General features: G+C 63.1%; 349 protein-coding genes, 3 tRNA genes, 2 pseudogenes and 1 riboswitch (1 of these 355 only partly in view). Of the genes and pseudogenes, 176 read left to right on the top strand and 178 right to left on the bottom strand.

Annotated elements, in window-relative coordinates; genetic code table 11:
* From P9230_RS10560 to P9230_RS10550, 3 genes are all read left to right on the top strand, one after another.
* Positions 1-2208 (top strand): type I secretion C-terminal target domain-containing protein (locus P9230_RS10560; protein ID WP_278118758.1); only part of this gene is annotated, 2208 nt, incomplete at its 5' end.
* A 71-nt stretch (positions 2209-2279) separates the two neighbouring features.
* Positions 2280-2648 (top strand): hypothetical protein, encoded by a 369-nt coding sequence (locus P9230_RS10555; protein WP_066989339.1) that lies wholly within the window; start codon positions 2280-2282, stop codon positions 2646-2648.
* Between the two features lie 230 nt (positions 2649-2878).
* On the top strand, positions 2879-4075 hold the full coding sequence (locus tag P9230_RS10550) for a penicillin-binding protein activator (protein WP_278118756.1): 1197 nt from the start codon (positions 2879-2881) through the stop codon (positions 4073-4075).
* 285 nt (positions 4076-4360) lie between these two features.
* Here P9230_RS10550 and P9230_RS10545 read toward each other — a convergent pair whose 3' ends face one another.
* From P9230_RS10545 to P9230_RS10520, 6 genes are read right to left on the bottom strand one after another with little or no spacing between them, the layout of a single operon-like run.
* Positions 4361-5398 carry a phosphatase PAP2 family protein gene (locus P9230_RS10545; protein ID WP_278118755.1) on the bottom strand — a complete coding sequence of 346 codons (1038 nt, stop codon included), beginning with the start codon at positions 5396-5398 and terminating at the stop codon, positions 4361-4363.
* A gap of 47 nt (positions 5399-5445) precedes the next feature.
* Positions 5446-5964, bottom strand: a complete 519-nt coding sequence (locus tag P9230_RS10540) for a prepilin peptidase (protein ID WP_278118753.1) — start codon at positions 5962-5964, stop codon at positions 5446-5448.
* A complete protein-coding gene (locus P9230_RS10535) occupies positions 5961-6509 on the bottom strand; it encodes a tetratricopeptide repeat protein (protein ID WP_278118751.1) in 549 nt (182 codons plus the stop codon). The genes P9230_RS10540 and P9230_RS10535 overlap by 4 nt, the downstream gene beginning before the upstream one ends.
* Positions 6510-6561: 52 nt before the next feature.
* Positions 6562-7512 carry a type II secretion system F family protein gene (locus P9230_RS10530; protein WP_278118749.1) on the bottom strand — a complete coding sequence of 317 codons (951 nt, stop codon included), beginning with the start codon at positions 7510-7512 and terminating at the stop codon, positions 6562-6564.
* Positions 7513-7527: 15 nt separating this feature from the next.
* Entirely contained in the window at positions 7528-8499 is a 972-nt protein-coding gene (locus tag P9230_RS10525) for a type II secretion system F family protein (RefSeq protein ID WP_278118747.1), read from the bottom strand.
* Positions 8499-9884 (bottom strand): CpaF family protein, encoded by a 1386-nt coding sequence (locus tag P9230_RS10520; RefSeq protein ID WP_278118744.1) that lies wholly within the window; start codon positions 9882-9884, stop codon positions 8499-8501. The genes P9230_RS10525 and P9230_RS10520 overlap by 1 nt, the downstream gene beginning before the upstream one ends.
* A 497-nt stretch (positions 9885-10381) precedes the next feature.
* Between P9230_RS10520 and P9230_RS10515 the strand changes: the two genes are divergently transcribed.
* From P9230_RS10515 to P9230_RS10470, 10 genes are all read left to right on the top strand, one after another.
* Positions 10382-10561 carry a Flp family type IVb pilin gene (locus P9230_RS10515; RefSeq protein WP_278118742.1) on the top strand — a complete coding sequence of 60 codons (180 nt, stop codon included), beginning with the start codon at positions 10382-10384 and terminating at the stop codon, positions 10559-10561.
* 72 nt (positions 10562-10633) lie between these two features.
* Complete coding sequence (cpaB, locus tag P9230_RS10510) at positions 10634-11668, top strand: Flp pilus assembly protein CpaB (protein WP_347403998.1); 1035 nt, start codon at positions 10634-10636, stop codon at positions 11666-11668.
* 70 nt (positions 11669-11738) lie between these two features.
* Positions 11739-13184, top strand: coding sequence for a type II and III secretion system protein family protein (locus P9230_RS10505; RefSeq protein WP_278118738.1), 1446 nt, complete (start codon positions 11739-11741; stop codon positions 13182-13184).
* Positions 13171-13467 carry a hypothetical protein gene (locus P9230_RS10500; RefSeq protein WP_278118736.1) on the top strand — a complete coding sequence of 99 codons (297 nt, stop codon included), beginning with the start codon at positions 13171-13173 and terminating at the stop codon, positions 13465-13467. Before P9230_RS10505 ends, P9230_RS10500 begins: the two co-directional genes overlap by 14 nt.
* A gap of 14 nt (positions 13468-13481) precedes the next feature.
* Positions 13482-15059: a TadE/TadG family type IV pilus assembly protein gene (locus tag P9230_RS10495; RefSeq protein ID WP_278118734.1), complete on the top strand. Its 1578-nt coding sequence runs from the start codon at positions 13482-13484 to the stop codon at positions 15057-15059.
* A 5-nt stretch (positions 15060-15064) separates the two neighbouring features.
* A complete protein-coding gene (locus tag P9230_RS10490) occupies positions 15065-15613 on the top strand; it encodes a TadE/TadG family type IV pilus assembly protein (protein ID WP_278118732.1) in 549 nt (182 codons plus the stop codon).
* A gap of 2 nt (positions 15614-15615) precedes the next feature.
* On the top strand, positions 15616-16263 hold the full coding sequence (locus tag P9230_RS10485; protein ID WP_278118730.1) for a TadE/TadG family type IV pilus assembly protein: 648 nt from the start codon (positions 15616-15618) through the stop codon (positions 16261-16263).
* Positions 16260-17423 (top strand): AAA family ATPase, encoded by a 1164-nt coding sequence (locus P9230_RS10480; RefSeq protein ID WP_278118728.1) that lies wholly within the window; start codon positions 16260-16262, stop codon positions 17421-17423. Before P9230_RS10485 ends, P9230_RS10480 begins: the two co-directional genes overlap by 4 nt.
* A 55-nt stretch (positions 17424-17478) precedes the next feature.
* Positions 17479-18042: a L,D-transpeptidase gene (locus tag P9230_RS10475; protein WP_278118726.1), complete on the top strand. Its 564-nt coding sequence runs from the start codon at positions 17479-17481 to the stop codon at positions 18040-18042.
* Positions 18039-18584 (top strand): hypothetical protein, encoded by a 546-nt coding sequence (locus P9230_RS10470; RefSeq protein ID WP_278118725.1) that lies wholly within the window; start codon positions 18039-18041, stop codon positions 18582-18584. The genes P9230_RS10475 and P9230_RS10470 overlap by 4 nt, the downstream gene beginning before the upstream one ends.
* Positions 18585-18627: 43 nt before the next feature.
* On the opposite strand, the gene P9230_RS10465 is transcribed toward P9230_RS10470, so the two are convergent.
* Complete coding sequence (locus P9230_RS10465) at positions 18628-19164, bottom strand: hypothetical protein (RefSeq protein ID WP_127248283.1); 537 nt, start codon at positions 19162-19164, stop codon at positions 18628-18630.
* Positions 19165-19294: 130 nt separating this feature from the next.
* Here P9230_RS10465 and P9230_RS10460 point away from each other — a divergent pair, with 130 nt between their 5' ends.
* Together P9230_RS10460 and P9230_RS10455 are read left to right on the top strand one after the other, a co-directional pair.
* Positions 19295-19996, top strand: a complete 702-nt coding sequence (locus P9230_RS10460; RefSeq protein ID WP_278118722.1) for a thermonuclease family protein — start codon at positions 19295-19297, stop codon at positions 19994-19996.
* Positions 19997-20254: 258 nt separating this feature from the next.
* Positions 20255-20995 carry a GGDEF domain-containing protein gene (locus tag P9230_RS10455; protein WP_278052895.1) on the top strand — a complete coding sequence of 247 codons (741 nt, stop codon included), beginning with the start codon at positions 20255-20257 and terminating at the stop codon, positions 20993-20995.
* Positions 20996-21059: 64 nt separating this feature from the next.
* On the opposite strand, the gene P9230_RS10450 is transcribed toward P9230_RS10455, so the two are convergent.
* From P9230_RS10450 to P9230_RS10440, 3 genes are all read right to left on the bottom strand, one after another.
* The gene (locus P9230_RS10450; RefSeq protein WP_278118720.1) at positions 21060-22535 is read right to left on the bottom strand and encodes an NAD-dependent succinate-semialdehyde dehydrogenase; all 1476 of its coding nucleotides are present in this window, start codon (positions 22533-22535) and stop codon (positions 21060-21062) included.
* A 180-nt stretch (positions 22536-22715) separates the two neighbouring features.
* A tRNA-Thr gene (locus P9230_RS10445) sits at positions 22716-22790 on the bottom strand.
* A 534-nt stretch (positions 22791-23324) separates the two neighbouring features.
* On the bottom strand, positions 23325-23531 hold the full coding sequence (locus P9230_RS10440; RefSeq protein ID WP_245475467.1) for a hypothetical protein: 207 nt from the start codon (positions 23529-23531) through the stop codon (positions 23325-23327).
* 1345 nt (positions 23532-24876) lie between these two features.
* Between P9230_RS10440 and ligD the strand changes: the two genes are divergently transcribed.
* Positions 24877-26949: a DNA ligase D gene (gene ligD / locus P9230_RS10435; protein WP_347403988.1), complete on the top strand. Its 2073-nt coding sequence runs from the start codon at positions 24877-24879 to the stop codon at positions 26947-26949.
* Positions 26950-27042: 93 nt separating this feature from the next.
* The gene (locus P9230_RS10430; RefSeq protein WP_278118718.1) at positions 27043-28749 is read left to right on the top strand and encodes a DNA polymerase/3'-5' exonuclease PolX; all 1707 of its coding nucleotides are present in this window, start codon (positions 27043-27045) and stop codon (positions 28747-28749) included.
* 164 nt (positions 28750-28913) lie between these two features.
* Here the strand turns inward: P9230_RS10430 and P9230_RS10425 are convergent, their stop codons facing one another.
* From P9230_RS10425 to P9230_RS10390, 8 genes are all read right to left on the bottom strand, one after another.
* Positions 28914-29657 (bottom strand): amino acid ABC transporter ATP-binding protein, encoded by a 744-nt coding sequence (locus P9230_RS10425; RefSeq protein WP_278118717.1) that lies wholly within the window; start codon positions 29655-29657, stop codon positions 28914-28916.
* The gene (locus tag P9230_RS10420) at positions 29654-30628 is read right to left on the bottom strand and encodes an amino acid ABC transporter permease (protein ID WP_127248627.1); all 975 of its coding nucleotides are present in this window, start codon (positions 30626-30628) and stop codon (positions 29654-29656) included. Before P9230_RS10420 ends, P9230_RS10425 begins: the two co-directional genes overlap by 4 nt.
* A 54-nt stretch (positions 30629-30682) precedes the next feature.
* Positions 30683-31516, bottom strand: a complete 834-nt coding sequence (locus P9230_RS10415; protein WP_127848005.1) for a transporter substrate-binding domain-containing protein — start codon at positions 31514-31516, stop codon at positions 30683-30685.
* Between the two features lie 257 nt (positions 31517-31773).
* Positions 31774-32601 carry an alpha/beta fold hydrolase gene (locus P9230_RS10410; protein WP_127248641.1) on the bottom strand — a complete coding sequence of 276 codons (828 nt, stop codon included), beginning with the start codon at positions 32599-32601 and terminating at the stop codon, positions 31774-31776.
* A 2-nt stretch (positions 32602-32603) separates the two neighbouring features.
* Positions 32604-33680, bottom strand: a complete 1077-nt coding sequence (locus P9230_RS10405) for an LLM class flavin-dependent oxidoreductase (protein ID WP_127248625.1) — start codon at positions 33678-33680, stop codon at positions 32604-32606.
* 34 nt (positions 33681-33714) lie between these two features.
* The gene (locus P9230_RS10400) at positions 33715-35226 is read right to left on the bottom strand and encodes an aldehyde dehydrogenase (RefSeq protein WP_127248624.1); all 1512 of its coding nucleotides are present in this window, start codon (positions 35224-35226) and stop codon (positions 33715-33717) included.
* Between the two features lie 22 nt (positions 35227-35248).
* Positions 35249-36226 (bottom strand): flavin reductase family protein, encoded by a 978-nt coding sequence (locus tag P9230_RS10395; RefSeq protein WP_127248623.1) that lies wholly within the window; start codon positions 36224-36226, stop codon positions 35249-35251.
* Between the two features lie 167 nt (positions 36227-36393).
* Positions 36394-38190 (bottom strand): helix-turn-helix domain-containing protein, encoded by a 1797-nt coding sequence (locus P9230_RS10390; protein ID WP_095802738.1) that lies wholly within the window; start codon positions 38188-38190, stop codon positions 36394-36396.
* 162 nt (positions 38191-38352) lie between these two features.
* On the opposite strand from P9230_RS10390, the gene P9230_RS10385 reads away from it, so the two are divergent.
* From P9230_RS10385 to P9230_RS10375, 3 genes and pseudogenes are all read left to right on the top strand, one after another.
* On the top strand, positions 38353-38934 hold the full coding sequence (locus P9230_RS10385) for an amino acid synthesis family protein (protein ID WP_095802751.1): 582 nt from the start codon (positions 38353-38355) through the stop codon (positions 38932-38934).
* Between the two features lie 114 nt (positions 38935-39048).
* The gene (locus tag P9230_RS10380; protein WP_347403985.1) at positions 39049-39264 is read left to right on the top strand and encodes a DUF1259 domain-containing protein; all 216 of its coding nucleotides are present in this window, start codon (positions 39049-39051) and stop codon (positions 39262-39264) included.
* 94 nt (positions 39265-39358) lie between these two features.
* Positions 39359-39649 (top strand): annotated as a pseudogene (locus P9230_RS10375) (MFS transporter); the annotation flags it as partial.
* Here the strand turns inward: P9230_RS10375 and P9230_RS10370 are convergent.
* Both P9230_RS10370 and ctaD (P9230_RS10365) read right to left on the bottom strand, forming a co-directional pair.
* Positions 39645-40607, bottom strand: a complete 963-nt coding sequence (locus P9230_RS10370; RefSeq protein ID WP_127248621.1) for a manganese catalase family protein — start codon at positions 40605-40607, stop codon at positions 39645-39647. The pseudogene P9230_RS10375 and the gene P9230_RS10370 sit on opposite strands and share 5 nt — an antisense overlap.
* Positions 40608-40873: 266 nt before the next feature.
* Positions 40874-42532: a cytochrome c oxidase subunit I gene (ctaD, locus tag P9230_RS10365; RefSeq protein ID WP_278118716.1), complete on the bottom strand. Its 1659-nt coding sequence runs from the start codon at positions 42530-42532 to the stop codon at positions 40874-40876.
* Positions 42533-42866: 334 nt separating this feature from the next.
* Between ctaD (P9230_RS10365) and P9230_RS10360 the strand changes: the two genes are divergently transcribed.
* Entirely contained in the window at positions 42867-43649 is a 783-nt protein-coding gene (locus tag P9230_RS10360) for a DUF2243 domain-containing protein (protein ID WP_127325730.1), read from the top strand.
* 833 nt (positions 43650-44482) lie between these two features.
* Here P9230_RS10360 and P9230_RS10355 read toward each other — a convergent pair.
* From P9230_RS10355 to P9230_RS10335, 5 genes are all read right to left on the bottom strand, one after another.
* Positions 44483-45850, bottom strand: coding sequence for a DegQ family serine endoprotease (locus tag P9230_RS10355; RefSeq protein ID WP_127239601.1), 1368 nt, complete (start codon positions 45848-45850; stop codon positions 44483-44485).
* A 106-nt stretch (positions 45851-45956) separates the two neighbouring features.
* A complete protein-coding gene (locus P9230_RS10350) occupies positions 45957-46697 on the bottom strand; it encodes an ETC complex I subunit (RefSeq protein WP_127213883.1) in 741 nt (246 codons plus the stop codon).
* Positions 46698-46769: 72 nt separating this feature from the next.
* Positions 46770-47276 carry an Hsp20/alpha crystallin family protein gene (locus P9230_RS10345; RefSeq protein ID WP_278118715.1) on the bottom strand — a complete coding sequence of 169 codons (507 nt, stop codon included), beginning with the start codon at positions 47274-47276 and terminating at the stop codon, positions 46770-46772.
* 91 nt (positions 47277-47367) lie between these two features.
* Positions 47368-47847, bottom strand: coding sequence for an Hsp20 family protein (locus tag P9230_RS10340; protein WP_127213885.1), 480 nt, complete (start codon positions 47845-47847; stop codon positions 47368-47370).
* 748 nt (positions 47848-48595) lie between these two features.
* Positions 48596-48817, bottom strand: coding sequence for a hypothetical protein (locus P9230_RS10335; protein WP_095801819.1), 222 nt, complete (start codon positions 48815-48817; stop codon positions 48596-48598).
* 276 nt (positions 48818-49093) lie between these two features.
* On the opposite strand from P9230_RS10335, the gene P9230_RS10330 reads away from it, so the two are divergent.
* The 3 genes from P9230_RS10330 (at position 49094) to P9230_RS10320 (ending at position 51042) form a co-directional block, all read left to right on the top strand.
* Positions 49094-49441: a hypothetical protein gene (locus P9230_RS10330; RefSeq protein WP_095801591.1), complete on the top strand. Its 348-nt coding sequence runs from the start codon at positions 49094-49096 to the stop codon at positions 49439-49441.
* Between the two features lie 235 nt (positions 49442-49676).
* Positions 49677-49934, top strand: coding sequence for a hypothetical protein (locus tag P9230_RS10325; protein WP_127213886.1), 258 nt, complete (start codon positions 49677-49679; stop codon positions 49932-49934).
* 880 nt (positions 49935-50814) lie between these two features.
* Positions 50815-51042, top strand: coding sequence for a polymerase (locus tag P9230_RS10320; protein ID WP_095801592.1), 228 nt, complete (start codon positions 50815-50817; stop codon positions 51040-51042).
* Positions 51043-51150: 108 nt separating this feature from the next.
* On the opposite strand, the gene msuE is transcribed toward P9230_RS10320, so the two are convergent.
* The 5 genes from msuE to P9230_RS10295 all read right to left on the bottom strand — a co-directional run bounded on the left by msuE (position 51151) and on the right by P9230_RS10295 (position 55713).
* The gene (msuE, locus tag P9230_RS10315; protein WP_095801593.1) at positions 51151-51711 is read right to left on the bottom strand and encodes an FMN reductase; all 561 of its coding nucleotides are present in this window, start codon (positions 51709-51711) and stop codon (positions 51151-51153) included.
* Positions 51712-51800: 89 nt separating this feature from the next.
* Positions 51801-52961, bottom strand: coding sequence for an FMNH2-dependent alkanesulfonate monooxygenase (ssuD, locus tag P9230_RS10310; protein WP_095825924.1), 1161 nt, complete (start codon positions 52959-52961; stop codon positions 51801-51803).
* A gap of 44 nt (positions 52962-53005) precedes the next feature.
* Positions 53006-53854: an ABC transporter permease subunit gene (locus P9230_RS10305; protein ID WP_095825923.1), complete on the bottom strand. Its 849-nt coding sequence runs from the start codon at positions 53852-53854 to the stop codon at positions 53006-53008.
* On the bottom strand, positions 53851-54645 hold the full coding sequence (locus P9230_RS10300) for an ABC transporter ATP-binding protein (RefSeq protein WP_095825922.1): 795 nt from the start codon (positions 54643-54645) through the stop codon (positions 53851-53853). Before P9230_RS10300 ends, P9230_RS10305 begins: the two co-directional genes overlap by 4 nt.
* Before the next feature lie 60 nt (positions 54646-54705).
* Complete coding sequence (locus P9230_RS10295; protein WP_127213887.1) at positions 54706-55713, bottom strand: ABC transporter substrate-binding protein; 1008 nt, start codon at positions 55711-55713, stop codon at positions 54706-54708.
* Positions 55714-55892: 179 nt separating this feature from the next.
* On the opposite strand from P9230_RS10295, the gene P9230_RS10290 reads away from it, so the two are divergent.
* Together P9230_RS10290 and P9230_RS10285 are read left to right on the top strand one after the other, a co-directional pair.
* Positions 55893-56168 (top strand): PilZ domain-containing protein, encoded by a 276-nt coding sequence (locus P9230_RS10290; protein ID WP_278118714.1) that lies wholly within the window; start codon positions 55893-55895, stop codon positions 56166-56168.
* 535 nt (positions 56169-56703) lie between these two features.
* Positions 56704-57015: a hypothetical protein gene (locus P9230_RS10285; RefSeq protein ID WP_127248617.1), complete on the top strand. Its 312-nt coding sequence runs from the start codon at positions 56704-56706 to the stop codon at positions 57013-57015.
* A gap of 224 nt (positions 57016-57239) precedes the next feature.
* Here P9230_RS10285 and P9230_RS10280 read toward each other — a convergent pair whose 3' ends face one another.
* On the bottom strand, positions 57240-57485 hold the full coding sequence (locus tag P9230_RS10280; protein WP_245458904.1) for a hypothetical protein: 246 nt from the start codon (positions 57483-57485) through the stop codon (positions 57240-57242).
* Between the two features lie 21 nt (positions 57486-57506).
* Here P9230_RS10280 and P9230_RS10275 point away from each other — a divergent pair, with 21 nt between their 5' ends.
* Positions 57507-58289: a hypothetical protein gene (locus P9230_RS10275; RefSeq protein WP_245458903.1), complete on the top strand. Its 783-nt coding sequence runs from the start codon at positions 57507-57509 to the stop codon at positions 58287-58289.
* Between the two features lie 1144 nt (positions 58290-59433).
* Here the strand turns inward: P9230_RS10275 and P9230_RS10270 are convergent.
* Positions 59434-59643, bottom strand: coding sequence for a cold-shock protein (locus P9230_RS10270; RefSeq protein ID WP_095825918.1), 210 nt, complete (start codon positions 59641-59643; stop codon positions 59434-59436).
* A gap of 545 nt (positions 59644-60188) precedes the next feature.
* Between P9230_RS10270 and P9230_RS10265 the strand changes: the two genes are divergently transcribed.
* Positions 60189-60641 (top strand): DUF982 domain-containing protein, encoded by a 453-nt coding sequence (locus tag P9230_RS10265; RefSeq protein ID WP_245322461.1) that lies wholly within the window; start codon positions 60189-60191, stop codon positions 60639-60641.
* A gap of 127 nt (positions 60642-60768) precedes the next feature.
* Positions 60769-61026, top strand: coding sequence for a hypothetical protein (locus P9230_RS10260; protein WP_066995590.1), 258 nt, complete (start codon positions 60769-60771; stop codon positions 61024-61026).
* A gap of 41 nt (positions 61027-61067) precedes the next feature.
* On the opposite strand, the gene P9230_RS10255 is transcribed toward P9230_RS10260, so the two are convergent.
* The 7 genes from P9230_RS10255 to P9230_RS10225 form a co-directional block, all read right to left on the bottom strand.
* The gene (locus P9230_RS10255) at positions 61068-61820 is read right to left on the bottom strand and encodes an NYN domain-containing protein (protein WP_066999207.1); all 753 of its coding nucleotides are present in this window, start codon (positions 61818-61820) and stop codon (positions 61068-61070) included.
* Positions 61821-62015: 195 nt separating this feature from the next.
* Positions 62016-62171: a hypothetical protein gene (locus P9230_RS10250; protein ID WP_164747239.1), complete on the bottom strand. Its 156-nt coding sequence runs from the start codon at positions 62169-62171 to the stop codon at positions 62016-62018.
* A complete protein-coding gene (locus tag P9230_RS10245) occupies positions 62098-62397 on the bottom strand; it encodes a DUF982 domain-containing protein (RefSeq protein WP_245322470.1) in 300 nt (99 codons plus the stop codon). The genes P9230_RS10250 and P9230_RS10245 overlap by 74 nt, the downstream gene beginning before the upstream one ends.
* A 115-nt stretch (positions 62398-62512) precedes the next feature.
* On the bottom strand, positions 62513-62788 hold the full coding sequence (locus P9230_RS10240) for a DUF1488 domain-containing protein (protein ID WP_095825916.1): 276 nt from the start codon (positions 62786-62788) through the stop codon (positions 62513-62515).
* The gene (locus P9230_RS10235) at positions 62785-63111 is read right to left on the bottom strand and encodes a hypothetical protein (RefSeq protein ID WP_179293666.1); all 327 of its coding nucleotides are present in this window, start codon (positions 63109-63111) and stop codon (positions 62785-62787) included. Before P9230_RS10235 ends, P9230_RS10240 begins: the two co-directional genes overlap by 4 nt.
* Positions 63108-63350: a hypothetical protein gene (locus P9230_RS10230; protein ID WP_095825915.1), complete on the bottom strand. Its 243-nt coding sequence runs from the start codon at positions 63348-63350 to the stop codon at positions 63108-63110. Before P9230_RS10230 ends, P9230_RS10235 begins: the two co-directional genes overlap by 4 nt.
* Positions 63351-63380: 30 nt before the next feature.
* Positions 63381-63803: a hypothetical protein gene (locus P9230_RS10225; RefSeq protein ID WP_245322471.1), complete on the bottom strand. Its 423-nt coding sequence runs from the start codon at positions 63801-63803 to the stop codon at positions 63381-63383.
* Positions 63804-64750: 947 nt separating this feature from the next.
* Between P9230_RS10225 and P9230_RS10220 the strand changes: the two genes are divergently transcribed.
* From P9230_RS10220 to P9230_RS10210, 3 genes are all read left to right on the top strand, one after another.
* Positions 64751-64942: a hypothetical protein gene (locus P9230_RS10220; RefSeq protein WP_067003253.1), complete on the top strand. Its 192-nt coding sequence runs from the start codon at positions 64751-64753 to the stop codon at positions 64940-64942.
* Positions 64943-65044: 102 nt separating this feature from the next.
* On the top strand, positions 65045-65227 hold the full coding sequence (locus P9230_RS10215; protein ID WP_095825914.1) for a hypothetical protein: 183 nt from the start codon (positions 65045-65047) through the stop codon (positions 65225-65227).
* A gap of 125 nt (positions 65228-65352) precedes the next feature.
* Positions 65353-65571, top strand: a complete 219-nt coding sequence (locus P9230_RS10210; RefSeq protein ID WP_095825913.1) for a hypothetical protein — start codon at positions 65353-65355, stop codon at positions 65569-65571.
* Positions 65572-65915: 344 nt separating this feature from the next.
* Here the strand turns inward: P9230_RS10210 and P9230_RS10205 are convergent, their stop codons facing one another.
* The 16 genes from P9230_RS10205 to P9230_RS10130 form a co-directional block, all read right to left on the bottom strand.
* A complete protein-coding gene (locus tag P9230_RS10205; RefSeq protein WP_245322460.1) occupies positions 65916-66383 on the bottom strand; it encodes a hypothetical protein in 468 nt (155 codons plus the stop codon).
* Between the two features lie 316 nt (positions 66384-66699).
* Complete coding sequence (locus P9230_RS10200) at positions 66700-66918, bottom strand: hypothetical protein (protein WP_095825912.1); 219 nt, start codon at positions 66916-66918, stop codon at positions 66700-66702.
* Complete coding sequence (locus P9230_RS10195; RefSeq protein ID WP_127847692.1) at positions 66915-67316, bottom strand: hypothetical protein; 402 nt, start codon at positions 67314-67316, stop codon at positions 66915-66917. The genes P9230_RS10200 and P9230_RS10195 overlap by 4 nt, the downstream gene beginning before the upstream one ends.
* 742 nt (positions 67317-68058) lie before the next feature.
* A complete protein-coding gene (locus P9230_RS10190; protein ID WP_278118713.1) occupies positions 68059-68661 on the bottom strand; it encodes a hypothetical protein in 603 nt (200 codons plus the stop codon).
* 493 nt (positions 68662-69154) lie between these two features.
* Positions 69155-69463 carry a hypothetical protein gene (locus P9230_RS10185; protein WP_095825909.1) on the bottom strand — a complete coding sequence of 103 codons (309 nt, stop codon included), beginning with the start codon at positions 69461-69463 and terminating at the stop codon, positions 69155-69157.
* Entirely contained in the window at positions 69460-69648 is a 189-nt protein-coding gene (locus P9230_RS10180; protein ID WP_127847690.1) for a hypothetical protein, read from the bottom strand. The genes P9230_RS10185 and P9230_RS10180 overlap by 4 nt, the downstream gene beginning before the upstream one ends.
* Before the next feature lie 4 nt (positions 69649-69652).
* Positions 69653-70156 (bottom strand): hypothetical protein, encoded by a 504-nt coding sequence (locus P9230_RS10175; RefSeq protein WP_127847689.1) that lies wholly within the window; start codon positions 70154-70156, stop codon positions 69653-69655.
* Positions 70132-70902, bottom strand: a complete 771-nt coding sequence (locus tag P9230_RS10170) for a lysozyme (RefSeq protein WP_095825907.1) — start codon at positions 70900-70902, stop codon at positions 70132-70134. The genes P9230_RS10175 and P9230_RS10170 overlap by 25 nt, the downstream gene beginning before the upstream one ends.
* A gap of 81 nt (positions 70903-70983) precedes the next feature.
* Complete coding sequence (locus P9230_RS10165; RefSeq protein WP_245322459.1) at positions 70984-71376, bottom strand: hypothetical protein; 393 nt, start codon at positions 71374-71376, stop codon at positions 70984-70986.
* A gap of 12 nt (positions 71377-71388) precedes the next feature.
* Positions 71389-73374, bottom strand: coding sequence for a hypothetical protein (locus P9230_RS10160; RefSeq protein WP_095825906.1), 1986 nt, complete (start codon positions 73372-73374; stop codon positions 71389-71391).
* A 58-nt stretch (positions 73375-73432) separates the two neighbouring features.
* Complete coding sequence (locus P9230_RS10155; protein ID WP_127847687.1) at positions 73433-74908, bottom strand: hypothetical protein; 1476 nt, start codon at positions 74906-74908, stop codon at positions 73433-73435.
* Positions 74909-74918: 10 nt separating this feature from the next.
* Positions 74919-75668 (bottom strand): DUF2612 domain-containing protein, encoded by a 750-nt coding sequence (locus tag P9230_RS10150; protein ID WP_095825904.1) that lies wholly within the window; start codon positions 75666-75668, stop codon positions 74919-74921.
* A 6-nt stretch (positions 75669-75674) separates the two neighbouring features.
* Positions 75675-77111, bottom strand: coding sequence for a baseplate J/gp47 family protein (locus P9230_RS10145; protein ID WP_127847686.1), 1437 nt, complete (start codon positions 77109-77111; stop codon positions 75675-75677).
* A 3-nt stretch (positions 77112-77114) separates the two neighbouring features.
* Positions 77115-77465 (bottom strand): hypothetical protein, encoded by a 351-nt coding sequence (locus P9230_RS10140; RefSeq protein WP_095825902.1) that lies wholly within the window; start codon positions 77463-77465, stop codon positions 77115-77117.
* Positions 77465-78127, bottom strand: a complete 663-nt coding sequence (locus tag P9230_RS10135; protein ID WP_095825901.1) for a hypothetical protein — start codon at positions 78125-78127, stop codon at positions 77465-77467. Before P9230_RS10135 ends, P9230_RS10140 begins: the two co-directional genes overlap by 1 nt.
* Positions 78124-78987 (bottom strand): hypothetical protein, encoded by an 864-nt coding sequence (locus tag P9230_RS10130; protein ID WP_127847685.1) that lies wholly within the window; start codon positions 78985-78987, stop codon positions 78124-78126. Before P9230_RS10130 ends, P9230_RS10135 begins: the two co-directional genes overlap by 4 nt.
* A 35-nt stretch (positions 78988-79022) precedes the next feature.
* Between P9230_RS10130 and P9230_RS10125 the strand changes: the two genes are divergently transcribed.
* Together P9230_RS10125 and P9230_RS10120 are read left to right on the top strand one after the other, a co-directional pair.
* Positions 79023-79208, top strand: a complete 186-nt coding sequence (locus tag P9230_RS10125) for a hypothetical protein (RefSeq protein WP_095825899.1) — start codon at positions 79023-79025, stop codon at positions 79206-79208.
* 189 nt (positions 79209-79397) lie between these two features.
* Positions 79398-79865, top strand: coding sequence for a hypothetical protein (locus P9230_RS10120; RefSeq protein ID WP_095825898.1), 468 nt, complete (start codon positions 79398-79400; stop codon positions 79863-79865).
* A 182-nt stretch (positions 79866-80047) separates the two neighbouring features.
* On the opposite strand, the gene P9230_RS10115 is transcribed toward P9230_RS10120, so the two are convergent.
* The 12 genes from P9230_RS10115 to P9230_RS10060 form a co-directional block, all read right to left on the bottom strand.
* Positions 80048-80356, bottom strand: coding sequence for a hypothetical protein (locus tag P9230_RS10115; protein ID WP_095825897.1), 309 nt, complete (start codon positions 80354-80356; stop codon positions 80048-80050).
* The gene (locus tag P9230_RS10110; protein ID WP_127847684.1) at positions 80356-80931 is read right to left on the bottom strand and encodes a phage baseplate protein; all 576 of its coding nucleotides are present in this window, start codon (positions 80929-80931) and stop codon (positions 80356-80358) included. Before P9230_RS10110 ends, P9230_RS10115 begins: the two co-directional genes overlap by 1 nt.
* A complete protein-coding gene (locus P9230_RS10105) occupies positions 80931-83048 on the bottom strand; it encodes a phage tail tip lysozyme (RefSeq protein WP_095825895.1) in 2118 nt (705 codons plus the stop codon). Before P9230_RS10105 ends, P9230_RS10110 begins: the two co-directional genes overlap by 1 nt.
* Positions 83049-83141: 93 nt before the next feature.
* Entirely contained in the window at positions 83142-83651 is a 510-nt protein-coding gene (locus P9230_RS10100) for a hypothetical protein (RefSeq protein WP_210235279.1), read from the bottom strand.
* Positions 83652-83659: 8 nt separating this feature from the next.
* Complete coding sequence (locus P9230_RS10095; RefSeq protein ID WP_095825894.1) at positions 83660-84091, bottom strand: hypothetical protein; 432 nt, start codon at positions 84089-84091, stop codon at positions 83660-83662.
* 33 nt (positions 84092-84124) lie between these two features.
* On the bottom strand, positions 84125-86083 hold the full coding sequence (locus P9230_RS10090) for a DUF3383 family protein (RefSeq protein WP_278118704.1): 1959 nt from the start codon (positions 86081-86083) through the stop codon (positions 84125-84127).
* Positions 86084-86108: 25 nt separating this feature from the next.
* Entirely contained in the window at positions 86109-86840 is a 732-nt protein-coding gene (locus P9230_RS10085; protein WP_095825892.1) for a hypothetical protein, read from the bottom strand.
* A complete protein-coding gene (locus tag P9230_RS10080) occupies positions 86840-87112 on the bottom strand; it encodes a hypothetical protein (protein ID WP_095825891.1) in 273 nt (90 codons plus the stop codon). The genes P9230_RS10085 and P9230_RS10080 overlap by 1 nt, the downstream gene beginning before the upstream one ends.
* Position 87113: 1 nt before the next feature.
* Positions 87114-87506, bottom strand: coding sequence for a hypothetical protein (locus tag P9230_RS10075; protein ID WP_278118701.1), 393 nt, complete (start codon positions 87504-87506; stop codon positions 87114-87116).
* A 6-nt stretch (positions 87507-87512) separates the two neighbouring features.
* Entirely contained in the window at positions 87513-88094 is a 582-nt protein-coding gene (locus P9230_RS10070) for a hypothetical protein (protein ID WP_095825889.1), read from the bottom strand.
* 17 nt (positions 88095-88111) lie between these two features.
* Positions 88112-88555: a hypothetical protein gene (locus tag P9230_RS10065; protein WP_095825888.1), complete on the bottom strand. Its 444-nt coding sequence runs from the start codon at positions 88553-88555 to the stop codon at positions 88112-88114.
* 4 nt (positions 88556-88559) lie between these two features.
* A complete protein-coding gene (locus tag P9230_RS10060) occupies positions 88560-88949 on the bottom strand; it encodes a hypothetical protein (protein WP_278118698.1) in 390 nt (129 codons plus the stop codon).
* Between the two features lie 77 nt (positions 88950-89026).
* Between P9230_RS10060 and P9230_RS10055 the strand changes: the two genes are divergently transcribed.
* Positions 89027-89434, top strand: a complete 408-nt coding sequence (locus P9230_RS10055; protein WP_095825886.1) for a response regulator — start codon at positions 89027-89029, stop codon at positions 89432-89434.
* Here P9230_RS10055 and P9230_RS10050 read toward each other — a convergent pair.
* The 7 genes from P9230_RS10050 to P9230_RS10020 all read right to left on the bottom strand — a co-directional run bounded on the left by P9230_RS10050 (position 89424) and on the right by P9230_RS10020 (position 97598).
* Positions 89424-89849 (bottom strand): DUF4054 domain-containing protein, encoded by a 426-nt coding sequence (locus P9230_RS10050; protein WP_206516946.1) that lies wholly within the window; start codon positions 89847-89849, stop codon positions 89424-89426. The two genes, P9230_RS10055 and P9230_RS10050, sit on opposite strands and share 11 nt — an antisense overlap.
* Positions 89850-89874: 25 nt before the next feature.
* A complete protein-coding gene (locus P9230_RS10045; protein WP_127323414.1) occupies positions 89875-90309 on the bottom strand; it encodes a hypothetical protein in 435 nt (144 codons plus the stop codon).
* A 331-nt stretch (positions 90310-90640) separates the two neighbouring features.
* Positions 90641-92368, bottom strand: coding sequence for a SulP family inorganic anion transporter (locus P9230_RS10040; RefSeq protein ID WP_095825938.1), 1728 nt, complete (start codon positions 92366-92368; stop codon positions 90641-90643).
* A 132-nt stretch (positions 92369-92500) separates the two neighbouring features.
* Positions 92501-92770, bottom strand: a complete 270-nt coding sequence (locus P9230_RS10035; RefSeq protein ID WP_095825883.1) for a helix-turn-helix transcriptional regulator — start codon at positions 92768-92770, stop codon at positions 92501-92503.
* Between the two features lie 671 nt (positions 92771-93441).
* Positions 93442-94536 (bottom strand): hypothetical protein, encoded by a 1095-nt coding sequence (locus tag P9230_RS10030; RefSeq protein WP_206516945.1) that lies wholly within the window; start codon positions 94534-94536, stop codon positions 93442-93444.
* A 59-nt stretch (positions 94537-94595) separates the two neighbouring features.
* Positions 94596-95546, bottom strand: coding sequence for a hypothetical protein (locus P9230_RS10025; protein WP_095825882.1), 951 nt, complete (start codon positions 95544-95546; stop codon positions 94596-94598).
* A gap of 72 nt (positions 95547-95618) precedes the next feature.
* Positions 95619-97598, bottom strand: coding sequence for a DUF2213 domain-containing protein (locus P9230_RS10020; protein ID WP_278118694.1), 1980 nt, complete (start codon positions 97596-97598; stop codon positions 95619-95621).
* Between the two features lie 78 nt (positions 97599-97676).
* Between P9230_RS10020 and P9230_RS10015 the strand changes: the two genes are divergently transcribed.
* From P9230_RS10015 to P9230_RS10005, 3 genes are read left to right on the top strand one after another with little or no spacing between them, the layout of a single operon-like run.
* On the top strand, positions 97677-97955 hold the full coding sequence (locus tag P9230_RS10015; RefSeq protein ID WP_095825880.1) for a type II toxin-antitoxin system RelE/ParE family toxin: 279 nt from the start codon (positions 97677-97679) through the stop codon (positions 97953-97955).
* Positions 97955-98266 carry a HigA family addiction module antitoxin gene (locus tag P9230_RS10010; RefSeq protein WP_095825879.1) on the top strand — a complete coding sequence of 104 codons (312 nt, stop codon included), beginning with the start codon at positions 97955-97957 and terminating at the stop codon, positions 98264-98266. Before P9230_RS10015 ends, P9230_RS10010 begins: the two co-directional genes overlap by 1 nt.
* Positions 98267-98278: 12 nt before the next feature.
* Positions 98279-98662, top strand: coding sequence for a hypothetical protein (locus P9230_RS10005; RefSeq protein ID WP_127323413.1), 384 nt, complete (start codon positions 98279-98281; stop codon positions 98660-98662).
* Positions 98663-98677: 15 nt separating this feature from the next.
* Here P9230_RS10005 and P9230_RS10000 read toward each other — a convergent pair whose 3' ends face one another.
* The 8 genes from P9230_RS10000 to P9230_RS09965 all read right to left on the bottom strand — a co-directional run bounded on the left by P9230_RS10000 (position 98678) and on the right by P9230_RS09965 (position 106002).
* Positions 98678-99379, bottom strand: a complete 702-nt coding sequence (locus P9230_RS10000; RefSeq protein WP_095825936.1) for a phage minor head protein — start codon at positions 99377-99379, stop codon at positions 98678-98680.
* 198 nt (positions 99380-99577) lie between these two features.
* Entirely contained in the window at positions 99578-99724 is a 147-nt protein-coding gene (locus P9230_RS09995; protein WP_164747237.1) for a hypothetical protein, read from the bottom strand.
* Between the two features lie 43 nt (positions 99725-99767).
* Positions 99768-101216 carry a DUF1073 domain-containing protein gene (locus P9230_RS09990; protein WP_208720827.1) on the bottom strand — a complete coding sequence of 483 codons (1449 nt, stop codon included), beginning with the start codon at positions 101214-101216 and terminating at the stop codon, positions 99768-99770.
* 125 nt (positions 101217-101341) lie between these two features.
* Positions 101342-102991, bottom strand: a complete 1650-nt coding sequence (terL, locus tag P9230_RS09985) for a phage terminase large subunit (protein WP_245459677.1) — start codon at positions 102989-102991, stop codon at positions 101342-101344.
* 5 nt (positions 102992-102996) lie between these two features.
* On the bottom strand, positions 102997-103632 hold the full coding sequence (locus P9230_RS09980; RefSeq protein WP_095825876.1) for a helix-turn-helix domain-containing protein: 636 nt from the start codon (positions 103630-103632) through the stop codon (positions 102997-102999).
* Between the two features lie 250 nt (positions 103633-103882).
* The gene (locus P9230_RS09975; protein ID WP_278052694.1) at positions 103883-104029 is read right to left on the bottom strand and encodes a hypothetical protein; all 147 of its coding nucleotides are present in this window, start codon (positions 104027-104029) and stop codon (positions 103883-103885) included.
* Positions 104019-104759 carry a ParB/RepB/Spo0J family partition protein gene (locus P9230_RS09970; RefSeq protein ID WP_278052693.1) on the bottom strand — a complete coding sequence of 247 codons (741 nt, stop codon included), beginning with the start codon at positions 104757-104759 and terminating at the stop codon, positions 104019-104021. The genes P9230_RS09975 and P9230_RS09970 overlap by 11 nt, the downstream gene beginning before the upstream one ends.
* Complete coding sequence (locus P9230_RS09965; RefSeq protein WP_278118688.1) at positions 104737-106002, bottom strand: hypothetical protein; 1266 nt, start codon at positions 106000-106002, stop codon at positions 104737-104739. Before P9230_RS09965 ends, P9230_RS09970 begins: the two co-directional genes overlap by 23 nt.
* A gap of 147 nt (positions 106003-106149) precedes the next feature.
* Between P9230_RS09965 and P9230_RS09960 the strand changes: the two genes are divergently transcribed.
* The 8 genes from P9230_RS09960 (at position 106150) to P9230_RS09925 (ending at position 110713) form a co-directional block, all read left to right on the top strand.
* Positions 106150-106401 (top strand): hypothetical protein, encoded by a 252-nt coding sequence (locus tag P9230_RS09960; protein ID WP_127403405.1) that lies wholly within the window; start codon positions 106150-106152, stop codon positions 106399-106401.
* Between the two features lie 129 nt (positions 106402-106530).
* Positions 106531-106899, top strand: coding sequence for a hypothetical protein (locus P9230_RS09955; RefSeq protein WP_127335453.1), 369 nt, complete (start codon positions 106531-106533; stop codon positions 106897-106899).
* Positions 106899-107153: a hypothetical protein gene (locus tag P9230_RS09950; RefSeq protein ID WP_127335454.1), complete on the top strand. Its 255-nt coding sequence runs from the start codon at positions 106899-106901 to the stop codon at positions 107151-107153. The genes P9230_RS09955 and P9230_RS09950 overlap by 1 nt, the downstream gene beginning before the upstream one ends.
* The gene (locus tag P9230_RS09945; protein ID WP_278118686.1) at positions 107140-107874 is read left to right on the top strand and encodes a DNA N-6-adenine-methyltransferase; all 735 of its coding nucleotides are present in this window, start codon (positions 107140-107142) and stop codon (positions 107872-107874) included. The genes P9230_RS09950 and P9230_RS09945 overlap by 14 nt, the downstream gene beginning before the upstream one ends.
* Positions 107874-108374: a hypothetical protein gene (locus P9230_RS09940; RefSeq protein WP_095783029.1), complete on the top strand. Its 501-nt coding sequence runs from the start codon at positions 107874-107876 to the stop codon at positions 108372-108374. Before P9230_RS09945 ends, P9230_RS09940 begins: the two co-directional genes overlap by 1 nt.
* The gene (locus P9230_RS09935) at positions 108367-109230 is read left to right on the top strand and encodes a hypothetical protein (RefSeq protein WP_127403407.1); all 864 of its coding nucleotides are present in this window, start codon (positions 108367-108369) and stop codon (positions 109228-109230) included. The genes P9230_RS09940 and P9230_RS09935 overlap by 8 nt, the downstream gene beginning before the upstream one ends.
* Positions 109231-109372: 142 nt before the next feature.
* A complete protein-coding gene (locus tag P9230_RS09930; protein WP_259979827.1) occupies positions 109373-109501 on the top strand; it encodes a hypothetical protein in 129 nt (42 codons plus the stop codon).
* Positions 109502-110572: 1071 nt separating this feature from the next.
* A complete protein-coding gene (locus tag P9230_RS09925) occupies positions 110573-110713 on the top strand; it encodes a hypothetical protein (RefSeq protein WP_164757276.1) in 141 nt (46 codons plus the stop codon).
* A gap of 84 nt (positions 110714-110797) precedes the next feature.
* On the opposite strand, the gene P9230_RS09920 is transcribed toward P9230_RS09925, so the two are convergent.
* The 3 genes from P9230_RS09920 to P9230_RS09910 form a co-directional block, all read right to left on the bottom strand.
* Positions 110798-111952 (bottom strand): L-dopachrome tautomerase-related protein, encoded by a 1155-nt coding sequence (locus P9230_RS09920; protein ID WP_164757277.1) that lies wholly within the window; start codon positions 111950-111952, stop codon positions 110798-110800.
* 139 nt (positions 111953-112091) lie between these two features.
* Positions 112092-113129, bottom strand: a complete 1038-nt coding sequence (locus P9230_RS09915; RefSeq protein WP_127403409.1) for an AraC family transcriptional regulator — start codon at positions 113127-113129, stop codon at positions 112092-112094.
* 60 nt (positions 113130-113189) lie between these two features.
* Positions 113190-114020, bottom strand: coding sequence for an oxidoreductase (locus tag P9230_RS09910; RefSeq protein WP_127403410.1), 831 nt, complete (start codon positions 114018-114020; stop codon positions 113190-113192).
* A gap of 306 nt (positions 114021-114326) precedes the next feature.
* Between P9230_RS09910 and P9230_RS09905 the strand changes: the two genes are divergently transcribed.
* The 9 genes from P9230_RS09905 (at position 114327) to P9230_RS09865 (ending at position 120673) form a co-directional block, all read left to right on the top strand.
* Positions 114327-114503, top strand: coding sequence for a hypothetical protein (locus P9230_RS09905; protein ID WP_164757278.1), 177 nt, complete (start codon positions 114327-114329; stop codon positions 114501-114503).
* A gap of 65 nt (positions 114504-114568) precedes the next feature.
* Positions 114569-114925, top strand: a complete 357-nt coding sequence (locus P9230_RS09900) for a hypothetical protein (protein WP_127403411.1) — start codon at positions 114569-114571, stop codon at positions 114923-114925.
* Positions 114910-115359, top strand: coding sequence for a hypothetical protein (locus P9230_RS09895; protein ID WP_278052691.1), 450 nt, complete (start codon positions 114910-114912; stop codon positions 115357-115359). The genes P9230_RS09900 and P9230_RS09895 overlap by 16 nt, the downstream gene beginning before the upstream one ends.
* A gap of 106 nt (positions 115360-115465) precedes the next feature.
* Positions 115466-116062 carry a hypothetical protein gene (locus tag P9230_RS09890; protein ID WP_278118684.1) on the top strand — a complete coding sequence of 199 codons (597 nt, stop codon included), beginning with the start codon at positions 115466-115468 and terminating at the stop codon, positions 116060-116062.
* 293 nt (positions 116063-116355) lie between these two features.
* A complete protein-coding gene (locus tag P9230_RS09885) occupies positions 116356-116958 on the top strand; it encodes a DUF6011 domain-containing protein (RefSeq protein WP_127403413.1) in 603 nt (200 codons plus the stop codon).
* Between the two features lie 45 nt (positions 116959-117003).
* The gene (locus P9230_RS09880; RefSeq protein WP_082980420.1) at positions 117004-117504 is read left to right on the top strand and encodes a hypothetical protein; all 501 of its coding nucleotides are present in this window, start codon (positions 117004-117006) and stop codon (positions 117502-117504) included.
* Positions 117504-118031, top strand: coding sequence for a hypothetical protein (locus P9230_RS09875; RefSeq protein ID WP_278118682.1), 528 nt, complete (start codon positions 117504-117506; stop codon positions 118029-118031). Before P9230_RS09880 ends, P9230_RS09875 begins: the two co-directional genes overlap by 1 nt.
* Positions 118032-118165: 134 nt before the next feature.
* A complete protein-coding gene (locus P9230_RS09870; RefSeq protein ID WP_066993683.1) occupies positions 118166-119059 on the top strand; it encodes an ankyrin repeat domain-containing protein in 894 nt (297 codons plus the stop codon).
* A gap of 216 nt (positions 119060-119275) precedes the next feature.
* Positions 119276-120673, top strand: a complete 1398-nt coding sequence (locus tag P9230_RS09865) for a ParB/RepB/Spo0J family partition protein (RefSeq protein ID WP_278118679.1) — start codon at positions 119276-119278, stop codon at positions 120671-120673.
* A 105-nt stretch (positions 120674-120778) separates the two neighbouring features.
* On the opposite strand, the gene P9230_RS09860 is transcribed toward P9230_RS09865, so the two are convergent.
* From P9230_RS09860 to P9230_RS09795, 14 genes are all read right to left on the bottom strand, one after another.
* On the bottom strand, positions 120779-121051 hold the full coding sequence (locus P9230_RS09860) for a hypothetical protein (RefSeq protein ID WP_278118677.1): 273 nt from the start codon (positions 121049-121051) through the stop codon (positions 120779-120781).
* Positions 121051-121326, bottom strand: a complete 276-nt coding sequence (locus tag P9230_RS09855) for a hypothetical protein (protein ID WP_127847668.1) — start codon at positions 121324-121326, stop codon at positions 121051-121053. Before P9230_RS09855 ends, P9230_RS09860 begins: the two co-directional genes overlap by 1 nt.
* Positions 121323-121679, bottom strand: a complete 357-nt coding sequence (locus P9230_RS09850) for a hypothetical protein (RefSeq protein WP_278118675.1) — start codon at positions 121677-121679, stop codon at positions 121323-121325. The genes P9230_RS09855 and P9230_RS09850 overlap by 4 nt, the downstream gene beginning before the upstream one ends.
* Positions 121680-121746: 67 nt before the next feature.
* A complete protein-coding gene (locus P9230_RS09845) occupies positions 121747-122010 on the bottom strand; it encodes a hypothetical protein (protein ID WP_278118673.1) in 264 nt (87 codons plus the stop codon).
* Positions 122010-122993 (bottom strand): SAM-dependent methyltransferase, encoded by a 984-nt coding sequence (locus P9230_RS09840; protein ID WP_278118672.1) that lies wholly within the window; start codon positions 122991-122993, stop codon positions 122010-122012. Before P9230_RS09840 ends, P9230_RS09845 begins: the two co-directional genes overlap by 1 nt.
* A gap of 118 nt (positions 122994-123111) precedes the next feature.
* Positions 123112-123462, bottom strand: a complete 351-nt coding sequence (locus tag P9230_RS09835) for a hypothetical protein (protein WP_095825856.1) — start codon at positions 123460-123462, stop codon at positions 123112-123114.
* Between the two features lie 90 nt (positions 123463-123552).
* On the bottom strand, positions 123553-123861 hold the full coding sequence (locus P9230_RS09830) for a hypothetical protein (RefSeq protein ID WP_095825855.1): 309 nt from the start codon (positions 123859-123861) through the stop codon (positions 123553-123555).
* A complete protein-coding gene (locus P9230_RS09825; RefSeq protein WP_127239299.1) occupies positions 123861-124286 on the bottom strand; it encodes a hypothetical protein in 426 nt (141 codons plus the stop codon). Before P9230_RS09825 ends, P9230_RS09830 begins: the two co-directional genes overlap by 1 nt.
* The gene (locus P9230_RS09820) at positions 124276-124980 is read right to left on the bottom strand and encodes a hypothetical protein (protein WP_278118669.1); all 705 of its coding nucleotides are present in this window, start codon (positions 124978-124980) and stop codon (positions 124276-124278) included. The genes P9230_RS09825 and P9230_RS09820 overlap by 11 nt, the downstream gene beginning before the upstream one ends.
* Positions 124977-125879 (bottom strand): helix-turn-helix domain-containing protein, encoded by a 903-nt coding sequence (locus P9230_RS09815; RefSeq protein WP_278055525.1) that lies wholly within the window; start codon positions 125877-125879, stop codon positions 124977-124979. Before P9230_RS09815 ends, P9230_RS09820 begins: the two co-directional genes overlap by 4 nt.
* Positions 125876-126124: a GIY-YIG nuclease family protein gene (locus tag P9230_RS09810; RefSeq protein ID WP_164746621.1), complete on the bottom strand. Its 249-nt coding sequence runs from the start codon at positions 126122-126124 to the stop codon at positions 125876-125878. Before P9230_RS09810 ends, P9230_RS09815 begins: the two co-directional genes overlap by 4 nt.
* Positions 126125-126255: 131 nt before the next feature.
* Positions 126256-126465 carry a hypothetical protein gene (locus tag P9230_RS09805; protein WP_127214630.1) on the bottom strand — a complete coding sequence of 70 codons (210 nt, stop codon included), beginning with the start codon at positions 126463-126465 and terminating at the stop codon, positions 126256-126258.
* A gap of 95 nt (positions 126466-126560) precedes the next feature.
* Entirely contained in the window at positions 126561-127112 is a 552-nt protein-coding gene (locus tag P9230_RS09800; RefSeq protein WP_127239295.1) for a hypothetical protein, read from the bottom strand.
* Positions 127081-127317, bottom strand: coding sequence for a helix-turn-helix transcriptional regulator (locus P9230_RS09795; protein ID WP_278118666.1), 237 nt, complete (start codon positions 127315-127317; stop codon positions 127081-127083). Before P9230_RS09795 ends, P9230_RS09800 begins: the two co-directional genes overlap by 32 nt.
* A 75-nt stretch (positions 127318-127392) precedes the next feature.
* On the opposite strand from P9230_RS09795, the gene P9230_RS09790 reads away from it, so the two are divergent.
* The 13 genes from P9230_RS09790 to P9230_RS09730 all read left to right on the top strand — a co-directional run bounded on the left by P9230_RS09790 (position 127393) and on the right by P9230_RS09730 (position 133460).
* A complete protein-coding gene (locus P9230_RS09790; protein WP_164746620.1) occupies positions 127393-128010 on the top strand; it encodes a helix-turn-helix domain-containing protein in 618 nt (205 codons plus the stop codon).
* Between the two features lie 324 nt (positions 128011-128334).
* On the top strand, positions 128335-129456 hold the full coding sequence (locus tag P9230_RS09785) for a hypothetical protein (RefSeq protein ID WP_278118664.1): 1122 nt from the start codon (positions 128335-128337) through the stop codon (positions 129454-129456).
* The gene (locus P9230_RS09780) at positions 129453-129740 is read left to right on the top strand and encodes a hypothetical protein (protein WP_127847661.1); all 288 of its coding nucleotides are present in this window, start codon (positions 129453-129455) and stop codon (positions 129738-129740) included. The genes P9230_RS09785 and P9230_RS09780 overlap by 4 nt, the downstream gene beginning before the upstream one ends.
* A 2-nt stretch (positions 129741-129742) precedes the next feature.
* On the top strand, positions 129743-130771 hold the full coding sequence (bet, locus tag P9230_RS09775; protein WP_127847660.1) for a phage recombination protein Bet: 1029 nt from the start codon (positions 129743-129745) through the stop codon (positions 130769-130771).
* A gap of 2 nt (positions 130772-130773) precedes the next feature.
* The gene (locus P9230_RS09770; RefSeq protein ID WP_278118660.1) at positions 130774-131184 is read left to right on the top strand and encodes a hypothetical protein; all 411 of its coding nucleotides are present in this window, start codon (positions 130774-130776) and stop codon (positions 131182-131184) included.
* Positions 131181-131435 carry a hypothetical protein gene (locus P9230_RS09765; protein ID WP_127847658.1) on the top strand — a complete coding sequence of 85 codons (255 nt, stop codon included), beginning with the start codon at positions 131181-131183 and terminating at the stop codon, positions 131433-131435. The genes P9230_RS09770 and P9230_RS09765 overlap by 4 nt, the downstream gene beginning before the upstream one ends.
* A gap of 4 nt (positions 131436-131439) precedes the next feature.
* Positions 131440-131643, top strand: a complete 204-nt coding sequence (locus P9230_RS09760) for a hypothetical protein (protein WP_278118658.1) — start codon at positions 131440-131442, stop codon at positions 131641-131643.
* On the top strand, positions 131640-131930 hold the full coding sequence (locus P9230_RS09755) for a hypothetical protein (RefSeq protein ID WP_278118656.1): 291 nt from the start codon (positions 131640-131642) through the stop codon (positions 131928-131930). The genes P9230_RS09760 and P9230_RS09755 overlap by 4 nt, the downstream gene beginning before the upstream one ends.
* Positions 131927-132166, top strand: a complete 240-nt coding sequence (locus P9230_RS09750) for a hypothetical protein (protein WP_067328594.1) — start codon at positions 131927-131929, stop codon at positions 132164-132166. The genes P9230_RS09755 and P9230_RS09750 overlap by 4 nt, the downstream gene beginning before the upstream one ends.
* Entirely contained in the window at positions 132166-132381 is a 216-nt protein-coding gene (locus P9230_RS09745; protein ID WP_095782996.1) for a hypothetical protein, read from the top strand. Before P9230_RS09750 ends, P9230_RS09745 begins: the two co-directional genes overlap by 1 nt.
* Positions 132378-132560 carry a hypothetical protein gene (locus P9230_RS09740; RefSeq protein WP_127323382.1) on the top strand — a complete coding sequence of 61 codons (183 nt, stop codon included), beginning with the start codon at positions 132378-132380 and terminating at the stop codon, positions 132558-132560. Before P9230_RS09745 ends, P9230_RS09740 begins: the two co-directional genes overlap by 4 nt.
* A complete protein-coding gene (locus P9230_RS09735) occupies positions 132560-132952 on the top strand; it encodes a hypothetical protein (RefSeq protein WP_278118653.1) in 393 nt (130 codons plus the stop codon). Before P9230_RS09740 ends, P9230_RS09735 begins: the two co-directional genes overlap by 1 nt.
* Before the next feature lie 40 nt (positions 132953-132992).
* Positions 132993-133460, top strand: a complete 468-nt coding sequence (locus tag P9230_RS09730) for a hypothetical protein (RefSeq protein ID WP_278118651.1) — start codon at positions 132993-132995, stop codon at positions 133458-133460.
* A gap of 14 nt (positions 133461-133474) precedes the next feature.
* Here P9230_RS09730 and P9230_RS09725 read toward each other — a convergent pair whose 3' ends face one another.
* Complete coding sequence (locus P9230_RS09725; protein ID WP_278119444.1) at positions 133475-133705, bottom strand: outer membrane beta-barrel protein; 231 nt, start codon at positions 133703-133705, stop codon at positions 133475-133477.
* A gap of 2 nt (positions 133706-133707) precedes the next feature.
* Positions 133708-134133 (bottom strand): outer membrane protein, encoded by a 426-nt coding sequence (locus tag P9230_RS09720; protein WP_278118649.1) that lies wholly within the window; start codon positions 134131-134133, stop codon positions 133708-133710.
* 330 nt (positions 134134-134463) lie between these two features.
* Between P9230_RS09720 and P9230_RS09715 the strand changes: the two genes are divergently transcribed.
* The 3 genes from P9230_RS09715 to P9230_RS09705 all read left to right on the top strand — a co-directional run bounded on the left by P9230_RS09715 (position 134464) and on the right by P9230_RS09705 (position 136452).
* Positions 134464-135270, top strand: coding sequence for a glycosyltransferase family 25 protein (locus tag P9230_RS09715; RefSeq protein WP_189413800.1), 807 nt, complete (start codon positions 134464-134466; stop codon positions 135268-135270).
* Between the two features lie 238 nt (positions 135271-135508).
* Positions 135509-135949, top strand: coding sequence for a MucR family transcriptional regulator (locus P9230_RS09710; RefSeq protein ID WP_095825835.1), 441 nt, complete (start codon positions 135509-135511; stop codon positions 135947-135949).
* Between the two features lie 158 nt (positions 135950-136107).
* Positions 136108-136452, top strand: a complete 345-nt coding sequence (locus P9230_RS09705) for a hypothetical protein (protein ID WP_127403429.1) — start codon at positions 136108-136110, stop codon at positions 136450-136452.
* A 123-nt stretch (positions 136453-136575) separates the two neighbouring features.
* Here the strand turns inward: P9230_RS09705 and P9230_RS09700 are convergent, their stop codons facing one another.
* Positions 136576-136908, bottom strand: a complete 333-nt coding sequence (locus tag P9230_RS09700) for a hypothetical protein (protein ID WP_164750387.1) — start codon at positions 136906-136908, stop codon at positions 136576-136578.
* Positions 136909-136932: 24 nt separating this feature from the next.
* Here P9230_RS09700 and P9230_RS09695 point away from each other — a divergent pair, with 24 nt between their 5' ends.
* From P9230_RS09695 to P9230_RS09645, 11 genes are all read left to right on the top strand, one after another.
* On the top strand, positions 136933-137814 hold the full coding sequence (locus P9230_RS09695) for a tyrosine-type recombinase/integrase (protein ID WP_278118644.1): 882 nt from the start codon (positions 136933-136935) through the stop codon (positions 137812-137814).
* A 314-nt stretch (positions 137815-138128) separates the two neighbouring features.
* The gene (locus P9230_RS09690) at positions 138129-138305 is read left to right on the top strand and encodes a hypothetical protein (RefSeq protein ID WP_095802509.1); all 177 of its coding nucleotides are present in this window, start codon (positions 138129-138131) and stop codon (positions 138303-138305) included.
* Between the two features lie 142 nt (positions 138306-138447).
* Positions 138448-139740 carry a UDP-N-acetylglucosamine 1-carboxyvinyltransferase gene (murA, locus tag P9230_RS09685; RefSeq protein ID WP_067328567.1) on the top strand — a complete coding sequence of 431 codons (1293 nt, stop codon included), beginning with the start codon at positions 138448-138450 and terminating at the stop codon, positions 139738-139740.
* Positions 139741-139818: 78 nt separating this feature from the next.
* Positions 139819-140250: a DUF2948 family protein gene (locus tag P9230_RS09680; protein WP_067328564.1), complete on the top strand. Its 432-nt coding sequence runs from the start codon at positions 139819-139821 to the stop codon at positions 140248-140250.
* Positions 140251-140259: 9 nt separating this feature from the next.
* Positions 140260-141552: a histidinol dehydrogenase gene (gene hisD, locus P9230_RS09675; RefSeq protein WP_278118642.1), complete on the top strand. Its 1293-nt coding sequence runs from the start codon at positions 140260-140262 to the stop codon at positions 141550-141552.
* A 2-nt stretch (positions 141553-141554) separates the two neighbouring features.
* Positions 141555-142040 carry a UPF0262 family protein gene (locus tag P9230_RS09670; protein ID WP_066993793.1) on the top strand — a complete coding sequence of 162 codons (486 nt, stop codon included), beginning with the start codon at positions 141555-141557 and terminating at the stop codon, positions 142038-142040.
* Positions 142028-142492, top strand: a complete 465-nt coding sequence (locus tag P9230_RS09665) for a low molecular weight phosphatase family protein (protein ID WP_082954052.1) — start codon at positions 142028-142030, stop codon at positions 142490-142492. Before P9230_RS09670 ends, P9230_RS09665 begins: the two co-directional genes overlap by 13 nt.
* A 196-nt stretch (positions 142493-142688) precedes the next feature.
* Positions 142689-142907, top strand: coding sequence for a translation initiation factor IF-1 (gene infA, locus P9230_RS09660; protein ID WP_006200926.1), 219 nt, complete (start codon positions 142689-142691; stop codon positions 142905-142907).
* A gap of 19 nt (positions 142908-142926) precedes the next feature.
* Positions 142927-143553: a Maf-like protein gene (locus tag P9230_RS09655; protein ID WP_066993800.1), complete on the top strand. Its 627-nt coding sequence runs from the start codon at positions 142927-142929 to the stop codon at positions 143551-143553.
* The gene (gene yacG / locus P9230_RS09650; protein ID WP_067328558.1) at positions 143550-143771 is read left to right on the top strand and encodes a DNA gyrase inhibitor YacG; all 222 of its coding nucleotides are present in this window, start codon (positions 143550-143552) and stop codon (positions 143769-143771) included. Before P9230_RS09655 ends, yacG begins: the two co-directional genes overlap by 4 nt.
* A gap of 157 nt (positions 143772-143928) precedes the next feature.
* Positions 143929-144004 (top strand) — tRNA-Phe (locus P9230_RS09645).
* 151 nt (positions 144005-144155) lie between these two features.
* On the opposite strand, the gene P9230_RS09640 is transcribed toward P9230_RS09645, so the two are convergent.
* Positions 144156-144362 carry a hypothetical protein gene (locus tag P9230_RS09640; protein WP_066993806.1) on the bottom strand — a complete coding sequence of 69 codons (207 nt, stop codon included), beginning with the start codon at positions 144360-144362 and terminating at the stop codon, positions 144156-144158.
* A 377-nt stretch (positions 144363-144739) separates the two neighbouring features.
* Complete coding sequence (locus tag P9230_RS09635) at positions 144740-145621, bottom strand: hypothetical protein (protein WP_127248491.1); 882 nt, start codon at positions 145619-145621, stop codon at positions 144740-144742.
* Between the two features lie 153 nt (positions 145622-145774).
* On the opposite strand from P9230_RS09635, the gene P9230_RS09630 reads away from it, so the two are divergent.
* A complete protein-coding gene (locus P9230_RS09630) occupies positions 145775-145984 on the top strand; it encodes a hypothetical protein (RefSeq protein WP_066993812.1) in 210 nt (69 codons plus the stop codon).
* Between the two features lie 58 nt (positions 145985-146042).
* Complete coding sequence (gene xth / locus P9230_RS09625) at positions 146043-146831, top strand: exodeoxyribonuclease III (protein WP_278118639.1); 789 nt, start codon at positions 146043-146045, stop codon at positions 146829-146831.
* 28 nt (positions 146832-146859) lie between these two features.
* Here the strand turns inward: xth and P9230_RS09620 are convergent, their stop codons facing one another.
* Both P9230_RS09620 and P9230_RS09615 read right to left on the bottom strand, forming a co-directional pair.
* A complete protein-coding gene (locus P9230_RS09620) occupies positions 146860-147147 on the bottom strand; it encodes a hypothetical protein (protein ID WP_278118637.1) in 288 nt (95 codons plus the stop codon).
* Positions 147128-147421, bottom strand: coding sequence for a hypothetical protein (locus P9230_RS09615; RefSeq protein ID WP_278118635.1), 294 nt, complete (start codon positions 147419-147421; stop codon positions 147128-147130). Before P9230_RS09615 ends, P9230_RS09620 begins: the two co-directional genes overlap by 20 nt.
* A gap of 424 nt (positions 147422-147845) precedes the next feature.
* Between P9230_RS09615 and P9230_RS09610 the strand changes: the two genes are divergently transcribed.
* The 12 genes from P9230_RS09610 (at position 147846) to P9230_RS09555 (ending at position 159441) form a co-directional block, all read left to right on the top strand.
* Entirely contained in the window at positions 147846-149096 is a 1251-nt protein-coding gene (locus P9230_RS09610; RefSeq protein WP_278118633.1) for a phospholipase D-like domain-containing protein, read from the top strand.
* 240 nt (positions 149097-149336) lie between these two features.
* A complete protein-coding gene (locus tag P9230_RS09605; protein WP_095782978.1) occupies positions 149337-149741 on the top strand; it encodes a DUF982 domain-containing protein in 405 nt (134 codons plus the stop codon).
* A gap of 462 nt (positions 149742-150203) precedes the next feature.
* Positions 150204-150986: a heme-binding protein gene (locus P9230_RS09600; protein WP_278113141.1), complete on the top strand. Its 783-nt coding sequence runs from the start codon at positions 150204-150206 to the stop codon at positions 150984-150986.
* A gap of 101 nt (positions 150987-151087) precedes the next feature.
* Positions 151088-152863: a methanol/ethanol family PQQ-dependent dehydrogenase gene (locus P9230_RS09595; RefSeq protein WP_278118630.1), complete on the top strand. Its 1776-nt coding sequence runs from the start codon at positions 151088-151090 to the stop codon at positions 152861-152863.
* A gap of 49 nt (positions 152864-152912) precedes the next feature.
* Entirely contained in the window at positions 152913-153713 is an 801-nt protein-coding gene (locus tag P9230_RS09590; protein WP_245322488.1) for a substrate-binding domain-containing protein, read from the top strand.
* A complete protein-coding gene (locus P9230_RS09585) occupies positions 153710-154243 on the top strand; it encodes a c-type cytochrome (RefSeq protein WP_095799423.1) in 534 nt (177 codons plus the stop codon). Before P9230_RS09590 ends, P9230_RS09585 begins: the two co-directional genes overlap by 4 nt.
* Positions 154240-155253: a cytochrome c oxidase subunit II gene (gene coxB / locus P9230_RS09580; RefSeq protein WP_245475448.1), complete on the top strand. Its 1014-nt coding sequence runs from the start codon at positions 154240-154242 to the stop codon at positions 155251-155253. The genes P9230_RS09585 and coxB overlap by 4 nt, the downstream gene beginning before the upstream one ends.
* Positions 155250-157226: a cytochrome c oxidase subunit I gene (ctaD, locus tag P9230_RS09575; RefSeq protein ID WP_082954049.1), complete on the top strand. Its 1977-nt coding sequence runs from the start codon at positions 155250-155252 to the stop codon at positions 157224-157226. The genes coxB and ctaD (P9230_RS09575) overlap by 4 nt, the downstream gene beginning before the upstream one ends.
* A complete protein-coding gene (locus tag P9230_RS09570) occupies positions 157223-157828 on the top strand; it encodes a cytochrome c oxidase subunit 3 (protein WP_067328539.1) in 606 nt (201 codons plus the stop codon). The genes ctaD (P9230_RS09575) and P9230_RS09570 overlap by 4 nt, the downstream gene beginning before the upstream one ends.
* Positions 157828-158169 (top strand): hypothetical protein, encoded by a 342-nt coding sequence (locus P9230_RS09565; RefSeq protein ID WP_067328538.1) that lies wholly within the window; start codon positions 157828-157830, stop codon positions 158167-158169. Before P9230_RS09570 ends, P9230_RS09565 begins: the two co-directional genes overlap by 1 nt.
* A complete protein-coding gene (locus P9230_RS09560) occupies positions 158166-159044 on the top strand; it encodes a cytochrome c oxidase assembly protein (protein ID WP_278118627.1) in 879 nt (292 codons plus the stop codon). The genes P9230_RS09565 and P9230_RS09560 overlap by 4 nt, the downstream gene beginning before the upstream one ends.
* A complete protein-coding gene (locus P9230_RS09555; protein WP_278118625.1) occupies positions 159025-159441 on the top strand; it encodes a c-type cytochrome in 417 nt (138 codons plus the stop codon). The genes P9230_RS09560 and P9230_RS09555 overlap by 20 nt, the downstream gene beginning before the upstream one ends.
* 30 nt (positions 159442-159471) lie before the next feature.
* Here the strand turns inward: P9230_RS09555 and P9230_RS09550 are convergent, their stop codons facing one another.
* Positions 159472-160389, bottom strand: coding sequence for a hypothetical protein (locus P9230_RS09550; protein ID WP_066993843.1), 918 nt, complete (start codon positions 160387-160389; stop codon positions 159472-159474).
* A gap of 325 nt (positions 160390-160714) precedes the next feature.
* On the opposite strand from P9230_RS09550, the gene P9230_RS09545 reads away from it, so the two are divergent.
* A complete protein-coding gene (locus P9230_RS09545) occupies positions 160715-161887 on the top strand; it encodes a glycosyltransferase (RefSeq protein WP_067328529.1) in 1173 nt (390 codons plus the stop codon).
* 2 nt (positions 161888-161889) lie between these two features.
* On the top strand, positions 161890-163026 hold the full coding sequence (glf, locus tag P9230_RS09540; protein ID WP_278118623.1) for a UDP-galactopyranose mutase: 1137 nt from the start codon (positions 161890-161892) through the stop codon (positions 163024-163026).
* Between the two features lie 9 nt (positions 163027-163035).
* On the opposite strand, the gene P9230_RS09535 is transcribed toward glf, so the two are convergent.
* The 4 genes from P9230_RS09535 to ftsZ all read right to left on the bottom strand — a co-directional run bounded on the left by P9230_RS09535 (position 163036) and on the right by ftsZ (position 168057).
* On the bottom strand, positions 163036-164214 hold the full coding sequence (locus tag P9230_RS09535) for a beta-glucosidase (protein ID WP_278118621.1): 1179 nt from the start codon (positions 164212-164214) through the stop codon (positions 163036-163038).
* 96 nt (positions 164215-164310) lie between these two features.
* A complete protein-coding gene (locus tag P9230_RS09530) occupies positions 164311-165141 on the bottom strand; it encodes an SIR2 family protein (protein ID WP_278118619.1) in 831 nt (276 codons plus the stop codon).
* A gap of 171 nt (positions 165142-165312) precedes the next feature.
* Positions 165313-166566 (bottom strand): hypothetical protein, encoded by a 1254-nt coding sequence (locus tag P9230_RS09525; protein ID WP_278118617.1) that lies wholly within the window; start codon positions 166564-166566, stop codon positions 165313-165315.
* A gap of 498 nt (positions 166567-167064) precedes the next feature.
* Positions 167065-168057 (bottom strand): cell division protein FtsZ, encoded by a 993-nt coding sequence (gene ftsZ, locus P9230_RS09520; RefSeq protein WP_067328519.1) that lies wholly within the window; start codon positions 168055-168057, stop codon positions 167065-167067.
* Positions 168058-168497: 440 nt separating this feature from the next.
* On the opposite strand from ftsZ, the gene P9230_RS09515 reads away from it, so the two are divergent.
* From P9230_RS09515 to pqqE, 8 genes are all read left to right on the top strand, one after another.
* The gene (locus P9230_RS09515) at positions 168498-169745 is read left to right on the top strand and encodes an ABC transporter substrate-binding protein (RefSeq protein ID WP_278118615.1); all 1248 of its coding nucleotides are present in this window, start codon (positions 168498-168500) and stop codon (positions 169743-169745) included.
* Positions 169746-169764: 19 nt separating this feature from the next.
* The gene (locus tag P9230_RS09510; RefSeq protein ID WP_278118613.1) at positions 169765-170736 is read left to right on the top strand and encodes a YVTN family beta-propeller repeat protein; all 972 of its coding nucleotides are present in this window, start codon (positions 169765-169767) and stop codon (positions 170734-170736) included.
* Between the two features lie 79 nt (positions 170737-170815).
* Complete coding sequence (locus P9230_RS09505) at positions 170816-171604, top strand: ATP-binding cassette domain-containing protein (RefSeq protein ID WP_278113162.1); 789 nt, start codon at positions 170816-170818, stop codon at positions 171602-171604.
* An 11-nt stretch (positions 171605-171615) separates the two neighbouring features.
* Positions 171616-172476 carry an ABC transporter permease gene (locus P9230_RS09500; protein ID WP_164750343.1) on the top strand — a complete coding sequence of 287 codons (861 nt, stop codon included), beginning with the start codon at positions 171616-171618 and terminating at the stop codon, positions 172474-172476.
* 586 nt (positions 172477-173062) lie between these two features.
* A complete protein-coding gene (gene pqqB / locus P9230_RS09495; protein ID WP_095826076.1) occupies positions 173063-174001 on the top strand; it encodes a pyrroloquinoline quinone biosynthesis protein PqqB in 939 nt (312 codons plus the stop codon).
* Positions 173998-174756: a pyrroloquinoline-quinone synthase PqqC gene (gene pqqC, locus P9230_RS09490; RefSeq protein WP_095826027.1), complete on the top strand. Its 759-nt coding sequence runs from the start codon at positions 173998-174000 to the stop codon at positions 174754-174756. Before pqqB ends, pqqC begins: the two co-directional genes overlap by 4 nt.
* The gene (gene pqqD, locus P9230_RS09485; RefSeq protein WP_127213794.1) at positions 174753-175049 is read left to right on the top strand and encodes a pyrroloquinoline quinone biosynthesis peptide chaperone PqqD; all 297 of its coding nucleotides are present in this window, start codon (positions 174753-174755) and stop codon (positions 175047-175049) included. Before pqqC ends, pqqD begins: the two co-directional genes overlap by 4 nt.
* Positions 175046-176167, top strand: coding sequence for a pyrroloquinoline quinone biosynthesis protein PqqE (pqqE, locus tag P9230_RS09480; RefSeq protein ID WP_278055578.1), 1122 nt, complete (start codon positions 175046-175048; stop codon positions 176165-176167). The genes pqqD and pqqE overlap by 4 nt, the downstream gene beginning before the upstream one ends.
* Before the next feature lie 100 nt (positions 176168-176267).
* Here the strand turns inward: pqqE and P9230_RS09475 are convergent, their stop codons facing one another.
* Complete coding sequence (locus P9230_RS09475) at positions 176268-176945, bottom strand: GntR family transcriptional regulator (RefSeq protein WP_278118610.1); 678 nt, start codon at positions 176943-176945, stop codon at positions 176268-176270.
* Between the two features lie 135 nt (positions 176946-177080).
* On the opposite strand from P9230_RS09475, the gene P9230_RS09470 reads away from it, so the two are divergent.
* From P9230_RS09470 to dhaL, 9 genes are all read left to right on the top strand, one after another.
* Complete coding sequence (locus tag P9230_RS09470; RefSeq protein WP_067328500.1) at positions 177081-177668, top strand: amino acid synthesis family protein; 588 nt, start codon at positions 177081-177083, stop codon at positions 177666-177668.
* Entirely contained in the window at positions 177661-179454 is a 1794-nt protein-coding gene (locus P9230_RS09465) for an alpha/beta fold hydrolase (RefSeq protein WP_095826030.1), read from the top strand. The genes P9230_RS09470 and P9230_RS09465 overlap by 8 nt, the downstream gene beginning before the upstream one ends.
* Positions 179451-180488 (top strand): LLM class flavin-dependent oxidoreductase, encoded by a 1038-nt coding sequence (locus P9230_RS09460; protein ID WP_095826031.1) that lies wholly within the window; start codon positions 179451-179453, stop codon positions 180486-180488. The genes P9230_RS09465 and P9230_RS09460 overlap by 4 nt, the downstream gene beginning before the upstream one ends.
* 22 nt (positions 180489-180510) lie before the next feature.
* Entirely contained in the window at positions 180511-181983 is a 1473-nt protein-coding gene (locus P9230_RS09455) for an aldehyde dehydrogenase (protein ID WP_278118607.1), read from the top strand.
* 65 nt (positions 181984-182048) lie between these two features.
* Entirely contained in the window at positions 182049-183053 is a 1005-nt protein-coding gene (locus tag P9230_RS09450; protein ID WP_278118605.1) for an ABC transporter substrate-binding protein, read from the top strand.
* 61 nt (positions 183054-183114) lie between these two features.
* Positions 183115-183975: an ABC transporter permease gene (locus P9230_RS09445; protein WP_278118603.1), complete on the top strand. Its 861-nt coding sequence runs from the start codon at positions 183115-183117 to the stop codon at positions 183973-183975.
* Position 183976: 1 nt separating this feature from the next.
* A complete protein-coding gene (locus P9230_RS09440; protein ID WP_067328485.1) occupies positions 183977-184777 on the top strand; it encodes an ABC transporter permease in 801 nt (266 codons plus the stop codon).
* The gene (locus tag P9230_RS09435) at positions 184774-185853 is read left to right on the top strand and encodes an ABC transporter ATP-binding protein (protein ID WP_127248474.1); all 1080 of its coding nucleotides are present in this window, start codon (positions 184774-184776) and stop codon (positions 185851-185853) included. Before P9230_RS09440 ends, P9230_RS09435 begins: the two co-directional genes overlap by 4 nt.
* Before the next feature lie 163 nt (positions 185854-186016).
* Positions 186017-186613 carry a dihydroxyacetone kinase subunit DhaL gene (dhaL, locus tag P9230_RS09430; RefSeq protein ID WP_278118601.1) on the top strand — a complete coding sequence of 199 codons (597 nt, stop codon included), beginning with the start codon at positions 186017-186019 and terminating at the stop codon, positions 186611-186613.
* Between the two features lie 88 nt (positions 186614-186701).
* Here dhaL and P9230_RS09425 read toward each other — a convergent pair whose 3' ends face one another.
* Positions 186702-187556 carry a LysR family transcriptional regulator gene (locus tag P9230_RS09425; RefSeq protein WP_278118599.1) on the bottom strand — a complete coding sequence of 285 codons (855 nt, stop codon included), beginning with the start codon at positions 187554-187556 and terminating at the stop codon, positions 186702-186704.
* A 128-nt stretch (positions 187557-187684) separates the two neighbouring features.
* On the opposite strand from P9230_RS09425, the gene P9230_RS09420 reads away from it, so the two are divergent.
* The 3 genes from P9230_RS09420 to P9230_RS09410 all read left to right on the top strand — a co-directional run bounded on the left by P9230_RS09420 (position 187685) and on the right by P9230_RS09410 (position 190361).
* Positions 187685-188767 (top strand): amidohydrolase family protein, encoded by a 1083-nt coding sequence (locus P9230_RS09420; RefSeq protein ID WP_278118596.1) that lies wholly within the window; start codon positions 187685-187687, stop codon positions 188765-188767.
* An 11-nt stretch (positions 188768-188778) separates the two neighbouring features.
* On the top strand, positions 188779-189132 hold the full coding sequence (locus tag P9230_RS09415; protein WP_066994002.1) for a Rieske (2Fe-2S) protein: 354 nt from the start codon (positions 188779-188781) through the stop codon (positions 189130-189132).
* Between the two features lie 299 nt (positions 189133-189431).
* Positions 189432-190361, top strand: coding sequence for a dihydrodipicolinate synthase family protein (locus P9230_RS09410; protein WP_278086936.1), 930 nt, complete (start codon positions 189432-189434; stop codon positions 190359-190361).
* A gap of 14 nt (positions 190362-190375) precedes the next feature.
* Here P9230_RS09410 and P9230_RS09405 read toward each other — a convergent pair whose 3' ends face one another.
* The 5 genes from P9230_RS09405 to P9230_RS09385 are packed head-to-tail and all read right to left on the bottom strand — an operon-like array spanning position 190376 to position 196020.
* Positions 190376-191038 carry a TetR/AcrR family transcriptional regulator gene (locus P9230_RS09405; RefSeq protein WP_278086315.1) on the bottom strand — a complete coding sequence of 221 codons (663 nt, stop codon included), beginning with the start codon at positions 191036-191038 and terminating at the stop codon, positions 190376-190378.
* Positions 191039-191090: 52 nt separating this feature from the next.
* Positions 191091-191615, bottom strand: a complete 525-nt coding sequence (locus P9230_RS09400; protein WP_278118595.1) for a hypothetical protein — start codon at positions 191613-191615, stop codon at positions 191091-191093.
* Positions 191608-194487 (bottom strand): sarcosine oxidase subunit alpha family protein, encoded by a 2880-nt coding sequence (locus tag P9230_RS09395; RefSeq protein WP_278118593.1) that lies wholly within the window; start codon positions 194485-194487, stop codon positions 191608-191610. Before P9230_RS09395 ends, P9230_RS09400 begins: the two co-directional genes overlap by 8 nt.
* Positions 194484-194753 (bottom strand): sarcosine oxidase subunit delta, encoded by a 270-nt coding sequence (locus tag P9230_RS09390; RefSeq protein WP_278118591.1) that lies wholly within the window; start codon positions 194751-194753, stop codon positions 194484-194486. The genes P9230_RS09395 and P9230_RS09390 overlap by 4 nt, the downstream gene beginning before the upstream one ends.
* Positions 194754-194766: 13 nt before the next feature.
* Positions 194767-196020: a sarcosine oxidase subunit beta family protein gene (locus P9230_RS09385; RefSeq protein WP_127213806.1), complete on the bottom strand. Its 1254-nt coding sequence runs from the start codon at positions 196018-196020 to the stop codon at positions 194767-194769.
* A 354-nt stretch (positions 196021-196374) separates the two neighbouring features.
* Here P9230_RS09385 and P9230_RS09380 point away from each other — a divergent pair, with 354 nt between their 5' ends.
* The 3 genes from P9230_RS09380 (at position 196375) to P9230_RS09370 (ending at position 198428) form a co-directional block, all read left to right on the top strand.
* Entirely contained in the window at positions 196375-196815 is a 441-nt protein-coding gene (locus tag P9230_RS09380; RefSeq protein ID WP_278118588.1) for a hypothetical protein, read from the top strand.
* Positions 196816-196824: 9 nt separating this feature from the next.
* Positions 196825-197409 (top strand): hypothetical protein, encoded by a 585-nt coding sequence (locus tag P9230_RS09375; RefSeq protein ID WP_278118586.1) that lies wholly within the window; start codon positions 196825-196827, stop codon positions 197407-197409.
* A 254-nt stretch (positions 197410-197663) separates the two neighbouring features.
* Positions 197664-198428 (top strand): pseudouridine synthase, encoded by a 765-nt coding sequence (locus tag P9230_RS09370; RefSeq protein ID WP_095799402.1) that lies wholly within the window; start codon positions 197664-197666, stop codon positions 198426-198428.
* Between the two features lie 12 nt (positions 198429-198440).
* On the opposite strand, the gene P9230_RS09365 is transcribed toward P9230_RS09370, so the two are convergent.
* Entirely contained in the window at positions 198441-199022 is a 582-nt protein-coding gene (locus tag P9230_RS09365; protein WP_127213807.1) for a histidine phosphatase family protein, read from the bottom strand.
* 195 nt (positions 199023-199217) lie between these two features.
* On the bottom strand, positions 199218-200552 hold the full coding sequence (locus P9230_RS09360) for a dicarboxylate/amino acid:cation symporter (RefSeq protein WP_095799494.1): 1335 nt from the start codon (positions 200550-200552) through the stop codon (positions 199218-199220).
* Positions 200553-200786: 234 nt separating this feature from the next.
* Between P9230_RS09360 and P9230_RS09355 the strand changes: the two genes are divergently transcribed.
* From P9230_RS09355 to P9230_RS09345, 3 genes are all read left to right on the top strand, one after another.
* Complete coding sequence (locus P9230_RS09355; RefSeq protein WP_278118583.1) at positions 200787-202652, top strand: ATP-binding protein; 1866 nt, start codon at positions 200787-200789, stop codon at positions 202650-202652.
* A complete protein-coding gene (locus tag P9230_RS09350; protein WP_067322825.1) occupies positions 202649-204037 on the top strand; it encodes a sigma-54 dependent transcriptional regulator in 1389 nt (462 codons plus the stop codon). The genes P9230_RS09355 and P9230_RS09350 overlap by 4 nt, the downstream gene beginning before the upstream one ends.
* Before the next feature lie 212 nt (positions 204038-204249).
* Positions 204250-204504: a hypothetical protein gene (locus P9230_RS09345; protein WP_170950361.1), complete on the top strand. Its 255-nt coding sequence runs from the start codon at positions 204250-204252 to the stop codon at positions 204502-204504.
* On the opposite strand, the gene ggt is transcribed toward P9230_RS09345, so the two are convergent.
* From ggt to P9230_RS09330, 3 genes are all read right to left on the bottom strand, one after another.
* Positions 204505-206244 (bottom strand): gamma-glutamyltransferase, encoded by a 1740-nt coding sequence (ggt, locus tag P9230_RS09340; RefSeq protein WP_278118580.1) that lies wholly within the window; start codon positions 206242-206244, stop codon positions 204505-204507. It lies immediately after the preceding gene.
* Between the two features lie 225 nt (positions 206245-206469).
* Positions 206470-207762, bottom strand: a complete 1293-nt coding sequence (gene rhaI / locus P9230_RS09335; protein ID WP_127324957.1) for an L-rhamnose catabolism isomerase — start codon at positions 207760-207762, stop codon at positions 206470-206472.
* Positions 207763-207922: 160 nt separating this feature from the next.
* Positions 207923-210025, bottom strand: coding sequence for a bifunctional rhamnulose-1-phosphate aldolase/short-chain dehydrogenase (locus P9230_RS09330; protein ID WP_278118578.1), 2103 nt, complete (start codon positions 210023-210025; stop codon positions 207923-207925).
* 187 nt (positions 210026-210212) lie between these two features.
* Here P9230_RS09330 and P9230_RS09325 point away from each other — a divergent pair, with 187 nt between their 5' ends.
* From P9230_RS09325 to P9230_RS09295, 7 genes are all read left to right on the top strand, one after another.
* Positions 210213-211022, top strand: coding sequence for a DeoR/GlpR family DNA-binding transcription regulator (locus P9230_RS09325; RefSeq protein ID WP_095777439.1), 810 nt, complete (start codon positions 210213-210215; stop codon positions 211020-211022).
* Positions 211023-211077: 55 nt separating this feature from the next.
* The gene (gene rhaS, locus P9230_RS09320; RefSeq protein ID WP_095782942.1) at positions 211078-212073 is read left to right on the top strand and encodes a rhamnose ABC transporter substrate-binding protein; all 996 of its coding nucleotides are present in this window, start codon (positions 211078-211080) and stop codon (positions 212071-212073) included.
* A 119-nt stretch (positions 212074-212192) separates the two neighbouring features.
* On the top strand, positions 212193-213749 hold the full coding sequence (locus P9230_RS09315; protein WP_278113202.1) for a sugar ABC transporter ATP-binding protein: 1557 nt from the start codon (positions 212193-212195) through the stop codon (positions 213747-213749).
* Positions 213746-214723, top strand: a complete 978-nt coding sequence (locus tag P9230_RS09310; RefSeq protein ID WP_067322800.1) for an ABC transporter permease — start codon at positions 213746-213748, stop codon at positions 214721-214723. Before P9230_RS09315 ends, P9230_RS09310 begins: the two co-directional genes overlap by 4 nt.
* Positions 214720-215721, top strand: a complete 1002-nt coding sequence (locus P9230_RS09305; RefSeq protein ID WP_127241508.1) for an ABC transporter permease — start codon at positions 214720-214722, stop codon at positions 215719-215721. The genes P9230_RS09310 and P9230_RS09305 overlap by 4 nt, the downstream gene beginning before the upstream one ends.
* On the top strand, positions 215721-216035 hold the full coding sequence (rhaM, locus tag P9230_RS09300; RefSeq protein ID WP_164746900.1) for an L-rhamnose mutarotase: 315 nt from the start codon (positions 215721-215723) through the stop codon (positions 216033-216035). Before P9230_RS09305 ends, rhaM begins: the two co-directional genes overlap by 1 nt.
* On the top strand, positions 216032-217396 hold the full coding sequence (locus P9230_RS09295) for an FGGY-family carbohydrate kinase (protein WP_127324993.1): 1365 nt from the start codon (positions 216032-216034) through the stop codon (positions 217394-217396). The genes rhaM and P9230_RS09295 overlap by 4 nt, the downstream gene beginning before the upstream one ends.
* Positions 217397-217481: 85 nt before the next feature.
* On the opposite strand, the gene P9230_RS09290 is transcribed toward P9230_RS09295, so the two are convergent.
* Entirely contained in the window at positions 217482-218738 is a 1257-nt protein-coding gene (locus tag P9230_RS09290; protein WP_278118576.1) for a D-amino acid dehydrogenase, read from the bottom strand.
* A 181-nt stretch (positions 218739-218919) separates the two neighbouring features.
* Complete coding sequence (gene galE / locus P9230_RS09285; protein WP_095777447.1) at positions 218920-219915, bottom strand: UDP-glucose 4-epimerase GalE; 996 nt, start codon at positions 219913-219915, stop codon at positions 218920-218922.
* A gap of 280 nt (positions 219916-220195) precedes the next feature.
* On the opposite strand from galE, the gene hemA reads away from it, so the two are divergent.
* Positions 220196-221473 carry a 5-aminolevulinate synthase gene (gene hemA / locus P9230_RS09280; RefSeq protein WP_278118573.1) on the top strand — a complete coding sequence of 426 codons (1278 nt, stop codon included), beginning with the start codon at positions 220196-220198 and terminating at the stop codon, positions 221471-221473.
* Positions 221474-221484: 11 nt separating this feature from the next.
* On the opposite strand, the gene P9230_RS09275 is transcribed toward hemA, so the two are convergent.
* Complete coding sequence (locus P9230_RS09275; protein ID WP_278113210.1) at positions 221485-222651, bottom strand: pyridoxal phosphate-dependent aminotransferase; 1167 nt, start codon at positions 222649-222651, stop codon at positions 221485-221487.
* 104 nt (positions 222652-222755) lie between these two features.
* Positions 222756-223178 (bottom strand): large conductance mechanosensitive channel protein MscL, encoded by a 423-nt coding sequence (gene mscL / locus P9230_RS09270; RefSeq protein WP_278118571.1) that lies wholly within the window; start codon positions 223176-223178, stop codon positions 222756-222758.
* Positions 223179-223428: 250 nt separating this feature from the next.
* On the opposite strand from mscL, the gene P9230_RS09265 reads away from it, so the two are divergent.
* Positions 223429-226914, top strand: coding sequence for a PAS domain-containing hybrid sensor histidine kinase/response regulator (locus tag P9230_RS09265; protein WP_278118569.1), 3486 nt, complete (start codon positions 223429-223431; stop codon positions 226912-226914).
* On the opposite strand, the gene P9230_RS09260 is transcribed toward P9230_RS09265, so the two are convergent.
* Both P9230_RS09260 and P9230_RS09255 read right to left on the bottom strand, forming a co-directional pair.
* Positions 226915-227574 carry a response regulator transcription factor gene (locus tag P9230_RS09260; protein ID WP_066996819.1) on the bottom strand — a complete coding sequence of 220 codons (660 nt, stop codon included), beginning with the start codon at positions 227572-227574 and terminating at the stop codon, positions 226915-226917.
* Between the two features lie 121 nt (positions 227575-227695).
* Positions 227696-228133: a hypothetical protein gene (locus tag P9230_RS09255; RefSeq protein ID WP_066996874.1), complete on the bottom strand. Its 438-nt coding sequence runs from the start codon at positions 228131-228133 to the stop codon at positions 227696-227698.
* Between the two features lie 110 nt (positions 228134-228243).
* Between P9230_RS09255 and P9230_RS09250 the strand changes: the two genes are divergently transcribed.
* Together P9230_RS09250 and P9230_RS09245 are read left to right on the top strand one after the other, a co-directional pair.
* Complete coding sequence (locus tag P9230_RS09250; protein ID WP_127242854.1) at positions 228244-228591, top strand: DUF952 domain-containing protein; 348 nt, start codon at positions 228244-228246, stop codon at positions 228589-228591.
* On the top strand, positions 228588-229667 hold the full coding sequence (locus P9230_RS09245; RefSeq protein ID WP_278118567.1) for a quinone-dependent dihydroorotate dehydrogenase: 1080 nt from the start codon (positions 228588-228590) through the stop codon (positions 229665-229667). Before P9230_RS09250 ends, P9230_RS09245 begins: the two co-directional genes overlap by 4 nt.
* On the opposite strand, the gene P9230_RS09240 is transcribed toward P9230_RS09245, so the two are convergent.
* The gene (locus tag P9230_RS09240; protein WP_278118565.1) at positions 229660-231000 is read right to left on the bottom strand and encodes an MATE family efflux transporter; all 1341 of its coding nucleotides are present in this window, start codon (positions 230998-231000) and stop codon (positions 229660-229662) included. The two genes, P9230_RS09245 and P9230_RS09240, sit on opposite strands and share 8 nt — an antisense overlap.
* Before the next feature lie 123 nt (positions 231001-231123).
* Here P9230_RS09240 and P9230_RS09235 point away from each other — a divergent pair, with 123 nt between their 5' ends.
* Positions 231124-232062: a histone deacetylase gene (locus tag P9230_RS09235; RefSeq protein ID WP_278086299.1), complete on the top strand. Its 939-nt coding sequence runs from the start codon at positions 231124-231126 to the stop codon at positions 232060-232062.
* On the opposite strand, the gene P9230_RS09230 is transcribed toward P9230_RS09235, so the two are convergent.
* The 3 genes from P9230_RS09230 to P9230_RS09220 all read right to left on the bottom strand — a co-directional run bounded on the left by P9230_RS09230 (position 232037) and on the right by P9230_RS09220 (position 234176).
* Positions 232037-232300: a DUF6460 domain-containing protein gene (locus P9230_RS09230; protein WP_127324734.1), complete on the bottom strand. Its 264-nt coding sequence runs from the start codon at positions 232298-232300 to the stop codon at positions 232037-232039. The genes P9230_RS09235 and P9230_RS09230 overlap by 26 nt on opposite strands.
* A 149-nt stretch (positions 232301-232449) precedes the next feature.
* Positions 232450-233205 carry a glycosyltransferase gene (locus tag P9230_RS09225; protein WP_278086298.1) on the bottom strand — a complete coding sequence of 252 codons (756 nt, stop codon included), beginning with the start codon at positions 233203-233205 and terminating at the stop codon, positions 232450-232452.
* Positions 233184-234176: a hypothetical protein gene (locus tag P9230_RS09220; RefSeq protein ID WP_278118562.1), complete on the bottom strand. Its 993-nt coding sequence runs from the start codon at positions 234174-234176 to the stop codon at positions 233184-233186. The genes P9230_RS09225 and P9230_RS09220 overlap by 22 nt, the downstream gene beginning before the upstream one ends.
* A gap of 134 nt (positions 234177-234310) precedes the next feature.
* On the opposite strand from P9230_RS09220, the gene P9230_RS09215 reads away from it, so the two are divergent.
* Positions 234311-234384: transfer RNA gene (locus P9230_RS09215), tRNA-Gly, on the top strand.
* A gap of 87 nt (positions 234385-234471) precedes the next feature.
* Here P9230_RS09215 and P9230_RS09210 read toward each other — a convergent pair.
* Positions 234472-234945 (bottom strand): hypothetical protein, encoded by a 474-nt coding sequence (locus tag P9230_RS09210; protein WP_278118561.1) that lies wholly within the window; start codon positions 234943-234945, stop codon positions 234472-234474.
* A gap of 46 nt (positions 234946-234991) precedes the next feature.
* Here P9230_RS09210 and P9230_RS09205 point away from each other — a divergent pair, with 46 nt between their 5' ends.
* A complete protein-coding gene (locus P9230_RS09205) occupies positions 234992-235267 on the top strand; it encodes a hypothetical protein (protein WP_066996791.1) in 276 nt (91 codons plus the stop codon).
* A gap of 48 nt (positions 235268-235315) precedes the next feature.
* Here the strand turns inward: P9230_RS09205 and P9230_RS09200 are convergent, their stop codons facing one another.
* Complete coding sequence (locus P9230_RS09200; protein ID WP_067322755.1) at positions 235316-235534, bottom strand: hypothetical protein; 219 nt, start codon at positions 235532-235534, stop codon at positions 235316-235318.
* Between the two features lie 222 nt (positions 235535-235756).
* The gene (locus P9230_RS09195) at positions 235757-236746 is read right to left on the bottom strand and encodes a LysR substrate-binding domain-containing protein (protein WP_278118557.1); all 990 of its coding nucleotides are present in this window, start codon (positions 236744-236746) and stop codon (positions 235757-235759) included.
* A gap of 292 nt (positions 236747-237038) precedes the next feature.
* Between P9230_RS09195 and chvE the strand changes: the two genes are divergently transcribed.
* From chvE to araD1, 4 genes are all read left to right on the top strand, one after another.
* Positions 237039-238109 carry a multiple monosaccharide ABC transporter substrate-binding protein gene (chvE, locus tag P9230_RS09190; protein WP_066996783.1) on the top strand — a complete coding sequence of 357 codons (1071 nt, stop codon included), beginning with the start codon at positions 237039-237041 and terminating at the stop codon, positions 238107-238109.
* Between the two features lie 188 nt (positions 238110-238297).
* Complete coding sequence (gene mmsA, locus P9230_RS09185; RefSeq protein WP_067322747.1) at positions 238298-239833, top strand: multiple monosaccharide ABC transporter ATP-binding protein; 1536 nt, start codon at positions 238298-238300, stop codon at positions 239831-239833.
* Positions 239830-241122, top strand: a complete 1293-nt coding sequence (gene mmsB / locus P9230_RS09180) for a multiple monosaccharide ABC transporter permease (protein ID WP_066996778.1) — start codon at positions 239830-239832, stop codon at positions 241120-241122. The genes mmsA and mmsB overlap by 4 nt, the downstream gene beginning before the upstream one ends.
* 208 nt (positions 241123-241330) lie before the next feature.
* Positions 241331-242320 carry an AraD1 family protein gene (araD1, locus tag P9230_RS09175; protein ID WP_066996775.1) on the top strand — a complete coding sequence of 330 codons (990 nt, stop codon included), beginning with the start codon at positions 241331-241333 and terminating at the stop codon, positions 242318-242320.
* Positions 242321-242369: 49 nt separating this feature from the next.
* Here araD1 and P9230_RS09170 read toward each other — a convergent pair whose 3' ends face one another.
* Positions 242370-243137: an ABC transporter substrate-binding protein gene (locus P9230_RS09170; RefSeq protein WP_082953809.1), complete on the bottom strand. Its 768-nt coding sequence runs from the start codon at positions 243135-243137 to the stop codon at positions 242370-242372.
* Positions 243138-243219: 82 nt separating this feature from the next.
* A complete protein-coding gene (locus tag P9230_RS09165; RefSeq protein WP_278118555.1) occupies positions 243220-244314 on the bottom strand; it encodes a 2'-deoxycytidine 5'-triphosphate deaminase in 1095 nt (364 codons plus the stop codon).
* A gap of 135 nt (positions 244315-244449) precedes the next feature.
* Positions 244450-244527: riboswitch (SAM riboswitch) on the top strand.
* A gap of 56 nt (positions 244528-244583) precedes the next feature.
* On the opposite strand from P9230_RS09165, the gene P9230_RS09160 reads away from it, so the two are divergent.
* Positions 244584-245774, top strand: coding sequence for an O-succinylhomoserine sulfhydrylase (locus tag P9230_RS09160; protein WP_278118553.1), 1191 nt, complete (start codon positions 244584-244586; stop codon positions 245772-245774).
* 41 nt (positions 245775-245815) lie between these two features.
* On the opposite strand, the gene P9230_RS09155 is transcribed toward P9230_RS09160, so the two are convergent.
* Entirely contained in the window at positions 245816-246961 is a 1146-nt protein-coding gene (locus P9230_RS09155; RefSeq protein ID WP_278118551.1) for a ceramide glucosyltransferase, read from the bottom strand.
* A 218-nt stretch (positions 246962-247179) separates the two neighbouring features.
* Here P9230_RS09155 and apaG point away from each other — a divergent pair, with 218 nt between their 5' ends.
* Positions 247180-247572 (top strand): Co2+/Mg2+ efflux protein ApaG, encoded by a 393-nt coding sequence (apaG, locus tag P9230_RS09150; RefSeq protein WP_066996767.1) that lies wholly within the window; start codon positions 247180-247182, stop codon positions 247570-247572.
* A 52-nt stretch (positions 247573-247624) separates the two neighbouring features.
* Here apaG and P9230_RS09145 read toward each other — a convergent pair whose 3' ends face one another.
* The 3 genes from P9230_RS09145 to P9230_RS09135 all read right to left on the bottom strand — a co-directional run bounded on the left by P9230_RS09145 (position 247625) and on the right by P9230_RS09135 (position 250891).
* Positions 247625-248656 (bottom strand): Hsp33 family molecular chaperone, encoded by a 1032-nt coding sequence (locus P9230_RS09145; protein ID WP_127247677.1) that lies wholly within the window; start codon positions 248654-248656, stop codon positions 247625-247627.
* A gap of 108 nt (positions 248657-248764) precedes the next feature.
* A complete protein-coding gene (gene argF, locus P9230_RS09140; RefSeq protein ID WP_095799366.1) occupies positions 248765-249676 on the bottom strand; it encodes an ornithine carbamoyltransferase in 912 nt (303 codons plus the stop codon).
* A gap of 15 nt (positions 249677-249691) precedes the next feature.
* Positions 249692-250891 (bottom strand): aspartate aminotransferase family protein, encoded by a 1200-nt coding sequence (locus tag P9230_RS09135; protein WP_278118549.1) that lies wholly within the window; start codon positions 250889-250891, stop codon positions 249692-249694.
* Between the two features lie 357 nt (positions 250892-251248).
* Between P9230_RS09135 and P9230_RS09130 the strand changes: the two genes are divergently transcribed.
* The gene (locus P9230_RS09130) at positions 251249-251767 is read left to right on the top strand and encodes a GcrA family cell cycle regulator (RefSeq protein WP_066996757.1); all 519 of its coding nucleotides are present in this window, start codon (positions 251249-251251) and stop codon (positions 251765-251767) included.
* Positions 251768-251897: 130 nt separating this feature from the next.
* Here P9230_RS09130 and P9230_RS09125 read toward each other — a convergent pair.
* The 3 genes and pseudogenes from P9230_RS09125 to P9230_RS09115 all read right to left on the bottom strand — a co-directional run bounded on the left by P9230_RS09125 (position 251898) and on the right by P9230_RS09115 (position 255127).
* Positions 251898-252907 (bottom strand): annotated as a pseudogene (locus tag P9230_RS09125) (magnesium and cobalt transport protein CorA).
* Between the two features lie 120 nt (positions 252908-253027).
* Positions 253028-253753 (bottom strand): phosphate signaling complex protein PhoU, encoded by a 726-nt coding sequence (gene phoU / locus P9230_RS09120; RefSeq protein ID WP_278118547.1) that lies wholly within the window; start codon positions 253751-253753, stop codon positions 253028-253030.
* A gap of 108 nt (positions 253754-253861) precedes the next feature.
* Positions 253862-255127, bottom strand: a complete 1266-nt coding sequence (locus P9230_RS09115; protein ID WP_278118545.1) for an ATP-binding protein — start codon at positions 255125-255127, stop codon at positions 253862-253864.
* Between the two features lie 185 nt (positions 255128-255312).
* On the opposite strand from P9230_RS09115, the gene ppk2 reads away from it, so the two are divergent.
* Complete coding sequence (ppk2, locus tag P9230_RS09110; protein WP_278118543.1) at positions 255313-256218, top strand: polyphosphate kinase 2; 906 nt, start codon at positions 255313-255315, stop codon at positions 256216-256218.
* Positions 256219-256304: 86 nt separating this feature from the next.
* Here ppk2 and P9230_RS09105 read toward each other — a convergent pair whose 3' ends face one another.
* The 3 genes from P9230_RS09105 to P9230_RS09095 form a co-directional block, all read right to left on the bottom strand.
* Positions 256305-257051, bottom strand: a complete 747-nt coding sequence (locus P9230_RS09105) for an enoyl-CoA hydratase-related protein (protein WP_095829196.1) — start codon at positions 257049-257051, stop codon at positions 256305-256307.
* A gap of 10 nt (positions 257052-257061) precedes the next feature.
* Positions 257062-257700, bottom strand: coding sequence for an acyl-homoserine-lactone synthase (locus P9230_RS09100; protein WP_066996739.1), 639 nt, complete (start codon positions 257698-257700; stop codon positions 257062-257064).
* A gap of 276 nt (positions 257701-257976) precedes the next feature.
* Positions 257977-258708, bottom strand: a complete 732-nt coding sequence (locus tag P9230_RS09095; protein WP_066996863.1) for a LuxR family transcriptional regulator — start codon at positions 258706-258708, stop codon at positions 257977-257979.
* Between the two features lie 219 nt (positions 258709-258927).
* On the opposite strand from P9230_RS09095, the gene P9230_RS09090 reads away from it, so the two are divergent.
* Complete coding sequence (locus P9230_RS09090) at positions 258928-259800, top strand: transporter substrate-binding domain-containing protein (protein WP_095826064.1); 873 nt, start codon at positions 258928-258930, stop codon at positions 259798-259800.
* Here the strand turns inward: P9230_RS09090 and P9230_RS09085 are convergent.
* Entirely contained in the window at positions 259797-260207 is a 411-nt protein-coding gene (locus P9230_RS09085; RefSeq protein WP_095826065.1) for a tellurite resistance TerB family protein, read from the bottom strand. The two genes, P9230_RS09090 and P9230_RS09085, sit on opposite strands and share 4 nt — an antisense overlap.
* A gap of 167 nt (positions 260208-260374) precedes the next feature.
* Here P9230_RS09085 and P9230_RS09080 point away from each other — a divergent pair, with 167 nt between their 5' ends.
* The gene (locus P9230_RS09080) at positions 260375-262024 is read left to right on the top strand and encodes a lysine--tRNA ligase (RefSeq protein ID WP_095826066.1); all 1650 of its coding nucleotides are present in this window, start codon (positions 260375-260377) and stop codon (positions 262022-262024) included.
* On the opposite strand, the gene P9230_RS09075 is transcribed toward P9230_RS09080, so the two are convergent.
* Both P9230_RS09075 and P9230_RS09070 read right to left on the bottom strand, forming a co-directional pair.
* Positions 261987-262871, bottom strand: coding sequence for a thermonuclease family protein (locus tag P9230_RS09075; protein WP_245307476.1), 885 nt, complete (start codon positions 262869-262871; stop codon positions 261987-261989). The two genes, P9230_RS09080 and P9230_RS09075, sit on opposite strands and share 38 nt — an antisense overlap.
* 10 nt (positions 262872-262881) lie before the next feature.
* Positions 262882-263523 (bottom strand): helix-turn-helix transcriptional regulator, encoded by a 642-nt coding sequence (locus tag P9230_RS09070; protein ID WP_067322695.1) that lies wholly within the window; start codon positions 263521-263523, stop codon positions 262882-262884.
* 251 nt (positions 263524-263774) lie between these two features.
* Here P9230_RS09070 and P9230_RS09065 point away from each other — a divergent pair, with 251 nt between their 5' ends.
* Positions 263775-264395: a flavin reductase gene (locus P9230_RS09065; RefSeq protein WP_128203186.1), complete on the top strand. Its 621-nt coding sequence runs from the start codon at positions 263775-263777 to the stop codon at positions 264393-264395.
* Positions 264396-264407: 12 nt separating this feature from the next.
* Here P9230_RS09065 and P9230_RS09060 read toward each other — a convergent pair whose 3' ends face one another.
* From P9230_RS09060 to P9230_RS09030, 7 genes are all read right to left on the bottom strand, one after another.
* Entirely contained in the window at positions 264408-264923 is a 516-nt protein-coding gene (locus P9230_RS09060) for a thioesterase family protein (protein WP_278118537.1), read from the bottom strand.
* Between the two features lie 15 nt (positions 264924-264938).
* Positions 264939-267158 carry a 3-hydroxyacyl-CoA dehydrogenase NAD-binding domain-containing protein gene (locus P9230_RS09055; RefSeq protein WP_278118535.1) on the bottom strand — a complete coding sequence of 740 codons (2220 nt, stop codon included), beginning with the start codon at positions 267156-267158 and terminating at the stop codon, positions 264939-264941.
* A 14-nt stretch (positions 267159-267172) separates the two neighbouring features.
* Positions 267173-268381, bottom strand: a complete 1209-nt coding sequence (locus P9230_RS09050) for an acetyl-CoA C-acetyltransferase (protein ID WP_278118533.1) — start codon at positions 268379-268381, stop codon at positions 267173-267175.
* Between the two features lie 33 nt (positions 268382-268414).
* Positions 268415-269584 (bottom strand): acyl-CoA dehydrogenase family protein, encoded by a 1170-nt coding sequence (locus P9230_RS09045; protein ID WP_278118531.1) that lies wholly within the window; start codon positions 269582-269584, stop codon positions 268415-268417.
* Positions 269581-270024, bottom strand: coding sequence for an endonuclease domain-containing protein (locus P9230_RS09040; protein ID WP_095826070.1), 444 nt, complete (start codon positions 270022-270024; stop codon positions 269581-269583). Before P9230_RS09040 ends, P9230_RS09045 begins: the two co-directional genes overlap by 4 nt.
* A 117-nt stretch (positions 270025-270141) precedes the next feature.
* Entirely contained in the window at positions 270142-271938 is a 1797-nt protein-coding gene (locus tag P9230_RS09035; protein WP_095826083.1) for an acyl-CoA dehydrogenase, read from the bottom strand.
* A 230-nt stretch (positions 271939-272168) separates the two neighbouring features.
* A complete protein-coding gene (locus P9230_RS09030; RefSeq protein WP_082980529.1) occupies positions 272169-272630 on the bottom strand; it encodes a MerR family DNA-binding transcriptional regulator in 462 nt (153 codons plus the stop codon).
* 463 nt (positions 272631-273093) lie between these two features.
* On the opposite strand from P9230_RS09030, the gene P9230_RS09025 reads away from it, so the two are divergent.
* The 4 genes from P9230_RS09025 (at position 273094) to P9230_RS09010 (ending at position 280569) form a co-directional block, all read left to right on the top strand.
* Entirely contained in the window at positions 273094-277245 is a 4152-nt protein-coding gene (locus P9230_RS09025) for a peptidoglycan-binding protein (RefSeq protein WP_278118528.1), read from the top strand.
* Between the two features lie 189 nt (positions 277246-277434).
* A complete protein-coding gene (locus P9230_RS09020) occupies positions 277435-278352 on the top strand; it encodes a sulfite exporter TauE/SafE family protein (protein ID WP_066996707.1) in 918 nt (305 codons plus the stop codon).
* Complete coding sequence (locus P9230_RS09015) at positions 278352-279140, top strand: TIGR02186 family protein (RefSeq protein WP_067322676.1); 789 nt, start codon at positions 278352-278354, stop codon at positions 279138-279140. Before P9230_RS09020 ends, P9230_RS09015 begins: the two co-directional genes overlap by 1 nt.
* Positions 279141-279312: 172 nt before the next feature.
* Entirely contained in the window at positions 279313-280569 is a 1257-nt protein-coding gene (locus tag P9230_RS09010; protein ID WP_278118526.1) for an Hsp70 family protein, read from the top strand.
* Positions 280570-280581: 12 nt separating this feature from the next.
* Here P9230_RS09010 and P9230_RS09005 read toward each other — a convergent pair whose 3' ends face one another.
* Positions 280582-281490, bottom strand: a complete 909-nt coding sequence (locus P9230_RS09005; protein WP_278119442.1) for a LysR substrate-binding domain-containing protein — start codon at positions 281488-281490, stop codon at positions 280582-280584.
* Positions 281491-281768: 278 nt separating this feature from the next.
* Here P9230_RS09005 and P9230_RS09000 point away from each other — a divergent pair, with 278 nt between their 5' ends.
* The 3 genes from P9230_RS09000 to P9230_RS08990 are packed head-to-tail and all read left to right on the top strand — an operon-like array spanning position 281769 to position 286378.
* On the top strand, positions 281769-284699 hold the full coding sequence (locus P9230_RS09000) for a molybdopterin oxidoreductase family protein (protein WP_278118524.1): 2931 nt from the start codon (positions 281769-281771) through the stop codon (positions 284697-284699).
* Complete coding sequence (locus P9230_RS08995; protein WP_095824207.1) at positions 284696-285430, top strand: 4Fe-4S dicluster domain-containing protein; 735 nt, start codon at positions 284696-284698, stop codon at positions 285428-285430. The genes P9230_RS09000 and P9230_RS08995 overlap by 4 nt, the downstream gene beginning before the upstream one ends.
* Positions 285431-285442: 12 nt before the next feature.
* Entirely contained in the window at positions 285443-286378 is a 936-nt protein-coding gene (locus tag P9230_RS08990) for a DmsC/YnfH family molybdoenzyme membrane anchor subunit (RefSeq protein ID WP_278118522.1), read from the top strand.
* Positions 286379-286385: 7 nt separating this feature from the next.
* On the opposite strand, the gene pdeM is transcribed toward P9230_RS08990, so the two are convergent.
* The 5 genes from pdeM to P9230_RS08965 form a co-directional block, all read right to left on the bottom strand.
* The gene (gene pdeM, locus P9230_RS08985; protein WP_278118520.1) at positions 286386-287102 is read right to left on the bottom strand and encodes a ligase-associated DNA damage response endonuclease PdeM; all 717 of its coding nucleotides are present in this window, start codon (positions 287100-287102) and stop codon (positions 286386-286388) included.
* Between the two features lie 16 nt (positions 287103-287118).
* Entirely contained in the window at positions 287119-289650 is a 2532-nt protein-coding gene (locus P9230_RS08980) for a ligase-associated DNA damage response DEXH box helicase (protein ID WP_278118518.1), read from the bottom strand.
* Between the two features lie 227 nt (positions 289651-289877).
* Positions 289878-290738: an NlpC/P60 family protein gene (locus P9230_RS08975; RefSeq protein WP_278118515.1), complete on the bottom strand. Its 861-nt coding sequence runs from the start codon at positions 290736-290738 to the stop codon at positions 289878-289880.
* A 50-nt stretch (positions 290739-290788) separates the two neighbouring features.
* Entirely contained in the window at positions 290789-291139 is a 351-nt protein-coding gene (locus P9230_RS08970; RefSeq protein ID WP_066996450.1) for a MarR family winged helix-turn-helix transcriptional regulator, read from the bottom strand.
* A gap of 74 nt (positions 291140-291213) precedes the next feature.
* Positions 291214-292578, bottom strand: a complete 1365-nt coding sequence (locus tag P9230_RS08965; protein ID WP_278118513.1) for a leucyl aminopeptidase family protein — start codon at positions 292576-292578, stop codon at positions 291214-291216.
* Positions 292579-292700: 122 nt separating this feature from the next.
* Here P9230_RS08965 and P9230_RS08960 point away from each other — a divergent pair, with 122 nt between their 5' ends.
* Complete coding sequence (locus tag P9230_RS08960) at positions 292701-293528, top strand: tetratricopeptide repeat protein (RefSeq protein WP_278118512.1); 828 nt, start codon at positions 292701-292703, stop codon at positions 293526-293528.
* A 186-nt stretch (positions 293529-293714) separates the two neighbouring features.
* On the opposite strand, the gene P9230_RS08955 is transcribed toward P9230_RS08960, so the two are convergent.
* From P9230_RS08955 to P9230_RS08915, 9 genes are all read right to left on the bottom strand, one after another.
* Positions 293715-294731 carry a type II secretion system F family protein gene (locus tag P9230_RS08955; protein ID WP_066996444.1) on the bottom strand — a complete coding sequence of 339 codons (1017 nt, stop codon included), beginning with the start codon at positions 294729-294731 and terminating at the stop codon, positions 293715-293717.
* 13 nt (positions 294732-294744) lie between these two features.
* The gene (locus P9230_RS08950; RefSeq protein ID WP_066996441.1) at positions 294745-295758 is read right to left on the bottom strand and encodes a type II secretion system F family protein; all 1014 of its coding nucleotides are present in this window, start codon (positions 295756-295758) and stop codon (positions 294745-294747) included.
* A gap of 131 nt (positions 295759-295889) precedes the next feature.
* Complete coding sequence (locus P9230_RS08945; protein ID WP_067324583.1) at positions 295890-297389, bottom strand: CpaF family protein; 1500 nt, start codon at positions 297387-297389, stop codon at positions 295890-295892.
* 30 nt (positions 297390-297419) lie between these two features.
* The gene (locus tag P9230_RS08940; RefSeq protein ID WP_170950412.1) at positions 297420-298703 is read right to left on the bottom strand and encodes a CpaE family protein; all 1284 of its coding nucleotides are present in this window, start codon (positions 298701-298703) and stop codon (positions 297420-297422) included.
* A gap of 31 nt (positions 298704-298734) precedes the next feature.
* Positions 298735-299472 (bottom strand): CpaD family pilus assembly protein, encoded by a 738-nt coding sequence (locus P9230_RS08935; RefSeq protein ID WP_095824213.1) that lies wholly within the window; start codon positions 299470-299472, stop codon positions 298735-298737.
* 14 nt (positions 299473-299486) lie between these two features.
* Positions 299487-301016: a type II and III secretion system protein family protein gene (locus P9230_RS08930; RefSeq protein WP_067324577.1), complete on the bottom strand. Its 1530-nt coding sequence runs from the start codon at positions 301014-301016 to the stop codon at positions 299487-299489.
* Positions 301013-301825, bottom strand: coding sequence for a Flp pilus assembly protein CpaB (cpaB, locus tag P9230_RS08925; protein WP_067324575.1), 813 nt, complete (start codon positions 301823-301825; stop codon positions 301013-301015). The genes P9230_RS08930 and cpaB (P9230_RS08925) overlap by 4 nt, the downstream gene beginning before the upstream one ends.
* Positions 301826-302099: 274 nt before the next feature.
* On the bottom strand, positions 302100-302618 hold the full coding sequence (locus P9230_RS08920) for a prepilin peptidase (protein WP_067324573.1): 519 nt from the start codon (positions 302616-302618) through the stop codon (positions 302100-302102).
* A gap of 172 nt (positions 302619-302790) precedes the next feature.
* Positions 302791-302964, bottom strand: a complete 174-nt coding sequence (locus tag P9230_RS08915) for a Flp family type IVb pilin (protein WP_067324571.1) — start codon at positions 302962-302964, stop codon at positions 302791-302793.
* 357 nt (positions 302965-303321) lie between these two features.
* Here P9230_RS08915 and P9230_RS08910 point away from each other — a divergent pair, with 357 nt between their 5' ends.
* The 3 genes from P9230_RS08910 to P9230_RS08900 all read left to right on the top strand — a co-directional run bounded on the left by P9230_RS08910 (position 303322) and on the right by P9230_RS08900 (position 305230).
* Positions 303322-303744, top strand: coding sequence for a pilus assembly protein N-terminal domain-containing protein (locus P9230_RS08910; RefSeq protein WP_066996418.1), 423 nt, complete (start codon positions 303322-303324; stop codon positions 303742-303744).
* 136 nt (positions 303745-303880) lie between these two features.
* On the top strand, positions 303881-304480 hold the full coding sequence (locus P9230_RS08905; protein ID WP_067324568.1) for a TadE/TadG family type IV pilus assembly protein: 600 nt from the start codon (positions 303881-303883) through the stop codon (positions 304478-304480).
* Between the two features lie 129 nt (positions 304481-304609).
* A complete protein-coding gene (locus P9230_RS08900; RefSeq protein WP_095799340.1) occupies positions 304610-305230 on the top strand; it encodes a TadE/TadG family type IV pilus assembly protein in 621 nt (206 codons plus the stop codon).
* A 4-nt stretch (positions 305231-305234) separates the two neighbouring features.
* On the opposite strand, the gene P9230_RS08895 is transcribed toward P9230_RS08900, so the two are convergent.
* On the bottom strand, positions 305235-306161 hold the full coding sequence (locus P9230_RS08895; protein ID WP_095824399.1) for a PhnD/SsuA/transferrin family substrate-binding protein: 927 nt from the start codon (positions 306159-306161) through the stop codon (positions 305235-305237).
* A 128-nt stretch (positions 306162-306289) separates the two neighbouring features.
* On the opposite strand from P9230_RS08895, the gene P9230_RS08890 reads away from it, so the two are divergent.
* From P9230_RS08890 to P9230_RS08840, 11 genes are all read left to right on the top strand, one after another.
* Positions 306290-307537 carry a phosphopentomutase gene (locus P9230_RS08890; protein ID WP_278118508.1) on the top strand — a complete coding sequence of 416 codons (1248 nt, stop codon included), beginning with the start codon at positions 306290-306292 and terminating at the stop codon, positions 307535-307537.
* Positions 307521-308411 (top strand): bifunctional DNA-formamidopyrimidine glycosylase/DNA-(apurinic or apyrimidinic site) lyase, encoded by an 891-nt coding sequence (mutM, locus tag P9230_RS08885; protein ID WP_278118506.1) that lies wholly within the window; start codon positions 307521-307523, stop codon positions 308409-308411. Before P9230_RS08890 ends, mutM begins: the two co-directional genes overlap by 17 nt.
* Before the next feature lie 40 nt (positions 308412-308451).
* Complete coding sequence (locus tag P9230_RS08880; protein ID WP_278118504.1) at positions 308452-309225, top strand: enoyl-CoA hydratase; 774 nt, start codon at positions 308452-308454, stop codon at positions 309223-309225.
* A gap of 245 nt (positions 309226-309470) precedes the next feature.
* Positions 309471-309737, top strand: a complete 267-nt coding sequence (rpsT, locus tag P9230_RS08875) for a 30S ribosomal protein S20 (RefSeq protein WP_066996401.1) — start codon at positions 309471-309473, stop codon at positions 309735-309737.
* Between the two features lie 909 nt (positions 309738-310646).
* Positions 310647-312119: a chromosomal replication initiator protein DnaA gene (gene dnaA / locus P9230_RS08870; protein WP_245322332.1), complete on the top strand. Its 1473-nt coding sequence runs from the start codon at positions 310647-310649 to the stop codon at positions 312117-312119.
* Positions 312120-312294: 175 nt separating this feature from the next.
* Positions 312295-313413 (top strand): DNA polymerase III subunit beta, encoded by a 1119-nt coding sequence (gene dnaN / locus P9230_RS08865; RefSeq protein ID WP_067324552.1) that lies wholly within the window; start codon positions 312295-312297, stop codon positions 313411-313413.
* An 87-nt stretch (positions 313414-313500) separates the two neighbouring features.
* Positions 313501-314661, top strand: coding sequence for a DNA replication/repair protein RecF (recF, locus tag P9230_RS08860; RefSeq protein WP_095824218.1), 1161 nt, complete (start codon positions 313501-313503; stop codon positions 314659-314661).
* Positions 314662-314870: 209 nt separating this feature from the next.
* Entirely contained in the window at positions 314871-315626 is a 756-nt protein-coding gene (locus P9230_RS08855; RefSeq protein ID WP_127247642.1) for a molybdopterin-synthase adenylyltransferase MoeB, read from the top strand.
* Positions 315627-315630: 4 nt separating this feature from the next.
* Positions 315631-316119, top strand: coding sequence for a GNAT family N-acetyltransferase (locus P9230_RS08850; RefSeq protein WP_095824219.1), 489 nt, complete (start codon positions 315631-315633; stop codon positions 316117-316119).
* Positions 316116-317369, top strand: coding sequence for an aconitase X catalytic domain-containing protein (locus P9230_RS08845; protein ID WP_082953864.1), 1254 nt, complete (start codon positions 316116-316118; stop codon positions 317367-317369). Before P9230_RS08850 ends, P9230_RS08845 begins: the two co-directional genes overlap by 4 nt.
* Positions 317366-317779 (top strand): DUF126 domain-containing protein, encoded by a 414-nt coding sequence (locus tag P9230_RS08840; protein ID WP_278118500.1) that lies wholly within the window; start codon positions 317366-317368, stop codon positions 317777-317779. Before P9230_RS08845 ends, P9230_RS08840 begins: the two co-directional genes overlap by 4 nt.
* Positions 317780-317794: 15 nt before the next feature.
* On the opposite strand, the gene P9230_RS08835 is transcribed toward P9230_RS08840, so the two are convergent.
* Entirely contained in the window at positions 317795-318796 is a 1002-nt protein-coding gene (locus P9230_RS08835) for a D-glycerate dehydrogenase (protein WP_278118498.1), read from the bottom strand.
* A 168-nt stretch (positions 318797-318964) separates the two neighbouring features.
* Between P9230_RS08835 and P9230_RS08830 the strand changes: the two genes are divergently transcribed.
* A complete protein-coding gene (locus P9230_RS08830) occupies positions 318965-319522 on the top strand; it encodes an SH3 domain-containing protein (RefSeq protein ID WP_067324770.1) in 558 nt (185 codons plus the stop codon).
* 115 nt (positions 319523-319637) lie between these two features.
* On the opposite strand, the gene irrA is transcribed toward P9230_RS08830, so the two are convergent.
* On the bottom strand, positions 319638-320069 hold the full coding sequence (gene irrA, locus P9230_RS08825; RefSeq protein ID WP_095824221.1) for an iron response transcriptional regulator IrrA: 432 nt from the start codon (positions 320067-320069) through the stop codon (positions 319638-319640).
* Between the two features lie 241 nt (positions 320070-320310).
* Between irrA and fabA the strand changes: the two genes are divergently transcribed.
* The 4 genes from fabA (at position 320311) to P9230_RS08805 (ending at position 324653) form a co-directional block, all read left to right on the top strand.
* On the top strand, positions 320311-320826 hold the full coding sequence (gene fabA, locus P9230_RS08820; RefSeq protein WP_027165888.1) for a 3-hydroxyacyl-[acyl-carrier-protein] dehydratase FabA: 516 nt from the start codon (positions 320311-320313) through the stop codon (positions 320824-320826).
* A 125-nt stretch (positions 320827-320951) separates the two neighbouring features.
* Positions 320952-322172, top strand: coding sequence for a beta-ketoacyl-ACP synthase I (gene fabB, locus P9230_RS08815; protein WP_067324542.1), 1221 nt, complete (start codon positions 320952-320954; stop codon positions 322170-322172).
* A gap of 12 nt (positions 322173-322184) precedes the next feature.
* Positions 322185-322997 (top strand): enoyl-ACP reductase FabI, encoded by an 813-nt coding sequence (fabI, locus tag P9230_RS08810; protein ID WP_278118496.1) that lies wholly within the window; start codon positions 322185-322187, stop codon positions 322995-322997.
* Between the two features lie 102 nt (positions 322998-323099).
* Entirely contained in the window at positions 323100-324653 is a 1554-nt protein-coding gene (locus tag P9230_RS08805; RefSeq protein WP_067324539.1) for a bifunctional diguanylate cyclase/phosphodiesterase, read from the top strand.
* A 72-nt stretch (positions 324654-324725) separates the two neighbouring features.
* Here P9230_RS08805 and P9230_RS08800 read toward each other — a convergent pair whose 3' ends face one another.
* Together P9230_RS08800 and pnp are read right to left on the bottom strand one after the other, a co-directional pair.
* Positions 324726-325736: a class I SAM-dependent methyltransferase gene (locus P9230_RS08800; RefSeq protein ID WP_127247638.1), complete on the bottom strand. Its 1011-nt coding sequence runs from the start codon at positions 325734-325736 to the stop codon at positions 324726-324728.
* Positions 325737-325817: 81 nt separating this feature from the next.
* A protein-coding gene (pnp, locus tag P9230_RS08795) for a polyribonucleotide nucleotidyltransferase (protein WP_095824224.1) crosses the window boundary here: on the bottom strand, positions 325818-326089 show its 3' portion. 1879 nt of this gene lie beyond the right edge of the window; only the last 272 of its 2151 coding nucleotides appear in the window; its start codon lies beyond the right edge, outside the window; it ends in the stop codon at positions 325818-325820.

Below are 326089 nucleotides of genomic sequence, written 5' to 3'. Positions count from 1 at the left end.
GCCAGCCGCGGCGCCGGTGAATCGGCCGGCTCCGACACCTCCAAGGAGAGCACCACCCAGGGCGGCACCTTCACCATCGCCTCGCCCGACGGCATCGCCACGCTCAGCATCGACGGCCACGCCTTCATCACCAACGGCGTCTTCAGCGCCGGCTCCTTCACCACGGCGCTCGGCAACACGCTCAACGTCACCGGCTACAATGCCGCAACCGGCGTCGTCAGCTACACCTACACGCTCAACGACAACGAGGCGCATGCCGCCGGCCAGGGCACCAACAGCCTGTTCGAGAACATGACCGTCTCGCTCACCGACCAGGACGGCCAGAACGCCACCGGCACGCTCTCCGTCAACATCGTCGACGACGTGCCGACGCTGAACAGCGTGCAGAGCCAGCAGGCCAGCAACGACCCCGCGCAGACGCCCGCCGTCGGGGCCATCAATTTCGTTCCCGGTGCTGACGGCGCCGGCGCGGCCATGACGATCACGGTCAATACAACCGGATTGACCTCCAATGGGCACAATCTTGTCACAGAGCAGGTCGGCAACGTGCTGACGGCCTACGCCGACAACAACAACAACGGAAGCCATGACGCCGGCGACACGGCGGTCTTCACGGTCACGGTGAACACCGCGGCCGGCACCTCGGGGCAATACACCTTCGATCTGCTGGCCAAGCTTGACGGGTCGACAAGCAATGTCTCTGTCGCCTCAAACGGCGCCTTTGGCTCCGGCCCCAGCAATTCCATCGTCGTGACGGCCGGCGGCCAGAACATCGTGATGGTGACCGGATGGGCACCCACGGATGCCGGCGGCATCTTCACTGGAGCTCACGAGGCTGCCTGGCTGGCAGGCGGCAATCCGTCGCTCGCGCAGACGTCCAATGTCAACGGCTCGACCGCCGGTTGGGGACTTGGCAACAACAACTTCGACGCGGGCGAGTTCATGCGCTTCGATTTCGGTGCGCCGAACGACTACGACGGCGCTGGCGGCTATACGCCCCCGGCCATCACCATGGCGAATGTCAGCTATGCCAAATTTTCGTTCGACGCGGTGAGCGCCAGCAACAAGGTCGAATTCGTCGCCCACTACACCGACGGAAGCACCGCTTCCTTCATTCCAACGACCGGTGCGACGTCGCTGACCATCAATTCGCCTGCAGGCCTGCAGATCGCCTGGGTCGACGCATACGAGTCTTCGGGCAAGACCAAGCTCAACCTCACGGACGTCGGTGTGACATCGACCACGGTCGACCACACGATTCCGGTGACGCTGCAGCTTACGGACGGTGACGGCGACCAGACTGGAACGGCGAATTTCACTGTTCACGTAAAAGACGGCTTGACGCCCTTCGCCGTCGCCACCCCGGTGGTGCTCGACCTCAACCACGACGGAATCCAGACCACCGATCTCACGCACTCCACTGTTTCGTTCGACTACAACGGCGATGGTGTCGCCTCGAAGACCGCCTGGGTAGATTCGCATGACGGTATCCTGGCGATCGACCTCAACGGCGACGGCAAGGTGAACAACGGCTCGGAAATCGTCTTCACCCAGCACGCCGTGGGTGCTGCGACCGACCTTGCCGCGCTCGAGCAGGTCTACGACACGAACCATGACGGCAAGCTGACCGCCGCCGACCACGACTTCGCGCAATTTGGTGTCTGGCAGGATGCCAATGGCAATGGCGTGTCGGACCCAGGTGAGTTCAAGAGCCTTGCCGCTTTGGGCATCGTCGAGATCGGACTGGAAAGCAACAACCAGCATTCGGTGTCGGCCGACGGCTCGGTCCTGACCTATGGCGAAGCAACTTTCACGACCGCCAATGGCGAGACGGGCGCGGTCGCCGATATCGGATTCGGCAATTTCGATAGCGCCGCTTCCGGAGCTGCGTCGACCATGGCCGGCACTTTGGGCGCCGATACGTTCAAGCTGGACAGCCTGGACATCAAGGATCTGATCACCGGCTACCACGGCTCGGAGGGCGACAAGATCGACCTCAGCGCCCTGTTCGACACCGCGCCTGCCGGCAATATCAACAACTACGTCCACTATAACAGCGAAACCAATACGGTGAGCGTGGACGCCAGCGGCTCGGGCAATCCCGCCAACTTCGTCGATGTCGCCGTTCTTCAGAACGCGCCTGCGGCCGGAACAATCAACATCCTTTACGACGACACGAACCATCAACAGCACACGGCCACGATTTAGTGCTTATGCGCGGCCGTGCTGCTATGCTAGCGTTAGCGAACCGTGAATTCGCAATTTGGAGAGGGGCTTACATGAAACATTCCGTAAGACTGCTGGCCTCGGCCGTGGCGGTGCTGCTCGCCGGATCGACCGGCTTTGCCGCAGATATCATCGGCGAGCCGGCGGTGAATTATTGCCGCACCGTCGGCACCTCGGACCTGGTGCTGACCGACAACATGGTCGAGCTCAAGGACCATGTGGTGAAGCTGATGGACGAATCGGTCGCCGTCGCCAACAGCCCGGAATGGATCAACTCGTCGCGCCCCGCCTTCGTCTGGGCCTCGGAAGCCAAGGTCGCCTGCGGCAAGGCCTATGGCTATCTCAAGACCAACTACAAGGACGAGGACTACCTCAACAAGTGCGAATGCTTCCACGACCGCATGGTCGAGTACATGCACTGAGCTGACGGGCGCGCCGACCAGCTGCGATGATGGCCAAGACAGTCTGCGCCGAGGCCGACGCTTGCGTGCGACCGGCGTGGGTCGCCACGCATGCCGGCGTGGCGCGGCGTTTCCGACGCGGGTTTTCGCGAGCGTTGGAGCGGTTCATCGTTTCCGGGAAACGCCGAACTGGTCCGGCTATGCGTTTTTGCGCAATCGCGGACGGGAAACCGCTGCGCACTTTTCCTGGAATGGCCCCGGCGCTCGCCTTTGCCGTTGTCGCGGCGATCTCCGGCTGCCAGTCGAAGAACGGCGCATCGGAAGTGCTGGATCCCGGGGCGATCGCCGCTCCGGCAAGCCAAGCCACCACCGCCGCGCCAGCGCAGCTGACCGCCAGCTCTGCAGCGACCGTTCCCAAGGCCAATCTGACGCTCGGCACTGGCTCGACCAAGATCGCCATGCTTTTGCCGCTCTCCGCCCCCGGCAGCGCGGGCGAGAACGGCAGGAAGATGTATGATGCCGCACGCCTGGCAATGGCCGATCTCGGCGACAAGCTGGTGACGCTGACGATCGAGGACACGCGCGGCGACAGCGGCTATGCCAAGGACCTGGCGGTGAAGGCGATCACCTCGGGCGGCGTGAAAATCGTCATCGGGCCGGCCGAGCTTGCGGCGGCGCAGCACCTTGCCAAGCTCTCCGGCACGCAGCGGCCGCCGGTGCTGGCGCTGGCCGACAATTTCGCCGGCGGCCCCGGCGTCTATTCGGTGCGGCTGAGCGAAGCCGACAGCGCGGCGGCGGGCGCGGCAGCGGTCGCCAGCAAGGGCGCCAAGAAATTCGTGCTCTTGGTGCCGGCGGGCGCGAACGCCGGCGCCGTCGAGGCGCGGGTTGCCAACGCGCTCAGCATCTATGGCGCGACGCTTGCCGTGACGCTTCCCTATTCGGCGTCGGACGCCGCCAAGGTGGTGTCGGACATGGGCTCGCTGGTCGAGGCGCCCGACGCCGTCGTCGTCGCCAGCGGCGACGGCAGCCCTGTCGCTGTGCTGGCGGCCCTTAAGGCGAAGGGTATTCCGGGCAAGGCGGTGAACCTGATCGGCACCGAACGCTGGCTCGAGCGCCCAATCGATCCGCTCTATGAGGGCGCCTATATCGCGACGCTCGACCAGAGCGAGACCGGACCGATCGCCGACCGTTTCAAGGCGACCTACAACTATCAGCCCGACGTCAACGTCGCCTACGCCTACGACATGGTGGCGCTGTCGGCCGGCATAGCAAGCTCGGTCGGCCCGAACGGTTTCTCCAAACAGGTGCTGGAGAACGCCAGCGGCTTCCGCGGCTCGACCGGCCTGTTCCGCTTCCGCGCCGACGGCTCGAGCCAAAGATCGATGCCGTTTTTCAAGGTGGAAAAGGGTAGACTGAAGCTGGTGGAGAAACAGACCGCGGGGTTTTGAAATTTCACTCGGGTGGTGGGCCGTTGGATTTTCTTAGAAAGCTTCTGATTTTAGCTGTTGTCGGCGCGGTGGGGGCTGGCGCTGTCGCGCTTGCCGAACGGCTGATGTTTGAGGCTCCGAGACCAGCTGCGGCCGGCGAGCCCATCATACCGAAGAAGCCGGTTCGGCTATGGAAATGGCGGTTGACCTAGTTGTCCAGTTGCCTCGGACTTCTGCTCTGCATCGGAACTGCAAGGTAGTGCGCCTGGACCCGCGCTAGCGAAGGTCCCCCCAATATAAATGGCCTTAGCTAAATTTGGAGCTTTTTGACAGCCATCCCGTGAGCGTCCAGATGACCGCCGTCGCTAGCATGGAAGCGTAACCATCAATCGCATAGTGCCAAGCCAAGTGCACGGCGCCCAGCTGAGTTACAACTAGAAAGGCAACGCCAGTCCAACGCAATATACCGCCAAACCGCCAGAGGAAGACTGCGTTCAACGTGGCTATGGCAAGATGCATCGAAGGGAAGGCAGAAATTCCGCTACCCATGTGGGGACCGTCTGACGTTGCATTAGCGAGAAGCATGTTCTGGGCGTGTAAAGCCCATACAGGGTAAACATTGTTCGTTGTCTCGAGGTAGTCCATAAGCGGCGCGAAGGTGCCGTCACCGAACAACGGCATGACGAAGGCGGGACCAACTGAAGCAAATATCGTCGCTGCAACATTTCCGAGGATTGCCCACGTCAGAACAAAAGCCACCAGATAGCGGGAGCGAAGGCGATCGTTGCCCACTGAGAATATGACGCAAAATAGGACCACGAACATAAATATAAACCAAAGATTATAAAAAAAGTTAATTATAAACGTTACACGCCCAAACCCCAATATCGGCTGAAATAGCTTCCAAGCATCGACGCCGAAATTCACAACTCTATCTATTTCAATTAGCTTCCAGTCCGCATAAAATGGCACTATCCTGCTTATGCCCGCTTTCATACTTGTGAAAACCGAAAAAAATATGGGAAACACTATTAAAACTGGAACGCCTCTTATTATTCTTTCTTTAAGCCTGTATTTTCTGAGCTGCGCTTTTACCTGTGGAAATATCCGCTCCGGCCGACTAAGCATTACGCGGACAGAGATAGTTGAAAACAGGACGACTGCAACAGCGCAGCCGAATACCCAGAAACCTTGATTGTAAAGCTTCACGTCAATGGGGATTCCCCAATGTTCAGCTGCGAAAACCGCAGGTAGCATATAAGTCGCGATCGCAATATAAAAGGAATTGTTTGCGCGCCACGCTGCGAGGCTACCGCTATTAAGTGTGACCTCTGTCGTTTGCATTCTAATCAGGTCCAGCTTAGCTTGGCTGCACGCGCTATCGCAGTCCATCACACATGAGCATAGACGCTATTCGTGAGCACCAGCACTATCGTGCAGATCGCGGCAAACGAGATTGGCACTCCGAACGGCACGACACCCTTACGGTCTAGGTGCTGAACGTAAATGCGAAAAGCCCCCTCGGGCAGCATGAAAGGAAATCTTATGATGGCGGCAGTAGCGAGCGCAAACAGCAGAAGCAAAATCGAGAAGAAGGCAAGGCCAGTGCCTCCAATCACGAATGGAATTATCGCCATCAGCTTCACGTCGCCGGCGCCCAGCTTCCGCAAAGCCCAGAGAGGAAAGAGAACGACGAACAGCAGCAATCCGGCGATTGCACTTAATCCCATGTCCCACCAAGACCCGGCCTGGACGGATATTAGTTGCAAGGAACCGACACCCAGGCAAAAGAGTAGGAGCACCTCAGGGTTCGATATCTTCTGAGTTTTGAAGTCGGTCCAGGCTATCCTGGCAAGCAACGGGATCGCGAGTGCCTTGAACAGGAGCGATACGGCGAGCAGAGGGCTCATGACCGCTCTATGTTGCGGACGCTGGATGACAGTAGCTTCAGATTGTTGGCCACGGTCGGGTCGTTTGGCGCAAGCTCATAGGCCTTGAGGAAATTGGTGCGGGCTTGCTGCAGCTTTCCGCGCAGCAGATAGGAATAGCCGAGATTGTTATAGTATTCCGGCGTCGCGCCAAGCAGACGGTAAGCCCGGCCGTAGGCCATATCAGAAAGATCGAAACGACGAATGCGGTCGCAGGAAGCAGCAAGGCCCAGCCAGGCGACGCCATCATTAGGCGCCAAACGTGTCGCCTTGTAGAATAGGGCCCCGGCGTTGCCATAGTTCTCGGAGCGGAACTGGGTTTTGGCCTCGGTGACGGCCTGGTCCGAGGCATAGTACTCAACGTCGCTGACGGTCTTCAGCCCGTCGAAGGCATCGCCAAAGGCGGTGTAGTCGCCTTTGGCCGGCTCGTTGGTGCGAACCACGCCATCCGCAGTGTCCTTCCCGTTCGTCTGACAGCCGGCTAGTGCAATCATTAACAGGCCGGCCGCGGCGATCAGCTTCTTCATGTAGTTTCCCCGAGAGTCCCCCGACCCATATAGGACCAAAGCACATGTTCAACTAGAAGAAAACGCCTTTCATGCGTATGATCACAGGCAACATGACCACCATCAGCACAACCGGGAAGATGCACAGGCCCAGGGGAATCATCATCTTGACTGGTAGCGCATTGGCCTGCTCTTCCGCGCGCATGATTCTCTGGTTGCGCATTTCGTCGCTGTAGACACGCAACGCCTCCGTCAGGCTGGTCCCGAGTTCTTCCGATTGACGAAACAGAACCGCTAGAGCCTTCGCTTCTTCCAGCCCAATGCGATCAGCCAATTCGCGCAGCGCTTCGCGCAACGGCTTGCCGGCGCGCAATTGGAGATTCATGATCGAAAGCTGAATGCCAAGCCATTTGTGAGTGCCCGCAAGTTCGTTCCCGACTCGATCAACCGCAGCCTCCAGGCTCATGCCTGCATCAGCGCAAGTGATCATCATGTCCATGAAGTCAGGAAAGCCACGCCTGTAGATCTGTTTCTGAGTATTCTCAAAGCGATCGAGCATGATGCTTGGGATAACAATGCATCCCAGACCGATTAGAGCCGCTCCCGCAAAGGCAAATACACTAGGCAATCGAGGTGGCAGCATGTGGGAAAACATAGCGTAGCTGACGAGAAAGCCAATGCACACCGCGCCCAGACGAGAAATCGTGTAGATGATTGGGGCACTTGGCTGATGGAAGCCGGCACGAAACAGCTTCGCCTCCAAGGCATTGGGTTCGCCACGCTCTTTCTCTAGGGCACGAAAATATGCCTCGACCGGCCGCTGGGCCGAAATCCTGTTAATCTCCTGCTGAGCTGTCAACGAGCGGCGACTCGTGATGCCTTCTGATAAGAGACTTTCAGCGATCCGCTTCCTCGTCTGAAAGACTGGCATCAATATCACAGCAACCAGCAGGAACAGAGTGCCCGCGGCCAGGAACACAGCAACCGACAGCAACATCGGCGAATTTCCAAGGTCGTTCAGCAAGCCGATGCCCCAATCTCAGAAATCGAAATTGACCATGCGATACATGATATAGTCGCCCAAGAGGGCCCAAGATCCGAAGATGACGAAGACCGGCCAAATGAGAGGGCTGCTCCAAACATCGCCATAGTAGCTTGGGGCGATTCCCAACAAAATGAAGAACATTAGCACCGGAAAGAGAGAAATTATCCACGCTGACATTCGGCCCTCGGCCGACAAGGCCCTGATCTTCAGCCGAAGCTTGCGCCGCTCGCGCAGCACCGACGCGAGATTGGACAGAATTTCGGTAAGATTGCCGCCGGTCTTTGCCTGAATGGAAAGTGACACCGACAAAAGGTGCAATCCTTCGAAACCGACACGCTCCGACAGCTTGCGCACGGCCTGCTCAAGGCTGAGGCCAAACGAGATCTCGTCCGAGACAATGCCGAACTCGGTGCCAAGAGGATCCGGCATTTCGCGTGCCACAAGCCCGATCGCCACCGTTGTTGGATGACCGGCGCGGAGGGAGCGCACTATCATGTCGAGCGCGTCAGGAAGCTGGGTAGCGAATTTGCTTATTCGCTTGTCTCTAGCCCGCCGCAGCACAAGGAAAGGCAAAGCGAATGCAACAAATAGGAAGATGAGACCCGCGGCGGGAGCCGAGAACCCCAGCAGGAGTGTTGCGATCATCGCAACCACGAGTCCTGCCAGGATGAAGACCGCTGCGAAACTGATTGGATTGCCGGTTATGCCGGACTGCGTGTAGAGGCGATTAAGGGCTACGGCGCCGAAGGCAAAATCCCCCGAAACGGTCAACCCCCGCTCCTGGAGAAGTCCTTGCAGGCTTCGTTCTGCTGGAGCATCCTCGCCCATAACCTGAAGGCGGCGGTTTATTATGCCTGCCCTTGCGCGTGTCCCGGCGACCGAAACGTACATAACCTCCACGGCGAGGATGACAGAAGCCGCGGCTAGCACGTAGACCAGATAAAGTAGCGTTTGGCCGGAAAACATCAGAGCGGCACCTGCGGATTGAAGGCGTCCTTGGCGAAATGGTGCCCCAGGGTCGCCACTTCAGCTGCAAAACGCGGCCGCACGCCTGTGGCGCGAAACTCGCCGATAATCGTGCCGTCCGAGGCGATATCGCGACGAACGAAATGATAGATCTCCTGCAACTGGACCACGTTGCCCTCCATTCCGGTAATCTCCGAAATCGAAACCACTCGTCGTCCGCCGTCGGAAAGGCGTTGCGTCTGCACAATTATGTCTATAGCCGAGGCGATCTGCGCCCGGATCGAATCGTTGGTCATCGGCATGCCGGCCATACCGACCATCTGTTCGAGACGTGATATCGCATCTCGGGGCGTATTGGCGTGAATGGTTGTCATCGAGCCTTCATGGCCGGTATTCATAGCCTGAAGCATGTCGAAGGCTTCCTCGCCGCGCACCTCGCCGACGATGATGCGGTCCGGCCGCATGCGCAGCGCGTTCTTCAACAACTCACGCTGACGGACCTCGCCCTTGCCTTCGACATTGGGCGGACGTGTCTCCAGCCGGCCGACATGCGGCTGCTGCAATTGCAGTTCCGCTGCGTCCTCGATCGTGACTAGGCGCTCCTTTGCAGGGATATAGCTCGACAATGCATTCAGCAGTGTGGTCTTGCCGCTGCCGGTACCGCCAGAAACCAGAATAGACTTGCGCGACTGCACCGCAATCCGCAGCAGCTCGACCATGGGTTGGCGGATCGAGTTGAATGCCATTAAGCGTTCGAGCGAATAGGGATTTTTGGAGAACTTGCGGATCGAAACCAGCGGGCCATCGACCGAGATCGGCCGCACCGCGATGTTGACGCGCGAGCCGTCGTCGAGACGCGCATCGACCATCGGCGCCGATTCGTCAACACGCCTGCCGATATTCGAAACGATCTTGTTAACAATCCGAAGGAGATGCGCCTCGTCACGGAATCGGATTGAGGTCTCCTCCAAGACGCCGCGGCGTTCTATGAACACGTGCTTGTGTGTGTTGATCAGGATGTCGGCGATGGAGTCGTCCTTGAGCAGAGGCTCGATCGGACCGAGCCCCAGCATCTCGTCCGCCGTGTCGCTGGTCAGTTGATCGAGCTCTCGCGCGTTCAACGGCGTGTTTCGGCCGCGGACGAATTCGCGCACGATAGGCCGGATTTCATCGAGTATTTCGTCCTTAGAAGCGTTTTCAAGGGCGGTCAGATTGAACCTGTCGATGAGATGCCTGTGCAGATCCACTTTTAGTGACAGAAAATCGTCGGTAGCTGGCTCGGACTGAACCGGCTGCACGACCACCGCGCCATTGGGCGTCGCGGGCGCGTGCGTTGTTTGCGGTGCGCGCTGCTCACCCGGCCCTTTTATGAAGCGACCCAACATGTCGCCGAACCCCTTCTGATTTCCCCGACATCGAAAACTAATCGTTAACCACGAGGGGCACAAGCGGCGTATAGGACACACGAGAAGTATTACTTGCGACATAGTTAAAAAAGACGCACGTGAGAAATCGTTTTATTTTGCCTCGTTCCTGGCGCGCCGACCAAAGTCTTAGGACCTTTGTCGCCCTGGCCATACCTGTTCGCCTAAGTTGCCAGATATAATGATTTATGCGCCACCGCTAATGTGGCGGAACGTTCGACCGAACGAGGCAGAATTATGAACGAATGGTTAAGATCGCTTGAAAAATGAAGCGAATCAAGCTCTTGTGAAAAATGAGAAGCCTTCAGATCGAGTATTGAAAGATTAACGGACTGTTAATCCGTTTGACTCGGCTTTTCTCCGGGACAAGGATTGAACGTGACGGGGGATGCTTGGGTATGGGGTTCATCCTTAGGCTCGTCTCGTCGGGTTCAAACCTCCAAAAGGGAGAAATTGGCATGAAGAAGCTCATGACGATGACCCGGCAGTTCCGCGACGATGAAAACGGCGCTGCTATGGTCGAATACACGGTTCTTCTCGGCATTATCACCGTTGCCGTGATCGCGACCATTATCCTGGTCGGCGGCTGGGTGAGCGGCAAGTGGACCGCATTGTACTCGGCGATTTCGGGTACGTAATCGATAAGCAGTGAGATCATCGACGCCAGGAAAATCCTGGCGTCGATGGTTGTAGTTCAGCGGGGGCTGGCGATGCGCGCGAATACTGTAATCATGATCATTCTCGCCGGAGTTTTCGGCGTGCTGGCAGTGGTGCTTGCTAATATGTGGTTAGCAAACCAACGCAGCGCCATGGCCAAGCCCGGCGATTTGGCGCGTGACACCATTGTAGTGGCTGCTACGCCGCTCAAATTCGGCGACTCGCTGAGCGCCGACAAATTACGCGAAATTCCCTGGCCTGCAGGTGCGGTACCAGTTGGCGCTTTCAAGACGACCAAAGACCTGCTCGCCGGCGATGGCACAAAGCAGGCGCTGCAGGCTATCGGTGTGAACGAGCCGGTTCTCGCTACCAAGATCACCGGTCCGGGCCAGCGAGCCACGCTCTCGGCGGTGCTAGCGCAAGGAATGAAGGCCGTTTCGATCCGCGTTAACGATGTTCTGGGCGTCGCGGGTTTTGTGTTTCCCGGCGACCGCGTCGACATACTTCTGACCCGCAACGTGCGCGGCGACGAAGGCGCCGACAGAAGTTTCGTCGACGTGCTGCTGCAGAGCGTCAAGGTGCTTGCCGTCGATCAGGTCGCCGACGAGAGCAAAGAAAACCCGCAAGTTGTTAAAGCGGTAACCGTCGAGGTCAGCACCAAGGATGCGCAGAAGCTGACGCTAGCCGCCGGTGCCGGTCAGCTGTCCCTGGCGCTTCGCCAGACTGCGGCCAACAAGGGCGAAGCGACGGAGAGAGTCACACTTGCAGACCTGACCGGCGATACGCCGGAGGATGTCGCCAAGAGGCAGGCCGAGCTCGAGCGGCAGAAGGCTGCAGACGCCGCGGCGGCAGAAGAGCGCAAGCGCGCCAGCGAGAAGATTGATGGCTTGGCCCAGGCCGTGGAACGGGTCGGCAGCCAGATAGATCAATTGAGCAAGGCGAAGCCCACTGTGGCACCCGCACCACAACCGCAAGAAGTTGTAAAGGAAGTGGTGAAATATGTGCAGCCGGAACCGCCAGCGCGGGCTACAGTCGGAGTGTTTCGCGGCGTGAAGCTAGAAACATACGACGTGCCGCGACAGAGATAGCGAAAGGCGCATTCGGATAGGGGGATCCGGGTGGGTCCGCTGGGATGGATCCGCAAGGGGGACGATCTAGATGCGAATTTTCCGGGGATCATTGGCCGCTGCCGCTCTGGCCTGGTCCTGTATTGTATTGCCGCTGAGCCCCGCGGTTCATGCCGCTGACCGCTTCATCGACGTATCGAGCCCGTCGCTGCACCGCGTTTTCGTGCCCGTTTCTCAATCCGCCACCATCCAGGTCAATGCCACGCTTGGTGATATCGTCGTCGGTGACGAGAAGATCGCCGACGCGCAGCCGATGACCGACAAGACGCTCTATATCATCGGCAAGAGCGTCGGCACCACCACCGTCAATTTGTTTTCCGAGGACAAGCGCTCGCTGGGCGCCATCCAGATCGAAGTCGGCCAGGATGTCAGCGACATGGCGGCCGCCATTCGCCAGGTGGCGCCGAAGGCGCGCATTGAAATCGGTTCGATTAACGGCAAGGTTCGACTAAGCGGCCATGTCAAGGACGCCGCGACATTAGCATCTATTGTAGAGGTGACACAGCAATATGGCCCCGACGCCATCATCAACGCCGTCACTATAGACGATAGCGAACAGGTCAATTTGTCGGTGCGCATCCTGGAGGCCAAGCGCAATGCGGGCCGCGATCTCGGAGTGTCGATCAGGAGCACAAACGGGAGCGGTACGACGCGGACCGGTACCGGTATAGCGGCTGTCGACGAAGACAATGTGGTGCTCGGACCTGGGAATTTGGTCACTGGGCTTTTGTCGAACTCGAACCCCTTTGCCGCGCTGATCACCCGCGTCATTGACAGCAATATCAAAGTTGACTTGATCATCGAGGCGCTGGAGTCGAAGGGCGTCGTGCGCACGTTGGCCGAACCCAATCTCACCACGGTTTCCGGCGAGACGGCCAGCTTCAACGCGGGTGGCGAGGTCCCGGTGCGCAGCGTGAACTCGCAAGGAGAGGTCGAGATCGTCTTCAAGCAGTTCGGCGTCAATCTGAATTTCACGCCGGTGGTGCTGGACGACGGCAAGATCCATATCAAGCTGGCGCCGGAAGTGAGCGATCTGACCGGCTTCACGTCTGCTGGCGATCCGATCTTCACCAACCGAAAGCTGTCGACCGTGGTCAATCTGCGGGATGGCCAAAGCTTCGCGGTGGGCGGTTTGCTCTCCAGCAAGAACACAAGGCTGCAGGACCAGGTGCCGTGGCTCGGTCAGGTACCGATCATCGGCGCGCTGTTCAAAAATTCGAGTACGCAGAAGGAGGAGACGGAGCTGGTCGTCATCGTCACGCCGCATCTGGTGCGGCCGGTGAAGCCCGGCGAGCAGTTGGCGACGCCTTTCGACAAGACGAAGCCGGCCAACGACCCGGAGCTGTTCCTGCTCGGCCAGCTCGAAGTCAACAAGGACATGATCCGCAAATATGAGCACGGCGACGGCGTCACCGGCCCTTACGGCCACATGCTGGACGTGAAATCGAAGGACAAGCTGCTCTATGTCAAGAAATAAGCTCCTGCTCGTCCTTCTCAGCTCCAGCATGCTTGCAGGCTGCGCGGCCGACTATCTGAACAACTACGACACCATGACATTGGCGTCGGGCGATTCGCAAAAAGCCAACGAACTGCTGCAGACGGTCGACCCGTACAATCCTGCTTCGAACAACACGAAGATCGAAGGTACTGGCGCACGTTCCGTCGAAGTGGTCCAAAAATACAAGCTTCCGCCCACGACGTCCGCACCAGCGACCAATATGACAGTGAATGTCGGCCCGACCGGAGCAAGTACGCCGTGAATTGAACGGAGGATGTGGAGAAGAACGCGCCAGGCGACGAGGGCCGGTGCAGAAGGACAGAGAGTAAGGTCATGTTGGGGACCATACGCAGATTTTGGCGCGATCAGAGAGGCATCGCGCTGATCCTCGTCACCATTATGCTGCCGGCGATCATCGGCTTTTCGCTCCTGGCGATCGACATGAGCCGGGTCAACAACATGCATAATGATCTGCAGAAAGGCGCCGATGCATTGGCGCTTTCCGGCGCGGCTGAGCTGGACGGCACCACTGGCGCTTGGGCGCGGGCCGAACGCGCCATGGCGACGTTAGTCAGCAACGAGGGCCATTTTTCGACGGCCGCACCGAATGGCAGGTTCACGCTAACATCGGGCCAACCTGGCGGTACACTGCGCTGCAACAGCGCTGGGAACATCTCCTGGTGTTTCCTGAAAACTCTCCCCAACGACAACGTTGCCATCACCTCGGCAAACTATGCTAACGCCGATCCCGCAGCGGGGGAACTGGAGACGCGTTTCGTCCAAGTAACTGTAGCCCCGACGGGCTTTGCGGCCATCTTCCCAGCTTCATTCCTCACCGGAAACTCAGCCAGCAATAGTTTCAACGTCGCTGCAACCGCCGTCGCAGGCTTCACGTCCAGCGTTTGCGATTACACTCCGGTCTTCATGTGCAATCCGTACGAAGATACCAGCATAACTGGCGGCGTGACACTGGAGCAGGCGGCACAGACCAAGCAGTATCGTCGCCGGCAAATCGTGCTGCGCGGTGACGGCTCCTACGCGCCGGGCAATTTCGCTTTCCTGTCCTCACCATTTGGGAACGGGGCCAACGAGCTCGAAAAGATGCTCGCGGACTCCAAGCCGCAGAATTGCTATTCGCGTGATGGTGTCCAAACGGAGCCGGGCCAAAACTCCGGTCCCGTGCAGAACGGGATCAACTCGCGATTCGGCATCAACTCTTCCAATTATTCGGACGGACCCGCGGTCAACGTGCGCAAGGGCGCAATAAACTGGGACCAGTACGTCGCGGACAACAAGGTCAACTACCAAGCGGATGCCACCAAGGGTGTCGGCCTTGAGCGCGATTCGTGCCAGATCGCCGGCAGCTGCACAATGATGAGCGGCCGGATGGGTGCCGGCGATTGGAATTTCGCCCGTTATTGGGCCGCCAACCATCCCACGCGTGCCGTTCCGTCAGCCCTGTCCGGCACCGGCGCCGACCTCCCGACGCGCTACGAGGTCTATCGCTATGAGATCGATCCTAATGGCGACGGCAACACTTCCGACAGCATTGTCGGCGACGCCTCGGTCGGCGGCGAAAGGGGGACCCCTCCGGCAGCGGCAGGCACTCCGATCACCACCTCCGACCGCCGCCTGCTATACGGCGCGATCCTGGACTGTAATGCTCTCCAGGCTAGCGGCGTGAGCTTCAAGGGTCGAGCGACGGTACCCGTCAGGCGCTTCGGCAGTTTCTTCATCACCGAGCCGATCAAGGACGGCAAGAACATCTATGTCGAACTGGTCGACATCACGGGCAAGGGTGGGCGCGGCACACTCGACAATTATCTGCGCGACGAAGCGCAGCTCTACAGGTGATGGCGATGTTGCGAAAGGCCATACATCATCTGACGAAGTTCCGCAGAGAAGAGCGCGGCACGGTGATTGTCGAAATGACTCTCGTAGCACCGCTGATGCTTTTGCTGTCAGCAGGCGTGTTCGAATTCGGCAATTTGATCCACGACAAGCTGCTGATGGAAGCGGGGCTGACTGACGCGGCCCGTTTTGGGGCTCGCTGCAACAGCCAGATGTACACTGACGTCGGTTGGCCTGCGATCGACTGCGCAGAAATCGCGACGAACATAGCAGTCTACGGCAAGGTCTCGTTGACTGTAGTAAGTGGCAAGGTGACGGACAGCCCGCGCGTCAGCGGCTGGCAGAAGTCGGATGTGACAGTGACCATAGGCGCAAGCGGCTCCTGCCATGACGCCGTCGTTGCTGGCGTTACCCAATATCGATCAGTGACTCCACAGGTGTGCATCGTAAGGGCGACGGGAACCTATGCCTACAGCGGCGTCGGCATGCTTGCGCTCCTCAGTATCGGCCCGATCACTCTAAACGGCTTCCACGAGGAGCGGTTGATCCGATTCTGACCATGATGGAGCGCTTCGCAAAATCAGAGCACGGTGCGGCCATGGTCGAAATGACTATAGTCGCCCCTCTACTCTTCGCGCTGACGCTCGGTTTCGTCGACTTCGGATACGCCTTTTTTCAATGGAATGCCGCGGCTAAGGCCGTGCAGGTCGGCGCAAGGCTGGCCTCAATTTCCGATCCGGTGGTGAAGGCAACCGTGCTTGCCGCCGCGGCGCCAACTTCGATCCCCGGCGCCCCGGTTGCAGCCGACGCCTATCCCGCTTTTGTGTGCAAATATACGGGCAGCACTGGGGCCTGCAATGGCAACTCCTCCAGCTTTGACGCCAATGCCTTCAGTCGCATCTTCAGAGGAGATACGGCGGTCACCAATGACAATGCGTGTCCAGCCCTGACCGGCACTCAACGGCCCGGCATGTGCCATTTCTTTCCGGGCCTTCAACGTGACAACGTCGTCATAACCTATGCGGCAACAGGTCTAGGATTTCAGACCCGGTTGGGCGGCCCCATTCCGACCATCGCCGTCAGCCTTCAGAACCGGAGTTTCCAGTTCTTCTTTCTGGGCGGATTGATGGGATTCGCCAACATCAACATGCCCTCCATGCTGAGCACTGTGACGGGCGAAGACCTTAAGACGAGCGCGCCATCATGAACGCCATCGATACCAGAGTGCTTCCGACGAAACGCAAGCAGGTCGCGCTGTTTTCGTCCGATGCGAATTTCAGGCACGACGTGACCACCCGGCTCGACGCGCTAGCGATCTATGACGTCAAGGTTTCGGAGGCGGTCGAGTTCCTCAAGGGGCCGCCGGTCGATGCGCGGCCGGGCATCATCATCCTCGATCTCGGCGATGGCGAACTGCTCGGCAATGCGGCGATCGTCGAGGCGCGCTCGGCCTGGGCTTCAGTACCGCTGATCGCGGTCTCGGGCGAGCTGACGTCGGAGCAGACGCGGGTGCTGGTGCGCATGAATGCGTCGGACTGGCTGCACAAGCCGCTCGACCCCAAGGAGCTCCTCAACGCCGTCACCTTCCACGACACCGGCAACCAGGGCACGAAGAGCCGGATCGTCACCTTCATTGCCGCCAGCGGCGGCGCCGGCGCGACGACCCTGGCAATCTCGGCGGCGGAGCATCTCGCCTCGAAATCGGCCGAGCGGGCGGCCTCGACCTGCCTCGTCGACCTCGACTTCCAGAGCGCCAATTGCGGCGCCTATCTCAACCAGTTCAACCAGTTCGACCTTGCCGGCATCATCGGCCAGCCGGAGCGGCTCGATGTCGAGCTGATGGACGTCATCAAGCTGTCGCGTCCGTCCGGCCTCACGCTCTATTCCTTCGAGCGGCCGCAATTGCCGTTCGAGCCGCGCGGCGCCGATTTCGTCTTCCGGCTGCTCGACCTCGTCGCCTACCGCTTCGACGACATCGTCATCGACCTGCCCAACATCGAGACGCCGTGGCACGAGTCGGTGCTGCGCACCAGCGACGAGATCTTCATCGTCTTCGAGCTCAATGTCGCCTCGCTCAGGCAGGGCAAGCGGCTCTACAAGAAGATCCGCGAATTGCGCGGCAACGGCGTCTCGATCACGCTCGTCGCCAACAAGCACAAGCGCAAATGGTTCGGCAACCACTTCTCGCGCAGCGAGCTGGAGAAGATCTTCAAGGCGCCGCACATCAAGTCGCTGGTGCTCGACAACGCGCTGCTGGCCGATGCGCTGAATCGCGCCATCCTGCCCTCCGAGGTGGACGGGCGGGCCCGCTTCAACAAGGACCTGAAGCGCATGTTCAAGGAGCGGCTGGACAATGCCCAGCGCTAGAGCGACTCCAGGAGATCCACGCAGCGGTTTTCCATCAGGATTTGCGAGAAAGCAAATGCGGCGGATAGCGACAGGCTTCGCCGGCGTCTGCCTGATCGGCATCGCCCTGGCGGTGCCTTGCGATCTCGCGGAAGCCGGGTCGGGACTGCCGCCGCTTCCAGCCATGGGTCCCAGCCTGCGCAAGACGGTCGCCTTCCAGACCGGCGAGCAACCGGGAACGATCATCATCCGCAAAAGCGAGAAGGCGCTCTATCTGGTCACGAACAAGAGCCAAGCGCTGCGCTACCAGATCAGCGTCGGCCGCGACGGCTTCGGCTGGACCGGCACCGTCAAGGTCGCAGCCAAGACCGAATGGCCCGAATGGCGCCCGCCCAAAGAAATGCGCGTCCGCCAGCCGGAGCTGCCGGCGATGGTGCCCGCCGGTCCCTACAACCCGCTCGGCGCCAGGGCGCTCTACCTGTCGCGCGACGGACGCGACACGCTCTATCGCATCCATGGCACCAACGATCCCAAAGGTGTCGGCTTCGACGGCACGTCCGGATGTTTTCGGCTGACGAACACGGATGTGATAGATCTCTTCAAGCGCGTCGAGGTGGGCGCAAAGGTGGTGGTTGAATGACGATGATCAGCGAGGCGGACATTCCGGCAATCGAACTCAGCGAACAGGAAAAGGCGCCGGGCAGGCCGAGCCGGGCGAGAACCATCGGCGTGGTCGCGGCCGGCGCGGTCCTCGTCACCGCCATCAACGTCACCGCCGCCTTCTATCTCTATCGCGGCGTCAACGACCTTCGGGCATTGGAGGCGCGGCTGGACCAGCTCGGCCAGTTCGAGCAGCGGATCGGCGCGCGCATCGATACCGTCAACAACGGCTTCCAGAGCCGGTTCGAGACGCTGGACCGGCAGCTGCAGGCGAGTTTCGGCCAGATAAACGGCAATCTCGCCCGGCTTGAGCAGGGCCAGCCCGTCGCCGCCGATGCCGAGATGCCGCGGGCGCCAGAGCCCAGTTTCGCCAACACGACCGTGGCCGAGGCGTCGGCAGGTGAAAACCCCTCCGTCGGCGCGCCGGGATTCAAGGGCAAGGCCGCGCCGCCCGGACCCAATCCGTCCTATCAGCGCATCCAGCAGGCCGACGGTAAAGTCTACTACAAGAAGATCAACTGACGCGGCATAGGGCGATAGCGGAAGGCATTCCGATCAGCGGGGTCTACAGATCACGCTGCAGCGCCAGGATGCGGACGGCGCGGGCTTCGGCGCGCAGCCTCGCCTCGCGCAGGAAGGCGACATGGCAATAGGCGCAGGCCGCAAGGCCAAGGCACAGCACCATGCAGTTTTTCAAGCTGAAGTCGATCGCCAGCGAGAATTGAAAGCCGCGCGGCGCCGTGAAGTTGGCGATCGTGCTCGCCGTTTCCGAATGGCTGCCGGCCGCTATCATCAGACCGGCGAACATCAGCGCGGCATGGTTGGCGAGGAAGAAGCCGGCGGATCTCTTGGCCTGGCAAGCCATCCAGCAGACGCCTGACGCAACGACGATGACGGCGGCATCGACGGCCATCGAGCCGCCGAGATAGAAGTCCACCTGCTGCCAGAACATCGTCGAGAAGGGGCGCAGCTCGAGCCAGATGCGCCACATGGTCGGGCTGGCCGAATAGCTTCCGAGCAGAAACGTCGCCGTCCGTTCCGCCGCCAGCAGGAACAGCATGAGAGCCGGGAAGGCAAAGAGCAGTATCGGCTTGCGCGTCATGTCATCCCCCTCGACATCCGATGCTCGATTGTAGGCCGCATTGGTTGCGCGAGACTTAACGCAAAGCCTTGCTTTTCAAGCGATGTCATCGGCGCCTAATGTATGATCCGGTGAAACGACGAGGCGCGCTTTGGGCAAGGCTAAATCGACCGGCCGGCTTGCCACGACGCTCGGCAGCCTCGGGCTGGTCGCCGGCGCGCTGCTGGTTGCCGCGTCGAGGCACTGGTTGCCGCCGGACCTGCCCTCCCCGCCCGCCCAGGTCGCGAGCGAAGCCCGACCTGCCTCTCGCATCGCCGTCCATGACACGCGGCCAGGCCAGCCGGCGCGCAGGATAGCCGAGCACCTCATCGCGCCGCCGCCGCTCGACGTGGCGGGGATCGAGCGCATCGAGCCCCGCCCTCCGCTCGGCGAGCTCGGCCTCGCCGTGCCGCCGAAGACGCCGATGCCGCAGGACTGGCGTGAGACGCTGCTCTATCGCCCGGTCGCCACCTCGTCGGCGATCTTCGAGTCCATGGGGCGCAGGGTGATCGTCAGCGGGACCATCGAGGTCGATCCCGCCAAAACCTGCGCGTTCGGCGATGTCATCTGGCCCTGCGGGCAGCGCGCCCGCGCCGCCTTCAATGCCTGGCTGCGCGGCCGGGCGCTCAAATGCGTCCTGCCGCCCGATGCCGACCGTTTTGCCATCGCCGCGCCGTGCATGCTCGGCAAACAGGATGTCGGCGCCTGGCTGGTTGCCAATGGCTGGGCGATGGCGTCCCCCTCGGGCATCTACGGCAAAGCCGAATCCGTCGCCAGGGCTGCCGAGATGGGCGTCTTCGGCCCGCCGCAATAGGACATACCCGGAAAGGCGCGCAACGGCCTTGCCTGCGCCATTGCGTAAAAACGGAATGGCTAAAGCAGCTCGGCGATCCTACCAAACGCTGACCCGTTTCAGCGACGAATCAGATCGAAGCGAGAAGCGGGCCGCAGCCGCCGGCGCCATCCAGGGAGAAAGACACTGATTTCCTTCAAATTGTAGGCCACGCTGAAACGGAAATCGTAACACACCGCCTTTATGCCAATGCGTCCAACAGGAGATTGGCCAGTGAGTATGAAAACCGAGACCGCGCCGGCAGAGGCCTGGAAGCATGTCGTCTGGCTGACCCTGCTGGGCACCGCCGGCTGCGTCGGCCTGTCGCTCGGCCTCAACTATCTGCTGCTGCTCAGCGATGCGTTGACGCCGTTCGGCCGCAGCGTCATCACGGCCGCCCTTCTGCCCATCATCATCGGTCTGCCGCTTTTTGCCTTGCTCGGCTGGAGAGAGGTCGAGATCCGCCGCTACCGGCAGGAGCTCACCAGATCCGGCACCTACGACCATCTGACCGGCTGCCTCAACGGGGCCGTGTTCACGTCGATGGTCGACAGGCGAGCCGCCAGACCGGCCGGGCCGCGCTCCGGCGCTTTTCTCGTCATCCATCCGGAGCATCTATCGGCGATCAATTTGCGCTTCGGCCTCGAATGGGGCGACGAAGCCTTGCGGCTCATCGCCGCCGCCATCAGGTCCTCGGTGCGCAAGGAGGATCTGATCGGCCGCATCGGAACGGCGATGTTCGGTGTTTTCCTCGCGGGCGCGACCGAGGAGGACGCAAAAGAGATCGGCAAGCGCGTCCGGGAGGCGGTCGGCCAGATCTATTTCGCGCCGAAAGGCGACAAGGACGTGCTCGCCATCCGCGTCGGCGGCGTCGTCTTCGAGCATGAATTGGCTTTCGAAGACATGTTCCGCTCGGCCGAGGAAGGATTGTCCGAGTTGCAGGACGAGACCGGCTTTCACCTGTCCCATTTCAACAACTGAGCGGCGCAACCAGCAGCCAAACCGCCGACAACCTGGCGCGAGCTGCGGTTCAAATCCCTGCGTCTCAGATGCCGCCCATGCAGAGGTATTTCATCTCAAGATAATTCTCGAGGCCGTGGCGGGACCCCTCCCGCCCGATGCCGGACTGCTTGACGCCACCGAAGGGTGCCGCTTCCGACGACATGCGCCCGGTGTTGATGCCCACCATGCCGTATTCCAGAGCCTCCGCCACGCGCCAGACGCGCTTCAGGTTGGACGCATAGAAATAGGCGGCTAGTCCGTAGATCGTGTCGTTGGCCTCACGCACGACCTGATCGGCATCCTCGAAACGGATGACGGGGGCCAACGGCCCGAATGTCTCCTCCTGCGCCACCGTCATGGCGCTGGAGACGTCGGTAAGGACCGTCGGCTCGAAAAACGTGCCGTTTTTGGCGATCCGGCCTCCGCCGCACCGGATCGCGCCGCCCTTTGCCACAGCATCGGCGATGTGGGATTCGATCTTGGCGAGCGCCCGGCTGTCGATCAGCGGGCCGATGGCGACGCCGGGATCGAAACCGTCACCGACCTGAAGCTCGCCGACGCGACGGACGAATTTGTCGACGAACTCATCGTGAACGTCCGACTGGACGTAAAGTCGGTTCGCCGAAACGCAGGTCTGGCCGGCATTGCGGAACTTCGCCTGCACCGCCCCATCCACGGCGGCATCGATGTCGGCGTCGTCGAAGACGATGAAAGGCGCATTGCCGCCCAGCTCGAGGCTGACCTTCTTGATCTGGTCCGAGCACTGCCGCATGAGCAGGCGTCCGACCTCGGTCGAGCCGGTAAAACTGATCTTGCGCACTTTGGGATTGTGGCAGAGCTCGCGCCCCACCGCGGCACCCTCCGAGGCATAGATGAGATTCACGACACCATCGGGAAAGCCGGCCTCGGCGGCGAGCGCGAACATGGCGCCTGCGACAAGCGGCGTCTGTTCGGCAGGCTTAAGCACAATGGCGCAGCCTGCCGCCAGCGCCGGCGAGATCTTGCGCGCCACCATCGATGCGGGAAAGTTCCATGGTGTGATCGTGCCGACGACGCCGATCGGCTGCTTGATCACCAGCATGCGGCGGTCGGTCGACGGGGCCGAGATCGTCTCGCCATAGATGCGATTGGCCTCCTCGGCATACCACTGCAGATACGCCGCCGCATGCGAGACTTCCGATCTGGCTTCGGCGAGCGGCTTGCCCATCTCCGCGGTGAGGATCGCCGCGAGATCGTCGGTGTGGGTGACGATCAGTTGATGCCACTGCCACAGCATTTCGCTGCGCTCCCGGGCCGTCAGCCCCGCCCATTCGGCCTGTGCGGCATAGGCCCTGTCGATCGCCGCGCGCGTCTCCGCAATCCCCATGTCGGGAAGTTCCGCCAGCAATTCGCCCGTCGATGGATTGAAGACCTCGAACGTGCTCCCGCCAACCGGCGTGCCAAGCGCCGGCACCCGGTCGATTGCGCCGAACAGGTCAGGGGATTTCAGGTGGCGCATGATCGGCAGGCATAGGGGCAATACCGGTCTCCTCCTTCAACGAGCTGACGTTTGAGAAGGCCGAGATGTATTCCGCACGTCTGCGCCTGTCATAGGGCCTGGGAAGGACGGCGGTAGACCCACCTCGGGCAGCTGGCCTCCTCGAACCATCGGCAGGAATGAGAGCTCGACCAAGGGAGAGGAGGTGCCCCGAAAGCGGGCTGGTGCTGCGAGAGAGGATTGAACTCTCGACCTCTCCCTTACCAAGGGAGTGCTCTACCACTGAGCTACCGCAGCCGACGCGCGCCTCAATAGCCGCTGCCGCCTTGAATTGCAAGGCGTTGCGGCCGCCTTTAACACCCTGCGCCGTTTTGGCTCGATATTGCCAATGTGGTTACAAACGGGCTCGGCACGTGCCCCAGCCTACACCGGTCGGCCGAGAGCTACACCGTTTTTGTTGCCAGATCGTTGCCAATCTGGATGCGAATTGGAATAGAGCCCCGTACAGAGGTTTCTCGCGCCCCCGCCCTTCACTTCTACCTGCGAAGGGCTTGGCGCGTCCTTGCCCTGTCCCTGTGGCGAACGGGATGCAGTTTCCAGGATTGGCCCACCCCGAATTGTAGGGCGCAAATCGATGGTCGATTTTGAGAACGGGTCGAGGAACCCGATGCACGCCATGTTGCCGCTATCCGCCAGGCCTTGGAGGATGCGGGAATTGTTTTTGACCCCGAAGGGCCGTTGCTACCTCGCTCCGAAATCCCGAATGATAACCCGCACACGGACAATAGGATGTGACGGCGGCGGCAGACGAAACGCGCGCCCTGAAACACCCTACGCTTTCTTGCGGTGAAGGTCTTTCGGGCGGGTGTCTGGCGAATATGTCAGCGTGATACGCTTGCCGCCGCAGACCGCGCATTTCATCTTCGGCCGCAGATCCCATTCCATGGCGGGCGCATCGGGGCCGAAGCGGTCGCGGAGCGCTGACAGATCGAGCCGCTGATGCCGGTGGCAGTCGAGGTAGCCGGCTGTGACGGACATGCGCGCGTCGATCAGCTCTTGCAGCGTCCAGCCGTTACCCACTGAGGCGATATAGGTTGCGAAGATAGCGACTGCTAAACGCAGGAACCGACCTCCCGCTGCGCTTCGGCCTAATGGCCCTTGATATACCGCGCCTCACGAAGAAGCGAGGCAACTTCGTAGCCGACCCGTCAATCAGGTCATGCGCTTCCGCTTCGCTGATGCCCGTTTCTCTAACGAGAAAGCGCACCCGAAATTGACGCTCTGGGCTATCACAATCTACCCGTTCTTTTTTGCCATTTTCCATAGGTTCGGCGCTGTCGAAAGTCGGTGCCCGCCCGCGGCATAGAGATGCCAGCTGGACGGTAGGCGGGGCGACCCCAAGGCGCGCTCCTACCCAGGTGTGATAAACAAACGGCGGTGCCCGGCTTGCCTTGGGTGGCGGGAGTAGGTTCGGCTCCTTTTTTGGCAAGCCGGGCTGTACGCCGGTAGGTGGCTTAGGTGTGCTCCCGACGCGGTCGAAGAGTGTCCGATTTGCCGCCCGGCTCGCAACTGCGACTGAAGTCTTAAAGCCAACTGCATTCGTCCTAGTCGTGAAACATATAGCCGGGTTCCGCGGTGACGAACAGCGCTGGATCCGGGTCACGAATGAGGCAGACGGGTTGTTAACAGGTACGCGTTCAAGTGACCTGTTGTAACCGGCTGTTGACCCTGGCGAGCCGCTCCGATTTGCAGTTTACGCAGGTCAAGTGAGGCGGCCCGGCCTGCGTGCGGGGAAAGTCGGGGGACGACTAGAGCGGGGCAGGCCGGGCCTCTACCCCGTTTTGCGAGCCGGGGCAGATGGACATTATGCGCCGCCTTTGCAGCGGCTGGCATTAACATTTCCTAATGCAATGCACAGATCCACCGGAGCTCAGGCCGCCAAGCCGCCTTCTCGGTTCTGCATCGCCTCCAGGATCACTTCGAACACCGTGCCTACCTCCTCGCTGATCTCGTCGGGGCTAATGCCCGTCTCGCTCAGCAGCCTTTAGGGCCTCTTCGACGAGGTAAACGATGGCCATTGGTTCGTCCGTGATCGCATTCGGCAGATGATCCGCCATCCACCGGTCTAAGAAATTGATCCCGCGCGTGGTCATGGCGAGAGAAGCCGGAAGGCGGCTTTAGGTTCCTTCTTCGCTGATGCTCTGCACGGCACCATGCCGTAGCTTTGGCTGTTTCTAAGATGGCGGACCCAGACTGTTATGCTGCCCGGTTTCACCCATTCAACCGTCGGGTCGATAATGGCCGGGGGGCATCGGCGGGAGGCGCCACTCTGGTGTTCTGCACGAGCTGATGCAGGCGATCGCGGAGCTGCTTCCGAAGCGTGATGGGCGGTCCGCATACTTGCCGTCTCGGGCAACGATACCGCTGCGGGCTTGCAGGCAGGCACACGGAGTCAGCAACAATGGAGACTAGCTCCACCCCCCGGAACGAAACCAAACAAGCAATCGCGCGTTGGACGCGATTAAGCCATTTCGTCTCGGGTTTGGGATGCGTGAGAGTGGTCAAGCCAACGTCGCGTAAGGCAATCCCTGGGTGGAGCGCTCCTCAAGCGAAGTCGCCTATTCGTGACCGGACCAAATTAGCGCTTCCCACTTTTCGGCCCGTCCAGCTGGCAACGCTCGTAGACACCGTCCCTGCCGGCGACCGCTGGATCCACGAAATGAAATATGACGGCTATCGCATTCTTGTTGCCGTCGGCGGCGGCGAAGCGCGGGCCTATACGCGATCTGGCCTGGACTGGTCTCACCGTTTTCCTTCCATTCTTTCGGAAGCCCGCAAGCTCCAGGTCCGCTCCGCCCTGATCGATGGCGAGGCCGTCGTTGTCGATGCCGACGGAAGATCAAACTTCCAGGCGCTTCAGAACGCATTAAAGGGTGCGCCAGCCACCATCGACTTTTATGTCTTTGACCTCCTTCAACTCGACGGTGAAGATCTCACCAGGCGTCCTCTCCTTGAACGCAAGGAGAAGCTCGAGGCAATTTTGCCCGCGAAGAACCCAGTCCTTCGTTACTCCGATCATATCCTCGGTCGCGGAGAAGAGCTGCTCGATCGCTTTTGCGCGGCCGGTCTCGAGGGAGTTGTTTCGAAGCTCGCCGATTCGACTTATGTGGGAGCCCGCGGCGGAAGCTGGCTCAAGATCAAGTGCATCAAGCGGCAGGAATTCGTAATTGTCGGCTGGACGCCGTCCGACACGGTCCGCGCCTTCCGGTCATTGATTCTGGGGGTGCATGACGGTGGCAAGCTGCGTTATGCCGGGAAGGTCGGCACCGGCTTCGATACGGCTGAACTTTTCCGTCTCATGAGGATCATGGCACCGCTCGAGCAGAAGGCCGCGACCGTCGAGGCCCCGCGAGCCGAAGTTCGCGGAGCACACTGGCTTCGCCCCAAGCTGGTCGCGGAGATTGCTTTCACCGAGATGACCAACGAAGGAACGCTGAGACATCCGAGCTACCTCGGTCTGCGCGAAGACAAGAAGCCGGAGGCGGTCGTTCTGGAGACGGAACGTCGCACGACCAAGCTGACCACGTCGCCGGCAAACACCATCGCCATCAGCAACCGTGACCGTGTGATCTATCCGGAGTCCAATATCACCAAGGGCCAGCTCGCGGACCACTACGCGGCCATCGCGGAGATCATGCTTCCCTGGGTCGGCAGTCGGCCGATCAGTCTGGTCCGGTGCCCCCAGGGCCGGGCCAAGAAGTGCTTTTTCCAGAAGCATGATGCCGGGAGCTTTGGCGACAAAGTCCACCAAGTGGGTATCACCGAAAAGGACGGCCACGAGGAGCCATACCTTTATGTCGACGATGCCGCTGGGCTGATGACCTGCGTCCAGATGGGAACGATCGAGCTGCATGGGTGGGGAGCTCGGATCGAGGATGTCGAAAAGCCCGACCGCCTCGTCTTCGACCTCGACCCCGATGAGGGTCTCGATTTCGAAGCTGTCCGCGCGGCTGCCTTCCAGTTTCGTGATATTCTGAAATCGCTGGGACTCGCGACCTTCCCGATGTTGACGGGAGGCAAAGGGGTGCATGTAATCGCGCCCCTCACCCCTCAAGCCGAATGGCCGCAAGTAAAAAACTTCGCGTCTCGCCTCGCTCAAGCTGTCGCTCAGAGCGATCCGGCCCACTTCACGGCCGCACTGTCAAAGGCGCGCCGGAAAGGTCGCATCTTTGTGGACTATTTGCGCAACCAGCGCGGGGCGACCGCGATCATGCCCTACAGCGCAAGGTCTCGACCGGGCGCGCCCGTCGCGGCGCCGATCACCTGGGCGGAGATGAAGACGATTGATGCGCCCTCTCATTTCCACGTCGGCGATGCTCCTGAATTGAAGAAACGTGCAGCCTATAAAGCTCTGGCGGGATGGGGTCGCGCCGACCAATCGTTGCCGAATCTGTAGCGCCCCACTCCGGGAAAACGGCAGCAAGCATGGAGTTCTTCGCTGCCCTTGCCTGATTGGAACCTGCGGAGATCGGCCCCGTTTGCCTCGACAATGGCAAAACCCGATTCAAGGACCGTCGCCAGTCTCCTAAGGGAATACGCACATCGCTCGTCGCTGCGCGGGGGCAATCCCTATCGCACCAAGGCTTACCTGCGCGCGGCCGATAGTCTGGCTGCGTTGTCGCAGCCGCTTGACCGGATCATCGCCGCAGGCGCCCTCACCAGAATCCCGGGGATCGGTGACGCGATCGCAGACATTGTGCGCCAGCTCTATGAAACGGGCACGCACCCACGCCTTGAGAAGCTGCGCGAGGAGGTGCCGGCGGGTGTAATGGAGCTGTTTGCCGTACCGGGCCTTCGGCCCGACAAGATACTGAAGCTTCATCAGGCGCTCGGCGTGAACTCGTTGGCCGAGCTCGAAGCGGCAGCAAGGGCAGATCGCATCCGGCCGGTCAAAGGCCTCGGTGCTTCGTTTCAAGCAAAAATCCTGCAGAACCTGGCTATCGCTCGAAGCGGCGAAACACAGCTTCACCTGCACAAGGCCGCCGCCCTCCTTGAGCACGCGATCATTTCCGTGAAGCAAGCGCATCCCGAGTTTTCGCGCGTGGAAATCGCCGGTGATTTCCGACGTGGCTGCGAACTTGTTGCCGACCTCGCGTTGGTCGCGCAGGGGAAGAAGCGGACCGAAATCGAGCAGTCCACCCTCAGGCTTGTCGTAACGGACAAGAAGCACTTTGGCGCGAGCTTCCTCGAAGCAACCGGTTCCGCGGCCCATCTAGAGCAATTGAGGATGTGTGCGGCCGAGAGAGGGTTCGCCCTCAAACCCGATGGTCTCTACCGCGGGAGAAAGCTGATCGCATCAGTGACAGAGGAGGAAATCTACGACGCGCTGGGCCTGCAGTTCATCGAACCCGAACTGCGCGAAGGCAGGGACGAGGTTGAGCGGGCAGCGAGGCGGCAACTCCCTACCCTCGTCCGGGACGAAGATCTGCATGGCATCCTGCATTCTCACACGACCGCATCCGATGGCACCGAGACGCACGAGGCAATGGCTGAAGCGACCCGTGAGCGCGGGTTCGAGTACTATGGCGTCGCCGACCATTCGCAGTCTGCGCACTACGCGGGCGGCCTCACATTGCAGGAGATTGCGGAACAGCACCGCGAAGCGGATCGGCTGAACAAGAGGTATGATGGAAAATTCCGTATCCTCAAGGGCGTCGAGGCAGACATCCTGGCCGACGGCTCGCTTGACTATCCGGACCACGTATTGGAGCAGTTCAATTTCGTTGTCGCGAGCGTGCACAGCCGCTTCAAGTTGCCGAAGAAAGAGCAGACGGACCGTATCATTGAGGCAATCGCGAACCCCTTCACGACAATCATCGGACACATGACCGGTCGCCAGTTGTTGCGGCGCCCCGGCTATGATCTCGACATCGACAAGGTCCTCAGAACGTGCGCGAGATATGGTGTCGCTGTCGAAATCAACGCGCATCCGTGGCGGCTCGATCTCGACTGGCGGTGGCATCAGAAGGCACTCGACTACGGCTGCATCTTCAGCATCAATCCGGACGCGCATTCGATCCGCGAACTCGATCACATGCATTGGGGTGTCGAGATGGCACGCAAGGGGGGCGTTCCTAGGACGCGGGTTCTCAACGCGATGGGTTTGGCGGCTCTGCTTGCGCACCTTTCAAAGCGCAAGCGCGATTCCAAGACCGGCGGCAACAGCCGCTCGCCTGCGCGGAAAGCTGACGCATAGAATCGAGGTCCTAGCTTTCAGCATAGATTAGCGCTTAGTGTGACCTCAGCAGCTTTGGCCAAGTTCGGCGATTAGGGGCCACTGTAAATGCCTGGAAGGGGGCCGGCAGCGGACTGTCCGATTTTTTTGAAAGCGTAGGCGAAAAAGCAGTCTTGCCTGGAACGTTAATGCTTCAGGATCTGGCTGAGGAACATCTTCGTCCGATCGTAACGCGGGTTGCCGAAGAACGCGTCGGGCGTCCCCTCCTCGACAATCTGTCCGGCGTCCATGAAAATGACGCGGTCGGCCACGGCACGGGCGAAGCCCATCTCATGCGTCACGCACACCATCGTCATGCCATCCCGCGCCAGTCCAGTCATCGTGTCCAGTACCTCGGAGACCATTTCCGGGTCGAGCGCGGAGGTCGGCTCGTCGAACAGCATGACATCGGGCTTCATGCACAGGCTGCGGGCGATCGCCACGCGCTGCTGCTGGCCGCCGGAAAGCTGGACGGGGAACTTGTTCGCCTGCTCGGGGATGCGGACTCGTTCCAGGAACTGGAGCGCGGTCTGGCGCGCCTCCGCGGCGGGCACACCTTTGACCCACATCGGTCCGGCCATGCAGTTCATCAGCACCGTCATATGCGGAAACAAATTGAAGTGCTGGAAGACCATGCCGACGTTGGAGCGCACGGCGGCGACGTTGCTCATCCTCCCATGCAGTGTGACACCGTTGACCACAATCTCGCCCTCCTGATGGGCTTCGAGGCGGTTGAAGCAGCGGATCAGCGTCGACTTGCCCGAACCGGACGGCCCGCAGATGACGATGCGTTCGCCCTTGTGGACCGTCAGGTTGATACCCTTCAGCGCATGGAACTGGCCGTACCATTTGGAAACGGCTTTGACCTCAATGATGGCTGGAGCGTTCATCGCACCTTGCTCCTGGCATAGTGCCGTTCGATGCGGGACTGGATCAGCTCGAGGCAGATCGACAGCATCCAATAGATGACGGCAGCCGAGATCAGCATTTCCATATGCTGGAAGGTCTTCTGGCCGAGCGTGCGCGCCAGGAACATCAGTTCCCACACGCCGATCACGGAGACCAGCGAGGAATCCTTCAGCATCGAGATAAACTGGTTGCCAGTTGGCGGAATGATGACCGGCAATGCCTGCGGCAGGATGATGCGGCGCATGGTCAGCGCAAAGCCGAACCCCATGGAGCGCGATGCCTCCCACTGGCCGCGGTCGATGCTCTGGATTCCGGAGCGGAAGATCTCGGTCATGTAGGCGCCGTAGCAGAGCGACAGCGCCAGGATGCCGGCGGGCACGGCATTGATGACGAAGCCGAGCTGCGGCAGTCCAAGATAGATCAGGTAGACCTGCATCAAGAGCGGCAGGCCCCGGAAGAACGAGGTGTAGAAGCTGGCGATGGCATAAGCGAAGCCATTGTTGGAGAGCTTGGCAACCGCGCCCGCCACCGCGATGACCGAAGCGATGACGATGGAGATAGCCGAGACATAGAGCGTGGTGACCACGCCCTGGCCGATCAGGAACGGCAGCTTCTCGCGGATGAAAGGCAGGCTGAGGTGAAAAGTCTCGAAGAAGGCGATGAACAGGAGCAGCAGTTCCAGCCATACGATGCCGATCTGCAGCTTGAGCGGTGCGAAGCCGATCAGGACCACGTTGAGTGTGAAGATCACCGCGACGGCGAAGCCCACGGCAAAACGCCCGTAGAGGCCGCTCGCCGACGGCTCGCCGATCACCGGGCGCATGAATTCGGCCAAGCCGGTGCCCGACAGGTTGAACGCCATGAAGACCAGGAGGACGACGCCGAACATCGTCGCCACGAACCAGGGCTTGTGAACGAGGACTTCGGCCTCGACGGTATCCGGGTAGAGCATCTTTGAGCACCGGCGGTTCAGCGGCCTGCCAAATGGCAGGCCGCCTTGGACACATTAGTTCGTCTTAGAGTAGTCCTGGCCGTACCATTTTTCCGAGAGCTTGCTCAGCGTGCCGTCGGCCTTCATCGCCTTCACGGCATCGGCGATCTTCGCCGACAATTCCGGATCGCCATGCTCGATGGCGATTGCCAGCGGCTCGTAGAACACCGGTTCGCCCAACTGCTTGATCGGATAACCTGCCTTTATGGCATCCAGGATCGACGGCAGCGACGACACCACCGCGTCCAGCCGCACCCCGTCACCGAGACGCAGATCGTCGAAGGCGGTGGTCGAGTTCTCGTAGGAGTGGACTTCCTTCGGGTTCAGCTTGTACTCGAATGGCGGTGCCCCGGCGGCGTCAAGCGTCAGATCCTTTTTGGCATAAGCCTCGAAGGTTGAGGTGCTGGTAGCGCCGACCACCTTGCCGTCGAGATCGGCGAGCGTCTTGGCCTTGCTGTCCTTGTGCACCGCGACCGCCGCGGGAGTGTAGTAGTACACCGCCGGGAAATCGAAGATCTCGGCGCGCTTCTTGGTCGGCGTCATCGAGCCGACGTGCATGTCCCAGCGGCCCGCCCAGTTGCCGGCCGTGATGATGTCCCAGCCGGGCGTGACGAAATCGACCTTGACCCCAAGATGCTCGCCGATCGCCTTGGCGACCTCGACGTCGAAGCCGTCAAGCTCATTGTTGACGTTCATGAAGGATTGCGGCGCCCAGTTGGCGTCGGTCGCCACCTTGAGCGTGCCAGCCGCCATCACGCGGTCGAGCACCGCGCCTGCATGGGCAGGATAAGCACCAAGCGCAACTGCGAGTGCGGCCATCGTCAGCTGTCGTCTGTTCCAGAATGTCATTTTCGTCTGTTCCCTTGTTGTTTGTTCAGTCCCATGCGGTCATGGCCATTCAGCCGGTCATGATCTCGCAATTCCTTGGCGACGAGGTCGGCGTCCTGCGAACGGCTCCCGCATTTAGCGATGCCCTGGCCGGTCCGGTCTTCCGTTGCTGCGCGGGATGTTTGCCGTCGTCATTCCCTCGCTCACGGGGAAAACCTCGGCTTGTTTTCGGCCAGGTGCCGCTTGGCAAGCCGGCCGCTCCCGCTCCGCGAAGACCGTTACCCATGCGCGCCGGCTCCTCTCCCGCAGCCGGCGCTGAGCAGGAAGCCGGCCATCGTTTCAGCAATGAGAGCCGGCGCCTCGATCAGGATCGAGTGACGAAGCCCCGGCAGGATTGCGAGCTCGGATCCCTGCACCTGTTCGTGCATCAGCCGCGCCATGCGCGGGCTGGATCCCTGGTCGTTCTCGCCGGTCACGATCAGCGTCGGACAGGTGATGCGGTCGAGGATGCCGCCGTAATCGGTTTCGGCGAGAACCCGGTAGGCGGCGGCGTAGCAGTCGGGGTCATTCTCGGCGTCACGCCCACGCAGTTCCGCGATGATGCCGGGGTTGCTGTCCTGAAAATCCTCCGTCAGCCAGCGCGACAGCGAGGCGGCATGATGCGTCGAGGCGTCGCTCGCCATCAGCGCCGCCAGCCGGCCGCGCACCGCTTGCCGCTCCTCGGGCGTGCGGCCGGCGACCGTCGACAGCAGCACCAGTTTCCGCAACCGCTCGGCATGCGTCAGCGCCAAGCGCTGGGCGATCAGACCGCCCAGGGAAAATCCAGCCAGATTGAACGTGGAAAACCCGAGATGGTCGGCCAGCGCCAGCGTTTCGCCGACGAAATCGTCGATCTCGTAACGGCCCTTGACCCGGCTGGAGCGGCCATGGCCGCGCAGGTCGAAGGTGAGGACCGCGAAGCAATCCTTCAGCCGCTCGGCCACGCCGTTCCAGGCTTCGAGGTAGGAGCCGACGCCATGGATGCAGACCAGAGGCACCCCCCCTTCGCCCTCGAGGCGCCAGTTGAGCAGCACGCCTTTGACATCGAGCTGGCCGGAGCGCGCCATGGTCACGCCCTCGCCGCCTGGCGCGCCTTGTCACGCTCGCGCGCGGCGAAGACCGGCATCACCTCGTCGACCCAAAGCTGGATCGTCTTTTTCTGCAGCTCGAACGGCAGATTGAACGTCAGGCCGAGGCAGTATTGGTCGACGCCCGCGGCCTCGTAGTCGAGCAGCTTTTCGATCACCTCGTCCGGCGTGCCGAACATGAGGTTGCGGCGGATATTCTCGGGATTGTAGTTATCCTTGCCCTTGACGCTCTCGTAGGGCACGGCTTCGGGAAAGCCGTTGCGCACGGTACCGATATTCTGGAACAGGTTCTCGAAGGCGCGGCCATAATTGATGGCGTGTCCGACCGCGACCTCCCAGTCCTGCTCTCTTTCGTAGACGCAGGTGCGGCGCTGCATCATCAGGCGCGGCCGTGGCACCTCCGGATGATCGGCGACGGCCTTGCGGAATTTCTCGCCAAGGACGGCCACTTCGGACGGCGGCGCCGACAAGGGTGTCGACAGGATCGAAGCGCCGATGCCGACCGCCCAATCGAATGTGCCCGGATCGCGTGCGGCCACCCAGATCGGCGGGTGCGGCTTCTGCAGCGGCTTCGGAACGCCGGCGGCCAAAGGGAACCTCCAGTAGTGCCCGTCATGGGCATAGTCCTCGGCCCACAGTCGCTTTACCGCTGGCACCAACTCCTTCAGATAGGCGACGCCTTCCTGTTGCGGCATGCCGCCGGCCATACGGTCGAACTCATACTGGTAGGAGCCGCGCGCGATGCCGAATTCCAGCCGCCCGCCGGTCAGGTGGTCGCAAAGCGCCGCCTCCCCTGCCAGGCGGATCGGGCTCCAGTAGGGCGCGACCAGCGTCGAGGTGCCGAGCCTTATCTGCTCGGTGTGCTGCGCTAGCCAGGTCAGCGTCATCAGCGGATTGGGCGAGATCGTGCATTCGATCGTGTGGTGCTCCGCCGTCCATAGCGTCTCGAAGCCGCCCTCGTCGGCCATCCGCGCCAGTTCCAGCAGGTTGCGCTTCACCCTTTCCATCGGAATGTCGGGCGAGAAGCGCTCCATAGTTAGCGATACGGCGAATTTCATGTCGGTCTCCCGGTCGTTGCGTCGGGTTTTTTGATCAGCGAAGGCGGATGACGAACGGATCCTGCATGGCGCCCGAATAGTCGATGACGACGTTCTTCAGCCGCGAGAACTCCTCCATCGCGTCGAAGCCGCCGCGCCGCCCGTAGCCGCTTTCCTTGAAACCGCCATTGGCGGACATGAAGGAAGAGGCGCGATAGGTATTGATCCAGACCGTGCCGGCCTCGACATTCCTGGCGAAGCGCAGCGCGCGGTTGATGTCGCGTGTCCAGATGCCAGAGGCGAGACCATAGCGGGTGTCGTTGGCGAGCCGGATCATCTCGTCCTCCGACGAGAACGGGATGACGCCGACGACGGGGCCGAACAGCTCCTCCTGCATGAACTCCATGCCGTTGTCGGCGTCGGTCATCACGGTCGGTTCGAAATACCAGCCGCCGGCAAGCTCGTCCGACTGCGGCCGCTTGCCGCCGGCCGCGATCCGGGCGCCCTGGCGCACACCGGAAGCGACATAGGTTTCCACCTTGGCGAGTTGAGCCAACAGCGCCAGCGGGCCGATATCGGTGTCCTCCAGCATCGGCGGTCCAACCCGCACCCGCCTTGTGCGCTCGACCAGCGCCTCGACGAAAGGCTCATATGCGCTTGCCTCGACGAAGCAACGCGAGCCGGCGACGCATGTCTGGCCTGCGGCCGCGAAGACACCGGACACGACGCCGTTCACGGCATGCTCGATATCGACGTCGCCGAAGACGACATGTGGCGACTTGCCGCCAAGTTCCATCGAGCAGGGAATGAGGTTTTGCGCCGCATTGGCGGCGATCCGCCGCCCGGTCCCGGTCGAGCCGGTGAAGACGAATTTGGCGATGCCCGGATGCCGGGTCAGCGCGTCTCCCGCGACTGCTCCTGTGCCGGTCACCACGTTGACGACGCCGGCGGGGAAGCCTGCCTCCATGATCAGCTCGGCCAAAGCGAGTGTCGAGGCCGAAGCATGCTCCGACGGCTTCACAACCACCGTGTTGCCGAGCGCCAGGCACGGCGCTAGCGTGCCGGTGAGCAGCATCAGCGGCGAGTTCCACGGCGTGATCATGCCGACCACGCCGATCGGCTCGCGAAGGTTGAAGTTGAGCATGTCGAGCTTGTTGACCGGAATGGTGTCGCCAAGCAGCTTGTCGGCCATGCCGGCGAAGTAGGTGTAGCTGTCAGGCATGGCGCGCATCTGCGCCCGCATTTCCTTGAGCAGCTTGCCGTTGTCGCGGGTCTCGATCAGCGCCAGTTCGTCGGCACGCTCCAGCACCAGTTCCGCAAGCCGGCGCACCAGCCTGCCGCGGTCGGTCTGGGTCATACGCCGCCAGGTCGGATCGGCAAATGCAGCGCGCGCCGCCGCAACAGCCGCGCCAACATCCTCCTCGCTGGCTTCGGCGAACTGGTACCAGGGCTTGCCGGTGGTCGGGTCGTAACTGTCGATATATTGCCCGTTCTTCGGCGCCACGAACGCGCCGTTGATGAACAGGTCCTGGCGCGACCCTTCGAGCGATGCGACCGTCGTTTTCATGCTGTCTGTCCCGCGTGGATCGTCATTCGGATGCAGCCTGCGTCCACGATTGCGACTGGCCGTCGATCATCGCGACGCGGCCGCCGTCGCCGCTGTCCATGTAGATGCCGAAGCGCTTGTCCTGCCGTTCGCGCGCATAGCGGCGCAGCATGGCGCGCAGTTCGTGCGTGGCGATCTGGTCATAGGGCAGCGCGTCGACGGGAAAGAAGGCATGGCTGTCCGGCAGCGTGGCTTGTGTGCCGTCGCGGCTAAGTTCGGCGCGATAGATCAGGTAACCTGGGTCGCTGTCGGCGACATCGAACACCGAATAGAGGAAGGTGTTTTCCGGTACGAGGCTCAGCGCCTCGCCGCCGTCCAGCAGCAGTCTGCTGTCCGCCTTGCGGCGCCGCCCCGTCGGCAGCACGAAGCCGCCCTTGCCGTCGCTTCGTAGAAGGATGCGGTTCCCCGCTTCGACCAGATAGCCGATGATCATGTCCTGAGAGGCGAGCCAACCGGCCGGCAGAGGATCCTTCACGCTGGCGTAGCGGCCGCGGCAAAAGCCGAGCGGCGCCGACGGACTGGTCCCGAAGGCTTGCACCTGACCGATCAGGATGATGTGGTCGCCGGCCTCGACGCGGTTGTGAACGGTGCAGTCGAACCAGGTCAGGCTATCGGTGAGGACCGGTGCGCCGGTGTGGGCGCGGTCATGGTTCACCGACTGGAACTTGTCCGCCGTCTTCGAAGCGAACACCGACGAGACATCGACCTGCCCCTCATGAAGGAAATTGACTGCGAAGGACTGCGCCTCGTTGAAGGCCGGAAAGCTCGCCGCCGACTTGCCGACGCAGACCAGCAGCAGCGGCGGATCGAGCGAGACGGAGGTGAAGGAATTGGCGGTCATGCCGCGCGGATTGCCGTCGCCGTCGCGCGTAGTGATGACGGTGACCCCGGTGACGAAGGTGCCGAAGGCACGACGCAAGGCGATCGGGTCGATCGTCCTTTGTGTCATCGCATCTGCCATCGTCTTCCTCCACATCGTTGGACGGAAGCTAGTCAGGAGCCGGCGATCGTTCTTCCTCCGATCTATAGGAAAGAGTTCACGACGCGCTGCTGCCGACCCGAGCAAGCGGAAGCGCGGCGTGCCCGTGCCTGCACGGGGCCTGAAATGGCGGCAGGGGTGGAACGGTTCTAGCGGACGGCCGGCACGCGGCTGTCGATAATGCCGCTGAGGCGGATCGCTAGCTCGACCGCAAAGCGCTGTTCGGGTGTGTCCAGCTTGATGCCGAACAATTCCTTCATGCGCGACAGGCGGTAGCGCAAGGTGGTGACGTGCAGCCCGAGGGCGTCGGCACAAGCCTGGCTGCGACAGCCGTCGCGCAGATAGGCAAACAGCGTGTCCAGATAGGGCGTGCCGTGCTCGCGATCATGCGCGATCAGCGCGCCGACGCTTTTGTCGACGAAGTTGCGCACGTCGGGCACGTCGGCTGCGGCGACCAGCATCGGCAGCGGACCAAAATCCTGGCCGGCAAAAACGCCGGTGCGCCCGAAGGACCGACCGATACGGATCATGCGGCGGCAGCGCTCCCACGCGGTCGGATAGTCGGCTAGCGCAGAACAAACCTCGGAAGCCAAGACCGCCGGCTCACGCTCGAAATAGCGGCCAAGCTCCCCGGCGATTTTGTTCGGCAGCTTCCCCAGACGCGTATCCCGCCCGGTATCCTCCTCAACGAGACAGACCAGGCCGCCCTCGACGGCGATGACAGTGCCCCCCAGGCCTGCCTGTTCCAGCAGCCGGACCAATGCGTGGTGGGGATCGGCAAGACCGCCGCTGCCATCCTTGGCCTCATCGGCATAGTCGACGACGATCAATCTTTGCGGCGTTGTCAGATTGACCCCCAATCGACGGGCGCGATTGACGATATCGGCCTCGTCGCGCCAGCGGCGCTCAACGACCTCCAGGAAAAGTTCGGTCAGCGATCTGGTCTCGAAGCGGAAGCGCACGAAGCTGCGCATCATCTGCACGCTCAGCGCGAATTTGGCGCTGTCGAGCAGCATCTGGTCGAGCTGGCCCGACTGCTGCGGCGTCGGAAAAATCATCAGCGCCCCAACCACTTCGTCGTCGATGGTCAGCGGCTCGAGGCGCACCGAAAGCTTGAGCCGGTGCTTGCCGTCATCGACGAACAGCGTCTCGTTCTGGCGCGCTTCCGAGGCGCCGCGCGCGACCTTGAATATCTGTCGGTTGAGCACGCCGCCGACCGCCTGCTGCCAGGACGCGGCGTCGAAATGCGCTTCGCTCGGCGAGCGGCCGGCCACGACCAGGTTGGCATGGAAATCGATTACCACAACCGGATTGGGCAGCAGCTCGCCGACCTTGTCGGCGAGCGCGGCCACCGATCCTTCCGACAGGGCCTGCTGCAGAAGGGAGGTGTGTGCAGCCAGGGCGCGCTGCAGGCGCTCGCCGGCCTGCTTTTCCTGGCGCAGGCGGTGCTGCTTCTCCACCGCGATCTCGCCCAGATGCACGATCATGCCGATGAAAGCGATATCCTCAGCGCTCACTTCGGTGATCTCGCGCGAGACGACCGTCAGCACCATCGGCCGGCCGTCCTCATCGACGCAGTTCATCGGCATGACGAGCACGCTGCGGTAGTCGCGCTCGAACGCCTCGCGGCGGTAGCCCGGAAACTCCTCGGACATCCGCGCGTCCCTGATGTAGACAGGCTCGTTGCGGTTGAGCGCGACGATGGAAGGACTGGTGGCCAGTTCCCAACGGTCAGGCAAAGTGCGCTGAATGAGCGTCGGGTCATGGCGCACGATGACATAGGCGTGGCCATGCGGCGCATCAATGCTCATGATCGAGCCAAGCGTCCATTTGGCATGGCGGCAAGCTGCCAGCACGAGGTCGCGCAGCACCGACTGGAGATCGCCACCCGAATTGATGAGGCTGGCGGCGTCCCGCAAAGAGAGAATTTGCGACTCGTGGTCCACGCCCGGTCTTCCGCCTCGCGAAGGGTCAATTTAAGCCCTCGCGGATATACCAACGCTACACAGCTTCCAAGCGTGGCGCACGCCGATTCTTCCTACGAACCGGAGGAATACCTGTCCCCTGGGGCTTACTAGGCTAGGCTTCCACCAACGGGACTCGAAATCATGGAATTGCGAAAAGTCTGCACCTTCATCGAGGAAGTGCACATCGAAGGCGGCAAGGCGGGCGCCAGGCCGGTCACGTCGATCGTCGTCGCCGGCGTCTTGCGCAATCCCTGGGCCGGGCGAGGGTTTGTCGAGAATCTGCGACCGGAGATCGTGGCCATCACACCCCGGCTGGGCCATGAGCTGACACGCCGCCTGCTCGAGCTCATGCCCGCGGAGCGCATCGAGAGCTACGGCAAGGCCGCGGCCGTCGGGGTCTCCGGCGAGATCGAGCACGCCTCGGCCATGATCCACACACTGCGCTTCGGCAATGTGTTCCGCGAGGCCGTCGGCGGCACGACCTATCTCGAATTCTGCAACACGCGCAACGCGCCGGGAGCGCTGCTGTCGCTGCCGATGATGCACAAGAGCGAGCACGGTCGCCGCTCGCATTTCATCACCGCCAATTTCCAGATTGCCGATGGCCCGGCCGCCGACGAGATCGTCGTTGCCATCGGCGCGGCGGATGGCGGCCGGCTCCACCCGCGGATCGCGGACCGCTTTCAGGACATGAAGGAGATGGAGCAGGAAGCCGCGACGTAGTGCCTTGTGCGACGTCCTTTGCGTTGTCGTCGATGACGTCCGCTTTCGAGATACTCACAGCTTACCTCAACGGCCGACACGGGGCGCAAAGCAGCCGAATGGTTCATTTTCGCCGTGGCTCAGATTTGCGACTTGCTCTTGATCGCTTCCGACCTGAACTCAGTGCTAAAAGCGTTGCGGGAAAGCGGAATAGAGGTCACGTCCATGCACAACCAGCCCGACGACGAACCCGGGCTGTTCTCCATTGATTTCTGGGCGAATGACGACTGTCGGGAAGTTGGCCAAAGGACTAAACCTGGCCCTCGATCAAGTACACCTCATGACGGGTAGCTGATCTTTGACAGAGTCCCTTCGAAATTCCGAAGGCAACTGCGTTGGCCCTGGCGAGGTCAAGCACCTTAGGAAAGGCGGCCGCGCTGCGGACATATACGCGGCGCGGGCCTGTCGAGACTTTGGCGATGGCTTTGCCGCAGTGCTCTTGCCGGTATACCTGGCTTCAATCGGGCTTGGACCGCTCGGGATCGGCGTTGTCGCCACCGCCGCACTCCTTGGTTCGGCGCTGCTGACGCTCGGCATTGGATTCCTGGCCGTACGGGCGGACCGGCGCACTCTGCTTTTGGCTGCGTCCGGGCTGATGATCGCAACCGGGGTGGCCTACACGCAGTCAAGCACCTATGCAGCTGTTCTGCTCGTGGCTTTCCTGGGCACGATCAATTTGTTTTGCGAGTAGCGGCCGCTGCCTGCGCCGGCGCCTCCTGGATGTTGGCGGCGCCGCCCATGTCACCGTTCTTGGTGCGGCCCGCCCCCGGTCCTGCTCCAAGATCGGCGCCGGTCATCGGATCGGAAGCCGGGTCCGAGAGTGTCCGCTCCGCCAGATTGGCCGCGACCTTCTTGTCCTTGGCATTTAGCTTGACAGTCGCCATCCCGTCGCCCCCGTCGGCGGGCATCACCTCTTCGAGATTGTCGATGCGGTCCCATTCGCCTCCCGAGTTCCAGGGTCCCGTGGCGTCTCCTTCGCCCTGCGAGGTGTTGACGTACATGCTGGCATATTTCTCGATGCCCGGGAGTTTGCCCGTCGGGAAGTTGTTCTCTATCGCGTACAGCGCTTTCTCGAAGGACTTCTGGTGGGCGACTTCGCGCGTCATCAGAAAACCGAGGGCATCCTTGACGCCGGGATCATCGGTGATGTTGATCAGTCGCTCGTACACGATCTTGGCACGAGCTTCGGCCGCGATGTTGGAGCGCAGGTCCACCGTTGGTTCGCCGCGAGAATCGATATAGGCGGCGGTCCAAGGCACTCCGGCCGAGTCGCACAATGCGGGTCCGCCGCCAAACAGGATTGACTCCTTGGCCGTTGTGCCGCTGGCGCCAACCATCAAATACAGCTCAGCTTCCTTCATCTGTCCCTCGGCAAGGTGTGCCTTGAGTCCCTTGTTCAGCATTGTGACAATTGACCCGACCACCTCGAGGTGGCTTAGTTCTTCGGTTGCGATGTCGAGCAACATGTCTTTTCGACCGACATCATCCTCGCCCAGCCCTTGGACGAAATAGCGCATAGCGGCGGCCAACTCGCCATCGGCTCCGCCGAACTGCTCCATTATCATGCATGCCAGTTTCGGATTCGGCTCCGACACACGGACGGTGTATTGCAGTCGCTTATTGTGCATGAACATGAGGTTTCTCCAGGGTTGGGGTTCCCCGAACATCCTTGGATCAGAAATGTTCCTTGGCGCTGGTCGTTCTGTTTGGCTATCAAGTTCGTGCATGGCGATGAATTATCCGCGAGCCCGACCGGGGATCAGGAACGGCTCGCTAGGGGCCCGGTACTCTCCCGGGCCAACACCAACCCCGTCGTGTTGGATGCTGATTGAGGGCCACGAGAGCCAGGGCATTGGCTGCAGGGACCGTCACGCATGGGCGCCGAAATCGCCGACCCGGGCTATTTAATGATCGGGAGCCTGTCCCATTGATGGAACGGCGGTGGCGAAGGCAACATCCACTCCAGGGACGTGGCTCCCGGACCCCAAGGATTATCGCCGGCCTCCCTTCGTCTGTAGAAGGCGTCGACCACTCCGGCCAGGAAGAACAGTACGCTCGCGGCAGATATGTAGGCCCCATAGGAAGAGACCATATTCCAGCCTGCAAATGCATCGGGATAGTCTATGTAGCGGCGCGGCATGCCCGCCAAACCTAGAAAGTGATGCGGGAAGAAGACCAGATTGACGCCGACAAAAGTCGTCCAGAAATGCACTCCCGCCAGTAGAGTGTTATACATATACCCGGTCATCTTCGGGAACCAGTAATACCAGCCCGCGAAGATCCCAAAGAGAGCTCCCAGTGAGAGTATGTAGTGGAAATGCGCGACGACGAAGTAAGTGTCGTGCAATTCACGGTCGAGCGCAGCATTGGCCAGCTGAACGCCTGTTACCCCACCGATTGTGAACAGAAAAATGAATCCCAACGCCCAGAGCATGGGCGTTTGCAGGCGAATCGATCCGCCCCACATCGTGGCGATCCAGGAGAAGACCTTAATACCTGTCGGCACCGCAATCACCATTGTCGCGAAGGTAAAATAGCGCTGCGTGTCCAGGCCAATGCCGCTGGTGTACATGTGGTGCGCCCAGACGACAAACCCTATCGCGCCGATCGCCACGATCGCATAGACCATGCCGAGATAGCCGAAGATCGGTTTGCGCGAAAAGGTGGATATTACCTGGCTCACAATGCCGAATGCCGGGAGGATCATGATGTAGACTTCCGGATGACCGAAGAACCAGAAAAGATGCTGGTAGAGGAGCAAATCGCCGCCCTGGTCCGGGAGGAAGAAGGCAGTGCCGAAGTTCCGGTCAGTCAGCAACATCGTGATCGCGCCTGCCAGAACGGGGAGCGCGAGGAGAAGAAGGAATGCTGTAATCAGAACCGACCACGCGAAGAGAGGCATCTTGTGGAGCGTCATGCCGGGCGCACGCATGTTGAAGATCGTGGTGATGAAATTGATCGCCCCGAGGATGGATGAGGCCCCGGCAATGTGCAGCGACAGAATGACCAGGTCAACGGCAGGCCCAGGATGGCCCGACGTCGACAGCGTTGGGTAGAGGAACCATCCCGTTCCTGCACCATAGCCTCCTGGTACGCTGGGCATGAACAGCGACATCAAGAGCAAAATGAAGGCAGGCGGCAGCAGCCAGAAAGAAATGTTGTTCATCCGCGGGAAAGCCATATCAGGAGCCCCGATCATGAGCGGTATCATCCAGTTGGCAAAGCCGCCGATCAGACCGGGCATGACCGCGAAGAAGATCATGATAAGGGCGTGTGCTGTCGTGAATACGTTGTAGAGCTGCTTGCCTGCATCAATGGCCGTGGCACCCTCGAAGCCGTATACAAACGAGGCCAAGCCAGGAAAGATCTGTATACCCGGTTCCTGAAGTTCGATGCGCATAGCGACTGACAGGAGCATGCTAATGATGCCCGCAAGGATCGCGAAAATCAGATAAAGTGTCCCGATGTCCTTGTGATTAGTTGAGAACACCCATCGGGTGACTCCTGCCGGCTTGTGCGCCGGAGCCGGAGTATCGGCTTTCGCCGATGAGGCTGGCATAGTGATCTCCTTTGAGCAGGCAAGCGCGTCCCAACCTCGCATTGACGGTATTGTTCCTGATGATCAGCCGTAATCTCCAAGCCAAGGGAACAACTCCAACCCCGGGATGTTCGGGCAAACGGGCTGAACAGGGAGCGACGTCTGATGCTCGAAACTATTGCGGCAGTGCTAGTACTCCTGGCTGTGGTCGGAGGCCTAATCTGTGCGTTCTGGATTGAGGCGAGCTATGGCGTCCACGGGCTCACCGAAGACATTCCGGCTGCGCCAGTCGACGACCTCAGACCGAGGTTGCCGGTCACCCCTCGTCCGGCCACTTTGAGGTAGGGCGCCAGTCATGCGCTTGAACTGGCCAGCAATCAATCGGAAGGCCGTTGTCGGGTGGCTGCTCGTTGGCTTTGCGCTGGCCGGCTTTTTCGACGGCATCGTTCTGCATCAGATCCTGCAGTGGCACCACCTCCTGTCCGGCCTTCGCGAACCGGCAGGATCAGACTTGCGCTTCCAAATTCTGGCGGACGGCCTCTTTCACCTGCTCATGTATCTGTTGTGCATTTTGGGCACGGTGTTGCTCGTGGCGGCTCGTGCATCTGGCGCGCGCCCCGGCACGACGAGCGAAATTCTACGGCTCGCCTTGGCCGGGTTCGGCATCTGGCACATCGTTGACGCGGTCATCATTCATTGGCTGCTCGGCCTTCACCGGATCAGGATGGCGAGCGAAGTGCCCCTGGCATGGGACATCGGATGGCTGGTTATTTTTGGCATCTTGCCTTTGGTGCTCGTTCTCCTGATGCCCAATCGGGGAGGACCAGCACGGGGCGCGGCGGCTGCTTTGATGAGCGTTGCCATGCTAGCTGGGCTGACTGCGGGCGCAGGCCAGCGCTTCGAGGGTGCAACCCACACGATCGTCGTCTTCCGGGAAGGTCTAAGCCCGGCCCAAATGATGCGAGCCGTACTCGAGGCGCGGACGAACCTAAAATCGACAGATAAAGGTGGGACAATCTGGGTGGTCGACGAGGTCTCTTGGGCCGGCCTCATAACGCTTCACGCGGAAGGAGCCGTTCTCGTCAGCACAACGCCGGTCGCCGCGGGCTGCCTGGCCTGGTCTGCCGTCAAGGTCTGATGCGGGGCGCAGCTCGGCGAGTAGAAAAGGATGAGGCGCCAATCATTTCGTGGCGGTCGAGAAAGAGGCGGTAAGCATGCGCCCGCCCCCGTAAAAAACAAGGATTCCATCGCATACTCGAACTAAGGCGCCATTCGCAATCGCGTGACGAAGAAGCTATTTGCCGCCGCCGCTGCCTAGACTACATGCTGGGAATGCGACTCGAACCGCTGGGCGTCAAGCGAGAGCCCGGGAAGCCCGGTGCAGCAATCATGGCGCGGATAGCCGGCACGACGTTCCCAACGCTGCCCGGCGGCCTGTGCCGAGCGTCTTCGCGATGATGTGTGCTGCCTGAGACATTACCGGCCAGGTGAAGTTGGCGAGCACACGCTACGCCATGCGACCTCAAACGGGGGCGGTCCTGCCCGAGAAACCGGATCACAAAGAAAATGTTCCGACGCCGAGGAACACCTCGCATTCGGGTAAGTTTGGGGCCCGGCGGCGCTATGCCCTCCGCTGTTTGCCGTGCGCTGCCGCGCGGAGCCCCTATCCTCCGCAGGCCCGCTCCTGCATGGCATCAGGGGTGGGCCGTTCTTTTGGTTGCCTTCGACATGATCGCTGCGCTCGATCAGGGGAATCGAGCAGGAGAACGGCGTCAAGCGTTCCGTTAGCGGGGGATCGCTGATGGCGAACGCCTACTTGCCGGTTCCCAACGCGCTTGATGGCGAGAGCGTTGGTCGAAGGGACTCGCCGTCCGTCATCACCCCATGCTCGGTGATGTAGGCAGCGAACATCCCGACGGCCAGAAATTGGAAGAGCCCGCTCTCGAGGGAAGGTCGAGCGGGCTCCGGAGTTTATCGCACAACCAGCAGAAGACGCCCCCCGTCACGGACCAGCTCCAAGGCCAGTATTGCGCGCTGGCCAGCGATCGCACTGCGCAAATCGGACACGGAAGAGACCGGCTTGCGGTTGACCGCCACGATCATGTCGCCGGTCCGCAACCCCGCTCTCGCCGCCGGGCTAGCGGGTTCGATGCTCTCGATGACGACCCCGTCCGCGCCTGCCCGCTGGGCTTCCTCGGCCGAAGCGTCACTCATCTTGGCGCCCTGCAGGAGGGTGCCTGCCAGCGTCTCCGACGCGCTTTCCTGTGCAGCGATCGTCACGTCGATCGTGACTTCGCCATTAGCGCGTTTGACGGCAAATTTGACAGTGCTTCCGGCAGGGGTGAGGCCGATCCGGTTTCTGAGGTCGGTCGTGCCTTGCACGGGATGTCCGTCGATCGCGGTGACGACATCGCCGACCTGCAATCCAGCCTTCTCTGCCGACGAGCCGGGTTCGACATTGGCGATCACCGCGCCGCGGAGGTCTCCGAGTTGCAGCGCCTTTGCGAGGTCCGGCGTCAAATCCTGGATGCCGATCCCCACCTTTCCGCGCCGCACCTCGCCGTGGGCGATCAACTGCTTCATCACGGAAACAACCATGTTACTCGGCACGGCGAAGCCGATGCCGACATTGCCGCCGGCTGGACTGAGGATAGCCGTGTTGATGCCGATCAGCTTGCCGTCCAGAGTAACCAGGGCGCCGCCGGAATTGCCCGGATTGATCGAGGCGTCGGTCTGGATGAAATCCTCGTAACCCTCGATGTTGAGTCCACTGCGGCCAAGCGCGCTGACGATGCCGGAGGTCACGGTCTGGCCGAGACCGAAGGGATTGCCAATTGCCACGACATAGTCGCCGACCTTCAGGGCGTCTGAATCGCCTGTCTGTATCGCCGTGAGGTTTTTAGCGTCGATCTGAAGCAGCGCGATATCGGTGTCCTTGTCGCTGCCGATCAGCTTCGCCGGGAATTGCCGGCCGTCCTTGAGGGTGACCGAGATTTCGCTGCCGTCCCCAGCGACGTGATTGTTGGTCAGGACATAGCCCTTCGCCGGATCGACGATCACGCCAGAGCCGGCGCTCATCCTGGCCTGCGGCAGCTGCTCCGGCCCGAAGAAGCGCCGGTAATTAGGGTCGCTGTAAAGCGGATTGTCTTCCTTGGGGGCTTTGGAAACGACCGCGATATTGACGACGGCCGGTGTGACGCGCTCCAGCATGGGCGCAAGCGTCGGCAGGCTGGATGCTTCAGCCGGTGCCGCCGTTTGCGCAGCAACGGGAGCGAGGCTGAAGAAAATGGCCCCCATCGCAACGGCGACGACGCGGAGGTTCGATGTGAGAGCGAGCATTGTTTGCCTCCCTGACCTGGTGTTGTCACTCCTGTCTGCGGGGCTACGCCCGCGGGGTTGAAAAAGCGGGCCCGGAACTTGCTCCAGACCCGCTCGTAGGCACACCTCATGCCGCCTTGCGCATGCCTGAATTGGCTTGGTCAGCCGCAACCTCCCGTTCGAGCGCGAGCAGCGCCTGCTGGACCTCGTCGAGGCGCGAGGGGCGGTCGTTTTCAGGCATGCCCTCATTGGTCGCCAGATCGATCAGATACTCCGTCCAAGCCCAGTTCATCAGGATCGAGCGCTTGGCCTCCAGCGTCAGCTTCGGATCGCGGGCCACGCCCATCGGCGACGTCCAGCTTTCCGGACCGGATGGATCGTTGCGGTTTGCAGCGCCGTCGAGGGCGCACCCGTAGCTCTCCTGAAGCGCGCCAAGTCCGAGCCGGTCGAGTGTCATGTTGGAAAAGCCGTAGGTCGACCTTCCGGGCTTGGCAGGCCTGGTCGCCCCATCATCAGCCTGCTCCGTCGCATTCTGAACGACATAGGACAACCCCTGTCGCTCGGCGTAGCGAACGGCCGACTCCAGCGTCGGGAAGTTCAACTCGACCTGGGTCAGCGTATCGCGGCTCCCGGTGTAGCCCATTAGCGGCTCGACAAAGGGCGCGGTGCGCCGCTCGAAAACGAGACGCCAGCCGCGCGTGCGGGCCGTGCCGGAAGTCGTCGCCGCGCGGGACGGCTTGTAGATCCGTGCGACGGCGTCGCCCGGGAAGGTCGAGCGTCCCATCGAAAGGGGCTTCTGCCGGTTGTCGTTCGACGACCACCCCCGCGGGATTGGTGCTCTGGTGGATCTGTCAACCTGTCTCTCCATCGTTCATCCTCCCTGTCTGGCATGGATGCTGCCGGCGGGGCCCTACAGCCGGCCGCCGGCGCCTGCCACGCGTCAGCTCTTGATGGCGATGCGCTTTCCCTGCGACTGCGCCTTCTCGCTCTTGGGCAAGGTCACGGTCAGCACACCATTGCTGAAGCGGGCATCAACCTTGTCTTCCTTGACCTCGTAGCCGAGCGGGATACGGCGCTCGAAGCGACCATAGAAGCGCTCGGAGAACTGCCTGTCCCTGTCCTCCGTTTCGGAACGCTTCTCGCCCTTCAGCGTGAGTACGCCGTCGTCGAGCAGGACTTCGATGTCCTTCTCCTCAAGACCGGGCACCTCGGCCGTCACCTTGACCTCCGTCTCGCCGTCGGAAATCTCGACGCTTGGCCAACCGCCGCCGAAGGCGGAAGCGCCACTGAAGGCAGGTAGGGTCGAACCGAAGCCGCGGAAGACATCATCGAACAGCCGGTTCACCTCACGATGCAGCGCCAGCAACGGATCACGGTCGCCAGCGCGGAATAAGGTCGCCTGATTGCCGTTGTCGCGGCCCCAAGGGATCAGATCTCGAACGCTCATTTTTCTTCTCCTTTCGTTCGTTGTGACAATGCACCATTCGGCGCCGGGCTCATGACCCGGCGCCCGCGCGCGAGTGCGCTCGCGGAATGCCTTAGGCGGCCGGCTTCTCAGCCTCGATCTGCTTCGGCGAGGAGTTCGGCGTCGCCTTGCCGCTCGTCGCGATTTCGATCTGGCGCGGCTTCATCTCTTCAGGAACTTCGCGCTTGAGATCGATCGTCAGCAGACCGTTGACCAGGCTGGCGTTCACCACCTTCACGTGGTCGGCCAGCTCGAAACGGCGCTGGAACGCGCGACTGGCAATGCCTCGATGAAGATACTGGCCATTCTCCTCGCCCGCCTTGTGACCGGACGCCATGAGCGTGTTCTGCTCCTGGGTTAGGGTCAGATCGTCCTGGCTGAAGCCAGCTACCGCCATGGTGATGCGGTAATCGTCCTCGCCGAGCTTGGCGATGTCATATGGAGGCCAGCTGTCGATGGTTTCGCCGCGGCTCGCGGCCTCAAGCGCGTTCAGCATTCGGTCGAAGCCGATGCCCGACCGGAAAAGTGGGGTGAAATCGAGAGTGGTTCTCATAGCCACATCCTCCTCTGAGCAACATGGGTACAAGACTGACGTCGGCGGATGCTGTTGCATACGCCCGACACGCCGGCCCCCAAGATGGGCCTCCGGCGGAGTACGATTTAGTTCGGCGGTGTCCGTGTTCAAGAGGCCTGGCAGAAGGTGCCAATCCGGAGGGGCGCCGACATCAATAGGAGACGCGCCTTTCCGGTTTGGCTTTCCGCGTATGGTGAGTTCGTAGCCTGCGCGGCTCGGTCGCTTTGGGGCCACCGTTTGCTCCCGTCCAGGGAAGCCGAATAGCCTTTTGCCCGCTTCCTATGAAACCAGCGCACAAGCTTGAGCTCTGCGAGAATCAGGCTGCAAGCAGGCCGCCGATAGCGCTGCAACGCGGCGCTGCTTTTCTCCTCGATCATGCTGTTGGCCAGTTGTCGCGGCGGCAACGGCCTCGGGGCGAGCCGCGGGCGGCGCGGAACCGGTCGGCGCTGACACTTCGGTCCGGCTCAGGCTCGCCGGCGGAAGCGCCTTGTGGGCTTTGACCAACGCCTCCAGGCGGCAACGGCAAGCGGCACCGGGGCGCGACCGTTGAGCCAGTGCGCCACATCGGCCGGGGCAAGACTGAGTTCCTCAGCCAGGTCGGCTGCATCCCACCACCTTCATGCATTCTCGCAATCGCCCCGCAATCACACGACCCTCATCTGCATCGGCGGCTCGTCGATGCAGCGCGGGATCTGAAATGATTTCGCCTGCTTGGCGAGCTTTCGGTTCAGCCCTTGGCCGGCGTAGCCGCTGCCGATACCTGCTGCGCCGCCAGGAACATCAGTGTTGAGGCGGCGGTGCGGCGTCTCCAGCCGGCGGTTTCGGCCGCGTCGAGCAGTCCAGCAAGCAGCGGCTGCAGCGCTTCTCGGCACTCCGCCTCATATGCGAGGAACTCGCTCGGCACATGTGTCGGCGTCGGGACTGGACCGGTGCCGCTCATCACATCCATGATGGCCTCCCAATCTTTCCTGAGACCCACTCCCGGAGCGGGGCTCGCGATCTTGCGCATCTCGAGCTAATTTTGCCTTCTTCCAATTTCAAGAGGGTGCCGCAAATTTTGGCGCTCTCGATCGTAGAGTGCTAGTGCGCTGAAAACATGCGGTAATTCGATCGCGAGGGCCTTGAATTCGCGATTGAGCTTAACAAAATTAACGGCTGTCGGCGCCGCCGGGACAGTTGAGAAATTGGCACCCGAAACAAGGAGTTTTTGATACGGAGGACAGAAATGGACCGACAGACACTTTCGCCGATCATTCCTTCCCTTGCTCCCGAAATATCAGACCTTTCGCTCGACCGGTTGCTGTCGCCGGCCAGGCATTTTCAGCACCCGCAGGATGTGCTGGAGGACGGCTCACTAGATATATGGGAAAAGCGGGCGATCCTGTCGTCGTGGGCATCCGACGCTTGCGCCGTGGAATCCATGCCGGCGCTGCGCCAGCCGCCGGGCACCGAGCGGCCGGTCTCCTTCGACGACATCATGGATGCGCTGCGCCGGCTCGACGCGGCTGCCCCGCTGCCTGACGGCTCCGGCGATGAGGACCACCGGCAGCTGGTCGACCGGCTGAGCGCGTGAGGCGATCGCGTGCTGCCGTCAGCGGGAACCCGCTATAGGCAAGAAGGGCTCCGAGTCGGGCGACCGCACCGTATCCGGCTCGGACTGCCCCGCTCGCGTTCGTCCTCATCTTTAAGAGCATTGCAACAATTGTGAGCGACGAGGGCATGGGAGCGGATATAAGGCTTCTGTTGTCGCCCGCAGTATCGACCGGACACGGGCGCTGAAGTCAATTCAACTCCACAGGGAGAGAGCCATGACCAGGCGCTCTGCTAATTTCATTTCCGCTTTTGAATTTGAGATCATCCGAGAAGTCTTCCGGCGTTCGGTCGTAGAGGATTGTCTTCCGAGACAAGACTGGGAAAGCCGTGCAAATGGGCTTGTCCGCAGCTTCATAGGCGTTCAACCTCCGGCCGAGGTCATCGCCGCATTGCTCAATTCCATGGGTCGACAAGATGCCCGCCGACCGGAGCCGGCGGGCTACTCAAGCTGGCTCAATTCCCCGCAGCCCTGAGCTACAAACTGCCCAGCTCCGTCTCGTTGCCCGCTCGTCAGCCGACCTGCCCTCGCCGACGGCGTAGGCGTCTGAGGTCATTTGTTGAGGTTTTTTCGGGCTGGGGCCGGGCGAATAGGTCAGCGTGATCCGCTTGCCGCCGCAGACCGCGCATTTCATTTTCGGCCTCAAGTCCCACGTCATTGCGGGAGCGTCAGGGCCGAAGCGGTCGCGCAGCGCCGGCGGATCGAGCCTCTGATGGCGATGGCAATCGAGGCAGCCACCGGTAACAGCCATGCCCACGTCGATGCGTCCTTGCAGCGTCCGGCCGTCATGTTGGTGGTTCAAGGCAGGTTCGACCTTTCGGCTGAATTTCCATGTATTAGCAGATGCGCATATATTCGCGCGCCGGCCATCTATGTCTCCTGCCGGCCAAGGCCCGGTGGCCGCACCCAAACGCCGCACCCAAAGGCTACCGGGCCGCAACTCGTCTGATCGACGTTGGAAGGTTCCAGCCTTGCACGGCACAGCTACGGCGGCGGAGCCCACGGCGGTTCGAGGGCTGGTGATCCTAAATAGTGCTGGCGAGGAACAACCTGTCTTCTTTCGCCGTGGCGATAGCTCTGGCGATAGCCGCGCGATGCGCCTACGCGCTCACTTGGTCTCCAGGCGCCAATGAGTTGCTGGTGCGCGCCCCGTGGGGCTTAGAGGTTTAGCTCCGCCGTGTAAGACCAACGTCCAACCTTCCAACTCAAAGGTCGCATCGACGAAACATATTGCCAGCTATGCCATTGGAGTCGGGACTGGCGAGTAACATGTCCCTTCATCGTCAGTCAGTTGTTGTGATCAACCACCCGCCGCGACCTGCGAAGCGGCGGGTGTTTCATTGGGAGAAACCGCTGTGCAACTGGGCGAGATGATTGCCAACCTCTGCGCCGCCATCCTCCTGATGTGCCTTGTCGCCACTGTGTTCCTGCTGGCAGGCAAGCCTCTCTGGCCTGATGAAGGGGCGAAGATGGTAATCCTCCTGCCGCCGGACGCCATGACGACCGCGTCAGTCGCGAGGCCAACGCACGCGCGTCTACCTGATCACGTCGATGCCGGTCTGGTAGAGCCAAGGCCCGATTAGCGCCCCTGGGCGAGCGCAGTCTCGGGAGAAGCCCGCGCCGCCGCGCCCGCTTGCCGCGACCCGGAAGGCGAGACGCTACACTTCCCGCTGAAGCACCGCGGCATGGATCTATTCGGCGGCTATTCTGAGACCGGATTTGGTGGCTAGCAGAACCGCGGTTTCATCAACCGCCTGCGCCGCTCGCTTCAGGATCAGTTCGGACCGAAGCACACCATCGGTGAAGTCTTTGTCGGTCGCGTACACGGCTGTGGGCAGCGCGAAGGCCTCGAAGAAGCCAAATAGCGGCCTGAGTTGATGCTCAACGACAAGGGCATGGCGCTCGCCGCCCCCGGTGGCTGTGAGAAGCACGGGCTTACCTCTCAAGGCCGTTGGATCGAGCAAGTCGAAAAAATGCTTGAACAGCCCGGTATAGCTACCCTTGTATGTCGGAGAGCCGACGACGAGCACGTCCGCGGCGACAACATCTGCAACTACGGTTTGGGCTTGCGCGTCGAGGTCGCGCTGCGATTTGGCGGCCCCCAGCGAGGGACCGACATCCTCGACATCATAGGTTCGATGGGAAAGGTGGTGGCGGCCTGCGATGTTCTGAACGACGAGGTCGACGAAAGCGCGGGTCTTCGAGGGTCGGCTGAAGTTCCCCGAAAAACCGACGATTGATGGATTTGACATAAGCCGAACTCCGATGGTCAAACTCAGATGTAAGCGGGCCTGGCACGGCACCAGCGATGCTGCGCGCACCACTTCTCTCCTCGACCTGCCTAAGACGCCGCTACTCGGACGCCCGCGCCCCGGCCGCGCCCAAACTCCAGATCCCAGCCGCGCTCCTTAAGGGGCAATTCACCCTGCAGTCCGAGCCGTGGAAACAGCAGCTCGGCAACATTGAAAGCTTCCTCCAGATGCGGATAGGCCGAGGCAATAACCGTCTCCACCCCTATCTCTTGATATTCGCGAATGCGGGCAGCAACGCTTTCCGCACTCCCGACAAGCGCGGTGCCGGCACCCCCTCGGACGAGACCCAATCCGGCCCATAGATTGGGAGCTATAACCAGCTTGTCGCGGCGTCCCTGGTGCAGAGCGGAGATGCGCTTTTGCCCGACCGACTCCGAAACCTTGGTGAATTGATGCTGGGCTTCAGCGATCACGTCGTCGGTGACGCGGCTGATCAGTCGATCCGCCGCCGCCCAGGCCTCCTCCTCCGTTTCACGCACGATCAGGTTTATGCGCAATCCGAAGCGGATTTTGCGACCTTGAGCCGCCGCTCGTGCCCTGACTCTATCGAACTTCTCCTTCACCTGCTCGACGGGTTCACCCCAACTCAGATAGACGTCCGTGTGTTTGGCGGCGACCTCGATGCCCGCCTCCGAAGACCCGCCGAACCAAAGTGGCGGATAGGGTTGCTGGACCGGCGGGAAAGATATGTCGATGCCGTGAGCAGATAGATACTTGCCCTCGAAGTCCGCCGGCTCTCCGGACAGGATACGGCGCCAGATCGTGAGGAATTCATCAGTCTGGGCATAGCGCTCGTCATGACCGAGCTTGTTGCCGTCGCCGGCAAGGTCGGCAGGATCCGCCCCGGTGACGACGTTGAGCAGCACCCGGCCGCCGGAGATGCGGTCCAGCGTGGCCGCATGGCGCGCGAACAGGGCCGGCGTCCCGCTGCCCGGCCGCAGCGCCACCAGGAACTTCAGCCGTTCGGTCAGCGGGATCAGCCCGGCGGCCACGATCCAGGCGTCCTCACACCGTGTACCCGTGGGCAGGAGCACGCCCTGGAAGCCAAGCCGATCGGCGGCTTGCGCAATTTCCTTGAGATAGCCGAAGGTTGCCGGCCGGTGCCGCTCGTCGGTGCCGAGATAGGGGCCGTCGCCATGGGTCGGCAGGTACCAGTAGATATCGAGCGGGCGGGTGCTGTTGCCGGACATCGGATTGTCTCCTTCAATGATTGCGGAATCTATGGGAGCAAGCCTCAGAGCTTGCCCTTCCAGGGGATGAGGCGATGTTCCAGCCAGCGCATGCCGCTGGTGAAGGCGAAGGCGAGCACGGCGATGACGATGAGGCCAACGAACACGACGTCAGTCGCCAGGAAATTGGCCGCCGACATGATCATGTAGCCGAGCCCGGACTGGGCTGCGATCAGCTCGGCCGCGACCAGCGTCGACAGTCCGGCGCCGATGGCGATCTTCAGGCCGGTCAGGATTTCCGGCAGAGCGGACGGCAGGATGATGCTGGTAAAGAGTTGCAGCCGGCTGGCGCCGAGCGACAGCGCGGCGTTGATGCGTTCGACGGGCACCGACCGCACACCCGCCTGTGCCGCGAAGCAGATCGGCGCGAAGGTCGACAGCGAGAGCAGAACGATCTTGGAGGTTTCGCCGATACCGAGCCATATGATCAGCAGCGGCAGGTAGGCCAGCGGCGGCAAACCCCAGTAGAGATCAATCGGCACGCTGAAGATGCCCTTTACCCAACGATTGAGCCCCATGAGCAGGCCAAGCGGAATGCCGACGAAAATGCCGATGCCGAGGGCCGCGGCAATGCGGCCAAGGCTTGCCAGCGTGTGGTCGAGCAGCGTGCCATTGGCATAGCCATCGGCCGCGACGGCGTTGAACTGGGTCAATACGTCGGCCGGCGATGGCAGGAAGAGCGACGATGCCCAGCCGAGTTGCGCTGCGAGTGCCCACAATGCGATCAGCCCCGCCACCGTCACCAGGCTGATGCCGAACGTGCTTGCCGATGCTGAGCTGCGCGGCCGGGGAGACGGCCTCAGCTGAGCCGTGGCGGGAGGGAACGGGGTTCGGGAATTGGCGGCGAGCGTCATTGCAAGGTTCCTCTGCGGGCGCCTTCCGGCTGGTGGATGAGCGAGCGGATTTCCTGCCGCAGCTCGATGAAGCGCGGGCGGGACAGGATCGGCCCGATATCGCCGCTTTCGGCGAAATCGCGCACGAAATCGGCATCGAAGCGCGCGATGATGCGGCCCGGCCGGGGTGACATCACGACGATGGTCGTGCCGAGTGTGAGGGCTTCCTCGATCGAATGGGTGATGAACAGGATCTGCTTGCCGGTCTTGGCCCAGACGGAAGCCAGAAGCTGCTGCATCGTCTCGCGGGTCAGGCTGTCGAGGGCGCCGAATGGCTCGTCCATCAAAAGGATTTTCGGATCGGTGGCCAGCGCCCGGGCGATGCCGACGCGCTGGCGCATGCCGCCCGACAGTTCGTAGGGCGGCTTTTCGGCGAAATCGGCGAGCCCGACCAGTTCAAGAAGGTGCCTCGACCGCTCATGGCGTTCGCCGCGCGAGACGCTCCGGTACTTCAGGCCGAGCGCGACGTTGTCCAGCACATTAGCCCAGGGCAGCAGGGTGTCTTTCTGGAACACGACGCCGCGATCGCCGCCCGGCGCCGCGATTTCGCGTCCGTCCAACGTGATCGTGCCTTCGGTGAGCGGCAGGAAGCCGGCGATCGCGTTCAGCAATGTCGACTTGCCGCACCCGGAAGCGCCGACCGCGACAACAATGGAAGCGGGAGCGATATCGAGCGACACGTGATCGAGCGCGTGTACGTGCTGGCCGTCGGAACCCGGAAAGGTGACGCTGGCATCGCGGATTCGAAGCATGGTGGCCTCCAGGCGATCTGGCTGGCGTGCCAGCCAGATCGGCGTTTCCTTCAGGGATTGCTAGTTCGAGGCCTTGGCCACTGCCGCATATTGCGGATCGGCGAAGGCCGCGTAGCTGTCCTTGATCGAGGTGATCTTGTGCTGGTCCTTCAGGAAGCCCGCGGTGTCCTTGAGGATTTTCGCCACCGCGCTCTTCTCGCCGCCGCCCAGCCATTTGTCTGAGACCTGTTCGTCGAGCGGCGGGACGACCGTCGTCTTCAACTGCTCCGAATTCTCGGCCGCTGTGCCGCCCTGCAATTTCGCGATCAGCTTGGCGCTCTCGGAGTCTGGCCCCCAGGCGGCCGGGTTGCTCAGATAGGCCTGGTTGTAGCCGTCGATCAGCCTGACATACTGGCCGAGGAACTCCGGATTGGCCTTGGCGAATGCGCCGGTGACGACCAGCGCGCTGAAGGTGGGCGCGCCGCGATCAGCGACTTGGCCGGCCGTGAGCAGGACCTTGCCGTTCTTCTTCAGCTCGGAAAGCGCTGGATCCCAGACGAAGCCGCCGTCGATGTCGCCGCGCTTCCAGGCCGCGACGATCTCGGGCTGCGGAATAGCGATAACCTGGGTTTCCTTCTCGGAGATGCCTTCCTGCTTGAGCACCGCGAGAAGCTGGTAATGGTCGGTCGAGACCGGCGCCGCAGCAAGCTTCTTGCCGCGCAGGTCCGCCGGCGACTTGATTTCCGGCCGCACCACCAGGGCCTCGCCGTCGCGCGAGACGGACGAGATGTAGAACGCCTTCACGTCGAGGCCCTTGCTGACGGCAGCCGAAAACGGGCTCGATCCGACATCGCCGATCTGGACATCGCCGGATACGATGGCGGCGAAGATGTCGGCGCCGGAATTGAAGCGGCGGAATTCGATGTTCCATCCGGTCTTCCTGGCAAGGTCGCCATTGGCGATGCCAAGGTTATAGGGATTAGCCCCGGTTTGGTAGGCAATGACGACCTTCTTCTCGTCGGCATGAGCCATTCCAGAAGTGGCCGCCGCTGCGAGCGCGACCAGGGCGGCGGAAATCAGTTTTCGCATGAGATCGATCCTTTGAGCGGAGGGTTCACCCCTCGATTGCCCGCTCCATCTGAGCGTCGGCTCAAAATCTATTAGTTTATAGAATTAGACAGGAACGATTTTCCGAATGACAAGGGGAGAGCGGAAAATTGGCTCTCATCTGGGTCGTCAGCCGGTCCGACGCGTGATCGTGCGGAGAAATGGAAAATCGCCGAGAACAGCGACAGCGCGTCCTAAAAGGCGCGGCGATCATCAACGGAATCACGAACTCCGAAATCAGTTGCACGATCCGAAACCAGAACAATGGCGGCGCTGAACTTAAGGTGGCCGTCGAAGCGCGTGTGCCTGAACGTTTCGTCTTATATGTGCCGACCGACGGCGTCGCCTACCAGTCCGTTTTGCGGTGGCGCAGGAACGACCGGGTTGGTGTCCAATTCACCGGGACATTGCCAAAACCCCGTCTTCACTATGGCTGAAGCAAGCATCGTCAGAACTCACAGCTAGCTCAAGCCCGGTGAGCCAAATTGCTGACGGCTTCCTCAGCGGAATTCTACTAAAATCCTAACTGGCGGCATTAACGCCGGGCTGGGAGCTTCGGTCGGATCGAGCGGTGGCAGCGCAGGTCTCGGGGCCACGGTAGGCGACCCGACTGTGATCGACTCCGGCGCTGGCGCGACGGTAGGCAAGACCAAGATTTTGAAGGCCAGGATTGGTGCAAAGGTAGGCGGTCCTAATACCTTGAGGGCCGGAGCTGCCGCAACTGCCGGAGGCTCAGATGGGATCGCGACCGGTCTGGGTGCCACGGTGGGCGGTCCTAATACCTTGAGGGCCGGAGCTGGCGCAACTGTCGGAGGTTCAGATGGGATCACGACCGGTCTGGGTGCCACGGTGGGCGGTCCTAATACCTTGAGGCCCGGAGCTGCCGCAACTGTCGGAGGTTCAGATGGGATCACGACCGGACTGGGTGCCACGGTGGACGGTCCTAAAACCCTGAGGGCCGGAGCTGATGCAATGCTGGGTGGTACAAAGGGCGTAACACAAGGGCTCGCGGCGACGACCGGTGACGCGAACGTGTTTGGCTCTGCAGCCGATGTCGGAATAAGCGGTGTCACAGCAGGTGCCGGGACCGCAAGGCGTCTGAGCAGCCTGTCCAATCCCACCAATCCCCCTGATCCGAGCAACGCGAGAATGGTCAGTGTCGTCGGCGACATGTCCGGCGCACAACTGGTCCGGATGAAAAAACGCTGCGTGGACGTGCTCAGCAGTCAGGATACTTATGACCGCGACTTACGACAGCTCTGTCAGCTGATCGCGCATCGCTAAGGCATACGCCGAAACGGAAGTGAACTAGCCGCTAGGCGGTATAACACTCTCCCGCCCGGCAGGTCAGAAGGCTCGTTGCCAAGCGACGGGCCTTTTGCTTGTTCCCACAGGCTTCGGACCCCTCCTGGGCCAATAAGCATTCGTTCAACGCTTGTTCTTAAGCGGCGATGCACGAGCCTCCTGAACCCCATGCTCGAAACCGGCACAGATGAGGACGCCGCCGCCTATGCAGGCGCGCTGGAAAAGATCGCTGGATCCGACACGGCGACGATCACTGCTGCCGCTACCCAGTCGGCGACCGACAACGGCCTCGGCAATGGTACTATCACCGTCCACGCGCCGCCGACCTCGGGGCCGAACACGGCCAAGAAGGCGGTGGAGGTCATCCTCAACCAGAACCTTGATCGCATCTTCACTTCGATCTTCTCCGAGAGCAAAGTGCCGGAGCGCGCCAGAGCGGTAGCGCTCATCACCGACGCTCCAAGGCCTGTGTGCTGGCGCTCAATCCGTCGGCCTACCAGGCGGCGCTCTTCTCGGGCAACACCAGCGTCAAGCTGACTGGGTGCTCGGTCATGTCGAATTCGGCTCAGTCCGATGCCGTCAAGGTGCAGGGTTCGGCGGCGCTTCAGGCCGACTGCCTGATCGCGGTCGGCGGCGTTTCGCTCAGCAACCCGGTGACCACCGTCTGCAAGTCTCCGATCACCCAGGCCCTGCCGGCGTCGGACCCCTTCTCCAGCCTGCCGGCACCGGCGGCTGGCAACCCGTGCAAGACCGTCAACGGCAGCAAGTCGTCGCAAACACTCCAGCCCGGAACTTACTGCAGCGGCATGGACCTCAAGGGCAATGTCACGCTGCAGCCCGGCACCTATGTCGTCCAGGGTAGCCTGAAAGTGAACGCCGGCGCGGTCGTATCCGGAACCGGTGTGACAATGTTCATGTCCGGCAGCAACACCGTCAGCATGAACGGCAACGCCACGGTGACGCTGAGCGCGCCGACCTCGGGCACCTATTCGGGCGTGCTGTTCTATGGCGACAGGACTGGCACCAGCACATCAAGCACCTTCAACGGCACCGCGAGCTCGCTTCTGACCGGTGCCATCTATTTCCCCAAGCAGCAGGTCAACTACCTGGGCAACTTCTCGGGGAGCGGCGGCTGCACCCAGGTCGTTGCCGACAAGATCCAGTGGTCCGGCAGCACGACCATCAAACAGAACTGCTCGAGCCTGGGGATGAAGGACATCCCGTCGGCCCAGTCGGTTGCAATCGTCGAGTAAGGCTGTGGTGGCGGCAGGTTCCAGCCGAGGCCATAGCCCTGGCTATGTAAGTTGCCTGCCATTCAGCGGCCAGAACGGAAAGAGTACGAGAGCGTGGTGACGCTCCATAAGCCGTCGACGAGAAGGCGCCTCTGGCGACCAGCCGAGTTGAGGGCTCTCGACGTTGATCTGAAACCTTATCGACGGTCCCGCGTTGGCTCCTCACGATTTCGGGACCAGGAAATAAAATGCAAGGTTTGAAGCGGTCGTGCTGGACGGGAGCCGACATAGACGAGTTTGCGGCAAAGCACGGCCTGACAACCAGGCAGGCCGAAATTGTGATCCAGAGCAACGGTCCGTCCAAGCGCAAATGCGACCTGGCAGCCGAGGCGTTTATGGCCGCGCTCAGACAGTGCAGTTGTTCGCGCGAAAAAGGCGCGAGAAGATCCCCTCTAAGGTCGGGAAGCAATGATAGCCGTAGGGTTTGAACTATGTCCGGTGAAGCCGCGACCTCTCACAAGGTCGCGAGCGAGGACAGACCGGAGGCCGCAGCTACCAAGATGACTGGCCGGGCCGTTGGAGACCGGCGCCCGAAAGTCCATGGGTTGGGTGACTGACGAGGCCACGTAGCTCGCCTTCAAGTGGAGCTGGGGCGACCCGGCCTGGGCGGGGAAGTCAGCGGGACTTGGGCGTATCAGGCCGGGCCTCTTACCCCGTTCAGCGAGAGGGCAGATGCGCACTTTGCGCCGCCTTTGTAGCGAAAATTTCTAAGACTTTGCCCCGGCAAACGGCTCGTCCCAGGGGTGCCCGGATCGTTTCGCTGATACAGCTTAGCCGTGCTTACGCCCGTTCGTTCGCTTCTTCGCCGTCGGCGTGGATATATTTGTTGCCTCACTGGCAAGCCTCGCCAGCCTTAACCGCTCGGTCTTCTGTTCTCGGGCGGCGGCTTCACCGTTGACAATTTGGCGGGCTGCCCTGGTTGTGGCGTCCTGCTTCGTTTCGATCGCGGTCGGTTTGGGTTTGAATATTCCTTGCGGTATTTCAGGGTGTCGCACGATGCGGTCTCCAACCAGGAAAAGAAAAAAGGTCGGGCTTGCCCGACCTCTCTCATCTGCGCTCTGTGGCCAATGCCAGTACATCCGTGGTCAACGGCCCGCGCAACAATTTATGCGGCTTGCAGGTTCTCGGCCGCGAGTTTGCCGTTGCGGTTGTCCTTCACGAGATCGAAGCTGAGTTTCTGGCCCTCGACAAGTGAGCGCATACCCGCCCGCTCGACAGCGGAGATGTGGACGAAGACGTCCGGCTGGCCGCCACCCTGCTCGATGAAGCCGAAGCCTTTGGTCGCGTTGAAGAACTTAACGGTTCCCGTATTCATGGCGATTTCCTTTCAATCATCCATAGAAAATTGCCTGCCGTGCAAGACACACGGCAAACAGTTCAGATCGATTTTGAGAGGAGAAGATCGCCGAAGACGCGTATCGCGTCAGAAACAAAGTTCGACAGACAAGATCGATATTTGCAACATAGGCCCACTCTGTCTTCTAAGCAAGGCGCGGCCGGAAATAATTCTTCACTGACGGACGAGCTTCCAACTGGCGAGGCGGTTCTGGAATGACACTCGGCAGCTGATTGCGTAATCCACCATCCGACCTGGATGGCGGGACGATCACCGCGAGTGGCGGATAGACGCCAGGCGTTGAACAGAACCAATCGTTGCGTCCGCTCGTTCTCCATGCCAATTCCCCCGCGGAGGACCACCTTAAGGAAAGGAAGGGTCACCTCAGGAAAATCGAACAGGTGTTCAAGTCGACCGGCAAGAAGACTTGGAAATGCACTTCATCGAAGGGCCTCGCTTGGAAGTCGGCGGCCTCATGCTCTCAAGTCCGGCTTGCTGGCGGCCTGCCAGGCGGTTGAGCACCCATGACATTGCCCGGCCGGCTCTTTGGGGAATGGGCGCAGGAGCTCGAGCACGATAAGACGCATAAGCTGCTCAGCAGATCCTCGACCAGGAGAAACACCTCGCGTCAAGAAAACGGCTTGACGGCGAACTGGGAGGTCCCGCGCGAATTGGGGCGGAACGTGGAATTGCCTCGCTATCCAGGCGTCGATGCCCTAAGGACAGCGATGCAAAATCCCAAATTCACTCAGCCGGTGACTGTTCGGGCCAGTGCTCAAGGCGCCGAGACGATCATCACTGACGTTTACGAATGCTCGTCATTTCTGCTTCGGAAGTGGCCGGGCAAGCGTGGACCGTCACATCGCGCCGCGCTCCAGGCTTGCCACGATGCCAGCGCGGACAAAAAGCCCATATCGAGCGTTCGGCGGGCGTTCGCTTTGGCTGCGCGCGAGGCTGGTATCCTGGTGGGGCAATAACGGAGCGGGCTTGCCGAGGGACACGCGGGATATATCTATCCGCACGCCGAGGGTAGTTACCTGGCCAACCGACATGAACAGACGACCAGCGTGATGCCGTTTGCAGACAGGTCAAAGGAGGTCCGCCATGTCAAACCCGTCACGGGCATTCTACACAAGTTCCAACGGCGACCGCTGGCTGGTCGTTAAGGTCGGCGAGCGCGATGAGATTTTCGTGAGGCATGAGCCAAACCGGGCCTCGGGCGGTCAACCCTCCGAGGTTGACATCGAGACGTTCATGGCCCGCGGGCCTGGCTCGCCCGAAGGCGAAGCCTTGATCGATCTGCTCGACCAGCTGCGCACCGAACAGGACCGGGCGAGCATGGAAAAGCCAGACGGTCGATAAATAGCCAACCTGCAAGGACTCGGATAGCTGCGCCGTACCGGTCACGTCTTCCGCCCTCCCCTCCGCGCTGCCTGCGGTTTGATTCTGATGCGCAACGTTCCGCCCTCCGGGCGGTCGATTTCGAACGCGTTCGTCTTGCGGACGAGATCGCTCAGCTTGCGAAAACCAAAGGTGCGGGGATCGAAGTCGGAGGCCAGATTGGCAAGCTGCGTGCCGACCGCACCGAGCGGAACCCAGCCATCCTCGCTTTCCATCTGCGCGATGATCTTCCGAATGATCGGCACGGCCGCTGAGGGCGGTTGCAATGGCTTCACGCTCGATACCGCCTCAGGTTCGTTGCCCGGCGCAGACGGAAGCAGATTCTCGGTATAGACAAATCGCCTGCATGCCTGTCGGAAACTCTCGGGCGTTTTCTGTTCGCCGAAGCCGAAGACGTCGATGCCCTGCTCGCGGATGCGGGCGGCCAGCCGGGTAAAATCACTGTCGGAGGAAACCAGGCAGAAACCGTCAAACCGACCGCTATGGAGGAGGTCCATCGCGTCGATGACGAGCGTGATGTCCGAGGCGTTCTTGCCTGTGGTGTAGGCGAACTGCTGCTGGGGTATGATTGCGTGCTTCGAAAGAACGTCGGCCCACGCTTTCGAGCGCGAGCTTGAAAAATCGCCGTAGATGCGACGCACGCTGGCCTCGCCAATCTTGGCGATCTCCTCGAACAGCCCATCGGCGATCTTGGCCGACGCATTGTCGGCATCGATCAGGACGGCAAGGCGCGGCGACCGCAGCTCGGACGGTATCATAGAGCTTCCCTAGCGCTGTTCATGCGACCTGAAGTTTTTGCTCTCAATGTCAATGATGTCGCCGCAGTTGGAGCATTCCATCTGGGTGTGAGTACGAATCCAGCCGACGAGGGTCTTTGCCTGATAATGGCAACGGGGACACTCCACGTCGATTTCGAAGGTATCCGTCTCGCGCTTTGTCATCGCCATGCCTCAGCTTTCGTCAGCAGCGGGCTCTCGCGCTTCTTTCTGCTCTTTGGATGAAGGTTTCTCCTTCGCAGCTTTACCCGCAAGCTTAGCTTCTTTCTTGGCCGCCTTTGCCTTGTCTCGTTGACTCCGCTCGTATTGATAGTTTGGCTTCATCGCCATTCGAACTCTCCGTATGCAGGTATGGTAGTCTCCCTAGGCAAAAATGGCCCGCAGCCTCAAGCGCGGTGAGAAATGCGACAATCGCGTCCTCGGCAGCAGCATCTCCGGCGCAGCACTTCATCGCGTCCCTCCAAGCTAGGCTGTCGTTTCCAGGCCAATGGTCAAACAGGAAATCGGATGCCTGTGCGACAGGCTCAATGAGAGTGAAGCCGATCGGACCGGCCATAGACAACCACGGAACCGGAATCTTGGCTGCCATCGTGCACCCTACGCCCGATTGCATGCAAAGACGAGCGTGGCAGGGGCGTATTGTTTACCCGCTTTGATCGCACCGGACGCTGCTACCGGAAATCCGCGGCGGTCAAAGTATAGGAATCGCGGCGGTTGCGGGCATAAACTTTCCCGGCGAGGTCCTGGATGGAGGGCCGCAACGCGTCAAATGCCGAAAGACAGGCCTTCTCGGCGCTTCCGTTTCCGCCCAGGGCAACGCCGGATTTGGCCAGCGCCTCGGCCTCGATGAAGAAACGGACTTGAAACATGCCGTCATAGCCGATGAAGCAGACGGCATTGCGTGCTTCATCGAAGCTTCGGCTCGGGTTCGGGAAGGCGAGCGTCATGACTGGCCTGCCGGTGTTTCGGGAGCGCCGGCGGTGAATGACCGCGCGGCGGTCCTCGCCTTGCGGCGCTCGCTGTTGCGAAGGTTGAGGGACAGCATGCTTTTGGTCGCTTCCGAACGGCTGAGCCCGATCATGAAGGCGCCGTCCACATATGCCGGGATGCCAGTGAAGACGTGATAAACCGTCCAGGAACGATCGGGTTCGACCCGGCGGCCATATTGGCGGTCTCTAAAGGCGCATGCCTGCGCGCCGGCTGCATTTTCCTCGCCTGGACGAGCCGAGGGTTCGCGAGCGGCATCGGTGCGCTGGTTACTCGCCTTCATGGTGGCGGCCCTTTGTCTGTCCCCGCCTGCGCGGGAATGACGCCGGAGTAGATCGTCGTCCCGTCGGCGTCGGCAATTGCGACCGCATCTGGCCACTGCGGCATGTTCAGCGTCCTTGCCAGAAGCAGCGCGATCTCAATCGCCGCGTCGAGGTCGGCCGCCTCTACGGTCTCACGGCCGACGACGGCGTGCGCGTCGTCGGCAACGCGCGTGCGATAGAATTCCATCACGACCTTCATCCGAGCCCGTCGCGCGCAAACATCCTGCCGTCAGCCCTTGCTCTTGCTTTGGGTGTGGATGCCGCTCGCGCCTTTGATTTGGCCGAACGCGCTCTCAGGCTTCAGCGGAAGCTTTTCCTGCTTCGGCTTCCTGATCTCTCTGTTCGAGCGTTTCTGTCCCTTGGCCATGTCGAATGTCCTTTCGATGAGCCTTATGCCGCCGTGCGATACCTCGGCGACCGGTTCCAGCCTGTCCTCCGTGACCACCCGCTCGTGCGGTTCGGCGTCGCTGCGGATGCGATATTGCGGCGAGTTTCCCCTCGGAGGCAGGGTACGAGTGACATGGTAGATTTCGCCGGTCTTTGGACCGACGCCGAGACCGCCCTTCAACCGGACCGCCTGTCCGATGTCAAAAAGGCGCGCCGGGGCTCCGTGCTGGATGGGTCGTGCGTTGCGTTGCATGAGGGTGGTCATGGTTGTCTCCGGTCCTTGTCGAGCGCCGCCTCGAGTAAGGCCGGCTCAATCTGCACCAATTTTCCTTGGACCCCCGCGCGGAGATGGCTGGTGAACGCGGCCACGCGGCGCCATGCCGTGCGCGAAGCGCCTTCGAGAGACTCCTCAGCGAGGCGTATGAAGGTCGGCGTGGTGCGAGTGGTCACTTGCGGCTTTCTGCGGAAACGCGCACATGCGCCTTCCGCTTCAAATTCAGCCCAACCGCGAAACAATGTTCGAACGAAGCGACATGCCGCGCCGGGAGCGACGCAATGCATTCACTATCGACAATTCGGAGGCACGTGGCGAGGATTGAATGCCACTTCGACCAAATCAACGAATTTTATATATGCGCCCCCATTGCGCCGTTAACAAGGTGGTCGCTGCGTTTTATTTCTCGTGGCCAAATAACAAAGCGAAATACAGGGTCAAGAAAATCGGCCGGAATTCACGTCATCCGGCGCGATATTTTCCGAGTCTCGCAATTATTCCGGCCGATAATTTAGCGGGCCCGACAAATAATTTCGGTGATCCTATCTATCGCGAGGCAATCTGTTTATAGAGGGGTATGCGCACCCGTTCCGCGACAAGAAAGAAGTGCCCTTGGAGGATGATCGCCCGACAGCCGCGCCAACCGAGGAGCCTGGCATTTTGAGCACCGCCAGGGTCTTGTCCATGCGTGAACCGCCTCGCAGGTTTGGCAAGCTTGGCATCAAGGGGTCGTTACCTGTCCCGACGAGGCGGGCTAGTGCGAATGGCATGGAGACTGCGGCGAAACGCATGGGTGTGGCGCTCTCTTCATTCGGTCCACTCGCCTTGAGGCGTGTGTCGCGCTCTGGATTGTCGCTGTTGCTGGCCTCGGTTTTTATTATCTTAAAGCCTGAACTGGTCGGCATCTGGCGAGAGGCGAAAACGAGAAGGATGCGAGCATGGCAAACCGCTACGCGCTCAGGATGGACGAGCCGAACAGCTGGACCGTTTTCGATATCTTCACCGGCCAACCTGCCGAGTTCGAGAAGAAGATGATGGTCGGCATCAAGACGCGCCGGGCGGAAAAGATTGTTGGTGAACTGAATATTCAGGACGCCAAGCGGCGGGAAGAGGCCGGCCGGGAATCCTGATTGGCAAGCCCATAATGCGGTTCAGGGCTCCTGGCCCGGCCATGCGGATAATCGCGAATGTCGACTGCCCCTGCAGTCATTTCACGTGAAAGGATAAGACCCATGAGAACCATGAAAACACCGGATGCACGGCCGCTCGTGATCGTCGCGGTCGCGAAGTCACCCAAGATTATCTCAGCTCGGCTGACGATCAGAACCGACGAAGCAGCAAGGCGCAGGATTGCTGACACTGACGGCACTCTGAGGCGGGCACGCGAACTCGCGGAACGCAATCGCCTGATTTGAACCAGCCCTTCATTGGCCCAAGATGTCTACCGCAACAGCCGCCCTGGTGATTAGCGCCTCAAACTGCAATCCCGGCGAGGCAAGGTTGGGGTTTGGGGGATTGGGTAACCGGTGGGATAGTGACAATGGCAACTCTCGAATTGATAACCGTTGAGGAGCGGCCCGGTGGCCAGCTTCTATTTAATGTTCGCGTGACCTCCACCGGCGGCAAAATAGAACTGCCGATCGCCATTGAGGGCCAAGGATCTGTCGCTTCGAATGAAACGACGGTTCTTCAGTTCGCACTTGGTTTTGCCAAAGACCTAGAGGCTTCGGTCCGGCTTCGCCTTGGAGTGGAAAAATAGCGGTCTCTAGCAGCGACGAGTCACTGTGCCAATGCATCATCGGCGAGACCGTGGCCGTCCAGTAACGCCGCCTGTGGCTTTTCTGTCCCCAGCAGCGGCTTCCACGACTAACGCCGACCGAAGCGACCTTGCTTTAATTCCCACGCCAAGGCGTGGCTGAATACCTAGCCGCGGAGTCCTTCGCTGCGCGCTTAACTTCGTCTCTGTGCATCGTTCTCGCCTTTTGAGCAGCGAAGTCTGCTTACGGCCGCCGGGCAAGCTAGCTCCAATGGCCGGATGGGGGCGCATTGCAGCAACAGATTGGGGCCGGAAGCGGAAAGACCTGTTTAAGATCCCACTCGGTGTTATCCAATCTGGACAGCAGAACGTCGCCGCATGATGAGCCAGCCTAGGAGCAGCGCTAGCGAAAGGTTCGCCAGAGCGAGACTTGCTAGCGCAGCCAACATGCCTTGGGCACCCGAATGTTCCAACAACAAAGCGGCGACCGAAGGAGCCGCCGCCTGCGCTATGAGACTTGGCATGGCAAGACGGCCCATGAGCTTCGCGTAACCTGATGGCCCGAACAGCGCTAACGGGAGAGTTCCTCGCGCAATCGACTCCAATCCGATGCCGGCACCGTAGAATGCGAGCGCAACCGGGATGTATGGCAGGCCAGCCCACAGTGCCGAGACGCCGATCGCCACGAAAGTCACAGATGCACATTTGGTCCAGATCGGATGATGGTAACGAGCAACCAGCATTTCGATCGCTCGAGCTCCTACCTGCGCAGGACCGACGACAGCTCCGAGGGCGACCGCGGCAGCAAGCGTCATGCCCCCTCTCTGCAAAACCGTCAGCATGTGGACCGATAATGTGGAGGAGATCACGGCTGCGAGTGTGAGGGTGGTTGCGAGAACAACCATGATGCCGAGATTGGAATTGCTTTCACGAACCGGAGCCTCCGGCTCCGTCGGAGCAGATCTGGCAACTTGGTCTGGCGCGTGCGGCGGGCTTTTTATTAGTTACGCCTAAAGTTCTGACGTCAGTCGCCGAACGGTAGTCCAGACTTGCCTCGCTGCCAACGGGGCAAAGGCCAGGCCTGTGCGCCCATGGTCCCCTCGATGCCCTCGAAGGCCGGGCCCCCGATATCTAGGCTGCATCGTGCCCCGCTTCCTTTTCCAGCAAACGCGACAAGTGCAGTTCGTGAAGCTCCTGCATGCTTTCAACGAGTTCGAGGAATTCAATCGCCTCGGCAGCTGGCAGTTCGAGGCGTTGTAGTTTGGCTATCCGTTCCCGCTGCAGGGCAAGGTGCTGTCTGCCGAGCCTGACGTGCCCTCGCACCATCTCAATGTCATCAGCAAGCGTCATGAGCTGGAACGGCGGGGGACAGGCCTGACGTTCCCCTCGGGACCAACAGCAATGCAAGACGCATCGCTGACACCGTAGACCGAGCTGATCTTGTCGAGACCAAGCCGCATCACCTGACATTGGGCAAAGTTGAAGGCCGGCAGGCGATGCCTGAAGGAACGAATGACGGTGCCTATACCGGCCTCCTCGACAATGACGCGCCATTCGTGCCCCGTCTCGGCGATGGACACAAAGTTCCGGGTCAGATGCGGGCTTAGCCGGTGGGGGTCGGTCAATGGCCTGGTGTCCCGCAATCTCTGCTGGGAGCGGTCAATCGCCTTCCTCGCTTCAGCAATCAGCCTAACGTCATCCGCGGATAGGCGCGCGCGTGAAAAATACTTGACGGAATGGTCGGACATGACTCGCTCCGGTCTTGATGCAGACGGGAGCGCTAGGTCGCTGTCTCTCAGCCGCCGGCGTCCTTTGGCAGTTGCCGACGATAATGGTTAACATACACGAAGTCGGTTCTGTTCCCAACGAAATACGAAAAGACCTTACCCCGTCTCCGGGTGCAGACGGCCTGAAAGCTGCCACCTAGGCACGGGGCGGGCTCGAAGAGCGCGTCCAGGGGACGGTGCCAATGTCACCCGCATCTTGCACTATACACTTAGCTAAGGTGACCTGCGATGGAAGAGCTAAAGCTGCCCAAAGATGCTAACCTGGCCGGGAAAGTAATAGAAGGTCACTACCAGAGAGAGCAAAGCAAGATTGATCGGGGCTTGATAGGTGGAATATTTGGCACTCGGGATAGTGTTGCCGCAAACGTCGCAGCGTGATCACCCTCGTGGCATCTGCCGTCCTGATAATCTTCTCGGTAAGATGGGCTGGGGGCGACAGTTTTTCCTACAAGGATGCAGCGACAGCCCTTTCGGGCCTAATCTCATTGACCGTGGGCTATCTTTTCGGGCGATCGTCGAAGGATTGATCGGTGACAACAAAGCTGACCTCGGACGTCACTCGCGCCCGCCACGCTCGAACCCGCGGCTTCGGCCAGCACGCTTAACCGGCGATGTGCCAGTGGCGCGGCTGGCTTATTCGACGTTCGCCGGCGGGACAATGACGCTCGAGTCGTTGGACAACCTCTAATCCGCCAGGGTCCCGTCATGGTGAGTTTGGGACTAGCTCTGGGGCGGGAACAGGCGGGGTAAGACTCTCCTCAGGCGGCGGCGTCTGCGCCAGTTCACAAAGTTTCTGCTGTGCGCTGATCATCGCGTTGCCGGTGTTTACCAAAGACCGTATCTGGCCCTGAGACGTCGCCGCAATCTCGAAGAGCTCCTTTTGCGGCAGTCGCCTCAGTTTGTCCAACCCCTCTTTCGAAGCAATATAATTCTCTTTGAGGATACCATATTTTTCCAGGCTCTCTTTGTACATTTCCACGAGCTTGGGTGGGGGTGCGTAACAGTAAAGCTTCCGGAAATCTGCGTCGGTCATCAAAGTCGACAGTGCGATGCGTCTATCGACGCCATCAAAATTGACGTCACGATGGTCAGCCACATATCGGACAACCCGGTCGGTGGCCCAATCCCGGAGCTCCTTCGGCGCCTTGTCATTCAAAAGGATGGTGTAGGCGTTGTTGAACTCTTGGAGTTCAACACTTTGTCGTGTCTGCCAGTTGGCGAAAACAGCGTTCAAACAGACCGTGAGCACCGGGATGATGATCACGGAAAAACTGGTAAGCCAAAGCCCGGATTTACTCACTTCCATAACGCCTCACAGACCGCGCCTCGTCCAATGGCACTAGAAGTCAGTGTGACATATACGAAATTGCAAGGGTCCGAGGCCGCTTATTAACCGAATTCTTCAAAGAACGCCCGCGAGCACGAGGGCCCAACCGGCGATCTCAGCAAGCTGCCGCTTCACCGTTCTGATTTTGATCGTTGAGACGTGCTTCAGGTAGAGCTTCAGCGGATCGCTCACGTTGCGAAGCCGCCCTTGATTATGAAGGTCACGATCGCCGTGAGGATGCCGGCGATGATGATCCACATGACGCGGGTGAAGGGACTTTGCCTGTCCGACCTTCCTGTCGCCTAACGCAAAAGAGCCCCCACCGGCCGAAGCCGATGGGGAGACTGGAGGTGATGTGCAAGGAATTACAGGGGGAGCGCCTGCGCTATCTGAAGGTAGAGCAGCACCCCGAGAGCGCCGGCCAAGAGGAAAATCAGACCGGTCAGAACTTCGGAAGCGGTGCGCGGCAGCCTCACGGCTTCGGTCCTTTCAGCTGGTCGACTATCTGCGTCAGTGCCAGTAACAACCCCGCAACCGTCAAAATGATCCACATCGATGTGGAGCCCAGCCAGCGCAAGCGCGTCCAGAGTTGAACGACGGCGAACCCGGCTTCGAAATGGTCCTCGTTCAGATCGAGAAATTTGTCGAGCCGTTCGCGCCGCAGAGGATCCAGCCGGCCAGCCCAGATAAGGGCCTCGCGCTGTTTGCTGTCGAGGCGATCGAGCCAGAGGATCGTTTCCGGGTCGAGTTCGCGAAGACGCTGGGGCACTGCTGCGCTCATTTCACGAGCGCCTGGATGGTATCGCCCTTGGCGTGGTTGAGGCGAACGCAGTCCCCAAGCCGGCGGCGATCTTCCGCGTGCAACCGGGTCTCCTCCTCCGTCGAGACGAAGCGATGAGGGATATCGACCACGCCGACGCAATCCTGCATCACGCTTGGATCGACGTGAGCGGTCGGCTTCGGCACAAGGCTATCGACCGATGGCGTCGAGGCGCTCTGACACCCCTGCAGAGATGCCATCACGCTTGCAGCCAGAAGGATTGGTCGAAAGGGGCGGTGCATTGTCTTGGTCCTTCTGCGCGCGCACCAGGTCGGCCATGCGGCCGGCGTCGCTATGCTGCTTGTCGATGTAGGCTTGTGCGGCGGCGTCGACGTCCTGCTGGCGTGTCTTGTTGTCGGCCGCCTTCGCGATGGTGGCGAGCTTTATTTTTTCCTGCCACAGTGCGTCCTCGGCCTTTTGGCCGGCGCCATATGCCCGATCGACGCGCCCGCCGACGAGGCCGGTCAGCTGCGGACCGACAAAGGGGATGTCGCGCAGCGGGCCGAGCGGCAGGCCCTCGTAAAATAGGATGATGCCGCCGCCGACGATCAGCGGCAGCCCGACGCGGCTGATGCAGAAAGTCCAGACCGGGCCGAGGACGGCCAGAACCGGCGCGATGAAGGCAAGCATCATCGGCTCGCACTTATCATGCAAAGCGCCTCCTCACGCTTGCGACGTTCGAAGAGGCCGCGCAGGACCCTACGGCCGGCCCTATCGAACCAGGTCAGGGCTTGGCAGCCGCCCGAGACATCACCAGCGTTGAGGCGGCGCGTTGCAGTGCTCTTTCCCGCCCCGGCGGGGCCGACGTTGTAGGCCAGCGAGGTGTAGGCCGCATCACGCGTTGCAGGCAGGCGGACGTTGATCGTCTCCGTGGTGAAATACCTGTGCAGCCCGGTGCGATGCTCGGCCACCTCGACCTTGAGAAGGTCGAGGCATTGCTGGTCGGTCAGTACCATGTTGGCGTGTACGCCGCGCGTCGAGCCGTAGCAGATCGTCCAGACGCCCACGGCATCACGATAGGCGCGGTTGCGCTTGCCCTCTTCTTTCGCAATGAACGGCACCGCGATGTCGAGCGTCTGTGCCTCGGTTGCCGGACTGCCAGCCAAGGGGCTTGCGTTGGAGGGCCACGCGAGCAGCAGCGCCAACGCGAAGACGATCGCCGCGACGGCTATGATGCGGAGCCATTCCTTCCATGGCGACAGCCCCTGCTGGTAAACCCGCCCGACGATGCCGGCGAGCAGCAGCAGCACACCGAGCCACCAGGCGACATTCGGGTCATAGTCCTGCCCGGTCACGTGATACCAGAGCTCCGGCAGCACGAGCACAGCGAGGCCGAACACCTGCATCCAGAAACTCAGAGACAACAGCACCACGCGGCGCACGTCAGCGACGAGACGCATAACACTTCCTTTCCGCCCTAGAGGGCAGCTTGATCAGATGAGAACGAGGACTCGAGTCGACGCCGGCGTGCGTGCCCGCCGTCAGAGCAGCGCGGCGGCCGTGAAGAAGGCGTCGATCTGGGCCGACGTGTAGCCGAGCGCGGCGAAGCCGGATTCCATCATCGGCTCGCTGCGCACGAAGCTTCCACTGTATTCGAAGGCGTCTTGCATCTCGACAGGCTGCGTTCCGATCCAGGCGATGACCTGGGCGCGCAAACCGGCAACGCTTAGCTGGAGGTGGAATTGCCGAGCCGACACGCTTTCCGGCACAACGGCAGGCGGTGCCGGGGGAGCGCTGAACACGCCATTGCTATAGATGCCGCCGATATACCCCGGCTCCGCGAGCGGGACGATCGTGAACCCGTCGAGTGTGAAGGTCGGGTCGCCCTCAATGATGTTGACGACATCGGTGCCTTGGATGACTGCCAGTTGCATGAAATGCGATCCTTATTTGAACTCGAGTATGAGAACGACGCCGGGCGCGCCAGCGCCGCCAGCGCCAGCGCTGTACGAACCGCCGCCGCCGCCAGCGCCGTATGCCTGCGCGGCCGCGCCGGCATTGTGGCTGTTAGCGGTCTGGCCGCCCGCGCCGCCGCCGCCCCAAAAACTTGCGCCGCCCTCGCCGCCTTGAGAGTTGCCGGTCGCATTGGTGCCGGAGCCGCCGTCGCCGCCGCCGAGGTTGAGTGTGCCGTTGGCTGCCGTGCCGCCCCGGCCACCGAGGCTCTGAGAGGCTGCGGCAGAGCCACCGTTCGCAGTGACAGTGCCGAATGCGGATGATCCACCTGCGGCGCCGGCAGCGCCGCCCGAACCAATTGTAACGGTCTGTGCCGAGACACCGTTCATGAAGAAGATGGCCGTGGCGCCAGCGCCACCGCCGCTTTCACTGCCGCTGCCGGTGCCCGTCGTGCCGCCAGCGCCGCCGCCCGTCACGAAGACGATTGCACGGCTTGCGCCTGCGGTCGGCGTATAGGTGCCCGAGGCAGTCTTTACCTGGACGTTGACGAGCGTGCCGGCAGCTGCGGTCGCCGCAGCGGCCGCCGCAAATGCCGTGCTGGCGATCTGCGCGCTATTCGTGCCTGCCGCTGCAGTCGGCGCGGTGGGCACGCCGCTGAGTGCCGGGCTCACCAGCGTCTTGTTGGAGAGCGACTGCGCCGAGGACAGGTCAGTGACGATCGTCGTGTCGATCGCGAACTGCGTCCCCGCCAGGGTCAGGCCGTTGCCGGCCGTGTATGAACCGACGCCCGCCGTCTGTGCGAACGTGATCGGGTCGGTGCCAATGACCGGGTTTTCCTTGGCATTCTGCGTCCAGGTCGTGGCGCCCTGCGTCGCTCCACCCGTCACGAACGTCTGGTCGCCAAGATCGATGTCGGCGGAGAGATTGTAGTAGGACGCACGCGTCAGGACGAAAGGCGCGCCCGCGCTACCGGTCGCCGTCACCGTGTAGATGCCGTTCTGGAACGACGAGGCCTGGTTCTTGACCAGGATCACGTCGTTGAGGTTCGCGGCGACGCCATCGACCGTCAAAGCACCGTTGGCAGAGGCGGTGAGCGTGGCACCGACGCCGGATGCTCCGTTGGCATAGGTGACCGCCGGAAGCGCCGTGGTCGTGGCCAGCCTGGTCGCCGGCAGCGTCGTGGTGGCGAAGATCGCTGCCTGCACATAGGCCGTCGTTGCCAGCTTGGTCGAATTGTCGCCGGGCGTCTGGGTGACGGCGGTCGAGGCCGAGCCAAGGGCAACGGTCGGGTTTGTGGCGAAGACAAGCGGACCGCTACCGGTCTCGTCGACCATCGCCGCGGCGAGCTGGGCGCTCGTGCCGCCGGCAAGAAAGGCCAGCATGTTCGCGGCAAGGCCCGAGACGTCGCTGATTGCAGGCTGCGCAAACGTCGGGTTGCCGCTGGTATCGACACCCGTCCCGAACTGATGGGGAGGAGCGGCCGCAGATTTTACGCCACCAAGGGCCACGGGCTGCGGCGTGGGTAGATCAGCCCCGATCAGCGCTCGGAATGCGGGCACTCCGCTTCCGAAGGCCGGAGTAGCCAGGATAAGGTTGGGGAGCTGCGAAGCGAGCGATATCCCGCTGTCGGCAAGGGCAGTGCCGCCGGTCGCCGAGAAAACGGGAATGTCGCCCACCACGGAGTTCGACGGCCCGACGATGGTGCCGTTGGCGATCGGTCCGATCGTTTGCCCGCCGATCTGGAAGAAGAGCCCAAAGATGGTCATCCAGATCTGGCCGTCGACCGGTACTCCCGGAGCAGCGCCAGGAGGGATGCTGAATCCAGCGCCGTCGGACGTAGAGGCCTGGGTGTTGAGCGGCCCTTGCATCGTGTCGCCGCCCCGGTTCACCGGGGTATAGCCGAGCGCGTCCTGCTTCTGCGAGAACAGATAACTCCACTGGCCAGCGGTCAGGACATTGCCGTAGCTGAAGGGATTCATTTGTCCCAATCCGAATGTGTGTGAGTGGTTGGCTTACGCGAGGGCGACGATGCCGCGATCAGTCGAATTCGAAGATGACGACCACACCGTTGCCGCCGGCCCCGCCGGCGCCGCCGCCGTCGCCACCACCGCCGCCGCCGCCGAGAGAGCCCGGACCGCCGGGCACCTGGACGCCGGTCGAAGGAGTTGCGCCGCCGTAGCCGCCGCCGCCCCAGAACGAGGTGCCCCCGCAACCGCCTTCATGGCCTGAACCAGGCGAGCCGCCACCGCCGTGGACCAAGAGGGTTCCGGCGGTTCCGGTTCCCACCCCTTGGCCGCCCGCTCCAAATGAGTTGGTGCCGCTGGAAGAACCGCCAATGCCGCCGGTAGCGACGGCAAGAGCGCCGAAAGAGGTGGTTCCTCCGGAACCGCCGATGAGATCGGAACCGGATGATGGATTGGGGACGCCGCCGGCACCGATGGTGACGGTCTGCTGCGAGACCGGGCCGAAATAGACCGCCGTTCCGCCCGCGCTTCCGCCGCCGCCGGTGAAGCCGTTTGTCGTGGCATTGCCGCCGCCTGCGCCGCCTGCGCCCGTGGCAAATACGAGCATGCTCTTGGCACCGACCGTGGGAGTGTAGGTTCCGCTCGCCGTAATGACGCGCATGGCCTTCATCGCGCCGGGGAGAATAGCGGCGAGCGCCGAAAGGGTGACCTCGCGGTCCGCACCGTCCGCCACCACGTGCAGCGGAAGGCTGTCGTTCAAGGAAAGTGCGCCGGTGGGTGCCGGCAGAGTCGTGATGCTCAGCGAAAGGACCTGCTGATCGGTCGCGGCAAGGCCCGCGTTGGCGGCTACTGTCACAGCCGGGTTGAGCAGACGGAACGACGTCGTCGCGTTGTTGAACTCGAGGATGCCCGTGGCGCTCGCTGGCCATTGCTTTGCCGTCAGCGCGGTCCCGTCCATGTTGACGATAGGATGTGTACCGAGCCCGTCAATGTTGCCCGTCATGGCGCCGTTGTTGTCGAACGCGGCCTTCTGGACGACGAAGATCTGGCCGTCGACATAAGCGCCCGGCGCCGGCAGGACCGTGGCGGTGCAGACATTGGCCGAGCCCGCATCGGTACCGACCATGATGGGCGCGGATGCGGCTCCGATGTTGACCCAATTCGCGCCGCTCGTATCAGGGTCGGACGTATTGTCGTCGGCCGTGCTCAGCCAAACGACGCCGGTCGCCGCGCCGGCCAGCAACGCGCTCTTGGGATACCCGCCGATCGCTGCCGAGAAGGCCGGATCGTAGGGGACCAGACCGCCTGCATTCTGCCACTGCGACCATTGCGTGATCTGCTGCAGAATGCCGTTCATGTCCTGGCCGAACGGCGGCACGCCCCCCGACCCGACCGGCAGGAAGTTGAGCGGCGGAAAGCCGTCGGTCAGGGAGGCCGCGCCATTCACAATCCCGATCTGCGAGCCGAGCGGGATGGAGCGGATGTAGCTCGGGCTCGCCGAAGCTCCCCAAGCGACGGGGAACTTGGCAGGCAAGGCGGAAAGCTTCATGGAGGGATCCTTAGATGATGACGACCGACGCCTTGACGCCGGTTGGCTTCGGCAAGACGCCGGAGTTCTGGACGATCGCGAGTTCGACAGGGGTCAGCTGGAAGGCGAAGGTGTAGGTCATCGTCATCGTCTCGATCGACGAACCAGCGTAGAACGATGCCTGGTTGAAGCCGACGGAGTTCAACGATTCCTCGAAGCCGAACCATGTCCCGTAATTGCCGCCCTCGGTAACGTAGGCGTTGCCCCTGTTGGGGAAGAGGCTGAGCAGGATCTGGTTGATCGCCGGAATCGAGCCGTTGGTGATGTTGGCTGCAGCCTTGGCGAAGATGAGCCGGCGGTATGCCTCGTCCGACAGCGCGAAATTCGAGGTGAGCGGAGCGCCGGAATAGAACGCGCCTTGCCCGAACGGATCGGCACCCGGCTTAGCCTCATCGAAGCCGAACCAGTCCCCGGTCGTGACCTGCAAAACCCGGCTGACGCCGACGATGCGGCCCCAGACGTCGAGCCCGTAGCCCTGCGCCGTGTCGACGTTCCAGATGTAGTCGAAGAACGCATCGAAGTTGGCCGTCTGGTCGAGATACGAGAAGATGTTCTCAATCAGCTGCGTCAGCGTGGGCGCATTCGCATACTGGCTGATGACGGTGCGCCAAACGTCGAAAGGCGGGAAATCGCCGATCGGGCTGATGCCAATGGCGAATTGGCCAAAGCCGTTCGGTATCCCGGCCGGTGGCCTGGGATAGGGAGGTCCTGTGTCTTCCATGATCGATCAGGTCAGGGTGACGAAGATGTCGTTGGGGGAGATCGTCGGCACCTGGTCGATGTCGACGGCGATGTCGAAGCGATTGGGGATCGCGGCCGTCATGGTCTCGATTGACACGTTCTTGTTGTTCGAGACGACATAGGTACCGGTGCCGCCCGAGCCGGTGCCGAGCGCGGTGATGGTGGTGCCGACGGTCAGCGCGCCGGTGGTGTCGGAAATGATCTGCCCGACCGCCAGCGCCCCCGACGCAACGGCGGAGACCGTCAGTACCGTTCCGGCGATCTGGCCCGTGAAGACGGCGCTGGGGTTGTTGTTCGAGCCTACCTCGATAGAGATGATCTGCGCCCACGAGCCAAGGGCGGCCACGGGCGCGTAGAAGCGGCTCGCAAATAGCGTGGTACCGATCTTCGCGCGCGGGCCACCATCGCCCCCAGAAAAGGCGCTGACGATGGCATTCTGGACTTGCGTCGCGGCATCGGCGGGGACGAGATGCGTGTTGACGATGTTGACCGCGAACAGGATCGCCAACGGATCGGGGATCTCGAAGCTCACCCGATAGGCAGGGTACGGCGGGACATAGCCGGGGCTCTGATCGTAGACCGTGACCGTCGTATTGCCGTTGTATGCGCAGCCGGGCGCTTTGCGCGACCAGATCGCTTGCGCGACATCGTCAGCGTCGCCGCCGACCACCGCGACATAGAGCGAGTTCGGATAGATCGAGACGCCGCCGATGGTCTGGACGTCATTGCTGGCGTTCTCTGTTACGAACGCATCGATGACGTTCGGCACCGCCAGCACCGCGCCCAGGACCGAGGGAAGCGAGCCCTGCGAATTCAACGCGACGGAGGCAGCACGGCGCGCCTCGAAAGCCGACCGGCTCTCGACATTGTTTCCCAGCACGCCGTCATCAGGGTTCGTGATCGAATCCCAGCCGGGGATCGCTCGGTAAATCTGGTCGAGGCTTCCGGCAGGGCATGGGATCGGCCCGACCACCAGGCACTCGAACGGCAGGGTTACAGTGCCGTCGACGCCGATGACGCCATCCTCGGTGCACAGATACTGGTTGCCATCTTCGGCAAGGGCCAGCGAGCCCGTCGGGATGGCGACGCCCGGCAAGCCACTGCAGAGCGCCTGCACGACCGTCGGCTGGGCCGGGTTTCGCTCGATGAAGTAGATTCGCGCGATCGCATCCTGCATCCGGCCGGTCGCATAGGCGGGATCAACCTGGTTGGTGAAATACAGGAACGTCGAGTTGACCTCATCGATTACTGCCGTTTCGCTGCTGGCGAACTGCCCCTGCGGCGTGTTCAGCGCGGGGTTGAGGACGCCGCCGAATGCTTCGTTGATGTCCTCGGTCACGCCGGCGAGCACTTCCGCGGCCGACGGGATCAGGAAGCCCGTGTCCGTCCACTGCGGCGGGGGAACGTTGGTGATGTCGGCCATGTGCTAGAAGCCCGCTGCGGTGATGTTGCCCGCCTCGTCCGTCACCTGCACTTGGCCGGTGACAGCCCGATCGGTCCAGGACTGGATGAAGGTCTGCGCCGAGACGACGCCGGGCACTGTCAGCGCCGCGCGATTGAAGTAAGCCTTCATGAGCGAGACCGGCGGCGCCTTGCCCAGGATCTGGTCGAAGTAGGGAATGCCCTGAGTGGTGTCGTAGTAGAGCTCGCCCGCGAACAGCCTGATCGCGCTCGCCGCGTCCTGCGCCAGCGCATAGGGCTCGTCGGCAACAGCGATGTTGCCGGACGCATCGGCCACCAGGTCCCAGGTGTCGGCGTCAAGAAGAAGCGTTTTCATCAGGTTCCCGGCTCCGGGGGGCCCGACGTCCCGCCACCTGGCTGGACGTTGGTGTGGAGGTGGTTGAGGAGGCTGATGTTCGCGCCGCCCGATCCCGCAATGACGTCGCCCGTCACGAGCAACTGCGCGGTGGTGATGGTGATGGAGCCGGCGGCGAACTCGATGATCTGCCCGTTCTTGTCGAAGAGCTTGATGCCGCCCTCGGTGAACTGGACGGCCTGGTCCTGGTTGGCGGGATTGGCGATGGCGCCCTGGTAGATGCCGTCCGACATGTTGCCGCGCCGGAAGCTGCCCGGGTTCGACTGCGCTCCGCCATTGGCTTTCAGCGCCGAGATGTCGCGGTCCGATATCGTCATGTGGCCGATGTCGCCGACCTTCGGATCGTTGATGATGCCGTTGGTGCCGCCCTGGTTGCGCATCGTGGCGATGCCATAGATGACGCCGTGGGGCGTCTGGTTGCCCTGCCCGTCGGTCTGATTGATCAGCGGCATCACATCCACCGTGGGTGGCGCGCCGACGCCGCCACCGTGCACCGCGACGACCTTGACGGGGATGCCCGTGCGCGCCTGCGCCAGCTCCTGGCGAATGAGGAAGCGCAGCCGGTTGATCTCGGCGGTGTCGTCAGACGTGGTCTGCTGACCGAAATAGCCTTGGCCACTCATGCGGGCGCCGAGGCATCAACCGCGATGCATTCGAGGAGCATGAACCACTTTCCGTGGGGCATCATTGCCTCCAACTGATACTCGAGGCGGTTGACCTTCCATGTGCCGTTGGCCGGCGTCAGGTCGCTCTGGATTTGCACCTTGCCCTGATACTTCACAGCCGGGTTGTAGAGCGCGCGGACCAGCACGAAGGCCTGCTGGAAGAACGGGTAGCCGACCATGCCGGTCTCTGCCGAAATCAGCACCGTATCGCTGTTTCGCGCCTTGCCGGGCGGCGTGATTACCATCGTGCCGCGATCGACGCCGACGTCGAAGCCGCCGTCGCGCGCGATCGCCAGCATCTGCGTCCACGCCGTGCCCGGATAGTAGGGATTGGCAAACTTCACCTTGACGCCGGCGTCTTCGAACGCCAGGCCCATCTGCCCCGCTAGAGATTTCATCATCTGCGAGGCATCGCCGGAGCCCTTGATGCTCAGCGGCGGGATCGGCTTTGCGGCATGGAAGACGCCCGGGAGCGAGCTGATCCGAAAGCACACGTCGGGCATCGCCTGCGCGTCGACATAGGCATAAACGATAGTGCCGGTCCACACGACGTTCTGGCCGGTCTCGTCATCTCCAGCGAGCAACGAAATGCCGTTCTTGTACATCTGGAGATACTGTGAACCGACGGTGGATAGCTGGTTCATCAGAGCCAGCGGCAGGCCCCAGATCGAAATTTCCGCTTGCCCCGAGCCTTGCCCGGCGTTGACGATGTTGCAGGCGACGCGCAGCCCGAATACCTCTGCGGTGTTGCCGCCGCCTTCAAACTGACCGTTTGCCAGCTCGAACTCGACGGAAATTCGCTTCTGGCTGAACGCCATCTCGATCACCGCCTCACATGAAGAAAGTTACGCCCATGCCGAAAGTCCTTGCCGCCGCGAGCGCCGCCCTCCTGCTTTTCACCGTCGCGCCGGCGCTGGCGAAGCCGAACAAGGCCACGCTCGAAAAGACCTATCTCGACCTCAATGAGCAGTGCCGCGGCGGCTCGGGCGATGATCCCGACACGATCAAGGCGTGCGATCAGCGGTGGCGGCGCAGCTGAAGCAACTCCACACTTGCTTTGCCGGCGACCGGTTCCAACGCTGCCGAGCTGATTAGTTGAGGCCGGCCGCCATCGCCTGAGCTAATGGAACGTTCGCTCCGCCAACAAGTTGGATGGGGGCATGGATTCGCTCACGCTTTGTTGGGAGGCGTGGAGCGCAAGTCCGGGCACCTTGAACGAGTAACGCTAATGCGTCGTACGATTTTGGCCTGCGTTTGCATTCTGTGCTCCACTGCCTTGGTCCAGGCAAAGCCGTGGCAGCATTTCGGGGTCAAGGAATTTGGTTTCGTCTTTGATGTGCCACCCGGGTTCGCGCTGGCTCAGCGTTCGGATCAGGGCGCAGCTTTTGAAGGCGAAAGGCACGCGTTCCTAGCCGTGTGGGGTGCTCGGCTGGGCAAAGCCAGTTTCGAAGCCGAGATCGAGCATCGCATGGGGCAGGACGAAAAAGACGGTTGGAAATTGACGTATAAACGCCTGACGCCGAATTGGGCCAGCTATTCGGGGTTCAAAGACGATCAGATCAGGTATGTTCGCGCCATCCAAGTATGCGCCGACCGCGCGGCGCTGTTTACGATCAACTACAGCCGTGACGAAAAAGTGCCCTACGATCCGGTTATAGTTCGCATGGTCCGGTCTTTAAGGGCGGAAGGGTGCTAGGCCCACAGATCATTTCGCCGCTCGGAGCGGGCGTGGGCTAGAAGCAGCGGCCCGACAGTTCCGCGTTGGGGTGCGTTCGGTCGAACTGCCGGGCCTGCCGGCTCTCGGTGTAGGGGACAGAGCCGGCTGAGGGCGAGCCTAAATTAGCATCCACACATCGATACCTCATTTGCACTGATTTCCTAGCGCGCCGGAAGCTCGCTCGCCGACACATAGGCGAGGCTGTAGCGCGTGCCGAGCCCGGTATAGTAGGGGTCGGTGTCGCCCTGGTTGTCGATGAAGATCAGATCGCCTGAAAAGCCGAAATAAAGCGACCGGACGATCCGGTTGAGGTTCTGGCAGATCACGCCGCCGATCACGAGCACATTGTCGACATAGAGGTCGATGAACAGGCCCGTGTTCTTCTGATAAAGGCTGATCTGCGAGACCTGCCCGTCCAGCGTCACGCCGATCGCCTGGTTTGGCACCGCCTGCAGTGGGATGATGACCATCAGAAGCCTCCGGCCGGCAGCCCAGACGATGTCTGGAATTGCGCGAGCTGCGCGCTGCACGCCGGCGCGGTCTGGACAGTGCCGCCGTTAATCTGAGAAGCGCCGCTCGGATCCTGGGTGTTCGACATGGCGGCACTGACGGCCTGCCGCACTTCGATCAGCCAGATATCGACCGACAGAAGCCCCATCCCCTCATTCGAGCGCCGGCTGTAGTCGTAGTGGGTGATGTTGCAGGAGAGGTAGACAGCCTCCGGCGTCACCACGTCATAGAGGTTGGTGTCGCCGGCGACGGCCGCGATCGACGCCAGCATCGCGGCGCGGTTTGCGGCCGAGCCGCCGGCGGTGAAGCGCAGCCGAGCATCGTAGGGTATCTGGACCTTGTCGTAGCTCTGAAAGGCCCCCTGCTCGACCGGGAAGTCAGAGATCGACCATTGCTGGCGATACTGCACCTCCACGATGTTATCGGCGATGATCACCGGCACACCGCCGAAGTAGATGCCCCAGGGCTGCAGGCCGAACGCGCTCGACAGCAACCCGACGGCATCCTGGGTCAGAAGTTCAAGAATGCCGGCCATCACGCCAATCCACTGTTTGCCTGCGCGGTGAACAGACGGCGGCTGAGCGCGTCGTTGATGTCGGCCGCAACGCCGTTGGCATCAGTCGCCTGGCTGTGAATCTCGACCTTGCCGATGTGGGCCTCGACCGAGCTGTTCGACGTCGTGGCCGTGTGCGTGCTCGAGATGTTCGACAGCGCCGCCGATGCGGCGCCGGTGTTGATCGCCTTCATGCCCCGGTAGGTCCGGCCGGTGTAGGCGTCCATGCCGCTCCAGGCATTGTAGCCCTCGGCGCGCTCGAACATCGATGCACCGGTAGCGCCCTGCGCGTCGGTCTTGGCATTGCGCAGCATGCTGCCGGCCCGGCTCTCGGGGCCGTTCAGTTCGGACAGAACGAACCGATACTGCGTGTCGGCATCGTTCCAGTCTTTGCCGCGCGCCTTCGCGAAGGCCATGAGGCGCGCCTTTCGCGAGCCCAGCCATTGCGCCACACCAGACGAACCGATGCCGTTGACGGTCGAGGGACCGCCGGCCGCCTCGACATTCATCCAGCGCGAGATGAGGCCGCGCGCGCCGGCATCTGATAGGCCGCCGCCCGTGAGGGTCTGGTAAGCCTGCGATTGCCGTTCGGGCGTCCACCAGCCCCGGGTGCCACCAGAGGCGTGCTGGGGGCCAGTAGGACCGGTGCCGCCCACCATGCCGCCGACAAGGCCGCCGGCCTTGGACGATGCGCTGCCGCCGCCGAACGCAGCGCCGATGCCACTGAGGAGGTTGCTCCAGAAGCCGCCGCCAGAGTTGCTTTGCTCGGCCATCGTGACCGGAACCGGATTGCTCCTCGAGATCGGCTTGCCGTCGACCGCGATCTTGTCGTCGGCATCCTTACCGGGATGGCTTCCCGGCGGCTTGCGCATGTGCGCCATGACCCAATTGCCGATGGTGCCGTGGTCGCCGACATGGGGATCGGCGCGCAGGTGGGACCCACCCCATTTGATTGCGGCTGCACCGGCAAGAAGCATTCCAACGCCCGTTGAAATCGTGCCGAGAAACCCCAGGCCCGCGCGGGCACCGCCTGCCGCGACACCGCCGGCATCTCCCGCAGCGAGCATGCGCATATTGGCAAGAACGCGCAGAAACTTCGCGCCGAGCCACAGGCCGAACAGGATCTCGGTGACATGGACGATGCCGCCGACCCCGTCGACCACCTCTTTCGCGCCCGACGCGAAATTCTGCATGCCGGTCTGGACGGCGTTCCAGTCGATCTTTTCGAGCCAGTCGACGAATTTCTTCACCGCGTCGACGACGCCGGTCTGGATCCAGGCCTGGTTCTTGTCGATCCATGCTGACATCTTTGCCGCCGCATCGACCAGGACCGGGCCGAGCTTGTCATAGATGGCGTTGGCGAGCGCGATGATGTGCTGGAGGAGCTCGGCCCAGCTCGCTTGCAGTTTCTGCGCGGATTCGATGGCATCGTTGCTGGGCGACAGGCTCTTCTGGAGCTTGTCGAGATAGACGTCGATGCCCGCGCCCATCTTGTACATGAGCTGTTCGGTCGCCGGGTCGATGCCCAGCGCCTGCGCGACATTGTGCGCCGCGCCGGCGTCGATCTGGTGCAACCTCTGCAGAGCCGCTGCGACATCGGAAAGGTAGCGATCGAGCCCATGGTTGGGGTCGATCCGCATGCCGGTCCAGGCCTGCAACTGCGAGAATTCGCGCGGCAGCGCCTCGCCGTTCTTGTTGAGGTTGTAGAGCTGCTTGTTGACGCGCTCCAAGGTCGACGCAGTGGCGTCGGCCGAGCCGCCGAAGCGCTCGGCCGCATTCTCCCAGGCCGCGATGCGCTGGGGCGATTCACCGAGACTCGAGGCGAAGCGGCCAAGCGAGGCGTCTGCATTGGTGAGCTTGCGCACAAACTCGCTGAGCGCCTGGCTGCCCGTGATGACGGCGAAAAGTTCGAGCACGCGACGCGTGATCAGGTTGACGGTCTCGGCCGCCTTCTTCGAACTCTCCTCGACATCCTTGCCGCCCTTGCGGAAGGCGTTGACGGTCTTGAGCCAGCTCTCGGACGTCTTCTTCTGCTGATCGGTGAAGTCCTTGGGATCGAGACCGAGCGTGACGATCAGGCTATCAATGACCGTTGGCATTCTCGTCCCTTTTCCTCAGCAGCATCAGGTTGTGGGCATCGACCATCGCCACCTCGAGAAGGTCGTGGACGTCCTCGATCGACAGCCACTCGTCTAGCTCGCGGAGCGAGGTTTTGCCCTTTGAGAGAACCTGACCGATGGCTCGGGTGACGTTGCCGTATTCGAGGAGATGGACACCGGCGACTGTGTCGAGATCGATTTCGACTGGCCGCCGGCTGTAAAAAAACCGACGTGAAGGTTGATCACCTCCTGCCGCAGCTGGATCAGCGTCGCGATCTCCTCGACGTCGCCCTCGATCAGCGGGCGCTGAATGGCGGGATTGCGGGGATCGGGCTTGATGGTGACGCATTCCATCATCTCGTCGAGCAGCGGCTCGGCATCCTCGAAAGCGATCTTGGTGATCGCTCGGATGCCGACGATGGCGATGCCCTGCATGCCCATGCCGGCGAAGTCGTCGGGGAGCTCAACGCCGGAGCGCGTCACGGCGAGCAGCGCGCGCATCGCCCATTTCTCAGCGCGCGTCGCCGGCATTTCGCGGATGTGAAAAGTCTTGCCCTGGTCACGGCCGTCGTCGGCGATGGTGACGTCGATCTCTTTACGCATGGATTACCTCAGTTCGGGACGCTTTGAACGCTCTGCCAGCGGATCGCGAAACGGCGGGGCTGCAGGATCTTGGCCGCCGCCGGCATCGGCGGCAGGCTCACCAGGAAGCCCTTGGTGGAGATGTAGGAGCGGCCGAGCGACGGCAGCGTCGTCGAGCCGTTGGCTGTGTAGACGTCCTTGGCCTGCACCTGCGTCGCCGCCCATGTTTCGAAGAAGGCGATCGACGGGGAATCGGCCTGCAACACGAACGTCTGGTTGATCGGGTTGTAGACGAAGCCACCCGACAGGATGCCGTCGACGCCCATGGCGGTCTCCACCTGGTCGACACTGTCCATGTCGTAGATATTGTCGGTGGCGAAGCCCTGCAGTTGAACCGGCGTCGAAAAGAGGTTCGGCACGGCAAGGGTGATGACCGCGTTCGCGGCGGTTAGGGTCGACATGGTCTGGCTCCTGACGGGTGGGGTGGTTGCCGCTTACTGGACGAGGGTCGAGGTCAGCTCGATCTGCTGGACGGACTCGCCGTCCATGTACCAGAAGTTGATCGGCGGGCTCTGGCGGGCCTGGCGCACCTGCGGAGTGGCGTCCTTGACCTGGAGGTACCAGCCTTGCAGCTGGAGGGTGTCGCTCGCCTTCACGCCGGCGGCCGAGTTGATCTGCGCGATCTGGAGCGCCGATAGCGTCACGCCGGCGCGGATCGCGCCGAAATTCAGCGCCTGGTTGATCGGGTCGAGGCAGGCCGCCTTGATCAGCTCATAGCCGGCCGCGTTATACGGAACCGAGTTGATGTTCTGGAGCAGCTCCATGAGGGAGAGCTGGAGCTGGTTGTTCAGCCAAATCTGGTTGATGTAGCTGTCCAGCCATTCGAACTCGCCCGACACCGTGCCGTTCTGGAACTCCAGGAACTGCTGCGCGGCCGTCGCGTAGGCGCCGTAGAAGTTATAGCCGTTGGCGATGAGGTTGCTCGCCACAGTCGCGGTGGTGACGCCTGCCACCAGGCCATCCTGCCCCCGGAATGCGAAGGTGATGCGGCCGTTGGTCTGCTGGAAGTCGATCGAGGCCGCCGCGCCGCAGATGAAGGCCGCGATCTGCGCGGGCGTCGTGATGCCGCCGGCGGGATGGTAGATGGCGCAGGTGCCGTCGAGATTGGCGCTCGAGATGATGTTGCCGAAGCTCGACGTCGCATCGTTGCCTTCGGTGGGCGTGATGTCCGTGTCCCAGGCGATGTAGGCATAGCGCTTGTTGGTGTTGTTGACCCATTCGGCAAAGGCCTGCTTCTGCGCACTGCCCGAGCCGCCATCGGGGTCGAAGATCGTCATGAACGTCGCCCAATTCTGGGTGAGCTGGGTGATCGCAGCCATAAAGGCGGCTGGCGTCGTTCCATCGGCGCCCTGAGAGAGCGTCGCGCCGGTCGCCTGGGTCAGGAAGAGGCCAGCCGCGACCAAGCCGGTGGCGAAGGCGGCGGACGACGCCGCACCGACAACGGCCGAGGTGATGACGAAGCCGCCGGAGACGGAGTCATAGGTGACGTCCAGCGGCGTGGCCGACGCCGTGATAGCGCCGCTCGCCACCGTCTGGGTCTCGTCGACGAAGTATGTGCCGGTGAGGCCCTCGCCGCTGCCAAGCTGCACGATGCGCGTGCCAGCCGTCACCCCTGCACCGGCAAGCGTCTGGCCGACCGCCAAGGTGCCGCTTGCGAGCGCAGTGACCGTGAGGGTGCCATAGGTTGCCGAGACGGCGGTGCTGGCGACCACCTGCTCGATCGACACGGCATATTCGCCGATGCCGCCGGGCGTTCCCGACAGCTGGTCGGTGATCTGCGTGCCGGCCGACACGCCAGCGCCGGAGAGCGCCGCCCCTGCGACCAGAACGCCCGACGTCACGCCGGTCACATACATGACATTGCCGGCGATGGAAGCGGTCACGGCTGCCGTTGCAGGGGCGATGGTGCCCGTCAAGGTGGCCGATTGCGGAGGAGCGGAGTTCAGGTCGGTCTGGATCAGCGCCGCGGCGGCCGAGAAGCTGTTTGCGCTCGACAGATCGATCGCGTTCGCGGTGCGCACATATCCGTCGACGTTGACGCTGAGCGTGCCGCTCAAAGCCTGGAGCTGCGCCAGCGAGAGCTGGTCGGCCTTGCCGCCTTGCAGATAGGCCGGGACCGACGCGGACGCATACTGCGCGAACAGGATCGTAGCAGGCTTCTGAGTCGAGTTGTTGAAGCCGTTGAAATAGACCGCCGCGATCTCGGCCTCTTCCGAGGACGGGCCGAAGAAGTTCGACACCGACACACCGTCGTTCGGAAACGAGAGCACCTGCCCAATCGGGACGCGGGTGTTTTGGGTCAGCACGAGGCCGTTCATCACGAGCGCGTTGCCGCCCGCGTTGAGAACGTTCGGAACGACGTTCACAAGCTGCGAGGCCGGGATGGTCGTCATGGACCAGGTCCTTTCTGTTTGAGGGTCAGGCCGGGAAAGTCGTTTCGACGTTGGCGACGTCGATCACGGCTTGGTCGGCGAATTGCTGTGGCAGGCCAATTGCCTGGTTGGCCTGCAGGTGCACGTCGACGACGTAGCGGGTCTCGTATTGCTGCTCGCCGTTGAAGAACGGGACCTGCTTGGGATCGTCAGCATAGAGCGGCGCGCCATCCATGCCGGCATCCGCGAAATACCGAGTCGCCCGCTCATCGCGGATCAGGGTGGCGATCGTCTGCGCCATGTCGGACGCGCTGCCATCGGACGCGCTGTGCACGTCAAGCTGGATGACGACGTCGGTGGGTTGCACGATGGTCTCGGCACCGCTCGACAGGATCTGCGCTGGCACGGTCTGCGCCGGCGTGATGGTATAGGTTCCGACGCCGCTCGGCATACCGCCGGTCTGCTCGCTGATCACCGTGCCTGCTGTCACCGGCGTTCCGAAGACGCTCGCCCCTACCAGGAGCGCGCCGAAGGAGACCTGAGTGACCGTCATCACCGCATCGGCGATGGAGGCCTCAAAGGCGCAGTCCTGATAGGTGTCGACGTTGGTCGAGAGGCGACCGCGGCGGCTCACCGTCATGGTGACGAAATCGCCAGCCGGCTCCGGGACGCGGTTGTCTTGCGCCGAGATCACTTCGACGCCGGCGGGCAGGTATTGCAGCAGAAAGCCGCGCAGGACCGTCTGGATGCCAGACTGGCTGGGGACCGGGCCGCTCATCAGACGCTGGTGCCGATCCCGCGCACCGTGGCCTCGCCGGCACCGACCGGCTGGCACCAGACCTGGTCGCCGGCGGCGAGCGGGAACGGAACGAAGCTCTGGGAGAGCAGGACGCCGTTCGAGGCACCCTCCGCAGGCTGGCTGTCGGCGATCGCTGCCAGCACGCCGCCTATGCTTGTCACCTGCAACAGAGCCGATGAATAGTTGGCCCCGTCGGCGACCTTAGTCCACTGGCCGGCGGGGCATGGCACCATGAAGGTTCCGTTCGCCATATCAGGCTCCATCCATTTGCAGGGTCACGGCGCACTTGCACCAGCCGGGCCACGACTCGAGCACGAGTGCTACGAGCCAGGTGTCGCCTTCCGGGAAAGTGCCGGCGGGGAAGACAAAGAGATCGCCGCCGACTTGCAGCTCTCGCACCACGCCGAGGGCCGAACCGTTGAGGTAGACGGCGCGGCGCACGCCCTGAATGTTGAGCCCGTCGAGCAGCTGCAGATCGTTGTAGGTAAGCGACTGCGCCTGCAGAGAGACGCTGGGCACGTCGACAAAGCTCGGGGTGCGCGTGCCGTCGGCCGCCGTGGTGTAGCCGCTGGACCGTTTCAGCCTGGCGGTCACGAACGGGTTCACCGTCCCGATCGCCGCCGAGACGATCCCGTGCAGGTTCATGGTCGATCAGCCGACGCGGTAGACCGTGAAGGTGCCGGCGCCCGTGTTGCGGAAACGCAAGATGCCGCTCGACGGGATCGTGGGGCTGCTGTGCGCCGGGAAGTCCATCGACCCGATCAGCGTCATGCCGTCGTTGGTGGTGATGGTCGCATCCTCGGCATCGACGATGGAGGTGTTGATCACCGAGACATCGAAGGAGTCGTTGAACGGGAAGTCGGCCGGCAGCGCCGCTTGGAGGGCGGCACCGGTCGGGAGCTGCTGCAGGGAGGCCGCGCCGCCACCCTGGTCGATGGTGATGATGCGGGCGAGCAAATCGGCGGGCGTGAGCGTGCCGGAGACGGTGTGCGCCGCCGGATCGCCCTGCGTGCTGCCGACCTGCGCCGTGGCGGTCCAGATGGCAGCGCCAGGGGTCGCGTCGACGCAGACAAAGGCAGTGTCGGTCGCGGTGTTCACCCAGGCCGAGCCGACCTGATAACCCTCGCTCGAGTCGTCGGTGGCGGCCGGATCGGTCACGGCCGAGAAATTGTTCTTGAATGCCAGGTCGGCAGGAATGTCGCCGAGGTTGCTCGAGAAAAGGATGGCCCTCATCGTAGTGGTCTCCGGGTTCAGGATTTCTTGACGGCATAGTCGACCGACGCCAGCATGTGGCCGGTGTCGACGAGCTGCTTGTCGTTGCCCTTGCGGGCGATGGTGGCGGGCTGCAGCGGCGGGCCGTCATAGGCGGTGATCGCCGCCTGCAACTGGCCCTTGATGGCCTCGCCCGTCTGGCCCAGCGTCTTTTCGGCGTCGTAGCCGTTCGCGACCAGGAGATTGCCCACGGCGTCGGGCCATTCGGGGCTCTTGTCGTCGATCATGCCCCGGAAGAACGGGCGGGGTGGCGTGTCGCGGGTGCCAAATTCATTCAGCGCCGCAACCAGCGGGACGGAAGTGCCGTCGGGATAGGTCGCGCCCTCCAGGAAGCCGACGTCGACCGAAACGGCATTCTGGAGGTTCTTCGCGATCTCGGCCAGCTTCGCGGCGAGCTTGTCGCCGCCGGAGAGCTTCACCATCGCTTTACGCGCTGGGTGCGCTCTGGTCGCCGGGCTGATCGGCGGTTTTCGCCTTTGCCTTGGCCTTCGCGTCAACCGCGGAATCGGCGGGGCCGGTAGCTCCGGTGGCACCAGTTGCGGCGACGTCGGCCGCGGCGCCGGTCGCTCCGCTGTCGACGGCCGCGCCGGTGGCGCCAGTGGCACCAGTGGCACCGATTGTCTCGGTCGCGCCCGTCGCGCCGGTCGCCCCTGCCGCACCATCTGCGGCCGCCGTGGAGGTGGCGGGCGTCTCCGGCGCATCCACAAGCGGTGCCGGGGAAGCGAGGCGCAGGCTGCGCTCAAGGGTCTGGATGCGATCTTCCGCATGCTTGCGGAAGACGCGGAACTCGCGCAACAACTGAGCAAGAATGTCCATGAGAATGGTCCTTTCACTTATATCGCTGGAACTAAAGCACTCGTTGCGGGTTAGCGGTGACCTCGGGGACGCCTCACATGAGCAACGGCGCTGTTCTGGTCGTTGAAGACGAGACAATGATCTTGCTCGATCTTGAAACAGGGCTGGAGGAAGCGGGCTTCGAGGTGGTCGGCGTTGGCAGCGCATCTGCCGCTATCGCGGCATTTGACGAAGCGCCGGACGCATTCAAAGCGCTAGTTTCTGACGTACGTCTTGGCCCCGGTCCCTCCGGTTGGGAGGTCGCTCGCCATGTACGTCAGGTTAATTCCACGATCCCGGTTGTTTATGTCAGCGGCGATAGCGCCAGCCAGTGGGGCGCCGAAGGCGTTCCGAACAGCATCATGATCACCAAACCGTTCTTCATGCCGCAGATCATCACGGCGATATCCACGTTGATGAATGAACAGCTCCCAACCGACACACCCACGCAACCCGCTAGCGATTAGGCCAGGGGTTGTAGGCGCGTCGCGGTCCGGGCATGTAGCGCATGGTCCGGTAGGCGGCAGTGGCCTGCCAATAGGCCGCGCCGAACGCGGTTTGCATGAACCAGGCGTTGTTAGGCGTAACGGGGAAGTCGGCCTGCACCGACACGCTGCCCTCGGCAGCATTCGAGACGCGTCCCACGATCCCGGCCGGCGCCTGACCGTTGGCGCCGTACATGAGCTGGCAGATGTGGGCGACCATGAGGTTGAGGAGCGTGGTCTGCGTCTCGGTCTTGGTGACGGGGCCGCCGCCGTCATTGCGGCAGTAGAGCGTCGCAACCGGGAGCGCGCCCTGCAAAACCTGCGGCTGGCTGAGCGTTGCGAACTGAGGGTAGATCGCGATGAAGTTCGCGAAGCTGAACTCGACGATAACGCCCACGGCGAACCTCCCTGGGGGTTGCGTGTCAGGCCGCGGCATCCGCCTTGTAGGCCTGGATGCCACGCGGCAGGTTGTGGGGATCGATCGGCTCGAGTCCCGACTTCTGCGCCTCATGCTCCTTGATGAAGCCCTCGACCATGTCAGTCTCGGTATGGGCCCAGACGAGGTTGTTCCTGACCGCGTCGAGGTCCTTGTTCTGCTCGAGCCACTTCTTGAAGAAATCAGCATCGACGCCATAGGTCAGGGCGTAGTCGCTGTCCTGGGCCATCGGGGCGGGCTCCTTGCGGCGGTCGAAGCGGCGCAGGTAGCCTTTCAGGACAACGGGCTCGCCGATGACCTGGGCGCGTTTCACCTTCCGAAAGCTGCCGCCGGCGGTCGGTTCGTTCTGCTCGACCATCTCGTGAAGGCGCAGAACGAGGCCATGCGGAAGCTTGCAGGCAACAGTGACAGTCGTGGACATTGATTTACTCCGGTTGGTGGAAAAACGGTGGCCGTCGCCGATGGCGTCAGTGGAGCGGATGCTGGGAATCGAACGCAGCTCACAGCCGTGGGCGGCCGTTTTGCTCAGAGCATCCGCGAAGATGATGGTGCCCCTCGCCGAATCCAATCGCCGATTGCCGGAGAGTTCGGTCTGGGTGATAATCGGGCGCTGTTTGTGCCTCGGGCATAGAAGAGTCGGGACGGCTCGACTGCTCGCTACCCACCTCAGTCCCGTTTAGTCAGAGCCCCGAACTCATACGCCAAAGCCTTCCGTCCCCTGCTGCCTGATCGCCGCGCGCGCCAATCCGAAGCTAGCCGAGCCGCGTCTCCGCTTTTTCGTCCAGCTGCGCCCGCGCGTCACGGATCGAGGCGGCATAGGTCACCAGCGGCCGCTTGACGCCATGGCTTATCAGTGTGCGCCTCACCTGCGACGAGGCGCCCGCGATGATGAAGCGTCCTCCGGCCCGCCCTGCCTTGTGCACGGTGCTTTCAATCACGTTTGCCGCGGTCGAATCGAGAAAAGGCACTGCCGAGCAGTCGAGTATGAAGTTCTTGCTCTGGTCCGCGATGCGGTCGAGCACCGTGGCGACCGTTGCCGCCGCGCCGAAGAAGAAAGCACCGGATATGCGATAGATGACGGTGTCGGGATCCGTGGCTGAGCCAAGATCGTAGGCGAGGCGGCCGCCGTTCTCATCATCGGCGCGGTCGTCCGTCACCGGCGGGACATGCGCTTCTACCTCGACCGAACGTGCCATCCTACCGATGAACAGCAAGGCGCCCAGCGCAAAACCGATCACGATGCCGGTGGTGAGGTCGCGGAAGATGACAAGTCCGAAGGTTACCAGCAGCACCAGGGCATCGCCCCAGGACGATCGGATCAGCGCCAAGAAGGCGGGCTTCTCCACCATGTTCCAGGCCACGGTGGCCAGCACCCCGGCGAGCGCCGCCAGCGGGATGTAGCTGGCAAGCGGGGCAGCCACCACCATGAACAGCAGCAGAAAGGCGGAATGGAATATCCCCGACAACGGTCCATGCGCGCCGGCGCGGATGTTGGTCGCCGTGCGCGCGATCAGTCCGGTCACGCAGATCCCGCCGAACAGCGCCGAGCCGATATTGGCGATGCCCTGCGCCACCAGTTCGCAGTTGGAGCGGTGCCGTCGGCCGGTCATGCCGTCCGCGACCACGGCCGACAGCAGCGATTCGATTGCTCCGAGCAGGGCAAAGGAAATTGCGTCGGGTATTGCGGAGACGAGCTTATGCGCGTCGAAGGCCGGCAGAGTCGGGTCGGGCAAGATCCGCGGAATGCCGCCGAACTGGGTGCCGATCGTTTCGACGGGAAGGCCGAGAAGCGTCGTGGCGAGCGAGGCCGCCGCCACCGCGACCAGGAGGCCGGGCCATGAAGGCCGCCAGCGCTTCATGCCCACGATGATCCCTATCGTCAGCGTGGCGACGGCAATGGCCGCTGGATTTACCGTTCCGGCCGCCCTGCCAAGTGCGATAAGCCTGGGCAACAGGTCGCCGGGCTCCTTCCCCGGCAGAGTGAGGCCGAACAGGTCATGCAACTGGCTGGACAGAATGATCACGGCAATGCCCGCGGTGAAACCAACGGTCACCGGATAGGGAATGAATTTCACATAGGCGCCGAGCCTCAGATAACCGGCCGCGAGCAGGAAGGCGCCGGCCATGAGCATTGCCAGGATCAGTCCGTCAACGCCGTGCTGATCGACAGCGGAGGCCACGACCACGATGAAGGCGCCGGCCGGCCCGCCGATCTGGAACCTGCTGCCGCCAAGCGCGCCGACGATGGAACCGCCGATGATCGCCGTAAACAGTCCGCGCTCGGGCTCCACATGCGAGGCGATCGCGATCGCCATCGACAGCGGCAGCGCCACGATGGCGACTGTCAGGCCGGCGATCACATCCGCCCTCAGCTGCTTGAGGTGGTAGCCCTCGCGCAGCACCGTCACCAGCTTTGGTGTGAACAGCTCGGCGAATGTCGGCCGTGCTTGATGGTGAATTGCAGGCCGAGCCTGATCCATGACCATATTCCGCTCCAAAGGGCGGCGGGATCGTCGGCTGCATGTCGGCGGTCGCCGTCGCGATAACTGTTGCGACCCCGCATTGCGCTGCCCGAAGCCGGCAAGGGTTTCCGGGGCGGATGCGGTTGCGGCTCAGCCTTGCGGGTTCTGCGCCACGGTGGCCTTGAGGCGTACGCCCCTGCCGCCGCGCTCGCTGGTCTGGTTCTCGCCGATCAGTTCCACGCCAACCTCGTCAAGGGCCTGGATGACCTTCATCAACGTGTCGACAACGCCTCGCACGACACCCTCGCTCGCCTCCATGCGCTGTATCGTCGGAAGCGAAACTCCGGCGCGCTCGGCAAGAGTTCGCTGGTCGATACCGGCCAACGCCCTCGCGGCGCGCATCTGCGCAGCAGTGATCATCGGCCAGAACCTTTGTCTGAGTCTGCGGTATCAATGGATAATACAAATATCATGATGCTTCAAGCCTCATTCATTTTGGATGAGACATTGGCCACTCGCTGTCCGTAAACGGCCTTGCGCCGCTGCAGCAGCCGAGCCTCAAGCCAGCACAGCGCAGGCAAAACCCCCGCGGCAGCCGGCAAGCAGGCAGGACAAGCTGCGGAGCCGGCAGCGGCTTTGATCCCAAGGAAACATCGGACCAGATGATATGGCCATGATTGAACGCGTCTTGAAAAAGGTTCTCGCGGTTAACGCGCATGCTGCTGAGAGGGAATGGTTAGCTTCAATTCTGCTCGGCGCTTTCAGGCTGGAACCACGGACGAGGCAGGTTTGATCGCCCACGGTGCGGAGATCAAGCGCCGATAGGTGCTATGCCGACGGGAACACCAGTCGAGATGGCAGAGACCGTGAAGGCGAGCAAATCATTGCCCGCCAACAAGAACTGGTGAGCAGACTTGCGGCACAAGCGCGTATGTTGTTGCCGTATGACGCTGTAGTGTTCCTGCAATCCTTGAAGCCGTGCAGCGGTCGCCTGTCTGGAACGCCTTAGGCGCAAGCCTACTTCGTCCCAGCCCCAAACCAGTGGATGAATGCGGCTCGTATTGGGGCGCGCAATACTATCTCTACGCCATCTAAACGCCCACCATCTGGGAAATGCCCGTCGGCTGCCGGATGATCGCGCCCCAGGTGCCGCTGGACATTTTCTTTTTCCACGAGGAGAGCGCGCGCACGATTGGATGAGCGCGGAGCTTTTCGTTAAACGCACAATAGCCGGTCTGCTGACCATCGATGCCGTCGGCAATGAACTGAACCACGTTGCCGGCTGAGATGCCCGTCGGGTTGATCGCTGTCTCCGCCCTATATTGCACCGCCGAGACGACGCGAAGGTTCGGGAAGTTTTTCTTGAGCAGGTCCTCAACATTGACGTTGAACGAGTTGGTCGCGGTCATGGCAAGCTGCGATTCCGGCGACATGGCCAGTGTCATCTTGGTGTTCTGGTCGACCAGGCCGGCTGTCTGGGTAACGAGCTGCAGCCACAGTGATTGGAGGTCGGAATAGATCTCATTCGCGGTGGCGACGATCTGGCCGTTGTTGATCCATTTCACGCCGCCGTAAGCCTTCGGCGCCGGGGTGATCGGAGCCGCCAGGTTCGGATCGTTGAGAAGGCCATAGTTCTGCAAGCCCTGCACGCCCTTGAAGTAGGTCGTGTTGAGGAATCGTGCGAGCACCGTGACGCCGGCGCCATCCACCTCGCCAACCCAATTGACGCGGCCAAGGCCGGCGCGCTCGATTTCCAGCTCGCCATACTCGGAAATCGTCTGGAACAGATAGGACTGGCGCTGCGGCCAATTCATGTTGGCGCCGGCTCTGCCGTTGTCGTTGTAGTCGCCATAGCTCGACACTTCGCCGGTCTGCTCAACGACGGGGAACATCGCCGTCTGGTCGATCCAAGTGCCCTTTCGAATTTCGCCGAAGATTTCGGCAGCTTTGGTTGGGGCGAAAAGGATGCGGTAGACCTCAGGATCCACAAGCGTGGTGAGGAACGCCGGAATGCCGGCGTTCGGTGCTGTCGCTAGCTGAGGCTGTGCATCCATCGCGAGATGATTGGTGCGGAACGCCTCGACGATGTAGGCGCGTGCATCGGGAAGGTAGATACCGGCCTGCTCGAACATCGAGCGATGCTGAGTCCACGCCGCAGCGGCCTGATCGAAGTCGTGAAATTTCATGGTGGTTATCCTCACAGATCGCCGACTTGCGGCGCATGGTTTCGAGATTGACGGCGGGTTTAGCCCTGAGGCCAAGAGCTGATCTTCATCAGCTCGCCGGGCTGCGCGAAGGAACGCACGGTCCACTTAGTTTCAACATTGGTGGCCGCGGTGAGCGCAGCCGCGTTGACTATGGTGTTGACATCGACCGCATAGGTGCCAGCGCCACCGGCTGGGCCAGTGAGCTGCTGGGTAATAGTGGTGACGGCGGTGATGCCAGCGCCGGTCAGCGTGTCGCCGACGCCGAAGACGCCAACGATCGTGCCGCCCGCCGTGAACACGCCATAGGTGCCGGAAATCTCTGTACCGGGGTCGACGTCCTGGTCGGGGATGTTGACCGCATACGTGCCCACACCGCCCGGGGTACCAGTGAGTTGCTGTATGATCTTGGTGCCGGAGACGACGTCGGTGCCCGAGATCGTGGTGCCGGGGCAGATCGTGCCCGAGTTGACCGTCGTGACCGTCAGCACATTGCCGACGATGGAGCCCAGGAAGCCGCTGGTCCCGGCTGCGATGGAGCCGGCCGAAGTGGTCGCGCCATTCGGCGAGCCGGACGGAGCAGCGGTCGCCGTGCCATCGGCATAGTTGGCGTAGACCTTCTGGCCGACCAGGGCAGGCGTCGCGCCGGCGTTCTTCACCCAGAAATCGCCTCCATCGAAGACGGTGATGGGAAAGCCGGCCGGGACCAGCATCGTCGATTCCTGCAGGTATTGCTCGATCAGGCCCTGCTGCTCGCGATGGACGAAGCCTGCGACCGGGCCGGTGCCGAAGGTGTTGACCACGGCCGGCGCATTGTCGCTGTCGGCTTGGACATAACTCAGCCAGGCGAAGCGGCCGATGACAGCACCTAGCGCGCCGCAGACCAGCGCGCCAGCGGCGGCAAGGACTGTAGAGCGGGGATTGGTGGAAGCGAAATCGCCCTCGACAGCGGGGGCGGGATTGTAGGCAACCTGCGTCTGGAACCCAGACATGGGCGATCTCCTAAATGAAAAGAGCCGGCTTGCTGGCCGGCTCGACGGGCTTGGAAGGGAAAGCCGCTCGCCTTAGAGCGACTTGACGATGTGGGTCTTGGCGGCTGGGAAAAGCTCGTAGAACGAGTTCACCCCGGCAGCGTCCAGGGCGACGGCCGGCTTCTTCGGTGCGCCGACGCTAGGTAGCGGCTGGGCCTTGAGAATGGCCGGCAGTGCCGAGGGATGGACACCATCGATGTTGACGCCGAGTGAGGTGAGCGCGGTGCGATAGACGGCATCCGAGCTATCATGGGCCATGGCGAGCTTGCCGATGTAGGGACGAACGGCCTCCTCGGCGGCGCGCACTTCGGCGGCCGATTTGAGCATCTCGGCGCGGACCTCGGTCTTGGCCTGCACCACAGCCGCGGCGATTGCCGCGTCCATGGCCTTCTTGTCGACCTTGTCGTCATCGTCCTCGTCGCCGTCTTCGGCCTTTTTCTTCTTCTCGTCCTCGTCCTCCTCCTCTTCGGAGTCCTCGGCTTTCTTCTTCCTGTCGTCCTCCTCCTCGTCGTCTTCGTCCATGGCTTCCTGGACCTCCACCTCGTCGAGCGCGACGAGAACCCCCTCGAGACCGTCGAGCTTGGCGTCGGTGGCGAGCTTGCCCTCGGCGGCCTTACCGACTGCCTTGAGGATAGCGGGGCGCTTGGCCTTGAAGTTTTCGGCGGTAACGCCCGCGAGAGCCGCGCTGACATCGATCTTCTGATCGGCGGCGAGCTTAGGCATGACGTGGGCAAGGATCGCGCCGTGGGCGACGGACGCCATGCGCGACAGCAGTGCTGCTTTCTTCATCGTGATGATCTCCATTTTGCTGTCGCCGACTACAACATCAGGCCCGGCGCGGCCTTCCTCGACCAAGGCGACGTGATTGGCGGAAATGTCCCGCATCACGCCGTCGTAGGATTCTCCAGCCAGCGTGCCGGGCGTCATGTCGGCCCGGTAGCGATAGCTGCTCGAAAGTTCTTTCTGCCGATCGGATTCGATCAGCGCGATTGCAGCGCCATCCCAGATGCTGAGCGGCGCCATGAGATAGGGGGCATGGAACTCGACGGCATCGCCGAGCGCGCCGACCACGGCTTCGCGCGGGTGCTCCTTGGCGCTGACCGGGATGTGCTTGAGCAAGAGCGGCTTGCCGACGAAGGTCGGGGCGGCTTTCGCGAGCTCGTCCGCATCGCGGTACAGGCGATAGATGCGCTCGGGATCGAGCGCCAGCGCCTCGAAGTCCGGGATTTCGCGGCCATAGTAGGGGCAGATGTTGGCCTTTGAGATCGGCGTCATCTCGACGCGCAGATGGCCGTCCTGGTCGAACGAGCGCACGCTATTGCGATCCATGGCGAGCGCGTCGTTGGCCTGTGCCACCGCGTCCGTGCCGCGGCATTCGTCGCACACGATCCCAGGTCCAGCGAGTTCGCCGGTGCCGCCGCAAATCGGGCAAGCGCCCTCGATCACGATGTCTTCGCCCCTCGTCCACTTCACGAAGTTGGAGCGCAGCGAGTCCCATGCCTCAGGCGACATGTCGGCCGCTATGCCAAGCCGCTCGCCCAGCATGTCGCGCAGGCCCGGATGCAGCGGCTCGGGCAGCGAGCGCAGGGGAGCCCAGGCATAGCCGGAATGTTCGTCGGTCAGCACCGGCGCGAATTTCGTCTCGACGGCCTGAGCAAAGGTGTGATGCACCCAGCCATTCGGGGTGCCGCGCGTATCGATGAGCTGGCGCGCGCCAGACGGCAGCGTGCCGATCTCCTCGGTGGTCTCGCGCGCCGCCGTCGTCTCGGCGTCTTCGCCTTCATCCGACTTGCCACCGGGCCAGCACCAATGGCCGGGCCAGCTGGTATCGGTCGACGAGCGCCGGAGCACCAGGACATCGCCATCGGGCGCGACCAGCATCAGCGAGGCCGCCTGCCCCGTGCTGTCCTTGCCGACGAACTCTTCGCCGACCGCCTTCGGGATGCCGAGCACGCCTCGACCCTCGGCCGCTGCGTACATGGCGCGGCGCTGGGCCTCAGACTTCGCAGGCATCGAAAATCGCTCCTTAAATGTAAGGCTTGACCTCACACTTTGGTTGACTTATGTAAGGTAGCGCCTTACACTCTAAGCATGATCAAGACGTTCCGAAACAAAGCCCTGCAACGCTTCTTCGAAACCGGCAAAGCACGCGGTCTCAGCGTTCAGGACGACAAGCGTGTCGCTCGCATCCTGCGGGCCTTGGAAGCGGCGGCGCGGCCGCAGGACATGGACCTTCCCGGCTATCACTTCCACGGCCTCTCGGGCCGCGACAAGGGCCGCTATTCGGTCCGCGTCACAGGCAATTACCGCATCACGTTTGCATGGGACGGCGAAGACGCAACCGAAGTCGAATTAGAGGATTACCACTGATGAACACGACACCCATCAAGCGCGGCCTGCCCGCGATGCATCCCGGCGAGCTTCTGCGCGAAGACGTCATTCCGTCGCTCAATGTGTCGAAGACCGAGATCGCGAAGCTGCTCGGCATTTCGCGTCGCACGCTCTACGACATCCTGGACGAAAAGCAGCCCGTCACGGTGGCGATGGCTCTCCGCATTGGAAAGCTGGTCGGCAACGGCCCGGTGCTTTGGCTCAACCTCCAGCGCAACTATGATCTGGAGCAGGCCGAGAAGGCTCTCCGCGCCGAGATCGATGCAATCCCGACGCTGCACGCCGCTTAGGAAGGAAATTCGATGTTTCGCTGTATTGTGTCAGCTCTCGTTCTCGGTCTAGCGACGGCGCCGTGCCGTGCAGAAAATGCCAACGCGTTTATCTACAGCTACGGCCTCAAGACATGCGGTGCCTTTGTGGCTGCAGAGGGAGATAACCATCCAGGCAAGGCCATTCTCAGAATGGCCGATGGCAGGAAGTTTTTCGACGAGAGCGCGAACTTCATGAATTGGGTGCTCGGCTATCTCAGCGCCGTTAACATGATGCGCGCCCCCGGGAAGCCCAGCATCGAGCTCGATAATGCTGCCGTCGATCTGTGGCTCCGGAACTGGTGCGACGCCCATCCGACCAACTCGATTTTCGACGGCACCCTTGCCCTTGTCGCGGAGGAAAACAAAGCGCAGTGACCGCCCGCCCCTCGGTCATGAAAAGCCCTTGATGATCGGCTTGGCGACACAGCGGCATCCGGGCTCCTCGCCCGGCCGTATGAAGCGCTTGACGGCCGGGTCGTACCAGCCCGTCGAAATCTTGTAACGGACCTTTTCGCGGCCGGCCTGGACATGCGTGGGGCGAGGTTCCTTGCCGCCGCCGCTATGGTGCCACTCAGCCTCATCGATACCGAGTTCGAGCTGGCGCGCCGTGTTGAAGGCCGCTGTCGCCTTGTTGTTCTGGTCAAGCGCGATGAAGGCGGCCCGGCGCCGGGTGATGCCGGAATAGCGCTCGAGATCCTGCACCAGGCCGGCAAGGTCGCGGCCGGTCTGCACCGACCGCACCACCGCGCCTTCGACCTGGTCGAAATACTGCGAGGGGATCGACCTGATCAGCGCCACATTGGCGTGGATCGTCGCGTCCACGACGTCGCGCATCGCCGCCGTCATCTTGAATTCGACCGAGATGCCGCCGTCGCGCAGGATCTTGCGCAAGGCGGCGCTCGACCGTTTCTCGACCGAGAGCGCGAAATAGTCGCCGAGCTTCACCGCGGCGACGTCGAAGCGCTTGGTCCACTGCGCGGCAAGCTTGCGGATCGATCGGCGCAGCGCTTCCGCCGGCGTTTCATCCTGCGCTATGCGGGGCGTATTGGCCCGGTAGGAGGCTTTCAGCCAGTAGACCACGCTGTCGCTCATGGCGTCGATCAAGCGCGTCAGGCGGCCCCTGTAGGCCGTCTCAATCCCGACGTTGGGTCGGACGGGGCGAAGCACCTTTTCGTTGCGCTTGGCCGTCCGACGACTTTGCAGGCTGGACATCACGATCCCTCAGCGTCTCGGCGATCTCGCGATCGTCGGGCGTCTGTGCTTTGAGGAGTTCCCAGAGGTGGAGCGTGATCAAGCGGTGCCGGCGTTGTCAGTGACGGGAGCCGCACTATCTGCCGGCTCCTCGGGCTTGGCAACACCCGCGTCCCAAACAAACCGTTCCAACACGAGAATGGTTTGGAAGAACTTGTCAGGGTCGATCTCGCCCGGCGTGCTCATGCCCACCAGCTCGACCAGCCGGAGTCGGATTTCGCGGGCCTCGTCAAGCCGCCTCGTCTCGTTCCTCGGAGCTGCCCTTGACCACAAGGCCGTCGTCCTCCTCTTCGAGCAGGTCGGGCATGTCCTCGACATCGATCGAGGAGAAGTCCGAGTCCGGATCGCCGGCAACGCGCTGGCGCGATTCCTCAGGCGAAATCACGCCGGCGTCGATCAGGATTACGTCGCGCTCCGCCTTGGTCTTTTCGACCTCGGCCGCTTCCTTCTCATTGGTCTCTTCGAGCTTTTCGAACTCGAAGTCGATGCCGGGATCGGGCTCGCCCCAGAGCGATGTCATCACCAGGCCAAGCAGGCGATGTATCGGCTGGCGAAACAGGTGCTCCTGGAAGGAGTGGACGTAGTCGTAGAAGACCTGGATTTCGCCCTCGGAGGAGGCGTTCAAACCGGCCGGCTGGACGCCGAGCAGCTTGACCAGCGGAATGTGGCTCACCGACGCCATGTGCTCCTGCGCCTGCGCCTGGAGCACGTCGAGCCCGGAGAGCGGAGCCGCGACGTTCTTGAAGTCCTCGCTATCCTTGTCGATCATCATCAGGCCGCGATTGGACCTGACCAAATTGAAAAGTTCGGCGCGCCGGAAGAGCTGATCGCCATCGGCTTGCAGCGTCTCGCCGAGATTGGTGGCCAGCAGGAAAACGCTGAACATCGAGATGATGTCGTTCACCGACTGGCGCGTCTCCAGCCAGTTGTCGACATAGGGCTTGCACATCTGCGACAGCGACAGGCCGCCGAATGAATAGGTCGGCTTCAACAGGTCGGGCACCTCGCGCCCGATCAAGGTGATCAGCCGCGTGGTGTGGACGATCTTGGCCTGCACATACCAGCTGTCGGGCCGATACCAATTGTCCTTGAGCGGATCGCTCGAGTTGTAATTGGTCGGATAGCACCAGACCGCCTCGACGGTGCGCAGCGCCTTGATCGGCTTCTTGGAGAACTTGGTGACGCTGAGCTTGTCCCAGCCGTCGCCGATCGGCTTTTGCAGCTCGTCGGCATCGTCGGTATCGCCGGTGTCGATGTAGATGTGACCGCGGCCGAAGAAGCCATCCTGCTCGGCGGCGCGGCAGAAGATGTCGCGCACGTTCAGGCGCTTGAACTCGGCCTCCAGCTCCGCGATCTTGTCGGCCTTGTCCTCGCCGTCGTTCGAGGTGAAGCGGATCCATTTGCGCGTCATCTCGGTGGCGATCGTCTCGGAGATCACCCGGTATTCCGGGCGCTGCGCCAGCTCCGAGAGATAGGCGTAGCCGAGGAAGGTGATCCCCTCCGAGAAGTAGCCGCTCAGCGCGAAGCCGTTGGCCCAGCTTTGAACCGCGCCGACGGCGCTGTCCATGGCAAGCCCGGTGTTGCCCGACGGGAGCACGCCATCCGGGTGCTTGGGCAAGGTGAAGACCGGCACCGGCTGTTTCGGTGCGGCCGCTTGCGCGCGGATCGCCGACAGCATCGCATCCGAGATGCGCGTAGGAGGACGCGCTCCAGGAGGAATTGCTGCCGGCGGTGCCGACGCAGGGACGTCGGCGACTGGCCCGCGTGTCCAACGACGGCGCAATGCGCCCCAAAGTTTCTTGATCATCGCGGCCCAGGCTGGGCAGCGCGCCGAAGGACGTCGTCGCTGATCACCATGGCCCCCTTGATGTTAAGCAGCCTCGTAAAGGCTCCGGAAGATGCGTCGACCTGGTCCATCAGCTTGGAGGCTGGGAACAGGCAGAGTTCGTCGAGGTAGAGCGTGTTCCACTCACCTTCGACGATGTAGACGTTGCCGTGCTCGCATTGCGCGGCGAACGGCTCGGCGCGCGTGACCTTGTCGCCGGTCTCGCCCTCGGCATGCACCTTGTAGCCGGCGAGCTGCGCGACGAAATCCTGCACCTGCGCCTTGCCGGCCTGCCCAGGATCTTGCGGCAGGCTGATGTGGACCGTCTTGCCGTCGAGCGCGGCCTGCGTCTCGATCGTCTTGCGGACCGACTTGCCTTCCTCGCGCAGCGTCACGACATGGCCGACATAGTAGCGGCCCTCGGGATCGCGGCCGAGCTTGACGCCGGCGGTGCGCGCGCCAGTGCCGCCGCGCGTGCCGGCCAAGTCCCAATGGCGGACCCAGATCGTGCCCTTCGGCGCCGCCCTGACGATGCGACCCTCAAACCAGGCACGCTGGAACATGCCGCCGGCGCGCGGCGCTGGCCGCTGCTGATACTGGCCCGCGACGGCATACGACGTCATGTCGTTGTAGAGCTGTTTCAGCTCATCGGGTGGGAAGCGGACCGGGTCGAGTATCTCGCCGTCGACGGTGCGAGGATCCTGCCGCCAGACGAGCTGGAGCTTGATCGCCTCGATCTCGGCGCGGCGCTCGTCCGGCAGATTGTCGTTCTCGCCGTACCAGTGCTGCTTGCTCGCGTCATAGCGCGCCAGGATAGGCTCGCCGACGGAACTGGAAACCTTGACCGGGGTGTAGCAGCAGCGGTCGGGCTCGAACTGCATCGGCAGGCACAGATGGACGTAATCCATCTTGCCGTCGAGGATGACGCCCGTGACGTCGGCCTCATGCAGGCGCTGCATGATGACGATGATCACGCTGCGCTTCTGGTCGTTCAGGCGGTTTTGCGCGCCCTCGCGAAACTTGCGGGTCGTGGCGGTGCGCTCGGTCGCCGATTCCGCCGTCTCGGTCGAGTGCGGATCGTCGATGATCAGGCGATCGCCACGCTGCGAGGTGAGCGAGCCGAACGCCACGCCCTCGCGGGTGCCGGTGCTGTTGTTGGCAAACGAGGTCTCGGCCCTGCGGCTGAGATAAACCTCGGGCCAGCGGTCCTGGTACCAGCGCGACAGGATCAGATCGCGGCATTTGCGGGTGTCGCGATTGACCGGGCCGTCGTTGTAGGCCGTCGACAGATACCGCATGCCCGGGCGGCCGGCCGGTCCCCATTCCCATGCCTGCAACAGCACCGAGACGAGAAGCGATTTCGATGTGCCGGGCGGCACGTTGATGACGAGGCGATTGCGCAGGCCCAGCTCGAGAAACTTGCCCTCGACCAGCGCTTGCAGATGGTCGCAAACCACCTGCATGTGCCAGTTCCAGACCAGCGGCGTCTCCGGCTCGAGTTCGAGCCACGCCATCTTGACGAACTCGGCGAACGATCCCTTGGCCTTGCGCCGGTCTCGCTCGATCAGCAGGTCTTCGAGGTCGGGGGCAATGAGCGGCGCGCGGGCGGCGGCAGACTTCTGCGCCATTCAATTCACCCTTGCGCTTCGGCGGCCTTCCGTCGTTGCGCTGCCGCAATCAGGACGTCCAACTCCTCGTCGGTGTAGTCTTTCGGGTTCGCCCGTGCTTGCGTCTCGACCGGGCCGCCATTCTTGCCGGTCTGCTCGACGCGGCGCACATAGCCCCGGTCCTTGCCTTTGAGCTCCAGGTACCAGCGCACGGTCTGCAAATCGCCAGAGCGAAGCGCGATCACCACCTGCCCCTCGGCAACGTCGAGCAACTCGTCGGCGATCTCGGAATCGGCCTCCTGGATTTCGGGATGCTCGTTCAGGAAGGCGTAGAGCGTGGTGCGGCCGACGTTCAGCTTCTCCGCCGCGACCGTCTTGATGCCGCCGCACTGGCGCAGCATCGCGATCACGCGCGGCACGTCGCGCTCGGTCAGTTTCGGCGATGCCCCGCCCCGGTTGCCTTCCGCCGGCTTCGGCTGTGGTGCCGGCTCAGGCTTGGGAGCAGGCTTCGGCGCCACAGGAGGCGATGCCTTGCTGGCCGGCTTCTTCTTGCCGCGCGCCGGCTTTTTTTTCGGCTCGGCTTTCGGCTTCGCTGTGGCCGTTTCAGCCTTGGCCTTGGCCTTCGGCTTCGATGTCGTCACGCTGGTCGTGGTCTTGATCACCGGACGACTCGCGCGTGCGAGTGTTCGGAATGTTCGGGATGGCTCATTTTTTTGCCACCCATCCCACAACCCATGGACATCATGCCGCGAGCCGAACCGAATGCGATTGTGCTGGTCAAATCGGGCCGCAAAGCGTTGCTGGGCATAAGGTCTGCAAACATGCGCCGAAATGCAAACTGACCCATAATGCTTGACGCTGCGGCCACACTAACCACCGGCACTACGTTACACACACACGAATGCATCTGGATCACGGAAGCAGGACGCGTGCGAGGCACACGACGAAGGTGAACGACAGGATGGCGAGCACCACGATGAACGGGGTGCCGAATGGCGGGCCGGCGACGGGCGCTTCGGGCTTGGAAGGCGCGCCGCGCATGGGCAGATCATGCCGCATCGGATTTGTGCTCCGCTTCCGCTTCGAGTTGCTCCAGACGCTCGCCGGCAAGGCGCGCCATCACTGAGAGGGCGATGCCCGAATTGACGATGTTGAGCTGGCTCTTGGTGCGCACGATGGCGTCGAAGAAGTCGTCGAACCGCGACTGCGGCGCGGCATGGATGCGGAAGCGCTTCGCCCTTTTGGCGAGAGCCTCCATCTCGACTTCGAAACGCACGCGGTCTTCCGGCAGGAAAGAGAACAGCAGCTCGTCGTATTTGATGTTCGCCCCGCCGAGCGCGGTAGCACCTGGTCCCTTGTCGCCGGCAAGCACGCTGTCATCGAGCCCGGAGAACTTTTTCGCATCGATGTCGAGCGAGGCGTAGAGCTGGGCGAGCAGCGACTGGTCGTCTTCGCCGTTGATCGAATTGTGGCTCAGCTGGATCGCGACCTTGCGCTTTTCGGTCAGCGGCGTGGTGATGACGAGCGCGTCGACCAACGGCAGGCCGGCCTCGATCGCGGCGGCCGTGCGGTGATGGCCCGACAGGATCTCGAGGGAGCCGTCTTTGTTCTGGCACACCAGGACCGTGGTGGTCAGGCGGCCATCGATTTTGACGTTCTCGACGAGGCGCTTGAACATGGCCGGCGCCATGTAGTGCGCGTTCTTCTCGCGGCGGCGGAGCGTCTTCGGATCAACTTGGCGCGTCTCGATATCGAGGGCCTTCCAGTCAACGCTTGAACTGCTTGCCATACCACCACTCGAACGCTTGTTGCGGCGTCTCATCGATGCGGGCGCCGACGTAATGCAGGCGATACTTGCCTTCCGGCCCGTCGATCTCGTCCCGCTTGGTCTGCTCGAAGATGCCGCGATACTTCATCGAGACGGGATGGTCCGAGAACGCCGAGGTCTGCACCTTGTCGAACCGGTCGATGAAGCGCTTGCCCATGTCGCGCAGCAGCTCGCCGTTGCAGGCGAGCCTCGTGACGAGCTTCGACAGCCTGCCCTCGCGCGAGATGGCGAAGTCGGACAGCAGGTAGATCGACCGCTTCGCGAATTTGTCGAGGTTGTAGATAAGCCCGCCGACCAGCATGTCGTCGACCCGCACCAGATAGTTCACCATGCCGGGCGTGTGGGTGATGCCCTTTTTCAGGTAGACGTCCTTGAGGAACGTCATCTGGGCGGCATCGGCCCGGCCGATCGTCACCACCGAATCCGGCTTGATCTTGTCGAGGTCGATCGGCTTGTAGCGGAACGGCGCCGACCGCGGCACGAGCTGCAGGTATGACGACTTGCCGGTCGACACGTAGCAGTAGTGCGGGTGGCCGCGGCCGGAGACGAATTCCAGCTCCGGTTTCAGATCGTCGTAAATCTGGTCCGAGAGGATGCAATACGGGACGCCGGCCTGCCGCACGCGTTCGATGAGGCCGCGCAGCACCTTGGGATCGAACAGCTCATATCGGGGCGCGTCCCATTTGATGTTCTCGGCCAGGAACTCGAACATCTTTTCGTAGCCGCCCTTGTAGAACGGCGGATAGGAGAAGATCGCAGCCTTGCGGTCGATGGCCTCCTCGAGATGCAGGATCCAGTCGCGCGGCGAATAGCTCTTGATCGGGATCATGCCCGGAAGCTTGCGGACCTTGTCCAGGGTGCGCTCGACATAGCTGCCGAAGTTCGCAGCCAGGTGCTCGCGATGGCTGGTCTTGTAGGCGTTCGCCTTGCCGCCAGCGAAGCGGCCGAGATTGAAGCCGACAGCCAGCGCGGCGAGGCGCTGATCGGGCTCCCGAAAGTCGAACTCGTTCACGAAGTCGAGCGCGCCGTGAAACTCATAGTCTATCGGCTTGCCCAGCACGTAACCGGCGATGGCTGACGAGTAGAGGCTGACGTCGTTGGAGTGCATCTCAACGCCGGGGAAAGTGGCGAGCGTGATCTGCTCGAACCGGAACGTTCCGGAACAGCAATTATAGACCCGGCCCCACTTGTCGACCTCAGACACGCGAAGGATTTGCGCGATGCATTCCTTCGGCACAACGCCTTGAAACATAACGCCGAGGGCCTCGCTTTTTCACTTGCATCGGAGGTGTAACCGAATAAGTTACTTGTAACCAGAACGGTTACTTTCCCTACCACGGATCACCGACCAATGACGCTCAACGACCTCGCGGCCAGCCTTCATCAGGAGTCCGGATTCGGCGGCGCTCGCCTGGAAGCGATCACCTTCGCCGCTGCCATCGGCTTGGCCCGCTACGCCGGTGCCGAGCACCAGACCTATTTCAAGCGGCGCTTCGCCGAAACCATTGAGAAACTAAGCTCTGACGACGTGCTCGACGTCGTGGGCTTTGTGGCGAAAGAGGCTGGCATTCAGCCCTCGCCGGACGGCTTCAACACCAACTGATTTTTCAGGGACCGGCCGAATCGCGAAGCAATATCAGGCTGCGCGATTTCTGCCTCTCCCCCCGGCTTTTTGTCAAGCGGCGTTCGCAACCATTTTGGCAACAACCCCCTACCACGGAGACCAGAGACCATGGCCAACTACCTATCACCTACCGGAAGCCCGATCACCGGAACATTGGAGCGGCTGACCGGCCGCGCTCACATCAGCGACATCGACCCGGAGACGGGCGAGCCGGAATACGCCGGCGGCACCGAAATCTTCTGGAACGATATCCAGACCGCCAAGCGCAACGGCAAGATCGTCTTCCTCGACGAGGAGGGCGACGAGTGGACGTTCGACCAGCTCACCCGCGAGGACGTGGACGAAGAGGAGGAAGACGCCTGCGACGGACCTGACCCGCGCACTGCTGAATTGCAAGAGATCGCAGACGGCGCTTTCGGCGACGGACCCATGGCGCGCGGAGCGGCGCGCGACATGCTCAAGCGGGAGCAGCGCTGATGGCCCGCTATCTAGTCACATGGGAGATCGACTACGAGGGCGAAGGCGATCCCGAAGCGGCCGCACGCTGGGCGTGGGATATCCTGCGCAAGCCGCACTCCACCGCAAGCGTCTTCACGATGATCGATGAAGACGGGAACGAAACCAAGATCGATCTGGCCGAGCTCGACGAGGCCCGGCTGGAGAATTCCATCAGCAGCGTCGGCGACGTGCTGCGCAGGCTGACCGAGGAGGCGCGCCATGCCCATCGGTAGCCATCACTCCGCGGCGGCGGGCACCGACGTCTGGCTGACCCCTCCGGCCATCCTGGCCGCGCTCGGTGGCGCCGAGAGTTTTGACCTCGATCCCTGTGCTCCGCTCGATCGGCCGTGGGACATGGCGCGCCAGCACTACACCATCGCCGACAACGGTCTAGCCCGGCCCTGGCACCGTCGCGTGTGGCTCAACCCGCCATACTCGAACAACGTGATCGGCCGCTGGATGGGCCGTATGGCCGAGCACGCCCATGGAATCGCGCTGATCTTCGCCCGCACCGAAACGCAGGTGTTCCACGAGTGCGTCTGGCGCGCGGCCGATGCGCTGCTGTTCATGGAAGGGCGGCTGCATTTCCACGATGCCGCAGGGACTCGAGCAAAGGCCAATGCCGGCGCGCCGTCGGTGTTCTGCGCCTATGGCGCCGACGATGCTGACCGCCTTGCGGCCAGCGGCATTCCCGGCGCTTTCGTGCCGCTGCGCCTGCGCTCGCTGATCTTCGGCTTTGCCTCCGTCGGCTCGTGGGTCGACGAGGTGTTGAAGGTGATGCAGCGCGCCGGCGCGGCCGTGCGGCTCGACGATCTCTACCGCGCCTTGGCCGAGAATCCGAAGTCCGAACGCAATCCGAACTGGAAGGCGAAGGTCCGCCAGACCCTACAGCGCGGCCCGTTCGAACCGCTAGGCGAGGGCGTCTGGCAGGTGGCCGAGGGGAGGTTGCTCTGATGCGCCACTTCCGGACACGCCGATATGGCCCGTTCGAGGACACGAGGCGAAAGCGGCTCGCCTTGGCCCGAAAGCAGCGCCTTGAGCGAGAGAAACTGCCGCTCTTTTCCGAGATGATCGCAGAGGAGCAGCCAGACGCCGACACCGTTATGGCGCAGCGCGCCGAGCAAGCGGTGATCTGGGAGCAGAATACTCGCGACCGCCGCGCCGCGAACTGGCGTCGTGCAAGGAGCCGGCTTTTCGCCTACGGCGACAACATCCGGAAAATCCTGCGGGCACTCTGGAATAGCGCTCCCTACCCGGGCACGCCGGAATATTTCGCCGACATGCTCCACAGCTACGACGTCGGCCGGCTCGACCCGGAGAACCCGCCATGGGTCTACCGAGGTCCGGGCGTCAAGGGTTTCGACCCTCTCCCCATCATCAACCGATCTCGCGAGCGCATGGGGTTGCCGCCCCTCTCGTCGCTCGCAGAACTTCCGAGGTACGGCAATGGCTAAGACCGCCAAGGCGAAAGCACCAGCCAAGAAGCACGCTTGGCAGATCGAGGCCGAGAAACGCGGTCAGGAGATCGCCGAGAATGTCGCCATGCTGCGCGACGGGTCCGACGAATATCTGGTCGGAATCGCTCGGGAAGCCCTCCACCACTACCACGCCGCGATGATGGCCTGCGACAAGCCCGGCCGCCTTCCCTACGAGCTAGTGATCGAGGCATGTGTCGAGACGCTCTACCGGATTGAGGAATACGGCGGCCAGGAGGAGCGCGGGGACGGTTCCGGCCGTTCCTGGCCGCCGCGCTGCCGCTCCCGCTTCAACTGCTGGAACTCGGCGTCGTCCTGGCTCGGCAAGCAACTGGCCGCGCCCGACGGCGAAATCCCGATGCACGGCCAGCCCGGTCGGTTCATGCTGACCATCCACGGCTGCCGGACCGACGTGCGCTACCCGGGTCTCTTCGGAGGGGTCGGGCTGGACGGCCGGGTGATCGACCTCGACCGGCCATTTTTCAGCGAGACCGGCTTTCGATCCTTCACCGGCGCCGGGCTCTCCCGCGAGCGCTGGTTTGTCGACGAGGCAATGACCGTCGACGAGATGCTGACGATCGTGATGGAGCAGAACCTGCTCATCGATCATCACGGCAAGACGGCGACGAAGGCCAGGCTACACAACCCTCCGTTCGGACTTAGCCATTGGCAGGGCAACGTGCGTCACCCCGCCGACGACAGCAGGCTCCGCGAGGAGCACCGCAACGATCCCGCCTACCAGCCGGGCGGTTTCATCCATGCGCTGCCGGGCCTCGCGCCGATCGGCATCCCCAGCCGCGTCGAAAAGACCGGCCAACTCGCCTTCGCATTTTGAGGGACAAGATAGATCCGCGCCTGATGCTAGGCCGTGAACGCGATAGAAAAGAATCCGCGACAGGCCGGCACACTGTGACAGGGTTGCCCCCAGGCAACCAATTTCGTAGCAAGTCGAGATCGAAAGAACTGGGATCGGACAAATGGAAGATTACGACAACCAGAAGGGCGCCAAGCCCGAAGACGTGCGCCACGCTTTGAAAGGATGGACATTTTTCCTCGTGATAATGACAGCCATCTTTGGCGCGGCCTACGCTCTGATAGAGATGTAAGATGAACTCCCCGGCAGACGGATTGCCGGAGAAGATTGGAACGGCGGTTGGTGCGGTCGTCATCATCGCCGGTGCTTAGGGGATTTATCTAGCCCTCGCGCTATTCCGAATGGACGAGCCCCAGCCTTGAGGGGAATCGGGGCTAGGGCTCACGCATGTATACGGTACAAGCACGTCCCGGACAGCAGGGCGCTCCTAGTTTTTATAGATTGGACACTCTGCGGGCGAGCTATCACCAGACGCATCAACCTGTTTGTTGATCAGAGCGGGAGGGAAAGCGCTCTCGACAACAAACCCAAGCTGCTTACATGCATTTACGCATCGGGCTAGATCAGAGTCGATTTTATCATTGCTTAAAGATTCAGGGGCAGTTGTTAGCCCGCATGAAGCTCGCGCGCCGTCGGCGTCTCGACGCATCTCACGATTGTACGCCATCCACTGCGCCGCATCCGACCAGAGCGAAGATCAGCAATGCAACGGACGGTTCGGCGGCGCATTTCATTGAGGTTAGTCCTTCCCCTCGTCCCGCTTGCGCCGCGCCAGTTCCTTTATCTGCTCATTGATGAGCTTGGGCGCATGGTCGATCTTATCCATCGCCGCATCAAAAGCCGAGCCCGATTGATCGATCCTTAGTTCTCGGGCGGATGGCGATCGAGGGCATTACTGGTCGTGGCTTCTATTGCGCTAAGCGCAGTACGGCGCACCTGTCGACACCTCTAACCTCCGACAACTGCACTGGGCGAACACGATCTTTTGTCCGTGGCCGCATTGTAACCAATTTGGTTACACGCTAACCTGTTGTGGTCACACTTTTCCCTACCACAGAGACGAGCCGACCATGCCCTACTGCGACGACTGCCTGACCCCTTTCCCCTTCGACGACAGCGAAAGCTGCCGCTGCCCTTCCTGCAGGGAGCAGCGGGCCGACCAGTTCGCGGCCGAGGAGGAAGAGGCCGAGTTTCATGCAACGGGACAGGAGGCGCGATGCACCAATAGAGGCAGAAAATCCCTTCGATAGGGCGGCGGGAGAGGTCCCGTCGCCCACCAATACCTACCACGGAGACCAGACCAGTGACCAAGCCAGTTGAATACGAGTTCACGCTGCCCGACGGCAGCAAGCGCTACGAGATCGTGATCGAGCGCAAGGACGTCTTCACCTTCCAGAAGATGCACGGCGCCGTGAGCGCCAAGCCGGTCGAGGCGAAGCCATGAACGCGCTGATCCTCCGCAACACGGTTGAGCAGATCGTCGCCTATCGCGACGCAGCCGTGGCCGCCTACCATGAAGCCGGAAACCTTAGTGCTTGACCCGGTAGAGGAAATACGGTTGGTGGGCCGCAAGGAGAGCCTTGTCCGGCGGTCCCGCCAGTTGCCCGATATAGGCGGAGAGCGCGCTGTCGGTGAAATACAGCGAACCGTCCGGACCCGTGGCCACGCCGTCCGCCCATATCACATCATGTAAGCGTACCAACGTAGTAACGCTCTTGCTCTGCGGGTCGAACGCCATGAGGCCGCCATGCTCAACATCGGTGAGAATAACCTCGCCTGATTTGTCGATGGTTATGCCGTCGCTCATAGGTTTCGCCCCTAAGACTTCCACCTTCTTGGCAACTTCGGAAGGACCGATGTTGGCGTCGAGCACGTCGGAAAGCGGAACCCGGCAAAGATGCGAATTGGTCATTCCGGCGAGATAGACCCATTTTTGATCCGGGCTGATCTCTATTCCGTCAAGGCCGACTGCGACGTTCACGAGGCCTCCGGCCATGCGGTACACGCCAAACGGGGTCTGCATCAACCAGTCCTCGGGCGAGGTGCACGGATGGGCTCCCAGAGCGGTGCGGAATGTTTGATCCTGTACAGAGAAAACGATGAGTTTCGGCCCGGTGAACCGCATTATGCCAGTATCGGCCAGGAGGACATATTTGCCATCGTCGGTCACACGCAGATCCTGGGCGAACTGCGCCTCCTTGCCAGGGAACTCAAAATACGCAAGGCGCTGCCGCGTCGCCAGATCGAAGGCCCACAGGCGAGTATGCTGGAAATCAAAGCTTGCCGGCTCGATCAGCCAAAGGCGGTTCTGCTTATCGACGGTCATGCCAAACGTGCCCTGAAAATCCTTCTGGGCCGCCATGGAGGGGAATGGCGTGATTTTTCCGTCGGCCAGTTCAAAGACGGTCGCGTCGGAAAACCGCCCCGCACGGGCGATCGGATGGTAGTTGAAATAAACATGCCCGTTTGGCGCGACCGCCACATTGCCGGGAGGGTATTCAAGGCTAACCAGCTTCTCGAGCTTGCCGAGACCACCCGGATTTGCCGAACCGATATCGGAGTAAAGCGTGCCCCTGCCATATTCGAACTTGACGAACGCCAGCGCAGCGATGACCCCAAACGTGAGGACCAGACCAATGCGCAATAGGAGCCGCCCTATGCCCTTGCCAGTTTGCTTGCTCATTGTCTGTTCCCTTCTTGTCGCAATAGTCCAGTGTTCATTGGGGCGACGGTCACAGCGTCGACCCATGTCATCTGCGTTCGGTGCCCGAACGGTTGTTAAGTCTCTGTTCCGGTTGCTCTCACCAGCGGCCAGATCCTCGCTAATGCAAGGAGCCTTGCCTCTCTGGCATCCCACCGCTATTGAGTTCGCGCCACTGGTTGGGTGTGACGCCTTCCCAGTCGCGGAAAGCGCGGTAGAAAGAACTGGTATCCTGGTAGCCCAACAGGCAGGCCACTTCGTCGATGTCGGCGGAGAGATCGGCGAGAAGCTGATGGCCCAGTTCTTGCCGCGCCTCCATGAGGAGTTCCCGAAACGTCGTCCCCTCCTCGGTGATACGGCGCTGCAAGGTGCGCTCGCTGAGACCCATATCGGTGGCAATTCCGGACAATTCCGGCCGTCCGCTGGCCAAGTTCCTTTTCAGGACCAGCTTCACTTGATCCCGGATTGAGGTGAGCGCCTGAAGTTCACCGAGAGCTGACGCGAGTGCCGGTGTGAGGATCTCCAACAGTTCCGGATTGTGGCCCGGAAACGGACGATCAAGATCAGGGGCCTTCAGAATGAGGATGTCACCAGGCGCGCCATAGCGGATCGGACAGCCGAAGTAGGCTGCATGTGCGTCGCTGCCCGGATTGGGCCGCCTCAGCTCGAGGCGCACGGGTGATAGGTTCTGCCCCGTCCCTCGCCGGCCGAGCTCGACCAGAAACGCGAAGGTGATGTCTACAGCAATCGCCGGTTCTGGCTTAGTCGCATAAAGCCACTCGCTGCTGATGGATACCTCACCGTTTTCCTCGGAAAAGTGGAGCTGCTCTGGTGTGCAAAGCCTTTTAAACCTGGCCACCCTCGACAATCCGTCACGGTAGTCTCGCGCGTGAAACGCCGCCAAAGTCGATGGCGGATGGACCGCGGTATCGGCGCTCTTCACCAGCTTGATCCCGAGGCCGCTATCCGATGAAAGAACTTCCAACGCCTCGAAGATCGCGAAGTACTGTTCAGTCGTGACCAGGCCTTGGGGGTTGAGGTGCAAAGTGGCAGGCAGGCGGGCCTGCCTCAGGATCGCTGCCGGCCGAAGCCCCAAAGCCTCGATCGCTCGCCAGAACGCCTGCGGGACTTTACATCTGTCGGCGGGAGTTGCACTCATCACCCGTTCTCCTTTGTTCAAATCGTGTAGGGCCTCAGTAAGCGCGGCTTGTGTCGTGTCCTATCGCATCTGGCTCATGATAATCCGATCGAACATGCGGTCGCCGAACCACTTCCGGATGAAAACCATGGGCTTGGCGTATTTGCCGACGACGTACCGCGTCTTCGGCCTATGCAACCCGATCGCCCTAGAAACGACATCGGCGACGACGCTCGGATTGGTTCCACGACCGTGCCCGTAGGTCTGCCTTGTTGTCCGGGCGACGATCTCGGAGACCTTGGCATAGGCACTCCTGGCGGAGCGCTTGACAAGGCCATCGGCGACGACATCGCCGAAGGCGGTCTCGATCAGGCCGGGCTCGACGACGACGACATTGATCCCGAAGGGCTTGAGTTCGAGCCTCAGACTGTCCGACCAGCCCTCAAGCGCGTGCTTGGTGGCGTGGTACCAGGCGCCAAGCAGCGTGTAGATCTTGCCCCCCATGGACGTGATGTTGACGATGGTGCCGGCACCCTTCTGGCGCATCGCTGGCAGCAGAAGCTGCGTGAGCCGTGCCGGCCCGAAAACGTTGACCTCGAACTGGTAGCGAGCCTCGTCGATCCCGACGTCTTCAACCGGTCCGTAGAGGCCAAAGCCTGCGTTGTTGACCAGGACATCGACGCCGCCCGACTGTGCGATGATGGTGTCGACGGCGGCCTGGATATCGCTATCGACCGAGATATCCATACGAAGCGGAATCGCGCCAAGTTTGGCAAGATCGCCCATCCTGTCGACATTACGGGCAGCGACATAGACCTTGAGCCCGTCCTTAATCAGCCGGATAGCGATTTCCTTGCCCATGCCGGAAGACGCGCCAGTAACAAGTGCGATTTTTGTTTGTGGTTTCACCATTTTACTTTGACCTTCCTTATTCGATGAAGTGAGTCCTAATCCAAAAAAGTGCCCGGCGCATTAGCGGCCGGCGCCATACCAGTAGCAAATCCCGCCACCGTCTCGCGTGGGCTGCCACCGATTGTCAGAGTTGGGCGGCATCTTCTGGCCGCAATGACGCTGTCAGCCCCAAGACATGGGTAGAACGTAAGAGGGAACAGCGGGCACCAGCTTCTCGATCAGTCAGATCGCGACTTTGAGCGCGATATCGATCACGTCGTCCATGCGCTCCACTTCCTGGAAGACGGCGGGTGCCTCGCCGCCATCATGTCGGCCGGCGCCGAGTTCCGCGAGACGCGCAAGGCCATGGCCTTCCGCGCCCTGATCGAGAAGCTGAACGGCCAGTTCTGCGATCTGCCGCAGGACCCTTTCGCCGAGGTCGGAACCTACGTGACCACCGTCACCGTCAAGGTCTGCAAGGACGGCCGCCGAAATCACTTTTAGGTTGCCCATATTGTAACCAAATTGGTTACACAGTAGAATACAAAATCCTTACCGCGGAGTCCAAAATGTTTCGCCCGTTACCAGAAGACGAGGAGGAGCGGCGGCGCCGGCTCCCCACCATCATCCAGGCCCTCGACATGTGGTCGTCCTGGCATAGCGACTGGTCGCCCCTCGGCTGCACCGGGGATTACGCCCTGGACATGCGGCTCGCAGATGCATTCCGCAATCTGCTCTACCGGCCGGAGCTTCGCGACCGGCTTGACTGGATCGAGCGACAGCTACGCGAGCCCCGCCATCGTGCGGTCGACGACCGCTACCAGGCCGAGCTGATCAAGTGGTGGCTCGAATTGTTCGCCAGCGAGACGCTCCCCACCATCAACCAACGCCTCGAGGCACGAGAACTGCAATGCGCTTCATCCTGATCGATTCCACACTCCGGCGCGCCATCGACTTCCAGACGCCGCGCCCTCTGGGGCACCAGCTCTTCTGCGAACTTCTTGAGAGCGACAGCCTCGACCGCGTGGAGTTGGCGCCGGGCCTGGACCTCTGGCTCTCAACCGGACCATGGCGAAGGACGTTCCAGTTTTTCCGCTCGGGCGCCGAGTTCGCGGGCAATGGGATCCTGGCAGGACGAACGCTGCTCGACGACGTCAAGAGCTTGCCGCGCGCCATCAGTTTCGAGACGGTGACGGCGTGGGTCAATTATCCCGAAGTGCGCTTCGAGGCGCCGCAGCCACGCCGGAAATATCAAAGGCCGACCGGGTTGCCCCTGATCGGCCCTCCTCTCCATCCCTACCACAGGACAGCGCCCGAAGGCGCTGGAGAGAACCCATACCTAATGCAGATGTACGGGTGAGGCAACGTACCAAAATGGTAACACACAGTGTCATTTTGGTTGCTTGAGAAGTTCACCGGATTTACATTTGGACCTGTCCAAAGCCCTACCGCCGAAAGAGACGAAGATGCGCATTTTCACCAGCTCCTGGTTCACCAAGCTGCCGCCCGAAATCCAGAAGATCGGGGTGTCGAGGGGCACGCCGCGAGGATATCCGGCGGGCTACCGCAAAATGCCCGAACTCGCCCCAGGCGAATGGTTCAAGACCGCCAGCGAACGGGAGTATAAGCAGCTCTACTTCGAAGGCCTCGACAGGCTCCATCCTGGCCGGATCGTCGCCAAGATGGAAGACCTCTCGGGCGGCAGGGACGTCGCCCTGCTCTGCTACGAGGCCCCGACCGACAACCAGTATTGCCATCGCGCCTACATCTCGGTCTGGCTGAAAGAAAAGCTCCGGCTCGAAGTGTTCGAACATGGCCTGGAGGCCGAGGGCTGCGGTTGGCACCATCCCAAGCTGCCGGCGCAATACCGCCTGCGTCAGCCACCGCAGCCCCTCCAGGTCGCGCCCTACCTCGGCGCCGAAGCGCCCGACCAGCAGGGCCGCGTCTGGAAGGTGATCGGCGTCAGTCCGGAACACGTCGACCAGGCACTCGTGCAATGCGGCGACGACCAGCGCTCGATTTCCGGCGCCGTCCTGGAATCCCGGTTCAAGCCGGTGAACTGACCGCCACCGAAGTCATTGAAATTATTGTTCTTTTTTGCCTGCACCCACTTGTAACCGATTTGGTTACAAGCTAAGTTATTGAAGTAACTTAGAAATTCAGATCGGTGCAGCAGAAAGCCGTTTCCTTTCACCGCTGCAGCCTTCGCCGGAACTCCCCTTTCAGCAACGGGCCGGCGATTGGTGACTTCTCGTCAAACTGACCGGCCGAGTGAAATCGAACCGGGGACGGGCCAGGCCTAGCATAACCGCCGGAGCCGCACCGATCTGGGAAATCCCTACCACGGAGACCAGATATGAACCTCGAAATCGAAGCCCTGCGCCAGTCAGCTCCCAAGCTGCACGGCCGCGACGCGGAGTTCGCGGCATCCCTCCTGCACCAGTATGACAGCCGCTCGAGTCTCTCGGAAAGGCAATGGCCCTGGGTGGCGACCTTGACCCAGCGCGCACAAGCCGGCGAGCCCGCGGCGCCGAAGGCCAAGGTCGGCTCGATGGATGGCCTGATCGCGCTGTTCGACACGGCCATCGCCAACAAGCTCAAGCATCCGAAGATCCGCTTCGACGTCAACGGCGAGACCGTCGTCCTCGCTCTCGCGGGTGAGCGCTCCGCTCACGCCGGCCAGATCAACGTATCGTCGCCGGGACCCTTCGAGAGCCGCGACTGGTACGGCCGCATCGACCGCAAGGGAGAGTTCACCCGCTCGCGCCGGTCGCCCGGTCCTGACGGCCTGGTGGCCGCTCTCGCCGCTCTGGCCGAGAACCCCTCGAAGGCCGGCGCGGCGCACGGCAAGCGCACCGGCAACTGCTGTTTCTGCGCGACCGAGCTGACCGACCACCGCTCCATCGACGTCGGCTACGGGCCGGTGTGCGCCAAACGCTGGGGACTGGCGTGGGGTTGATCCCCGCGCCTTCCTCGAGATCCACCCCTACCACGGAGAAAGACAATGACCATCAACGTGACGCCGGCCGAGATGCTGGCGATCTGCAATGCTCTCGCCGCCTCGGGCAACCAGGCGCTTTCCGCCCGGCTGGCCGAGGATGCCGAGATGGGCGAGCCGAAGACCGGCTTCGACGAAGCGATCGAGAAGGCGCTGGCGCGCCGGTCGCACGACACCGCGAACCGCATCCGCGCCGAACGCCGCATCGCCCGCGCCCTGGTGAAGGCCTGCCTCGACCGGGGCTACCTGATTTCCGTCTACGACAGCGAGGACTGGGTGGTGAGGCGTTCCGACGACAAGGCGGCAATCATGCTGGCGCTGTTTTCGACCGACGAGGATGGCATCCATCTGCGAAGTCCCACCGGCGACAAGCTCGGCTGGTTCCAGCTGATCTATGGCAATTCGGGCTACGATGTCGTGTCCGACCATGCCGACAACGAAATCTGCAACGCGATCTGGGACGAGGTCATTTCGCCCTTGGCCGACAAGCTCGAAGGGGAAATGTGATGGAGACGATTTACATCAGCATCGCCGCCAAGGGCACGATGGAATCGCTGAACAGCGCCGCGCGAGGCAAGGGCGAAGTCGTGCTTTCGTTCTACGGCCCGAAGGGCGGGTCGCGGGCGTGTGAAACACTCACGCTCGAGTCCGCCGCCACGCTCCGCGACGAGCTCGTCGAAAGGCTCCCGTTCGATCACGCCAGCGAGACCGTCGACGCTCTGACTCAGGCCGAGTCGTTCATTTCCGGCTTCGAGAGTGATCCGCTGCAGAAGGGCGTCGGTGACATCCTGGCCAGTTTGCGCGCCGCGATCCCGCGCGAACGGGCGCGGCCGGACATCCTGGCGGCGCTCAAACTCTGCGTCATCCGAGACCCAAGCCTGAATAGCAATGCGATGGTGGCCGAAGCCATCGCCAAAGCCGAGCCGTCGGCGACGGCGGCCGCCACCAGTCGTCCCGGCGATCAGGCCGCGATCTATGCCGAAGAGACCGGCATCGACTACGCGACCGCGCTCGTTCGCTGCAACATGGACTGAGGGTGGCTGGCATGAACATCGACACACCACCACCGTCCAGCCGATCGTCGTCCCCTCTTCATATATTAGCGTGTACTAACTCTCTGCGTTCGGTTAAATTGCAGGGTGAGATACGAGCAGCCTAGAGGGGTGCAATGATCAAGCCGGGACGCATGTGGACGCTGTGGGTTTCGTGCGCTCTCCTGGCCCTGCCCGCGCAAGCGAGCAGCTTGGGGGATTTGGTCAAGGATGGCGACGTCGCGGCCGTGACCTCCGCCTTGGACAAAGGCGCAGATGTCAACGAAATCGACGGTGTTACGGCGCTCTACATCGCCTCCGAACGTGGAAATGTCGAGTTGGCAGCGCTGCTGATCAAGCGTGGGGCAGACGTCAACCTGCCTGTCAGTTGGCAAAGAACGCCACTCTACGCCGCCAATAAGGGTGGGCATGCTGCCATCGTCAAGCTGCTGCTAGACAACGGGGCCGATCCAAATCGGGTGGCGAAAGCGCAGACGCCGCTGCATGTTGCTGCCGAAAATGGCTGCCTTGAGTGCGTTATCCACCTTGTCGGCGCCGGAGCAGACGTCAACGCCCTGACGTCGAATGGAAGTCCGCCGATACATCTGGCCAAGGTCGGAGGCCACGAGGACGTCGCGGCGTACTTGCGCGATCATGGCGCCGCAAGACCGGCCATCGCGCCGATTTCCGCACTCCTTGCATCAGCAAACGCTCAATCGGGCAAAGAGATATACGACAGCACCTGCGTCGCCTGTCATCTTTCGCCGGGCGTCAAGGTGCCCAAAAAGGTCAATCTGTGGGGCATCGTCGGGCGCGAGAAAGGATCCCAAAGCGATGTCCAGTATTCGGCGGCTCTGAAAGACGCTGGCGGCAAATGGACCTTTGAGGAGCTCAATCTCTTCATCTCGAATCCCTCGCTCACGTTGCCCGGTACGGACATGTCTTTCCCGGGTTTGAAGGAGGGAAACAAGCGGGCGGACCTCATTGCCTACCTGCGGACCTTGAGTGATGCACCGCTGCCGCTCCCTTGACCGCTGTTGTCGGAAACTTTGATACCAGCCATCCGCTTCCCTGATCATCAGACGCCGAGGCAGGATTACCATTTTGCACGGCTTCGTTTCTGGCGGTCGCGCGCGCAAGCGGGGGGCCCGCTGATCGGAACTTTTCTTGGTAACCACTTGTAACCATATCGGTTACATGCTAAGTTATTGATGTTGCTAGCAAATTCCCTACCACGGAGCCCGACCATGAAGAAGCGCATCCCCCTCAACCTTGTTATCCCGAATCCCGACCAGCCGCGCAAGCATTTCGACCCGGTGAAGATTCGCGAGCTGGCTGAATCGATCCGCGAGCGCGGCCTTATCCAGGCCATCACGGTTCGCCCGGTTTTCCTGACCGACGGTCGAATCGAAGAAATCACATCGGAGAACATCGCAGAATGGAACACTTTGCTCGACCTCCAATCGAAGTCGTCGCCTACACGGCCGGCTTCATCGACGGAGAGGGAACGATCAGCGTCAAAGGCAACCGGTTCCGTGTCGTCGTCAGCCAGTCAGTCACAAACGACGGCGCAACGATCTGCCGATGGTTGCGAGACGCATGGTGCGTCGGCACCGTCGCTCCATCACACCGAGTCTTTCACGGGAAAACCTGGGAGCAGTGGTTCTGGACCGTCGCGGCGGCGAGAGAGGTCAAGCACGTCATCGATTGTTGCCTTCCCTACTTCCACGTCAAACGAAGCGCGGCAGATCAAGTCGGAGTTAGAGTCAACGACTTCCTCAACAACGGGCATCGGTGCCGGTGGTCGCCGGAGGAAATCAAATTCCTCGGAGATCAATGGCGGCGGCACGACGACTGGATCGGCGAACAGCTCAGACGAAGCGCTACAAGCGTCCGACATCAACGTCGAGCCCTCGGCCTCGCCAAGCCGCCGGGCGGTCTATGAGATCGTCGGTGGCGAGCGCCGCTGGCGCGCTCACCAGCTGATCGAGGCGGCCGACATTCTCTGCGAGGTCGTGAAGATCGACGACAATGAGATGGCGCTGCAGGCGATCGTGGAAAACCTCGCCCGTGCCGACATCAAGCCGCTGGAGGAAGCGCGCGCGTTTCAGGCGATGATCGACCGCGGCTGGACAGTCGAGCAGCTGGCGAAGGATATCGGCGTCCAGCCGACGCGCATCAAGGCCCGCACGGCGCTGCTGAATCTCGACGAGACGATCCAGAAGCTGGTCGACAGTGGCGCGTTCCCGCTCGGCCACGCGAACGATCTGGTCGACCTCCCCACGGCCGATCAGATCAGCATCGTGAGGCTGTTCTCCAGCGGCAAGTTGAAAGACTGGTCGAGCATCAAGGCCGCGGCGCAGGCGGTCCGCGACCGGATCGAGCAGGGCGGCATGTTCGACGACGAGAACAGGCCGGAGCCCTCGAAGGACGATATCGCTGCCATGAGCAGGATGGAGAAGACGGTCGAGCGCATCATCGCCGCGATCGCCGGTGGTTTTAAGGATGGCGAGTGCATCGCCTTGAAGTCGGTCGACCCCACCAAGGCCGACAAATGGGCCGACACGCTTGCGGCGGCGTCCCGCTCCATCCGTTCGATGGAGTCGCAGCTGCGCCAGGCACATGCGCGCTCGATGCTGGTGTAGGAATCCGCACCGCTGGCACCGCCGGCGGCTGTGGTAGGGAGGGGCAGCGGATTGGTCTCCGCTGCCCCATTTTCTTGTCGAGTGTAGAGGCCCCGCGAGCGCGCGTCAGTCGCCGGCCTTCCCATCACACGCCCGATGGCCGCCACGCTCGTCCTCGGCCGCCTCTGGTGGTGCAGCGTCCAATCTGGCGAGTTCCTTCGCCCGCACCGTGGCGCAGCGTTCGCATTGCCCGGCGCCCGAATTTTCCATGAGCCATCCGGCGGGCGCATCCTGGGAGCCGCAGAGAGAGACGGCGAGTCCGAGACCGCGCCGGCGAAAGTAGTGCGTGGTGACCGCCGTTGGCGACTTGAGAGCCCAGCCCTCGCGAAATCCTGACATCAGCGGTGCTCCACCGGAATCATCCGGCCCTTTCGAAAGATGCGTTCGGCCGCGTCGCGGGCGCTGGTGATCGTTTCTCCGTCGCGCCTCATATGACCATTGAAGTAGCGCAGCAGGCTCTCCGTGACCGCCTTCGAGGCCTCCAGCTCGGTCGGGAAAATCTTCGGCTCGCCGCCGGGGCCAAGCACCGGCTCGGCGCGCCCATCCTCGGCAAAGCGCAGCATGGCGTGATGACCACCCAGGACCGGCGTGGTGAAGCCCGCGAAGTGGTTCATGCGGCAGACCTTTCGATGATTTCGGGATCGGCTTCCTTGCACTGGCGAGCTCGAAGGAGTCGGCAGATGCCGCGCGTCAGCTCCTTTCCGGTGCAGTGCCACCGCAAGGCCGCGATCATGTCGGTCATGACAGATTGGCGCGTCGCCGAGACGCGCAACGACGAGCAAAGCTGTTGCAGCTCGTCACGCCAGAGAAGATCGATTGCGCTCGCAGGCAGAGGGCGCTCGAAGACAGGGTGAGGCAACGCCCACTTTTCGAGATGATCGTGGTTGGCGGTGGGCAAGGCGCGCCGGCGCTCCGGATACACCCAGATTTCGCATTTGTGGCTGATCCCCTCAGGCACCTTGCGCATGTAGAATTTTCCGTCGCGCTCTTCGTGAGCCGCCCACTGGTTTGTCTCCTGCTCGACCAGGAATTTTTCATGGATCGCCGCGATGACGTGATGGGCCGCGCCGAACACTCGATGTGAGCTGTGCCGGCAGGCGATCGAGCTTGTCCTTGGCCGACTTCACCTCGCACGCGATGATCTCGGCACGGTCGACGGCGAGCACATCGATGCGGTTCGGGCCATTCGAGCTAACGTTGATCTCATGGATGATCCTGGCATTGGGGCGGCGCTGGCGCAGGCGAGCCACAGCGGCATCTCGGATCTCGGCTTCGGCCGAGCTTCGATAGGCAGGCATCATACGGTCTCGCTCGGCAGATAGTCTTTCCAGTCGACGCGGTTGATGACCGTCGGACCGGCATAGTCGCCGACCAGGTTCTGTTCCCAGACGAACCAGGCCAAGTTCATGCGGCTCGAGGCTTCGTTGCCGTCCCAGCCGTCGCGATGCATCATCGGCAGGCGCCGCGTGAAGACATGGATGCGCGCCGGCTTGCAGTCGTCCATGGCGTAGTTGCGGTCCGGATCGTCGAAGCCGCAGAGGAAATTGAGGTTGAGCAGCAACGCCATCTTCGGCGGCCGGTGCACGCGCAGCGCATGCGCAACGAAAGCATTGAGCACGCCGCCGTAGGGCGGGTTGGTGGCGATATCGTCGCAATCGTCGCCTGCCTCGCTGGTGAGGAAGTCCCGGACCTCCTGCAGGACGCCGTGGCGATCGGCGGTGCCATAGTCAATGAGATCGGAAAGCACGACGTCATAGCCGGCCGCCTCCAGCATGCGCGAGATCGCGCCTCGACCGCATGCCGGTTCCTTGATGCGAGGGCCGAAGGTCTCCAGCGCCAGGAGCGCGTGCATCGCTTCCGGGCACGTCTCGTAGAGATTGTTGCCGCGCTCGTCCGCGCTTGCCGTGTCGGTGCCGATCGCCACGCGCAGGTTCGCCCGGCTGGGCTCGAGTCCTTCCGCGACCCGCCCGGCGATCACCCGCTCTACGATGCCAGGATCTCGACGCTCGGCATCCGCCAGCTTGCGGGCGTCGTGGATTTCCTTTCGGGTGAGCCCGGCTTCGGCTGCCGTGAAACCGTTCCCGTCTGGAACGGTTTTCGGTCTGCCGCCTTTCGACGCCTCCCCTCTTTCCTGGGCGGCAGTCCACTCGGTGGCGATCGTGATCTTGGCGCGGGCCTCGATCAGCAGGGCGTCGCCCTGGAGCTTGCGCGCCTTGAAGATCAGGTGCTCGCCGGCATTGGAAGCGAGCAGCATAGCTGCCGGCGGCCTTCGCCTGGTCATAGGCACCCGACGCCAGCATGCGCGCCGACGCGACGTCGCCGTCGTCGAACAGCACCCGAGCTCGCTCGATCGCCTGAGCGAGTCCGGATTCGTCGAAGGGGACAACCGCGTTCATGGCCTATGCCATTTCAGACAGCTTGGCGCGGGCCGGGTCGAGCACCTCGAGTGTCGTCCTGATCTGGTGGAGATCGGCGTCGGTCTCCTGGTAGCAATTGTCGCGCACCAGCTTCGCCTGCGCGATGACGCGCTCGTACTCAACCGTCGCGGCGGCCTTGGTCGCCTCGAGTTCGGTCTCCTTGGTGCGCAGCCGGTCGATGTGCCGTTTCAGGGACATGCCGGTGGTGACGATCATGTTGCGAACCGTAGGTTTCGGCTGGGAGGTATCTCGGGCGAGTTCCTGGGAGACGGCCTCAGCGAAGTCCTCGTCGACATCCAGCGGCTCGGTGCCAGCGGTTTGTAGAGTGTCCATATCAGTTGATCCTCAGGTAGATGCCGCGACACGACACGCGCGGGATTGCGCGGTCGCGAAGACGGCGGATGAAACGGGAAAGGCGGGCGATCATTGCGCTTGCTCGCCGTATTGCTCGGCGACGAGGGCGCCGACGATCTCGTCGACATGGTCGTCGCTCCACCACTTGCCTTTCTTGGCGCCGATCACCTGGCCCTGCGCCGAGCGCGGAGTGCCATAGGCGAGACATTTGCCGAGCCCAACTCGACGGGCGTCAGGAAAGGCGATGATCAAGGCTTCCATTGCGACATGGCGCGCCCGCATGCCGAGTTCGCCGGAGCACACCGCAAACGGATCCTCTCGGTGCGGCCGGCAGGCCATTACGATGGCAAGGGCAATCTGGTCGGCTGTCGGGAACATCAGACGATCCCCGCCGCGAAGCGGTCGGCCGCGCGAATGGCTTGACCTTTGAGCATGTGCATCATCTCGGACTGCGACCAGATAGGGGACCGAAGGGATGCGGCCTCGGCCAGGATCAGGCCGTGAAGCACGTCGAGACTTGCCCGGTACCAATGCTGGCCGAGATGGCAGTTGGCGAGCGTCCGCTCGGCACCCAGCACGATGGTGCGCGCCACCGCGAGCCCCGGCGTCCAGACGACATGTGCGAAATGCAGCCTCTCCCACCGCCCGGGCTGGAGCTGGGGGAGATGCGCTTCGATGTTCTCGGCCGTCGCGAGCCGGAAGACACCCGGGTCAGCCTCGAAGCCGACGGCGCAGACCGCGGCATGGCCGGCGTTCTTGCGCCGATCGACCAGGTTGCGCGGCATCGCGATGTCAACCGGCATTGTTTTCCTGCTCCTCACGCCGGCGACGTTTCTCCTCGCGCTTGCGTTCCCTTCGAAGCTGGTCGATTTCCCGGACGGTCTTGCGCCGGAAACTACGGCTGGTGCGAACCAGGCCGAACTCCTTCTCGATGCCGACCAGGATCTGGCCGAGGACCCGGCTCTTGACGTCGTGCAGCGCCTGCCTCGACATGACCTCGACGCGATGCCGGTCCCAGACGCGCGTGCAGAACTCGACGCCGTGGCCGCCGGCAGGCGCCAGGAAAGTCCGCTTGTAGCGCTGCGCGTCCTGCCCTTGCCGCCCTGCCCGCACGAAGCGGAGAAGGTCCATGATGTCGACCATGCGATCGGCGGCCGACTGGTGAACCACGATGCGAACTTCGGTGCTGTCGTACTGTGGCATCCCGTCGGCCATGCGCGACAGCTCACGCACATAGGCCTGATGCTCGGTCTCTCGCGACGAGGGCATAGCCGATCCGACCTTGGAGACCATGCGGCGTTCGACGTCGGGCATGTTTCGGGCCGTGTCGACGGCGTCGGCAAACAGTATCCAGAGCAGGTCGCGCGGCGTGGGCAGGCCCCGCTTGTTCTTGGTGAAGAAGATGTCCTCGGCATGCCGCATGTGCTCGATGAAGCGGTCGATCCGCTTCTCCAGCTCGGCGGGCGTATCGAGAAAAAGGCGCTTCATCTTCATCATGCCCGATCCGCCGAAGCAGTAGCCGTTGCGGTTCCAGATGTTGCCATTTTGGTTACACTTTGGGCAAGCGAAAGATCGCTCGGCCACCGCGTTTTGCGTAGGATGCGACAACACTTAATCGTGCTTTGGACGCCCGGCTCACCATAGTGGCGGCGGATCGAGCCCAGCCATGCGCCCCACTCGGGCCGCTCGGGCGTGATCACGAAATCCCCATCCTTGTCGATGGGTGGCGCGCCATGGAACTCGAGGAAGAGCTGCTTTTTCAGGAAGGGGATCATCAGGGGCTTTTCCTTCCGAAGGATCATGGTCGTTCGATAGGTCTCCGCCGTCGCAATCGCCAGCGCCTTGCCGTCAGCTTCAAGGCTTGCGAACGTCTTCGCAGCCGCTTCCCGGCTGTCCGGTCGCATCTTCTCTGGCCATGAGGACCACAGCATATCGAAATCCCCTCCGCCCGGCGCGTCAGCGCGCCCTGGAGGTTCTCTTACTGGTTCCCTTACAGGGTTAGAGTCCGGATTCCGGACTCGGCTATAGGCATTTTCCGGACACGGCTCGCCCTCTTTTCCGGACTCGGCCCCGTGTCCAGATTCCGGACTCGGCTCCACCACATCTTGTGCCGTGACGAAATCGGCCTCGAACGCGAACCGATAGCGCGTGTTCTCCTGCTGTTTGGTGCGGGGGTTGATATGCTGCTCCCGGCGAATTAGGCCGGTCAGCTCCAGGATTTTGAGATGCTCATTGAGCGCAGAGCGCGACATCTCGCAGTCATAGGCGAGCTTGTCTTGGGACGGGAAGCAGCCAAGGTCGGGGTTGTGGCGGTCGCAGAGATGCCAGAGGACGATGCGCGTGGCAGGTTTGAGCCCGCGCTGGGTTATGGCCCAATTTGTGGCGGCATGGCTCATGCTGGCAGTGCCTCAACTGCCGCGACCGCGGTTTCGACCGGGCAACTATACCACTCGCCAGACAGGCGCCATTTGGCCAGGGCAATGTGGGTGAGCCGCTCAGCGTCCTGATGGTCTGCGAAATGCCGCTGGAACACCACCACCGCTTTGATGGCCTTGTTGCGATTGACGACCTTGCAGCGGCGGGTGGGATCGGTCGACATCCCGATCTTTACCCCGCCGTGCTCAGCCGTCATCACATACACGAAGCCCGGATCCTCGCGGATCGGTCTCGGGCAATGCCTACGAATTATCGTCATGTCGCTCTCTCAACTGCGAGGAGCGGCAATCCTACAAGCTACAAATGGTATTGCCGTTCAATCTGGTAGTTCATTGCTTATCCTATCGAGGCCAATACCGCCGACAGGATCTGTTTAGTCATGGAAGGACCGACGGTTTCTCCCAGATATGCCGCTGCTGCCACGAGATGCACAGTTGCACTTCGCTCGGCGGCAGCCGATCCAATGCTTCTTGCTGTTTGGCAAAACCCAGCCATAACTGTCTTTACTTCACCGTTTACCGTCTGCCCGCCGTCAGTCTGCTTCATTTTTATTAAACCTCCTGGGAATGTTTCAACTTGAAACATTGCGTGCGGACCTAAGGCGGAAGTAATTGGCGGAGGAAATCACACCTCCGTCAAAGTCAGCCTCTGTTCGAAGCTTTCGCGATGACGGCTACAGGTTCGTTAACCGGCTCCACATTGGAGCCTGCCTTCTGGCACAAACGGTTGTAGCGGCCGAGGAGGTCGAAGATGGCTTTGCCGTTCCAGTTGGAAGCGGTGCCATACCAAGCATCCCTCACCCGCCAGTGGCCGCGCGGGTAGCCGAGCGCGTCACACGCAGCGTTGATCTGAGCTTTGATGCCCATGCCTGGTTTGATAGTTCCGGCGGCTTTGAACACCACCTGTTGTAGCTCTGCAGCAATGTCCTGCATCGATTCCTCACAAAAAACAGGAGAAGGAACGACGACCCATCGGGATTCTCGGATGCCTTGTCGGACACATCCAACAATTTCCCCGCCATCATCGCCACGACCGCAAGGGGAATGCCGATGGGCCACGACGATGATTGCTGGAAACCGCTTGGAGTTGCGGCTTGGGAAGTTGTTGAACGCACCGACCAACTTCGGACGGAACGAGGAACCGTGTTGATCGTATCTCGGGTCAAGCCGAAGCCGGGCGCCGTGCAACGACATCTGCCGCCTCCCTGCCCAACCAATGGTTTGCGTTCACCTCACCGTCGGTCATAACGACGATGCGGTCGAGATATGGTTGCCTGGGCATCCGGCCGGCCTCGTACCGATCGACTGTCAGCCGCGTACAGTCGATCATCCGGCCCACGTCGGCGGCGCTTAGATTGAGTTCTTCACGCCATTTCGTCAGTTGATGCAGGTTTTCCATGGGCGGGTTTTGTCACCAATTTGGTTACACGTCAAGGTTTGTAACCAATCTGGCACAGTTTCGCAGGAAAGCGTTTTGAGCTACCGCACTGATATGGCGAATGGAATTAAGCACTTCCGGGAGAAAGCCGGGCTCACCAAGGCTGAGCTGGCGCGTCGCGTTGGCACCACAAGGCCGCAGATGGGCCGCCTCGAGGAAGAGGATGGCCCAAACGGCCGGAAGCTTACCTTGAAATGGGCGGAGCGAATCGCGCCGCACCTCAATGTCAGGCCGGAAGAGCTTATGTTTCCGGAGCTTGCGGCGATTGACGTCAGCAAATTCAACCAGGTGTTCGAGATCGCCGGCGGCAAAAATCAAACGCCAGGCCTCGTGCTGGATCCTGAGTTTCTGGCCCGCATGCTGCCGAACTCAACGGGCCACAACCTCCGGTTCATGATGGTCGACGCCTACCAGGCCAATGGCATTGTTGCCAAAGGGGATGCGCTTGTGATCGATCTGGACGACAACATCCCCAATCGACCCGGCATCTTCGCCCTAGAGATCGCCGGCGCGGTGCAGTGGCGTTACCTTTCGCCCACGACGGCAGGCGCCGTCCAGGTCCACAGCGACAACCCCGCGGCGGTCAACGAAACCGTCCAGCCGAAGGACTTGAAGGTCATCGGGCGCGCCCGGCTGAGGATTTCCACACTCTGATCTGCATTTTTTTTGCCTGAGATGTAACCATTTCGGGTACACTACTTGCAAAACGTACCAAGTCGGTTACGATCCTACTCACGCAGAAGGATCGCTAGACCGATGGCCCAGTTGCCCCTGGTTGTATTTTACCATCATGCCTCGCGGTCATGTGTTGAGTATCTGCGTGTTCCCGGCCGGGCCGGTGTGACCCCCCGCACCATTCGCCCGCACCAGCCCGGCCGGGTTCTCCCAATCTAAGCAGCACTGCGCCCCGCGACCGCTTCGTCGCGCCCATTGTGTTGCCAAAATGGTTTCACGTGTAACACAAAAGGAAACAGACGGATGACGGCGGACCAATATGCATGGTGGCGTCAGGCTTTGAAACTGGCGGGCGGATATCGCGAGCTGACCCACGATCAGCTGCTCCTGCTCGCCCCTTCTGCCGACAGCCCGGAGTCAGGATTTTTCAGGAACCGTCCATTCAAGGATGCGCCCCTGGTTCCTGTTGCCATCTGGCGTGACGCATCGGGCAATGTCATCTGCCTGCAGGGCGGCAAGGAAGCGGAGGCCGATAGGGTCTGGAACTATGCTTGCCGCAACCCGATCACCGAAGCGCTCTATCATTCGGTGCTGGCCGGCGAGCCTTGGCCAGATGAGCCTCCGTCGGTTTCGAGGGAACACAACCTCCCGGCCAAGACCGGCGATCTGCACAAAGACCTGACCCTTGAACTGGCCGCCGAGAAGGAGACGGTCGAGGGCTTCCTGAAAAAGCCGATCAGCACCCAGGAGCAGGCCGATCAGGCGGGCGTCTGGGCAAAGCGGCTCGCCGGGATCGCCACCAAGGCGGACGAACAATTCAACGTCGAGAAGCGTCCTTGGCTCGATGGCGGCAACGCCGTCGACGACAAATGGCGCGATCTGCGCACCGACGCCAAGGATCTCGCCAAGAAGCTCAAAAAGCATGGTGAGGCGTGGCTGAAAGAACTCGACCGAATGGAGCAGGAGCGCCAACGCAAGGCCCGCGAGGACGCCGATCGCATTCGTCGCGACGCCGAGGCGGCTGAACAGCGGGCGGCCGACGCCGCGCGCGCGGCCGAGGAGGAGAAGGCCCGGCGCGAAGCCGACACCGCACCCGGCCTCGCGTCTTCATTCGCACACGAGAGCGAGCAGGAGGCCCGGCGGCTCGAAGCCGAGGCCGAGGCAAAGAAGCTGGCCCAGCGCGCAGCGGACGCCGCACGGGAGGCCCAAGCCCGGCCGGTCTTCGCCGGCAGGACCGGAGCCAAGGTATCCCTGCACACCTATTGGGTCGCCAACATCACTGATTACGACGCGCTGGTCATGGCCCTGAAAGACGAGCCGGAGGTGCGGGAGGCGGTCGAGAAGATCGCTGGTCGCATCGCTCGCAACAAGGACGCCACCCTGCCAGCCGGCATGGAGCGGGTTCCAGACAAGAGGGCAGCATGACCGACCAGAAGATCGTCGCCGTGAAGTTCGGCGAGAGCGACAAGACCTATGACTATTTCGCCGGCGCATTCGATGTGGCTGTCGGCACCCGGGTGATGGTGCCGATGCGCGGCCGCGAGACCTCGGTCACGGTCGCCGAGATCAAGGATCATTCCGACGTCGCCAAGATCGCGATCGTCGGCATCGACACGCGCACCGACGAGCAGCGCGCGGCCAAGCATCCGAACGGTCGGCACATATGGGCGCCGGACGGCACGCTGCTCGACGAGAACGGTAGGAGCTGACCATGAACGCCAATGTTCCGCCCGAAGCGACCAGCAAGGCACTCGTCCTCAAGCCGCCATCGATGTTGATGCCGCCCGAGGCAGAGGCCGAGTTCAGCCTCACCACCGCCAAATGGCGGGTGCTGGTCGACCAGATTTTTCCGAGCGCAAAGAGTGCCGAAGCCGTGATGATGGCGCTCTCCTATTGCCAGGCGCGCAACCTCGACATCTTCAAGAAGGTCGTTCACATCGTCCCAATGTGGTCGAGCCTCCTTAAGAAGGAGGTCGAGACCGTCTGGCCCGGAATCGCCGAGATCAGGACGACGGCGGCGCGCACCGGCGAATATGCCGGCATCGATGCAATCGAGTTCGGGCCGATGATCGAGGCCGAGTTCGGCACGGGCAATGACCGCAAGACGGTTCGTTTCCCTGAGTGGGCAAGCGTCGTCGTCTATCGCTGGGTAAAGGGCGAGAAGGCGGCGTTCCACACCATCCTCTTCTGGGAAGAAACGTACGCCTCGATTGGCAACACAGATGTGCCGAATAAGATGTGGTGCAAGCGGCCACGCGGTCAGTTCGACAAATGCGTCGAGGCGGCTGCACTGCGCAAAGCCTTCCCGGAGGAACTCGGGAGCACCTATGCGGCGGAAGAGATGGAAGGGCGCACCATCGATTACGAGCCGGCCAAACCCCGCCCCGAGACCGCCAGGATCACGCCGAAGCCACCTTCACCGCCAACGCCGCCGAGCCCGGACAAAATTGCGGCCGCCATCGACCCAATTCCTGAGAACGGGTTCGACCGGGACGTCGAGGGCATGCACGACGGCGCCGAAGCTGCCGAGGAGGATAGGCCAGAAGCCTTCGACTACGGCAAGTTCTTCGAGGATTTCCAGATCGCCCTAGCAGGTGCGAAGTCCGCCGCGGCCGTGGAGGAAATCTGGACCGAGTTCGACGTCGAGGCTCAATTCCACGACGACGAGAGCAGCCGCCAACTGGCCGATAAGATTAAGGCGCGGCGGCTGGCTGCGCTCACCCCTCCGAGTGCGGGCTGATCATGGCCGGCCGGATTGCCATCCTCCCCGACCAAGGCGCTCAGGTGCTCGGTCCGCCTGCGAACTGGCGGCCGCGCGCGCTGAGCGTCCGCGAGAAGCTTGAGATCGTCGTGCGCCAAGTGGGCAAGGAGCCCAGCGGCGCGCGGCTCAACCCGCTCGACGGTGTTCAGTTCGATCACGATCCGGCGTTGCAGCGGCGGCGCTGGGACCCAGAAGCGCATGACACCATCCCGCCATCGTGCGCCCTCGACTACATCGTGGCGCTGAACAAGCCCACGCATGGCGTCAAAACCCCGGTCGACCAGCGCGAGATTGCGAAGACGAAGCGGCTCGAGGGACGTACCGGAAAGGGCAAGCCGAAACGGAAGATCCCGAGCCGGCCCTTCCCGAAGCTCCACAGAGGTTTTCGATGAGGCGCGCCAGCTACACCGAGATCGCGGTCACGCCCGGCATGGTCTTCATCGCGGACCGCTGCCGGCCGGGTCTACCGAGTGTCACCAACGACGCCGAGCGCGTAGTCGAGGAATGTCTGGCCGCCTATGGCGAGCGGCGGATCGTCTACCGCGACAGCGCGGGCGAGTGGGGCGAGCTGCTGCACACCGGCATCCAGTTTCGTGGCTTCGCACCCTACACCGACCGCACGCCCGACGAGGAGGCAGCATAACGGCATGAGCAGCATCCGCGACCTCTCCTACGAGCACCAAATGGTAGTCGAGGCGATGAAGAGCCAGCTCATCATCGCCCTGGTCCGCCGGCTCGGCAACAAAGTCGAGATGCCGGTGGCCGAGATTGATTCCACCGGCTCCTCAAATCTCGCGATGAAGGCGGTGGACGGCGTGTTCACATTCGAAGTGGTGGACAAGAAGCGATGACACCGGTCCAGCGCGATCTTGCCCGGCACGCCCTCGGTCTCGACGGCCGGCGCAAGGAATCTTACCGCAACTATTTCGTGACCGGCGAAGGCGGCACCGACCACCCGCATTGGCTGGCGATGGTCGAGGCCGGGTACGCGACGCGGCGCTCAGGCTCAATCCTCACCGGCGGCGATGATTTCTTCCGCCTTACGAGGGCCGGCGCCGACCTCGCGCTGGATCCTGGCGAAAGCCTGAACACCGTCGAGTTTTCTCCCGTTCAACCTCAGAAGGACACGACCGCATGACCGACCAAGTAACCGCTCCGCTTCGTCTCTCCGACCTCCAGGCCAGCATCGCTCGTGCCCAGATCGAGGCGAAGATGGATGTGCTCGAGAGGACCAACGAGCGCTTGACGCTTCACCTGCAATCAATCTTCGACGGCATCGGCCGCAACGAGCAGGTCGAGCTGATCTACCCGAACGGCGAGGTGGTGCTCATCACCAAGGCCCGTAAGCGCGACCGCGGCGAAGGCGGCGAGTGATGCCGATCATCTCCGTGTATGTTGACGAGCTGACCGCAGCTCGCATGAAGGCGATTTCGGCCGAGAAGGGCCGGACGGTCGAAGACCTGGCAGAGTGCGCGGTCGCCGAAGCCGCGCTCGACTACTACCGTCTTGCGCCGGCCGCCTCGGATCCTGGTCGCGCCGACGGCGGCGCGAACATCATCACCACTCACACCAACATCGCGGGCGCGTGATGAGCACGTTCTTTCTGGCCGTCGGTTTCATCCTCATGATCAGCGCGTGCGCACGGCGCGCCTACCTTGATATCACCGGTCGCTGGGTGCCGATCGAGGGTTATGTTTTCGGAGCGGTGGTCTCATTCATCGGCGCGCTGCTGATCCTGATCGGCATTTTGCTGACGGCGGCGCCGTGATGGAAACTGCAGTTGGACGTGTCCAAACGCAACTTTCGCCCGATGAGGCGCTGACGAAGCTCTATGCTTTGCTGACGGCGAAGAACGCGCCAAAGCCGGGAAGCTTCACCGGCCTGAACGAGGATCAAAAGCGGGAATATTTCCGCCTCTCCCGACGGCGTAGCCGGGCCAGGATGCGCGCCGCCTCCTCGGTCGCTGCCACCGCAGCCAACATCAATCAGGCGCTCGCCGACGCGGCGCTGATGATCCTCGCCACCGACGCGCCCGGCGCCGACCAGGTGCGCAAGGTGCTGCAGACGATCTTTGAGCAGAGGCCGGGTGTTCCGATCTCGGTCGAGAACAAGGCCAAGCAAGGCAAACTGAAACCCAAACTGATTGCGAGGAGTGAGTGATGGAGGACCTTCCGAAGCTGGCTCTATCGGTGCGCCAGCCATGGGCGCACTGCCTCATGATGGGCTGGAAGCCGGTCGAAAACCGGTCTTGGCGGGCAATCCGGGCCTGAAATTCCGCGGCGACTTCGCCATCCATGCCTCGACGGGCATGACTCGCGACGAATACGCGGACTGCGCTGTTCTCTGCCACTCTCTCGGTTTCCGCTGCCCGCCGCCGGCCGAGTTGGCGCGCGGTGGGATCGTGGGGGTCGGCACCATCGTCGACATCGTGACCGAGTTCGGTAGCCCGTGGTTCTTCGGCCCGAAGGGGCTGATCATCGCCAACGCGCGACCGGTCGAGTTCATCCCGGTGGCCGGCCAACTCGGGTTTTTCGATTGGAAGCGGCTCGTGCCGTTCACGAAGAGCGGCAGGCCAGTCCTGCCGGCGAAATGGATGCTGGCCCAGGCGCCGAAGGCTGCCACGGCGAAGCCACCCCTAACCAACGACAGGCAGGGGCGGCTCCTATGAACCCACCGAGCGCTTCAGAATTTGTAGTTGATCTTGCCGACAACGACATTTTCCGTGTCGCGATTGTCGATCCTGAAACCCGTCCCCAAATCCGAAAAGCCGGTTCTGGTACCGAAGTCGTAGTAGTTCCATTCCACTCCTGCGGTCCAGTGATCGGTGAGGGCGTATTCGGCCCCGAGGCCGGCGGTCCAGCCAACCCGCGACCCACCGCCGAAGGTCTGATTCGCAGCATCGACCTCGGCAATCTTTACTTGGTGAAGGCGACACCAGCATCGCCGTAAATCAGGAAGCGGTCGAATGCATATCCAAGACGGCCACGGACTGAGCCCAGGTAATCCTGCTTTGTCTCGCAGGCTGTTCCTACATCAATCGAACATTGATTGTCGCCCTTCACGGTCGAGCCCGCGAGGTCGCCTTCAATGCCGAGGACATATTGGCCGATCTGGTAGTTGTAGCCGATCTGACCGCCGAAAATGCCGCCGGACCCGTTGGTGTTGAAGGGAACGAAACCTCCCGACCAATGGCTGTCGTTCCAGCCGCCGCCAGCCTGGCCGCCGACATAGAAGCCGGTCCAGGAAAAAGGCATGGCGGCGACAGGGTGGACGAGGTCCGCCGCCAGGACCGGTGACGAGATCGCCAGAAATGCGACCGAACAAAGCAAAGCAAGTTTCATGTGAGTCTCCCGCTTGGATCGACGCAGTCGTACCGCTGGAGCTTTGCGGATCACAACTACACGTTTAAGCTCTCGAGATTGTGATCACGTGCAGTTGCAAGAATGCAACAACTGCCGCACGCCCGGAGGCTCCCACGCCAAGCTGCCCAAATCCCCACCTTCAACCTGCAGGCGCGGATCCTTTGACTCGGGTGGACCTTCGTCCATCACCGATATGTGATGCCAACCAGGCGAAACGTGCTGAGACAACGTGCCGGTCTCAAACTAAATCGCCGACCTCAAGAGCAGTTCATAGAGATCGCCAGCAAAGCTGCCGATTGGCATAACGCCATGAAATCGTACGTCATCAACCTGGACCGCAGCCCGGGCAGAATGCAGCGCATGGCTGACCGCCTCAAATCTATCGGAGCGGACTTCGAACGAGTGCCGGCGGTGGACGGACGTCTGCTCACCGATGGCGAGATTTCGGACGTCTATAGGCCCGTCCCGGGGGCGGCCGCGATGACGCCGGAAGAGGTGGGCTGCTTCCTGAGCCATCGCAAATGCTGGGAGCGGATCGCGTCGGGCCAGGACGCTTACGGCTGCGTTTTCGAAGACGACATGTTGATCTCCAAGCGGGCAGGTCTGTTCCTCGTTGAGGGGTCTAGCTGGATCCCCGGCGATGCGGACCTGGTCAAGGTCGAGAGTGTCGTCGGAAGGGTGTGGCTAGACCGCACGGTACATGCGCTGCGCGACGGCTTCGAACTGGGGCGCCTGCGCAGCTACTCTTTTGGGTCCGGCGGATACATTCTCTCGAAACCGGCGGCAGAGCGCCTTTTGCGCGTCACCAAGGTATTCTCGGATGCGGTCGACCATGTGAAGTTCAACCCCGCCTGTGGGATCGCCGGTAGTCTGAAATCCTATCAGATGATCCCGGCCCTGAGCGTTCAAACGCAGAGCTTCTATCCCAAGGGTTCCCCTTTGATCGAAGTGCCGGCGCTCGCCGTGCATAGCGATCCTCGCTTTCCCGGGAACTTGATGGAGAAGCCCTGGCTGCAGCGAAAGGTCTTGCAGGCGCTGCGTCGGTTGGGACACAGGCTGCGCCGGCATTGGCGCACCGAGATCCTGTTCGCCGACCAGCCAGGTGCTTTCGATTAGACCACGAACCCAGACCTGACCAAAAATAGACGGCTTTTTTGCTTGACTTCATTGTAACCAAAATGGTTACACTGAGCACCGATTTGGTAGCAAAGAGAAGCAGCATGAGCAGTTTGCCACCAATGATGGAAATCGATCTCCTCGAGACGCCGGCGCCAATCGGGCAAGCGCGCCCGTCACCAGGTCGACCCGAGGCAATCTGACCTCGACGACACAACCCCTACCACGGAGAGTAAGCATGGAAGACAAGAACTACATCGAGTTAACGGCCTCGATCGTCTCGGCCTATGTCGGAAACAACCCGGTGCAAGCCGCGCAATTGCCGGAGCTGATCGCATGCGTGAACGCCGCTGTGCGCAAGCTCGACGGCCCGGCGGTCGTCAACGCGACCGCACCGAAGGAGCCGGCCGTCCACCCCAAGAAGTCGATCCATCCCGATTTCATCATCTGCCTGGAAGACGGGTTGAAGTTCAAATCGCTCAAGCGGCACTTGATGACCGACCACGGTCTTACGCCCGACGCTTACCGCGCGAAGTGGGGTCTGCCGGCGGATTACCCGATGGTGGCGCCGAACTATTCCGCCACGCGGTCGCGGCTGGCGAAGGCCTCTGGCCTCGGCCGGCATTCCAAGGTGCCGCCGATCCGCACCAAGACGCCCGCGCGCCGTGCCTTCCAGTAGGCGCGCCATGAAAGTCACCGCCGTCATTGAGCGACTTGCGAAGGGCGATCCCTGCGCCTCGGCTTCTCCAGTGGCCAGAGGCGGTGGTGGTTCGAAGGACCTTACCAGGTCGTGCCAGAGCATATCTTCACGCGGCGGTGCACGACGGGGCTGTCGCCGTGATCGAGGCCGGCGACAGCCTGTTCGGCTTCAAGGGAAATTCGCAGACCTGGCTGGTCGAGGATGTTCCGATGCACGGTGACCCCTGGGCCAGCTACGACGCCTGGAAGCCGACACCGCCCGATTGGGTGATGCCCTTCCACACCCGTCGCTACGCCGACGAAACCCGTTGGCGCATGCACCGCGATCTCGGGCGACATCCGTTCTTCGACGGCGACGAGTCCGAATACGAATACCTCTGCGAGGAATGGGACGAGCTGGCGCGCATCGATGCGCACGAGCGCGCGCCCGAGGAAGAAGATTTCGAGGAGATGACTGCCGCGACCGGGAAGAGCCATGAATGACCAGCCGCCCGAAGTGCTGACCATGTCGCAGACACCGGAATACTGGTCGTCGCGTTTTCGCGACAAAGGGTTGCGCATGTCCGCCAGGTCGTTGCGCGAGAAGGCGATCAAGACGGGCCTCTGCTACTGTGTCGACAGGCAGGTGCTGATCTCGCCGCGGCAGATCGATGAGTTGTTTTTGTGGAGTAAAGCGTCATGCCGCTCACGATCTACAAGCGCGGCCGGTTCTGGTGGCTCACCGGAACGGTCCCAACCCGGCAAGGCGAGCAGCGCGTACACGAGAGCACTGGCGAAACTGACGAAGCCAAAGCGAACAAGGTCCGCCTGAATCGCGAGCTGCGTGCCCAGCAGGAAATCGATCTCGACCCAAAGGACTTCTTCACCTTCGCCCAAGCCGTCGAGGCCTATCTGCAAGCCGGCAAGAGCGAGAGCTACATCCAGAAGCTGCTCGAACATTTCGCCGACACCAGGATCTCGGACATGACCGGATCGGGCGTGCGTGCCGCCGCCAAGGTGCTGTACCCCGGTGCTGCTTACACGACATGGAACCGGCAGGTGATCATCCCCACCCGGGCCGTCATCAATCTCAGTGCCGATGACGGCAAATGTCGAGAAGTGGTGATCAAAGGGTTCAAGAAATCGGACAAGGACGTCCGCCGGCCGAGCACCCCGTCCAAGCGCGCGGTCGACCGTTCCTACATCGACACATTCCGGGAGCACAGCGACGACCCCCGAATCAGCGCCTTGATGCTATTCATCTACCAGACCGGCGCCCGTGTCTCGGAGGCGATCGCGCTTGAGGATGATTCGCCTGATGTCGACCTGGTGAACCGCAAGGTCATTTTCCGCGACACGAAGAATGGCGAGGACGGCGAGGCCGATCTAACGGTCGAGATGGTCTACGAGATCCAGGAACTCCGCCAGTGGAAGCGGGAACGCTTGGCCGCATGGGAGGTGCGCGTACCCTGGAAGAATAGGCGCTCAGGCCCACGCCACAACGGCCGTGCCGCTAAGAAGCCGAACACCCGCCTGTTCGGCTATATCCAGCGCGGTTCGGTCTACAAGGACATCAAGCGCATCTGCGAAAAGGCCGGCATCCCCTATCTTGGCACCCATCAACCGGGCCGTCACAGCTTCGCCACCGAGATGATCGTGCGCAACGGCGTCGACATCGCCACCACGGCAAACAAGGGCCGTTGGAAAACGAAAAAGCTCCTCCTCGAAAACTACACCCACGGCGAGGGCAAGGGCGTCATCGATAAGGTCTTCGGGAAGAAGAAGCCGCGCAAGGCGGCGAACGCTGGTGACAAAGCAACCAAAGTGGTTACGAGACCTTACACCAGCCGAAAACGGCCTGCCTGATAACAATCTGATTTCGCTAGAAAAAGGGCCGCGTTTCCATCTTGGTTACGCCCTTACCAAGGGAGTGCTCTACCACTGAGCTACCGCAGCCTGCGATGGCGGCGCTTCTGCCATAACGAACCGGCAAGCGCAAGGCCAAGAAAACCTTAAAACGACGCATGCCTTCGTGCGAAATCGCTGCGCGGTTTTCCCGCGGCATGTGTCGAATGCCGCGGCTGTGGAGGCCGCTTGCGAGCAGGCTTCGATGACATGGCGGCGCCACAATGTTAACTATGCCTGAACCACAGCCGGCTATCCGCCGGCGAGGACCGGCGATGAACGACAAGCCAAATCCGCCGAAAAAACGCGACGGCGAGCGCAAGGACCGGCTGGCCGAGGCGCTGCGTGCCAACCTGCAGAAGCGCAAGGCGCAGGCCCGTTCGCGGCGGGATGGCAATCCTGATGATCGGCCGGAAGGATTGCCGACTGCTGGAAAAATGCACAAGGACTAACCGAAATCGGCCACACTGGCCGATCACACTCGGTCCACAGATGGGGAAATCCTATTTCTTGAACCGCACCGGCCGATAGTCTAGAGCCGGATATACTCAACCGATTGAAACCGGCCCGTCCGGGCCGAGGGGACGTTCTTTCATGGATCGCATCAGAATTGTCGGCGGCAATAAGCTTGCCGGAAGCATTCCGATTTCGGGCGCCAAGAACGCGGCGCTGCCGCTGATGATCGCCTCGCTGCTCACCGACGACACGCTGACGCTCGAAAACGTGCCGCATCTGGCCGATGTCGAGCAACTGATCCGCATCCTCGGCAATCACGGCGTCGACTATTCCGTCAACGGCCGGCGCGAGAAGCAGCAGGAGGGCTATTCGCGCACCATCAATTTCTCCGCCCGCAACATCGTCGACACCACCGCGCCCTACGAGCTGGTGTCCAAGATGCGCGCCTCCTTCTGGGTTATCGGCCCGCTGCTTGCCCGCATGGGTGAGGCCAAGGTGTCGCTGCCGGGCGGCTGCGCCATCGGCACGCGCCCGGTCGACCTCTTCCTCGAAGGCCTGCAGGCGCTGGACGCCGAGCTCGACGTCGACAACGGCTATGTCGTCGCCAAAACCAAGAACGGTCGTCTCCACGGCAACCGCTACGTGTTCCCGAAAGTGTCGGTCGGCGCCACCCATGTGCTGATGATGGCGGCTTCGCTCGCCAAGGGCGAGACGGTACTCGAAAACGCCGCCCGCGAGCCGGAAATCGTCAATCTCGCCGAATGCCTGATCGCCATGGGCGCCAAGATCCACGGCGCCGGCACCTCCACCATCACCATCGAGGGCGTCGAGGCGCTGTCGGGGGCGCGCGTGCGCGTCATTCCCGATCGCATCGAGACCGGAACCTATGCCATGGCGGTGGCGATGACCGGCGGCGACGTGGTGCTGGAAGGCGCGCGCCCCGACCTGTTGCAGAGCGCGCTCGACGTCATTGCCGAGACCGGCGCCGAGATCACGCCGACCAATGCCGGCATCCGCGTCAAGCGCAACGGCACCGGCATCGCACCGGTGGATGTGACGACCGCGCCCTTCCCCGCCTTCCCGACCGACCTGCAGGCGCAGTTCATGGGCCTGATGACGATGGCGAAGGGCAAGTCGCGCATCACCGAGACGATCTTCGAGAACCGCTTCATGCATGTGCAGGAGCTTGCCCGCCTCGGCGCCCACATTACGCTGTCCGGCCAGACGGCGATCGTCGACGGCGTCGCCAAGCTGAAGGGCGCGCCGGTCATGGCGACCGACCTGCGCGCCTCGGTGTCGCTGGTCATCGCAGGCCTTGCCGCCGAAGGCGAAACCACCGTCAACCGGGTCTACCACCTCGACCGCGGTTTCGAGCGCCTGGAGGAGAAGCTTTCCGGCTGCGGCGCGGTGATCGAGCGGATTTCGGGCTGACAAAGCGCCTCGGTTGCGCAGAGCGGAAAGACCGCATAACAGAAGATTGACTAATCAACCTTCAGGTTTGCATTCCGCATGGCCCTCAAGCTCATCGCGCTCGACGACCAGGATCTGAGCATCATCTCGGCCCACGTCCAGGACGCCGTGATGAAGGTCTCCGACCTCGAATACCTGCCGGCGGCCAAACGTTTCGTGCTGACCATGAACCGCTTCGTCTGGGAGGCGAGGTCCGGCTTCTTCCGCCAGCACAATGAACGGCGCCAGAGCGTGCTGCATTTCGACCGCGTGCTGGGCGCCAAGACCAGCGGCATCGCCCGCGACAAGCCGGCGGAGATACTGTCGCTGCTGGCGGTCAGCTTCGTCGCATTCAGCAAGCCGGCCGGCATCATCGAGCTGGTTTTTTCCGGAGGCGGCACGATCATGCTCGACGTCGAGTGCATCGAGGCGCGGCTCGCCGATGTCGGCGGCTCCTGGGAAGCCACCTCGCGCCCGGTTCACAGGACCTGAGCACCGACGATGGCCATCACGCTTAGCCAAACCGACGCCGATTTCGAGCTGCGTTTTTCGGCATTCCTCACCACCAAGCGCGAGGTGTCGGCCGACGTCGAAGCCGTGGTGCGCGACATCGTCGCGCGCGTGCGCGCCGCAGGCGACAAGGCGCTCATCGACTACACGCTGAAATTCGACAAGGCCGATCTCAGCAGGCTCGGCATCGCCGTCTCCAGGGCCGACATCGAAAAGGCATACGCCGCGGCCGATCCAGCCACAGTCGCGGCGCTCGAATTCGCACGCGACCGCATCCGCTCCCATCACGAGCGGCAGAAGCCGAAGGACGACCGCTACACGGACGGGGCCGGCGTCGAGCTCGGCTCGCGCTGGATCGCGATCGAAGCCGTGGGGCTCTATGTGCCCGGCGGCACAGCGAGCTATCCGAGCTCGGTGCTGATGAATGCCGTGCCGGCCAAAGTCGCCGGCGTCGAGCGCATCGTGATCGTGGTGCCGGCCTCTGGCGGCGTCATCAATCCGCTGGTTCTGGTCGCGGCCGACCTTGCCGGCGTTTCCGAGATCTACCGCGTCGGCGGCGCGCAAGCCGTCGCCGCGCTCGCCTATGGCACCGAGACGATCCGGCCGGTCGCCAAGATCGTCGGGCCGGGCAATGCCTATGTCGCGGCAGCCAAGCGCCAGGTGTTCGGCAGCGTCGGCATTGACATGATCGCCGGGCCGTCGGAAGTGCTGGTCGTGGCAGACGCGGATAACGATCCGGACTGGATCGCCGCCGATCTGCTGGCGCAAGCCGAGCACGACGCATCCGCGCAGTCGATCCTGATCACCGACAATGCCGAATTCGGCACGGCGGTGGAGCAGGCGGTCGAGCGCCAGTTGAAGAGCCTGCCGCGCGCCGCGACGGCCGCGGCGAGCTGGCGCGATTTCGGCGCCGTGATCCTGGTGCCGACGATCGAGGCTTCGCTGCCGCTGGTCGACCGCATCGCGGCCGAGCATGTCGAGCTCGCCTTCGACGACGCCGAGAACTTCCTCGCCGGGATGCGCAATGCCGGTGCCGTCTTCCTCGGCCGCCACACGCCGGAAGTCATCGGCGATTATGTCGGCGGCTCCAACCACGTGCTGCCGACCGCGCGCTCGGCGCGCTTCTCGTCTGGTTTGTCCGTGCTCGATTTCGTCAAGCGCACGTCGATCCTGAAGCTCGGCCCGGAGCAGCTCAAGGCGCTGGCGCCGGCGGCCATCGCGCTCGCCAAGGCGGAAGGGCTCGACGCCCACGCACGATCGGTGGCGATCAGGCTGAACATGTAGCGATGTCCGGCCACCACCAAAACCGCGACAGGCTGATCGACGTCGAGCTCGACGAATCGATCGGGCGTTCGACGCCCGATGTCGAGCATGAGCGGGCAGTGGCGATCTTCGACCTGATCGAGGAAAACAGTTTCCGGCCGGTCAACGACGATGGCGCCGGCCCATACAGGCTGAAGCTGTCGCTGGCCGAGTCGCGCCTGGTGTTCGCCGTCAGCCGCCAGAATGGCGCCGATGTGGTTACCCACATCCTGTCGCTGACGCCGCTTAGGCGTATCGTCAAGGATTACTATCTGATCTGCGAAAGCTATTATGAGGCGATCCGCTCCTCCACGCCCAGCCATATCGAGGCAATCGACATGGGCCGCCGCGGCCTGCACAATGAGGGCTCGCAAACACTGATGGACCGGCTCGCCGGCAAGATCGAGATCGACTTCGACACGGCGCGCCGGTTGTTCACGCTCGTCTGCGTGCTGCACTGGCGGGGGTAGTCCTGGCCGCGCTGCCGCATTCGATTCTTTTTGTGTGCGGCATGAATGCCGTGCGCTCGCCGATGGCCGAGCAACTGGCGCGGCGGATGCTGCCCGCCACCACTTTCGTCGCCTCGGCCGGCGTGCGCAGCGGCGAGCGCGACCCCTTCGTCGATGCCGTGCTTGCCGAAGAGGGTCTCACGCTCGGCGAGCGGCAGCCGAGGACGCTTGACGAGCTGGAAGACGATTATTTCGACCTGATCGTGACGCTGGCGCCGGAAGCGCATCACGCCGCGCTCGAGCTTACCCGCTCGCTCGCCGTCGAGGTCGAGTACTGGCCGATGCCGGACCCGACCGACACCGGCGGCACGCGCGAGCATATCATGGCCGCCTATCGCGATGTGCGAGAGCGGCTGAAGACGCGCATAAGCCGGCGTTTCTTGCTTCCGGAAGCAAAAAACGCGACGGATTAAGCATGTTCACAAGCGGGCGATTATCATATAGGTTCCGCCGCAAATTCCGGCTGGAGTCGGACGAGTTCAGGTCTGTTCGACCTGAAATCGTCCGGCTCCAGATCAAGAGTAGAGCATGATGTCGTCCGAAAACCGCTTCACACTTTTCGGCATCATGCTCTAAGCCCCGGAACCGCCATCCAAGCAAAGGTATCGAATGCCGAAGGAAGAAGTCCTCGAATTTCCGGGCGTGGTCACGGAACTGCTGCCCAATGCGATGTTCCGGGTGAAGCTCGAAAACGAGCACGAAATCATCGCCCACACGGCCGGCCGCATGCGCAAGAACCGCATCCGCGTGCTGACCGGCGACAAGGTCCTGGTCGAAATGACGCCTTACGACCTGACCAAGGGCCGCATCACTTACCGCTTCAAGTAACAATTCGGCGCGAACCGCGATGAGCATCCTGCAGAAGCTCGTGCTTGCCTCGGGTTCGCCGCGTCGCATCGAGTTGTTGCAGCAGGCCGGCATCGAACCGGACCGCGTGCTGCCCGCCGATGTCGACGAGACGCCGCTGCGCGCCGAGCATCCGCGCTCGCTGGCGAAGCGCCTTTCCAAGGACAAGGCCGAGAAGGCGTTCGCCTCGCTGAAAAGCGAGGAAGACTATGCGCCGGCCTTCATCCTGGCCGCCGACACGGTGGTGGCAGTGGGGCGGCGCATCCTGCCCAAGGCCGAGACGATCGACGACGCGGTGAACTGCCTCGGCCTGCTTTCCGGCCGCTCGCACCGGGTCTATTCCGGCATCTGCCTGATCACGCCGGGCGGCAAGCTCAGGCAGCGGCTGGTGGAGACCAGGGTGCGCTTCAAGCGACTGCCACGCGAGGAGATCGACGCCTATGTCGCGTCGGGCGAATGGCGCGGCAAGGCCGGCGGTTATGCCGTGCAGGGCCTCGCCGGCTCCTTCGTCGTCAAGCTGGTCGGCTCCTACACCAATGTGGTCGGCCTGCCGCTCTACGAGAGTATCGCGCTGCTGTCCGGCGAGGGCTTCAAGCCGCACAAGAACTGGCACGTCGCGCGGCCATGAGCCCGGACGAAAAGGTCACGCCGCTGAGGCCGAAGCGCCCCTGCCCCGAATGCGGCAAGCCTTCGGTGCGGGAGCACTATCCGTTCTGCTCGACACGCTGCAAGGACATCGACCTCAATCGCTGGCTGAAAGGCGCCTACGTCATTCCCGGCCGCGACGACGAAGAGGAAGAAGACGGAGGCCCCAAGCAAGGCCCTTCGTCCACAGACGAGCAGTGAAGGCCCGTAGCAATACGCCGTTTCCCGGCGATTTTTCTTTATCAACACCTAAGCGCTGGACAGGGCGAATTCCCGTGCTATAACCCACGCGCTTTCGAGGGGGGCGCCACCCGGCGCTTCCGTGAAACCCGGCGGACGAGCCCGTTAGCCGGCGCAGGCCCAGATAGCTCAGTTGGTAGAGCAGCGGACTGAAAATCCGCGTGTCGGTGGTTCGAATCCGCCTCTGGGCACCATCACCCTCTTCTCCCCGCATTCGCTTTCGCCGAAGCTTCTACGCTGCAGCAAGCAGCTGGTGTTGGCGATCTTTTTGCTAGCGATGGCGCAATTTGGCGGGATTAGGAGCGCTGCGCTGGAGCTGTCACGGCTGCACGCTTGCCAGCCGGTTTAGCCGTGCCCAGGTTCTTCGAGCTTTTCCAGTCTCGCGGACAGCCGGTCAAGGTCAGTTGTGCCCTGGCCGAAAAGGCTCATGGCCCTCATGGCGACCAACTGGCGGTCTTCCTCGCTCTCAAGTCCATGCCTTGAACAATAGCGATGGACAGCTTTTGAGAGGATTTCAAGTTGGGTGGAATCCAAAACACCATGCAGGGACATGCGTGCCTCCTAGCCAGGGGCGAAAGCACGATACCGCTTTCAAGCGTCCGCTTGCCTCACTACTCGGTACGAACGACAAAGGGGTGATACGCCTCTCCGGCAAGTCGCGCGCTAACAAATGAGGCCGTGATGAAAATCGCGCCTGAGCGGTTACGTCTTCTTGAGAAGGCGCGCCTGCCGAAGAAGCGAAGCTGCGTCGATGCTGATCAAGTCGATGAGCTCGCGTGCTTGGCTGGGGGGATGCCGGTCCCGCGGGGCTGAAATCGCACCCGAAATTCCTTTTCGGCCTGTGACATTCCACCTGAACGTCGGGTACGCGAGCCTTGGCGGCGGCCCGCCTCGCTTGTCATGTGACAGCCATCATGGACCCAAGAATATCAATCGGCACTTCGCGAACGTTTTCTCCGCTCCAGGCTTTTCGCCTTTCGGCGAGCGATTCTGAGTTCGCCAAGCGTCGGCCGCCACCACCCTCTCGATCGTTCCGCTGATCCGGCAGGACGCCGCGCCGGCCATGTCTTGATCAGTTCAGCCAAGGTCGGCGGCCGCCACCTCGCCCAAACGGCGCCGAAGCCGGTCTCCATCGACTGTGGGTAGAACGGCGCCAGCTCAGAGGGGTCGGCGAGCTCGCCTGAAATCCCGGTGAAGACAACAACGTCATATTGCACCGTCGCCACGGCGCGACCGAGCGGAGGCAGGTCTTCGGCTGGAACCGGATAGCGCCGGCGCCTGCGTTCGGCATGGCGCAGCCTGGCGGCCTTGTGCTCATCGGAGTGTTTACCAGCCTCCCGCCGGCGTTTCCTCTCCTCCGGCTCGGCGCGCTGGGCGGCTCTTTCGATGCTTGGCCAACGGCGCCGCAGCTCCTCATAAGCGCGAAAAGGCACCCGCCAGACCCGCAGTTCGTCGTCCCAACTCGCCCATGGAACCGCTCGCAGTTCCTCCAGCACGGTCTTCGAATAAGGCGTGCGAATGCGCAGGTCGTCCGCGACTTCCAGATAGTGGCTCGACAGTGGATCGAAGGCGAAGGCATCCCGCCCCTTACTGTCGTCATGGGCTGCGCGAGCCGCTGTCTCCTGTGCCAGCCAGCGCTCGATCCGCCGCGCCGCCGTTTTTCCGGGCACGAACCAGCTCCTGAGCTCGTCGCTCCACCTCGCGCGCGGAAACGCAAGCTGGAACCGCTCAACTGCCGCTCGATCGTACGGGAAGCGCGCTTCGGCACCACGAGGCTTCTGCGGTTCAAAATGGGCTTCGGATTTTTCCATCGGATTGCGCTTGCTAGCTCTGCTCGCAAGGAACGCCGCGCAAGTTCCTTGGGTTCAAGCCACACAGCCGAGACAAGCCGAACTGCTCGAGGAACCGCGAGCGGAAACCTTCCCGGCATTCGACGGTTAATCCGGATCAGGAGAGGTCAGCCCATGGCGAGACGACGTGATGCAGATGAAACAGCGGCGAGCCGGCCCAGAAGGCCACGTTCGCGCCCGCTGAAAGGCGAAGAAACGGAAGTGAACCATATCGTGGAAACGCAAAACATTTCGCCGGCCCAGGCGCGGGAGCTGGTGCGGCGTCACGGAAACGATTGGCGCAAGATCGATGAGGCCGCCAAATCCTACAAGAAAGACAGCTAGTATTCCAAACCAAGTATCGGGGTGACTGCCCGGAGAGATCATCGGCCAAGATAACCGGATGACCAGGATCGCTACTTTCAACGTAAATGGCGTCAATGGGCGATTGCCGGTCCTCCTGAAATGGCTTGGCGAAACCGGCTATGACATCGTCTGCCTGCAGGAGCTCAAGACATCCGATGAGAAGTTCCCTGCCGAGGCGATCCGGCAGGCTGGTTACTGCGCCGTCTGGCATGGGCAGAAATCTTACAACGGCGTAGCGATTCTGGCCCGTGGGAAACAGCCGCAGGAGCGCAGGCGCGGACTGCCAGGCGACCCGGACGATACGCACAGCCGCTACATCGAGGCCGAGGTGGATGAGCTGGTGATCGGCTGCATCTATCTGCCCAACGGCAATCCCGCGCCTGGACCTAAATTCGATTACAAGCTGGCGTGGTTCCAGCGTTTGATCAGCTATTCCCAGACCTTGCTTAAAGAGGAAACGGTCCTGTGCGGCGATTACAACGTGGTGCCAAGCCCGATTGATGCGGTGGTGCCGGCGCGCTGGTTGGGCGATGCAGTGTTTTTCCCGCAGAGTCGTGACGCTTACGCCGATTTGCTGAAGATGGGCTGGATGGATGCGGTTCGGCAGATCCATCCCGAGAAGGGGGTCTACACCTACTGGAACTTCTCCTACCGGGGCGGTTATGACCGGAGCTCCGGCCTGCGAATGGACCATCTCCTGATCAGTCCGGCACTTTCAAACCGGCTGCGAGGGGCGGGCGTCGATGCTGCGGTAAGAGCTTTGGAAAGGCCAAGCGATCATGCCCCGGCGTGGATCGAGCTGACCTGGCCTGGAAAGCTCGACTGAGGTTCCGATGGCCTGCCCAGGAGCGGCATCAGCCCGAGCGCATCACGCCGGGCTCATCGGTCTGTTCGTGGGCTTGTCCGACAGCTTGGGGCGCGGCCACAAGGTCCTGGAATCCGATCGTGGCGACCAGATACCCCGCTTCGTCGTAGATTCTCGTAACCCACGATGTCGGGTCGACGCCTTCGACAATCCCATCGAGCATCGCCTCCTTAGCCGCGCGTTTCGCCTCGGCCTTGGCGGCATCCAAATTTTCCATGTCGACCTGGATGGCCGGCTGCGCCGTACTTTCGATGAACTCAAAACGGAACTTCGGCATTGGTTTCTCCATTCGGCGCCGCCGGGAGCGGATCGGGCGGGCTCTCAATCTTGCCGTTGCTGGAAGTTTCGTCTCCGAGCACTGTTTCCGCGATGTATTGCTTGAGATCGCCGACTTCGGCGCCGATATCCTCAGCCAGTATTCCCAGGCCTTCGGCATCGGCGATGCATTGTTCGGCGAGCTTCTCGGCGGCGATTTCGGCCGGGATTGCAGCTGCGGCTTCCGCCTTGTGCTCGTCGATCCATTCCCCGACGAAATGTGCGGTCTTGTTCACGATGATATCCGGTTCCTGAGCGGAAACCGTGTCAGCGTCAGTTGGCTTCGTGTCCATGTCTAAACCCGCCCTCTAGGATCCTTCTTCAACGCCGATTGCCTGCGAAGGATGCAGGCGTTGGTCGAAAGTTGTTATAGCTTCAGGCTTGCACTTCAGACTCCCGGCTCAAGGCTGGAACCTGCGTCAGGATCAACAGTTCTTGAGCATGGCAAATCACCCGATAACGAGTTTCCTCACCTCAATCGGCACTTTTGCGTCCCGTCCCGCCGCATTCCTGGTGCTGCTGGCCTACGCAGCACTGTGTGTCGTTTTCGATCGGCAAAGTCTGAATTGGTATGGGGCGGCCACCCTGGCGCCTCCAGCGGGCGCGTGAAAGGTGAGATTTGGTCGGAACCGGCGGAGGCTGCTCAGCAGCCTCAAGTATTTGGCCGTCGCGCTTGTCGCCAGTCTGGTCACGCTGCTCGCGATCAACTTGATCCCCGAGACCCGTGTCATCCGCACCATCGTGCCGCACCGTTTCGATGCGGCAGATCCGCAATTCGCAAGGAGCATGAGCAGCTATTCGCAGGGGCAGATGTTCGAGGCGAACGCCGTGCAGACCCTCGTCAACGGCGACGAGATTTTTCCCGCCATGCTGCAAGCGATCCGTTCGGCCCGAAAGACCATCAACATGGAAACCTACATCTATTGGTCGGGCTCGGTCGGCTACGAGTTCGCCATGTCTTTGGCTGCGAAAGCCCGAGAGGGTGTCGAAGTGCGCGTGCTCGTCGATTGGCTTGGCAGTCTTCCCTTCGATGAGAAGCTGATCCAAATCATGACGAGTGCTGGCGTTCGGTTCGAGCGCTATCGGCCGATCCACTGGTACACGCTCGACCGCGTCAACAACCGAACGCATCGCAAGCTGCTCATTGTGGACGGGCGGGTCGCCTTCACAGGCGGGGTCGGCATCGCGGACAACTGGCTGGGAGATGCGCGCAACCCCAATGAGTGGCGCGACACGCACTACCAGATCGAAGGGCCTGCTGTGCCCGGGTTCCAGGCGGCCTTCGCCGAGAACTGGCTGGAAACAGTGGGCGAGACGTTGCAGGGCGAGAACTTCTACCTGCCGCCCGAAGCCGCGGGTGCGCTCCGTGCCCAGCTGATCCTTTCTTCGCAGCCGAACGGCTCCGAAAACATGGAGCTGATGATGCTGGCCGCCATAGCCGCGGCCAAAGACCACCTGCGCATCGGCATGGCCTATTTCGTCCCGGACGACATCGCCCTGCAGCAGATATTGGACGCCAGAAAAAGAGGCGTCGCCGTCGATGTGATCGTTCCCAATTCCCTGACGGATGTTCCGATCGTCCGCAAAGCTTCGCGCTATTTCTGGGGCAAATTGCTCGAGGCCGGGGTGCGGATCTACGAGTTTCAGCCCACGATGTATCACCCCAAACTGCTGATCGTGGACGACGTCTGGGCGAGCTTCGGTTCCACCAACCTGGACCAGCGGTCTTTGCGTTTGAACGATGAGGCCACGCTCAACGTCTATGGCAAGGAATTCGCACGAACGCAGATCGACTTGTTCAACGAAGATCTGAAGCGCTCGAGGCAGATCAGCCTTGCCGAATGGAGATCGCGTCCCATGCGCGAAAAGTTCACCGATTGGCTGGCCAGCACGCTCCACGCGCAGCTCTAGTCAGCCCATGGAGCCGAACGCAAACACCAGCCGCTGCTTGTCTCTTCGGCCGCCCGTCACCCAGATCGGCGGAGTTGCCAACCCACCCCAGGTGAGCCAGGGTCGGCCGCCACGGGGCGGCTCTTGACGCCGAAAATCGCGCTTCCAATATTTCACCTCAGCGCCGCCGGCACATGCCCAACACCTTGCTGAGCATCTGTTTGGCCTGCCGGCGATTGGCGCATCAAGCGGAGGAAGGTCATGGGCCCAAATGTCTTCGGGGAGCCCGTTGGGCGTGCTTTGATTTCTCGGCAAAGCGACAACTATGGTCACGACCACGGCGCGGCAGAACCAGGCGCGATGAGCACTGATGTGTTCGCTGAACCTGTCCTTGTTGATGACGTGCCATTTGGCGTGAGGAAAATCCGTTGCGCGATGGACGCCATCGAATTCCTGGAGGAGTGGCCGTTCGAGAAGCGGTGCCGCCTGCACGGTTTGGCCAGCGATGCTTGCTGCGCGGCATATGATGGCCGCGGGCCGGTCGCCGCGGCCAGGAAAGTGTTCGTCAGCTGGGCGATCCAGACCGGGATTTGCGCGAGCGCGCCTTGCCTCGAGCTCGACGCCGCCGAGGCAGCGGATCAAGTCACAGGCAGTGGCACGTCCTGATGAGGAAGAACACGCCGACCCCATAGGAAGCAACAAAAGCAGCAGGGCCAGCCAGTAACCGGGCTGTGCGATCGGCGCGAAATCTGAACGAAGCTGCTCCATTGCCCGTCCAACGCAGGGCGGCACAGCTGGTTCCTCTACTGCACATGTCGCAAGACCAAGCAGCCGCGTACCTCCTGCTGTTGACGGCTGCAGCAATCGAGGAACGCTGGCCGCCTCCCAGGAGCGGTGATGGCACCGCCAGGTCCTTGGTGCTGTTGGGCCGGACTTCGATATGGATGCACCTGCCACACGCAATTCTTGCAGTCCCTTTCTGGGCAGCAGGAACAAAGGGGCTCGTTGTCCGTTCGGTTTCGCGCAGCAAGAGCAGGATCAGCTTGCAGAACGGCGAGACCGGAGTTTCTGCCACCAGATTTCTGTTTTCCCTTGTTGTCCGCGTTGAACAAGGTGTTCCGAAGCGCCATGCATTTCCGCCAGTGTCCGTCGGCCGCTCTTGGCCTCCTGCTCTTGGCCATCGCGGTGCTGCCACACAATCCCGCTTGGGCGCAAGCGCCCTGCCCGGCCGATCACGACAAACTGCTGTCGGCCTTGAAGGCCAATGTCAAGGCGAGTGGCGGGCCGGCAAATGGCGGCTTCGAGAGCAATGAATGGGCCGCGATCGTTGCCCGTGACGGTACGGTCTGCGCCGTCGCCTTCAGCGGCCCTACCGTGGACGCGCAATGGCCCGGCAGCCGGCTGGTCGCGGCCGAGAAGGCCAACACGGCCAACGGGCTCAGCCTGGCGAATATGGCCCTGTCGACCGCCAATCTTTATGCCGGGGTGCAACCAGGCGGGCCGCTGTTCGGCCTGCAGGCCACCAACCCCGTCAATCAGGCGGCGGCTTACGCCGGCGACGCCAAGACATTCGGCAGCCCCAATGATCCGCTGATCGGCAAACCGATCGGAGGCGTGGTGGTGTTCGGCGGAGGCCTGGCCCTGTACGACGGCAAGGCGATCGTCGGCGGCCTCGGGGTCAGCGGCGATTCCTCCTGCGCCGACCACAACGTCGCCTGGCGCGTCCGCGCAGCGCTCGGCCTCGACAAGGTTCCGGCAGGCGTCAATCCCAACCGCAAGGACGCCATCATCTACGACCTCGACCCAGGCGGCAAAAGCGCATCCGGCTGGGGTCATCCGCTTTGCGCCGGGCGCGAGGCCGACATAGCCGCCGAACTGGGCGCCAGCGTCGGAGGCTCGGTCCCGAAATGAAGGCAGCGCGACAGCTGACGGCGGGGTGTGCGCAGTCCGGACGCGCTCGCCTCACCCGGGCTGCGCGGCAATATGCGGGATTAAGCATTGTTGGGGCGATGATGCTGGCCTGTCTCCCAGTTCTGATGGCCGCCTCGGAGTCGCCCTCGACGCCTGCGATCTCGCCGCCGGCCTCCGCCGCCCCGCCCGACGACGGCCAATGGACGATGCCAGCCAAGAACTACGCCTCGACCCGCTATAGCGAGCTCGCGGAAATCAATGCAGGCAACGTCAAGAACCTGCAGGTCGCCTTCACCTTCTCGACCGGCGTGAACAAGGGCCAGGAAGCGGCACCGCTGGTGGTCGGCAGCACGATGTATATCGTGACGCCCTTTCCCAACATCGTCTACGCGCTCGACCTCTCCAAACCTGGCGCACCGATCAAGTGGAAATACGAACCCAATCCCGAGCCCGCGGCACAAGGGGTGGCGTGCTGCGACGTCGTCAATCGCGGCGCCGCCTTCACCGACGGGCGCATCTTCTTCAACACGCTGGACGGCCACACGATCGCGCTCGATGCGAACTCCGGCCAGCCGATCTGGAACACCCATATCGGCAACATCAATGTCGGCGAGACCCTCACCATGGCGCCGCTGGTGGTGAAGGGCAAAGTGCTCGTCGGCAATTCGGGCGGCGAGATGGGCGTACGCGGCTGGGTCAAGGCGCTCGACGCCGGCGATGGCCATGTCGTCTGGACGGCTTACAGCACGGGTCCCGACAAGGAGGTGCTGATCGGCCCGGATTTCAAGCCGCATTACGACATGGACAAGGGCAGGGACCTCGGTGTGACGACCTGGCCGCCGGAGGCCTGGAAGATCGGCGGCGGCAATATGTGGGGCTGGATCTCCTATGATCCCGATCTCAATCTGATCTTCCACGGCACCGGCAATCCAGGCCCCTGGAACCCTGACCTGCGCCCCGGCGACAACAAATGGACATCGGGCATTTTTGCCCGCGATCCCGATACCGGAGCGGCCAAATGGTTCTATCAGTGGACGCCGCACGATCTGCACGACTATGACGGCATCAATGAGCAGATCCTGCTCGACATGAACTGGCAGGGCAAGCCGCGCAAGGTGCTGGTCCGGCCGGAGCGCAACGGCTATCTCTACGTCCTTGATCGCACCACCGGCGAGGTCCTGTCCGCAAAACCCTATGGCCCCGTCAACTCCAGCAAGGGTGTGGATCTCAAGACGGGCAGGCTGTTGGCAAACCCCGACAAGAAGACCGGGACCGGCAAGGTCGTCCGCGACATCTGCCCGACCGCCTCGGGGCTCAAGGACTGGCAGCCTTCCGCCTTCTCGCCGAAGACGGGCCTGCTCTACATCCCGCACAACAATCTGTGCATGGACGAACAAGGCGTCGAGGTGAACTACATCGCCGGCACACCCTATGTCGGAATGAACGTGCGCATGATCCCGGGCCCCGGCGGCAATCGCGGGGCCTTCACCGCGTGGGATATCGCCGCGGAGAAACCGGCCTGGAGCCTCAAGGAAAACTTCCCGGTATGGAGCGGCGCGGTCGTAACCGCCGGCGATATCGTCTTCTACGGAACCATGGAAGGCTGGTTCAAGGCCGTCAGCGCGAAGACCGGCGAACTGCTTTGGCAGTTCAAGACCTCCTCCGGCATCATCGGCCAGCCGGTGACTTATCGCGGCCCCGACGGACACCAATATGTCGCGATCCTGTCCGGCGTCGGCGGCTGGGCCGGCGCCATCGTCTCGGGCGATCTCGACCCGCGCGATGCCACTGCTGCCCTCGGTTTCGTCAACGCGATGAAGGACTTGAAAAACACGACAACGGCGGGAGGCACGCTCTATGTGTTCCGACTGCCTTGATGCATTCAAACCGACGGCACTGGCGAAAAGATCCGCCCCGCGGGCCCTCGTGGCCGGTCTCGTCGCGTTGGTCTGGCTGGTTCTGGCCGGCGCGGCGGATGCGCGGGAACTGCGCGCCTGCGCCGATCCCAACAACATGCCGTTCTCCGACGCCAGCGGCGAAGGCTTCGAGAACAAGATCGCCGAGATCGTTGCGGCCGACCTTGGCGCGAAGCTTACCTACACCTGGTGGGCGCAGCGCCGCGGCTTCGTTCGCAACACGCTGAAAGCGGGGCTTTGCGATCTGGTGCTCGGAACGCCGGCAAATGTCGAAATGCTACGCACCACCTCGCCCTACTACAGATCCTCCTACGTCTTTGTCGCACGACAGGATGGACCGGACGTAACGTCCTTTAACGATCCACGGCTGCGCGACATGCGCATCGGCGTTCAGCTCATCGGCGATGACGGCGCCAATTCGCCGCCGGTCCAGGCGCTCGGCCGTCGCGGCATTGTCGGACATCTCGTCGGCTACCCGGTCTACGGCGACTATTCCGCTCCCAACCCCGCGGCGCGCATTGTGGAAGCTGTCGCGAGCGGCGAGGTCGACGTCGCCGTGGTCTGGGGCCCGCTCGCCGGTTACTTCGCTACGAAGCAAAAGGTGCCGCTCCGGATCACGCCGGTCACACCTCGCATCGATGGACCGCAACTGCCACTGATGTACGACATCTCGATGGGCGTTCGGCGCGAGGACGAGCGACTGCGCGGCGATGTGAATAGCGCGCTCGCCAGGCACAAGGCCGAGATCGACGCGGTTCTGACGCAATATGGCGTTCCGCTTCTCGACATCGCCGGGAGCCCGGTGCGATGAGGCTGGGTCTCGCGACGCTGCTGTCCGTGACGCTCGCCTTGGCGGCATGCCAGCGCGAGGAGCGGGACACGCGCCCGCAATCTTCGCTCGGCTCCGGCGGGCAGCCGACGCCCGTGACTACGCTGGAACCTGGCGGCCAAAGGCCCTCCCCCAGCAACAACAAGGCGGCGAGCTTCGAGGCGAACGCCTTTCATCTCAGCGAGGGCAAGCGCCTGTTCGGCTGGTTCAACTGTTCGGGATGCCACGCCAATGGCGGCGGCGGCATGGGCCCGGCGCTGATGGACCAGAAGTGGATCTATGGCAGCTCCATGGAAAGCATTCACGCCACCATCCGCGACGGACGTCCGAACGGCATGCCGAGCTTCCGCAACAAGATCCCCGACGATCAGATCTGGGAACTGGCGGCCTTCGTGCGTTCGCTAAGCGGCAACGCGCCCTCTTCCGCTGCGCCACAGCGAAATGACGACATGATGCCCCATCCGTCGGAAAACCGCATGCCGGATGCCGCCACGCTGGGGAAGTCGCCGTGAAAGGCCTCGCCTCGATGGCGTTTGCCGCGGCAAGCGTCCTTTCTCTCCAGGGATGCGCGGGCTGGCAATCGGCGCTCGACCCGAAAGGCCCCGCGGCGAGCGAGTTGGCATGGCTGATCTGGTTCTTCATAGGGCTTTGCTCGGTAGTGTGGGTGCTGGTGATGATCGCTCTCGCCGCACCGCTGTTGATGCGGCCACCCAGGCGCACCGAGCCGCTGATGCTCGACGCCAGCGCCGACCATCGCAAATTGCGCGTTGTGGTCATCGCTGTCGGGCTGACCGCAGCGACGCTGGTCGGGCTGACCCTGCTCAGCTTCTTGGCCAACAGGACGCTTGCGGCAATCGGCTCGAACGCTGCGCTCACCATTCGGGTGACCGGGCACCAGTGGTGGTGGGAGGTGCGCTATGAGGATGCCACGCCGAGCCGCATCCTGACGACGGCGAACGAAATCCACATCCCCGCCGGCGAGCCGGTGCGGCTTCTTCTGACCTCGACCGATGTGATCCATTCCTTCTGGATCCCAAGTCTGGCCGGCAAGCTCGACCTCATCCCCGGTCACATGAACGTGCTGGATGTCAAGGCGGACAAGCCCGGAACCTATCGCGGCCAGTGCGCCGAGTTCTGCGGCGCGCAGCATGCGAACATGGGCACCTTTATCATCGCCGAGCCGCGGGCAAAGTTCGACGCCTGGTGGAACGACCAGCTGCAGCCGGCCGCGGCCCCGACGGGCGACGAGGCGAAGGCGGGCGCGGACTTGTTTCTCAAGCGTCCCTGCGTGATGTGCCACAAGATCGGCGGCACGCCCGCGGGCGGAACGGTCGCTCCGGATCTCACCCATATTGCCAGCCGGCAAACACTTGCCGCGGGAACCTTGACGATGAGCCGCGGCAATCTCGCCGCCTGGATAGCCGACCCGCAAGGCATCAAGCCCGGCTCCCACATGCCGGTGGTTGAGCTCAATGGCGACGAGCTCAACGCGATCGTCGCCTATCTCGAGGGCCTGAAATGAGCAGCGCGGACCTGGCCAGCGAACGCGACCTGCCGCCGGAACGTGAGGCGACTGCCAAGGGCGACGTTGCCCCCGAACGTGATGGGCCGCGCGACACCGGCATGGACGATGCCAGCCTTCACCGCTGGCTCGCGCGCACATGGCGGACGCCGCCCGGCATCATCGGCGCGTTGTCCAGCGTTGATCACAAGGTCGTCGCAAGGCGCTATCTGATCACGGCATTCGGGTTTCTGTGCCTGGGCGGGCTGAGCGCCGTCGCCATGCGCATCCAGCTTTCGGGACCGCAACGCGGCCTGATCGGGCCGGACCTCTACAACCAGCTGTTCACCATGCATGGCGTCACCATGATGTTCCTGTTTGCCGTGCCCATCGTGCAGGCGACCGGCATCTATCTGGTGCCGCTGATGGTCGGCAGCCGCAACATCGCCTTTCCGCGCCTGAACGCGTTCAGTTATTGGATTTATGTCTCGGGAGGTCTCTTCGCCTGGGTGTCCTTCGCCCTTGCAATGGCGCCGGATGTCGGCTGGTTCGCCTATGTGCCGCTGTCAGGTCCCGAATTCAGTCCCGGCAAGCGCGCCGACGTGTGGGCGCAGATGATCACCTATACCGAGGTCTCATCGCTGGCGGTCGCCGTCGCGACCATTGTCACCGTATTGAAGCAGCGTGCGGCAGGCATGTCGCTGGACAAGATCCCGCTCTATGTCTGGGCGTTGCTGGTGACCTCATTCGTCGTCGTCTTCGCCATGCCGGCGGTCATGATCACCTCGACCTTCCTGATCCTCGACCGGCTGGTCGGAACGCATATTTTCAATCCAGCGGAGGGCGGCGACGCCCTGCTGTTCCAGCACCTGTTCTGGTTCTTCGGTCACCCCGAGGTCTACATCATCTTCCTGCCGGCGACAGGCATCGTCTCCGCGATCATTCCCGCTTTCGCTCGAAGGCCGGCGTTCGGCTATCTCGGGCTGGTCCTGTCGTTGATCGCGGTCGGCTTTCTGTCGTTCGGTCTCTGGGTCCACCACATGTTCGCGACGGGATTGCCGAAGCTCGGTGCAAGCTTCTTCACGGCATCCAGCATGTTGATCGCCATTCCCAACGGCGTGCAGATCTTTTGCTGGCTGGCGACCTTGTGGGACGGCAGACCGGTGATCCGCACGCCGTTGCTCTTCGTCTTCGGTTTCTTCTTCATCTTCGTCATTGGCGGTCTCACCGGTGTCATGCTGGCCTCGGTGCCGCTCGACCTGCAGGTGCACGACACCTATTTCGTCGTCGCGCATTTCCACTATGTGCTGATCGGCGGCTCGGTTTTCCCACTGCTGGGTGCCGCCTATTTCTGGTTCCCCAAGATCACCGGCCGCATGATGAGCGAGCGCCTCGGACGCTGGCATTTCTGGCTGGCCTTCATCGGCTTCAACGCGGCCTTCTTCCCGATGCACCTTGTCGGCCTGTGGGGCATGCCGCGCAGGGTCTATACCTATCCGGCCGAGCTTGGCTGGGGGAACATCAACCTGTTCATCACCGGCGGCGCGGTGCTCTTCTTCCTGAGCTTCGTGCTGTTCACCTTCAACCTCGTGCATGGCGCCTTGAAAGGCGCGCCGGCCGGCGACAATCCCTGGGATGCCGGCACGCTGGAATGGGCCACGTCTTCGCCGCCTCCAAGCTATAATTTCGCGCGCATTCCAATCGTCACGAATGTCGAGCCGCTCTGGGCCGAACGCGAGGCCCTTCCCGTCGCCACCGGCCTTCGCGTCGATGTGCGCGAGCTCCTCATCTCGACGGTGGCGGAAGCGCATCCCGATATCCGCGAGAAATCGGCGACGCCGTCGATCTGGCCCTTGTTCGCTGCGATCGCTGTCGGCGGCACCTTTCTGTATTCGATCTTCACGCCCTGGGCGATCGTCTGGGGCGCCGCGCCGATCGCGATCACCCTGATCGGCTGGTTCTGGCCGAAAGATACGCCGGAGGACGAGGAATGAAGCAGCGTCCCGCCGCCGATCTGTCGGGCCTGCCAAGCTTCGGGCTTGGTCCGCGCAGCCCGACCTGGTGGGGTACGCTCGGTTTCATGGCATTGGAAGGAATGGGCTTTGCGCTGGCGGCCGGCGCTTATCTGTATCTGGCGACCTTGTGGCCCAACTGGCGTCTGAGCGCCCCGGAGCCCAACCATTGGCCGGGAACGATCGTGACGCTGCTTCTCATCGTCAGCCTGGTGCCGAACCACCTCCTCAACCGCTACGCCAAGCAATGCGCCATCGGGCCGGTGCGGATCGGCATGGTGGTGATGTCGCTGCTCGGCAGCGCGCCGCTCATCGTGCGCTGGTTCGAGTTTCCGGCCCTGAACATCTATTGGGACACCAACGCTTATGGCTCGATGCTCTGGGTGCTGCTCGGCCTGCACACCATCCATCTGATCACCGATGTCGGCGACACGATCGTTCTGACAGTGCTGATGTTCACGCGCCACGCCTATAGCGGCCGGCGTTTCGGCGACGTCGGCGACAACGTCTTCTACTGGGATTTCGTGGTCTTGACCTGGATCCCGATCTATCTGCTCATCTACTGGGCCCCGAGGCTAGGCTGATGCGCGCGCTGCGTTTGGGAACGTCCTGGGGTGGTCTTGTGTCGGGGCCTCTGGCCTGGGCCATCTCTACGCAGCTGAATTACGCGCTGGTGCCCTGGCAATGTAATCGCCAGGTCCCGGTGGTGCTTTCCGTCGCACTGGTGCTCATGGTGTTTTCGCTCCTCGGCGGCGTCCTGTCGTGGCAGGCGAAGCGGCAAGGCGGCGCCGCCTTCAAACCGGAGCGTACACGCAGCACCGAGCGATTCATCGCCGATCTCGGCATGCTTTCGGCTTTGCTGTTTGCCCTCGTCATCGTCATGCAGGCCAGCGCCGCGCTCATCCTCGACGAGTGCCTGCGATGAGTTTCGAGGCGTTCTTCTCGACCTCGATCTGCTACGGCGCCGGCGCGCCCGAGACCGGGTGGACGCTTGCCCTTCCCATCACGCTTCCGCTGGCCGCGCTCGCGCTGGTCTATGCGACCGGCGCCAACCGGCTGTGGCGCCGCAGCAGCCGAGGCCGACCAGAGCGGATACGACAAACCTTGCTGTTCGCCGCAGGGTGGTGCGTGCTGACGGGAGCGCTGGTCAGCCCGATCCATGCGCTCGGCGAGCGCGTCTTTGCCGCTCACATGATCGAGCACGAGCTGCTGATGGCGCTGGCGGCTCCGCTGCTGGTTGCAGCCCGCCCCGGCGCGGCACTGGTATGGGCATTACCGGTCGCGTTTCGGCAGAGAACGGGAAGGCTCACGCATGGCAAGATGCTGCAGGCGGTCTGGGCCTTCGCCAGCCGCCCTCTCAACGCAACAATCATCCACGCGATCGCCATCTGGATCTGGCACATCCCGTTCCTGTTCGAGGCAGCCCTGCAGCGGGGCGTGCTGCACTATACCCAGCATGCGAGCTTCCTCGGCACTGCCTTGCTGTTCTGGTGGGCGCTTCTGCCCCGTTCCGGTCGGCAGCAGGCCTATGGCAGCGCCGTCATGCATCTCTTCTTCACCTCGATGCACACCGGCCTGCTCGGCGTGCTGCTGCTGCTGTCGCCCAAACTCTGGTATCCGGAAAATGCCGGTGGCGCAGCGCTGTGGGGTTTAAGCCCGATCGAGGACCAGCAGCTTGCGGGTCTGGTGATGTGGGTTCCGGCTGGCCTGATCTATGGCGGAGCCGCTTTGCTGCTCGCCGGCCTCTGGATAAGCAAGAGCGGAACCAGGGAGGCGACGCATGCGCTCCGATCTAGCTAGACTGATCGCCGGCGCCCTCGCCGCCATGATCGCAGTTGCCGTAGCCGTCGCCGCCGTGGCCTTATGGGCCGACCGGCGTGATCGTGTCCGGCACGAGTCGGACGCGGCAACCGGCGGCGTGGGCGCGCGCGCCATTCCGATCATGACCGCGAACGGCTGCTCCGGCTGCCATACGATCCCTGGCGTGCCGGGCGCGCAAGGTCAGGTCGGCCCGCGCCTCGACGCCAGCCTCGCCGGCCGGGTCATTATCGGCGGCGTGCTGGCGAACAATCCGGAGAACCTGATCCGCTGGATACGCGGCGCCAGAGAGATTAATCCGCACACCGCCATGCCATCGACGAGGATCACCGAGCAGCAGGCGCGTGATATCGCGGCCTATCTCTATGCTTTGAAATAATTGAACCCCGCCGCGCCGGAACCCGGACTGTCACGCAACCTTCGACAGGACACTGATATCGCATCTGGCGAGGCCATATCGCCAGCGATGGTTCGTCGCCGCGACACGGCTCTGATAAAAAAGCGTGAGCTGTTCGCCCTCGATCATGACGGTCGAGTGACCGTTTTCTCCTGGCCCGCCTGGATCAAGAACCGGACCTATCGAGACGTAGGGTCCGGTAACCTCGGCGGCGATGGCGAAAAACACGCGTTGTCGGCTTCCTCGCGCTCCCCGCGGAAGGAAGCACGTGGCGTTCAGAAGCACGCGGCCATCGGGGAGCTCGACCAGTTGGGCGCCTTCGATCCCCCACTCGTAGTCGGGATCATCGCGCGTATTGTGGTGTGGGATCTCACTATGGTCGAGGATCCTGCCCAGCCGCTTCCAAGGTCCGAACCACGAGTCCGACTGGCTGCGCGCCAGGTAGACATCGGGTTGCGGCACACGACTGAATTTCGGCATGCCGGAATAGACGATGTAGCGCTTGCCGCCGATGATCGCCGGATGCGGATCATAGATCCCATCTTCGTCCGTGCCAGGGATCGACAGGATTGCCGGGTTGAGCACCACCCAGTTGAAGCCATCATTCGACACCGCGTGCTCACAGCGGCCGCCGGACTTCATGAACTCGGTCTGGATGAACATGTGGAAGACGCCGAGCTCGTAGACAACACCGGGCGCGGCAACGCCCGATCCTGTGACAGGAAGCTCGATGGGCTCGTGCTCCGTCCAGGGACCATGCAGCTCCGGCGCGGTTGCGTGAAGTATCTTCCAACTCTCGGTTGTTACCGTGCCGCTCGAGCCGAAGACGTGCCAAAGCCTGCCGTCAAAGACGGGGCATGGATCCTTGAGATCATCCACCGCCTGCGGATGGAAGAGCGGGAACACATTCGTCTCGAACTCGATCTTCATCACTTGCCCCATTAATTTCCGGCCGTTTGAGGCTCGTTTGGCTCCGGTCCAGGCGAATCGTTGGAGCCGTCGAACAGCTTAGCTGCCCATGCTACCGAAATACGGCCACCGAGTGACCGTCCCCAAGAACCTGCGTGCGAATCTTGGCTCCACCTCCCAAAGGGGCAGCAGCACCGCGGCATGATCCTTCGCCGCTTTAACGGTTCGCGGCTGGAACAAGTTATTCGACGGAAAGTTAGACGGAAAGGTGGATCTCGCCTCCGCTGCCTGCGATTAACAAATGTTAATCGCAATATACACCGTTCTGCCACTAGGGAAAATTTGTATGGACGCGGCAATAAGAATACCAACTCGCAGAAAAACCACGAAGACGCAAGACTTACTGGTATGCTTCTCTCATTTACGATGGAATTTTGTCTATCAGCGTCCACAACATATTCTTACCTTGGCCGCGAAGGAACATGAGATTATCTATTTCGAGGAACCTGTTTTCGAGGAGCGCTCGCATCCTTCGATGCGTTTCTCAGAGGTGGCGCCGGCAATTCGGGTCGCGACTCCTCTGCTTCCAATTGGCACAAGCCCGGCCAGAGCTGATGCCGTGCAGCGCAAATATCTCGACCGGATCATCGCTTCGACGCCGCACACTAACCTGACCGCCTGGTACTACACGCCCATGGCCCTACGCTTCAGCGCGCACATCAATTGCGATGTCTGCGTCTATGACTGCATGGACGAACTTTCGGCGTTCAAGAATGCGCCAACCGAGCTGGCCATGATGGAGCGAGCCCTCTTCGGGCGCGCCGACGTGGTCTTCACCGGCGGCTTGAGCCTCTTTGAAGCGAAGCGCTGCCAACACCGTGCCATCTATCCGTTTCCGAGCAGCATCGACGTCAGCCACTTCCACAAGGCAAGGACACCCGGCAAGGACCCGGCCGATCAATTCGGCATCCCTCATCCACGGGTGGGCTTCTTCGGCGTCATCGACGAGCGCCTCGACATCGATCTCGTGGCCCAGGCCTCCAAGGCCATGCCGGACGTGCATTTCGTCATGCTCGGTCCGGTGGTCAAGATCGACCCGAGCAGCCTGCCGACAGCGGGCAATCTGCATTGGCTCGGCGGGAAAGCCTATGCCGATCTTCCAGATTATCTGCGCCACTGGGACGCCGGCTGGATGCCGTTCGCGCTCAACGAGGCCACACGCTTCATCAGCCCGACAAAAACGCCGGAGTTCCTCGCCGCTGGCCTGCCGGTGGTTTCAACAGCAATTGTCGATGTTGTGCGAACCTACGGCGCAGCCGGGCTCGTCGACATAGTGGACGCCGAGGACGTCGACATCAAGCTGCGATCCGTCCTTACCCAATCGCGCGAGGCGCGGCTTCAGCAGGTCGATGCCTATCTCCGGGACATGTCCTGGAAGCGCACATGGAATGGCATGGCCGCTCATATTAGGAACGCCAGTGCTCGGAAAAAGGTCGTCCCGTTCCGCAGGAGCGCCTGACCATGTTCGACTGGCTGATCGTCGGCGCCGGCTTCGCCGGCAGCGTTCTCGCCGAACGGATTGCCTCGCAGCGGGGAGAAAGTGTTCTCCTCATCGATCGCCGCAATCACATCGGGGGTAACGCCTATGACTGCTACGACGAAGCAGGCATCCTCATCCACCGCTACGGGCCGCACATATTCCATACAAACGCGCGGTCCATCGTGGATTATCTGTCACACTTCTCGACATGGCGGCCGTATGAACATCGTGTGCTGGCGGCGGTCGACGGAATGCTTCTCCCGATCCCCATCAATCTCGATACGATCAACCGCCTCTATGGTCTCGATTTGGATCCGGTGGAACTGGAAGACTTCTTCGCGTCTCGTCGCGAGACCATCGAGGAAGTCCACACGGCCGAGGACGTCGTGGTCAGTACCGTCGGGCGGGAACTCTATGAGAAATTCTTCCGCGGCTACACCAGGAAGCAATGGGGCGTAGACCCCTCCCAGCTTAGCAAATCGGTAACCGCCCGGGTTCCGACCAGGACCAACCGCGACGACCGCTACTTCGGCGACAGCTTCCAGCACATGCCCGCGAACGGGTACACGCGCATGTTCGAGCGCATGCTCAACCATCCCAATATCAAGATCATGCTGCAGACCGATTATCGTGAGGTCCGGGACCGGATTCCGTTCCGCAAGCTGATCTACACCGGCCCTGTCGACGAATTCTTCGACTGGAGACTTGGCCGCCTGCCGTATCGCTCACTGCGTTTCGAGCACGTGACCGTCGACTGTGAACAGTTCCAGCCGGTCGCTGTGGTCAACTATCCGCAAACGGAGGACTTCACCCGGATCACCGAGTATAAGCATCTGACCGGTCAGAAGAACGCCCGGACAAGCCTCACCTATGAATACCCGACCGACATTGGCGATCCATACTATCCGGTGCCCCGGCCGGAAAACGAAGCGCTCTACAAGCAATATGAAGCCTTGTCCGCCAGTCGCCCGGATGTCTGGTTTGTCGGACGCCTTGCGACGTACCGCTATTACAACATGGACCAGGTCGTGGGTCAGGCTCTGGCTACTTTCGCCCGCATTCAGAAGACGGTCCCAATTGGAGGCGCCTTGCAGCCGGCAATGGCTGTGCCGGGCTAAAGCCGCTTGCTACTCCGGCATGCAAGGCTGCGTGGATCGAGAATGCTGGCCAAACAGCCTCTGCTGCCTCGCCAGTTCATCGGCCATCGGCTGACGGGTGCGACGCGATCCATCCGCATGGATGACGGAGAAAAGGCCAACTTCGGCGTGGCGTGAATTGTCCCATCCCGGGTAAGCCGTGATCGGATAAAGGCAAATACCCCCGACGGGCGCGCCTTGGTTCATAGCCTCCCGCACCTCGTCGCATACATAGTGAAGCCATGCCGGGCCCCCCGATCCCTCCGCACCTGTCTCTGCAATGTACATCGGCTGTCGGTAGCGTTGGGCGACCTCGACGAGCATTTCCGACAGAGCCCGGTATTCGTGATGCCCCATCGGGATTGTTGGCCCGTGCAAGTACCACTGATTGTGCGGGTAGAAATTCAGACCGATGACATCGATGAGATCTTCGCTGCCGCCAAGCTGCGGCTCGACGCGCCCCATCAGCATGTCGTACGCTTCGAACTGTCCTTGACGGACTTTTTCAGCCGCCCGCATTTCCGCGCGGCTTCGATCGCGCGGCGCGATGTGAATAAGCGGCTCGGCCCAGATGAACCGGCATTCTGGATCCGCTTGGCGCATGGCTCGTATGCCTTGCACGGCAGCCTTGACGAGGTGGCGTTTGAACCAACCCCTTCGCCTTGGGCCGGCCGGTGGAAAATAGCCCACTTCGACTGCCCAGGCGAAGAACGATATCTCGTTGATCGGGCAGACGAGCGCAGGCTTCCCGCTGACGGCCCGATGCAACCGGACAGCTTCCGCTGCGAAATCGGCATAGCGCTCGATCAGCTCCGTCCCGCCCTGGTCAAGATAATCGGGGGTTCCGTAGTGAAAGACATCCCAGATGACCTGAACGCCGGCGAGATTTGCCGCTTCAATCATCGGCGCCCAACTCGACCAATCGTACACGCCCGGCGCCTTCTCGATCAGGTGCCAGCGTAACCCGTCACGAACAGTTCTGAGCCCAAGGTTCGCGCAGCCGCGATAGTCGCGTTCTGCGTGAGAATCATGGCCAGTCGCCCGCACGAGATCGAGACGCACGCCATCCTTTCGCCGGTGCGAGGAGCATTCGAAACCGCCCATGAAAAAACTGTCGAATGTGACCGCGCTGGCAGCCGGATTCACGTTTGGGCTAACGGCTTGCGGCACATTCTTACTCCTTGCATTGGCCGGACGGTCGACCAACGGCCGAAACCCTCTTTGGGTTGGGCAAATTCTTCGTTCTTGCCGCGTGCTGAACGGCGTTCAGCCCAGCGTGATCTCCTGATCGTTCACAACCTCGGCCAGCCGACTGAGGAAACTCACGAGGCCGGGTTCCGGATCGTCGTTGTCGCCTGTGAGCACGGAAATACCCCAACGCCCCAGCACGGCTTCTTCGACGGGGTCTCGGCTCGCCATGAAAATGTATGACGGCGGCCGATCCGCCTCGTAGCCCGATCGGTTCCATGTCTGCCAAAGCCGATGCAACAGCAGCCGGATGTTCAGGTCCGACAGGCTATAGCCGACGAACAGAACCGTGCTGCCCAGCGCATCGGAACGAAACCGCACATCGAGCGGCGAATCGAAGGATAGCCGATCGAGATAGTCGGTTTCCGTAAGGACCAGCGAGGAATCGTCATCGAAGTCGCCGTGGAATTTCACGATGCACGCGACGTCCCGGCGAGCCTTCGAGACATCCCGAGCATTGGCCACCTTCACGTATGCGCGGCCGTGTATCTCAAAGGCGACTTCGAGGTTCCGGTCATAGTTGGTGGTGTAGATCACCGGAAAATCCAGCGCGACGATCAGACGATGCAGTTCGGACTCCCGAATCTTCTCCCTGGTCACGGTCCAGTGCCTGTCCATCCAACTGCGCAACGGCCCGATGCTGCCGTGCTTGATCCGGTAATACTCGGCCAGGGTTTGGAAGCGATCACGCGGTCTTGCTCCATCCAGGCCGAGTTCGCTCGCCATGCGCTCAATCAGCTTCTCCCAGGAAGGCAGCCCGACGCTCATCGAAACACCAGCGCCGACAAAGAGCACCGCATTGCGCTCTCGGATCGCTTTAGCGAGTGGAAGAATCGGGTCCTCGTTCATTGCCGAAGCTGAGTGGGCTGCCGCGGGTGGGGCATGACGCATACTTCCGAACCTGGAGGTGGATGAAGTGTTCCCCGCTCAGCCGTGAAAATCCAGAAGACGCCGATACTCAGGTCAGACTCGCCGAAAACAATGCGCAGGCAGGGACAGGCGGCTTGGCTTCGGTCCCTCTCAGCATCGGCGAATCGCCAGCGCGACGTCGGTCGCGAACGGTGGCACCTCCAGCTTCAACCTACCGTCCGCTTGCGCCCGCCATTCCGCCGCTTGCGTGCCGGCCGCAGTATCCCAGCCGACTATGCGGTAGCTACCCGGAGCCAGCCCAGGCAGGTCGATCATGACGGGCTCGATTTGCACGTCGGCCTGCAGCATGCCGTTGGGCCCGATCGTTTCGGGCACCAGCCACGCCACCGCCTGGGCATCGTCGCCGCAGGCTACCGCCGCGACATCGGGGCGGGAAACCCGCACCCGGCCGCCGAGATGGACACGTCGGAACCGACTCCAGTCGATCAGCGGCAGGAAACCCGCCAGCGAGCGCTGCGCCCGCCGCATGCCGGGTGTGAGCACATGCGGCGTACGGTTCGGCCAGCGCATGCCGCCACCGGCACCGCCGGCAGCCAGGTGCGCCCATTGCATATGGCGGAAATATTCGTCATCGAACGGCTCCGGCAGCGTGATCTTCTTGTCCTTGAAGGTATGGATCGGGCCATGTTCGCTGTCGAGGAACGGCCGGCCATCGCGAGTTTCGGCCAGGGCCTCGCCGACGATCCGCCCCAGGCCGAGCGCCGGGGCCACTGTGTCGCGGGGATGATCGATCGTGCCTTCCTCGTAGATGTGGAGGGAGGCGAAGTCGAGATCCGGATGCCGGAAGATAGGTTCGCGGAGCGGCATGTGCGCCCGCCAGCGAAGCTCCGGTCCGAAGAGCGAAACCGTTTGCGGGTGAGAGCGGCCGTAGAGCGAAATCTCCAGCCGGCGAACGAAAGCACCGAGATCGTGGATGAAGTTGCCGAAATCGTCGGCGCTGCCTTCGGCCTGCTCGGGATGGATCTCGTTCCAGAGGTCCCAAGCGAAGAGCGCGCCGCTGCCGCCCCATCTGCGGACAGCGAATTCCAGCCTTGCCTTGATGGCGCGGCGCGTGGCCGTGCAGACCAGAAAGCGCGAGGGCTGATCCAGCACGCCGCCGTTCCTCTGATTATAGGGGTGATGACGCCAGTGCCGCCACTGCCAAAATGTATCGAACGGGGTGAGCAGTATTCTCAAACCGTGCTTTTCACAGAGACGAAAAAGATCGTCCCACAGCCGCACGATAGCAGGAACGAAGCGACCGAGCGGCCGCTCGAAGTAGCGGTGGCGGACCTGAGCATATTCCAGCATCAGCCTGAGGCAGGTGACGCCGCTTTGCTTAAGCCAGCGGAGGTGAGCCTCCACGCCGGCTATGTCCTTGCGCCGGAACAGCCCATTTAGCTCAGGCCAGCTTATCGCGTCATTCTGCCCGATTGGCATCCACGGCTCGCCGTCCTCAGTGGCGAAATATGAGCCGGCCACCGTGATCCACTGCAGACCCGCGGACCGGACAGCGAGTAAGCGCTCCGCGTCACTGGTCGTGCTGTCCGTTAATCCCGTGTTGTCCAAGTGGCTTTCCGGTATTCCCCAAGGCACTCCAAACTGTCTCAGGGGAAAAATGTTCACCGGCGCCGGAGCAAAAATCGCAGCCCGCCCGGGCCTCATCGCCGAGAGAATGGCCCGTTATTAAAGAATGGCCAGCTGATCTGCTCCAGCTTCGCTCGACTGAAAACCCTAGCTAGGATCCGCTCGCCACCATCCCGGCCGTAGGGGCCTGGGCAGGCCACCGAAAGCCAACCAAGTCAAGTCATAGCGACGAGTAGAGATTCGCCGGCGGGATCTCGCCAACCAGGAAGGCCGGCTTCAGGCGATCCTCTGCTGAAGCTGCGGCATGTCTTCGCTCTTCCGCAGACCCGTTGCGACGACCGACACCCGAAACTTTCCGGCCAACGCCTGGTCGAAGATGGCGCCGACGATAATGTCGGCGTCGGCGTCGACCTCTTCCCGTATCCGTGTCGCGGCTTCGTCGACCTCGAAGAGCGTCATGTCCGTGCCGCCGCAGATCGATACCAGCAGGCCTCTGGCGCCCGTCATGGAAGCCTCATCGAGCAGCGGGTTGGCGATTGCTGCCTCGGCCGCCGTCCTTGCGCGGCCCTCCCCCGAGGCTTCACCGGTTCCCATCATCGCCCGGCCCATGTCCCGCATCACCGACTTCACGTCGGCAAAATCGAGATTGATCAGACCTTCCTTCACGATGAGATCCGTGATGCAGCCGACACCGGCGTAGAGAACACGGTCCGCCATAGCGAAGGCATCGGCAAACGTCGTCCTGGCGTCGGCGACCCTGAAAAGGTTCTGGTTGGGGATGACGATCACGGTGTCGGCGCTTTCGCGAAGGCGTTCTATGCCCTCTTCGGCGGCCTGGGACCTGCGCTTGCCCTCGAACGTGAAAGGCTTGGTAACGACAGCCACCGTCAAAATGCCGGCATCGCGCGCCGCACGCGCAATGACGGGCGCGGCGCCAGTCCCGGTGCCGCCGCCCATGCCCGCCGTGATGAAACACATGTGCGTTCCCGCAAGATGATCCATGATCTCGTCGATGGATTCCTCGGCGGCCGCGCTGCCGACGTGGGGGAGAGATCCGGCGCCCAAGCCCTCGGTCACATGCGCACCCAACTGGATCAGCCGCGGCGACTTCGACATGGTGAGCGCCTGGGCGTCGGTATTGGCGACCACGAACTCGACCCCCTGCAGGCCTTCAGCGATCATGTTATTGACGGCGTTTCCGCCAGCGCCGCCGACCCCGACAACGGTGATCTTAGGTCTCATCTCCAGGATTTCCGGCTTGGCAGTCATTGTGATCTCTCTACGGGACGCAGTGGCTGCGCCAGAGCAACTAGCAAACGAATCAGATGGTCCCGCCAAGATCAGGGAATCAGAGGACAGGCCTCGCCGCAAGATCAAGCTGAGGGCGTCAAATCACCAAGTTTGCTTCAGCAGCGCCATGGTTCCCGAGCGCAACCCTGCGTGAACCGGTGCCGGTGCGGGGGGCGACGAAAGACAAATGGTTCAGTCGAAGCAGCCCGCGTCCTCTTCCCTGAGATACGTCCGGGCCGCTTCGGACCTTCGCGCGGCCAGCTGCCCTGAGGACCGCGATCCGTCGCAAGCAGAGCCGGAGACGTCCTGCTCACGAGGTTGATAAATCCCGCCGGTTCTCTAAGTTCGCCTTGGGGCACCTTGACTTCGCGCTGGTCCGGCAAACGATCGGACTTAGGCGCAAGAACGGTAATTCGTCGATGACAAGCGCGGTGTCGGGCACCTTGGCGACCCTTTTGTGCTTTCTGGCCCTGACCGCTGCTGCTCCACGTGCGTTCGCCCAGCAACCGACCGTGCAGCCGGCCGGAGCGATCAAGCCGGACGAGAAGATAACCGAAATCAAGATAGGCTATTTACGGGCCTACGCGCCGCGCCTGACGCTTTCCCTGCTGGACGCCCCGCCGCGTGACGAAGGTGTCGCCGGCGCCAATGTCGCCATTGGCGACAACAACACCACGGGCAAGTTCATCAAGCAGAAATTCAGCCTCGATGTCACCGAGATAAAACCGGAAGCCGACGCGGTTCAGGCATTCAACGCGTTGATTGCCAAAGGCGAACGCTATGTCCTCGCGGACCTCTCGGCCAAGCAGCTACTGTCGATCGCCGACATCGCCCGCGACAAGGGCGTGCTGATCTTCAACGTGGGCGCCACCGACGACAGACTGCGCGAGGAGGACTGCCGCATAAACGTCTTCCACATCGCGCCGACGCGAAGCATGCTCGCCGACGCTCTGGCGCAGTATCTGATGGTGAAGAAATGGCCGAACTGGGTGCTGCTCTACGGCTCGCATGATGAGGACCGCCTCTATGCCGACGCGTTGCGCCGCGCGGCAGCCCGCTTCGGCGGACAGATCGTCGCGGAGAAAGAATTCAAGGATACCGGGACGGCGCGCCGCACTGACACCGGGGCGACGCAGATACAGCAACAGATTTCGGTATTCACGCAAGACCTGCCGGAGCATGACGTGCTGCTTGTGGCCGATGAAAGCGAGGTGTTCGGGACCTACGTGCCCTACCGCAGCTGGATGCCGCGGCTCGTCGCAGGCACGGCCGGTCTTGTGGCGTCGTCATGGCATCCCGCGAGTGAACAGTGGGGCGGCATTCAAATGCAAAATCGCTTCCTGAAGACGGCAGGCCGGCGAATGCTGTCCAAGGACATGTCGGCCTGGACGGCCGTGCGGGCCGTCGGCGAAGCCACCACGCGCACCAATGGTGACGATCCGAAAAAGATCAGCGATTACATCCGCTCGGACGACTTCTCGGTCGCCGCGTTCAAGGGACAGAAGCTGACCTTCCGCAAATGGAACCTCCAGCTTCGCCAGCCGATCCTGCTTGGCGATGCCAAATCGGTCGTCTCGACATCTCCCCAGGAGGGCTATCTCCACCAAGTCTCCGAACTCGACACCCTCGGCATCGATCAGCCGGAAACGAAATGCGTTCTCAGGTAGCGCCGATCGGGAGGAATTCGTGCAGAGCCGAGCTTGCGTACTCGCCATTCTCGCAACCGGCGTCATGGCCGGCCCGGCATCGGCCTACACGGCCTATGTCTCAAACGAGAAGGACAATACGATGACCGTCGTCGATACGGCGACCATGCAGGTGGTCAAGACCGTCGACGTCGGCCAGAGACCGCGCGGCATCACCATCTCGCACGACGGCAAGTTCATCTATTTGTGCGCCAGCGACGACAATACGATCCAAATCATCGATACCACGACGCTGCAGGTCGTCGGCACGCTGCCCTCCGGCGACGATCCCGAATTGTTCGTGCTTTCGCCCGACGGCAAGACGCTCTACGTCGCCAACGAAAACGACAATCTGGTCACCGCGATCGACCTCGACAGCAAGCAAGTCAAGTCCGAGATCCCGGTCGGCGTGGAACCCGAAGGCATGGCCGTCAGCCCCGACGGCAAGACCATGGTCAACACCTCGGAGACCACCAGCATGGCGCATTTCATCGACACCGAGAGCCACGAGGTAACCGACAACGTGCTGGTCGACACGCGCCCGCGCTTCGCCGCGTTCAAGCTCGACGGCTCGCAGGTCTGGGTCAGTGCCGAGATCGGCGGCACCGTCAGCGTCATCGACAACGCCAAGCGCCAGGTCGTGAAGAGGATCAAGTTCGCGATTCCCGGACTGCGAGCCGAAACCATCCAGCCGGTCGGCATCGCCATCAGCGCCAACGGGAAGAAGGCCTATATCGCGCTCGGCCCGGCGAACCATGTCGCAGTGATCAACACCGAAACCTACGAGGTGGAAAACTACATTCTCGTCGGACAGCGCGTCTGGCATCTGGACTTCACCCCCGATCAGAAGACACTGATCACAACGAACGGCAATTCCAACGACATCACTTTCATCGATACGGCGACCGAGGAGCCGGTTCAGTCGGTCACCGTGGGTCAGCAGCCGTGGGGCGTGGTCATATCGCCCAAATAGAAAAGCAGCCGAAAGATTAAGGCCTGAAGCCGGGGCCAAAGACGTCGAGCGCGCTAGATAGCATCCTGAAGGAGCATCCATGCAGCATGCGAGGACGGCGAAAACGGGGATCGGAGCGGCGGCACTCGATGTCGCCGGCGTCAGCCATTCCTATGGCCCGAAGCGGGCGCTCAACGACGTCTCGTTCTCGATCGCGCCGGCGACTTTCACCGCCCTTCTCGGTCTCAACGGCGCCGGCAAGACGACCCTGTTCTCGCTGATCAGCCATCTCTACGACACGCGCCAGGGATCGATCCGCATCTTCGGCCATGACGTCAGCCGTGCGTCCGGCGAGGCACTCAGGCGGGTCGGCATCGTGTTCCAGTCACGCACGCTCGACCTCGACCTGAGCGTATACCAGAACCTCTCCTATCACGCCTCGCTGCACGGCATCGGGCGGCACGAAGCCCGGCAGCGCATTGCAGCGCTGATCGAGACGGTCGACATGCAAGGCCGTCAGCATGACAAGGCTCGCAGCCTTTCCGGCGGCCAGATGCGGCGCATCGAGATCGCCCGGGCGCTGCTCCATCGCCCGTCCCTGCTGCTGCTCGACGAGGCGACGGTGGGTCTCGACATCCAGTCGCGCGCGGGCATTCTTGCCACGATCCGCAAGCTGGTCGAAACCGAGGGCATCGGCGTGCTTTGGGCCACCCACCTGATCGACGAGGTTGAAGATGGCGACCATGTCGTCGTGCTGCGGCAAGGTGACCTGGTCGCCAAGGGCAAAGTGGCCGAAGTGGTCAAAGCGAGTGGTGCCGCGTCGATCCGCGACGCCTTTTCCAAACTCAGCCGCGGCGAAGCAGCCGGCCAGGCGGAGATCTCGCCATGAGCACTCCCGCAATGCCGGAAAAGGTCGCCGCCGTCACCCCGGTGAAGTCCGACGCGTTCGGCTTTCGTCACTACCTCATCTGCCTCAAAGGCGTCGTCGTGCGGGAAGGGCTGCGCTTCCTGCACCAGCGCGAGCGCTTCATCTCGTCGCTGGTGCGACCGCTCGTCTGGCTGTTCATTTTTGCCGCCGGGTTCCGGCAGGTGCTCGGTGTCTCGATCATCCCGCCCTACAAGACCTACGTGCTCTACGAGGTCTACATCACGCCGGGCTTGTGCGGCATGATCCTGCTGTTCTCGGGCATGCAGTCTTCGCTGTCGATGGTCTACGACCGTGAGATGGGCAATATGCGCATCCTGCTGGTCAGCCCATTTCCCCGCTGGTATCTGCTGGTGTCGAAGATGCTCGCCGGCGTCTCCGTGTCGATCGCGCAGGTTTATGCCTTTCTGATCGTTGCCTGGTTCTGGGGCGTCAAGGCGCCGCCGCTCGGTTACCTATTCGTGCTGCCGGCCCTGTTCCTGTCGGGGATGATGCTTTGCGCGCTCGGCATGCTCCTGTCCTCGATGATCAAGCAGCTCGAGAATTTTGCCGGGATCATGAACTTCGTGATCTTTCCCGGCTATTTCGCGTCGCCGGCGCTCTATCCTTTGTGGCGCATCCAGGAAGCGAGCCCGCTGCTTTACAAGCTCTGCCTCGCCAACCCCTTTACCTATGCCGTCGAGTTGATCCGCTTCGCCTTCTACGGGCAGATCGATTGGGTGTCGCTGGGCGTCGTCGCCGGCTGCACGCTGCTGTTTCTCGGGGGGGCCATCATCGCTTATGACCCTTCGCGCGGACTGATAACCCGCAAACAAGGCGCGGGAGGAAACGGTTGATGGAACGGATGCGCCTGGTTCGCAGCCTGGTTGCGGCTGTCATGCTCATGCCCCACGCCGGCGCCACGGCCGCGAACACCGATCCGGACTGGGCCCTGCATGCAGCGCAAGGTGCCGCAACTGGTCGCCGGGGTGAGCTTGATCGAACGGGAGAGACACGAAGCTAAGGAACTCATCCCTGAGCTAGGCAGTTGTGTTTTGTTCCTGGGTTTTGGCCGTTTGAGAACCCAGCGTTTCATTTGTCCGTTTGTGAGGTGATGGATGAGCCATTGCATTGCCCGCAATGGCGCCAATGAGGGCCGGTCCCTTCGGGCTGGCTAAAGAGGAGAATGCAATGAAGAAGAAGAGCTGGAAGAAACCGACGATGTGCCAGGTTGCCGCGGGCTTCGAGATTTCGCGGTATCTGCCTGCTGAAACGCCTCCCAGGAAGTAGGCCGCAGAGCTGCGTGTCCCTGGCTGTGGGGGCATGCATCCCCTTGCCGCTTGAGGTCGTCGAGACGGGGGCTGCCGCGGGAAGCGCGGGCGCGAAGCCGTTTGCCACCGAGAATTTGGCGCCGGTCAAATGGGCCGCAGAGCAGGCATCGCTATGCGCGTGAAGATCATAGGATCGGCGGCGGGAGGCGGCTTTCCGCAATGGAACTGCAACTATCGCCTGAGCCGCTCGGCTCGGAGCGGCATGGCTGGCGTGCATTCGCGGACCCAGTCGTCCATTGCCGTATCGGCTGACGGGACAGGCTGGGTTCTGTTCAACGCGTCGCCCGACATTGGCCGGCAGATTGCGCAAACGCCCGAACTGCAGCCCGCGGCCGATGCGCCGCTGCGCTCGACGCCCATCCGCGCGGTCGTGCTGACGAATGGCGACGTCGACCATGTCGCCGGCCTGCTCAGCCTGCGGGAGCGGCAGCCCTTCGCAATCTATGCAACGGCACAGGTGCTGGCGACGCTGGCGGCGAATTCGATCTTCAACGTTCTCGATCCGGCGATCGTGCCGCGCCGCCTTCTGGCGCCAACGGAGCAAGTGGCGATCTGCAACGCGGACGGCCAGCAGACCGGCGTGGTCGTCGACGCCTTTCCCGTGCCCGGCAAGATCGCGCTCTATCTCGAGCAAAGAGGCGATCCAAGCGCCGATTTCAGCTCCGACACGGGCGCCACGATCGGCGTGCGTATCAGCGGGGCTGGAAGTCGCGCTGCTTTCTTTTACATTCCCGGCTGCGCGGGCATCGATGCCGCCCTGCGCACGCGTCTGGCGGACGCCGCCTGCCTTCTGTTCGACGGCACTGTCTATACAGACGACGAGATGATCATCGCCGGCGTCGGCCAGAAGACCGGTGCGCGCATGGGGCACATCGCAATGTCTGGAGAAGCGGGTTCGATCGCCGCCTTGGCCGATGTGAGGACCGGCCGCCGCGTCTTCATCCACATCAACAATACCAATCCTGTTCTCGACGAGAGTTCCGCCGAACACGCGGCGGTCAGAGCGGCTGGCTGGGAAATCGGGAGCGACGGAATGGAGATCGAACTTTGAGCGACTTCCACGACGCGGCGCGACATGGTCTGTCCAAGAGCGAGCTCGAGGCCGTGCTGCGGCAGGTCGGCGCCGAGCGTTATCACAACCGCCATCCCTTTCATCACAGGATGACCAGTGGCGTGCTGACGAAGGCCGAAATGCAGGCCTGGGCATTGAACCGCTACTGCTACCAGGCCGTCATTCCGCGCAAGGACGCCATGATCCTGGCGCATGCCGAGGATCCGGCGTTTCGCGCCGCCTGGCGCAAACGCATCGAGGATCACGACGGCGAGGACGGCTGGAGCGGCGGCATCGCGCGCTGGCTGCATCTGGCGACCTCGCTCGGGCTCGATGCCGAAGCCGTCAAGAGCGAAAGGCTGGCGCTGCCGGCGACCCGCTTCGCCGTCGGCGCCTACCTTTCCTTCTGCACGAACCGCACGCTGCTCGAGGCGGTGGCATCGTCGCTGACCGAGATGTTCTCGCCGATCATCATCGGCGAGAGAGTGCCGGCGATGCTGGCCAAATACGACTACATCACCGACGACACGCTGGCCTATTTCAGCCGGCGGCCGGAACAGGCGTCGCGCGACGCCGACTTCGCCCTCGCCTATGTGCTGAGCCACGCCGACACGGCCGAGCGCCAGCAGCGGGCGATCGATGCGCTGGTGTTCAAATGCGATATATTGTGGGCGATGCTCGATGCACTTCAACATGCCTATGGCGCGCCGGGAAACGTCCCTCCGGGCGCCTTCCAGCCGGAGGCAACCCGATGATGGCGCTGCGCGAGAGAGCCATCGTCTCCTTGCAATCAATGCCATCGCTGCCGAGGCACGTGCGTATTCAGTACGACCCCGTGCGGCAGGCCTTCGCCGTGCTTTCGCCGGAAAAGGTATTCTGGCCGAACGATATCAGTCTCGACATATTGCGCCGCTGCGACGGGCGGTCCGCGGTCGGCTACATCATCGCTGGTCTTGCGGCCGATTACGATGCTGAACAGGAGGCCGTAGCGGCCGATGTCATCGCCTTCCTGCAGGAATGGTCGGACAAGCTGCTGGTGAAGCTATGAGCGAGCCGCTTCTGCCTCCGATCGGCATGCTGGCGGAACTGACGCATCGCTGCCCGCTGCAGTGCCCTTATTGCTCCAATCCGCTCGAATTGCTCAAGGCCGATCGTGAGCTCGACACCCAGACCTGGCTCGATCTTTTCTCGCAGGCCGCCGATCTCGGCGTTCTGCAGGTGCATCTGTCGGGCGGCGAGCCGACGCTGCGCCGCGATCTCGAGCAATTGATCGCCGGGCTTTCGACGCGCGGCGTCTACAGCAATCTCATCACCGCCGGCATCAACATTGCCGAGGGCCGCATCGAGGTCTTTGCCGAAGCCGGGCTCGACCACCTGCAGCTGAGCTTCCAGGGCGCCCGCCCGGCGACGACCGACCGTATCGGCAACCACAGCGGCAGCCACGAAAAGAAGCTGGAGACGGCACGCCGCGCCCGCGCGGCCGGGCTGCCGCTCACCATCAATGCGCCGATCCATCGCCACAACATCGAGGAAGTGCCGGAATTCATCGACCTGGCTCTTTCGCTGGACGCCGAGCGGCTCGAGATCGCCAATGTGCAGTATGCCGGCTGGGCGCTGGCCAATCGCAATACCCTGATGCCCGAACGCGCCGCCGTCGAACGGCAGGTGGAGATCGTCGCGGCGGCGCAAGCACGGCTTGCCGGCGTCATCAACATCGATTTCGTCCCGCCGGACTATTTCGCCGTCTATCCCAAGCCGTGCATGGGCGGCTGGGCGCGCGACGCCTTCATGGTGACGCCCGACGGCACGGTGCTGCCATGCCATGCCGCGCAGACCATTCCTGCGCTCCGCTTCGAGCGTTTCGGAGAGCGCTCGCTGTCTGAGATCTGGACCGATTCACCGGCATTCAATGCCTTTCGCGGTACCGAATGGATGCTGGAGCCGTGCCGAAGCTGCGAGCGGCGCGAGATCGATTGGGGCGGCTGCAGATGTCAAGCGATGGCGATTGCCGGCGATGCCGCTGCAACGGATCCGGTCTGCATCAAATCGCCGATCCATGCCCGGGTGGGCATGCTCACCGATGAAACGCAGCGCCCCGCGGCAGACAATGCGGCGGGCGAACCCTTCATTTACCGTCGGATAGGAGCTGTGGCGGAGCTCGCCTGACCGTCTTCTCGTAGGTGGTCCCCAATAGGATAAACCGAATTCGGCATGGCGGGATTTGGGCGAAAGCGCGTCGCCTGAATCCGTTCCAGCGCGACACGCTTTAGAGAGGGTCAAGGCGGATTTTGTCCCGGGCGATCTTCCAGGCGGATTCGACGTGGCGCCGTGCCGCGGCTTCCGCCTCCTGCGGCTTACGCGCCCGGATCGCCTCCATAATCGCGTTCATCTCGGCGATCGCCGGCTCGCGACGGTTTGCCGAGGCGATCGTCATCGAACGCAGCTGGTTGATGCGCACATTCAACCCGCTGACGATCTCCCAGGCGACACGCTTGTCCGCAGCCTCGAAAAGCGCTTCGTAGAACTTCGTCGTCGCGCGCATCACCGCCGGCGGCTTGCCCGAGGCCCAGGCCTCGAAGAGCTCGCCGAGGGCGTGCTCCAGTACGGCCAGTTGGCCATTGGTGGCCGATTGCGCGCAGGCGCGCGCCGCGATGCCCTCGAGCAAAGCCCTGAGCTCATAGATCTCGTCGGTGCGGCCGATATCCGGTTTGGCCACAGCCGGACCATGCCCGGGGATCATCTGCACAAGGCCTTCAGCCTCCAGCTGCCGCAGGACCTCGCGCACAACCGATCGGCTGACGCCGAGCTGGTCGCAAAGCGGCCGCTCGACCAGCCTTTCGCCGGGCTGGAAATGAAAATCCATTATGGCCTCGCGCATGCGCTCAAGGGCCAATGTTCTCAAGGTTTTGGCGCTGCGATCGATGCGAAGCGTGTCGTCCTGCATGTCTCTGCTCCCTTGGCCGCCACGAAAACAGATTCCATGGCCGGTTGACAAGGTATTTGGTGCTCCATATTATGGTATACCATAAGACGACAGAGAAGTTGGCGTTTTCTCGAGCGCCACCTGACAGAGGTTTCCATGCAGCCGGCCATTCGCAAGATCGTCACTTACAGCGAGAACACGCTGATCGAAGGCGGCAAGGCAGCATCCAAGCCGCTGCGCCTGATCGGCGTCGCCGCCGTGCTGACGAACCCCTGGGCGGGTCGCGGCTTCATCGAGGATCTTTCGCCCGAGATCCGCGCCTTTGCGCCGGTGCTTGGAGAAACCCTGACCCGCGAGATCGTTGCCGCCGCCGGCTCGGCCGAGGCGATCGAGGGCTACGGCAAGGCCGCGATCTGCGGCACGTCGGGCGAGATCGAGCATGCCTCGGCGCTGATCCACACACTGCATTTCGGCAATCACTATCGCCGCGCCGTCGCCGCCAAGACCTATCTCGCCTTCACCAATCTGCGTGGTGGGCCGAACACACCGATCATGATTCCGCTGATGGACAAGAATGACGAGGGCCGCCGCTCGCACTATCTGACCGTGCATTTCCAGATCGGCGACGCACCGGCGCCGGACGAGTTGGTCGTGGCGCTCGGTGCTTCGATCGGCGGCCGTCCTCACCATCGCATCGGCGACCGCTATCAGGACCTCAAGGAAGTGGGCGACCTGCATGGCTGACGCCGTCGCACCTGGATGGACCCGGGCAGCCGCGCCCGACGGAACCGGCTTTATCCGCGCCGGATCGGGCGCGCCGGTGCTGTTCATCCACGGCGTCGGCATGAACGCGACGATCTGGCAGCCGCAGATCCAGCGGATGGCTGACCGCTTCGACCTGATCGCCATCGACATGCTTGGCCACGGCCGCTCGCCGCTGCCGCCGCAGGAGCCGGAACTCGCCGACTATGCCGCGCAGGCGATCCGGCTGCTCGATCATCTCGGCCTCGACAAGGTGTCCGTCGTCGGTCACTCGATGGGGGCTTTGGTCGCGCAGGAACTCGCGCTGCTAGCGCCGGAGCGCATCCGCCGTGTCGTGTCGCTCAATGCCGTGTTCCGTCGTCCGCCTGATCTGGCCCAAGCCGTGCTCGAGCGCGCGGCGGCGCTCACCGGCCACGGCGATGCGGCGGGGGTCGCCCAGACCATCGCCCGCTGGTTCGGCGATCCGGTTCCGGCCGAGCTCACGGCGGCGGCCGGGAAGGCGGCGGCAGCGTTGAGCGAGGTCGATCCCGAAGGCTACGCCCGCACCTATCGCCTGTTCGCCCGTGCCGACGGCGACCACGCCGAGCGCCTGCAGACCCTGGCCATGCCGGCGCTGTTCATCACCGGCTCCGAGGACAAGAACTCCTCGCCGGCAATGTCGGCCGCCATGGCCAGGCTCGCGCCGCATGGCCGCTGCACCGTTCTCGCCGGCCAAAGGCACATGATGGCGGCGGCGGCACCGGATCTCACCTCACGATGCATCGCCGAGTTCCTGAACGAAGGTGAAAGCCTGGAGCAAGGAGCAGCAGCGGACGCCAGCTTCGACAGCGGCGAGTTCCGGCGTGCGCTCGGCTCCTTCCTAACAGGCGTCACCATCGTCACCACGATCGGCGCGGAAGGCGAGCCGCGCGGGTTCACCGCCAACTCGTTCACATCGGTGTCGCTTGATCCGCCGCTGGTGCTGGTCTGCATCGCCCACAAGGCGCTCGGTCATCCGGTGTTCGCGACATCGAAGAGCTTCGCCATCAACATTTTGAACGAGACCCAGAAAGCGGCCTCCGGCATCTTCGCCTCGAAGGCAGCGGATAAATTCGCGTCGGTCGACTGGCGCCCGGGGAAGACCGGCAGTCCGGTTCTCGACGGCTCGGTCGCAACCTTCGACTGCGATATGGAGCGGTTGGTCGAGGCGGGCGACCATTCGATCCTGATCGGCCGCGTCCGCGACTTCCAGCACAATACCTCGCAGCCTCTCGGCTATTGCCGCGGCGCCTACATCACGCCCGGGCTCAGTCAGGAGGCGCTGGCCGCCGCCCAGCCCGGCACCGATGTCGGCGCCATCCTCGAAAACGGCGGCCGTATCCTGTTCCTCGAAACGCCAGACGGCTTCCTCGAACTGCCGCGCGGCCGGGGGCTGGGCTCGGCAAGCGACGGCAAGAGCCTCAACGGGCTTCTGGCCGCAAAGGCCATCGAGGCCCAGCTCGGCTTCCTCTTCGCCGTATGGGACGACGCGGGCAATCCCTCGCGCACCCATGTTTACTATCGCGGTACCTTCGACGTGCCGGCTTCCAGCGATCGCGGCATCCGGCTGATCGACATCGACGCGATCGACGGCTTGAAGATCGCCGATCCGGCCATCCGCTCGATGCTCACCCGCTATGTGCGCGAATGCACTGAAGACGCATTCGGCGTCTATGTCGGCAACGAGGTCGAAGGCGAGGTAAGGCCGCTCGCCAGGACCGTCGTCCTCAATACAGGTGACCAGGGATGAAGTTCTCGCTTTTCGTGCATATGGAACGCTCGGATCTCGTCAAGCCGCATTCGGAGTTGTTGCGCGAGCTGGGTGAGCTGGTCCTACTGGCGGAAGAGGCGGGCTTCGAGACCGCCTGGATCGGCGAGCATCACGGGATGGAGTTCACCATCTCGCCCAATCCGTTCATCAACATCGCCTATCTGGCGGCCAAGACCAGCCGCATCCGCCTCGGCACCGGAACCATCATCGCGCCCTTCTGGCACCCGATCAAGCTTGCCGGCGAGGCGGCGATGACCGACGTGATTGCCGGCGGCCGGCTCGACATCGGCATCGCCCGGGGCGCCTACAGCTACGAATATCAGCGGGTCTTCCCCGGGCTCGATGCCTGGGGCGCCGGGCAGCGCATGCGCGAGATCATTCCGGCGATCCGGGGTCTCTGGGACGGCGACTACGAGCACTGCGGCGAATTCTGGCAGTTCCCGCCAACCACCTCCTCTCCCAAGCCGCTGCAAAAACCCTACCCGCCGATCTGGGTGGCGGCGCGCGATCCGAACTCGCACGACTTCGCTGTCGCCAACGGATGCAAGGTCCAAGTGACGCCACTGGCGTCCGGCGACGATGAGGTTGCAAGCCTGATGCAGCGGTTTAACGACGCCTGCGCCGCGCATCCTGAAATCCCGCGTCCGGAAATCATGCTCTTGATGCACACGTTCGTCGCCGAGGACGCCGCCGATGCCGATCGGCTGAGCCAGGATCTGTCGAACTTCTACTGCCAGTTCGGCGCCTGGTTCCAGAACAAGAAGCCGGTGCACCAGGGCATTTTGGAACCGCTGAGCGCCGAAGAGATCGCGGCCATGCCGCAATACGCGCCGGACAAGATGCGCCAGAACCTGGTGATCGGCGAGGCGCACGAGGTGGTCGCGCGGCTGAAAGCCTATGAGACGCTAGGCTTCGACCAGTACTCGATCTGGATCGACAGCGGCCTTTCGCACGAGCGCAAGAAGAAATCGCTGCAATTGTTCATCGACCGGGTGATGCCGGCCTTCATCTGATCGCGAACGAACGGGCAAGGCCATGACCGACGCCGCATTCAGGAACTTCATCGACGGCCGCTTCGACGAGCCGTCGGCCAGCTTCGACAGCGTCGATCCGTCGACCGGTGCGCCATGGGCGAAGATGCCGGCTGCAAGCGAAGCCGATGTCGACCGCGCCGTCGAGGCCGCGCATCGTGCGCTGCGCACCGGCCCTTGGGCATCGATGACAGCAACCGCGCGAGGCAAGCTGCTGGTCAGGCTCGGCGACCTCGTGGCCGCCAATGCGGGCCGCCTGGCCGAGCTGGAGACGCGCGACACCGGCAAGATCATCCGCGAGACGCGCGCCCAGATCGCCTATGTCGGCGACTATTACCGCTACTATGGCGGACTTGCCGACAAGCACGAAGGCGCGCATGTGCCGATCGACAAGGCCGATCTCGACGTCACCATCCGCCGCGAGCCGATCGGCGTGGTCGCCGCGGTGGTGCCGTGGAACTCGCAGCTCTTCCTCTCGGCGGTCAAGCTCGGCCCGGCGCTTGCCGCGGGCTGCACGGTGGTGCTCAAGGCCTCAGAGGACGGCCCGGCACCGTTGCTCGCCTTCGCCGAGTTGGTCAGCGAAGCTGGCTTTCCGGCCGGCGCCGTCAATATCCTCACGGGCTTCGGCCAGGAGTGCGGACGGCGCCTGACCAGTCATCCGCTGGTCTCGCGCGTCGCTTTCACCGGCGGCCCGGCCACGGCGCGCGCCATCGTCAGGAACACGGCGGAAAACCTCGCGCACACGACGCTCGAGCTCGGCGGCAAGAGCCCGGTCGTCGTCTTCGCCGACGCCGACCTCGACAGCGCCGCCAATGCGGTCGTCGCCGGCATCTTTGCGGCGACCGGACAGAGCTGCGTCGCCGGTTCGCGCCTGCTGATCGAGCGTACCGTAAGACAAGAATTCCTTGGTTGGTTGAAGCGCAAGGCCGAAGCGATCCGCATCGGCGATCCTCAGGATCCGGCCACCGAGATGGGGCCGCTCGCGACCCTGCGCCAGCGCGACCGGATCGAGACCATCGTCGCCGAAAGCCTCGCCGCCGGGGGCACGCTGGTCACCGGCGGCAGGCGCCCCGACGCCGGCGCCGGCTTCTACTATGCGCCGACGATCATCGATGCCGGTGATAGCAACCTGCCCTGCGTACGCGAGGAATTGTTCGGGCCGGTGTTGAGCGTGCTCGCCTTCGACACCGAGGCCGAGGCATTGGCTCTAGCCAACGACACGCCCTTCGGTCTCGCCTCCGGCGTCTTCACCTCGAATCTCGGCAAGGCGCACCGCATGGCGCGCGACATCCGTGCCGGCGTCGTCTGGGTCAACACCTATCGCGCCGTGTCGCCGCTCGTTCCCTTCGGCGGCTACGGGTTGTCGGGTCTTGGCCGCGAAGGCGGGCTCGACGCCATCCGCGACTACACGCGCTCGAAATCGGTCTGGATCAAGACCTCGGACGAGCCGATTCCCGATCCCTTCGTCATGCGCTGAGAACGCATGCCGAGGGTGCAGCGACAAGAACAAGAAACGGAACAGAGAAATCAGAGGAGAATGACATGAGACTGATCTTAGCCGGCGTGCTCGCCGGACTGCTATCGGCAACCGCCGCCAAGGCCGACGAAATGGTATTCACCAGCTGGGGCGGCACCACGCAGGAAGCGCAGACCAAGTCCTGGGCCGAGCCATTCGCGGCGAGCTCCGGCATCAAGGTGCTGCAGGACGGCCCGACCGACTACGGCAAGCTGAAGGCCATGGTCGACGCCAAGAACGTGACCTGGGACGTGGTCGACGTGGAAATGGATTTCGCCATCAAGGCCGCCAAGGACGGGCTGCTCGAGCCGATCGACTTCGCCGCCGTGCCGAAGGCCGATCTCGACCCGCGCTTCAGCAACGAGCACGCCGTCGGCAGCTTCTACTATTCCTTCGTGCTGGCCTGGAACAAGGGCGCCGTTTCGGGTGAGCCGACAAGCTGGGCCGACATGTTCGACACCAAGAAGTTTCCCGGCAAACGGACCTTCTACAAATGGTCGGCGCCGGGCGTGATCGAGATCGCGCTGCTCGCCGACGGCGTGCCGGCGGACAAGCTCTATCCGCTCGATCTCGAGCGCGCTTTCAAGAAGCTCGACACGATCAAGTCGGACATCGTCTGGTGGGGCGGCGGCGCGGAGTCGCAGCAGCTCATCGCTTCGGGCGAGGCTGCCTTCGGGCAGCTCTGGAACGGCCGTGTCTTCGCGCTCGAGAAGGACGGCGCCGATGTCGGCGTCTCCTGGAACCAGAACCTCACCGCCGCTGACGTTCTCGTCGTGCCGAAGGGCGCCAAGAACAAGGACAGCGCGATGAAGTTCCTCGCCGCCGCGACCAGCCCGGCCGGCCAGGCGAAATTCGCCGAGGCAAGCGGCTACGCGCCGATCAACACCAAGGCCAAGGCGGAAATGCCCGCCGACGTGGTGAAAGGGCTGCCCGACGCGCATGTCGAGGGTCAGATCAATCTCGACATGAACTACTGGGCCGAGCACCGCGACGAGATCGCCACGCGCTGGTACGCCTGGCAGACCAAGTAGCGCCACAGCAAGCCGGGGGCGCGGCAAGCCGCGCCCCCTTCGGGACGACGGGAACCGCTCGATGCAAGCACACTCCCTCAGCCGCGGCTCGATTGCCGGCCTGCCGGCCGGCAGCGGCGGCGCCCTGCCGGCCCTGGTGCTGGTCGGCCTGTTCTTTGTCGTGCCGGTGGTCGCGCTCTTGCTGCGCAGCGTCACCGATCCCGAGCCCGGCCTGCAGAACTATGCCGCGCTGTTCGGCAGCGGCACTTATGTGCGGGTGTTTCTCAACACCTTCCTGGTCGCGGCCGTCGTCACCGTCGTGACCATCCTCGTCGCGTTTCCGGTCGCCTGGATGCTGGCGATCATGCCGCCGGCGCTCGGTTCGGTCGTCTTCGGCATCATCATCCTGTCGATGTGGACCAATCTCCTCACCCGCACCTATGCCTGGATGGTGCTTTTGCAGCGCACCGGTGTGATCAACCGGGCGCTGATGGGGCTCGGCGTCATCCAGGAGCCGCTGCCGCTCATCAACAATTTGACCGGCGTCACCATCGGCATGGTCTACATCATGCTGCCCTTCATGATCCTGCCGCTGGTCGGCACGCTGCGCGCCATCGATCCGATGACGCTGCGCGCCGCCGCCCTTTGCGGCGCTAGCCCGTCGCAGGCATTCCGCCGCATCCTGCTACCGCTGTCGCTGCCCGGCATCGCCGCCGGCGGGCTGATGGTCTTCGTCATGTCGCTCGGCTATTTCGTGACGCCCGCGCTGCTCGGCGGCACATCGAACATGATGCTCGCCGAAATGATCGCCCAGACGGTGCAGTCGCTGCTCAACTGGGGGCTCGGAAGTGCTGCGGCCTTCGTGCTGCTCGCCGTCACCATGGTGCTCTACGCGATCCAATTGCGCATGGTCGGCGCCAGGCGCCTCGCCGGAGGGCTCTAAGATGCTGCTCGACTACGACCGGCTCGGATGGCTGCGTGCGGCGCTCGCCGGCTTCACTGCGCTCATCGCGGCTTTCCTTCTGTTACCGGTGGTCTTCATCGTCCTGTTGTCGTTCGGCTCGTCGCGCTGGCTGGCGTTTCCGCCACCAGGCTGGACGCTGAAATGGTATCAGGAACTGCTTGCCGACCCGGCCTGGGTCGACGCCGCTTTGACCAGCGCGAAGATCGCCGCGATGGCCGCCATCCTCGCGGTTCTGATCGGCCTGCTCGCCTCGTTCAGCCTAGTCAGGGGCGAATTTCGCGGCCGGCAGTTCCTGCGCGGCCTGCTGCTGACGCCGATGGTGCTGCCGGTGGTGGTTTTCGCCATCGCCATCTACGCCTTTTTCCTGCGCATCGGGCTCGCCGGCACGACGATCGGTTTCGTCATCGCCCACACGATCCTGGCGCTGCCCTTCGCCATCATTCCGATCGCCACCGCGCTCGAAGGTTTCGACAAATCCATCGAGGACGCGGCGATCGTGTGCGGCGCCAGTCCGCTGCAGGCAAGGCTCAGGATCACCCTGCCCTCGATCCGCATCGGCATCTTCTCGGCGGCGATCTTTTCCTTCCTCGCCTCATGGGACGAGGTGGTGGTGGCGATCTTCATGGCGAGCCCGACCCTGCAGACCTTGCCGGTGAAGATCTGGGGCAGCCTGCGTGCCGATCTGAGCCCGGTCGTCGCCGCCGCCTCCAGCCTGCTCGTCGGCCTCACTCTCGCCCTGATGATCGTCACCGCACTCCTTCGCAGAAGACTGTCCAGATGACCCGGCCATTCCTGTCCATCCGCGCGGTGAGAAAGGCGTTCGGCGCCTTCGTCGCCGTCCACGACGTCACCATCGATGTGCCGAAGGGCGAATTCCTGACCTTTCTCGGGCCGTCAGGCTCCGGCAAGTCGACGACGCTCTATGCGATCGCCGGTTTCCAGGATCCGACGGCGGGCGACGTGCTTTTGGAAGACAAGTCGCTGCTTTCGGTGCCGTCGCACAAGCGCAACATCGGCATGGTGTTCCAGCGCTACACGCTGTTCCCGCATCTGAGCGTCGCCGAGAACGTAGCCTTTCCGCTGCGGGTGCGCCGCCGGCCGGATGCCGAAGTGAAGCGCAAGGTCGCCGATATGCTGGCGCTGGTGCGCCTGGAAAAATTTGCCGACCGCTATCCCGGCGCGCTGTCCGGCGGCCAGCAGCAGCGCGTGGCGCTTGCCCGCGCGCTCGCCTACGATCCCCCGATCCTGTTGATGGACGAGCCGCTGTCGGCTCTGGACAAGAAACTCCGCCAGGAAATCCAGGCCGAGATCCGCCGCATCCACCGCGAGACCGGCGTCACCATCCTCTATGTCACGCACGACCAGGAGGAGGCGCTGCATCTTTCCGACCGCATCGCCTTGTTCAAGGAAGGCCGCATCGAGCAGATCGGCACCGGCGAGGATCTTTATCTCAGACCCGCGAGCGAGTTCGTCGCCGGCTTCATCGGCAATTCCAACTTCCTGCCGGCGGAGCACCTCGAAACAGAGAACGGCGTTGCCTTGGTGCGGCTGGCCGATGGCTCGATCGTCAAGGGCGTGAAAGCCACACAGGCGCTCGGCCGCGGCCAAAAGGCCAGGCTGATGGTGCGGCCGGAAGCGTTCCGCCTGACCCCCATGGAGGGGAATGCATCGCTTGCCGTCGAGATCGTCGACACCGCCTTCTTCGGCGATCGCCGGCGCGTCGTGGCGCGCACGGGGTCGGGCGACGAGATCGACATCAGGCCAACTTCGGATACAGCCGAACCGGGCGGCACCGATGCCGCTTCGGGACGGCAGATTTTCTTCGATCCCGCTACGGCCTTCCTGTTTCCGGTCTGAAGCCGGGCTGGGTCATCCCCGCGACTGGCTCGCCGCCATCCAGTGCCGCGTCGTCACAACCGCGACATGGCCGGCGCCTCGATCACCGTCATGCATCTCGATGACGAATTGCAACGCATGATCGACCATAGTGCGACTGCGCCATGTTCCGGAGCTGAGCGAGATGGACTTCACGACCGGGGATTTGAAAGCCACTTTCTCCGAGCGGATGGCGACGGAACGCGACAGGCTCTGCGAGCTCGACGGAGTGATCGGGGACGCCGACCACGGCGTCGCCATGGAACAAGGCATGAAAGCCGCGGCCGAAGCGGCGCAAGCCGCCGAAGGCACGCTGCAGGATATATTCAATGCCGCCGCCCAAGGCTTTCTCAACGCAGTCGGCGCCTCCTCCGGACCGCTCTACGCAACCGCGCTTTTGCGCGCCGGCAAGGGCGCGGGTCCGCGCGCATCGATGCCGACCGGCGAGTTGCGTACCATCATTGCTGCGATGCGCGACGGCATCGCCCAGCGTGGCAAGGCGGAACCCGGCCAGAGGACAATGCTCGACGCCTGGGGGCCGGCCGCCGACGCGGCAGTCAATGGCCGCAACGCCGATGCCATAGCCGCCGCTGCCCGCCGGGGCGCGGAAGCGACGCGCGACATGATCGCAACCGTCGGTCGCGCCGCGCGTCTCGGCGAGCGCTCGCTCCATGCGGACCCCGGCTGGGTCTCGGCCGCAATGCTGGTCGAAGAAATCTGCAGGGCGATAAAGATCGCTTAGGCGGTGTGCCGCCATGCGATCAGCACTTGCCAGCAGGCCTGCATTCGATACAGGAGGCGCTTCAGCCGTTTACGATCGATTGTATCGATCAACTCTCCAGCGACATGACGGCAAGGTGAAGCGCGCGGACGCCCTTCTTAATGATTGGCTCATGTCGGCGTCGGGCGAGGACCGCCGTGTAGACGGGCTGATGCAGAGTTGGAGCTTCTTCCACGATGTGGGAGGGGCGCTCGGCGGCGAAGCGTCGCGCATCGTCGGCGCGCATGTAGCATGTGCCGCCGGCCCGCCGCAGCATATTGTCCGCAAGCGTCTCGGAGCCCATCGAAAGCCGGCACGCAGTCAGGTTTGGCAGCGCCTCGGCATGAGCCTTCTCGAGCACCACCGTGTAACCCGGCCGGATGTAACTGTCGGGGCTTACATCGCAAAGCCTGCGCGCCGTGGTCGAGACCATCACATATTCCTCGACCATGAGCTGGTCATATGTGATCTCGGGCAGGTAGCGCGGAGCATAAACAACGGCAATATCGAGGTTTCCCAGGCTTAGATCCGATATCATCTGCGGCGAATAATCGGATTCGACGTGGATCGAGGAGGGCAAGACTTGCAGCAGCATTTCCAGCCAACCAGGCAGGATCGAGCGGGTCATCCCGACCTGGGCAGCGACCCGTAGGCTGCCCTCGAACCTGTTGAAGGCGCGCACATCGTGACGCGCCTGGGACCAGGTCGACAGCATCGACCGCGCATAGGCCTCAAACCGCCGCCCTGCCGCCGTCGGCTCGGCACCGGCGCGGCCGCGGTGGAAGAGCTCGGATCCAACGGCGGTTTCTAGATTTTTGATACGGGTGCTGACCGTCGATTGCGTCAGTCCGAGGCGCTCCGCCGACCGGTTGAAGTTCCGCGATTCGATGATGTCCAGAAAGGTCTCGACCTGTTCCAGCTGCATGGGCCAGCCAATCGATTTTTACGATTGTATCGGCCCGATCATACGCTTGATCCAAACACTGACAAGGCGGAAGTTCGATGCAGGAATCCAGAGGCGTTCAGCGGCGCCCGCATCATCAAGAGGGACAAGTGTTCATAGTCGATTGCGATTGCCACAATTACTGGTCCAGCGCGACGGTGCTGGAGCCCTACCTGTCCGGCGTCTGGAAAGACATGTTCATCGAAGGCGAGAAGACCGGCCCCGTCGGCGCCTTTCCGCACGGCCATCGCCCCTGGTTTCATCCGCAGGATTTCTCCCGGAAGGACGTGCGGCCGAAGGTCGAGGCGGACAATTACCTGATCATGAAGGAGAAGCACCTCGATAAATACAATATCGGAGTGGCAATCCTGACTGGCGACGAGCCGATCGAGGCTTCGACGCTGGCAAATCCCTATTACGCCAGCGCGCTGGTAAGCGCCTATAACAACTATCAGATCAATGAATGGCTGCCGAAAGACAGCCGCTTGATGGGCTCCATCGTCATCGCGCCGCAGGACCCACGCCTTGCGGCGGCGGAGATCCGGCGGCTCGGCGCGCATCCCCGGATGGCGCAAGTTCTGGCCTCCCAAGGCTCGGTGCGGCCGTATGGCGATCCGTTCTATCACCCGATCTTCGAGGCCTGTGCCGAGGTCGGCTTGCCGTTCGCCATACATCTTGGCGGGCATGGCGGCATCAACTGGAATGCCGTCGCGCCCGCGCCCACGACTTTCTTCTGGGAGACCCATGCGATCCTGCACATGTCGGCCATGTCGCATGTCGCGAGCATGATCGCGCATGGTGTGTTCGAAAAATGGCCGGATCTTTACTTTGTCGTCATCGAGTGCGGCATCGCCTGGGTGCCGTCGGTGCTCTGGCGACTTGACGCCGACTACAAAGCCCTGCGCAAGGAGACGCCATGGCTGAAGATGCTGCCGTCGGAATATTGTCGACGCAACATACGCTTCTCCACGCAACCATTGGAGCAACCGTCGAACGTCAAACACCTCTGGGCGATCCTGGAGGCGATGGACGGGGAGAACACGCTGCTGTTTGCGTCCGACTACCCGCATTGGGATTACGATGACGTCAACACGCTGCACATCCCGCCGGAATGGCGCGGCAAGGTGCTCGGCCAGAATGCGCTGGACGTCTACAAGCGGATCCCCCGCCCGCAAGCCGCCGCGGCAGCGTGACGAGGACCCAAATGGCCGAGAAGACGTATATTTGTCGCGCCGACGAGATTCAGGTCGGGACGCCATTCATCGCCAAGGTGCGCAGCCTGTCGATCGGCGTGTTCCGGATCGGCGATAGTTTCCATGCGCTGCTGAATGTTTGTCCTCACCGAGGCGCTCCGCTTTGCGAAGGGCCGCAATGCGGAACGACCGCTCCCGTCGAGGGACCCGAATTCATCTACCACCGCGAGAACGAAATCGTTCGCTGCGCCTGGCATGGGTGGGAGTTCGACATCCAGACGGGTGCGGCCCTGGTCAACCCGTCCGTTCGCGCGCGGACGTTCCCAGTCACCGTCGAGGCCGGGAGCATTTACGTGACGGCCTGATCAGAGCGGCGCGCGCCTTGGCGACCGGTTAGGCGCCGTTACCCGAAGCAGCCGTCTTATGCGCCCGGCTCTTGGCATGCTGCTGCTGGCGCCGATCGCATCGGCATCCGCTGCAATAGGCCGCTGACGGTCGGCGGCGGTTTTTTCGCGACAAACCGCTGGGCTATGGCGAAGACGCATTTGCGGCTTGGCAGGTCAACATGTGGCGCTAGAAATGGGAAGCTGGTGCCGACCGGCGATACGGCATGCGTCCCTTCTATGACGCCTCCGCCGGCCACACCCCAACCAAGGAGCATTCCATGACCTGGAGCGGCGTGTTTCCAGCAGTGACGACCAAGATGCAGGCTTCCGGCGCAGTCGACCTGAAAGCCACGCAAGCCAGCATCGAGCGGCTTGTTCAGAACGGCGTGTCGGGCGTAATCGTCCTGCCCATGCTTGGCGAGAATGCCACGCTGACACAGGCCGAGCGCGATGCCGTGGTTGCAGCAGCCAGGGAAGTCGTGGCGGGACGGGTGCCGCTGCTCTCCGGTCTTGCGGAATTGTCCACCGACGACGCGGCCGCGGCGGCTCGCAACTACCAGAAGCTCGGAGCCGAGGGGCTGATGACCTTCCCCAGTCTCGCCTATCGCACCGACCGCCATGAGACCGTGGCATGGTATAAGACCGTGGCCGAGGCCAGCGACCTGCCGGTGATGATCTACAACAATCCGCTCGCCTACAGGGTCGACGTCGACGTCGAGACGCTGAAGGCGCTGGTCGATGTTTCCGGCATCGTCGCCATCAAGGAAGAGACCGGCGATATCCGCAGGGTAACCGACCTGTTCAACGCCTTCGGCGACCGTTTCGACATCTTTTGCGGCGTCGACGATCTTATCCTTGAAAGCCTGACGCTCGGTGTTGTCGGCTGGGTGTCGGGCATGACCAATGCATGGCCGGCCGAGTGCGTATCGCTGTTCAACGCCGCCCGCGGCGGCGATTATGCGGCAGCGCTTCCGCTCTACCGGCTGATGACGCCGGCATTTCATCTCGATACGGACGTCAAGCTGGTGCAGTACATCAAATTCGCCGAGCATCTGGTGTACAGCGCTCCGGAACACGTTCGAAAGCCGCGCCTGCCGATCGGCGGCGAGGAACGGTCGAAAGTGGAAGCGGTCATCAGGAAGACGATTTCCGATCTCGCAGCGCTGAGGTGTTTGACAAACGAAGGTGACGGCGCTGCGGACCGCTGAGCAGTCGGCCGTGGTCAACTGCCGGTTCGCACCCGTACCTTTTCGGCGAAGGCCTCCACCTCGCCTTGACGAGGTTGCTTGCCGGTGTGCGTGAACAGGTAGGCCGGCGTCAGAGACAGACGGTTGCTCACCGGCTCGACGATCTCGAGCGAGTAATAACCGATCTGCGTGAAGTACAGCACGCGCGCCCGCACGAAGGCTTCGGTGTCTGCGTAACCGTGCCGCAAAAACATCGCCCGGATGGCATCGACCCGCGCATCGTCTTCCTCGTTCACGATACGATGGACCTTGGCGGAGTGGCGCGACCAGGCACGCACCGCGAAATCCAAGCGCGGATTGAACAGCCTCTCATCCAGCCAGCACTCGAAGACATTGAGCACGGCCTCAGTTATCGACGCGGCGGGCCGGCCGGCCTGCTCGAGGATGAAACGGGTGTTGTTGTTGCGCCAATAGTCGAGAAGCTGATCGAGCAGGTCCTGACGGCTCTTGAAATACCAGTAGAAACTGGAACGGGAGACGTTCAGCTTCTGCCCGAGCGCGAGGACGCGCACCGCCTCCACGCCTTCGGAGATCAGCGTCTCCAGCGCGAGCTTCATCCAGTCCTCGCGCGTCACCTTGGTATTGCCGATCAGACCGGACCGTCGCACGACTGCCTCTGCACTGGAATCCGAAAGCATCTCGGGCTGGCCAGGTTTGAATGCCGGCTAGATAGACCTGAAACCGCCCCCGCTAGAATACTTGCACCTGTTCGAGCCACTCCCAAAGATACGGGGCAAGGCCCCGGTCGACGTGCACCCGCGCCCGATCGGGGTTGCCGAACCGGTAGAAGAGAACGCCGGCGCCGGCAAAAAGGATCGAAGCCGAGGGACTTGCCTGCCTCGGATCGAGCGCCGTGCCCCTGGCGACCAGACCGGCCAATCCCGGCCCTTTCATCTCGAATACATGCAGCCCGGCATCCATGACCGTGACCGCGAAACCGGCCGCGTGCCAGCCGGCCGCGACGGGCAATGGCCGTTCGCTTACGGCGAGAATGCGATCGCGCGCGATGCGCACCATGTATTTGTCGCCCTTGGCAACCGCGCCGGCACCGACACCTTCCCCCGCGAGACCCGAAGCCTGCGCCCAAGCCGTCAGGTCGCCGCTGACCAGAAGCTGCTTCAGCCCGTCCAATGTGCGCACGCTGATCCCGTCCGTGTTCAGGACCGCGGTGGTCCAGTCGGGCGCTGCGGGCCATTTTTCGGCAAGGTTACGCATGCAGGCGGCTCCCTTCCGGATCGAAGGCGCAGGGCGCGACGATGGTGGCCTGGCGCAGGACGCCGAGGTGCTGAACGTCGATCGTTTGGCCATGCCGTGCGGCACCCCGTTCGATGAGCGCCAGGGCGACGGGGCGGCCCAGGGTCGGGCTTTGATAGCTGGAGGTGACGAAGCCGATGCTCCGGAGCCGGCCGCCGCTTTTCTCCACACCATGCGCGCCGGTCGCCAGCGGCGCCTCGCCTTCGGCGACAGCCAGGCCGACAAGCTGATTGCGATCGGTTCGGCTCGCCGCGTCGGTGCAAAGCGAGCGCCGGCCGACGAACTCACCTGTACGCTTGGTCCGCGGTCCCGCGACGCCGAGGTCGTGCGGCATGACGTTGCCGTCGGTGTCCTTGCCGATGACGATGAAGCCCTTCTCGGCGCGCAGGATCATCAGGGATTCAAGCCCGAGCAGCACGGCGTCGAACGCGCGGCCTTCCTGCTGCATTCTTGCCCAGAGCGCCTCGGCCCGGTCGGCGCGGATGGAGATCTCGTAGCTTCGGTCGCCGGTGAAGGAGACCCGGGCAATGCGCACCTCGTCGCCGGCAAAGCGGCCGGCGGTAACCGCCATGTGCGGCAGGCTGGCATCGTCCAGCGCAGCACCCAGATCGAGCGCCTCTATCAGGCCGCGCGCTTTCGGACCCGAAATCGTCAAGGTGGCGTATTGCGCGGTGGCGTTGTGGATATAGACCGCATCGCGGCCGAAACGATCCTGCCGCCATTCTTCGAGACGCGCGTGGACAGCGGCGACATGCGACGACGAGCAGGAGACGATGAAGCGGTGCTCGTCGAGACGAACCAGCACACCGTCATCGAAGACGACGCCATTTTCCGACAGCATGAAACCGTAGCGGCAATGGCCGGGTTTGAGGGTCGACATGGTGTTGTAATAGATGAAGTCGACGAATTCGGCCGCGCGTGGACCGATCACCTCGATCTTGCCGAGCGTCGAGCCGTCGAAGAGCGCAACGGACTGCCGGGCGCGCCGCGCTTCCTCCTGGATCGTGGCTCCGGCTTCGCCGCTTCCGTAATAGGCCGGCCTCAGCCAGCCGCCATATTCCTGGAACACTCCGCCTGCTGCGCGATGGTTTGCCTCTAGCGGCAGGCGACGGACCGGGGCGTGCATGCTGCCCCGACGCGCTCCCGCCAGGCTGGCGAACGGCACAGGCGTGAAAGGCGGCCGGTAGGTGGTGGTGCCGACATCCGAGATGGCGCGGCCGGTAACCGCGGCCAGCAGCGCTAGACCGTTCAGGTTCGACGTCTTGCCCTGGTCGGTCGCCATGCCAAGCGTCGTATAGCGCTTCAGGTGCTCGACGGAAACAAAATTCTCCCGCGCCGCCAGTTCGACGTCCTTGGCGGTGACGTCGCTCTGGTAGTCGATCCAGACGCGGCCCTTGGCTTTGGGCTTCGGCCACAGGCTGACGACGCCAAGCGTTCTTTCCTCGCCAGTGCTGCGAGGTGCCGGCGGCGCCGAGCCGAACCCGCCGAGGGCCGCCAGGCCGCTGGCCAAGGTCTCGGAAAGCGAGACCGTGCCGGCGACGGCGCCGGCTACGCCGATCCCTTCGATCGCTTCTGCGGGAATGAAAGCCGATAGTTGATCGCTCCAGGCGAGCTTGCCTTTTGCCTGCGAGAACAGATGCACGGTGGGTGTCCAGCCGCCCGAGACGAGCAGGCAATCGGCCGCAAGGGCGGTACCGTCGTCGAGCAGAACACCCTGAACGGCGTTGCGGCCGCGCGCCGCTGCAATGGCGCGTCCGGCGAGGACCCGAATACCGGCCTTGGCCTGCACGCCACCCTCACGCCGGCAATCAACCACCGTCACCGAAGCGCCGGCCGCAGCCAGCGCCGAGGCCGGCTCGTAGGCGCTGTCATTGTTGGTTGCGACCACGATCTGCCGGCCGACAAGGATGCCATGCCTGCGCAGGTAGCTCAACGCCGCGTCAGCGGAGAGTATGCCCGGAAGGTCGTTGTTGGCGAACGGGACCGGCCGCTCGATCGCGCCCGTCGCCAGCACGATGCGGCGCGGGCGCACGCGCCACAGCGTGTCGGGTCGGCCGTCGCGGTGAATCTGGTTGAGCGCGACCAGATTGTGATCATAGAGGCCGAAGGCGGTCGTATCGCTGAGCACGAGATGCCCACTGCTCTTCAGCCGGGCCACCGTCGCATCGATCCATGCCGCACCCTTGACACCGTCGATTTCGCCTGCACGGTGGCGCAGCGACCCGCCGGGATGCGTCCGGTCGTCGACCAGGACGACCGAGTGCCCGGCTGCCGCCGCGCCGGCAGCCGCGGCGAGGCCGGCCGGTCCGGCGCCGACCACCAGGACGTCGCAATGGTGGTTGATCTGGTCCGAGACGTGACGCGGCTTCCAATTGCGGTCGACGACGCCGAGCCCGGCCATGGCGCGGATGCGCGGCTCGAACAGGTGCCAGTCCGGCCACATGAAGGTCTTGTAGTAGAATGCGGCGGGCAGGAAACGGGCAAGGCGGTCCAGCACCGCGTTGCGGTCGGCCAGCGCCGTCGGCGACGCGTTGACGCTCTTGACCGTGAGGCCGTCCCGCGCCGGCACGGTCGTTGCCCGCGCATTCGGCGCGCGGCCGCCGGCGCTTTCGACATCGACCAGCGCGTTGGGCTCCTCCACGCCGGATCCCCAGATGCCACGCGGCCGATGATATTTGAAGCTGCGGCCGACGATCGCCCGGCCGCTCGCCAGCAAGGCAGACGCGATCGTGTCGCCGGCAAAGCCGTCGACGCGCGTGCCGTCGAAAGTGAAGCTCAGCGGGCGGGCCCGATCGATGTCGCAGCCGCCATTGGCAAGACGCGAAGCGCTCATGCGCCATGCTCCGCGTCGCCGAGCACGGAGGAACCCGACACCTTGTGATTGACGCGGTCGCGGCTCATCGCAAAGCACTCGCCGCAGGTCAGGTGCATCCAGATCTCGCGAGTCGGCCCCTTCGGGTTGTTGCGCATATGGAGATAGCCGGCCCAGCGCTCGGCCGTCACGTCCCCGCCGTCGGGCCGCAAATTGCCGGCCTCGCCGCCATAGTGAAACTCGCTTTCTTCGCGCGGCCCGCAGAACGGACAGGGAAAGAGCTGCATCTTTTCTACACCTTCAATGGGCAATGCCGGAGCCGGCAGCCTCGTCGATCAGCCGGCCGCGGGCGAAGCGGTCGAGATCGAAAGGCCGGCTGATGTCGTGGTGCCTGCCGGTGGCAAGCAAATGGGCAAGCAGCGTGCCGCCGGCGGGAATCGCCTTGAAGCCGCCCGTGCCCCAGCCGCAATTGAGGAAAAGCCCGGGCAGTGGCGATTCGCCGATGATGGGCGAGGAATCGGGGACGACGTCGACGATGCCTGCCCATTGCCGCATCATCTTCAGCTGGCCGAAGATCGGGAACATTTCGAGCATGCCTGCGATCACGCCTTCCAGCACCGGCAAGTTGCCGCGCTGGCCATAGGACGGGATGCGGTCGAGCGCGCCGCCGATCACCAGTTCGCCCTTGTCCGATTGGCTGACATAGACGCCCGTATCCGGCGAGATCACCACCGTGTCGATGATCGGCTTGACCGGCTCGGACACGCAGGCCTGCAGTGCATAGGAATTGACCGGCAGCCGGAATCCCGCCTTCGCCGCCAGCACCGAGGAGTGGCCGGCCACCGCCATCCCCGTACGCTCGGCCCGGATTGCGCCGCGCGACGTGACGACCCCACGGCAGCGCCCGTTCTCAATGATAAAGTCGCTGATCTCGCAGTTCTGAATGATGTCGACGCCGAGACGGCTGGCGGCGCGCGCATAGCCCCAGGCGACAGCGTCATGACGGGCCGTGCCGCCGCTCGGCTGCCAGGTGCCGCCATAGACGGGGTAGCGGGCATCCGGGCCGAAATTGTAGATCGGCACCACCCGGCGGACGTCCTCGACCGAGAACAATTCGCAATCGATGCCGTTGACCTGGATGGCGTTGACGGACCGGGCAGCGGTTTCCATTCCCGCTTCGCTATGCGCGAGGGTGAGAATGCCGCGCGCGGAAAACATCACATTGTAGTTCAGATCCTTCGATAGCCTCTTGTAGAGACTATGCGCCAATCCGTAGATCGCCGCGCTTTCAGGGTAGAAGTAATTTGAGCGGACGACGGTTGTGTTGCGGCCGGTGTTGCCGCCGCCGATCCAGCCTTTCTCGAGCACCGCCACATTGGTGACGCCGTGGTTCTTTGCGAGATAGTAAGCCGTGGCGAGGCCGTGGCCGCCACCGCCGACGATGACGGCGTCGTAACGCGGTTTGGGCTCCGGCGAGCGCCAGGCCTTCTCCCAGCCCGTCTGGCCGGCGACGCCTTCCTTGAATAGCGAAAGCGCTGAATAGTGCCTTGTCATGCGCTCAGGCCCGCATCACGTGAGCGATAGTGCAACGGGCCAAGAAACCTTGAGACGCCATATCGGCGGCGCAGTACCGAACCGGCGCAATCAACTCGCCCCGTCCTCGAAAGTCCATAACCCATCCCGTTCTGCCGCGGTTCGACAAAGTCGTCCACCTTCGCGCGGGGCGAACTTAGCTTGAATGGACACCTGTGTCCATTGGGCAATCGAGGCTGCGCGTTGCACGAGCGCGGTATCGGCCATCTAAGCCAAGTGAAATGCATTTGCGCGCGTCAGGCGCATGGCGGATTTCATTTGCTTGGTGATCCTCCTCACATGGGGCAAACTCCCGTCGGGCTGTCAGGAGGAGAAATGAGAGCACGCGCAGCGACGGTCGGAGATCTCGAGGATGTTTTCCACGGCCTGTCCAAGCGTATGTCGGACGAGTACCTGGCGGCCGGCAAGGACAGCAAGGCCGCCTACGACAATCTGATGATGAACCTGAAGGAAGGCCGGGCCCATGCGCTGGTCAAGGGCGCGCAGGCCGTCGCCTTTATCGCCTGGCATGAGCATGGCGACGCGGCCGACACGCTGTTTGCCGCGCAGGAGGACTTCTTCAGAGCGGCAACCGTTCGCTTCTGCAGGCGTCACATCCGCCACATCCAGGCGCTCGCCGGCAACCTGCCCGTGCACTCGCGCAGCTGGCTCGATGGACCGGACGTCGCAAAATGGTTTCGGCTCATCGGCTATGTCGAGCGGGGACAGGAGAATGGCGCCACCCTGTTCGAACTGCCGCCGGCGCCCAATGGGTGACACGGGTTATTGGCGCAGCGGCTTGCACCGCGCAGCAATTGGCGGGATGGTGTGGAAGGCAGCCGGGGGCGCTGGCAGGCCGGAGATGCATGGCTGCTGGAAATCAAAATGGTGCGAGCTTGTTTGGCCCTTGTCGCCCTTGTTGCCCTTGCGAGGCCAACAGAAGCAGGCGAGCGAGCGGCTCCTCTCTTCGACCGCTCCGATCTGGCGTCCGCGTATTCGGGTGAGTCCGACCTCGTAACCGCATATACGACCGGGATGGCCCGGTACCGTCTTCAGCTCATGGCGCGTACCGGCACCGCCAATCTCGCCGCCCCTCTCGAACCTTTGGCCCTACGGCCGGAATTTCGCCAGCGGACATGGCGCTCGGCCGATGGCAGCCTGCTGCAGGGCTTCGCCGGCAAGGGCGGCTTCCGGCTGACTGTCGGCGACTGCCTTGCCCGCCTCTGCGCGGCCAGCGAATGCAGCGAGGCCGGCTGGCCGGTCTATGCCTGCAGCGACGGCCATAAGCGCAAGATGTCGGTGAAGAGCTTCGTGACGGCAACCTTCGACGGCGTCCCTTACCGGCGGTTGAGCGCTCCGCCGGAACCGTGATTTGATTGCGGTCGACGACGCTGCCGGTTCAGCAAAGTCAGGTACTCGTCACCACCCGAAACGCTGGCTGCACCGCTTCTCGTCACCGGAGCAGCCACATCAGCACGGGACCGCCAGCGAGCGTGGCGACCAGGCCGGCCGGGATCTGGCGCGGGATCAAGGTGCGGCCGATCTGCGAGCGAAAGGCAATGCGAGAAGTGCAAGCACGGCGGCCAGGTTGCGCCGGCGTTGCCCGGCATGGCATCTGTCGGCCGATGACACGCAAGCCCCTACGACAGCTTCCCGAATTCCCGCGACGACCGATCGCTGGAAAAGTCAGCCTCAACCGAGCGCTGTCGAAGCTAGGATTCTGCTCGCGCAAGCAGGCCGAACTGATGATCGCCGAAGGACGCGTGCGCGTTGCCGGCAAGGTGGCGCGCGATCCGTCGCTGCGCGTCGATCCGGATCGCGACCGCATCGCAGTCGATGGCGCACAGGTCGCCGCGGAACGAAAAGTGTATCTGATGCTCAACAAGCCGCGCGGGCTGGTCACCACGCGCGACGACCCCGACGGGCGCGGCACGGTCTATGACTGCCTTGCTGATCTTGACCTGCCCTTCGTGTCGCCGGTCGGCCGTCTCGACAAAGCGAGCGAAGGTCTGCTGTTGATGACCAACGACACGCGCTGGGCGAACGGCTTGCTCGATCCTGCCTCGCATGTCGCCAAGACCTATCATGTGCAGATTGCTTCCGCGCCCGACGAGAAGATGCTCGAGCGGTTCCGCCAAGGCGCTGTCGTCGACGGGGAATTGCTGACGGCGAGCTCGATCGCGCTCTTGCGCAGCGGGGGGCGCACGGCCTGGCTGGAGATCGTGCTCGACGAAGGCCGCAACCGCCAGATCCGCCGCATGCTCGGCGCCTTCGACATCGAGGTGCTCAGGCTGGTGCGGGTGGCGATCGGGAGGCTGCAGTTGGGTGATCTCGCGAAGGGCAAGGCGCGGCATTTAACGGCCGTGGAGCTGGCGATGCTTGCCGCTTAACAGGGGCCGGAACTACTTTTGGTTCCAGCGGCGGATGACCGGTTCGGTCAGGTCGTGCTCGTAGCCGAGGATGCTGAGGCTCGCGGTATCGAGGACGAAATGTTCGCCGCCTTCCGGCGGCAGGCTGATCCAGCGCGCCGCAAGCACGCGCAGGAAATGCGAGCTCGAGAAGATGAGCACATTGCCGGCCGCCGTCCGGATTTCGGCCACGATCGCATCGGCCCTTGCGCCGACATCGGCTGCCGTCTCGCCGCCCGGACAGCCGTCGCGAAACAACTGCCAGCCGGGACGTCCGGCAAGGATTTCCTTCGTCGTCACGCCTTCATAGGCGCCATAATCCCATTCCTGCAGGTCGGCCTTCTTGAGCGCGCGCTCGCCGAAGCCGGCCAGCCGGCAGGTGTCGAAGGCGCGCTGCGATGGGCTCGACCAGACCGCCTGGAAGGTCTGCTCCTTGAGGCGGTCGGCGACGCCGCGTGCGGCCTGTTCGCCTTTCGCGGTCAACGGAATGTCGGTGCGGCCGGTATGCTTTCCCGATGCGCTCCATTCCGTCTCGCCATGGCGGACAAGGTAGATCTCGGGAAACGCGCTGCTCATCCGCCGGCCCTCACGCTTGGATGCACCGGCAAGAATGCCGGCCCGCGCCACCCTATGCGGCGTCCGACAAAAAGAACAGGCCGCGGCGGAGCACGGCCTGTTTCGGCTTGGGTGGACGCTCTTTGTCTGTGCAACTCCGGATCGAAGGCTACGGTGAAGTCACCGAGGCAATTTTCCCGGAATTGCTTCGGTCGCTCAGGCCGGCTGCAGGCCGCCTGAGAGCGCGAGGTCTGCCTCCTCCGGCATCTGGCCGGCCATGGCGGCGGCGAACTGCTTCTGGTCGAGCTCGCCTTCCCAGCGCGCCACGACGATGGTCGCGACGGCGTTGCCGACGAAGTTGGTCAGCGCGCGGCACTCCGACATGAAGCGGTCGACGCCGAGGATCAGCGCCATGCCGGCAACCGGCACCGAAGGCACGACCGAAAGCGTGGCCGCCAAGGTGATGAAGCCGGCGCCGGTGATACCGGCGGCACCCTTGGAGCTCAGCATGGCAACGAGCAGCAGCAGGATCTGGTCGCCGAAGGTGAGCGGCGTATCGGTCGCCTGGGCGATGAACAGCGCTGCCAGCGTCATGTAGATGTTGGTGCCGTCGAGGTTGAAAGAATAGCCGGTCGGGATGACAAGACCGACCACCGAGCGATTGCAGCCGGCGCGCTCCATCTTGGCCATCAGGCCGGGAAGTGCTGCCTCCGACGATGAGGTGCCGAGCACCAGGAGCAGCTCTTCCTTGATGTAGCGGATCAGCGCGAGGATGGAGAAGCCGTTGTACCATGCCACCGCGCCCAGCACGATCAGCACGAAGAGCAACGACGTCAGGTAAAAGGTGCCGATCAGGAAGGCGAGATTGGCGATCGCGCCGATGCCATATTTGCCGACGGTGAAGGCCATGGCGCCGAAGGCGCCGATGGGCGCAGCCTTCATCAGGATGGCGACGAGGCGGAAGATCGGCGCCGTCAGCGCCTGCAGGAAGTCGACCACCGGGCGAGCGCGCTCGCCGACCAAAGCGAGAGCGACGCCGAACAGCACCGAGAAGAACAACACCTGCAGGATGTCGCCCTGGGCGAAGGCGCCGGTTATGGTGTCGGGGATGATGTTCAGCAGGAAGCCGACGATCGTCGTATCATGGGCCTTCTCGGTGAAGGTCGAGACCTTCGAGGCGTCGAGCGTCGCCGGATTGATGTGCATGCCGGCGCCGGGCTGGACGACATTTGACACGATCAGGCCAACGATGAGCGCCAGTGTCGAGAAGACGAGGAAATAGATCATCGCCTTGCCGGCGACCCGGCCGACCTTGTGCAGGTCGGAGACGCCGGCGATGCCGGTCGCGACGGTGAGGAAGATCACTGGCGCGATCACCATCTTGACCAGCTTGATGAAGGCATCGCCGAGCGGCTTCAACGAGGCGCCGATGTCGGGATAGAAATGGCCGAGCAGGATGCCGGCGGCGATCGCCGCCAGGACCTGCACGTAAAGATGCCGATAAAAGGGAACTTTGCCGCGCGGTTCCGCGGCAACGATTGCCGTCTGCATGATGTCCTCCGTTCGGCCCCGATCGAGAAGCTCGACCTCCCGGGGCAGTTGACCTTCACAGCCTCGCGGCTGCTGCGGATGCATTTGCAACGGCCGTGCCAGATTGCGCTTTAAGGCGTCGAGCATTGATTTTGTTTGGTTTTCTGACGCAACGCGCTTTGCCATTCGACAGCGCAGTGCGGCGATCCGCATAGCTCGAATTGTGCTTTGTGCGAAATCATGCACAAATGGGCGATGCTGCAACGCCCCGCCGCTGCCCTCGCTTCGACGCCCGAACTGCTCGCCGGGCGGGCGCGGCGCGCCTGGCTGCTGTTTGCGACGGTGGCGCTTCTCATCGTCTTTGCAGCGCTCTATGGCGCCGGCCTCTACGGACGCTCGACCGAGATCGAGGCGCTGTCGGCGCAAGGGCGGACCGACGCCAATCTCAAGGTGGCGCTGCTGCGTGCGGTGCTCGAAAACCCGCGCGCGCTGCCGCTGCTTCTGTCCGAAGACCAGCAGGTGCATGACGCGCTCGCTGAGCGCAGCCCCGCCTCGATCGACGTGCTGAACCGCAAGCTCGAAGGGCTGGTTTCGGGCACCAAGGCCTCGGTGCTTTACGTCACCGGCCCGGACGGGCTGGCCATCGCTTCCAGCAACTGGCGCGAGCCGGTTAGCTTTGTCGGCAATGACTACGGTTTTCGCGCCTATTTCTCGGGCGCCATGCAATCCCGCACGGCCGAGTATTTCGCGCTCGGCAATGTCAGCAAGCGCCCGGGCCTCTACATCTCGCGCCGTGTCGGGAGTGCGGCGGCCCCGCTCGGCGTCGTCGTGGTCAAGATGGAGTTCGACCAGCTCGAAGCCGACTGGCACGAGGCGAACCGCCCGGCCTATGTCAGCGACGAGCATGGGGTGGTGCTGATCACCAGCGTGCCCTCCTGGCGCTTCATGACGACGGCGCCGCTGGCCGCTCCAGTCGCGGCCGACATCCGCGCCAGCCAGCAGTTCGGCGAGGCTCCGCTGGTGCCGTTGCCCATCACGAGGCCGCAACCGCTGAGCCCCGATGTCGCACTGGTGCACGCCATCACGCCCGGCGGCAGCGACGCGGAGTATCTGCGGCTATCCACCGCCGTGCCGTCGACGCCATGGCGCCTCGACTATCTCGTGCCGGCGGAAGCGCCGATCGCGGCGGCGCAGCGCGAATTGCGTTTGTTGGCCCTCGGCGTCCTTGTCCCGCTGCTCGCTTTGGCCGCTTATCTGTTGTGGCGCCGGCAGTCCGCGCAGATGCGGATCGCTGCCGAGCAGGCGGCGCGCGCCGAACTCGAACGGCGCGTCGTCGAGCGCACGCAGGACCTCAGCCTCGCGCGCGACCGGCTGCAGGCCGAGATCGCCGACCACCGCAGCACCGAAGCCAAGCTGCAGGTCATGCAGCAGGAGCTGGTGCAGGCCAACCGCCTGGCGACGCTCGGCCAGGTTGCCGCGGGCGTCGCGCATGAGATCAACCAGCCGGTGGCGACCATCCGCGCCTATGCCGACAATGCGCGCGTTTTCCTGGAACGCAAGCAGACGGCGCCGGCGGAGGAAAATCTCGGCGCCATCGCCGCGCTGACCGAACGCATCGGCTCCATCACCGAAGAGCTGAAAGCTTTCGCCCGCAAGGGTCGCACCGCCGCCGAGCCGGTCGAGTTGCGCAGCGTCATCGAAGGCGCCGTGGTGCTGCTCAGGAGCCGCTTTGCCGGCCGGCTGGACGCGCTGGCGATCACGCTGCCACCGGCGACGCTGAAAGTGGTGGGCAACCGGCTGCGGCTGGAGCAGGTGCTGATCAACCTGTTCCAGAACGCGCTGGAAGCGCTCGATGGTCGTGACGGTGCTCGGGTCGAAGTGTCCGCCGAGGAAACCGCCGACGGCGTCGCGCTGATCGTGTCCGATAACGGACCGGGCATTCCGCCGGCGATCCTGAAATCGCTGTTCACGCCTTTCAACACCTCGAAGGAAAAGGGCCTGGGGCTCGGGCTCGTCATCTCGAAGGACATCGTCGCCGACTATGGCGGGCGTATCGAGGTGACAAGCAGCGGGAGCGGCACCCGCTTCACCATCCATCTCTCGAAGGCTGACCCGAGATGACAGACGGCAATCCGGTCATCCTGATCGATGACGATAGCGACCTGCTCAAGGCGACGAAGCAAACGCTCGAACTCGCCGGTTTTGCCGTGTCTGCCTTTTCCTCGGCAAGCGAGGCACTCGCCGGCCTCGATGCCGGCTTTGCCGGCGTCTTGGTGTCAGACATCCGCATGCCCGAAATGGACGGCCTGCAGCTTTTCGACCTCGTGGTCGACCTTGACCCGGATATCCCCGTGATCCTCGTCACCGGGCACGGCGATATCGCCATGGCGGTAAAGGCGATCAAGGACGGCGCCTATGACTTCATCACCAAGCCCTTCGCGGCCGACCGGCTGGCGCAAAGTGTATGGCGCGCCGCGGAAAAGCGCCGTCTTGTAATGGAGAACCGCGCCTTGCGCGAAGCGGCCGAGCAGGCGCAGGAAGGCCTTCCGCTGATCGGCCAGACACCGGCTATGGAGCGGCTGCGCCGCACGCTGAGACAGATCGCCGACACCGATGTCGATGTGCTGGTGACCGGCGAGACAGGCTCGGGCAAGGAGGTGGTGGCGAGCCTGCTGCATCGCTGGAGCCGCCGCGCCAAGGGCAATTTCGTCGCGCTCAATTGCGGCACGTTGCCGGAGACAGTGATCGAAAGCGAATTGTTTGGCCATGAGGCCGGTGCCTTCACCGGCGCGCAGAAGAAGCGCGTCGGCCGCATCGAGCATTCGAGCGGCGGCACGCTGTTCCTCGACGAGATCGAAAGCATGCCGCCCTCCACTCAGGTGCAGATGCTGCGCGTGCTCGAAATGCGCGAGGTGACGCCACTCGGCACCAACGAAATCCGGCCGGTCGACCTGCGCGTCGTTGCCGCCGCCAAGATCGATCTCGGCGATCCCGGCCAGCGCGGCAATTTCCGCGAAGACCTCTATTATCGGCTGAATGTGGTGACGCTTTCGATCCCGCCATTGCGCGAGCGCCGGGACGACGTGCCGTTGCTGTTCGGGTATTTCGCCGAGCGCGCCGCTGCCCGCTTTCATCGCCAGGTGCCCGCGGCGCCGGCCGCCGTCCAGCGCCATCTGCGCGAACACGACTGGCCCGGCAATGTCCGCGAGCTCGCCCATTTTGCCGAGCGCTTCGTGCTCGGTCTGGAAGAGATCGGCAGCAGCCCCGCCGCTCAGCCGACAGATTTGGACGTCTCGATGCCCTTGCCGGAACGGCTGGAGCGCTACGAGGCCGAGATCATCCGCGAGACACTTGGCCGCAATGGCGGCGATGTCCGGCGTACGATCGAGGCGCTCGGCATTCCGCGCAAGACCTTCTACGACAAGCTGCAGCGGCACGGCATCGTGCGCAGCGATTTTTCCAGAGAGATCAAGCTTGTGGAACCCGATCGAAGCCCCCGGCGTTGAGGCTATCCAGAAAACCGTGGCACGTTGGCACCAGCCGGTTGGCGAACGCATGATGGCGGTGGCCTTGCCGGTTGCACTTGGCAAGCGTTGATGGTTTGTTGCCGCTCAGCGGAGAACGAATGATGCGCGAATCCCTCGGTCAAGACGAATACGGCTCGGCCAGCCCCTTTGATCCCGACGATCTGCCGAATCTCAACGCCATGGGACCGGCGATGGGCAGCGGCAATGATTTCGAGAAATATGCCGTTGCCGTCATCATCGTGTTCGGCGCGCTGATCATCGGCGGCCTGATGGCTGCGTCGATGACCTTCGGCCACCGCAACGGCTTCCTGTTTGCGTTGGGCGGCGCCACTTCGGCCTGGATTTCGGGCAACGCGCTGCTGATTGACCGGCCGCGCATTTATGCGCTGTTCGTCGGCATTGCCGCGGTGCTGCTGATTGCCTCAACCATCACCCTTGTCGTGTAGTCAGTAGCCCAGCGCGTCGCCGGAAGCGGCGCGGCTGTCGATGGCTCCGTTGTAGCGGGCGCCGCCGCCTTTCTCGATCTCCGCCAGGCTCTTGCCGCCGACCAGGATGCCGGCCGCCTGGCCCCAGGTCTGGTCGCTGAGATCGAGATGATAGCCCATGCCGGCAAGCAGCCTTTCGGTGTCGGGAGAAAGCCCGAAAGGCTCGACATAGACGGTGTCGGGCAGCCATTGATGGTGGATGCGCGGAGCGTCGATCGCCTCCTGAATGTTCATGCCGTGGTCGATGACGTTGACGATTGCCTCCAGCGTGATGGTGATGATGCGCGAGCCACCCGGGCTGCCGATGACCATGAACGGCTTGCCGTCCTTCACAACGACGGTCGGGCTCATCGAGGACAGCGGCGTCTTCTTCGGCTGGATCGCGTTGGCCTCGCCTTGGACCAGTCCGTAGAGGTTGGGCACGCCGGGCTTCTGGGTGAAATCGTCCATTTCGTTGTTGAGCAGGATCCCGGTGCCGTCGGCGACGACGCCGGCGCCAAAGGAACCATTGAGCGTATAGGTGACGGCTACCGCGTTGCCGTCCCTGTCGATGATAGAATAATGGGTGGTTTCCTTCGACTCGCCGAAGCCCTTGGGCATCAAGTCCTTCGAGACACCGGCGCGGAACGGATCGATCTTGTCGCGGATGTCCTTGGCATAGCCCTTGTCGAGCAGTTTCGAGACCGGATTGTCGACGAAATCCGGATCGCCGAGCGCCGAATTGCGGTCGACATAGGCATGACGCATGGCCTCGACCATGACGTGGACGGTCTCGGCCGAGCCGGCTCCGAGATAGGACAGCGGATATCCTTCGAGCACATTGAGGATTTCGCAGATGATGACGCCGCCCGAACTCGGCGGCGGCGAGGAGATGATCTCGTAGCCGCGATAGGAACAGGTCACCGGCTTCAGCTCGCGCACCGCGTATTGCTCGAAATCGCCTTTGGCGAGGATGCCGCCCTTGGCGCCGCTCGCCTTGACGATCGCGTCGGCAATCGGCCCCTTGTAGAAGGCATCGGACCCTTTCTCGGAGATCGCCGAGAGCGAGGCCGCAAGGTCCGGCTGAACTAGCTTCTCGCCGATACCATAGGGCTTGCCGTCTTTTTTCAGAAAAATAGCGGCCGCTGCCGGATCCTTGGCCAGCCGGTCGGCGCTGCCGGCGAAGGAGGCCGCGTCGCCCTGGTTGAGCACGAAGCCGTCCTTGGCATAGGCGATCGCCGGGGCCATCAGGTCCTGTCTGGACAAGGTCCCGTATTTCTCGCGTGCCATCTCGAAGCCGGCCACCGAACCAGGCACGCCGACGGCGAGATAGCCGTCGAGGCTGGCACCTTTGATCGGCTTGCCGTCCTTGTCGAGATACATCGTCTTGGTCGCCGCCAGCGGCGCGCGCTCGCGAAAATCGATGAAGGTCGAATGGCCGTCCTTCAAGCGGATGGTCATGAAACCGCCGCCACCGATATTGCCAGCATTCGGATAGACGACGGCCAGCGCATAGCCGACGGCGACCGCCGCATCGACGGCGTTGCCACCCTTCTTCAGCACGTCGACGCCGACTTCGGTGGCGAGATGCTGGGCGGTCACAACCATGCCGTGCTCGCCCTTGGCGGGAGCCGGCGCAGCCGCTAAAACGGCGGTCGATGGTGTGAAGGCAACAGTGAGCGCAAAGCTGACGGCGATCAGCGTCCGGCGGGTGAGATGCATGGTGGGTCTCCAAGGCGGGGGGACACCCAGGAAAGACCGTTGGAGCGCGTTAGTCCAATAACAATTGGAGTAGCATTGGGCAGAGCCCCTCACCTGCCCGCCGAATTGCGAAGGGCAATTCGGGGCAGTCCGACCTCTTCCCGCTGGGGAAGGAGCTCGTCAGCGCCGACGCCAACCTCTTCTGCCTTGGGAGAAAGGCGGCCGCGAAGCGGCCGGATGAGGGTGTCAGACAATCCCGCCGCCACCGCCGGCGACGCCCGGCCGCTCCGCCGCGACCTTCGCCCGGTAGCCGGCCTCGCGATAGGCGGCGACTGGATCAATGGCGCCGCCGGTTCTCAGCCGCGCCATGGCGAGGATCGGCTCGACATCGGTGCGGTAGGCGGTCTTCAGCGTCTGCGTCGCCATCAGCGCGTCGTTCGCTTCCTGAAAACCGTCCAGCGCCTTGCGGTCGACCAGCAGCGCCTGCGCATAGGCGCGCTGCACCTCGACCGCGGACAGCATCAGGCTTTCGATCGGATCGGTGACGTTATGGCTCTGGTCGAGCATATGCGCGGGATGGAAGCCCTTGGCACCCGAAAGCTCTGCATCGACCAGCTCGTTGAAGACCAAAAACAGCCGGTAAGGATCGATCGAACCGGCGTCGAGATCGTCGTCGCCATATTTGGAATCGTTGAAGTGGAAGCCGCCGAGCTTGCCGAATTGAATCAGCCGCGACACGATCATCTCGATGTTGACGTTGGGCGCGTGGTGGCCGAGGTCGACGAGGCAGAAGGCCTTGTCGCCGAGCTCCTTGGCGATGATGTAGTTCGTGCCCCAGTCCTGCACGACGGTCGAATAGAAGGCCGGCTCGTACATCTTGTGCTCGGTAAACAGCCGCCAGTCGTCCGGCAGGCCGGCGTAGATTTGCCGCATGGCGTCGAGATAGCGCTCGAAGGCCTTGGCGAAACTGACCTGGCCGGGGAAGTTCGAGCCGTCGCCGATCCAAACCGTCAGCGCCTTCGACCCAAGCGTCCTGCCGATCTCGATGCATTCGAGATTGTGCTCGACCGCCTGGCGGCGCGTGCCGGCATCGGCGTGCGACAGCGAGCCGAATTTGTAGGAGAGCTTCTGGTCCTTCGCGTCGGAAAACGTGTTGGAGTTCATCGCATCGAACCCGAGCCCGAAACGCGCCGCCGCCTGCTTCAGCCGGTTCGGATCGGCCTTGTCCCACGGGATATGCAGCGAGACGGTAGGCGTCGCTTGCGTCAGCTGGCTGATGACGGCGCAATCCTCGATCTTGTCGAAGATGTCGCGCGGCTCCCCGGCGCCGGGAAAACGGGCAAAACGCGTGCCGCCGGTGCCGACGCCCCAGGACGGGATCGCGACGCCGAATTTTTCGACCGTGTCGCGGATCGCATCGATAGCGATGCCGCGCCGGTCGAGGCGCTCGCCGAGGGAGGCGTAGTCACGCTCGAGGGCGGGTTGGCGAGCTGAGTTGTGGTTGGCGACGAGGTCGGCTGAGATGATCTGTTCGGGCATTTTTTTCCTCCCAATTCGTCGGCGCTGCCCCTCATCCGCCTACTGGCACCTTCTCCCCGTATAGTGACGGGGAGAAGGGACGCGCTCCAGCGCTGGCGCCCCCTCTCCCCGTTCTTATGGGGAGAGGGTAAGGGTGAGGGGCAGCGCTGGCTCTGACAATTTACCGCGTAAAGCTCTGCGCGTTGCCGGCGTCGACATTGACGATGTTGCCGGTCGACTTGGCCGACATGTCGGAAGCGAAGAAGTAGATCGCTTCGGCGATATCTTCCGGAAATACCGAGCGTTTCAGCATCGAACGCGACCGGTAATGCTCCTCGAGATCGTCGGTCGACATCTTGTAGGCGGCGGCGCGCTGTTCCTTCCATTCGCCGGTCCAGATCTTGGAGCCGCGCAGCACGGCGTCCGGATTGACGACGTTGACCCTGATCTGCGCCTCCGCACCCTCAAGCGCGAGACAGCGCGCGAGATGGATCTCGGCCGCCTTGGCCGTGCAGTAAGCGGCGGCGTTGGGCGAAGCGGCAAGGCCGTTCTTGGAGGCGACGAAGACGACATTGCCGCCGATCTTCTGCGCGCGGAACAGCCGGAAAGCCTCGCGCGAAACGAGGAAATAGCCGGTCGACAGGATGTCCATATTCTTGTTCCACAACGCCAGCGTCGTTTCCTCGATCGGCGCCGAGGAGGCCAGGCCGGCATTGGAAACCAGAATGTCGATGCCGCCGAACTCGACCGAAGTTTCGGCAAAGCCCGACGTGACCTGATCTTCCGAGGTCACGTCGATCCGCACCGGACGGACGAAGTCTTTGCCGTAGGCTTTCGACAGCTCTTCGTGAGCGCCGGCAAGCGCGGTCTCATCGATATCGGCCAGCACGACGCAGGCGCCTTCGCGGAGCAGCCGGTTGGCCGTGGCGCGGCCGATGCCGCCGGCACCGCCGGTGACCAGGGCGATCTGTCCCGCCAGCGCCTTCGGCTTCGGCAGGCGCTGGAGCTTGGCTTCTTCCAACTGCCAGTATTCGATGTCGAAGGCCTCCTGTGCCGGCAGGCCGACATAGGACGAGACCGTCGAGGCGCCGCGCATGACGTTGATGGCGTTGACGTAGAACTCGCCGGAGATGCGCGCCGTCGCCTTGTCGCCGGCGAAAGTGAACATGCCGACGCCCGGCATCAGATAGACGACCGCGTTCGGATCGCGGATGGCGGGCGAGTCCGGATGTTTGCAGCTGTCGTAGTAGGCCTGGTAACCGACGCGATACGCTGCAATGTCGTCGGCGAGGCGCGCGATGACGGCATCGACATCCGGCCTTGCCGGATCGAACTCGATCACCAATGGCCGGATCTTGGTGCGCAGGAAATGGTCCGGGCAGGACGTGCCCAGGGCCGCCAGCGGGCGCAGGTCTTTCGAATTGACGAATTCGAGCACTGCCGGCTGGTCGTCGAAATGGCCGAGCTTATGGCTCTTTTCCGAGATCAGGCCGCGGATTCTCGGCATGAGTTTCGCGGCAATGGCACGCCGTGCCGGCGCGTCGAGCGCCTTCACCATCTCGCCGCCGAAGATCGCCTTGCCCTCGGATTTGCGCTCGAACCAGTCGATCGCCTGGTTGATCACCGAAGTCGTCGTTTCGTAGCATTCCTTCGGCGTGTCGCCCCAGGTGAACAGGCCGTGGCTTTCGAGAACCACGCCCTTGGCGTCGGGGTTCTCGCGGCAGAATTTCTCCAGCCACAGCCCAAGCTCGAAGCCCGGCCGCTTCCAGGGCAGCCAGCCGATGGCCTCGCCAAACACCTCTTTCGTGATCGCTCTGGAGTCCTTCGCCGCGGCAATCGCGATAATGGCATCGGGATGCATGTGGTCGACGCAAGCCTTCGGCACGAAGGCATGCAGCGGCGTGTCGATGGAGGCCGCGCGCGGATTGAGGTTGAAGGTGCAGTGGGGCAGATAGCCCACCATCTCATCCTCGTGGTCGACGCCGCGATAGAGGCTCTTCAGCGCGCGCAGCTTGTCCATGTAGAGGGTTGCAAACCCGTCGAGCTTGATCGAGGCGCTGTCGCCGCCCGAGCCCTTGACCCACAGGACCTGGACGTCCTCACCGGTCAGCGGGTCTTTCTGCCAGACCTTGGACGAGGTGTTGCCGCCGCCATAATTGGTGACGCGCTTGTCTGAACCCAGCGTGTTCGAGCGATAGACCAGAAGCTCGGGACCGCTCATCCCTTCGGCCTTTGCATCGTCCCACAAATTGGCGAGGCGCGAGCCGGAGCGCTTGTCGAGCATAGGTATCCTCCCTTGGGACGCTAAAAATGAGCAGTCCAATTCTGGCTGGAATGTCTACGCAACTGGGCCTCTTGTCAATCACAAACGATCAAAATCGATCATATTGCACTGCACAATGAAAATATGTGATCGGAAATGATTGACACTGCGCGTTTTCTGGTGCCTGATAGCCAGGCAGGGAGGAACCATGCACGAGAAAGAGCGCCACAGGATCATTTTGTCCGCCGTCCAGGAAAAGCCTGTGGTGACGGTGCAGGAAATGGTCGACCTGACCGACTCCTCCGAGGCGACGATCCGGCGCGACATCGCGGCGCTGCATGTGCAAAAACGCCTGCGCCGGGTGCGCGGCGGCGCCGAGGCGATCTCACCGCCGCAAGTCATCGGCCTTGCCGGCCGGCCCTTCTCGGTCAACGAGACGCTGAACGCCGCACAGAAGCGGGCGATCGCCCGCGAAGCGGTGAACCTGTGCAAGGACGGCGAGCCGATCATCATCAACGGCGGCACTACGACCTTCCAGATGGTGCATTTCCTGACCGGCCGCCGCATGCCGATCTTCACCAATTCGTTCCCGATCGCCGAGCACCTGCTCAAGCACTCGAAGAACACGGTGATGCTGTCGGGCGGCACGATCTATCGCGAGCAGAACATCATCCTGTCGCCCTTCGACAATGACGTGACGCGCAATTTCTATGCGCGGCGCATGTTCATGGGCGCTCAAGGGTTGGGACCGCTCGGCCTGATGGAAGGCGACCCGCTGCTGATCCAGGCGGAGCAAAAACTGATCGACCAGGCCGACGAGCTGGTGGTGCTGGTCGATTCCTCGAAATTCCGCATGCGCTCCAGCCTGATCCTGTGCGGGCTGTCGCGCATCACGACCGTGATCACCGACGACGGCATCGACGACCGCGAAGCCAAGATGCTGGAAACCGCGGGCGTGGCGCTGATCGTCGCCCGCAAACAGTCAAGCGACAAGGAAGAATCTTCACTGCAGGCCTGAGGACGACTCGCGCCCGCAGCGGCGATGGAATGCAACGCTCAAGGGAGGATATTCGATGAGCTTTTTGAAGAAACTGCTGGTCACGGCGGCCTTTTCCGCCGCCATGTTCGTGAATGGCGCCTATGCCGAGAACGTCAAGATCGCGCTGGTCGTGAAGTCGCTCGGCAACGGCTTCTTCGACGCCGCCAACAAGGGCGCCGAGGAAGCGGCCAAGGAACTGGGCGACGTCGACGTGATCTATACCGGTCCGACCAAAGCGACGGCGGAGGCACAGATCGAGGTGATCAACTCGCTGATCGCGCAGAAGGTCAATGCCATCGCCGTCTCGGCCAATGACGCCGATGCGCTGGTGCCGGTGCTGAAGAAGGCGATGGATCGCGGCATCACCGTGATCTCGTGGGACTCCGGCGTCGCCAAGGAAGGCCGCCAGCTCCACCTCAACCCGTCCGACACCAATTTGATCGGCGAGACCATCATCAAGCTCGCCGCCGACTACCTGCCGGAAGGCGGCGATGTCGCCATCCTCTCGGCATCCTCGACCGCGACCAACCAGAATGCCTGGATCGAAGCGGCCAAGAAGGTGCTGCCGGAGAAGTTCCCGAAGATCAAGCTGGTCGCCACCGTCTATGGCGACGACGACTCCGCCAAGAGCACCGACGAAGCCAAGGGCCTGTTGAAATCCTATCCGAACCTCAAGGCGATCATCGCGCCGACCACCGTCGGCGTCGTTGCCGCCGCGCAGGTCGTCACCGACGAGAACCTGATCGGCAAGGTCAACGTCACCGGCCTCGCGCTGCCGTCGGAGTTCAAGAAGTTCATCGACAACGGCGCCAGCCAGGCGGTCGCGCTGTGGAACCCGATCGACCTCGGCTACTCGGCGATCTATCTCGCGCATGACCTGGCGGTGAAGAAAGAAGAGGCCAAGCCCGGCGCCACGCTGTCGATCGGCCGCGTCGGCAAGGTGACGCTCGACGACACCAACTCGGCTGCGATGGCTCCGCCCTTCCAGTTCGACAAGACCAACATCGAGAAGTTCTCAAAGATCTATTGATCTGAGGAGCTTGCACCCTCCCCCTTGTGGGGAGGGTCGGCGAGGCGGTGTCGCGAAGCAAAACTGGCGAGACGGGGCGGGGGTGACGACGCTTCCATGCACCAGGACCTTAACTTGATATGCTAGACAACCCCCATCCCGCTCACGTTGTTCGCGACCCTCCCCGCGAGGGCGAGGACAAATTGGCCCCGCGCCTGACGCTCTTAGGCATCTCCAAGAGTTTTCCGGGCGTTCGGGCGCTGCACAATGTCAGCCTGTCGCTCTATCCCGGACAGGTGACGGCGCTGATCGGCGAGAACGGCGCCGGCAAGTCGACGCTGGTCAAGATCATGACCGGCATCTACCAGCCCGACGCCGGCGAAATCAGCATCGACGGCCAGGCCACGACGCTGCCCAGCGCGCATGCCGCCTTCGGCCACGGCATCACCGCCATCCATCAGGAGACGGTGCTGTTCGACGACCTTTCGGTCGCCGAAAACATCTTCCTCGGCCATGCGCCGCGCACCCGCTTCGGCACCATCGACTGGCGCACCATGCGCAAAAATGCGCGCGAGGTGCTGGAGACGATGCGCGCCGGTCACATCGACGCCGACACCCGCCTGAAGGACCTCGGCATCGCCAACAAGCATCTGGTGGCGGTGGCGCGCGCCATGTCCATCGACGCGCGCATCGTCATCATGGACGAGCCGACCGCCGCACTTTCGATGAAGGAGATCGAGGAGCTTTTCCTCTTGATCGAATTCCTGAAGAGCGAAGGCAAGGCGGTGCTCTTCATCAGCCACAAGTTCGACGAGATCTACCGCATCGCCGATCGCTACACCGTCTTCCGCGACGGCGAGATGGTGGGCGAAGGCCTGCTCAAGGACACCGGCCAGAACGAGATCGTGCGTATGATGGTCGGCCGCAACGTCGACCACATCTTTCCGCAGCGCGAGCCGAAGATCGGCGCGCCGGTGCTGTCGGTCTCCCGCCTGTCGCACCCGACCGAGTTCGACGATATCGGCTTCGAATTGCGCAAGGGCGAAATCCTCGGCTTCTATGGCCTGGTCGGTGCCGGCCGCAGCGAGGTGATGCAGGCGATCGCCGGGATCACGCGCACCAGCCGCGGCACGATTTCGCTGGACGGCAACTCAATCGCGCCGAAATCGGCGGCGGATTCGATCAAGGCCGGCATCGTCTATGTGCCGGAAGAGCGCGGCAAGCAGGGTGTCGTCATCGGCCTGCCGATCTTTCAGAACGTGTCGCTGCCTTCGCTGGCGCGCACCTCGAAATCCGGCGTGCTCAAGCTGGCGGAAGAGTTCTCACTTGCCCGCTCCTACACCGAGCGGCTGGACCTGCGCGCCTCGTCGCTCAGCCAGGATGTCGGCACGCTTTCCGGCGGCAACCAGCAGAAGGTGGTCATCGCCAAATGGCTGGCGACGACGCCGAAGGTCATCATCCTCGACGAGCCGACCAAGGGCATCGACATCGGCTCCAAAGCCGCTGTGCACGGCTTCATGGCCGAGCTCGTGGCGCAGGGGCTATCGGTGATCATGGTCTCCTCGGAACTGCCGGAAATCCTCGGCATGTCCGACCGGGTCGTGGTCATGCGTGAAGGCCGTATCGCGGCCACCTACGACAACAAAGGCCTCGACGCCGAGACGCTGGTCAGGACCGCAGCGGGGATCGCGGCATGAAGAATTTTCTCAAATATCGCGAGATCTGGCTGCTCGCCGGCATCGTCCTGTTGATCGGGCTGATCTCGACCCGCTTCCCCGGTTTTGCCGATCCGGCCAATCTGCGCCAGGTGTTCAACGACACCTCGATCCTGATGATCCTGGCGCTCGGCCAGATGGTGGTGATCCTGACGCGCTCGATCGATCTGTCGATGGCGTCCAACCTCTGCTTCACCGGCATGGTGGTGGCGATGCTCAACGCTGCCCATCCGGCGATCCCGATCCCGGTGCTGATCGTCATCGCACTGCTTGTCGGCCTCCTGCTCGGCGCCATCAACGGCTTCCTGGTGTGGCGGCTGAATATCCCGTCCATCGTGGTCACGCTCGGCACGCTCACCATCTATCGCGGCGCCACCTTCGTCGTCTCCGGCGGCGCCTGGGTCAATGCCGACCAGATGAGCCCCGACTTCATCAACTTCCAGCGCGCCGCCTTCCTCGGCCTGCCGGTCCTGTCGTGGATCGCGCTTCTCGTCATTGCGCTGTTCTTTCTGGCGATGACGCGCACGCAGATCGGCCGCTCGATCTATGCCATCGGCGTCAACCCGACCGCCTCGGTCTATGCCGGCATCGATGTCGGCCGCACCAAGTTCATCGTCTTTTGCATTTCCGGCATGATCGGCGGGCTAGCCGGGTACTTATGGATCTCGCGCTACGTGATCGCCTCGGTCGAAGTCGCCAACGGCTACGAGCTCAACATCATCGCCGCCTGCGTCATCGGCGGCATCTCGATCGCCGGCGGCATTGGCTCGGTCGGCGGCGCGGTGCTCGGCGCGCTCTTCCTCGGCATCATCTCCAACGCGCTGCCGGTCATCAACATCTCGCCCTTCTGGCAGATGGCGATCTCGGGCAGCGCCATCATCCTGGCCGTGGTGCTCAACGCGCGCGGCGAGCGCCGGCAGGGTCGCATCATCCTCAGAAAGGCGGAAGCGGCATGACCGACACCCCTGCCCCGCGCCATATCCCCGACCGGCTCGACAAGCCGCTTTCTTCGGCGATCTTTTCCTGGGAGGCACTGCTCGTCGTCATCGCGATCCTCATCTTCGCGGTGAACAGCTTCGCCTCGCCCTATTTCCTCGACCCGTGGTCGCTCTCGGATCTGACCTTCAACTTCACCGAAAAGGGCCTGATTGCGCTTGCAATGGCGCTGCTGATCATCTCGGGCGAGATCGACCTGTCGGTTGCCGCGATTGTCGCGCTCGCTTCGACGATGATGGGCATGGCGGCGCAGGCGGGCGCAGGCACGCCGGTGCTGGTCGCGATCGGCATCGCCGTGGGGCTCGGCTGCGGCGCCTTCAACGGATTGCTCGTCACCAGGCTCGGCCTGCCTTCCATCGTCGTCACCATCGGCACGATGAGCCTGTTTCGCGGCATCGCCTTCATCATCCTCGGCGACCAGGCCTATAAGGGATATCCGGAGAGTTTCGCCTTCTTCGGCCAGGGTTATGTCTGGTGGGTCTTCTCGTTCGAGCTGGCGTTGTTCCTTTTCGCGGCGCTGGTCTACTGGTTCGTGCTGCATCGCACGAGCTTCGGCCGCCGCGTCTTTGCCATTGGCAACAATCCGGTCGCCTGCCAGTTCTCCGGTGTGCGCGTCGACCGCATCAAATTCATCCTGTTTTGCCTCACCGGGCTGATGTCGGGCATCGCCTCGGTGCTGATCACGTCGCGGCTCGGCTCGACAAGGCCGTCGATTGCGCAGGGCTATGAGCTGGAGGCCATCACCATGGTGGTGCTGGGAGGTGTGTCGATCCTCGGCGGCGCCGGCAGCATCCTCGGCGTGGTTCTTGCCGCCTTCATCATGGGGCTGGTGACCTTCGGCCTCGGCCTGCTCAACGTGCCCGGCATCGTCATGTCGATCTTCATCGGCCTGCTGCTGATCATCGTCATTGCGCTGCCGATCGTCTGGCGGCGGCTGCGCGAAGGACGTTTCGGCTGATGGAGAAATACGCCTTCAAGATGAAGCTCAATCCCGGCATGAAGGCCGAGTACAAGCGCCGCCATGCCGAGATCTGGCCTGAACTGGCGGAGCTGCTGAGAGAGGCCGGCGTCTCCGACTATTCGATCCATCTCGACGAGGAGACCAGCATCCTCTTCGGCGTGCTGTGGCGACGTGACGATCACGGCATGGCCGACCTGCCGAAACATCCTGTTATGCAGCGCTGGTGGGCGCATATGGCCGACCTCATGGAAACCAAACCCGACAATGAGCCGGTGGCGGTGCCGCTGGAAACCATGTTCCATATGGCATGATCCGCCACGTCGCCGTCATCGATATCGGCAAGACCAACGCCAAGGTGGCGCTGGTCGAGCTCACGAAGCCGAGCGAGATCGCGCTGCGCCGCACCGCGAACGCGCCCGTTTGGCAGGCGCCCTACCCGCATCACGATGTCGAGGCGCTGTGGACGTTCATCCTGAACAGCCTCGCCGATCTCAACCGCGAACGGCGGATCGATGCGATCTCGATCACCACGCATGGCGCGACCGGGGCGCTGGTCGACGCCGCCGGCGAACTGGTGCTGCCGGTGCTCGACTATGAATTTAACAGCCCCGACCAGCTTGCGGCCGACTACGACGCCGTGCGCCCTCCCTTCGCCGAAACAGGCACGCCGCGGTTGCCGATCGGCCTCAATCTCGGCGCGCAATTCTTCTGGCAGCAAAAGCGCTTTCCAGTGGAATTCGCCAAGTCCGCCGCGATGCTGATGTATCCGCAATATTGGGCGCTGCGGCTGACCGGCGTCGCCGCCAACGAAGTGACATCGCTGGGCTGCCACACCGATCTGTGGAACCCCTGGACGTCCGACTATTCCTCGCTGGTCGACAGGATGGGCTGGCGTCCGCTGATGGCGCCCGTGCGTCGGGCGAAGGACAGGCTCGGATCGATCCTGCCGGCGATTGCCCGACTCACAGGGCTCGACCCCGCGACTCCCGTGTTCTGCGGCCTGCACGACTCCAACGCCTCGCTTCTGCCGCATCTGTTGTCCGATCGGCCGCCCTTCTCCGTCGTCTCGACCGGCACATGGGTGGTGTCGATGGCGGTCGGCGGCAAGAAGGTCGAGCTCGATGCGGCGCGCGACACGCTGGTCAATGTCAATGCGCTCGGCGATCCCGTGCCGTCGGCGCGCTTCATGGGTGGACGCGAGTTTTCGCTGCTGACCGAGGGCCAGGCGCAGGACTGGACCGAGGCCGATGTTGCCGCTGTGCTGGCACGAAAAGCATCGCTTCTGCCGTCAACCCAACAAGGCTCCGGGCCATTCCCTCACCGCGCCGCGCAATGGGTCAACGCCGAGGGCTTGCCTCCCGGCCAGCGCTTCACCGCAATCTCGTTCTATCTGGCGCTGATGACCGTGACCTGCCTGGAGTTGATTGGCGGCGACGGGCCGACGACGGTCGAAGGGCCCTTTGCGCGGAACCCGCTTTTTATCCGCATGCTGGCGGCGGCAACGGGACGGGCTGTCATTGCGTCGGAGACGTCGACAGGAACGAGCATCGGCGCGGCACTGCTGGCGTCAGACGGCGCTACCGTCATCAGCAAAGGCGAGCGGACCGAGCCACCCGCAGATCCGGCTTGGCATGATTACGCGCGAGCGTGGCAGCGGGTCGTCGGGACATGATCCCCGCCATGGTATTTGCCACAACTTGACAGGTCGCGCCGACCAGCGCCGACATAGGCCAGTGGCAACTTGCGCACCGAACGTCTCAGCCCGATGTCGCGTAAAGCAACCCTTGCGGATCGATCTCGGGCTTGCGGCCGGCGACGAGGTCGGACAGGAATTTTCCCGAGCCGCAAGCCATGGTCCAGCCGAGATGGCCGTGGCCGGTGTCGAGATAGAGGTTGCGGTATTTCGCCTGACCGAAGATGGGCACGGAACTCGGCATCATCGGCCTCAGGCCTGCCCAAAGCAGCGCCTTCTTCTCGTCGAAGGCGCCCGGGAACAGGTCCTTGCCGGTTTCCAGGATGGTTCTGAAATCACGCGGCTTGAAGCTGCGATCGAAGCCTATGAATTCCGCCGTCGAGGACATCCGCAGCCGGTTGCCCAGCCTCGAATAGCCGATCAGCCGGTCCTCGTCGGCGCCGCCCATGGTCGGGCCCTTGCTCTCGTCCTCGAGCGGGACGGTCACGGTGTAGCCCTTCACCGGGTAGACGGGCAGGTCGATGCCGTAGCGGCGGCCGAACAGGCCGCTTTCGGCTCCCATCGAGATGACGACGGCGTCGCCCGCAACCGGTCCGGCCGAGGTCATCACGGCTCGCACCCGGTCGCCCTCGATGTCGAGGCCCTCGATTGTCGTGCCGAACAGGAACCTGACGCCGAGCTTCTCGGCCGCATAGGCGGCGAGCTTGTCGACGAATTGCTTGGAATCGCCGGTCTGGTCGATTGGAGAATAGATGCCGCCGGCGATCTTGTCCTTCACGCTGGCAAGGCCCGGCTCCAGCTCGGCCAAGCGGTCGCGGCCGACGATCTCGATCGGCAGGCCGCGCTCGCCGAGGTAGCGGTAATTGTCGGTGCCGGTGTCGAAGCTTTTCTGCGAGCGGAAGAAGTAGAGGATGCCTTTCTTGCGTTCGTCGTAATGGATGCCGGTCGCCTCCGAGAGCGCATTGATGCAGTCGCGCGAATAGAGCGCGAGCTTCAGCTTGACGTCGGTGTTGGCGCGCAGGCGCGCTACGGTGCACTCGCGCAGGAAGCGCAGGCTCCAGGCATAGAAATACGGATCGAGGCGCAGCCGGACCTTGATGCCGAGGTCATGGTTCCAGAGCGCGCGCAGAAAGGTCTTGAGCGCCGCCGGCGAGGCCCAGGCGGTGGCGTCGCCCGGCGAGACCAGGCCGGCGTTCGACTGGCTGGTGCCGCGCGCCGCTGCCTCATGGCGCTCGATCACCGTCACCTCATGACCGTCTTTAGCCAGATAGTGGGCGGCCGCCGTGCCAATCACGCCGGCGCCGAGCACCAAGACCTTCATGCCGTCCCTCAAGGCTCATTCCAACAGTGCGCCTTCGGCACACCACCGCATGAGCCTCAATACCGCGTCTAAACTCGCCGGACGAGCCCTTGGCCCAACAGGTCAGTCTCATTACGCAATTCCGGGACGAAGGCTACGGCGAAGTCGCCGAACCCAACCGCTACACACTTTCCTGAACTGCTTAGTTTCGAACGGAGTTCTTGGTCGTCAGGATGCGTTCCCAGGCCAGCGCATCCTTGACGATCTGGTCGAGATCGTCGCGCTGCGGCGTCCAGCCGAACTCCTTGCGGGCAAGGTCGGAATTGGCGACCACGGCGGCGGCGTCGCCCGGCCGTCGCGCACCCATGCGAACGTCGAAATCATGGCCGAAGGCGCGGCGCACGCTGTCGATCACTTCCAGCACCGAATAGCCGTGGCTGTAGCCGCAATTGGCGACGAGGCTCTCCCCGCCATCGCGCAGCCGCTGCAGTGCCAACCGGTGCGCCGCCGCCAGATCGCTGACATGGATGTAGTCGCGGATGCAGGTGCCGTCCGGTGTCGGATAGTCCTTGCCGAAGACCTGCATGAATGGCCGCTTGCCGAGGGCCGTCTCGCAGGCGACCTTGATCAGATGCGTGGCGCCGGGCGTCGACTGTCCGGTGCGGCCCTTGGGATCGGCGCCGGCGACATTGAAATAGCGCAGCGCCGTGTAGCGGATGTCGTGCGCAATCGCGGCATCGCGCAGCATCCACTCGCTCATCAGCTTGGAGAGGCCGTAAGGCGATTCCGGCGCCAGCCGGGCATCCTCGCGCACCGGCTCCAGCCCGGCGCCGCCATAGACGGCTGCGGTGGACGAGAAGATGAAATGCGGCACGCCCTCGCGCACGGCGGTTTCGATGAGCGCGCGCGTCTTGCAGGTGTTGTTCTCGTAATAGCCGAGCGGATCGGCGACCGATTCCGGCACCACGATCGAGCCGGCGAAATGGATGATGGCGTCGACCTTGTTTTCCCGGATGATCCGGCCGACCAGATCGCGATCGGCGACGTCGCCGACGACGAGCTTCGCCTCCGGCGCCACCGCCCATTCGAAGCCGGTGGAAAGCCTGTCGAGCACGACGACGCTTTCGCCGGCGTCCAAAAGCTCCCAGACCATGTGGCTGCCGATATAGCCGGCACCGCCCGTCACCAAAACCGTCATCGCTTACCTCGCTGATCAAGATTATCGGAAACTGTCTCAACAGCCGCCGTGCTGGAAACCCCGCCGTAAGCCCATTAGCCTCCCATTTTAGTGTTAAGTCTGTAACAGTTCCGCCTGCCCGAGGCATCGTACCGAAACAAAGCTGGTTCACATCCCCGGGAATAGGCCATGATCCGGCATCGTTAGGAACAGGCGCGGGGCGTGGCATTTTGACCGGTGCGGCGCGGTGGACGTAATATAGGCCCGTGACTATGATCCGGCGCAAAATTGGGAAGCCGACATGAACTACCAGCGGTTCTTCGAAGACGCGATCGACCAGCTCCATGCCGAGCGGCGCTACCGCGTTTTCGCCGACCTCGAGCGCATCGTGGGCAAGTTTCCACGCGCCATCTGGCGCTCCAACGGTCGCGCCCAGGAAATCACCGTCTGGTGCTCCAACGACTATCTCGGCATGGGCCAGAATCCGGACGTCATCGCCGCCTTCCAGAACGCGGCAGGCCGGATGGGCTCGGGCGCTGGCGGCACCCGCAACATTTCCGGCACGTCCAACCCGCTGGTCGAGCTGGAGCATGAGCTCGCCGACCTGCACGACAAAGAGGCGGCGCTGGTCTTCACCTCCGGTTTCGTTTCCAACGAAGCCTCGATCTCGACCATCGCCAGGCTCTTGCCCAACTGCCTGCTCATCTCGGACGAGTTGAACCATGCCTCGATGATCGAAGGCGTGCGGCGTTCCGGGGCCGAGAAGAAGATCTTCCGCCACAACGACGTTGCGCATCTGGAAAGCCTGCTGCAGGCGGCAGGACGCGAGCGCGCCAAGCTGATCGTCTTCGAAAGCGTCTATTCGATGGACGGCGACATCGCGCCGATCAAGCAGATCGTCGAGCTCGCCGAGCGCTACAACGCCCTGACCTATATCGACGAGGTTCATGCTGTCGGCATGTACGGTGCGCGCGGCGGCGGCATCACCGAGCGCGAGGGTCTTGCCGACCGCATCGACATCATCGAGGGGACGCTGGCCAAGGCCTTCGGCACGCTGGGCGGCTACATCACCGGCACGAGCGCTGTGATCGACGCGGTGCGCTCCTATGCGCCGGGCTTCATCTTCACCACCGCGCTGCCGCCCGCGATCGCGGCGGCCGCCACCACCTCGATCAGGCATCTGAAGCGCTCGCAGGCCGAGCGCGACGCCCAGCTGCGCCAGGCAGCGCGGGCCAAGCAGGTGCTTGCCGCGGCCGGGCTGCCGGTGATGGAATCGGCCACCCATATCGTGCCGGTGCTGGTCGGCGATCCCGAGCTTTGCAAGATGGCGAGCGACCGCCTGCTCGGCGTCCACGGCATCTACATCCAGCCGATCAACTATCCGACGGTGCCGCGCGGCACCGAACGGCTGCGCATCACGCCCACCCCGTTCCATTCGGACGCGCTGATCGCCGAACTGCAGGACGCGCTGGTCGAGACCTGGGATGCGCTCGGCATCCCCTATGCCGCCTCCGGCCGTCCGGCCGTCGCCAAGAGCGACCGGGTTATTCCACTCCTGGTGCCGAAGTCAGGCGGCTGAAGCCGCCCGTCTCACACCGTCTTCATCCATTTCGCCAGGCGATTTGCCGCTTCCTCGAGCTGATCGAGGCGGCGGTGGAAGCATAGCCTGAGGAAGGCCTCCCCGCCGGGGCCGAAGGCCGTGCCGGGCGCCAGCCCGACATTGGCGTTGTCGACGATGTCGAAGGCGGCGGCGCGGGAATCGGTGATGCCGTCGACGGTGAAGAACAGGTAGAACGCACCTTGCGGCACGGTGAAGCGCGCCTTGCCGGTGGCAGCCAGGATGTCGCAGACCAGATCGCGCGCCGCACGTGCCCGCTCCACCTGCTCGACGATAAAGCCGTCACCCTTGTCGAGGGCCGCAACCGCGCCGCGCTGCATGAACTGGGCGACGCCCGAGGTCGAATACTGGATCAGGTTCTCGAACACCTGCTGCAGCGCCGGATGCGTCTTGATCCAGCCGACTCGCCAGCCGGTCATCGCCCAGTTCTTGGAGAAGCTGTTGACGAACAGGATGCGGTCTTCCGCCGTTGCGATATCGAGGAAAGACGGCGCGCGGCCGTGGCCATAGTGGAACAGCGCATAGATCTCGTCGGCGATGATCCAAAGCTTCTTCGTGCGGGCCAGATCGAGGATCGCTTGAAGCGTTTCCTTGTCGGCTGTCCAGCCGGTCGGGTTCGAGGGGGTATTGATGAACAGCGCCTTGGTACGCGGCGTGATGGCGGCTGCAATCTTGTCGACATCGCAGGACCAGCCATTCCCGGACTGGTCGAGCGTGACCGGCACGGGAACAGCGCCGGCGACACCGGCGGCGGCAGCGAAATTCGGCCACGCCGGCGAGAGATAGACGACCTCGTCGCCGCTGCCGGCGATCGCGTCGATGGCCAGTTGAATGGCATGCATGCCCGAGCCGGTGACGATGAATTCTTCCTCGGCGAAGCGCTGGCCGAAATGCCTGGCATAGTAGCGGGCGAGCGCCTGCCTGAGCTCGGGAATGCCCTTCTGCCAGGTGTAGAAGGTCTCGCCATTGGCGAGGCCGCCTGCGGCGGCATCGCTGATGAAGGAAGGCGTCGGCAGGTCGCCCTCTCCGGCCCAGAGCGGGATCAGGCCTTCGCGCAAGCGGCCGTGATTGACGACGGCGACAATGCCGCTTTCGGGGGCAGCACGGGCTTCGGCGCGCAAGGTCTCAATCAGGGTCATGGACAAAATCCGTGCTCGTTTTGCTGCGCTCTTACCAGATCACCGAACAGAAAACCCCAGCCGCAAGCGGCCGGGGTTTTGGTCCAGCGAGAACGTTGGATGCGTTATTTCCTGGCGAGCAGGTCGCGGATTTCGGTCAGAAGCTGGACATCCGCCGGCGGCGGCGCCGCGGCAGGCGCGGGCTTCTCTCGCTCCAGCCGCCTGCGCAGATTGTTCACCGCCTTGACCATCAGGAAAATGATGAAGGCGAGGATCAGAAAATTCAGCACGACGGTGATGAAGCTGCCATAAGCGAAAACGGCGCCCTCTTTCTTGGCTTCGGCCAGCGTGGCCGAGTGGACATTGGAGGACAGCCCAAAGAAGTAATTGTTGAAGTCAAGCCCGCCGGAAATCGCGCCGATGATCGGCATGATGATGTCGCCGACCAGCGAATCGACGATCTTGCCGAAGGCGGCGCCGATGATGACGGCGACGGCCAAGTCCATCACATTGCCCTTGGAGATGAATTCCTGGAATTCTTTCAGCATCCGACCCTCCTTGCCATAACGGGCCGCGCTGCCGCCCCGGCTCTCCGGCGCCGGCCCCGAAGCCACAATAACAAAAACCCCCAGTTGCAAAACCGGAAAAAGGGCGGAGCCGCCGGTTTGTGCCTAACCGGTTCGCGCTTCTGGGCGTCACCAAGCACCTATGCGCCGAAAGCCGCGGTGGACTTGGCGTCAATGCTGTGGTTGCGTTTGATAACCGGACGAGCAGCCGGTCAGGAAGGAAGTTCGAACCGTGCAAGGCTGGTTCGTCGTCATCATCGCGATCGCCTATGTGACGCTGCTTTTTGCCATCGCCAGCGTCGGCGACCGGCGCTCCGTGGCAGCCGGACTCGGCCGCGCACGGCCCTCCATTTATGCGCTCAGCCTCGCCATCTACTGCACCTCCTGGACCTTCTTCGGCTCGGTCGGGCTCTCCTCCGAGCGGGGTCTCGAATTCCTCGGCATCTACACCGGCCCGGTGCTGGTCTTCGTGTTCGGCTTCCCGCTGCTCAACCGCATCGTCCGGCTGGCAAAGAGCGAAAAGATCACCTCGATTGCGGACTTTCTCGGCGCCCGCTACGGCAAGAGTTTTGCCGTCGCGGCGATCGCGACCCTGATCGCCACGGTCGGCGCCGTGCCCTATATCGCGCTGCAGCTCAAGGCGATCTCCGGCTCGGTCAGCCTGATGATCGAGCACTATACGGGATCGCCGCCTTCCTTTGATCCTTTTGTAAGCGACATCTCGCTGGTGGTGGCGATGCTGCTGGCGCTGTTTGCGGTCCTGTTCGGCACCCGCCACGCCGACGCCACCGAGCACCAGGACGGGCTGGTGCTGGCGGTCGCGGTCGAGACGGTGGTCAAGCTCGCCGCCTTCCTCGCCATAGGCCTTATGGTCACGTTTCTCATCTTCGGCGGCCCCGGCGACATGCTGGCGACGCTCGGGGCGAATGCCGAGGTGCGCCAGGCGATGGGCTACAACACGTCCTTGGTCACCTGGCTTGTGCTGACGACCTTGAGCGGCTTCGCCATCCTGATGCTGCCGCGCCAATTCTACGTCACCATCGTCGAGAATCGCAGCGAGGCCGAGCTGCGCACCGCGACCTGGGTGTTTCCGCTCTATCTCGTGGCGATCAACCTCTTCGTCCTGCCGATCGCCTTTGCCGGGCTGTCGCTGGTCAGCGCAAGGACCAGCAGCGACCTCTACGTCCTGTCGCTGCCGCTTTTCAGCGGCCACGACGTGCTGGCGATGATCGCCTTCATCGGCGGCCTGTCGGCGGCCACCGCCATGGTCATCGTCGAGAGCGTGGCGCTGTCGATCATGATTTCCAACGATCTCGTCATCCCGCTGTTCGTGCGTCGATTGCTCAAGACCACTTCTTCGGAGAACGAAGACTGGTCGACGCTGATCCTGAACGTTCGGCGAGCGTCGATTTTCATCATGCTGTTCATCGCCTTCCTCTATTACCGCGAGAGCACCAACAGCGCGCGGCTGTCCTCGATCGGGCTGATGTCCTTCGCAGCGATCGCGCAATTCGCGCCCGCCCTGATCGGCGGGCTGATCTGGCGCCGCGCCAATGGCCGGGGCGCCGCGCTCGGCATGGTCGCCGGCATCGCGGTCTGGGGTTACACGCTGCTGCTCCCTTCGCTCGTCGGTCCCGGCTCCGACTTTGTCGTCCATGGACTGTTCGGCTTCGAGGCGCTGAGACCCCAGGCGCTGTTCGGCACCCTCGGCGAGCCGCTGAACCACGGCGTGCTGTGGAGCCTGTCAGTCAACACGCTGTTCTTCGTGATGGGTTCGCTGTCCCGCGCATCGGTGCCGCTGGAGCGCATCCAGGCGGCGATCTTCGTGCCGCGCGAGGCGGGGCCGATGCCAAGCCTGCGCCGCTTCCGCACCGCGGTCACGGTCAATGACCTCAAGGATACGATTTCCCGCTATCTCGGCGTCGAGCGCACCGAGCGCTCCTTCCAGTCCTTCGAGAAGAACGCGAACGTCTCCCTGCACGGCAAGGAACAGGCCAGCATGGACGTCATCCGTTTCTCGGAGCAGTTGCTGGCGAGCGCCGTCGGGTCGTCGTCGGCGCGGCTGATCCTGTCGCTGCTGTTCCGCCGCAACGACCGCGACTCCAAGGATGCCTTCCGGCTGCTCGACGACGCCACCGAGGCGCTGCAGCACAACCGCGACCTGCTGCAGATCGCGCTCGACCAGATGGAGCAGGGCATCACCGTCTTCGACCGGGATTTGCGGCTGATCTGCTGGAACCGGCAATACCGGGCGCTGTTCGATCTGCCTGACGAGATGGGCCAAGTGGGCGTGTCGCTCGACCAGATCCTGCGGCATCTGGCCGAGCGCGGCGATATCGCCGCCGACCAGCGGGTGACGATGCTCAACCGGCTGACCAGCTTCGTCGGTCCTTGGCAGATGGAGCTCAGGACCAGCGGCCGCATCCTGGAGCTGCGTTCCAACCCGATGCCCGACGGCGGCATCGTCGCCACCTATGCCGACATTTCCGGCCGCGTCGAGCAGGACCTGGCGCTGAAGCGGGCCAATGAATCGCTGGAGCAGCGGGTCAGGAGCCGCACCGCCGAGCTCACCCGCGTCAACGAGGAGCTGGCGCAGGCGCAGATGCTTGCCGAGGAGGCCAATCTCAGCAAGACGCGCTTCCTCGCCTCCGCGGGCCACGACATCCTGCAGCCGCTCAACGCCGCCAGGCTCTATTGCTCCTCGCTGATCGAAAAGGCCGGCAAGGGGCCCGCCGGCAGGGCCGCGACCAACATTGAATCCTCACTGGAATCGGTCGAGACCATCCTCGGCGCGGTGCTCGACATATCGCGGCTCGACGCCGGCGCGTTGAAGCCCGAGGACACCGCCTTCAGCCTCGGCGGGCTGCTTGGCCAGATCGGCAACGATTTTCGCCCGCTCGCCGCCGAAAAGAAGCTCGGCCTGAAAATCATGCCGTCGTCGCTCGGCGTGATGACCGACCGCAATTTGCTTCGCCGGCTGATCCAGAACCTCGTTTCCAATGCGATCAAATACACGCGCGAAGGCCGCATATTGGTCGGCGTGAGAAGGCGCGGCGAGCTGGCCGAGATCCAGGTGATCGACACCGGCATCGGCATTGCCGCCGACAAGCTGAACACCGTCTTCCACGAATTCACCCGGTTGGACGAGGGCGCGCGCGAGGCCGAGGGCCTTGGCCTTGGCCTTTCCATCGTCGACCGCATCGCCAGGGTTCTCAGGCTCGAAATCCGCATCTTCTCCAACCCCGGCAAGGGGACGCGTTTTTCCGTCATCCTGCCGGTCGCCGAGATCGCGGCGCCGCCGCGCGAGACGGGAAAGGCGCCCGCGCGCGCGCCATCCTCACTTGCCGGACTCAATGTGCTGTGCATCGACAATGACGCGCGAATCCTCGACGGCATGCGACTGCTGCTCGAAGGCTGGGGCTGCAGCGTCGAGACCGCTTCGGGATCGCAGGACCTGATGCGCCCGGGTGCGGCAAGGCCGGATGTGGTGCTCGCCGACTATCATCTCGACGGCGGTACCGGGCTCGACGCCATCGCCAGGCTGCGCGCCACCTACGGCAAGGATCTGCCCTGCGTGCTGGTCACCGCAGACCGCTCCAGCGAGGTGCGCACTGCTGCTGGTCTGCTTGATGTGCCGGTGATCAACAAGCCGCTGAAGCCTGCCGTGCTGCGCTCGATGATGGCAAGGGTCAGGGCACTGGCGCCCGCGGCGGAATGATCAGCTCACCGGCTGCAGCGGGTCGCCGCCGATCTTGGAAAGCTGGATGACCGCCTGGGTGCGGCTGTCGACGCCGAGCTTCTGCAATATAGCCGAAACATGCGCCTTGATGGTGGCTTCGGAGACGCCGAGCTCATAGGCGATCTGCTTGTTGAGCAGGCCTTCGGCCAACATGCCGAGCACCCTCGTCTGCTGCGGCGTCAGCGCCTGCAGGCGCTTGATCAGATCGGAAATCTCCGGGTCGCGCTCGACGCCGAGCTCGATGCCGGCGGGTGCTGCGATATCGCCGGCAAGCACAGTCAGGACGGCGCTGCGTATCTCCTCCATGCTTGCCGATTTGGAGATGAAGCCGGACGCGCCGAGATCGAGCGCGCGGCGGATGGTGGCTGGATCGTCATGAGCCGACACCACCACCAGCGGCACCGAGGCATGGATGCCGCGCAGCGAGATCAGTCCGGACAGGCCGCTGGCGCCCGGCATCGACAGATCGAGCAGCACCATGTCGATGTCTTCATTGGCGACGACCAGCGCCTTGGCGCTTTCGAAATCGCCGGCCTCATGGATGGCGGCGACATCGCCTATGCCGGCGAGCGCTTCCTTTAGTGCGCCGCGAAACAGCGGATGGTCGTCGGCAATGACGAAAGTGTGGCCCGACGGCAAATACTCCTCCCCGGATCCCATTGCTGATTGTGTGCTTTCTTAAGGGATCGGAACGATTATGCGGCGGCGCGGCGCGTTTTCAAGCAGCAAAGGCCGCGCGCGCAGGCTTTTTCCCGGGAGCTCAGGTCTTTTGCGGGCTGGGCTTCGTGCCACCGTCGCCTTCCTGCCTGTCGATGTCCTTGACGATATCCATGAAGCTGCGGAAGAAGCGCTCCATGTAGCTCATCGTCTTGTTGAAATCCTCCTCGCTCGGCAGTTGGGACTCCAGCCGGGCCGAGAGCGAGTTCTCGAGCTTCGCGACGCGCTCGTCGAGTGCCTTCACCGTGCTCTGCAGCCGGTCGATCTCGTCCTGGAAGGCGGAGCGCTCGTCGGCGGCCAACTTGCAGACGAGCTGGCCGGAGCGCTCCTCGCAGATCGACATGGCGCCGGTCTGGGTGTCCATGCGGACATAGCCGTTGGCGGACTTTTCGAGCCGATAGCGGTCCGTCTCCTCGGAATAGGCCGATGCGGCGACCAGCGAGCAAAGCGCCGCCGGGATTAGAATGTGCTGCAGACGCATGTTATCCTCCATGAGCCGTTGTGCGAACAATATCACAGGTTTGCGCCGGAAATGGGGAAGAGTTCGCAAGCACCCTTTCCCCCATGTATCGTTCGGACTATAGCGCGCCAATGTCTCAGTTTATCTACAAGATCGCGCCTGAAGCCATGTGGAGCGAAGCGGAACGGAACGGCCGCTTCACCGGGGCGCCGATCGACATCGCCGACGGCTTCATCCACTTTTCCACCGCAACTCAAGTGCGCGAGACGGCGGCCAAGCATTTCGCCGGCCAGGCGGACCTGCTTCTCATCGCTGTCGACGCGGCAAAGCTGGGCGACGCGCTGAAATACGAGGTGTCGCGCGGCGGCGCCCTGTTCCCGCATCTCTACGCCGCGCTCGCCCTCGACGCCGTGCTCTGGGTGAAGCCGTTGCCGCTCGGCGCCGACGGCCACGAATTCCCGCCGCTGGAGGACGAATGAGCGTGCTCGACCGGATCGGCCAAAAGCTGCTTTTCTCGTTCGACCCGGAAACGGCGCATGGCCTGTCGATCGCGGCTTTGCGCTGCGGCCTGCCGGCCGCCTCGCCTCCCCCGCGCGACGCGCGGCTCGAGGTCAGCGTCTGCGGGCTCGATTTTCCGAACCCTCTCGGCATGGCGGCCGGCTATGACAAGAACGCCGAAGTGCCGGACGCGCTGCTCAAACTCGGCTTCGGCTTCGCCGAGGTCGGCACCATCACGCCGCTGCCGCAACCCGGCAATCCGAGGCCGCGCATCTTCCGGCTGACCGCCGACGAAGCGGTGATCAATCGGCTGGGCTTCAACAATGAAGGGCATGCGGCCGCCGAAAGACGGGTTGCCGCGCGCAAAGGGCGGCCGGGTATTGTCGGCGTCAACATCGGCGCCAACAAGGACAGCGCCGACCGCATTGCCGACTATGAGCGCGGCGTCGCCCGCTTCGCGGCTCATGCCAGTTATCTGACGGTCAACATCTCCTCGCCCAACACGCCGGGCCTGCGCAACATGCAGGCGCGCGAGCAACTGGGCGAACTCCTGTCGCGCGTGGTGGCGGCGCGCGCGGCTGCGTCGGTTCAGCCGCCCATCTTCCTCAAGATCGCGCCGGACCTCGTTGAAGCGGAACTGGAAGACATCGCCGCCGAAGTCGTCGAGAAAAAGATCGACGGGGTTGTCGTCTCCAACACGACGCTTGCCCGGGTCGGGTTGCGCAGCGCGAGTCTGGCCGGCGAAGCCGGCGGGCTGTCAGGCAAGCCGCTTTTCGAGCGCTCGACGGCGGTACTCGCCCGGATGCGCAAGCTGCTCGGCCCACAAGCGACGATCGTCGGGGTCGGCGGCGTCGACTCGGCGGAAACCGCGCTGGAGAAGATCCGCGCCGGCGCCGATCTCGTCCAGCTCTATACCGGCATGATCTATGCCGGCCCGGCGCTGCCCGGCCGCATCGTTGCCGGCATGGCGCGGTTTGTGGAGCGCGAGCGGCTTGGCTCGATCCAGGATTTGCGCGACTCGGCTTGCGAGCGCTGGGCTTCAAAGCCGATCAGCTGAACGCCGTGCGCATCCTGAGCCTCAGCACCGCAAGCAGGCTGAAACCCCGCACCAGCAAAAAGACGTGCAGCGCGGCCCATAGGCCGTTGTTGCCGAAGGCGGGCGCCAGCGTGATCAGCGCCGCGGCGAAGGCCAGGAAGGACAGGAGCATCATGTTGCGCATGTCGCGCGACCAGGTGGCGCCGATGAAGACGCCGTCCATCTGGAAGGCGAGCACACCGCTCAGCGCGGTGAAGGCGGCCCAGGGCAGATAAATGTCGGCGACCGCGCGGACCTCCGGAGCGGTTGTCACCATCGCCACCAGCTGTGCGCCGGCCGTCAGCAGAATAAGACTGGCGACCGCCGCCAGGCCAACGCCCCAGATCAGCGTCAGCCGGACGGCTTGCCGGAAAGGAGCGGCCGCATGCGCGCCGATGGCGCGGCCTGCCAATTGCTCGGCTGCGGTGGCAAAGCCGTCCAGGAAATAGCCGGCGACGAGGAAGAAGTTCATCAGCACGGCATTGGCGGCGAGCGTCACCGTGCCAAACTGCGCGCCCTGCCTGGTGAACAGCGCGAAGGCGGCAAGCAGCGAGAAGGAACGGATCATGATATCGCGGTTGAGCGACAGCATGCGCCGATAAGCCGGCAGGTCGAGGATGCGCCGGCGCGACGGCCGCTCCAGCTTGCGGAACCGCCTCAGCACGATGGCAAGGCCGAGCAGCATGGCCAGGAACTCGCCGGTGACGGTCGCCCAGGCAACGCCCGCCACGCCCCAGCCGAGCTCGAGGCCGAGCAGGAAGCAGAGCAGGATGTTGATGCCGTTGAGCACGGCCTGCAACATCAGCCCTATCCCGCCCTCGCCACGCCCCAGAACGTAGCCCAAAATGGCGTAGTTGATGAGCGAGAAGGGCGCGGCAATGAGCCTGATGCGGATATAGACCGACATCGCCGCGCTGACACGCGGCTCGGCGCCCATGAACCACTGGCCGCCTATCGCAAACAGCGGCGCAAGTGCTGCAAGCACCACGCCGGCGACGACCGCGATCAGCACGGCCCGCCAGAGCACCGCCTGCTCCTCCAGCGGATCGCCGCGTCCGAAAGCCTGAGCGACGAGGCCGGTGGTGCCGGAGCGCAGGAAGTTGAAGGTGGTGAAGACGACGTCGAAGACCAGCGCGCCTGCCGCCAATCCGCCGAGAAGAGCCGCATCGCCGAACTGCCCGATCACCGCGGTGTCGACGATGCCGAGCAGCGGCGTCGTCAGATAGGCAAGGGTCATCGGCACAGCGATCGCCAGCACCGACCGGTTGGTGACGATGAAGGTCCCGGCGTTGATGTGGGTCGCACCCTTGTCCAAGGATTGCTGCCTTGCTCATTGCGGCTTGCTAGAACGGCCGATGTGCCCCAGTTTGCCGCTGCCGCGCAATCGCCATCGGGTGACGGCCAACCGAATTCCAGCTCTGGCGCAGGCCGCCCCATCATGCCTTTGCAGATCGTCCACCATCCCGACTACGACGCCGGCTTTGCCGTCAATCACCGCTTTCCGATGAGCAAATATCCGTTGCTGATGGAGGCTTTGCACAGCCGCGGGCTGGCAGCAGCGGGAGCGCTTTCGATGCCGGAACGGGCGCCGGCGGCGTGGCTCAAGCTCGCGCACGAGGCCGGCTATGTCGACGAGGTGCTCGCTTGCGAGGTACCTGAAAAGATCGAGCGCGAGATCGGCTTCCCGGTCAGCCAGCGCGTGTCATTGAGAGCGCAGCTAGCAACGGCAGGCACGGTGCTGGCGGCGCGGCTGGCGCTGAAACACGGCATAGCCTGCAACGCCGCCGGCGGTAGCCACCATGCCAGGCGTGCCCAAGGCGCGGGCTTCTGCACCTTCAACGACGTGGCCGTGGCTTCCCTGGTCCTGCTTGCGGAGGGCGCCGTCGAAAACATCCTGGTCGTCGATCTCGACGTGCATCAGGGCGACGGCACGGCGGACATTTTGAAGGATGAGCCGCGCGCCTTCACCTTTTCCATGCATGGCGAACGCAATTATCCGGCGCGCAAGATCGCCTCCGATGTCGATATCGCGCTGCCGGACGGCACCGGCGACGCTGCCTATCTCGACCGGCTCGGCGCCATTCTTCCAGAGCTTTGCGCAAGGCGGCGCTGGGACATCGTGTTCTACAATGCCGGCGTGGATGTCCATGCCAAGGACCGGCTTGGCCGGCTGACATTGACCGACAACGGCCTGCGCAGCCGCGAGGAGCTGGTCATCAGCTATTTCCGCAAGGCCGGCATCCCGCTATGCGGCGTCATCGGCGGCGGCTATTCGAGCGACGTGCCGGCGCTTGCCGCGCGCCACGCCATTCTGTTCGAGGTCGCGGCCGCGTATGCTGACGCTCGCCAGGCTACTTCCTGTAGCTCGCAATCCTGAGCAGGATAAAGGCGGGCACGACGATCGCGGCGCCGAGCAGGATATAGCCCAGGAAGCGGTCGAGAGTATGGAAGCCGAGGTTCCACAGGTCGATGAAGAACTGGCGGATGCCGTAGAGCACGTCCATCGGCGACCAGCCGAAAGCGTGCATGACGAGGCCGACGAGAAAGGAAACCACCAGCAGCTTCACAAGCACCCTGAGTGGCGTATCGCCGAGAAAGCGTGTCAGTGTGGACAAGGCCGTTCTCCGGTTCGAGCTGCCCGATTCGGGGGGCGACCTCAGAAATACGCACTCTGATACCCGGCATCAAGCCGAAGGCCGCGCGCGAAGCCATCGTGCTGGCAGCCCTGATAGCCCGATCCGGCCGGCACACGCGGCTCGCACGGTCAGATCCGCCATCGGAAGATGCGGGCCCAAAGCGGCCGGTCGCGGTAGACTTCCCTGGAGCGCCACAGCCTGTTGTAGCGGTTGCCGCCGCCGATACCGAGGTGCGATATCGGCTTGCCGCCCCGCTTGCGCTTGATCGCGACCGGCTCGCCATCATGGCTGAGGCAATGGCCGAAATCCGCGGACGCCTGAAGAGGCGCGGCAGACGGCACCGACCTGAGGGCTTCGCCGACGATGAGGTCTTCCGGTTCGCAGGTCAGCGCGACGGCCTTGCCGAACAAGGTCGGGCCTGTGGGGCAGAGCGCAGTCGGCCCGTAATATTCCCGTTTCACATTGGCGCAGACAAGCTCGATCGCCTTGGCGAGCGCCTTGTGGCGAGGCGGCGCGGCAACAACGCCGATGCTGGTGTCCCAAGGGGTCGAGCTGAGGAAATCGCGAAAGATCGACAATTTTCCATCGGCGCGCGGCACTCCGCGCAGGAAGAAATAGGAGAGATCGGCATAAAGGCCGCCTTGCTCATGGAGAAGGCAATATTTGGCGAGGTCCGCCTTGTATGAATAAGGTCGCAGCGTCCTGAAAGCCGAAAGCACCTCTGCTCCGAAATGCGTCGAAATGAACTCCGCCAACGCCGCTTCCCGGAACAGGCGGTGCTCTTCGCCCGGATGAGCAGCCGTGAGCGAGTGGATGTTTTCGGCAACGAGCCCGGAAAGGTGCTCGCTGCCGTCGTCGGTGATCAGAATGCTGAAGAGAGGCATCCGGCTTCCGTCTCGATCAAGGTGCCTTGGTGAGCCTTCAACTTGCCCCAGTCGCGCCACTGGTGGGGACTGGCCTTCAGATAGGCCAGGTGCCGATCGGCGAAGTCTTGCGCGGCGCTCTGGATCAGTTCGGCCTTGTCCTGGCTGCGATCAAGATCGATCGGATTTTCCACAGTCACCCGTATCTTGCCTGTGCTGTCGTCACGAACGACGAAGACCGGCAGCAGGGGAGCGCCGGCGATCCTGGCCAACCGGGGCGCGCCGCCCGCAAATTCAATGACCGACTGGCCGATTCGCGCACGCACGAGCAACTCACCCTCCCAGGCGCCAGCGGTGATGGACGCAAACTTGCCCTGGCGAAGCAACCGCCTGGCCTCGTTCATGCTGGCGGCGGGATTCGCGCGGTCGATCACGATACGGCCCGCGGCATGTCTGAGCTCGACGCCGGTTCTAATCGGGTTGAGGAACCGGATGCCGAAGCGCGATTTCGAGAAACCGTGCTCGGGCCTGCTGACATGGAAGACATCGAAGCCGGCTTTGGCGAAAACCATCTTCGCCGCAAGCGCATTGAAGGCGAAATGCGCAATCCACAGGACGGCGCCACGGCCCTGTTCGCGCGCCGCATCGAGATGCTCGGCGCCGAGGAGTTCGATCTCGGGTCGCCAGCCGACGAGCCACTCGCGGACGATCTGGATGTTGTGTTCGCTGCGCATCGCGTCGACCCGGAGCCGGTCCTCGCGGCCGGCTATGCCAAAGGCGGCAAGATCCGGTTGGTCACCAACGTCGCGCCGAGACTCAGGCGCCCGTTTCAGCCGCTCCAGCCAAAGGCAGACACTGCGCCATCTCTTCTCAGGCACGAAAAGAGAGACGAATACAAAAACAGGAAGCCTCAGCAGGAATCCGAGATCTTCCACAGCAAAGGCTTTTCCGGAGCGAGAGGCTCGCTTCCTCTTCCGAACATTGATTTCCAAGCTGGGTCCCCACCCTTAACCCCTGAGCCATTACCATGTTGTGGCGCGGCGTCAAAGCGCCGGTGGATGGCTCTCGGCTTTCAATGTATCGCCGATTGCTAGATGCGGGGCCATCATGGTAACGAGGCTGTTGCGCGGGTATGATGTAATGGTAGCCTGTCAGCTTCCCAAGCTGAACGCGCGGGTTCGATTCCCGCTACCCGCTCCATCCCTCGCTACAGTGCCGCGCGGTCGCAGCGATCTGGCAGAGCGTCCTCAAGCGGCCGAAGGCGAATGCGATCGTTGCCGTTAGCGGTCATGCCAGCACGCCGCAGAGGGGAAGATGCTTTGCGGCCTCGGCGGCTTCCATCCGCACGATGGTGTGCGACAGGCCGCCGTGTTCCTCGATCCACAGGCGAACCCAGTCGGGATATTGCGAGATCAGGTACTGCGCGGCGATTGCGTTCTCATGGGCGCCGACGCCGTAAGGCAGATGGAAGCCGAAGGATGCACGCGGCGTGATGCAAAGCTGCTCGGCGGGCAAAGACAGATAGAGCGTGCAGGCGCTGTCGCAGGCACCGTCAAATTCCACAGGCTCGTTCGCGGCGCGCAGCTCGGCGACGTGCAAAGCGAAGATCACGATCTGACCGCCGGGATTTTCCTGCACCGTTTCGGCATCTGCGGGCAGCGTTGGCAGGGCGGCGGCGAGGAACGCTAGCGCCTTGGCTATCAGCCTCCGCTTAACCCGCGCGCGCGGCAGATCGGCGTGCATATTGGTGACCTCGCTCATCCGGCGAGACCAAGGCTAACATTGCGATGGTTAACAACAGGCAGCTTTGAAAACATCGAACATCCAGATCGCCCAACTGCCCGCATCCTCTCAACAGCAGGGGGACTGGAAAATCAACGTGCTTTTTGACCGCACTCCGAAGGGAGCCACCTCGTTCGGCGAAAGCGCGCAAACGAAAGAGCCGCTCGAAAGGCGAGGGGCTTGGGCCCTAGAAGAGGATCGCCGCGCGATCTATGGCGAAAAAGAAGCCAGCCACCTTGCGGCGGCCGGCTCTGGACCGGTTGAGCAATCCAGGACCACGTCTCGGTCCGGAATTCCGTAAAAACAGTTCTTTACTGCGGGTGAGCGGCTCTTATCCAAAGCTGAACCGCTATGGACCCCTAAAGCCAAAAGCCAATCCAAACACGTTCGCGCCAGCAGCGGCGACGCCAGCGGCCACGACGCCAGTAGCGGCGGCAAACACGTCTCCAAACGCGGCGCCGTCTGCGGCGGCGACGGCCGTGATGCCAATGACGATGGTAAACCTGCTCCACTTCAGCACGTTCGTCTCCATCCTCGAAGACGGCGGTATCGGGCTTATCGAGTTCATCGAGAATTCCGTTGCCGCTTGGAATTCCGGCAACCGCCCTACTGGGGCCAGCGAGGGTTGCAATTGCCGCTGCCCCCGCAACGCCAAGCATTCCAGTCAGAAACAAGCGACGTTCCATCAAAGACCTCCCGATAGTTCAGCATCGGCAGGTGGTTCCCTCACCCAAACGGGCTCCAGCGAACTGCCGATCTGTTTGAACGCACAGGTAGCATTCTCGTTCCATTACCCCACTTCGCGCAGGATGAAGTCGTGCAGCATCTTGGCGGCGGGCGAGAGCGCCCGGTTCCTGACCGTGATCAGGCTGTAGGGCCGGACCTCGATGTCGAACTCGGTCTGAACGACATCGATCGCTCCGGACAGCCCATCGCCGCTCTGGATGAACTTGGCCACCTGCACCGAAACGGGGGCGATGGCGTCAGATTGCGCTACCATTACCAGCGTCAAGAGCAGCGACGAGGTGTTGAGGATGCGGTCGGGAAGCGGGATGTTGCGGTTCAAGAAATTGCTTTCCATCGCCTGGCGCAGGGGCGAGCCGCCGGACTGGAAGACCCAATCATAGGCAGCCGTCTCCTCCAGGCCGACCATCCCGCCGCCGGCAAGCGGATGGCCGCGGCGCACGATCAGGCAGGCCTTCTCGATGCCGATGACGCGCGATTCGAACAGCCGCGGATTGAGGTCATCGGGGATGCGGGCGATGATGAAGTCGTGGCGGGAGGCGATCAGCTCGCGAGCGAGCACGTTCGAGGTCTCGACCTGCATGGTGATCTCGATGCGCGGATAGATGCGGCGGATCTCCCGAATCGCCGGCACCGCCAGTTCGATCGCCGGCGCAGTCACGGCGCCGAGAAACACCGAGCCGCCCTTGCCTGCCTTGAGTTCCGAAATCTCGCGGTCGGCTTCGCGCATTTCGAGCAGGATCGAGCGGGCGCGCCTGGCGAGCGCCTGACCGTAAGGGGTCAGCGTCACGCCGCGCGGCAGCCGCTCGCACAATTTCACGTCGAGCACCGCCTCCATCTCGGCGATCATGCGCGAGGCCGCCGGCTGGGAAATATTCATCACCTGGGCGGCGGCGCTCACCCGTCCGTGATCGTCGAGCGCGGCGATCATTCGCATATGGCGCAGGCTCAGGCCGCTGCGCAGGAGCGTTTCGCCGTCCCCCGGAAGCTTCTCGTAACTCCCTGACATCGCATCAGGATCCCGCAGCGCCGCCATGATTTCCCAGCCTCTCCGGCAGTTCTCTGCTCTACGCTAAATCATACCAGTTTCGATATAGCAACCAGCAAAGATCGCATTTGACAGTTATGTCAAAGGGACACACCCTTCGCGCGTTCCGAGACGCAGCGATCGGCAACGAGCAAATCGTATCGATTGAAACTGCGTCGCGGGGCCGATTGGGAGGATACCGGAGATCGATAAAGCCGACAGAGGCGCGACTGCGCTCCTGTTCGACTGCGCGGCCCGCGAAGCCCCGAGGTGTCGCGTCCATCAACCAGGGAGAGTAAATGTGAAGATCATCAAGACGCTGGCCGCCGTCGCGGCCCTTGGCATTGCCGCCACGACCTATTCGGCGCACGCCGCCGACAAGGGCCTCGTCGGCGTGCTGATGCCGACCAAGACCTCGCAGCGCTGGATCAACGACGGCGACGCCGTCAAGTCCCAGCTCGAAGCGCTCGGCTACACGGTCGACCTGCAATACGCGCAGGACGACATCCCGAACCAGCTCAGCCAGCTGGAAAACGAGATCACGAAAGGCCCGAAAGCGCTGATCATCGCTTCGATCGACGGCACCACCATGGCCGATGCGCTGCAGAAGGCCAATGACGCAGGCGTCGTCACCATCGCCTACGACCGGCTGATCAAGAAGACCCCGAATGTCGACTACTACACCACCTTCGACAATTTCGGCGTCGGCGTGATCCAGGCGAATTCCCTGGTCAAGGGCCTCAAGGAGCGCTTCCCGAACACCAAGCCGTGGAACGTCGAGCTGTTCGGCGGCTCGCCCGACGACAACAACGCCTTCTTCTTCTACAACGGCGCGATGTCGGTCCTGCAGCCGCTGATCGACGACGGCTCGATCAAGATCAAGTCCGGCCAGATGGGCATGGACAAGGTCGGCACGCTGCGCTGGCTCGCCGCCACCGCCCAGGCCCGCATGGACAACCTGCTCTCGGCCAACTACTCGGACGGCAGCCGCGTCGATGGCGTTCTTTCGCCCTATGACGGCCTGTCGCGCGGCATCACCGCCTCGCTGCGCGCTGTCGGCTACGGCACGGATGCTCAGCCCTGGCCGATCGTGACCGGTCAGGACGCCGAGACCGCCTCGGTCAAGCTGATCATTTCGGGCGAGCAGTATTCGACCGTGTTCAAGGACACCCGCGAGCTGGCCAAGGCCACCGTGCAGCTGGTCGACAAGGTGCTCTCCGGCGGCAAGCCCGACGGCCTCGACACCAAGACCTACAACAACGACGTCAAGGTCGTTCCCTCGATCCTCTTGACGCCGCACGAGGTCGACAAGTCGAACTACAAGGCGCTGGTCGTCGACTCCGGCTACATCAAGGCCGAAGAGCTGAAGTAATCCAGCCTTTAAGGGAGGGGTCCTGCGCGACGCAGGGCCCCTTTTCGTTCAGAAGCGACCCCGATATTGTTTTTGCCGGCTTCTGCAGCGCCATGCGCCATCGCGGCGCGAGCCAGACTGCAGTATGTTGATTTCGCGCATAACGTTTTCCGGAAACGGAAGGCCTGCGCCAGGGAGCGGAATTCCTGATGAGCTCGACGATTTTGGAGATGCGCGACATCACCAAGACGTTCCCCGGCGTGAAGGCGCTGTCGAACGTGAACCTCAGCGTCGAGGAAGGAGAGATCCACGCCATCGTCGGCGAGAACGGCGCCGGCAAATCGACCCTGATGAAGGTGCTGTCGGGCGTCTACCCGACCGGTACCTATGAAGGCGAGATCGTCTTTCGCGGCCAGGAATGCCACTTCAAGGGTATTCATGATAGCGAGCATATCGGCATCGTCATCATCCACCAGGAACTTGCCCTGGTGCCGATGCTGTCGATCGCGGAAAACATCTTCCTCGGCAACGAGCACGCCAGCTACGGCGTCATCGACTGGAACGCCAACGAGAAGCGCACCAAGGCCCTGCTCGACAAAGTCGGCTTGAAGGAAGATCCCAAGACGCTGATCACCAATATCGGCGTCGGCAAGCAGCAACTGGTCGAGATCGCCAAGGCGCTCAGCAAGGAAGTGAAGCTGCTGATCCTTGACGAGCCGACCGCCTCGCTCAGCGAAAAGGACAGCCAGGCGCTGCTCGATCTTCTGCTCGAGTTCAAGCGCCAGGGCATGACCTCGATCCTGATCTCGCACAAGCTCAACGAGGTGAACCGCGTCGCCGACAAGGTTACGGTGATCCGCGACGGGCGCACCATCGAGACCCTGCCCAGGAAGGACATCAGCGAGGACCGGATCATCACTTCGATGGTCGGCCGCTCGCTCGACGACCGCTACCCGCCGCGCGAGCCGCAGATCGGCGAGGTTATTTTCGAAGTGAAGAACTGGTCGGTGTACCATCCGATCCACGCCGAGCGGCAGGTGATCAAGAACGTCAACCTCAATGTGCGCAAGGGCGAGGTGGTCGGCATTGCCGGGCTGATGGGCGCCGGCCGCACCGAATTCGCGATGAGCCTGTTCGGCCGTTCCTATGGCCGGCATATCAGCGGCGAGGTCCTGCTCAGGGGTAAGCCTCTCGATCTTTCGACGGTGAGCAAGGCGGTGGAGAACCGGATCGCCTATGTCACCGAGGACCGCAAGACCTTTGGCCTCAACCTCATCGACCACATCAAGCACAACGTGACGCTGGCCAATTTGGGAGGCGTCTCCAGCCGCGGCGTCATCGACGACATGCGCGAGATGAGCGTCGCCAACGACTATCGCAAGAAGACCAACATCCGCGCATCCAGCGTCTATCAGCTGACCGGCAATCTTTCGGGCGGCAACCAGCAGAAGGTGGTGCTGTCGAAATGGCTGTTCGCCGACCCGGAAGTGCTGATCCTCGACGAACCGACGCGCGGCATTGACGTCGGCGCCAAGTACGAAATCTACACGATCATCGCCCGCCTCGCCGCAGAGGGAAAGGCAATCGTCGTCATCTCGTCGGAAATGCCTGAATTGCTCGGCATCACCGACCGCATCTATGTCATGAACGAAGGGCGTATCGTCGGCGAAATGGCGGCAAGCGACGCCAGCCAGGAAAAGATCATGCGCGCCATCGTTCGGGGAGAAGGAAAAAAAGCCTCATGAGCACAGAAAGCGCTCCCGCGCCGCAGAGCGGCGTCGCCGAAGACGTCAAGCATGGTCCGCGTGTCGCCGTTTCGGCGCTGACGACGAACCTGCGCGAATACGGACTGATCATCGCGCTGATCGTCATCATGCTGTTCTTCCAGTACACGACGTCCGGCACGCTGTTCAAACCGGTCAACCTCAGCAACCTGGTGCAGCAGAACTCGTTCATCATCGTGATGGCGCTTGGCATGCTGCTGGTGATCGTCGCCGGCTATATCGACCTCAGCGTGGGATCGGTCGCCGGCTTCATCGGCGCGCTTGCCGCAATGATGATGGTCATCTGGCCGCTCGGTATATTCAGCAATCCACTGGTGGTCTCGATCGTTTGCCTGATCGTCGGTGCGCTTATCGGCGCGGCGCAAGGCTATTGGATCGCCTATCACCGAATACCGAGCTTCATCGTGACGCTGGCGGGCATGCTGATCTTCCGCGGCATCTGCCAGGCACTGCTTGGCGGCGGCTCCTCGGTAGGTCCGCTTCCCGACAGCTTCAAGGCGTTGAGCTCCGGCTTCATCCCCGACGTCATCGGCCCGCTGACGCTCATTCCGCCGACGGTGAATGCCGCCGGCAAGACCATCGTCGGCAGCGGCCTTACGCTGCACATGACGACGATCGTGCTCGGTCTGGTCGCGGTGCTCGCCTATGCCTATTTCGGCTTCAGAACACGGCGTAAGCGCGAACGGCATGGCTATGAGGCCGAGCCCTTCCCGCTGTTCGTCGTCAAGACGCTGGTCGGCAGCGCGCTGGCGCTGTTCCTGGTCTTCCAGTTCGCCAGCTACAGGGGCCTGCCGGTGGTGCTTCTGGTGATGGGCGTGCTGATCTCGCTGTTCGTCTTCGTCACCAAGCGCATGACCATCGGCCGCCGCATCTATGCGATGGGCGGCAACGCCAAGGCGGCGCAGCTGTCGGGCATCAACACCGAAAGGCTGACGCTGCTCGTCTTCATCAACATGGGCGTGCTGTCGGCGCTCGGCGGCCTGATCATCGCCGCTCGCCTCGGCCAGGCCGTCCCGGCCGCCGGTCTGGGCAGCGAGCTCGACGTGATCGCCGCGGTCTTCATCGGGGGCGCCTCGGCGATGGGCGGTGTCGGACAGGTCATCGGCGCCGTGGTCGGCGGCTTCATCATGGGCGTGATGAACAACGGCATGTCGATCATGGGCGTCAATGTCGACTGGCAGCAGGTGGTCAAAGGCCTGGTGCTGCTCGGTGCCGTCATCTTCGACGTCTACAACAAGAACAAGGCGTAGAGGCCGGAGGCAAGGACTAAGGAGGCATACGGGTTCTAGATCGCGAAGCTGCCGGCAACCCGTCGGCGCGAAGAAGTCCTGGAAGGACCAGGCTCGCGAGTGCAATCCGGACGAAGAGTTTCAACCGTGGCGCGGATCGGTTCCGGGCCGCGCCGGTCAGGGCTTGCCAATCGGCAGCCGGGCCAAGGCAAAAGAGAGAGGGTTCATCATGCTGATTTCCCAGATCCTCGATGACGCCGAGACGATCCGCGTCGTTGCCCGCAGCGGCGGCAAGACCCGGATCATCAACGGCGCGCGCAGCGTCTATTCGCTGGCGATGGAGGCAGCCCGCACCGGCACCGGGCTCGAGGCGCTGATCGAGCGCAAGGGCTATGGCGAGACGGTCGACCTCGACGCCGTCTACAAGAAGGGACGCCTGGTGTCGCCGATCAACCATCCCGACCCCGCGCATCTCCACCTTACCGGCACCGGGCTTACACATCTCGGCTCCGCCGCGACACGCGATTCCATGCACAAGAAGCTCAGCGACGGCGAGGAGCAGCTCACCGATTCCATGAAGATGTTCCGCATGGGGCTGGAGGGCGGCAAGCCGGCCAAGGGCGAGATCGGCGTGCAGCCGGAATGGTTCTACAAGGGCAACGGCACCATGGCGGTGGCGCCCGGTGCCGCGCTGATGTCGCCGGCCTTCGCGCAAGACGCCGGCGAGGAGCCGGAGATCGCCGGCATCTATGTCATCGGCGACGACGGCGCGCCGTTCCGCGTCGGCTTCACGCTGTCCAACGAGTTTTCCGACCATGTGACCGAGCGCGTGAACTACCTGTTCCTCGCCCATTCCAAGCTGCGCAACGCCTCGTTCGGACCGGAAATCCTGATCGGCGAGCTGCCCGCCGACATAAGGGGCTCTTCACGAATCTGGCGCGACGGCAAAGTGCTTTGGGAAAAGCCGTTCCTGTCCGGCGAGGCGAACATGTCGCACACCATCGCCAATCTCGAGCATCACCATTTCAAATATTCAGCCTTCCGCCAGCCGGGCGACGTGCATGTGCACATGTTCGGCACCGCCACACTCTCGTTCGCAGACGGCGTCAGGACCGAGGAAGGCGATACGTTCGAGATCGAGGCCAAGGATTTCGGCCTGCCGCTGCGCAACCCGCTCGAGATCGAGAAGCCAGTGAAGGTGGCGGTGAAGGCGCTGTGAGGTTAGAGCGTGATCTCCCCCACGAGGGGGGAGATTGGCAGCTTCAACCTCAATAAATATCGAAATCGAAATACTTCGATTGGATCTTCTTGTAGGTGCCGTCGGCAACAATGGCGTCGATTGCCGCGTTGAGGCGGTCGCGCAGGGCGGCGTCCTCCAGGCGCACGGCGATGCCGGCCTCGGTCTCGGTGCCCTTGACGTCGCCCACCAGCTTGCAGCAGCCGTCGCTCGCCTTCTTCATCCAGTCGACCAGCACGAACTTGTCCGAGATGACGGCGTCGAGCCGGCCGTTGAGCAGATCGGTGACCGCCTCTTCCTGGGTCGGGTAGAGCTTCGCCTCGGCGCCGGCCTTGGCGTAGACGTCCTGGGCGTAGTTGGCCTGGGTGGTCGAGGCCTGGGCACCGACCGTCTTGCCGGCAAGCGAGGCCGGCTCGGTCGAGGCGATATCGGCGTCCTTCAGGGCGACCAGCGCAAGCGGCGTGGTGTAGTATTTGTGGGTAAAGGCGACCTGCTTCTTGCGTTCCTCGGTGATGCTCATCGAGGCGATGATGGCGTCGAATTTCTTGGCCTGCAGGGCCGGAATGATGCCATCCCAATCCTGGGTGACGATCTCGCATTCGATCTTCATCTGCGCGCAGAGCGCATTGGCGATGTCGATGTCGAAGCCTTCCACCTTGCCGTCCGGCGTGATGGTGTTGAAGGGCGGATAGGCGCCCTCGGTGCCGATCTTGATCTTTTCGGCCGCGTCTACCGAACCGACGCCGAGCGCCAGCATGGCGGCGGCCGCAGCCGACAGGATCCATCTGGATATCTGCATTTTCATCCCCTTGGGTTCAGTTGCTACATGCTCAGACGCAGCCAAGCACGGCGCGCGAGGCCGGGCAAGCACAGCCTGGCGATCAGCGCGCGGCGCGAAAATGCTTGGAGAGCTTCAGCCCCTGCGCCTGATAGTTGGAACCCAGCTCGCTGCCATAGAGCGCCTGCGGCCGCTTCAGCATATGCTCGTAGACGAGGCGGCCTACGATCTGGCCGTGGTCGAGGATGAACGGCACCTCGTGGCTGCGCACTTCAAGCACCGCGCGGCTGCCGCTGCCGCCGGCGGCGGAATGGCCGAAGCCCGGGTCGAAAAAGCCGGCATAGTGGACGCGGAACTCGCCGACCAGCGGATCGAAAGGCGTCATCTCGGCGGCATAGAGCGGCGGCACGTGCACGGCTTCGCGAGAGACCAGGATGTAGAACTCGTCCGGGTCGAGCACGAGCTCGCCGGCCCCGCTCTTGTAGAGCGGTTCCCAGAAGTCGACCACATCCTGAGCGGCGCGCTTGTCGACGTCGACGAGGCCGGTGTGGTGCTTGCCGCGATAGCCGACCAGGCCGTCCTTGTCGCCGTCGAGATCGATAGAGAGCGCAATGCCGCCGCCGGAGATGTTGGGCGGCTCGGTCGCAACCAGCATCTCGGCGTGATGGAGGTCACGCAACTCATTCTCCGACAGCACCGCGTTGCCGGTGCGGAAGCGGATCTGCGACAGGCGCGAGCCGGCGCGCACGACGATCGGGAAGGTGCGCGGGCTGACCTCGAGATAGAGCGGGCCATGATAGCCGGCGGCGATCTTGTCGAACTCATGGCCACGGTCGGTCATGACACGCGTGAAAATGTCGAGTCGTCCGGTCGAGCTCTTCGGGTTGGCCGAAGCCGAGACTTCCGCTGACAGCGCGAGGCTTTCCTGCAGCGGCACGATGTAGACGCAGCCCGTCTCCAGCACCGCGCCCTCGGCGAGATTGATCTCATGCAGCTTCAGCCGGTCCAGCTTGTCGGCCACCAGATGATCGGGACCGGGCAGAAAGGAAGCGCGCACGCGAAAGGCCTTGTCGCCCAGTCTGAGATCGAGGCTGGCCGGCTGGATCTGGTTGGTGTCGAGCGCGCGCGGCGACTTCAGCGCGCCCGACTGGAAGAGCGCCGCGATGTCCTGATCGGGAAGAATGCCTGTCTGCCGCAATGTCTGGCTCCGGGCGAAGTCATTGTCGTCGCAGTTTCCTGTCGCAAAACCGCGGGACACTTTTGCGGAAGCTGCCTGGTACAAACCTCTTAATCAAGCCGGCAATTGACGCAAGCGCGGTGCGGGTCTAAAGGGTCGTTATCCCGTGGTGATTTGGCCGGTCGGCTTGCAGCCACGTTAAACAAGTCGCTAAAGGACCGTCGGGCCGCAAGGCCGTATGGACCGGTTGCGACGTCGCGGCCGGTTTTTTTGTGTTTGGAAGCAGGGCGATGACCAAGACGCGTAACTGGAAACCTCAGACGGCACTCGTGCATGGCGGGACGCTGCGTTCCGGCTTCGGCGAGACCGCCGAGGCGATGTATCTCACCCAAGGCTATGTCTACGAGACGGCCCAGGCAGCGGAAGCCCGCTTCAAGGGCGAGGAACCCGGCTTCATCTATTCGCGCTACGCCAACCCGACCGTCGATATGTTCGAGAAGCGCATGTGCGCGCTGGAAGGCGCGGAAGACGCACGCGCCACCGCTTCCGGCATGGCCGCCGTGTCCGCCGCCCTGCTCTGCAGCGTCAAGGCCGGCGATCACATCGTTGCGGCGCGAGCCCTGTTCGGTTCGTGCCGCTGGGTGGTCGAGACGCTGGCGCCGCGCTATGGCATCGAGGCGACGCTGATCGACGGCACCGACATTGCCAATTGGGAAAAAGCGGTCAGGCCGAACACCAAGCTGTTCTTCCTGGAAAGCCCGACCAACCCGACGCTGGAAGTGGTCGATATCGCCGCTGTCGCCGCTTTAGCCAATTCGATCGGCGCACGCGTGATCGTCGACAACGTCTTTGCCACGCCGCTGCAGCAGAAGCCGCTGCAGCTCGGCGCCCATATCGTGGTCTACTCGGCGACCAAGCATATCGACGGACAAGGCCGCTGCCTCGGCGGCGTCATCCTGTCGGACAAGAAGTGGATCGACGAGAACTTGCACGACTATTTCCGGCACACCGGCCCGAGCCTGTCGCCATTCAACGCATGGACGCTGCTGAAGGGCCTCGAGACGCTGCCGCTGCGCGTGCGCCAGCAGACCGAAAGCGCCGGCAAGATCGCGGACTTCCTGGCTAGCAGGCCGGAGATCGCCCGCGTCATCTATCCGGGCCGGGCCGACCATCCCCAGGCGGATATCGTCAGGAAGCAGATGTCGGGCGGCTCGACGCTGATCTGCCTTGACGTCAAGGGCGGCAAGCAGGCGGCCTTCGCCTTGCAGAACGCGCTCGACATCGTGCTGATCTCGAACAACCTCGGCGACGCAAAGAGCCTGATCACGCATCCGGCGACGACGACGCACAAAAACCTCAGCGACGAGGCGCGCGCCGAGCTCGGCATCGGACCAGGCACGCTCAGGCTCTCCGTCGGGCTGGAGGATACCGACGACCTGCTCGCCGACATCGAACAGGCGCTCAAGGCGGCGAAGGAATGAACCGCCACGGCTGCAAACAGCGCGCTTGAGCCGCAGCCGGCTCAAGCAATCTCTTCGAGTTGAGTCATCCCGCTGTTGCGGATGGTCATTGCGTTGCCACGCCATTCGACGGCTCCGCCAAGCCAGCCGCGCGCCCAGATGGCGGGAAGCATCACGTCGCGCACGATCATCGCGGTGACGCTGCGCGGCGACAGATACCAGCCCTTGGACCAGGCGAGCATGCATTCGGGCACATAGGCCATCGCCAGCACGCAGAGCGCGGTCGCGGGCAGGCTGACACCGGCGCTTGCCGCCGCGATCAGCGCCAGAAGCAGCGGCGCGACCACACCGGTCAGGATTTCGGGCGCGAAGAACAATGGGAAGGTGACGCGGCGCAGCCGCGCCCAGCGCGCCTGGCGCGACCAGATTTCGGCGAGCGTGCGCTGGCCGAGCGGCTGCTCGAAGGGCGCGGCCACGAGATTGACCCGAAGGCCAAGGCTGTTGACCAGCTTGGTCGCCGCCGCGTCCTCGGCGATTTCGGCGGCCAACGCCTGGATGCCGCCATTTGCATCCAGCATCGGCTTGTTCCACAGCATGCTCTTGCCCTGGGCGAAGCCAAGGCCGAGCGCTTCGCCGGCATATTGCCAGCGCGCCTGCAGCGTGTTGAGGAAGACGCATTCGACTTCGGCCCAGAAACCGTCCGGCCGCGAGCCGATCGGCGTCGAGCAGACGAGGCCGGTGTCCGGTCCCCAGGCCGCCATCAGATGCTGGACATAGTCCTTGGGCATCAGCACGTTGGAATCGGCGAGGATCACCCAGTCGTGCCGCGCCGCCTGCCAGCCCTTGATGCAGTTGTTGAGCTTGGGATTGGCGCTGATCCTGTCATCGCCGACGAGGAGCCGCGCCGGAACATTCGGAAATCGCGCGATGGCGGCGTTGATCAGCTTGACCACGGGATCTTCGGCGTGCGCGACGCAGAAGATCATTTCGTAGCGCGGCCAATCGAGCGAGAAGGCGCGGTCGAGCGTCTCCTGCGTGAACGGCTCCACGCCGCGCGACGGCACGACGATCGAGACAGGCGGCTGTTTGCTGGAAGGCGGAGGAATGACCCGCCTGGGCTTCAGCCGCGACGACGCGAGCAGGATGCTGGCAAGGTTGGAAAAAAGAAGGGCCGAGGAGGCAAAGGCGGCTGCGAGGGTCAGTTCCATCGAGATCTGGTCACTCCGGAAAGGCCGCCCGAGGCCGTTTCATCACTCGACAAAGCGCCCGAGTCGCCCGCACGGTTTGTGCACACCAACATTGTCATGTGTCACTTAAATGACATTGTTTGTCGGCACTTGCGGTGGAAAAGCCGGCAGGCTGGCGACGCTGCGGAGGTAGAACCGCGAAGCGCGCTAAAATGTTCCCTGCGGCACCGGAGTGGCTCATGTATCGCGCCGTGACGCGCAACATCGAAGTGCAGGTCAGGCCGTTCTATCTCGAGGACCGTTCCGATCCGTCCGAGAACCGTTATGTATGGGGCTACCAGGTGACGATCGACAACCGGTCGGACGAGTTCGTGCAGCTTCTGTCGCGCTACTGGCACATCACCGACGGGCGTGGCCGAGTCGAAGAGGTGCGCGGCGAGGGCGTGGTCGGCGACCAGCCGGAGCTCAACCCCGGCGACAGCTATCAGTACACGTCGGGATGCCCGCTCTCGACGCCATCCGGCATCATGGTCGGCCACTACACGATGCGCAACGGCCGCGGCGAAACGTTCGACGTCGCCATTCCGGCTTTCTCGCTCGATATGCCGGGGACGAAGAGGACGGTGAATTAAAGAACTCGAGTTCCCCGCCTCCGCAAAGCGGGGGCGAGGAACCGGAGCTTTCTCACTCCGCCGCAAACTCCGCCGGATCGAAGTCGTACTGCGTCGAGCAGAACTCGCAGGCGACATGGATGCCGCCGTCCTCGGTCGAGTCCTTGATCTCCTCGGCCGAAAAGCCTTCGAGAATGCCTCGGATTTTGTCGCGCGAGCAGGAGCACTGGTCGGCAACCGGCACACCGCGGAAGACGCGCACGCCGTGCTCGTGGAACAGCCGGTAGAGCAGCCGCTCGGCGCCCACCGTCGGATCGATGAGCTCGGTCGGCTCAATGGTGCCGAGCAGCGCCAAGAGTTCCCGCCAGGAATTGTCGGCCGGTTCGTGCGCCACGTCTCGCGGATCGCCATCCCCGCCCGAAATGTCGGGCACGCGCATGCGTTCGGGCGCCTGCGGCAGGAACTGCGCCAGGATACCGCCGGCGCGCCATTGCTCGCGGGCCCCGCCCGGGCCCGGGGTCACCAGCTTCGCAACCGACATCCTCAGATCGGTCGGGATCTGCTCCGACTGGCGGAAATAGGTGCGCGCGGCTTCTTCCAGCGATGTGCCGTCGAGTTGGACGATGCCCTGATAGCGCTGCGTGTGCGCGCCCTGATCGATGGTCAGGGCCAGGACGCCGGTGCCGAGCAGCTTCTCCTGCGAGATCTCGCCCGAGGCAATCAGCGCCTGCAGCCGGTCGGCGTCGAAGCGCGCATAGGCGCGCAACGAATGCGGCGTGGTAAAGTCCGCCACCAGCATGTCGACCGGTCCGTCCGTGCGGGTTTGCAGGATGAACTTGCCCTCGAATTTCAGCGACGTGCCGAGCAGCACGGTGAGCACGCAGGCCTCCGCCAGCAGGCGCGCGACCGGCTCGGGATAATCGTGGCGGCTGAGAATGGCGTCGAGCATCGGCCCGAGCTGCACCGTGCGGCCGCGCACATCCAGGGGCGCTACTTCGTAAGGCACGACATGGTCGTCGCCTGCGAAGCCGAATTCGCCGAGTTTGGGTTGATGCTCAGCCAAGGAAAGCGTTTCCAGCATGACAAAACTCCGGGGCGCATCCATCCCGCTTTCCAGGCGGCATGGGTCGAAGCGCGTTCGATTTCAGTGATGGCCCGCAAATAGGCATCACACATCCCGGGATCAAGTTGGCGCGGATCAAGTCGACCCCGGTCAAGCGCCCAGGCACCAGGCCAGCACCGCCTTCTGGGCGTGCAGCCGGTTCTCGGCCTCGTCGAAGACCACCGAATGCGGTCCGTCGATCACCTCGTCGGTGACCTCCTCGCCGCGATGCGCAGGCAGGCAGTGCATGAAAAGCGCGTCGGACTTCGCCCTCGCCATCAGCGCGGCGTTGACCTGGTAGGGCAGGAAGACGTTATGGCCGCGGGCGCGATGCTCCTGGCCCATCGACACCCAGCTGTCGGTGACGACGCAATCGGCCTGGTCGACGGCCTCTTCGGCCGAGCCGGCAAACCTCACCTTGCCGCCATTGGCCTTCGCCCAGTCGACATATTTCTCGAACGGCTCGCTGCCCTCCGGCACGGCGACATTGAGGTTGAAGCGGAACCGCGCCGAGGCTTCTAGAAGCGAGTGCAGCACATTGTTGCCGTCACCTGTCCAGGCGAAGGTCTTGCCGGCCACCGGACCGCGATGCTCCTCATAGGTCATGATGTCGGCCATCAGCTGGCAGGGATGGGTATCGTCGGTCAGCCCATTGATCACCGGCACGGTCGCGTTTTCGGTGAGTTCCAGCAACCGGTCATGCGAGGTGGTGCGGATCATGATGGCATCGACATAGCGCGACAGCACCTTGGCGGTGTCGGCGATGGTTTCAGAACGGCCGAGCTGCATCTCGGTGCCGGTCAGCATGATGGTCTCGCCGCCGAGTTGGCGCATGCCGACGTCGAAGGAAACGCGCGTGCGCGTCGAAGGCTTGTCGAAGATCATCGCCAGCACCTTGCCCTCGAGCGGCTTCGAACGCTCGCCGGCCTTGAGCCTGGTCTTTCGCGCCATCGCATCGTCCAGCATGACGCGCAGATCGCCTGCGGAAACGGCGGACAGGTCGGTGAAGTGACGAACGCTCATCGGCAGATTCCAGAACTACTTCGCGGCTTCGGCCGTAATCGCGTCGGTCAGGCCCTTGGCGCCCGACCGAATGCGTTTCAGCGCCTCCCCGATCTCCTCGTCGGTGACGGTGAGCGGCGGCAAAAGCCGGATGACGTTGTCGCCCGCCGGCACCGCAAGCAAGTGCTGGTCGCGCAGCGCCATGTTAACCTTGGCGTTGGGCATGGCGCATTTCAGCCCTAGCATCAGCCCGCTTCCCCGGATGCCTTCGATGACCTCGGGAAATTCGTCGGCGACCGCCGCCAGTCCTTGCTTCAGCAACAATGCCTTGCGCTGAACGTCCTCGAGGAAGCCGTCGGCCAGCACGACGTCGAGCACGGCATTGCCCACCGCCATCGCCAGCGGATTGCCGCCGAAAGTGGTGCCGTGCACGCCGGCCGTCATGCCGGCCGCCGCTTCGTCGGTCGCGAGGCAGGCACCCATCGGAAACCCGCCGCCGATGCCCTTGGCGATCGCCATCAGGTCAGGCGTGACGCCCGCCCACTCATGCGCGAACAGCTTGCCGGTGCGCCCGATGCCGCACTGGACCTCGTCGAAGATCAGAAGCAGGCCGTGCCGGTCACAGAGCTGCCGAAGCCGCTTCAACGACTGCGTCGGCACCGGGCGGATGCCGCCCTCGCCCTGCACCGGTTCGATCAGGATAGCCGCGGTTTCCGGTGTGATCGCCTTCTCGGCGGCATCGATATCGTCGAACGCGACCTGGTCGAAGCCCTCGACCTTCGGACCGAAACCCTCGAGATATTTGTACTGACCGCCGGCGGCGATCGTCGCCAGCGTGCGGCCGTGGAAGGCGCCCTCGAAAGTGATGATGCGGAAACGCTCCGGATGGCCTTTGACGAACTGATAGCGCCTTGCCGACTTGATGGCGCATTCCAGCGCCTCGGCGCCCGAATTGGTGAAGAACACCTTGTCGGCGAAGGTTGCATCGACCAGCCTTTCGCCCAGCCGGCGCTGCTCCGGGATCTCGTAGAGATTGGAGACGTGCCACAGCTTGGCCGCCTGCCCGGTGAGCGCCGCGACCAGATGCGGATGGCTGTGGCCCAGCGAGTTCACGGCGATGCCGCCGGCGAAGTCGAGATATCGCTCGCCCTTGTCGGTGACCAGCCAGGTCCCCTCCCCGCGGTCGAAGGCCAGGGGTACGCGAGCAAAAGTCTCGTAAAGCGCCGAACCGCTCATTATATGCGTCTCCGGAACCGGAAATCAAAAAAGCCGCCAATGCGGCGGCCTTTGCGGCTTATCATGTTTTTCGGCCATGAAGTCAACGAAAAGGTCGCGCAGAAGCGCGCGGCAAGGCTCCAGCGCCACGCCGGCCCATCAGCGGTTGGGCAAGTTGGGGAAAACCGTAAAAACCGAATCGGTGTTGCCCTGGGGACTCTTGTCACCGAGTCAGCGCATAAGGTAATTGTAGTCGAGAAATAACTAGATTTCGTGCGGCGGATCTAATCACCCGGTACATGTGGTGTCGTTTGCCCGGCGGGAGCCGGCTCGGGAAAGGATTCTGGCCGCCGCACGCCTCAGCAGGAGCGCGGTCTCATGAACTGGACTGACGAGCGGGTCGAACTTCTCAGGAAATTGTGGTCGGAGGGTCTCAGCGCCAGCCAGATCGCCGCGCAGCTCGGCGGTGTGAGCCGCAATGCCGTCATCGGCAAGGTGCATCGCCTGAAACTGTCGGGCCGCGGCCGCGCGACCGCGGCGCCGGCACGGCAGAAGAAGGCCACGCAGGGCGCCTCTATGCAGAAGTCCGTGGCTCGTGCCGCCAGCGCTGCCCGTCATGTGACGGCCTCCATCGGCGCCACCGCTCTGCAGGTGCAGTTCGAGGCGGAGCCGGTGGCGCGCCACTATATCCGCCCGGTCGAGAACGTTGTCGTGCCAATCTCGCGCAACCTGCAGCTCGTCGAGCTGACCGAGCGCACCTGCAAGTGGCCCAACGGCGATCCGCTGTCGGAAGACTTCAGCTTCTGCGGCAACGACGCTGGCGAAACCGGGCCGTACTGCAAATACCATGCAAGGGTGGCGTTCCAGCCGGCGGCTGAGCGGCGGCGGAGTCGGTGAATAGCGAATAGCGAATAGCGAATAGCGAATAGCGAATAGCGAATAGCGAATAGCGAATAGCGAATAGGAATAACATCGGCAGTCCGGCACAAGCTTCTTTATCGCTATTGGCTACTCCCTATTCGCTATTTCACAGCCATCCATTCTTCCTGAACCGCCAATACAGGAACGCGCAGATCAGCGCGATGGCGGCCAGGACTGTCGGGTAGCCGTATTCCATCTTCAGTTCAGGCATGTCGTCGAATTCATGCCGTAAATGCCGGCGAAGGCCGTCGGCACCGCCAGGATGGCCGCCCATGAGGCCAGCTTCTTGGAGATGGCCGTTTCCTGGCTCTGTCCGACCAGAAGGCTTGCCTCGAAGGCGAAGGCGAGCACCTCGCGCAGGCTGTCGATCTTTTCCTGCACGGTGCGGATGTGGTCCGTCACGTCACGGAACAGCGGATGCATGGCGGCATGGATCTGCGGCAGTTCGGCGCTGGTCAGCCGGCGGCAGACCTCGACCAGCGGCAGCGCCGCGTTGCGCAGCCTGAGCAGATCGCGGCGCAGCATGTAGAGCCGCTCGATGTCGCCACCGCTCATCGGCTTCAGCAGCACCTTGTCCTCGATCTGCTCGACCTCGTCCTCGATCTGCTCGAGCACAGGCATGTAGTTGTCGACAATGAAGTCGAGAATGGCATAGAGGACGAAATCCTCGCCCTTGGCGAGCGAGGACGGGCAGCTTTCCCAGTGCTGGCGCACCGCGGCGTAGGAGGTCGACGGGCCATGCCTGACGCTAACGATATAGCCGGTGCCGACGAAGAGATGCGTCTCGCCGAAGGTGACGCGGCCATCGATCAGTTGCGCTGTGCGGGCGACGATGAACAAGGCATCGCCATACTGTTCGATTTTCGGCCGCTGATGCGGATGTTCGGCGTCTTCGATCGCCAGATCATGCAGGTGGAACTGCGCCTGCACCCTAAGCAGCAGGTTGCGGTCCGGCTCGAGCAGGCCGATCCAGACGACGTGGCCGGGCTTTGCCGCCCATATGCCGGCCTCTTCGATCGTAATGTCGGCGACGCGCTTGCCGGCGGAATAGACGCTGGACGCAACAATGCCGGATGTCGGCTGCAGGGCCGGGGTCAAGTTTCGAACTTGTTCCATCGCAAACCTCCCGAGCCGGCGACTGACAAAATTGCCGCACCTGGAGGAGCTTAGCCTAAATTAGAAGGCCGTTCGAGTGGCCGCCCTCCACTTGGCCGATCTTGGGTCGCCGATACCGCGTCACCCGGCCGATACGTGGCCAGGCAACACCACCTGGTCGGTCTTGTCGCCCTTCGGCCGCTCGGCTGGCATCTGGTCGCCGGTGACGATGTAATAGATGGTTTCGGCGATGTTGGTGGCGTGGTCGCCGATCCGCTCGATGTTCTTGGCGCAGAACAGCAAGTGGGTGCAGGGGGTGATGTTGCGCGGATCTTCCATCATATAGGTCAGAAGTTCACGGAACAGCGAAGTGTACATGGCGTCGATCTGGTCGTCGCGGTCGCGCACGAAGCCGATCTTCTCGACCGAGCGCGAGGCATAGACGTCGAGCACTTCCTTAAGCTGCGTCAACGCCAGATCGGCTAGCGCCTTGAGGCCGCGGAAGAGGCTGCTCGGCTGGCGGCCGTCAATGACCGCCGCGACGCGCTTGGCGACGTTCTTGCCGAGATCGCCGACGCGCTCGATGTCGGCCGAGATGCGGATGGCGCCGACGATCTCGCGCAGGTCCGTCGCCATCGGCTGGCGCCTGGCGATGATGACGATCGCCTTGTCGTCGATCTCGCGCTGTCCCTCGTCGAGAACGAGATCGTCCTGGATGACTTTCTGTGCCAAACCCGGATCGGCGTTCACGAGGGCCGCGATAGCCTGCTCGACCATGCGCTCGGCATGCCCGCCCATGGCGGCGATGCGCTTCGACAGGAATTTCAGTTCTTCGTCATAGGCACTGACAATGTGGACGGACTGCATCGATATGCCTTCTCGGTTTCTGCCCGCTGGTGCGTTCCCTCAATCTGCCGCTGATACGCGAGCCGGATGACAGAAAAAAGAAAATGCCGGTTGCCAACCAATATGGAATCACTCAGCCGGCAAATGAACCGTGAACGCCGCGCCCTTGCCGACTTCCGACTTAATCGACAGCCTTGCGTTATGACGTGTCAATATATGCTTGACGATCGAAAGGCCAAGGCCGGTGCCTTTCTGAGTCCGGCTGTTTTCCACGTCGACGCGGTAGAAGCGCTCCGTGATGCGGGGGATGTGTTCCTCGGCAATGCCTGGACCATAGTCCCTTATGGTCACGTCGATGCCTGGGTCGTGGCCGTCCTCGGCGTGTGCGATCGACACGGTGACACGCCCGCCCGACTGGCCGTATTTGCAGGCATTCTCCAGCAGGTTCTCGAAAACCTGGAAGAGCTCGTCGCGGTCGCCTGGCACGGAAATCGGCCCATCGATGAAGTCGCGCTCGATGGCGATGCCGTTCTCGTTGGCCAGCGGCGCGAGCGAGTCGATGACGCTGTCGATGGTCTGTCGAAGGTCGACTTCGGTTCCCGGCCGCAGATAGGGTTTCATCTCCAGCCGCGACAGCGACAACAGGTCGTCGATCAGGCGCGCCATGCGGCCCGTCTGGTTCTGCATGATCTGCAGGAACTGGTCGCGCGCCGCCACGTCGTTGCGGGCAGGCCCGCGCAACGTCTCGATGAAGCCGGCGATCGAGGCGAGCGGAGTGCGCAGCTCATGGCTGGCATTGGCGATGAAGTCGGCGCGCATGCGGTCGATGCGGCGCGCCTCGCTCTGATCCTTGAACACCAGCACGTAGAGATCGGTGCCATGGCCGACCGAGGACGCGCTCACCCGGTATGTGCGCTCGACCGGCAGCTTTTCCGTGTAGTCGACGACATCGGACGCCATAGTTCCCGGGACGATCCCGTCAAGCAAAGCCTGCATTTCCGGAGCGCGGAATTTGAGCGATAGCGACATGCCGGGCGCCAGCCCACCGAAGGCGGCGAAGGCGGCGGCGTTGGCGTGGACGATAGTGGCGGTCCGGTCGAAGATGATCAGCGGATCGGCAACGGCGGCGGCCAGATATTCGCCGGACAGCCGCTGCAGCCCGCCGACTTCGACGGCGGCAGTCCCGCCGGCTGACTGGCGCTCGGCGGCGGTCGGCAGCATTGCGGCCGCGACCAGCAACGCGAGGGCCAGCAGAGGCACAAAGATCGAAAGGCCGCCGAAACCATAGACGCCGAGGACCGCGACCAGGGCCGCGGCCAGCAACCAGCGGCTGCGCCGCAGCCGGGCTATGGCTGCCCGCGCTGCGCCTTTCTGGTCTGCGCCCTTATCGACCATGCGCTGCCTCGTATCTCACGTCGGTGAAAGGTCAGCCGACTGGACCTGCGCATGACCCCCAAAAATCGGAATCGATTTTCTAGAGTGTTCATGCGCAAAATCAAAGTGCTACCGCGCGTCCGGTCGGACGCAACGCCTCAGAGGCTCCCATAGCACGAGTCCGCAAGCTGAAAAGGTTCGTCCCGATGAAAAAAGCCGAGGGAAATGCCGACGCGGCGCCTGCCGCAGGACCGATCAAGATGAGGATAGGCGGTAAGGAACGCGAGTTCGACATCGACAACCCGGTGCTGCCGGACTGGATCGAGGACACCAAGCTGACCGCCGGCGGCTATCCCTACGACAAGAAGATGAAGGGTGAAGAGTACGACGAGGAACTCGAGCGGCTGCAGATCGAATTGGTCAAGGCGCAGGCCTGGCTGCAGGCGACCGGCAAACGGGTGTTGGCGCTGTTCGAGGGGCGCGACGCGGCTGGCAAGGGCGGCACGATCTTCGTGCTGCGGCAGTACATGAACCCGCGCACGGCGCGCAACGTGGCGCTGACCAAGCCGACGCCGACGGAGCATGGCCAGTGGTACTATCAGCGCTATGTCGACCATTTCCCGACCTCCGGCGAGTTCGTCACCTTCGACCGCTCCTGGTACAACCGCGCCGGCGTCGAGCCGGTCATGGGATTCTGCACCCCGGACCAGCACGAGACATTCCTCGACGAGACGCCGCATTTCGAGCGCATGATCTGCAACGAGGGTATCCACTTCTTCAAATTCTGGCTGAACATCGGTCGCGAGACGCAGCTTGAACGGTTCCATGATCGCCGCTGGTCGCCATTGAAGAACTGGAAATTCTCGCCGATCGACGTCGCCGGCATCAGCAAATGGGACGATTACACCAAGGCGCGCGACCTGATGTTCGAGCGCACTCACAAGGAGTTCGCACCCTGGATCATCGTGCGCGCCAACGACAAGCGCCGTGCGCGGCTTGCGGTAATCCAGCGTATCCTTCTGTCCTTGCCTTATGACGGCCGCGACCTCGACGCCGTCGGCAAGCCCGACAAGAAGATCATCGGGGAAGGCCCGTCGTTCCTGGAGAAATAGCTTGCACCGTGCCCGTGGCCGGCGGCCAACATTACAGCGCCGCGCACCTTCGCGGGTACGCGGCGCTGAGACTTTCCACCAAGGTGTCACGCCGCGAGGCGGGCGATCCGCTGCAAACGTTTCAGCGTGGCGTCGTCCTGCAGCGCTTGCTGGAACAGCGATATCTCATGGTCGATGCGGTCGCACAGAACGTCCGTATCCCCCTTGAGCAGGCCGCGGGTCTGCAACAGCGCGGCAACCGGCTTCTTGGCAAGCTGCCTTGCCCGCGCCAAGGCCATTTCCTCGGCGCTGCCTTCCACGATCTCGCCGACAAGGCCGAGCGCCTTGGCGTCGTCGACGCCCAGCGTGTCGCCCAGGCAAAAGAAGCGGAAGGCGCCGGCATAGCCGAGCTTCTGGGGTGCCAGGATGCTGGTCGCCGCGTCCGGTACCAGGCCGAAATCGACGAACGGCACCCTGAACGTGCTGCCCCTGGAGGCGATCACCATGTCGCAGTGGAACAAGATGGTGCAGCCGACGCCGACGGCGTCCCCGTCCACGCAGGCAAGGACCGGCTTGGGAAAGGTCGCAAGCCTGCGAAACATATCGGTGACGGCGGCAATCAGCTGCTGGTGCTTGGCGGCGTCGAGGAACTCCGAGAAATCGCCGCCGAGGCAAAAGCAGCCGGCGAGGCCGCGCAGCACGACCACGCGAATCTCGTCGTTGACGGCGGCCTCGTGGAAGGTCCTGGCGAGGCTCGCATAGGCGTGCCTGTCCAGCACCGGCCGGCCGTCATGCGAGGACACGGTGACGACCAGCGTGTGGCCGCGCAGCTCAGGTTCGGGGTGGAAGCTCATGACAACCTCCTCACGAAGCCTGTCTGAGGCCGAGCTGGCCGGGATAGCCTCTCATCAGCACCGGCGGGAAGTGGTTGCGGCGCTGGCGCACCACCTCCAGCGTATGCTCGGAAAAGGTGAGCAGCGTCGCCACCACCTGCTGGTTGCCATAGGTGCGCTGGTAACCGAGCGGCGTTGCCAGGAAGTGCAGCTGCAGCGCGCGCAGCACCCACATCGGTTCGAACTCGATGATGACCTGGTTGACGTTGCGCTTGAGGCCCCATTCGACGAAACCGGCGATCAGCTCGGTGCCGACCGTCGAGACGCCGCGCTTGCCATCACGGAAGCCCGGCGCCACCGCATAGCGGGTCAGCTCCCAGACTCGCGGCCCCGAGGGCGGCGTCCCCTCATAGAGGTCCGTCAGCACATCGGTCAGTAGATGCGGCCGCGTCGTCGGCAGCATGCGCTGATAGCCGGCTAGCTCGCCGTTGCGGATGACGAGGTGATGCTCGGCCTCGTCATGATCGAATTGGTCGATCTCGAGGCCGTCCGGGCGGTCGAGATCGGTCCAGCCCATCTCCTCGACGAAGATCTTGTAGCGCAGGCGGTGAACCGCTTCCCACAGATCGGGGCGCTCCATCAATTCCTGAGTTGTGAGGGAAAAAAGCATTAGCCGTCTCCTGGGCTTGAGAGGAAGATACGGCCGGGCTCTCCGGAAAATATTACGCGATCGCGTAGGCAAGAATTTTTAGGTCGGCACCGACCGACCCCGCCAATATAGCCGCGCCTAACTGCCTCCGCGACCGCCTGCACGCGGATGGCGACGCCCAGTTTGCTTTGGCGTTAAGAAAGTATTAGCCCTCTCTTAAGACAAGGACACCGCTCGCCCTTGCTTAAAATATTACGCGAATGCGCATGGGACCGTTTCTGGGCCAGCACGGCCGATTTAGCTAATATAGCCACGCCTGATCGCCTCGGCGACTGCCTGCACACGGTTAGCGGCGCCCAGTTTGCTCTTCGCGTTGAGAAGGTGTTTCTCGGAGGTATGCTCCGAAATGCCGAGAATCTGCGAAATTTCCCACTCGGACTTTCCGACAGCTGCCCATTGCAGGCATTCGCGCTCACGCGGTGTGAGTTCGATGTGGTCGACGACCTTGCCGGCCATCGTGTGAAGCTGCATGGCGCGGCCGATGGCGTAGGTGGACACCAGCGAGACCATTCCGAATTCGACGTCCGACAGTTCAACGGACTCGCCACCCAGCGAGACCATGACGATCTGGCCGTCGAGCGTGACCAGCGGGAAGGCGAGGCCGTCGCGCAGCTTGAACTCGCGGGCGTCGCCCATGACCTCGTCGCTGCTCTTGTCGATGACGATGGCCTGGGAAGCCTCCCGCCACTGGAACGGGGCCTGCAATTGCTTCATGTGGCTGACGACCGGATCATGGTCGACATAGTTGCGCGCCACATAGCGCTCCAGCCACTCGCCCGGCCAGTCGCAGAGCAGCACATGGTCCTTCTGCTGGCCGCGCGGCGTGCCGGGTTGCGGGACCGTTCCGGCCATCAGCGCCGTCAGCCCGAAACTCGAGGTGACGCCGAGCAGCCGCTCGCACACTGCCGCAGCAGTGTTGGCGTGCTGTAATTGGTCGATGTATTCCAGAGTTCTATCGAACATGCTCATCGCAACATCTACCCCATGTTGCTTCTGCTTTTCGTACCGATCGTAGATGCCCGAACCACCCTTCGCCATCAACCCCGGACCACAAGTTTCTTCGCGACACCTGCCCCTGTTGCGGGCGCGCGCTGAAACTTGCAAACGCACTAAACCATACGCCGAATTCGCCCGTTTGAAATCAAAAACAATTGTGCCTGCACTGTTTTCGTACGAAAAGCCAAGGACATGATTGGGCGGAGCGTTATCGTGCCATTCCGATGGATATTTCTGGCCCTCCTGTCGGCGCTGATCGGAGCGTTGCCATTTGCCGACGCGACTCGCGCGGCGGAGCCGCAGGTTCCGGTGCTGTGGGATGCCAAGGAGCGGCTGCCGAAGCCCGATCTTTCGGCGTTGCCGAGGCTGAGATTCCTCACCACCACCGATTTTCCGCCTTTCAACTTCCTCGACGGCTCCGGCCGGCTGTCGGGTTTCCACATCGACCTGGCGCGGGCGATCTGCGCCGAACTCGGCATCGTCGAGAAATGCCAGATCCAGGCGCTGCCCTGGAACGATCTCGACGACGCGCTGCGGAAAGGCGAAGGCGAGGCGATCATCGCCGGCATCGCGGCGACGCCGGAAAGCCGCGAGAAATACGCCTTCTCGCGTTCCTATCTGCAGTTCCCGGCGCGCTTCATCATGCCGAAGGCCAAGGCGTTTACCGAGCCGATCCTCGACAAGCTGCGCAGCAAGCGCGTGGGCGTCATCGCCGGCTCGGCGCATGAGAAGATGCTGCGCGACTATTTCAGCACGGTGCAGGTCGTGCCCTTCGACAAGGCCGAGGACCTCTACGCGGACCTCAAGGCCGGCAGGATCGACGCCGCCTTCGGCGACGGCATGCGCTTCGCCTTCTGGCTCGGCGGCTCGGAAGCCGCCGGCTGCTGCCGCTTCGCCGGCGGCCCTTATCTGGCGCCCGAATATCTGGGCTCGGGCATGGCGATCGCCACCAGGGCGGGCGACCCGGCGCTGGCCGCCGCCTTCGACTACGCGTTGCAGGAAATCTCGATCAAGGGAACCTTCGCCGAGTTCTACCTGCGCTATTTTCCGGTGAGCTTTTTCTAAGTCAGTGTGCGCAGGCGGGCCTTCGCCGCACGGGCGATCGCCGCCACGGTGAGCGTGTCGAGATCGAGCTTCCGTCGGATGAGCTGCAGCACCCTCAACTCCTCCATGCGCATTTCGAGATCGACTGCCGCGACCTCGAAAGCGGCGGCATAGGCGGTGTCACGCAACCGCTCCGGCAGCGCATCGGCGACGCGCGCGAGGACGCCTTCCAGCCCGTCCTTGTCGTGCAGAGCCTGCTGGCACGCTTGAGCCACGCCGACCAGGCTGTCGCTGTTGAAATCGACAAACACGGGCCAAGAACGGACGACGTCCCCGATCCGCGCCAGTTCGACATCGGTCATGTCGCGGTCGGATGCCGAAGTGATGACCATGAGATAGATCAGGGCTTCGTGCGGCGTCAAAGGCATTCAAAACTCCTTGATGGTGAGGCTTCAACGTAGGATTGGCAGTGAGGCGCCGCAAGGAAAAGCGCCGCAAATCGTTGACGCTCCGGCCCGTCGCGCCTAGAGACCGGGTGAAAATCTTTACGCGCCCAAGCCGACACATCTGGCCGGCAGATTACCTGGAAAGTGACATGACGGGATCAAACATCATCGATCTCAATGCCGAGATGCTTGCGGCCGCCGCCGAAAGCAAGGCATGGCCGTTCGAAGAAGCCAAGAAGATCATTGCCCGCTACAAGAACAGGGACTTTCCCGATACCGTCCTGTTCGAGACCGGCTACGGCCCGTCCGGCCTGCCGCATATCGGCACCTTCGGCGAGGTGGCGCGCACCACGATGGTGAGGCACGCCTTCCGCGTGCTGACGCAGGACACGGTCAAGACCAAGCTGTTGTGCTTCTCCGACGATATGGACGGCATGCGCAAGATTCCCGACAACGTGCCCGATCGCGCGGCGCTCGAGCCCTACCTGCACAAGCCGCTCACATCGGTGCCCAATCCGTTCGGCGGCGGCTATGCGAGCTTTGCCGACCACAACAACGCGATGCTCTGCCGCTTCCTCGACACGTTCGGCTTCGACTATGAGTTCGCCAGCGCGACCGAATACTACAAGTCCGGGCGCTTCGACGAAGTACTGCTGCGCGCCGCCGAGCGCTATGACGAGATCATGGCGGTGATGCTGCCGACGCTCGGCGAAGAGCGCCAGGCGACCTACAGCCCATTCCTGCCGATCTCGCCGAAAAGCGGCCGCGTGCTCTACGTGCCGATGAAGCATGTCGACGCCAAGGCCGGCACCATCACCTTCGACGACGAAGGCAGCGAGACCACGCTGCCGGTCACCGGCGGCCATGTGAAGCTGCAGTGGAAGCCGGATTTCGGCATGCGCTGGGCAGCGCTCGGCGTCGATTTCGAAATGTTCGGCAAGGACCACCAGACCAACGCGGCAATCTACGACCGCATCTGCAACATCCTCGGCGGCCGCGCGCCGGAGCATTTCGTCTACGAACTATTCCTCGACGAGAACGGCCAGAAGATCTCGAAGTCGAAGGGCAATGGGCTCACCATCGACGAATGGCTGACCTATGCGCCCACCGAGAGCCTCGGCCTCTACATGTACCAGCGGCCGCGGCAGGCCAAGAAGCTTTATTTCGACGTTATCCCGAAGGCGGTCGACGAATATTACGCCTTCCTGTCCGCCTATCCGCGCCAGGAGTGGAAGGAGCGGCTCGGCAACCCGGTCTGGCACATGCATGACGGCAATCCGCCGGCCATCGACCTGCCGGTCCCCTTCGCGCTGCTGCTCAATCTGGTCAGCGCCTCCAACGCGCATGACAAGGCGGTGCTGTGGGGTTTCATCTCGCGCCATGCGTCCGGGGTGACGCCGCAGACGCACCCCGAGCTCGACCGGCTGACCGGGTATGCCATCCGCTATTTCGACGACTTCGTGAAGCCGACCAAGGTCTATCGCGCCGCCGACGAGGTGGAGCGCGAGGCGCTGGCGAAGCTTTCGGAAGCGCTCGGCGAGCTGCCGCAGAGCGCGGACGGCGAGGCGATCCAGAACGCGGCGCTCAACGTCGCGCGGCGGATCGAGCGCTATCAGGACCATTCCAAGCAGAGCCCGGAAGGCGGACCCGGCGTGTCGGTCGCCTTCTTCCAGATGATCTATCAGGTGCTGATCGGACAGGAACGGGGGCCGCGTTTCGGCTCTTTCGCGGCGCTCTACGGCATTACGGAGACGCGCGCGCTCATTGAGCGGGCTCTGGCTGGTCAGCTGGCTGCGTAACGTCGCCATCTTCCGCCGGCAGGATGGAACTCGGCGCGGCGGGCGCCGGGCCGGTGGCGGCCGGCAATGCCGGCAGGCCGCCGAGATTCGGAGCGGCGCCGAAAATGCCTTTCCTCGCCGCGCGCGCCTTGTCGCCCGCCTCGACATAGGGGCCGCCTGGCGCCGCGCGGGCCCAGCCGTTTTCCACCAGCCACAGACCGACATCCTTGTTGCCGACCCAGCACTTGACCGCGATGGCCTTCTGCCCGTCTTGCGGCGGCACTGAGCAGACCAGGGTCCGGCCACGCAGGAAAGCGCGGAATGCCGTCCTGGCGCGAACCCCGCAGTCCCATGACTTGCCTTCGTCGCTGCAGGTCTCGTCCTCTTTGACGATGTCGATGCCCGACACGGCGATGGAATAATCCTTGGCCTTGATCAGGCCGGCGGCGGTGGCGACGGGCTGGAGCAACTTGGTGCCCTCCTCGCCATCCGGCAGTTTCGTTTTCCGCGGCCTGGGCGGACCGGCCAGCGCCAGATCGCTGAGCGGCGCGCGCGGCTCGACCCGTTCCAGTTCCTCGGCAGGCACTTCGGGTGGCGCCACCACGTCGGGATCGATCGCCCGCGAATGCGCCACCGGCTTCGGCGGCTGCGGCGCGGCAGGCGCCAGAATGGCGGACGTCGCCGGTTCCGCAGTTATCGATTCCCGAGGCGCCACATCGGCGTCTTGCCCCGGAAGTGCACTGGCCGGATCGATCTGATCGACCGCGACGACGCTTTCGCTGCCCTTCAGCGAGTGGCCTCCGGCGACGACCAGCGCCGCCATTGCCGGAACCGCCACAAGCGCCAGGGCAAGATGGAGGACCCGCACCAGCCCGGACCTACTGGCTTGCCCAGACGATCCGCGCCACCCACTCGACCTCGCTCATCGGGATATCGCGGTCCGGGTGAGCGGGGTTGAGCGAGACCAGCACAACCGACTTCGCGGTCTGCCGGTCGAGCACCTTGGCCATCACCTCGCCGGCGGTGGTCTTGACGACGACGCGGTCGCCCTTGCGCGTCGGCGCGCCCGGCTCGACGATCAGCACGTCGCCATTGCGGTAGAGCGGCAGCATGGAATCGCCCTGGACCTTCAGCGCATAGGAGGTTTCCGCCGCCCGCGCCGGAAGCTCGACCAGATCCCAGCCCTGCCCTGAGGGATAGCCGGCATCGTCGAAGAAACCGCCGGCACCGGCCTGGGCGAAGCCAAGCAGCGGCACGGCCATACGCGGCGGCGGCGCGGCGGAGGCACCGTGACCCTCAACCAGCACGGTGAATTCTTCCAGCGAGGCGCCGGTGGCCTCGATGATCTTGGCCAGCGATTCGGTCGAAGGCCAGCGCGGCCGGCCGTCGGAGGACAGGCGCTTGGATTTGTTGAAGGCGGTCGAATCGAGGCCCGCGCGGCGGGCGAGACCAGAGGCCGAGAGCGAATAGCGTTCGGCAAGAGCATCGATTGCGGCCCAGACGCGATCGTGTGAGAGCAAGTCCGCTCTCCTTCGAAAAACAGGAAAAAATGCCTCACTGCTGTCTAACGCGCGACCATTCAATTGTCCACCGGCGCGAACAGCGGATTGCAGAGAAAGTCGCCGCTTCCGCAAGATTGACGGGCTCGATCCTGAGCCGGGCGCCGGCACCGACATGTCGCCGCGTGCGCGATGCATCGTTCGACCCCGGCCGAAACGTCTCGGTGCGCAAGCTTGGTAGGGTACGGTTCTCGAATTGCGAAGGACTGCTCATGTTGCCGAACCACCAATGCATCGCCCCATCCGTTCTGTATTTTGGGACGCCTGTCGTCCTGATGGTTACCCGAAACCATGACGGCACCGCCAACATTACACCCATGTCGTCCGCGTGGGCCTTGGGTTCATGCGTGGTCCTCGGCTTGAGTTCGGCGACCCAGGGCGCCATCAATCTTCTGCAGGATGGCGAATGCACCCTCAATTTTCCCGCGGCCAGCCTCTGGGCGAATGTCGAACGGATCGCGCGCACCACGGGTGCGAATCCAGTTCCACCCCATAAGGCCGAATTGGGGTTCGTTCATGACGCCGACAAGTTCGCTTTAGGCGGCTTTGCGATCCAGCCCAGCGAATTGATCCTGACGCCGCGCATCGCAGAATGTCCCCTGCAGTTCGAAACACGCCTGCTGACCTGCCATCGCAGCGCGAAGCAGCAAGGCGCATCCTCGACGCACCTCATCATGGAGGTAGACGTGCAGCGAGTACATGCGCACAGCAGCATCGTCTTGCCGGGAACGAACCACATCGACACTGCGCGATGGAATCCGCTGTTCTATGTGTTCCGGCACTATTTTGGCGACGCGGTCGATCTGGGCAAAACCTTCCGGGCCGAACATTGAACGCTTGCTCGATCAGGCCCGCTTGGCCTCTTCGCGCAGGTTCCGGTGCGAGATCATGAGTGCCCGCTCGGGCTCGGTCGGCGGGCGCGGTTCCGCCGAATGGCCGAGCGCCGCGACGACCTCCTCAATTTCGAGAAAGCGGCCACCGCGCCGGTCATAGACGCCGCCGGTGGTCAGGATCAGCGCCGCCGTCTCCCCATTGTCGAGGACGAAGCGGTGCTTGCCGATCACCGAAGTGCCTTCCCAGGTCTCGATCGACGACACCACCTCGAAGCGGCGCCACAGCCTGATCTCGCGCACATAGGCCGATTGCAGCCCGCCGATCATCGGCGCCCAGCCGTTGCGTCGCGCGAGCGCGACAAGACCGATGCGAAGAAAGACATCGATGCGGCCAAGATCGGCCAGCATCATGTAACGGGCATTGTTGAGATGGCTGTTGAAATCGATGTCGGTCGGCAGGCAGCGAAAGGCCAGCCGGCTCTGATCGCCGATTTTATAAGGGCCACGGCTACGCGCCGTGGCCATCATGCGCGCGAGGCGCCGTCAGGCAGCCTTCTTGACCTCGCCCTTCTGGTAAGGGTCGAAGCGCTGGTAGAAAGTCTCGCCCTTCTCGGCCATGTCGAGCAAAAGCTTGGGCGTCTTGAACTCGGCCCCGTATTTCTTCTGCAGGCCCTTGGCGATCTTGACGAAACGCTTGGCGCCGATGCCGTCGATGTAGGAGAGCGCGCCGCCGGTGAACGGCGCGAAGCCGAAGGCGAGGATCGAGCCGACGTCCGCCTCGCGCGGATCGGTGACGATGCCCTCCTCCATGACGCGCACCGCCTCCAGGGCGATGGTGACCAGCAGGCGCTCTTTGAGCTCCTCGTAGTCGACCTTCTCGGGCTTCAGCTGCGGATAGAGATCCTTGAGACCCGGCCACAGCTTCTTCTTCGCCGGCTTGGCAGGATAGTCGTAGAAGCCCTTGCCGTTCTTGCGGCCGAAGCGGCCATGCGTGTCGACCATGGTGTTGATCAGCGCCATCTGCTTCGGGTCGACGGCTTTCTCGCCTAGATCCTTGATGGTCTGCTTCATGATCTTCTGGGCAAGGTCGATCGCCGTCTCGTCGGTCAGCGCCAGTGGGCCGACCGGCATGCCGGCGGCCTTGGCGGCGTTCTCGATCATCGCCGCAGGGACGCCTTCGATAAGCATCTTGTAGGCTTCCGACATATAGCGCAGCACGCAGCGATTGACGTAGAAGCCGCGCGTGTCGTTAACGACGATCGGCGTCTTCTTGATGGCGCGTACGAAGTCGATCGCGACCGCGAGCGCCTTGTCGCCGGTCTTCTTGCCGAGGATGATCTCGACCAGCATCATCTTGTCGACGGGCGAGAAGAAGTGGATGCCGATGAAGTTTTTCGGCCGCGCCGAGTTCTTCGCCAGCGAGGTGATCGGAATGGTGGAAGTGTTCGAGGCAAAGATCGCCGAGGACTTCAGCGCCGCTTCCGCTTTCTCGGTGGCGAGCTTCTTCACGCCTGAATCCTCGAACACCGCCTCGACGACAAGGTCGCAGCCGGCAAGATCGGCATAGTCGGCCGTCGGCGTGATCAGCGACAGCAACCTGTCTTTCTCTTCGGGCTTGGCGCGGCTCTTCTTCACCTGGTCCGAAATCAGGCTGTCGGAATGCGCCTTGCCCTTCTCGGCCGACTCCATGTCGCGGTCGAGCAGCACGACCGGAATGCCGGCCCTGGCCGTGACATAGGCAATGCCGGCGCCCATGAAGCCGGCGCCGAGTATGCCGATCTTCTTGAACTTGCTGTCCGGCACGCCGGTCGGGCGGCGCGCGCCCTTGTTCAGTTCCTGCAGCGACACGAAAAGCGAGCGGATCATCGCCGCCGCTTCCTTGGTCTGCATGATCTCGGTGAAGTAGCGCTGCTCGATCCGGAGCCCGGTGTCGAAGGGCACCAGCAGGCCCTCATAGACGCATTTCAGGATCGCGGCGGCCGCCGGATAGTTGCCAAAGGTCTCGCGGCGCAGGATGGCGATGGCCGGCGGCCAGAGATTGGCGCCGGCCGCCGAATAGATCGGACCGCCGGGCAGCTTGAAACCCTTTTCGTCCCATGGCGCCACCGGCTTCAGGCCGTTTTTGATCATCGCCTTGGCGGTCTCGACAAGCTTCTTCGGCTCGGCGATCTCGTGGATCAGGCCCATCGACTTCGCCTTTTGCGGCGTCAGATTCTGGCCGCTGGTCAGCATCTGCAGCGCCTGCTGCTGATCGGTCAGCCGCGGCACGCGCTGGGTGCCGCCGGCGCCCGGGAAGATGCCGATCTTCACCTCGGGAAGCGCCATCTTCACCTTGTCGGAATCGGCCGCGACGCGGCCGTGGCAGGCGAGCGACATCTCGAAGGCGCCGCCCATGCAGGTGCCGTTGATCGCCGACACCCACGGCTTGCCGCAGGTCTCGATCTTGCGGAACAGACCGGTCATGTAACCGGCATTGTCGAACAGCGCCTTGGTCGCCTTTTCGAGGTCCTTTTCCTTTTCGACGGCGAAGGTGGCGAGCATCTTCTGCAGCATGGTGATGTCGGCACCGCCGGAGAAGCTGTCCTTGCCGGAGGTGATGACCGCGCCTTTGATGGCGGCGTCGCCCGCCACACGATCGACGATGGCGTTGAGCTCGCGCATCGCCTCTTCGGTGAAGACGTTCATCGAGCGGCCCGGCATGTCCCAGGTGACCAGCGCGATCCCATCGGCGTCCATGTCGAGGGTGAAATTGGTGTAGCTCATCTTTTCTCTCCCCGTCAGACGCGTTCGATGATGGTGGCAGTGCCCATGCCGGCGCCGATGCAGAGCGTGACCAGCGCGGTGTTCAGGTCCCGGCGCTCCAGCTCGTCCAGCACCGTGCCGAAGATCATCGCGCCGGTGGCGCCGAGCGGATGGCCCATGGCGATCGCGCCGCCATTGACGTTGATCTGGTCATGCGGGATGTCGAAGGCCTGCATGTAGCGCAGCACAACGGAAGCGAAGGCCTCGTTGAGCTCGAACAGGTCGATGTCCGACAGCTTCATCTTGGCACGCTTCAAGAGCTTTTCGGTGACGTCGACCGGGCCGGTCAGCATCAGCACCGGCTCGGAACCGATATTGGCGAACGAGCGGATGCGCGCGCGGGGCTTCAAGCCCATGGCGTTGCCGGCCTTCTTGGAGCCGAGCAGTACAGCAGCGGCGCCGTCGACGATGCCGGATGAGTTGCCGGCATGGTGGACGTGGTTCACTTCCTCGACTTCCGGATGCTTCTGCACGGCCACCGCATCGAAGCCGCCCATCTCGCCCGGCATGACGAAGGACGGATTGAGCGAGGCGAGCGACTGCATGTCGGTCGAAGGCCGCATGTGCTCGTCACGGTCGAGTATGGTGAGGCCGTTCTGGTCCTTGATCGGGACCACCGAATTCTTGAAGCGGCCGTCCTCCCACGCCTTGGCGGCGCGCTTCTGGCTCTCGACGGCGTAAGCGTCGACGTCGTCGCGGCTGAACCCGTATTTCGTCGCGATCAGGTCGGCCGAGATGCCCTGCGGCACGAACCAGCCGGGAAGGCCGACGGAGGGGTCCATGAACCAGGCGCCGCCGGACATGCCCATGCCGACACGCGACATGGATTCTACGCCCCCGGCAATGACGATCTCGTCCGCGCCTTGCGCGATCTTGGCGGCGCCGAAATTGATGGCATCGAGTCCGGAAGCGCAGAAGCGCGATATCTGCATGCCGGGCGCCTTGGTGTCGTAGCCGGCCTCGAAGGCGGCGGCGCGCGGAATGACCGAGCCCGCTTCGCCGACCGGATCGACGCAGCCGAAGATGATGTCGTCGACCGTGCCGGTGTCGAGCGCGTTGCGGTCACGCAGCGCCTCAAGCGTCTTTGCCGCGAGCCGCACCGCCGGCACCTCGTGCAGCGAGCCATCCTTCTTGCCTCTGCCGCGCGGCGTGCGCACGGCGTCATAGACGTAAGCTTCGGCCATTTTCGTGCTCCTTGGATTTGCCGGTCGCTGCGCTCAGAGAGAGCGCCCGATCAGCAATTTCATGATCTCGTTGGTGCCGCCGTAGATGCGCTGGACGCGGGCGTCGCGGAACATGCGGGCGATCGGATATTCGTTCATGTAGCCATAGCCGCCATGCAGTTGAAGGCATTCGTCGACGACTTTGCCCTGCAGGTCGGACAGCCAGTATTTGGCCATAGAGGCGGTGACCGGGTCGAGGCCGCCGTCGATGTGGCGGGCGACGCAGTCGTTGTAGAAGACGCGGCCGATCGTGGCCTCGGTCTTCAGCTCGGCCAGCTTGAACTGGGTGTTCTGGAAATCGATGATCGCCTTGCCGAAGGCCTTGCGCTCCTTGACGTAGTCGATGGTCAGCGCCAGCGCCCGCTCGATCATGGCGATCGCGCCGGTGCCGATCTGCAGCCGCTCCTGCGGCAATTGCTGCATCAGCTGGACGAAGCCCTTGCCTTCCTCATGGCCGAGCAGGTTGGAGGTCGGCACGCGCACGTCGTTGAAGAACAGCTCGGAGGTGTCGTTGGCCTTGAGCCCTATTTTGTCGAGGTTGCGACCGCGTTCGAAGCCCTCGACCTCGTCGGTCTCGACGACGATCAGCGAGGTGCCCTTGGCGCCCTTGTCCGGATCGGTCTTGGTGACGACGATGATCAGGTTGGCAAGCTGGCCGTTGGTGATGAAGGTCTTGGAGCCGTTGATCTTGTAGTGATTGCCGTCCTTCTCGGCACGGGTCTTGACGCCCTGAAGGTCGGAGCCGGCGCCGGGCTCGGTCATGGCGATGGCGCCGATCAGCTCCCCGGTCGCCATTTTCGGCAGCCATTTTTCTTTCTGCTCCTCGGAGCCGTAATGCAGGATGTACGGCGCGACGATCGAGTTGTGCAGGCCGATGCCGAAGCCGTCGACCCCGACGTGGCCGATAGCCTCGATGATGGCGCTCTCATGCGCGAAGGTGCCGCCGGAGCCGCCATATTTCTCCGGCATAGAGGCGCAGAGCAGGCCGGCGGCGCCCGCCTTCAGCCAGCTCTCGCGGTCGAAAATCTCGTTCTTCTCGAACTCTTCGTAGCGCGGCGCGATCTCCTCCGACATGAAGCGGCTCGCCATCTCGTAGAGCATGCCGACTTCGTCCGCCGCCCAGGCGGGCTTCGGCAGGCCAAGAACTTCGGCTGGATTTGTCATGCTGTTTCCTCCACTGCGCCGGCGTCCCCCTCCCCCTTGAGGGGAGGGTGGCCGCGAAGCGGCCGGGAGGGGTCGCCGATGAGGTGCTCGGCCTTGTCCTTAACAAACTGCGCCACATGCCATGCACTGTTAATGACATCAGGCTCATCAATCCTGACAACGACATACCCGAGTGACGGCAAACAGGCGTCGCGGTTCACATCATGACGTCTGCCAGCTTCGGTTTCGTGCAGGTCGCCGTCGACCTCGACGATCAGTTTGACCTTCGGGCAGACGAAATCGACAATGTACGGGCCGATCGGCGATTGCCGCCTGAACTTCAGGCCATCAGCCGTCAGCTCGCGCAATTCGTACCACAGCAGGGACTCGGCCTTCGCCGTGTGCAGACGAAGCGAGCACGCTTTCTGTCGCATCTCGAAACTGACCCGCGTGCGGGGCATTGTGTTAGTCCTTCTCCCAGGGTGCGTCGCCAGAATTGGCGTCGAGTTCGTCGCGGGCGACCCCTCCCGGCCCTTCGGGCCACCCTCCCCTCAAGGGGAGGGGGACGCCGAGCATTTCTAGAACGCTTCCGCCGGCAGCGCCATTAGCGTATCCGCGCCACTGGAAATGCGGGCGAGGCGCGTCGCGCTCTCCGGCATGATCCGCTCCATGAAGAAGCGCGCCGTCACCAGCTTGTTGTCGTAGAACGACGCGGCCCCATTGGCACCTTCGGCGAGCTTCGTTTGGGCGGCCTTGGCCATCTGGCCCCACATGTAGCCCAATGCCACCAGGCCGAAGAGATGCATGTAGTCGGTCGAGGCGGCGCCCGCATTGTCGGGCTTGGCCATGGCATTCTGCACCAGCCACATGGTCGCCGCCTGCAGGTCGTTGAGGCCCTTCTTCAGCGCCTTGGTGAAGGGCGCCATCTTGTCGTCAGCGCGGTTTTCCTCGCAGAATTCGCCGACCTCCTTGAAGAAGGCCTGCACGGCGCGGCCGCCATTCTGCGCCAGCTTGCGGCCGACCAGATCAAGCGCCTGAATGCCGTTGGCGCCTTCATAGATCATGGCGATGCGGGCATCGCGGACGAACTGGCTCATGCCGTGTTCTTCGATGTAGCCGTGGCCGCCGAACACCTGCTGCGCCATCACGGCGTGATCGAAGCCCTTGTCAGTCAGCACGCCCTTGACCACCGGCGTCAGCAGACCGGTGTAGTCGTCGGCCGACTGGCGGTCCCTTTCGTCACCGGAGCGGTGCGCGACGTCCGACTTGATCGCCGTCCACAGCGCCAGCGCTCGGCCGCCCTCGTTGAACGCCTTCATGGTCATCAGCGAGCGGCGGATATCGGGATGGACGATGATCGGGTCGGCCTTCTTGTCCAGTGCCTTGATGCCCGACAGCGAGCGCCCCTGGAGGCGGTCCTTGGCGTAAGACACCGCGTTCTGATAGGCGATCTCCGAGACCGAGAGCCCTTGCAGACCAACGCCCAGGCGGGCCTCGTTCATCATCGTGAACATGGCCTTCAGGCCACCGTTCAACTCGCCGAGCAAAGTGCCTTCGGCCTCGTCATAGTTCATGACGCAGGTCGAGTTGCCGTGGATGCCCATCTTCTCCTCGATCGAGCCGCAGGAGAGCGCGTTGCGCGCGCTGACATTGCCCGAGTCGTCGAGCTTGAACTTCGGCACGATGAACAGCGAGATGCCTTTGACGCCTTCCGGCGCCCCTTCGACGCGGGCCAGCACCAGATGGACGATGTTGTCGGCCATGTCGTGCTCGCCGGCGGAGATGAATATCTTCTGGCCGGAAATCCTGTAGGTGCCGTCGCCATTGGGCACCGCCTTGGTGCGCAGCAGGCCGAGATCGGTGCCGCAATGCGGCTCGGTGAGATTCATGGTGCCGGTCCAGGCGCCCTCGATCAGCCTGGGCAACCAGGTGGCCTTCTGCTCGTCCGTGCCATGGGTGACAATGGCCGCGATCGCGCCCTGCGTGAGGCCGGGATACATCATCAGCGCCATATTGGCGGACACCATGTATTCGGAGACCGCGGTGTGGACTGTATAGGGCAGACCCTGGCCACCGAACTCGGCCGGTGCCGCTAGGCCCATCCAGCCGCCCTCGCGATACTGGCTGAAAGCGTCCTTGAATCCCTTGGGCGTGGTCACGCTACCGTCTTCATGGCGCACGCAGCCTTCCATATCGCCGACCCGGTTCAGCGGATGCATGACGTTTTCGGCTAGCTTGGCGCCTTCGGCAAGAATCGCCTCGACGACGTCCGGCGTAGCGTCCGAGAAGCCCGGAAGATTAGAATAGCGCTGGTAGCCGAGCACGTCGTTGAGCACGAACAGCGTGTCCTGGACGGGCGCCCTGTAGATCGTCATGCCTTCCTCCACCCTTGCGGTCCCGGCCGGCCAGCAAGTTTCCGATCCGGATGTGGATGGGAGGCCGAGCCAATGTCGATGCCCCCGATAGCAAATATTGACGTTTGCGTAAACGTCAACTTCGTCGCAGCCCGAAATTTTTGATTAGCGCTCGCTCCAAGGCAACAAAAAAGCCGCGCGGCTGCAGCCACGCGGCTTTCTCTATCCTAGGCTATGCCGTTAGCGTGAGATCAGCCGGCGGCGCTTGCCTGCGGCGCGGCCCGCTCGGCCAGCATCTGGCGAACGATCGCCATCGAATTGCTCAGGTCGCTGATAGCCTCATCGATCAGCGCGCGCTGCTTCTGCAAGCGGGCAAGCTGCTTCTCGGACTTGTCGAGCGCCAGCCGCAACTGCTTGGTGTTGGATCCGGTCGGATCGTAAAGATCCATCATCTGCTTGACGTCCCGCAGCGAGAAACCGACCTTGCGGCCGAGCAGGATCAGCTTCAGCCGGGCCTTGTCGCGGCGCGTGTAGAGACGGGTCGAGCCGTCGCGCTTCGGATTGAGCAGGCCCTTGTCCTCGTAGAATCGCAGCGTGCGCAAGGTCACGCCGTACTTCTTGGCCATCTCGCCGATACGGACGAATTCTTCGTCGGTCTCGACCGATATGTGATTGCTATTGGCCGCGGCTTCGCCGGGCGAAACAAGTTTCATGGTCACTGGCTTTCCCCTGATGGCGTCGCGGTCACGGACCAAAACGTCGCCTGAGTGGAAGCGGGGGCGTGCTTCCAATCGTGGTTTCGACAATTCAATCGCAAGAGGCACGGCTTCGCACCTTTTACGTTTACGTCAATTCTATACCGACAGCCGGCACCTGACGCAAGGGCGTTGTCGGAAACACTCCTTTATGCCGCACTCGGATGCCATTGGGGCGGGCGGGTCAGGATTATGCGCCACTTCTTAAGCTTGGTTAACGCCTTGTTTACCACGTTGGGCGAAATGTGCGCATGTCGGTCACCCGTGTTTATCCTGTAGCGAATTTTTCACGGTTTTCGAAGCGTGGGTGAGAAACCCGGGAAGCCCGTCTTCCTCCGCAGCAAAACCGCGCGGACGCCTTCGTTCCCGGCAGACTCTGGGAAACCGGTCTCAGCCGGTCATTCTGAACACGGGCGCATCGATGAACAGCAAGCGGTCCTATCTCGATACACTCAACGCCGGTAGGCAGCGCCGGTCGCAGACCTCGCTGGAGGATCTGAGCCGCTCGCTCGAAACGCTGGAGCAGCGGCTGGAGCGGACGCGCAGCGACACGCCCGAGCGCCCCGATCCGCGGCGGCCGGCCCCCGAGCCGCGCTATGCGGCCGCGCAACCTTATGGTTCGCCCCGCTGGTACGAGGAACCCTACACCACGCAGAGGGACCAAAATCGCGGACCGCAAAACCGCGGGTCGCAGAACCCGGCGGCCGCAGCTTCCGACTTCGGCCCCAATTATCAGGCCATTGCCCGCGACATCGACCGGGTGCGCGGACAGGAAGATGGCGTCGCGATGGTTGGCAAGATCGCGGTCGAATTGCGCGGACTGCGCGAGGAGTTGCGCCATCAGATGACCGCCGGCCTGCAGCGCGAATTCGACGCGCTGCGTCAGGATATCGATCGCGCCATGCAGGCGGCGAGCCAGCATGGTGCCCCCGCCGACAAGAACAGCGCCGAGCTCGGCCTCGAGTTCGAACGGCTTTCCGGCGCCATCCACACGCTTGCCGAAAAAAGCGACGATCGCAGCGTCAACCTGCTGCGGCTGGAGTTGGAGCAGGTCAAGGCGGCGCTCGACACGCTGGCGCGCGAGGAAAGCGTGCGGGCCGTCGACCAAAGCGTGCAGGCCGTCGACCGCCGCTGGGACGATTTCGATCGCCGCTGGAGCGCCTTCGAGGATCGCGTCGACGCCGACCAGCGCCAGCGCGCCGAGGGTCCCAACCTTTCGGCGCTGACCGACCGCCTCGAACAGATCAGCAGCGCGGTCAACAACCTGCCGCAATCGCTGTCGCTCGCCTCGCTGGAGGAAAAGGTGCGCACCCTCGCCGGAGCGGTCGACCGTTTCGCCAGCCAGCAAACGATGCGCGGCGGCGAGACGCTTGCCATGATCGACGAGCGGCTGGACGAGATCTCGCGCGCCATCGTCGCCTCGACGGTGGCCGCGCAGGCCAATGCCTTCGATCCGGAAACCTTCGGGCGAATCGAGAAACGGATCGCCTCGCTGGCGGAGCAGATCGAGGAGGTCGCGCAGTCGCGTCCCGGCGCCGAGGTCATCGACCGCCTCAACCTTCTGTCCAGCCGTGTGGACGAGCTCGCCGGGCGCGCCCATCTGCCGGAGCAGGCGATGGAGCGTCTCGGCAAGCAGATTGCTTTGATCACCGACAAGATAGACCGCGCGCCGGCGATGCCCGACGCCGACCACATCTTCCAGGGCCTGGAGCAGCGCTTCGACGCGCTGTCCACGCTCCTCGAGCGCCGCCAGGGTGATGCCATCGAGCAGAGCAACCTGCTGTTCCGCGAACTCGAGCGGCGGCTGGACGAAGTCGCCGACAGGCTCGACCAGCGCATGCGGCAGGACGACGGCGCTGGCATCATGGAGGCGATCGACGCCCGCTTCACCGCGCTTGCCAAGCGCATCGAGACGCGCGCGCCCGATCCCGCCAACGAGATGGCGATCCGTGGCCTGGAAAGCCGGCTCGAGGACATCTCCAGCCGGCTGGAATCCTCCGCCGCGCAGGTCGCCGGCATTGATCCGGCACTGATCCGCAGCCTTGAGTCGCAGGTGACCGCCCTTTCGGCGCATCTTTCGAAGCCGAGCGCACCGCTTCCCGATTTCGAGGACATCAGCCCTCGCCTCGACGAGATCGAGAAGTCGCTGGCCGGCACGCGCGATTCCATCCTCACCGTCGCGCGCGAGGCTGCGGAGAACGCCGTGCGGTCCCTGGGCGAATCGAGTTCCGGCACGGCTGCTTCCAACGCAGCCGCCGTGAGCGGGCTCGCGCAGGACCTGAAGACGCTCGAAGCGCTCACCCGCCGTTCCGACGAGCGCAATTCGCGCACGTTCGAGGCGATCCACGACACGCTGCTCAAGATCGTCGACCGGCTCGGCTCGCTGGAGGCCGAAGGTCCCAGTGAAGCGGTCAGCGAACTGATCGACCCGCAGCCGGGCGGCAAGCGGGCCGCCCGCACCGGCAAGATCGCCGTCCAGGACGCGCCGTCGATGGATATCGACCAGCCGCTGCCACTGACCGGAGACATCGCCGATCTCGATGCGCGCGCCGCCTCCATCCTGCGCCACGATCCGGTTTCGCGAAACGAGCCGGCTGCACCGGGCGAACCTGTTTCGCGTGGCGAATCTGTTACGCGTGGCGAACCTGTAATGCGCGGCGAAGCTGCCGCTCGCACGCCCGCCGAGGCCGCGGCCGCCGCCGCAATGGCTGCGCTCGGATCGGACGAAATTGGCGAGAAGGCTGAGACCACCGGCCGCAAGAAGTCGATGTTCAGCGGACTGGCGCGTGCCTTCAAGGGCAAGAAGAACGAGGACACGCCGCCGCTTGCCGGCTCGGCACCGGCCGGCGACGTTCCGACCGTCGACATCGACGAACCGCTCGATCCGAGAGCCGCCAACCGGCCGCTCGAACCTGGTTCCGGCGCGCCGGACCTCAACGCCATCATGAAGCGCGTGCGCGACGAGCGCGGCGGTCAGCCGGCCAAGCGCAGCGAGACAGATGCCGCCAAATCCGATTTCATCGCGGCCGCCCGCCGCGCGGCGCAGGCCGCCGCCGCGGAAGCCGACGCGCTGAAGCGGCAGTCGACGATGACCGGCCCGGTGAAGGCGCTCAGAATCGGCGATCTGCTCAAGGCGCGGCGGAAGCCCATCCTGATGGCGGCGGCCGCGATCATGATGGCACTGGCCGGCCTGCAGCTCGGCAAGGCCTTCTTCTCCGACGCGCCGGTCGCCAGCAACGACGTCGCGCCGATGGTCTCCACCCAATCGGTCGAAACCGCCTCGCTCGATGTCAGCACACCCAAGCCCGACACGGGCACTGCGAAGCCCGAGAGCGCGCCGGCGCGTGCCGTCAGGCAGGCCGAGCCGTCGAAGGACGATCCAACGCCACAGGCCGCCTTTCAACCATCCGCACCCGAAATGCCCGCGGCCGCGGCGCCAGCCGAACCGGCGCCTGCTCCGGCGACTCCGTCCGCGCCAGCCCGGCCCGCGCCGATGGCTTCAGCGATACCCTCGGAGCCAGTCTCTCCGGCTGCGAACGGGCGTGCCATGGACACGGATGGCGACGCGCAGCCCACCATCCGCGCGCCGGCGAGCACAGCAATGCCCGGTGCCGCCGCAGCCGGCGCTTCCTCGGCCGGCACACCGGCAACCACGTCCGCCGACACCACGGGCACCGTCCCGCCGGGCGGCGGCCAGACGGCAAGTTCGGCCGCCAAGATCGATGTCCCGGCCGATATCGGTCCGGTGGCGCTGCACGACGCGGCCGCCGGCGGCGACGCCAAGGCGCTGTTCGAGATCGGCTCGCGCTACGCGGAATCGCGCGGCGTCAAGGAAGACATGGCGGCGGCCGCCAAATGGTATGAGAAATCCGCCGAACTGGGCTTCGCACCGGCCGAATACCGCATCGGGAATTTTTACGAGAAGGGCATCGGCGTCGCGCGAGACATCAAGAAAGCCAAGACCTATTACCAACTCGCGGCGGAACAGGGCAACGCCAGCGCCATGCACAATCTGGCGGTTCTGTTCGCCATGGCGGCGGACGGCGTGACCGACAATGAGTCGGCGGCGCACTGGTTCCAGGAGGCGGCTGACCTCGGCGTCAAGGACAGCCAGTTCAATCTCGGCATCCTTTCGGCCAAGGGCGTCGGCATGAAGCAGAACCTGGAGGAATCCTACAAATGGTTCGCTCTCGTCGCCAAGACCGGCGACAAGGACGCTGCGGCCAAACGCGACGAGATCGCCAATGCGCTCAGGCCCGAGCAGCTCGAGCGGGCGCGCGCCGCCACGGACCTGTGGAAGGCCAAGCCGCTCAACGCGGCCAGCAACTCGGCCGACATTCCGGAATCCTGGCAGGACAGCACGCCGCAGACCACCGCCGGCATCGACATGAAGAAGGCGGTGAAGAACATCCAGCTGATCCTCAATAAGAACGGCTATGATGCCGGCGGCGCCGACGGCGTTATGGGCGACAAGACCAAGAACGCGATCATGGCCTTTCAGACCGACAACAAGATGAAGCCGACCGGCGAGATCGACGCGCCACTCGTCAAGGCGCTGCTTGCGCACAAATAACGGCAGGCGCGTCGCTTCCGCGACGGCTTGCCACAGATTTGCCTGTTAACTGATTGAGACGGTTTTCGTTTCGGCGCGGCGCCGGGATTTGACCCCGGCGCGCGCCGCGCAAGAAAAAATTGGCTTTTTGGTGCGAAACTGCCGGGGACGGCGGCATTCGCCGACAGGCAAACTGATCGAGACAGACGGGTGGGCATCTATCTCCCGATCGCGGAAATTTCCGTCAACGTCTTCGTGCTGCTGGCGATGGGCGCGGCGGTGGGTTTCCTGTCGGGCATGTTCGGGGTCGGCGGCGGCTTCCTGATCACGCCGCTCCTGATCTTCTACAACATCCCGCCGGCGATCGCGGTGGCCACGGGGGCCAACCAGGTCATAGCCTCCTCCTTCTCCGGCGCGCTGTCGCACTTCAAGCGCGGCACGCTCGACTTCAAGCTCGGCGGAGTGCTTCTGGCCGGCGGCATCGTCGGCTCGACCGCCGGCATCTATGTCTTTGCGCTGCTGCGCCGGCTCGGCCAGTTGGATCTCTTCATTTCACTGCTCTATGTGGCGCTGCTCGGCACCGTCGGCGGGCTGATGCTGGTCGAAAGCGTCAACGCGCTGCGCGCCTCGCGCAGCGGCGCGGCGCCGGTGCTGAAGAAATCCGGCCAGCACAACTGGATCCACCGTCTGCCGTTCAAGATGCGCTTCCGCGCCTCGAAGCTGTTCGTCAGCATCATCCCGGTGCTCGGCCTCGGCGCGGCAATCGGCTTTCTGTCGTCGATCATGGGCGTCGGCGGCGGCTTCATCATGGTGCCGGCGCTGATCTATCTGCTCAAGGTGCCGACCAACGTCGTTATCGGCACCTCGCTGTTCCAGATCATCTTCACCTCGGCCTACACCACGCTGGTGCATGCCACGACCAACCAGACGGTCGACGTGATCCTGGCCTTCCTGCTGATGGCGGGCGGCGTTGCCGGCGCGCAATATGGCGCCAAGGCGGGCCAGCGGCTGCGCGGCGAGCAGTTGCGGGCGCTTCTGGCGCTGTTGGTTCTGGCCGTCGCCATCCGCCTGGCCATCGACCTTTTCGTGACGCCTCCCAATCGCTATTCGCTCGCGGGCCTGACCTGATGGGGCCGTTGAGAGCGTTCGCAGCGGCCATCCTGTCGCTCGCTGCCGCAGCACTGCCGGCGGCGGCACAGACGCCGGCGACGGAAAGCATCCAGATCGGCCTGTCGACCGACGCCATTTCGATTACCGCCGGGTTTTCCGGCGCTGACCTCACCATTTTCGGCTCGCTCGAAAATCCCGATCCGCTGATCGCGCGCCAGGGACGCTACGATGTCATCGTCGTGCTGGAGGGTCCCGCCCGCCCCGTCGTCGTGCGCCGCAAGGACAGGGTGCTCGGCGTCTGGATCAATCTGGAATCGGAGACTTTCGAGAACGTGCCGGTATCCTACTCGGTGGCGACGACCCGCCCGCTGCAGGACATCACCGAGCCGAACAGCTACAAGCAGCTGTCGCTCGGCGCTTCGAACCTCTACATGCAACCGGCCGAGCCCAGCGACAGCCCGATCACGATCGAGGAATTCACCTCGGCACTTCGCGAGCGCAAGACGGCGACCGGCCTTTACAGCGAGAATGTCGGGGGCGTCCAGTTCCTGTCGCAGAACCTGTTCCGCGCCACCGTCCGGCTCGCGCCCAACATCCCGGTCGGCACCCATAAGGCACGCGCCTTCCTGTTCAAGAGCGGCATGTTCGTGAAGGAGAGCTCGGCCCAGCTCGAAATCCGCAAGTCCGGTTTCGAACAGTCGATCTTCCGCGTCGCGCACGACTATTCCTTCCTCTACGGCGTGTTCGCCGTGTCCCTTGCCATGCTCACCGGCTGGCTCGGACGCATCGTTTTCCGCAAGGATTGACGTTTTTCGCGCGAATGAGGGTTCCCCTGTTCCCGGATTTGGGATAAGTCGCCGCCTCCCAACTCGGGGACAAGCACACATTCAATTCGGCAGAGCGGTCCGGCGACCGGGTGACGGCGCGTTTTTCGACGCCGGCGATGCGCTGCGACGAAACCAATGACAGGAGGCTGCTATGCATCCAGCATTCGGCGGCATCGATTTCGGCACGTCCAATTCCACAGTGGGCGTGATCCGCAACGGCCGGGCGCAACTGGTGGCGCTGGAGGGCGAACAGCCCACTTTGCCGAGCGCCGTCTTCTTCAACTTCGAGGACGGCCACACCTATTTCGGCCGCCGCGCAATCGCCGACTACACCGACAGCGTGGAGGGCCGGCTGATGCGCTCGCTGAAAAGCGTTCTCGGCAGCTCGCTCGCCAACGAGAAGACGCGCATCAAGGCGCGCCTGATCGGCTTCACCGACATCATCGGTTTATTCATCTGCCATTTGAAGAAGCGGCTGGAAGAGGATGCCGGCGGCCCGGTCGAACGCGTCGTGCTCGGCCGCCCCGTGCAGTTCGTCGATGACGATGCCGACGCCGACGCTAAAGCGCAAAGCGAGCTTGAAAAGGCAGCGCGCGCGCAGGGCTTCAAGCACATCGCCTTCCAGTTCGAGCCGATCGCGGCCGCACTCGACTACGAACAGAATGTCGCCCGCGAAGAGCTGGCGCTGATCGTCGACATGGGCGGCGGCACCTCCGACTTCTCGATCGTGCGCGTCTCGCCGGAGCGCGCCCGCTCGGACGACCGCAAGGGCGACATATTGGCCAATCGCGGCATCCATATCGGCGGCACGGATTTCGACCGGCTGCTTAGCATCGCCCATATCATGCCCGAGCTCGGCTATCTGACCCCGACCAAGGACGGCAAGCGCAATCTGCCGGCAAGTTATTTCATCGACCTCGCCACCTGGCAGCGCATCAATCTCATTTACACCGCGAAGGCGATGTCGGATTTGAAGCAGATCCGCTTCGAAGCCGAGTGCGCCGATCTCGTCGACCGCTTCATCCACATTGTCGAGCATCGTTACGGCCATGCGATGGCCGGCCTGGTCGAACGGGCCAAGATCGCGCTGACAGAACATTCCTGGGCCGAGGTGAAGGTGTCGCTGCCCGGCGTACGCTTCGCGGCCGGGATCACGCGCGCCGGCCTGGAAGAGACGATCGGCGGCGATATCGAACGGGTGGCCGCGATGGTCAGGCAAACGATTGCCGACGCAGGCGTTCCCGCTTCGGCCATCACCGCTGTGTTCCTCACCGGCGGTTCGACGGCGATCCCGCTGGCAAAGCGGCGGATCCTTTCGCTGGTGCCGCAGGCCTCGGTTATCGAAGGCGATATGTTCGGCTCGGTCGGGCTTGGGCTCGCGCTTGATGCGCGGCGCAAATTCGCCTGACGCTTCCTTGCTCTAGCCCCTCCCCGTTGACGACGCGTTCTGCTTGCCGGTGAGATGCGCCTTGAGCGCCATTTGCGCGAGGCTCGCCTGCCGGTCGCGATGGGTAATCATGGCGAAATCGCGTTTCGGCAGAACGACCGGCACGGATCGCAAGCTGCCTTCCGCCAGCGAGCGCGCAATGACGAGCTCGGAAATTATGGTCGCGCCGGCACCAGCCTCCACCGCCTGACGCACAGCCTCGTTGCTGGGCAGGACAAGAAAGATCTGCAACTCCGCCGGCGGAACCCCTTCACTGCGCGCAAAATCCTCCAGCGCCTCGCGCGTGCCCGACCCGCCCTCCCTGATGATCCAGCGCAACGACCTGATGTCGAGGTTTCCCGCCGGCGTCATCGGAAGCTCGGGATGTGAGCCCGCAACGACCAGCATGGGGCGATCCTCATCGACCGTGGCGCGCCGCAATATGTCGGACTCGGTTCGGCCTTCGACCAGCCCGAAATCGGCCCGGCCGTCCAGCACATTGGTTTCCACTTGCCGCGTGTTGCCGATGGTAACGCTCAGGCGCACCGCCGGATAGGCCTCGTGGAAGGACGCCAGGCGCCTCGGCAGCCAGTAGCTGGCGATGGTCTGACTGGCCGATATCGACAGGCTGCCGGTGATGGTCTGGGAAACATGCTCCAGCACGTTGTGGGCAGCCGCTGCCCGTTCCAGAACAGCCTTGGCTTCGGGCAGGAAGCGGTGGCCGGTCTGCGCAAGCTCGATGTTGCGGCCGACCCGGTTGAACAGCCGCACGCCATGATGGCTTTCAAGCGCGCGGATGGCGGCAGAGGCGGCCGATTGCGAGATGCCGAGCAGGTCGGCCGCCTTGGTCATGTGGCCATGCTCGGCGACGGCGACGAAGATGCGAAGCTGATCGAGGGTCATGGCCAACTAAGAAGCAAAATCGATCGGAATTACAAGAGCGGCTTGTTAGACAGATCAATCGCTTTGTTCTAACTTTTTACCCGAGCTTGGAAAAAATTGGCCGTTCTGCCGCCAAGGTTGGAAATGATCGGGCGCTTCAAATCTCTTTTCGCGCATTGGAGCCGCCAGCTGAGGCGGCAGTTCGCCGGGGACCGCTACCATCCTGAGCTGCATTATATGCGCGGGCCCGGTCCGAAGGCGAAGGCCAAGATGGCAAGCGGCAAGAGCGTTCGCGGATCATGAGCCTAGCTGAACCACGCGGCGCAAACTCCGCGCCCTCGCAGCGGCCGCTGGCCGACAGCCAGGCGCCTGACGAAGGCGACGGCGTCGAGACCTCGCCGAGCGTGTCCGACCGCATCGCCAAAACCACCTGCTACATGTGCGCCTGCCGCTGCGGCATCGACGTCCACATCAAGGACGGCAAGGTGCGCTACATCAACGGCAACAAAGACCACCCGGTGAACCGGGGTGTGATCTGCGGCAAGGGCAGCGCCGGCATCATGCAGCATTACAGCCCGGCGCGGCTGAGGAAGCCGCTGCTGCGCACAGGGCCTCGTGGCTCCGGCGAGTTTCGCGAGATCGAATGGGACGAAGCGCTCACCATCGCCACCGAGCGGCTGTCGGCGGTCCGCCGCACCGATCCGAGAAAGCTTGCCTTTTTCACCGGGCGCGACCAGTCGCAGTCGCTGACCGGCTGGTGGGCGAGCCAGTTCGGTACGCCCAACTTCGCCGCCCATGGCGGCTTCTGCTCGGTCAACATGGCGGCCGGTGGGCTCTACACGATCGGCGGCTCGTTCTGGGAGTTCGGCGAGCCCGACTGGGACAACACAAAATACTTCATCCTGTTCGGCGTCGCCGAGGATCATGATTCCAATCCGATCAAGATCGGCCTCGGCAAGCTCAAGGCGCGCGGCGCCAAGGTGCTGTCGATCAACCCTTGCCGCACCGGCTACAACGCGATTGCCGATGACTGGATCGGCATACGACCCGGCACGGACGGACTGTTCGTGCTGGCGCTCGTCCATGAGTTGCTCAAGGCCGGCCGCATAGATCTCGACTATCTGCTGCGCTACACCAACGCGCCGGTGCTTGTCGTGCAGGAGCCCGGTTCCGCCGATGACGGATTGTTCATGCGCGATGATCACGGCAACCTGTTGGCTTGGGACAGGGTGGCGAAGGCGCCCGTCAATGCCGCCGATCCGGATGCCAAACCAGCACTGACCGGCAGCTACACGGTCAATGGCCGCCGCTGCGCGCCGGTATTTCAGCTGATCGCCGACCGATACCTGGACGAAAGCCATTCGCCGGAGGCGGTAGCGGAGCGCTGCGGGGTCGGCGCCGACACCATCCGACGGATCGCGGCGGAGCTGGCGCATATCGCCTTCGAGCAGGCGATCGAGCTGCCGGTCGCCTGGACCGATTGGGCCGGCCGCCGGCACGAGACGATGAAGGGCCGGCCGGTGTCGATGCATGCCATGCGCGGCATCTCGGCCCATTCCAACGGCTTTCATACTTGCCGCGCCATCCACCTGCTGCAGGTTCTGCTCGGCACGGTGGACGTGCCCGGCGGCTTCCGCTTCAAGCCGCCCTATCCGCGTTGCGCGCCGCCGGGGCCAAAGCCCGCAGGCAAGAACGTCCGCCCGATGACGCCGCTGGAGGGTATGCCGCTCGGCTTCGTCTCAGGGCCCGACGATCTGCTCGTCGACGAGGTCGGCACACCGATCCGCATCGACAAGGCCTATTCCTGGGAGGCGCCGCTTGCGGCCCACGGCCTGATGCACAGCGTCATCCGCAATGCCTGGGCCGGCGATCCTTATCCGATCGACACGCTGATGATGTATATGTCGAACATGGCCTGGAACTCCTCGATGAATACCGTCGAGACGGTTCGTATGCTCACCGACAAGGACGAGGCGGGCGACTACAAGATCCCCTTCATCATTTATTCCGACGCCTATTATTCCGAGACGGTGCCGTTCGCCGACCTGGTGCTGCCCGACACGACCTATCTCGAGCGGCACGACTGCATCAGCCTGCTCGACCGGCCGATCAGCCATGCCGACGGGCCGGGCGATGCCATCCGTCACCCGGTGGTGCAGCCGGACCGGGATGTCCGGCCGTTCCAGTCGGTGCTGATCGAGCTCGGTGCGCGGCTCGGCCTGCCTGGTTTCGCCAACGAAGACGGTTCGGCGAAATACCGCGACTATGCCGACTACATCGTCAACCACGAGCGCACGCCCGGCATCGGCCCGCTTGCCGGCTGGCGCGGTAAGAACGGCGACGCGATCGGCAAAGGCGAGGTGAACCCGGACCAGTTGCAGCGCTACATCGACAATGGCGGTTTCTGGCACCACGGGTTCGCCGACGACCAGCGCTATTACAAGATGGGCAACCGCGCCTATCTCGACTTTGGCGTGAAGATGGGATTCATCTCCAAGGCCGATCCGATCATCTTCCAGCTCTATTCGGAGCCGATGCAGCGCTTTCGCCTCGCCGCGCGCGGTCATGGCAAGGTGCAGCCGCCGGAGGCCGAGCGCGACCGGATCGAAGCCTATATGGACCCGCTGCCGTTCTGGTACGCGTCCTTCGAGGACGACGCCGTCGATCTCCAGAAATATCCGCTGCATGCGCTGACGCAGCGGCCGATGCACATGTATCATTCCTGGGGCTCGCAGAATGCGTGGCTGAGACAAATCACCAGCCAGAACCGGCTGTTCGTGCACCGGCGGACGGCAGCGAGGCTTGGGCTGGCCGACGACGACTGGGTGTGGATCGAAAGCATCAACGGCCGCGTGAAGGGTCAGATCAAGCTGATCGACGGCGTCAACCCGGACACTGTCTGGACCTGGAACGCTATCGGCAAGCGGCGCGGCAGCTGGGGGCTGAAGGACGACGCCGCAGAGAGCAATCGCGGCTTCTTGCTCAATCACATCATCGGCGACCAGACCGCGGCTACCGTCAACGACAAGCGCTATTCGAACTCCGACCCCGTCACCGGACAGGCGGCATGGTTCGACGTGCGCGTGCGTATCGCCAAATGCGCGGCGGAAGAGGCCGGCTTCGCCGAGCCGCAATTCGAGCGCTTGCGGCAGCCGCCAAATTTCGAGCCGTCACCGGATGTGCTTCGCTTCGGCGATGGATTCCGCATAAAAAGGGAAGCCGCCGAATGACCTGCCTTCCCGCCCAAACCGAGAAGAAGCTCGGCCTCGTCATCGACCTCGACACCTGCGTCGGCTGCCAGGCCTGCGTCACCGCTTGCAAGGAATGGAACACCGGCGGACACATGGCGCCGCTGACCGACATCGAGCCGTATGGCGGGCGTGTCGACGGTGTCTGGTTCAACCGCGTGCATAGCTATGAGCACACGACCGAACAAGGCGGCCGCACGGTGAACTTCCCGCGCTCCTGCCTGCATTGCGAGCAGCCAGCCTGCGTCACCGTCTGTCCGACCGGCGCCTCCTACAAGCGCGCCTCCGACGGCATCGTGCTGGTCGACGAGGACAAGTGCATCGGCTGCAAGCTGTGCAGCTGGGCCTGTCCCTATGGCGCGCGCGAATTCGATACGGATGTCGGCGTGATGAAGAAATGCACGCTTTGTGTGGACCGCATCTACAACGACAATCTGGCGACAGAGGACCGCGTGCCGGCCTGTGTCGCCGCCTGCCCGACCAGCGCCCGGCATTTCGGCGATCTGGGCGATCCCGCCTCGGCAATCTCGCACCTGGTAGAAGAGCGTGGCGGCGTCGAATTGATGCCCGAGCTTGGCTACAAGCCGACCAACAAATACCTGCCCCCGCGTGCCCGCACCGAGCGCGCGGCGAAGGTGGATGCACCGGCGCTGGAACCGATCCGGACCGACGGAGGCTTCTTCGGCTGGATCGACCGCATGCTTTCGAACTGAATTCGCGCAGCCATGCATCCCGCCTATTCCGTCGTCTTCTTCACCACCGCCACCGGGGCCGGCTACGGCCTGCTGGCGCTGCTCGGCGTCCTTGGCGGGCTGGGATTGATCGCGCCCGAGTTCTGGCTCGGACTCCTCGGCATGGCGCTTTCGCTTGGCTTGATCGCGGCCGGCCTGTTCTCCTCGACCGGCCATCTCGGCCGACCTGAACGCGCCTGGCGCGCCTTCTCGCAATGGCGAAGCTCCTGGCTGTCGCGCGAAGGGATCGCCGCGGTGGCGACCTTCATCCCGGCCGGGCTGTTCGGCATTGGCTGGGCGCTGATGGGCAAAAGCGGCGGTTGGGTCGCCATCGTTGGCCTGCTGGCTGCCGCCGGCGCCGTGGTGACAGTCTGCACGACCGGAATGATCTATGCCTCGCTGAAACCGATCGCGCAGTGGCACAGCCGCTATACTTTGCCGGCTTATCTTATCTTCTCGGCAATGACGGGTGGCGTGCTGCTCAACGGCCTGCTGCGAAGCTTCGGGGCCGGATCAACCTTGGTTCTGGCCGGCGCGCTGCTTGCCACGCTCGCCGGGTGGGGCTGGAAGCTTGCGACTTGGCACTACAACGACAGGCTGGAAATCCCGACCACGGCCAACACGGCGACCGGCCTAGCCGGCGGCACGGTGCGGTCCATCGAATGGCCGCACACCGAAGAAAATTACCTGCTCAAGGAGATGGGCTTTCGCATTGCGCGCAAACATAGCGCGAAGCTGAGGCGAATGACGCAGGTGCTGGCCTTCGCCGTGCCGGCCATCTTGCTCGTGATCGCCTTCGCCCTGCCATGGCCTTTCGCAGCAGCCGCATCACTGCTTGCAGCGCTTATGCAATTCGCGGGCATGCTGGTCGAACGCTGGCTGTTCTTCGCCGAGGCAAAGCACACCGTCACGCTCTATTACGGCAGATGAAGCCGCTTCAGCCCGGCCGCAGCATCGAGCCGGAAATGGCAAAGATGCGCTCCGCACCCAGCATGTAGGCAACAAGCGTTTCCAGGCGGAACAGTCCGGCATAGGCGCGGTCGAGCACGTTGAGCGAGCCGGTATAGGCGCCGAAGGCCGGCATGATCATGCGGCCACCGTCACCGGCGAAGCAGCGCCGCCTGACCGAGCGGCCGCGCTGGACGATGCGGGCGCAGGGATGCAGATGGCCGGCGATCTCGCCCTCCACCCGCAGCTTGGATGGCTCATGGCGGAAAACAAGCGAACCAATCGCGAGTTCCCTCACCGTCTCGCCAGGCAGGTCGGCGGGAGCATCCGGATCATGATTGCCGGCAACCCAGAACCAGTCGCGGCCGGCCATCATCGCCTCCAGCCGCTTGCGGAAGCTTAGATGCATGCGCTCGGCGCCGCCGCCGTCGTGGAAGGAGTCGCCGAGGCTGACGACGATCCGCGGACCGTAGTCGGCGATCACAGCCTGCAACCGCAGCAAGGTCGCACCTGTGTCATAAGGCGGGATCAGCGCGCCGCGCCTGGCGAAGGACGAGCCCTTTTCGAGATGCAGGTCGGAGACCGCAAGCAGCCGCAGATCGGGGATATAGAGCACGCCGCGCCGGTCGCAAACCGCGCGTTCGCCGGCGATGCCGACGAAGTCGGCCTCGGCGACCAGCGTAGCGCGCGACAGCGAAAAATTCATCCCCTCTTGTCTTCTCTCAGTCGGCCATCTCCGGCCCCATGGCCTCTTCAACGAGGGTGGCGGCATCCATCAACAGCGTTTCATCCGCTTCGCCATGCACCGGCATCTTGCCGATTTCGAGCATGATCGGCACGGCTAGCGGCGATATCTGTTCCAGGTCCTTATGCACGATTCGACCGAGGATGCGCGAGAGCATCTCGGCAAGTCTGCTGACATCGAGCAATCCGGTCGCTGCATCGGCACGCGTCGCCTGGAGCAGGATGTGGTCGGGCTCGTGGCTGCGCAGCACATCATAAATCAGGTCTGTCGAGACGGTGACCTGGCGGCCGCTTTTCTCCTTGCCGGGATGACGTTTCTCGATCAGTCCGGAAATCAGCGCGCAGTTGCGGAAGGTGCGCTTGAGCAGCCAGCTGTCGGCAAACCATGCCTCGAGATCGTCACCGAGCATGTCCTGATCGAAGAGCGCAGCCAGCGATGGTTTTTTGTTTTTGAACATCCAGCCCATGTCGGCCAGCGACCAAATAGCCAACGCATAGTCGGTGGCAACGAAGCCGACCGGTTTGGCGCCCGCTCGATCCAGGCGGCGCGTCAGCAGCATGCCCAGCGTCTGATGCGCGAGCCTGCCTTCGAACGGATAGGCTACGAGATAGTGCCGGTTTCCGCGTGGAAAGGTCTCGATCAGCAGATCGTCCCGTTTCGGCAGGACGGATTTATCCGCCTGAAACCGCAGCCAATCGGCCACCTGCTCGGGCAGCTTCTTCCAGCGCTGCGGATCGTCGAGCATGGCGCGCACCTGCTCGGCGAGATAAGTCGAAAGCGGGAATTTGCCGCCGCCATAGTAGGGCACCTTTGCTTCGCTTCCGGGAGCATTCGACACGAAGCACTCATTGTCGCGGATACCCTCGAAGCGCAGAACCCTTCCGGCGAACATGAAAGTGTCGCCATAGGTCAAGGTCTCGAGAAACGCTTCCTCGATCTTTCCCAAGACTCTGCCGCCGCGCGAGGCCGCGCCCTTGCTTCCAGCCTGGACGTAACGAACGTTGAGGGCCGGCACTTCGATGATGGTCCCGACATTCAGCCGGTACTGTTGCGCCACGCGGGGATTGGATACTCGCCACAAGCCTTCCTTGGTTCGGCGGATACGGGCGTAGCGCTCGTAGTTTCTCAGCGCGTATCCGCCGGTGGCGACGAAGTCGATGACCCGGTCGAATGTCGGGCGGTCTAGGCTGACATAGGGCGCAGCCGATCTCACCTCGTCAAACAGCGCGTCGGCGTGGAACGGGGCACCGCAGGCGCAGCCGAGCACATGTTGCGCCAGCACGTCGAGCCCGCCATTGACCAAAGGCGGCGTGTCCTGCGCGCCGAGATAGTTGGCGTCGAGCGCGGCACGGCATTCAAGCACCTCAAACCGGTTGGCCGGGATCAGGATCGCCTTCGATGGCTCATCCATGCGGTGGTTGGCGCGGCCGATGCGCTGTGCCAGGCGGCTGGCCCCCTTCGGCGCGCCGACATGCACGACCAGATCGACATCGCCCCAGTCGATGCCCAGGTCCAATGTCGAGGTGGCGACGATAGCGCGCAAGGCGTTTTCGCCCATCGCCTTCTCGACCCGCCGCCGCTGGGCGACGTCGAGCGAGCCGTGATGCAAGGCGATCGGCAACGTGTCGTCGTTGACGCGCCACAGCTCCTGAAACAGCAGCTCGGCCTGGCTGCGCGTGTTGACAAAGAGCAGCGTCGTCTTGTGCCGCTTGACCTCGCGATAGATCTCCGGAGTGGCGTAGCGGGCGGAATGGCCAGCCCATGGCACCCGCTCTTCGGAATCGAGAATGGAGATGTCGGGCTTGGCGCCGCCTGTCACGACGATTAACTCGGACATGGCCTCAGGGGAAGCCTGGCTGACCAGCCAGCGCCGCAACTCATCCGGCTCGGCGACCGTAGCCGACAGGCCGATGGTCTGCAGCTCAGGGACGAAGGTGCGCAGCCGCGCCAGGCCTAGCGCCAAAAGATGCCCGCGCTTCGAGGTGACGAGCGAATGCAATTCGTCGAGGACGACATAACGCAAATCCTCGAAGAAGCGCCTGGCGGCGGCGGAGGCAATCAGAAGAGCGAGCTGTTCGGGCGTGGTGAGCAGGATGTCGGGCGGTGCGAGCTGTTGCCGCTGGCGCTTGTGCGAGGGCGTGTCGCCGGTACGGGTCTCGATGGTCACCGGCAGTCCGATCTCCTCGACCGGCTTGCCGAGATTGCGCTCGATGTCGACGGCCAGCGCCTTGAGCGGCGAGATGTAGAGCGTGTGGATGCCACGATGCGCCCCTCCGGGCTTGCGGCGCGGACGTCTGGCGAGTTCGGTAAGCGAGGGCAGGAATCCGGCAAGCGTCTTGCCGGCGCCGGTCGGCGCGATCAGCAGCGCCGATTGGCCGGCTTGAGCCTTCGCCAGCAGTTCGAGCTGGTGGGCGCGCGGCGACCAGCCTTTTGCAGCGAACCATTTTACGAACGGCTCGGGGAGAAGGACGGCGACATTCTGTTCGGCGAGGCGCGGCTGCTCTGTCACGCGCAAAGAGGTAGCGCGCTGGCAAGCGATCGCCAAGGAAAATCGGAACAAAAGGGGATCATTCTTCCCCTCTCCCCCTTGTGGGAGAAGGTGGCTCGGCGCGCAGCGCCGAGCCTAATGAGGGTGATCCAGCTTGGCCTACTTACCCCTCACCCGGATTGCCAACTGATTTGCGAAGAGCAAATCGGGGCAATCCAACCTCTCCCCCTGGAGGAGAGGTAAGGGCGCTAAGGCCTGCGGAACCCGGTCGGGCCGCCATAGAGATAGCCGATCCGCTCGACGGCATCCTTCAGCCCTTCGCGCGAGACCAGCATCGTGTGGCCATTGGCGTGGATCATGTCCTTCGCGTCGGTCATGATCGCGACGTGGCCCTTCCAGAAGACGAGGTCGCCGCGCTGCAGCCCGGAATACTCAGGGCATGGCTCGAGCGGCGTTCCGATCGATGCCGCCTGCATGTCGGAGTCGCGCAGCACATCCTTGCCGGCCATGCGCATCGACAGTTGCACGAGGCCGGAGCAGTCGATGCCGAAGCCGGAGACGCCGCCCCAGAGGTATGGCGTGCCGAGGAAGCTTTCGGCGACCGTCACAAAGTCGTCTGCAACCTCGGTAAGCGGCCGCAGATGGCGGGCAATGACGGCCTGGCCGGATGGCAGCAGCGCGTAGTGCGTGCCGCGCGTTTCGGCGGAACCCGTCACCGTCACCGCGGAGCCTATCGACAGTTGCCCGCCGATCGGGAAGCGCAGGTCCGGTCCGGGATAGAGGAAGGTGCGCGGCACGGAGACGATGTGGGTGGGCGCATGCTCACGTGCGCCGAGTACATTGTCGGCGGCATAGCCGACATAGCCGTCGCGCTCGGCCTGCACCCAGGCCCAGCCTTCCGCAACCTCGAAGACCAGCACGTCGTCGCCGAACAGCGCCTGCGTGTTGATGCCGGCATCGGGGCGGGGCGCCTTGCGCAGGTCGGCGACGGCGGTGGTGATCCGCGCCGGGCGGCCGGCGACAAAGCGATCGGCGGCGACTTCCCCCTTCAGCCTGGCATCGGCGAGATCGGAACGAAAGGCGTTAAGGCGGGCATCCCTGGCGGTCAAATCGGTAGTCCAGTCAAATGAGTTTGTCGGTCAGACAGACGAGTTGTCGGTCAGATGGGCAGCTCATGCGCCTTTGCGACGATACCATCGCCGAAGCGCTCGACAAAGAGCGCGCCCTCCACCGTGCGCCGGATCAGCACGTTGCGCTTGTCGAGCTCGTCGCGGTGGCGCGAAACCAGCTTCAGCGCGCCCATCGTGTCGAGCGCGCGGGTAATGACCGGCTTGGTGACGTTGAGCCTCGCGGCCAGCCCGCGCACCGTATGCGGCGGCGGATCGAGGTAGATGGTGAGCAGGATGGCGGTCTGGCGCATGGTGAGGTCGGGCGCGTCGTCGCGCACCTGCGACAGCAATACCTGCTGCCACAGTCGCAAGGCCTGGCTCGGGCGCATCGAGATCGACATTTGCCAAGCATGACGGCAAATTGTTTCGCTTCCGTTTCAGTCCGCGGCGGCTTTTGCCAGTTTTCTCGTCACACTCACCCGAAGCGCTTCGAGATCACTCGTTCCAGCGCGCGAATGCCTTGCGCTTCACCCCCGGTCAAGCCGTATGGGCGATCACTCGGGTTCCAGGCGAAGATGTCGAGATGCGCCCATCCGGGCGTCTTCTCGACAAAGCGCTTGAGGAAGAGCGCCGCCGTGATCGATCCGGCGAAGCCGTCCGTCGTGACATTGTTGAGGTCGGCGATCTTCGAGGAAAGCTTCGCGTCATAGGGACGCCACAGCGGCATGCGCCACAGCGGATCCTCGACAGCAAGCGAAGCCGCAGCCAGGTCGGACGCCAGTGCCTCGTCGCCGGTATAGAAGGGCGGCAGATCGGGGCCGAGCGCAACACGGGCCGCTCCGGTCAAGGTCGCCATGTCGAACAGCAGGGCCGGCCTTTCCTCGTCGGCAAGCGCCAGAGCGTCGGCCAGCACCAGCCGGCCTTCAGCATCGGTGTTGCCGATCTCCACCGTTATGCCCTTGCGGCTCCTCAGCACGTCGCCAGGCCGGAAGGCATTGCCGGCGATCGAATTCTCGACCGCAGGGATCAGCACGCGCAGCCGCACATTCCGTTTCGCCGCCATGATCATCGAGGCGAGACCCAGCACGTTGGCGGCGCCGCCCATGTCCTTCTTCATCAGCAGCATGCCCGACGACGGCTTGATGTCGAGGCCGCCGGTGTCGAAGCAGACGCCCTTGCCGACCAGCGTCACCTTCGGCGCGTCGCTCGGGCCCCAGGTCATGTCAATCAGCCGCGGCGCGCCGGCCGAGGCGCGGCCGACGGCATGGATCATCGGGAAATTCCGCGCCAGGAGATCGTCACCCTTGACGACGGAGACGTCGGCGCCGTGCCCGGCTGCCAATGCCCGGACAGCCTCCTCGAACTCATCCGGCCCCATGTCGCTCGTCGGCGTGTTGACGAGATCGCGCGTCAGGAAAATAGCCTCGGCGGTGCGGCGCACATGCGCGCCGTCGGCGCCCGACGGCAGCGCGAAGCGCAACGCCCTGCCGGGTTTCTTGCCGTAGCGGGTGAAGGCGTAGCCGCCGAGGACGACGGCCAGCGCCGCAAGATCGGGCGCTGGCAGATCCTGGGCGAAATGCCATTCACCCTCGGGCAGCGCCCGCGCCAGGGCGCCCACGGCAAGCTGGCTCTCGCCGTCGCCGGTGCCGAACAGCGCGCCGGCGAGACCGCCACCTTCGGCCGGCAGAACGAGCGTGCGGCCCGCCTCGCCGGAAAAGCCGTTGGCCCGTGCCCAAGCGATGACGGAAGGGGAAAGGCCAGTGCCGTCGAGGCCATCCTTTCCCACCAGGTAGACTGGCAAGGCTGCTTCCGGTTTCTGGTCAATAAGTTCGACAGGCATTCGATGGTCTCCGGCCGGCACGGCGAGTCGGCTTCTTAACGATCCGTTAGGGTTAACAGAATATTTCTGTGGGAGGGAAGACGGCCAGCTTAATGGCCGCGCAGGAATGGAGATAGGCGCCGATGCCGCTCAAAGCGTTGACCTTCACAAGCAAGCGTCTGGTCACCACGGCATTGCTGGCGGTGCTGGCGGCCAGCGTGGCCGGCTGCGGCAGCACCAGCAAGTTCACGACCGGCTCCATTTCCCGCTCCGACAACCGGCCCCTCGAAACGATGTCAGCCGGCGAACTGCACAGTGCCACGACCAGGCTCGGCGAATCCTACGCCCGGAACCCGAATGACAAACGCATCGCCACCAACTATGCCGCGGCGCTGCAGATGGATGGCGACGCCGACCAGTCGCTGGCGGTGATGCGCAAGCTCGCGATAGCCTACCCCAAGGACCGCGACGTGCTCGCCGCCTACGGCAAGGCGCTTGCCGCCAACGGGCAGTTCGAGCAGGCGCTCGATGCGGTGCGCCGCGCGCAGACGCCGGAATATCCGGACTGGCGCCTGGTTTCGGCTGAAGCCGCCATCCTTGACCAGATGGGGCAGCGGGACGAGGCACGTCAGGACTACCGGAAGGCGCTCGAACTCAAGCCGAACGAACCCTCGATCCTTTCCAATCTCGGCATGTCCTATGTGCTGGAGGGGGATCTGCGCACCGCCGAGACCTATATGCGCTCGGCCGCGCAGCAACCCAACGCCGACAGCCGGGTGCGGCAGAACCTGGCGCTGGTCGTCGGCCTGCAGGGTCGTTTCGACGAGGCCGAAAAGATCGCCTCGCAGGAGCTTTCGCCGGAGCAGGCGCAGGCCAATATCGCCTATCTGCGCCAGATGCTTGCGCAGCAGAATGCCTGGAGCCAACTCAAGGATCAGGACAAGGGCAAGCCGAAGGTCGCGACCAACTGACTGCCCGGCACCTACAGAGGTCATCGTTCTACGGAAACCGCGAGTTGCTCTAGCTGTTTGTTTTTTCCGCAATTCCGGACGGAAAACCGTTACACACTTTTCCTGGAATTGCTTCAAGGCTGGGCCAGACAGCAAAGCCGCGCGGCGCCTGCCACGCGGCTTCTGTCATGACTTCGATGGCTTCGCCTATTGGCTGCTGGAATTGTGCTGATCGCCAAAGATGCCGCGCTGGCTGACCTGGATGCCGGCCGGCCCTAGAATGATGGCGAACAGAACCGGCAGGAAGAAGAGGATCATCGGCACGGTGAGCTTCGGCGGCAGTGCTGCGGCCTTCTTTTCGGCCGCATTCATACGCATGTCGCGGCTTTCCGAGGCGAGCACGCGCAGCGCATGCGCCACCGGCGTGCCGTAGCGCTCCGCCTGGACCAGGGCCTGAGTCACCGCCTTCACCGAATCCAGGCCGGTGCGGCTTGCCAGGTTCTCGTAAGCGACCCTGCGGTCCTGCAGATAGGAGAGCTCGGCATTGGTGAGCACGAATTCCTCGGCGAGGGCGACGGACTGAGTACCGATCTCGTCGGCGACCTTGCGAAGCGCTGCTTCCACCGACATGCCGGATTCGACGCAGATCAGCATCAGGTCGAGCGCGTCCGGCCATGCCAGTTGGATCGACTGCTTGCGTTTGGTGGCGCGGTTGTTGACGTAGAGGATCGGCGCATAGAAGCCGCCATAGGCTACAAGAATGCAGACGAACAGCTTGATGAAGGCAGGCTGCTGCGCCAGACCGCCGAGAAGGAACAGGTAGATCGCCGCGAGCGCGAATCCGACAAAGGGCAGGATCAGACGAAAGAACAGGAAGCGCGTCAGCGGATTCTGGCCGCGGAAGCCCGCGACTTTCAACTTCTGCAGCGTGCCTTCGTCGGCAAGCGCGCGCTTGAGATCCAGCCGTTCGACGATGTTGCGCATGCCGATCGACTGTTCCTCGCGCAAACCCTTGCGGCGGCGGTCGGCTTCATTGGCGAGCCGCTGACGCTGCTTGGCGCGCAGCTCATCCCGCTCGAGCGCCACGGTTTTCATGCGCGCCTTGAGCTGATTGCCGCCAAGCGCAGGCATGAGCGTGAAGACGGTCGCAAAAACCGCGATGCCGACCAGGAGCGCGATAAGAAACGAAGGATCGGTTAGCGTCTTGACGACCTGGTCTGTCATTGGATCCGCGTCCCTAGACTTCGAAGTTCATCATCTTGCGCATCACCAGGATGCCGATCGACATCCAGACGCCGGAGCAGCCGAGGATCAGATTGCCGACGCTGGTGGTGAATAGCGGCATGATGTAGTTCGGACTTGTCAGATAGACGAGAAAGGCGACGACGAACGGCAGGGCGCCGATGATGACGGCGGATGCCTTTGCTTCCATCGACAGCGCCTGTACCTTGGCCTTCATCTTCTTGCGGTCGCGCAGCACGCGCGAAAGGTTGCCCAGCGCTTCGGAGAGATTGCCGCCGGCCTGCGACTGGATCTGGATGACGATGCCGAAGAAGCCGGCCTCGGTGCATGGCATGGTCTCGGACATGCGCATCGTGGCATCGGGGATCGACATACCCATCTGCTGGGAATCGACGATACGGCGGAATTCGGAGCGGACCGGCTCCGGGGATTCGTTGGCGATCAGGCGGATCGCGTCGTTGAGCGGCAGACCGGACTTCACCGCGCGCACGATGATGTCGAGGGCATTCGGGAATTCCTCCAGGAAGGCCTTCACCCGGCGCGCGCGACGAAACGAGACGAACCAGCGCGGCAGGCCGAGGGCTCCGGCCAAGAGAGCGCCGGGCAGGACCAGCAACGGCGCGCCGGCAAGAAAGGCGAGGATCGTAAGCACGATGCCGCAGATCACCGAGTAGATGTAGAAGCGCTCGAGGGAGACGGTCATGCCGGCCTGGCGGATCTGGGCCCTCAGCGGCGGTTTCTTGACGTTGCGGTCATTGGTTTTCTGCTTTTCATCGAGCTGCTTGAGCGAATCCTGAAGCGTCTTGCGCCGTCTGACCGCTTCCGCGGCGCGGTCGCGCGTAGCCTTCACCACCGATCGGTCGGTCTCGGCCGTCTTGATCGTTTCAAGGCGCTTGCCGGCCTGCTTCTCGTTATCGATGCGCTTGAACAGGAAGGCATAGGCTATCGCGCCGGCGCTGAGGCCCGCGAGCACGACGAAAGCCAGAACCGTGGTGTCAATTCCGAACATCGACCGGGGCCCCTACACCTCCAGATGCACCAGAGCGGTTCAGCTTTTTACAAAAGCGCTGACCCGCTCTAAGTATTTGTTTTTACGCAATTCCGGACGGAAAACCGCTACGCACTTTTCCTGGAATTGCTCTAGTCAGCGCGTTTCTCCATGGCCTCGAGCGCGTTGGCGAGGCGCTGCTCCTCGCCATAGTAGCGGGCACGATCCCAGAAATGCGGCCGGCCGATGCCGGTGGAGACATGCTCGCCGATCAGACGGCCGCTCGCGTCCTCGCCCTTGATGTTGTAGAGGACGAGGTCCTGGGTGATGATGACGTCGCCTTCCATGCCGATCACCTCGGTGATGTGGGTGATGCGGCGCGAGCCGTCGCGCAGACGAGCCGCCTGGATGATCACGTCCACCGAGCCGACGACGATCTCGCGCACCGTCCTCTGCGGCAGTGAATAACCGCCCATGGCGATCATCGATTCAATACGGTTCAGGCATTCGCGCGGGCTGTTGGAGTGGATCGTTCCCATCGAGCCGTCATGGCCGGTGTTCATCGCCTGCAGAAGGTCGAACACTTCCGGTCCGCGCACCTCGCCGACGATGATCCGTTCGGGCCGCATGCGCAGGCAGTTCTTGACGAGATCGCGCATGGTCACCTCGCCCTCGCCTTCGAGATTGGGCGGCCTGGTTTCGAGACGCACCACGTGCGGCTGCTGCAGCTGCAGCTCGGCCGAGTCCTCGCAGGTGATGACCCGCTCCTCGCGATCGATGTAGTTGGTCAGGCAGTTGAGCAGCGTCGTTTTGCCCGAGCCGGTACCGCCCGAGATGACGACGTTGCAGCGGACGCGGCCGATGATCTTCAGGATCTCCGCGCCTTGCGGCGAGATGGCGCCGAACTTGACCAGCTGGTCGAGCGTCAGCTTGTCCTTCTTGAACTTGCGGATGGTGAGCGCGGTGCCATCAAGCGACAGCGGCGGCGCGATCACGTTGACGCGCGAGCCGTCGGGAAGGCGCGCGTCGCAGATCGGGCTCGATTCGTCGACGCGGCGGCCGACCTGGCTGACGATGCGCTGGCAGATGTTGAGCAGTTGCTGGTTGTCGCGGAAGCGAATGCTGGTCGGTTCGACCTTGCCGTTGACTTCGATGTAGACGTTCTTTGAACCGTTGACCATGATGTCGGCGATGTCGTCGCGCGCGAGCAGCGGCTCCAGCGGCCCATAGCCGAGCACGTCGTTGCAGATATCCTCGAGCAGCTCTTCCTGCTCGGAGATCGACATCGCGAAATTCTTGATCGCGATGATGTCGTTGACGATGTCGCGGATTTCCTCGCGCGCGCTTTCCGGATCGAGCTTGGCGAGCTGCGAAAGATCGATCGTGTCGATGAGCGCGGAAAACACCTGGCTCTTGGTGTCATAGTAGGTTTCGCTGCGCTCGCGCTGGACCCTTTTCGGCGGCTCGGGCGCCATCGGCGGCGCCTCCACCGGACGGCGAACGGGGGACGCGGCGGGCGTGCTCGGCGCGGGCGCGGCCGGCCGATCGACAGCGATCGTCCCAGCCGGAGCGGGAGCGGCCGGAGGAGGTGCTGGCGGACGGAATTCGGGAGCTGCCCGGCTGCCGTCGTCTGTGCCTCTTTTACCAAACATGATCGACTACCCGATGCCGCTCAGCGAGCGTCACTTCTTGCTGCGTGAAAGCTTGCCGAGGATGGCTCCAAGGCTTGCCTTCTTCTTCGCCTTGATCTCGCTGCGCCCTGTCAGCACATGCGCTATTTCGTTGATCGTGCCGACAACCGGACTCTTGGCGTCCATTTCGCCGAGCATGCGGCCGTTGTTGGCCGCGTTGCCGAACAGCAGCGGCTCGAAATTGATCACCGCCATGGGTGTGATGCCGAGCGGTTCGGAAAAATCCGATGCCGCGATCTCCGGGCGTTTCGGAACGCCCGCCTGGTTGATGATCAGCTTCGGCGGCGGGTCGTTCGGACGCAGCCGCTTCAGCATGTCGACCATATTCTTGGTGTTGCGCAGATTGGCGAGTTCTGGCGTGGCCGTGATGACGATCTCGTCGGCCTTGATCAGCGTGCTCTTGGTCCAACCGCTCCAGACGTGAGGGACGTCGAGCACGAGCAAGGGCGCGCTGCGCTGCGCCGTTTCGATGACCTGGGAGAAGGCGTCCGGATCGAAATCATAGACGCGCTCGAGCGTGGACGGTGCCGCCAGCAGCGACAAATGCTCGGCGCATTGCGCGAGCAGCCGGTCGAGATAGACCTCATCGACGCGCTCGGGCGAAAACACCGCCTCGGCGATGCCCTGCGCGGGGTCCCGGTCGAAGTTGATATTGGCGGTGCCGAAGGCGAGATCGAGATCGGCGACGACGACTTCGGACTTGAACAAGGACGACATCGCCCAGGCGACGTTGTGGGCGATCGTCGAGGAGCCGACGCCGCCCTTGGCGCCGATGAAGGCGATGGAGCGGCCGATCGGATCGGACTCGGGATCGACGAAGATCGACGAGACGACGCTGACGATATCGGTCATCGAGACCGGCGCGATGACATATTCGGAAATGCCCGAACGGATAAGCTCTCGGTAGAGGCCGACATCGTTGTAATGGCCGATGACCACGACCTTCGAGGTCGGATCACAGTATTCGGCGAGCTGAGCGAGCTGCTCCAGCAGCTGTTTCGGCTCGCTGCGCGATTCCAGCAGGATCAGGTTTGGCGTCGGCGCCGACTGGTAGAATTCGATCGCGGTGGCGATGCCGCCCATATGGACCTTGAGATGGGCCTTGGCCATGCGACGATCCTCGCCGGCGCGCCCGATCGGATTTGCGACGCCTTCGGTCTCGCAGAAAGCCTGGATCGAGATGCGCGGCACCGGGCGCAGCGCCTGCATGGCGGCGATGTCCTGTTGCGAAAGATCGCCGGTATCGGCAGGCGTGTCGTAGGCAAGATTGCTCATCGTCATGCTCTTTCCGTGATCCGCCGCGGGCTCAGTAAGTCACTTCCGAATTGCCGAGGAACTCATCCGAAATGCCTCTCGCCCGATAGACGTCGATCACCGCGCCGCGATTTTCGGCATCGATGTCGGACTGCTTGCGTGGCCCGAGCAGATCGTTGGGATTGGCCATCTGGGCGGCGAGGTTGTTCTGATAGGAGCACCCGAAATCGGCGTAGTGCTTGTTCTCGGAAGTCTCGGTCAGATCCTCGGGCCAACGCCCGCATTTGTCGGTCTGTGCCCTCACCGCCACGAAGGCCACGCGGACCGGCGCCGAAGCCTCGGGCACGGCCGACTGATAGGAGGTCATGATGATATTGTTGCGCTTGACGCCTGCGGCCATCGCAAGTCTGGCGAAATCGCGGCTCGCGGCCTGGGCGGCGGCCTGGTTCGCGGAACCCACCGGGGCCGCGATCGTCAGCGCCGGCGCGGCGCTCCTGTCGTAGCCGTCGAGGAAGCCGAGCAGAGTGTCGCGCTGCGAAGCCGTCATGCCGCGATCACCGGCGCCGACCGGGAGGTCGATCTTCTGGTTCTTCTCGGCGATAACGATCGGATGATTGGTGCGGTAGTCGTCCGGAATGGAGCCCACTGTCACACTATCGCGATGGAAGTTGGCGCATCCGGCGAGCGACGCCGCAAGGGCGATCGCCAGGACCGGAGCCGACCCGCGGAACCGTCCGCGGCCCGATTGTGCCGCTGCGATCGTCATGGCCTTCAATGTTGAGTTGGACATGTCCGCTTTCCCGCTCACTTGTAGATGAAGCCGACAACGCCGTGGTAACGGCCAGGTGGCCTATCGGTCTGCATGGTGCCGTAGACGCGATTGACGCGACCGAGGAACATGCCAGCGCCGTCGCTCGGCGCATTGAAATTATCGTCGGGCTTGGCCAATTCGTTGCGCGCCACGGGCCGCGCCAGATAGGGCGTGATGATGATCACGAGCTCGCTCTCGTTGCGCACGAAGTCGCGGCTGCGGAAGAGCGCGCCGAGCACCGGAATCTTGGTCAGTCCGGGCAATCCAACGACGGCCTGCCTGACGTCGTCGCGCACGAGGCCTGCGATCATCATCGAGCCGCCGGAAGGCAGTTCCACCGTCGTATCGGCCAGGCGTTTGCGGAGCGACAAAGCGTTCATGCCGATGCTGCTGTTATCCGTGGATGCCGACACGGAGCCCTCGGTTGTCGGTTCGGAAACCGACGTTCTCACCTTCAGGCTGATGCGGCCGGGTGACAGCACCACCGGCTGAAACTCCAATCCGATGCCGTATTCGATCTTCTCGATCTGATAGGTCTTCAGGCCGGTCTGGTTGTCGTTGGAGACGTTGGCGGAAACATTGGTCACCATGTTGTATTCGCCGCCGACCTTGAAGGTCGCCTTCTCCCCCGACACGGCGGTCAAGGTCGGCTCGGCCAAGGTCTTCATGACCCCCGACTGCTCCATTGCGTTGATATAGGACTGCAGCCCGGACGCACTGATACCTAGGCCCGCGTTCGACAGCGGCTTACCGAGACCAGTGTAAGGGTCGCTGAGCGCGCCCCAGGAGATGCCGTTGCTGCCGCCGCTGGCCATCATGTTGACGCCGAGCTGCTTCATCACCGAGCGGCTGACTTCGGCCACCGTGACCTTCAGCGTCACCTGATCGTCGCCGATGATCTGCAGCAGATTGACGATCTTGGAGACCCGGCGCTCCTGGTCGGGATTGTTGATGTCGACGCCGCCATTGGCGGACCCGCCGGCGGCCGTCTGCGAATATTGGCCGGTCGTCGCTTCACCGCCCGAGACGAAGATGGTGGCCAGGTCGACGGCGCGCTTGGCGTCGAGCGGTGTATCGACATTGCCGGTGAGAATCACGTTGTCGTTCAGCAGCTCGACCTTGATCTGCGACGTCGGGAGGAAGCGTTTGAGATAGTCATCCAGCCCGGCCACATCGCGTTCGACCGCCAGGTCAAGACTGGCGATCTGCTCGCCGTTGGGGCCGAAGACGAAGATGTTGGTTTCGCCGACCGCCTTGCCGAACAGATAGATGCGGCGCGCCGTGCGCGTCACTGCGTCGGCGACCGCGGGATTGGCGACGAGTATGTCGTAGGCGTCGCTCGGCAGGTCGATGACCACCGACTTATTGAGGCCGAGCTTGACGCGCTGCGAGGCAACCGAGGCCGTCACACCCGCTGCCCTGTTCGCGGCCTTTGCCTCGACGGGCCCAGGTGCATTGGTGCCGATCAGGAACAGGCCGATTGCGGCCGCCGCGATGACGGGCAGTTTGCCGATTAGCCTCATTTCCTTGCTCCCACTTCGGAAACCTGGCCCGACTTGATCAATCGCACCGTGCCGCGCCGGCCATTGCCGTTCACCAGATAGTCGGCCTCGCCCAGGTTCTTCTCATTCGTGTCGGTGATCGAACGCAGCGCCAGGGTCAGGCGGTCCGCCATCTGCTGCGCCACCGTGATGATCTCCGCCTGCTGCGGCGTGAGCTCCAGCGTCGCGGTCTGGCCGACCCTGGTCTTCTTGCCTTCCTCGTCCTCCTGGATGGTCTGGTCGATGGCCAGGACACGAATGTTCTTCAGGATGGTCTCGGTATTGAAGCCGCTGCCGCCATTGCTGGCGTCGGCCCGCCGGGTCATGATGACGTCGACGAAGTCATTGGGCAGGATGAAGCCGCCGGCGGACGTATCGGCCGATATGGCGGTCGCGACCGCGCGCATGCCGGACGGCAGGATCGAGGACATGAAGCTCTGCCCCTCGCCGACCAGCTTGGAGCGCCGCAACGGCTCACCGGCATACATGGCTACACGCGCCACCGAGCCCTTCAGCTTTTCGACTGCGTCCGGTTCGGCCGCACGGGTGATGAAATTGGCGTTGATGCCGCTCGCCGGCCACTGCTCCCACCTGATGTTGTCACCGAGCTGGCTGCCCATTGCGACATCGCCGGAAAGCGCCAGCACGTCCTGCAGCGCGATCGCCGGCTGCTTGGGAGCGTTGACGACGACTTGAGCCGGCGGCGCCACTACCATGTTCTTCGCGACATAACCCGCGCCACCCGCCGCGGCCACGGCCACGCTCAGAATAATCAGTCGGGATGCTGGCATTCGTCCGGACCCTTCGCCTCAAGGCAAACCACCTCGCCAAGCCGGACTTTGCAGCCGCAATCGTCAAAACAAGGTTAATGCAATGCTTACGATCGTGATTAATTTAACGTTTACTCAAATTGGACTGAACCGCCTTGCCGTTAACAAAAAAGGCGGCCAAGTGCCGCGAGAACCCTTGTCACAGAAACTGATTTTCCGAAGGCAACAAGCTGTTTGGTAGGCGTAAAGCCAGACTCCGAAGCGCACCGAGCGCATCTGAAGATGGCGATGTGCTTTAGGTCGTGAGCCTATCCAGCGCCCAGACCATCAACGAAGAATCCGGAAAGGTGAGGAGCCCGCCAAGACCAAGCGCGATGCCATAAGGAATGCCTGCGGTCTCGTCGGCGAAATGGCGGAGAAAACGGTTGTGGCCGGTGTAAACCGCAAATGGCGATTTCCGGTAGGCCAGAATGGCAACCGTCAGCAGGCCGCCGATCAATGTCGAGGTCACCAAGTAGCCGATGAGATTGATGTTGAGCCCCATCCATACGGCGGTCGCGGCCAGCAGCTTGGCATCGCCGCCGCCCATGCCGCCGAGCGCGAACAGTCCGAACGTCGCGGCCAGCACCAGGGCACCTGCCGCGAAATGCCCGCCATAAATGGCCCAGTCCATCCCGGTCAAAGGAGCGACCAGAGCGAACGTCGCCACGAGCAGCACCGGCACGCGGTTGGCGATCGTCATCGAAAGCATGTCGGAGATCGCCGCAAACAGCATGCAGAATGGAAAGACGACGAAGATTACAGCTTCAAGCATGAGACAACACAATGCCGTGAGAAAAGTAACACGCCCAGTCTAGCCACACGCCATTAACGGTCGGTGAGTGCCGACGATCAAATTCGCGCGCAAACCAGATGCTGCAACGAACAAGGGCCGCCTCGAGGCGGCCCTTCTCGTCGAGAGCGACTTCGTCGTCCTCGGGTTGTTGTTAGTTGGAGTTTTGGACCGCGCTGGCAATTGCCTTGAACTTGGTGTTCAGGGCAGTGCCGAGCTGGCCAGCGCCGACCATGATGGCGAGCGCGATGAGGGCGGCGATCAGACCGTATTCGATGGCGGTCGCGCCGGATTCGTCCTTCACGAAACGTGCGATGAGGTTAGACATTCGAGAGCTCCTACTCCACGTGTTACAGCACTTCCGTCAACTTCTCTTGCCGGTTGATCGGATGTGCCAAATCTAGGGGGAAGCCCTTTCGATCGGCTTAATAAATACCCTTACCGATTCCTTTCCGGAGGCGATCCCGTTGCTTGGTTAACCGTGGCCTAAACCTCCAGAGGCGGAGCGGCGGGCATGAAAAGCGCGGAGATCCGGCCCATCCGCGATTTCGCTAAAACAGCGTATGCTCTCCGGCTTATGACCGCCGAGCCGGCCAATCCTTATCGCGGCCATGCGGCGCTTAACCGTCGGTTCACCAATTTCGTTCATGTTCCGTTGAACAGTCTGCCGCTCCGGAGCGCTTCAATGACCTCGTCGAGATCGCCATTTTCAGTCGTCGCGCTGCTGGCTGTCGCCGCATCCGTCATGCCGGCCAGCGCCGGCGCCGGCATCGAGGTCACCATGAATCAAGCAAAGATCGTCAAGTTGTCGCGCGCGGCCGATACGATCGTCGTCGGCAATCCGGCAATCGCCGATGCCGCCGTACAGGATGCCTCGACGGTCGTTCTCACCGGCAAGGGTTTCGGCGTGACCAATCTGGTCGTGCTCGATTCCGATGGCAGCCCGATCATAGATGAGCAGGTGACGGTCGTCCGACAAGCCGCGTCCTCGGTGCGCATCTATCGACGCGCCGAAGTCCAGACCATGTCCTGCACGCCCTATTGCGAAAGCTCGTACAAGAGCGAGGCTGAGAAAACGTCCGAAACGGAAATGAACGCAGCCCGCTGAGCTTAAGGACGCAAGCGCCCGCAGGTTAACAGCGGGTTAAGGGCAGCCCACCGAGTTTAACGCTGATCCAAACCGGACCTCAATGGGTGGCCGATAGGTTGCAGCCGACATTGCAAGGGATCGGCAGGAACGGAACATGAGCAGGGCGCCCAAGGGTGGCATGAACGGCAAGGCCGAGGCAAAGCCACGCCCCGGTTTCTTCAGCGACAGGCGCGGCAGCACGGCATTGGAATTCGCAATGCTGGCCATGCCGTTCGCCTTGCTCGTTTTCGCCATCCTGGAGAGCTGCATCTCGTTCGCCGGCCAGGAAGTGATGGCCAACGCCACCGACGATATCGCGCGCCAGCTGCGAACCGGCCAGCTCAAGAAGGCCAACGTCACCGACGCCTCGATCAAGACGCTGATCTGCGACAGGCTGGAGATCATGGTCGCCACGAACTGCCCCGGTTCCGGGTCAAATGCTTCCCTGTTGGTGGACCTGCGCGAATATCCGACCTTCGCCGACGCCGCGGCGGCGGGCTTCAAGATCCAGAACGGCGAAATCGTGCTGACAGGCACGAGCTCGACGACTTTCACGGTGTCGCCGGGGCTGGCGGAATCGAAGAACATGCTGCGGGTTTTCTACAAATGGCCGGTGATCACCGATTTCCTGGCTAAACAGATGGCCAATCTGAATGGCGGCAAGACGCTGCACTTCGCATCGGTGACCTGGCAGAACGAACCATTCGACGACTAAGGCAGGTCGCGTGAGGCGACCTGCTTTGGCTTTTTGATTTTCGGCATGTCTCCCGAAACCGGGTCCACTTCGGGAGACATGCTTCAAGATTGCGGCCGGCCGAGACTTACGGCGGTGTGGGGGTAGGATATGTACCGTGCGGGGGCACAGCGGCGAATTTCGGCTTTCGTGACGAAGGCGGCACGGTTTTGCCTCGATCGCCGCGGCGTCGCGGCAATCGAGTTCGCGTTCATCGTGCCGGTGCTGCTCATCATGTACTTCATCACGATGGAAGCCTCGCAGGCCATCGAAACCAGCAAGAAGGTCAGCCGCATCGGCAGCATGGTGGCGGATCTCGTCACGCAGCAGACCAGCGTCACGAAAGCCGATCTCGACGCGATCATGAAGATCGGCACCTCGACGCTGCAGCCCTACAACCGCTCCACGCCGACGATCATCATCACCGGGATCCAGATCTCCGACGAGGCATCGCCCAAGGCGACGGTGGCCTGGTCGCGCAAGCTCGTGGGCACCACCTATAGCGCCGACGCGGCGAAGACCAGTCCCACCACCGTTCCGCCAACGCTGAATATCCGCAACACCTTCCTTGTCCGGGTGGAAAGCGACCTCGGCTATAAGCCGATCATCACCTGGTCAGCCGACAGTTCGTCGACGCTTGGATTGACCTCGGCCTTCAACAACATATCGATGGGCGAAACGTACTATCTGAGGCCGCGCCGCGGTCCTACGGTTCCTTGCACCGACTGCTGACGGACTAATCCCCGCGAGTTTCCCGCCGCACGATGGCCAGGGCCGTTGCGTAGTCCTTTGATACGGCCAGTTCGAAGCCGCCGGAGTGCGTCGGCTCCAGAAGATCGTAGACATCCGGGGTCAGCGACTTGAGATTGGTCAGAAACACGGCCAGCCGTCGCTTGGCTTCGGCGTCGAGATCGCTGCGCACCGCATGAGGCCCATATCGCAGCGGAGCCGAGCTCCACAGCACCCGAAGCGACGTCTTCGGGACGCCGGCGGCCGCAAGCCGCAGGATGGTGCCGCCCGTGTCGGTAGGCTGGCCGTCGGCGCCGACAGGCTCCCAGCCGAACAGGCCGTCGGCTTCGCCGTCGCCGAGCATCGCCTCGGCCGCGGTGGCCGACGGGGCGCGCGCCAGGAAAGGTGAATCCTGCGCGATCGGCACGCCTTCGCCGGCCAGTCCGGTCAGCGGCAGGAGAGAACCGGCGACATTGTCGGCGGGCGCGATGGCGATCCGATGCGAGGCGATCGCTGTGAGGCCCGGCACTTTGCCGTCGCGCGTCACCAGCACGGAACGGACGCCGGCGGCTCCATCGGCATCGACCGGCGCCACCAGCGGCTCGACACAGCCGCAGCGCTCCGAAGCCGTAGCATAGGCGAGCGCCGAATAGACCGCGTACTGTATGCGGCCGCTCGCCTGAGCCTCGATCAACGCCGCATAGTCGCGAGCAACGACGAACTCGACCTTCATGCCGAGAGCGTTCGTATAGGCATCCGTCAAGCGGGCCAGACCAGGTACCGTGTTGCCTCCTCCGGGCTCGGCGACGATTCCTATGCGAAACGTGCCGATGTCGGCGCGCCAGTCGGCATGCGCCGGCGGGGCAGCGAAGAGCACCGCGAGAGCCGCCGCGCAGGTCCTCAATGCCTGGCTTGCCGCCGATCTTGCGCCCATGCCCATCCTTGCCGCATTCCCTCGATCCGCACCACTTTGCACCAAGCCGTTGCGGTCTGGTATCCGATTTGCCAACGCCGCTGCGGAACTCTATGTCTGGCTGGTTAGACTGGCACGATGGCACCCCTATGGCGCGGGCTTTCCTATTCGTTCTCGATTCTTTCGGCATCGGCGGAGCGGCCGATGCCGAACGCTACGGCGATGCCGGCGCCGACACATTCGGACACATCGCACAAGCTTGCGCCGAGGGCCGCGCGGATCGTGAAGGCCTGCGCAGCGGACCGCTCGCCGTCCCCAACATGATCTCGCTCGGGCTTGCCCGCGCGGCCAAGACGGCAACCGGGCTGACGGTCGACCTCGACGCGCCGCTGCTTGCCGCGTCGTTCCATGGCGCTGCCCAGGAGGTCTCGAGCGGCAAGGACACGCCGTCGGGCCATTGGGAGATTGCCGGCCTGCCCGTGCGTTTCGACTGGGGTTATTTTCCCGACACCGTGCCCGCCTTCCCGGCCGAGCTGACCGGCGCGATCATCCGCGAAGGCAAGGTGCCGGGCATCCTCGGCGATTGCCATGCGCCAGGAACCGAGATCATCGAGCGCTTCGGCGAGGAACACATCCGGACCGGCAAGCCCATCTGTTACACATCGGTCGACTCCGTATTGCAAATCGCCGCGCACGAGACGCATTTCGGCCTGGAGCGGCTCTACGAGCTTTGCCTGACGGTGCGCCGGCTGGTCGATCTGCTCAACATCGGGCGGGTGATCGCGCGGCCCTTCGTCGGCGAGACAAGCGCCACCTTCCAGCGCACCCACAACCGCCGCGACTATGCCGTGCCGCCGCCGGAGCCGACCTTGCTCGACCGGCTGACCGAGCGCGGCAGCAAGGTCATCGCCGTCGGCAAGATCGGCGACATCTTCGCCCATCGCGGCATCGCGGAGGTGCGCAAGGCGGGCGGCAACATGGCGATGTTCGACAAGGCGCTCTCCGCCATGGACGATGCCGGCGAAGGCGATCTGGTCTTTGCCAATTTCGTCGATTTCGATACCGAGTTCGGCCATCGGCGCGATGTCGCCGGCTATGCCGGAGCGCTCGAGGCCTTCGATCGCCGGCTGCCGGAAGCGCTGTCGCGCATCAAGTCGGGCGACCTTCTCATCCTCACCGCCGACCACGGCAACGATCCGACCTGGCGCGGCACCGATCATACCCGCGAACGCGTTCCGGTGATCGGGATAGGGCCGGGACTGAAGGGCGGCGACATCAGGCTCAGGCCGACCTTCGCCGATATCGGCGAAACCATCGCGGATCATCTCGGGCTTGCGCCTGGCCGCCACGGCACCTCTTTCCTCGCGACGATAGGCGGCCATGCCGGAACTGCCTGAAGTCGAAACGGTGCGGCGGGGGCTGCAGCCGATCCTGGAAGGGGCGCGGCTCGTCAATGTCGAGGCGCGACGGCCAGACCTTCGCTTTCCCTTTCCCGAACGGTTCTCGGAGCGGCTTGCCGGCAAGACCGTGACGGCGCTTGGCAGGCGCGCCAAATATCTGACGATGCACATCGAAAACGGTCCGGTGCTGATCTGCCATCTCGGCATGTCGGGATCGTTCCGCGTCGAAACCGATGGGAACGGACAAATTCCTGGCAGCTTCCATCACGAGCGCTCGAAGAGCGCGGCGCATGACCACGTCGTATTCGATGTCGACTCCCCGAAGGGCGAGCGGTCCCGCGTCATCTTCAACGACCCGCGCCGTTTCGGCTTCATGCTGTTTGCCGAAGGCGCGCCGGACACGCATCCAATGCTGGCGGGGCTGGGCATCGAGCCGACCGGCAATGCGCTCGACGGTCCCCTGCTCGCCTCGCTGCTCGAAGGCCGCAGATCGCCGCTCAAGGCCGCGTTGCTCGACCAGCGGCTGATCGCCGGGCTCGGCAACATATATGTGTCGGAAGCGCTGTGGCGCGCCGGCCTGTCGCCGCTGCGCGAAGCCGGCACCATAGCCGGCTCCGGCAAGAGAGCGAAAGAGCAATGCGAACGCCTGGCCGCCGCCATCCGCTCGGTCATCGCCGACGCGATCGCCGCCGGCGGTTCCTCGCTGCGCGACTATGTCCAGGCAGATGGGTCGCTTGGCTATTTCCAGCATTCCTTCGCGGTCTATGACCGCGAAGGCGAGCCTTGTCCGAAGCCGGGCTGCAGCGGCCATATCGAACGCATCGTGCAGAGCGGCCGATCGACCTTCTATTGCCGGACCTGTCAGCGGTGAGCTAGACCGGTCTCCTCAATCGAAGCGAGGAGACGATGCCATGGCCTATGAAACCATTCTCGTGGAGACACGCGGCAAGGTCGGGCTGATCACGCTGAACCGGCCGAAGGCGCTCAATGCCCTGAATTCGCAGGTGCTGGCCGAGATCGTGGCGGCGGTGAACACGTTCGGCGCCGATGCCGGCATCGGCGCAATGGTGCTCACGGGTTCGGAAAAAGTCTTCGCGGCCGGCGCCGACATCAAGGAAATGCAGGCGATCTCCTTTGTCGACGCCTATACTGGAGACTTCTTCGTCGGGTGGGAGGAGCTCACCCGTGCGCGCAAGCCGATCATCGCCGCGGTCGCCGGCTACGCGCTTGGCGGCGGCTGCGAGCTAGCCATGATGTGCGATTTCATCATCGCCGCCGACAACGCAAAATTCGGCCAGCCCGAGATCACGCTCGGCGTCATGCCGGGCATGGGCGGATCGCAGCGATTGACCCGCTTCGTCGGCAAGTCGAAGGCGATGGACATGTGCCTGACCGGGCGGATGATGGACGCTGCCGAGGCCGAGCGCTGCGGACTGGTGTCGCGAGTGGTGCCGGCGGCCGAGCTGGTCGAGGAGGTGCTGAAAGCGGCAGCGAAGATCGCCGAGTTTTCCCTGCCGTCGGTGATGATGACGAAGGAAGCCGTCAACCGCGCTTTCGAGACGACGCTTGCCGAGGGGCTGCGCTTCGAGCGCCGCCTTTTCCACTCGCTGTTTGCGCTCGATGACCAGAAGGAGGGTATGGCCGCCTTCGTCGAGAAGCGGAAGCCGAATTTCAGCAACCGCTAGGGCTTGTCGGCCAAATGCGTGCCGCGACTTTGGCAAGAAGCCGGGCATGCACAAAGACAACGGCTTTAGGTGCGCAGACGCGTTTCAGCGCGGCGCGGCTTCAAGCCCAAAAAGACCGCGAAGCGGCGTTGACGCGCCGGAAAAGCTGAACTATAAGCCGCACCAACCGAGGCGGCCCGTGGCTGCCCGTTTGTTTTTTGCGCCCTGCGACCCGCTGGCGCCCACCAGATCAGAAGAGAGGCATCATGGCCAATACGTCCTCGGCCAAAAAGGCAACGCGCAAGATCGCCCGCCGCGCGGCGATCAACAAGAACCGTCGGTCGCGCGTCCGTACCTATGTTCGCCAGGTCGAAGAGGCGCTCGCCGCTGGCGACAAGGCTGCTGCGCTCGAAGCGTTCAAGGCCGCGGAGCCGGAATTGATGCGCGCCGCAACCAAGGGTGTCCTCCACAAGAACACGGCTTCCCGCAAGGTTTCGCGGCTGGCCCAGCGGGTCAAGGTGCTGTCGGCCTGACCGACTTCCCTTTATAACCGTTATCCTTGAACCCGGCCGCACAGGCCGGGTTTTTTCGTTTGCCGGCAAGTACTTAAAAAGAACGGTCGGACAACTACGATTGGGCCGAATTTCAAAGTAGCCAATGTTTTGCCGGCATATACATAATCGCTCATGTCGACGACCGCTAGATGCGGGCACGGCCACAGATGAGCCTGCCACAAAATCCATATATTTTTCAAAAGCTTACAGACGGTCATCCACAGCTTGTTCAACTCGCGAAGGAGCGGCGGGGGACAAGTAGCTGTCAAGAGAATTATTTCAGAAAATTTCCGAAGGTGTGGCCTTTATCACATTCCACGGAAAAGGGTTTGAATCACAATGGCTTTATGAAAATGGGCCGCAGTGGCACCTGCTTTGAACACGTCTCCGGTAACCAGATTCGTTAAAAATCCGTTAGACGTGGCCTTGCCCTATCCACAGCGATTTCGGTAATGTCCATCCATCGAAGGGACGGGCACCTGCCCTTAACCCAGCCTGAATCGGCCAGCAAAAAATGGCGGAATTCATGACGCGGAGCAATTCCGCGTGCGGCTCGGTTTGTCTCTTCGGTGCGGGTAGGGGACTGGCGTAATTGTACATGGCAGTCGACGTTGGGCCGGCATTTCGCCGGGCGGTGTTGTATTGTCTTGGCATGATCAAGCCGGCTTGCGAGAGCCGGCAGAGGTCCCTTGCGCAACGTTGCAACGATATCGCCGGCGGCGGCGATAGAGGCGCAGCGAAAAACGTCGCCGGACCCAGGGTGCAGGAGGCGCACTCCCGGCGGAAAAAGGGTACGAGAGACAAGGAACTTTGATCATGCAGAGCGGCATCGAAGGGGAGATTGCGGGCGAACTCCCATTCCCAGCAACTATCGTCGGAGGGGACGACATGGCGGCATCCAGCGACGCTGAACAGAAGTTCGAGCGGGTCAAGGCCCAATTGAAGGCGCGTCTGGGAGCCGAGGTCTATTCGAGCTGGTTCGGCCGCATGAAGGTTGCCGAGGCTTCGCGCGGCATGGTCCGCATCTCGGTACCGACGGCCTTCCTGCGGTCGTGGATCAACGGCCATTACCTTGATCTTATCGCCGAACTGTGGAGGCACGAGGATCCCGACCTTCTCAAGATCGAGATCGTCGTGCGGACCGCCACGCGGCAGGGCCGCAACAATGTCGAGCCGGAGATCGCGCCGGCGCGCAAGATGACCAAGCAGGCCCAGACCGCGCTTGCCGCCGGCACCGCGAGCGCCGGTCGGGTGGAACGGACGCCGGCGCCCCGCCAGGGCGTGCCGGTGGAGACCGAGTTCCGCCACAATGTGCTGGGGTCGCCGCTCGACCCGCGCTACACTTTCACTTCCTTCATCGAAGGCCCTTCGAACCGTGTTGCTTTCGCGGCGGCCAAGGCGGTGGCGGAATCGCAGTCCAGCGCGGTGCGCTTCAACCCGCTCTTTCTCCATGCGACCGTCGGCCTGGGCAAGACGCATCTGCTGCAGGCGATCGCAGCGGAATCGCTGCGGCACAATCCGAAATCGCGCGTGGTCTACCTGACGGCGGAATATTTCATGTGGCGCTTCGCCACCGCGATCCGCGACAACAATGCGCTGACGCTGAAGGAGCAGCTGCGCGACATCGATCTGCTGATCATCGACGACATGCAGTTCCTGCAGGGCAAGTCGATCCAGCACGAGTTCTGCCATCTCATCAACATGCTGCTCGACAGCGCCAAGCAGGTGGTGGTCGCCGCCGACCGGCCGCCGTCTGAACTGGAGTCGCTGGAGCCGCGGGTGCGCTCGCGCCTCAACGGCGGCGTGGCGCTCGAAATGTCGGCACCGGATTTCGGCATGCGTCTCGGCATGCTGAAGCTGCGCCTTGCCACCGCCAAGATCGACGATACCTCGCTCGACATTTCGGATGAGATCCTCGATCACGTCGCCAGAACGGTGACGGGCAGCGGGCGCGAGCTCGAAGGCGCCTTCAACCAGCTTCTGTTTCGCCAGTCCTTCGAGCCGCAGATCACTATCGACCGCATCGACGAGATCCTCGGCCATATCTACCGCTCGGGCGAGCCGAAGCGGGTGCGTATCGAGGACATCCAGCGCATCGTGGCGCGCCACTATAACGTTTCGAAGACGGAACTGCTCTCAAACCGTCGCACGCGCACCATCGTCAAACCGCGGCAGGTAGCGATGTATCTCTCCAAGGTGATGACGCCGCGCTCGCTGCCGGAGATCGGACGCCGTTTCGGCGGCCGCGATCACACGACGGTTCTGCACGCCGTGCGCAAGATCGAGGATCTTTCCGGCGCCGACAACACGCTGGCACAGGAACTCGAACTGCTCAGAAGGCTGATCAACGAGCAGGCCTGAGCGCTTCGCCCGCTTTATCCCCAGAAAGCCCGCGCAACCGGCTGGAACCGGTGCCGCGGGCTTGCGTTTGCAGGGTTTTTACTGTCAGCTTACATAGATTCTGAGCTTTTCGGAGCTTTTGCGGGACGCCGCTGCCCGGTGACCCGCTCATTCATTGAAGCGAGCCTGTTTCGTCATGCGTGTTATCCTGGAACGATCCAATCTCCTGAAGTCCCTCAACCACGTCCATCGCGTGGTGGAGCGGCGCAACACCATACCGATCCTGTCGAATGTGCTGCTCAGCGCCGAGGGCGCCAGCCTGGAAATGAAGGCCACCGACCTCGACCTTGAAGTGACCGAAGCCACGCCGGCCAAGGTCGAGCGCGGCGGCGCGACGACGGTTCCGGCGCATCTGCTCTACGACATCGTGCGCAAGCTGGCCGACGGCGCCGAGGTGATGCTGAAGACCGACGAGGACGGCAACGCTATGACCGTCACGTCCGGGCGCTCCAGCTTCCGCCTGCAGTGCTTGCCGCAGTCCGATTTCCCGGAGCTTTCGGCCGGCTCCTTCTCGCACATCTTCCGGCTCGATTCGGTAGCGCTCAAGGGCCTGATCGAGAAGACGCAGTTCGCGATCTCGACCGAAGAGACGCGCTACTATCTCAACGGCATCTTCCTGCACACGCATGAGGCGGGCGGCAAGCTGAAGCTGCGCTCGGTCGCGACCGACGGGCACCGACTGGCGCGCGCCGAGATCGACGCGCCGGCAGGCTCCGAAGGCATGCCCGGCATCATCATCCCGCGCAAGACGGTGAGCGAGCTGCAGAAGCTGGTCGACGACCCTGATATCGCGGTGACGACGGAACTGTCGGATACCAAGATCCGCTTCACCATCGGCAGCGTCATCCTGACCTCGAAGCTGATCGACGGCACCTTCCCCGATTATCAGCGCGTCATCCCGACCGGCAATGACAAGAAGCTGGTTATCGACCGCCAGAGCTTTGCCGCCGCCGTCGACCGCGTCTCGACCATTTCGTCCGAGCGCGGCCGAGCCGTGAAACTGTCGATCAATGACGGCCAGCTCACGCTCGCCGTCAACAATCCGGATTCCGGCAGCGCAACCGAGGAGCTGGCGGCCGACTACTCGTCCGACCCGATCGAGATCGGCTTCAACGCCAAATATCTGCTCGACGTCGCCGCCCAGCTCACCGGTTCGGAAGCCAAGTTCATGCTGGCGGATGCCGGGTCTCCGACGCTGATCCACGACATGGCCGACGAGACCGCGCTCTACGTGCTGATGCCGATGCGGGTCTAGGCTTTGTCTCTTTTGTTGACGCAATTCCGGACGGAAAACCGCTATGCACTTTTCCTGGAATTGCTCTAGCAGGCCTCACATGTCGCCGTGACCTCGGACGCCAAACAGCTTCGGCAGCAGAGCTATATAAGTAAGCTTACACTTACAAATTTTCGCAACTATGCGGGACTTTCGCTTGATCTCGGCCCCGGCGCTGTCGTGCTGTCCGGCGACAATGGCGCCGGCAAGACCAATCTGCTCGAAGCCGTTTCGCTGCTGACGCCGGGGCGCGGGCTGCGCCGCGCGCCTTACGCCGACGTCGCCCGCGAGGGCGGCGATGGCGGCTTTGCCTTGCATGCGCGCATCGAAGGACCGGAAGGTCAGGTCGAAATCGGCACCGGCATTGCCGGCGGCGATGGTGCCGCGGAAGGCGGCAGGCGCGTGCGCATCAACGGCGCGCCGGCAAAATCGGCCGAGGATATGCTCGAATGGCTGCGGGTCGTCTGGCTGACGCCGGCGATGGACGGGCTGTTTCCAGGGCCGGCCGCCGACCGCCGCCGCTTCCTCGACCGACTGGTGCTGGCGATCGACCCCGGCCACGGGCAGCGCGCGCTCGATTACGAGAAGGCGATGCGTGGCCGTAACCGTTTGCTTACGGAAGGCTCGCGCGACACCGGCTGGTTCGACGCGATCGAGATGCAGATGGCCGAAACCGGGGTGGCGATCGCGGCGGCCAGGGCCGAGCTGGTGCGGCTGCTTGCGGCCATGATCGACAAGCTGCCGGGCAGCGGCCCGTTTCCGCAGGCCGACATCAGCCTCGCCGGCGAATTGGAAAGCGAAATCGCGGTCACACCGGCAGTCGACGTCGAGGAGCGATTTCGCGCCATACTCGCCAATGGCCGCGAGCGCGACCGCGCCGCCGGCCGCACGCTCGACGGTCCGCACCGCTCCGACCTCGCGGTCCGCCACCGGCCGAAGTCGATGCCGGCCGAATTGTGCTCGACCGGCGAGCAGAAGGCGCTGCTTGTCGGCATCGTGCTGTCGCATGCGCGGCTGACCGGCGAGATGTCGGGCCTGACGCCGATCCTGTTGCTCGACGAGATCGCCGCGCATCTCGACAGCGGCCGGCGCACTGCGCTGTTTTCCATCCTCGAAGAGCTCAACTGCCAGGCCTTCATGACCGGCACCGACGCGGCGCTGTTTTCCAGCCTTGCCGGGCGGGCGCAATTCCTGACGGTCGATCACGGCAGCGTCGGCCCGACCGGCTGAACTGTCGAAGAGTTGAAAGCCCCTTGCACGACGATTTGTCCTGCGGGACAAGGCTTCGCCTTGCATGTGAGTGACAAAGCTTCGCTTTGCATATGCATGACAAGGCTTCGCCTTGCATGTCAGTGACAAGGCTTCGCCTTGCATGTCAGTGACAAGGCTTCGCCTTGCATGTGCATGACAAGGTTTCCTGCCCGCTATATGGTCCGGCCATGACGAATGCTGCACTCACCGACGAAGAGCTTGAGCGCTATGCCCGCCACATCGTGCTGCCCGAAATCGGCGGCCCCGGCCAGCAGAAGCTGAAGCGGGCGCGGGTGCTGGTGATCGGCGCCGGCGGGCTTGGGGCCCCTGTGCTCGAATATCTCGCGGCGGCCGGCGTCGGCACGCTCGGCATCGTCGACGACGATGATGTCTCCTTGTCCAACCTGCAGCGGCAGGTGATCCATGGCAGCGATACGATCGGCATGGCGAAGACCGACAGCGCTTCGGCGGCGATCATGCGCATCAACCCCAATGTCAGGGCGGAACTGCATCGCCTCAGACTGACCGAGCAAAATGCCCCTGCCCTCGTCGCCCAATACGATATCGTGGTCGACGGCTCCGACAATTTCGAGACACGCTATGCTCTGGCCGATGCCTGCGCGCAGGAAAAGAAGCCCCTGGTCACTGCCGCCGTTGGCCGCTTCGACGGCTCGGTGACGGTGCTGAAGCCATTTGAAACGGGGGCCAATGGCCAGCGCAATCCAGGCTACCGCGACCTTTTTCCGGAAGCGCCGCCCGAAGGGCTGGTGCCATCCTGCGCCGTTGCCGGCATCGTCGGCGCGCTGACGGGCGTCATCGGCACGCTGGAGGCAATGGAAGCGATTAAGCTGATCGCCGGCATCGGCGAGCCGCTGGTCGGCCGGCTGCTGCTTTACGACGGGCTGACCGCCCGTTTCGACACCGTCCGCTACAAGGCAGTCTGAGCGCATGGATCAGACGGCCACTCTCCTCGTCAGCGAGCTTCCGCCGGACTTTGCGCAATGGGACGAATTGCTGGCGCTGATCCGGCGCGCCTTCGCCTATATGGACGGCGTCATCGACCCGCCGTCCTCGGCGCATCATCTCACACCCGAAAACCTCAAGAGCAAGGCCGGGCAAGAAACGCCGTTCCTGGCCATGGAGAACGGCCGGATCGTCGGCTGCGTCTTTGCGATGGAGAGGGCAGACGATTTCTATGTCGGCAAGCTTGCCGTCGAGCCTGGCCTTCAGGGGCGAGGCATAGGCGGACGGCTGATGCAGGCCGTCGACGATCTTGCCCACCGGCGCGGCAAGCAGGCCCTCGAGCTGCAGACGCGTATCGAGCTTACGGCGAACCACGCGGCCTTCGCCCGGCTCGGCTTTCGCGAGACCGGGCGCACCGCGCATGCGGGCTACGACAGGCCGACCTCGATCACCATGCGCAAGGTGCTGTCTTGAGCCTCGCGCTCAGCCCGGAGGAACAGGCAACCGCCGCCGGTAAGGACGGCGCGGGAATGGCGATGCGCATCGTCGCCGAGAGCGCGCGCCTGCTCGGCGCGCCGGGGCTGATCCCGATCTGTTCGGCGCATATCGACGGCGCGCTCTATCATGGCGATTCCGGCACGCTGTTCGCCGAGCGGCTGGTCGAAGGCGGCGCCAGTGTTGCCGTGCGCTCGACGCTCAATGTCGGGGCGCTCGACCTGACGGGCTGCTCGCGCATCCGCCTGGAAGAGCCGCAGCGCGGCATGGCGCGGCGGATGATGGATGCCTATCGCAAGCTCGGCTGCGAACAAAGCTGGACCTGCGCGCCCTATCAGGCCGGGCACAGGCCGGCACAGGGCAGCGATGTCGCCTGGGGCGAGTCCAATGCGGTGGTGTTCTGCAATTCGGTGCTGGGCGCCCGCACCAACCGCTACGGCGATTTCCTCGACATCGCCTGCGCCATCACCGGCCGCGCACCGGATTATGGCCTGCACCGGGCCGAGAACCGCCGGGCGCGGCTGGTGTTCGACGTCTCGGGCCTATTGCCTTCCTTCCTCGCTTCCGAGATCGCCTGGCCGGTGCTGGGCAGCCTCTATGGCCGCGAGGTCGGGGATACGATCGGCGTCGTCGTCGGCATCGCCAATCATCCCGGCGACGACGCGCTAAAGGCCTTCGGCGCCGCTGCCGCTTCCTCCGGCGCGGTCGGGCTGTTCCACATTGCAGGTGTCACGCCAGAGGCGCCGAACGTCGAAACCATTCTGGCCGAGCCGAAACCGGAGGCGGTGATCCACGTCACGCCGCAGATGGCGGCGAAGGCTCGCGCCGGCCTGTCGACGGCGGCGGTGCCGAAAACCATCGATGCGGTCGCCATTGGCAGCCCGCATCTGTCCTTTGCCGAGTTCGAGATGCTGGAGCGGCTGATTGCCGGAAGACGGCTCGCCGTGCCGATCTATGCCTGCACCGGCCGTCATGTGCTTGCCTTCCTGGAGCAGGACGGCCGGCGGAAGAGGCTCGAAGCGAGCGGGGTCGTCATCGTTGCCGACACATGCGTGGTGGTGACGCCGATCATGCCGGAACTTGCCGGCGGCGTGCTTATGACCAATTCGGGCAAGTTCGCGCATTACGCTCCGGGCAACACCGGCTATGCGGTGCTCTATGCCTCGCTCGCCGATTGCGTCGAAAGCGCGGTCGCCGGCAAGCCGCGCTTCACGGACCTCGCCGCATGAGCGCCGCCACGGAGATATTGGTACGGGGCAAGGCCGGTAAAGGCGAAGCGCTGGTGCTGACGGCGCCGATCAGCTTCTGGGGCGGCGTCGACCCGCAGACAGGCCGCATCGCCGATGTCCGCCACCCGCAGCATGGCGAGGTGATTTCCGGCCGGGTGCTGTTCCTGCCGGGCACCATCGGCTCGTCGTCGGCTTCGGCAGTGCTGATGGAACTGGTCCACAACGGCCGCGGGCCGGCAGCCCTTGTGCTGCACGAGCCGGACGCCATTCTTCTGCTCGGCCTGATCGTCGCGCGCGAAATGGGCTGGGACACACCTATGGCGGTGCGGCTCGGACGCGGTGTGTTCGACGCCTATCGCGGAAGCACCGTCAAAGTCGACGACGACGGCGCCGTGAGCGTCGCCGCCTGAACAACCCGCGGTTTTTCAGGTCCTGAGCGGCAACACACGGTCCGGCGGGCGATGGCCGTCGAAGAAGGCGCGAATGTTGATGATCACCTTCTCGCCCATGTCGATGCGGCCTTCGAGCGTCGCCGAGCCCATATGCGGCAACAGAACGACCTTGCCCTTGTGGGCGAGCTTCAACAGCTTGCTGTTCAGCGCCGGCTCGTGCTCGTAGACGTCGAGGCCGGCGCCGGCGATCTTGCCGTCCTGGATGAGTTTGATCATCGACTCTTCGTCGATGATGTCGCCCCGCGCTGTGTTGACGATGTAGGCCGCCGGCTGCATCAGCGCCAGCCGCCGGGCCGACAGCAGATGAAAGGTCGCCGGCGTCGACGGGCAGTTGACCGAGATGATATCCATCCGGGCGAGCATCTGGTCGAGGCTTTCCCAATACGTCGCTTCCAATTCGTCCTCGACCGCCGGCAGCACGCGGTGGCGGTTGTGGTAGTGGATGGACAGGCCGAACGCCTTGGCGCGCCTGGCGACCGCCGTGCCGATACGGCCCATGCCGACAATGCCCAGGCGCTTGCCCCAGATGCGGCGGCCGAGCATCCAGGTCGGGGACCAGCCGGCCCATTTCTTCTCGCCGGTGAGCACGTTGGCGCCTTCGGCCAGCCTGCGCGGCACGCCGAGCATCAGCGCCATGGTCATGTCGGCGGTGTCTTCGGTGAGCACGTTCGGCGTGTTGGTGACGGTGATGCCTTTCTTGGCAGCCGCCGAGACGTCAATCTTGTCGACGCCGTTGCCGAAATTGGCAATCAGCTTGAGGTTCTCGCCGGCCTGGGCGATCAGCGCGGCATCGATGTGGTCGGTGATGGTCGGGACCAGCACGTCGGCTTCCTTGACCGCCGCAACCAGCTCAGGCTGGGTCATCGGCCGGTCCTCGACGTTGAGGCGCGCGTCGAACAGTTCGCGCATGCGGGTCTCCACCGGATCGGGCAGCTTGCGCGTGATGACGACGAGGGGCCGTTTTTTACCTGCCATTGTTTCCCCGAAGCTTCCTCGAAACCGATCTCGTTGAGACCTCTTTAACCAAGACAAGCGAAACTTGAAGCCAGTCGCGGTATCAGCCCACTCCTCTAACAAGCGGTGCCGCCGAAGACAAAGAAAAAGGGGCGCTCCTCCCACGGACCGGCGCCGAAAGGAATGAACGTGTCTGGTTTCGCCTCGCTCCGCCTGGCTTTCAGCGCAGCCGTTCTCGGCACTCTGCTTTGGGCGCCGCAGACATCCGCGCAAGGCGCGGCCACGTCGGCGCAGACCGTGACGCTGGGGCCGAGCGGCCTGCCGCTGCCGCGCTTCGTCAGCCTGAAATCCGGACGCGTCAACTCGCGCGTCGGTCCGGGCGCCAACTATTCCGTCGACTGGATGTATATGAAGGCCGGACTGCCGATGGAAATCATCCAGGAATTCGACACCTGGCGCCGCGTGCGTGACGCCGACGGCTCCGAAGGCTGGATCAACCAGTCGCTGCTTTCGGGCCGCCGCACCGCGATCGTCGCCCCCTGGCAGCGCGGCAAGGGCGGCCGAATCAATCTGCTCGACGATCCCGACAAGGACGCCGGCGTTGTCGCCATCCTCGAGCCAGGCGTGATGGGCTCGATCAAGAAGTGCGACGGTCAGTGGTGCGAGATGACCTTCGACGGCCATACCGGCTGGGTCGCCCAGTCGCAGGTCTGGGGCGCCTACCCGGGAGAAAAGGTCAAGAACTGATCTGGACCATGATCTGATCCAAACCGTAGGTCAGCGTAGCAAAACCGGTTCCGACTTTTCGCGATCATGGTCTTCGAGCCGCATCGCCAGATCGACAGGCCTCATCGCGGGCAGATCAGTCGCGGCGCTTGGGGCGCAGCCTCACCACGATATCGACGTTGGCGATCTCCATGCCTTCCGGAGGCTGCGGCAGGTTGGAGACGCTCACCGGGCCGCTGGCGATATCGAAGATCCGGTTCTCGCCCTCGACATAGAAGTGGTGGTGATCGGAAGTGTTGGTGTCGAAATACGTCTTCGACCCTTCGACGGCGAGGATGCGCAGCATGCCGGCCTGGGTGAATTGATGAAGGGCATTGTAGACGGTGGCCAGCGAAACCGGCACACCGGCGGCGATCGCCTCTTCATGCAATTCTTCGGCCGAAAGGTGACGGTCGCCCTTGGCGAAAAGCAGGTCGGCCAGCGCAATGCGCTGGCGCGTCGGCCTCAGGCCGGCTTCGCGAACCCGCTTGTCCACAGCGACATTTTCCTTCCGGCAGCCCGAATCCATCTATCCCGTCTAAGCTTGCAAGCCCCATAGACCGGTCCAGAATGGCAAAAAGAGGTCAATGCCAAAAACTGGACACCACCCGACATATATTCTGTCGCCCAAATGCGATCAATAGCGCGCATTGACCCAGGCAGGCGCACGGGTTAAGCGCAAACGCCGGTTTCCGGCCACAAACAGAGTGTGTTAGGAAACCAACGACATGGGCGCCCTGCCGCCCGGAACGAGAACGGGGACGGAATTAATGGCGGGTCAAAAGTCCAGCTACGACTACGAGGAACTGCTTGCCTGCGCCCGCGGCGAGCTGTTCGGACCGGGAAACGCCCAGCTGCCCTACCCGCCGATGCTGATGTTCGACCGCATCACCGAGATCAGCGAGACCGGCGGCGCCTTCGACAAGGGCTTCATCCGTGCCGAGTTCGACATCAAGCCGGATCTTTGGTTCTTCGCCTGCCATTTCATCGGCAATCCGATCATGCCGGGTTGCCTCGGCCTCGACGCCATGTGGCAATTGACCGGCTTCTATCTCGGCTGGCTCGGCGAACCCGGCAAAGGCATGGCGCTGTCGACCGGCGAGGTGAAGTTCAAGGGCATGGTGACGCCATCGGTCAAGAAGGTCGAATATGGCGTCGACTTCAAGCGCGTGATGCGTGGCCGCCTCGTGCTCGGCATCGCCGACGGCTGGCTCAAGGCGGATGGCGAACCCATATACGCGGCAACGGATCTGAAGGTGGGCCTGTCCAAGCAGTCCGCCGCCTGATCGCCATCGCCACGGGCCCTGGCGTGTCCGGCGGATGCGCAAGAACGCCGCGGTTTTATTTTGCGTATGATCGAAGGCGGAAACCAATTAGGTTTTTCGTCAAACTACGCCGGAAGGAGTTGCGAATGAGACGCGTCGTAGTGACAGGCCTCGGCATTGTGTCGTCGATCGGCAACAACGCCAATGAGGTGCAGGCCTCGCTTTACGATGCCAAGTCCGGCATCAGCTTTTCCAATTCCTTCGCCGAGCACGGTTTTCGCTGCCAGGTATGGGGCGCGCCGACGCTCGACCCGTCGGCGATGATCGACCGCCGCGCAATGCGTTTCCTGAGCCAAGGCGCTGCCTGGAACCATGTCGCCATGGATCAGGCGATCGCGGACGCCGGGCTCGGCGAGAGCGACATCACCAATGAGCGGACCGGCATCGTGATGGGCTCCGGCGGACCGTCTACCAGGACCATCGTGGAAGCCGCCGAAACGACGCTCAAGAACAGCAGCCCGAAGCGGATCGGTCCGTTCGCGGTGCCGAAGGCGATGTCGTCGACCGCTTCGGCCACCTTGGCCACCTGGTTCAAGATCCACGGCGTGAATTACTCGATCTCGTCCGCCTGCTCGACCTCCGCGCACTGCATCGGCAATGCCTGTGAGCTGATCCAGTGGGGCAAGCAGGATATGATGTTCGCCGGCGGCCACGAGGATCTCGACTGGACGATGTCGGACCTGTTCGACGCCATGGGCGCCATGTCGTCGAAATTCAACGACAAGGCATCGGCCGCTTCGCGCGCCTATGATATCAACCGCGACGGCTTCGTCATCGCCGGCGGCGCGGGCGTTCTGGTGCTGGAGGAGCTGGAGCACGCCAAGGCACGCGGCGCCAAGATCTACGCCGAGATCGTCGGCTACGGCGCGACCTCCGACGGCTACGACATGGTGGCGCCGTCCGGCGAAGGCGCCGTGCGCTGCATGCGGCAAGCCCTTGCAACCGTCTCGACGCCGGTCGACTACATCAACACGCACGGCACATCGACGCCGGTCGGCGATTCCAAGGAAATGGGCGCCATCCGCGAGGTGTTCGGCGACCAGATGCCGTATATCACCTCGACCAAGTCGCTGACCGGCCATTCGCTCGGCGCCGCCGGCGTCCAGGAATCGATCTACTCCATCCTGATGATGCAAGGCGGCTTCATCGGCGAGAGCGCCCATATCGAGGAGCTCGATCCCGAATTCGAGGGCATGCCGATCGTGCGCAAGCGCATCGACAACGCCAAGATCGACACCGTCCTGTCCAATTCCTTCGGTTTCGGTGGCACCAACGCAACGCTGATTTTCCAGCGCTATTCCGCATAAGGATTGCCTTTTATGGAAGGGTTGATGAAGGGCAAGCGCGGGCTTGTCATGGGGGTCGCCAACGATCATTCGATCGCCTGGGGCATCGCCAGGAAACTGTCCGAGCACGGGGCGGAGCTTGCCTTCACCTATCAGGGTGACGCCTTCGGGCGGCGGGTCAAGCCGCTGGCCGAGAAGCTCGGGGCCTCGCTGGTCGTGCCTTGCGACGTCGAGGACAGCGCCTCGGTCACCGCAACCTTCCAGACGTTTCGCGAAGCCTGGGGCGGCCTGGATTTCGTCGTTCACGCCATCGGCTTCTCCGACAAGAACGAGCTCAAGGGCCTCTACGCCGACACCAGCCGCGACAACTTCGTCCGCACCATGGTGATCTCCTGCTATTCCTTTACCGAGATCGCCCGCAATGCCGCCGCGCTGATGACCAATGGCGGCTCGATGATCACGCTGACCTATGCCGGGTCGGTGCGGGTCATGCCGAACTACAATGTCATGGGCGTCGCCAAGGCCGGACTGGAGGCGAGCGTGCGCTATCTCGCCAACGATTACGGCCCGCGCGGCATTCGGGTGAACGGCATCTCGGCAGGACCGGTGCGGACGCTCGCCGGCTCAGGCGTATCCGACGCACGCCACATGTTCTCCTATCAGCAGCGCAATTCGCCGCTACGGCGCACCGTCACCATCGACGAGGTTGGCGGCTCGGCGCTCTACCTGCTGTCCGATCTATCTTCGGGAGTCACAGGCGAGATCCACTATGTCGATTCCGGCTATCACATCGTCTCCATGCCGACGCTAGAGGAACTGAAGCAGAACGACGGCCTCCGCGAATAATTCGCTAACGAAAAAAGCACCTTCCAGTAAAATTGGAGGCATTGGCGGAAACCCATTTTAAGGAGGTATCCGCTAAACGGCCCTGTAGTTCAGGGACCTTGCATGTCTGCAGTCAGCAACCCGAAGCGAACACCGCTGTTCCGGCTGATCACCATCGCCAGCTCGGCCATGGGCAGTTTTATCCTCGGACTCTGGGGGTTGCGCTTCGGCTTCGGCGACGGCCTGGCCGGCATGTCTGCCGGGACGATGGCGGCTATCATCGCCGCGCTCTGTGCCCTTTCCGCCGGCGGCGCCGCGATGTCCTTCTTCGCAGGCATCGATGAATCGGCCGAATACGTCTTCAAGGAAACCCATTTCGACAAGATGACCGGCCTGCTGACGCGCCAGGCGATCGTCGGAAAGGTCGCGGCGGCGGCAGCGGAAACGCTGGAGACCGGCGAACCGGTCTACTTGATCGATATCGACATCGACCGCTTCAAGCAGATCAACGACGCCATCGGCTACAGTCATGGCGACGAGCTGATCCGCGCCTTCACCAAAAGGCTGAAGGAGAGCATGCCGGAGGATGCCGTGATCGGGCGGCTCGGCGCCGGCGAATTCGCCGTGCTCTTGCCAGACCGTGAGATCCGGGGATATCTCGAACGGTTCCTCGAAACATTCATCAACCGCATGATGGAGCCCTACCAGCTCCAGACGCATCTGCAGTCGGTCAGCATGTCCGTCGGTATCGTGGCGATGCCGAAGGACGGCGTCGATCCAGTGCTCATCCTTCGCCGTTCAAACCTGGCGCTGCAGAATGCGCGCGCAAGCGGCATCGGCAACTGGTCGGTCTTCCACGCCGACATGGGCCGCGTTGCGGACCACCGGCAATGGATTGAATCGGAGCTGAAAACCGCCTTCGACCGCGGCGACTTCAGCCTCCACTACCAGCCGCAATTCGACCTGCAGGGCGGCCGTGTCGTCGGCTATGAAGCGCTGATCCGGTGGAAGCATCCGGAACGCGGCATGATCCCGCCGATGGAATTCATTCCGATCGCCGAGGAAACCGGCATGATCAACCCGATCGGCGAATGGGTGCTGCGCAAGGCTTGCAGCGACGCCCAGTACCTGCCGGAGGATTGCTTCGTCGCCGTCAACATCTCGCCGGTCCAGTTCATGACCAGGGACTTCGTCGGCATCGTGCGCCAGACCATGGCATCGACCGGCATCAAGCCGTCGCGGCTGGAACTCGAAGTCACCGAAACGGCGATGATGCAGGACCGCGACCGCGCGGCCGTCATCCTGCGGCAACTCGCCGAGATGGGCATCTCGGTCGCCGTCGACGATTTCGGCACCGGCTATTCCAACCTGAGCTATCTGATCGACTTCTCGTTCGGCAAGCTGAAGATCGACCGCTCCTTCGTCAGCCGCATCGATACCGATTCCAGCTCGGGCGCTGTCGTCTCGACCATCGTCGGGCTATCGCGGGCGCTCGGCGTCGGCATCATCGCCGAAGGCGTCGAGACCGAGAACCAGGCGACGCTGCTGAGAGCCGCCGGTTGCGAGGTCGTGCAGGGCTATCTGTTCGGCCGCCCCGCGCCGCTCGAGATCGAGCTCGGCGCGTTGCGCCCTGTTCATGCCAGGCGCGAGCCGGCACGCCTCGTCAGCCTGCAGTAGGGCGCTGCATTCTTTTCCTGGAGCAATCACGGGGACGGAAAACCGTCTCACGCGCTTTTCCTGGAGTTGCTTTTAACGCCGCGCCGAAAACACCTTGAACATGCCATCGCGCGCAACCTCGGCGTGACTGGAGAAGGCTCCCGCCAGCACCTGTTCGTAGGGCAACTGCCGGTTCGCCACCATGAACAGGCGTCCACCTGGTTTCAGTGCCTTTGATGCCGCGCGGATCATGCCAGCGCCGATGCCCGGGTCGGCAGCCCTGCCGCTGTGGAAGGGCGGGTTCATGACGATCGCGTCGTAACCTCGCTCGACCGTTTCGGTCAGCAGATCGGTCCAGAAGAAGCGCGGCTCGACAGCGGTTGCGGGGATATTGACCCTTGCCGCCTCCAGGGCCTCGAAATCCGCTTCGTAGAGGTCGAGACCGGACAGCCCTGTCGAGCGTTCCATCACTTCGGCCGCCAGATAGCCCCAGCCGGCACAGAAATCGGCGACATTGCCCGCAAGCCCCTGCGGCAGGCTGTCCAGCAGAAGCTTCGATCCTGCGTCGACCCGATCGAAGGAGAACATGCCGGGCGCGGTGCGGAAGCGGCCTTCGACGACCAGATCGGGGTTGGCGGCGCGAAGCGCCCGGGCCGCATCCATGCCGGCCCGGCGGAACCAGAAGGCGACGCCGTGATGCTTCGGCAGGTGGGCTTCGAGCGGCGACAGCGCGCCCACGCGCTTGCGCAGGCTATCGATGCCGTCTTCCTTGCCGCCAGCGACGACGATCAACCCGCCGGGCGCGACGCGCTCGATGGCTTCGGCGATGCGCAGCTCGTTCTGGCCGCGATGCCGGCCGGCCAGCACAAGGGCAGCATCGAAGGCCGAGCCTTCCGCCTGCGGCGTGACCGAATAGCCGGCTGCCTGCAGAGCACGAAAATGCGGCCGAAAACCTTGCACGAGATGCAGCGCCGCAGTGACGCCGCCGGGCAAACGGAAACCAGGCTCAGCGCCAAGAAAGAGGATCCGGGCATCGCTTCGCGGCCAAGGCAGCGCTTCGGCCTCGAACGGATAGAACAGCGTCTTCAGCGGCTCAGCGGCCATTCACCTACCCTTGAAGGGCGCTTGAAATAGAAACGGGCGCGACCTTGCAGCGCGCCCGTTTCAATCATGCGGTCAGGCCAATCAGGCGGCGTCTTCCTCGCCTTCCGGCTTCTTCTTTTCCTGAACGATTTCCTTGCCGGTCGCCTGGTCGACGACCTTCATCGACAGGCGCACCTTGCCGCGCTCGTCGAAGCCCATCAGCTTGACCCAAACCTTGTCGCCTTCCTTGACGACGTCGGAGGTCTTGGCGACGCGCTCATTGGCGAGCTGCGAGATGTGGACGAGGCCGTCGCGCGGGCCGAAGAAGTTGACGAAGGCGCCGAAGTCGGCCGTCTTAACGACGGTACCTTCGT

Source organism: Mesorhizobium sp. WSM4887, assembly GCF_029625865.1.
Taxonomy (GTDB): Bacteria; Pseudomonadota; Alphaproteobacteria; order Rhizobiales; family Rhizobiaceae; genus Mesorhizobium.
The sequence above is the reverse complement of the archived record's forward strand: the minus strand, read 5'-3'. Positions and strand labels throughout refer to the sequence as shown.

What these genes read in the sequence shown, in the direction of transcription:
- P9230_RS10555 (WP_066989339.1), top strand. Translation starts at nt 2,280, where the DNA reads ATGAAACATTCCGTAAGACTGCTGGCCTCGGCCGTGGCGGTGCTGCTC.
- P9230_RS10550 (WP_278118756.1), top strand. Translation starts at nt 2,879, where the DNA reads ATGGCCCCGGCGCTCGCCTTTGCCGTTGTCGCGGCGATCTCCGGCTGC.
- P9230_RS10545 (WP_278118755.1), bottom strand. Translation starts at nt 5,398, where the DNA reads ATGCAAACGACAGAGGTCACACTTAATAGCGGTAGCCTCGCAGCGTGG.
- P9230_RS10540 (WP_278118753.1), bottom strand. Translation starts at nt 5,964, where the DNA reads ATGAGCCCTCTGCTCGCCGTATCGCTCCTGTTCAAGGCACTCGCGATC.
- P9230_RS10535 (WP_278118751.1), bottom strand. Translation starts at nt 6,509, where the DNA reads ATGAAGAAGCTGATCGCCGCGGCCGGCCTGTTAATGATTGCACTAGCC.
- P9230_RS10525 (WP_278118747.1), bottom strand. Translation starts at nt 8,499, where the DNA reads ATGTTTTCCGGCCAAACGCTACTTTATCTGGTCTACGTGCTAGCCGCG.
- P9230_RS10520 (WP_278118744.1), bottom strand. Translation starts at nt 9,884, where the DNA reads ATGTTGGGTCGCTTCATAAAAGGGCCGGGTGAGCAGCGCGCACCGCAA.
- P9230_RS10515 (WP_278118742.1), top strand. Translation starts at nt 10,382, where the DNA reads ATGAAGAAGCTCATGACGATGACCCGGCAGTTCCGCGACGATGAAAAC.
- cpaB (WP_347403998.1), top strand. Translation starts at nt 10,634, where the DNA reads ATGCGCGCGAATACTGTAATCATGATCATTCTCGCCGGAGTTTTCGGC.
- P9230_RS10505 (WP_278118738.1), top strand. Translation starts at nt 11,739, where the DNA reads ATGCGAATTTTCCGGGGATCATTGGCCGCTGCCGCTCTGGCCTGGTCC.
- P9230_RS10500 (WP_278118736.1), top strand. Translation starts at nt 13,171, where the DNA reads ATGTCAAGAAATAAGCTCCTGCTCGTCCTTCTCAGCTCCAGCATGCTT.
- P9230_RS10490 (WP_278118732.1), top strand. Translation starts at nt 15,065, where the DNA reads ATGTTGCGAAAGGCCATACATCATCTGACGAAGTTCCGCAGAGAAGAG.
- P9230_RS10485 (WP_278118730.1), top strand. Translation starts at nt 15,616, where the DNA reads ATGATGGAGCGCTTCGCAAAATCAGAGCACGGTGCGGCCATGGTCGAA.
- P9230_RS10480 (WP_278118728.1), top strand. Translation starts at nt 16,260, where the DNA reads ATGAACGCCATCGATACCAGAGTGCTTCCGACGAAACGCAAGCAGGTC.
- P9230_RS10475 (WP_278118726.1), top strand. Translation starts at nt 17,479, where the DNA reads ATGCGGCGGATAGCGACAGGCTTCGCCGGCGTCTGCCTGATCGGCATC.
- P9230_RS10470 (WP_278118725.1), top strand. Translation starts at nt 18,039, where the DNA reads ATGACGATGATCAGCGAGGCGGACATTCCGGCAATCGAACTCAGCGAA.
- P9230_RS10465 (WP_127248283.1), bottom strand. Translation starts at nt 19,164, where the DNA reads ATGACGCGCAAGCCGATACTGCTCTTTGCCTTCCCGGCTCTCATGCTG.
- P9230_RS10455 (WP_278052895.1), top strand. Translation starts at nt 20,255, where the DNA reads ATGAAAACCGAGACCGCGCCGGCAGAGGCCTGGAAGCATGTCGTCTGG.
- P9230_RS10440 (WP_245475467.1), bottom strand. Translation starts at nt 23,531, where the DNA reads ATGTCCGTCACAGCCGGCTACCTCGACTGCCACCGGCATCAGCGGCTC.
- ligD (WP_347403988.1), top strand. Translation starts at nt 24,877, where the DNA reads ATGGGCGGTCCGCATACTTGCCGTCTCGGGCAACGATACCGCTGCGGG.
- P9230_RS10430 (WP_278118718.1), top strand. Translation starts at nt 27,043, where the DNA reads ATGGCAAAACCCGATTCAAGGACCGTCGCCAGTCTCCTAAGGGAATAC.
- P9230_RS10425 (WP_278118717.1), bottom strand. Translation starts at nt 29,657, where the DNA reads ATGAACGCTCCAGCCATCATTGAGGTCAAAGCCGTTTCCAAATGGTAC.
- P9230_RS10420 (WP_127248627.1), bottom strand. Translation starts at nt 30,628, where the DNA reads ATGCTCTACCCGGATACCGTCGAGGCCGAAGTCCTCGTTCACAAGCCC.
- P9230_RS10415 (WP_127848005.1), bottom strand. Translation starts at nt 31,516, where the DNA reads ATGACATTCTGGAACAGACGACAGCTGACGATGGCCGCACTCGCAGTT.
- P9230_RS10410 (WP_127248641.1), bottom strand. Translation starts at nt 32,601, where the DNA reads ATGGCGCGCTCCGGCCAGCTCGATGTCAAAGGCGTGCTGCTCAACTGG.
- P9230_RS10405 (WP_127248625.1), bottom strand. Translation starts at nt 33,680, where the DNA reads ATGAAATTCGCCGTATCGCTAACTATGGAGCGCTTCTCGCCCGACATT.
- P9230_RS10400 (WP_127248624.1), bottom strand. Translation starts at nt 35,226, where the DNA reads ATGAAAACGACGGTCGCATCGCTCGAAGGGTCGCGCCAGGACCTGTTC.
- P9230_RS10395 (WP_127248623.1), bottom strand. Translation starts at nt 36,226, where the DNA reads ATGGCAGATGCGATGACACAAAGGACGATCGACCCGATCGCCTTGCGT.
- P9230_RS10385 (WP_095802751.1), top strand. Translation starts at nt 38,353, where the DNA reads ATGGAATTGCGAAAAGTCTGCACCTTCATCGAGGAAGTGCACATCGAA.
- P9230_RS10370 (WP_127248621.1), bottom strand. Translation starts at nt 40,607, where the DNA reads ATGTTCATGCACAATAAGCGACTGCAATACACCGTCCGTGTGTCGGAG.
- ctaD (WP_278118716.1), bottom strand. Translation starts at nt 42,532, where the DNA reads ATGCCAGCCTCATCGGCGAAAGCCGATACTCCGGCTCCGGCGCACAAG.
- P9230_RS10360 (WP_127325730.1), top strand. Translation starts at nt 42,867, where the DNA reads ATGCGCTTGAACTGGCCAGCAATCAATCGGAAGGCCGTTGTCGGGTGG.
- P9230_RS10355 (WP_127239601.1), bottom strand. Translation starts at nt 45,850, where the DNA reads ATGCTCGCTCTCACATCGAACCTCCGCGTCGTCGCCGTTGCGATGGGG.
- P9230_RS10350 (WP_127213883.1), bottom strand. Translation starts at nt 46,697, where the DNA reads ATGGAGAGACAGGTTGACAGATCCACCAGAGCACCAATCCCGCGGGGG.
- P9230_RS10345 (WP_278118715.1), bottom strand. Translation starts at nt 47,276, where the DNA reads ATGAGCGTTCGAGATCTGATCCCTTGGGGCCGCGACAACGGCAATCAG.
- P9230_RS10340 (WP_127213885.1), bottom strand. Translation starts at nt 47,847, where the DNA reads ATGAGAACCACTCTCGATTTCACCCCACTTTTCCGGTCGGGCATCGGC.
- P9230_RS10335 (WP_095801819.1), bottom strand. Translation starts at nt 48,817, where the DNA reads ATGGATGTGATGAGCGGCACCGGTCCAGTCCCGACGCCGACACATGTG.
- P9230_RS10330 (WP_095801591.1), top strand. Translation starts at nt 49,094, where the DNA reads ATGGACCGACAGACACTTTCGCCGATCATTCCTTCCCTTGCTCCCGAA.
- P9230_RS10325 (WP_127213886.1), top strand. Translation starts at nt 49,677, where the DNA reads ATGACCAGGCGCTCTGCTAATTTCATTTCCGCTTTTGAATTTGAGATC.
- msuE (WP_095801593.1), bottom strand. Translation starts at nt 51,711, where the DNA reads ATGTCAAATCCATCAATCGTCGGTTTTTCGGGGAACTTCAGCCGACCC.
- ssuD (WP_095825924.1), bottom strand. Translation starts at nt 52,961, where the DNA reads ATGTCCGGCAACAGCACCCGCCCGCTCGATATCTACTGGTACCTGCCG.
- P9230_RS10305 (WP_095825923.1), bottom strand. Translation starts at nt 53,854, where the DNA reads ATGACGCTCGCCGCCAATTCCCGAACCCCGTTCCCTCCCGCCACGGCT.
- P9230_RS10300 (WP_095825922.1), bottom strand. Translation starts at nt 54,645, where the DNA reads ATGCTTCGAATCCGCGATGCCAGCGTCACCTTTCCGGGTTCCGACGGC.
- P9230_RS10295 (WP_127213887.1), bottom strand. Translation starts at nt 55,713, where the DNA reads ATGCGAAAACTGATTTCCGCCGCCCTGGTCGCGCTCGCAGCGGCGGCC.
- P9230_RS10290 (WP_278118714.1), top strand. Translation starts at nt 55,893, where the DNA reads ATGGAAAATCGCCGAGAACAGCGACAGCGCGTCCTAAAAGGCGCGGCG.
- P9230_RS10285 (WP_127248617.1), top strand. Translation starts at nt 56,704, where the DNA reads ATGCTGGGTGGTACAAAGGGCGTAACACAAGGGCTCGCGGCGACGACC.
- P9230_RS10280 (WP_245458904.1), bottom strand. Translation starts at nt 57,485, where the DNA reads ATGAGCGCTACCGCTCTGGCGCGCTCCGGCACTTTGCTCTCGGAGAAG.
- P9230_RS10270 (WP_095825918.1), bottom strand. Translation starts at nt 59,643, where the DNA reads ATGAATACGGGAACCGTTAAGTTCTTCAACGCGACCAAAGGCTTCGGC.
- P9230_RS10265 (WP_245322461.1), top strand. Translation starts at nt 60,189, where the DNA reads ATGACATTGCCCGGCCGGCTCTTTGGGGAATGGGCGCAGGAGCTCGAG.
- P9230_RS10260 (WP_066995590.1), top strand. Translation starts at nt 60,769, where the DNA reads ATGTCAAACCCGTCACGGGCATTCTACACAAGTTCCAACGGCGACCGC.
- P9230_RS10250 (WP_164747239.1), bottom strand. Translation starts at nt 62,171, where the DNA reads ATGGCGATGAAGCCAAACTATCAATACGAGCGGAGTCAACGAGACAAG.
- P9230_RS10245 (WP_245322470.1), bottom strand. Translation starts at nt 62,397, where the DNA reads ATGGCCGGTCCGATCGGCTTCACTCTCATTGAGCCTGTCGCACAGGCA.
- P9230_RS10240 (WP_095825916.1), bottom strand. Translation starts at nt 62,788, where the DNA reads ATGACGCTCGCCTTCCCGAACCCGAGCCGAAGCTTCGATGAAGCACGC.
- P9230_RS10235 (WP_179293666.1), bottom strand. Translation starts at nt 63,111, where the DNA reads ATGAAGGCGAGTAACCAGCGCACCGATGCCGCTCGCGAACCCTCGGCT.
- P9230_RS10230 (WP_095825915.1), bottom strand. Translation starts at nt 63,350, where the DNA reads ATGAAGGTCGTGATGGAATTCTATCGCACGCGCGTTGCCGACGACGCG.
- P9230_RS10225 (WP_245322471.1), bottom strand. Translation starts at nt 63,803, where the DNA reads ATGACCACCCTCATGCAACGCAACGCACGACCCATCCAGCACGGAGCC.
- P9230_RS10220 (WP_067003253.1), top strand. Translation starts at nt 64,751, where the DNA reads ATGGCAAACCGCTACGCGCTCAGGATGGACGAGCCGAACAGCTGGACC.
- P9230_RS10215 (WP_095825914.1), top strand. Translation starts at nt 65,045, where the DNA reads ATGAGAACCATGAAAACACCGGATGCACGGCCGCTCGTGATCGTCGCG.
- P9230_RS10210 (WP_095825913.1), top strand. Translation starts at nt 65,353, where the DNA reads ATGGCAACTCTCGAATTGATAACCGTTGAGGAGCGGCCCGGTGGCCAG.
- P9230_RS10205 (WP_245322460.1), bottom strand. Translation starts at nt 66,383, where the DNA reads ATGACGCTTGCTGCCGCGGTCGCCCTCGGAGCTGTCGTCGGTCCTGCG.
- P9230_RS10200 (WP_095825912.1), bottom strand. Translation starts at nt 66,918, where the DNA reads ATGACGCTTGCTGATGACATTGAGATGGTGCGAGGGCACGTCAGGCTC.
- P9230_RS10195 (WP_127847692.1), bottom strand. Translation starts at nt 67,316, where the DNA reads ATGTCCGACCATTCCGTCAAGTATTTTTCACGCGCGCGCCTATCCGCG.
- P9230_RS10190 (WP_278118713.1), bottom strand. Translation starts at nt 68,661, where the DNA reads ATGGAAGTGAGTAAATCCGGGCTTTGGCTTACCAGTTTTTCCGTGATC.
- P9230_RS10185 (WP_095825909.1), bottom strand. Translation starts at nt 69,463, where the DNA reads ATGAGCGCAGCAGTGCCCCAGCGTCTTCGCGAACTCGACCCGGAAACG.
- P9230_RS10170 (WP_095825907.1), bottom strand. Translation starts at nt 70,902, where the DNA reads ATGCGTCTCGTCGCTGACGTGCGCCGCGTGGTGCTGTTGTCTCTGAGT.
- P9230_RS10165 (WP_245322459.1), bottom strand. Translation starts at nt 71,376, where the DNA reads ATGCAACTGGCAGTCATCCAAGGCACCGATGTCGTCAACATCATTGAG.
- P9230_RS10160 (WP_095825906.1), bottom strand. Translation starts at nt 73,374, where the DNA reads ATGAATCCCTTCAGCTACGGCAATGTCCTGACCGCTGGCCAGTGGAGT.
- P9230_RS10155 (WP_127847687.1), bottom strand. Translation starts at nt 74,908, where the DNA reads ATGAAGCTTTCCGCCTTGCCTGCCAAGTTCCCCGTCGCTTGGGGAGCT.
- P9230_RS10150 (WP_095825904.1), bottom strand. Translation starts at nt 75,668, where the DNA reads ATGGAAGACACAGGACCTCCCTATCCCAGGCCACCGGCCGGGATACCG.
- P9230_RS10145 (WP_127847686.1), bottom strand. Translation starts at nt 77,111, where the DNA reads ATGGCCGACATCACCAACGTTCCCCCGCCGCAGTGGACGGACACGGGC.
- P9230_RS10140 (WP_095825902.1), bottom strand. Translation starts at nt 77,465, where the DNA reads ATGAAAACGCTTCTTCTTGACGCCGACACCTGGGACCTGGTGGCCGAT.
- P9230_RS10135 (WP_095825901.1), bottom strand. Translation starts at nt 78,127, where the DNA reads ATGAGTGGCCAAGGCTATTTCGGTCAGCAGACCACGTCTGACGACACC.
- P9230_RS10130 (WP_127847685.1), bottom strand. Translation starts at nt 78,987, where the DNA reads ATGGCGTTCAGCCAGAAGCGAATTTCCGTCGAGTTCGAGCTGGCAAAC.
- P9230_RS10125 (WP_095825899.1), top strand. Translation starts at nt 79,023, where the DNA reads ATGCCGAAAGTCCTTGCCGCCGCGAGCGCCGCCCTCCTGCTTTTCACC.
- P9230_RS10120 (WP_095825898.1), top strand. Translation starts at nt 79,398, where the DNA reads ATGCGTCGTACGATTTTGGCCTGCGTTTGCATTCTGTGCTCCACTGCC.
- P9230_RS10115 (WP_095825897.1), bottom strand. Translation starts at nt 80,356, where the DNA reads ATGGTCATCATCCCACTGCAGGCGGTGCCAAACCAGGCGATCGGCGTG.
- P9230_RS10110 (WP_127847684.1), bottom strand. Translation starts at nt 80,931, where the DNA reads ATGGCCGGCATTCTTGAACTTCTGACCCAGGATGCCGTCGGGTTGCTG.
- P9230_RS10105 (WP_095825895.1), bottom strand. Translation starts at nt 83,048, where the DNA reads ATGCCAACGGTCATTGATAGCCTGATCGTCACGCTCGGTCTCGATCCC.
- P9230_RS10100 (WP_210235279.1), bottom strand. Translation starts at nt 83,651, where the DNA reads ATGCGTAAAGAGATCGACGTCACCATCGCCGACGACGGCCGTGACCAG.
- P9230_RS10095 (WP_095825894.1), bottom strand. Translation starts at nt 84,091, where the DNA reads ATGTCGACCCTAACCGCCGCGAACGCGGTCATCACCCTTGCCGTGCCG.
- P9230_RS10090 (WP_278118704.1), bottom strand. Translation starts at nt 86,083, where the DNA reads ATGACGACCATCCCGGCCTCGCAGCTTGTGAACGTCGTTCCGAACGTT.
- P9230_RS10085 (WP_095825892.1), bottom strand. Translation starts at nt 86,840, where the DNA reads ATGAGCGGCCCGGTCCCCAGCCAGTCTGGCATCCAGACGGTCCTGCGC.
- P9230_RS10080 (WP_095825891.1), bottom strand. Translation starts at nt 87,112, where the DNA reads ATGGCGAACGGAACCTTCATGGTGCCATGCCCCGCCGGCCAGTGGACT.
- P9230_RS10075 (WP_278118701.1), bottom strand. Translation starts at nt 87,506, where the DNA reads ATGAACCTGCACGGGATCGTCTCGGCGGCGATCGGGACGGTGAACCCG.
- P9230_RS10070 (WP_095825889.1), bottom strand. Translation starts at nt 88,094, where the DNA reads ATGAGGGCCATCCTTTTCTCGAGCAACCTCGGCGACATTCCTGCCGAC.
- P9230_RS10065 (WP_095825888.1), bottom strand. Translation starts at nt 88,555, where the DNA reads ATGGTGAAGCTCTCCGGCGGCGACAAGCTCGCCGCGAAGCTGGCCGAG.
- P9230_RS10060 (WP_278118698.1), bottom strand. Translation starts at nt 88,949, where the DNA reads ATGGACATTCTTGCTCAGTTGTTGCGCGAGTTCCGCGTCTTCCGCAAG.
- P9230_RS10055 (WP_095825886.1), top strand. Translation starts at nt 89,027, where the DNA reads ATGAGCAACGGCGCTGTTCTGGTCGTTGAAGACGAGACAATGATCTTG.
- P9230_RS10045 (WP_127323414.1), bottom strand. Translation starts at nt 90,309, where the DNA reads ATGTCCACGACTGTCACTGTTGCCTGCAAGCTTCCGCATGGCCTCGTT.
- P9230_RS10040 (WP_095825938.1), bottom strand. Translation starts at nt 92,368, where the DNA reads ATGGATCAGGCTCGGCCTGCAATTCACCATCAAGCACGGCCGACATTC.
- P9230_RS10035 (WP_095825883.1), bottom strand. Translation starts at nt 92,770, where the DNA reads ATGATCACTGCTGCGCAGATGCGCGCCGCGAGGGCGTTGGCCGGTATC.
- P9230_RS10030 (WP_206516945.1), bottom strand. Translation starts at nt 94,536, where the DNA reads ATGAAATTTCACGACTTCGATCAGGCCGCTGCGGCGTGGACTCAGCAT.
- P9230_RS10025 (WP_095825882.1), bottom strand. Translation starts at nt 95,546, where the DNA reads ATGTCTGGGTTCCAGACGCAGGTTGCCTACAATCCCGCCCCCGCTGTC.
- P9230_RS10020 (WP_278118694.1), bottom strand. Translation starts at nt 97,598, where the DNA reads ATGCCTGCGAAGTCTGAGGCCCAGCGCCGCGCCATGTACGCAGCGGCC.
- P9230_RS10015 (WP_095825880.1), top strand. Translation starts at nt 97,677, where the DNA reads ATGATCAAGACGTTCCGAAACAAAGCCCTGCAACGCTTCTTCGAAACC.
- P9230_RS10010 (WP_095825879.1), top strand. Translation starts at nt 97,955, where the DNA reads ATGAACACGACACCCATCAAGCGCGGCCTGCCCGCGATGCATCCCGGC.
- P9230_RS10005 (WP_127323413.1), top strand. Translation starts at nt 98,279, where the DNA reads ATGTTTCGCTGTATTGTGTCAGCTCTCGTTCTCGGTCTAGCGACGGCG.
- P9230_RS10000 (WP_095825936.1), bottom strand. Translation starts at nt 99,379, where the DNA reads ATGAGCGACAGCGTGGTCTACTGGCTGAAAGCCTCCTACCGGGCCAAT.
- P9230_RS09995 (WP_164747237.1), bottom strand. Translation starts at nt 99,724, where the DNA reads ATGAGCACGCCGGGCGAGATCGACCCTGACAAGTTCTTCCAAACCATT.
- P9230_RS09990 (WP_208720827.1), bottom strand. Translation starts at nt 101,216, where the DNA reads ATGCTGTCGGCGATCCGCGCGCAAGCGGCCGCACCGAAACAGCCGGTG.
- terL (WP_245459677.1), bottom strand. Translation starts at nt 102,991, where the DNA reads ATGGCGCAGAAGTCTGCCGCCGCCCGCGCGCCGCTCATTGCCCCCGAC.
- P9230_RS09975 (WP_278052694.1), bottom strand. Translation starts at nt 104,029, where the DNA reads ATGCGGCATGATCTGCCCATGCGCGGCGCGCCTTCCAAGCCCGAAGCG.
- P9230_RS09970 (WP_278052693.1), bottom strand. Translation starts at nt 104,759, where the DNA reads ATGGCAAGCAGTTCAAGCGTTGACTGGAAGGCCCTCGATATCGAGACG.
- P9230_RS09960 (WP_127403405.1), top strand. Translation starts at nt 106,150, where the DNA reads ATGACGCTCAACGACCTCGCGGCCAGCCTTCATCAGGAGTCCGGATTC.
- P9230_RS09955 (WP_127335453.1), top strand. Translation starts at nt 106,531, where the DNA reads ATGGCCAACTACCTATCACCTACCGGAAGCCCGATCACCGGAACATTG.
- P9230_RS09950 (WP_127335454.1), top strand. Translation starts at nt 106,899, where the DNA reads ATGGCCCGCTATCTAGTCACATGGGAGATCGACTACGAGGGCGAAGGC.
- P9230_RS09945 (WP_278118686.1), top strand. Translation starts at nt 107,140, where the DNA reads ATGCCCATCGGTAGCCATCACTCCGCGGCGGCGGGCACCGACGTCTGG.
- P9230_RS09940 (WP_095783029.1), top strand. Translation starts at nt 107,874, where the DNA reads ATGCGCCACTTCCGGACACGCCGATATGGCCCGTTCGAGGACACGAGG.
- P9230_RS09935 (WP_127403407.1), top strand. Translation starts at nt 108,367, where the DNA reads ATGGCTAAGACCGCCAAGGCGAAAGCACCAGCCAAGAAGCACGCTTGG.
- P9230_RS09930 (WP_259979827.1), top strand. Translation starts at nt 109,373, where the DNA reads ATGGAAGATTACGACAACCAGAAGGGCGCCAAGCCCGAAGACGTGCGC.
- P9230_RS09920 (WP_164757277.1), bottom strand. Translation starts at nt 111,952, where the DNA reads ATGAGCAAGCAAACTGGCAAGGGCATAGGGCGGCTCCTATTGCGCATT.
- P9230_RS09915 (WP_127403409.1), bottom strand. Translation starts at nt 113,129, where the DNA reads ATGAGTGCAACTCCCGCCGACAGATGTAAAGTCCCGCAGGCGTTCTGG.
- P9230_RS09910 (WP_127403410.1), bottom strand. Translation starts at nt 114,020, where the DNA reads ATGGTGAAACCACAAACAAAAATCGCACTTGTTACTGGCGCGTCTTCC.
- P9230_RS09905 (WP_164757278.1), top strand. Translation starts at nt 114,327, where the DNA reads ATGTCGGCCGGCGCCGAGTTCCGCGAGACGCGCAAGGCCATGGCCTTC.
- P9230_RS09900 (WP_127403411.1), top strand. Translation starts at nt 114,569, where the DNA reads ATGTTTCGCCCGTTACCAGAAGACGAGGAGGAGCGGCGGCGCCGGCTC.
- P9230_RS09895 (WP_278052691.1), top strand. Translation starts at nt 114,910, where the DNA reads ATGCGCTTCATCCTGATCGATTCCACACTCCGGCGCGCCATCGACTTC.
- P9230_RS09890 (WP_278118684.1), top strand. Translation starts at nt 115,466, where the DNA reads ATGCGCATTTTCACCAGCTCCTGGTTCACCAAGCTGCCGCCCGAAATC.
- P9230_RS09885 (WP_127403413.1), top strand. Translation starts at nt 116,356, where the DNA reads ATGAACCTCGAAATCGAAGCCCTGCGCCAGTCAGCTCCCAAGCTGCAC.
- P9230_RS09880 (WP_082980420.1), top strand. Translation starts at nt 117,004, where the DNA reads ATGACCATCAACGTGACGCCGGCCGAGATGCTGGCGATCTGCAATGCT.
- P9230_RS09875 (WP_278118682.1), top strand. Translation starts at nt 117,504, where the DNA reads ATGGAGACGATTTACATCAGCATCGCCGCCAAGGGCACGATGGAATCG.
- P9230_RS09870 (WP_066993683.1), top strand. Translation starts at nt 118,166, where the DNA reads ATGATCAAGCCGGGACGCATGTGGACGCTGTGGGTTTCGTGCGCTCTC.
- P9230_RS09865 (WP_278118679.1), top strand. Translation starts at nt 119,276, where the DNA reads ATGAAGAAGCGCATCCCCCTCAACCTTGTTATCCCGAATCCCGACCAG.
- P9230_RS09860 (WP_278118677.1), bottom strand. Translation starts at nt 121,051, where the DNA reads ATGTCAGGATTTCGCGAGGGCTGGGCTCTCAAGTCGCCAACGGCGGTC.
- P9230_RS09855 (WP_127847668.1), bottom strand. Translation starts at nt 121,326, where the DNA reads ATGAACCACTTCGCGGGCTTCACCACGCCGGTCCTGGGTGGTCATCAC.
- P9230_RS09850 (WP_278118675.1), bottom strand. Translation starts at nt 121,679, where the DNA reads ATGCGCAAGGTGCCTGAGGGGATCAGCCACAAATGCGAAATCTGGGTG.
- P9230_RS09845 (WP_278118673.1), bottom strand. Translation starts at nt 122,010, where the DNA reads ATGCCTGCCTATCGAAGCTCGGCCGAAGCCGAGATCCGAGATGCCGCT.
- P9230_RS09840 (WP_278118672.1), bottom strand. Translation starts at nt 122,993, where the DNA reads ATGACCAGGCGAAGGCCGCCGGCAGCTATGCTGCTCGCTTCCAATGCC.
- P9230_RS09835 (WP_095825856.1), bottom strand. Translation starts at nt 123,462, where the DNA reads ATGGACACTCTACAAACCGCTGGCACCGAGCCGCTGGATGTCGACGAG.
- P9230_RS09830 (WP_095825855.1), bottom strand. Translation starts at nt 123,861, where the DNA reads ATGTTCCCGACAGCCGACCAGATTGCCCTTGCCATCGTAATGGCCTGC.
- P9230_RS09825 (WP_127239299.1), bottom strand. Translation starts at nt 124,286, where the DNA reads ATGCCGGTTGACATCGCGATGCCGCGCAACCTGGTCGATCGGCGCAAG.
- P9230_RS09820 (WP_278118669.1), bottom strand. Translation starts at nt 124,980, where the DNA reads ATGATGAAGATGAAGCGCCTTTTTCTCGATACGCCCGCCGAGCTGGAG.
- P9230_RS09815 (WP_278055525.1), bottom strand. Translation starts at nt 125,879, where the DNA reads ATGAGCCATGCCGCCACAAATTGGGCCATAACCCAGCGCGGGCTCAAA.
- P9230_RS09805 (WP_127214630.1), bottom strand. Translation starts at nt 126,465, where the DNA reads ATGAAGCAGACTGACGGCGGGCAGACGGTAAACGGTGAAGTAAAGACA.
- P9230_RS09800 (WP_127239295.1), bottom strand. Translation starts at nt 127,112, where the DNA reads ATGTCGTTGCACGGCGCCCGGCTTCGGCTTGACCCGAGATACGATCAA.
- P9230_RS09795 (WP_278118666.1), bottom strand. Translation starts at nt 127,317, where the DNA reads ATGGAAAACCTGCATCAACTGACGAAATGGCGTGAAGAACTCAATCTA.
- P9230_RS09785 (WP_278118664.1), top strand. Translation starts at nt 128,335, where the DNA reads ATGACGGCGGACCAATATGCATGGTGGCGTCAGGCTTTGAAACTGGCG.
- P9230_RS09780 (WP_127847661.1), top strand. Translation starts at nt 129,453, where the DNA reads ATGACCGACCAGAAGATCGTCGCCGTGAAGTTCGGCGAGAGCGACAAG.
- bet (WP_127847660.1), top strand. Translation starts at nt 129,743, where the DNA reads ATGAACGCCAATGTTCCGCCCGAAGCGACCAGCAAGGCACTCGTCCTC.
- P9230_RS09770 (WP_278118660.1), top strand. Translation starts at nt 130,774, where the DNA reads ATGGCCGGCCGGATTGCCATCCTCCCCGACCAAGGCGCTCAGGTGCTC.
- P9230_RS09765 (WP_127847658.1), top strand. Translation starts at nt 131,181, where the DNA reads ATGAGGCGCGCCAGCTACACCGAGATCGCGGTCACGCCCGGCATGGTC.
- P9230_RS09760 (WP_278118658.1), top strand. Translation starts at nt 131,440, where the DNA reads ATGAGCAGCATCCGCGACCTCTCCTACGAGCACCAAATGGTAGTCGAG.
- P9230_RS09755 (WP_278118656.1), top strand. Translation starts at nt 131,640, where the DNA reads ATGACACCGGTCCAGCGCGATCTTGCCCGGCACGCCCTCGGTCTCGAC.
- P9230_RS09750 (WP_067328594.1), top strand. Translation starts at nt 131,927, where the DNA reads ATGACCGACCAAGTAACCGCTCCGCTTCGTCTCTCCGACCTCCAGGCC.
- P9230_RS09745 (WP_095782996.1), top strand. Translation starts at nt 132,166, where the DNA reads ATGCCGATCATCTCCGTGTATGTTGACGAGCTGACCGCAGCTCGCATG.
- P9230_RS09735 (WP_278118653.1), top strand. Translation starts at nt 132,560, where the DNA reads ATGGAAACTGCAGTTGGACGTGTCCAAACGCAACTTTCGCCCGATGAG.
- P9230_RS09730 (WP_278118651.1), top strand. Translation starts at nt 132,993, where the DNA reads ATGGGCGCACTGCCTCATGATGGGCTGGAAGCCGGTCGAAAACCGGTC.
- P9230_RS09720 (WP_278118649.1), bottom strand. Translation starts at nt 134,133, where the DNA reads ATGAAACTTGCTTTGCTTTGTTCGGTCGCATTTCTGGCGATCTCGTCA.
- P9230_RS09715 (WP_189413800.1), top strand. Translation starts at nt 134,464, where the DNA reads ATGAAATCGTACGTCATCAACCTGGACCGCAGCCCGGGCAGAATGCAG.
- P9230_RS09710 (WP_095825835.1), top strand. Translation starts at nt 135,509, where the DNA reads ATGGAAGACAAGAACTACATCGAGTTAACGGCCTCGATCGTCTCGGCC.
- P9230_RS09700 (WP_164750387.1), bottom strand. Translation starts at nt 136,908, where the DNA reads ATGTTCGAGCAGCTTCTGGATGTAGCTCTCGCTCTTGCCGGCTTGCAG.
- P9230_RS09695 (WP_278118644.1), top strand. Translation starts at nt 136,933, where the DNA reads ATGACCGGATCGGGCGTGCGTGCCGCCGCCAAGGTGCTGTACCCCGGT.
- P9230_RS09690 (WP_095802509.1), top strand. Translation starts at nt 138,129, where the DNA reads ATGAACGACAAGCCAAATCCGCCGAAAAAACGCGACGGCGAGCGCAAG.
- murA (WP_067328567.1), top strand. Translation starts at nt 138,448, where the DNA reads ATGGATCGCATCAGAATTGTCGGCGGCAATAAGCTTGCCGGAAGCATT.
- P9230_RS09680 (WP_067328564.1), top strand. Translation starts at nt 139,819, where the DNA reads ATGGCCCTCAAGCTCATCGCGCTCGACGACCAGGATCTGAGCATCATC.
- hisD (WP_278118642.1), top strand. Translation starts at nt 140,260, where the DNA reads ATGGCCATCACGCTTAGCCAAACCGACGCCGATTTCGAGCTGCGTTTT.
- P9230_RS09670 (WP_066993793.1), top strand. Translation starts at nt 141,555, where the DNA reads ATGTCCGGCCACCACCAAAACCGCGACAGGCTGATCGACGTCGAGCTC.
- infA (WP_006200926.1), top strand. Translation starts at nt 142,689, where the DNA reads ATGCCGAAGGAAGAAGTCCTCGAATTTCCGGGCGTGGTCACGGAACTG.
- P9230_RS09655 (WP_066993800.1), top strand. Translation starts at nt 142,927, where the DNA reads ATGAGCATCCTGCAGAAGCTCGTGCTTGCCTCGGGTTCGCCGCGTCGC.
- yacG (WP_067328558.1), top strand. Translation starts at nt 143,550, where the DNA reads ATGAGCCCGGACGAAAAGGTCACGCCGCTGAGGCCGAAGCGCCCCTGC.
- P9230_RS09640 (WP_066993806.1), bottom strand. Translation starts at nt 144,362, where the DNA reads ATGTCCCTGCATGGTGTTTTGGATTCCACCCAACTTGAAATCCTCTCA.
- P9230_RS09635 (WP_127248491.1), bottom strand. Translation starts at nt 145,621, where the DNA reads ATGGAAAAATCCGAAGCCCATTTTGAACCGCAGAAGCCTCGTGGTGCC.
- P9230_RS09630 (WP_066993812.1), top strand. Translation starts at nt 145,775, where the DNA reads ATGGCGAGACGACGTGATGCAGATGAAACAGCGGCGAGCCGGCCCAGA.
- xth (WP_278118639.1), top strand. Translation starts at nt 146,043, where the DNA reads ATGACCAGGATCGCTACTTTCAACGTAAATGGCGTCAATGGGCGATTG.
- P9230_RS09620 (WP_278118637.1), bottom strand. Translation starts at nt 147,147, where the DNA reads ATGCCGAAGTTCCGTTTTGAGTTCATCGAAAGTACGGCGCAGCCGGCC.
- P9230_RS09605 (WP_095782978.1), top strand. Translation starts at nt 149,337, where the DNA reads ATGGGCCCAAATGTCTTCGGGGAGCCCGTTGGGCGTGCTTTGATTTCT.
- P9230_RS09600 (WP_278113141.1), top strand. Translation starts at nt 150,204, where the DNA reads ATGCATTTCCGCCAGTGTCCGTCGGCCGCTCTTGGCCTCCTGCTCTTG.
- P9230_RS09595 (WP_278118630.1), top strand. Translation starts at nt 151,088, where the DNA reads ATGCTGGCCTGTCTCCCAGTTCTGATGGCCGCCTCGGAGTCGCCCTCG.
- P9230_RS09585 (WP_095799423.1), top strand. Translation starts at nt 153,710, where the DNA reads ATGAGGCTGGGTCTCGCGACGCTGCTGTCCGTGACGCTCGCCTTGGCG.
- ctaD (WP_082954049.1), top strand. Translation starts at nt 155,250, where the DNA reads ATGAGCAGCGCGGACCTGGCCAGCGAACGCGACCTGCCGCCGGAACGT.
- P9230_RS09570 (WP_067328539.1), top strand. Translation starts at nt 157,223, where the DNA reads ATGAAGCAGCGTCCCGCCGCCGATCTGTCGGGCCTGCCAAGCTTCGGG.
- P9230_RS09565 (WP_067328538.1), top strand. Translation starts at nt 157,828, where the DNA reads ATGCGCGCGCTGCGTTTGGGAACGTCCTGGGGTGGTCTTGTGTCGGGG.
- P9230_RS09560 (WP_278118627.1), top strand. Translation starts at nt 158,166, where the DNA reads ATGAGTTTCGAGGCGTTCTTCTCGACCTCGATCTGCTACGGCGCCGGC.
- P9230_RS09555 (WP_278118625.1), top strand. Translation starts at nt 159,025, where the DNA reads ATGCGCTCCGATCTAGCTAGACTGATCGCCGGCGCCCTCGCCGCCATG.
- P9230_RS09550 (WP_066993843.1), bottom strand. Translation starts at nt 160,389, where the DNA reads ATGAAGATCGAGTTCGAGACGAATGTGTTCCCGCTCTTCCATCCGCAG.
- P9230_RS09545 (WP_067328529.1), top strand. Translation starts at nt 160,715, where the DNA reads ATGGACGCGGCAATAAGAATACCAACTCGCAGAAAAACCACGAAGACG.
- glf (WP_278118623.1), top strand. Translation starts at nt 161,890, where the DNA reads ATGTTCGACTGGCTGATCGTCGGCGCCGGCTTCGCCGGCAGCGTTCTC.
- P9230_RS09530 (WP_278118619.1), bottom strand. Translation starts at nt 165,141, where the DNA reads ATGAACGAGGACCCGATTCTTCCACTCGCTAAAGCGATCCGAGAGCGC.
- ftsZ (WP_067328519.1), bottom strand. Translation starts at nt 168,057, where the DNA reads ATGACTGCCAAGCCGGAAATCCTGGAGATGAGACCTAAGATCACCGTT.
- P9230_RS09515 (WP_278118615.1), top strand. Translation starts at nt 168,498, where the DNA reads ATGACAAGCGCGGTGTCGGGCACCTTGGCGACCCTTTTGTGCTTTCTG.
- P9230_RS09505 (WP_278113162.1), top strand. Translation starts at nt 170,816, where the DNA reads ATGCAGCATGCGAGGACGGCGAAAACGGGGATCGGAGCGGCGGCACTC.
- P9230_RS09500 (WP_164750343.1), top strand. Translation starts at nt 171,616, where the DNA reads ATGCCGGAAAAGGTCGCCGCCGTCACCCCGGTGAAGTCCGACGCGTTC.
- pqqB (WP_095826076.1), top strand. Translation starts at nt 173,063, where the DNA reads ATGCGCGTGAAGATCATAGGATCGGCGGCGGGAGGCGGCTTTCCGCAA.
- pqqD (WP_127213794.1), top strand. Translation starts at nt 174,753, where the DNA reads ATGATGGCGCTGCGCGAGAGAGCCATCGTCTCCTTGCAATCAATGCCA.
- pqqE (WP_278055578.1), top strand. Translation starts at nt 175,046, where the DNA reads ATGAGCGAGCCGCTTCTGCCTCCGATCGGCATGCTGGCGGAACTGACG.
- P9230_RS09475 (WP_278118610.1), bottom strand. Translation starts at nt 176,945, where the DNA reads ATGCAGGACGACACGCTTCGCATCGATCGCAGCGCCAAAACCTTGAGA.
- P9230_RS09470 (WP_067328500.1), top strand. Translation starts at nt 177,081, where the DNA reads ATGCAGCCGGCCATTCGCAAGATCGTCACTTACAGCGAGAACACGCTG.
- P9230_RS09465 (WP_095826030.1), top strand. Translation starts at nt 177,661, where the DNA reads ATGGCTGACGCCGTCGCACCTGGATGGACCCGGGCAGCCGCGCCCGAC.
- P9230_RS09460 (WP_095826031.1), top strand. Translation starts at nt 179,451, where the DNA reads ATGAAGTTCTCGCTTTTCGTGCATATGGAACGCTCGGATCTCGTCAAG.
- P9230_RS09455 (WP_278118607.1), top strand. Translation starts at nt 180,511, where the DNA reads ATGACCGACGCCGCATTCAGGAACTTCATCGACGGCCGCTTCGACGAG.
- P9230_RS09450 (WP_278118605.1), top strand. Translation starts at nt 182,049, where the DNA reads ATGAGACTGATCTTAGCCGGCGTGCTCGCCGGACTGCTATCGGCAACC.
- P9230_RS09445 (WP_278118603.1), top strand. Translation starts at nt 183,115, where the DNA reads ATGCAAGCACACTCCCTCAGCCGCGGCTCGATTGCCGGCCTGCCGGCC.
- P9230_RS09440 (WP_067328485.1), top strand. Translation starts at nt 183,977, where the DNA reads ATGCTGCTCGACTACGACCGGCTCGGATGGCTGCGTGCGGCGCTCGCC.
- P9230_RS09435 (WP_127248474.1), top strand. Translation starts at nt 184,774, where the DNA reads ATGACCCGGCCATTCCTGTCCATCCGCGCGGTGAGAAAGGCGTTCGGC.
- dhaL (WP_278118601.1), top strand. Translation starts at nt 186,017, where the DNA reads ATGGACTTCACGACCGGGGATTTGAAAGCCACTTTCTCCGAGCGGATG.
- P9230_RS09425 (WP_278118599.1), bottom strand. Translation starts at nt 187,556, where the DNA reads ATGCAGCTGGAACAGGTCGAGACCTTTCTGGACATCATCGAATCGCGG.
- P9230_RS09415 (WP_066994002.1), top strand. Translation starts at nt 188,779, where the DNA reads ATGGCCGAGAAGACGTATATTTGTCGCGCCGACGAGATTCAGGTCGGG.
- P9230_RS09410 (WP_278086936.1), top strand. Translation starts at nt 189,432, where the DNA reads ATGACCTGGAGCGGCGTGTTTCCAGCAGTGACGACCAAGATGCAGGCT.
- P9230_RS09405 (WP_278086315.1), bottom strand. Translation starts at nt 191,038, where the DNA reads ATGCTTTCGGATTCCAGTGCAGAGGCAGTCGTGCGACGGTCCGGTCTG.
- P9230_RS09400 (WP_278118595.1), bottom strand. Translation starts at nt 191,615, where the DNA reads ATGCGTAACCTTGCCGAAAAATGGCCCGCAGCGCCCGACTGGACCACC.
- P9230_RS09395 (WP_278118593.1), bottom strand. Translation starts at nt 194,487, where the DNA reads ATGAGCGCTTCGCGTCTTGCCAATGGCGGCTGCGACATCGATCGGGCC.
- P9230_RS09390 (WP_278118591.1), bottom strand. Translation starts at nt 194,753, where the DNA reads ATGCAGCTCTTTCCCTGTCCGTTCTGCGGGCCGCGCGAAGAAAGCGAG.
- P9230_RS09385 (WP_127213806.1), bottom strand. Translation starts at nt 196,020, where the DNA reads ATGACAAGGCACTATTCAGCGCTTTCGCTATTCAAGGAAGGCGTCGCC.
- P9230_RS09380 (WP_278118588.1), top strand. Translation starts at nt 196,375, where the DNA reads ATGAGAGCACGCGCAGCGACGGTCGGAGATCTCGAGGATGTTTTCCAC.
- P9230_RS09370 (WP_095799402.1), top strand. Translation starts at nt 197,664, where the DNA reads ATGACACGCAAGCCCCTACGACAGCTTCCCGAATTCCCGCGACGACCG.
- P9230_RS09365 (WP_127213807.1), bottom strand. Translation starts at nt 199,022, where the DNA reads ATGAGCAGCGCGTTTCCCGAGATCTACCTTGTCCGCCATGGCGAGACG.
- P9230_RS09360 (WP_095799494.1), bottom strand. Translation starts at nt 200,552, where the DNA reads ATGCAGACGGCAATCGTTGCCGCGGAACCGCGCGGCAAAGTTCCCTTT.
- P9230_RS09355 (WP_278118583.1), top strand. Translation starts at nt 200,787, where the DNA reads ATGCTGCAACGCCCCGCCGCTGCCCTCGCTTCGACGCCCGAACTGCTC.
- P9230_RS09350 (WP_067322825.1), top strand. Translation starts at nt 202,649, where the DNA reads ATGACAGACGGCAATCCGGTCATCCTGATCGATGACGATAGCGACCTG.
- P9230_RS09345 (WP_170950361.1), top strand. Translation starts at nt 204,250, where the DNA reads ATGGGCAGCGGCAATGATTTCGAGAAATATGCCGTTGCCGTCATCATC.
- ggt (WP_278118580.1), bottom strand. Translation starts at nt 206,244, where the DNA reads ATGCATCTCACCCGCCGGACGCTGATCGCCGTCAGCTTTGCGCTCACT.
- rhaI (WP_127324957.1), bottom strand. Translation starts at nt 207,762, where the DNA reads ATGCCCGAACAGATCATCTCAGCCGACCTCGTCGCCAACCACAACTCA.
- P9230_RS09330 (WP_278118578.1), bottom strand. Translation starts at nt 210,025, where the DNA reads ATGCTCGACAAGCGCTCCGGCTCGCGCCTCGCCAATTTGTGGGACGAT.
- P9230_RS09325 (WP_095777439.1), top strand. Translation starts at nt 210,213, where the DNA reads ATGCACGAGAAAGAGCGCCACAGGATCATTTTGTCCGCCGTCCAGGAA.
- rhaS (WP_095782942.1), top strand. Translation starts at nt 211,078, where the DNA reads ATGAGCTTTTTGAAGAAACTGCTGGTCACGGCGGCCTTTTCCGCCGCC.
- P9230_RS09315 (WP_278113202.1), top strand. Translation starts at nt 212,193, where the DNA reads ATGCTAGACAACCCCCATCCCGCTCACGTTGTTCGCGACCCTCCCCGC.
- P9230_RS09310 (WP_067322800.1), top strand. Translation starts at nt 213,746, where the DNA reads ATGAAGAATTTTCTCAAATATCGCGAGATCTGGCTGCTCGCCGGCATC.
- P9230_RS09305 (WP_127241508.1), top strand. Translation starts at nt 214,720, where the DNA reads ATGACCGACACCCCTGCCCCGCGCCATATCCCCGACCGGCTCGACAAG.
- rhaM (WP_164746900.1), top strand. Translation starts at nt 215,721, where the DNA reads ATGGAGAAATACGCCTTCAAGATGAAGCTCAATCCCGGCATGAAGGCC.
- P9230_RS09295 (WP_127324993.1), top strand. Translation starts at nt 216,032, where the DNA reads ATGATCCGCCACGTCGCCGTCATCGATATCGGCAAGACCAACGCCAAG.
- P9230_RS09290 (WP_278118576.1), bottom strand. Translation starts at nt 218,738, where the DNA reads ATGAAGGTCTTGGTGCTCGGCGCCGGCGTGATTGGCACGGCGGCCGCC.
- galE (WP_095777447.1), bottom strand. Translation starts at nt 219,915, where the DNA reads ATGACGGTTTTGGTGACGGGCGGTGCCGGCTATATCGGCAGCCACATG.
- hemA (WP_278118573.1), top strand. Translation starts at nt 220,196, where the DNA reads ATGAACTACCAGCGGTTCTTCGAAGACGCGATCGACCAGCTCCATGCC.
- P9230_RS09275 (WP_278113210.1), bottom strand. Translation starts at nt 222,651, where the DNA reads ATGACCCTGATTGAGACCTTGCGCGCCGAAGCCCGTGCTGCCCCCGAA.
- mscL (WP_278118571.1), bottom strand. Translation starts at nt 223,178, where the DNA reads ATGCTGAAAGAATTCCAGGAATTCATCTCCAAGGGCAATGTGATGGAC.
- P9230_RS09255 (WP_066996874.1), bottom strand. Translation starts at nt 228,133, where the DNA reads ATGCGTCTGCAGCACATTCTAATCCCGGCGGCGCTTTGCTCGCTGGTC.
- P9230_RS09250 (WP_127242854.1), top strand. Translation starts at nt 228,244, where the DNA reads ATGTCTCAGTTTATCTACAAGATCGCGCCTGAAGCCATGTGGAGCGAA.
- P9230_RS09245 (WP_278118567.1), top strand. Translation starts at nt 228,588, where the DNA reads ATGAGCGTGCTCGACCGGATCGGCCAAAAGCTGCTTTTCTCGTTCGAC.
- P9230_RS09235 (WP_278086299.1), top strand. Translation starts at nt 231,124, where the DNA reads ATGCCTTTGCAGATCGTCCACCATCCCGACTACGACGCCGGCTTTGCC.
- P9230_RS09225 (WP_278086298.1), bottom strand. Translation starts at nt 233,205, where the DNA reads ATGCCTCTCTTCAGCATTCTGATCACCGACGACGGCAGCGAGCACCTT.
- P9230_RS09210 (WP_278118561.1), bottom strand. Translation starts at nt 234,945, where the DNA reads ATGAGCGAGGTCACCAATATGCACGCCGATCTGCCGCGCGCGCGGGTT.
- P9230_RS09200 (WP_067322755.1), bottom strand. Translation starts at nt 235,534, where the DNA reads ATGAACTCGATAAGCCCGATACCGCCGTCTTCGAGGATGGAGACGAAC.
- P9230_RS09195 (WP_278118557.1), bottom strand. Translation starts at nt 236,746, where the DNA reads ATGGCGGCGCTGCGGGATCCTGATGCGATGTCAGGGAGTTACGAGAAG.
- mmsA (WP_067322747.1), top strand. Translation starts at nt 238,298, where the DNA reads ATGAGCTCGACGATTTTGGAGATGCGCGACATCACCAAGACGTTCCCC.
- mmsB (WP_066996778.1), top strand. Translation starts at nt 239,830, where the DNA reads ATGAGCACAGAAAGCGCTCCCGCGCCGCAGAGCGGCGTCGCCGAAGAC.
- araD1 (WP_066996775.1), top strand. Translation starts at nt 241,331, where the DNA reads ATGCTGATTTCCCAGATCCTCGATGACGCCGAGACGATCCGCGTCGTT.
- P9230_RS09170 (WP_082953809.1), bottom strand. Translation starts at nt 243,137, where the DNA reads ATGCAGATATCCAGATGGATCCTGTCGGCTGCGGCCGCCGCCATGCTG.
- P9230_RS09160 (WP_278118553.1), top strand. Translation starts at nt 244,584, where the DNA reads ATGACCAAGACGCGTAACTGGAAACCTCAGACGGCACTCGTGCATGGC.
- P9230_RS09155 (WP_278118551.1), bottom strand. Translation starts at nt 246,961, where the DNA reads ATGGAACTGACCCTCGCAGCCGCCTTTGCCTCCTCGGCCCTTCTTTTT.
- apaG (WP_066996767.1), top strand. Translation starts at nt 247,180, where the DNA reads ATGTATCGCGCCGTGACGCGCAACATCGAAGTGCAGGTCAGGCCGTTC.
- P9230_RS09145 (WP_127247677.1), bottom strand. Translation starts at nt 248,656, where the DNA reads ATGGATGCGCCCCGGAGTTTTGTCATGCTGGAAACGCTTTCCTTGGCT.
- argF (WP_095799366.1), bottom strand. Translation starts at nt 249,676, where the DNA reads ATGAGCGTTCGTCACTTCACCGACCTGTCCGCCGTTTCCGCAGGCGAT.
- P9230_RS09135 (WP_278118549.1), bottom strand. Translation starts at nt 250,891, where the DNA reads ATGAGCGGTTCGGCGCTTTACGAGACTTTTGCTCGCGTACCCCTGGCC.
- P9230_RS09130 (WP_066996757.1), top strand. Translation starts at nt 251,249, where the DNA reads ATGAACTGGACTGACGAGCGGGTCGAACTTCTCAGGAAATTGTGGTCG.
- phoU (WP_278118547.1), bottom strand. Translation starts at nt 253,753, where the DNA reads ATGCAGTCCGTCCACATTGTCAGTGCCTATGACGAAGAACTGAAATTC.
- P9230_RS09115 (WP_278118545.1), bottom strand. Translation starts at nt 255,127, where the DNA reads ATGGTCGATAAGGGCGCAGACCAGAAAGGCGCAGCGCGGGCAGCCATA.
- ppk2 (WP_278118543.1), top strand. Translation starts at nt 255,313, where the DNA reads ATGAAAAAAGCCGAGGGAAATGCCGACGCGGCGCCTGCCGCAGGACCG.
- P9230_RS09105 (WP_095829196.1), bottom strand. Translation starts at nt 257,051, where the DNA reads ATGAGCTTCCACCCCGAACCTGAGCTGCGCGGCCACACGCTGGTCGTC.
- P9230_RS09100 (WP_066996739.1), bottom strand. Translation starts at nt 257,700, where the DNA reads ATGCTTTTTTCCCTCACAACTCAGGAATTGATGGAGCGCCCCGATCTG.
- P9230_RS09095 (WP_066996863.1), bottom strand. Translation starts at nt 258,708, where the DNA reads ATGAGCATGTTCGATAGAACTCTGGAATACATCGACCAATTACAGCAC.
- P9230_RS09090 (WP_095826064.1), top strand. Translation starts at nt 258,928, where the DNA reads ATGATTGGGCGGAGCGTTATCGTGCCATTCCGATGGATATTTCTGGCC.
- P9230_RS09085 (WP_095826065.1), bottom strand. Translation starts at nt 260,207, where the DNA reads ATGCCTTTGACGCCGCACGAAGCCCTGATCTATCTCATGGTCATCACT.
- P9230_RS09080 (WP_095826066.1), top strand. Translation starts at nt 260,375, where the DNA reads ATGACGGGATCAAACATCATCGATCTCAATGCCGAGATGCTTGCGGCC.
- P9230_RS09065 (WP_128203186.1), top strand. Translation starts at nt 263,775, where the DNA reads ATGTTGCCGAACCACCAATGCATCGCCCCATCCGTTCTGTATTTTGGG.
- P9230_RS09060 (WP_278118537.1), bottom strand. Translation starts at nt 264,923, where the DNA reads ATGATGGCCACGGCGCGTAGCCGTGGCCCTTATAAAATCGGCGATCAG.
- P9230_RS09055 (WP_278118535.1), bottom strand. Translation starts at nt 267,158, where the DNA reads ATGAGCTACACCAATTTCACCCTCGACATGGACGCCGATGGGATCGCG.
- P9230_RS09050 (WP_278118533.1), bottom strand. Translation starts at nt 268,381, where the DNA reads ATGGCCGAAGCTTACGTCTATGACGCCGTGCGCACGCCGCGCGGCAGA.
- P9230_RS09045 (WP_278118531.1), bottom strand. Translation starts at nt 269,584, where the DNA reads ATGACAAATCCAGCCGAAGTTCTTGGCCTGCCGAAGCCCGCCTGGGCG.
- P9230_RS09040 (WP_095826070.1), bottom strand. Translation starts at nt 270,024, where the DNA reads ATGCCCCGCACGCGGGTCAGTTTCGAGATGCGACAGAAAGCGTGCTCG.
- P9230_RS09035 (WP_095826083.1), bottom strand. Translation starts at nt 271,938, where the DNA reads ATGACGATCTACAGGGCGCCCGTCCAGGACACGCTGTTCGTGCTCAAC.
- P9230_RS09030 (WP_082980529.1), bottom strand. Translation starts at nt 272,630, where the DNA reads ATGAAACTTGTTTCGCCCGGCGAAGCCGCGGCCAATAGCAATCACATA.
- P9230_RS09025 (WP_278118528.1), top strand. Translation starts at nt 273,094, where the DNA reads ATGAACAGCAAGCGGTCCTATCTCGATACACTCAACGCCGGTAGGCAG.
- P9230_RS09015 (WP_067322676.1), top strand. Translation starts at nt 278,352, where the DNA reads ATGGGGCCGTTGAGAGCGTTCGCAGCGGCCATCCTGTCGCTCGCTGCC.
- P9230_RS09010 (WP_278118526.1), top strand. Translation starts at nt 279,313, where the DNA reads ATGCATCCAGCATTCGGCGGCATCGATTTCGGCACGTCCAATTCCACA.
- P9230_RS09005 (WP_278119442.1), bottom strand. Translation starts at nt 281,490, where the DNA reads ATGACCCTCGATCAGCTTCGCATCTTCGTCGCCGTCGCCGAGCATGGC.
- P9230_RS09000 (WP_278118524.1), top strand. Translation starts at nt 281,769, where the DNA reads ATGAGCCTAGCTGAACCACGCGGCGCAAACTCCGCGCCCTCGCAGCGG.
- P9230_RS08995 (WP_095824207.1), top strand. Translation starts at nt 284,696, where the DNA reads ATGACCTGCCTTCCCGCCCAAACCGAGAAGAAGCTCGGCCTCGTCATC.
- P9230_RS08990 (WP_278118522.1), top strand. Translation starts at nt 285,443, where the DNA reads ATGCATCCCGCCTATTCCGTCGTCTTCTTCACCACCGCCACCGGGGCC.
- pdeM (WP_278118520.1), bottom strand. Translation starts at nt 287,102, where the DNA reads ATGAATTTTTCGCTGTCGCGCGCTACGCTGGTCGCCGAGGCCGACTTC.
- P9230_RS08970 (WP_066996450.1), bottom strand. Translation starts at nt 291,139, where the DNA reads ATGTCGATCTCGATGCGCCCGAGCCAGGCCTTGCGACTGTGGCAGCAG.
- P9230_RS08965 (WP_278118513.1), bottom strand. Translation starts at nt 292,578, where the DNA reads ATGCCTGTCGAACTTATTGACCAGAAACCGGAAGCAGCCTTGCCAGTC.
- P9230_RS08960 (WP_278118512.1), top strand. Translation starts at nt 292,701, where the DNA reads ATGCCGCTCAAAGCGTTGACCTTCACAAGCAAGCGTCTGGTCACCACG.
- P9230_RS08955 (WP_066996444.1), bottom strand. Translation starts at nt 294,731, where the DNA reads ATGACAGACCAGGTCGTCAAGACGCTAACCGATCCTTCGTTTCTTATC.
- P9230_RS08950 (WP_066996441.1), bottom strand. Translation starts at nt 295,758, where the DNA reads ATGTTCGGAATTGACACCACGGTTCTGGCTTTCGTCGTGCTCGCGGGC.
- P9230_RS08945 (WP_067324583.1), bottom strand. Translation starts at nt 297,389, where the DNA reads ATGTTTGGTAAAAGAGGCACAGACGACGGCAGCCGGGCAGCTCCCGAA.
- P9230_RS08940 (WP_170950412.1), bottom strand. Translation starts at nt 298,703, where the DNA reads ATGAGCAATCTTGCCTACGACACGCCTGCCGATACCGGCGATCTTTCG.
- P9230_RS08935 (WP_095824213.1), bottom strand. Translation starts at nt 299,472, where the DNA reads ATGTCCAACTCAACATTGAAGGCCATGACGATCGCAGCGGCACAATCG.
- P9230_RS08930 (WP_067324577.1), bottom strand. Translation starts at nt 301,016, where the DNA reads ATGAGGCTAATCGGCAAACTGCCCGTCATCGCGGCGGCCGCAATCGGC.
- cpaB (WP_067324575.1), bottom strand. Translation starts at nt 301,825, where the DNA reads ATGCCAGCATCCCGACTGATTATTCTGAGCGTGGCCGTGGCCGCGGCG.
- P9230_RS08920 (WP_067324573.1), bottom strand. Translation starts at nt 302,618, where the DNA reads ATGCTTGAAGCTGTAATCTTCGTCGTCTTTCCATTCTGCATGCTGTTT.
- P9230_RS08915 (WP_067324571.1), bottom strand. Translation starts at nt 302,964, where the DNA reads ATGTCTAACCTCATCGCACGTTTCGTGAAGGACGAATCCGGCGCGACC.
- P9230_RS08910 (WP_066996418.1), top strand. Translation starts at nt 303,322, where the DNA reads ATGACCTCGTCGAGATCGCCATTTTCAGTCGTCGCGCTGCTGGCTGTC.
- P9230_RS08905 (WP_067324568.1), top strand. Translation starts at nt 303,881, where the DNA reads ATGAGCAGGGCGCCCAAGGGTGGCATGAACGGCAAGGCCGAGGCAAAG.
- P9230_RS08900 (WP_095799340.1), top strand. Translation starts at nt 304,610, where the DNA reads ATGTACCGTGCGGGGGCACAGCGGCGAATTTCGGCTTTCGTGACGAAG.
- P9230_RS08895 (WP_095824399.1), bottom strand. Translation starts at nt 306,161, where the DNA reads ATGGGCGCAAGATCGGCGGCAAGCCAGGCATTGAGGACCTGCGCGGCG.
- P9230_RS08890 (WP_278118508.1), top strand. Translation starts at nt 306,290, where the DNA reads ATGGCGCGGGCTTTCCTATTCGTTCTCGATTCTTTCGGCATCGGCGGA.
- mutM (WP_278118506.1), top strand. Translation starts at nt 307,521, where the DNA reads ATGCCGGAACTGCCTGAAGTCGAAACGGTGCGGCGGGGGCTGCAGCCG.
- P9230_RS08880 (WP_278118504.1), top strand. Translation starts at nt 308,452, where the DNA reads ATGGCCTATGAAACCATTCTCGTGGAGACACGCGGCAAGGTCGGGCTG.
- rpsT (WP_066996401.1), top strand. Translation starts at nt 309,471, where the DNA reads ATGGCCAATACGTCCTCGGCCAAAAAGGCAACGCGCAAGATCGCCCGC.
- dnaA (WP_245322332.1), top strand. Translation starts at nt 310,647, where the DNA reads ATGGCGGCATCCAGCGACGCTGAACAGAAGTTCGAGCGGGTCAAGGCC.
- dnaN (WP_067324552.1), top strand. Translation starts at nt 312,295, where the DNA reads ATGCGTGTTATCCTGGAACGATCCAATCTCCTGAAGTCCCTCAACCAC.
- P9230_RS08855 (WP_127247642.1), top strand. Translation starts at nt 314,871, where the DNA reads ATGACGAATGCTGCACTCACCGACGAAGAGCTTGAGCGCTATGCCCGC.
- P9230_RS08850 (WP_095824219.1), top strand. Translation starts at nt 315,631, where the DNA reads ATGGATCAGACGGCCACTCTCCTCGTCAGCGAGCTTCCGCCGGACTTT.
- P9230_RS08840 (WP_278118500.1), top strand. Translation starts at nt 317,366, where the DNA reads ATGAGCGCCGCCACGGAGATATTGGTACGGGGCAAGGCCGGTAAAGGC.
- P9230_RS08835 (WP_278118498.1), bottom strand. Translation starts at nt 318,796, where the DNA reads ATGGCAGGTAAAAAACGGCCCCTCGTCGTCATCACGCGCAAGCTGCCC.
- irrA (WP_095824221.1), bottom strand. Translation starts at nt 320,069, where the DNA reads ATGGATTCGGGCTGCCGGAAGGAAAATGTCGCTGTGGACAAGCGGGTT.
- fabA (WP_027165888.1), top strand. Translation starts at nt 320,311, where the DNA reads ATGGCGGGTCAAAAGTCCAGCTACGACTACGAGGAACTGCTTGCCTGC.
- fabB (WP_067324542.1), top strand. Translation starts at nt 320,952, where the DNA reads ATGAGACGCGTCGTAGTGACAGGCCTCGGCATTGTGTCGTCGATCGGC.
- fabI (WP_278118496.1), top strand. Translation starts at nt 322,185, where the DNA reads ATGGAAGGGTTGATGAAGGGCAAGCGCGGGCTTGTCATGGGGGTCGCC.
- P9230_RS08805 (WP_067324539.1), top strand. Translation starts at nt 323,100, where the DNA reads ATGTCTGCAGTCAGCAACCCGAAGCGAACACCGCTGTTCCGGCTGATC.
- P9230_RS08800 (WP_127247638.1), bottom strand. Translation starts at nt 325,736, where the DNA reads ATGGCCGCTGAGCCGCTGAAGACGCTGTTCTATCCGTTCGAGGCCGAA.